The sequence below is a fragment of the Actinosynnema sp. CA-299493 genome (assembly GCF_050946825.1).
Taxonomy (GTDB): domain Bacteria; phylum Actinomycetota; class Actinomycetes; order Mycobacteriales; family Pseudonocardiaceae; genus Actinosynnema.
Genome location: NZ_CP191993.1, coordinates 1596986 through 2045882 on the forward strand (window position 1 = coordinate 1596986; position 448897 = coordinate 2045882).

The following is a 448897-nucleotide window of genomic DNA, read 5'->3' on the forward strand; positions in this document are numbered from 1 at the left end:
CGATGGTGCTGCCGCTGTCGCTCACGCTGATCACCGCGGTCTTCCCGCCGCGGGCGCGCGGCAGGGCGATGGGCCTCTACCTCGGCCTCACCGGTCTGGCCACGTTCAGCGGCCCGTTCATCGGCGGCGCGATCGCGCAGGGCCTGGCCTGGCAGTGGATCTTCTGGCTGAACCTGCCGATCGGCGTCGTCGCGATCCTGCTCGCCAGGCGGCGGGTGGACGAGAGCACCGGCCCGAACGACAAGCTCGACCTGGGCGGACTCGTGCTGGTGACCGTGGGCGCGTTCGGCCTGATCTGGGCGCTGGTGCGGGGCAACGCGGCGGGGTGGGGCAGCACCGAGGTCGTCGCCTCGACCGTGATCGGTGTCGTGCTCATGATCTCGTTCGTGCTCTACGAGAAGCGCGCGCCGCGACCGATGGTCCCGATGGGGTTGTTCAGGCTGCGGGCGTTCGCCACGGCCAACCCGGCGAACTTCCTGGTGTTCGCCTCGCTGTACGGCACGATGTTCTTCCTCGCGCAGTACTTCCAGGTCGTCCGGGGCCACGGTCCGCTCGTCGCCGGCCTGATGCTGATGCCGTGGACCGGCACGCTCATGGTGTGCGCGCCGATCGCCGGTCGCCTGGTCGACCGGGTCGGCGAGCGGGAGTTCGTCGTCTGCGGCCTGTTCCTGCAAGCGGTCGGCATGGCGTGGATCGCGGTCGTCGTCGACACCGACACGTCCTACCTGGAGATCCTGCCCGCGCTGGTCATCGGCTCGATCGGCATCACGGCGGCGATGCCCGCCGCGCAGAAGGCGGTCGTCGGCGCGGTGCCGGCGCGGCGGATCGGCCAGGCGTCCGGCGTCTTCATGATGCTGCGCATGTTCGGCGGCGTGTTCGGCACCTCGGTGTCGGTCGCCGTCTTCGGCGCCACCGGCGGCTACGCGACGGCCGCGGAGTTCAGCGCCGGCTTCTCGGCCTCGATGACGGCGGTCGCCGCGCTGGCGTTCGCCGGCGCGCTGATCGGGCTCGCGATGCCGGGCAGGCGGCCCGCCCCGGCCGAGGCGGCGACGCCCGCGGGCCAGGTTCCTACCGGGTAGCACCGGAGGTAGCATCGACGGTATGAAAATCAGTGTGAGCCTCCCCGAGGAGGACGTAGAGTTCGTTGATCGCTACCTGCGGCAACATCGGAGCGCATCGCGATCGTCGGTGATCCACCAGGCGATCACGCTGCTGCGCGAGGCGGGTCTCGAGAACGCCTACGCGAGCGCGTGGGAAGAGTGGGAAGCCGGAGGGGACGCCGACATGTGGGACGTGACCGCGTCGGACGGTGTCCTCGATGCGGCGAGGTGACATCTACTGGGTGGACCTGGAGCCGGCGCAGGGCGCCGAGGCCAACAAGATCCGCCCGGCCGTGGTCGTCAGCAACGACGCGGCGAACCGGGCCGCCGGACGGGGCGGTCGGGGTGTGGTGACGGTCGTGCCGATCACCTCCAACACCGCGAAGGTGTACCCGTTCCAGGTGCTGCTGCCCGCCAAGGACTGCGGGCTGGGCGCGGACTCCAAGGCGCAGGCCGAGCAGGTGCGCACGGTCACCGCGGCCAGGCTCCGCGCCAGGATCGGCGGCCTGCCGCCCGCGGTGCTCAAGCAGCTCGACGACGCACTGCGCGTGCACCTGTCGCTCTGAGCCGCCGGTCACCGCCCGGGACCGCCCGAAGACGGCCCCCGGCGGCTCACGTCACCCCACGACGCGGATGGCCCCGGCCGGGCAGAGGTGCGCCGCTTCACGCGCCGCCGTCTCGTGCTCGCCCGTGGGGGACGGTTGCAGCAGCACGACCGTCCCGTCCACCTCGTCCTGGTCGAACACCTCGGCGTCGGTCAACGCGCACATGCCCGCACCCGCGCACCGGTCCGGATCAACTTCGACCTTCACGAGAACTCCACCGGCAGCTCGTGCACCCCGTAGATCGCCATGTCGGTGCGCATCCTGACATCCTCGACGGGCACGCCGAGCCGCAGGTCCGGGAACTCCCGGAACAGCGCGGCGAACCCGACCCTCATCTCGATCCGCGCCAACTGCTGCCCGAGGCACTGGTGCACTCCGTGGCCGAACGCGAGGTGTCCGGCCGCGGACCGCCGGACGTCGAACTCGTCCGGCCGCTCGAACCGCGCCGGGTCGCGGTTGGCGGCGGCCACGGAGATCGAGACCGACTCGCCCGCCTTGACCACCACGCCGCCGAGCTCCACGTCCTCCAGCGCCGTGCGCAGCGTGCCGAACTGGATGATCGACAGGTACCGCATCAGCTCCTCGACCGCGTTGTCCACCAACGACGGGTCGGCCTTCAGCAAGGCCAGCTGCTCGGGGTGCCGCAGCAGCAGCAACGTGCCGATGCCCAGCATGTTCGCCGTGGTCTCGTGGCCGGCGACGAGCAGGAGCAGCCCCATGTTGGCGACTTCCTCGTCGGTCAGCTCGCCGGTGGCGACCAACCCGGACAGCATGTCGTCGCCCGGCTCGACGTGCTTGCGCTTCGCCAGCTGGAGCACGAAGTCCTCCAGTCGCTCGAACGCCTCCATGATCTCCTCGAACGTGGAGTCGAGCCGCAGCGCCTTGGCGGTGTCCTCCTGGAACCCCGCCCGGTCCTCGTAGGGCACGCCGAGCAGCTCGCAGATGACCATCGACGGCACCGGCAGCGCGAAGTCCGCCACCAGGTCCGCCGACGTGCCGGCCGCGCGCATCGCGGCCAGGTGCTCGGCCACGATCTGCTCGATCCGGGGCATCAGCTGGTTCATCCGCCGCACGGTGAACTGGCCGGTCAGCAGCTTGCGGTAGCGGGTGTGGTCGGGCGCGTCCATCGCGATGAACATGCCCGGCTTGGCCGCCGGCCGTTGCGGCACAGGCTTGCCGGCCACCTTCCGCGGTGAGTGCTGAAGCTCGGCCCGGCTGCTGAACCGGCGGTCGGCGTGCACCTCGCGGGCCAGCTCGTAGTTGGTCACGAGCCACCCCAGGTGCCCGTCGGGGAACGTCATCCGGCTGATCGGGGCGCGCTCGCGGAGCAACCCCAGCTCCGCGGGCGGGTCGAACACCGTGCTGCGTTGGCTCGGCAGCTCGGCGGACAGCGTTTCGGTCATCTCGCACACCTCCCAGTGCGTTAAGGGACCTCCTTCGCAACATACGGAAGTTTCAGGAAGCCGTGAAGTAAATAAGCCGTAAGGGAACAGCTGTAGTACTGCTGATAGCAGGTGTGCTACAAAATGGCCGAGAACTCAGACAAGGGGGAGGTGAGGGTCCTTGGTCATCGAGGTGCGCGATCTGCGGATGCGCTACGGCACGACGGACGTGCTGCACGGGGTCGACTTCACCGCGGGCCCGGGTGAGGTGGTGGCCCTGCTCGGGCCCAACGGCGCGGGCAAGACCACCACGATCGAGATCCTGGAGGGCTTCCGGCTGCCCTCCGACGGTCACGTCCGGGTGCTGGGCGTCGACCCGGCCGTGGGCGACGAGGCCTGGCGCGCCCGGCTCGGCGTGGTGCTGCAGTCGTGGCGCGACCACGGCCGCTGGAAGGTGCGCGAGCTGCTGCACCACCTGGGCCGCTACTACGCGCCCTACGCCACGCCGCGCCAGCCGCGGCCGTTCGACACCGACGAGCTGATCGAGACCGTCGGCCTGGCCGAGCACGCGCACAAGAAGATCAGCAGCCTCTCCGGCGGCCAGCGGCGGCGGCTGGACGTGGCGATCGGCATCGTCGGCAAGCCGGACCTGCTGTTCCTGGACGAGCCGACGGCCGGGTTCGACCCGCACGCGCGGCGGGACTTCCACGACCTGGTGCACCGGCTGTCGGACCTGGAGGGCATGACGATCCTCCTCACCACGCACGACCTGGCCGAGGCGGAGAAGCTGGCCGACCGGATCCTGGTGCTGGCGGGCGGCCGGATCATCGCCGACGGCAGCCCGGACCAGCTCAGCCGCGGGGTCGCGGGCAAGTCCGAGGTCCGCTGGACGCACGACGGCCTGCGGCACGTGCACACGGCCGAGGACGCGACGGCGTTCGTGCGCGACCTGTTCCGCCAGCACGCGACGGGCATCTCCGAGCTGGAGGTGCGCCGCAGCACGTTGGAGGACACCTACATGGCACTCGTGCAGCGGCACGAGAGCGGCCAGGCGACCGAGGAGGAGGTGGCGATCCGGTGAACACCAAGGCACAGGCCATCCGGCTCGGCGTAGACCGCGGTGTGCGCGAGTTCCGCCACTCCCTGGGCAGCTCGGACCAGTGGTACAACGTGTTCACCGGGCTGGCCGCGCTGACCGTGCTGTGGTTCCAGCGCGACTCGCCCGTCGACGGCGCCGGCCTCTCGCTCGCCGCGCTCACCCTGCCCGGCATGCTCGGCATGGGGATGGTGTTCGGCGCCCTGGTCGGGCCCGCCGGCCAGCTCTCGACCAACCGGGAGGACGGCACGCTGCTGCGCGCCAAGGCGGTGCCGCACGGGATGGTCGGCTACCTGGTCGGCCGGACCGTGCAGACGTCGCTGGACTCCCTGTCCGGTCTGCTGATCGTGCTGGTGCCGGGCCTGTTCCTGGTGAACGTGCTGGCGCACGCGGGCGTGGGCGGCATCCTCGGCCTGCTCGCCGTGCTGGCGTTCGGCATGGTGTCCATGCTGCCCTGGGGCGCGGTCGCCGGGTCGATCACCAAGAGCCCGGGCGGCGCGATGGGCATCACCATGCTGCCGATGATGGGCATCGTGGCGATCTCGGGCATCTTCTACCCGATCACCGCGATGCCCGGCTGGTTGCAGGGGGTGGCCCAGGTGTTCCCGGTGTACTGGGCCGGTCACGGCGCCAGGGCGGCGCTGCTGCCGGACTCGGCGGCGGCCGCGGAGCTCGGCGGCTCCTGGCGGATCCTGGAGATGACGGGCGTGCTCGGCGTGTGGACGGTGGTCGGCTTCCTGCTTGCGCCTACGATCCTGCGTCGGATGGCTCGGCGGGAGTCCGGCTCGGACATGGAGCAGCGCCGACAGGCGGCGTTGCAGAGGGTGCGATGAGTGAAAGCGTCTACAACCGGATCGCGATGCTGCGCGCGGAACGGGGAGTGTCACGCCGGCAGCTCTCCGAGGCGTTGGGCATCCACTACCAGACCGTCGGCTACCTGGAACGGGGCGAGTACAGCCCCAGCCTGTACCTGGCGCTGCGCATCGCGCAGTACTTCGAGGTGCCGGTGGAGGTCGTGTTCTCGACCGACCCGTTCCCCCGGCTGGGCAGCACCGAGCGATCCGCGTAGACGAGGAGGGGCGGTGCCGCCGGGCGCCGCCCCTCGCCGTCACCCCAGCTCCGCCTCGATCACCACCGCCCGGTCCGGGTGGCCGACGTACGTCCGGGCGGGATCGCGCAGCCCTCGGCGGCCGGCCACTCGTCCAGCTCGTCGCCGGCGAAGCCCGGGTCGACCGCGTAGGTGACCCGGTGCCCCCGGTTCACCAGTTCGGTGACGACGGGCAGCGTCGGGTTGACGTGTCCGTGGCCGGGGATGTTGAGGAAAGCGATGTGCGACAAGGGGATCTCCGCTTGAGGTCGGGTCGGCTCGATGACCCCCTCACGCGTGGCGCGCGGGGGTTGACGGCTGCCCTGAGCTCAGAGGTGCTCGACGCGGAAGGCCCACGTGCGATCAACGGTAGAGCCGGTCGCCACTCATCTTCCGAGCACGGCGCGCAACGCCGCGCGGATCGCGAGGGCCAGCTCGGCGCGGCTCTCCGGGGTACCCGGGGTGGGCGCGGCGAGCGCGCCCGCGCCGACCAGCCGGTCGAACACGAGGCCGTCGAGGAACGCCACCAGGTCGCGGCTCTGCCGCTCCGGGTCCTCCGCGCCCAGCGCCGCCAGCAGCTCCCGCGCCCGTGCCCGCGGCCGTTCGCCGTGGGCCAGGATGCCGTGCAGCTCGGGGTGGTGGGTGGCCTCCAGCAGGCACGCGTACCGGGCCAGCGTGCGCTCGCGGGCGGTGGTCATCCACTGGTCGAACACGTGCGCGAGGGCCTCGGCGAGCAGGTCGGGGTCGCGCGGGAGGTTCCTGCCCGCGTCGACCACCTCGGTGTTGTCGAGATCGGCCAGCCGCTGCACGACGCCCTCGACGAGCGCCTTGCGGGTGCGGAAGTAGGCCGAGGTCGAGCCGGGGGGCACGCCGGCCTCCGCGTCCACCGCGCGGTGGGTCAGCCCGCGCATGCCCTTGGTGGCCACCACGTGGATCGCCGCGTCGGCGAGGGCGGCCATGCGCTCCGTCACAGTGCGTCCTCCTTCTACACCTGTAGAGTACGGATCTCTACAGATGTAGAAGGAGTGGGGTATGAAGGCAGTCGTAGTGGGTGGTGGCCTCGGCGGTGTCACGGCGGCGGTGGCCTTGCGGCACGTCGGGTGGGAGGTCGAGGTGCTCGAACGCGCGCCGGAGTTCGGCGAGGTGGGCGCGGGTGTCGGCGTGATGCCGAACGCCATGCGGGCGCTGGCGGCCCTGGGGCTGGCCGACGACGTGCGGCGGATCGGCACGCCCGGGGTGGCCGGGTCCATCCGCGACCCGAAGGGGCGGACGCTGACGCGCGTGGACCCGTCGCACCAGGACCGCGTGGTCGCCGTGCACCGGGCGGACCTGCACCGGGTGCTGCGGTCGGCGCTGCCGCCGGAGTCCCTGGTCACGGGTGCCGAGGTGCGGTCGCTGGACGAGGTGGACGCGGACCTGGTGGTCGCCGCGGACGGCATCCGCAGCCGCGCCCGGCAGGCGCTGTTCCCCGCATTGCCCCAGCCGGTGTACGCGGGCACCACGGCGTGGCGCAGCGTGACGGCGACCCGGTTCCCGGCGGACCTCGGCATCAGCCAGACCCTCGGTCCCGGCACGGAGTTCGGCGTCCTCCCGCTGGGTGACGGCCGGGTCTGCTGGTACGCGGCCACGATCGCGCCCGCCGGCGACCGCTCGGCCGACGAGCTGGGCGAGGTGCGCCGGCTCGTCGCCGACTGGCACGACCCCATCCCCGACCTGCTGGACGCCACGCCGCCGGACGCCGTGCTGCGGCACGACATCCACGAGCTCGCCGCGCCGCTGCCGTCCTACGTGCGCGGCCGGGTGGCGCTGCTCGGCGACGCCGCCCACGCGATGACCCCCTACCTGGGGCAAGGCGCGTGCATGGCGATCGAGGACGCCGTGGTGCTGGCCGCCGCGTGCGCCCGCGCCGAGGACGTGCCGACCGCGCTCGCCGACTACGACCGGCAACGCCGGCCGCGCACGCAGCGGATGGCGAGGGCGTCGCGGGTGCTCGGGCGGGTGGGCCACAAGCTGCGCAACCCGGTGGCCGTGCTGGTGCGCGACGCCGCGATGCGGGCGGTCCCGGCGTCGGTGGGCTCGGCCAGGGCGTCGAAGTTCCTGGCCTGGACGCCGCCGTCGTTGTCGCCCGGAAGGTGAAAAGATGAGTGATATAAGTCACAAGTAGCTGCGGAAGCGCAGGTGAGTAACGATCGAATATCACTCGTTTTCGCAGGGTGAGTCACTCTTCTGCGCGATCAAGCACTCACTCTGCGACACCAACAGGGCGGTATTGCCTCCCCTCGGTGCCCGGCACGGCGGTGCAGCAACCACGAAAGGGCAACTACGGTGTGCCGCCATGGCCCCCGTCCCCTCGTGTCCGGCTGAAGCCATTCCCCTGCGCGACACCGCCGCCTCCACCGTCGACCTCGCCGAGGCCGAAGAGTTCATCCGACTGCACCACGCCGAGCACCCGGAGCTCGGCGTGGCCGAACCACGCCTGGCCGAGGTGCACGCCGAGGTCGCCGCCACCGGCACGTACCGCCACACCCCCGACGAGCTGACGTTCGGCGCACGGGTGGCGTGGCGCAACAGCGCGCGCTGCATCGGGCGGCTGTACTGGCGCAGCCTCAAGGTCCGCGACCTGCGCGAGCTGCGCGACCCCAAGGAGATCGCGGACGAGTGCGTCGAGCACCTCAAGCTCGCCGCCAACGGCGGCAAGGTCCGCCCCGTGATCAGCGTGTTCGCGCCCGACGAGCCGGGCAGGCCCGCGCCGCGGATCCGCAACGAGCAGCTGATCCGGTACGCGGGCTACGTCGGCTCGGACGGCGGCGTGCTGGGCGACCGGCGCAACGCCGAGCTGACCGCGAAGGCCATCGACATGGGCTGGCGCCCGCCCGCCCGGCGGGGGCCGTTCGACGTGCTGCCGCTGATCGTGGAACGGGAGGACGCCGAGCCGGCCATGGTCGAACTGCCGCCCGACGCGGTGCTGGAGGTGCCGATCGGCCACCCCGAGCTGCCGTGGCTGGCCGACCTCGGGCTGCGCTGGCACGCCGTGCCCGCGATCAGCAACATGCGGTTGCGCATCGGGGGGATCGACTACCCGGCCGCGCCGTTCAACGGCTGGTACATGGGCACCGAGATCGGCGCGCGCAACTTCGCCGACGGCGACCGGTACGACCTGCTGCCCTACCTGGGCAGGCGGATGGGCCTGGACACCTCGTCGGTGCGGACGCTGTGGCAGGACCGGGTGCTGGTCGAGCTGAACCGCGCGGTGCTGCACTCGTTCGCGGTGGCGGGCGTGACCATCACCGACCACCACACCGAGTCGGACCGGTTCCTCACGCACATCAAGAAGGAGGAGGAGGCGGGCCGCTCGTGCCCGGCGGACTGGACGTGGATCGTGCCGCCGATGTCGAGCGGGATCACCAGCGTCTTCCACCGGTACTACGACAAGCGCGAGCTGGTGCCGAACTTCTTCGCCGGCGACACCGAGGGCGTCTGCCCGGTGATCCACTGAGCGCCCCGGCGATCAGCCGGGGCCCCGGAAGGTCTCAGCAAGACGTATGTACGGTCAACGTTAAGGCCCAGCTGTGGCGTAGATCACCTTCGGCGGTCTAGGGTGACTCTCCGTGAGAGTGGGCATACCCGTCGAGGCGCGGCCCGCTGAGCGCCGCGTAGCCGGTCTACCGGAAACGGTGACCACGCTGATCGGTGCCGGACTCACGGTGGACGTGCAAGCCGGAGCGGGCAGACACGCCCACGCCTCGGACGCCGCCTACCGCGCAGCCGGTGCGAACGTCATCGCCGACCACCCGGCCGGGCGGTCCGACGTGATCGTCTCCGTCCAACCACCGACCCCCGAGCAGGCCGCCGCCCTCCGCGAGGGCGACATCACGATCAGCTTCCTGCAACCCCACGGCGAGCCCGAGCTGATCGAGGTGCTCAAGGCCAACAAGGTCACCGCGTTCAGCCTCGACCTGCTACCCCGGGTGACCAGGGCGCAGTCCGCGGACGCCCTGTCGTCGCAGGCACTGGTGGCGGGGTACCGGGCGGTGCTGGAGGCGGCCAACCGGCTGCCCAGGTTCCTGCCCATGTTCACCACGGCGGCGGGCACCATCCCGCCCGCCAAGGTGCTCGTCCTCGGCGCGGGCGTGGCCGGGTTGCAGGCCATCGCCACCGCACGACGCCTCGGCGCCGTGGTCGAGGCCTACGACGTGCGCGCGGCGGCCAAGGACGAGGTCAAGAGCCTCGGCGCGCGGTTCCTCGAACTGGACCTCGAAACGCAGCAGGGCGTGTACGCCGAAGCGCAGTCGGAGACGTTCCTGGAACGCCAGCGCGAGCTGATCGCGGACCGGGTCGCCGCCTCCGACGTGGTGATCTCCACCGCCGCCATTCCCGGCCGCAAGGCGCCCGTGCTGGTCACCAACGACATGCTCAAGGCGATGGCGCCCGGCTCGGTCGTGGTCGACCTGGCCGCCGAGTCCGGAGGCAACGTCACCGCGAGCAGCCCGGGCGAGGAGACCTGGGTCGGCGAGGTGCTGGTCTACGGCGCGCGGAACATGCCCAGCGGCATGCCCGTGCACGCCAGCAGGCTCTACGCGCGCAACGTGGCCAACCTCCTCATGATGATGACCGAGGACGGTCAGGTGGTCCCCGACCTCACCGACGAGGTGCTGTCCGGCTGCTGCCTCACGCACGCGGGCGAGCTGAGGAGGGAGCTGCCGTGATCGACCTGTTGACGATCTTCGTGCTGGCCGTGTTCGTCGGCTTCGAGGTCGTGTCGAAGGTCTCCACGATCCTGCACACGCCGCTGATGTCGGGCGCGAACGCGATCCACGGCGTGATCCTGGTCGGCGCCATCCTCATCACCGGCCGGGCCGAGGGCGCGCTGGAGATCGCGCTCGGCCTCGCCGCGGTCTTCCTGGCCACCGTCAACGTGGTCGGCGGCTTCGTGGTGACCGACCGGATGCTGGAGATGTTCAAGGGCCACAAGGCGGGCCGGCCCGTCAAGAGCGGGACCGACGGGCACGAGGGGGTGGGTGAGTGAGCCCCACCTGGGTCCAGCTCGCGTACCTGGTCGCCGCGCTGTGCTTCGTGCTGGCGCTCAAGGGCCTGAGCACGCCGAAGCACGCCCGCGCGGGCAACCTGGTCGGCGCGGCGGGCATGGCGCTGGCCGTGGTCACGGCGTACGTCCACGGCGCCGTGCACAACGGGCTGCTGATCGTGCTCGCCGTGGTCGCGGGCGTGGTGGTGGGCATCCCGGCGGCGCGCTCGGTGAAGATGACCGCCATCCCGCAGATGGTGGCGCTGTTCAACGGCGTCGGCGGCGCGGCGGCGGCGCTGGTGGCGTTGACCGAGTTCCTGGCCGTGCCGCACGGCTCGGTGGCGTTCCAGCTCGCCACCGTGCTCACCGTGCTGATCGGCTCGGTCAGCTTCTCCGGCAGCGTGGTCACGTTCCTCAAGCTCCAGGAGGTCATGACCACCCGGCCGGTGCTGCTGCCCGCCGGTCGGCTGCTCGGCATCGGCGCGGCCGCGGTGAGCGCGCTGCTCGCGCTGGCGGTAGTGCTGACCGGGAACGGCCTGCTGCTGGTGCTGCTGGCGGTGGCGGGTCTCGCGCTGGGCGTGCTGTTCGTGCTGCCGGTGGGCGGCGCGGACGTGCCGATCGCGATCTCGCTGCTCAACGCGTTCACCGGGCTGGCCGTCGCCGCGTCCGGCTACGTGCTGGCCAACACCCTGCTGATCGTCGCGGGCACGCTCGTCGGCGCGTCCGGCACGATCCTGACCCGGCTGATGGCCCAGGCCATGGGCCGGCCGCTGACCAACATCCTGTTCGGCGCGTTCCAGGCGACCGCGGCGACCGCGACCACCGACGAGCAGCGCACCGTCCGCTCCGGCACGGTGGAGGACGTGGCGATCCTGCTCGGGTACGCCCACTCCGTGCTGGTGGTCCCCGGTTACGGCCTGGCCGTGGCGCAGGGCCAGCACGCGGCGCGGGAGCTGGCGCAGGTGCTGGAACAGCGCGGCATCACCGTGCTCTACGGCATCCACCCGGTCGCGGGGCGGATGCCGGGCCACATGAACGTGCTGCTCGCCGAGGCGGACGTGCCCTACGAGCACCTCAAGGAGCTCGACGACGTCAACCCCGGCATCGGCAGCGTCGACGTGGTGCTGGTGGTCGGCGCGAACGACGTGGTCAACCCCGGCGCCCGGGACGAGCCGAGCAGCCCGATCTACGGCATGCCGATCTTCGACGTGGACCGGGCGAAGGCCGTGGTGTTCATGAAGCGCTCGATGCGGCCGGGCTTCGCGGGCGTGGACAACAGCCTGCTGTACAACCCGAAGACCACCATGCTGTTCGGCGACGCCAAGGAGTCGCTGACCAAGCTGCTGGCCGCGGTGAAGCACGTCTAGGAGGTCTGGGAGCCGGACAGCTCGTACCCCGGCACGACGGGCGCGAGGTGGTCGCCGTACGCGGCGTCCACCTCGACCCGCCGCCACCACGCCGTCCGCTCCTCCGTGGAGAGGTCGGGCACCAGCACCGCCACCCCGTAGTCCCGGATCAGCGGGATCATCAGCTCCACCGCGGTGTGCAGGAACGACCCGTGCGGCTCGGCGAGCCTGCCCACGATCGACGGGTCGAGGACCAGCGCGTCCACCGGCAGCTCGCCGAACAGCGACAGCTCGGCCTGCCCGCCGTTGAACCGGGTCAGCCCGGTGGAGATGCCGTTGTCCCGCAACACCTGGGCGTTGTCGTCGCCCTTGCCCTCGAGCATCGACCGGGTGTCCAGGAAGATCTGCAACCGGGCCGCGGGCAGACCGCTGTCGTCCAACGTCCGCTTCACCGTGCGCACCAGGTCCTCGTCGCGGGACTGCATCGGCGACAGCTCGAAGTACAGGGTGCCGAACGACTCGGGCCCGGCCGCCACGGCGGCGGCCTCGTGCAGCGCCCACTGGCCGAGCGCCAGCGACAGCCCGGTCTCCTCGGCCAGCTCGACGCACTCGTGGTGCCCGACCTCGTCCCAGCGCAGCCGGGCCACGTGGCCGAGCACCCGCCCGCCGGCCAGGTCGACCACCGGTTGGTACTCGACCTCCAGCTCCTGCCCGGCCAGCGCGCCGGGCATCCGCGCCGCCCGCGCCTGCCGTTCCCGCCACCGCTGGTCGGCGTGCTTGTCGTAGGGCAGCCACTGCCGCTTGCCGCACGCCTTGGCCCGGCGCAGGGTCGCGTCGCCCGCGCGCAGGATCTCCGCGACGTCCCACCCGGCGGGCGGCCGGTCGACCACGCCGATGGACGTGGACGGGGCCACGCCGTCGTCGATCGGCTCCCGCAGCGCCTCGTTGATCAGGTCGACCATGTCGGGCACGCTCGGCGTGGTCGGCGAGTTGTCCACCACGATGCCGAACTCGTCGCCGCCGATCCGGGCGACCAGCGCGACGTCGTCCGGGACCAGTGCTTCGAGCCGGCGGGCGACCTCGGTGAGCAGCCGGTCGCCGAACGCGTGACCGAGGCCGTTGTTCACCAGCGAGAACGCGTCGAGGCCGAGGTGGTAGAGCGTGATCCCACCACGTGACGTGCCGTGCAGCGCCTCCAGCCGGGTGGCGAAGCGCTGCCGGTTGGACAGGCCGGTGAGCGGGTCGTGCAGCAGCTGGAAGTCCAGGTTCTTCTGCAGCAGGTGCAGCTCGCTGACGTCCTCGACCATGGTCACGTGGTAGGCGGGCTCGCCGTCCGCGTCGCGCAGCGAGGACACCGCCAGGTGCACCCACACCGGCTCGCCGTCCTCGCGCAGCAGCCGCCGCTGCTCGCGCAGCCCGCCCTCGCCGACCGCCTGGTACCTGGACGCGAGCGTCTCGGCGTCGACCGGGTCGAACAGCTCGACCAGCCGCCGCCCGACCAGCTCGCCCCGGTCGCGGCCGATCATCCCGGCCAGCGCCTCGTTCACCTCGACGCACCGGCCCAGCAGATCGGTGATCACGATGCCGAACGCGGAGGAGTCGAACACCTCGCGGAACCTGGCCTCGCTGACCGCGAGCACGCGTTCGGCGCGCAGCTTGGCCGCCATCAGCGCGCGCTGGACCTCTTCCTGCTGGTCCAGCGCGTCCAGCCGCATCGCGGTGGCGAAGCCGGCGCTCACGCCGCCCAGGATGGCGACGACCTTCTCCGGCAGCCTGGGCACGTCCCGCAGCTCGGGACTGGACAGCAGGGCGTGCCCGAGCACGTCCACCGTGCGCTGCAACGTCTCCGGGCCGGTGAAGTGCGCCTCGACCAGCCGCCGGCCGACCACGCCGACGGGGTCGGCGGCGAACGGCTCGGCCTGGACCGCGTCGGCGATCACGTCCACGAGTTCGAGCAGGTACAGCTCGATCTCGACCGGCGACATCGGCACGTACGCGGTCGGGTAGACTGCCCGCATCCACTCCCGCGCGATGCCCTGCCGCCGGGTCCTAGCGCGTGGCGACATGTCGGCTCACTTCTTGCGCCCCACCCCGGCGAAGATCCCCGCCCGGTCGGCGTCCTCCTCGACGGAGCCCTCCTCCGGCCGCCACCGGGGCAGCGGGACCACGCCGGGCTCGACCAGGTCGAAGCCGTCGAACAGGGCGGTGATCTCGGCGCGGGTGCGGGGGAACATCGGGTCCGGGCTCTCGCGCATCACCGCCACGACGCCGGCCATCTCCTCGGGTTGGAGGTCGTCGCTGAACTGGGAGAGGGCGAGGTGGCTGCCCGGCGCCACGGCGTCGCGGTACGCGGCGACCACGCCGGCCGGGTCGCGCTCGGGCGGCACGAAGTGGAACACCCCGACGGCGAGCACGCCGACCGGCTCGGCGAAGTCGATCAGGCCGGTGGCGCGGGCGCCCGCCAGCACCGCGTCCGGGTCGGTCAGGTCCTGCCGGAGGACGGTGGACCGCTCGTCGCCCTCCAGGATCATCTGGCTGTGGGCGACCGCGACGTCCTCGAAGTCCACGTACACCACGCGTGACCCGGGCGCGGCCTTCTGCGCGATCTCGTGCACGTTGCCGACGGTCGGGATGCCGGAGCCCAGGTCGAGGAACTGCCGCACGCCCGCGTCGACCAGGTGCAGCACGGCCCGGCGCAGGAACGCGCGGTTGAGGCGGGCGATGGTGCGGCCGTTGGGCTGGGCGCGGAGGAACTCCTCCGCCAGTTCGCGGTCGGCCGCGAAGTTGTGGCCGCCGCCGAGCAGGTAGTCGTAGAGCCGTGCGGCGCTGGGCAGCCCGGTGTTCACGTCATCGGGGACCCAGCTCAGCCGATCCGCCACCTCGTCCTCACCCGTGTGTGTGCCAGCCCGAGGTCTCGCCCCGCCGGGGCGAGGCTACTGATTGGGCCGAACCCGCGGGCCGCGACGAGGCAGCTTGACCCCGATCGGCGTACACGCCGTCACCAGAACGATCATGGCGAGGGTGCCGAACGCCACTCGCGGCCCCCAGTGCGCGTGGACGAAGAGCGGCACCGCCACACCGAGCGCGGTGCCCAGCGCGCGGGCCAGGTTCACCAGACCGCCACCCGATCCGGCGTCACCTCGGGGCAGGGCGCCGAGCACGGCCGCGTTGTTGGCCGGGATGAAGAGGCCCAGCCCGAGCCCCAGCGCGACCAGCGCGATCGGGTGCACCTGCCAGGCGAGCACCCCGCAGGCCACTGTGGACAGCGCCGCGCCCGCTCGCGGCACGCGCCACGGCAGCGCCGCGCCGAGCGCGAACCCGACCGGCAGCGCGGTGAGCAGCAACCCGGTCGCCAGCGGGCCGCGGTCCGACGTGAACGGCACCAGGACCAGCGGTCCGAAGAGGACCAGGTACCCGCACGTCGCGCCGAGCAGGCCGCCCTTGACCCGCCGCACCAGCGGCTCCCGCCACACGTAGCCGACGCCCGCCGGCAGCGCGAGCAGCAGCAGGAACGGGCTCGCGCCGGACAGCACCAGCAGCAACGCGGTGGTGGCCGTGGCGAGCAGGACGACGGCGACCCCGTCGACCGGCGTGCTGCCCCGCTCACGCGTGCGCGGCAACAGGTAGTGGCCCGCGACCAGGGCGGCGAGGCCGACCGGCACGTTGACCAGGAACACCCACTGCCACCCGAACGCCTCGACCAGCAGGCCGCCGACCGTCGGACCGAGCGCCAGCCCCAGCGCCTGCGCGGTCGCCTGCACGCCCAACGCCCTGCGCATCCGGTCGCGCGGCACGGACGCCACCACCAGCGCCACGCTGTTGGCCTGCAACATCGCCGCGCCCAACGCCTGCACCACCCGGAACGCGATCAGCACGTCCAGGTCCCGGGCCGACGCGCACGCGACCGACGCGCCGGTGAACACCACGAACCCGTACAGGTACACGAGCTTGCGGCCCCGCCGGTCCGACCACTTCCCGATCGGCGCGACGAACGCGGCCAGCGTCAACAGGTACGCCAGCGACACCCACTCGGGCGACGCGCCGAAATCGTCCCGCAATGCGGGCAGGGCGAGTGTGACGACGCTCGCGTCGAACTGGCCGAGGAACGCGCCGAGGCACACCGTGGCCACGGCCAGCCAAGGCGCACCGGCCCAGGTCGCGACCCGCCGCGGCCGGGGCGACTCCGCGACGAACCAGCGCAGGGAACGATTCATCGATCCCAGACTATCTCGGTCTCAGACATAACGCGAGCCAGTACCATTCGCGCATGTCAGACGAGGCACGCTCGCTCACCGACGTGGTCACGAGGCTCCGCCGGGCACTGCGCACGAGCATCCGGTCGGAATGGCCGTGGGACTCCCTGCCGATGGCGCAGGTCGAGTTGCTCCAGACGCTCGCCGAGCGTCCCCCGATGCGCGTGGGCGACCTCGCGGCCGAGTTGCGGCTGGCCCCGAACACGGTCAGCGGGCTCGTCGGCCAGCTGATCGAGAGCGGTCTGGTCGAGCGGGGCGGCGACCCCAGCGACCGTCGCGTGGCCCGGCTCTCCGTGACACCGCAGGGGCACGAGCAGTTGGCCGTCTGGCAGTCCGCGCACGAGAAGCGCATCGGGTCGGCGCTGGACAAGCTCGACCCGGCCGAGCGCGCCGACGTGGTCCGCGCCCTGGCCGCCCTCGACCACCTGGTGGACCACCTGCGTGCGAACTGAGGCCCGGACCGTCGCGGCCGTCGCCCTGGGCGGCGGCATCGGCGGCGTGACGCGGCACGGCCTGTCCGCGTTGGTACCGGGTCCGTGGGGCACGCTGCTGATCAACGTCGTCGGCTGCGCGCTGATCGGTGTCCTGATGGTCTTGGTGCCACGCCTGCACCCGCTCGCCCGACCGTTCCTCGGCATCGGCGTGCTCGGCGGCTTCACCACGTTCTCGGGCTACGCGCTGGACGCGGTGCGGTTGGGTGGGCTGACGGCGTTGGCGTACCTGTCCGGCACCCTGCTGCTGGCGCTGGGCGCGACCTTCACCGCCATGGCCGCGACCCGCAAGGTGTGGCCATGACGGTGGTGCTGGTCTTCGTCGGCGCGGCGGTGGGCGCATCGCTGCGGTACGCCGCCGGCCGGCTGGTCCGGCGGACGTTCCCCTGGGCCACCCTCGCGGTCAACGTCGTGGGCTCGTTCGTGCTCGGCTGCGTCGCCGGCACGTCACCGGACCTGTTCGCCCTGGTCGGCACCGGCCTGTGCGGCGGTCTGACGACCTACAGCACGTTCAGCCACGAGACCGTCCGCCTGACCGAGGACGGCCGCTACCTCCAAGCCCTGGCCAACGTCGCCGCGAGCCTGGCCCTCGGCCTGACCGCCGCCGCCCTCGGCTACGCCTTCACCCGATGACGTCGAACTCCCGCCTCATCCACCGGTCGAGGAAAGCGCGAACCTCTTCGGGCACGTCCATCTCGCTCATCGTCGCCAACGCCCGCCGCCGCGCCTGGTCGTCGTTTCGGCCATCCACCAAGTCGAACATCAACCGGGGTACGTTGCTGTCGATGTACAGGTCCGGTTGCTGCTCGTAGAACTCCAGGTCCGGGAGTTGGAGCAGCAGTTCCGAACCACGTCCTTGCCACAGGTCCAGGAAAATCCGAATGCCTTCCGCTCTGTCGCTCAGCCGACCCCGCCAACGCTGGCCGGACAGCCACGGCAGATCCGCATCGATGAACAACCGAGGATCTACCGAGCACCACGTCGTCAGTTCCGACTCGATCAACGGGTCGGCCGCTTGCCACAGGTAGGCGGCCCTCGGGCCGAACCTCCGGAGGGTGTCCTCCAGATCGGAGGGCCAGTCTTCCTCCTCGGCAGCATCAGAGAACAAGCGGTGCCACAGGACCTCGGCCGTTCGGTTGCCGAGCTGCACGGCATCGCGAAGTTGCTCGGCGACCGTGTCGCGCACTATTGCCTCGTTCGCCGGGAGAACACCTGCCACGGCAGTCATCAGCGGGTTGTCCAAGGCTGGCCAGCCATCACTGCGCCAGATGAAGAACAGGTCCTCCAAGGGCTCCGAAATCACCCTTCGCACGAAGGCTTCGGCCACGGAGCGGAGCACCCCCGGCGTCGGAACCAGATAACCGAGTGTTCGAGTGGCGAGTGCGATAGTGGGGTAGCTGGCGCGGCGGAGCATCAACCGCAGGACTTCGCTGGCACCGTCGTCCTGTCGCTCGTCGAGCAGTTGGAGCGCGATCTGGACGACGACCGCGGACTGCATGTTGGTGTTGATCGGCTCCAGCGCCGACCACAGCGCCTCGGGCGTGGGGTTGGTGCGCACCAGGTGCTCGGCGGCGAAGTACTCCATGAAGGTCCGGTGGGCGAAGCCGTACCGTGCCTCGGTGGCGCCACCGCCGATGTCGGTTAACACCCAAGGACGCCCCGAGCAGAACTCCACGAAGCGCTCGGCTTCCTCCTCGGCCTCGTCCGGGCGGTACTCCTTGCTCTCCAGGAACCGGGTCAGCATCCGGACCACCTGCCCGCGCGGCCAGCCGACTCCCGACGACTTGGCGGTGAACTGCTGCCACGCCAAGTAGCCGACGGCACTGCGCAACCGGCCCTGGAACCGAGGCAGCTCCTTCAGCCCGCGCCGGTGGTCCCACTGCTCGAACAGCATCAGGGCGCACTTCTCGTAGACCTGCGCCAAGTTGCCGGGGATGTAGTGCTCGTAGGCGAACATGTTGCACAGCAGCGCCAGCAGCAGCGGGTTGGCGCGGAGTTCGCCGACCGACTCGCTCTCGCGCAGGAACGCCTCCGCCAAGGTCTGCCGTTCTCGCTGGGGCACGGTCTCACTCAGCGCGAACCAGTACCGGGCGTACCGCCCGACCCGTTCGTCGTCGAACTCCTCGATGGCGCCGGTGGTGAACAGCCTGGCGTCGAGTGGAGCGTCGGTGTACCCGATCTTGCGAGCGGTCACCACCACCGGCACCAGGGGGTAGAGCCGGGTGAACGACTCCACCAGCCGGGCGAACCGCTGCCGCAGTTCCGGTTCGACCAGTTCGTCCACCCCGTCGAGGATGACGACCGCGCGGCCGTTGCCCAGCAGGTACTCGATCGCGTCGTCGGGAGGGGTGACGTTGTACGGCTCCTCGCACGACTTGCGCAGGTACCACACCAGGCCGCGCCCGCCCTCGCGGAACGAAGGCGTGAAGTTGCGCAGCACCAGCATCAACGGCACGCGCCCGTCGTCGCCGGTGGCGGTGTCCCACGCCAGCTTGGCCGCCAACGTCGACTTCCCGGCGCCCGGGTCGCCCAGGATCACCGAGCGGCGGCCGGGCGTGGTCAGGTCGCCCAAACCGCTCAGCGCGGGCTGTACGTACAACCGCGAGTAGGGCACGGACCGGTGCAGGCCCAGGTGCGGCATCCGGATCACCGCGTGTTCCTCGGCGACCTGGCTGCGCAGCAGTTCCGCGAACCGGTGGACCTCGGCCAACGACCCGAGCCGCGCCAACAGCTGGGTGTTCGCGGTCGCCGCGGCGGCGAGGTGCGCCACGCCCGCCGCGGTGGCCTTGTCGACGTCACGGCCCTGGAATCCCTTGGACTCCTCCTGCACCGCGACGAGCAGCGACGCCGCCACCACGTCGGCGCCGGTGGTCAGCTGCTCCGGCCGCAGGTCGGCCGCGTGCCGCAGGCCCTGCCGGATCTCCTCGCGAACGGTCGGCTCGATCTCCTCGGCCTTCTTGTCCTGGAGCAGCCGCCACAGCGTCAGTTGCAGGGCGATCTCCTCGAAGTCCGGGGACTCCAGGTACCGCAGCACCCGCTCGGCCTGCGGGCCGTCCAACGAGGCCATGAACTCGTCGGCGACCCTGACGGCGGTCAGCGCGCGGCTGTCACGGCGTACCCGCTTCCGGGCGAGGGACTGCTTCGCGGCGCCGAAGAGCTTGCCGCCGACCTTGGCTGCGGTGCGGCCCGCGGCCGCCTCTAAACCGGTCACCGGTCACACGGTAGCCAACCTGCCCAGCACCTCCGGCAGCTCGCCCGGGTGCACGACGCCGAGCCGTTGGGTGGCCCGGGTCAGCGCCACGTACAGGTCGCTCGCGCCGCGCGGTGACTCGGCGAGGATGCCCGCCGGGTCGACGACCAGCACCGAGTCGAACTCCAGGCCCTTCGCGTCGGTCACGGCCAGCACCACGACCTGCGCGTCGAGGTCGTCCGAAGCGCCCGGCACGGCGGCGCGCAGCGACGCCACCGACGCCGCCGGCACGATCACCGCCAGCTTGCCGTCACCGATCGCGGCGACCTCCTTGCCCACCACCGGCGGCAGCGCCTCGACCAGGGACGTCGCGCGCAGGCTCCACGGCGCGAAACCGCTGTCCCGCACCGAGGTCGGCGGCGCGAGGTCCGGGTCGACCGACGCCAGCACGTCCGCCGCGACGGCCATGATCTCCGACGGCGTCCGGTAGTTGACCGTCAGCTCGGTGAGCTTCCAGCGGTCCATCACGTACGGCGACAGCACGTCGTGCCACGACGACGCCCCCGCGATGTCGCCGGTCTGCGCGATGTCGCCCACCACGGTCATCGACTTGGACGGGCACCGGCGCATCAACGTCCGCCACGCCATCGGCGACAGCTCCTGCGCCTCGTCCACGATGATGTGCCCGAACGTCCACGTCCGGTCCGCCGCCGCGCGCTCGGCCGCCGTCTCGTAGCGCTCCGCGCCGTGCCGCTCGGCCAACCGGTAGGCGTCGACCAGGTCGGTCGCCATCAGGAGGTCCGGGTCGGCGTCGTCCTCCAGGTCGAGGATGTCCAGCACGCCCTGCGCGTAGTCGATCGCCTGCCGCCGCTGCCGCTCGGCCCGCGCCTTGGCCTCGGTGTCGTCCTCGCCGAGCAGCTCCGCCGCCTCGTCCAGCAGCGGCACGTCGGCGGGGGTCCACTCGCCACCGCGCGGTCGGGCCAGCAGTTCGCGCTCGGCGGGGGAGAGCTTCGGCGTGGCCTTGGCGATCAGCTTCGGCGACGCGTACAGGTCTTCGAGCAGCCGCTGGGGCGACAGCGTCGGCCACAGCTTCTCGACGGCGGCCTGCACGGCGGTGTCCTCGCGCAGCTCGCGCCGGATGTCATCGATGTCGGCCTGGTCCAGCAGGTGCCTGCCCAGCCGGGACACGGCCTGCGACGCCAGGGTGGAGATGATCTCGCGCTGGAACGTCCGCCGCGCCTCGTTGTGCGGTCTCCTGGTGCGCCGCGCCCGCCCGCGGGCGTCGCTGATCGACCGCCGGTCCAGCCGCAGCACGTCACCGTCGAACGGCACCTCGACCAGGCTCGGCGCCTCCTGCCGGTCCCGGATCGCGTGCGCGACCACGTCCGCCATCTCGATGCGGCCCTTCACCGCGGCCACCTCGGCGGGTTCGCGGCCGACCGCGGTGAGGCCGGGGAACAGCTCGCCGACGGTCGACAGCAGCACGCCCGTCTCGCCCAGCGACGGCAGCACCTGCCCGATGTAGCGCAGGAACGTCGCGTTCGGCCCGACCACGAGCACGCCGCGCTTCGCCAACTGCCGCCGGTGCGTGTAGAGCAGGTACGCGGCGCGGTGCAGCGCGACCGCCGTCTTGCCCGTGCCCGGACCGCCCTGCACGACGACCACGCCGTTCAGCTCGGTGCGGATGATCTTGTCCTGCTCGGCCTGGATGGTCGCGACGATGTCGCCCATCTGGCCGGTGCGGCTCGCGTTCACCGCGGCCAGCAGGGTGGCCTCGCCGGTCAGGCCCTCGGACCGGCGGTCGAGGTCGACCGAGTTGATGTCCAGCACCTCGTCGTCGAACCCGACGACCTTGCGCTGCTTGGTCCGCAGGTGCCTGCGCCGGCGCACGCCCTCCGGCGCGGCGGCGGTGGCCAGGTAGAACGGGCGGGCGGCCGGCGCGCGCCAGTCCATCAGCAGCGGCTCGTACTCCTTGTCCTCGTCGAACAAGCCGATCCGACCGATGTAGAACCGCTCGTCGGTGTGGAAGTCGAGCCGGCCGAAGCACAACCCGTTCTCCACCGCGCTGTACTGCGCCAGCTGGTCGGAGTAGAGGGCCACCGAGGTGTCCCGCTCGGAGCGCATCTGGTGCGTCCCGCCGGTCTGCCGCAACGCCCCGGCCAGGCGCTTCGAGCTCTGCTCGCGGAGGTCGTCCAGCCTGCCGTACAGCATCGACACGTATTCCTGCTCCGACTCGGTTTCCGCGAGCCGGAGGTCATCGGAGGGGCTTGACAACGTGCCTCATTTCTGGATAGCGTGTTTTATCAGCCTGTGTCGCATTGCGGCTGACGGTTTCTTGCGGGCTGACAGTCCTGCGCCCGTCCTGCGCAGAACGTCTAATCTACTACACGCCCTTCCCTCCGGTGCGTGAACAACTCCGCTCCCGCGCCCGGACTCCGTGAACACGCGAAAGCCGCCGTCGAGCGGGTGCTCGACGGCGGCCTGGCGATCTTGGTGAGGGCCGGGACCCCTGCTACAACCGGTCGGCGACGATCCCGCCGACGGCGGCCATGCCCACCTTGTTCGGGTGCAGCGGCGCGGCCGGCCCGGTCGCGACCACGCCCTCGAACCACCTCTGCCGCGACGGCGCGCACGCGTCGTGGCCCACGCTCGGCGACTCGACGTCGACGAACGTCGCGCCGTGCTCGGCCGCCTCACGGGCGAGCAGCTCGTTCAGCCGGTGGATGGTCCCCTGCAGGTAGTCGGCGTCCCTGCCCCAGACCGGCTGGTCCGGGTAGCAGCCGCCGGGGCGGATGTAGGTGCCGTAGCCGACCACCACGACCCGCGCGCCGGGCGCCCGGTCGGAGATCAGGTCGAGCGCGGCGGCGAACTCGGCCGCGTAGGCGTCGATCCGCTCCGCCAGCAGGTCCCGGCCGCCGGCGGTGAACTCGTCGCGGCACGACCTGCCGATCGGCTGGGGCAGCAGGTTGACGCACTTCACCGCCGCGTCGACCAGCGCGATGTCGTTGCCGCCGAAGGTGAGCGTCACCAGGTCGGTCGACGGGCTCAGCGAGTCGGCCTGCGGTGGCTGCGTCCGGTCGTCGACGGTGGTCTGCGCCCCGGTCAGGTCATCGGTCACGGCGCCGGAGCACGTCACGTCCGTGAGCTGCGCGCCGATCCGCTCGGCCAGCACGGACGGCCAGTTGCGCGTCGAGCGCATGCAGCCCGGGGCCTCCGGGTCCTGCTGCGGGATGAGCGGTCCGGCGGCGGACGAGTCGCCCAGCGCGACGTACTCGACGTCCGCTTCGGCGAGGTCCGGTTCGGCGACCGCCGCGCCGGCCGTCCAGGTGATCGTCAACAGCGCCAGCAACGCCGGTAGCAGCCTGCGCACGGCCGCCTCCTCTTCGTGATCGGGTGGTGTCCGCTGGACATGATGTGGCCTGTGCCGCCGAGGTGCGGCGGTGAGCCGGGGTAGATCACCCGAGAGAGTGCGCGAGGGTCCTCGCGACGCCCGGTGACGGCTGCCCGGTGGCTCCACCACCCGATGAGCGGCTCTACGAAGGCACGCGGGTGAAACCGGGTCGCGGCCCATGATCACTCCGGCACGCTGGGACGGGTGAGGGAGAAGCGCCGGGAGTTGGCGGGGCTGTGCCGCGTCGCGGTGGACCGGTCCAGGTGGCAGCTCGGGTTCGCGGCGGTCGTGTCGGCGTGGTCCCTGGCGTGGGTGGTGGGTCAGGCGTTCGGCGCGCCGAGCCCGCTGGAGGTGCTGCCGGTGCGGTGGGCCGGCCTGCCGACGGGCTGGCTGGACGCGACGCGCGGGTGGTTCGACGGCCGCACCGGGTTCCTGGCCGTGGCGGGCGGTCTGCTGTGGGCGATGACGAGCGCGAGCCGGCAGGCGTCGGCGTCGGTCGGCTGGCTCGCGGTGATGGCGGCGGCCGAGGACGTCGGCTACGTCGCGGTGCGGTGGGCGCTGCTGTCGCTGGCGGTGTTCCTCGTGGTGATGGGGTTGGTGTCGATCACCGGGCGGCGGGCGTTCGTGGTCGACCGGGTGGCGGTCATCCCCCGGGACGTGGCCCGGGCGGGCGCGACGGCGGTGGCGCTGTCGGCGGTGGTGCCGCTGGTCGCGCCGGGGCTGGTGCTGGCCCGGCTGGTCGGCCCCTACGTGACTCGGCCACCGCGCCGACGACCGGGGACGCCGATCGTCCGCGCGGCTTCCGCCGAACGGCCGCGGACCGGTGGCACACCCGGTGAACTGCCCGAACCCGTCCCGGCGCAGCGCGGGCCCCGATGAGGTGGGCCGGATTTCGCGATCCGGTCAGGGTATGCAAATAGTTTTGCACCCCAACAAATAGATCGAGGGAAGTCGAGCGAACCTCACATCACATTCTGGATTCGCCTGTTTGGGCTTACCGGTCCGTATCCATCAAGATGTGCGAGTGCCAGAAAATCCCGCCGAAAACCGCTTAGCCAAGGTGATGCGTCGTCAGCCCGTTCAGCAGCGCGGCGCCGCGACGGTGTCCGCGATTGTCGATGCCTGTGCGACGCTGCTCAACGACTACGACTACGACGACATCACCACCGCCCGGATCGTCGAGCTAGCCGGCGTGCCAATTGGATCGTTCTACCAATACTTCCCGGACAAGCGTTCTGTCGTGCACGCGCTGGCCCTGCGCGGCATGGAGGAGTACCTGGGGCGGGTGGAAGCGCTGTTCACGGAGGGGCGGCTCGCCGAGGACTGGCGGGAGGCGGTGCGCCAGGTGGTCGCCGTCTACCTGCGGATGCTGGTCGAGATCCCCGGCTTCGGGCGGGTGCGGTTCAGCGACCTGCTCGACGGCCACCGCCTCGACTCCTCCGTCGACCAGTACGAGCTGATGGCCGAACGGCTGCGGGAGCTGTTCCTGACCCGCTTCGCGGTGCGTGGCGACGCGCCGGTCATGCTGACGTTCCGGATGGCCGCCCAGACCGCGGACGCGATGTTCAAGCTGGCCGAACGGGTCGACCCAGACGAGCGCCCGGTGGTGCTCCGCACCGCTGACGGGGTGATCGTGAAGATGTTGTCCGGGGTGTTCGACCCCGCGTGACTTGCCGCGCCGGTCCGGGTGGTGTGGGGTGGACCGGTGAGCGACGACTTCGACGTGATCGTGATCGGCGGCGGCCCGGTGGGCGAGAACGCCGCCGCCCGGACCGCCGCCGGTGGCCTGCGGACCGCGCTGGTGGAAGCCGAACGCGTCGGCGGTGAGTGCTCGTACTGGGCGTGCATGCCGAGCAAGGCGTTGCTGCGCCCGGGCCACGCGCTCGCCGCCGCGCGCCGGGTGCCGGGCGTGCCGGTCGGCGAGCGGCTCGACCCGGCCGAGGTGCTGAAGCGGCGCAACGGCTTCACCTCGGACTGGGACGACTCGGGCCAGGTCGAGTGGGCCGAGGGCGCGGGGCTGACGGTGGTGCGCGGTCGCGGCAGGCTGGCGGGTGAGCGCCGGGTCGACGTCGACGGCCGCGTGCTGACCGCGACGAAGGCGGTCGTGGTGTGCACGGGCAGCGTGCCGCGCGTCCCGTCGCTGCCCGGCCTGTCGGACGTGCCGTACTGGACGTCCCGCGAGGCGACCTCCGCGCAGGAGGTGCCCGAGTCGTTGGTGGTGCTCGGCGGCGGCGTGGTCGGCGTGGAGATGGCGCAGGCGTGGGCGCGGCTCGGCTCCGACGTCACGCTCGTCGTGTCCGGGCAACGGCCGCTGCCGAAGTTCGAGGCGTTCGCGGGGGACCTGGTCGCGGAAGGGCTCCGGGAGGACGGCGTCCGGCTCGTCACCGGCGTCAAGGCGGTCGGTGTGTCCACTTCGGACGGTGTGGTGTCGCTGGAGCTGTCCGACGACAGCGCGGTGTCGGGCAGGCACCTGTTGATCGCGACCGGTCGTCAGCCGGCGACGTTCGACCTCGGCGTGGAGCAGTTCGGCTTCACGGCGGGCGAGGCGCTGGAGGTGGACGACACCGGTCGGGTGTCCGGAGTGGACTGGCTGTACGCGGCGGGCGACGTCACGGGCCGCGCGTTGCTGACCCACCAGGGCAAGTACGCCGCGCGGGCGGTCGGCACGGCGATCGTCACCGGCGCCACCGACCCGGAGCCGTGGACCGCGCCGGTCGCCACGGCCGACCACACGGCCGTGCCGCAGGTGGTGTTCACCGACCCGGAGGTGGCGTCGGTCGGCTGGACCGAGGCGCAGGCCCGCGAGGCGGGGCTCGACATCCGGGTCGTCGACCTGGACATCGCGGTGGCGGGCTCGTCCCTGCACGCGGACGGGTACAAGGGCAAGGCGCGGATGATCGTGGACGAGCGCAAGCGCACGCTCGTCGGCGTCACGTTCGCCGGTCCGGACGTGGCCGAGCTGATCCACGCGGCCACCATCGCGATCGTCGGCGAGGTCACCGTGGACCGGTTGTGGCACGCCGTTCCGGCGTACCCCACCATCAGTGAGGTGTGGTTGAGGCTGCTCGAGGCCTACGGTCTCTGACGCTGGGTGCACGTTGGGTCAGCACATCGTGTACACCCTGCGCTGAGTGCCGTATCGACCGTGCGGCCATAGGGACTCTTAACCGCAAAATGCGGCTTCAGCTCCTTAGACTGCGGGTGTGACCAGGGGAACGGTGGCACTCGCGATGGGCGCGGTGCTGTGGTGTGCCTTCGTCATCGCGTCCACGTTCCTGCCCGGCGGCCCCTCGTGGCCGCCGGTCGCGGTGCACCTGCCGGGCTTCCTGATCGTGCCGGTCGTGCTGCACACGTTGTTCCGCGCGCGGTCCAGCGCGCTGCTGTGCCTGGCGCACGTGCCGAAGTCGGTGCTGTTCACCGGGTTCGCGATCGCGGTCGGCGGGTGGCTGTTCTCGTTCGGCGCGATCGCCGGCAAACCGGGCACCGAGACGCTGTGCGCGGTGGCCGGGCTGGTGATCGTGCTGCACGTGGCGTTCGGGTTGATCGGCGTCGGCATGGTGCGCACCGGGCGCTGAGGTCGGCGGTTCCCGGAGCACCCCCGGCGGATCACCCCTGCGCGGCGGGAAGCCTCAGGGCCTGGTCGGCGACCTCGGCCAGCTCCGGGTCGGCCGGGTCCTGATCGCCCTCGGCCCACACCACCTGCGTGATGCGCAGCTGCGCGCCCTTCGCCGACACGCGGATCGCCGACCGGTCGAACGTCGTCGGACCGCCCGGCCAGCCCTTGCCGTCCTTGACGAGGGTGGTGACGCCGCCCGAGCCCGCCGCCGACGCGATCGCGTGCAGCTCGGTCGCCCGGGTGGCGTCGGGCAGGCTCAGCTCGGCGATCGCGACGCCGGCCTTGCGGCCGTCCACCGTGGTCTCGTACTGGGCTCGCCGCAGCTGCATGCACAGGTGCCCGGTCAGCCAGCCCCGGACGTCGCCGAACGCGTGCGAGGCGCAGTCGTCGGTCCGGTCCGCGCCGCGTGGCGAGAAGTTCCGGCCGTCCACGACGACCGTGGTCGGCTGCGGCGCCGGCGCGGTGGACGTGGAGCTGACCGCGGTGTCGTTCGAGGACAGGGAGATGATCAGGGCGATGACCAGCAGCAGGGCGACGACCGCGCCGGCCGCGTAGGGCAGCAGCTTGCGCCCCGCCCGCACGGGCGTGATCTTCGGCAGCAGCATCGTGCTGGCGGACGCCAGGTCGGCCGCCGCGTCGGAGAAGCCCTCGGCGATCAGGTGCTGGCGGGTGGGCGGCGGGCCGGTCGGGGCGAGGACGGCGACCAGCTTGGCGGCGTGCTCGGCCGAGCACGGCCGGTCGCTGGTGGCCAGCTCCCGTGCGGCGGCGAGCAGCGTGGTCGGCTTCGGGTGCAGGACGCGCACGCCGCGGTTCAGGTCGACGGTCGACTGCACGACCTGGCCGACGTACGGGCCCACGGCCACCACCGTGGTGACCGGCAGCGGCTCTCCGCGCATGTCCTGGATGCGGCGGGCGACGGCGGTGGTGGCCGCGAGCGCCTCGGCGGCCGGGCTCGTCGCGCCGTCCGGGTGGGTCAGCGGCCAGCCGTCGATCTTCCACTGCCCGTTGAGCGGGGCCTCCAGCCGCATGGCCGGGTCCGGCAGGTCCACGCCGACGACCACGAGCACGCCGCGCGGCAGCACGATCACCGCGTCCAGGTCGCGCGGGCTGTCCGGTGGCCGCACCCCGAGCAGCGCGACACCGCCGAGCACGGCGTCGCCGTTGCCCCACGTGCTCAACGCGGCGCGCACGTCGGCGCCCACCGCGGAGGGCTCGGTCCCGAGTCGGATCAGCCGCACGGGATCACCACGAGATCGCGCCGTTCGGCGGCCCACGCGTCGGCGTTCCACACGGTCTGACGTTCGGCGTTCCACACGGTCGGACACGGTAGCGCCGCAGAGGTGTGGTCGGTCGGGCGCATCGCTGGAGATGGCACCGCGTGACAGTCATCACTCGGATGGCCGCGATCGGTGGGTCCCGTCCGTGCTGTTCGGTCCCAAGATCGTGATCATCGTCCGGAGATCACGTGACCGTGGCCGGGTGATCCCGGAAAGTGACCTCCACGGCGCGGTCCCGGCCCGCGAGGTCGCCGATTGGGGTCGAAAGACCTGTATCCGACCCGCCCGGGTGAGGAACGCGATGGTTCTTATGGCGGACTGCTGCCGCAGCGGGCAGAATGACCAAGTCGGGAATTCGCAAGATCGTCCGCATCCTCGAGAGGTCGTAGGGGAAGACGTCCCTCGTCGAGTAGCGGAGGTCAGCTGTGAGCACCCGTGGCAGCAGCAGTGGCGTGGTCTACGTCCACTCGTCGCCGTCTGCGGTCTGTCCGCACGTCGAGTGGGCGATCTCGGGCACCCTCGGTGAGCGGGCGGACCTCAAGTGGGCGGCGCAACCCGCGGCGCCCGGTCAGTTGCGCGCCGAATGCAACTGGACCGGCGACGCCGGCACCGGTGCCCGACTCGTGTCCGCGCTCAGGGCGTGGCCGATGCTCAGGTTCGAGGTGACGGAAGACCCGAGTCCGGGCGTGGACGGCGTGAGGTACTGCTTCGCGCCCGTGCTGGGGTTGTGGCACGCGCGAACGAGCGCGAACGGCGACATAGTTGTTTCAGAGGACCAACTTCGCGCACTGGCCGCGCGCAGCCGAGGCGGCGAGTCGTTCGCGCACGGGGTGGACGAGATCCTGGGCGCGGCCTGGGACGACGCCCTGGAACCGTTCCGGCGTGCCGGTGACGGCGCCCCGGTCACCTGGTTGCACCGGGTGGGCTGAGCACCGCTTTCCCCCGCCCAGCACGCGAGTCCTACGTTCAGAACAAGCGTGTCCTACGTTCAGGTACCTCGAGTTGAACGTTCGGATGTGGCCACACCCCGCCCGGCGGGGTGTGGCCAGAGGACGGCGGGGTGGGAGCTGGGCAGTGGTGGGGCCGGTGTTGCGGTGGGAACGGGTTGCCAGGCGGCCATGAGGTCGCGGTAGAGGGCGGCGGTCGCCAGCAGGTCCGCGTGGCTGCCCAGCAGTGGCGCTCCGCCGTCCATGAGCAGGACCAGGTCCGCCCGCAGCGCCGAGGAGAGGCGGTGGGCGATGACGATCAGGGTGCCGCCTCGGGCCGCGAAGGCCTGTTCCACCACTGCCTCGGCCGCCGGGTCGAGGGCTGACGCCGCCTCGTCGAGGATCACCACGTCCGCCGGTGACGCGTAGACCCTCGCGGCGGCCAGGAGTTGCGCTTCGCCGCCCGACAGGCCGCCGCCCGCGTGGCCCACTGTGCCCGACAGGCCGCCCAACCGCTCCACCAGCTGCGCCGCGCCGACCGCCTCCGCCGCGCGCAGCAGCGCCGCGTCGGACGCCGACGGTGTGAACAGGGCCAGGTTCTCGCGCACCGTGCCGGTGAACAGGTACGTCTCCTGCGGCACGAGGGCGATTCGCTCCTGCCGCACCTCCGCCGGCACGGAACGCACCGGCACGCCGCCGAACCGCACGACGCCCGCCTGCGGCTCGACCAGGCCCGTCACGAGGCCGGCCAGGGTCGACTTCCCGATCCCGCTCGGGCCGACGACGGCGAGGTGGGTGCCCTCCGGCAGGACCAGGTCGAGCGACCGCACCACGGGCTCGGCCGTCGCGCTCCACCCGAACGTCACGCCGCGCAGCTCCAACCCGGACCCGTCGGGCACCGCGTCGCCCGACGGCACGTCGACGATCGGCGCCGCTTCCGCCAACCGCCGCAACGCCACCACGAGCCGCAGCACGATGGTGCTCGTCGTGTCCGCCAACCGCCGCAGCGCGGGCTGCACGCTGGTGCTCAGGTACACCACGGCGCCCAGGACCTCGCCGACCGTCAACGTGCCGGCCCGCACCATCCCCGGCGCCACGACCAGCAGCAGCACGAGCGGCGCGAAACCGCCCAGCGCGATCACCACACCGCGCAGCGCCGTGGCGTACGCCATCCGCACGGTCTCCGAGGCTTGCCGGTCCACCTGCTCCATCACGTCGTGCAGGGCCTGTTCCGAACCACCGACGGCCACCACGTCCCGCATGCCGAGGAACACCGTGCCGGCCACCGCCGCCGACTGCTCGTCGGCCAGCACCAGCCGCCGCTGGCCGCGCGCCAACGACGGCAGCAGCAGACCGAACAGCACCAGTGCCGCCACCACCGGCAGGATCACCAGCCACGCCAACGACGACACCGTCACCGCCAACCCGACCAGCGCCGCCGCCGTGGTCACGAGCAACGCCCGTGCCTGCACCAGCACACCGGCGGTGGCGTCGCGCACCACCTCGACGTGCCGGGTGATCCGGGCCACCGCGCTCGCGTCCGGCTGACGGGTCTGCGAACCACCGTGCAGCACACCGCGCACGACCTGGCGCACCAGCGCGTCCCGCAACGGCTCGACCACCGCGCCGAGCCGCATGAACACCTGCCGCAGCCCGAACCCGCCGAGCACCGCGACCGCGGCGAACAGCAGCAGCCACCCGACGCCGACCCAGGGCCGGCCGGCCGCGAAACCCCGGTCCACCGCCAACCCGACCAACCGGCCGGACAGCAGCGCGGGCACCCCTTCCAACACCGACCAGCCCAGCAGCACGACGATGCCGCGCCGCTGGTCGCGCAACGCCCGCAGGTACGTCATCAGCCGAACACCGCCCGGTACTCGTCGTCGTCCCACAGCTCGGAGTGCGGTCCCACCGCGCGCACCCGGCCCTCGTCCAGCCACACCACGACGTCCGCCCTCCGCGCGGTGGCCGCGCGGTGCGTGACCACGACCCGCGTCCGACCGGGCAGCGCCGACTCGACCGCACGTTCCACAGTGGACTCCGTCACCATGTCCAGGCTCGCCGTGGCGTCGTCCAGCACCAGCACCGCCGGATCGCGCACGAACGCGCGCGCCAACCCGAGCCGCTGCGCCTCACCACCGGACATCGGCGCCGCCGACATCGGGGTGTCGTAGCCCTCGGGCAGCCGCACCACCACGTCGTGCACCTGCGCGGCACGGCAGGCGGCTTCCACCTCGTCCCGGTCGCGGGACGTGCCGTAGCGGACCGTGTCGCCGACCGTCGCGCCGATGAGGGAGGGGCGCTCGAACGCGTAGCCGACGGACCCGCCGCGCCGCACCTGGCCGGTGGACGGCCGGGTCAGCCCGCCGATCACCGACGCGAGCGCCGACTTGCCCGACCCGGACCGGCCGACCACGGCCACGAACGTCCCGGCGGCCACGGTCAGGTCGACGTCGTGCAGGGCGCCGGACACGGTCACGCCGGTCAGCACCAGTTCGCCGGTCGCCGCGCCGCCCGGCGGGTCTTCGTCGGGCACGGGCGTCGACAGCACTTCGTCCAGCCGTTGCGCGGACGCCCGTGCGCGCTGGAGGGCGGTCAGCAGGGTGGCCTGGCCGACCACCGTCATCCCGAGCGCCACGTAGCCGAGGGTGGCCAGCACGTCGCCGATGCTCAACCGGCCCGCGACCACGCCGAACCCGGCGGCGGTCAGCACGGTCAGCTCCACGGCGGGCAGCAGCAGCCCGGCCCGCCAGATCATCCGCGCCTGGGTGCGCCACATGCCCACACCGGCGGCGGTCAACCGGGGCAGCGGCCGCAACACCCGCTCGGCCTCCTGGTCGGCTCGGCCGGAGGCGGCGATCGTGCGCAGCCCGCCGACGGCGTCCACCAACCGCGCGGACAGCTCGCCGGACACCTCTTGATAAGTCGCCACGTCCGCGGCCGTCAGCCGCAGGTGCGACCGCACCAGCAGCGCCGCCAGCGGCATGCTCAGCAGGAACACGACCGCGAGCCGCCAGTCCAGCAGCGCCAACGCGGTGATCGCGCCGGCCGCGGTGAGGGCCGAGATGCCCAGGTTCACCGCCAGCACCGAGACGCCGCCCGCGATCGCGCTGTCACCGGTCAGCCGGCTCACCGCGTCACCGGGCTCGAACCGCGTCGGGTGGCCCAAGGCCACCAGGTGGGCGGTCAGCCGGCGCCGCAGCCACGCCGCGCCGCTCGCGGTGATCGCCGCCGCCAGCACCACGCCGATCGCGTCACCGAGGATCTCCACGCCCGCGAGCCCCACCAGCCACAACACCGTGCCGCGGTCCAGCCGCCCGGCCAGCGCCATGTCCACCGCCGAGGCCAGCGCGGTGGGCAGGAGGAGTCCGGCGGTCGTGGCCGGCAGCGCGTTCAGCGCCAGCAGCAGCCAGCGGGGATCTCGCCGCACGACGGAAGAGAGCACCATGCCTTGGGACTCCTATGGCGGTTGCCGCGGTCGGGCGCATCATGTGTCGGGGGTCCGACGGCATGCCGTCGAACCCCCGAGACCGGGTGAGCGGCGCACTTCGACTGCGCCGCTCACCCCGGTGCAGCTGAGCTGCCAGTCGAACTAGCAGATCACGAGGCTCACGGTGGAGTGAGCGCCACAGCCCAGCAGCGACAGGCCCGAGGCGGACGTGCTGCCGCCGCCGCCGCTGCTGCTGCCGCCCGACGCCATCGCGTTGGAAGCGGCCTCGGGGGTCTCCATGTCCTGCAGGTCGAGGATGAAGTCCATGGTGGTAACTCCTTATTCGGGGGATTGAAACGGGGTACTGCTACCGACCCGCGAGGGTCGGGGCTGTGAGGAACGGCAGCATCGGCGTGCCGTTCGCGAGGGTGCCGAGCGCCAGGAGCACGCCCGCCCCACCGGTGTTCAGGTCCATCGACAACCGCCGCAGCTGGATGCCGGGGAACGCCAGTCCGCCCTGGTAGGGGACGGCGTGCCAGGAGAGCGAGGTCAGGTGCCGGTCGATCGCGTGCCGGGGTCCACCGGTGTGCACGAGGGTGGCCAGCAGACCGGCCCGGCCCAGCATCAGCGCGGGCTGGATGACGAACTCGCCGGTCGTGGCGCCGAGCAGCTCCGGCAGCTTGTCCAGCACCGGCAGGTCCGGTTCGACCAGGCGGAACTCGTTGAGCACCAGGGCGATGCCCGCGCTGCCGGTGCCGACGTAGGGCAGGGTGCGGGAGGTGCCGTCCCGGACCTGCGTCGAGCCGTCCAGCGCGATCATCGTCTCGGCCAGGTCGCGCTCCAGCGCCTTGACGCCCACGTCCAGCCAGCGCCGGTCGCCGGTGCGCTCGAACAGGCGCAGGAACAGCAGCGCGGGACCGGACCAGCCGTGCTCCAGGCCCGCGCGGGCCTTGTCGCCGGGCGGCTCGACGTTCGCCAGCGCGGTGTCCAGGCGCTCGCCCAGCTCCACCGCCTGCTCGGCGTAGGTCTCGTCGTCGCGCGTGCCGGCGAAGTGCAGCAGGTTGAGCGCGATGCCCGCGAGGCCGGAGCTGAGGCCGTGGTCCTCGGTGTCGGGCACCATCGTGGCGTAGGAGCGGACCAACTCGCCCGCGAGGTCGTGGTGGCCGAAGTTCTCCAGCACGTAGGCGATGCCGTGGGCGCCGCTGAAGAAGCCGGGCTCCTTCGGCGGGTCGCGGCGCACGGCCTCCAGCAGCCACCGCTCGTGGTCGGGGAACCGGCCCTGACCGGTGACGTCCAGCGCGTGCAGCACGCCCGCCGCGCCGTGGCCGAACGTCGCGCCGCCGGTCTCGAACTGCTCCACGTCACCGGGGAACAGCCGGTCGTCGCGCTGCGGGGTGGCGCTGGCCAGGATCGCCGCCGAGACCATCTTGAGCACCACCGGCAGGTCCGGCTCCGGCGCGTCCAGCACGGTCGTGGGCGACTCGGTCGGCGGGTCGACGCGGCGCTCCAAGCCGGCGAGGATCTTCGCGCAGTACTCGTCGGACAGGCCGAACCGGCGCTGGATGAAGTCGACGTGGGACCGCAGCTTCACCGGCGCGAGTTCGAGCATGGTGATGAGCGGCAGGAAGAGGTACAGGCGCAGCGCGGCGAGGGCGTGCTCGTCGATCTCGAAGCCGCTGCGGTCCGGCGGCGCCTGGAAGCCCGGCGAGCCGAGCGTGGGCTTCTTGTCCTCCTCGACGCGGAACGCCAGCTCGAAGTCGATCAGCGAGATCGAGTCGTCGTCGTCCACCAGGACGTTGAGCGGGTGGAGGTCGCAGAACACCAGGCCGCGGTCGTGCACGTCGCCGATGATCCGCTCGACGTCGGCGATGAGCTTCAGCGCGCGCTCGGTGTAGGCGGCGACCGCCTCGTCGGAGATCTCGTGGTGGGTGAGCGGGTAGTTCTGGCCGAGCCACTGGCCCAGCGGGCGGCCGGGCACCTGGGACATGGCCATGAACTCGTGCTCCCACGCGCTGAAGCGCTCGAACACCTCGGGCACGCCCGGGACGTCCGCGACCTTCTCCAGCATCTCGTGCTCGCGGTGCAGCCGGGCGACCGCGTCGATGTTCAGCCGGTCCAGGCCCGAGTGCGGTCTGGCCTCCTTGAGCACCAACCGCCGGTCGTCGGACTTGCGGATCGCCTCGTACACGCCGCCGCCGTTGGAGAAGTGCAGCGAGCGGAGCACCCGGTAGGGGAAGTCATCCGCGCTGCCCGCCCGGCGCACGGCCAGGTGCTCCTCCAGGCACGCCGGGATCTTCACCCACTCCGGGGTCCAGAAGGTCGGCTTGCGCTGGTCGGGCACGAGCGCGCCGTCCGGGCCCTCGATGGCCAGCACGCGCTTGCCGTCCTTCTCCAGCCACTGCTCGACGAACCCGCCGTAGCGGACGAACAACGGGCCGGCGCCGTAGCGGAGATCGCTCAGGATGTAGGCGCCCGACTGGCCCTTGAGGATTTCGGACAACTCCAGGAGCGTCGACTCCAGCTCGGATTCATCGGCCGGGTAGATCGTGATGAGCTTGCCGCTGCCCTCACGGGGCGCGTACTTCGAGTTGCGGGCCAGCACGATGGACTGGGTGCGCAGGTACTTGAACGGGATCCGGCGGGCGACCAGGTACTCGTAGGACTTCAGCAGCACCTCGCCCGCGTTCAGCACGGTGGCCGAAACGTGGATCTTCCAGCCCTGCTTGGGCAGCGGCACGCCCTGCGGGTAGGTGTGCCGCCAGATGTTGCGATCGCCCTGCGACCAGCCTTCCGGCAACGTGGGGAGCACCTTCGAGAAATCATCTTCGGAGGTTTCCGCGTGGTTTTGCACGTCGTAGAACAGACGGTCCGCGAAGCAGTAGGCCTCATAGCGGAGATCCACGGGTTTTCGCCTCCTTGCGATTTGTGCGACCGAGTTATTTCCGCACGTCAATGGTAGATAAGCCAATCCACCATTTCGGGGGGTGTTGACGTCCGTTCGTGCGTGTGAGGAATCCTCGGATCGGTACTGCTAGTACGTATAGGCGCATCACGAGTCACCCGATCGCGATGTTTGGCTACACGACGGAGTGGAGATCGGCTACCGGAGGAGGCTAAACGAAACGTGATCGTTCTTCGCGTTCAGTGGCGCTCACCTGCGGGTTCAGGGTTTTTCCGCTGAATTGCGGGTTTCGTCACGGACGGTGCCGAAAGGGCTGGTGGAAGGGGCTGGTCCAAATATTCGGGACCGGCTGCGGCCCCATATTGCGGAAACGTGGCTCCCATACCCCTATGACCATTCTGGGTAGTCGGATCCACCTGGTGGAACCGCATCGTGCGGGTCGGCCGCTGGGCCGTACGGGTGATTATCGGTCCGTATGGCCGCTGTGGCACGCTCGTGAGGTGTCCGCACGTCTGCTGCTGCCCGCCGTGCTCCTGGTCGCCGCCGCGACGGCCGGCGTCGGCGTGCTGGCGCGTGAGGCCTACCAGCGGCCCGTCGTGCCCCAGGGCGGCCAGGTCGCGACGCCCGGTCCGGGGCAGCCGGGTTCGGTGCCGCGCAGCGCCCAGCCGGGCAGCGGCGCGGTGCAGCTGAGCGTCGACGCGGCGCAGCACCCGGACGGCCAACGCGTGCGCGAGGTGCTCCAGCGGTTCTTCGACGCGATCAACGACCACGACTACGAGCAGTGGACCAGGACGGTGACCGCACACCGGGTCGGCCAGACGCCGAAGTCGCGGTGGCTGTCGGACTACGAGAGCTCGCGGGACGGGTCGATCCTGGTGCACCGGATCGAGTCGGTGTCGGGTACCAGGCTGCGGGTGCTGATGACGTTCACCAGCACCCAGGACGTCATCAAGGCGCCGGCGGAGTTGCAGGCGGACTGCATCCACTGGCGCGTGGTCTACCCGTTGCAGGAGGACCGCGGCACGCTCCGCGTGGACCTGGGCACCGAGGGCTCGACCTCCCAGTTCACCGCCTGCTGACGCGCCTGAGCGGTGAACTCGGGGTACCGGAACGCAGGACACGCGCGTTCCGAACGCAGGACTCGCGCGAGAGTCCTGCGTTCGAGGCGCGAGAGTCCTACGTTCGGAACACCCGAGTTCACCGCTCAGGCGCACGGCGGTGGGGTCGCCCCCGACTCCAGCGACCCCACCGGGAAGCCCGCCTACAGCGGGATGTTGCCGTGCGCGCCCCGGCCCGCCGGCGCCGCCGCGAGGGCCTGCGCCAGCTTCCGCCGCGTCCTGGTCGGCTCGATGACCTCGTCCACCACGCCGATCGCGACCGCCCGCTCCACCCCGCCCGCGATCCGCTCGTGCTCCTCGACGAGCTGGGCGTGCAACGCCTCGCGCTCCTCGTCCGGCACGGCGGCCAGCTTCTTGCGGTGCAGGATGCCGACGGCGGCCTTGGCGCCCATCACGGCCACCTCGGCGATCGGCCACGCGAACACCGCCGTCGCGCCCAGCGACCGCGAGTTCATCGCGATGTACGCGCCGCCGTAGGACTTGCGCGTCACCAACGTCACCCGCGGCACGACCGCCTCGCCGAACGCGTGCAGCAGCTTCGCACCGCGCCGCACCACGCCGTCCCACTCCTGGCCGACGCCCGGCAGGTACCCCGGCACGTCCACCAGCACCAGCAGCGGCACGCCGAACGCGTCGCACATCCGCACGAACCGCGCCGCCTTCTCCGCCGACAGCGAGTCGAGGCACCCGCCCTTGCGGATCGGGTTGTTCGCGATCACGCCGACCGTGCGCCCGCCGAGCCGCCCGAGGCCGACCACGACGTTCGGCGCCCACTTGGCCTGCAACTCCTCGAACGACCCGTCGTCCAGGATCGCCCGCACCAGCGGCTTGACGTCGTAGGCCCGCTGCGGCTGCTCCGGCAGCAACGCCCGCAGGTCGTCGCCGTCGGGCACCGAGTGCAGGTCGAACACACCGGGCTGGGCGAACAGCCCGGTGATCCGCCGCGCCCGCTGGTAGGCGTCCGGCTCGTCGTCCGCGATCACGTGCACGACACCGGACTTGCGCCCGTGCGCCTCCGCGCCGCCGAGGCCGTCCATGTCGATCTGCTCGCCGGTCACCGACCGGACCACGTCCGGCCCGGTCACGAAGACCTTGCCGGCCGGAGCCATGATCACCACGTCGGTCAGCGCCGGGCCGTACGCGCCGCCGCCCGCCGCCGGGCCGACCACCACGGAGATCTGCGGCACCCGACCGGACGCCCGGATCATCGCGGCGAACATCTGGCCCATGCCGTCCAGCGACTCCACGCCCTCCGGCAGCCGCGCGCCGCCGGAGTGCCAGACCCCGATCACCGGTGTGCGCTCGCGCACCGCGACGTCGATCGCCTCGACGATGTGCCGGCACCCCTCCGACCCCAGCGCGCCACCCATCCGCGTGGCGTCGCTGCAGTACGCGACGACCTTCGCGCCGTTGATCCGGCCGCGCACGGCGAACATGCCGCTGCCGTCACGGGGCCGCAGCGGCGCGACGGACCCCGGGTCGAGCAGCTGCGCGAGCCGGACCTCCGGGTCGCGCGGGTCGGGTTCGCCGTCCGCGGCCGGGTTCGCCGGCCGGGACGCAAGGACGGTCATCGGGGAGCTCCTCGTGGGACGGTCTGGCCCGGGATGGTCAGGCTCCGGTGAAGACGAGCGAGACGTTGTGCCCGCCGAACCCGAACGAGTTGTTCACCGCGGCGGTCAGCTCGATCTTGCGCGGCTCACCGGTCACGACCTCCAGCTGCACCCTCGGGTCCTGGTCGTCCAGGTTCAGCGTCGGCGGCACGATGCCGTCGCGGACCGACAGCAGCGTGGTGATCGCCTCCACCGCGCCCGAGGCGCCGAGCAGGTGGCCGTGGTTGCCCTTGGGCGCGGTCAGCACCGGGTGGTCGCCGACCGCCCGGCGCACGGCCTGCGGCTCGATCACGTCGCCCACCTGGGTGGACGTCGCGTGGCAGTTGACGTGGCCGACGTCGGCCGGCTCCACGCCCGCGGCGCGCAGCGCCTTCGAGATGGCCCGGGACTGGCCGATGCCCTCCGGGTCGGCCGCGGTGATGTGGTAGCCGTCGGACGTGGTGCCGACGCCCGCGAGCTTGCCGTAGATCCGGGCGCCGCGGGCGCGGGCGAAGTCCTCGCGCTCCAGCACCATGATCCCGGCGCCCTCGCCGAGCACGAACCCGTCCCGGTTGACGTCGAACGGGCGCGACGCGCGTTCCGGGTCGTCGTTGCGGGTGCTCATGGTCCGGGCCTGGATGAAGCCCGCCATGGTGATGGTGGTGATGCACGCCTCCGCGCCACCGGCCACGACCACGTCCGCCTCGCCGGTCTTCAGCATCCGCCACGCCCAGGCCAGCGCCTCGGCGCCGGACGCGCAGGCCGACACCGGCGCGTGCACGCCCGCGCGTGCCTTGAGGTCCAGGCCGACGTGCGCGGCCGGGCCGTTGGGCATGAGCATCGGCACGGTCAGCGGCGAGACCTTGCGCAGGCCGGACGCCTCGATCAGGTCGTCCTGGTCCAGCAGCGTCATCGCGCCGCCGATGCCGGTGCCGATCACGACACCCAGCCGTTCCAGGTCGACCCCGTCCTCGCCGAGCCCCGAGTCCGCCCACGCCTGGCGGGCGGCGACCACCGCGACCTGCTCGCAGCGGTCCAGCCGGCGCGCCTCGACGCGCGGCAGCACCTCGGTCGGCTCGACCGCGAGCTGCGCGGCGATCCGCACGGGCAGCTCGAACCGCTCCGCGAAGCCGCCGACCAGCGGCTTCACGCCGCTGCGGCCGGCCAGGAGCGCATCCCAGGTGGAGGCGACATCGCCACCGAGCGGGGTGGTGGCACCCAGCCCGGTGACGACGACGTCGTTGCTACTGCTCATGCGTTGCTGGCGATGTAGTTGACCGCATCGCCCACGGTCTTGAGGTTGGCCAGCTCGTCGTCCGGGATCTTCACGCCGAACTTGTCCTCGGCCTGCACGGCGATCTCCACCATGGACAGCGAGTCGATGTCCAGGTCGTCCACAAAGGACTTGTCAGCCGTCACGTCGGCCGCCTCGACACCGGCGACCTCCTCGACGATGTCGGCAAGCCCCTTCTGGATGTCCTCGTTGCTCACTGAAAATCCCTTCCTTCTCGCTTCGCCGGCCGGGTGGTCCCGCCGGAGTCTGGAATTGCGGTCACGGCAGCCGGACGACCTGTCCCGCGTAGGACAGTCCCGCCCCGAAGCCGACGAGCAGCGCCACGTCGCCGCTGCGCACCTCTCCCGCCGCGCGCATGTGGTCCAGCGCGAGGGGGATCGAAGCGGACGAGGTGTTGCCGGAGTCCACGATGTCACGCGCGATCACGAGGTCTTCACGCGCACCCTTGGCGCGCAACCGCTTCGCGATGGCCTCGATGATGCGCAGGTTCGCCTGGTGCGGCACGAAGACGTCCACATCGGACACCTCCAGCCCGGCCAGCTCGATCGCCTTGAGCGCGATCGGCGCGATCTGCGTGGTCGCCCAGCGGAAGACCGACTGGCCCTCCTGGAAGATGAACGACGCCCGGTCCTTGATGTGGATCATGTCCACGAGGTCGCCCGCGCTGCCCCACGACACCGGGCCGATGCCCGGCTCGTCGGACGGTCCCACGACCGCCGCGCCGGCGCCGTCGGCGAAGATGATCGCGGTGGACCGGTCGTCGGGGTCGACCCAGTCGGTGAGCTTCTCCGCGCCGATGACCAGCACGTTCTTCGCCGTGCCCGCCCGGACCAGGTCCGAGGCGGTGGCCAGGGCGTAGCAGAAGCCCGCGCACGCGGCGTTCATGTCGAACGCGGGCGCGCCCGTGATCCCGATCCGGTGGGCGACCTGCGCCGCCGCGTTGGGGATCTGGGACGGCATGGTGCAGGTGGCCACGATGACCGCGCCGATGTCGGACGGGGTCAGCCCGGCGTCGGCCACGGCCTTGACGCCCGCCTCGATCGCCATGTCCACCAGCAGCTCGTCCGGCTTGGCCACGCGCCGGTTGGCGATGCCGACCCGGTCGCGGATCCACTCGTCCGAGGTGTCCATGCGCAGGCTCAGGTCGTGGTTGCTGACGATCGTCTCGGGCTGGTAGCTGCCCAGGCCGAGGATGCGGGTGCCGGCCGGGCCGGTCGGCGTCGAGAAGGTGGTCACTCGGCCACCTCCGACGGTGTCGCGGTGATCATCTCGACGACCTGGTCGAGCTGGTCCGGGGTCTTGAGGCCCAAGGTGGGTGTGCCCTTCAGTTCGCGCTTGGCCAGGCCGGTCAGCGCGCCCGCCGGCGGCAGTTCGACCACCGCGGTCACGCCGTGCCCGGCCAGGGTTGCCTGGCAGGCGTCCCACCGCACGGGGCGGGTCACCTGGGAGATCAGTCGGCTCAGCACCTCGTCGCCCTCGGACACCACCGTGCCGTCGGCGTTGGACAGCAGCGGCAGCGCGGCGTCCTTCACCACGATGCCGGCGGCACGGGCGCGCAACGCGTCCTCGGCGGGAGCCATGAACCGGGTGTGGAACGCGCCCGCGACCTTCAGCGTGCGGATCTTCGCGCGGGTGGGCGGCTGCTCGACGAGAGCGGCCAGTGCGTCCAGCGGTCCCGCGGCCACGATCTGGCCCGCGCCGTTGCGGTTCGCGCCGACCAGGCCGAGCTCGTCGAGCCGGGCCAGCACCTCGTCCTCCTCGCCGCCGAGCACCGCGGCCATGCCGGTCGGCGTCAACGCGCAGGCGGCGGCCATCTCGGCGCCGCGCACGGCGGCGAGCGCCACGGCGTCGTCGGTGCTCAGCACGCCCGCGATGGCGGCGGCGGCCAGTTCGCCGACCGAGTGGCCCCCGACGACCGTGTCGGCGGGCAGTTCGACCCGGCGGCGCAGCTCCTCGTAGGCCAGCAGGGCGAGCGCGACCACCAGCGGCTGGGTGACGGCGGTGTCCTTGATCTCGTCCGCGTCCGCCGTGGTGCCCAGCCGGGCCAGGTCGAGACCGGTCGCCTCGGACCACGCGGCCACGCGCTCGGCGGCCCCTTCGACCTCGAGCCAGGGGGTGAGCATGCCGGGTGTCTGGGACCCCTGTCCGGGGGCGAGGAGCGCGATCACCCGCTCACTGAACACGGTCGCGGCGGTTTCCGGTGATGCCGCCACTGACGAAACCGGAGACGCTGGCTTGTAGGGTTCCTACAAATGTGACTCGTAGATGAACGTAGAACGACGGCGCGTGTTGTCGATCCCGGCCCAAACGGACATGCGTTGTCCGTCACACTCGGACGAGGGTCACCCCCAGCGGTCACCACAGACCGCGGGCCCGGGCCAGCCGCCCCACGGCGAGTGCCACCCGCAGCACCAGAGCGTCACGGGGGTCGTTCGCGTTGCGCCCGGTCAACTCGGTGGCGCGCTTGAGCCGGTAGCGGACCGTGTTCGGGTGCACGAACAGCTTCCGCGCGCACGCCTCCAGCACGCCGCCCACTTCCAGGAACGCGTCCACGGTCTCCAGCAGCGAGCCGGTCGCCTCCTCCAGCGGCCTGGCCACCCGGTCCACCAGCTGCCACTCGGCCTCCGGGTCGCCCGCCAGCGCCCGTTCCGGCAGCAGGTCGAGCGACCGCACCGGCCTCGGCGCGGCGGGCCACCCCACGACGGCCCGCAGCCCGGACAACGCGTCGCTGGCGCTGCGGTGGGCGTCGGCCAGGCTCGTCACGGTCGGCCCGGCCACCACCGGGCCGGGCCCGAACGCGTCGGACAGCCGGACCAGCGACTCGCTGCGCTCCGTCTCGCCGCCGAGCACCACGACCAGCCGCGAGCCCTGCACGCTCAGCAGCACCGGCCGGCCGACCCGGGCCGCCCGGCTGCGCACCTCGAACACGACCGCGGGCGGGTCGTCCGACGGCGGGTTGCCCACGAGCACGGTCGCCTCGGCGGCCGGGTCCCAGCCCAGCGCGGTGGCCCGCGACAGCAACGACTCCTCCGCGTCGCCACGCACGATGCCGTCCACGACCAGCGCCTCCAGCCGGGCGTCCCACGCGCCGCGCGCCTCGGCCGCCGCCGCGTACGACGTGGCCGCGGAGAACGCGATCTCCCGCCCGTACCGCAGCACGCCTTCGTTCAGCAACGCGCGCTCGGCCTCGTTCTCGGCCAGCTTGGGCAGCAGTTCCTCGAACAGCTCCAACGCGATCCGCACCAGCTCGACGGTCTGCCGCAGGCTCACCCACCGCGAGATGTCCTTGGGCGCGGAGCGGAACGCCTCGGCGGTCAGCCGGATCGCCTGCTGCGGGTCGTGCAGCCAGGACACGAACCCGGCGACCCCGTTCTGGATCAGCAGCAGCACGCCGGCCCGCTGGTCGGCGGGCATCCGCCGGAACCACGGCAGGCGCTCCTCCATCTCGGCCACGCTCGCCGCGGCCAGGTCGCCCGACGCCCGTCGCAGCGCTCGCAGGGTGGCCCGCGACAACGCGGTTGAGCTGGTCATGACCCCACGATCGCACGGGCACCCGGGCACGCCACCAACGAGTGACACGCACTGGCGCTCCGCGTCGATCCCCTTACCGTCGGTGGCATTTCGACCGGCTCCCCTGGGAGGGTCTCGTGCGCAGGTTCATGTCAGTCGGCCTGGTGGTCACCGCGGTGCTGGCGACGGCGGTCGCGCCGTCGTTCGGGAAGGCGCGCAGCGATCCGCTGGCCGAGTTCCACACGCAGCAGCTCACCTGGGCGCCGTGCAAGCAGTCGCTGGAGTGCGCGGAACTGGTGCTCCCGCTGGACTACACCCGACCGGACGCCGACCGGATATCGCTGGTCATCAGCCGGAAGAAGGCCACCGACACCACCCGGCGGCGCGGCGTCCTCGTGCTCAACCCGGGCGGTCCGGGCGGCTCGGGCCTCGGCATGCCGTCGTTCCTGGCCGGCAGCCAGCTGGCGAAGGTGTACGACCTGGTCGGGTTCGACCCGCGCGGCGTGGGCGGGTCGACCGCGCTGAACTGCCGCACGGTCCCGGAGCTGGCCACCGTCGACACCCGACCGGCTGATTCCGAGTTCCCGAAGTGGGCCGCCGAGGCACAGGCCGCCGAGGACGCCTGCCACCGCTCCGCCGGCGGCATCCGGCCGTTCGTCAACACCGCCAACACCGCGCGCGACCTGGACGTGGTGCGGGCCGCGCTGCGCGAGGAGAAGATCAACTACCTGGGCTACTCCTACGGCACCTACCTGGGCGCGGTGTACGGCAGCCTGTTCCCGACGCACCTGGACCGCAGCGTGCTCGACTCGGCCGTGCACCCGGAGTGGATCTGGCGCGAGCAGTTCCGGGCGCAGGCGGTGGCGTACCGGCGCAACGTCGAGGCGTGGTCCGCGTGGGTCGCCAGCCACCACGACCGGTTCGCCCTCGGCACGACCCCCGAGGCGGTGGTCGGCACCATCGAGGCGGTCGCGACGACCCTCGCGCAGGCGCCGGTCGGCGAGCAGGACCGCACCCGCTTCGACGCGGCCGTCGGCGTCGGCGCGCGGTACCGTCCACTGTGGTCGGAGCTCGCGGTGCTGGTGGCCGGGCTCAAGGCGGGCTCGTCGTCGTCCGAGTCCGGCGCGCTGATGGCCGGCGAGGCGCGGGAAGAGCTGGTGTCCGGCGTGTTCCACACGGTGACGTGCGAGGTCGACTGGCCGACCGACCTGGAGACGTACTACGAGGACATGAGGATCTTCCGCGACCGCTACCCGTACGGCTTCGGCGTCATGCGCGCGGCGCCGACGACGTGCGCGTTCCGCAGCTTCACGCCGCCGGAGCCCGCCGTGACGCTCAAGCGGGAGGGTTACCCCGTCGGCGTGATCGTGCAGGCGGAGGGCGACACCCAGACCCAGTACGAGAGCGGGCCCGCCATGGCGGAACGGCTCGGGCACAACCTGGTCACCGTGCGGGACGAGGGCAAGCACGGCATCTACGGCAGCGGCAACGCGTGCGTGGACCGGGCCGTCAACCGGTACTTCATCGACGGCGTGCTGCCACCCAGCAGCTCCACCTGCCCCGGCGACCCGAGGCCGGACGCGAACCAGCTGACCTCGGCGGAGCACGTGCAGGCGTACCTGGCGGGCCGGGGCCTGTCCGCCCAGTTCTGAGCCGCGAGGACCACCCCACGCGAAAACGCCCGGCGCGAATCCCTCCGCGCCGGGCGTTTCCCTCTCCCCGGTCCCCACCGGTGACTCCACTCTGGACTGCCGACGCGAGAACCGCCACGTCAGTCACCCTTTCGTGCCACGACTTCAGGTTGCCGGGTGATGCGGGCTGGGAAACGATCCCGACCACAAGCGAACTGCGAAGGAGGGTCGTCGTGGGTACCCAGATCACCGAAGGACTCGGACAGGCGTGGGCGATGGTGGCCACGTTCGTGCCGAAACTCCTCGGCTTCCTCGTCGTGCTGCTCATCGGTTGGCTGATCGCGAAGGCGTTGGCCAAGGCGGTCGGGTTCCTGCTCAAGCGGGTCGGTTTCGACCGGCTCGTCGAGCGCTCCGGCCTGGGCGGCGCGATGTCGAAGTCCCCGATCGACGCCTCCAACCTGATCGTCAAGCTGGTGTACTACTTCGTGCTGCTGATCGCCCTGCAGCTCGCGTTCGGCGTGTTCGGCACCGGGAACGCGGTGAGCACCCTGCTCAACGACGTCATCGCGTACCTGCCGCGCATCGTGGTGGCCATCGTGCTGGTGCTCGTCGCCGCCGCGATCGGCAAGGCGCTGAAGGGCCTGGTGACCGGCGCGCTGGGCAACCGCCCGTACACGCGGCTCCTCGGCAACATCACGTACGGCTTCATCGTCGCGCTCGGCGTCATCGCCGCGCTCAACCAGCTGGGCATCGCCGTCGCGGTCACCATGCCGGTCCTCATCACGGTGCTGGCCACGGTCGCCGGCGTGATCGTGATCGGCGTGGGCGGCGGCCTGGTCCGCCCGATGCAGCAGCGCTGGGAGGGCTGGCTCAACCGCATCCAGGAGGAGTCGGCGAACATCACGCCCGCGCCGCGCCAGTCCCAGGACCCGATGACGGGCCGGTCGCAGGAGCCCGTGACGGCCGCCGCCCGCTCGGCCCGGCAGGCGCCGGTGGACCCGCCGACCCCGCCCGCCGGCCTCCGGATGCCGCCGCACGCCGAAGGGCGCTGACCCGACCGGTACCCACAGACCCCCGACCCCCGATCCGGCTGCACCACGCGGACGATCCCGGTCGCGAGGGAGGCGACCCCACGGCGGCACCCTCGCGCGAACGCCGACAGGCCCCACCCGGTGCCACGGGCGGGCCTGTCGGCGTTCGCGGTCAGTCCAGCTCGTCCAGCACGTCCGCCCAGCTCACGTACGCGAAGCCGGTCGTGGGCAGGTCGCCCGCGGCCGGGGTGCGCTCGCCGTCGTGCAGGACGAGCAGGCCCTCCGGGTAGGCCGGCCCGAGGTCGGCGGTCACCAGGTGCGCGCCGTCGGAGTGCTCGACCGAGTCGTTGCCCCGGCCCGCGCCGACCACGAACTCGCCGACGTAGGCGTTGCGGCCGGTCCGCTCGTAGGCCACGAACCGCGAGTCGCCCTGGCTGGACGCGATCAGGTAGTCGTCCCCGACGGTCAGCCCCTCGGCATCGGCGGTGAGGCGCCTGCCGCCGAAGCCGGGGTCCGCGCCCGACACCGAGCACTCCTCGGTCTCCGGGTCGTAGCTCTGCGGCACCCCGAACGAGCGAACCCGGTCGATCAGCACGGGCCGGCCGAACCCGGTCGCCCGCAGCGGCACGCGCCAGATGCCGACGTCCTCCTGCGCCGCGTACAGCACGCCGTGCTCGGAGTCGACCACCATGCCCTCCAGCTGGGGGCCTTCGCCCGGCTCGCCGCACGGCGTCCAGGTCGTGCCGTCGGGCAGCGGGAACGACGACGGCAGGTCCAGCGTCGACACCACCGCCGTGCCGACCGACCCGGCCGGGCCCGCCGTCACGCGCAGCAACGCGACCCTGGTCTCGCTGCGCCGGTTCGTCAGGACCACCGGCGTGCGGCCGACGAACCCGGCCGCCAGGCCGTAGGCGGTGCGCTGATCGTCCACTTCCTCCTCCGACGAGGAGAACACCGGTCGCGCGCCCGGGTCGGTCACGTCCCGCACCACGTCCGACCCCGCCGCCGCACCGCGGCCGTCGATCTCGTAGACCCGGATCCGGTCCCGGCCGCGGTCGCTGACGAACGCCAGGTCCCGCGTCCGCCCACCGACCGGCACCCGGCTGAGCACGTCGACGTTGTTGAACCGGCCCGGCTTGGCCCCGGGGGTCGGCGGCGTCGGCGCGGGGTAGGCGCCCAGGGTCCGACCGGCCAGGTCGAACGCGGCCAGCCCGCCTTCCTTCAGCGTGCCCAGCACGACGCTCTGCCGCGCCGAGCGGGGGTGCACCCAGACCGCCGGGTCGTCGGCGTCGGCGTTGGCGGGCCGCCCGGACGCGTCGTCGACGAACGCGCGGGTCTGGGCGACCGGCACGACCACGTCCGGCCCGGGTGAGGAGGCGATGAGCAGCGGCACCACCGCGGCCATGAGCAGGATTCGCATTCGCCGGAAGCTACTGGTCACCGGTGTACCAGGGCTGAAGTCGAGGTGACGAGCACGGGTGGCCGCGTTCTCGGATCTTGCGCACTGTGCCGTCGATCACCCCAGGAACAGTTCCGCGCGCGATGATGTTCCGACGCAATGAGAGACATGCGCTCCGGGGCTCGGTGGAAATCCGAACCGGCGGTGACAGCCCGCGACCCGCCCACCAGGGCGGTTGATCCGGTGGAATTCCGGGGCCGACGGTGAAAGTCCGGATGGGAGGCGCGCGTGCCGTTGGCCTGCCATGCCCCGGGAACGCCTGTCGGGATGGAGGACGCGGTGCACGTCTTGATGGAGCAGGGCTTCACGGTGTTCGGGCAGGAGGTGTCCTGGGCCGAGTTCATCGGCCAGGTCTTCGCGCTGGTGGTGGTCTACCTGGCGCAGAAGCGCTCGCTCTGGACGTGGCCCGTGCAGTTGGTCTCGGTCTCGCTGCTGTTCGTGGTGTACCTGTCCGCGCAGCTCGGCGGCACGGCCGCGCGCCAGGTGGTGATCGCGCTGATCACGCTCTACGGCTGGTGGGCGTGGACGCGCCGGCGTGACCCGGTGTTCGGCGTGGTGGTCCGCAAGGGCACCGCGAAGGAACGCATCGCCGTGGCGGTCGCCTTCGTCCTCGGCACGGTCGGGTTCGCGCTGCTGCTGGACGCGCTGGACGCCTCGTGGGCGCCGTGGCCGGACGCCGCGATCTTCGTCGGCACCGTGCTCGCGTTCACCCTCCAGGGCTTCGGCCTGGTCGAGTTCTGGCTGGTGTGGCTCGTGGTGGACGCGATCGGCGTGCCGTTGCAGATCCAGTCCGGGCTGTGGTTCAGCGCGGCGGTCTACACGGTCTTCGCCGTGCTGGTGATCCGCGGCTGGATCGACTGGAACCGCGCCGCGAAGCAGACCAGCACCCGCGTCGAGGCCGCCAAGCGCTAACGCCCCTGCTCGGCCCGCGCCAGGTCCTCCGCGAGCTGGTCCATCGACTCGTCGACCGAGTCCGGTTTCTCCAGCACGTGGTGCAGTCGTTCCTGCATCGCGCTGGTCAGCACGTCGTAGTGGGGGGACGGTCGCCGGGCCCGCGCGCCGAGCAGGCTCGCGCGCAGCTCGGGCGACACCAGGCCCGGCTCGTCGTAGAGGAACTCGATGGTGGGCGCGAACCCGGCGAGCTCGGCCAGCCGCCGCTGGTTCTCCACGCCGGTGACGAACTGGATGAACCGGCGGGCGGTGGCCTGGTGCGCGGAGCACCGGGACACCGCCAGGTTCCAGCCGCCCAACGCGCTCGGGCCCGGCAGCGGGACCGCGGCCCACCTGCCCACCACCGCCGACTTCTCCCCGTCGTCGAGCCGGGGGCCCGCGAACGGCCAGTTGCGCATGAACAGCGCCCGGCCGGCCATGAACTCCGCGAGGGAGGTGTTCTCGTCGTACTCGAGGGCTTCGCCCGGGATCCAGCCCCGCGCGACGCCGTCGGCCAAGGCCCGCACGCCCTCCTTCGCCTGGGGCGAGTCCGGGTGTCGCAGGTCGCCCTCGTGCGCCCAGATGGCCTCGGCGGCGTTGACGGTCAGGCCCTCGTAGCGCCCGAGCTGGGCCACGTAGCCCTTCAGGCCGTAACGCCCGGCGATGGTGCTCGCCTGCCACCTCAGCTCGGCCCACGTGGTCGGCGGCTCCACCCCCGCGTCGGCTAGCACGTCCTCGCGGTAGTAGAGCAACCCCGCGTCGCTGCGCCACGGGACCGCCCACAGGCGCTCCCCGTCCGGGGTCTTCGCCGCCTCCACCGCCTGGGGGAGCATCCGGTCCACCCCGAAGTCGGCGGGATCCAGCTCCACCAGGTGCCCCGCCGCGGCGAACGGGGCCGTCCACACCGTGTCCACGGCCATCACGTCGTAGCAGTCGGGGCCGCCGCGCACGTCCCGCAGGTCCTGGGCACGGGCGGTCAACTGGGCGCGGTGGCCGTCGGTGGTGTTCGGCATCTCCACGAAGGCCACCTCCTCGCGTCGGTCGGCCCGCTCGTTCCAGCGCTCGACCAGCTTGCGCACCTGGCCGTTCGCGGTGGTGTCCCGCCCGTCCACGAAGGTGATCGGCCCGGCGCCGTCCTCCGCGCCGTCCTGGACCGGGGTCGTGCACGCCGCCAGCAGCACCACCAGCGGCACGAGAACGCGGATCACGTCACTCTCCCCACGCGGCACGCGCGATGTCGTCCAAGGCGCCTTCCTGGCGCTCAGATCGCCCAGAACCGTTCTTGTCGACGATCTCGTGGCAGGACCCGCGGTGATCGTCAGCGGCGGCGTGGAGGCCCGTTGAGGCCGTGCACGCCCCGTCCGCGAACCCGACGGCCACCACCTCCACCGGACCGCCGAGGGTCGTCCTGATCGCCGGGACGGGGGCACGTGACGCCAGCACCACGACGTCCGCCTCCCGCCGGACGGCCTCCTCGACCAGGTGCTCGGACAGCGGCAACGAGATCACCCGGTCGGCCGGACCGCGCAGCAGCCCCACCTGGTCGAGGAACAGCGCCGCGTCGAGGGAGCCGTCGCCGGCCACGGCGATCACCCGCGGTTGGCCCGCGGCCCGCCACGCGTCGCGGATCGCCCTCGCGTCCGGCTCCTCGGGCAGGACCTGCGGCCGGTCGGACCGCACGCCCGAGCCCGGGTCCGAGCCGACGTTCCAGTCCACGTCCCGGAACCTCGCCCGCCGGAACTGGTCCTGCGCGCGCGGTTCGAGCAGGTGCTCCCGGAACCGGTCCACGACCTGCCGGCGCCGCTCGTTCACCGGCCGGGTCGGTCGCTCGACCTCCACGAACGGGTGGTCCAGCACCAGCACGCCGTCCCGCGGGTAGACCACCCGGCACCCCTTCGTCCCGGCCACCGCCTTCTCCGACCCGACCAGCAGCACGTCACCGACGCACGCAGGCCCGGTGGCCGCGGCCCGGGTGATCTCGTGGAGCTCGCGCGGCACCCCCTGCGTCCGCAGGTACAGCCCGCCCAGCTTGGCGTGCACCAGCGCGGCGGCGGCGATCACGCCGACGCCCGACGAGGTGTCCACGGCGGCCGGCCGGCCCGCCTGCCCCCACCGGAACCCGCCGTCCGGCGTCACGGCCGAGTCCTCCGGCACGCCCACGACCACCGGCGACAAGGCCACGCTCCCGCGTGTGCGCAGCACGGTGTCGGTGCGCGTCCGCAGCGTCGCCCCGGTGGGCCGGACCTCCGCGGTGCTGTCGGGCAGCCACACGTGCGGTTCGGGGCCCACCGCGGTGAGGTCGGCCGTCGACCAACCCCGGCCCAGCGCGGCCGCGGCCTGTTCGTCGGAAGGGCCGCTGAACACCAGCGCGTCCACCTCCCGGCAGCCCAGGTCGTTGCGCCGCCGCGCTTCTTCCTCGAACTCCAGCGCGATGGAGCGGACGACCCCCTCCACCTCGTCCGAGGTCAGCACGTTGAGCTGGACCGGCGGCGGGCACGGCGCCACGGCGGGCGGCGAGGCGCCGGCGGCGTTCGTCACGGCGAGGAGCAGCAGCACCGGCACCAGCGCGGCGAGCGGTCGGCGGCGCTTGGAGCCTGGCTGCCGGGGCGTTTCCACCGCCGGCTCCGCGACGACCGGCTCCACCGCGGGGGCTTCGACCGGGCCGCTGTGCGGCACGTGCAGCCAGGCGTGGCCGCGGACCTCCTTGACCTCGACGTCGACCCGGCGGAACGACTCCGGGTCCATCGCCGGGTCGGGCCCGACCACGTCGCCGTAGAACCGGTCGGAGACGATCAGCGCGAACAGCGCCGCCGAGCGGTCCACCGCCTCCCGCAGCGGCCGGGAGTCGAGCAGCCGGAACGCCAGCGTGACCTCGCCGCCGAGCACGCCGTGCTCGTCGTGCTGCACCTCGCCCGCCGTGATCGCCATCCGCAGCCGGATCCGGGCGTCCTCGTTACGGGTCGCGTTGTACCGGCGCAGTTCGCCCAGCAGCGCGTGCGGCAGCCCGCCGACCACCCGGCTCTTGGGCACGTCGGGCGGCACGAGCACGAGCACACCGTCGCCGCGGTCCTCGTGCTCGATCGACGACCAGTCCAGCCCGCTGCCCTCGAACGCCGCCTCCAGCGCCGCGTAGAGGCCGCGTCGGATCTCCTCCTGCGGGGCGAGCGAGCGCCGGCTGAACGCGACCACGTCCACGACCACGACCGTGCGGTGCACCGCGTGCAGCGGTTGCGTCCCCATCCGACCCCTCGTTGGAACGCCGGGTTTGTGGGGCAAGTCTATGGTGCGGATCACAATTCGCAGCGGGGAACGGAGATTTCCGCTGGTCGGCCGCACAACTGCGGAAACGGCTCGGGGGCGGTCGCGTGGTCGCGACCGCCCCCGAGCCGTTCAGCCGATCACGCCAGGCCGGCGTCCGAGGTGGACGGGCCCGCCGCGCTCACGTCGTCGATCTTGTACTTCCGGGCCGCCTGCACGACCAGCGACTGCTGGATCTCGCCGCGCTTGGCCAGCGCCGCCAGCGTGGCCACCACGACCGACTCGGCGTCGACCAGGAAGTGCCGCCGCGCCGCGGGCCGGGTGTCGGAGAAGCCGAACCCGTCGGTGCCCAGGGTCGTCATGTCCGTCGGCACGTACGGCCGGATCAGGTCCGGCACCGCGCGCATCCAGTCGGACACCGCGACCACCGGGCCGGCCACGTCCGCCAGCACCTGCGTGACGTACGGCACACGCGGCTCCTGGTCGGGGTGCAGCAGGTTGTGCCGGTCGACCTCGACCGCCTCGCGCCGCAGCTCCGAGTACGACGTCGCCGACCACACGTCGGCCTGCACGCCCCACTCCTCGGCCAGCATCCGCTGCGCCTTGACCGCCCACGGCATCGCGACGCCGGAGGCCAGCAGCTGCGCCCGCGGACCGCTCTGCGCCGCCGCTTCCCGGTACCGGTACAGGCCCTTGAGCAGGCCGTCCACATCCAGGCCCGCGGGCTCGGCCGGCTGCTGGTAGGGCTCGTTGTAGACGGTCATGTAGTAGAAGACGTTCTCGGCGTTCTCGCCGTACATCCGCCGCAGACCGTCCTTGACGATGTGCGCCACCTCGAACGACCACGCCGGGTCGTACGCCACCACGGCCGGGTTGGTGTGCGCCAGCAGCAACGAGTGCCCGTCGGCGTGCTGGAGCCCCTCTCCGGTCAACGTGGTGCGGCCGGCCGTCGCGCCGAGCACGAAACCGCGCGCCATCTGGTCCGCCGCCGCCCACAGGCCGTCGCCGGTGCGCTGGAACCCGAACATCGAGTAGAAGATGTAGATCGGGATCATCGGCTCGCCGTGCGTGGCGTACGACGTGCCCGCCGCGGTGAACGACGAGGTCGAACCGGCCTCGTTGATGCCCTCGTGCAGGATCTGGCCCTGCTCGCTCTCCTTGTACGCCAGCATCAGCTGGGCGTCCACGGACGTGTACATCTGGCCGTTCGGGTTGTAGATCTTCTGCGCCGGGAACATCGAGTCCATGCCGAACGTGCGCGCCTCGTCCGGGATGATCGGCACGATCCGGCCGCCGATCTCCGGGTCCTTGGCCAGGTCGCGGACCAGCCGGACGAACGCCATCGTGGTGGCGACCTCCTGCTTGCCCGAGCCCCGCTTGATCACGTCGTAGACCTTGTCACCGGGCAGCACCAGCGCCTTGGACTTGGTCCGCCGCTCCGGCACGAACCCGCCGAGCTGCTTGCGCCGCTCCAGCAGGTACTGGATCTCCGGGGAGTCCTGGCCGGGGTGGTAGTACGGCGGCAGGTACGGGTCCAGGTCCTTGTCCTCGATCGGGATGCGCAGGCTGTCCCGGAAGAGCTTCAGGTCCTCGTGGGTCATCTTCTTCATCTGGTGCGTGGCGTTGCGCGCCGCGAAGTGCGGGCCCAGGCCGTAGCCCTTGATGGTCTTGGCGAGGATGACCGTCGGCTGGCCGTGGTGCTCCACCGCCGCCTTGTACGCCGCGTAGACCTTGCGGTAGTCGTGCCCGCCGCGCTTGAGGTTCCACACCTCGTCGTCGGACATCGGCGAGACCAGCTCCTTCGTGCGCGGATCGCGCCCGAAGAAGTGCTCCTTGACGTACGCGCCGTCATTGGCCTTGTACGTCTGGTAGTCGCCGTCCGGCGTGGTGTTCATCAGGTTGACCAGCGCGCCGTCGCGGTCGGCGTGCAGCAGCGAGTCCCACTCGCGGCCCCAGATGACCTTGATGACGTTCCAGCCCGCGCCGCGGAAGAACGCCTCCAGCTCCTGGATGATCTTGCCGTTGCCGCGGACCGGGCCGTCGAGGCGCTGCAGGTTGCAGTTCACCACGAAGGTCAGGTTGTCCAGCTGCTCGTTCGCCGCGACCTGGAGCAGGCCGCGCGACTCCGGCTCGTCCATCTCGCCGTCGCCGAGGAACGCCCAGACGTGCTGGTCGGACGTGTCCTTGATACCGCGGTCGCGCAGGTAGCGGTTGAACCGCGCCTGGTAGATCGCGTTCATCGGGCCGAGGCCCATGGACACGGTGGGGAACTCCCAGAAGTCCGGCATGAGCCGCGGGTGCGGGTACGACGGCAGGCCGCCACCCGGTCCCGCGTGCGAGAACTCCTGGCGGAAGCCGTCGAGCTGGTCGGCGGACAGCCTGCCTTCGAGGAACGCGCGGGCGTACACGCCGGGAGAGGCGTGGCCCTGCATGAAGACGTGGTCACCGCCGCCGGGGTGGTCCTTGCCCCGGAAGAAGTGGTTGAAGCCGACCTCGTAGAGGCTCGCCGACGACGCGTAGGTCGAGATGTGACCGCCGACGCCGACGCCGGGCCGCTGCGCGCGGTGCACGGTCATCGCCGCGTTCCACCGGATCCAGGCCCGGTAGCGGCGCTCCACCTCCTCGTCGCCGGGGAACCACGGCTCGCGCTCGGTGGGGATGGTGTTGACGTAGTCGGTGCTGGTCAGCGCCGGGACGCCGACGTGGCTCTCCCTGGCCCGCTCGAGCAGCCGCAGCATCAGGTAGCGGGCGCGCTGCTGCCCGCCGCCCTTGAGCGCGGCGTCGAACGACTCCAGCCACTCCGCGGTCTCCTCCGGGTCGATGTCGGGGAGGTGGGCGGCCAGACCGTCACGGATGACGCGTACCCGCTCGGGGGGGTTCTGCGGGGCCAAGGGATCTCCTCGTTCCGGGGTCTTCTCAACTCCATCGTCGCCCGACAGTCACGGTCCCGTCACCTCTACCGGTGAGTAACTCTGGATCGTTTCCCACGCGCGCGCGAATAGGAGGTGTGTAGAGCGTGCCTCATGGCGTTCGCGCACCTCACTCGGGGGTACCCGATGCGGCGTGTCTTGGTCGCTACGGTTGCGCGCGGCGGGGCTGACAGTGTTCGCTAGCCGCGACTGGTAGTGACATCGCGGCAGTCGTACCCGGCTGCCGCTCTTGTGTACTTGGAGGAGTGGAAGCCGTGGTCGCCGCGGAAGACGCCGGCAAGATCGGTGTCGCCGACAGGCTCGGGATCGAACCGGGCAGCGTGGTCCAGGAGATCGGCTGGGACGAGGACGTCGACGACGACCTCCGTGCCGCGATCGAGGAGCGGGTGGGCGGTGATCTGCTCGATGAGGACTCCGACGAGGTCATGGACGTTGTCCTGCTGTGGTGGCGCGAGGACGACGGCGACCTCGCCGACGCCTTGATCAACGCCACCACGGCCCTGGCCGACGACGGCGTGATCTGGGTGTTGACGCCCAAGACAGGTCGGGCCGGTCACGTCGAGCCGAGTGACATCGCCGAGGCCGTGTCCACCGCGGGACTCGCCCAGACCTCCAACATCACGGTGAGCGGTGACTGGTCCGCGACCAGGCTCGTCTCGCCGAAGTCGGCCAAGACGAAGCGCTAACCGCGGAGAAGGCACACCGACCGCCATGCCCTAGGCTCGACGGCGGGCTCCCCGATCGGGTGGAGCCCGTTCTTCGGGTTGCACGGTTCCAGTGGAGGGTTGCATGGTCGAGGTAGGCGCGCAGGCCCCTGACTTCACGCTCAACGACTACAACAAGCAGCCCGTGACGCTGTCCTCGTTCCGCGGGGAGCGCAACGTGCTGCTGGTGTTCTACCCGTTCGCGTTCAGCGGCATCTGCACCGGCGAGCTGTGCCAGGTGCGCGACGAGCTGGCTGCCTACGAGGACGAGAACGTGCAGGTCATCGGCGTGTCCGTGGATACACCGTTCAGCTTGAAGGCGTGGGCGTCCCAAGAGGGCTACCAGTTCCCGCTGCTGTCGGACTTCTGGCCGCACGGGCAGGTGGCCCAGGCCTACGGCGTGTTCAACGAGCAGGCGGGTCTGGCGAACCGCGGCACGTTCCTCATCGACCTGGCCGGCGTGGTCCGCTACGCCGAGGTGAACGCCCCCGGCGAACCACGCGACCAGGAGGCGTGGAAGAAGGCCGTGGCCGCCCTGTCCTGATCCCGTCCTGCGCCGGCCACCGCCCGGCCGGCGCTTCGGGGGCGCGTAGCTCAGCGGAAGAGCACTCGGTTTACACCCGAGCGGTCGCAGGTTCGAATCCTGCCGCGCCCACCACATAGGCCTCATTCAAACCACGCACCGAAAGGAAATTACGGTGCGTGGTTTTCGTATCACTCTCTGTCGTGGCGTCGTCCCCGGACGACGCCACCAAGACGCTTGAGGGAGTATCTCGCCGGACGAGCCACGAGCTCCCTGGCTCAGCCGTCTGCGTCTCCTCGACGGCCTCGGCACCCCGGTACGGCCGCCTCTCGCCCGGAGGCCAAGCGCGCAGCCTGCTCGACAGCGCGGTTCAAGCTGGCGAACGGCTCTTGGAGCTCGGCTCGCTCGACCGAGCCGTCTTCGCCGATGAACAGCTTCTTGAAGAACCCTTGGTTGATCTGCCGCCGCACCGGGTTCAGTGCCTCCAGGTAGCCGAACTGGATACGTTCGGCTACCTGGAGTGCGGCTTCCAGCGTGGCCAGAACGTCAGCCTCTGAACTGCGGGCGGCGGACAGCTCGCTGTCGGCTTCCGCCAACTCGCGCGTGAAGCGCTGCATCTCGCTGCCCAGCAAGTCCGCAGGGATGGCACCGGCGTAGTGCGCTTGGAGAAGCTTGTGGCGCTCGGCTTCGAGCTGAACTTTGCGCTTCCGTGCCCGACGGGTACCGCGCTCGGCGTCGGCCGCACGAGCGGCCAGCTCACTGGCGACGGCCGTCCGGAGCAAGTTCACGATCTGTGGCTGGAGACGAAAGTGGCTGTAGAAGTCGATGAGAGCGTCTTCGATGCGAGCGACCCGCACAGCCCGGCGCGTGCAGTTGTTCGCCTTGGTCTTCTTCTTGACGCAGAAGTAGTACTCGTAGATGCCGCCGTTGCCCTTGTTCTGAGAGAACACCAGGCGGCCACCGCAGGCTGAGCAGTAGATGCTGCCCCGAAGGTAGTGCGGGTGCTTGCGATCCTTCTCGCCGCCGTTGGTGCGGCTGGCGAGGATGTCCTGTACAGCCAACCAGACCTCGGGCTCAACGAGCGGCGTGTGCGAGCCCTCGTAGTGGATACCGCGGTAGGGCACGATGCCCATGTAGTACGGGTTCTGCAGCATGTGGTGCATCGTGCTGAGGGCGATCGGCGCAGCTGGCTTGGTCGCCGTTGGGCGGCTGGTCAACCCCTTGTCCTGGGCAGCCAAGGTAAGATCGGCGACCGTCCACTCACCGGTCGCGTACTGCTCAAAGCACCAACGAACGACCTCGTAGCGATCGGCATCGAGTTCAACCCAGGCCCGTTCAACGCCGTGCTTAAGTTCGCGGTAGTTCAGATATCCCAAAGGTGCGCGGTAGGGTGTCCCGCCTTCCTCGGCTTTCGCGAGCAGGCCCTTCATGACCTCTTGGCCAAGATTGCCCGAGTAGAACTGGGCGATTTCGGCAAGCAACCCGTAGAGCAGTTTGCCGCTCGGTGTGTCATCGATGTTCTCCATGCATGACACAAGCTGTACGTCGTGGCGCTTCAGGAGGACGTTGATCGCGATGTCGTCTTCACGGTTTCGTGCCAGTCGGTCGATCTTGTGAATGATGACGTAGTCGGGCTTAATGGTCTTGATGTCACGGAGCATGCGCTGGAGGTCGTCACGGTCGGCCGAGCGTGCCGAGTCGCCTGCGTCGACGTACTCCTGCACGATGGTGGCACCCAGTTGATCAGCTTTGACCATGGTCGCTGCCCGCTGAGCTGGGATCGAATAACCCTCGGCATTGCCGCCCCGCCTTGCCTGCTCCTTTGTGCTGACACGCAGGTAACTGAAGGCGATGGGACTGCTGCGACGCTCCTGTCGGTTCGATGCCTGGCGGCCAGCCCGAGGCAGGTGCTCGTTGGCGGCGGCAAGCCGCACTGACGGCAGGCCGACAGCTTCATAATCTTCGGGAAGTTGTTTAGTGCGAAGCTCATCAATTTTCCGCTGTCTTGCGTCGTTCCATCTAGCGACGTCGCTTAGTCGCACGTCGGTTGCGGGTGACCGCTCTTGCTCGTAGCTGGTGTCTGCTGGAATTTCCTGTTCATCATTCATGCATGGATCCCTCCATGTTGATTCTCTCAATTTCTCAAGGAAGTGCCAAGACAGGTAATCCTGCCCTAATCTGGCAAGTGCTGCTTTTTCTACATTTATGCTGTGGTGTGTGGCGACAGGCAGCAGCAACGAGTGCTACCTGTCGCCCTTCGAAGTGGAGAATTCTTACGACGCTGACTGCCCTTCGCTGTCCGTCTTCCGCGCCCGTCCAGCGGCCTTCGGCGGCGAGGCGATCTCCTCACTGCCAAACAACCCTTCGATGGCACCGCGCCGGGCGGCGGCCTCGCGCTCGATCTCCTCGAGCGCCTTCCTGGCCCGCTCGGCGAAGTCCGGCGCGCTTCGCTTGCTCTGCACGTAGTGCTCGACGGCCCTGAGGGCGGCATCCCCCAGGTTGATGCCGTCGAGCTGGGCAACGAGCGTGAACTGGGCGTGGAGGGCGTCGGGGATCTTGATCCCGAGCGTCTTCACGCCGCCGTTCCGCGGCTCTGTCATGACGACCTGCTCCTTCCTCGGTTTGGTGTGACTGCCCATGCCCGCGTGAGTCGTGGGCGTGGATGAGCAGCCACAGGCCACCGAGGAGTGGCCGTACGGAGTTCAGCGCATGAAGACGTGGATGCGGTCGTCGTGGCCGCGCACGACATCCCAGCGTTCGACCGCGTCGGCGGCGAACCTGCCGTAGTCGATCGCGACGTACTTTCGTACCTGCGGGTCGATCACCTCGTCTAGGTGTTTGTCCCACTCCAGATCGGCTGCCACCTCGCGCACCCAGTCTTCGAGCGACGCGTAGCTGGCCAGGTAGAAGTCGCTGAACTTGTCGAGGCGGTTTAGGTCTTCCGTGCCAGCGATCGTGACCCAGACAGCGAACGGTGCGCCGTGCTCGCGGATGCCACGAGCGATGCGCGAGATGATCTCGGCGCTCTGGAACCCGCTCATGTCCAGACCCGCGAAGTCCTTGTGCGCGCTGACCGCCCACCGCTTCGCGCCGACGGTTGGTGAACTGCTCAGGAGGGCGGCAATGTCGGCTTCGATGTCCGCCGCTGGTTGGTCAGCATCGACCCACAGGCTGTGGTAGATCCGACGCTCAAGGCTCTCCAGGTCGGTGACGTACACCTGCGGCTCATACTGGTGCTCCCGCTCGCCACCACCAGACAGTTCGCCCTGTTCGGTGTACTGGCGTTCGACGCCCAGCCAGTACTGGCTCAACCATCCGAGCCACTCTGTGTGTACCTCGTTGACGGCCGGATCGGCGCGGAGACGCATGAGCTCTTGGTAAGCCGCACTTCCTGCCACTCGACCTGTTTCGGCATACAGGTCGAGGGCTGGTGTGGCGTCCGTGCGAACGACCTCGGCGATCAGGCGAGCGGTGTGCGGGTCGATCAGAAGATCGTCGTCGCCCATCATCGCGCCGATGATGCCGAGGTGGATGCGGTCGGTCGGGTTGAACTTGTAGATCTCGGGCCGCGACTCATGCTCGGGGCGTTCACCTCCTTCGAAGCTTGGTTGTCGTTCCATCTAGTTGTCCTCCTTTCGGTTATGTGGTTGCTTGCTGCGCCAGGCGTCGAGCCGCTCGTTCGCCAGCGCGGCGTAGGTGGGGTTCAGCTCACAGCCAAGCCAGTCGCGGCCGTGTTCCTCGGCGGCCAAACCGACCGTTCCGCTGCCCAGGAACGGGTCGAGTACTCGTCCGCGCCGCCAGGTCGTGTGACGGCAGGCTGCTTGGAGCGGCCCGGTGGCAAGCGCCCGCCCGTTGATCACCTGACGTGCCTTCCTCCACGGGAGGCCGCAGACGGTGCACACCCGCTCCGGACACGTACTGAGCAACGGGCGGCGCACCAGCTCAGCCGGGAAGGTGGCGAAGTGCGCACCCCGGAAGCTGGCGGTGCCGATAGACCAGACATCGCCTGGGTTCTTACCGAGCGGATGGCTTTCCTGGCCGCGCGCCTTCATGCCCGCGAGCCCTTCGTTGAGATCGATCCGCGGGGTCGTGCCAACGCCGACGCTGGGTACGGCATGCCGGGGTGGATAGCTTGCTTGTCCCTTGCGACCGCCGTGCGGTTTGGTGACCGCTGGCTCGCGGATCGCGTCGAGGTTGAAGTAGTAATGGGGCTGCTTCGTGAAGAAGTACAGGAACTCGTGCGTGGTGGTGAGCCGGTCGATGACCGAGGACGGCATCGGGTTCGGCTTCGCCCACACCACCTGGTTGCGGAGCAGCCAGCCAGCTTGGGTTAGCCGGATGGCAACCCGCTGAGGAGCCAGCAGCAAACTCTTCTTTTGGCTCCGTCACGTGGATGGCGGGCGAAGCTGTCGCCGAGGTTGAGCCAGAGGGCACCCGTCGGTGTGAGCACGCGGGCGAGCTGCTCACACAAGGCCGCGATCTCGTCGGCCCACTCGTTCACGGTGGGCTCCGCGCCGATCTGTCCGTCGTGTCCGTAATTCCGGAGCCCCCAGTACGGCGGGCTCGTGATCACGCAGTCCACCGACGCTGCAGGCAGGTCATCAAGCAGCGTGCGCGCGTCCCCGATGAGTACCTGGCCGAGCGGGAGTTCGTTCGACGCGCTCATACACCGCCTCCTTCCGTCGGTAGATGGGTGAGCGCTGCTGTTGCCCCATGGGCCAGGCACACGGCGAAAAGGGCCTGGGCTTCGCGGGCGAGTCCGGCGACTGCGCGCTGGATGGCCTCGGCACGGCCAGTCGTCGGCACGAGCCACCACACCCGCGGAAAGACACCGTGCTGGCGCTGCTCCTGCCCGCTACGCCAATACGCCACGTAGACCGCCAGCTTGCGGGCGATCGTCGGCAGCGACTCGGTTGCGAGGTCTTGTTCGATGAACGCCAGCACCTCGACGTCGCCGATCCCAAGTCGTACGAAGGCGTCGGGCTTGAGGGTGATGGCTTCGCCGCCGAGCCCGCCGAAGCGGCGCCAGGCATCTGGCTCGCCCGCAAACTCCAGCAGTTCGTGGCCGCTTTGGCGGCTGTGCTCAACCAGGTCGACGTACAGCTCGCTCACCGCGAGGATGTGGCTCTGGAAGGCGGGCTTCGTCTCGATAACCCGCCGATGACGACGCTGCCGGTTGTGCACCACGTCGAGGACGGCGAAGCCCCAGCCGCTGAGGCCGATGACGAAGCCCTCGCTCCCAGACCGCATGCCACCGACCCGGCGCTCCAGGCGCACGATGACGCCGAGATCGCTGAGCCGCCGCATGACGGCTCGTGCCTTGCGTGCCTGGGTGACCGGATCGCCATCGGCGAAGTGGAGGCGACGGAGCTGCTTACCGGTCACGAGTCGCAGGCGATCAAGATCACCGAGGATGGCGGTGTCGCGCTCAGAGAGGCGGTCGAGGAGCCGGACGGCTCGTGCCCGCGCACTCACCAACTGCCTCCGCGTGGGGCGAAGTGTCGTTGACGCGAGATGAGGGTTTGTCGTGGCCAAGCGGCTGTGAGGTTGCTTCGATAGGTAGGGCGAGCGGTAGGTGCTGTGTGCATCATGAGCTCCTCCGTTTCTTTACTCCGATCTGGTCGGTTGCTGGCTTGTCACCGTCGCCGCGCCACCGCTGCGTGAGGTAGGCGTCGATCTCCTCTGGGGCGGTGCCGAAGCGCTCGCTGATCTCCCGTCGCGCTGCCTCCACGTCCTCGGTGGGCGCGGGCAGCGGCGGGGTGTTCACGGCGAACGGGTCGCTGACTGCCCCGTTCGTCAGCACTTGGGCGGCGGCGTGGTACGCGGGGAGGCGCATGAGGTCGTCTGGTGAAACACCGTCGCCGAGGACGCTGGCAAGTTCCTTGGCGTCGGCGCGGGCTGGACGCCAGACGACGCGTGAACGGGCGTTGGCGAGGACGGCGGCTCGGAGGCTTGGCGTGAGCTGGGGGAGTAGTTGGTGGGCCAGGGTGAACCCGGTTCGCATCCCGCGAGCGGTCGCGAGCATGTCACCGAAGTCCATACCGGCCACGAAAGACTGCCACTCGTCCACGACGACGGACACAGGGCGGCGCTCGGCGGCTGGCCGGGTGGTTTGCCGCTGGATGGTTTCCCGGAGCTGTCCTAAGAGGAGGGCACCCAGCAGCCGGGCAGTTTCCGGGCCCACGATGCCGGTGTTGAGGCTGACGAGCACGACGTGCTGCTGCTCATAGAGGTCGTCGAAACGTAGGGCGGGGTTGGGTGCGCCGAGAAGCTGGCGGATGGGACTGCGAGCTGTCCAGGCCCTCGTCTTGTTGAGGATCGGCATGACGACGCGCGAGCGCTCCAACTCCGATAGCTGATCGAACCAAGCTGCCCACGGCGCGATAGTGAGCAGATCGCTGACCTGGGCCAGCACCCGGCGGCGGAAGCCGCTGCTTGTCAGGATCAAGGGGACATCGGTGAGCGTGCCGTCTTCGAGACGCGCCGCCATGATGAGGGCGTGGAGCAGCACGTCGGATGAACGCGGGCCAAGTGCCGTACCGAACAGCTCCCGGAAGAGGCCGACTAGCGAGTCGGCTCGCCGCTCGGCGTCTTCCCGCGGCCCGGCAAGCGGGTTGAAGCCCGTGACGGCGCCGGGCGCACCCGGCTCGATGAGGCGGACATTGGCGCGGAGGCTTGCTGGAAGCCGGGCCAAAAGGTCACTTACAAGATCCCCTTTTGGCTCGATGAGGAAGATCGAGTGCCCGGCGGCGATGTCCTTCAGGAGCCAGCGAGCGAGCGTCGTGGACTTCCCGGCCCCGGTCGGCGCAATAACATGAGTATGGCTTGCAATGCTTGAGGCGGGTACCCGCACGCCCAAGCCCTTGCTGCTTGGATGCACGCTCACACCGACGATCCGGTCTGTAGTGGTCTCGGCTTCAGCCGCCGAAACGAGCAGCGACGTGGGCGGCGGGCTCAGCGCGAGGCCGCGCCCTGGTGCCCTGGTGCCTTCGACTGGCCACGCCAGCACCGCGGCCAGCTCCGCCGCATTCGCGATCGTGCTCCAGGTTCGCTGCTTGCCAACAACACCAAAGAGTTGCTTCGCGACCTGCCGTGACTGCCAGGTGCCGCCGAGGTGGGCATGCGTCCCGGAGGCGAGCGCGAGAACGCTCATCACCGGCCCGATGAGTTGGCTGGCGCGGTGAAGGTCGGCGGCAACCGCGCCGACACGTCGGCGGCAACCGCGCCGACACGTCCGCGGACGCCGTAGAGCGGCTCGGCGATCTTCTCCTTCCAGGCGGTCTGCACGCCGCTGGCCGGTTTCGGGGTGGCCATGATGCCGAGAGCTTCGAGCGGGGCGAAGGTTGACGGTGGCGCGGTACGGGTGTGGCTTGGCCCGATCCCCCACTGGAGTACAAGCACTTCGTCTGCGCCAAGCCGGTTGCGGATACCAAGGAGCCCGGCAGAGAGCGCCCCTGCCGTGTCGAGGCGGAGGGGGAAGGCAGCACTGGAAGCCCGTACCTCGCGGGCTGTCGTCGGCAGACGGCGCGGCGAATCTTGGAGCAACGTCAGCGACAGGCCGGGCAGTTGCACGGCGAGGTCGCTGAAGAAGTGGCGGCCGAGCTGCTCGTCGGCACCGATCAGCCAGCGTGCAGTGTCCTTGGTGAGCCACAGCTCGAACACCACGACCGGCTGTTGCTGCCGGAGGCCGAACCGCGGTCGACCGGCAAGCGTCCGCACCAGTCCGGTGAGCTGCTTGAGGCTGAGTTGATCAGGAGGGATGGCTTCGCGCCAAAGGATCTCAGCCATGGGTTGCCGCCTTCCCGGTGTCTCCGTCGACTGGCTTCGGGGCCGACGGCTGCCGTGACGGTTCGGTTCGGCTGCTCGTGGGTACTTGCCGCGAGCGGACAAGGGCGATGACCGCCCGAGCCAGTTTCCGAACGGCGGGGTGCGTGTGCGGCTGTGCTGTAATAACTACATTGGGTTCCGAGGCGGGCTCGGGCATTGGTCACCTCCTTGTCGAATGAACTCGAAACGCGGAAGCGTGCGCATCTTGAACGACGCCCGGCTTGACGGAGCAAGGCGGTATGTGTGTAAATAGAAGGCAGCCCTCGTTACGAGGCGTTTGGTATTTGGACGGCTAGCGCGTCATGGCTTTGACGCTGCGAAGTGACATTTCGCAGGTTGCGCCAGCTTGGAGGCGCTAGCTTTTCGTCCAGTCCTTATTATCTCTAACTGTCGCCGGGTTTCATACCCGGTTTGCTGATTTGACAACACCGATCGGCAGGCCGTGACCCCTGGGATCGCGTCGTCGGTTCGTACTCTTCCAGGTTCTGCGGAGCGCAGCTTCAAGCTGCCTGCACCACTCGTCGGCCTCTCGCCGTGCGTTGTTCTCTTCATGCTTGCCAACCAGGCTTTTGCGGCTTCGTCTGGGCATAGGTCTCCTGTCTGATGATTTCTGATTGATTCTCTTGGTCGTGCCTGGTTACTTGTGGCCGCGACGGAACATGAGGGCGTAGACAAGGGCTACGCCGAGGAGCGGTACCGCGATAGCCACCAGTTCGGCGATGACGTCGAGCGCCAGCATGACGGCGAGCGAGAGCAGCGCGAGCCCGATCGCAAGGCCAATAAGGCGTCCGGCGAGCGGCGGGCGCGACCCGTCGCCTCCGGAGGGAAGGAGAAATTTCATGGCGTCTCCTCCACCCAGCTTCCAGGCCGGTGCCGCACCAGGCTCCGAAACAATGCCCGCGCTACGGCGCCTGGCTGGGCCTTGTGTGTCACGGACGTGACAGTGATGCGCTCGTCAAACGCCCCTGAGGATGCGTAGCCGCCGAGCACCACGGCGTGGACGTCGCCGGGGAACGCAGGCAGTTCACGGAGGGCGGCAGTGGGATCGGCGTCCAGGAGGGCGAAGTCCGACAGCACGACGAGCGTTGTCTCGTGGTTGGCGTACGACCGCGCCAGCTCAGCGGCCCGACGAAGGCCCGGCAGTAGTTCGCTTGAGCCGTACACCTGGTGCGGGACACGGAGACCGCACCCAAGCCGCTGCACGCCGAGACGAGTCAGCGGTGTCGGCAGGACATCGGCGTCGGTCGGGGTGTCGAAGTGCAGAACGGCGCCACGCTCGCGCCGGGAGGTGCGGCGAGCCACCACCCGGAAGGCTTCGCGCATCTCGGCGTAGCGGTTCGCCAGCGGATCTGAGCCGCCGGTGGTGGTCACCGAGCCGGAGTCGTCGGCGAGCGCGATAACCAGCGTTGGCACCGGTGACGGCTCACCAGGGTTACCCAGAGCGAAGCCGATCTGGCGGTGAGGGGTGCCCGGAGGCGAGACCGAAGCCTCGCCTCCGATCAGCTGCGGTGACAGCAGCGTGCTCGGTTGCAGCAGGGGCAGCCGCTTCACGAGTTCTCACCCCGCCGCGCTCGCCACCCGATAGGCCCGCACGTTTCGCCAACCGCGTAGCCGTGACCGAGCACATGGGGGTTCTTCCGGCTTACGCGCCAGCCCAGCGACTCCACGCGCCTGGCGGCGGCGTTGCCGCGGTGTGCGGCTTCCCGCGTGAGCGAGTCCGCCGTCTCGTCGGCCGTCGCCTTGATGGTGAACACCGGTGAGGCGGCCAGGCTGAGGTAGCGCTTCTCGGCTTGGCGGACGCGTTTGGCCATCGAGGCGAGTAGGTCAGCGACCTCGTCGGCTGCGGCGTAGCCGAGCAACCCCGAGCCGATCGCGGTTGCGGCGGCCAAGAGGCTGAAGGTCAGCCCAGCCGCCGGGCCCTCGATGCTGCTCCTGAGCGCGAAGATCCCTACGCCGATGAGCGCGACCACGAGCACCGACAAGAGCCCGATGAGCTTCACGATGGGCATGCCGTCGTCGGTGGTGGTGAACAAGCGGCGGTAGCGCTGCTCATCCTCGGTGAGATCGTCGGGGTCGCGGCGGCGAGTCCTCGCCATCCGGATGTCGCGGAGTTCAGAGCCGACAAGCCCAGCGCACGCAGCGGCCACACCGGACGCAAGCGCTTGCCAGAACGCGATGAACACGATGTCGCCCAGCACCACCGCGGCTGACCAGACTCCCGCCGTGTCGCCGAGGACGAGGAGCGGCCAGCAGATCCAGTATCTGATCTTGCCGCCTGGTTCGCGGCGGACGTACGGGCCGAGCACCGCGGCTGCGTGCTGGTAGGCCGCCTGGGCCTCCCTCAGTTCAGCCGCGCGCTCGCCGAGCGCCAGGGTGAGGCCTTCGACGTGATGGTCGACGCCGCGCGCCTTCGCCCGATGCGCCCGGCCGCTTCGTTCCCCTTCGGCCGACCAACTGGCCTCCTGCTCGTCGGCCAGGGCCGCGTGCTCCAGCTCGGCGTACGTGGTGCCGACGGTCGAGGGGCGAGGGAGGGCGCTGGCGTCGGCCAGCCGGGGGAGGGTTACAGCGTCCGCCTCGCGTTTCCAGGCGTCTATGGGCTCGCCGCTTCCGCGCGGCGGCAACAGCTCGCTGGTCACGTGCGTCACTGGCCAGCTTCGGCGTAGTCCGACACAGAGGCGCATGTTGCAGCGGACGCCTTGGCGCACAACGCGTCGTAGTAGTACACCAAGCCTTCGACGATGGCCGAGGGCGGCGCGCCCTTGGCGATGCGGCCGAGCCCGGCCACCGTTACCGAGGCACCGGCGAGGTTGGGCATCGCTACCCGGTCGGCGAGCGCCTTCGCCTCGTCCACGGAGAGCGGTTTGGCGGCCAGGTCGACCGAAACCGTCTGGAAGCCGTCGCTGAGGATGACGAGGTTGAGCGCGTAGCTGCCGCCCAGCTGCTGCCTCCACTCTGCGGCGAGGCGGTACTGGGCCTGGATGTCGCTGGCGCCCTGCGGCAACGAGGCCACGGCCGAGCTGTAGCCCGAACGCACGGTGTCCATGAGGCCCTTCACTGCCTCGGGTACGCGGCGGAGGCGAGCGTTGTCCGTGGCACCGGCCTGCTTGAGGTCGCCGTCGAACAGCACGGTCGTGGCGGCGCTCGATGCGGAGAAGACCAGCACCCGCAAGCGGCCGGAGCACACAGCCGTACGCGTGGCGATGGACTCGACGGCGGTCATGCGTTCTGCGGTGATGGCGTCGCTGGCGCTCGACCCCGTGCCGTCGATCTCCACCAAGCTCGCGGGCGACGACGCCGGGTCACAGGTAGAGAGGAGCTGCTGGTTGGCGGTGAAGTCGGCGTGTGGGGAGAGAGCGTTGCCGCACGCGGAAAGGAGCAAGGCGACGGCGAGCACACCAAGTAGCTCGGCCGTCCGGCGCCGCGTGGCTGTTTGGGACAGGAAGCAGTACAACGACATGAATTTCACCTTTCGCTCACGCATAGCACCCAACCGCTGCGAATATGGCAGGTCGGCGGCTGCTAGGGAGAACCTTCGAACGGGTTCGCCAGCAGAAGCTAGTGCGTGTGGCTCGCGGAAAGCATGCCTTGCGCCGCGACAAAAACTGGCGCGTAATGCGCAAACGGACCTACATGGCATATCGCAGTGGGAGAGTCAGACTGCCCACATGCCGCGAAGCCCGGATGCTCCTTCAGCATCCGGGCTTCGAGCTAGACAACTCCTGTCCAGATTTTGACTGGACGGCTAGCCTGGTAGGTGCACCTTCGGGCACCTACCCGTGGGCTGTGCGAGGGCGGAGGCGGGCCACGCGCCTAGGAACCCGTGCCCGCTTCCGTCTGCCTCACACCAGACCCAGCAGCAGCCAGATCCAGTGAGAACCCATGTGCTTCACCTCCTCGTCCATCCGGGTGACACGCTGACTGTCGGCCGTCAACGTGCTGGCACTATTCGACCAAGCCGGGCAGGCTGTGTGGCTGACTCGGAAGAAACCCGGATTTACGCAGGTCAGAGGCTATTCACTGATCACTGGAGGGGTGGCTAGGTTGTCGCAGAAGGTTCCAGCAGTCCCGGCGGTGAGGGAGATCGAGAATGATCTTGTTACTCTCCGCCAGGGGGTAGGGCTCACCATCGAGCGCTTGCGCGATGCCGGTGCAGTGATCAAGGCATGCAGCGACCCCGAGGGGCCAGAGCCGCCGATCGAGACGATCTATGAGCGTGTTGTGTCGGCGATGCAGAAGCTGCGAATCAGCCCTGATGGCCAAGCGTTGTGGGCTGTATTCGGCCTTGACGGCAATCACAAAGGTACCGCGCAAGACCGGCGCAAAGAGTATGGCAAGCTCGTTAAGAAGCAGGCAGATACGCTATCGCGAGCAGAGAATAGGGCGATCAAGGAACTCGCTTTGCGGTTGCTTAGCCGCTATTACGGTGCGCCGCCTCTGCCAACAGACTTGCCGATCCCCCATGGCGGCTACTACATGCCCGCCCTTCAGGTGGTCACACTCATCCGAGACCGCAAATTTGTCGCTTCCGAGCAGACACGCACCGTGGTGTCACTGGTCGATGGAGCAGACCACTTTGTATACGGAACGTACAGTCCGACCGAACTGAGCGACCCGATCGGCTGTACGCTTGAACCGCCGCAAAGCTTTCCGAACGGTACGCTCCATAAGATCGTGTTCGATACTGTGCTCAACCGCGGCGATGCACATACCTTCACCTTCCGGGAAACTGTTCCGCAGGCGGAAGGCGACGAAGCGCCGCTCGAAGATTTCGCCGGACAGACCTTCGAGAGTCCAACCAAACACTTTCGGCCTGTCGTGAAGTTCGAGGGGGACTTTCCGAAGACTATCTGGGGCTACCATCAACTCAGCCGCATTGTCAGGCCGGGGACGCCTGAAGAGGGCATCGCGATACCGGCCACTGATTCAGGTGTCGTGTCGCTCGTCGTCGCCGACTTGCTCGGCGGACTGTGCAGCGGCATCGCCTGGCGTTGGGAATGAGTAGGGAGGAAAGCTGTCATACCTGGTGTGGTCATCACGCCTTTTGCCACGCGCACGCTCTGCGCGGGTTCGGTAGCGCTCCCTTAGCAACCCGTGGTACGTGTCGATATACTGGATAGCCTCACTGAACTTGAGATCATCGCTATACGCGACAGTGCTCAACTCCTCCCACGCTTTATCCATGACAGCATGCTCGGTTTCCTCACGGCTAATGAGGCGGGTGAGAATGCTTAACCCCATGCGTTTGTCGGCTCGTAGTACATGCGGAAAGAACGTTGCCGCCCAGTAGCGGTCCTCAGGGGCATCGCTGTCGGTTAGCTTCTCAAAAACATACAGTGCAAGCTCGATGTCACGGCTCGGCAGTTCCGCCAAAAGTCCCATAAACTGGTCATGGTGCTCTTCGATAGCTTCATCCACCGGCGTAGCGCTACGCCTTGAAGTCGTCTCGGCTTGCCGGAGTTTCTCGTCCGCTTCCCTGAAGTCATCAAGTAAGGCATCGCCAAGCATTGCTATATTTTCTGGCGAACGCTCTTGATTTCGGTCATGATCTCCTTGTGTCCGTGTCATCCATTTCTATTTCAGCATATTTAAGATCAACTGTCCAGACTTTGTCCTTCGTGTCCACAAGATGCCCATGCGTCCGTTCGGGTGTCTTGTACCGATACGCGTAACTGCCAAGCTGCCTATAGCGCTACGTACACAACGCAACGAGCCGCCAGGAGCACGCATGGCTACCACCCCGGAGACGGTCAAGGAACTGCAAGAGCTGCGCAAGGGACGCGGCTTGGCCGCCGACGACCTCCGCGACCGCGTAGGGCCATGCCTGCGAGCGCTCTGTGCGCTCACCGAAGCGGACACGGCCATGACCGTCAGGCGCTCCATCATCCTCAAGATCACGGAGCTGTGCGAGGAGCTGGACGAAGACCGCAAGCTTGCGGCCAGGGTGGCGTTCGGGCTAGCGGCGGAAGCACCCGGCATCACCCTGGAAGACCGCATCGCGTGGCTTGCCGCCTTCATGCGGAAAGATCCGAAGACCGCCATACGGCGGGTGGACTCGGCGTTCCGGATGCTGGCCGAAGTGATCGATGAGATGACCAAGGATGGCACCAGCCCATTTATGCCCACGGGGTGGTACAACCACACCGTCCGGTCGACGGTGTTCATGGACCGCCCCGTTCCGCTGCTGCGTGAAGAGCGTCGTGTCATCGCCACGACCGACGGAGTTAAGGAACTGGATATCTACTTCAGCGCTCCGCAACGGCCAGACTTTGGCGGGTCACACCGCATCTCAGTACAAGTGTCGTACGGTGGAGAGATTGTCGCCGAAGAGCAGACGGCGCCAGGTTATGCCAAGTTCACCATGAAGTTGACGCGGCCGCTCGATCTCGGGCAGGCACATGAGTATGGCGTCGACGTTACGTCGTACCCGCGTGAGTGGATGTTGCCGTACTACGAGCTCGCACCGCTTCTGCCTTGTGCACATTTCTATCTGCGGGTGAAGTTCGGCCCGAACGACATGCCAGCATCAGTCTGGCGACTGAACGGTGTGCCGCGGTTCGCGACTATTGACTTTGTGCCCACGGGGGATCTTCTGCATATTGATCGACTTGGCGAAGTCTCTACCGAGTTTCACGGGCTAAAGCCGCACCTGAGCTACGGTGTTCAATGGAGTACTGGGAACTAATTAGTTCATCGCGGTCATCGCACCCCCGATTGTCCTGAATCCGGCAGCGGATTCATCACCTCCCGAAGGGTCTGCTATGTCGAGCATCACCAAAGAGACCGGCATCGAGCGCATCGCCACCCTCTACCTCCAGCTTCTCTACCAGTGCAACTTCAATTGCGCCCACTGCTTCCACGGGGAGAACTTGAAGCGCAAAGACCGGCTCACCGCGGAACAAGCTTCTGAAATTATGCGTCACTTTGTGGCCGAATATTCCACTACGAGAGTGGTGTTGCTCGGCGGTGAGCCGTTCTTGCATGACGGTGTGGTGGCTATCAACGATGAGGCTTACCGCATGGGTCTCCTCACAGAAATCTGTACGAACGGCCACGCTGTCGCGCGTCGCAGGTTGCCAGCGATGGTGGGGAAGCTCGACAAGTTGCGTATTTCCCTTGACGGCCTTCGCGACGCCCACGACAGAATTCGCAAGCCGGGTAGCTACGACGACGCAATCGAGACTATCGAGTTTGCCGCCAACCTTGGTTTTAAGGTTGGCGTGACGCTGACTGTGACGAGTCTGAACGTGAACGATCTTCCCGAGCTCACGGAGCTGCTGGCAGACAGGGGCGTCGGGGAGCTGAAGCTGCATCAGCTTCGACTGGTGGGCAATGCTGAGCAGAACTCGCATCTGGTGGTTGACGACATGGAAGCAGTTCGGCAGAGCGTGGCAGCCTGCTCCGAACGACTGAATCTCCTCCTCGACGATGACCTGCTTGAAACGCTTGAGCAGCCGCCTGCGATCTCATGCGGCACAGAGGAAAAAGCTGACAGCATCGCTCGTATCGAGATGAGCCCGGACGGAGCGCTCACGATGTCATGCAAGGCAGTCGGCACGAACGCACACGCCTTCGTGTGGGATTTAGAAACGGACGGTGGTGTTCGTTACCTTCCTACTGACCACGACGAAGTACTGCTAGGGATCCCCGACGTTCGTTACGTTTCTCGTTAGGCATCTTATTGATCTTACGCCGGGGGCAGGTATGCGCTCGCAATGGGATGAGACTCGAACGTTCTTTCCACTTTTCCTGAATGCCATTGACCGCGATCCAAGTATCAAGACCATAGCAGTCGTAGGAGCCGCTGACGGCAAGTTCGTGCTACCGCTATTGAAAGCTGGCTATGACGTCACGGCAATTGAGGTCAACAGCTCAGCTCTCTACGGCGCTTTGGGGGTCGTACGAGGCAAGGCGACCGAGAAGTACGAAACCGATGGCTTGGTGGCATCAGCGCGCGCGGCTGACGTCCACGACAGATTGACCATCGTTGACACGGACATCAGGGCCGCCAATCTGTTCGCACGCGATGCGCTTTGGACGAGTTGCTCATGGCACTATTCGATGAACCATGACCACCCACTCGAACGTTTCGTGAGTGCGTTGAAGCGCTGCGTTCGCCCTGGTGGCCTAATTGGCGCGGAGTACTTCATGCCAGTGTCAGTGACTCATATAGCGCTTGAGCACTATCTTGAGCAAGGCGAGATCTGGCGATACTTGGATGGATGGTTGCCACGGTGGGAAGCGTATACGCCGCCATTCATTGAAGAGCCGCATCTTGGCCAACCTGAACGGCACGTGCATCGCATGGGTTTTGTCCTGGCCGCTAGTCCGATCGACTGACAACATGACCGGGTACACCAACTTCTATGGTAAGATCGCCGATCCTTTTCGGTCGAATGTGCTGTAAGTGAGGGAGATTCGGTGACGAGTCCAATGTATTTTCTTCCGCGCGACTTCCACCGCCTGGAAGAGCTCATCGAGCAAGTCGAGCAGAACTACAAGAAGAACCTCGGCAGCATTGGCGCAACGGCCGACATCTCCAGCGAGACATGGCACGACAACCCTGCTTTCGATGAGGCGCAGCAGCTCGCCAAGTCGGCATACGGCCAGTTGAAAAAGCTGACGAGTGTCCGAAACCAGGCAAAGCTTATCACCGAACCACCTTCAGGCGACGTCGTGGCCATCGGCTGCCGAGTCCGCTACTCGCGCAGTGATTTCCGCGGAGACGATGAGGTTGTAGTTGCAAGTGATTATCTCGTAGAAAGCGCGGACGACGAGATCTCCACGGGATCGCCGATTGGGCAACTGCTTCTTGGAGCGAAGGTAGGCGAGCAGCGAAAAGGCAAGATTGCCGATCGTGCAGTGACGCTCGAAGTAAAAGAAATCCAGGTTGCCGTCGAGTATTTCGAGTGAACGACTAGGCTGCCGGTCGAGTACGTTATGCGACCTCGAAAAAGCTTCGATGTGCCGTGGGCAGACAGGAGGCGCTAATGGTGATTTCTTCGAGGTCGGCGCGGTTCATAGTTGTCGAGGGCTTGACCGGCGTAGGCAAGAGCACGACCGCACCACTACTCGCAGAAGCACTGAACGCGAGGTATATTGACACGCTGGTCCACGGCTTTGAACCTGTACGCCGAAAAATTGATGACTCCAACTCGGTCGCCGCACGCCTACACTTCTGGATGATGGCTAACTACACCGTCTCTGAAATTGTGCAGGACGTACTTAATAAGGGAACGAGCGTGGTTATTGAGAGTTACTTCTACCGCACTCTCGCAACGCACGGCGCGATGGGAATTGGCAAGCTGCCTGAGATCGACTGGAGTCAGGCGACACAGCCTGATCTTGCAGTGTTGCTTACGCTGGATGAGCGAGAGCGGCTGAAGCGGCTTCATGCGCGCGACGGAGCGACGATCCGTAACCGGTGGCACCGTCTCGGGTTGGAAACAGCGGACGCAACTAGGAGGCTCTACGAGGCGTTGGACTTGACCCCGCTCGACATCACCGGCCTCAATCCTGACCAAACCGTGTCGCGTATAGTCCAACTTCTCAATGAGCGGGTGTCTGTTGCTTGAGTCAATCCATCGTCAGGCGTTTACGCTTGCCGGTGCCCATGCCACGCCGTTCCTTTTTCTTTCAAACTCGCGGCTGGGCGATTCGATTGGACGATTCCGCAAGTTCACTGCATCGCTGTCGTTTCCTGTGGAGGCGTACTACTCGTTTAAGACCAACTATCTTCCTGCGTTATGCAAAGAAGTTGTTCGTCACGGGTTTGGTGCTGAGGTCACGTCGGTTTTGGAGTGGGAGCTCGCGCGAAAGCTTGTGTCCGCCTCTTCAATCGTCGTCAATGGAATTGGTAAGCAAGCTGGCCTCCTTGAACAAGTCCTACAGGGCGATGCGCCACGACTCATCAACGTTGAAACGGATACCGAAGTAGATCGTCTCTGCCGTCACAATGCGAATGCTGAAATACTACGCGTCGGTGTCCGTGTTCATGTGCCAGGAGTGACTGGCGAGGAAGGCAGCGACCCAACTGAACATCTCGGTAAAAACCCGGCAAAATTCGGCTGGTCGGCAACAGGTCGTCAGATAGTGGAAGTTATGGTGCGCCTTTCGCAGGCCAAGAACGTTACTGTGGAGGCGCTCCACATGCATCTTGGCGGCCAGCTCGTATCTGCGCAGATTTTCCGCCGCTCTCTAGCTCAGATATGTGAACTTCTGAAAGAGCTTTATCACCGAGGCGTACGGGTATCGACGCTCGACATTGGCGGTGGCTTGGCTTCGGGTTTTGTTGAAAAGCGGCGTCGAGGGCCGCTGTATGAACTGGCTTCTAGGCTAGGTGTACCTCTTGAACCCGAAGTACAGAGTTCCGCTGACCTCGACGGTATTGCCGGAGTTTTCCGGGATTACGCGCATACTCTCCGCGGACTGGGCATCATGCGCCTAGTTGCCGAACCTGGCAGGTTTATCGCTGAGCCCGCAATGTTGGCGGTAACACGCGTTGTGAGCATTCGTCACGATGATAACTCTTCTTGCGCGGTGCTCGACATCGGAACAAACGCATTGGCCTGTTCACGGAGCGACGAGAAGCGACGAATCGTGCTGGACTTGAATAAGGCGAGTGGGATGGAAGTAACTTACGATCTGGTCGGACCTCTATGTCATCGCGGCGACACGTTCGGGCGGATCACTGCGCCAGCCAACCTTGAGCCCGGCACGCTGGTATGCATCGATGCTGTCGGCGCTTATGCCTTTGGAGACTGGGTCGCAAACACATGGTTGCGACCACCAGTTTTCATGGACGATGGTCGCGAGGTGTGGCGCAGGCAGTTTCCGGCGGAGTTCTGGGCCGGTGCGGCAGGAGTTGGCCTTTGACCCCGGAAGATATAAACGTTGATGGGGATGTTTCGCTTGTCGGGTTGCTCAAGTCATGCTGGGCGACTCTCGATGCCTGTCGCTTTGTCTCAGTACGTGTTGCTGCGGCCGTGAGGGCGTTTGATGGAGAAGTCTTTTCGGCGGTGCAAGTACGTTCGACGACTTGTAGTCACTGCTCGGTATGCGCAGAGCCGGTAGTTCTGGGTATGGCGTTGACTGCCGGCGTCGAGCGTATCGATGCCTGTGTTGCAATTCGTCGACTACACGAGGGTTTCGAGATCCTCTCGCCGTGTGGTTCTTGCCGAGAACTTTTGCGCGATACCGGGGTTCTGCGTGTTGTGGTTGCCAGTAGGCCGACCGGCCTGGTTGTTTTGTCGCCGGACGAATTGCTGCCATGGTCTTAGCTGATCGATACGATGTACTCTGAAACCCTTCCGTAAGCAATAGTCGATCTGCCGTTTTGCGAAATCGTTCGAAATTTGTTAAGATTGGAGGATATGGAGCTAACTGGAGTATGCAAGTGAATCCTGAGTATGAAGCACGTTTTACAAATATTGACGTTAAAGGCAAAGTGGAAGTACTTCGTGACCGTGGCGCTGTTTGCGTATTGCCTCGCACTTTGATGAAGCGGGTTGTTTTCAAGAACGAAGAAATTGCCAGGAAGGGTGGATGGTTGCGACTGCGCGACCAGGGCAATTCGGTGACACTGACCTATAAGCAGACCAATTCGGAGCAATCGTCGATCGACAGCATCCTCGAAGCTGAAGTGCAGGTGTCTGACTTTGCGGCGGCTCAACATCTGCTGGAAGCTATGGGCTTCAAGGCACTTCGGTATCAAGAAAACTACCGTGAAGAGTGGGAGCTTGATGGTGTTAAGTATGATTTCGATACTTGGCCGAGTCTGCCAACATTCCTAGAAATTGAAGGCTCGGACGAGGAGAGCGTGAGGCTAGCCGCCAAAGCGCTTGAGTTGCCGTTTGAGGACGCAGTGTTTGGTAGCGTTGATGAAGTATACGAGTCGGTGCTAGGTCGAAACATCCTGGTCGAGAGTCGCCTAGTGTTCCACGAGTAGTAGTCAATCGGACAGTGAAGCAGGTGCTAATGTCATGTTAGGACGAGATGGTTCGGAGCATGATTTTCGGCTGCAAGAGTTGCCTGATAACTGTCTGTCACGTGCATTGCTGGCGTGGCCAGAACGGCCAGCTTTAGCACTATTACGTGCCCTTGAAGGGCGGCTTTATCCGTCCAGTATCCCGCATCCGGTTCTCGACATCGGCTGCGGGAATGGCAAGTTTGCCACCGTTATAGACCTTCGCGGCGCAATCGGGCTTGATGCTGATGCCCATGACTTGGAACTGGCGCGAGGTAGACGTGTGTATTCTGCACTTATTCACGCTGATGCTCGCACGATTCCCTTGCATGACGGCGCAGTCCGCTGCATCATATCGAACTCTACCCTAGAGCATATACCCGACGATCGGGCGGTGGTTCGTGAAGCCGCGCGTGTGCTTGCTGCAGGTGGCAGATTTATTTTTTCCGTACCATCTGAATACAAAGAGCAAACTTTGTTCTTTGGTGACCCGGCGTTCGTCGAGGATGAGTTGGCGTCGGCTGAGTATCGTCGCCTGTTTACTGCTGAGATGCGTCATTATCACTACCGTTCACTCGATGAATGGGCGGCGATATTGACGGATGTCGGGCTCTCGGTTGTCAGCGTTGTGCGTTACGAAACAAGGGTATCTGGTTATATCGGTGACGTACTAGGCTATGCCAAGATTAGCATTGAAGCTCCGTCTGTGGTTCGGCAGACGGCCGTGCCGAGGCGCTTATTTGTCCGCATTATGTATGACGCCCTGGAGGATTACTGGATTGCGGATGAAGGGGGGTCGGTTAATGCTGAAGTTACTGGTGGCGTACTAATTATCGCGACGAAGGTATAGGGTTCATGCGTGCTGTCCAACGTGGCCCCGGTTGATAGAAGACTTGCGTCGTCGGAACCTCGCGGGCTTAGTCGTCGCTTGCGTCGATTCGATGCAAGTCGGGTGGCTCAGCGAATATCCGGGAGATGGAAAGAGTCACGTAGTTTATGAGGTTGAAGCGTGATTTGCATGGTAGTTGTGGGTTGTGGTGGCCGTTATGCTTGACCCGTGTCCCCCGACCTCCGCAAAACCTCCACCGATGCGGTCGTAGATCGCATCCAGAAAGCCCTCGCCACCGACTTCAACCCCTACTCCGAAGTCCGCAAACGCCGCTCCCTCGGTCTTGCCACCTCCCGCGGCACCTGGGTGCGTATCGAAGTCCGTGACCTCGCCCGCGTGGATGGCCAGGGCTGGGGCCTCGAAACCGCCGCCGTCCTTGACGGCGTCGCCATGCCCGCCTGGCTCCAAGGCTTCTCCTGGATCGACCACGACCTCGGCGTTATGTGGCGAGCCGACGAGACCGAGCTCATCACGGACAAGCCCATCAAGGCTGGGGGCACCCTGAAGGACAACCCCGGCCTGTCCGAGTCGTGGTGGGAGACGTTCCGGAACTCCATGCAGGCCCTGGCCGCCCACACCACGACGCGGACAGCCACCCCGCACCTCCACCCCGTCACCCAGGAGCGCGTCAGCGCCACTATCCACAAGCTGTTCCCAGCTGTGGACACCTCGGTCACCGAATGGCGGGCCGCCCACGCCGATCTCGCTTGGGCCAACCTGACGGCTCCAACCTGCTACCTCCTCGATTGGGAAGACTGGGGCATGGCACCGCGAGGGTGGGACGCCGCCAACCTCTGGGCCTCCTCCTTCGCCGTGCCCGAGCTGGCGCAGCGCGTCTTCGAGGAACTTCGAGACGACCTGGACAGCCGGACGGGGAAGCTCGCGCAGCTCTACCACTGCGCCGAAATTCTGAGCTACCCGCCCGGCTACGCCGACGACCTCGTGCCGCTCGCGACGGACAACGCCGAGAGGCTGCTTAGCGACCTTTGCTCGTGAGCACGCCCTCGTAGCCCAAGGCCAGCTCCGGCGTCACCGCCGCGCAGATGCCCTCCTCCACCAGGACTTCGGCCAGCATCGCCGCGTCGACGCCGGTCTCGGCTGCCACATCCTCGACAGCTACCGGCCTTCCGCTCAGGAAGTGGCGGAGCGCCGGAAGCGCCGCCTTCCCAAACTCGATCCGCCGGGCCGCTGCTGCCAGCACCACCGTGTCGTCCAGCTCCTCCAGGTGCGGCGCGAACTCCGTCACGCAGACCACCGCCGAGGGAGAACCGAACACGCCGTGCGTGGTGATGTGCCTGCTCGGCGGGATCTCCCGCTTCCGGGCGGACAGGAAGTCGTCAACGCTCGTCGTCGCGGCCAGCTTCACCGCACCGTCCGTAAGAGCGAACTGCTGCTCACCTCGAAAGCGCACCGAGTCCCAGCGGGCGAGGTCGTGCCGGAACACTTCGCTGCGCCGAGACTGGTCGGCCAGCCAAGTGAAGTAGTCCACGCCGGTGCGCTGGGGGAAGCCGAACGTCAGGTGCAAGCTGAAGCCGTCACCTCGGTCTTCCCGCGTGGCCTGGTGCCAGTAGCCCCTGGGGATGTGCATGACGTCGCCGGGCTGCATGGTGCCCTGCCAGACGATCTCCTCGGGCGGCTCAGTGTTTGGCTCGGCGTCGCGGTACATCGGCGCCGGGCGGGTGAGGCCCCGGACTTCCCACGACTTCTGCCCGGCCACCTGCACGATGAGCACGTCGTGGTCGTCCCAGTGCAGGCAGAACCCGGCTGCATCCCCGGTGGTGAGGTAGGTGTTGACCTGCACCAGCTCGTGCGTCCACCACTGGAGTGCCCGGCAGGCGACTTCCAAGGTTGGGTCGTAGATGTTGACCCCGTCGAGCACGAGCGTGGCGCCCTCTTGGATGAGCCGTCCGAGCCGCTCCATGTCGACCATCGGGACGCCCTCGGAGCGGCGGACGGGCTTGGTCGCAATGAAGGCGTTCGGGTGCAGGTCGCGGCCACCTTGCAAGATGCGCAGGCGCGAGGCCGCGAGGCTCCGCCGCATGATGATGTCCAGCAGCTTCTCGGGCGTGAGCAGCTTCGTGCCGAAGGCCGGGTCGGGTAGCGCGCCGCGGGCGAACTCCCGGCCAAGAAGCCCCGGCCCCATCCAGCCAAGGACGTCCTCGATGCCCCGCACCAACAGGTGATCCATCACGTGGGTGTCCTTATCTCTTCATGGCAGGAGGGGCTCCGCGGCGTAGCCAGGTGCGGAGCCCCTCCTGCTTCGGGTGGGTGTACGTGAAGGAGCGGTGCTACGGCTTACGGGTCACGGGTCTCACCCGAGTCGCCGACAGCGCCGTCCGACGCCTGCAGCTCCGTGCGGTTCTGGACGACCGAGGTGCGCTGCACCTCCACCACCAGTCCCAGTTCGGACTCATCCATGTGAATCACCTCCTCTCGTAGATGTGCTTGATCCACCCCTTCACGGCGAAGGGGTTGTCTTTGGGATTGGGCTGCCAGGCGCCAGGCGCCAGGCGCTACTCTGGCGGAGCCGGAAGCCGTTGGCCTGGCGGTAGCAGCAACGCCCCTGCGATGTCGCCGAGACGACCGCTGACGCGAACCAGCGCCGCGGGCGGCGCGAACGGCGCGTCGGGGCTGAAGGTGTTCTGCACCCGCGCGTGCGCAGCGTGGTACAGCTCCCGGTCGTCAGCCCACACCTGGACGACGTCGACCACACCACCTGGTGTGACGCGGTGGAGATGCAGCCCGGCGAAGACGCCGTCGCCGTCGAGCAACGGCAGCGCGACGAAATGAGCTTCGTGCAGCAGCTGCCGCACGAGGTCGTCCTCGAACATGGGCGCTACCACCACACCGACGTGTCGTCTGTGTGCTGGCTCATGACCACGATCTGCGCCTGCGTCTGCGAGATCCGCAGCGCCAGCACCATGAGCGCCTGCTTCGAGCGGGACAAGTGCTCGTTGCCGGGCACCACGAAGCCGAACGTCTCCGGCATGGCGAGCACGTCCAGGAGGCCACCAAGGCCAGGCCGCTGCACGGTGTCGCCAAGCGGCCCTCGGTCAACGAACACGTTGGCGAGCACGAGGCCATGGGTGCGGCAGAAGTGCCGGATCTCCCGCTGCCAGGCCACGATTTCCAGCTCGTCCGGCTCCTCGGCCAGCAAGTAGCCGTAGACGACCTTGGGCGCGTCCCCGTCGAAGGTAGGCCTGTACTTCCTCAACGGCTGCATGGCTAGAACGCCTCCCGAAGCCGGTACACCAGGCGCAGGTGGTCGCAGGGCCACACCTCACGACACCGCGGACACGAGCCATCGACATCGACATGCAGCAGGAAGGCGATTACCGTCAGGTAGTAGAGGGTGGCTGGTTCGGGAACGTCGGCTGCGGACGTGGTGCTCTCGCCGAGGATGTCCCTGCCCTGCATGGGATTACGGCCGCCAGGTCGGTCATGAGGATCGCCACCTGCTCCTGTTCGGCGTTTCGGTCGTGGTGGGCGGCACCCAGCGCCGGGGAGCGGGCCGGATCGGCAGTGGGAGAGAAGCGCGCCGATACCGACCAGTCGGGGTGTCACCCGGCGCCGGATGCCTTGACCAACAGTGGCAAGAACCTAGACAGCCCGGAAGTGACAGAGGTTCAGAGCGATCACGAACGCGCGGGCGGGGTAGGACAGGGCGTCATAGGACGCAGTGGTCAAGCGCCTGCGCCGGGCGGCGTGTAACCGCGAGGTCTGGCGGCGCAACACGATCAAGGGAGGGCGACTTCGTCGGCCCAAGACTGATGTGTCGTCAATCGACTGGCATGCTGAACTCGTGACGGAGACAGCTCAGCACGAGCAGCCGCTTGTCCTCGGCCTTGAAGCCTGGACGAGTACTGATGTGAAGATCCGGGTCAATCGGCATCACGGTCGCGACATGATCAGCTTGCTGAGGACGGAGGGTGTCGAGGCGAGTTACGGGGCAGAGTTCTCCAACGGCCCTGCGTACGAACTTGTTGTGGCAACGATCTCCAACGAGGCCTTCTGGATTTCGCTGGGCGTCGCGGTGAGGGCCTGGTTGAAGGCGCGCTCTGGCCGCAAAATTCGGATCAAGACCAAGGGGCTGGAGTTGACGGCCGACGGCTACGCGGCTGATGACGTCGTGAGGATCCTCGAGTCCGTTCGTGTTCACCATGGTGAAGTCGTCGCCAAGGTCGAACGCACGAACCCGAAAGCTGTGGAGGGTGGAGACGTGGCGCCTCGCTAGGCAGGGGTAAGGCGGGTCTTCCGCGCTGTGTCGCTCTGGAGGCCCTACAGCTCGATCTTCAGCCGATCCGCCAGCCGAAGCAGCGGCGTCTGCTTCCGTCGCGCCCGCTCGGCCAGTTCCTGCACCGTCTGGCGGCTCAGGGTGTGGTACCGCATCCACTCTGGCGCGATCTGTTCTGCGGCAAGGAGTTGAGCTGTGGCCGCCTCGTCTTGATCCAGTTCGCTATGCGCGATGGCCACGTCGAGCAGGTGCCGCGCACGCCAGGTTGGCGACACCCAGCCGTTCGTCGGCACGGTCTTCACCAGATCTAGAGCGTGCTCGAAGCGCTCGCTCTCGACAGCGGCGTTCACAGCCGCGATCCCGGCGTTCGTCGGCCCGAACGGTGTGGCGTAGATGTTGTAGTCCTTGCCCACCCGTGCTGCCGCTGCACGCGCCAAGCTCATGTGCTCCTCGGAGCGGTCGACCTGCTTGTTCCGTACTGCGGCGCTTGAAGCACGCAGCATGAGGATGCCCCACACCGCCAAGCTCTCCGCCGAGCCCCGCACGAAGTCCGGTTCCAACTGCTCGGCCTTCCGTAGTGCCGCCGTCTCGGCGTCGTCCAGGCGCCCCTGCTTGAAGAACACCCACGACAAGGCCGAGACGTTCATCGCCTGGAGCAGTTCGTTGCCGGACTTCTCGGCTGCCTCCTGGGCGCGGATCAGGCCGATGTACCCGATGTCCGGCTTGCCGAGCGCTGTCAGCATGGTCGAGGCGATCTGGATGACCTCGGACAGCAAGCCGAACGCCGCCACCTGGTCGTCGCCGCTCAGCTCCCGCACCGCGGCCCGTGCCTCGGCCATGAGCCCCGGCAGCATGACGCCGAGCTGCGCGAACGAGCCGTGCTGACGGATCGACTCGGCGTGAGCGAGCGCCATGCGTAGTCCGTCGACCGTGGGCGGCTCGTCGTTGAAGACCTCTTCATCGGCCAGGCCGGGGAAGTAGGACAGCGACGTGAGTTCGTCGCGGATGGCCAGGATGCCGACTGCTTCTTCGTCTACCTTCGGCGCGATGGTGCTCGTCTGGCCGAGGAGCTGCGGCACGTCCTTGTCCACGGCGCGGGCGATGCGGGTCAGCGAGCTCATGCTGGCGGTGTGCCGCACGCCCTGTTCCAGCTTGCGGATGAGATCGACACTGACCTCTGCCTTCTCGGCAAGTTGCTCCTGGGTGAACTGGCGTCGCGTCCGGGCACGCTTGATGCGCTCGCCGAGGGTCATGTCGTCGCTCATGGCTGGGCACCTCCCTGCCAGGGGTGAAGCCGGATCACTACCCAGAGTACGCAGGTCAGGCGGGTTGGCGAATGGGTGGCGAAGCAGTAGGACGGGGTGTCCTAGGAGCCGAACCGTTCGGGTGATTCACCCCGAAACCGCTGCCCTGTTGCCGACCTGTCCCGCCACGCTGGCGGGCACCTTCGTCACCGTACTCGGGAGCCTTCCACCGTGGCCAAGACTCGCTCCACCGGCCTCTTACCCTGCTATGGCGCTGAGCACCACCCACATTCGACTGGATGCCTTCCTGCCTGACTGTTCTGCCGTATCGCTCACCTGCCTGCCCGTTTGGCGGGGGCCTTGCCTCTTCGACTTGCGCGCTGACACTACTGAACTCCAACTGGATGGAATGTAGCTTGTGGAGAAATGTCCTGCTAAGGTGTATCGCTTCATCGCTATATTGTGCTCTACGTTTGGCCCACTCTTGTCACGGTTGTTGATCCGTTTGGAATCTTTGCGGTACCGTTACGCTCGACTGGGCAAATAGAAGAAGCCGTCGCCTGTTGGCGGGAAGCCCTTGCTATTTAAGAATTCTATGGTCGAGCTGATGACGCTGCACGCGGGATCTTATCCGCGAGGTGCAGAGGGTTATATGAGTTCGATCTCGCGCAAGTACCGGCTCGGCCCCAACCGTGCCTCTTCACCCCACGGCTTAAGCACGAAGCCTGAGTAGGATATACGCAGCTCGTTACGTGCACGCGTGATTGAGACATAGAACTTCCTGCGCTCCTCGGCAAGTGCCGTGGGCGAAGGGTCTCTCTTAGCTCGCCAGTCCGGCATGTAATCCTCGTCGGCGCTTACCAGCATCACGACATCGAATTCGAGAGACTTGCTTGAGGTCATCGTTGTCACTTCGACACGGTCGAATCGACGTGCGCGCTCTGCAAGGCCCTTGACCGAGAGTCCGGATAGATCACCGTCATCAAGCGCCTTAGCCATCCGCTTGACTTCCATCGCTTCATCAGCAAGTGTTCCCTCACGGAGGGCTGCGTCAAGCCCGACGTTGCGTAGCTCTGTGAGGAAGGCCAGGGCCGATGTATCAGATTTCTCGCGATACTTCATCAGCATGTCGACAAGTGCTGCATCGTCATCAATCGTCCAACGCTGGCCCAAGGCTGTGCGCCAGCGTCGGAGTAGCTCGCTTAGACGATAGTGACTCTGTTCGCGCCCCAGTGTCGCCCAAGAGGCGCAACCTTCGATGAACCCAGTCAAGGGAGTAGGACGATAGGTGCCGTCCGCATCCCGGAAGAACGCAGGAACTTGAGCGGCCCGAAGAAAGTCAACGATGCGCCGACACTGATCATTGTGCGGAGCAAGTACTCCGATCTCGTGCAGAGGTACTCCACGCTGCTGCGCTGCCTGCACTGACGTCACTATCGAACTGTACTGTTCGTCAAGTCCTTCAGGGCAGTGGATCGCGGACGCATCGCCACCGAGGCGGTCACCTGTGATCGCTGGACGTCCTTGGCGCATCCTGTTTGCGAGCTGGATGATTCCTTGGCCACATCTGTAATTGTGCTCAAGTTCGACACGAGCTACATCCGTCCGCCCGGCAAGTGCGTGTAGCAGCTCGGGACGTGCTCCGGTGAAGGCCATAATTGACTGATCCGGATCTCCCACTGCAAAGAGTTCGGAGTTCGTGATGTGATCGAAGCACAGTGCTTTGACGAGTCGGTCGAGCCCCGGTGAAAGATCTTGGTATTCATCGATGTACAAGTGGGGGTACTCGGCCGTGAGAACAGTCCGAATTGCCTTGTGCTGCTCCACGAATTTTACGGCGAGTTCGATGACGCTGAGAAAATCATGAAGCCCACGATTTTTCAGCTCTCGTTCGAACAGGAGGTGTGCGTGAAGAAGTCTATCGCCATGTCGTGCCCATTCTGCATTGGTGGCCATGCGCTGCCTATTGCGCACGATGGTCGACTTGACGTACCGGCTATCTTTCGCGCTGAAGTACGAGGAAATTGCGTAATCGTATATCTGATCGCACTGCTGTTTCGTTGCGATCGTGATGTTTTCAAGGTCTGGCCGTCCAACAAGCCGCGCAAAGCGGGTGACAATACGACGGAGTGCAAACCCGTGCACTGTGCCGACGAAGAGAGCTAACCGATTTTCGACACCGAGATGCTCGACTCGTCGCCGCAGCTCATCCGCCGCGGCGTTGGTAAAGGTAATGCACGCGGCACCCTGCGGGCGCTCGATCTTGTTGACCAGGTCGTAGGCGAGCCGAGTCGTCAGTAGCTTCGTCTTGCCGCTCCCCGGCGGAGCCAGAACGATGCAGTGGCCGTCAGTCGTGAAGGCATCCCACTGGCGATCGTTTTTGCGGAGTTCGTCAACCGACCCTGACAGCTTGCTCATAGCGCTTCCAGGTAGCGGAGAGCTGCAGTGATGTAGCGCGGGGCATGAATCTCGCGCAGGGCGAGCCGCTGGGCGAAGCGACCCTTGCCTCCTGCATTGTTGATCATCTTCATGAACTCGGCGTAGCCTGGATCTGTACCTCCCCAGTCAGCGATCTTCGCTTGCGAAGGGGCCTTACACAGATCGCTCAAGGTCGAGAAGCACTCCTGAATATTGATTGGATTGTCGAGCAGGTCATGTTCCAGAGTGGTGGTGCCGACAAAGATCCCGTGATCTTCGGGATCCGGTGAGCCGCCGAGTATTTCGGCAAGGGCTGCTGCGCGGCCCGCTCCGCGGCTTACTCCTTCTGCGTCGAGATCTCCATCAGTGAAGACTGCCCACGGAATGCCGAGTGCTTCGCATAGCTGGACATAGCTCGCAAAGTGCGTGCCATGGATCGCGCAGACAGAGATACCAAGCTTGTCCAAGTCCATCCCGAGCGACAGAGCAAGCCGTGGGACGAGCACCTGTTCGGCGAAGCCCTCCACCAGGAGAACTCGGCGTGCGAAGACCAACTCTGCTCGCGTTGCGTCGAGGTATCGAGCGACGTCATCCCACTCGGTCTCTGTAAGCTCTGCGTGGTGAGCTTCCTTTGCCATCGTTTGCCCGTTAACGGTGCGCAGCACGACCAGACTTCGCGGGTCGGCGACGCTGGCGATGTGTGGTGACTGGGTAGTCACCATGACCGTCTCCAAGCCGTCCTTTCTGGCGAGCATGCGTTTGAAGACAAGTCGCTGCAGGTGGGGGTGAAGGTGTGCTTCAGGCTCTTCGATTGCCATGACGACATGAGCGACACTCACCTCGTTCACGCGCCGTGTCTCGTGTCGGAGTTCGTGCAGCGCTAGGTAGATGATGTTGAGCGTGCCGAGGCTTGCGCTGCTGAGGCTCCGGTTGGCGTCGCCATCGAGGAAGAGTCGCATGCTGCGGATGAGGCTCTGAGGATCCTCGGGGGCTGCAGCAAGCGTCGTGTCGACTGCATGGTTCGATCCCACCATGTCGACAAGCCGCGCTCCGATGCTCTCGCTGAGTTCTTTCACGACATCGAGGCCGTTCAGTTGAGCGTTCGCCTGCCGCATAGCGTCCTGAACTTCACTAAGATCTTCGTCGGAGGCTGCTGCAGCCACACCTAGAAGCAAGGATCGAAGTGGCGACCGACGCCAGTTCCGGATGTCCGACTCGACGTCGCGGAGTGCATGGAGGAAGTGAAGATACAGGTAGCCACGTAGCTCCGTCGAGATCTGACGCTTCACGTCGGTGCCGCCATAGACCGCCCCGCGGTACTGCGGTTTAGTAACAGTCTCTTCACCTGTGTCGATCGGCGCATACCGGTAGGTGAGCCTGGCCCTCATGGGCTCGTCTTCGACCAAGGCATCTTTGAGTACCGACACTAGTTTTCGATCGGCCTCAAAGTCGACTATGTCGATGGACGCTTCGATCACTTGACCTTCGGTCATCGGGTCGCGAGCCTCCTCATGCAACCCGCCCCAGAAGTCCTCGCTGGTCAACTGTCGATCGGTGTAGGACATGTTCGGATCGAGAATCAGTCGCAGCGCATGGATCAGGTTGCTTTTACCGGCGCGGTTCTCGCCAACGATCACAGTGCCGGGCAGCAGCCTGAGGTCGACGTCCGCGAGGTTGCGGAAGTTCCTCACCGCGAGGCGGTCGATGCGCATGGTGGTCTCCTAGGCGGCAAGTTTGGCGTATGTGAGTAACGCTTGCGTTCTTGCTATGCAGGTCACCCACATGGACGCCGTCTTGGCTCCTGATCGGCAGGCTGGTAGCGATTGTTACGCACCGGCGTCACCGCTGACTGAGTTGAGGTGGCGGATTGCGTCGTTCGGGTGAACCTGATCGCGCGGTGTAACGATCGTTGCCTGTTCGCGACCTGGGGGCCTGTCTTGCCTTGGCGCGTAACGCATGACGGGCCACTGCTAGTGGCCTCGTGCGTGTCCTGCCAATGACCTAAGCCGCCTGCTCGCCCTTCGATCCCGCCGACCCGCGGCCCTTGAACTTTTGCACGAACGGGATGTCAGCGAACTGCAGCGTGACACCGAGATGGTGCAGATCCTCGTTGAGCCGTAACAGGTCGACCATCGACAAGGTGAACAGCTGCTTCACGTTCCACTTGCGTCCAGCGATCGCCAATACGACCACCCGCGGCCTCGCGTTGATGCGGCGCCCGGTGTCGACTTGGTTCACCTTGGTGTCAAGCTGCACCAGCGCCTCAGGCTCATGGCGCTGCGGCCACGCCGACACTTGTGCCTGAACGAACAGGTGGCTGGCTGGTGTCAGCGTCTGAACAGCGCCTGATGGAAAACATAGCTACCAGGAAAGACCTGTTGGCGGTCGAGGGAAGCCTCGGTCATGGCATCGACGACCTCGATACCAAACTCGACACCATCCAAGATGCCATCGGTGAAGCTTCACAAGCATCGAGTCGGGACAGCAGGATCACGAACGCCGCATCCGTCGTCTCGAGCAGCGCGCCGCCTGGGCTGTCACTCTTGGTGCGCAGTCCAGTGCGAAGCGGAAACCGCCATTTGGCGGTCGATCCTGATCGCTGGACACACTACGCTATAGCGAGCGTGTAAGCGCGAAGTTTTCGGCACCGGCCAGGTTCAACTCCTGGCAATCCTGAGCGTGTTGTTTTTTGTAACCGGCCGTTTTTTGATTCTGAAAGGGAAGCGTAACGAAGGAAGAGAGGAGACCGCTATGGATACGTACAAATGGTACGACGGATTGAAGGACTGGGCGGTCCAGCTCTTTGAGTTTGTGTGGAACGGCGCTTCAGGTGCAGTGGTTGCAGGTGTCATTCTCGTTACGAGGTGAGGCAGCCCGTGTGACACTCCGCGGGCGCCCCTCGATGTAGGTCGTGTTAGTCCTTCTCCGCGTCGGCGGGGCTGTCTTCTAACTCGCGCTCAAGCCGCTCTACTGCTGCGGCCAGCGTCGTCCCGAGCGCTGTCGCGACCTCACGCAGCTCGATCACATCCAGGCGCCGCTCACCCGACTCGTACTTGCTGACGAACGACTGTGGCTCATCCAGGCGCTCCGCCACCTCGACCTGCGTCAGCCCCGCCTCCAAGCGCAACTGCCGGAGGAGCACCCGGAAGCGGCGGTACTCCTCAGCCGTGATGCCCTTGTCCACGGGCATAGAGCACTTCGCCGCTTGTCAATATCCCAAAATCGGATATTGTGGCCGTGTCCTCGGCCGCAGAAGATCAACAGCGGCCCCGCAGTGATCTACGAGGGGGTGAGTCATGCGCATCGTGATCAGCGGTGGCGGCGGCGGCATCTAAGCCGGCCGCCCATGAAGGCACAACGACGGCCCTGGGTGTCTGTAGCACCCAGGGCCGTCGTCTACGTATTCAACACTAAGACAAAACTTGGTACAATAAGGCTGCATGGCCACGTCGTTCCGTCAGCTCTACAAGACCAAAGCCCAGCTCGTCGCTGTGCTCCTTGCTGCCGGTGGCCTCGTGACCCTCATCTTCGTCAAGTGGCCGCCGCTAGCCGGCCTCCTTGCGGCACTGCCGATCCCCATCCCGCTGACCGAACTCGGCTCGGGGCTCTTCGGCATCGGCGTCGTCGGCTTCTTCTTCGAGCTCCTGGATCGGGAACTCGGCGAGCAGCACACCAAGGAAGGACTCCGCGAAGCGGTACGGGCCGAGGCACCCGCCATCCGGGACGCAGTCCTCGACGCCTTGGCCTTCGACCCCAAAACCTTGGAGGGCGTCGCCTCCGACGATCACCTCGACAGGGTGGCCACCAACGCTATTGCCTTGCGGCTCAAGGACAAGGCGCTCGCACACGACCTCTACGCCGACCTGCGTAACCAAGTCATCCACGCGCCCGAGCGCTGGCGCGACGTCGACGCCACGGTGGCCCTGCACCCATGGAACGGACGACCAGCGAGTGCGGCCAACTCGATGTTCGTCGCTACCGTCCGCTGGGAGTACAAGGTGCGGCCAACCACCAGCACGATGCGCTTCTCCTGTGTCTCCGACCCCGCCGAGTATCGCGAGCTGCTGCGCGACCAGGCCGTCACGTCCGTGTGGCACTTCGACCCGTCGAGCGGCCTGGACGCCGCCAACCCGGAGGTTTTCGAGCTCACCAGCGTCACGGTCAACGGCAAGCCGCGGAAGATACGTCGGACTGAGCGCACCGACGCCCAGCTCTACACCGTCAACCTAGGCAGCAAGGCCCACGGCAGCGAGGAGATCACGGTGGCGTACACCTACCGCGCACTCGTCCTCCGCCACGGCCACCTGCTCTACCTCGACTTGCCGAGGCCGACCAAGGGCTTCCACGTGCAGCTCGACTACGGCCAAGCGGGCATCAGGCGGATGAACACGCTGGACTTCTTCGCAAGTAGCCAGGTCTCCCGTGTCGAACACTCCCGGCGGAGCGATGAGCCGAAGACCGTGAACATCAGCTTCGACGGCTGGATGTTGCCGCGTGCCGGGGTGGCGTTCGTGTGGGTGCTGGAGGAGGAGGTCGCTGCCGCGACGTAGTGCCCACAGTGAGGATGTGCCGAAGCTGTTGGGATAGAACTTCACTCGACAATCGCATACGTCTTGTCCCTGCCCGAGTCACCTACCTGCCGCACGCGGTGTGGGAACTTGCCGAGGAAGTCGCGGAACGTCCGACAGCCGTAGGTGACCTGGTCGAATGAGGGATCCAGTGCCCGCATCTTGCTCTTCAGCGCCGATGCCGTCGGTGTATCGGAGCTGATCGCGTTGAACGCGCGGATGGGCAGCTGCTCGGCCTCCGCGATGTCGGATGTGGCAACCGTCTTCGGCTTGGCTGTGGGGTCGACCTCGGCTACAAGGCTCCCCCAGTAGCGGTACTGGGTGCACACCGACACCAAGCGCTTACTCGCGCTTGCCTGTGTTCCGACCCCGATGACTTGCTTGCCATGCTCACGGAGGCGCGTCACCAGTGGTGTGTAATCGCTATCACCGGTGGCGAGGACGAAGACACCCACACCAGGGTGCGTGATGAGCGTTTCCATTGCGTCGACGGCCAGGCGGATGTCGGCCGCGTTCTTGTGCTGACCAGCGCCACCCCATCGGCCGATCTGCACCAGGTCGACACCGTTCATCGCTAGGGCGTTCTGGTAGGTGCCGAATCGCGGGTTGGCCCAGTCCGCGTACGCCCGGCGGATGGACGCGTTGCCGAAGCCGCGGCACAACCAGGCGAGAGCGTCTGTCGGAACAGCTTCGCTCGCGCCCTCCAGCTCGTTGGCCGCCCCCAGCACGAGGTTCTCAAAGTCGAGGAAGACTGCCACCTGACCTTGGTCGCCGTCGAACAAACCGCGAGATCCGCGACCTGTCATCCACTCATTTGCTAGCTCCATGTGATGCCACCCTCTACGCGGATCAAACAGCCTAGCTGTAAGCGGCATATCGGCAAAGGAAAGTGGTTCGTTACGGTGTTCTACTAGGCTCGGCGGCAAGTGACTTCGCTCGGGCAGAACAGGGGATGGGAGCCGAGTGGTACTGGGGCGTCCGATGGGCCTTGATCATCCGAGTCGTATGGCGCATACTGGAACTATATGACAGACGAACAATTTGAAGACTTGAAACAACTGATAGACGCCCGCGCGACCGCGACCGAGCGGTACATAGACCAGCGCATTGCTCAGAGCGAGCAGCGCATGGATGCCAAGCTGGATACGATTCTCGATGCCATTGGCGAACGAGCCGATGCTGTCGACACGATCGTGCAGGACCATGAACGTCGAATCGTGCGACTCGAAAAGCGTGCAGCTTAGCTCCGGTCTAGAAACGTCTGACCGTTAACTTGACTGGTGTCCGCCTGGCATTCCACTGCTGTCCGGTATGTGCCAATCGAGTGCCGTGTCTTTATGATCCGGCCTGCGACCGTCCACGGCCCCGGATGTTTTGAATCCCGGACGGTATGATATTATCTGCGCTTGTTTATGTCCTGATACGCGGTGCGCCGTGATTAACCGAGGCGGATGTAGTGGACGCTCAGAAAATTGCGCCCCCTGAGAAGGGTTGCGCAGCCGAGGTTTATGAAGGTGACGCCTACGACCTGATGGTGAAGCTGCCGCCTGAGTCGATCGACCTGGTAATCACCTCACCGCCGTATTGGGGTCTGCGCACCTACGGGCTCGATCACAACGAGGACATTCTCCAAGAGTGGCTGGCTGAGGGGCACGACAAGGAAGAGCCTCCGAGCTATGACTGGTATCGGCTGCACGGGGGTTGTCTCGGCATGGAGCCGCTGCCTGAGTGGTTCGTGAGCAACCTCGTTGAGATTCTTCAGCGAGGAGCAGCTGCCCTGAAGCCCGGCGGTAGTATGTGGATTAACATCGGGGATACCTACTTCGCCAGGTGGTCGAGCATCCGGTTTGATGGTCGCCAAGGGCTTGGAGATAACCCGAGGATGCGCCGAAAGACCCCTATGGGCGGTTTCAGGCAGGAGAAGCAACTGCTCTTGATTCCCGCACGCTTCGCCATCGCGATGCAGAACAAGCGCTGGATTCTCCGTAATGACCTTATCTGGGAGAAGCGCAATGTGCCGCCGCGGCCCGAGAAGGATCGCTTGCGTCTCGCCCACGAGCATTTCTTTCACTTCGTGAAGCGCCCGAAGGAAGGGCGGCCGAAGTACTACTACGACATGTCAGCCGTTGAGGATGGCGCTCGTGATGTGGTGAAAGTGAACGTGGCGGCTGGTTCAGATGGCCACTCCGCGACTTTCCCCGTGAAGCTCATTGAGCCTCGAATTCTGAGTTCGTGCCCCCCTGGGGGCGTGGTGCTCGACCCCTTTTGCGGCACCGGGCGATCGCTTGCCGTCGCTGTCGCCAACGGGCGCCGAGCGATCGGATTTGAGATTACCTCCAACTTCTCCACGTCGGCGAGAGTGAACGTTGGAAACCCTAACTTCGCCACCGCGATAGCCGAAGCCGTCGACGAAGCAGGCGAAGTTGAACTGCTGGAGGAGAGGTCGCAAGAACCCCTCTTCTAGAGCTCCGGGAAAAGGTTGGCTTGGCGAGGTGAAGACTTAAGCTTTTTCTTCACCCTCGTGATGAAATCATCACGCAACACTTCACCTTCACTGCTTGAAGTCATGGCTTCGATGTAGTGTTCAAGTGTCGTGCGCACAACCTCGACCCGCTCTAGCTTAAGCTGGCCATTGGACTCTAGGCCGCCAGTGTAGTCGAAGCCAGCGAACGTGATGTCCCACGGGGCGCTGTCTTGCACGGGTACGAAGTTCACCCGCTTGCGGAGTTGCTGCAAGATACTGTGCTGCATGACGACGTACAGCGGAACTTCGATCTGCTTTAGGTACTCACCTTTGACAGCGACTTGAGTGCCGAGTCGCTTGTACACATTGTCGGTGTTCACGCCGTAGTCCACGGTGTCCTTACGGCCTTTGCGCGCTGCCTCTTCGGTGAAGTAACCGCGCCAGTTCGCGACATCGCCTGCCTCCCATGCCCTCCAAGCCGGGCCAACGCCGCCGCCGCGGAGGTCGATGGCCTGAGTCTCGATGGCGATGTAGCTTCGGTCGCTAGGCCAATCTGGACTGTCGACGAATGCCACATAGTCGATGTTGAGCTTCGGACTGTCCGTGACCGTCACTTCCGGCACAAGGGTTGCTTTTGCGTTCCCGAAGTAGTCCTGAGCGGCCCACTCCACGGGCGGGCCATCCAGACGATGGTCACATACGGCGTAGTTGCGTGGCTGTTCATCCCAGTTCGCCCTATACGTCACAGAGCAGTAGCCGAAGCCGTATTGACGCTGCTTTTCGCACGCCCCGCCAGCGAACGGGCAAGCCTTCGCTGCCCAGGTCGCAAGAGCTTCGGGCGTCGTAGAGTCATGCGGGTACCCGTAAGCTTCAACGATCGGGAAGACTGTCCCTCGCGTTGAGCGCTGGCTGTTGCCGTTCGTCACTGAAGCATCGTAGCTAGCAGTTCCGACAATCTAGGCTTAGATGGGTGAATCTAGTGTCTGAGCTGCCGTGATAGGTAGGCACCGCGGCGTCTGTGGCTCCTGCGTCGCACCGTCTATCCAACCTGGCCGGTCGGAGCGCCCGTGCGCTACGCTTCGGATCTCAGCATGCGTGGTGTGTCACGTAGGAGCAGCCGGATGCCGGCACCGCGGTTCGTGAGCCAAAAGAATGTGAATCAGGTGAAGCGAGTGTGCCCGGCTACCTCCAAAATTTTGCTATCATGCTTGTGGATCGGGCAACGAATACTGACATAGTCCATCACGGGAATTACCAGGGCAGCGACGTCTGTTCTGGAAGAACCTGTCCGTGTGGAGTTATCAATTGGCGACCAGGCTTTTCGCGGATCTTCCTAATGACATCTTCGCGCCGAACGTCTTGCCAAGCTCCTCGAATTAGCGCTAAGCTGAAGCTCTCGTAAGTGGTCCTTGTAGTACTCATCAATTTTAGTCCCAGTTGGCCGTCCGCGTTGACGGAATCGTCGAAGTCGAATCCACCAAATGTGATGTCCCATGGCTCATCTTGTTCGCTGGGATGAAAATCGATAACAGAGCGCAACCGCTCAAGAATCGAGTTCTGCATAATTACATATAGTGGTATGCCGACTCGGGCAAACACGCCACCCTTCTCTGCGATTTGAATGCCGAGACGCTTCCGTACATTGCTAATATTGACACCGATGTTAACGGTGTCGCGTCGGCCTTTTTTGACTGCTTTAGTGTAGAAGCTGCGCCAATCGGCAGTGTTGCCGCTCAGCCACGCATCCCAAGCTGGTCGGAGACTGCCGCCTCGTGTGTCGATCGTTTGGGCTTCAATTGCGATTACTTCTTTTTTGCTCGAATCGAAGGCGAAGTAGTCAACGTTCAACTTGTTGGGTTCATTAACAAGTGTAACTTCCGGAACAATGAACGCTTCCTTATTCTTGAAGTGGTCTGACACGGCCCACTGTATCGGGGCGCCATCGAGGCGATGATCGCATATAGCGTACCGTTTTTGTATGCCCCTATCTCCGGCTGCTGCGTACCAGGCGGAACAAGTACTCATGCCGTATTGGTCAAACTTCTCGCACTTAACCTTTGAGAACGGGCATGCCTTTTCATTATGTTCTTCTTCGGTGGCTGGAAATATGGCTTCATGTGGTAGTCCGAATATTTCGGAAATCGGAAAGACGGATCCTCTTGTTGACCGAGTGCTGCGGGGTGTTGACCGAGTGCTACGGGGTGTCACCTACCTAGTGTAGCTACATGACTAAGCCTGCCGACTTAGTGGCTCAACGTACGTTTCCTTCGTCGATCATGAGAATCTTTCGCTTCTTTATCCGTACGTGCTGCTTTTCTGTCGTTATCGTTTGCGGTAAGGCGGGAGCCGCCTATATATACGCCTAAATGTTGGTACTGTCTACGTCAATCGGCTTACGAGTTGCTAGGCTGTTTGTCTACCGCTCGTCATACGTGTAGGTGTTGCCCCATGAAGCGCTGGGCCCAGCTCACCGATCACCAGCTCACCGTGCTCCAGCGCGTCGGTGACCCGGACGACCAGGTGACAGCCCACGACTCCGCCCTAGCGACCACCGTGTACGCCCTCCGCAATCGCGGCCTGGTCGTCACGCCGCGCGTCGACGGCCGGTGGCGAGCCGAGATCACCGAAGCCGGTCGGTTCTACCTTGAGCATGGCCACCACCCTGAGCGACCGGACGTAGCTGGCCGCACCAGGACCACGGGAAAGCGCCGCACGTCGAAGCCTGCATCGCAGAAGAAGCGTCCATCGGCTCCGCAGATCACAGCCGAGACGCTCCTGAAGCTGCTCGCTGAGCAAGACGGCCACGTTCAGATCGGCGACCCCGACGACAAGACCCGAGCCGCGTGGCGCCGGGCCATCACCGCCGTGAAGCGTAGAAACCTCGTGCCAGCGGGCATGCACCTCCGCCACCATGGCAGGGACGAGGGCGACCTGGTGATTGAGCTGGTGCAGGGAGAGCACCCCGACGCCAAGTACTGGGAGCCACGGCCACAGCTCACCGCGCCCGAAGCTGACCCGCTGCACCCCGCGGTCGCCAAGCTTGGTCGTGATCCGGCCCGGCTACGCGTGTCAAAGGACAGCCGCGACCGAGCGCTTCGGCTGTTCCACATCCTCGCCACCGAGTGGGAACGCCGCGGCCATGCCGTGGCGTTTGAGGCTGACCAGCCGGGACTGACCTTCACGTCCGGGACGTCCCGCTTCGTCCTGGAGGTGAGCGAGGAGTCGGACTTGGTGGAGGCTCCGCACCTCGACGAACTTGAACAGAAGCCGACCTACTCCTGGCAACGCGTCCCCATCAGGCAGCGGTACGTGTCGAGTGGCCGCCTGGTGCTGGAGCTGCCGCACAGCTGGGACTACAACGGTCGACGGCGCCGCTGGGCCGACCGCACGCGGTGGTCGCTGGAGGACAGGCTCGGCGACATCATCAAGGAGCTCGAAGGCCGCGTTCGGTTCGATGAGGAGCGGCGTATCGCGGAGGAGCGGGAGAAGAGGGCTCGCCAGTACCAATGGGAAGACGCGATGGCCGAGGCCCGGTTCCGCTTCGCCGAGGACGCCCGCATCGCAGCGCTCAACGAGCAGATGCAGGCATGGGAGACAGCCGCCAAGGTACGTGCGTACTGCCAGGCTGCGGAGGCGGCGCTACCTGAGACGCCCGACAGCGATGTTGTCGAGTGGCTGCAGTGGATGCGGGACTACGCCGACCGGATCGACCCCGTGATCCGCGGTGTGCAGGCTCCCAAGCTCCACGCACCAAGTGCGCACGAGCTGAGGCCGTACCTCGATCGGTGGAGTCCGTACGGCCCGGACAGCAGCTACTGATCCTCTTCGCGCTTGCTTCGCCGCAGCGCCTCGATGGGAACGCCGAGCTCCTTCTCCAGCTTCTCGGCAGCTGGCTTGTCCCAGCGACGGAGGGCCGTCGCCGCCTGCTCCACCAGCTTGCCGAGCCGGAAGACTTCTTCGCGCAGCGCCTCCAGCTCCGTGTGGCGTTCGGTTCCGCCCTGACCACACCACTCCCGCACCAGCGCCCGTGCTGGGACGTTCCGTTGGTCGGCCTCTACGCAGACTTCGGGGCTGAAGTAATGCCCCTCGCCTCGACGGCTGCCGTAGTAGCTGCCGTGGATGGCCTCGTAGCGCGCCTTGGCTTCGTCGCGGGAGACCTCGTCCAACACCTCGTCAGCGAGCACCTGGGCGGCGCGCTGGGCAACGACCAGCATGGTGGCGAAGGGAACGGCCCAGGCTCCATCATCCTGCGGGATGCTCAGGGGGTCGCTCGTCAGTTCCGTAGCGTCTAGATCGAGGAGCTTGGCCAGAGCGGGCAGATCCCTGATGAACAGAATGCCAGCGTCCTTGCCGAGACCAGTCTCAACAGAGCTCAGCGCCGCTCGGTCGTCGAGCACCATCTCGGCCGCCACCAGCTCGTGGTCATCACGGGGCCGCCACGAGGCGTCGTGGAGCGCCGCCCACCGCTGGTCGTGAGCCAGCCACTCTGCGGCCTTATCCCACGTCGTCTTCAACCGAGCGGGTGACACCCACTCCTCGCGGCCCTCGTACTCGTCTTCGACGAAGCGGATCAGCACGCGCGGCGGGCGCTTGGTGCCGATGCGCCTGATCTGCACACGGGCCACCCGATCGCGCTGGTTGGCACGGTAGGCCCACTCCTGGCCAACTTCCACAAGCTGCTCCCTACCAGCTGTGCTCTTCGTCCCTCGTCAGCTCTTACCTGCAAACCCGTCCTTGTTGATACTAGGTGAGCCTGTCAATGACATGCTGCATCAGAACGTTCATGCCTGTCCTGTCGGAAACGTCGTATATTGTGATGACGTCTGCCTTCTTGCCGATATGGTGATGTAGGGCATGATCCGCCGAGAACCGCTTATCGCCGAGAAGTTGGAGAAGTTTCCTCTCGCTCCGACTGATGTTCGGCATGTTGGTCACCGCAGCGTAACAGTCGACTCCAAACCGTCAGTAGCAAGCTTCACGTAGAGTCGTTCAAGTCTCGCGATCCTATCTTCAAGTGACTTAACCGCAAGCGGGTTTGCTTGCTCGGTCGTAAGATCAGTGGCACTATGACGTCTTTTGTGGTGAAGCTTAGGTGATATGTCTTTCAGTGAAGCGGCTTCGGCTTCGCTGCGCGGTATAATCCATATCTCTTTAAGTCCCACTTGCCTCTTCTTGGCGCCGGGAAAAAGTTTGCCTTCGAAAACCCGCCTTCTTATGGTGCTGATGCTAATATTGTGTTTCTTTGCCAACGAAGATGCCTCAATGTATCCAGTGGTCACGGCGCATATCCTTCTGTCATGACTAATATGGTAACGCATTTTTGTTGCACTACGCAAGATTTCTGTACTGGCCTGCCTCGTCGGGCTTTGGGGCGGCAATATTGCGCCTAGTGGGCGAGGTGTGCTTACTCTGCAGCGGGGAGATGTTAACTGCCGATTCCGGCGAAACAAGCGCGTGCCAGGTTAAGAAATACAATACCCAAACTCACTACGTAGTCTTCCGCTTCTCCATCCACTCCGCGTTCGTCGCTGGCCGCATCCTCACGCCTGCTGCCTTCAACTTCCGCCACACCGTCCCGTCGTTGACGTCGAACCGCCGAGCGATCTTCATCAGTGACCAACCCTGTTGGTACAACTCAGCCGCTGTCTTGACCTGCGCTGCTGTCAGCGCCGGGGGAGTCGTGTCAATGCCACGGCTATGCAGGTGGCGGCCCACGGTTGCTCGGTGTACCCCGAACCGCTCGGCGAGCGTCTTGACGCCTGCACCGGCCTCGTACGCCTCAACCAGAGCGTCGATCTCCTGAGGACGAAGCGGCCGCATGGTGCGGTATGGCGCGTCGGTACCTGTGTCGTCCCGTACTTCCGGCCACGTCTCGGCCAGCGCCAACAGACGTCGTACCGCCCGACAGGGGTGTGCAAGGGCCTCGACGACGCCCACTGTGCCCGCTGGAGGGTGCAACCCCCAGACCCCGCCCGGCGGGCTCCGCCCCCGGACCCCCGCCGTGGCTGTCGCCCCTGGCCCCCACGTCGGCGGGCTTCACTTCAGCGCTGCGCGCCTTCGCTCCGCCCGGCAAGAGCGCCGTGGCGCTGCTGCGTGCTTCGGCTGCAGGCCTCCTGGTCCCTGGCCCTCGATGCCGTCGAGCAAGTGCCTCGACCGCTATTTGAACAAGATTCATTTTCTGTGATGCGCCCTATCGAAGGAAAGTGGTCGCGCGTTACATCGTGCTCACCGCGATAGCGGCCGGGTATGCGTTGTAACGTCCTCCACGCGGCCTGCGATTCTCCGGCGTACACCGAATTCGAGGAAGTGCGCCATGGAACACCAGCAAGATTTTCCTCCGCAGTCGTACCAGCAGTCGCCCCCGCCGCAGGTCGTGGCAAGGCCGAACCGGTTCGGCGCGCTCGCGTGGGCGGCCCTGATCCTCGGCATCGTCGGCGTTGTCGGCTCGCCCATCATCATCCTCAACAACCTGACCGCGGTCGTCGCCGGTGTGGGTATCGTGCTCGGATTCATCGCGCTCTTCGGCACCAAGAAGATCCTCGCGGTGATCGGTGTCGTGCTGTGCGTCCTCGCGATCGTATTCACCGTCATGGCGCAGAAAGCGGCGGTGGAGGAGTTCGACGAGATCATCAACGGCTCGACGAACCAGGGACAGGTCAGCGGCGGCACCGACGGTTCCGCACAGGTCGAGCAGAAGCCCGACGCGGCACAGGCGCCACCTACCTGGGGACAGCGCTACACCTGGGCCAACGGCCTGGCCGTCGATGTCTCCGCGCCCGCGCCGTGCACCCCCGGTCAGTACGCGGCGCCGTCGAACATCGCTCGGGCGGTCAAAGTCACCGTGACCGTGGTCAACGGCACCGACAAGCCGTTCGATGCCGGGCTGCTGTCGTTCGGTGGTGATGCGCAGTTCGACGGCCGGAAAGCGGAAACGGTGTTCGACTCCAGTGGTGAATGCGGAAGCGGTGGTTTGGAGAACGCCACTGTGCTACCCGGCAAGACTTATGCGTACGAGACGACCTTCGCCGTCGGTGCGCAGCCCGGAGAACTCCAGATCAGTCTGCAGCCCGACTTCGGCTCCGACAAGGCGGTGTTCGTCGGTCAGGCGTGAATGGCCCGTACGGACCGACGAGGGTTCCGGTCACGCCCGACAGCCGCAGTGATGATCCGGCGTTGATCGCACCGACCGCGCGACAATCGGTGTGATGACAGAAGCTTCGGGCGCGCTGATGCGGGGGTGCCTGGAAAGGAACGACGCCGCTCCCGGCTGCCTCGCACGTGGCGGCCGGGAGCGGCGGTCGGAAGCGGGTCCTCGTCAGTCCTCGTCACGGCGGGGTGGTCGGCGGGTGCGCATGACCGCCGAGGCCACGGCCAGTACCGCGACCGCGGCTTGCAGGGTTGCCGTGGCGAGATCGAGCCACAACGTCACGGAGATTCCTTCAGGTCGGTGGTGGTGTTCGTGAAGGGTCGGCGAACGGAGGCGGGGATCAGGCCGCACGACCGTTCGCCGGTCCGGTCCTGTCGCCGCCTTTCCGCTTCGCGGCGAACGGGATGTCGGCGAAGCGCAGTTCGACACCGTGGTGGTGCAGGTCCTCGTTGAGGCGCAGCAGGTCGACCATCGACAACGTGAAGAGCTGGTCGACGTCCCACCGGCGGCCGGCTACGGCCAGGACCACGACTCGCGGGCGTTCGACGACGCGGCGTCCGGGGTCGAGGTCTCGCACCTTGGCGTCGAGCTGCCGCAGCGCCTCGGGTTCGAGGCGCTGCGCCCACGCCGACACGCGGGCCTGGGTGAACAGGTGGCTTGCCGCGGTGGCGCGGGTGAGCCACTTGACGTGCACCAGTTCGTCGTCGGGGCCGAGCAGGTCGGCGAACTCGAACCTGGGGTGCATCGGTGTGTGGCCGAGGTCGCGGTCCAGGCAGAGGTAGCCCGGCTGCCGCGCGGCCTGCTGGCAGTAACGGTGTTCGTCGTCCGAAGCGCCGGACGGCGACCAGAGCGGGAACGTCAAGCTGCTCCTGTTCTCCAGGAGCTCCGCCACCCTGGTCCGGACCCGCTGCACCGCGTCCTGCCCGATCTCGTACCACCGTCCCTGGTGCAGGCAGTACGTGCGGTCCTCGACCGTCGTCTCGAACGCGACCCACCGGTCCATCGGGACGGGCCTCGTCATCAGCTCCTCGCCGTGCGCGTCGGCGCACGGGATCAGCCTGGCCTGCTTCAGCTCGCTCACCCTGGCGAACACCGGGATCCGGGCGAAGCGCTCGGTGAGGTCCGCGATGTCGAGGTCGGCGTCGAGGTCGAGCGGTCCGAAGCCGCCGACGTTGTTGGTGTGGAAGGAGTTCGCGCGGTCCACGTGGGCCGCTGCCGCGGTGGGCCAGCACAGCCCAAGGGGGCCGTGCCGGTCGTCGCCGCCGAGCGCCGATGCGAGGCGGTCCTCCAACGTCGACAACCGCAGGTCGTTGTCGCCGAGCGGGCGGACCTGCCTGATGAACCTCAGCGGCGAGTTCGCGTCACTCTGCTCGACGACGCGGCAGATCGTCTCCAGGTCGGCCAGGAACGTTTTCGGCGAGTGCCCGACCTGGATGTTCAGCGAGTCGCCCGCGCGGATGCGGTACTGCTTGCCGCCGGTCGCCTCGTGGTACGTCAGACCGCTCATGTCCGCCTTCCCCGCCACGCCGGTGACCAGCTCGCCGGCGGGGTCGATCCGGAAGCCTGGAACCGTGCTGCCCGAGGGGAACGAGGTCTGCGTGGTGCGGGCCGAGATGTCGAGCAGGCTGCTGTTCACCGTGCGCAACTTGGTGGGGTCGAGGCGACGGATGCCGAACAGGAGCCCGAAGCCCTCGTCCAGCACGAGGTCGTCGAGCAGGTGGCGTCCACCGCCCCACGCCGCGGCCATGACCCAGTCGCCGATGGGCACCAGCACCACCGCGAACGGGGCGCTGCCCGCCAGCGACAGCGCTTGGCCACTCAACCGGATGACGTGCTTGGCCCAGATCGGGGCGTCCACCGCTCGGACACCGGCGACGAGGTGGGCCGACACCTCGTTGATCATGATTGGACCGTCGTACTCGACGACGACGCTCTCCGAGAACGCCAGGTAGTCCCTGAACGGGAGGCCCTTGCGGAAGCGGTAGAGCGACATCGGGGTTGTCGGAAGCGGCTGGCGGCTCAAAACTGTGGTCCTTGTCTCCTGGGCACGACGAGGTGGTGTCGGGCGTGCCCGAGTCGAACCTCGTCGCAGGTGTCGAGAGAGTGGTCGGCCGAACGGCTAGGCGGTGACGCGCAGGGGCGGCTGGAGGAAGGTCACCAGGGCGGCTGCGGTGCAGACGATCAAAGGCACGACCGCCAGCGCACCGAGCGCGAGCAGCACCACGACGGCGCCGAGCATGGCCAGACCGAGGAGGACCCGGGCCCGGTGGTGGAGGGCGGCGATGGTCGGCAGGCGGCCGATGCCGTTCACGGGCTCCGACGCGGCCGGTCCGGCGGCGTTCGGTCGAGGGGCGGCCGGCAGGTGGTGCACGACCGGGCTGCGCCGAATGCCCATGCGGACGACGTCACCCGGTCGAGCCTGCTCGAACGCTAGCCGGGACCGGGTGGACAGCTCTAGACTCAACAGTTGTTCCTCCGAACGTTCTTCTGGTTGCAAGCCACGGAGACGGAACGGGACATCACGCGGTCTCCTGTTGGCGCAGGGGACCGCGTCCGTATCTGGGGTCGCTCGTGTCGTTGGATGACACTGTGATCGAGTGTGGCCCCCGTAACGAGTGAATTGGCCACTCGGATGGTGCCTGTCGGCGAACGGCTCCTTTGGTAAGTCCAGCGGCGACTCCTCATGCATAACTGATGCGATGTTTCCAGTCACGCTTCACTGCGCCTGAAGGGTCGGGTGGAAGTTGCTCCCGGGATTTAGGGCTGCACAGTTTTAAGCCTTCACTCGATCGTGTGACGCAAGCGTTTGGGGTCGAGGAAGGATTCCTCATCGCGGGGAAATTTATCACTCTGTGTGATCGTGCCGACGGCCCCGTGATCAGCTGGACTGATCTGTTCGGGCAGGGGTGGTACCGCTCGGCGCTCTCCGCGGACCGTTCGCCCAGACACGCTCATGCACGTCAACGACGGTGCGACCGCAAACATGCGGATTGGCCCCCACAAGGGTGAAACCATCCAGCTTGGCTGATCAGCTGACGCCAGCTGAGACGCCTGCATGGCAGACGGTCATGACCGGTGACACCCCTCCGGTCCAGCCGTGGGGAGTGGCTGTTGGTCCCATTAAACGGTTGACGGTGATTCGGGTGCATTTCCAGTTCGCTCACCGGGGGTCGCCTGCGCGGCCTTCGGGTGATACCGACCGGTTCCGGATCCGGCCGCGCACGTCGTCGGCGATAATTGTGATCATGAGGGTGGATTCGGCGGCCGATTGCCTCGGTGGGCGTTCGTCGGGTCGAGGCCGTGGACTGGACGGCCTGGGCTGTCGTTCACGGGTCGTGTCCCTGGTAGGCCGAACGGCCCATTAGGGGTTGCTAACCAGGTCCCCCGATGTGACATCCCCCTACCCTGGGGCGCGTCGAAGACGTAACTTCCTCACATGTCGCCCAGGGCCGTCACCGCGGTGGTCGGTGTTGCGTTCTTCCTGGCCGGGTTGCTGATCGTGCTGTTGCCCCTGTCCACCGACGCGCCGTCCGGGTTCGCCGTCGCCTGCGGCAACAGCGTGGGCATGGGGTTCGACCCCGTCGCGGTCGAGGTGGAGGGTGCGGCGTTCATCGAGATCTGCGGCCGGCTGCGGTTGGAGCGGTTGGCTTGGGCCGCTCCGGTCTGCGTGTTGGGTGCGTTGCTGGTGATCGGGAGCGTCGTGGTGCGGCGCAGGTCGTCCACCTAGCTACCTGCTAGTAGCTTCTAGTGCATGACGTGGATGGTTTACGGCGCTTACGGGTTCACCGGCACGCTCGTCGCGGAACTGGCCGTGCGACGGGGGTTGCGGCCGGTGCTGGCGGGGCGGGACGCGGCGAAGCTCCGGCCCCTCGCCGAACGGCTGGGCCTGGAGCACCGGGTCTTCGGGCTTGAGCAAGCCGCGGGGGCGCTGGAGGACGTGGACGCGGTCGCGCACTGCGCCGGGCCGTTCTCGGCGACCTCAGGGCCCATGGTGGACGCGTGCCTCCAGAGTGGCACGCACTACGTCGACATCACCGGCGAGATCGACGTCTTCGAGGCCGTCAGCCGGCGGGACGAGGACGCGAAGCGCGCGGGCGTGGTGCTGCTGCCCGGCGCGGGGTTCGACGTCGTGCCCACCGACTGCCTCGCCGCCGTGCTGCACGACGCCCTGCCCACGGCCACGCACCTGGACCTCGCGTTCCTGGTCCAGGGCGGCGCCAGCACGGGCACGGCGCTGACCGCCGTCGAAGGCTCGGGCGGTGGGGGACGGGCCCGGGTGGGCGGTGAGATCCGCGGCGTCCCGCTCGGCCACCGCCGCCGCACGGCGCACTTCCGCGACCGGCCGAGGGAGGTCGGCGCGATCCCGTGGGGCGACGTCAGCACGGCCTACCGGTCCACCGGCATCCCGAACATCACGACGTTCACCACGATCCCAGGCGTGCTGGGCAAGCTCCAGCCGCTCACCGCGCCGCTGCTGCGCACCGACCTGGCACAACGCCTCGGCCGGGCGCTGGCCAAGCGCATCGGCGGTCCCAGCGGCCCGACCAGGGCCAAGACCCGCTGCGAGGTGTTCGGCGAGGTCTGGGACGACGACGGCCACCGGGTGCGGGCCGCGCTCACCGGGCCGAACGCCTACGACCTCACCGCGGACTCGGTGGTCAAGGCGGTCCAACTTCTGACCGGCGCGGAGAGCCGCACGACCCCCGGCGCGCACACGCCGTCCAGCGCGTTCGGATCCGACTACGTCCGGGCGCTGGACGGCGTGGTGGTCAGCGAGCCGACAACAGTGAGGTGATCTCCTGCGCCGCGCTGCCGGCTTCCAGCAGGTGGCGCAGGTTCTCCGGCAGCACGTCGCCGCGCTTCTGCACGGCCTGCGCGTACAGCCGGCCGGCGCGGTAGGACGAGCGGACCAGGGGACCGGCCATGACGCCGGAGAACCCGATCTCCTCGGCGGTCTCCTTGTGCGTCACGAACTCCTCCGGCTTCACCCACCGCTCCACCGGGTGGTGCCGGGGCGAGGGCCGCAGGTACTGCGTGATGGTGATGATCTCGCAGCCCGCGTCGTACAGGTCGCTCAACGCCTCGGTGACCTCGTCCGGCGTCTCGCCCATGCCCAGGATCAGGTTGGACTTGGTCACCAGGCCCGCCTCGCGGGCGGCGGTGATGACCTCCAGCGACCGCTCGTAGCGGAACGCCGGCCGGATGCGCTTGAAGATGCGCGGCACGGTCTCCAGGTTGTGCGCCAGCACCTCGGGCCGCGACGAGAACACCTCGGCGAGCTGCTCCGGCACCGCGTTGAAGTCCGGGATCAGCAGCTCGACGCCGGTGCCGGGGTTCATCGCGTGGATCTGGCGGACGGTCTCGGCGTAGAGCCACGCGCCGCCGTCCTCCAGGTCGTCGCGCGCCACGCCGGTCACGGTCGAGTAGCGCAGACCCATGGCCTGCACCGACTCCGCCACCCGCCGCGGTTCATCGCGGTCGAGGTCGGCGGGCTTGCCGGTGTCGATCTGGCAGAAGTCGCAGCGACGGGTGCACTGCTCGCCACCGATCAGGAAGGTGGCCTCCCGGTCTTCCCAGCACTCGTAGATGTTGGGACAACCGGCTTCTTCGCACACCGTGTGCAAGCCCTCGCGTTTGACCAGGCCCTTGAGCTCCCGGTACTCGGGGCCCATCTTCGCCTTGGTCTTGATCCACGAGGGCTTCTTCTCGATGGGCGTTTGGCTGTTGCGGACTTCCAGCCGCAGCAGCTTCCGACCTTCAGGTACGACGGTCACGGCCTCAACCCTACGTCACGAGGGGTCGGGCGCGACGCCCGTGAGCTTGGCCGTCAAGTCCCACAACCGGCTGGCCGCGAGCTCGTCCCGGGCGGCGGTCGTCGACCCCGCCGGCGCCGGGTGGCCGCGCATGCCGCGGAACCCGTCCGGCCCGTAGTAACCGCCCCGCTCGACGTCCGGCGACGTCGCCGCGTAGAGCTGCGGCAACGCGCCCACCTCGACCGGTTGCGAGAAGAAGTCGGTGACCCTGGCGCCGAGGCCCAGCAGCGGGTTGCCCTGCGCCCGCGCCATGGTGGCGCTCAGCTCGGTGGCGGTGATGCCGGGGTGCGCCGCGACGGACGTCACGTCCACGCCCGCCGCCCGGGTGCGCCGGTCCAGCTCCCTCATGAACAGCAGGTTCGCCAGCTTGGACTGACCGTAGGCGCTCCACGCCCGGTACCGGCGCACCTCGTAGTTCGGGTCGGCGAGGTCGAGCCGGCCCGACTGGTGGGCCAGGCTGGACACGGTGACCACGCGCGCGCCCGGCCGCGTGCGCAACGCGGGCATCAGCAGCCACGTGAGCGCGGCGTGGCCGAGGTGGTTGGTGCCGAACTGGCGCTCGAAGCCGTCGGCGGTGCGCCCCAGCGGCACCGCCATCACGCCCGCGTTGTTGACCAGCACGTCCAGCGCGTCACCGGTGCGCTCGCGCGCCAGCGCTGCGGCCGAGCGGACCGAGGACAGGTCGGCCAGGTCCAGCGGCACCAGCTCGGCCTTCCCGCCGGTGGCGAGCACGCGCTCCAGCGCGCGTTGCCCGCGTTCGGGGGACCGGCAGGCCAGCAGGACGTGCGCCCCCTTGCCCGCCAGCACCTCGGCGGTGCGCAGGCCGAGGCCCGAGTTCGCCCCGGTGACCAGCGCGGTGCGCCCGCTCTGGTCCGGGATGTCCGTGATGTCCCACTTCCGGGCGTTCCACTTCGGCATGGGTCAATACCTACCAGGCGGTCAGGCGCTCTTGGCGAGCCTGCGGCGCCTGCCCGCCACGACGGCCGGGCGGCTGCGGACCAGGCCCGCGAACGCCGCGCCGACGCGGGCGATGTCCGCGCTCGGCTCGGACAGCTCCGCCAAGCCCGCCGTGAGGGCCAGCGTGCGCTGCTCGCGCTCGATCGCCTCGGCGGACGTCAGGTGCGCGTCCAGCACCGCGCGCAGCACCGGCTGCTCGTCGGCCAGCGCGCGCCACGTGCGGGCGACGGTCTCGACGCGGTCGTCGTCGCTGTCCTCCAGCGCCGCGCCGAGCCGGCCGGTGAGCTGCCGCATCCAGCGGTAGTGCAGCGCCAGGAGCAGCTCGTCCTCGGTGGCGAACAGGTCGCGGTCGAACGTCAGGGGCGCCGTGGGATCCCCCGACGCGGCGCGGAGCACGGCGTCCAGAGCGTCGCGCCGTCGGTAGAAGTCGGACCAACTCATGATCACGCCCTCCTCTGGTGGGTGACCGGCGTCATACCCAAGGTCTGTGGCATACCGTCGGTATGGCCGATGAGGCGAACATACCACGAGTACGTACCGTCGGTATGTCGTACGGTTGTGAACGTGGTGACAGTGCGGTCTAGGCGGTTGGACTACTCGGAGTCGACGAGGCAGGCCCTCGTGGACAGTGCCGTCGAGCTGTTCACCAAACGGGGGTACGCGGGCACCTCGCTGGACGAGGTGGCGAAACGGGCACGCCTGACCAAGGGCGCGCTCTACCACCACTTCAGCGGCAAGCAGGCGTTGTTCGAGGCCGCCTTCGACTCGGTGGAGACCAAGTTCATCGAGAAGCTCGGCGAGATCGTCAGCGCGCCCGGCGACCCGTGGGAGACCGCCATCGCGGGCCTGCGGGCCTACGTGCGGGTCTGCCTGGAGCCCGCCTACCAGCGGATCGTGATCCACGAGGCGCCGGTGGTGATGGGCTGGGAGCGCTGGCGCGAGGCCGAGGAGCACTTCAGCTACGGCCTGCTGCGCACCACGATCGAGGCCCTGGTCACGTCCGGCGAGCTGGAGCAGCTGCCGGTGGAGACCATGAGCCGACTGCTCTTCGGCGCGCTCTCGGCGGGCGCCAGCACCATCGCCGGCGCCTCGGACCCGCGCAAGGCCAGCGCCGAGGTGGAACGCACCATCGTCCGCGTCGTGGAGGGCTTGCGCGTGCGCGACGACGCCCCGCCGACCGTCCCGGCCGACGAGAAGCGCTCACGATCACGTCGCCGGTGAAGACGCTCGGATCGCGACCCTCCCGCACGGCCGACTAGCGTCGTCGCGGTGGACCTCCGCATCTTCACCGAGCCCCAGCAAGGGGCCTCCTACGACCAGCTGCTGGCGGTGGCGCGCACCGCCGAGGCCGCCGGCTACAGCGCGTTCTTCCGCTCCGACCACTACCTCAAGATGGGTGACGGCGACGGCCTGCCCGGCCCCACCGACGCCTGGATCACGCTCGCCGGCCTCGCCCGCGACACCAGCACGATCCGACTCGGCACGCTGATGACCGCGGCCACCTTCCGCCACCCCGGCCCGCTGGCCATCTCCGTGGCGCAGGTGGACCAGATGTCCGGCGGCCGGGTCGAGTTCGGCTTCGGCGCGGGGTGGTTCGAGGCCGAGCACACCGCCTACGGCCTGCCGTTCCCGGCCACGGTCGAGCGCTTCGAGCGGTACGAGGAGCAGCTGGAGGTCATCACCGGCCTCTGGAGCACGCCGGTCGGCCAGACCTACGACTTCGCCGGCAAGCACTACACCCTGGCGGACTCGCCCGCCCTGCCCAAGCCCGCGGGCAAGATCCCGGTGCTGGTCGGCGGCACGGGCCGCAAGCGCACCCCCGCGCTCGCGGCGAGGTTCGCCGACGAGTTCAACCTGCCGTTCCAGCCGGTGGACAACGCCGTCGAGGTGCTGGCGCGGGTGGACGCGGCGTGCGCGGCGATCGGCCGCGACCCGGCGGAGATCACCCGTTCCGCCGCTCTGGTGGTGTGCGTGGGACGGGACGACGCCGAGGTCGCCCGTCGGGCCGCCGCCATCGGCCGCGAGGTGGCCGAACTGCGCGAGAACGGCCTGGCCGGCACGCCGGACGAGGTGGTCGACAAGCTCGGCGCGTGGCGCGGGAAGACCGGCGTCAGCCGGGCCTACCTCCAGGTCCTCGACCTGGCCGACCTCGACCACGTCGAGCTGATCGCGGAGACCGTCGCGCCTCAGCTGCGCAGCTGACCCGCGACGTCCGAGGCGGCGGTGAGCAGGACGAGCACGGGCACGGTCGCGGCGGACCGCAGCCGGTAGGTGCCGCGCTTGTCCTGCTCCACCAGGCCGGACCCGGTCAACGCCTTCAGGTGGTGGTACAGCTGCCCGGTCGACCCGAGCCGGGCGGCCTCCTGCAACGCCGTCGCGGGCTGGGCGCCCCGGGCGAGCAGGGTGCGCACGATCTCCACCCGGACGGGGTGCGCCAACGCGGACAGCACCTCGATCCGAGGCCGGTCGGGCAACGACAGCGCGCGCTCCGGCGTCACGTCGATCTGCCACGAGACCTGTCCGTCGCCCAACGCCACCTGCCCGCCGTAGCCGAACGCGCCGCCGTCGGCCCCGTCCGCAGGGCGCGCCTCCCGCTCGTCGCCCTCCAGCGCGGCCACGCGCTGTTCCAGCTCGGCAAGTCGCTGCACCAGGTCCATCGCGGTGATCCTACGAGAGGCCCACGTGGAATTCCCGCAGGACAGCGGGCTCCAGCAAGGCCGTCCGGACCAACCCCGCGAGCTCGTCGGCCCGCGCGGACCACGCCTCGTCCACCTCCCTGGTCAGCACCGCCGCGCTGCCCACCCGGCCGTCCTCCCTCCGCACGCCGACGCCGACCGCGACGATCCCCGGCAGCGACCCGACCACCACGCCGCCGACCGACTCCCGGCACGTCCGGTGCACGTCCGCGGCCGTGCCCGCCCACGTCCCCCGCGCCCACGACCGCTGCCCCTCGTACGTCCGGGGCACGTCGGACAGCTTCCCGAGCACTTCGAGCCGCAGCCGCGGATCGCCCACGTACCGCTCGACCTCCACCGACCGCCCGAGCACGAACCGCACCACCTCGGCCGCGAACGCCGGCACCGCCACGCCCAACCGGCCACGCAGCCAGTCCCCGGCCGCGTAGTCGCCGTGCCGGGCCACCGCCACCAGGTCGCCCACGGTCACGAACCGCTGCGGGTCGTCCGCCGTGACGCCGTTCGAGCACCGGAGGCCCAACTCCTCCAACGCCGCCCGGTGCGCGCCACCGTCGAGACCCACGTAGTACTGCTCCCAGTCCGCGACGCGCACCCGCTCGTCCGGCGCGGCGGAGCCCTTCGCGTACTCGGCCAGGTGCGCGACCATCCGCACCGACGCCAACGGCTGCGGCTCGTGCGGCCGGTGCGAGACCCGACCACCACGCCCGTCGTCCAGCACCAGGGCCACGTGCCGCCGGTTGGCGCGCAACCAGCCGAGCCAGTCGTCCGGAGCCGCTGTCGCGCCGGCCGTGGGCAGCAACGTGGCGGCGCCGGCCGCGCCACACGCCCGGAACAGATTCCGTCGAGTCAGGAGCACGACGAATCTCCCTCCAATAATCCGTAATTACGGAATACTAAGGAGGGAGCCTCGCCCTGTCAGCCCGTCTGAACGGCGAACGTCACACCGGCCGCCACCGGCTGCGCCCGGACCAGCGTGCGCTCGGTCAGCGGCAGGTCGCCGTTCAACGCGTCGACGACCGCCTGGCGCGCCAGCGGCAGCACCTCGGCCACGGTCACGTCACGCCCCAGTTCGCGCGACAGCGACGCCACGCCCGCGTCCCGGATGCCACACGGGATGATGTCCCCGAACGCGCTCAGGTCCGCGTCGCAGTTGATCTCGAACCCGTGCATGGTGACGCCGCGCTGGACCCGGATCCCGATCGCCGCGACCTTGCGCTCCCCGCCCCGCTCGTCGGCCGGGATCCACACGCCACTACGACCCTCGACCCGCCCCGTGCGCACGCCCAGCTGATCGCACACGTGGATCAACGCCTGTTCCAACCGCCGCACGTACTGCACCACGTCCAGCGGTTCGGCCAACCCCACGATCGGGTAGCCCACCAGCTGCCCCGGGCCGTGCCAGGTGATCTTGCCGCCCCGGTCCACGTCGATGACCGGGACGTCGCCGCCCTTGGGTCGCTCCTCGGGCGCGGTGCGCCGGCCGCACGTGTAGACGGGCGGGTGCTCCAGCAGCAGCATCGTGTCGCCGATCGCGCCGTCCGCGCGTGCCTCGGCGAGCTCCCGTTGCAGGTCCCACGCGGCCAGGTAGTCGATGGTGCCCAGCTCGCGCACCTCGATCGGGTCCGTCGAGGTGCGGCAGGAAAGGTCAGGACTGCTCACGTGTCGACACTACGCCCACGGGCACCAGTCCGAGGGCGCGGGAGACGATCAGCCCGACCCCCACCACCGCCAGCACCGCGCCGACCGTGTCGGTGAACCAGTGCATCTCCAGCACGACCCGACTGGCCGCCGTCAACACCACCGCCGCGCACCCCGAGACCACCGCCAACCTCAGGTGCCGGCGGGCCAACCACGCGCACAGCACCACCGCCGTGAACGCGACCGCCGTGACCGCCGTGACGTGCCCGCTCGGGTACGCCCACTTCGGGAACTCGATCGGCCGAACCCGCTGGTACCAGTACCGGGCGAGCACCGTCGACCAGCACACCGCCAACAGGACGGCGCACCGCGCCAGCAGCAGGTCCTTCGCCAGGAACGCCCGCAACGCCAGCGAGACCAACGCGATCGTCGCCAACCCGGGGCTGAGCACGAAGCTCACCACCGTCGACGCGTGCGCGAACCCGGCCCCCAACTCCACCGCGTCCTGCCTCAGCCCCTCGTCGAGCGCCGGCGGCTCGTGCCGGACGGTGACGCCCAGCACCATCGAGGCCAGTGCCAGCACGAGGCCGATCAGCGCGCCCATCACCCCTCGACGGCCGCCGCCACGGCCGCACCGAGCGCGGGGTGCGCGAACTGGAAGCCCCGCTGCTCCAACACCCTGGGCACCGCCCTCTGACCGGCCAAGAGCCCTTCCTCGGCCACCTCGCCCAACACGGCCTTCAACGCGAACGCCGGCGCGACCCACGGCGTCGGCCGGTGCAGCACACGACCCACCGTCCGGGTGAACTCGGCGTTGGTCACCGGACTGGGCGCGGTGACGTTCACCGGCCCCGACACGTCGTGCTCGACCAGGAACCGGATGGCCGCGACGGCGTCGTCCAACGAGATCCACGGCATGTACTGCCGACCGTCGCCGAGCCGCCCGCCCAGGAAGAGCGTGAACAACGGCTTGATCTTCCCGAACAACCCACCGGAAGGACTGATGACCAACCCCGTACGCATCCGCACCACCCGCGCGTGCCCGTCCGCCGACGCCGTCGCCGCCTCCCACTGCCGGCACAACCCGGCGAGGAACCCGGCCCCCGACGGACTGGTCTCATCCACAACCTCGTCACCGGTGTCGCCGTAGTACCCGATCGCACTGGCGTTGACCAGCACCGGAACCCCACGCTCCGCCACCGCAGCCGCCAACACCTCGGTCGGCGCCGTGCGACTGTCCAACAACACCTGCTTGCGCGCGTCACTCCACCGCCTGTCCGCGACCCCGGCCCCACAAAGGTTGACCACCGCGTCCACGCCGTCCAACGCACCCTCGTCGATCCGCCCGGCCGACGGGTCCCAACCACGCTCATCGGGCGCCGAGGGCCGCCGCCGAACCAACCGCAGAACCTCGTGCCCCGCGCCGCGCAACGCGGCAACCAAACTGGTGCCGATCAAGCCCGACGATCCCGCGACGACAACACGCATGCCTTGATCGTCTCGCAGCACGCCCTCAGTTGCACAGCGGCGAACGTGTCACCCCCACCACCCACCGATCACCCTCCGCACCCCCACCCCACCCGCACCCCCACCCCACCCGCTCCGCCACCCTCCGCCCTCCGCCCTCCGCCCTCCGCCCTCCGCCCTCCTCACCCTCCACGCTCCGCACCCACTGCCACCTCCCTTCCCCACAGAAGGGCTTCGTGTCATCCCGCCGACCTGGCTCCGCCCTACCGCGCGTGTCAAGGGGGGCCAGTGCACCGATACCCACGGCGTCGACTGCGGGCCGCCCCCCTTGATACGTGCGGTAGCCCGTAGGGAGGTCGGTGGGATGACACGAAACCCGACCCGCAACGGACCCGGCACAGAACCACCCACCAGAGGGTCATCCTGCTGATCTGCCCGTCCGGCGAGGACTCTTTTCGCCCTTCACCCTCACCCCGCCCTCACCCCACCTCCACCCCCACACCAAAGGCCGCCCTCGGCAAACCGAGAGCGGCCTTCAGTCAGAACTCGCGAGCGGGTGGTGCTACAGACCCAGGTCTGCCTCGAACGAGCCCTCTTCGAGGCGGTTCTTCACGGTCGTGAGGAACCGACCGGCGTCGGCGCCGTCGACCAGCCGGTGGTCGTAGGTCAGCGCCAGGTAGGCCATGGACCGGATGGCGATGGTGTCGTCGCCGTTCTCGTCCGTGATCACCACCGGGCGCTTCTTGACCACGCCCACGCCCAGGATGCCGACCTGCGGCTGCTGGATGATCGGCGTGTCGAACAGCGCGCCGTTGCTGCCCAGGTTGGTCAGCGAGAACGTGCCGCCGGTCAGCTCGTCGGGCGTGAGCTTGTTGCTCCGGGCCCGCGCCGCCAAGTCGCTGATCTTGTGCGACAGGCCGGCCAGGTTCAGGTCGCCCGCGTTCGCGATGACCGCGTTCAGCAGGCCGCGCTCGGTGTCGATCGCGATACCCAGGTGCTCGGCACCGTGGTACACGACCTCCTTCTTCTCTTCGTCGATCGACGCGTTCAGCACCGGGTGCTGCTTGAGCGCCTCGACCGCCGCCTTGGCGAAGAAGGGCAGGAACGTCAGCTTCGTGCCCTCGCGCTGCTCGAACGCGGCCTTGGCCTTGTTTCGCAGCCGGGCGATCTTGGTGACGTCCACCTCGAACACCTGGGTGAGCTGCGCCGAGACCTGCAACGACTCACGGGTGCGCTGGGCGACGATCTGCCGCAGCCGGGGCAGCTTCTGCACCGTGCCGCGCTTGCCGCTGGAGTCGGCCGGGGCGGCGGCGACCCGCTGGGCGGGCGCGGACGCCGCGGCCGGCTTGGGCTCTTCCTTCGGAGCCTTCTTCGCCTCGACCGCCGCCAGCACGTCCTGCTTGCGGATCCGGCCACCGACTCCGGTGCCCTTGAGCGTGGCGAGGTCGATGCCGTTCTCCGAGGCGAGCTTCCGGACGAGCGGCGTCACGTAGGGCGCGCCGTTGGCGGAGGAGTCCTCGGCCTCCTGCTTCGGAGCGGGCGCTTCCTGCCGGGGAGCCTCCTGCTTCGGGGCCGGCGCCTCCTGCTTGGGCGCTTCCTGCTTCGGAGCCGGGGCCTCCTGCTTCGGGGCCTCCTGCTTCGGCGCTTCCTGCACCGGTGCGGGCTTGGGCTCTTCCTTCGCCGCGGGCGCGGGCGAACCCGAGCCGACCAGCGCGAGTTGCCCGCCGACCTCGACGGTCTCGTCCTCGCCGGCGGTGATCTCCAGCAGCGTGCCCGCCACCGGCGACGGGATCTCGGTGTCGACCTTGTCGGTCGAGACCTCCAGCAGCGGCTCGTCGACCTCGACCGAGTCGCCGACGGCCTTGAGCCACCGGGTCACGGTGCCCTCGGTGACGCTCTCGCCCAGCGCGGGCATCGTCACCGGCGTGCCTTGGGCCGAGCCACCGCCGGACTGCGCGGGAGCGGCCTCCGGCTCGGCCTCGGGCTCGGCCTGGGGCTCGGGCGCGGACTGCGGCTCGGGCTGAGCCTCCTCGGCCGGCGCGGCGGCCTCACCGGCAGTCGAGTCGGACGTGTCGGACGAGGACGAGGCCCCGGAGTCCGAGCCGTCACCGATGACGGCGAGCTCGGCGCCGACCTCGACGGTCTCGTCCTCCTGGGCGACGATCTTCTGGAGCACACCCGCCGCGGGCGACGGGATCTCGGTGTCGACCTTGTCGGTCGACACCTCCAGCAAGGGCTCGTCGACCTCGACGCGGTCACCCTCCTGCTTCAACCAGCGGGTGACCGTGCCCTCGGTGACGCTCTCGCCGAGTGCGGGCATTTGGACGGAGAAGGCCATCGTTCGCTGACTCCTCGTGCGTGGGTCGGGGATCGGCTGACTGGGGTGCGACGGTCAGCCGTGCACGTGCAGCGGCTTGCCGGCCAAGGCGAGGAAAGCCTCGCCGAGGGCTTCTGTCTGGGTCGGGTGGGCGTGGATCAGCGGAGCCACGTCCTCGGGGTAGGCCTCCCAGCTGTAGATGAGCTGGGCCTCACCGATCAGCTCGCCGACCCGCTCGCCGACCATGGTGACACCGACCACCGGGCCGTCGGGCGCCTTGACGAGCTTGACGCCGCCGGCGGTCTTCAGGATCTGGCTCTTGCCGTTGCCCGCGAGGTCGTAGACGAACGTCTCGACCGAACCGTACTTCTCCTTGGCCGCCGCCTCGGAGAGACCCACCGACGCGACCTCGGGCTTGCAGTAGGTGACGCGCGGGATGCCCGCCTCGTCGATGACCTTGGGGTTCTGCCCGGCGATCTCCTCGGCGACGAAGATGCCCTGCTGGAAGCCGCGGTGCGCGAGCTGGAGACCGGGCACGATGTCGCCGACGGCGTACACGCCCGGGACGCTCGTGCGCAGCCGCTCGTCGGTGGTGACGAAGCCGCGCTCCAACTGCACGCCGGCTTCCTCGTAGCCGTGGCCGGCCGTGTTGGGGCCGCGGCCGACGGCCACCAGCAGCAGGTCGGCCGCGAGCACGTCGCCGGACTCGAGCGTGACCGACACGCCCGACTCGTCCTGGGTGGCGCCGGTGAACTTCACGCCGGTCTTGAACTTGATGCCGCGGCGGCGGAAGGCGCGCTCCAGCTGCTTGGACGCGTACTCGTCCTCGGCGGGGACCAGGCGGGGCAGCGCCTCGACGATGGTCACCTCCGCGCCGAAGGAGGCCCACACGCTGGCGAACTCGACGCCGATCACGCCGCCGCCGAGCACGACGACCTTCTCCGGGATGAAGTCCAGGTTGAGCGCCTGGTCGCTGGTGATGACCCGGCCGCCGATCTCCAGCCCGGGCAGGCTGCGGGCGTACGAACCGGTCGCCAGCACGACGTTCTTGCCGGTGTAGCGCTGACCGTCCACCTCGACGGTGTTCGGGCCGACGAACCTGCCCGCGCCCTCGACCAGGGTGACCTTGTTGGCCTTGACCAAGCCCTGGAGACCCTTGTAGAGCCGGCTGACCACGCCGTCCTTGTACGAGTTGACACCCGCGATGTCGATGCCCTCCAGGGAGGACTTCACGCCGAACTGGTCACCCTCGCGCGCGTTGTCCGCGACCTCCGCCGCGTGCAGCAGCGCCTTGGTCGGGATGCAGCCGCGGTGCAGGCACGTGCCCCCCAGCTTGTCCTTCTCGACCAGGATGACGGACAGGCCGAGCTCGGCCGCGCGGAACGCGCAGGCGTAGCCGCCCGAGCCGCCACCGAGGATCACAAGGTCGGCGGACGTGTCGGTCACGGGTTCTCCCTGGAGAGCTTGATGCCTTACTTCGCGCGGGTGCGCGCGTGTAGTTGCCATCTTGTCACTACCGCGCGAACGCCCGCGACGCGGTGTCGGTCTTCGGACGATTTGCCCCCACCTTCACACCCGCGCCGGCACCATGGTCCACAGATGTCCTTGCAGGAGGTGGCCCGGTGGGGCTGTTCGATCGTTTTCGCAGGAAGCAGCGCCCTGGCGTGCTCCGATCGGCCACGTCCACGGACACCGGCCACCTGGAGCAGTGGGCCGCCGCGCGCCGTGGCGTGGAGGCGTACGTCGAGCCGAAGACGACCGTGACGGAGACCACGATCGTCCTCGTCGCGCACGACGGCGAGTGGACGCGCCGCCGCATCGACGGCACGGACGGCGCCAAGCGGCTGGCCAAGAAGCTGGAGATCCCGATCTACGACGCGGGCATCGTCGGCTACCCGAAGCGGATGCGGGAGTACTCGCGGCGCAAGAACCAGGGCGCTTGAGGGTCAACCACGCCCGATTCCGTCCCACAGCGTCCTGACCAGCGCTTCCGGATCGGCGGGCCGATCCGAGAAGAACCCCAGGAACGCCTGGTAGTGGCACGCGCCCAGCAGCAGGTCCGCCGCCGACCCCGGGTCCACGCCGGCCGGCAGCCGCCCCAGCGCCCGTTCCGCCTCCAGGTACCGGGCCAGCTTCTCCGGCACGGTCGCCGGCCCCACCCCGTGCGTCTTCAACACCTCCCGGTGCGCGGCCAGCAACGCGGGCTCCGAGAAGATCGACGCGGCGATCGGGAACGTCTCGACGTAGAACGCGACCGCGGCCCGGGCGATGTCGGCCACCGTCTCCCGCACGTCGCCGCGACCGGCTTGCAGCCCGGCCAGCAACCCCGCCAAGTCGCTCGGCGCGCGTTCCCGCAGCACGGCCAGGAACAGCTCGGTCTTGTCCGCGAAGTGCTTGTAGAGCGCCGCTTCCGAGAAGCCCGCCGCCTTGGCGATCTCCTTGGTGGTCGCCCGTGCCAGCCCTTTGGTGCGCATGACGTGAGCTGCCGCGTCGAGCATGCGGTCGCGTGTGGTCATGGGGCTACCATAATGGTTAGTGAGCACTCACCAACCACGGAGGGGCGACGGATGAGGATCACCGTTCTGGGTGCGAGCGGAGGCACCGGCACGAAGGTCGTGGAACTGGCCAGGGGAGCCGGGCACGAGGTCACCGCGATCGTGCGCGCGCGCAACGGCCGCGACACGGTGGCCGACGTGATGGACCCGGACTCGATCGGCCAGCACCTGGCCGGCGCGGACGCCGTCGTCTCGGCCATCGGCTCGCGGTCGGTGCGCAAGCCGACGTCCGTGCAGACCGACAGCGCGAAGTCGGTGGTCCTGGCGATGAGGACGCACGACGTGCGGCGGCTGCTGGTGGTCAGCAACAGCGGCATGGTGACCGACGGTGACGACCCGTTCAGCCGCTACCTGGTCAAGCCGATCCTGCGCCGGGTGCTCAAGCACCCGTGGGGTGACATGGCGCGGATGGAGGAGGTCGTGCGCGCGAGCGGTCTGGAGTGGACGATCGTCCGCCCGCCGCAGCTGACCGACGGGCCGCGCACCGACGCGTACCGGACCGCGGTGGACACCAACGTGCGCGGAGGCATGCGGGTGTCCCGGGCCGACCTGGCGTCGCTGGTGCTGCGGTGCCTGGTCGACCCGGGATCCGTGCGCAAAGCGATCAGCGTGGCGAACTGAGGTCGGCCGCTCGCGTCCGCCGCTCGGTCAGTCGTTCGCGTCAGCTGTTCGGCCAGTCCGTTCGCGTCTGCCGCTCAGGCCAGCCGCTCAGGCCGGCCGTTCGGGGTCAGCCGTTCGCCGCGATGTCGGCCAGCACCGCCGCGAGGGTGCGCACCGGGACGCCGGTGCCGCCCTTGGTGGTGTACCCGTACGGGCCGCCGCTGTGGAACGACGGACCGGCCACGTCGATGTGCGCCCAGGTCACGCCCTCGGCCACGAACTCGCGCAGGAACACGCCTGCCGTGAGCATGCCGCCGAACCGGTGCCCGGCCACGTTCGCGAGGTCGGCCACCTTCGAGTCGAGGTCGCCGCGCAGTTCGTCCGGCAGCGGCATGGCCCACGCCTGCTCGCCGACCGCGCGCCCGATCGAGGCCACCCGGTCGCGGAACTCCTCGGTGCCCATGACGCCGGCGGTCCGCTTGCCGAGCGCCACGACCTGCGCGCCGGTCAGCGTGGACGTCTCGATCAGGTAGTCCGGCGCGTCCTCGCAGGCGCGCACGATCGCGTCGGACAGGATCAACCTGCCCTCGGCGTCGGTGTTGAGCACCTCGACGGTCTTGCCGCCGTACATGGTCAGCACGTCGCCGGGCCGGTAGGCGGTGCCCGAGGGCATGTTCTCCGCCATCGGGGCCCAGGCGGTGACCTCCAGCGGGTACTTCAGCTTCGCGGCCAGCACGACGGTGGCGATCACGGCCGCCGCGCCGCCCATGTCCGAGGTCATCTCGTCCATGCCCGCGGCGGGCTTGATCGAGATGCCGCCGGTGTCGAAGGTGATGCCCTTGCCGACCAGCGCGACCTTCTTGCCCGCCTTCGGGCCGCGGTAGGTGATGCGCACCAGGCGCGGCGGACGGCTGGAGCCGCCGCCGACGCCGAGGATGCCGCCGAAGCCCTGCTTGCGCAGCGCCTTCTCGTCCAGCACCTCGACCTCGAGCCCCTCGGCCTTGGCCAGGGCGGCGGCCCGGTCCGCGAACGACGCCGGGAACAGGTCGTTCGGCGGGGTGTTGACGAGGTCGCGGGTCGCGGTGACGGCCTCGGCGATCGCGGTGGACGCCTTGAGCGTCGCCCGGTGCGCCCGGATATTGCCCTCGGCGGGCGCGACGAGGTCGACGCGCGCGACCGGGCCGTCGCCCTTGTTCGACTTGTAGGCGGTGAACGAGTACGAGCCCAGCACGGTGCCCTCGACGGCGGGGCCGAGGTGCAGCGCGGACAGCGTGGTGACGGCGCGCTTGCGACCGGACAGCGCGCGGGCGGCGGCGCCGGACGCGCGGCGCACCTGGTCCTCGGTGACCGAGCCGTCGACGGCGGGCTTGCCCAGGCCGACGGCGAGCACGACGCGGGCGGCGAGCTTGCCGAGCGTCGGCACGGAGACGACCTCTTCGGCCTTGCCGCTCGCGCCGACGGCGTCGAGCACGTCCAGCAGCGCGCCGTCGAACGCGGCGTTCACCGCCTCCGACCCGGCCGCGAGGGCGAGACCGTCCGGTCCCTGGACTGTGCCCACCACAACGGCGTCGGCGGTAGTGCTGCTCGGGTCACTGTCGGTGATGGCCAGCTTCGGCGCGGTCACTGCGGCTCCTTGACGGGGTCCTCCCGGCACTTTCTGGTCGTGCGGCGGGATGGGGGTGGATCGTGACGAATGCTAAAGGTCTCGTTCACACTCATGACGGCCGCACCTTCGATCGCAAGGAGTAACAATTAACACGAACGGGGGTCAGTCGGCCGGGCGTTAGCGGTCACTTGGTTGATCTGGGACTGTGTACCGGTGACAATCACGCCCCGTGCCGGGGCCGTGGCGCTCGCCCTCGGTGCGATGCTGGGGGCCGGTGTCTTCACCGGGTTCGCCCCCGCCGCCGCCATGGCGGGTCCCTGGTTCCTCCCCGGCCTGGTCTTAGCCGCGGTGACCGCGTTGTGCTGCGCCTTCTCGACCGCGGACCAGCACCGGGCGTACCCGGACGCGCCCGGCGGGTACGCGTACATCCGCTACCAGCTCGGGCCTTGGCCCGCGCGGATCGGGGCCAGCGCGCACCTGGTCGGCAGAGCGGGGATGGCGGCGGCGCTGGCCGGGATGTTCGGGGCGTACGTGGTCCCGGAGCACCGGGTCCTGGCGGCCGTGGGGTTGATCGCGGTGACCGCCGGATTGGGTGCGGCCGGGGTTCGGTGGAGCACCGGGCTCAGCGTGGCGGCGGTGGCCGTGGTGCTCGGCGTGCTGGCGCTGGTGGTGCTGGTGTGCTTCTCGGTCGCGCCGCCGGAGAACCCCTCCGGGCCGGGGGACGTGTCCGTTCCGGCCGGGTCCGCTCCGGCCGGGTTCGAAGGGGTGATGGGCGCGTCGCTGCTGATGTTCGCGGTGTTCGTCGGGTTCGAGCGGGTCACCGCTCCTCGGCGTGGCGACCAGGAGTTCTCCGCCCGGGTGCTGCACGTCGCGGTGCCGGTGGTGATCGGCGTGGTGCTGGTGGTGGGCGGCGCGGTCGGTGCGGCGGCGCTGCGGCAGCTCGGTGCGGCGCGGCTCGCGTTGTCACCGGCGCCGTTGCGGGACGCGTTGGTCGTGGCCGACGGGCGGTGGCTGCTGCCGGTGCTCTCGGTCGGCGCGGCGGTGGCGGCGGTGTCGTCGCTGTTCTTCGTGCTGGCGTCGGCGCGGCGGACGCTGGTCGGGTTGACCGAGACGGGTGATCTGCCGGCGATCCGGGCGGGCTGGCCGCTGGACGTGGTGGGCGCGGCGCTGGCGGTCGGCGCGGTGGTGGCGTTGCCGCCGGCCACGGCGCTGGCGGTGGGCGCGTGCGGCACGGCGTTCTACTACGGCTTCACGAACGCCTCGGCCCGCGTGCTGCTGCAGGAGGACCGGACGTGGCCGATGCGCACGGCGTGCCTGGGGTTGGGGCTGTCGGTGTTGCTGGCGATGAGCGCGCCCGCCGAGGCGTTGGTGATCACCGGGGTGGCGCTCGCGCTGGGTACCGGGCTGCTCGCGCTGGGTCGCGTGCGGCAGGCGGTGGGGTGAGGCCGTTCGGGTCCGTTTGGATGGTCGGATGTCCGAGCGTCGGGACAGCGATTTTCTGACGTCCCACCGGCGGCTATCGTGCTGTCATGACGACCGCGTTGCCTTTCACCCGGACCCCCGACCCGCAGCCGGCGACCCCGGAGCGCGTTGCGGAGGTACTCGCCAAGCCGGGCTTCGGGCAGCACTTCACCGACCACATGGTGACGATCCGCTGGAACCAGGAGCAGGGCTGGCACGACGCCGTCGTCGAGCCCTACCACTCGCTGGAGCTGGACCCGGCGGCCATGGTGCTGCACTACGGCCAGGCGATCTTCGAAGGGCTCAAGGCCTACCGCCAGCCCGACGGATCGATCGCGTCCTTCCGGCCCTCGGCCAACGCCGAGCGCTTCCGCGCCTCCGCGCGCCGGTTGGCGATGCCCGAGCTGCCCGACGAGCTGTTCCTGGAGTCGATCCGGGAGCTGCTGGCCGTGGACGGGCGGTGGGTGCCCGCCATCCCCGAGGAGTCGCTGTACCTGCGCCCCTTCCTGTTCTCGACGGAGAAGGGCCTGGGCGTGCGGCCGGCGAAGGAGTACCTGTACGTGCTCATCGCGTCGCCCGCCGGGTCGTACTTCCCGGGCGGGTTGAAGCCGGTGACGGTCTGGTTGTCGACGGAGTACGTGCGCGCGTCGCCCGGCGGGACCGGTGCGGCCAAGTTCGCGGGTAACTACGCGGCGTCGTTGGTGGCGCAGGCGCAGGCCGCCGAGCAGGGGTGCGACCAGGTCGTGTGGCTCGACGCGGTGGAGCGGCGGTGGGTCGAGGAGATGGGCGGGATGAACCTGTTCTTCGTCCTGGGCTCCGGTGAGGACGCCCGGGTGGTGACACCGGAGCTGTCCGGCGCGCTGCTGCCGGGGATCACGCGCGACTCGTTGCTGCGGTTGGCCGCTGATTTCGGTCACGCGGTGGAGGAGCGGCGGATCTCCACCGAGGAGTGGGAGAAGAAGGCCGAGTCCGGTGAGCTGACCGAGGTGTTCGCGTGCGGCACGGCGGCGGTGATCACGCCGGTGGGTCACGTGAAGCACGCTGGTGGTGAGTTCTCTGTTTCCGGCGGGGTGACGGGGGACGTGACGATGAAGCTGCGCAATCACCTGACGGGGATTCAGCAGGGGTTGGTGGCGGATCCGCACGGGTGGATGGTGAAGATTGATTAATACTGCGATTCGAATCTTTGGCGAAAGCTGTTCGGTCGAGCCCGGCTCGATGTGACATGGGGCCCTTACGGGCACTCCAGGCAGGCCAAAGCCGGCAGGCCCGGCGGATAAAGCGCCCGCCAAGCCTGCCGGCTTCGACCAGCCTAAAGCACCCGAACCCATGTCAAATCGGGCCTCGGTGGGTATTCAGAGTGAGTTGATGGCCAAGACGGTCAAGGTGGCCGTTTCGCAGGCTGCGCCCAGGACGTCGCCGGTGATTCCGCCGAATCGCTTCCGCGTGTGGTGGATCAGGGCGAGGGTCAGGGTGGCGGCGAGGGCGATTGAGAGCGGACCCTGCCAGGGGTGGACGAAGAACCCGGCCACGGCCAGGGCTGTCCACCAGGTGATGGCGACCCAGAGGGGTTGGGTGCCTGCCACTAGGGCACCTAGGCCTTCCGGGCGGGCGGCGGGGACGCCGTGCAGGCAGCAGAGGACGAATGCGGCGCGGCCGGCGGTCAGGGCCAGGAGGACGGCGCCCCATTCGACGGTGGGGAAGGCGGCGGCTTCCGCGCCCAGCACGACGATCAGGGCCACTACCGCGAACGGGCCCGCGCCGCCGTCCTTCATCACGGCCAGGGCGCGCTCCGGCGGCCCGTAGCACCCCAGCCCGTCGGCGGTGTCGGCCAACCCGTCCAGGTGCATGCCGCGCGTGGCGAGCGCCAGGAACCCGACGACCAGGAAACCGGCCACGAGGTCGGGTAGCGGCACCGCGAGGAGCCCGACCACGGCCGCGCCCAGCAGGAGGCCGACCAGGGGTGCGAAGGCGATGGCGCGCCGTGCCGCCCGCGCGTCGACCTCGTGGGAGCCGACGCGGACGGGCAGGACGGTCAGCCAGGACAACGCCAGGCGCATCAGGCGGGTCCGGAGACGCCCGCGCTGTCGAACGTCGCCATCTCGGCCAGGATGCGGGTCGCCATCACGACCAGGGGGAGTGCCGCCACCGCGCCGGAGCCCTCGCCCAGTCGCATGCCGAAGTCCAGCAACGGCTCCAGGCTGAGGTGGCCGAGGGCCAGGGTGTGCGCGGGCTCGACGGAGCGGTGGCCGGCGACCCACCAGTCACGGGCGCCCGGAGCCAGTTCCTCGGCGACCACGGCGGCGGCGCCGACCACCACGCCGTCGAGGATGACGGGCGTCTTGCGGACGGCCGCCTGGGCGAGGAAGCCGGCCATGGCGGCGATGTCCGCGCCGGAGGAGGTGGCGAGCAGGGCCACCGGGTCGTTGATCACCGGGCGGGCGCGGCGGAGGGCGTCGCGGATCGCGGCGGTCTTGCGCATCCAGCCCTGGTCGTCGATGCCGGTGCCGCGGCCCACCACGGCGACCGGTTCGGAGCCGGTGAGGGCGGCGATGAGGACCGCGGCGGGGGTGGTGTTGCCGATGCCCATGTCGCCGGCGATGAGGAGGTCCGCGCCGCCGTCGACCTCGTCGTCCACGAGCTTGCGGCCGATCTCGACAGCCCGTTCGGCCTCCTCGATGGACATGGCGTCCTCGCGGTCGATGGAGCCGGAGCCGCGGCGGACCTTGAGGTCGCCCACGGGGGTGTCGAAGTCGACGGCCAGGTCGACCACGCGGACGGTCGCGCCCGCGACGTTCGCCAGGACGTTCACGGCCGCGCCGCCGGACAGGAAGTTCGCGACCATCTGGCTCGTGACCTCGGGCGGGAAGGCCGAGACGCCGCGCCGCGCGATCCCGTGGTCACCGGCGAAGACGACCACGCGGGGGCGGGTGAAGGGCCTGGGCGGGCATTCGCCCTGGCAGGCGGCCACCCAGGCGCCGAGCTCTTCCAGCTTGCCCAGCGAGCCGACGGGCTTGGTGAGCACGCCGTGCCTGGCCAAGGCCTCGGTGCGCACGTGGTCGCTTGGCGGCTCGACGGACGGGAACTCGATGGTCACCGACTACCTCCGGGTTCGCGCAGTCGCAGTGGGATTCCAGCGACGACCAGCAGGACTTCGTCGCACACCTCGGCCAGCCGCGCGTTGAGCGAACCGAGGTGATCGCGGAAGAGCCTGCCAGAGTGCGTGCCGGGCACGACGCCGAGGCCGACCTCAGCCGAGACGAGGACCAACCGGGCGCGGGTGCCGGCTACCGCGTGGACCAGTGCCGTGCACTCCCGCTCGACCTGGCCCATGCCGTGGCCCTCCCACGCGCCCGCGTCGTCCAGCACGCCGTTGAGCCAGGTGGCGACGTCGTCCACCAGGATCGGCGGGTCGGCCTCGCTGGTGGCGGTGAGCAGGGCGACCAGGTCGCTCGGCGCGGGCGCCTCCACCGTCGTCCACGTGGTGGGGCGGCGGGCCACGTGCTGGGCGATCCGCAGCTCCCAGTCGGCGTCGTCGGGGTAGCGGCGGGCGGTCGCGACGTACGTCACCACGTCTTCCGCGAGCAGGCCCTCGGCGTGCGCGGACTTGCCCGAACGCGCACCGCCCAGCACCAGTGTCCGACGCGTCACACCGCACTCCAACCGTTCCGAGAGGACATAGCCTGACCGGGAACGCTACCCGCACGGCGCATCGCGAGGAGTCCGTCATGGAGTACCGGTGGCGGTACCAGGACGAGCAGGGGCACGAGGTCGAGGGGCCGCGGCTGGCGTTCCCCGACCAGACCGCCGCCGAGGACTGGTTCAGCTCCGCGTGGGTCGAGCTGCGGGAGGCGGGCGTCGCCCAGGTGACGTTGCTGCGCAGCGAGTCCGAGGTCTACGGCCCGATGTCCCTCTCCCCGGCCGAGTAGACCGGGCGAGGAGGACGGGACTGCCGTGACCTGGCAGGCGACGTCCACGACCTCGCCGAGGTGCCGCGCCTGCGGGATCGGCGTTCCCGCGTAGCGCCAGGGCCGTGCCGAGCGATCATCAGACGGGAGCAGGGCGACTGCTCCCGGTCACGTGCCCTTGGAGGGCTGATGGTCCGATTACGCAGGCCGGTGGCGGTCATCGCCGCACTGGTCTCGATGTTCTTCTGCACGCCGGTAGCGTCCGCGGCCGGCGCGTGGACCAGCTTCGACTCGCCCCACAACGGTGCGCACGTGGAGGTGGGCGAGCCGCTGCTGATCACCGGGATCTCCGGGGTCGGCGAAGGCACCAGCGCTTTGGACACCCAGGTCTCGATCGACAGGGGGCCCTGGCTGCCGGCCGACGGCAACTGGCCCTGGCGTTACGTCATCACGCCGACGACGCCCGGTGACATCACGCTCAGCGTGCGCGCCCAGTACGGCGGCGAGTGGAGCGCGACCAAGTCGCTCGTCCTGCACGCCGGCACCCCCGGCGTGCTCGCGACGGTCTACTGCCCCTGCAACCCACGCCTGTACGAGTTCCCCGTCGCGGACATCGACAGGCTGCCGGTGGAGCTGGGCACGCGGGTGCGGCTGGACCGGTCGGGCCGCCTCACCGGTGTCCGCGTGACGCGGAGCGCCTACCAGGGACCTATCACGGTCCGGGTGTGGGGCGCCGGCGGTGTGCTGCTGCACCAGCAGGAGGAGACGACGGTGACGCCGTCCCACAGGCCCATCGTCTTCACCACGCCGGTCCCGGTGGTCACCGGTGAGGAGTACGTCGTCTCCTACTACACGCCGGAAGGCGGGTACGTCTCCACCGAGGACTTCCACATCGGCACGTTGATCCGAGCACCGTTCATCGTCCCGCGCGACGCGGGCGTCTACCGCTACGGGGAGGGCGGCGGGTTCCCGACCGAGTCGTGGAACGCGAGCAACTACTCCATCTACCCGGTCTTCGAGCTCTGACCTGCCGGCCGGGCGGGTCAAGGTCGACCAGGAACGGGGCACCCACGCAGGTGGGTGCCCCGTTCGTCGTCAGGGGGTGATGGTGAACCGCGGGTCGGACTCGACGACGCCCTCGAGCACGTCGTCGATCTTCTTGAGCAGTTCCTCGTCCAGCTTCACGCCGGCGGCCTTGACGTTCTCGTGCACCTGCTCGGGACGGGACGCGCCGATGATCGCGCTGGCCACGTTCGGGTTCTGCAGGGTCCACGCGACCGCGAGCTGGGCCAGCGACAGGCCCGCTTCGTCGGCGAGCGGCTTGAGCTGCTGGACCTTGGTCAGCACCTCGTCGCGCAGGAAGCGCTGGATGAACTTCGACCCGGTCTCGTCCGTGGCGCGCGACCCAGCGGGCACCGGCTGGCCCGGCAGGTACTTGCCGGTCAGGACGCCCTGGGCGATGGGCGACCACACGATCTGGCTGACGCCCTCGCGCTCGGAGGTCGGCACGACCTGCGACTCGATGACGCGCCACAGCATCGAGTACTGGGGCTGGTTGGAGATGAACGGCACGTTCAGCTCACGCGCGAGCGCCGCGCCGCGGGCGATCTGGTCGGCGTTCCACTCGGACACGCCGATGTAGAGGGCCTTGCCGGAGCGGACGACGTCGGCGAAGGCGAGCATCGTCTCCTCCAGCGGCACCGACTTGTCGTACCGGTGCGCCTGGTAGAGGTCGACGTAGTCGGTCTGGAGCCGCTCCAGCGAGCCGTTGATCGACTCCATGATGTGCTTGCGGCCGAGGCCCTTGTCGTTCGGGCCGCCGGGGCCGGTCGGCCAGAAGACCTTGGTCAAGCTCTGACGATTCGGCCAACCGGGATACCAAGTAAATCCGCAGGTCACAGTCGCGCGTGTTCTCCCCGACGACGGTCCGACCTGCTGCAAGCTCGACGTCGATCCAACACATGTCGCACACCTCGGCCGGGCCAAGCCCGTGAGGCTCAGCGGTATGACAGAGTGCAGCCGGTTGCCATGATCTGTGCTGATGGGCCATCCTGGATCTGTCTACAGCCCTAACCCTCTCGCAAAGCGTCACCCCCACGGGACGGCTAGCCCGTCCCAATCGGGGGGATGGAGAGGGAGGGCCGTCGCTGATCGGTGACGGCCCTCCCTCTTCCCACGTGCATGTGCGCCGATCCGGCGCGCATTTATGTGGAGGTGGCGCCGTGACCAACGAGGTCGTGCAAGCGGGTGGAGTTGTAGGTGCGGTTGTGGCGCTCAGGTACCTCACGCAGTTGGTCGTGGTTGTCTGGTCTCTCAGAGCAGACAAAGAGGGTCGCCAACACGCGATCCGGCTCCTCGAACTGCTGCGTGGTAGTCGGCCGGTGCGCCGGAGGCCGCCGTGACCCCCCGGCGTGGCCCCCCGGCGCCCGGGGGTCCGCCTCACATCAGCGAGATTCCTACGGCAACTGGCTCACCAGCGGTTCCCAGGTCGAGGAGGACCAGGCCACAGCCTGCGTCCGGGCCGCCCTCGACGCCGGGATTACGACCTTCGACACCCCGAACGTGTCAAATTGACAACCGTTGCCACAAGGAGCAGTCAAGGGTTGCCAACCGGCTTGCTTGACCGGTTTCCCCGGTCAGCAGTCTGGACCCCCGATGCGGGGAGTGCCTTCGGTTGCTCTTCCGCGCCCAGCGCTGGAGGCTGCTCGGCGCGCTCGTTCTGCACGTCCTCGATGTCTACCTTCACAAGCTTGCCGAGGACGCTGACCGAGACGCGCTTGCCCGTATGCGGCTTCTTAAGTACGAGCCAGACGATTACGCACGGCACGAGCAGAAGCCCGATGATCACGACTGAGCCGAGCACGGGACCAGCAGTAGCCGCGAAGTCGAGAAACGGGGTCAGCACGTGCACACCTGTCCGGCGACCAGTCCCGAAGTGCCTAGCCACCTGTCCAGGTGGTCCCTGCTGCGTTCTCGACCGTGAACCGCCGTCGCGTAGGGTGCCCCAACTTCGGGGGCCCCTCAGCACATCCTCTAAGGCCAGGGGACCTTGGTGCACCACCTAAGACCCTGACCCTGGCGACCGTGGCCTGTGGGCGCGTACTCAGCGCACAAACCTATGCTCACCTGGGCCCACGCCCTAGTGACTCCAGGGTACCAGCCCACTCTGACAACCCGCGTTCGTCACAGCATCTGGCCTAACGGGCGAGTTCGTTAGCAACCCGAACCATCCGGCGCTAGGCTTGGCCGCATGGAGTTCCGACGCCTCGGCCGCAGTGGCCTGAACATCAGCGAGATCTCGTACGGCAACTGGCTCACCCACGGGTCCCAGGTCGAGGAGGACCAGGCGACGGCCTGTGTCCGGGCGGCGCTGGACGCGGGGATCACCACGTTCGACACGGCCGACGTCTACGCGAACACGAAGGCCGAGGAGGTGCTCGGCCGAGCCCTGAAGGGCCAGCGTCGCGCCTCGATCGAGCTGTTCACGAAGGTCTTCTGGCCCACCGGCCCCGGCGGTCCCAACGACAAGGGGTTGGGCCGCAAGCACATCATGGAGTCGATCGACGGCTCCCTTCAGCGCCTCCAGACCGACTACGTGGACCTGTACCAGGCTCACCGGTTCGACCGGCACACGCCGCTGGAGGAGACGATGCTGGCGTTCGCCGACATCGTCCGGCAGGGCAAGGCCCTCTACATCGGCGTCTCCGAGTGGAACGCTGACCAGATCGCGCAGGGGGCCGCGCTCGCGCGTGAGCTGAAGGTGCCATTCATCTCCAACCAGCCGCAGTACTCGATGCTGTGGCGGGTCATTGAGTCCCAGGTAATCCCGACCTCCGAGCGCGAGGGCATCAGCCAGATCGTCTGGTCGCCCATTGCCCAGGGTGTGCTGACCGGCAAGTACCTGCCGGGTCAGCCGGTGCCCGCCGGGTCGCGCGCCACGGACGAGACCGGCTCGAAGTTCATCCAGCGCTTCCTCAACGACGACGTGCTCACCAAGGTCCAGCAGCTCAAGCCGCTGGCTGACGAGGCCGGCCTGTCCCTGGCCCAGCTCGCCGTGGCCTGGGTCCTCCAGAACCCGAACGTGGCGTCGGCCATCATCGGGGCGTCGCGCCCGGAGCAGGTGCATGAGAACGTCAAGGCCGCAGGCGTGAAGCTAGAGGCCGAGCTACTGGGGAAGATCGACGACATCCTGGGCGACTCCGTGGAGACCGACCCGCGGTTCACCCAGACTCCGTAGTCCGCGTACGACGAAAGCCCCCCGACCCAACACAGGGTCGGGGGGCTTTCGTCGCGGTTGATGCGCTTGCTGATCGCGCTGGCTGACCTGCTTGTGTGTCAGCAGCCAGCCGGAATTCCCGACATACGCCCCAGATCCTGCGTTTGACTGAAGGGAAAGATTGTCCCGGATTGTGCCGGACCCGGCAACCACAACCCAATGATCGGAATCACGAAAGAAGTAGCGGGGCCCTCCGTTGCGCTCCTAACGTTCGTAGCTATCGTCGTCCAGCGCGCGGCGGGCGGCCTCGACGAAGTCGTCCACGCCGCGAGCAAGCAGCCCGGACGCCTTGCGGCTTGAGTCGGCTTTCCAGTCGTCGTCCTGCGTCCAAGTGTCGGCGTTCGCCACAAGTACCCGTACCTCCTGATAGCAGGCATTGGTCTGCCGCACAACAGAGTTAGCACTTGCCACAACTGACTGCGGTCCCTCGACCGCCACTCGGGAGCCGCAGCCGTAGAGCGTTCGCATCTCGACTTTCAAGTCGACGAGCACCGTGCTCATCAACACGGTCGGTGGCATCCCGTTGATCTCGTCGAACTCGCGGAGCAACTGGTGGGTTTGCGCGATGAACTCGGAGTACGCCTTGCTACGTGGTTCCCTGCGCTCGCGCAGGTGGTCGAACCTGAGTTGACGACGGAGGTTCGTCTCCTGCATCGCAACCTGGCGTTTCGCGACTCTCGTATTCCACAGCCCGGTGAGCAATGCTGCGCTGCACGCTCCCGTCGCTCCTACCGTGGCACCCAGTACTGCTGCAAGGCCAGCGTCCATATACCCGATTCTCGCGTACGCCCCCCGTCGTGCGCTGCACGACACCGTCGATTCGAGATCAGTCGAAGATCCGCTCATGGCGCTGAACGGTCGTTCACGAACGTAGCGGCCAACGAACCGAGCCGCCAGCGGGGAGTTCAAACTGGTCTCCAACACTCGTGCTGGGCGATCTCCTCCTGTGCCCAGCCCCAGGTGCCAGCCAAAACGGTGAGATTGACTCCGACTTGGCAGGGCCCAACGTTTGAGTGTGTTCGAGATCATAGAAGTGGCTCACTTGGGCTACCTGCTAGCGAACATCTACGTACCGTGTTCGATCACTGGACCATTCGGGTAAGTTTGGTTTATTTGGCCGCTTGGTGCGGAGCGAAAAATCACTCCAAGCGATTGCTTTGAGTCACGCTGGGTCATGGACCGGTTCGCGTCCGGGGGATCTGTGGATAAAGGATGGTACTGTTTGAAAACAGAGGCTGGACCCGTGTACCCGCTAGCGTGCATGGCGTGTCCCCTCTTCATGTCTTCCTTGTTGTCGCCGCAGCACTGGGCACGGTGTTCGGCGGCGTCGCGCTGCTCTTGTTCGTAGCCTCCCGTGGCACGGAAGGCAGGGATCGCGAGCTGATCATCCTGGCGGTCAAGGCTTTGCTGGTTGGTGTCCTCGAAACGATCGGCTCCACCGTGATCCAGGCCCTGAAGCTGATCTCGCCGCCGTGGGGGAGCCCTGCGGAGATCCTTCCGCCACAACAGTCTTCCATCGAGCCAGCAGCGGCTCCGCTCCCTCCAGTCGAGCAGCCCGCCTCCAACGAACAGCCCCCACCCTCGGGTTCGACCTGACAGCAAATGCCCTCGCGATGAACGATCGCGAGGGCATTGCGTTAGCTCACGCGGCGGCTTCCACGGGGACAGTGCCGTTCAGGTGGTTGGTCAGCAGCTCCAGGCCGCGGGCGATGCGCTTGCTGATCGCGCGCTGGCTGACGTGCTCGTGCTCAGCGATTTCCTCCTGCGTCCAGCCCCAGCCGTAGGTCAGCAGGAGGGCGGCTCGCAGCTCGCGGGTCAGGAAGGTCCGCTGCCACGCCGTACGGATGTCCGCCAGGTGGGCCCAGTAGGTGCCGCTCTGGGAGGCCACGCTCGTTGCTCGGGGCATGTCCGGGTCCGGGGCCTGGGGGTTCTGCATCCCCCAGGCCCACGTCCCGCCCCAGACGGTCGGCAGTAGCCGCTCGACCTGCTCCGGGGTGTAGGTCACTGGTGCGTCGCCTCCACGCGCGTCAGCGACACGGTCTGGGTGGGGCCCGGCGCAGCTCGGGCCGGATCTTGTCCCTCAGCCGCGACCAGATCCACCGCACGAGGTGGCTGGGGTGTTCGGCGTCCGCCAGGTAGGCGCGGACCTTCTCCGGATGGCTGGCGATGATGATCGCCGCGTCCTGGAACAGGTCGTCGGCCTCGACGAGGCGGCCGAGCTCGCGGACCAGGCCGCTCACGGCGATCTCGCGCGCCACCATCACGGGCTCCTCGCGCAGGAGGTCCCAGTTCATCTGGTCGATCAACGAACCACCTCCAGGGGGCCTGCAGCCCCGTCCTTGGTCACGGCGACGATCAAGCCGGGGTGGCCCGTCGTGCCCTTGGCGTGCCGCCACCAGGTCGATTCCGACTCCAGTGCGGGCGGCTGGATGAACAGGCGACGGCCGTCGCTGTCGATGTGTTCGTGGTGCAGGTGACCGGCGAGCAGGAGGTTTGCCTGGTGCATTGGGGAGGAGGCGTTGAACGCCTGCCCCTTCCACCACTCAAAGTGGCGGCCGGGCTTCCACTGGTGGCCGTGGGCGTGCGCCACGACGGTCCCGGCGACCGGCAGCACGACGGTCAGTTCGTCCGTCTCCGGGACGAAGAACTCCACGTGCCCGAACGCGGCCGGGTTGAGCGCCGCGGCGTCGGCGACGGCGATCAGGGACTCGGTGTCGTGGCTGTCGTCGTAGCGGGTCAGCCCCTTGCCCTGGATGCGCACGGCCTGGTCGTGGTTGCCGGGCACCGCGGCCTGGGTCAGCCGGGCGGCGAGCGGGACGAAGGTCAGCAGCGCGTGCAGCATCACCCGGCGGTGCAGGCGGATCTGCTCGGTCTGCGTGAGCCGCGTGCGCCACACGTTGGCGCCGCCCTGCGAGACGAAGCCCTCGGTGTGGTCGCCCAGCCAGGCCAGGTGGACGTGGCCGATGTCGAAGCGCAGGCGGTAGAGCTCCAGCAGCTCGGCCGCCCGGTCGATGCCGTCGATCGCGCGCCGCAGTGTGCCCTCGACCCCGTCGCCGTCAATCTTGCCGAACTGGGTGTCGCCCAGGGCCACGACGAACCCGTGGTCGCCGTCCGCCCGGTCGGCGGTCGGCTTCTGCACGCGGATCTCGGCGAACAGCTCGTCGAGCGGCGGGCGCTCGGCGCTGGCCGCGGTGCCGCGCCGGGCGAAGCTGTACCGGGTGGACACGCCGGTCGAGCGGTTCGCCATCGTCCACTCGGACGCGCGGAATCCCGTCACCTCCCACATGGAGGGGTCCTCGCCCTGCTCGCGGAGGAAGTTGGCCGCCGCGCTCTCGTCTACCTGGACGTCGCTGCGGACGGTGACCTCGGCGGTGTCGCCGGAGACCTCGACCTGACGTGTGAAGTCGCGCTCGGGGCTGGTTGCTCGCGGCGGGATGGCGTGGCCGACCGGCTTGGACAGGAGCTGGTCCGTCAGGCTGTCAGCCAACGTTACACACCCCCTTCTGACGAATCGCTCGTCGGTAGCTGCGGATGGTCGACGCGGACACGGAGAGGCCGTGCTCGCGCAGCAGGGAGGCCAGCCAGTCGGCTGACGTGTCGCCCAGCAGGTGCGGGCGCAGAGCGGCCCTCTGGTCGGGGCTCAGGCCGTCCCAGAGGGCCGTCAGGGTGGGGCCCGGTGTGCCGGGCAGGGGTTCGGTCACTCGGGAAGCACCGTGGCTCGCCGGAGGACGGTCACGTCTTGGGGGTAGTCGACCTGGTCGGAGCCGAAGAACGCCCAGTAGCCGCCCTGGCTGGTGAAGTTGAACTGGCCGAGCTCGGGCTCGTCCTCGCCGTAGCGCAGGAGGTAGGCCAGCTCGCCGTGCGAGAAGCCTGCGATCACAGCGGCACCACCTCCACCCGCTGCACGACCTCGACGCTCTCGTGGCGGTCGGTCCAGTCGGTGCCGAAGTAGACCCAGTGGGCGTCCTCGCCATCGCCGTCGTGGTCGCAGAACCTCGCGAGCGTCACCCCGCCGGAGTCCACCTTCCGGCGAACCTGTGCGAGATCGCCGTGCGTGAGACCGCCGGTCACGCAGCCACCACGATGGGGGCCGAGCCGCAGCGGTGCAGGTGCTCGCGCCAGGCGACCGCGACGGCGGCGAGCTGCACCAGCTCCTCGCCGAGGCGCTCGGGGTCCTTCTCGCACAGCGCTTCGAGCAGCTCCTCCACGAGGATGTCGCGCCAGGTCAGCACGCCGAACAACTCGGCGTTCGCCATGAAGCCGCGGTGCTCCCGGAGCGTCTCGGCGAAGGCCGGGCCGGTGCCGTCCGGGTGGTCCTGCACGCCCCACTGGGCGTCCTGGGAGATGCGCTCGCCTCGCACGAGGGACAGGGCGTTGTTGGTGGTACGGACCCGCTCGTTCAGCGCGGTCAGCTCGGCGTAGGTCAGGGTCACGCGGCGGTCAGCTCCTTGGGCTTGATCGGCTCGAAGATGGCCTCGCGGCCACCCGCGAGGTAGGTCTCGGTGACGTCGCCAGTTCGCAGGCGCACGCCCTTGGCGCTGCGCAGGGAGCGGGTCACCTTGGCGACGAACTCGGCGCCCGCGTCGTCCGGGTCGCCCCACACCCACACCCGCGAGAAGCCCGCGAGCATCCGGCGGTGGCGGCCGAACCACAGCTTCGCGCCGGGGATGGCGACCGCGTGCAGGCCGAGCATCGACAGGATCACGGCGTCGAGCTCGCCCTCGCAGACGTGGATCTCGTCGCCCGCCCCGTGTACCGCGCGGACGTTGAACATCCGCGGGATGTCCTCCGACACGGTCATATACTTGCCGTGTCCGTAGGCGCGGTGGTCGTGCTCCTGGAGGCACCGGAAGCGGACGGTCAGCGGCTTGTCCTCGTGGTCGAGGTACGGGATCGCGAGGAACCCCCGGTAAGGACCGTGGCCGGGGAAGGGGTCACCGACGACGCCAAGCCGGAACGTAGCCGCCGCCTCCCGGCTTAGCCCCCTTGCGACCAGCCATTTTGCGGCGTCCACCGTAAGCGCTGCCTGATAGCTGCTCACCGCCTCCTCCAGAGCCTCCCGTTGCGAGTCCGAGAGTGGCTGCAAAGGCGCGTGCTCCGACAAAGTCGACGTTCTCCTTGATCTCGATCAGGTTGTAGCTGTCGCCCGCCTTGCCGCACGAGTGGCAGTTCCAGAGGTGTTTGTCCAGGTCGACGCTGCACGAGGGGGTCCTGTCCTCGTGCAGCGGACAGGCGACCATCTGCTTGGACCGGTCGGAGCGCTGCACGCCGTAGTGGTCGAGCAGCGTCCCAAGGTCAGGGCGCTCGTCGCTCACGCCAGCCTCCGGGCGCGCAGCGTGCCGGTCGCCCGGTCGAAGCCGAGCTCGGCCAGCGACAGCGGGCGCACGGGCTCGGGCTTGGCCTCGCAGAACTCGTTCAGGCCGGGCACCTCACCCGCGAGGAAGTCGGGGTCGGAGAGCACGTCGGCCGTGGCGTTGATGACGTCGAGGTAGGGGCCGAGGTGGTGGTTCTGCGTCGTCACCTGGTCAGCCCGAAGTAGTCGCCCACGGTCGTGAGCACGAGCGCGTCCTTCCAGTTCATCCCGCGGCGCTTGACCACGGCGATACTGGCGACGCGCGCCCGGTCGAGGTTGCGGTGTGAGGCGAAGTGCCCGCCCTCGACCAGCGCCTGGCGGACGAACTCCGTCACGTGGAGCTGGCCCGCCTTGGCCTCGATCACGACGAAGTCGCCGGGCTTGGTGAAGTCGCGGACCACGAGGTCGCCCTCGTCCTCGGCGCCGGTCAGCACGAGGCGCTCGACGTCGAGGCCGCTCTCGCGCAGGCCGTTGCGGAGGTCGCTCTGCCACTGCGCGCCGCGCCGCCGGTTGGCGGCGTTCCGCTTCGCGATGTCGGTCACTGGGATGCACCTCCGTGGGTGGAAGGGAGGAAGCCGAACTCGACGAGCCGGGCTTCGAAGGTGTCGGCTTGCGCCGGGGAGAGTTGGTCGCGGGCCCACGCTGCGACCTCGGGCCAGCCGACGACCGGCCGCAGGCCCTCGGCGGTGAGGTCGAGGCCCCAGTAGCTGCTCTCGGTCCCTCGCTCGTGGCCGTAGACGACCTCGCCGCTCGGGGCCAGCAGGACCGCGGACTCCCGGAAGCCGTACTCGCCGACGCCCGGCCCCGAGGCGACGAGCACCTCGCACCGTCCGGCTCCCGCGATCGAGACGTACTCGCCTTCACGGAAGATCACAGCGACACCCCGACCAGCGTCGGATTGGTGGCGTTGATGGCGTGGAAGCGGGTCTTGTCCGGCTCGCACATCAACGTGGCGTGCGTGCGGGCGGTGGGGTCGCAGGGCCCCATGCGTTGCTTGATGACGGCGATTTTGTAGACCATCGACGTGGGGTCGAGGGCCACGGAGAGGCTCAGCTCGGGCTTCTCCGACAGGCCGCCCTTGACCTGGTCGCGCGACGGCGGGGCCCAGGGATCGGACTTGGCTTCCCAGGACTTGTGCTGGAAGCGGGCGCTGTTGACGATGTCCGCGATGCGGGTCAGCGCGTCGGCCAGCGTGCCCAGGGTGGAGCCGCCCGCGGCCTCGGCCGCGTTCATGACCCCGTTGAAGATCCGGCCGATCTGGAGGATGACCGTGCCGAGGTCGGCCAGCGCCTGGATGCCGTTGTCGATCCAGGTCTGGAGTCGGCCGTCCGCCGCGGCCTGCCCGAGGAACTGGTCCAGGCGGCGGGAGATGTCGACGAACCAGTTCGCCAGGCGCGGCAGGTAGGCCGAGCCGACCGTGCCCAACTTGGCGAGGATTCCGGCATAGGCGTCGGTGCCGGTGCTGGCGATCCGGATCGAGGCGATCAGCCCGGCGAACATCCCGTCGAAGACGTCCGCGGGCAGGGCCTTGACCAGGGAGTCGGCCAGCCGGGCGAAGAACCCGCCCAGGGCGTCGGCCGTGCGCCCGGCACCCTTCTCCAGGGAGGGGAACAGCTTGTCGACCAGGCGGCGGATCGGGGCCTCGGCCACCTTCCAGAACCGCTCGGAGAGCTGGTCCTGAAGGTCGGCGAGCCGGTCCTTGACCTCGGGGATGACCTCGTTGAAGTCCTTGAGGACCGCGATGGTCACGCCCAGGCCGACCGCGATGCCGCCGAGGATGCCGGGCAGCGCGAGCGCCGCTCCGCCGATCTGCGCGAGGCTCGCGGACAGGGCGAACAGGTTGCTCACGGCAGTGAGCGCCCACCCGGCCAGCCCGGCGACCGCCAGGGCGATGGAGCCGATGATCGGGACGTTCTTGTCCAGGTTGGACAGCGACTCGCCCAGGCGGCGAATCCAGTTGCCCGCGACGCGGGCGCCGGACAGTGCCGCCAGGGCCGCGCTCACGCGCGCCGCCGCGGCCTGGTTCAGCTCGACGATGACCTGCACCCGGCGGGCGCGGGTCAGCGCCGCCAGCTTGGCCTGCGTCGCCTTCTGCGCGACCGCGTTGACATCGGTGTGGATCTCGGCGGTCAGGCCGTCGATCCGGTCCTCGATGTCCTCGATCTCGCGCTCCAGCTTGCGCCGGGCGACCGGGTCCAGCTCGGGCTTGATCTGCGCCTTGAGCTGCTCGATCTTCTCGGCGTGCGCCTCGATCTGGCGCATGGTGCGCGCCACCGCGGCCTGGTCGAGGGTCGGCGCGATCTGCACGCCGTCGAGCCGGGCCTGCACGCGCTGGCGGATCTCGTCCGCCTTAGCGTAGTTGGCGACCAGCTCCAGGTGGTGCTGGAACTGGAGCTTCTGCTCCAGCTCGCGCTTGGCCTTCTCCAGCGACGCCTTGTCCATCTTGACCTTGAGGTCGACCTCGGCCAGCTTCTCCAGCTCGGCGTCGATCTTGGCGATGGCGCGCTGGAGGGAGGCCGAGTTGCCGGGCCGGACCTTCAGGTCCAGGGTGGCGATCTGGGCGAGCTGCTTCTCCAGCGCGTTGAGCTTGGCGGTCAGGTCGGCCCGGTTGAGGCCGGCCTTGATCTCCTTCTCGTCGAGGCGATCCAGCTCGGCGCGCAGGCGCGCGACGGCCCGCTGCACCGAGCCCTGGTCGTCCATCTTCACGCGCAACGTGATGCCGTCCAGCGCCTTGGCCGCGGTCTCGCGGACCTTGCGCGCCTCGGCGGCGAGGGACTTCTCGTCGAACTTCGGCTTGACCGTGACCTCGATGGCCTTGATCGTCTTCTCGATCGCGGTCAGCTTGCGCTCGGTGTCCTTGCGGAAGTCCCCGGTGTCCGGCAGCACCTTGACCGCGACGCGGCCGATGATCTGGGTGCCTGCCATGAACTACCTCCGGGAGATGCGCGCGTGCAGATCCGCGACGCTCATGCGCTTCTTGGGCGCGGGCGCGGACTTGGGTTTGTCACTGGGGCGCGGCCACTCCGGGAACGTCGGGGGCTTCTTGCCCCAGTTGCCGGTCGCGCGGGTCTGCTGGTTGATGGCGTCGTAGGTGTCGGCCGCCATGTGCCGGTCGAGGCCCCAGCCGAAGTGGTGGATGCCGCCGTTCGCCAGAGCGACGGTCATGGAGGTATCGGGCAGCCTCTGCACCAGAGCGAGGACGAAGGCCGGGGCCGGTCCGCGGCACTCGATCACGTCCACCAGGTCGATGCCGTAGTGGAAGCGAAGGTCCGCGTACAGGCCCCGGCCGTAGTCGTCGATCAGGCGGCAGAGGACGAGGCTTCCCCCACGGACTGGCCCTCCGTGTAGCGCTCGAAGACCTCGGCCAGCACGCCCAGGTCGTCGCCGATGGCGCTGATCAGCACCTTGGCCTGGGCCGGGGTCTCGGCCACGGTGCGCAGCGCGTTCTGGAAGATCGCGACCTGGTCGACCTCGGCCGCCTCGTCGCCCCCGGTCTCCATGTCCTTCTGGAGGTTGACCAGCTTGTCCCGCTGGGCCTTAGGCATCCGGAGCGGGTTGAGCAGGCGCACGGTGGTGTCGCCGACCTCGATGTCGGTGCTGCCGTACTTGGCGTCGGCGGCCTTGCGGATGTCGTCGAGGGAGAAGCTGGACACGGTTTGCGGACCTCCAGTGTTGGGGCAGGGCAAGGGGAAGCGGACCGAGGCGGTGCCACCGCGAGGGGTGGCCCGGCGCGCACGCGGGTCCGCAAGGCACGTGCGCGCCGGTGTCAGGGGGAGGGCGCGGGTCAGGCCGCCGCGCCGGACTCCCAGGAGTCGCCGTCCCAGTGGGCCTGCGTGGAGTCGCCGAGCACGATGTGCTGGCCGGTGGTCCACGCGGTGGCCGGGGAGGCGGTGATCGAGCCGGACTGGAGCGCCGCCAGGCTGGCCGGGAGCGCCGCGCCGGACGGGGTGAAGGCGCCGGGGCTGCCCGCCGTCGCGCCCGTGGCGACCACGGAAGCCGGGGTCGAGGTGAGCGGCGTGACGGCGTAGGTCCAGTTGTTGGTGCCGTGGACCAGCGGGGTGATGCCGAGCGGCATACCGGCCAGGGACTCGGTGTCGGACAGCGCCATGTCGTCCGCGCGGTAGATTTCCGCCTTCGGGGCGTAGAAGGCGAACAGGTTGTCGCCGTCCACGAAGACAATCAGCACCGCGCACACCGTGGGCTTCGGGTCGGTCGGGACACCGAGCGTGCCGTTCGCCAGCAGCGGGGCGTTCGCGCCGAAGTACAGGCGCAGCCCCTTCACGTCGAACTGCTGGAGCGTGAACAGCATCCGCTCGGTCCGCGCCGAGTAGCGCGTGCGCAGCGTCTTGTTCTGGAGCGTCGCGAGGACCGTCGCCTCGCCGCCCTCGGAGGTGATGCTGAGCAGCTCCTCCAGCGAGGTGTGGCCGACGTTCTCCCACGGGGCCGCGGGCGAGGTCAGGTCGGAGGGCATCTCCGTGCCGGTCGGGGCCGTCAGGTAGTTGCCGGTGTCGATGACGAGAGTGGCGCCGTCGTCGAGTGCCAAAGTCGTTCCCTCCCAAGGGGTCGAGGGGTCAGCAAAGACCCCGCTCCTCGACGAGGGCGGGGTGAGGGGAAGGGGGGGATCAGCGCCTGCGCGGCTTGCGGATCTCCAGGTCGTAGGTGCTCTCGTAGCGCCACATGCCGGTGGGCAGGTCGGCGTACTGCACCGGACCCGAGCTGGTGGCCCAGTCGGGCTTGCGAGAGGGCTCGCCGCGCATTTTGATCGAGATGACCGACCCCAGGCCGGGGTAGTTCGGGTGCGCCAGCCAGGCGTTGCGCATGACCACGCGCACGGCCTCGCTGACGAGCGCGCCCTTCTCATCGCCGTCCGGGTCCAGCGTGAAGACGTTCACGCTGAAGCGGGCCTGGTCGGTGAAGCGGGGGTCGCCCTTCCACTCGCCCAGCGCCGGGAGGCGGCGCACGAGGATGAACAGACCGGGAGCGTCATCCGCGATGAGCGAGACGACCGGCACGTCCGGCAGGCCCTCGCGCAGGATGCGCAGGCAGATGTCCTCGATCGGCGTGAGCTCGACGAGGGCCAGCACGCTGGCCGGGAGGTCGATCACCCGTCACCGCCCGGCCGCTTGAGGCCCATCGCGTCGTGCAGTATGAACAGGCCCTCCATGCCCGCGCCGCCCTCGGGGTTGTCCTCGGTGGGGGCGGTGGGCTTGCGGCCGTACTCGATCGACAGGGCCGCCAGCAGGCCGCGCTCGTCGTCGAGCACCACGTAGCGGTCGATGTCGCCCTGCTCCACGTCGATGCGCGCGTGGCCGTCGTGCCGGTGCGCGGCAAGGGCGCTCTCGGCGTTGGCCGCGCGGTCCAGCGTGATGTCGTCCATGCGCTTCTGCACGGTCGCGTGCTGCGCGATCAGGCGCTGGATCGTCTGGCGCCCAACGCGCCGGTACACCTCAGCCACTACGGCCTCTCTCGGATGTCGAGTGACCAGTGCCGGGTGCGGCGCGTGCCGTGGTGGTACTGCGGCGGCGAGACGATGTCCCACTGCTTGCCGTTCCACTCGACGCGGGACCAGAGGTTCACGTCGGGCAGGTCGGCGGCCACGATCATGCGGGTCACGTTGATCTGCTGCTGGCCGGGCACCTCGGCCTTCGAGCTGCGCTGCGGGATGAACGCCGCGCGCACGTCGTGCGGGCCGGAGGGCTCGGCGCGCGTCACGTGGTTGCCGCGCCGGTCGGTGGTCTGGACGGTCTTCCAGATGCGGGCGCGCTGCCCGCGCTTGCGCTGGTGGCTCACCAGGGGCTCTCCGGGTCGGAGAACATCGGGAACGGCTTGCCGCCGCCGGTCACCGGGACGTAGCTGGCGTCCGACTTGGGCCGCGTGGCCCAGCTCGTGACGGGCGCGGTCAGCAGCGCGGTCTTGCCGGACATCGAGGTCAGCGCCCGGAGTTCGTCGCGGTTGAAGTGCGCCGATCCGGCGCGGTCGCCGAGCTCGGCCCAGGTGAGCGTCTCGTCGCCCGCGCGGCTGGTGACGTAGCCCTCGGGGTTGCGCATGTAGCGCACAGCCGCGCCGAGCACCAGTGTGCGTACGAGCTGCGGGGCCGCGAGCGGGTCGGGCCAGGGGCGGCCGTAGTGCCGGGCCCAGCCCGACAGGTCATCCAGGGCGGCAGCGCCGAGGCGCTCCTCGTCCTCGTCGAGCGTCCAGTCCAGGCGGGCCTTGAGCTGGTCCAGCGTGGCGAAGGGCTCCATGTTCGTGCCTCCTTGCGCACGCGAGCGGGCGGCACGCCCGAGGTGGACGTGCCGCCGTGCTCAGGGGTGGATCAGGCGTTGGCCGGGTCCGTCTCGGCCTTGCGGCCGGTCGGGGTCCAGACGCTGGCGTCGCTGATGCCGGTGATCTGCGCCAGCTCGGACGAGGCCGCCGGGTAGTTCGAGCTGCCGTTGAGCTGGAGCTTGATCCCGCGGACGAAGTGCTCCGAGGCCGAGATGACCTCGGTCTTGTTGACCTCGTCCCAGCCCACCAGGACGTCCTTGACGTCCCGCGTGCCCGCGTAGCAGTTCACGACCGAGCGGTCCTGCATGTACTCGGAGTCGTAGTCCCGCACCCAGCGCAGGCCCAGGCCCTCGAAGGACGTGGTCGCGCCGTACGGGACGGACTGCGGCACGGACGGGGCCGCGGTCGCGCGGATGAACGCCGAGCTGGCGAAGGCGTAGGCGTCGCCGGGCGCGATCGTCTGGTCGACGACGAAGCTGAAGCCCATCTTCTGGCCCAGCGAGGCCAGGCGCAGCGCGCTCTCCGCGGTGTCGTCGCCGACGTACTGCGCGAGGTTGAGCTTCTCGTCGTTCAGCAAGGCGGCCTCGAAGTCGGAGCCGACCACGATGTAGCGGGCGCCGTCCGGCACACGGAAGGCGTTGAGCACGCGCCGAGCCTCGACCAGCGCGCCTCGCAGGTTCTGCTCGGTGTTGCCGATGACGACGTTGTAGGCCGCGCCGGTCAGCGTGGTGACGCAGCGCCGCCCCAGGCCGCGGGCGACCGCCTTGACCTGCGGGCGCAGCAGCTTGCCCCACTGGTCGATGTCGAAATCGGCCTGCTCATCGGTCAACTTGACCGCCGAGTAGAAGTTGCCACCGAAGGTGACGGGGACCTTTCGCTCCGCGTACTCGTCGAAGACGATGCCGTTGGAGCGGTCGTTGCGCCATCCGTACTCGTGGAACGGCAGGACGCCCTCGACCTTGACGGTGATGGTGTCGTCCTTGGCGCCCTTGAACTGGTCGACGCCTTCCTTCTGGAACAGGTTGGGCAGGACGAGCTCCTGCTCCAGCATCCCGATGGCGGTCGCGACCAGCTTTTCAGGCTTCACGACTTGGTGTTGCAGGGTCGGCACTGTAAAACTCCTTAGGAGATAGGATGAGGGGTAGGACTCAGGCCGCGGCGCTGCCAACTGAGCGGAGGTCTGATGCCCGAACGGCCGAACGGCGCGAGTGCACGTTGCGGAGAGGGGCAGTCGTGAAGAGCAGAAGAGCGGCCTTCGAATTGGTTCTCTTGCTCGCCGCCGTAGGCGTTGCCTATGTAGGACAAGTTCGCGGCCAGGAATCGTTGGCGTGGCTCGCGGTAGGTTTGGCCGCAGCCCTACTTGTGGCTCATTTTCAGTGGAAAGTTACGACGCCCAAGGCGGTGAAGAAGGAGCGGTCAAAGGCGTCGCGAAATAGCGAAGTGACACCCAAGGCGGGGCTCAAGCAGAAAGAGCTGGCGAAACAAGAAGTTCGAGAGGAGAAAGAGGGCTGGCAATCAGAGCCGTACGGCCGTCTGGTCGACCGCTTCACCGAGTACGTAAACGACTATGAATACGGACGGCGGCCCTACAGAAGGCTACGGCTTGGCTGGAGACTGACCCTGTGGGGTTTCGCTTCTATAGCTTTTTTGACCGTGCCGTTTGTGTTGGCGATGTGGGCGGTAGAGGAAGACGAGAACCGGAAAAGGATAGCGAACCTGGAAAGTCCCTGCTCGGCCGTCGATGCTGAAATTGCGAAGCGATTCGACATCGCGCCTCAGGGAAACCCTCGGGATAGCCTGGAGGTTGGGGCGAGCAACTATTGCTCATGGTCGTCATCTAGCACTAACGAGTTCCTCGCTTACAGTGCTTCTTACAATCCGCGCGACAAGTCTTCAGGCGAGGATGGGGGTGAATTCTTCATTGCCAATAAGGTGGCCGCCTCGGCCAGTCGTGAGGCCGAAGATGGCGTCTTCGACGAATGCACAGTTAGCTGGCGATCCTACTTCGGTTCTACTCAAGCAACTGTGCGAATCTCATTAATCGGAGAGGTGGCTTCGAAGGACTCCTGTGTCCTTGCGCGTGACTGGGCTAGTGCCCTTTACCCGAGGTTGCCACGATAAAACTATCGGCGGGTGCGCCGCGCGAGCTTGCGGGGGTTCATCTCGCCGTCGTCGCCGTCGTCGGGGGTCAGGCCCCCACCCAGCACGACGGATTCCGTTGCGGGCGCGTACTTCTGGAGCGTCTTCGCTACCGCCTCCAGCTCGTCGGCCGTCTTGCCGGTGAGCAGCGCGGCCAGCTCGTCGGGCAGTTCGTACTTGCGGGCGACCTGCTCACGCACGAGCTGGTGCTCCAGCTCCTGCACCTTCTCGGTCAGCGCCGACGTGGCGGTGGCGACCTCCTCGGGCTTCTTGGCGTTTTCCAAGACGGTCTGCGCCTCGCGGAGCTGGGTGCGGTAGCGCCCGGCGTCGTTCCGGGCCTTCTCCAGCTCCTTGCGCGCCCACGCCGGGAGCTCGTCTTCGGCCTTGCCGTCGCCGTCTACCTCGGCGGTCGCTGAACCGTCACCGGATACCGCGCCGCCCTCGGGGGCCGTTGCGCTCCCCGCGGCCTGCTGGTCATCGGCCTTCGGCTCCTCGGTCGTGGTGGTGGTGGACTCGGGCACGGGACGCCTCCTGGACGCTCTCGGGGTGGATCACGCCGCGTCGCCTGGACGTTGGCGAGCCAGGCGCGCGGCTTCGCGCTGCTCCCGGCGGATGCGGCGACGCCACTCGGTGAGCGCCGCCTTGCCTTTGAACCCGCGGTCGGCGATGTGGGTCTTCCACTCGGCCTTGTACCGGCGGTTCAGGTCGGTCAGCGACGACTGGTCGAACTGCTCGCGGCTGTAGATCAGCTCGGCGTAGCAGTGACAGCCGTCGTGGTACTTGTCCAGGTCGCCGAAGGTGACGTCCGCACTGGACCCTTCGGCCGACTTATAGACGGCACCACGGGAAATCAACATCGCGCACCAGCCGCACGGTGTTCCGGTGCGGGACAGCCGGATGTACCCCAGGACGCGCCGGTCGTGCTGACCCGCCGTCCATAGGGTGCTCCTGGCACCGTTCATAGCGACGCGCTCGGCGGCGGCGGCGGCCTGTCGTGCTCCGGCCTTGCGGTGTGCGTCGGCGCGCAGCTCGTCTACGTCGGAGGCGGGCTGCTCGTCGTCGATTTCGTCCAGCTTGTTGTCGAGGTTGTCCAGGCCGAGCACTTCGAGCACGAGGCGGGCCTCGGCCTCTGCCTCGCGCTCCTGGCGCTCCAGCTCGCGGTCGAGACCGTCGATCGCCTCGACGGGAACTCGGTCTTCCTCGGGGGGTTCGGGGGGCCGGCTCTCGGGCCCCGACTCGCTCTTTGCGGGCCTCGCCAGGGCGGGCCGGCTCGTCGTACCGGCAGGCTGCTCGGCGTCCTCCTGGGACGGCTGAGGGCTTGCCAGCGCGGAAAACTCGGCGCGCAGCATGGAGAGGGTGACGTAGGGCGGGTTCGGGCGGCGAGGGTCGGCCGCGGTTGTGCCGGTGCGCAGCGCGCGGGCGAGGCGGTAGTAGGCCATCGCGAGGTCGCGCGACTGACGCCTCCGGATCATCACCTGCCGGACGGCCCGCGCCAGCCAGGCCGCGCTGAGCGTGGTGGTCCTGGCGGGCGGGACGTTGGCCCACAGCTCCAGGGCCTCGCCGATGGTGGCGACGCCGATCTGGGTCAGGGCTAGGTGGTATGACGACGAAGCGGTGTCCGCCTCGACCTGTGACGCAGTTTTGAGCAGGATCTCTCCCATCAGACCAAGTGAGGATGGCTTGTAACTCTGAAGCGGCTACGCCGATTACTGTGTTGTGACATTCAACAAGCAGATCCTCCCTAGAGTCCGATGGTCGAAGAGAATGCGCGCGGTTTCCGGTGACCTCTGGCGGGCGGCCGCAGTATTGACGGCATGGTTAATAATCGACCAGGTAATAATGTGGGCATGGCTATACGAATTTGATGATAGCTGGGCCGAAACGATCGGCACGAATTTGTCGATCCCAGGGGCTTTGGGTTGGGGGAGAGGGTGGCGTCTTCTGCTCGGCGGCGAAATGCCTCTCGAAGAGGGGCCCATTTTCCTTCCTGATGGGCGTGACCGACTTGTGGCGTCGTACTGGCCGATGTTGGTTCTAGCGATTATTCTTGGCGGCGCTGTCGGTGCCAAAGCGGTCCACCGCAAACTTGCGTTGCCTCGCAGCATTGGAGCCGCAGCACGCCCCGTCGCCCGAACCCTTGCTACTGCACGCCCAGTTACCCAAGCGGGCGAAGGGCGTCAGCGTTGGCTGAGTTGGACGCAAATGGCATCAGTGATTACGGCGTTAGCCGCAGTTGGAGCTCTGCTGTTTACGGCCCTTGCCCTACAGGAAACCCGAAAGCAAATCGAAATCGCAGCCGAAGATCAGATTGCCGGCCGATATGCTCAGGCCGTTCAACTCCTAGCTGCTCCAGGCACTGATGGGGAGTATCTACGCCTGGGTGGTGTCTATTCTCTAGCGCGCATTTCCGCTGACTCTTCGCGGGATTCCATGGCAATCGCTATCCAGTTGGCCAGCTTCGTACGTGCTCACGCCCGTCGACCTGCCGACCGCAATGCTTGCCCGCTCAAACCACCTGCGGACATCCAGGCGGCATTGGCTGTCCTGAAAGAAGGAAATATTAATATCCGCATGTTGGATGGCCTTGACCTTAGCAACATCTGCCTTCGCGGGGCGGATCTCTCAGGGGCCTACTTCAGATTCTCCGACTTCAGTAACTCGGACCTTCGCGAGGCTGAACTTGGCCGCGCAATGCTTATGGCGTCGGTCTTCAACGGAGCGGACCTTACTAAGGCTAAGCTGCACGGTACTGTGCTCCACAGCCCGATTCATGAAGGCACTGTAGTGGAAAACGTTGCCACGGATGAATACACGGCCGGAGAATGGTGGTAAGGGGTCGTCTGATGTCGCGTGATCGACGGCGGCGAATCGCTATAGACTCCTGAAGGAGCTGATCCGAAATGTCACACTGCGGTTCCGGAAATAAGTGTGGGTTCGGAGGTCGCGCGCCGGACGGAGGCGGCGAGCATCAGCTCGGCGTCCTCCAGCTCGCGGAGGTCTTCCCAGTCGTCGATCTCGTTCTGCGTCACGCCGGGGATGCGCCGCCACAGGCCGCGGCGCGGCACTTGGAGCTGCTCGGCGAGCTTGCCCAGAGCGTCAGCGGACTGCGCCAGGGAGCGCTGCTCCATGTCGCGCCAGAGCACCTCGCCGTGGAAATCGTCGGCCGACACGGAGTCGCCCGCCAGCTCGGCGGCGAGACGGAAGACCCGCTCCCACGCCTCGGAGAAGACGCGGCGGAACTCCTCGATCTTGCGCGACAGCGCGGTCTCCGCGGCCAGCAGGGCTTCCGCCGACAGGTTGGCGATCTGGCCCAGCAGGTGGTGCGGAGGCGTCTGCGACACGGCCGCCAGGTGGCGGATGCTCATGTCGATCGACTCGATGTAGCCGCCCAAGGGGGTCTCGTCCAAGGTGCCGAACTTGACGTCGGCGTCCTCGGAAAACAAAAACCTTTTCGCGTTCAGGTTGACCGGCAGCGGGACGGGGTTGCCCGCCTCGTCGAGCTCGGGCTCGCCGGTCTCCGGGTCGCGCTTGAGCGGTGGGGCCATGCCCGAGGCGTAGCGGACCTTGAACGAGCCGCCCGTCTGGGCGATGAGCAGGTCGAAGACCGTCTGGTTGATGCGGTCCTGGAGCTCGATCATCGGCTCGATCACGCCGATGGTCCGGCCCTCCAGGTCCACCAGGGCGGCGAATCGAGTGACCGGGCATTCCGACGAGCCATGACGACGCCCGTTCTGGACCTTCACGCTGTCCAGGTCGGACAGCGACTTGAAGGTCACGCGGTACTCGTTGCGCGAGTCCCACATGCGGGCGATGCCCCGCTCGTCCCCGCGCGGGTGCTGGACGATCGTCAGCGCGGCGAAGGGGACCTCGTCGTTCGCGGGGTCCTCGAACAGCGCCGCGGTCTTCATCGCGCTCAGGCCCTTGGAGCGGACCCGGCCCTTGACCTTCTCGGTTAGGGCGAAGCTGTGGCCGTAGCCCAGCGCGCCGCGGTAGATCGCGGCCTGCCGGGCGCCCAGGCGCGAACGCTCCCAGTGGTCCCACTCGGGCAGGCCCGCCCCGTCGTTGCCCTTGGGCAGCTCATCGGGACGACCGCGCCGGAACCCGTCCACACACAAAGCCTGGGCCGGGGTGCCGACCAACAAGGGCATCCAGTTGGACACCGCCCGCCGGGCCAGCATCTTGTACTCCGCGTCCGCGGTCTCCGGCATGTACGGGTCGTCGTGCCTGCCGTGCAGGTAGTCGTCGATCCGCTCCAGCCGGGCCTTGTCCTTATAGAGGATGCCCAGGAGCTGCTTCGCGAGGGACGCGGGACTTGTGTCTGCCAAGGGGGTTCACCGCCTCACATGAAGTAACCGCGCCCAGTGCGCTTCTTGGTCTTCTTGCCCCTCGTGCGCAGGTCGTAGAGGGCCTCGTGCGCGAGCATCAGCGCCGCGTAGAGGTCGACCTTGCGGGGGGAATCGGCCGACTCCTTGCCGAAGCTCAGGCCGTAGATGTTGGTGCGGCGACGCGCGTTGAGCGCGTGCCGTTTCAGGGCCAGGTCGCCGTTGTGACCCAGCTTCGCGTCGAAGATCGACCGCATGAGCCGCTCGTGCGCCAGCGTCGAGCGCTGGAGCGAGCCGCGCATGTCCCAGGCGACCGCGTTGGTGCCCGGCGCCTTGACGGCCAGGCCCTCGCCGTACGCCTCGGCCCAGTCGGCGATGTAGCTCTCCCACAGGGCGACGTCGGTGTAGAACGCCTTGACCTCGTAGAGCCGGAACGTCTCGTGCACCGTGCTGTCCACGGCCGCGCGGTTGACTTCCCAGTTCTCGCCCTGTGGGCCGTCCGGGCGTTCCCAGACGTCGATGACGAACGCCGTGAAGTCGCTGATCCGGATCGCCACGAGGGCGGTCGCGTCGTCGGACTTGCCGCCGTCGAAGCCGAGGACGATCTCGTCGCCGGGGCGCAGCACCGCGCCCTCGCGCAGGCAGGCCGACCACTCGGAGGGCCCGTACAGCGCGTCTTCCTCGGCCACGATCTGGTTGAGCCACATCCGGCGGGACCGGCTGGCCGAGATCGTGGTGTCGAGGACGGACTCGATGATCGCCTCGACGCGCAACCAGACCGCGTCTCCCCGGATCTTGGGGATGACGATCTTCAGCGCCTCGGGCGTCAGCGGGGTCCGCGGGTGCGCCTCGATCGAGTCGTAGAGGAACGCGATCGAGGCCGCGCGGCCTTCGAGCATCTTCTCGAAGGCTTCGCGCATCCGCTCGGCTACGGAGTCCTCGCCGGGCAGGTAGGCGTTGGTGATCGCCAGGTAGCGCGAGTCCTTCTTGGTCGCGTTGCCGTCGATCGTCTCGTACATCTTGTGGCCGTTGTTGCCGCTCACCCAGTGGTGGGTCTCGTTGAGCAGCACGAACGTCGTCCGCTTGCCTTCGATGGCGCGGTACGACGAGGTGACGGCCTCCAGGCGGCACTTGCCGCCGTTGGCTCGGATGAGCTCCGCGCCGTCCTTGACGCGGTAGGTCTTCTTGAACCGCTCGCTCATCAACGAGGGGATGAGCGCCATCGTGTTCGTGGTCTGCGACTGGTTGACCGCGGTCACCTGCACCCACGCCTGCGGGTGCGGGATGCCGACCGGCTCCATCGTCTTGGTGTCCCAGTGGGAGAACCGCGACGGGCCGACCAGCTCGACCAGGCACAGCACCGCGAGCAGGGGGTCCTTGCCCCAGCCCTTCATGCGCTGGAGGACGCCCTTGCGGTAGACGAAGCGGCCGGTCTCGTCGACCGCGTACCACCACAAGACGAAGCGGAGCTGCTCCGGCGTGAACTTCCAGGGCCCGCCGTCCTCGGCGAGCAGGTACTCCGCGCACCACCCGGCGATCTGCCAGCCGAGGGTGTAGCGCGGGAGCTCCCAGGCACCGAGCGGGTTGCGCCGCCAGGTGGGGCCGAGGAACGACGGCTCAAGCGCGTCGATCTCCTCGGCGGTCAGCACGTTCGCCACTGGCACACCTCCTCGGGCGGGAACCGCGAGGAGGCGAGTCAGGGCTCAGGCGAGGCCGAGATCCTTGCGGTAGTCGGCAATTGCCGTCACGGAGGCAGGAGTGCCCTCCTCCTCCGGCTCGTGCAGCTCGATGCGCACGCGGCGGCGATCCCCCTCGGTGACGAGGAGCCGCTCGAACGCCGAGTAGATGGTCTGGAGCATCTGCCCCGACCGCTTCCCGCCCGGCGCGTTCTTGTAGTACGAGAGGTCTTCGCACAGCGAGTAGGCGAAGGCCCAGTCGCTGTCCTGGTAGAAGTCGGCTTGCCCGCTGCTCCTCAACGCGCGGTAGAGGCGGATCGCGATCGGGTGCCAGTTCTTGTCCGGGTGCGGGACGGTGACCGTGCGCAGGACGCCGCGCGTCACGGGCGTGGCATCGCCGCCCTTCCGCTCGCGCGGACGGGCGAGGTTGTCCTCGCGGTCAGGGACGGGGCCTGGCATCTCGATCACCTCCTCGAAGTAGAGGACGCCCGCCCCGTGAGAGGCGGCGGGGCGGGCGTGGTCATGCAGCGTCTAGTAGGACTTCGTTGGCCGATGGGACAGGTTGCGTCGACAGAGGCATCTTCCTGGCATGTCGCGCCTGCTGACTCAGTCAGATCGGGAGGACACTTCTTTACATCCGTGCGGAAGGGACCACACGTGGCATTCGATCTAGCTTCTCTCCTTGGCTCGGCGATCGTCGGAGGGCTGTCCGGCGTCGCCTTCGCGTCGTGGAAGGTCGGCCAGGAGGAGGCGGCCCGGCATCGGGTTCAGGCGAGAAGGCAGGTGCGAGCTGCCGTTGGAGAGCAGCTCACAGCCGTCATCGGATACCGCAGCGGGTTCGGCGACGGTCGTATTTCCCAGAACTCCAAGTGGGTCGAGGACTACACTTGGGCGTCGAAGGTGCTCCTTGCCGCCGACGGCCTCGGCCCGCTGCGCAGGCGGCTGATCCGCAAGCGCCTGGAGCGCCTAGTCGGGCCGATCGCCGCGGAACTCGCGGAGGTCAGACCCGCCCAAACCACCGACACCGACGTGGACGCCGTGATCGGCGCGATGCTCGAAGTCCATCGCTCGGGGAAGTACCACCCGAAAGGCCCGCCGAAAGGGCTCCTTAACGTGGCCTTGCGCCAAGACCGCGACTCGAAGGACGTCACCAAGCTCGTGCGCGAACTGAAGCTGCTTGCGAAGGCGCGCTGATTAGCGGCTGAGCAGCTTGGCCCAGTCGTCGGCCCATACCTGGCCGTAGAACTGCGTTCCGGGCATGTGGTCGCGCTGCCATCGCGACACGGAGTCCACGGTCGGACGCTCGAACTTGCCGTCTGCCCAGCCGGAGTAGACCGGGGCGTAACCCCAGCGCTGGAGCGCCTGTTGGATGAGCCGCACGTGCGGCTGTTCCCAGCCCGCCCAGCCGCCGTGCGACCGATCCGGGCCCGCGATGTCGCCGAAGTAGTGGCCCGGCAGGTGGCCGAGCGGCCAGGTGGGTGCCGTGGGCGGGGCCGGAGCCGGAGCGCTGGTGCCCGTCAGCATCGGGATGTTCCACGGCCGCGGGTCGAGCAGCCGCCGGTCGCTGTGCACGCTGAAGTGCGCGTGCACCCAGTGACCCGAGCTCGGCGTCCACTGGTACGGGCTGAACTGCGGACGAGTGTCCATGATCAAAGCCCGGTGGATCGCGTACTTCAGGCGGTTCTCGCCCTGGTCACGGCACGCCACCTGGAGCTGGTCCGTGAACCGGTTGAGGTCCAGGCCGATCTCCGGGTGATTGGTGATGTCCAGCGCGGTCACGTACGCCTGACCGTCAATCACTACCCACGGGTTGTGGTCGGACGCCGAACCCTGCGCGCGGTGTGCCGCGTCGCCGATCCAGCCGTCGCTGGCCTTGGATCGGCCGGGGAATTTTTGATCGAACTGGGCGCGGAGGGTGACCAACGCGGGTGCAAGCAAGTAGTCGGGCAATCAGTACTCCCACTTCGGGCTACAGGGGCATCGACAGACGCAGAGGCAGGCCAATGGCCCAGAGCCGACACGGTCGAGCGGCGCGGCTACTGGAAGTCGCGTTGCAGTTGCGCCAAGATGAAGAGATGACCGAAACGGCGATTCGCGCAGGAAGCCAACTGCTGTATGTCGCAGTTGACATGCGAGGCATGGCGGTAAGAAATCTGAATCGTTTCGAACGGGTGCAGCCGTCTATGAAAGACTTCGCGCAAGGAGCGCTGGATATACTCACCCTGTGGGATTGCAGTGCGCGAATTGCCTTCCTGGACCTTCTTTATGAAGACCGCGAGAAAGCGGAGCTTTCGCCACTTGAACAGGCTCGCACCTGGGAAATTAATCGGGCGGCCTTGAAGTCAGGTCAAGCGGCGCTCGTGGCAGATATAAAAGAAGAACTCTTGATCAGAAAAACTTCAATGGCCAGTCCTTGGACTAGCATCCTGAAAGTGGCTGCTAACAACTCGGCGCCAGTCGCCTACGGACTGGCTGGCCTATACGGACTTCAGCGTCTCTTGCGAATGTTGATGGATTGGCAAGAGCACAGGCGTGAATTGGTGCGAAAAAAGCAAGTAGATCAGGCGAGGTCTGTGCTTGAGGAACTTCTAGTTGAACACGCGAGGGCGGAGGCGCTGAGGTCGATGCCCAAGAATGGGAGCCCACAGCGACGTCTAGAGTCGATTAACCGCATCATGGAGATAATCGGCCAAGACGTGAGAATGGCGCTCTACACGATGCCCGACGTCATTGATTCCCAAATGATTACCGAAGGTGATCCGCGTGCATCAGAAAACTAGTCCAGGATGATCCTCGGTTCGACGGAATTTTGCGTTCTGCCGTGTCCAGTTAGCGGCTTTCGCCGCCGCCCCTTCCCTGGAGGACTTCTGTCGGTGATGCCACCCGCAGAGCGAGGTGAGGTTGGCGTCTCGGTGGTCGTCACCGCGCAGAACGTGGTCCACGTCGCTCGCCGGTTCCGCGCACCGCACCCCGGATTCGTCGAGGTGGGTGCAGCGGTAACCGTCGCGCTTCAAGATGCGAGCGCGGATGCGAACCCAGTCGGCCGGGAGGCGACTACGCCGGTCAGAACCGGACCACTGGGGCATGGCGAATACCGCCTCACGACGTGGAAAAGGGGGCCTCGACGACGTTCGCGGGAAGAGGAGGACCCGCTGCCGACCCGAGGCGACTTGAAAGGCACAAGCGCAGAAGGCTCGTATTGCCTAAGTGACTTCGTCTGTAGGCCCCGAAGGGGCCTAAGCCTTGAGCGCTTCGTCTTGGCGTTTCAGGCTTTCACTTATATATACGGTTGTTGATCAAAGTCTTAGAACCAAGCCTGGCTGTGACCTGAGCCACAAGACTCCAGGCTTAGGCGGCGGCGAAGGGCCGGAAGAGGTTGGGGCCCTGACGGGCCCGCAGCGGCGAAGGGCTGGGCCTCATCGGGAAGGCTTGGCGATGGGGCCCCGGAAGGGCCCACGTGAGGAGGAGCCTCGGAGGCTTGGGTCTCAAAGGGCTCATGGAGGCAGGGTTGCTGTGACAGGCGTCAATCTCAATCATTCATTGACGCCTCGTCGTGCTGAATACATTCACGACGTAAGGACAAATTGCGCGCACAGTGATGAGCTATGCACGGACGGTGAACCCAGGCAAGTTCACCCGAACGAGTGAGTCTCGTTGTGGCGCAGGACTATCTAACAGGTGTAACTTACGGGGGCGGTTGAGCTCCTCCTCTCACGACTCCCAGACTTCGTCTGGGCCTAGTGGGGAGGCCGACGGGCTCCTCTCACTGGATGGCGTCTGCACTGGCAGGCATTCCGATGGAGGGCTCATGTCGCGTCGTAAAAAGAAGCAAACCCGTAAGGCTGTCGCGGAGAAGCGGCGCGCACGATTCGAAGATAGGATCATGCGAGGTCTCTTCTGGGCGGCGGTGGCCGGTGGGCCCGTTCTCGAATGGGTAACGCGCTAACCATCGCTGTTTGTGCCTAGTGGTGCTTTGCGCCGCATATGGCCCGCGGCTTTTCTTACTGCTTACGATAGTCAACTTTCGAAACTCTCACGCTGCGGTTAATCCAGCTAAAGGTCACTCGGCACTGAACGTTGTAGGTCTGCTGTGCCCGAGGTCACGACCAACGGGCAGATGACGCATGCCCAGCGGCCGAAACCACCCGTTTCCGCGAGCGCCAGCTCGGCGCCGCACAAGCCTCCGCGGGTACGTCTGCGCAGGCGAGGACCCGTGTGCAGGCTTCCTTCCGCCGCCGTGGGCCGCAGGCCCCGATTGAGCGAAACCGCGAGATTTTTTCCGCCGCCGGGCAGCGCAAAAGCCTCTGCTGATCCGCGCTGAGCTGCGGCGACACAGCGAGTGGCCTCCGTTCCCAAGCTCGCGAGCGACCTCGGAACCGTGGCGCGATCTCAGCCGCTAAGACATGGCGGTACCCTCCTGACCCGCAAGGGGTCATACCCCCAGGGGTAGATAGGCGCTCGGCATGGTGTATACCCGCGCCCGTTGCGCGCGGTTCCCTTTCATCGCGGAGAGCGCGTCACGCACGGGCAGGCAGCGACCAGCGAGCGAGCGACCAGCGCGAGGCAGGCGGCACGCACGCGACAGAGCATGAGCCAGGTCACAACTCCATGCGGGGAAGTCTAGTGAGGACTCGTTCGGCAAGCTAATGAACTCGGCCCCTCGCCACGGGAGTGGCGAGGGGCCGAGTGAGGTCTTCGACAGAGGCGGAGGTCAGACCTTGTCGCCGGGGCTGACCCGGGGCTTGGGCACCCGCAGGCGGCGCAGCTGGCTGGCCCGGATGAACGAGTACCAGCCGATGGACAGGCCGCGGGTGGTGTCGTTGGGGAACTTCAGCCGCACCCGGCGGTTCACCATCCGGCCGAGCACGAAGCCCTCGACGATCATCGCCAGCAGCATGAACGTGGTCAGCAGCGTCGCGTACTGCTGGACGTCCGGCATCGGCACGAGCAGCGCGACGAACACCAGGATCGCCAGCGGCATGAACAGGCCCATGAGGTTGCGCCGCGAGTCGACCACGTCGCGGATGTAGGCCTTCACCGGGCCGCGGTCGCGGGGCAGGAGGTACTTGTCCTCGCCCGCCATCATCCGCTGCCGCCGCTCGGCCGCCGCCGCGCGGCGCTCTTCCTTGGACACCTTGTTCCCGCGCGACCGCTTCAACGCCTCCCGCTGCGTTCGGGGAGGCGGCGGCACGGGGCCGCGTCGCTTGCCCTCGGCCTCGCGTCGCTTCGGGGTGGGCCGCCCCTTGCCTGGCGTGCGCGACGGATCGGCCGGGTTCACCTCCGCGGGAGCGTCCTCGGTGGTGGTCTCGGCGGTTTCGTCGGCGTTGCGGCGCAGGAACCTCACCACACCAGAGTAGGAGATGCCCCGATAAGTACTGTTCGCGAGGTGCGAGTTGTTATTGCGCCGGACTGCTTCGGCGGAACGCTGACCGCGCGGGAGGTCGCCGAGGCCGTGGCCGAGGGCTGGCGCCGAACCGCTCCCGACGACGAGCTCCACCTGCGCCCGCTGGCCGACGGCGGGCCCGGTTTCGTGGACGTGCTGCACGCCGCCCTGGGCGGAACGCCGCACGTGGCGACCGTCACCGGGCCGTTGGGCACGCCCGTGGAGGCGGTGTGGCTGGAGCACGGCGGCACCGCCTACATCGAGTCCGCCCAGGCCTGTGGCCTGCACCTCGTCCCCGTCGACGAGCGCGCGCGGGCCGCCGAGACCGCCACCACCCGGGGCGTCGGCGAGCTGGTCAACGCGGCCGGTGACGCCGGGGTGCGCACGATCGTGGTCGGCCTCGGCGGCTCGGGGACGACGGACGGCGGCTCGGGGCTGCGCGAGGCGGTCCGTCCCGTCACCGCCCGGCTGGTCGCCGCCGCCGACGTGGAGAACCCGCTGCTGGGCCCGCACGGCGCCGCGCGCACGTTCGGCCCGCAGAAGGGCGCGTCGCCCGAGGCGGTGGAGCGGCTGGAGGCGCGGCTGGCCGCGATGGACGAGCTGGCCGACGTCCGCGACCGGCCAGGCGCGGGTGCGGCGGGCGGCCTCGGAGCCGCGTTGATGGCGCTCGGGGCCGAGGTGGCATCCGGCGCGGGGATGGTGCGGGAACTCACCCGGTTGGATGAAGCCCTGGACCACGCCGACCTGGCCGTGACCGGTGAGGGGAGCTTCGACTGGCAGTCGCTGCGCGGGAAGCTGGTGACCGCCGTGGCCCGCGGCGCGGCGGAACGCGGCGTGCCGTGCGTGGTGCTCGCGGGCCAGGTCACGGTGGGCAGGCGGGAGGCGTCGGCGGCGGGCGTGCAGGAGTCGTACGCGGTGGCCGCCCACGCGGGCTCCGTGGAGCGCAGCATGGCCGACCCGGCCGGCACGCTGGCCGACCTCGCCGCGCACGTGGCGAGGCAGTGGTCACACTCCCGGCGCTGACGTCTGTGCGACCATGGGTGTAGGAACAAAGCGGGTACCTCCCGTGTTGCCCGGAATAGTTGCCCGCAAAGGACCTCTGAGGGAGAGCCATGACGACCGCTCAGGACGCAGTCACCACGACTCCTGACGCCCCGCCCACCCACGGTGTGACGCTGACCGACGCGGCTGCCGTGAAGGCCAAGGCGCTGCTGGACCAGGAGGGTCGCGACGACATGCACCTGCGCATCGCCGTCCAGCCCGGTGGTTGCGCGGGGCTGCGTTACCAGCTGTTCTTCGACGAGCGCACGCTCGACGGTGACGCGCTGCGCGACTTCGACGGCATGAAGGTGGCCGTCGACCGCATGAGCGCGCCGTACGTCGAGGGCGCCGTGATCGACTTCGTGGACACGATCGAGAAGCAGGGTTTCACCATCGACAACCCGAACGCCGGCGGCTCGTGCGCCTGCGGCGACTCGTTCCACTGATCGACCCGCTGGACCGCAGTTCACGGGAAAGGCCCTCGCCACGGCGGGGGCCTTTCCCGTTGCGCCTGGTGGGACGCTGGTGCCCATGACGCACGCGGAGGTGCCGCACCTGGTCGGCCTGACCGTCCCCCGGGCTCGCGAGACGGGCCACGCCGCGGGCGTGGTGGTGACCTCGCGTGACGTGGACGGCCCGCCGCTGGGGGCGCTGACCTGGCCGGGGACCTGGATCGTCACCGCACAGGACCCGACCGCCGGCCACCGGGTGCGTCGCGGCACGGCGGTCGTGATCGACTTCGAGGAGCACCCGGACGCCGGTGGCGCGGGCGACCGCGAACCCCGCCGGCCACTGCCCTCGCCCGACGAGGTCGAGGCCGACCGGATCGAGGACCGCGCCGAGGACCGCCCAGGGGCTCAGACGTAGGCGTCCAGGTCGGCGACCTGGGCGTAGTTGGCGTCGTCCACCCGCCACGGCGTCGCGGACCCCGGTTCGGGGTGGGACTCGCCCTCCGCGCCGCGCAGCTCCCGCGGCAGCTCGGTGCAGTCCTCGATCAGCTCGGCCAAGGTGTTCGCGTCGGTGTTCCTCACACCCGCGACCGTATGCGTGCCAAAGTCTTGACAAAAGCCCTACCGGGCGGTAGTACCGCCCGGTAGGGCCATCTCACACGTGCGCGACCAGCGGTGTGGGTGCGGTGGACTTTGTCGGACGGGCGGTGAGCCTGCCGACCACCAGGGCCACCCCCACGCCGAGGATGGTCGACACCCCGCCGACGGTCCCCACCCACCGCAGGCCCAGCCCGCTCGTCAGCACCACGCCGCCGAGCATCGGGCCGAGCGCCGCGGCCACGTTGAACGCGGAGATGTTCACCGAGGCGACCAGCCCGGCCGCCGGACCCGCCTGCCCCATCAGGTAGGTGTGGATCAGCGGACCCGCCGTGAACGCGCTCGCGCCCAGCACGAACACGCTCACCACGGCCGCCACCTTGCTCTCCAGCATCAGCCCCTGCGCCAGCAGCACCACGCCGAGCACGCCCAGCGGGATCGGCAGCACGCGGGCGATCCGGTCCGGCGCGACCCTGCCCGCCACCGTGCTGCCGACGAGCGTCCCCAGGCCGTACACGAGCAGCACGCCGGTCACCCAGGCCGGCTCGAAACCGCTCACCTCGCGCAACGCCGGCGCGACGTACGTGAACGCCGTGATCAGCCCGGTGAACGACAGGATCGTCGTGACCAGCCCCAGCAGCACGGTCCGCTTGCCGAACGCGAACAGGCTCGCCCGCACACCGGGGTCGGGCTCGTGCGCGACCTTCGGCGTGCCGAGCACGACCCCGACGAGGCCGATCGCCGTCAACGCGCTGACCAGCACGAACGATGCCCGCCAGCCGTAGTTCTGACCGATCAGCGTGCCGAGCGGGATGCCGAGGATGGTGGACAGCGCGACGCCGTTGACGACCTTGGCGATGGCCGCGGTCTGCTTCTCCGGCGGCACGGCGGCGACGGCGATCTGGGACGCCACCGCGAAGAACAGGCCCTGGGCGAGCGCGGCGACCATGCGCGCCACCATCAGCAGGGTGTAGTCGTCGGCCAAGGCGCTGCCGAGGGAGGCCACCAGGGCCAGCGCCATGACGGAGATCAGGAGCTTGCGGCGCGCGATGCGCCCGGTGAGCACGGTGAGGACCGGACCGCCGAGGGCGACCGACACGGCGTAGGCGGTCACCAGCAGGCCCGCGGTCGGCACGTCGACGCCCAGGTCGGCGGCCAGCTCCGGCAGCACGCCGACGATGATGAACTCGGATGTGCCCACCGCGAAGGCGCTGAGCATCAGGATGAAGGCGATCACGGCGACGACGCTAAAGTGTGACACTGACGTCAGGGTCAAGGTGGCGTGATCGAACGCTCTTTTGGGCAGGGGTGGGAATAAGTGCTGATCGGCGAGCTCGCGGAGAAGACCGGCGCCACCGTGCGGATGCTGCGCTACTACGACCAGCAGGGCCTGCTCACGCCCCAGCGCACCGAGTCCCGCTACCGCGTCTACGACGAGTCCGATGTGGAGCGCGTGCGCAGCGTCCGCTGCCTCATCGGCTCCGGCCTGAACGTGCGCCTGGCGCGGCTCGTGCTCGCGCACGCGTTCGACCAGGACGTCGAGCTGCCCGAGGACGAGGCCGGCTGCGTGCCGCTGCTGCGCATGCTGAACGACGAGCTGACGTCCATCGAGGCCCGCATCGAGCAGCTGACCCACAGCAAGCGCCACCTGGGCGAACTGGTCGCCGACGTCACCCGGATCATGCGGGAGAAGACCGACGGGGAGTGCGTGGCCGAACCGGTGGGCTGAGCCGGCGCGCGAAGGCCCCCGGCACGCGCGCGCCGGGGGCCTGCACCGCCTGACCTAGAGCTTGACGGGGTAGTGCGGCTCCGGGACGACCGGGCGGATCCGGCCCTCCACGAAGATCCCGTGCCAGATCATGAACACCAGCAGCGCCCAGATCCGCCTGCTGTTGTCCGCGACACCCGACCGGTGCTCCTCGATGACCCGCAGCACCGCGCCCTTGTCGATGTACTGGTCGGTCTGCGACTGGCGGACGGTCTCCACCGCCCAGTCGTGCATCTCGTCCTTCAGCCAGTGCCGGATCGGCACCGGGAAGCCCAGCTTGCGCCGGTTGAGCACGTGCGCGGGCACGATGTCGCGGATCGCCCGGCGCAGCGCGTGCTTGGTCGTCTCCTTGGTGAGCTTCAGCTCCGACGGCACCTGCGACGCGATCCGGAACACCTCGGGGTCCAGGAACGGCACCCGCAGTTCGAGCGAGTTCGCCATCGTCATCTTGTCGGCCTTGACCAGGATGTCGCCGCGCAACCAGGTGAACAGGTCCACGTGCTGCATCCGCGTCACCGGGTCCCAGCCCTCGGACTCCCGGTACACGTGCCCGGTCACGTCCTTGTGCGACACGTTCGGGTCGTACGTGCGCAGCACCTGGCGCAACTGGTCGTCCATGAAGATCCGCGCGTTGCCGTAGTAGCGCTCCTCCAGCGTGAGCGCCCCGCGCCGCAGCAGGTCCTTGCCGCGCACGCCCTGCGGGATCTTCGTGGACACCTTGCCCATGGCCTTGCGCAACGCGCCCGGCACCTTCTCGAACGGCGCCAGCGACAGCGGCTCGCGGTAGATCGTGTAGCCGCCGAACAGCTCGTCCGCGCCCTCGCCCGACAGCACGACCTTCACGTGCTCGCGCGCCTCGCGGGCGATGAACCACAGCGGCACCAGCGCCGGGTCGGCCACCGGGTCGTCCAGGTACCACGTGATCAGCGGCAGGGCGTCCATCATCTCCTGCGCCGTCACCGCCCGGACCACGTGCTTCACCCCGATCGCGGCGGCCGACTCGGCGGCCACGTCGATCTCCGAGTAGCCCTGCCGCTCGAACCCCGTGGTGAACGTGATCAGGTCCGGGTTGTGCTCCTTGGCCAGCGCCGCGACCACGGTCGAGTCGATGCCGCCGGACAGGAACGAGCCGACCGTCACGTCCGCCCGCATGTGCTTGGCCACCGAGTCGCGCAACGCCTCGGTGATCTCGTCGTACAGCCGGTTCTCGTCCGCCTCGCCGCGCACCGCGCGCGGCCGGAACGTGGCCGGGAAGTACCGCTCGACCACCGGCCGGCCACCCGGCTTGAGGGTGAACGAGGTGCCGGACTCGATCCGGTGAATCTCGCTCTGCAGCGACTCCGGCTCCGGCACGTACTGCAGGATCAGGTAGTGCTGCAGCGCCTTCTCGTCCACCTTCGGCTCGATGCCGATCGTGGGCGCCAGCTCCAGCACCGACTTCTTCTCGCTGGAGAACGCCACGCCACCCGGGCCGGCCGCGTAGTACAGCGGCTTGATGCCGAACGGGTCGCGCGCGCCGAACACCACCCGGCGCGCCTTGTCCCAGATCAGGAACGCGAACATGCCGCGCAGCCTGGCCACGGCGGCCGGGCCCCAGTAGTGGTAGGCGGCCACGATCGTCTCGGTGTCGCCGTCGGTGGCGAACACGGCGCCGAACTGCTTGGTCAGCTCCGCGCGCAGCTCCACGTAGTTGTAGATCTCGCCGTTGAACAGGATCGCGTACCGACCCTGCTGGTCGTGCGGACCCCAGTGCAGGGGTTGGTGCGAGTGCTCGATGTCGATGATGGACAGGCGGTTGAAGCCGAAGACGACCTCACCGCCCTGCCAGGTGCCGCTCTCGTCGGGGCCGCGGTGCCGCTGGCAGCGCAGTGCCCCAGCCACCGCCGAGCGCGCCCGCTGAGCCTCGTTCTCGCCAGGGCAAACCAGTCCTACCAGGCCGCACACGCCGTAAACACCCTTCGTGTCGTGTGGAGAAGACTCCAGTATGCCGGGGCGCCGGTGTGTGACCGAAACTGCACTCCAAGGGGGCAGCCCCCGACGGGTGACGCGCCGTGCGCTGGGCTACGCTCCCGCATGATCCGGCATGGGGCGCAACCACACCCCTGCCTGCGAGCTTTGTGACGTTGAGGGCGACTGAGGAGGCGGCGAGCAGTGGGCCTGAAGGAGGGCACCAGGGCAGCCCGGCTGGCGAAGGTCGGCGGGCTGGTCGGCCTGGTCGGCGTCGGGGCCACGGGTTGCTCCACGGAAGAGGTGCTGCGCTTCGGTTGGCCGGTGGCCGTGACGCCGCAGGCCGAGGCGATGCGCGAGCTGTGGACCTGGTCGGTCGTCGCGGCTCTCGCGGTCGGCGTGATCGTGTGGGGCCTGATCCTCTGGTCGGTCGCGTTCCACCGCAAGAAGAGCGAGGAGCTGCCCCGCCAGGTCGCCTACAACCTGCCGCTGGAGCTCGTGCTGCTGGTCGTGCCGACGATCATCGTGGCGGTGTTGTTCTACTTCACCGCCGTGACGCAGAACTACGTCACGGACAAGTCGAAGACGCCCGACGTCACGGTCGACGTGATCGCGTTCCAGTGGAACTGGGAGTTCCAGTACCCCCAGTACAAGACCGAGTCCGCGGACCTGCCGGTCAGCACCGTCGGCACGTCCGGCGAGATCCCGCTGCTGGTGGTGCCGCAGGGCAAGTCGATCCGCTTCAACCTGCGCTCGACCGACGTCATCCACTCGTTCTACGTGCCTGAGTTCCACTTCAAGCGGGACGTCTTCCCCGAGCCGGAGAAGAACAACCAGGACAACGCGTTCCAGATCGACCAGATCGACCGGACCGGGTCGTTCGTCGGCCGCTGCGCCGAGCTGTGCGGCGTCTACCACGCCGTGATGAACTTCGAGGTCAGGGCGCTGGAGTCGGCCGACTTCGACCGGTACATCGAGCTGCGGCAGGAGACGAACCCGGACACCGGGCAGCCGTACACCGCCGCCGAGGCGCTGACCGAGCTGAACTGCGGCGAGCTGTGCACGCCGCACGCCGTGACGACCAAGCCCTTCGACACCGACCGGACTGTCCGCGAGGCGTCCGACGGTGGGAAGTAGGAGGACGCTGCGATGAAGGTCGAAGCCCGCATTTTTGACTTGGTGATGGCGTTCTCGTTCCTGATGGCCGTCGTGTACGGCTACTGGACGTGGGCGGACACGAACGCCGTCGAGCCGACCGGCACGGTGGCGCTCGCGCTGACCGGCGGGTTGGCGCTGATCGTCGGCACGTACTTCCGGTTCGTCGCGCGGCGCATCGAGGTGCGGCCCGAGGACAACGCGGACGCCGAGATCAGCGACGGCGCCGGTGAGCTGGGCTTCTTCAGCCCCGGCAGCTACTGGCCGATCGGCCTGGCGGCGGCTGCCGCGACGGCGGGCGTGGCGCTCGCGTTCTGGCACGTCTGGCTGCTGGTGATCGCCGTGGTGCTGCTGCTGATCGCCGTGGGCGGTCTGGTGTTCGAGTACCACACCGGTCCGAGCCACGACTGAGCTCGGCATCGTCGAAGGGGGCCACCTCGCGGGGTGGCCCCCTTCGACGTTCCCGGCCGTCAGGCCGCGGCGTTCGAGCTCTGGTAGCTGTCCACGTACTCCTGCCCCGACAGCTCCAGGATGCGGTAGACGATCTCGTCGGTGACCGAGCGCAGCACCGGCAGCGACTCGTGCATGCCCGCGTAGCGGTCGAAGCGCAGCGGCTCGCCGAACCGGATCGTGATCGGGCGGATCCGGGGCAGCCTGCGGTCGACCGGCTGCACCTCGTCGGTGCCGATGAGCCCGACCGGGACGACCGGCGCGCCGGACTCCAGCGCCATCCGGGCCACGCCGGTGCGACCGCGGTGCAGGCGACCGTCCAGCGAGCGCGTGCCCTCGGGGTAGATGGCGAACGCGCCACCCCCGTCCAGGATGTCCTTCGCGGTGTCCAGCGACGCCCTGGCGGCCCGGCCGAGGCCCCGGCGCACGGGCACGTGGCCCAGTGAGCCGAAGAAGTAGCGGGACAGCGCGCCCTTGGCGCCCCCGCCCTCGAAGTACTCGGCCTTGGCGAGGAACGAGACCCGCCGCGGCACCACCATCGGGATGACGATGCTGTCGATGAACGACAGGTGGTTCGGCGCGAGGATCACCGGACCGTCGGTGGGCACGTTCTCCAGCCCCTCGACCGTCGGCCGGTAGACCAGCCGCGCCGCGGGCGCCACCACTCGTTTCATCACCGTGTAGAGCATGTGGACAGCATGACCGGCCCCGGTTGCGCGGCGGTGAAAAGGTGGCCGCAATCTCCGGCGCCGCTCAAGCCGGCGGTTCCGCGGCCGTCGTCCGGTGCTCGGCGCACAGGCAGCCGACGCCCTTCCCGATCCACTCGCGACCGACCCACTCCGGGTGCCGGTCGACCATCAGCGCCTCGACCTCCGCGACGATGGCTTCTTCGCCCATCGCCGAATCGCGGCGTGCCCACGTCTCGTCGCGCAGCAGCCTGAGGTAGTCGCGGACGTCGGCGAGCAGTCGCGCGTCGCCGACCTCGCCGTGACCTGGCACGACGGTGCGCGCGCCGGTGTCGGCGAGGCGTTCCGCGACCGCCAGCCAGCGGGTGCCCGAGACGTCGGTGTCGTGCGGCGGGAACCAGGGGAAGATCGCGAACTGGCCCGCTTCCACCAGGTCGCCGGTGAACAGCACGTCCGCGTCCGGCACCCGGACGACCTGGTCGCCCCGGCTGTGCGCGCGGCCCGTGGCGCGCAGCTCCACCACCCGGCCGCCGAGGTCCAGGGAGTGCTCGTGGTCGTAGACGACGTCGGGCCGCACGAGCTCGACGCCGTCGAGTCGCCGGGCGACCGACTCGCCCAACCCCCGGAACATCTCCAGGTAGCCGGGGCCCTTCCGGGCCAGGTCGTCGGCCTGGTCGCGGTTGAGCAGGAAGGTCGCCTCGCCCGCGAAGACCTGCGCGCCGAACGCGTGCTCGGGGTGGAAGTGGGTCGTGGTCAGGTACAGCCTGCGTCCCCTGGCGTGCTCGACCGCGAACTCCAGCACGGCCTCGGCGTTGCGGACACCCAGCCCGGTCTCCACCACGAGCACGGAGTGCGAGCCGCCGATGACGCCGATGTTGGGCACGAGCGGCACGCCTCCGTCCGGGACGACCACCAGGTCGCGGGCGAGTTCACGGGCGTCGGCGACCCGCACGGCGGGATCGGGCAAAGAGGTGGGTTCGGTCATGCCGCCAGTCCACTCCGGACCGGGTGGAGCCGTCCAAGACCGATGCCGCACCGCCGATACCGTCCGGGTATCGTCGCCGGTGATGGACCTCCGCGAGCTGCGCTACTTCGTCGCCGTCGCCGAAGAACTCCACTTCGGACGGGCCGCCGCCCGGCTGCACATGACCCAGCCGCCGCTCAGCCGCGCGATCAAGCAGCTGGAAACCGATCTCGGCCACGTGCTGCTGCACCGCTCACCGGCCGGGGTGGCGCTCACCCCGGCGGGCGCGTCGCTCCACGACGAGGCGCGCACGCTGCTGGCCCGCGCCGACCAGGTCCGCACCAGGGTGGCCGCCGCGGCGGGCCCGGCGTCCATCACGATCGGCACCCTCGCCGACAGCGCCGAGCGGGCGGGCACCCGACTGGCCGCCGCCTACCGCGCGCGCCACCCCGGGGTGCACGTCCGGATCCGCGAGGCCGACTTCGCCGACCCGACCACGGGACTGCGCGCCGGCTTGGTCGACGTGGCCCTCACCAGGGCGCCGTTCGACGTCACGGGCATCGTCACGCACGTGCTGCGCAGCGATCCGATCGGCGTGGTCCTGCGCGTGGACGACCCCTTGGCGGGCCGCGAGGGCGTGCACTCGGACGAGTTGGCCGACCGGCGGTGGTTCCGCCTGCCGGAGGGGACCGACCCGGTCTGGCAGGCGTACTGGAGCGGCGGGAAGGACCGGGACGGGCCGGTGGTGCGCACCGCGCACGAGTGCCTGCAAGCCGTGCTGTGGAACGGCACGGTGGGGTTGGCGCCGCTGGGGCACGCGCTGCCCGAAGGGCTCACGACGGTGCCGCTGGTCGACCTGCCGCCCAGCCCCCTGGTGGTGGCCTGGGTCGGTGCCGAACCAGGCCCGCTGATCCGTTCGTTCGCCCGGATCGCCGCGTCCGCCTACGGCTCCCGGGGGTCGCGGGCGGACCGTTGACGTCGGCTGGCCGTTGGTGGTCGGCTGACGGTTGTGGTTGGGCTGACCGCCGGAGGTCAGCCGTCCGCGAGGGCCGCCTTCAGCTCCGCCGACCGCGCCGCCCAGCGCCGCAGCAGGTCCGCCGCCGCGCCGGAGTCGATCGCCGTCGCCGCCCGGCTCATCGCGCCGGCGATGTCCGCGTGCAGGTCGTCCGAGAGCCCGCCGTGGGTGGCGAGCGCGCCCGCCGCGTTGAGCAGCACCGCGTCCCGCACCGCGCCGGGCTTCCCGGCCAGCAGGTCGCGCACGACCTCGGCGTTCACCGAGGCGTCGCCGCCCCTGAGGTCGTCGGCCAGCGCCGGCGCGATGCCCAGGACGGACGGGTCGATCCGGTCGGTCCGCACCTCGCCGCCGTCGGCCACCCACACCGACGTCGTGGTGGTCGTGGTGATCTCGTCCATCCCGTCGTCACCGCGCACGACCAGCATGGTGTTGCCCCGACGGGCGAAGACACCCGCGATGAGCGGCGCGAACGCCACCCGGGCGCACCCCACCAGGCCGACCTGCGGCTGCGCGGGGTTGGTCAGCGGGCCGAGCAGGTTGAACGAGGTGGGGATGCCGATCTCGCGGCGCGGCGCGCCCGCGTGCCGGAAACCGGGGTGGAACACCGGCGCGAAGCAGAACCCGATGCCCAGCTCCCGCACCGTCTGCTGCACGCCCAGCGGCGGCAGGTCGATGGCCACGCCGAGCGCTTCGAGCACGTCCGCCGTGCCGCACTTGGACGACGCCGCGCGGTTGCCGTGCTTGACCACCGGCACGCCGGCGGCGGACGTGACGATCGCCGCCATGGTCGAGATGTTCACCGACCCGGAGTTGTCGCCACCCGTGCCCACGATGTCCGCAGCGCGCACGTCCACGGTGAACCGGCGGGCGTGCCGGAGCATCATCGTGGCGATGCCGTCGACCTCCTCCGGCGTCTCGCCCTTGGCCCGCAGCGCCACCGCGAACGCGGCGATCTGCGCGGGCGTCGCGGCGCCGGACATCACTTGGTCCATGGCCCACGCCGTGTCGTCCTGGGACAGGTCGACCCGGTCGACGAGCTGGTTCAGCAGCAAGGGCCAGGTCCGCTCCACGGCGACCTCAGCCCCGGACGACCGGCAGCGCCGTCGAACGCAGCACCTCGGCCACGGTCTCGGCGGCGGCCAGCGGGTCGAGCGGGTGCACCAGCACCGCGTCCGCCTGCGACCACGTCGCCAGCCACCGGTCGTCCCTGCGGCGCACCGCCACCACGATCGGGGGACAGTCGGTGATCTCGTTCTTCAGCTGCCGGGACAGGCCCATGCCACCGGTCGGCTGCGCCTCGCCGTCCAGGATCGCCAGGTCGACGTTGCCGTTGTCCACCTCGTACAGGACGTCGGCGATCGTGCCCGCCTCGACGTACTCGACGCGGCCCAGGTCCGGCGCGGGTCGGCGGCCCACCGCAGTGATGATCGTCTCACGCACCTCGGGGCGGTGGCTGAACACCAGGATCCTGGTCGTCTGCGTGCTCATCGGCGCGATCCTCCGGCGGGTCGGGGTGCCAGGTGGGTCCCGATGCTATCCGGCTAACGGTGCGTGACTTGCAGTGCGTCCCACCCGATCCAGTCGCCGCCGAGCCGCTGGGCCAGGCTCGCCATCCGGGCGCGTTCCTGCGCGCAGTGCAAGGCGTCCAACCGCTGCACCCGCAGCGCGTGCCAGCGATCTTCCCGGCGGAGCGTCCACCCGTCCGGCGTGAGCAGCTCGCGCGCGCGTTCTACCTGGTCAGGTGGCAGTTCGAGGTGGTGGCGCAGCACCGCGGGCTCGTCCGCCCGCCACCGCGGCGACCTGGCCAGCGCCGCCGAGTCGGCCTCCGCGACGTCGAACGCCTCCACCACCACCTCCAGACCGGGTGAATCGATCCCCAGTGCGGGTACACCCCGCCGCGCCCGTCGACCACGCAACCGGCTCAACAACCCCATGACCGTCCTCACCGTGTGTGTGACCCAGATGACCTGCGCACGTGCCCCGGACCCGATGGGCGGGACGAAAACCTGCAAGCAATAATGCGTCGTGTGACAACGGCAGCGCCCTCAATCGGCCAGCGCGTGCACTCGCTGAACCGCCCGAACATGGTCAGCGTCGGCACGATCGTCTGGCTGTCCAGTGAGCTCATGTTCTTCGCCGGGCTCTTCGCCATGTTCTTCACGGTGAAGGCCCAGAACGAAGGGCACTGGCCACCAGCACCGACGCACCTGAACGTGCCTTACGCACTGTTCTTCACGATCATCCTGGTGGCGTCCTCGTTCACGTGCCAGTGGGGCGTGTTCGCCGCCGAGCGGGGTGACGTGTTCGGCCTGCGCCGCTGGTACATCGTGACGCTGATCATGGGCGCGATCTTCGTCGCCGGTCAGGCCGGTGAGTACGTCACCCTCGTCAGCGAGGGCACGACGATCCCGGCCTCGGCCTACGGCACCGTCTTCTACCTGACGACCGGCTTCCACGGCCTGCACGTGATCGGTGGCCTGATCGCGTTCGGCTACCTGCTGGTCCGCACGAAGCTGAGCAAGTTCACGCCCGCGCAGGCGACCTCCGCGATCGTCGTGTCGTACTACTGGCACTTCGTCGACGTCGTCTGGATCGGCTTGTTCGCCATCATCTACATCGTGCCCTGACCAGCCCGTACCCCGAACTCACACCAGCAAGGGTTGCCGCACACATGACCACCAACACCACACGGGCCCGGAAGCGCGGCACGAAGCTGCGCCGGCGGATCTCGGGCCTGCTCGCGCTGGGCTTCGCGCTGCTGGCCGCGGGCTTCCTGTTCAGCGCCCTCGCGCCGCAGCCGCAGACCGCGCAGGCGCAGGACGACCCGGCGCAGGTGCGACTGGGCGAGCAGCTCTACAACAACACCTGCATCACCTGCCACGGCAAGAACCTCGACGGCGTCGAGGACCGCGGACCCAGCCTGATCGGCGTCGGCGAGGCGGCCGTGTACTTCCAGGTGTCCTCCGGCCGCATGCCGATGGCCCGCCAGGAGGCGCAGGCGCAGCGCAAGCCCGCCAAGTTCACGCCGGAGGAGGTGGACGCCATCGGCGCGTTCATCCAGTCCCGCGGCGGCGGCCCGCAGACCCCCGAGGAGCGCGGTGAGGCGCTGCGCGGCGAGGACCCGGCCCGCGGCGGCGAGCTGTTCCGGCTCAACTGCGCGGCGTGCCACAACTTCACCGGCCGCGGCGGGGCGCTGTCGTCCGGCAAGTTCGCGCCCGAGCTCGACGGGGTGGCCGAGGAGCAGATCTACACCGCGATGCTCACGGGCCCGCAGAACATGCCGAAGTTCTCCGACCGGCAGCTCACGCCGGAGGAGAAGGAAGACATCATCGCGTACATCAAGTCGGTGACCGACGGGAACAACAACCCCGGCGGCGCCCCCCTCGGCGGCCTGGGGCCGGTATCAGAGGGCCTGATCGCGTTCATCGTGGGTATCGCCGCACTGATCGGCGTGACCCTCTGGATCGGAGCCAAGGCATGAGCGGCGAGAAGCCGACCAACGTGCCCGACGAGGCAGAGCTCGCCGGGATGAGCAGGGATGAGCTGGTCAAGCTCGGCACGAACCTGGACGGCGTCGAGATCGTCCACTACGAGGAGCGCTGGCCGGTCAAGGGCACGCGCGCGGAGAAGCGCGCCGAGCGACTGGTGGCCCTGTGGTTCGCCATCGCCGCGCTCGCCGGCATCGCGTTCCTCGTGGCGTTCATCTGGTGGCCCTGGAAGTACGAGGCCCCGAACACCGAGCACCACTTCCTGTACAGCCTGTACACGCCGGTCATCGGCCTGACCCTGGGCGTCTCGATCCTGGGTCTGGGCATCGGCGCGCTGCTCTACACGAAGAAGTTCATCCCCGAGGAGCTGGCCGTCCAGCAGCGCCACGACGGCGGCTCCACCGAGGTGGACAAGGCCACCGTGCTGGCCGAGCTGGCCGACGCGGGCGACCGCTCCACCATCGGTCGCCGGTCGCTCATCAAGCGCACCGCGGGCCTCGGCGCCGGCGTGTTCGGCCTGGGCGTCCTGGCCGTGCCGCTGGGCGGCCTGATCCGCAACCCGTGGGCGGACAGCGACAGCAAGGACTCCCTCTGGCACACCGGCTGGAAGGCCGAGAACGGCGAGAAGGTCTACCTGCGCAACTACACCGGCGACCCGCACGAGGTCGTCCTGGTGCGCCCCGAGGACCTGGACGCCGGTGGCTACATGACCGTCTTCCCGTTCCGGGAGTCCGAGCGCGACGACGAGCACGCGCTCGTCGTGGCCACCAAGCGGGTCGACAACCCAGTCCTGCTGCTCAAGTTCCGCCCGAACCAGCAGATCGTGAAGCGTGCGGGCCAGGAGGACTTCAACTACGGTGACGTGTACGCGTACTCGAAGATCTGCACCCACCTCGGGTGCCCGGCTTCGCTGTACGAGCAGCACACCGGCCTGCTCCTGTGCCCCTGCCACCAGTCGCAGTTCGACGTCTTCCACTACGGCAAGCCGCGGTTCGGTCCGGCGACCCGGGCGCTGCCGCAGCTTCCGATCACGGTTGACGAGGACGGATACTTGATTGCCCGCAGCGACTTCATCGAGGCTGTGGGTCCGGCGTTCTGGGAGCGTAAGTCATGAGCGGCATCACCACGCCGACCAAGCGGCAAGGAGCTGCCGGCCGCGTGGCCGGTGGTGCCGCGAAGTGGGCTGACGACCGGTTCCACATGGCCGGTGGCATCCGGAAGCAGATCAACAAGGTCTTCCCGACGCACTGGTCGTTCCTGCTCGGCGAAGTCGCGCTGTACAGCTTCATCATCCTGCTGCTGTCCGGCACGTACCTCGCGCTCTTCTTCGACCCGTCGATGGAGGAGATCCTCTACGACGGCGCGTTCACGAACCTGCAGGGCATCCCGATGTCCCGGGCCTTCGAGTCGACCCTGGAGATCTCGTTCGAGGTCCGCGGTGGCCTGTTCGTCCGCCAGGTGCACCACTGGGCCGCGCTGCTGTTCATGGGCGCGATCGTGATCCACATGTTCCGGATCTTCTTCACCGGCGCGTTCCGGCGCCCGCGTGAGATCAACTGGGTCATCGGCATCGTGCTGTTCATGCTGGGCGCGATCGAGGGCTTCCTCGGCTACTCGCTGCCCGACGACCTGCTGTCCGGCACCGGCCTGCGGGTGATGGCGGCGCTGCTGATCTCGTTCCCGGTGATCGGCACCTGGTTGAACTGGCTGGCGTTCGGCGGCGAGTTCCCCGGCACGGAGATCATCCCGCGGCTCTACACGCTGCACATCCTGGTCATCCCGGCCATCCTCCTGGCGCTCATCGCCGTCCACCTGGGCCTGGTCTGGTACCAGAAGCACACCCAGTTCCCGGGCGTCGGGCGCAAGGAGACGAACGTCGTCGGCGTGCGCATCATGCCGGTCTTCGCGGCCAAGGGCGGTGGCTTCTTCGCCGTCGTCGTGGCGATCACCGCGATCATGGGCGGCGTCTTCCAGATCAACCCGGTCTGGAACTTCGGCCCGTACAACGCGGGCCAGGTGTCGGCGGGCGTGCAGCCAGACTGGTACATGGGCTGGACGGACGGCCTGATCCGCCTGTGGCCCGCGTGGGAGCTCTACCTGGGCGACTACACGGTGCCGGAGCCGTTCCTGCCGTTCATGCTGGGACTGCCGCTGCTGACCGGCATCGCGGCGGTGTACCCGTGGATCGAGCGCAAGATGACCAAGGACTACGCGCACCACAACCTGCTCCAGCGCCCCCGCGACGTGCCGGTCCGGACGTCGCTGGGCGCCATGGCGATCGCGTACTTCATGGTGCTGCTGCTCTCGGGCGGCAACGACATCATCGCGATGAAGTTCGACATCTCGCTGAACGCGATGACGTGGATGGGCCGCATCGGCATGCTCCTCGTCCCGCCGCTGGCGTACTTCATCACCTACCGCATCTGCATCGGTTTGCAGCGCGCGGACCGCGAGGTGCTGGAGCACGGTGTCGAGACGGGCATCATCAAGCGCCTGCCGCACGGCGAGTTCATCGAGGTCCACCAGCCGCTCGGCCCGGTGGACGACCACGGCCACCCGCTGCCACTGGCCTACCAGGGCGCGTCGGTGCCGAAGAAGATGAACAAGCTGGGCTCGGCCGGACACCCGGTGCCGGGCAGCTTCCTCACCCCGGACCCGCCGGAGGAGAGCGCCGCCGTGGCCCGTGCGCGGGCCGAGCGCGGTGTCTCGGCGGACGCCCTGACCGCCGAGAACAAGTCGGCGGGCGAGTTGGCCGGGAAGCCGTCCCAGCCGGAGGACTGATCGTCACGTCACGCGACAAGGCCCCGCACCGTGGTGGTGCGGGGCCTTTCGCATGTCCGGGGGTTTTTCTGCCTGCCGGTTCTTCTGCCTGCGGTCTTCGGTGCTTTAAGAGCTCTCAAGGGTTTAAGAGCTTCAAGAGCTTGTCCTCGCCGGACGGGCAGATCAGCAGGATGACCCCTGGTCGGGTGGTTGTGCTGCGGGTCCGTTGTGGGTCCGGAGTCCGTGTCATCCCACCGACCTCCACAAGGGCTACCGCACGTATCAAGGGGGCGGTTCCAGCGGAAAGGTTCCTGGTGGGGTGGGATGTGCCCCCTTGACACGCGCGGTAGGGCTGCGCCAGGTCGGCGGGATGACACGAACCCCTCCTTTGGGAGGAAGGGCCTGCCAGTGGGCCGATGGGGGCGGATCGGGGTCGTTTCGCGTGGGCCGCGTGCGGCTATGGGCTGACTGCCAGCACTGGTTATTGCAAATAGAGGGGTTCGTGTCATCCCGCCGACCTGGCTTTGCCCTGCCGCGCGTGTCAAGGGGGCGTGGTGAAGGTTTGGCTGCGGCGTCGACTGGGGGCCGCCCTCTTGATACGTGTGGTAGCCCGGAGGGAGGTCGGTGGGATGACACGTACCCCGGACCACGACGGACCCGGCGCTTGATCGCCTGGTCGGGGTCATCCTGCTGATCTGCCCGTCCGGCGAGGACATGCTCTTACAGCGGGTGCGGTGCGATCAGGAGTCTTCGAGACCGATGGCGAACGCCGCGTCCGTGTCGCGCTTCGAGTACGAACGGAACGAGATGTGGGTGTCCGTGTTCAGCACACCGGGCACCTTGGAGATGTGGCCGGGCACCAGGTCGGCCAGGTCCTCGTGGCGGGCGACCTTGACCAGGGCGATCAGGTCGACGTCGCCGGCGCACGAGTAGACCTCGGTGACGCCCTCGATGTCGGCGATCGCCTGCGCCGCGTCCGGGATGGTCTCGGCGGCGGCTTGGATCAGCACGATCGCGGTGATCACAGCGGTCCTCCACAAGTCATCGGGGTGTCGACCGACCACATGCTAGTGGCCTAGTGGCCCGCCACCCGGTACTGGTCGCGGCCTGCCTCGGCAAGGGCCACCCACTCCCGCCACGCGCCGGCGGCGAAGGCGGGCGACGTCCACGGCCGCTCGCAGTGGACGAGCCGCGTCCCCGGCCGGTCCATCCACCGCAGGACCACGCCGACCTCCTCGGCGGGCGCGCCGAACAGCGGGCCCTCGCCCGGGATCACCGTCTCCGCCGACGCCACCAGCGCGTCGACCACCGGCATCGGCCGCGTGCCCCGCCGCGCCACCCCGGCCGACGCCAACCGCCCGTGCCGCACCACGGCGAACTCCCACCCGCCGGACCCGTCGGGGCGCGCGGCCACCACCTCCGGCAGCGCCGCCAGCCCCGCGAGCCGCTGCGCACGGTCCAGCGAGCGCACCAACGACGACATCCGGTCACGGTGGGTGGCGGCGTCCTCGAACCGGTGCGCGAGGGCGAGCGCGTCGATCTGCGCGGTCAACTCCCGCAGCGGCGCGACGTCCGCCCCGGCGACCAGGCGGCGGAACGCCGAAGCGGCGGGGGAGTACTCGTCCACCGACTGCCGTCCCGCGCACGGGGCCTTGCACCGGCCCAGGTCGAACAGCGCGCACGGCGTGGCGGACGCGTTGCGCGCGGGGATCCGGATCGAGCACGCCCGCAGCGGCACGGCCTCCAGCATCGCCTCCTGAGCGGTCTCGGCGAGCCGCCGGGACCGGAACGGGCCGAGCGCACCCTCACGCGGCGTGCGGACCACGGAGAGGCGTGGGAACGCCTCGTCCGTCAGCACGAGCCACCACGCCTGCCCCTGGTTCTTGGAGCGCCGGTTGTAAGCGGGCTTGTGCGCGGTCAGCAGCCGCAGCTCCCGCACCTCCGCCTCCAACGAGTGCGCGCACTCCACCGCGTCCACCCGCACGGCCAGCGAGACCATCTCCCGCAGCCGCTTGCGCCCCTCGCTGGCGGTGAAGTACTGCCGGACCCGCCGCCGCAGGTCGGACGCCGTGCCGACGTAGAGGACCTCTTCCGACGGCCCGCGGAACAGGTAGACGCCCGGGGTGGACGGCAGGTGCGAGGCGAGGGTCCGCTTGCGCCGTTGCGCCGGGGTCACCTCGGGCAGGTAGGCGACCAGCTCCTCCACCGAGTGCACCCCGACCGAGCCGACCCGCTCCAGCAGGTGGTGCAGCACCTCGACGGTCGCGCGGGCGTCGATCAGCGCCCGGTGGTTCGGCTGCACGGACACCCCGAACAGGTGAGCCAACGCCGACAGCCGGCAGCTCGGCGCCTCGTCCCGGCTGAGCACCCGGCGGGCCAGCTTCACCGTGCACACGACGGTCGGCTTGGGCCACGTGTACCCGTGCCGGGCGCAGGCGGCCTTGATGAACCCCACGTCGAAGCCGGAGTTGTGCGCGACCAGCACCGCGCCGGCGGCGAACTCCAGGAACGCGGGCAGCACCGTGGTCAGCCGCGGCGCGCCGGTCACCATCATCTGGGTGATGCCGGTCAAGGCCACGACCTGCGGCGGAATGCCCTGCTCGGGGTCGACGAGGGTGCTGAACTCGCCGATCACCCGCCCGGCGCGCACCTTCACCGCGCCGATCTCGGTGATCGCGTCACCGTCCGCCCGGCCGCCGGTGGTCTCCAGGTCGAACACGACGAACGTGGTGTCGCGCAGGGGTGTGCCCAGTTCGTCGAACGTGAGCTGAGTAGTCATCGCGGGGCACGGTAGCGACCACCACCGACAGTCCGGCGAGGAGCGTCGGTCATCGAGCGGCGGCCGGGCGACGATCGAGGGGGCGGCCGAGCGGTGATCGAGCGGTGATCGAGCACGGCGTCGCAACACGACACAGCTAGCCTGTACGGGTGCAAGACCCGATCGAGCCAGCGGCAGGCGCCGACGACCTGGCACCAGACCAGGCCGTCGAGTCCACTGTGGACTGGTCCGCCCTCCCCGAGCCCCTGCGCGCGCGGCTCGCGGAGTTGAGCGCGGACGCGTTGGCCGACCTGGCGAAGGTCGACATCCCGCAGTCGCTGCGCGCCGTCGCCCGGTTCGCGCCCACCAAGCGGGCCCGGCTGGGCGCGCCGGTGCTGATCGGCGGCCTGAAGGCGTCGGCGAACTTCCGGGCCGCCGTGGTGGAGTGGCTGCGCCGCAACCGGCCGGGAGCGCTGGAGGTGACGTCGCCCGACCCGGTGGCGGCGGGCGCGGCGGCGATCCTGCAGGGCGAGGAGGTCGCGTCCCACTTCGTCGAGCTGGTCGGCAGGCGGGTGGCGGACGCGGCGCTGCGCTCCGAGCGCGACCTGGCCGTGCAGCGGGCCGAGCGGCTCGAGGTCGAGCTGGAGCGGCTCAAGGCGGAGCGGGCCGAGGCGGGCGGCGCGGTGGACAAGATCCGCGAGGCGTCCGAGGCCGAGCTGGAACGGCTGCGCAAACGGTTGCGCGAGCAGGGCGTGCGGTTGCGCGAGGCCAAGGACCGGGCCGAGTCGTCGTCGGTGGAGGTCGACCGGGTGCGCGCGGAGGCCGGGGCCGAGCTGCGCCGGTTGACCGCCGAACGGGACCGCGAGCGCGAACGGGCCGAGCACGAGCGCGCCAAGGCGCAACGGGCCGAGTCGGACGCCGAGGTGGCGCGCCAGTCGGCCAAGGAGGCGCGTCAGGCCGACGAGGTGCGGCTGGCCCTGCTGGTCGAGACGCTGGACGGCGCGGTGAACGGCCTGCGCCGGGAGCTGGCCCTCGGTGGTGCGGGCCCGCGGCCAGCGGACCTGGTGCGCGGGGCCAGCGCGGCGCAGGGCGCGGTCGGCCGGGTGGAGGACCCGGCGGCGTTGGACCGGTTGCTGGCGCTGCCCGCCGTGCACTTGATCGTGGACGGCTACAACGTCACCAAGACGGGTTACCCGGAGCTGCCGCTGTCGGACCAGCGGGACCGGTTGGTGCACCAGTTGGCGGTGCTGGCGGCGCGCACCGGCGCGGAGGTGACGTTGGTGTTCGACGGCGCGGGAGTGGTGGCCGTGCCGTCGTCCGCGCCGCGCGGGGTGCGGGTGCTGTTCAGCGATCCGGGCGTGCTGGCCGACGACGTGATCCGGGCCTTGGTGACCGCCGAGCCCGAGGGCCGTCCGGTGGTCGTGGTGACGTCCGACCGGGCGGTGGCCGATTCCGTCCGGCGGCGGGGCGCGCACCCGGTGCCGTCGGCGGTGTTGTTGGCCCGCCTGGGCAGGGTGTGACGCCGGGTGTGACACAGATCGTGTTTTTAACACCACCGGGGGTCACACGACCAGGTCACAGCTAGGCCGTATGAGAACAAAGGTGAACTTGGCGTGATTTCCTTACCCCGCTAGTGGACGCCGGACCTCACTTTTCGTAACCTAGCCGAGATCTCGCGGCGAGCAGTGGTCCATCCTGGGCCGCGACGCGGGTTCACCGCCGAATCGGCCTGTCGGGGTGCCGAGCCGGAAGTCCCCTCAACAGAGGTGTCGGGTCGCGTCACGCGCCCGGTCGGCAGGCGGGATCAGACGAAGGAGACACACGCGACTGTGGCGTCGCAACGACTCAAGCGCGGCCTGCGCGGGGCGATGGCGGCCACGGCGGTGGCCGCTGCCGCGGTGGGCGTCATGCCCGTACCCGCCGGAGCCCAGCCCAACACCCCCGCGAACGCCTCCGAGGCGCTGAAGAAGTACAACGAGCTGGCCGAGCAGGCCACCAAGCTCAACGAAGAGCTCCTGCGCGCCGAAGAGCAGCGCACCGCCAACCAGACCGAGCTGGACAAGGCCAACGCCGACCTGGCGCAGGCGACCCAGGCGGGCGAGCAGGCGCGGACCGACGAGGAGACCTTCCGGGTCCAGGTCGACAAGCTGACCGAGGCGTCGTTCGAGGGCGCGCGGTTCAACCAGCTGTCGGCGCTGCTGGTGTCCGACTCCCAGCAGGACTTCCTGAACCGCATGTCCGCGCTCGGCGTGCTCGCGTCGGACAGCAACGAATCGCTCGAACGGCTCTCCGGCGCGGTCGACGCCGCGGAGGACGCGCGGCAGAAGGCGGCGGACGCCCAGGCCCGCGCGCAGGCCGCGACCGACGAGGCGATCAAGATCGCCGACGACGTCAAGAAGCGCAACGACGAGTTGCAGGGCCAGATCACCGAGGTCAAGAACCAGCTGAACCGGCTGACCACGTCCGAGCGCACCACGCTGACCAGCACCGGTGAGAAGGTCACCACCAACGTGCCCGCGGGCGCGGCTGGTGCCGCGCTGCAGTTCGCGCTGGACCAGCAGGGCGACATGTACCTGTACGGCGCGACCGGTCCGGACCGCTGGGACTGCTCCGGCCTGACGTCGAAGGCGTACGCCTACGCCGGGGTGTCCATCCCGCGCACCTCCGGCGGCCAGGCGGGCGCCGGGCGTCCGGTCAGCCGCGGCGAGGTCCAGGCGGGCGACCTGATCATTTACAACGGCGGCAACCACGTGGGCATGGCGGTGGACAACGGGCGGGTCGTGCACGCCTCCACCGACGGCGTCCCGGTCAAGGTCGTGCCGCTGGAGAACCCCGGCAGCATCTACGCGATGCGGCGCATCGCGGGCTGACAGTCGCGTCCGGCAGGGCCATCCTCAGTGGGGGGTGGCCCTGCCGTTGACTTTGGAGGCTCGTGAGCCGCTTTCGGGGTGTGCTGGCCGCGTTGGTGGCCGTGACGTTCCTCGCCGGGCTGGTCACGGCCGTGGTCCCGGCGACCCCGTCCGCGCCGGCGTCGGCCGCACCCTCTCGTGCGGACGCCGTGCGGGCGTTGCTCGAACGGCGGGCGCGGGCGGTGCTGGAGCGGGACGAGCCGGCGTTCACCGCGGACCTCGACCCCCTCGCCGACGCCGCGTTCCGGCAGCGGCAGCGCGACCTGTTCCGCAACCTCGCCCCGGTGCCCCTGGCCGAGTGGGAGTACCCGGCCCCGGGTGGGTCGGAGGCCGACCTCGCCCAGCTCGACCTGCCCGCCGCCGACGAGGTGTGGGCCCCGGAGGTGCGGCTGTCGTACCGGCTGCGCGGCGTGGACGTGGAGCCGAGCAGCCAGGACATGGCCTACCTGTTCACCCGGCGCGACGGCCGCTGGTACCTCAACTCCGACACCGCGCTGGAGCCGCTGGGCAAGCGCACCTGGCGCGGGCCGTGGGACTTCGGTCCGAGCCACGTGCTCGCCGGCACCGGCGGGTTCGTGCTGAGCCACCCCGGTGGCGAGGTGCTGGCCGGCCGGGTGCTGGCGGAGCTGGCCGGCGCCGTCACGGCGGTGACCGAGGTGTGGGGCCAGGCGTGGGCGCGTCAGGTGGCCGTGCTGATCCCGGCGAGCCCGGCCGAGATGGTCGCGCTGGTCGGGCCGGGGTTCGCCACCGGCGCGATCGCGGGCGTCGCGGTGGCCGACCGGGTGGACCCGGACACGCACACCGCCCGAGGTCAACGGGTGGTGCTGAACCCGGACAGCGCGGGGGCCTTGTCGCCGTTGGCGTTGCGGGTGCTGCTGCGGCACGAGATCACGCACGTCGCGGCGCGCGGCGAGACCGTGGACGGCGCGCCGATGTGGGTGCTGGAGGGGTTCGCCGACTACGTGGGCTACCGGCGCAGCGACGTGCCGCCGCCCAAGGCCGCGCCGCTGCTCGCCGCGCGGGTGCGGCAGTCGTTGCCCGACGCCCTGCCCTCGGACGCCGACTTCCGCGGCGCCGGGATGGAGCTGGCCTACCAGGAGGCGTGGTCGCTGAACCTGCACCTGGCGTCGTCGCTCGGCGAGCCGGGCCTGGTGGCGCTGTACCGGCGGCTGGCCCGGGTTCGGGCGTCCGAAGTGGACGGCGTGCTGCTGGAGGTCACCGGCGGGGACGCCGCGGCGCTGGTGCGCGGGTGGCGGGAGTTCCTGCGGCGGTCGTTCCCGTAACGTGGTCGCGTGCGTCGGACCCTGTTGGTGACCAATGACTTCCCGCCACGGCCCGGCGGAATCCAGGCCTACCTGCACGCGCTGGCCGTGCGGCTGCCCGAGCTGGTGGTGTACGCGCCGTCGTGGGAGTCGCCGGCCGGCTCGCACCCGGAGTTCGACGCGGCGCAGCCGTTCGAGGTGGTGCGGCACCCCGGGACGTTGATGCTGCCCACGCCGGACGTCGTGCGGCGGGCGTCGGACATCCTGCGCGGGGCGCGCTGCGACGCCGTGTGGTTCGGTGCGGCGGCGCCGTTGGCGTTGATGACGTCACGGCTGCGTGCCGCCGGTGCGTCGCGGGTGCTGGCGTCGACGCACGGGCACGAGGTCGGGTGGTCGATGCTGCCGGGCGCGCGGCAGGCGTTGCGGCGGATCGGGTCGGACGCGGACGTGGTGACGTTCGTGAGCCGGTACACGCGGTCGCGGTTCGCGGCGGCGTTCGGGCCGTTGGCGGCGTTGGAGCACCTGCCCTCGGGGGTGGACACGTCGGTGTTCGCGCCTTCCCCCGCCGCACGGGCGGAGGTGCGCGCGCGGTACGGGTTGGGCGACCGGCCGGTGGTGGTGTGCGTGTCGCGGCTCGTGCCGCGCAAGGGGCAGGACGTGCTGGTGCGCGCGTTGCCGGAGATCCGGCGGCAGGTGCCGGACGCGGCGTTGCTGCTGGTGGGCGGTGGGCCGTACCGGGGGACGTTGGAGCGGCTGGCGGCGTCGGTCGGCGTGTCGGAGCACGTGGTGCTGACCGGGTCGGTGCCGTGGGAGGAGCTGCCCGCGCACTACAACGCCGGTGACGTGTTCGCGATGCCGTGCCGGACGCGTGGGCGTGGTCTGGACGTCGAGGGCCTGGGGATCGTGTACCTGGAGGCGTCGGCCACCGGCCTGCCGGTCGTGGCGGGGCGTTCGGGCGGCGCGCCGGAGACCGTGCGCGACGGCGTGACGGGACGGGTGGTCGACGGGCGTGGCGTGGCGGAGGTGGCCGACTCCGTCGCCGCCCTGCTGGCCGACCCCGGGACGGCCGCCAAGATGGGCGCCGCGGGCCGCGAGTGGGTCACCGCGAACTGGCGCTGGGACGACCTGGCCGACCGCCTGGTCCGCCTGCTCGACGCCTGAGCGTTCAACTCGGGGTACCCGAACGTAGGACACGCCTGTCCTGAACGTAGGACTCGCGCGGCGTGAAGGTAGGACTCTCGCGCGAGTCCTACGTTCGGAACGACCGTGTCCTACGTTCAGGTGCCCCGAGTTGAACGTTCAGGTGAGGTCGGTCAGGGCTTGGTCGACGGTGGCCAGCTCGGCGCGGGCGTGGCGTTCGGTGACGCGCAGGCCCAGGCGGGAGGTCAGGGTGACGGCCTGGGTGGCCAGGGACTTGGCCTCCGCGAGCTGGCCCAGGAGCCTGCGCACGCCCGCCAGGCCGACCAGGGCGCGGGCCTCGCCCGGCAGGTAGCCGATCCGACGCGCCTTGGTCAGGGCCTGCTGGAACTGCTCGTCGGCCGTGCGCAGGGAACCGAGACCGCGGTTCGCCGACGCCATCACCACCAGCACGTTCGTGGTGATCCGCTGGTCGCCGTCCTCCCGCAGCTCGGCCAACGCCCGGTCGGCCAGCTCCAGCGCCGCGGCGTGCTCGCCCAGGTCCAGGCGCACGGACGCGGTGCTCTCCAGCACCCGTGCGGCGGCCTCGCGGAACCCCGCCTCGGTCGACAGGCGCAACGCTTCGGACAGGTGCGTGAGCGCGCGCTGCGGCTCGCCCATGAGCTGGGACGCCACGCCCAAGAGCGTCAACGCGGTGATCTCGCTGCCCCGCGACCCGTGCTCCACGCTGATCGCCAGCGCCTCGCCCAGCAGGTCCACCGCCTCGGCCAGCTCGCCGGTCTCGATGGCCAACATGCCCAGCCCGGTCAGCACGCCCGTCTCGCCCGACCTCGACCCGCCGGACTCGCGCTTCAGCGCCAGGCACATCTCCAGGTCGTTGCGCGCCGAAGCCAGGTCGCCCGACTCCAGCCGCACCACGCCGAGGTTCCCGCGCACCTCCGCCTCCGAGACCAGGTCACCGGACATCCGGTGCAGGTCGACGGCACGCGTGTAGTGCGCGACGGACGTGTCGAAGTCGCCGAGCCGCCAGTGCAGCGTGCCCAGGTTCTGGTGCATCGCCGCCTCGCCCGCCACGTCGCGCTGCTCGTGCGCGGCGTCCAACCCGTACTGCGCGGTCGACAGCCACTCGGTGACGTGCTTGCCGATCCACAGGTAGCCGCGCAGCCCGTCGGCCAGCCGCCACGACATCGCGGCCGGCCCGCGTTCCGCCGCCGAACGGATCGCCGCGGTCAGGTTCGCCCGCTCCGCGTCCAGCCACGCCCGCGCCTGCGCCGCCGTCTCGATGCGCGGCAGCCGCACCGCCCGCCCGGCCGGCGTCGGCAGCCGCATCAGGTCCGGGTACAGCAGCTCGGCGCAGTGGTCGACGGCACGCACGTAGAACTCCAGCAGCCGCACGCGCGCCGCGGCCACGTCCTCGTTCCCGGCCTCCGCCATCTCGGCCGCGAACCGCGCCAGCTCGTCGTGGAACGCGTGCCGCCCGCCGTCGGCGCTCACCAGCCGCGCCCTGGTCAGCTGCCCGAGCAGCGCGGTGGCCTCCGGCACGGTCAGGTCGGCCGCGTTCGCCGCCGCCTCGGTCGTGAAGTCGGGCCCTGGCACCACGCTGAGCAGCGCGAACAGCCGTCGTGCGCCCGGCGGCAGGGCGGCGTGCGCCAGGTCGAGCGGACGGCGCTCGCCCAGCTTCTCCAGGTACCGCGCCACCGAACCGCCCGCCACCGACGCCGCCGCGATGTGCAGCGTCAACGGCAGGTGCCCGCACCGCCGCGCCAGCTCCTCCGCCGCCGGACCGGTCCGGTGCAGCACGGCCAGCGACTCGTCCGGCTCGAACACGTCCAGCCCGACCCGCCGGGCGCCGTCGACGGCGATCAGCCCGCGCAGGTCGTCCCGGCTGGTCACCAGCACCGGGCAGCTCGCCGCGCCGGGCAGCAGCGGGCGCACCTGGTCCGGCGCGGCGGCGTTGTCGAGCACCAGCAGCATCCGCCGACCCGTCAGCAACGACCGGAACAGCGTGCTCTGCTCGTCGGAGTCGACCGGGATCTGCTCCGGCGGCACGCCGAGCGCGCGCAGGAACCGGGTCAGCACCTCTACCACCGGCGTGGCCGGCCCGGACTCATACCCGCGCAGGTCCACGTACAGCCGACCGTCCGGGAACCGGTCCCGCAGCCGGTGCGCCACGTGCACCGCGAGCGCCGTCTTGCCCACTCCGGGCACGCCGGTCAGCGTCACGATCGGCACCGCGGTGCGCGGGCCGTCCGGCGCGATCAGCCGGGAGATCCGGTCGACCAGCTCGGCCCGGCCGACGAAGCCCGGCACGTCCGGCGGCAGCTGGTCCGGCACGTCCGGGTCGGCCCGCTCGGCGGGCGCGGCGAGGCTCGGGTCGCCGACCAGGATCGCCTGGTGCAGCTCGCGCAGCGCCGGGCCGGGCTCGATGCCGAGCTGCTCGTCGAGCAACCGGTCGACCAGCCGGAACGCCTCCAGCGCCTCGGCCTGCCTGCTGCCCCGGTACAGCGCCACCATCAGCTGCGCCCAGAACCGCTCCCGCAGCGGGTGGTCCGCGGTCAACGACCGCAGCACCGGCACCAGCCGCTCGTGGTTGCCCAGCGCCAGCTCGACGTCGTTGCGCTCCTCGTGCACCACCAGCAGCCGCTCGGCCAGCCGCGGCACCTCGTCGTCGCGCAACGCCTCGGACGGCACGTCCGACAGCGCCGGCCCGCGCCACAGGCCGAGCGCCTCGGCGTACAGCTCGGCGGCGTCGGCCAGGTGCCCGGACTGCGCGGCCTGCCGCGCCAGCCCCGCCGTGGTGGTGAACCGGTGCACGTCCACCCGCTCCGGCGGCACCACCAACCGGTAGCCGTCCGAAGTGGTCCGGATCAGCGACGGGTCGCCGAGCAGCTGCCGCAGCCGCATGACGTAGGTCTGCAACGTGCCGCGCGTGCGTGCGGGCGGGTCGCCGCCCCACAGGAAGGAGACCAGTTCCCCAATTGAGACGACCCGGCCGGCGCGCAGCGACAGGGCAGCCAGCAACGCCCGGTGCTTGCCTGCCCGGACAGGCACCGGTTGACCCTGTATGCGCACCTCAAGCGGGCCGAGAAGGCCGAACCACGGCCCAGCGCCCATCCGTCTGCGTCCCCTCGTTCCACCTTGCCGTGGGACAGCCTAGGGCGGGCGCTGACGGCAGGAGTCATCGCCGCGTCAGCGATACGACAGCGCGGTGCGGCACTCTGTGAAGCGTCCCGGTTGGGGGACCGGGACAACAGAACTTCTCGGGTCCGCGTCAGCGGATACGCGATCACTGGGGGTCGGGTGGCCCGCACTTCGGTGCGGGCCACTCGTCTATGTCCGACGGCCGCCGCCGCGCGACCTCACGGGGTCAGCCCGCGTAGATCGACTCGATGTCCTGCTTGTAGGTCGTGGCCACGACCGAGCGGCGCAGTTTCAGGCTCGGCGTCATCTCGCCGCCCGCCTCGGTGAAGTCCACCGGCAGGATGCGGAACTTCTTGATCGCCTCCGCCTTGGACACCGCCCGGTTGGCCTCGTCCACCGCGGTCTGGATCTCGGCGCGCAGGGTCTCGTCGTCCACCATCTCGGCCACGGTCGCCGACCCGGACTTGCCGTTCTGCTCCTTCCACGCCGGGAAGAACTCCGGGTCGATCGTGATCAGCGCGCCGATGAACGGCTGCGCGTCGCCGACCACCATGCACTGGCTGATCAGCGGGTGCGCGCGCAGGCGGTCCTCCAGCACGGCGGGCGAGACGTTCTTGCCGCCGGCGGTCACGATGATCTCCTTCTTGCGGCCGGTGATCCGCAGGAAGCCGTCCTCGTCGAGCTCGCCGATGTCGCCGCTGTGGAACCAGCCGTCGTCCAGCGCCTCGGCCGTGGCCTGGTCGTTGTTCCAGTAGCTCCGGAACACGATGTCGCCCTTGATCAGGATCTCGCCGTCCTCGGCGATGCGCACCGAGGTGCCGATCACCGGGCGGCCCACCGTGCCGACCCGGAACGCCGCCGCCGTGTTCACGCACGCCGCCGCGCTGGTCTCGGTGAGGCCGTAGCCCTCGAGCACCGGCACGCCGACGCCCCGGAAGAAGTGCGCCAGCCGCTCGCCCAGCGGCGCGCCGCCGGACACCGCCGCCGTGCACCGGCCGCCGAGCGCCGCCTGGAGCTTGCTGTAGACGAGCTTGGCGAACAGCGCGTGCTTGAGCTTGAGCCCGAGGCCCACGTTGCCGGTGTCCAGCGCCTGGCTGTAGGCCACCGCGGTCGCCTCGGCGGCGTCGAAGATCTTGCCCTTGCCCGCCGCGTGCGCCTTCTGCTTCGCGCCGTTGTAGACCTTCTCGAACACGCGCGGCACGGCCACCACGAACGTGGGCCGGAACGACTGGAGGTCTACCACCAGGTTCTTCACGTCGGAGGTGTGGCCCATGGTCACGCGCGTGTAGACACCGCACACCGACAGGGCGCGGGCCAGGATGTGGGCCAGCGGCAGGAACACCAGCAGCGAGTTGCCCGCCTGCATGAGCTCCGGGAACGCGATGATCCCGCCGCGCACCTCGGACAGCAGGTTGCGGTGGGTCAGCTCGCAGCCCTTGGGCCGGCCGGTGGTGCCCGAGGTGTAGACGATGGTCGCGGTGTCGTCCGCGCCGACCACCTTGCGCCGGGCCCGCGCGTCGTCGTCGGACACCGAGGCGCCCAGCGCGGTCAGCTCGTCGATCGCGCCCGCCGCGTCACCCGAGGGGCCGTCGACCTGCCACACGTGCCGCACCTCGGGCAGGCCGGCCACCACCGAGTCCACTGTGGCGCGGTGCTCGGAGGTCTCCACGAACACGGCCTTGGCCGAGGAGTCGGACAGGATCCACTCGACCTGCTCGGCCGAGGAGGTCTCGTAGATCGGGACCACGACGCCGCCGGCGTGCCAGATGGCGAAGTCGAGGAGGGTCCACTCGTAGCGGGTCTTGGACATCAGGCCCACCCGCTCGCCTGGCTGCAAGCCCGCCGCGACCAACCCCTTGGCGACCGCGAGGACCTGGGCGGCGAAGTCGCGGGCGGTGACGTCCACCCACGTGCCGTCCACGCGGCGGCGGAAGCTGACGGCGTTGCCGAAGCGCTCCGCGTTCGCCCACACCATGTCGGTGAGGTTCTCCTCGGCAGCCACAGTGGCGGTGGCGGGGACGCTGAACTCGCGCACGTCGACCTCCGGACGGTTGTTTGTTACCGGTGGGGAAACTTAGCCTGTGATTCCGGCGATACACCAGGCCGGCCCGCCTATCCGTGACCGTGTCGTGGCACTCTTCCCACCCGTGCCCAGTGTCGACGTCGTTGACGAGACGTTCCTCGCAGTGCCTCCGGCGGTGGTCGCCGCCGCCTTCGCGCCGCCCGCCGCGTGGGCGGAGTTCTGGCCGGACCTGACTCTCGACGTCTACGCCGACCGGGGCACCCAGGGGTTGCGCTGGACGGTCGCCGGCGCGTTGGTCGGCACGATGGAGGTGTGGCTGGAGCCGGTCCTCGACGGCACCCTGCTGCATTACTTCCTGCGTGCCGACTTGCCGGGCGATGCGTCCGACCAGCGGATACGTCGCGAGGTGCGCCGCCGCCAGTTGGCCGCCAAGGAGGTGTCACTCGGCCTCAAAATGATCTTGGAGGCCGGTCGGGCGCCCGGTGTGCCGCCCTCGCTGCCGTAGATTCGGGTCTTGTGCGGGTTCATGTCGTCTCGGACGTCCACGGCAACGCGGAAGCGCTCGCGCGCGCCGGCGACGGGGCCGACGCGCTGGTCGTGCTCGGCGACCTGGTCGACTTCGTCGACTACTACGACCACGGCAAGGGCATCCTCGGCCGGGTGTTCGGCGCGGAGAAGGTCGCGGTGTTCGCCCGGCTGCGCCGCGGCCGGTTCGGCGCCGAGACGGTCCGCTACATGCGGTCGCTGTGGGAGAGCCTGGACAACGCCGCGGACGTCGTCCAAGAGGCGATCATGGAGCAGTACACCGCGATGTTCGGGGTGATGAGCGCGCCCACCTACGCCACGCCGGGCAACGTCGACAGCCCCGAGCTGTGGCCGATGTTCGCCCGCGACGGCGTGCACGTCCTGGACGGGCAGGTGGCCGAGATCGGCGGGCTGCGGTTCGGCTTCGCGGGCGGCGCGGTGCTGCACCCGGGCTTCGTGCCCAACCGGCGCGGTCCGTGGCGGCCCTACCTGCGCACCGAGGAGGACTTCGGCGCGGCCCTCGCCGGGCTGGGCGAGGTCGACGTGCTGTGCACGCACGTGCCGCCCGCCGTGGCCGAGCTGACCTACGACGTGGTGGCCCGCCGGCCGGAGCTCGGCTCGACGTCGTTGCTGGAGGTGATCGAGCGCGACCGGCCCCGGTGGTCGGTGTTCGGCCACGTGCACCAGCCCATGGCGCGCCGGGCCAGGGTCGGCTGGACCGAGTGCGTCAACGTCGGCCACTTCCAGCGCACCGGCACGCCCCACGTCCTGCGTTGGTGAGCCGAACCACCGGGTAACCTCCCCGGCATGGCCGACGAGTCCACCCAGTCCATCGTCATCGACGCGACGCCCGAGGAGATCGCGGCGGTCATCGCCGACTTCGACGCCTACCCCGAGTGGGCCAACGGCGTGAAGCGCACCGAGGTGCTGGAGACCGGGGCGGACGGCCGCGCGGCGCAGGTCAGGTTCAACATCGACCAGGGCCCGATCAAGGACGAGTACGTGCTGGCCTACGACGAGTGGTCGCCGAGCCTCATCTCGTGGCGCCTGGTCAAGGGCCAGATGCAGAAGTCGCAGGAGGGCAGCTACCGGCTGACCCCCCAGGGCGGTTCGACCGAGGTCACCTACACGCTGTCGGTGCAGCTGGTCGTGCCCATGATCGGCCTGTTCCGCCGCAAGGCCGAGAAGATGATCATGGACACCGCGCTCAAGGAGCTCAAGCGCCGGGTGGAAAACGCTGGATGAGCGCCCGCCTGCTGCTGTTCACCGGTAAGGGCGGGGTCGGCAAGACGACCTTGGCCGCCGCCACCGCCACCGCGCTCGCCGCGGGTGGTCGCAAGGCGCTGGTCGTGTCCACCGACCCGGCCCACTCGTTGGGCGACGCGCTCGGCGTGCCGCTGTCCGGGCACGTCAGCGAGCTCGACGGAGGCTTGCACGCGGCCCAGGTCGACCCCCGCGCGCTGGTCGACGACGCGTGGCGCGACCTGCGCGGACACCTGCGGACCGTGCTCGCCGGCGCGGGTGTGGACGAGCTGGACGCCGAGGAGCTGACCGTCCTGCCCGGCGTCGAGGAGCTGCTCGCGCTGTCGGAGGTGCGTCGGCTGGCCGAGAGCGGGCCGTGGGACGTGGTGGTCGTCGACTGCGGTCCGACCGCCGAGACGCTGCGCCTGCTGGCGCTGCCCGAGGCGTTCGCCTCCTACCTGGAGCGGCTGTTCCCGACCCACCGCCGGGTGGTGCGCGGGCTGCTGGCCGGCGTCGCCGGCAGCGGCGCGGTCGAGAAGTGGGACGCCACCGCCGACGCGCTGGGCAGGCTGGCGGAGAGCCTGGACCAGCTGCGCGGCCTGCTGACCTCGCCCACGACCAGCGTGCGGCTGGTGCTGACCCCCGAACGGGTGGTCGCGGCCGAGACGCGGCGGACCGTGACGGCGCTGGCGCTGCAGGGCATCCGGGTCGACGGCGTGGTGGCCAACCGGGTGGTGCCCGACCCCGGCGCGGACCGCGGCCCGGCCGCCGCGTGGCTGCGCACCCGCCGGACCGAGCAGGACGCGGTGCTCGCCGAGCTCGCCGACCTCGGACCGGTGTCCACCGTGGAGCACCGGGCCGCCGAACCGGTGGGCGCGGACGCGTTGCTGGACGTCGCCGAAGGTCTCTACCAGGGGCGCGACCCGCTGGACGGCGCCTCCGACGACGAACCGCTGCTCTCCGTCGAGCGGACCGGCGAGCTGGAGTACACGTTGCGCGTCGCGCTGCCGGTCGGCGACTCGTCGCTCGACCTGGCGCGGGTGGGCGACGACCTGGCCGTGACGGTGGACGGCAGGCGGCGGCTGCTCGCGCTGCCGTCGCTGCTCAAGCGCTGCCTGGTGACCGGCGCGGAGCTGGACGACACCGGGTTGGCGGTGCGGTTCGCACCCGACCCCGATCTGTGGATGCGGTGAGGCACGTGGACTCGAAGCTCGCCGAAGAGCTGCGCCTGCTGCTCGACACCGCCGCCGAGCGGGCGCAGCCGTGGCTGCACCGGGTGGCCGCCGAGGGCGAGCACGACACCGGGACGTGCGGCTGGTGCCCGTTGTGCAACGCGGTGGCGCTGGCCCGCGGCGACCGGTCGGAGCTGGCCGCCAAGGCCGCCGAGCACGTGGCCGGGCTGGTCGCGGTGCTCCGCGCGGCGTTGGCGGAACCCGCCCCGCCTGTGCCGGAAGAGGAGCCCGCGCGGCCGGAGAAGCCGCGCGTCCAGCACATCCCCGTGGTGCGGCGTGACCGGGGCGCGCAGTGCTGACTGTCGGCGTCGACGTCGGCGGGACGAGCGTGCGCGCGGGCGTGGTCGACGGCGACGGCGCGGTCCTCGACACGGCGCGCGCGGCCACGCCGAGCGGCGAGGAGGCGTTGGAGGAGGCGATCGGCCAGGCCGTCGCCGAGCTGGCGGCCCGGCACCGGATCTCGGGCGTCGGCCTGGCCGTGGCCGGGTTCGTGGCCTCGGACCGGCGGACGGTGCGGTTCGCGCCGCACCTCGCGTGGCGGCAGGCGCCGGTGGCGGACCGGATCTCGCGGCGGGTCGGCATGCCGGTGGTGCTGGAGCACGACGCGAACGCCGCCGCGCTCGCCGAGCACCGGTTCGGCGCGGCGCGCGGCGCGAAGATCGCCGCGCTGGTCGCGATCGGCACCGGGATCGGCGGGGCGCTGCTGGTCGACGGGCAGGTGTTCCGCGGCGCGTACGGCGTGGCGCCCGAGCTGGGCCACCTGCGGCTCGTGCCGGACGGCCGGCCGTGCCCGTGCGGCAAGCACGGCTGCTGGGAGCGGTACTGCAGCGGCACGGCGCTGAGCACGACGGCGGTCGAGCTGCTGGCCCGCCACCCCGGCGAGTCGACCGTGCTGGCGCGGGAGGCGCTGGGTGACTCGCGGGCCGTCACCGGGCGTCGGGTGGCGGGCGCGGCGCGGGACGGCGACCCGTTGGCGCAACGCGCGATGGCGGACCTGGCGCGGTGGCTGGGGGAGGGGTTGGCGCTGGTCGCCGACGTGTACGACCCCGAGGTCGTGGTGATCGGCGGTGGCGTGTCGGAGTCCGCGCCGTTGTTCCTGGACGACGCGCGCGAGCGGTACGCGGCCGTGGTGACCGGGGCCGGGCACCGGCCGCTGGCCCGCATCCGGACCGCGCAGCTCGGCGACGACGCCGGGATCGTCGGCGTGGCCACGCTCGCGCGCGATGTGGCGGCGAGCACGGCCCGCAACGGTCGGCACCGTTGACCCGCGAGTCCGCGTAGCATCGCGGAATGCGGACCGCCGTCATCCGGGGACCGCGCGACCACCACGTCCGCGAGTCCCGCATCGACCCCGTGGTGCGCCGATGAGGTCCGGTGCGGCGAACGGGCACGTCGGCTACTTCCACGAGACCGCGTTCTACGGCAGCGACGACGACTACCGGTCGGTCGTGGTGCCGTTCGTGGACGAGGGCGTGGCGGCGTGCGAGCCGGTGCTGGTGGCGTGCCGCCCGGCCAACGAGCGGTTGGTCCGGGACGCGGTGGCCGACCCGTCCGGTGTCGTGTTCCTGCCCGGCGGCGACCAGTACGCCCGGCCCACCGAGGCGATCATGGCGTACCGGGAGCTGTTCGCGCGGTACGCGGGCGCGGCGCAGATCCGGGTGGTCGGCGACGTGCCGCACCCCGGCGTCGGCGTGGCGTGGGACTGGTGGTCGCGGTACGAGGCGGCGGTGAACGAGGTCTTCGCCGAGTACCCGCTGTGGGGCCTGTGCCCGTACGACCTGCGGACCACGCCGGCGCGGGTGCTGGCGGACGTGGTGCGCACCCACCCGCGCGTGGCCGGCACGGACGGGTCCCACCTGCCCAACCCGCGGTACCGGTCGTCGTGGACGTTGCCGCCGGTCGGGCCGACGGCGTTCGAGGCGGGGCGGCCGCTGGTCGAGCTGACCGACCCGACGCCCGCGCAGGCCAGGCGCGCGGTGACCACGGCGTGCGTCGGCACCCGGTTGAGCCACGACGAGGTGGACGACATCGTGTACGCGGCGAGTGAGGCCGTGACCAACGCCCAGGCGCACGGCAGGCCGCCCGTGCGGCTGCGGGCGTGGGTGGGGCCGAGGCACGTGCTGGTGGCCGTGACGGACCGGGGCGACGGGCCGCGGTCGCCCCTGGCCGGCCTCGTGCCGACCGACCGCACCGCGACGGCGGGCGTCGGCCTGTGGCTGACCCACCGGACGTGCCGCGAGGTGACCATGAGCCGCGACGCCGAGGGCTACACCATCCGCCTGCTCTCCGGCTCCTGACCCCCGAGAGTCCTACGTTCACGCCTCGCGAGTCCTACGTTCGCGTCACCCGTGTCCTACGTTCAGGGCACCCGAGTTGAACGCTCAGAACAAGATCGACTGTCCTGAGCGTTCAACTCGGGGTACGCGAACGTAGGACACGCGCGTCCTGAACGTAGGACTCGCGCGTTCTGGAGGTAGGACTCGCGAGGGGTCAGAGGACGGCGCCGTCGTCCCAGCCCGAGTCCGGGGGTTCGGTGTTGCGCATGCGCAGGATCAGCCAGCCGGCGCCCGAGCACATCACGATCAGCGCCAGCGGGGTGCCGAGCGCGCCCGTCAGGCCGAACAGGCCGGGGAACAGGAGCAGGACGACGCCCAGGAGGATCAGCAGCAACGCCCCGATCGTGCCCGGCCGCAACGCGGGCAGCGGAGGCGGCTCCGGCGGCACGTAGTGGTCGTTCGGGTCGTCCGAGTCCGTGTCGGAGTCCGGGTACGCGTCGGGGTCGTCGTCGGCCGTGGCCACGGCCGGGTGGCCCTCGGGCCGCGCGGACCGGGCGGGCTCGGCCTCGTCGGCCTCGTCCGGTTCGACCTCGTCGGGGTGGGCCTGTCGGCCCACGCCTTCGCGTTCCAGACCCGCCACGATCTCGGCGAAGGTCGCGTCGACGTCCTCCGGGCCGTCGGTCGAGTCGCGTCGGGAGTTCATCGGCGTGCTCCAGCCCTCCGGGTCGTGAAGGCCAATCCTCTGCCAGGTCCATCGTCCCACGAGCCCGTTGTGTCGCGGATTACGGCAGCCGGTGGCACTGGGGACCGTACCGCCTCGGCGTGGGTGTTCGTTGTGTGTTTCGCCGTCGGCTCCGTAGGCTGGCGGCGGGGATCAAGCACGTCGAGGAGGCGCTCGCCGCGGTGCTGTACTGGTTGATGAAACACATCTTTCTCGGGCCACTCCTGAAGCTGTTCTTCCGACCCCGGATCATCGAGGGCGCGGAGAACATCCCCAAGGACGGCGGCGCCATCCTGGCGAGCAACCACCTCGCGGTCTCCGACTCGTTCTTCCTCCCGCTGAAGCTGTCACGCCGGGTCACGTTCCCGGCCAAGATCGAGTACTTCACCGGCAAGGGGCTCAAGGGCCGGTTGCAGCGCTGGTTCTTCTACGGCGTCGGCCAGGTGCCGATCGACCGGTCCAGCGCGTCGGCCGCCCAGGGCGCGCTCGACACCGGCGTGCGGATCGTGCGCGAGGGCAAGCTGCTCGGCATCTACCCCGAGGGCACCCGATCGCCCGACGGCCGGCTGTACAAGGGCAAGGTCGGCGTGGCGTGGATCGCGCTGGAGTCCGGCGCGCCGGTCATCCCGGTCGCGATGTTCGGCACCGACAAGGCTAACCCCATCGGCTCGAAGATGTGGCGGCCGTACCCGATCCGGATCAAGATCGGCAAGCCGTTGGACTTCTCCCGCTACGAGGGCCTGGCCGGCGACCGGTTCGTGCTGCGGTCCATCACCGACGAGATCATGTACGCCTTGATGGAGCTGTCCGGCCAGGAGTACGTCGACGTCTACGCGGCCAAGGCCAAGGAGATGCCCAAGGGAGACGGGCGCGGCGACGGGAAGCCGGCGAAAGCGGTCGATCGGCTGCCCGAGACGAAGGCGGGCTGATCGGCACCCTTAGGCTGACGGGGTGCGGTTCTTCTACGACTGTGAGTTCATCGAGGACGGGGTCACCATCGACCTCGTCTCCATCGGAGTGGTCGACGAGGAAGGCCGCGAGTTCTACGCCGTGTCGACCGAGTTCGACCCGGCCAAGGCCGGACCGTGGGTGCGCGCCAACGTGCTCAACCAGCTGCCGTCGCCCGCCGACCGGGCGTGGCGCAGCCGGGAGCGCATCCGCGCGGACCTCCTCGACTTCGTCGGCGGGCCCAAGGCCAACCGGGACGACATCGAGCTGTGGGCGTGGTTCGCCGCCTACGACCACGTGGCGCTGGCGCAGCTCTGGGGCCCGATGCCGGCCTTGCCGCGCTGCCTGCCCCGGTTCACCCGCGACCTGCGGCAACGCTGGGAGGACGTGGGCAAGCCCCACCTGCCGCCGGCGCCCGCGGACGCGCACGACGCCCTCGCCGATGCCCGGCACAACCTCGCGCGCTGGAAGGTGATCGAGTCCGAACGCCTGCGGAAGGGCTTCACGGTCCGGTAGGTGGACCCTCGCTTGCTGCACCGATCCAGCACGTGTCAGGCTTGGGTGACCAACGCCACGAGAAGAGATTGGCTAAGCAAATGCGCATTGGTGTGCTCACCGGCGGTGGCGACTGCCCCGGCCTCAACGCGGTCATCCGCGGCGTGGCCCGCAAGGGCATCGAGGCCCACGGCTGGGAAATCCTGGGGTTCCGCAACGGTTGGCAGGGTCCGGTGGAGAACCTGACCAAGCCGATCGGGCTCGATGACGTCGAGGACATCCTCACCAGGGGCGGCACCATCCTCGGCTCGTCGCGCACCAACCCGTACAAGATCGACGGCGGGGTCGACCGGATCCGCGAGACCCTCGCGGCGAACAAGGTCGACGCGCTGATCGCCATCGGTGGCGAGGACACCCTCGGCGTCGCCAAGCGGCTCACGGACGACGGCATCGGCGTCGTGGGCGTGCCGAAGACCATCGACAACGACCTGGGCGCGACCGACTACACGTTCGGCTTCGACACCGCCGTGCACATCGCCACCGAGGCGATCGACCGGCTGCGCACGACGGCCGAGTCGCACCACCGGGCGCTCGTGGTCGAGGTCATGGGCCGCCACGCGGGCTGGATCGCGCTGCACTCCGGCCTGGCCGGCGGCGCGAACGTGATCCTGGTGCCCGAGCGGCAGTTCAGCGTCGACAAGGTGGTCGAGTGGGTGGAGCGGCGCTTCGAGCGCCAGTTCGCCCCGATCATCGTGGTCGCCGAGGGCGCGATGCCCGAGGGCGGCGCCGAGACGCTGCACTCCGGTGAGAAGGACGCGTTCGGCCACGTCCGGCTGGGCGGCATCGGCACCTGGCTGGCCGAGGAGATCGCGGAGCGGACCGGCAAGGAGTCCCGCGCGGTCGTGCTGGGCCACGTCCAGCGCGGCGGCATCCCGACCGCCTACGACCGCGTGCTCGCCACCCGCTTCGGCCTGCACGCGGTGGACGCGGTCGCCGACGGCGACTTCGGCGTCATGGTCGCGCTGCGCGGCACGGACATCGTCCGGGTCAAGCTGTCCGAGGCCACCGAGGAGTTGAAGACCGTCCCGCTGGAGCGCTACCAGGAGGCCGAGGTCTTCTTCGGCTGAGCCGTTCGGCGAGGTCGAGCGCCCTCGGACCCCGGGTCCGGGGGCGCTGCGCTGTCCGCGACTACTCCTTGGCGTAGTCGCGCAGACCGGTGAAGTCGACCATCACGCACGGCTCGTCGCCGACGATCCAGGCGTCGTGCCCCGGCTCCACCATGATCGCCTCGCCGGCTCCCGCCTCGCCCTCGGAGCCGTCGTCCATGACGACGTGCATCCGGCCGGACAGGATGTAGCCGGTGTGGGCGGCCTGGCACGAGTCGGTGCCCGCGATCGGCTTCACGTCCTGCGACCACCGCCAGCCCGGCTCGAACTTTGCTCTGCCGACCGTCGTGCCACCGACGGTGACCAGGTCGACGTGACCGTGCGGGAAGTCCCGCACCTCTTCCGGTTCGGCCAAGCTCTTCGACGCCAACACGGACATCTCCGTCACCTTCCTCGTCTTCTCAGCCCACGGGGTGCTCCGGGCTCGGGGTGGATCGGGACACGCTAGGCGGCGCGGCGTTCCCAAACCGTTCCCACGGCGGTCCCGCCGGGCCGGACGTAGGGTGCCGCCATGCGGGCCACCTGCCAGGTGCGCGTGCTGGGCAGGTTCGCCGTCTCGGTCGACGGCAGTCCCGTCCCCGGTGACGTGTGGCGCAACCGGCGCGCGGCCGACGTGGTGAAGCTGCTGGCCGTGGCGCCCGGCCACCGGCTGCACCGCGAGCAGGTGATGGACCGGCTGTGGCCCGACCTGCCCGCCGACGCGGCCGGGGCGAACCTGCGCAAGGCGGTGTTCCACGCGCGGCGCGCGCTGGGGCGTGCCGACGCCGTCCGGTGCGAGGGACGGCTGTTGACGTTGTGGCCCGGCGGGGTCCTGGACGTGGACCTGGACCGGTTCGAGCGGGCCGCCGACGCCGCGCTGGCCTCGGGGGACGCCGGTCGGTGCGCGCTCGCCGCCGCCGGGTACCGCGGCGGCCTGCTCGTCGACGACCGCTACGAGTGCTGGGTCGCGGAGGCGCACGAGAAGGTCGAGGGCCGGTACACCGCGCTGCTGAGGGCCGCCGGCGACTGGGAACGGCTGTTCGACCTGGACGAGACCGACGAGCAGGCGCACCGCGCGGTGATGCGCCGGCACCTGGCCGCCGGTCGCCGGGGCGAGGCGTTGCGCCAGTTCGACCGGCTGCGCCGCGCGCTGCGGGAGCGGATCGGGATCGGGCCGGACGCGGAGACCGTCGCGCTGTACGAGTCGGCGCTCGGCCTGGACGCGGCCGAGCCGCCGTCACCGGCGCAGCGCGCGGCGGTCGCGCTGGCCAACGGCCTGGTCGCGTACGGGCGGCGCCACCTCGCCGAAGCCGAACGGCTGGCCAGGCAGGCGCGGGTGCTGGCCCTGGACGCCGACCTCGGGCACGAGCTGGGTGAGGCCTCCACCCTGCTCGCCCTCGTCGCGCACGCCCGCGGCACGTGGCACCGGTTGTTCCGGGAGGAGTTCGCCGACGCGGTGCGGCACCCGCCCCGGCCCGGGGTCTACGACGCGCACCTGTGCTTGCAGGAGTTCTACCTGTACGGGCCGGAGGGGCACGACGGCGCGGAATCGTTCGGCCGCGACCTGCTCGACATCGCGTCACGGGCGGGCTCGGCGGCGGGCCGGGCCTTGGCCCACCTGCTGCTGGGAGAGTTCGCGCTGCTGTCCGGGCACCTCGACGACGCCGTGGCCACGCTGGGCGAGTCCCTGGACGAGGCCGGACGCGCGGGCTGCGGGTCCGCCCGGTCACTGGCGCTGGAACGGCGGGCCGAGGCCGAGACCCGTCGCGGCGACCGCGCGGCGGCCCGTGCCGACCTGGCCGAAGCGCTGCCGCTGGCCCGCTCGTCACGCATACCGTCGCACCTGGTCATCCGGGTGCACGGGGTCCGCGTCCTGGCCGCGGGCACCATCGGCGGCGCGCTCGGCGCGATCCACGAGGCGGAGCGGTGGCTGACCGAGGCGCCGCACGTGTGCGACCCGTGCTCGATGGGCTTCCGGATCGCCGCGGCGACGGCGTGCGCGAACGCGGGCAGCCCGAGCCGCGCCCGGCCGCACCTGGCGGAGGCGGAGCGGATCAGCGGCCTCTGGCAGGGCGGCCCGTGGACGGCGGCGCTGTGGGAGGTGCACGCCGAGGTCCGGCGCGCGCAGGGGCAGCGCACGCGGGCGACGGCGCTGTTCCTGGAGGCGGCCGAGCGGTTCGCGGCGATGCGCCGACCGCTGGAGGAGCGCCGGTGCCGGGCCGCCGCCGCGTCCCTCGACGATCGGTGAACACACCGAGGTCCAGGTCGGCGTCACCGGTGACGCCGTGCGACCGGTGCGCCGGGTGGTCCCGCTGGACGTTCTCCACCGCGGTCGACCCCGGCCTCGCCGCCGTGTTGTCATCCGATCGGGTGTCCGACGTGGTCGACACGGGGCACAGGTCGGACCCGAGTCCGTCTCTCGATGTGGACAGCTATCTTTAACGTGTGAACTGGACCGTGGACGTGCCCGTGGACACGCTTCCCGAGCTTCCGCCCCTCCCGCCCGAGCTGCGCGACCGGCTCGACGACGCGCTGAGCCGCCCCGCCGCCCAGCAGCCGGAGTGGCCGGACGCCGAGCAGGTGCGCCGGGTGCGCGCCGTGCTGGAGAGCGTGCCGCCGATCACCGTGCCGGCCGAGATCGACCGGCTGCGCGACAACCTGGCCGAGGTCGCCCGCGGCGAGGCGTTCCTGCTCCAGGGCGGCGACTGCGCGGAGACGTTCGCGGACAACACCGAGCCGCACATCCGCGCGAACATCCGGACCCTGCTCCAGATGGCCGTCGTGCTCACCTACGGCGCGAGCCTGCCGGTGGTGAAGATCGGCCGCATTGCCGGCCAGTACGCCAAGCCGCGCTCGTCGGGCATCGACGCGCTCGGCCTGCCGTCCTACCGCGGCGACATCGTGAACTCGCTGGTCGCCACGCCCGAGGCGCGCGTGCCGGACCCGTCCCGGATGATCCGCGCCTACGCCAACGCGGGCGCGGCGATGAACCTGCTGCGCGCCATGACCACCGCGGGCATGGCCGACCTGCACCGGCTGCACGACTGGAACAAGGACTTCGTCCGCCAGTCGCCCGCCGGTGAGCGGTACGAGGCGCTGGCCGGCGAGATCGACCGCGGCCTGCGGTTCATGTCGGCGTGCGGCGTGAACGACACGTCGCTGCGCACCACCGAGATCTTCGCCTCGCACGAGGCGCTGCTGCTGGACTACGAGCGGGCCCTGCTGCGCCTGGACACCAACGGCGAGCAGCCGAGGCTGTACGACCTGTCGTCGCACTTCCTGTGGATCGGCGAGCGGACCAGGCAGCTGGACGGCGCGCACATCGCGTTCGCCGAGCTGCTGAGCAACCCGATCGGGTTGAAGATCGGCCCGTCGACCACGCCGGAGATGGCCGTCGAGTACGTCGAGCGGCTCGACCCGCACAACCAGCCCGGCCGGCTGACCCTCATCAGCCGCATGGGCAACGGCAAGGTGCGCGACGTGCTGGGCCCGATCGTGGAGAAGGTCACCGCCTCCGGCCACCAGGTCATCTGGCAGTGCGACCCGATGCACGGCAACACGCACGAGGCGTCCACCGGCTACAAGACCCGGCACTTCGACCGGATCGTCGACGAGGTGCAGGGCTTCTTCGAGGTGCACCGGCGCCTGGGCACCCACCCCGGCGGCATCCACATCGAGCTGACCGGCGAGGACGTCACCGAGTGCCTCGGCGGCGCGCAGGAGATCTCCGACCTGGACCTCGCCGGCCGCTACGAGACCGCCTGCGACCCGCGGCTGAACACGCAGCAGTCGCTGGAGCTGGCGTTCCTGGTCGCGGAGATGCTGCGCAGCTGACCGGCTGACGCCGACCGACGACGAACGGCGGTGGCCCCCGACTCCACCGAGTCGGGGGCCACCGCCGCGTCACACCGCGATGATCGTGATCTTGGTGTCCTTCGGCACGCGCTCACCGGCGCGGATGGACTGGTTGACCACCCGTGCCCGGTCGCGGTTGTTGAACTGGACGTCGACCTTGAGGCCCGCGTCCTCCAGGATCTTCTTCGCTTCCTTGACCGACTTGCCCTCGACCTGCGGCACGGTCACCGAGTCCGCCGACAGCACGACGGTCACCCGCCGGTTGTTCGGCGGCAGGTTCGTGCCCGCCGGCGGGTCGGTGCGGATCACCTTGCCGCCGTCGACCTTGTCGGAGAACTCCGTCGGGCCCTCGACCGGCTCGAACCCGGCCGCGCTCAGCTCGGCGAACGCCTCGTCCTTGGTCTTGCCCGTGACGCTGGGCACCGGCTTGGGCTCCGAGCCCTTGCTCAGCACGATCGTCACCGTCGAGCCGATCGGCACCGGCGTGCCGGGGGCAGGCTCCAGCGTCACCACCTTGCCCTTGGGCACGCGGTCGCTGAACGCGTCCTTGGCGGGGTTGAGCTGGGCCTTCAGCCCGACCGACAGGATCTCCTGCTCGGCGGCGGCGACCTCGACGCCCGCGTTGACCTGCGGCACCACCGGCTTGCCCGCGGACACCACGAGCCGCACCAGGTCACCCTGGTTGGCCTTGGTCCCGGAGGGCGGGTCGGTGCTGATCACCTGCCCGCTCGGCACGGTGTCGCTGTTCTCCCGGCGCACCGTCTTCTTCAACGACAGCTCGTCCAGCAGCGCGGTGGCGACGGTCTCGTCCTTGCCGACCAGGTCCGGCACGGTGGAGACCCGGCCGATGGCCAGCCACCAGATCGTCACGCCGATCAGGATCGCGGCCACCACGAGGACGCTGAGCCACGTGATGAACTGCCGCTTGCTGCGCGCCCGCATCTCCTCGTACAGCTGCTCGGGCGTCTTCTTCTTCGGCGGTCTCTTGGGACGCGGACGGGCCGCCGGGGGAGTCGGTCCGGTCGGCCCGGCCGGTCCGGTCGGCTTGGGCTCGGGCGGCGCGAGCAGCTCGGCCCGGGAGATGGCCCTGGTGCCCTGCGGCCCGCCCGCCGGCGGGACCAGCGGGTTCGGCCGGTGCACCGGCACGGTGAGCTCGGCGAACGGCGCGCCCGCGCCCACCCGCACCGGTTCGACCCGCAACGTCTGCTCGGCCGGGCTCACCGGCGCCGGCACGTGCTGGGTGGCCTCTTCCGAAGGCGTCGCCGCGCTGGGCACCGGCACGTCGACCGCCGCGATGCCCAGCACCGCCCGCGCGGTCTCCACCTCGGACAGGAACGACTCGGCGTCGGCGGGCCGGAGGAACGGCTCCTTGCGGGTCGCCCGGCGCACCAGCTCCGCGACCTCGGCGGGCACGTCCGGCACCGGCGGCACGTCGTCGTTCACGTGGCGGTAGGCCACCGAGATGGCGTTGTCGCCCACGTACGGTGGCGCGCCGGTCAGCATCTCGTACAGCAGCACGCCCGCCGAGTACACGTCGCTGCGCGCGTCCGTGGTGCCCGTGGTGACCTGTTCGGGCGACAGGTAGGCGACCGTGCCCAGGATCATGGTGTCGCTGGTCACGCCCACCGTGGAGACCGCGCGGACCAGGCCGAAGTCGGCGACCTTCACCGTGCCGCCGGGCCCGATGAGCACGTTCTCCGGCTTCACGTCCCGGTGCACGAGGTCGGCGCGGTGGGCGGCGGCCAGCGGCGAGAGGATCTTCTCGATGACGGTGAGCGCCAGCGGCACGTCCAGCCTGCCGCGCGCGGTGATCAGGTCGCGCAGCGTGCCGCCCTCGACCAGCTCCATGACCAGGTAGACCCGGTCCTCGTCCACGCCCTGGTCGTGGACCTGCACCACGCCGGGGTGGTGCAGCTTCGCCGCGGCCCGCGCCTCGCGCTCGAACCGCGCCACGAACTGCGGGTCGGCGGAGAACCGGGGGTCCATGACCTTGATGGCCACGGTCCGCTCCAAGCGCGTGTCCACACCCCGGTAGACGGTGGACATGCCGCCACGCGCGACCAGGGCGCCTACCCGGTAGCGTTGTTCGAGCAGCCCGCCGATCACGTTCGTCGCCGACCTTTCCACAGCCGTGGATCGTACGGTGGGTGGTGCCGACCGATGCTGTGCGCTGGAGCATCCCACGCGCGCTTGTGGGATCCGCGTCAAAGTGGCGCGAAACAGGGGGTAGCGGCAAACCGACCCCTGGGTGTACGGCCACCACCCGGTTGGCGCAGGGCGTCGTCCACGTCGTTGTGGCATCGTGACGCAGGTGAGTGCGATTCCTGCCGCTGCGGATGTGCTGGCTCCCGACCTGGAGGTACTGCCCCTCCCCGAGGTCGCCGAGCGTCTTGAGCTGCCTGTCAACCGAGTCCACCAGTTGCTGCGGGACGGTCAACTGCTAGCCGAGCGGCGCAACGGCGTCCTCGTCGTCCCCGCGCAGTTCCTCGCCGCCGGAGGCGTGGTCAAGGGCCTGCCCGGCACCATCACGGTGCTGCGCGATTCCGGCTTCTCGACCGAGGAGATCCTCCGGTGGCTGTTCACCGAGGACGAAACCCTGCCCGGCACGCCTGTCGAGGCGTTGCGCGGCGACCGCGGCCGTGAGGTGAAGCGGCGGGCACAGGCCTTGGCTTTCTGACGAGCACCGCACCACCCCGGACAACCGACCACGTCCGGGCGGCTACCCAGCCGCCCGGACGTCGTACTTCCACGACCCAGCGCTTCCACGGCCCAGCGCCTGACGACCCTCGCCGCCGGCACCCGCGCGAACCCGGGACGGGGCCGACGCAGGCCGCCGCGAGTTCGGTCAGCGCCGGGTGTGCGCCCGCCGTGCCCGCACCGGCCGCCGCGAGCGCGCGCCCGTCGACCCCGTGATCCGCTGGGCGGCCAGCCTGCCCGAGATCAGCACCGGCGGCACGCCGACGCCCGGCGTGGTGCCGCAGCCGGCCAGCACCGCGTTGTCCAGCACCAGGTTGCGCGGCCGGAACGGCCCGGTCTGGGCGACGGTGTGCGCGGCCGAGAACGGGGTGCCCGCGGCCAGGCCCATCGCGGCCCAGTCCGCCGGCGTGACCAGGTGCTCGACCTCGATCGCGTCGCCGAACCCGGTGAGCCCGCGCGCCTCCAGCACGCCCACCAGCTCGTCGCGGTAGGCCGGGCCGACGCGGTCCCAGTCGATCGGGCCGGTGCGCAGGTTCGGCGCGGGCGCCAGCACGAACACCCCCTGCCCGGGCGCCGCCGTGACCAGCAGCGACGGGTCGCTCATCACCGTGCCCCGGCGGGTCAGCTCGTCGAACGTGCGGTTCCACTCCCGGCCGAAGAACAGCGTGTGGTGCGCCAGCTCCGGCCACGTCCGGTCCACGCCCGCGTGCAGCACGACCGCCGACGGCGACCACGTGATCGGCACGGGACGGCGCGGCTGGTGGCCCAGCAGGCGGTACGACATCGGCAGGTCCGGTGTGAGCACCACCGCGTCGCACGGGATGCGCTCACCGTGCGTGGTGCGCACCGCGGTGACCCGGCCGCCGATCCGCTCCAGCCACGCCACCGGCGTCTGGAACCGCAGGTCCGCGCCCGCGTCCCGGGCCGCCGCCGCCAGCGCGTCCGGCACCGCCCGCATCCCGCCCTCGGGGTGGTGCACGCCCGCGATGGTGTCCATGTACGCGATGACGGCGTACGCGGCGAGGGCCTTGCGCGGCGGCACGCCGGCGTACAGCGACTGGAACGAGAACACCCGCCGCAAGCGCTCGTCGTGCAGGAACCGCGCCACCGACGGTCCGAGCCTGCCGAACCCGCGCAGCGCGGCCAGCCTCGCCAACTGGGGCGTGAGCAGCGACAACGGCGAGTCGAAGTTCGAGCCGATGAACTGCTCGCGCTCGACCCGGTACAGCTCGGTCAGCCAGCGGCGCAGCGCCCGGTACCCGGCGGCCTCGCGCGGACCGGCGAACCGGCGCACCTCGGCTTCCATCGCCTCGCCGTCGGAGTGCACGTCCAGCGTGCTGCCGTCGGCGAAGCGGGCCCGGTAGGCGGGGTGCAGGGGCCGCAGGGTCAGCCGGTCGGCCAGCGAGTCGCCGACCGCGTTCAGCGCCTCGTCCACCAGCTCCGGCATGGTCAGCACGGTCGGCCCGGTGTCGAAGCGGTAGCCGCCGAGGTCCAGCCGCCCGGCCCGGCCGCCGGGCACGGCGTCGCGCTCGACCACGGTGACCCGGCGACCCGCGCCGAGCAGGTGCAGCGCGGCGGACAGGCCCGCCAGCCCCGCGCCGACCACGACGACGTGGTCCGTGCGGCCGGTGACCGTGCGCATCGTCAGGAGGTCCGCTTCGTGGCGCTGATCGCCAGCTCCGCCAGCCGCTCACCGGCCGGTTCGGCGATCGGCGACCGGTCCAGCGCCCGCAGCGCCGACTCGGTCAGCTCGGCGATCCGCTCCTCGACCGCGTCCACCGCGCCGACCTCGCGCAGCCGCGCGCGCACCTCGTCGACCACGGCCACGTCCAGGTCGGGCTTGCCCAGCGCCTGGTGCAGCACGTCCGCGCCGAACTCCATGCCCAGCGCGACCAGCAGCGTCCGCTTGCCCTCGCGCAGGTCGTCGCCCGCGGGCTTGCCGGTGACCGCCGGGTCGCCGAACACGCCGAGCAGGTCGTCGCGCAGCTGGAACGCCACGCCGATGTCCGTGCCGAACGAGCGCAGGCCGTCCACCAGCTCCGGTGACGCCCCGCCGATCGCCGCGCCCATGTGCAGCGGCCGTTCCACGGTGTACGCGGCGGTCTTGAGCCGGTCGATGCGCAGCGCCGCGTCCGGCGAGCTGTCGCCGCGCGCCTGCGTGAGCACGTCCAGGTACTGGCCGGCCAACATCTCGGTGCGCATGTCCCGCCACGGCAGGCTCAGCCGCTGCAACGCGTCGGTGGGCAGGCCGGCGGCGAAGAGCATGTCGTCCGCCCAGGCCAGCGCCACGTCCCCGATCAGCACGGACGCGGCCAGCCCGAACCGCTCGGGCTCACCCAGCCAGCCCTCGGCGCGGTGCTCGCGGGCGAACCGGACGTGCACGGTCGGCATGCCCCGGCGGGTCTCGGAGGCGTCCATCAGGTCGTCGTGCACCAGCGCGCACGCCTGGATCAGCTCCAGCGAGCTGACCGCCGTGAGCACGGCCCCGGCCAGCTCGCCCTCCGGGTCGCCGCCCGCCGCGCGCCAGCCCCACCACGCGAACGTGGGCCGGATCCGCTTGCCGCCGCCGAGGACGAAGTCGGCCAGCGCGTCCACGGCGCCGGTGAAGGTCTCCTCCATGCGCGCGCCCAGTGCCCGGCGGTCGGCGAGGTACGCGGCCAACGCTTCGTCGACGTGCTTGGGCAGTTCGAGGTCCAACGGGTGGGGCGGCACGCGTCTATGGTCACCTCTGCGACTTCGGCGTGCCCAACCGGGGGGCTGGTCCCATCCGGTGACAGCCGTCTTCCACGCCTCGGACGTACCTCTAGGCTGTGCGGCATGACGTCGGTGGTCGAACGCCTGCACGGGGGGTCCCCCGTGTTCTCCGTCGAGTTCTTCCCTCCGCGCGACGAGGCCGAGGAGACCGTCCTCTGGCGCGCGATCCGCGAGCTGGAGGCCTTCGACCCGGCGTTCGTGTCCATCACCTACGGCGCGGGCGGGTCGGCGCGCGACCGGACCATCCGCACCACGGGCCGGGTGGCGCAGGAGACGACCCTGCTGCCGATGGCCCACCTCACCCTGGTCGACCACTCGGTGGCCGAGCTGCGCAACGTGATCGGCTGGTACGCGGCCGTCGGCGTGCGCAACATCCTGGCCGTGCGCGGCGACCCGCCCGGCGACCCGAACGGCGAGTGGGTGGCGCACCCGGAGGGCCTGACCTACGCCGAGGAGCTCGTCCGGCTGTGCCGTGAGCTGGGCGACTTCTGCGTGGGCGTGGCGGCGTCGCCGTACGGCCACCCCCGGTCGACGGACCTGGACACCGACACCGAGTACCTGGTGCGCAAGCTCCGCGCCGGCGCCGACTTCGCCATCGCGCAGCTGTTCTTCGAGCCGGAGGACTTCCTGCGCCTGCGCGACCGGGTGGCCGCGCGTGGCTGCGACACCGTGCTGATCCCCGGCGTCATGCCGTTGACGACGCCGCGGACGCTGGCCAAGACGGTGGAGCTGTCGGGCGCGTCCGTGCCGGACTCGGTGGCGCGCCGCCTCGACCGGTACGCCGACGACCCGGCGGGCTTCCGCGCGGCCGGCATCGACCTGGTGACCGAGGTGGGGGAGCGGCTGCTCGCCGAGGGCGTGCCGTGCCTGCACTTCTACACGTTCAACCGGTCGAAGGCGACCAGGGAGATCGTCGGCCGCCTGGGCCTGGTGCCCGCCCGCGCTGTATAGGATTGCCGCTGCTCCGCAGACGGCGGGCGAGGTCGCCTGGAAGTCGACCGCTCGCGCCCTGATTCTCCGACGATCGAAGAGCGTGATCGCCGGAGAATGAGGACGCGAACGATCGACGCGACCTCGCGGTGGGGGGTAGGGCAGGTGCGGGGGCGGGGCAGGGTGGGTGTGGGGGTAGGGCAGGGCAGGGCGGGGCGGGGTCACGCTACTTGGTGGCGGCGGTGGGCGACGATGGCCAGGATCAGCACGATGAGCGCCGCGCCGCCGGTCAAGCCGGCCACCAGCATCGTCCAGCCGAAGTACGACACCGAGTTCGCGCCCGCGTAGCGGACCGTCGCGCTCAACATCGACGCCTGGCCGGGCTTCGGGCTCCACGCGATGGTCGCGTCGTCCTCCTCGCGCCCGTTCGTGTCGACGACCTCGCCCGGGAAGCTGATCTTCACCTGGATGTCGGAACGCTCCGGCGGCACCTGCGTCAGGTCGACCGACCCCGACAGCGTCACCAGGTCGCCGGAGCGCCGGAACGTCAGCTGGTAGCGGCTGGACGACGCGCTGGTCGCCACCGACAGCGCCCGCACCTCGTCGAACGACAACCCGCTGAACGACAGCTGCGTGCCGACGTAGTCGTCCACCTTGTACGGCTTGGTGGTGACCCGGTTGGCCAGCTCGTTCGGCACCTTCAGCTGCGGACCGGGGTCGTTGTCCTTGGTCGGCGGCGTGGCGGCGGTGATCTCGCCGGACACGTGGTCGTCGGTGGACAACGCCATGGCGGCGTGCAGCCGGACGCACCCCGTCAGCGAGAACAGCGCGAGGAGGAAGACCGGGAGGAGGAGCGCGGAGGCCCTGGGCACCCGCCCATCCTGCCGGCCACGGTCAAAAGTTGACCGCATGACACGATCGTGAGCGTGGCTAATTACCTGTTGGGGTGACACGGCCCGCAGGTAACGTGCGGCGCATGTCAACCTCCTCCGCCGGCGTGCACGGCATCAGCAACCAGTTCGTGGCCGACTACGCGGCCGCGGACCCGTTGACCGCGACGTTCATCGGCAAACCCGGCCACGACGACCGGCTCACCGACTACTCGCCGGAGGGGCACGCCGCCCGCGCGGAACTGGCTCGCAAGGCGCTCGCCGCGATCAACGCCGCCGAGCCCGCGGACAAGTCCGAGGCCGACGCTAAGGCCGTGTTCCTGGAGCGCGTCGGCCTCGACGTCGAGCTGCACGAGGCCGGTCAGATGGAGGGCAACCTCAACGTCATCGCGAGCCCCGTGCAGTCGCTGCGCGAGGTGTTCGACCAGATGCCCACCGACACCGCCGACGACTGGGCTGTGATCGCCAAGCGGCTCACCGCCGTGCCGGACGCCGTGGCGAACCTGCGCGCGGGCCTGGCCCACGCCGCGGACCACGGCCACGTCTCGGCGTTGCGGCAGGTGAGCAAGGTCGCCGAGCAGTGCGACACCTGGGCGGGCCGTTCCGGTGGCACGTCGTTCTTCGCCAACCTGATCGCCGACGCCCCGGCGGGCGGAGCGCTGCGCACCGAGCTCGAAGCGGGCGCGAAGGCCGCCGCGGAGTCCTACGGCGACCTGGCCGCGTTCCTGCGCGACGACCTCGCGCCCAAGGCGCCGACGAAGGACGCCGTCGGCGAGGACGTCTACCGGCTCCAGTCCCGCTACTTCACCGGCTCCCGCCTCGACCTGGCCGAGGCCTACGAGTGGGGCTGGGGCGAGTTCACCCGCCTCGAGACCGAGATGAAGCAGGTCGCGGACCGGATCAAGCCGGGCGCCACCCTCGCCGAGGCCGCCGCCGCGCTGGACGCGAACCCGCGCTACCTGGTGCGCGGCAAGGACGGCCTGCGGTCGTGGATGCAGGAGCTGTCGGACGGGGCGTTGCGGGACGTGCGCGGCGTGCACTTCGACCTGCCGGACGAGCTGATGAAGCTGGAGTGCCGCATCGCGCCGCCCGGTGGCGGCGTCGGCGCCTACTACAGCGGCCCCACGCCGGACTTCTCCCGCCCCGGTCGCATGTGGTGGTCCGTGCCGGACGACAAGGAGGAGTTCTCCACCTGGCGCGAGGTCTCGACCGTCTACCACGAGGGCGTGCCGGGTCACCACCTCCAGGTCGCGACGGCCGTCTACCAGGCGGAGACGCTGAACGAGTTCCAGCGCCTCCTGTGCTGGGTCTCCGGCCACGGCGAGGGCTGGGCGCTGTACGCGGAGCGGCTGATGCGCGAGCTCGGCTACCTGGAGGACGACGGCGACCTGCTCGGCATGCTGGACGCGCACCTGTTCCGCGCGGCCCGCGTGATCATCGACATCGGCATGCACCTGGAGCTGGAGATCCCCAAGGGCGCCGGCTTCCACGAGGGCGAGCGGTGGACCCCGGACCTCGGCCTGGAGTTCATGCTCACCCGCACCATCACCGACCCGGCGCACGTGCGCGACGAGATCGACCGCTACCTGGGCTGGCCCGGCCAGGCCCCGTCGTACAAGTTGGGCGAGCGGCTGTGGCTGGCGGCCCGCGACGACGCCCGCGCCCGGCACGGCGCCTCGTTCGACCTCAAGGCGTTCCACCGCCAGGCCTTGGAGATGGGGGCCATGGGGTTGGACACTCTTCGTGAGCGGCTGACGGAACTCTGACCACGACCCGGTGACCTCGGCCTCACGCCGAGGTCACCGGATCAGGTGTTTGATGTTGTGGGCGAACTACCGTAGGGGGATCTGATGACCGGACGTGCGATGCGTGCCGCACTCGGCGTGGTGCTGGCCGGCGCGCTGCTGGTCGCCGGGTCACCCGCCCTCGGCCAAGCCCAACCGCTCGGCGACCAGGCCGAGTGGCGCGTCCGGCAGGAGATCGTCGACCACGCCCTGCGCCAGGTCGGCCAGCGCGAGGGCAACGGCAACTACTACCCGCCGCAGTACCAGGTCGCGGGCCAGGGCGTGCTGCGGCCGGCCGAGTGGTGCGGCGTCTTCGTCAACTGGGCCTGGACCACCGCCGGCGTGCGGGACAAGCCGTCGATGCGCCCCGCCCCCGGCGCGTCCGTCCTCGACCAGGGCCACTGGGCGACCTACTGGCAGAAGTGGGGCAAGGCCAACGGCCGGTGGAAGGACATCGCCGAGCGCGACGTGGCGCCGGGCGACGCCGTCGTCTACGGCAACTACCCGGACATGCACGCCCACGTGGGCCTCGTCGTGGAGGTCAGGTACGACCGGACGGGCCGCAAGGCCACCCACGTCCGCACCGTCGAGGGCAACTTCGACGAACGGGTGGTCTACTCGAAGCTGCGCAAGGTCGAAGGCCTGAACGCCGGCAAGTACCTCCAGGCCTCGGGCTTCGTCTCGCCCTTCTAGCGCGACCTCAGCCGATCGGCAGCACCCGCCCGAGGACCGCGAACGGCCTCGGGTCCCCGGTGAACTGGTAGTGCCGCAGCACGTCCACGAACCCCATCCGCCGGTACAGCCGCCACGCCTTGCTCGGCCCCTCCGGAGTGGACAGCAGCACCCGCGAGCTGGGCACGCCCTCCACCAGGTTCCGGAGCAGCTGCTCGCCGACGCCACGTCCCTGCGCGCGGGGCAGCACGTGCAGCTCGGTCAGCTCGAAGTAGTCGTGCATCCACTCCTCGACCGCCTTCGGCCCGGACACCATCGTCAACCCGTGCCGCACCTGCTCGTGCCACCACTGGCCGACCGAGCCCCGGTACCCGTACCCGATCCCGATCAGCTCGTCCCGCTCGCCCAACGCCACCACGCACCGCCACCCGTCGCGCAGCATGTGCGCCAGCCACATGGGCGCGCGCTGCTCGGCCGTGCCGGGCGGGTACTCCATGGCGCTGACGTAGAGCGCGAGCGCCTCGTCCAGCCGGGAGTTCAGCTCCCGCGCGGACAGCGCGACGACCCGCTGCGACGGCGCGGCGGTCACCGGGCGACCTCGGCGGAAGCGCCACCGGTCAGGTCGAGCAGGCCCGCGTACGTCGTCGGGTACACCGCGTGCGGGTGCCCGGCCGCCGCCCACACCACCTCGTGCCGCTCCAGCGCGACGTCCACGAACGTCGTGATCGGCGCCGGGTGCCCCACCGGGGAGACGCCGCCGATCACCTGGCCGGTGTGCTCGCGCACGAACTCGGGCGTGGCCCGCTCGATGGAGTCCGCGCCCGCCAGCGCGGCGAGTTTCGCGGTGTCGGCGCGGTGCGCGCCGGAGGTGAGCACGAGCAACGGCGAGGCCACGCCGTCGCGGACGGCGGCGAAGATCAGGCTGTTGGCGATCGCGCCGACCGGCACACCCACCGCCTCGGCCGCGGCGGCGGCGGTGCGGACGGCGTCGGCCAACACGCGGATCCCGTTCGCCGCTTCGTGGTGGCCCGCCTCGGACAGTGCGGCGGCCACCTTGCGGATGCCGGGGTGGTCGAGTGCGCTCACCCGTTCATCAGACCACGGGCGGTCCGCTTGAGGAGTTCCGGGCCGGCAGGATAGTCTGGTCATGCTCGAACGTTTGTTCGAGCAATGCCTTGGTGGTGGGGCGGGGGAAGCGCCCCACCACCAAGTGCCGCCGTCTCCCCGCGGCGGTCGTCGCTGTCCCGACGCCGCGAGGAGGCCGCGAGATGACTCAGACCTTCCCCCGCCGCATTCCCCTCCCCCTGCCACCGGCGTCGGCGGTGACCCTGCTCCGACAGGCCCGCGAGTGCCTGGCCGAGGCCGAACGGGACCTCTCGCCGTCCACCCGCTTCGCCACGGCCTACCTGGCCGCGATGCGGGCGGCGGCGGCCGTGCTGGCGGCCAGGGGCCGACCCCACCGGGGCCGGGCCAAGCCGACCAGCGTGTGGGTCCTGCTGCCCTCCCTCGCGCCGGAGCTGCGCGAGTGGGCCGCGTTCTTCGCCGAGTGCTCGGCGACGCGCGCGGCCGTGCTGGCGGGCATGACCAGGCGGGTCACCTGGCGCGCAGCCGACGACCTGGTGCGCCAAGCGGCGCAGTTCACCGAGTTGGTCGACGAGATCATGTACGAGGACGGACTGTGAGCAGGGGACTGGTCGCCTACGACCGACTGATCGACGTGGTGGAGGCCGAAGCCGAGCGCCTGGCGGCGTCGGCCGAGGGACAGCGCCCGGAACGCCAGGTGCCCGCGTGCCCCGGGCTCAACCTCGGGGAGACCGCGCGACACGTGGGCAGCACGTACCGGATGGTGTCGACGTGGCTGAGGGAAGGCAGCCAACCCCTGGTGTGGCAACAGGACCCGGAGCCGGGGCAGCCGTTGCCGGAGTACGTGCGCGCGGGCGTGCGGCCACTGGTGCGGGCGTTGCGGCCGCACGAGCCGGACGACCCGTGCGAGACGTGGTGGCCCGCCGAGCGCAACCACAACTTCTGGGCACGGCGGCTGGCGCACGAGTCGACCGTGCACCGGATGGACGTGCAGGCGGCGGCCGGGCTGCCGATCGACCCGGTGGACGACGACGTCGCCGAGGACGGCGTGGACGAGATCCTCACCCTGTGGCTGGGTCACCGGCTGGACGTCCTCGGCGTGCGCGGCACGCGTGAGGGGACGGTGGCGATCCGCGCCGGCGACAAGGTGTGGCTGACCACCACCGGCCCCGACCCGGCGGTGGCCCGGCTCGTCACCGACCGGGACGCCTCGTCCGCGGCCGGCGAGGTGACCGGAACCCCCATGCAGGTGTACCGCTGGCTGTGGGGCCGCATCCCGGACCGCGACCTGCCTCCGACGACCGGCGACCACGACGCGATCGCCCAGCTGTGGGCTTTGCTGAGGCTGGCCACCAAGTAGCCGCGCGCCCACCGCCGGGCACGGCACCGCCCGGCGGTGGGCGCACCGCTCCCGTGCTGCCTCAGAGCGCCAGGGAGGTCACCTCTTCGAGCCCGTCCGCCTTCGCCGTCTCCAGCCGGAACCGCGACTCGCGCCCCTCGATCTCCAGCACGCCCACCGAGTTGCCGAAGTGCGGCCCGCTGAGCTTGTGCCACGCCACCGGGTCCGGTGAGATGCCCCGCCGGTCGGCCAACCGCCGCAGCAGGCGGGCGATCGGCCGCGACCACGACAGCCGGAACGCGGGCCGGAAGATCCACGGCGGGTCGTTGTGCACCGGCGAGCACACGAGCTGGTACACCTTCGCGTCCACCGACGAGGCGAACGACGCCCGTGCCGCGTAGCTGTGGTGCACGTCCCCCGACAGCACGCACACCGTGCCGGGCGCGTCCTCGGCCCGCGAGATCCGCTCGATCAACCGCGCCAACCGCTCGAACGACGCGCGGAACGCGGGCCAGTGCTCCAGGTCCGACACCTGCCGCACCTTCTCCCCGACCCGGCCGCGCCACCCCGGCAGCCCCGCCATCCGCTCGTTGAGCGACTGGAAGTGGCTCAACCCGTGCGGCATCAGCCAGGGCAGCGACGAGCCGATCAGCAGGTGGTCGAAGTCGCCCTCGGTGGCGTTCTGCTCGATCCAGTCGAACTCGGCGTCACCGACCATCAACCGCTCCGGCCCGTCCAGGATCCGCCCGCTGCGGGTGTCGATCACCAGCAGCCGCACCCGGCCGAAGTCGCGCCGGTAGCTCCACCGGGTCGCCTTGCCGCCGTCGACCTCGCGGTCCGCCTGCTCGCCGAAGTCCTCCAGCATCGCCTGCACGTCACCACCGGTCGAGCGCACCTTCTGGTACAGCGGGTCGCGCGCCAGCTCGTCCGGGCTGAGGTTGCCCAGGTGCTGGTACACCCAGTACGACGCCAGCCCGGCCCGGATCCGCTCCGGCCACCACCGCTTGCCCGCCATCTTCTCGCGCCACGGCCGGGACGTGTTCCAGTCGTCGCGCACGTCGTGGTCATCGAAGATCATCGACGTCGGCACCACCGACATCAGCCAGCGGATCTCCGGGTCGGCCCACGACTCGTGGTACAGCTCGGCGTACTCCCGGAACGACACGACCTCGCCCGCCGGCTCCGGTCGGCGCCGCGCCAGCCACTCCTTGATCCTGGGCGTCGGCTCGTCGGCGTAGACCTGGTCGCCCAGCAGCACCAACGCGTCCGGCCACTCGTGCGGCTGCTGCTCCTGCATCCGCAACGCGTACGCGTCCAGCGCGTCCGGGCCCAGCTTGTCGGGCGTCCCCTCGCCCTTCGCCGCCCGGCAGGAACCGAACAGCAACCGCCGCAGCTCGCCGGTGCGGATGGAGGGCCGGGGGAACGGCGAGTCCGGCCGCGGCCACACCACCTCACCGTCCAGCCGCACGTCGTAGGGCGTGGACGTGCCGGGTTCCAGCCCTTCCACCACCACGAGCGCGAAGTGCTGCTCGCCCACCTGGAACGTCTCGGCGCGACCACCCGCGATGCCGACCTCACACGCCGTGTCCGTCTCCACCCACACCGTCGCCGAGGTGGAGTCGACGTGCCTGAGCACCGGACCAAGAACCAACTCCGCCATTGGGCAGACGTTACCTTCGGACCATGGCAACGAGGTGGTGCGATGTCGTGGTCGATTCGGCCGATCCCGCCGCGCTCGGCCGGTTCTGGTCGGCGCTGCTCGGACAGCCGATCACCGGCGAGGGCGACGACGAGGTCTCCGTGGCGTTGAGCGACGGGCAGGAGTTGGTGTTCGGGCTCGTGCCGGACGTGAAGGAGGTGAAGAACCGAGTGCACCTGGACTTGAGCTCGACGTCGCCCGAGGACCAGGCGGCGATCGTGGCGCGAGCCGTCGGGCTGGGCGCGAAGCCGGTCGACATCGGGCAGGGCGACGTGCCGTGGGTGGTGCTGGCCGACCCGGAGGGCAACGAGTTCTGCGTGCTGGAGCAGCGCGACGAGTACGCGCGCACCGGTCCGGTGGCGGCGGTCGTGGTGGACGCGGTCGACCCGCCGGCGCTGGCCGCGTTCTGGGCCGGTCCGACCGGGCTGCTCGTGACGCGCTCGGCGGCCGGCTTCGCGTCGCTGGCGCAGGAGGCCGGGCCGTCCTTGGAGTTCGTGCGGGTGGCCGAGCCGAAGGTGGTGAAGAACCGGCTGCACCTCGACCTCGCGCCGTTCGCGGACGGCGACCTGCCGATCGAGGTGGCCCGGCTGGAGGCGTGGGGCGCGGTGCGGGTGGACGTGGGGCAGATCGACGTGCCCTGGACGGTGCTGGCCGACCCGGAGGGCAACGAGTTCTGCGTGCTCACACCCCGCTGACCCGGCCCCTGCGCGAATGAGCGCACCGGCCGCTGGGGGATGGCGACGGTGATGCGACCCACGTACCTGGAACCGCGCATGGACGTGCCCGCGGTGGACGACTGGTCCACCCCGCCTGGCCCTCGCCGGGTTCGCGCGGCTGAACCCCGGTCCACCGCCGCGGTCTTCGACGCCACCGGCACCACGCCGGACAACCCGTAGAGCGGCGTCGCGGGGCTCGTCCCGATTCACCTGAGCACGTGCCTGGTGGTCTCGGGGGTGACCGGCTACAGTCTACCGGTATGCAATATATTAGTCGCGCGCTGTTTCGCGACCAGGCGTTGGTCGCGATCCGCGAGGCGATCCTGGGCGGCGACCTGGCGCCCGGCGTGCCGATCAAGGACGTGGAGCTGGCCGAACGGCTCGGGCTGTCCCGGACACCGGTGCGCGAGGCGTTGGCGCGGCTGACCGACGAGGGCCTGGTCGAGAGCAAGCCGCACAGCTACACGCGGGTCACGCCGTTGGACGCGGCGGCCGTGCGTGACGCGCACGTCGTCGTCCAGGCCATGCACGCCCTCGCCGCGCGGCTGGCCGTGCCGCACCTGGTCGAGGCGGACCTGGACGCGATGCGTGCCGCGAACACGGCGTTCGCCCACGCCCTGGCCTCCGGCGACGTGCCCGCCGCGCTCGCCGCCGACGACGAGTTCCACGCGGTGGCCGTGCGGCGTGGCGGCAACTTCGCCGTCACGGCCACCATCGACCGCTACACGCCCCTCGTGCGCCGGCTGGAACGGCTGCGGTTCGCCGCGCCGACCGGCCGCCACTCGGTGGCGATGCACGACGAGATCATCACCGCCTTCGCCGCGGCCGACGCCGACCTCGCGGCACGGTTGGTCGAGCGGAACTGGGCGACGTTGGCCGACCTGTTCGTGGTTGAGGAGAACTGACATGGCGCTGGGCGATTTCGAGCGTTTCCCGCTGACCTTCGGCCCGTCCCCGGTGCACCCGCTGGAGCGGCTGACCAGGCACCTCGGCGGTGCGAAGGTGTGGGCCAAGCGCGAGGACTGCAACTCCGGGTTGGCCTACGGCGGCAACAAGACCCGCAAGCTGGAGTACCTGGTGGCGGAGGCGTTGGCGACGGGCTGCGACACGCTGGTGTCCATCGGCGGCGTGCAGTCCAACCACACCCGCCAGGTGGCTGCGGCGGCGGCGCGGGCCGGGCTGAAGTGCGTGCTGGTGCAGGAGAGCTGGGTCGACTGGCCGGACGCGGTGTACGACCGGGTCGGCAACATCCTGCTCAGCCGGCTGATGGGCGCCGAGGTGCGACTGGTCGAAGCCGGCTTCGGCATCGGCGTGAAACCCGCGTGGGAGCAGGCGATCGAGGACGTGCGCGCCGCCGGCGGCAAGCCCTACGCCATCCCGGCCGGCGCGTCGGACCACCCGCTCGGCGGGCTCGGGTTCGCGGGGTGGGCGGCCGAGGTCGAGCAGCAGGAGGCCGAGTTGGGCGTGCGGTTCGACACGATCGTCGTGTGCTCGGTGACCGGGAGCACGCAGGCGGGCATGGTCGCCGGGTTCGCGGGCAGCGGCCGGAGGGTGATCGGAGTCGACGCCTCCGCCGAGCCGTGCGACACGCGTGAGCAGATCACGCGCATCGCCAAGAACACGGCGGACCTGCTCGGCGTGAAGGTGACCGACGAGGACGTCATCCTCGACGACCGGTTCCACGAGGGCATCTACGGCGTGCCGGGGGAGTCCACTGTGGACGCCATGAAGCTCGGCGCCCGCCTGGAGGGCATGATCACCGACCCGGTGTACGAGGGCAAGTCGTTGGCTGGCCTGGTGGAACTGGTCTCCACCGGCGAGATCCCGCGCGACTCCAACGTCCTGTACGCCCACCTGGGCGGCCAGCCCGCGCTCAACGCCTACAGCACCCTGTTCCGCTGAGGGCGTCCGCCGGCCGAGTGCGTCCGCTGGGTGCGTCCGCCGGCCGAGTGCGTCCGCCGGGTGCATCCGCTGGCTGAGTGCGTCCGCCCGGCTGCGGCTGAGGGTGTCCGCTGAGGGCGTTGGTCCGTGCTGGGCGGAGGTTCGCTGGGGTGCTGGCTGGGGTGCTGAGCGTCCGTTCGTTGAGATCAGGTCGCGCGAGGTGGTCGGGGTGGGACCGGTCCGCCGTGCGTCGCCGCCTCCTCATATCCCGGCAACGTCAATGGTGTGGTGAAAGTTTCCGGGTTGGCTTGCTCTATCGGGTGATCTCCGGATTCTTCCCTCCACTTCACGGCTTCACGGCTTCCGCGTCACGCCCGCAGCCGCAGACCCTTGGGCGTGGCGCGGAAGCCCGCTTCCTGGAGGATGCCGGCCAGTCGTGAGCCCAGCGCGACCTCGCCGTCGGCGCGCTGCACGGCCAGTTGTCCCAGCCAGCCGTCGCGCACGGCGCGGCTCAGGGCTTGCGCCGCCGCGCGCAGCGGGTCCTCGTCCTCGGTGAACGACAGCAGCGACCGGCCGCCCCGTTCCACGTAGAGCGTGGCCAGCCCGTCCACCAGCACGACCAGCGCCCCGGACTTGCGGCCCGGCCGGTGCTTGCCCTCGCCGGACGGGTCCGGCCACGCCAGCGCGGCGCCGTAGGGCTGGGCCGGGTCGGCCGCGGCCAGCACGACGGCGTCCGGCGTGCCCACGTGCTCCTGGCCCGGCGACCTCGACGCCGCGCGCAGCCGGTCCACCGCGCCCCGGGCCGCGAACTGCGCCGCGCCGAGCCCCTCGACCACGTACCCGCGCACGACCTGCCCGGACTCCTCCATCGCGCGCAGCACCCGGTACACGCCGCTGAACCCGCCGGTCACCCGCTCGGTGTCCAGCGCGCCACGCGTCAGCACGCCGTGCCGCTCCAGGAACGCCTCGGCCCGCGCGTGCGCACGCCGCGTCGCGTCCGTCGCGGGCACCACGGCCAGTGACCACCGGCCCGCCACCGTCGGCGGCCCGGTGCGGCTGGGCAGGTCCGGTCTCCCGGCCCGCATCCGCGCGTACCGGCCACGCGGCGCGGCCCGCCGGGGCTTGTGCGCCGTGCCGCCGCCCGCGACCAGCGCCCGCAGCGGCGCCAGCGTGTCGTTCGTGACCACGCCCGCCCACACCAGGTCCCACAGCGCGCCGACGACCTCGCCGTCGGTCGTCGGACCCTGCAACGACACCCGGTCGACCACCTGCCGGAAGAACAGCGCGCCGCCGCCCAACGCCTCCACCACGGCGGTGTGCAGCGACGAGTCCGGCATCGCCTCGGGCACCAGGTCCGGCAGCAGCAGGTCGGCCACGTCGGTCGGCGCCAACGCGATCCAGCCGTCGCCGCCGGCCAGCGAGCCGCACCCGGTCCACGTCACCTCGCCGGACGCGGTCAGCTCGTCCAGCAGCGCCGGGCGGTAGCCGGGCAGCCGCGCGGGCAGCACCAGCGACTCCACCGCGCTCGCGGGCAGCGGTGCGCCCGCCAGCTGCTCGACCACCGAGTACACGTCGTCCACGGTCGGCGCGGACCGCAGCCGCCGACCCACCCCGTGCCAGCCCGGCAGGAACCGGCCGAGCGCGGCGGGCTCCACCGGCTCGACCTCGGCCCGCAACCGGGCCAGCGACGCCCGCCGCAGCCGTCGCAGCACCTCGGCGTCGCAGTACTCGGTGTGGGTGCCCCCGGGCCTCAGCTCACCGCGCACCAGCCGCCCGGTGGCCGCCATCCGCTCCAGCACCCCGGTCACCACGGCCACGCCGAGCCCGAACCGCTCCGCCGCCTCCACCGCCGGGAACGGCCCGTGCGTGCGCGCGTACCGCGACAGCAGGTCGCCCAACGGGTCGGCGACCGGCTCGGTGAACACCTCCGGCACGCCGACCGGCAGCGCCACGCCCAACGCGTCGCGCACCCGGCCCGCGTCCTCGATCCCGATCACACGGTCCTCGCCCGCGATGCGCACCCGGATCGCCCGCCGCTGCGCCACCAGGTCGGCCAGCCACTCCGGCCGCACGCCCCGTTCCAGCGCCTCCGCCTCGGACAGGTCGCCGAGGAACCGCAGCAGGTCGGACGCGCCCTCCGCGTCCCGCGCGTGCCGGTCCGGGGCCAGGCGCTGGAGGTTGAGCTCGACCTCCGCCACGACCTCCGGGTCGAGCAGCTCCCGGATCGCCTCCGAGCCCAGCAGCTCCGCCAGCAGCGCCGAGTCCAGCGACAACGCCGCCGCCCGCCGCTCGGCCAGCGGCGCGTCCGCCTCGTACAGGAACATCCCGACGTACCCGAACAGCAGGCTGCGCGCGAACGGCGACGGCGACGTCGTCTCCACCTCGACCACGCGCACCCGCCGTGCCCGGATGTCGGTCATCAGCTCACGCAGGCCGGGCACGTCGTACACGTCCTGCAAGACCTCGCGCATCGCCTCCAGGACGACCGGGAAGCTCTCGTACTTCGCCGCCACCGAGAGCAGTTGCGCGGCCCGCTGCCGCTGCTGCCACAACGGCGAGCGCTTGCGCGGGTCGCGCCGGGGCAGCAGCAGCGACCGGGCCGCGCACTCCCGGAACCGGGCCGCGAACAGCGCCGAGCCGCCCACCTCGGCGACCACGACCTGCTCGACCTCCTCCGGGTCGAGCAGCACGTCGTCCGCGCCCGCCACCACCTGCGCGCCGTCCAGGTCGACCGCGTCGGGCAGCCGGATCACGATCCCGTCGTCGGAGTGCGCCGCCTGCACCTCGATCCCGCGCCGCTCCCGCAGCCGGGCCGCGATCGCCAACGCCCACGGCGCGTTGACCTGCGCCCCGAACGGCGAGTGCACCACCAGCCGCCAGTCGCCCAGCTCGTCGCGGAACCGCTCGACCAGCACGACCCGGTCGTTGGGCACGTGCCTGGTCGCCTCGCGCTGCTCGCCCAGGTAGGCCAGCAGGTTCGACGTCGCCCACGCGTCCAGCCCGGCCGCCGCGGTGCGCACCGCGGCTTTCTCGTCGTCCATGGTGGACACCTCGCGCAGGAACTTCCCCAGCGCCCGCCCCAGCTCCAGCGGACGGCCCGGCGCGTCGCCCTTCCAGAACGGCATCCGCGCGGGCTGACCCGGCGCGGGCACCACGATCACCCGGTCGTGGGTGATGTCCTCGACCCGCCACGACGACGTGCCCAGCAGGAACGTGTCGCCCACCCGGGACTCGTAGACCATCTCCTCGTCCAGCTCGCCGACCCGCGAGCCGGGGCCGCGCTCGGACGGCGGCGTCATCACCGCGAACATGCCGCGGTCGGGGATCGTGCCGCCCGACGTCACCGCCAGCCGCTGCGCGCCCGGCCTGCCGCGCAGCTCGCCGGTGATCCGGTCCCAGGTGATCCGGGGCCGCAGCTCGCCGAACTCCTCGCTCGGGTAACGGCCCGCGAGCATGTCGAGCACGGCTTGCAGCGCCGATTCCGGCAGCGCGGCGAACGGCGCGGCCCGCCGCACCAGCCCGGCCAGCGCCTCGACCGTCCACGTCTCCATCGCCACCATCGCCACGACGTGCTGCGCCAGCACGTCCAGCGGGTTGCGCGGGTACCGCACGGCCTCGATCGCGCCGTCCCGCATCCGCTCCGCCACCACCGCGCACGACACCAGGTCGCCCCGGAACTTCGGGAACATCACCCCGCGCGACACCGCGCCCACCTGGTGCCCGGCCCGGCCCACGCGCTGCAACCCGGACGCCACCGTGGGCGGCGCCTCCACCTGCACGACCAGGTCGACCGCGCCCATGTCGATGCCCAGCTCCAGGGACGACGTCGCCACCACGCACGGCAGCCGCCCGGACTTCAGCTCCTCCTCGACCACCACCCGCTGCTCGCGCGACATGGAGCCGTGGTGCGCGCGGGCGATGGTGGCCGTGCGCTGGGTCGTGACGCCGGCCTGGCCGGGCGCCTCGGCGGGGAACCGGGCCGGTTCGGCGGACGACTCCCGCAGCTCCAGCGCCTCCTCGGCCAGCTCGTTGAGCCGCGCGGTGAGCCGTTCGGCCAGCCGGCGGGAGTTGGCGAACACGATGGTCGACCGGTGCTCCTGGACCAGCTCCAGGACCCGCTGCTCCACCGAGGGCCAGATCGACGCCCGCTGCTCCGCGCCCGCCGCCGAGCCGGACACCTCGCCGGTCGGCTCGCCGAGCACCGACATGTCCTCGACCGGCACCTCGACCCGGACCTCGATCGTCTTGGCCGTCCTCGGCTGCACGACCCGCACCGGCCGCCCGCCCGCGAGGAACGCGCCGACCTCCTCGACCGGCCGGACCGTCGCCGACAGCCCGATCCGCTGCGCGGGCCGTTCCAGCAGCGCGTCCAGCCGTTCGAGTGACAGCGCGAGGTGCGCACCGCGCTTCGTGCCCGCCACCGCGTGCACCTCGTCGACGATCACCGTCTCGACACCGCGCAACGAGTCCCGCGCGGCGGAGGTGAGCACCAGGAACAACGACTCGGGCGTGGTGACCAGCACGTCCGGCGGTGTCCGGGCGAACGCCCGCCGCGCGTCCGCCGGCGTGTCCCCGGTGCGCATGCCGACCGTGATGTCCGGCTCGGGCAGCGACAGCCGGTGCGAGGCCTGCCGGATGCCGGCCAGCGGCGCCCTGAGGTTGCGCTCCACGTCCACCGCCAGCGCTTTCAGGGGTGAGACGTACAGCACCCGGCACCGCCGCTTCGGCTCGGCGGGCTTCGGCGTGGACGCCAGCCGGTCGAGCGCCCAGAGGAACGCGGCCAACGTCTTGCCGGACCCCGTGGGCGCGATGACCAGCGCGTGCTCACCGGCCGCCGCCGCCTCCCACGCGCCCGCCTGCGCCGGCGTGGGCGCGGCGAAGGCCCCGGCGAACCACTGCCGGGTGGCGGGGGAGAAGCGGTCCAGGACGTCCACCCCACCATCCTGAACCAGGGGTCCGACAAATTCCGGTTGTGGCACGATCACCCCGTTCACATCAAAGGGGTGGATCGTGCGCGTCCTGTCCGTCGACCTGGGCACTTCCAACACCGTCGCGGTGCTCGCCGCGCACGGCCGGCCGCCCAGGGTCGTGGAGGTGGACGGCTCGGCCACCATGCCGTCGGCCGTCTACTGCGAAGAGGACGGCACGCTGGTCGTCGGCCGTGACGCCGAGCGCCGCGCCCGCCTCGACCCGGCCCGCTTCGAGCCCAACCCCAAGCGCCGGGTGGACGACGGCGTGCTGCTCCTGGGCGACAACGTGGTCCCGGTCACCGACGCGCTGGCCGCCGTGCTGCGCCGCGTGCTGGACGAGACCACCCGCCAGCTGGGTGGCGAGGCGGTGGACGAGGTCCGCTTCACCCACCCCGCGCAGTGGGGCCCGACGCGCCGCAACGTGCTGCTGTCCGCGGCCCGCCTCGCGGGCGTGACCGGCGAGATCGTGCTGGTCCCCGAGCCGGTCGCGGCTGCCTCCCACTACGCCTCGCTGTCCGTCGGCCAGGCGCTCGCGGTGTACGACCTCGGCGCGGGCACGTTCGACGTGGCCATCGTCGGCGCCACCCAGAGCGGCTTCACGGTGCTCGCCGAGGACGGCCTGCCGGACCTGGGCGGCCTGGACGTCGACCAGGCGCTGCTCGAACACGTCGGCAGGCAGGTCTCGCACCGCGACCCGGCGGCCTGGCAGCGGCTGCTGCGCCCCGAGTCGACGGCCGACCGCCGGGCCCGCCGCACGTTGCAGGAGGACGTGCGCGCGGCCAAGGAGTCGCTGTCGCGGCACGCGCACACCGAGGTGCCGATGCCGGAGCCGTTCGAGGACGTGCTGGTCAACCGGTCGGACCTGGAAGCGCTGGTCCGGCCGAGCATGATGCGCAGCGTGGAGCTGCTGGAGTCCACGATCCGCTCCACCGGCATGGCGCCCAACCAGCTCGCGGGCATCTACCTGGTCGGCGGCGCCAGCCGGATCCCGCTGGTGGCGACCATGATCGCCGAGCAGGTGCGGATCGTGCCGACGAGCCTCGACCAGCCCGAGACCTCGGTCGCCCTGGGCGCGCACCACGTGCCCAAGAACGGCGTCACGCCGCGGTCCCAGGAGCCCGCCAGGCCGATGGAGCCCGACACGGTCGTCACCAAGCCGGTGACCCCGCCGGCCGGCGCCTACCAGGCCAACCCGAACGCCGGCGGCGCGTACCAGGCCAACCCGAACGCCAGCGGCGCCTACCAGGTCAACCCCGGTGCCAGTGGCGCCTACCAGGTGAACCCCCACGCGAGCGGCGCCTACCAGGTGAACCCGAGCGCCAGCGGCGCGCACCAGGTCAACCCGGCGGTCAGCGGGCCGTACCAGGTGTACCCGCAGACCGGGCCGCAGCAGTTCAACTTCCCGACCGTCGCGCCCCGCGCGCAGGCCAAGCCGGAGCGGAAGAAGCCCAGCCGGACCGTGCTGGTCTCGGCGGGCGCGGCCCTCGTGCTCGTGCTGGCCGTGGTCGGCGGGATCTTCGCGCTCAACGGGGCGAGCGTGCCCAGCGCGCAGGAGTGCAAGAACGACACCCGGCAGGACGACAAGGGCTTCACCGAGTGCCTGCGCCTGCTCGCGGGCACGATCCCCGACACCAGCACGTGCAAGGCGGGCGGCACGCCCGGCGTGGGTGGCGTCGACGGCATCAAGGGCAGCGCGGTCAGCTGCGCGGTGAAGGACGACTACTCGGTCCAGTACGTGCTCACCGAGACGGTCGTCGGCGCGCAGCACGGCGCGGAGGCGGTCGTCCGGTCGCTCAAGACCGACATGGTCGAGGCGCAGTGGGCGGGCAACGGCCTCACCGGCAAGTACCGGGCCGCCGCGGACGGCGGGCTCGGGCTGCTCGTGTTCACCGCCGACGACCTGCCGCTGCTGGGCATCGTGACCAAGAGCGGCGGCGAGGAGCTGACCGCGGACCAGGTCGCGGACTTCTTCGAGGCTGCGGTGCAACCCGGCACCTGAGACCCGGACGGTGGCTGGTAGGCCCGGATCCCGCCTGGCACCCTTCCAGCTCATGACCATGGTCGACGTCGTGCAGCGCAGGGTCCTGCGGGTGCTGGCGGTGACCCAGGTCCTGGGCGCGGCGGGCGTCACCATCGGCTTGGCGGTCAGCACGCTGATCGCGGCCGTGCTCGCCGACTCCGACGCGGTCGGCGGGATGGCGCAGACGGCCGCGGTGCTCGGCGCGGCGGCGTTCGCGCTGCCCGCGGCCCGGTTGGCGGCCCGCAGCGGACGTCGGCCGGCACTGGTCCTCGGCTACGGCGCGGGCGCGGCCGGCGCGGCGGTGGCGGCCTGCGCGGTCGTGCTCGGCTCGTGGCAGGTGCTGCTGGTCGCGCTCGTGCTGTTCGGCGCGGCGTCCAGCGCGAACCTCGCCGCCCGGTACGCGGGCGCGGACCTGGCCCACCCGCACCGCCGGGCGCGTTCGGTGGCGTTGGTGGTGTGGGCGGCGACGCTGGGCGCGGTGGCCGGGCCGAACCTGGCCGATCCGGCGGGGCGGGCGGCCGTGCGGCTGGGGTTGCCGGTGGGCGCCGGGCCGTACCTGCTGTCGGCCGTGCTGTTCGGCCTGGCCGCGCTCGTCGTCCTGCGGTTCCTGCGGCCGGATCCGCTCACGCTGGCGAAATCGGCCGCCGCGCCCTCGGTCGGCACCAAGCGGTCGATGGCGGTGTGGCGGTCGCTGCCCGCCGCCGGGAAGCTCGCGCTGGGCGGCGTGACGCTGTGCCACACCGCGATGGTGGGCCTGATGTCGATGACCCCCGTGCACATGGAGCACGCGGGGTCGTCGCTGCGCGTCGTGGGCGTGGTGATCAGCCTGCACGTCGCCGCCATGTACGCGGCCAGCCCGCTGTTCGGGTGGATGGCCGACCGGCTGGGCCGGGTGCCCGTGCTGGCGATCGGCGCGGCGCTCGTGGTCGCCGCGTCCGGCATCGCGGGCATGGCGCCGTCGCACGACGCGCCGCAGCTGGCCGCCGGGCTGGCGCTGCTGGCGTTCGGCTGGTCGGCGGGCGTGGTGGCGGGATCGGCGCTGCTCACCGAGTCCGTGGAGGTGGTGGACCGGCCGGCCGCGCAGGGGCTGTCGGACCTGTGCATGAACGTCGGCGGCGCGCTCGGCGGCGTCGTGGCGGGCGTCGTGGTGACCGCGTGGTCCTACGCCGCGCTGGGCCTGGTCGTCGGCTTCACCGCGCTGCCGCTGCTGGTGACGTGCCTGTTCGCGTCGTTGCAGCGGGTGCGGTGATCAGCGCTTGCGGTTGTGCCAGAGCGCGCGCAGGCCGACCACGATCACCGCGACGAGACAGGCGATCACCGCGATCGTGGCGATCGGCGACGACATGCCCGTGGGGTCTTCCTGCGACAGCAGCACGGGGCGAGGTTAGCGCGCCGCCGCCGCGAACTCGCGCACGCGGACCGTTTCACCCGCCGTGCGCCAGACCAGGCCCCAGGTCAGGCGCGGCGCGCCCACCAGCGGCAGGAACGCGATCTTCGGGCGGGCGAAGTAGCCGACCGCGTGCGCGCCCAGCGGGCAGACGCCCTCGCCGTCGGCGACCGCGGCGAGCAGCTCCTGGAACGTCGTGACGTCCCGTCCGCGCTTGATCGGCGCGCCCTCGGGCGTCGTGTCGCGCCAGTAGGCGGCGCGGAAGACCGTGTCGCGGGCCAGGTCTTCCAGCGTCACGGACTCCTGCCGCGTGAACGGGTGCTTGTCGGAGACGGCGAGCACCAAGGGCTCCTCGTGGACGACCGGCCCGGCCGTCAGGTCGGGCTCGCCGACCGGGAACAACGTCACCACCACGTCCACCTCGTCGGCCCTGAGCAGCGAGAACGGGTCGGTGAACGGCGCCTCCCGCACGCGCACCTCGCTGTCGGGGTGGCGGGCGCGGAACCGGTCGAGGACGTCGGTGACGAGGTCGGCGAGGGCAGGCGCCTCGAACCCGACGCGCAGCAGGGACGTGCCCCGTGCGGCCTCCACGGCGCGCGCTATGCCGTCCACGATCTGCCGGTAGGCCGGCGCCAGGTCGTCACGCAGGCGGCGGCCGATGGGGGTGAGCGCGACGCGCCGGCTGGTCCGCTCGAACAGCGGCGCGCCGATGCGGCGCTCCAGCTGCTTGACGGACTGGCTCACCCGCGCCTGGGAGACGTGCAGCCGCTCGGCGGTGCGGCTGAAGTGCAGCTCCTCCGCCAGCGCCAGGAAGACCTCCAGATCACGTCGTTCCATAACCGCCAGGTTATCGTTCCATTCGATCCCCGTCGTTGTTCGGGCCCCGCTCGGGGACGAGTCTCGACGTCATGGAGAACGCACTGCTCGTCCGCGCCACCCAGGCCGAAAAGCTCGACGCCGACCCCGCCGCCGTCGTCACCCTCCTCGCCGACCTCGACGGCCTGACCAGCAACCGGTCCACCTTCCGCGACGGCTCCGACGGCGCGCCGCCGCACTTCCACACCCGCGCCTCGGAGCTGTTCTTCGTGCTCGACGGCACGCTCCAGGTGCTGCTGGACCAGGACGTGGTGACCTTGGAGCGCGGCGACTTCCTCGTCGTGCCGCCCCGCGTGCCGCACGCGTTCGGCGCGCTCAAGGGCGCCGACGCGGACGTCCTGTACGTCTTCACGCCCGGCATGGGCCGGTTCGACTACTACCGACTGCTCGACCGCGTGCAGCGCGGCGAGGCGAGCCCCCAGGAGATCCGCGACTCGCAGGACCGGTTCGACAACCACTACGTCGACAGCCCGGCCTGGACGGCGGCGCGCTGACCGGGCTCGTTGTTACCGTGGCACATGACCAGCGAATCCCCCGCGGTGAGATCGCGTCGGCGTGAGCAGCTCCGCGACTTCCTGCGGACCTGCCGGGCGCGGCTCACGCCCGCCGACGTCGGCGTGGTGGCGGTGGGCAGGCGTCGGACGCCGGGACTGCGGCGCGAGGAGGTCGCCGCGCTCGCCGGGGTCGGCGTGTCCTGGTACACGTGGCTGGAGCAGGGCCGTGACATCACGGTCTCGTCGGAGGTGCTCGACGCGATCAGCCGGGCGTTGCGCCTGACCGACCTCGAACGCGCGCACCTGTACCTGCTGGCCGGTCTCAACCCGCCGCGGGTCGGTGGCGCGCGGGGTGACGAGGTGAGCCCGGAGCTGCGGCGCCTGCTCGACGCGTGGGCGCCGCGGCCCGCGATCCTCCGGGACCGGTGCTGGAACCTGCTCGCGATCAACGACGCGACCCGGGCGGTGTTCGGCTACGACGACACCGACCACAACTGCCTGGTCACGTTCTTCACCAATGCCAGGTACCGCGACATGCACGTCCACTGGGCGTCGGTCGCACCGGTCGTCGTCGCCGCCTTCCGCGCCGACGCGGCGCACGCGCCCGCCGACCCGGGGTTCGACCGGGTGGTCGACGAGCTCGGCGCCGTGAGCCCCGAGTTCGTCGAGCTGTGGGCGCGCCACGAGGTGGGCGCGCCGGTGCAGGCGGTGAAGGCGGTCCGCCACCCCGAGGCCGGCGACCTGCACTTCGACGTGACGACCCTGGCGGTCGCCGACCGCTCGGACCGGTACCTGGAGCTGTACGACCCGCGACCCGGCACGGGAACCGCGGCGCGGCTCGAACGCCTGGCGGACCTCGGGTCGGCCGCCCCGGTCTGATCGGCCGCCGTGGGTGGTGGCGCCGGTCCCGGGTTGAGCGCGCACTGTCCGATCCCGACACCGGTCGGCACGCTGGACCCCATGACGCACAGCACTTCCCGGTTCCACGGCACTTCCCGGTTCCAGGACAAGATCGCGCTCGTCACCGGCGGCACGAGCGGCCTGGGGCTGGCCGTCGCGCGGAGGCTGCTCGCCGAGGGCGCGCAGGTCGTCGTCACCGGGCGCGACCAAGCCCGGCTGGACGCCGCGGTCGGCGAGCTGGCCGGGGGTGACGCCGTCCTCGCGGTGCGCGGCGACGTGGCGAGCCTCACCGACCTCGACGCGCTGACGGCCGCGATCCGGGACCGGCACGGGCGGCTGGACGTGGTCTTCGCGAACGCGGGCGTCGCGTCGTTCCAGCCGACCGGCGACGTCACCGAGGCCGAGTTCGACCGCGTCGTGGGCATCAACTTCAAGGGTGTGTTCTTCACCATCCAGAAGACCCTCCCGCTGCTGTCCGACCACGCCGCGATCGTGATCAACGCGTCGTGGACGCTGCACCGCGGCCTGCCCGGCGCGTCCCTCTACGCGGCGACCAAAGCGGCCGTGCACAACCTGGCGCGCACCCTGGCGGCCGAACTGGCGCCCGGGGGAGTGCGGGTGAACTCGGTCAGCCCCGGCTACATCGAGACCCCGATGTTCCGCGACAACGTCTCCGCCGAGGTCGAGGCCGCCGTCGTCGCCGCGGCGCCCGCTGGTCGGATCGGCGCCGCCGCCGACGTCGCCGACGCGGTCGCGTTCCTCGCCTCCGGTGAGGCGTCCTACGTCAACGGGCAGGACCTGGTCGTCGACGGCGGCCTGGTCGCCGTCGCGCCGCGGTGACCCGGGGGTTCGCCGGGCGGCACGTCGGCGGTCCGGTCCGGCCGGCGGCGCGCTAGCCTGGACCCGATGCGCATCACGATGTTCCGCAAGCTGATGGCCAACGAGTTCGGCCAGGTCAGAGCGGAGATGGTGGCCCGGGACCACGTGCTGTCCGCCCTCGGCGGTCGGACTCCCGACCAGGCGTTGGAGGAAGGGCTGCCGGCCAAGGAGATCTGGCTGGCCGTCTGCGACGCCTTCGACGTGCCGGAACAGCGGCGGTGACCTGGTGCGTCGACAGGATGGTCGAACACCTGTTCGGCTACACTCCCCGACACGACCGGGTGACAACACCCTGCGGGTGACCTGGTCCCCGCCGAAAAATGTCGGACCCCACCCGTAACGTCGGCCCCGACATCGCACCGCGAACCCAAAGACACTCCGAGGTGGACTCCAAGATGGCACCCCAGGCACCCGACCGGGACAAGGCCCTCGAACTGGCCCTGGCCCAGATCGACAAGCAGTACGGCAAGGGCTCGGTCATGCGGCTCGGCGACGAGGTCCGCGCCCCGCTCCAGGTGATCCCCACCGGTGCGATCGCGCTCGACGTGGCCCTCGGCATCGGCGGCCTGCCCCGCGGCCGCGTGGTCGAGATCTACGGCCCGGAGTCCTCCGGTAAGACGACCGTGGCGCTGCACGCCGTGGCCAACGCCCAGCGCGCCGGCGGCATCGCGGCGTTCATCGACGCCGAGCACGCGCTCGACCCGGACTACGCGAAGAAGCTGGGCGTCGACACCGACGCGCTGCTGGTCTCCCAGCCCGACACGGGTGAGCAGGCGCTGGAGATCGCGGACATGCTGGTCCGCTCCGGCGCGCTCGACATCCTGGTCATCGACTCGGTGGCGGCCCTGGTGCCCCGTGCCGAGATCGAGGGCGAGATGGGCGACAACCACGTCGGCCTGCAGGCCCGGTTGATGAGCCAGGCGCTGCGCAAGATCACCGGCGCGCTCAGCAACTCCAACACCACCGCGATCTTCATCAACCAGCTGCGCGAGAAGATCGGCGTGATGTTCGGCTCGCCCGAGACCACGACCGGCGGCAAGGCGCTGAAGTTCTACGCGTCGGTGCGGCTGGACGTGCGGCGCATCGAGACCTTGAAGGACGGCGGCGAGCCGGTCGGCAACCGCACCAGGGTCAAGGTCGTGAAGAACAAGGTGGCCCCGCCGTTCAAGCAGGCGGAGTTCGACATCCTCTACGGCCAGGGCATCAGCCGTGAGGGCTCGCTCATCGACATGGGCGTGGACCAGGGCATCCTGCGCAAGTCGGGCGCCTGGTACACCTACGAGGGCGACCAGCTCGGCCAGGGCAAGGAGAACGCGCGGAAGTTCCTGCGCGACAACCCGGACGTGGCCAACGAGATCGAGAAGCGGATCAAGGACAAGCTGGGCATCGGCGCCACCCTCGACGCCGAGGAGCCCGCCGCGGCGCCGGTCGAGTTCTAAGCGGGCGTGGCGGGACGAGGTGGCCGTGGTCGCGGGGTGTCCCGCGACCCTTCGGCCGACGACACCGAGCCGCGTCCGGTCGACCCGGCGAAGGAGCAGCGCAAGGCGACGGACATCTGCTACGCGCTGCTCACCGCACGGGCCCGCACCCGCGTCGAGCTGAAGGACGCCTTGCTGCGCAAGGACATCAGCGAGCAGACGGCCGAGCTGGTGCTGGCCAAGTTCGACCGCGCGGGCCTGATCGACGACGCCGCGTTCGCCGAGGTCTGGGTCCGCTCACGGCACACGTACCAGGGTCTGGCCCGCCGTGCCCTGGCGATGGAGCTGCGTCGCAAGGGCGTGGCGGACGAGGTGGCGGCCGAGGCCGTGGCCGCGGTGGACGACGAGGCCGAGGAAGACCGGGCGCGTGACCTGGTGCGCAAGAAGCTGCGCACCATGGCGGGCCTGGACGACACCACCAAGATCCGCCGCCTGGTCGCCGCGCTGGCCCGCAAGGGCTACGCGGAAGGTATGGCCTACCGGGTGGTCCGCGAGGAACTGCGCCGGGCGGGCGAGGACACCTCGACCCTGGACGACCTGACCCAGGACTGAAGGCCGGACCGCCGCCGTGCCCGGGTGCGCCGACCGGTCACCGCGGGTCGAGGACGGGCTTGAGGGCGAACAGGTTGTCCGTCGGGTCGACCACCGCTTCGAAGCGGGCGCCCACCCGGTGGTCCGGCCGGTGCCGGACGCGGTAGGTCGCGTCGAACGGAGGCACGTCGTCGCCGCCGACGCGCAGGCTCAGCACCGAGGTGTCGGGCCCCTCCTCCTGGTGGACCACCTCCACCCCGACGACCTCGGCGATCGCGGGTCGACCGGCTTGCCGCAGCCGCGCGGTGTCCGCCCGCGCCTGGTTCGCCCGCCCCCACATGACGCCGCCCAAGGCCGCCACGACCAGCAGCCCGACGACCGCGCCGAGCAGCGCCCACCACGACCAGTCGAGGTCTTCGGCGTGCCACACCACGAGCGGGATGAGACCGCATAGCCAGCAGAGCACCGCGCTGACCCTGAGCCACAGCCGCCCGCCCGCGCCGTCGACCTCGGCCTGCCTGGAGCTCCCGCCCCCGTCGGTGGTCACCCCGTGATCGTATGCGCGCTCACGGCAGCGTTCGGATGAGACGCCAGTACTGGCGCTTCTTCTCCTCGCGCACGACGACGCCGAGCCGGCGCAACTCCTCCCGCAGCTCTTCGACGTCCCCGGTGTCGCCCTTGCGCAACGCCTCGGCCCGCACCTTCAGCACCGCGTTCGCGCCGGGCGGCAGGTCCGGCGCGCCGTCGACCCACCGCCGGTAGTCCTCCCGGTGCGGGTCGTCGTCCAGCCACTGGTACCCGTGCGTCTGGAACGCCTCGGCCAGCGCCTCCGGCTTCAGGTCGTGGCTCTCCCGGGCCAGCTCGCCCGTGTCCACGCCGAGCAGCACGAACTTCTTGCCGTCCAGGAACACCCCGGACACCAGTGTCCGGTCGAAGCTGCGGTGCCGGCCGCCCTTGAGCAGCTCGACCCCCTCGTTGAACACCTCGACCACCAGCCGCTCGTGCGCCGCGATCCCGGCCACCACCAGCCCGAGCACCGCGCCGACGGCCACCGAGCCGATCGTCGCCCACGGCTCGGGCACGGACGCCACCAACCGGAACGGACCCTGCATCGGCGCCCACGACAGGTCGGCCACCCACCCGGCGATCGACTTCAGGCCCCACACCACGGCCGCGCCGAGCAACGGGAACCCGACCGACACCAGCGCCACCTGCCCGCGTGGCTCGGCGACCACCGTGGTTCGTCGCGCGTCCATCCCCCACTACCTCCCCGGAAAGTGAGCACCCAACCTATCGCCGTAGCCTGTTCGAGTGAGGATCAGGGCCGATCACGTGGTCTGGGACTGGAACGGCACCCTGTTCGCGGACAACGACGCCGTGCTCGCCGCCGTCAACCGGGTCTGCGCCGACTTCGGCCACGGGGCCGTCACGCTGGAGCACTGGCGCGAGGTGTTCAGCCGCCCGGTCAAGGACTGCTACGAGCGGATGTTCGGCCGGCCGCTGACGGCGGCGGACTGGACCCGCATCGACACCGTCTACCACGCCGAGTACCGCGCGCTGGTGGACCGCTGCGGGCTGGCCGTCGGCGTGCCCGACCACCTGACGACGCTGCGCCACACCCAGTCGCTGCTGTCGATGTGGTTCCACGACGAGCTGGTGCCGCTGGTGGGCCGCTTCGGCCTCGGCGAGCTGTTCCGCCGGGTCGACGGCCTCAAGTCGGCGGGTGACGGCGGCTCGAAGGCCCAACACCTCGCCGACCACCTGGACGCGCTCGAACTGCGCCCGCGCGACGTCGTGCTCATCGGCGACGTGGCCGACGACGCCGAAGCCGCCCGGCACGTCGGCGCGCAGGTCGTGCTGGTCGCCACCGGCACCAGTTCGCGCAAGGTGCTCGAACGCACCGGCGTGCCGGTCGCCGACTCGATCCCGGAAGCCCTCACCCACCTGGCCTGACGAAGGGCGTCTCCCCAGCGGGAGACGCCCTCGGCCCGGGGGTTCAGAGCGCCGACGCGGCCCGCGCCAGCTCTTCGATCCGCGCCCAGTCGCCCGACACCAGCGCGTCCTTGGGCGCGAGCCACGAACCGCCGACGCACCCGACGTTCGGCAACGCCAGGTAGTTCGGCGCGGTCGCCGGCGTGATGCCGCCGGTCGGGCAGAACCGCAGGCCGGGCAGCGGGCCGCCGATGGACTTCAGGTAGTCCACCCCGCCCGCGGCCTCGGCCGGGAAGAACTTCAGCGACGTCAGCCCGCGCTCGGCCAGCCGCATCGCCTCCGACACGGTCGCCGCGCCCGGCAGGAACGGCAGCCCGGTGTCCTCGGCCGCGTCCAGCACCCGGTCGGTCGAGCCCGGCGTGACGAGGAACGCCGCACCGGCCTTGGCCGCCTGCTCCGCGTGCTCCGGCGCGGTCACGGTGCCGGCGCCGATCACGATGCCCGGCACCTCCGCCGCCACCCGCTCGATCGCGGCCAGCGCCGCCGGCGTGCGCAGCGTCAGCTCGATCACGCGGACACCGCCGCGCAGCAACGCCCGCGCCAGCGGCACGGCGTGCTCGGCGTCGTCGACGACGACGACCGGGATGACGGGGGACAGCGCCAGCAGATCCGCCGCCGTCGCGTGGGCCGGGGCGTTGGTCACCGGGACACCTCCTGGTTGAACTGGCCTTCGAAGTGCGAGGCCGCGATGGGTCCGAACACGCTCGCGCCCCGGTCGGCGGGCCCGATCGCCCGGCGCAGCGCGGCGAACAGCTCCCGGCCCGTGCCGGTCCACGCCTGCGCGTCCGGCGGGAAGTCCACCAGCTCGCGCGCGGCCAGCTCCGCCGGGTCGACGAACGCCTCCAGCGTGCCGGTCTCGGCGTCCAGCCGCAGCACGTCGCCGTCGCGCACGCGGGCCAGCGGGCCGCCGACGGCCGCCTCCGGGGTGACCTGGATGGCGGCCGGGATCTTGCCCGACGCGCCGGACATCCGGCCGTCGGTGACCAGCGCGACCTTGAAGCCCCGATCCATCAGCACGCCCAGCGCGGGCGTCAGCTTGTGCAGCTCGGGCATCCCGTTGGCCTGCGGCCCCTGCTGCCGCACCACCACGACCACGTCCCGCTCCAGCTCACCGGCCTGGAACGCGGCGCTGAACGCCTCCTGCGAGGTGAACACCCGGGCGGGCGCCTCCACGACCCGGTGCTCCGGCTTGACCGCCGACACCTTGATCACCGCGTGGCCGAGGTTGCCCGACAGCATGCGCAGGCCGCCGTCGGCCGCGAACGGCTCCGACACGGGCCGCAGCACGTCGGTGTCCAGCGAGCGCGGCGGACCAGGCCGCCACACCAGCACGCCCTCGACCAGCACCGGCTCCTGCCGGTAGCGGTCGAGCCCCGGTCCGGCCACCGTCCGCACGTCGGCGTGCAGCAGGCCCGCGTCCAGCAGCGTCGAGACGAGGAACGGCACGCCGCCCGCGGCCTGGAAGTGGTTGATGTCCGCCGAGCCGTTCGGGTAGACGCGGGCCAGCAGCGGCACCACCGAGGACAGCTCGGCGAAGTCGTCCCAGCTCAGCTCGATGCCGGCGGCCGACGCGATGGCGACCAGGTGCATGGTGTGGTTGGTCGACCCGCCGGTGGCCAGCAGCGCGATCACGCCGTTGACCACGGACTTCACGTCCACCACTTGCCCGATCGGGGTGTAGTCCTCGCCCCGGCTGATCTCCACCGCGCGCCGCGCGGCCTCCTCGGTCAGCGCCTTGCGCAGCTTGGTGCCCGGCGGCACGAAGCTCGCGCCCGGCAGGTGCAGGCCCATCACCTCGACCACGAGCTGGTTGGAGTTCGCCGTGCCGTAGAACGTGCAGGTCCCGGGGCTGTGGTAGGACTGCGCCTCGGCTTCGAGCAGGTCCTCGCGGGACGCCTTGTTCTCCGCGAACAGCTGCCGCACCCGGGCCTTCTCCGAGTTCGGCAGGCCGGAGCTCATCGGGCCCGCGGGGACCAGGATCGCGGGCAGGTGCCCGAACGACAGCGCGCCGATCAGCAGGCCGGGCGTGATCTTGTCGCACACGCCGAGCAGCAGCGCCGCGTCGAACATCTCGTGCGAGAGGGCGATGCCGGTGGCCATCGCGATGACCTCGCGGCTGAACAGCGAGAGCTCCATGCCCGCGCGGCCCTGGGTGATGCCGTCGCACATGGCGGGCACGCCGCCCGCGAACTGCGCCACGCCGCCGACGGCACGGGCCGCGTCCTTGATCCACGCGGGGTACTCGTTCATGGGCTGGTGGGCGGACAGCATGTCGTTGTAAGCGGACACGATCGCCACGTTCGGGCGTCGCAGTGCACGAAGGAGGTCTTTGTCACCGCCCGTGATCCCGGCGAAACCGTGGGCCAGGTTGCTGCACGCCATGTCGCGGCGGGCGGGGCCCTCTTGCTGGGCCTGGGCGATTCGTTCCAGGTAGGCGGACCGGCCGGCGGCGCTGCGGGCGGCGATTCGAGCCGTCACTGCGGCGACGACGGGATGCACGCTCATGGTTCGCTGTCTCCGGTGGTGATCACGGGCCGTGGTGGGCCCGGTGGGACGGCAGCGCTGGCGTCGCACGTACGGACGTGACAGCAAGCACACTATGTCACGACTCATGATCGTGACAAAAACGATTCAGATCCTGAGATGCGACTCGGACACTTGTGGTTCTTGTCACAGCGGCTTCCACTTGGCAGAGTCGGCACACGGACCGACCCGAGGGAGGTGCTGACCGTGACGTCCTCCGAGATCGTGGAGCTGCGCCGGGCGCTCGGCCAACTGCGCCACAGCGTCCGCGGGCTGCGCGCGCGGTACGGCGACGTGGCCGCGGTGCAGAGGCTGGCCAACGACGTCGAGCGCATGGACATCGACGCGACCGAGCTGGCGGAGCTGGACAGCACGCCCAGACCGCGCGAAGCGCTCCGGGTCGAGAGGGAGGTCGTCGTCGTCCCGGACACGCCGTACGACCCGGAGCTGTGGCACGACGCCGACGACGAAGGTCTCGGCGGCTACCGCAGCCACAGAACCTGAGCTGAGGAGAGGACCGGCCCCCGCGTGCGAACGCGGGGGCCGCTCCCGTTTTCGGCCCGGTGATGTGTCCCAGACCACAATGTGTCCCGCACCACAACGACGTGGAACGAGGTGAGGTATGAGGGCGCAGATCGCCCAGCGCACGTTGCGCACAGACCGGTGGTGGCTACCGCCGCTGGCGACGTTCGCGGGCCTGCTCCTGATTTCGATCTACGCGGCCGTGCGGACCTTCATGGGCGACTACTACTGGGTGGACGAGTACCGCTACCTGACGCCCATGTACTCGCCGTGCCTGACCGAGGAGTGCTTGCCCAACGCGGCGCACTTCGGCCGCCTGCTACCCGCGCTGCCGGGGTTCCTCACCCCGCCGGTGATCATCATCCCGTTCCTGCTCGGCTTCCGGGTGACCTGCTACTACTACCGCAAGGCGTACTACCGGGCGGCGTGGATGTCCCCGCCCGCGTGCGCGGTGGCCGAGCCCCACGCCAAGTACACCGGTGAGACCCGCTTCCCGCTCATCGCGCAGAACCTGCACCGGTACTTCTTCTACGCGGCGTCGCTCCTGCTGCTGATCAACGTCTACGACGCGGTCTTCGCGTTCACCACCGGCATCGGCCTCGGCAACATCGTGCTGCTGGCCAACGTGGCCCTGCTCGGCGCGTACACGCTGTCGTGCCACTCGTGCCGCCACATCGCGGGCGGGCGGCTGAAGCACTTCTCCAAGCACCCGGTCCGGTACTGGACGTGGACGCAGATCTCCAAGCTCAACGCCAAGCACATGCAGTTGGCGTGGGCCTCGCTCATCTTCGTCTGCGTCACGGACCTCTACGTCGCGCTGGTCGCCTCCGGGACGATCGCCGACCTCCGATTCGTCAACTGAGGAGTGGTTTTGCCCGAGCTGGAACGGCATTCGTTCGACGTGCTCGTGATCGGTGCCGGGGGTGCGGGGTTGCGCGCCGCGATCGAGGCCCGCGAACACGGGATGCGCACGGCGGTGCTGTGCAAGTCGTTGTTCGGCAAGGCGCACACGGTGATGGCCGAGGGCGGCATCGCGGCGGCCATGGGCAACGTGAACTCGAACGACAACTGGCAGGTGCACTTCCGCGACACCATGCGCGGCGGGAAGTTCCTGAACAACTGGCGGATGGCCGAGCTGCACGCCAAGGAGGCGCCCGACCGGGTCTGGGAGCTGGAGACCTACGGCGCGTTGTTCGACCGCACCAAGGACGGTCGGATCAGCCAGCGCAACTTCGGCGGCCACGAGTACCCGCGCCTCGCGCACGTCGGCGACCGCACCGGGCTGGAGCTGATCCGCAGCCTCCAGCAGAAGGTGGTCTCGCTCCAGCAGGACGACTACGTCGAGACCGGCGACTACGAGTCGCGGCTGAAGGTGTTCCAGGAGTTCACCGTCACGGACCTGGTGCTGGAGGACGGCCGGGTGGCCGGCGCGTTCGGCTACTGGCGCGAGTCGGGCCGGTTCGTGCTGTTCGAGGCGCCCGCCGTGGTGCTCGCGACCGGCGGCATCGGCAAGTCGTTCAAGGTCACGTCGAACTCGTGGGAGTACACCGGCGACGGCCACGCGCTGGCCCTGCGCGCGGGCGCGTCCCTGATCAACATGGAGTTCGTGCAGTTCCACCCGACCGGCATGGTCTGGCCGCCGTCGGTGAAGGGGATCCTGGTCACCGAGTCGGTCCGCGGTGACGGCGGCGTGCTGCGCAACTCCGACGGCAAGCGGTTCATGTTCGACTATATCCCCGAGGTGTTCAAGGACAAGTACGCCGACAACGAGGCCGAGGCCGACCGCTGGTACGCCGACCCCGGCAACAACCGGCGACCACCGGAGCTGCTGCCGCGCGACGAGGTGGCCAGGGCCATCAACTCCGAGGTCAAGGCCGGTCGCGGGTCCGAGCACGGCGGCGTGTTCCTGGACGTGTCGACGCGCCTGCCCGCCGAGGAGATCATGCGGCGGCTGCCGTCGATGCACCACCAGTTCAAGGAGCTGGCCGACGTCGACATCACCGCGCAGCCGATGGAGGTCGGGCCGACCTGCCACTACGTGATGGGCGGCGTGCAGGTCGACCCGGACACGGGCGCGTCGTCGGTGCCGGGGTTGTTCGCGGCGGGCGAGGTGTCCGGCGGGATGCACGGCTCGAACCGGCTGGGCGGCAACTCGTTGTCCGACCTGCTGGTGTTCGGCCGCCGTGCGGGCGCGGGCGCGTCGGACTACGTGACCGGGCTCCCCGCCCGGCCCGTGTGCTCGGACGAGGTGGTCGCCGAGGCGGAACGGACGGCCGTGGCGCCGTTCTCCGGTTCCGACGCGGGCGGCGAGAACCCGTACACGCTGCACATGGAGCTCCAGCAGGCGATGAACGACCTGGTCGGCATCATCCGCAAGGCCGAGGAGATGGACCGGGCCGTCGAGCGCCTGGAGGAGCTGAAGCGGCGGGCCGCGACCCTGGTGGTCGAGGGGCACCGGCAGTTCAACCCCGGCTGGCACCTGGCGCTCGACCTGCGGAACATGCTCGTGGTCAGCGAGTGCGTGGCGCGTGCCGCGCTGCTGCGCACGGAGAGCCGGGGCGGGCACACGCGGGACGACTACCCGGGGATGGACGCCGACTGGCGGCGCAAGCTGCTGGTGTGCACGCTGTCCGGCTCCTCGGTCCAGGTGGCGGAGGAGCCGCAGATCCCGATCCGGACGGACCTGCTGGCGTTGTTCGAGCACAGCGAGCTGCAGAAGTACCTGACCGCCGACGAGCTGGAGGGCTGACATGGGGTACCAGGGGCACTTCCGGGTGTGGCGCGGTTCGGACGAGGGCGGTGGCCTGGTGGACTTCACCGTCGAGGTCAACGAGGGCGAGGTCGTGCTCGACGTGATCCACCGGTTGCAGGCGACCCAGACTCCGGACCTCGCCGTGCGGTGGAACTGCAAGGCGGGCAAGTGCGGGTCGTGCTCGGCGGAGATCAACGGCAAGCCGAGGCTGTTGTGCATGACGCGGATGTCGGTGTTCGCGGAGGACGAGACGGTGACCGTGACGCCGATGCGCACGTTCCCGGTGATCCGCGACCTGGTCACGGACGTCTCGTACAACTACAAGAAGGCACGGGAGATCCCCGCGTTCAAGCCGCCGGCCGGCGTGGCGCCGGGGGAGTACCGGATGCAGCAGGTCGACGTGGAGCGCTCGCAGGAGTTCCGCAAGTGCATCGAGTGCTTCCTGTGCAACAACACGTGCCACGTCATCCGTGACCACGAGGAGAACAAGGAGTCGTTCGCCGGGCCGCGGTTCCTGATGCGGGTGGCCGAGCTGGAGATGCACCCGCTCGACGAGGCGGACCGCGTGCAGGAGGCGCAGTCGTCGCACGGCCTGGGGCTGTGCAACATCACGAAGTGCTGCACGGAGGTGTGCCCGGAGCACATCAAGATCACCGACAACGCGTTGATCCCGATGAAGGAACGCGTGGCCGACCGGCGTTACGACCCGATCGTGTGGCTGGGCAACAAGCTGTTCCGCAACAAGGCCTGACGACGGGCTCGTCGAGGTCCGCCCGCCCCGGGTGGGCGGACCTCTCAGGCCGGCGCTCCGGTCCTCAGGGGTCGGAGCGGGCGCCAGGTCACCGGCACGTCGCGCATCAGCAGCGCGCAGTCGAGCACCGCGCTGCCGGCCGGGAACCGCTCCTCGTCGTCGAAGAACGAGGAACGGACCTCCCGGACGTGCAGCGGCTCCACCCGCCACGCGTCCGTGCGGAGTTCCAGCCCGTCGAGGCGGTCGCCGCCGCGCGTGGCGGAGAAGCCGGCCGCGCCGTGCCGGAAGAAGTCCGACGCCTCGCCCAGGTCGGCGAACAGCTCGCTGCCCTCGAACTCGCGGGCGACCCGGACGTCCACGCTCACGCGCGTGGTGCCGTCGAGACCGGCGAAACCGACGTGCAGGTCCTGGGCCGTCTCCCGCACGTCGAACCGCGCGCGTTCGTGCTCACCGGGGAACAGCCGGCCGCCGACCAGGGCGTTGACCGCCGAACCGCTGTCACGGCGCGGGATGTAGACGCCCGTCCGGCGTCCCCCCGGACCGTCCCACTCGACCGCGACGCGGTGGGCGGCGTTCTCGCTGCGCAGCCCGAACGGCTCGGGAGCCCATCGGGGACGCGTCCGCCCGAGCCGGATGAGGCAGATCCCGGCGACCGCCCACGGACCGACCAGCTGGGGCCGCAGCCGCGCGGGCAGCAGGCGGGCGACGACGTCCGGCTCGACGCGGTAGTTCACCAGGAGGCGACGTTCCACGACACTGGCCAGCTCCGGCGACCTCACGTGATCAGCCCTCCTCCGCGGCACGTCGGCGGTGCCGGACGACCACCTGTTCGGGACAGACCGCGCTGAGGAACCTGCCGAGGTGCAACGCCAGCCGTTCGTCCACGAGCGAGTAGAAGATCCGGTTGGCCTCACGCCGCTCCCGGACCAGCCCGGCCGCTTTCAGCACGCCCAGGTGCCGCGAGATCGACGGCCCGCTGATCGGGAACCGGCCCGCGATCTCCCCGGCGGTGAGTTCGCCGGCGCGGAGGTCCTCCAGGATCTGCCGCCGGGTCGAGTCGGCCAGCGCCCGGAAGACGCCCGCCTCCTGGTCGGTTGCCACGCTGTCCATGCTCACTGTTTAGCACAGGAGCTAAACGGCTAACAACGAGCCTGGTCGGGACGTGGCCCGGCCGCGGCCGGTTCGCGCACTCCGCTCCGCCGAACGCCACGTCGCCGAACGTCGGGGATCAGGGTGGTGAGGCCGAGCACCGCGAGTCCCGCGCCCAGCCACAACGGCGCGCGCAGGCCGTGGTCGGTGATGAGCAGGCCGCCCAGCCACGAGCCGATGATGATGCCGAGCGTGATGAACGACCCGTGCACGGTGTTGACCAGCGCTCCGGTGTTGCCCCCGCGCTGGACGCGGGTGACCAGCGCCGGGTTCATCGTGACGCCGACCAGGCCGATGCCGAGCAGGCTGACCACGGTGGGTAGTTCGAGGTGGGCGAATAGGGCGAAGCCGGTGAGGAAGAGGGCGTTCAGGACCAGGCCCGCGGCGAGCGTCGGCAGCGCGTAGCGGTCGGCGAGCCGGCCGACCACGTGGTTCCCCAGCAACGTGGCCGCGCCGTAGGCGATGAGCAGCAACGGGACCGTGCCCGCGGCGAAGCCGGTGACCTCGGTCAGGATCGGGTTGGCGTAGCTGAACGCGGCGAACGTGGCGCCGATGACGAACGTGCTGGTGGACAGCACCAGCCACAGCTCCGGCCGGGCGACGGCACGCAGTTCGGCGCGCACGGTCGCGTCGCCGCTGACGCGGTCCAGTCGCGGCACGCCCGCGAACGTGCCGGCGGCGGCCACGACGGTGAGCGCCGCGATGGCCCAGAACGCCGCCCGCCAGCCGAGGTGCGCGCCGAGGAACGTGGCCAGCGGCAGGCCCAGGAGCGTGCCGAGCATCAGCCCGTTGAGGACGGTCGCGGTGGCCCGGCCGCGCAGGTTCTCCGCGACCAGGGCGGACGTGAGTGAGAGCGCCACGCCGAAGAACGCCTGGGACGCCGCGCCGGTGACGACCCGGGCCACGAGCATCACGCCGTAGTCGGTGGCGGTGGCGGCCAGGACGTTGCCGGCGAGGAAGACGGCGAACAGCGCCATCAGCGCGGGCTTGGGGCGCGACCGCAGCACCAGCACGGTGAGCAGCGGTCCGCCGACGGCCATCGCGGCGGCGAACGCCGTGATCAGGTAGCCGATCTCGGGGATGGTGACGTGCAGGCCGGCGGCCATCTGCGGCATCAGGCCGGCGACGACGAACTCGCTGGTGACCATGGCGAAGATGCCGAAGGCGAGCAGGTGGACGACGCGGGGCATTCCGGCGCTCCTATTTTGTATTGATCTGTCCAAAACGCGCCCGATCACGAGCCCGAGGACCTCCGGGTGTGCCTAGAGGGCTTCGAGGGCGGTGTTCGCGATGGCCTTCAACGTGGGGATGTCCGCGCCGCCCTGCCCGGCGACCCGGATGCCCGCGATGACCGCGTTGACGAACCGCGCCAGCTCGCCGGGCTCCCGGCCGGAGGTGAATCGGCCGTCCCGTCGACCGGCCGAGATGACGGCTTCGAGCGCGTCCAACCGGCGTCGCTGATCGAGTTCGATCAGGGCGGCGGCCTCTCGGTCCCGGCCGGCCAGTTCCACGGTGGTGTTCACGGTGAGGCACCCGATCCCGCGACCGTCACGCCGGTTCGCCACCTCGCCGTCGATGATCGCGTCGAAGAGGTCGCGCAGGCGGTCCTCAGGCTCCCGCGTCTCGTCTTCGAGCAGCGCGACCTGGTTGGCGGTCATCAGCTCGGTGTAGCGGATGAGGGCGCGCTTGAAGAGCTCGTGCTTGCTGGTGAACGTGTTGTAGATGCTGCTGCGGCCCAACCCGGTGGCGCGGCACAGGTCTTCGGTGGACGTGGCCTCGTAGCCGTTCAGCCAGAACGTGCGCATGGCGGCGTCGAGCGCCTGTTCCTCGTCGAACTGCCTGGGGCGGGGCACGGGGCTCACGGTAGCAGGTTTTGGACTGACCTATCCAGAACTGGCGAGCCGAGCCGCCACCCAGAAGAACACCTTGGGGTCGCCCAGCCCGGAGGCGGTGAGCCAGTCGGCCGCCGCTCGCGCCTGCGACTCGTCCTGGACGAGCCCCCACCGACCCGGACGGACACCGGTCGCCTCCCGCACGTCCGCGACCAGGCCGCCGAGGCACGTCCAGGTGTGCCAGGCGCCGCTGTCGTAGCCGAGCAGCTCGAACCCGAGCACGTCGGTCGCGAGGACGGGCTCGGCGCGGGCCAGGCGCGCCGGCAGGCTGCCCGCCGACACGTCCCAACCACCCTCGCGCACGTCCGCCAGCAAGGGCTCGACGTCCTGGGCGGCGATCCCGACCTCCAGCACGTACAGGTCGCTTCGCCCCTGCCGGGCCCGCGCGGCGGACGCCGGATCACCGAACCAGTCGTCCCAGTCGTTCGTCACGACCGTGGTGACGCAACCGCTCGCCGACACCAGCTCGCCTGCCGGCAGGCCGGCGTCCTGCCAGTCCCGCCGTGCGTCCCTTGACGCCACGCGGTAGCCGGCCAGGACGTGGTTCACCGGTCCCACCGCCGGCCGAACGCCGCCGGTTCGCCACCGTGCCCGATGCGCCCGGCCCACTGCTCGGGCCACGCGTCGAGGCCGTGGGTCGCGCCCGCGAACGCGCCGGCGAGGCCCGCGATCGAGGCCGAGTCGCCGGACGTCGTCGCGCCCCGCGCGTCCCCGTGCGCCAACCCCGACAACGACCCGCTCGCCCGCGTCACGGCGACATCGTAGGCGCCGACCGCGCCGGGAGCGCTGGTCACATCGGGCTGTGGGTGGGCAGCGGCTCTCGTCGTGCCAGCCAGTCACCCGGCACGCCCGTGCGGCAGGCCACGATCCCGCCCACCATCGCGGCCGTCGTGTCCATGTCACCGCCCGCTTCGACGCAGGCCGTGATGGCGGCCCGGTAGTCGTCGGCGTGCGTCGCGGCGACCCAGAGCACGAACGGCACGGAGTCCTGGGCGGTCGAGTGCGACCCGTTGCCCAACTCGTAGGCGGCTTCGGCGGTCGTGCGCCCCAGCAGCCGCCGCGCGTCCTCGACACCACGCCGCACCTGCCCGTCGTCCAAGCGGTCCAGCACCGCGTCGAACATCCCGGGACCGGGCACGGCCGCCGCCACGGCCACCGCCACCGCACCCGCGATCCCCTCCGGGTGCAGGTGCGTGACCTCCGCCGAGCGAACCGCCTGCGTCACCACGGCGTCGAGGTCGTCGGCGAAGAACGCGCCCAGCGGCGCGACCCGCATCGCCGCCCCGTTGCCGCAGGAACCCTCACCCCGGTAGGCCGTCGCCGCCGCCTCGCGCCACGGCACCCCGTCCCGGATGCGGTGCAACACCACCACCGCTCCGGGCCCGTACCCCCGGTACGGGTCGCAGTGCTCGGCGAACTCCCCGGCCAACCCCTCCTGGTCGACCTCGCCGTGCTCGCGCAACCAGGCCAGCAGCAGGCAGGCCATCTCGGTGTCGTCCGTCCACGGCCACGTCCCGTCGGGCAGCACGCCCGCGGCGAGGTCGGACCGCGAACGGCCGGGGACGAAGTACTGCGCGCCCAGGGCGTCGCCGACGGAGAGCCCGTCCACTGAACGTCGTGCGAGGTCGAAGGACATCACCGTGCAGCCTAGGTCCTTCCGGGCACGACAACGCCCGGACGGGGAGCGAACCCCGTCCGGGCGTCGGTGTTCCGGACGCTCAGCTGCAGCCCGAGGTGGAGCCGCAGCCCTCGCACAGGTAGCACGAGCCGGCCGGGCGCATCTTCGTGCCGCAGGTCATGCACAGCGGCGCGTCGGCGGTCGTGCCCAGGTGCAGTTCGAGCAGTTCCGTGGAGCTGCCCACCCGGATGTCCTGCGGCTTGGACTTCTTCTCCGCCGGAGCCGGCGTGGTGGACGCGGCCGCCGCGGGTGCGGCGTCGACCGACGTGCGCAGACCCTCCAGGTCCACGTCGGAGCCGGTGCCGTAGTCGTTGTTCACCTGCGCGGTGCGCTCGTCGGCGGTGAAGATGCCGAGCTGCGACCGCTTCTCGACCGGCAGGTAGTCCAGCGCCAGGCGGCGGAACAGGTAGTCCAGGACGCTGGTCGCGATCCGGACGTCCGGGTCGTCCGTCATGCCCGCCGGCTCGAAGCGCAGGTTCTGGAACTTCGAGACGTAGAACTCCAGCGGGATGCCGTACTGCAGGCCCACTGAGATGGACATGGAGAACGCGTCCATCACGCCCGCCAGCGTCGAGCCCTGCTTGCCCAGCTTGACGAAGATCTCGCCGAGGCCGTCGTCCGGGTACGAACCGGCGTGCAGGTAGCCCTCCGCGCCGCCGACGGTGAACGACACCGTCTGCGACGGGCGCTTCTTCGGCAGGCGCTTGCGCACCGGGCGGTACTCCACGACGGTCTCGGGCTTGGTCTCCGCGACGGCCGAGGACTTGGCCGACTTGCCCGCCGACAGCGGCTGGCCGACCTTGCAGTTGTCGCGGTAGATCGCCAGCGCCTTCAGGCCCAGCTTCCAGCCCTGGTAGTAGATCCCCTCGACCTCTTCGACGGTCGCCGTCTCCGGCATGTTCACCGTCTTGGAGATCGCGCCCGAGATGAACGGCTGCACCGCGGCCATCATCCGCACGTGGCCCATCGGCGCGATCGAGCGGTCGCCCATGGCGCAGTCGAAGACCTCGTAGTGCTCGGGCTTGAGGCCCGGCGCGTCCACCACGTGGCCGTGCTCGCCGATGTACTCGACGACCGCCTCGATCTGCTCCTGCTGGTAGCCCAGCGCCTGCAACGCGCGCGGCACGGTCTGGTTGACGATCTGCATCGAGCCGCCGCCGACCAGCTTCTTGAACTTCACCAGCGCCAGGTCGGGCTCGATGCCGGTGGTGTCGCAGTCCATCATCAGGCCGATGGTGCCGGTGGGCGCGAGCACGCTGGCCTGCGCGTTGCGCCAGCCGTTGCGGGCGCCGATGCGCTGGCACTCCTGCCACGCCTTGGTCGCGACCTTCTGCACCGCGCCGTCGTTCGCGCGGTACGTGCGCAGCATGTCGTTGGCGGCCGAGTGCTTGCGGATGACCCGCTGGTGCCCCTCGGCGTTGCGGGCGTAGCCCTCGTACGGGCCGACGATGCCCGCCAGCTCCGCGGACCGCTTGTACGCCACGGCCTGCATCAGGGACGTGATCGCGGCGGCCAGCGCGCGGCCACCCTCGGAGTCGTACGCGTGACCGGTCGCCATGAGCAGCGCGCCCAGGTTCGCGTAGCCGATGCCCAGCTGGCGGAACGCGCGGGTCGTCTCGCCGATCGCGGGCGTCGGGAAGTCCGCGAAGCAGATCGAGATGTCCATCGCGGTGATGATCAGCTCGACCGACTTGGCGAACAGCTCCGCGTTGAACGTGCCGTCGTCGGACAGGAACTTCATCAGGTTCAGCGACGCCAGGTTGCAGCTGGAGTTGTCCAGGTGCATGTACTCCGAGCACGGGTTCGAGGCCGTGATCCGGCCCGACTCCGGCGTGGTGTGCCAGTCGTTGATCGTGCCGTCGTACTGGATGCCCGGGTCGGCGCACTCCCACGCGGCCTGCGCCAGCTTGCGGAACAGGTCCTTCGCGTCGACGTGCTCGATGACCTCGCCGGTCTGGCGCGCGCGCAGGCCGAACTGCCCGCCGTTCTCGTAGGCGTGCATGAACTCGTCCGACACGCGGATCGAGTTGTTCGCGTTCTGGTACTGCACGGACACGATGTCCTTGCCGCCCAGGTCCATGTCGAACCCGGCGTCGCGCAGCGCGCGGACCTTGTCCTCTTCCCGCGCCTTGGTCTGGATGAACTCCTCGACGTCCGGGTGGTCGACGTCCAGCACGACCATCTTCGCCGCGCGGCGGGTCGCCCCACCGGACTTGATGGTGCCCGCGGACGCGTCGGCGCCGCGCATGAACGACACCGGGCCGGACGCCGTGCCGCCGGAGGACAGCAGCTCCTTGGACGACCGGATGCGCGAGAGGTTCAGGCCCGCGCCGGAGCCGCCCTTGAAGATCAGGCCCTCCTCGCGGTACCAGTTCAGGATCGACTCCATCGTGTCGTCGACCGACAGGATGAAGCACGCGCTGACCTGCTGCGGCGAGCTCGTGCCCACGTTGAACCAGACCGGCGAGTTGAAGCTGAACACCTGGTGCAGCAGCATCCAGGTCAGCTCGTGCTCGTAGATCTCGGCGTCCTCGGCGGTGGTGAAGTAGCCGTGCGTGACGCCCGCCTCGACGTAGGTCTTCACCACGCGGTCGATGAGCTGGCGCAGGCTGTGCTCGCGCTGCGGCGTGCCCACCGCGCCGCGGAAGTACTTGCTGGTGACGATGTTGGTGGCGTTGACCGACCAGAAGTCGGGGAACTCGACGCCCCGCTGCTCGAAGTTCACCGAGCCGTCGCGCCAGTTCGTCATGACGACGTCGCGGTGCTCCCAGGTGACCTCGTCGTAGGGGTGCGTGCCAGCGGTGGTGAAGACGCGCTCCACCTTCAGCTTGGCGTTCTTGTCCCCCGCACCGTTGCGGGTGGCCGTCTTCTTGCTGGAGCCACCGACGGTCTCCGTCATCCCGGGTCCCTCTCGTCTTGCTCGTCTTGGAAAGTTCACGTGCGCGACCACGTCCGGTCTCCCCGTCCGAGGCGGTCGCGGTTGTCCTGCGTCGCGTCCGCTCAGTCGTCCGTGCCCTGGGCGGTGCGAAGATCGGCGATCTCCTTCTCGAAGTCCTCGACGGACGAGAAGGAGCGGTAGACGCTGGCGAAGCGGAGGTACGCCACCTCGTCCAGCTCGCGCAGCGGGCCGAGGATGGCCAGGCCCACCTCGTGGCTGGGGATCTCGGCGACGCCGCCGGAGCGGATCGACTCCTCCACGCGCTGCGCCAGCTGCTGGAGGGCGTCCTCGTCGACGGGGCGGCCCTGGCACGCGCGGCGCACGCCGACGACGACCTTGTCGCGGCTGAACGGCTCGGTCACGCCGGAGCGCTTGACCACCGCGAGCACGGCCTCCTCGACCGTGGTGAAGCGGCGACCGCAGGCCGTGCACGACCGGCGGCGGCGGATGACCTGGCCCTCGTCGACCTCGCGGGAATCGACGACACGCGAGTCCGAGTTGCGGCAGAACGGGCATCGCACGGCTGGTCTCCCCCTCCCCTGGGCAGCATCCATCGCGTTAGCCCTGCTCGTCGGGAAAACCCCAACCTGTGGACTAACTACAACGGTGTAACCACTAGATGTAGGGGTCAACCTATGCCCAAGGCCCATGGCGCTGCAAGTCAGGACAGGGCGTGTCCCGTCACTCGGACGGAGGAATCGGACGGAGCCCCCGGAAACGCGCGAACCGCGCCCCCGGAGGTCGGGGAGCGCGGTTCACCCGGGCTGGGCGGTGGTCCTCAGCGGGTGCCGTGGGGGACGACCAGGGACTGGCCGGGGACGACGTCGGAGTTCGGGAGGGAGTTCAGCTCGCGGATGCGGGCCACCACGGCGTCGGGGTCGCTGGCGGGCGCGCTGCGCTCGGCCACGTCCCACAGCGACTCGCCCACCTGGACGTGCACCACGTTGGTGCGTTCGGGGACGGTGGTGGCGCCGGAGGAGTACAGGAACAGCAGGCTCAGCAAGCCGGCGAAGAGGGCCGCGGCCATCGCGTAACCGGTGAACTGGACGGCCGGGTGGCGGCGCGGCCGGGTCTCGCAGGCGATCGGCTCGGGCGCGGTCTGGCGCACGGCGAGCGGGCGGGGGCGGGTCGACGGGCGGCGGTTGTCCTTGTCGTGTACGTCGAACCGGCGGAGGACCCGTGGTCCGGGTCGCAATCCGGCGCCGCGGGCGACATCCTCGGCACCGGCGCCGTCGACCAGTTCGAAGCTGTTACGGGTGCCAATGACCACCGCCATGATGTCCTCCAACGCAGGTCATCCGATCATGATCGAACCTGTGTTCGATCGAACGTCCGTGCGAATGTGTACCACTTCACCGGGCGAAATCGCTAGGACACGCCGAGGTTTACTTCGAACAGGTGTTTGATCTGGACAAGGAACGCGACTACCGTCCACACGTGAAGATCGTCGGAGAAGCCGGCCTGGGCAATCGGGACCGGTGAGGAGGAAGCACCGTGGCACGCAAGACCACCGAAGACCCGCGCACCGCCGATGTGCCCTCCGCGCCCCCGCCGGCGGACATCGCGGGCAACGCCGGGCTCACCCTGCGCCAGCGCAAGGTGCTCGACGTGATCCGCGACTGGCTCGACCGGTTCGGCTACCCGCCCAGCGTGCGTGAGATCGGGGAGGCGGTCGGCCTGACCTCCACCTCCTCGGTCGCCCACCAGCTGCGCGCGCTGGAGCGGAAGGGGTACCTGCGGCGTGACCCGAACCGGCCGCGCGCGGTGGGCGTGCTGCCCGCGGAGATCGTGACCGGCCTCGACCCGGCGTCCAAGCCGACGCCCGCGTACGTGCCCATGCTGGGCCGCATCGCCGCCGGTGGGCCGATCCTGGCGGAAGAGGCCATCGAGGACGTGTTCCCCCTGCCGCGCGAGATCGTCGGCGAGGGCGACGTGTTCCTGCTGAGGGTCGTCGGCGACTCGATGGTGGACGCCGCCATCACCGACGGCGACTGGGTGGTCGTGCGCCAGCAGCCGACGGCGGACAACGGCGAGGTGGTGGCCGCGATGATCGACGGCGAGGCCACCGTGAAGACGTTCAAGCGCAAGGAGGACGGGCACGTGTGGCTGATGCCGCACAACGCGGCCTACCAGCCCATCCCCGGCGACGACGCGTCGATCCTGGGCAAGGTCGTCGCCGTCCTGCGCAGGCTCTGAGCAGCTGACCGCCGCTCACGCCCTGCGTCGGCGTGAGCGGCGCACCAGCGCGCCGACCAGCGCCAACGCGACCGCGCCGCCGCCCACCACCGGCCACGGCGACCGCGGTTCGGTGGCCGGGGGAGTGGCAGTGGTCCCCTCATCGGCCACCGGCGCGTCCTGCGTGGTGGTCGTCGGCGCGGGGGGCGGCACGGCCAACGCCGCCGCACCCGTCACCGCGCGCACGACCGACGACGTGCCGGCGCTGCCGAACTCGGACGCCGACAGCAGCGTGCCGTCCGGGTCGAACGCGATGGCCTCGCCCTGCGGCTCACCGGCCAGCGGCACCCGCACCGGGTCCGACTCCAGCGCCTCGGCCAGGTCGCCGTCCGGCACCGGGAACAGGTACGCGTCGGTGTAGGTCCGCAGCGCCGCCACCCGGCCGTCCCGGGACATCGCGCCACCCGTGACCAAGCGCGTCACCACGGAGTTCCGCAACGGTCCGCCGGCGGTGTCCGTCGTCTTGATCGACACCTGCGCCACCTGCTCCAGCGGCGTCGGCGCGTCCTCGCTCAGCCCGGACGCCGGCCGGTACACCAACGCCGATCCGATCGTTTCCTTCGTGACGATGTGCGGAATGCCGGAACCGTCGATCAACAATGCCTCGGCGTCGTGCTTTCCGTCAGGATACGTGAGTCGGTACAAACGCACGCCGCCGTCCGGTGAAACGGCGTGCAATGCCACGGTTTCGCGCGACTTTCCGTTGTCGCCGGTGTCCGCGAGCCACAAGGTTCCGTCAGGGGCCAATGCGAGGTCCTCGACGTCGAACGGGTTGTTCGGCGCGGTGATCGTGCGGGTGATCGCGCAGGTCCGGTCGAGCACCTGGACCCGCACCTGGCCGTTGTCGCTGTCGTTCACGGCGAACCACTGCCCGCCGTCGGACGCGAACCCGGACAGCTCCTCCAGCCGCTGGTCGGTGACCGCGCACAGATCGGCGACGGCCGGCTCCGCCGAAGCGGAACCGGCCGTCACCACCAGGCCCAGGACTACCAGCAGCGCTCGCAACGGATCAGGCGTGGCTTCCGTTCACGGCGAACTTCTCCAGCACGCCGGCCAGGTCCGGGCGGACCCGGGCGGACAGCTCGGTGCCCTCCTCGGTGTGCCGCTCCTTGAGCACCTCGCCCTCGCGGTGCACGCGCGCGACCAGCTCCCCCCGCGCGTACGGCACGAGCGCCTCGACCACGACCTCCTGCCGCGGCGTCATGGCCGCGATGCGCTCGCGCAGGTCGGCGATGCCCTCGCCGGTGTGCGCGGATACGAACACCGCCGTGGGGAACAGGTGCCGCAGCCGGGCGAGGCCGAGCTCGCCCACCGCGTCGACCTTGTTCACCACGAGCAGCTCGGTCGGCATCGCGTCGTCGCGCCGGGACGAGATCTCCCGGATCACCTCGCGCACCGCCACGACCTGCTTCTCCGGCATCGCGTCGGAGCCGTCGACCACGTGGACCAGCAGGTCCGCGTCGGCGACCTCCTCCAGCGTGGACCGGAACGCCTCGACCAGCTGGTGCGGCAGGTGCCGCACGAAGCCGACCGTGTCGGTCAACGTGTAGGGCAGGCCCTCGGGCGTCTCGGTGCGCCGCGTGGTGGGGTCGAGGGTCGCGAACAGCGCGTCCTGCACCAGCACCCCCGCGCCGGTCAGCGCGTTGAGCAGGCTGGACTTGCCCGCGTTCGTGTAACCCGCGATGGCGACGTTCGGCACCGAGTTGGCCACGCGGCGGTGCCGCTTGGTCTCCCGGGTGACGCTCATCCCGGCGATCTCGCGGCGCAGCTTGGAGATGCGCGCGCGGATGCGCCTGCGGTCGGTCTCGAGCTTGGTCTCACCGGGACCGCGCAGACCCACGCCGCCGTTGGCGCCGCCGGCACGGCCACCGGCCTGCCGGGACAGCGACGCGCCCCAACCGCGCAGGCGCGGCAGCAGGTACTGGAGCTGGGCCATCTCGACCTGCGCCTTGCCCTCGCGGGTGGATGCGTGCTGGGCGAAGATGTCGAGGATCAGCGCGGTGCGGTCGACGACCTTGACCTTGAGCTTCTCCTCCAGCTGCCGCAGCTGGCCGGGGGAGAGCTCGCCGTCGCAGATCACCGTGTCCGCGCCGGTCGCGATCACGACGTCGCGCAGCTCGTGGACCTTGCCGGAGCCGATGTAGGTGGCCGGGTCGGGCCGGTCGCGCCGCTGCACGAGGCCTTCCAGCACCTCGGAGCCGGCGGTCTCGGCGAGCAGGGCCAGTTCCGCCATGGAGGCGTCCGAATCGGCCGTCGTGCCCTCGGTCCACACGCCGACCAGCACGACCCGCTCCAACCGGAGTTGCCGGTACTCGACCTCGGTGACGTCCTCGAGCTCGGTGGACAACCCGGCTACGCGGCGCAGCGCGGCGCGCTCTTCGAGCGCCAGGTCGCCGGTGGACAGCTCGTCCTCGTGGTCGAGCCAGTCGTTGCCGTTGTACGTGTTTTCCGTCATTTGCCCTTCATCGTCCCACGGCACCCCTACCCGGACCGAGTGGTTAATCGCCTGGGTAGAGCGCCAGGTAGATCGCCACGCGTTCCCCGTCGGGGTGGGCCGGCTCGGTTGCCAGCTCATCCAACAACGTCTGGAGGCGCCGTTTTAGTTCCCCGCGGTCGACCCGGGCCACCAGCCGGAACTGGTTCATCGCGGCCGGGCCCACCTCCGCGACCTCGCTCAGGAACGCCTCGAACACGGCCTCGCTGGTCTCCTCGGGGTACGGGCTGCTGCCCTTGTGGAGCCGCCAGGACAGCCCCGTGGACCGGTACGGGATCTCCCGCGCGCCCCGGTTGCCGGTGCGCTCCTCCTGGGCCTCCAGGAAGCCCGTGGCGACGAGTTTGCGCACGTGGTGGAGGGTGGTGGCGGGGTCCTTGCCGAGCCGTTCGGCGATCTCCTTGTTGGTCAGCGCGCGGTCGTACGTGAGGCGGATGATGCGCAGCCGCACGGCCGAGGCCAGGGCGGCGGCCTCGGCGTCGGTCGCCGGACGTCGTTGCACCGGCACAGCCTAGACCGCCGCGGGATGAGTGATTGACAGTTTCCAATCACTCCCGCGACACTTCCGGGCGTGTCCCTCTGGTCTCATCGCGACTTCCGCCTGCTGTGGGCAGGCGACACCATCAGCCAGTTCGGCTCGACCATCGGCCGCACGGTGCTGCCGCTGCTCGCGGTGGGCGCGCTGGCCGCCACGCCGTTCGAGATGGGCGTGCTGTCGGCGGCGGGCACGGCGGCGTTCCTGCTGATCGGGCTGCCCGCCGGGGTCTGGGTGGACCGGCTGCGCCGCCGCCCGGTGATGCTCGTGGCCGACTTCACCCGGGTCGCCCTGCTGCTGTCGGTCCCGCTGGCCTGGTGGCTGGGCGTGCTCACGCTGCCGCACCTGGTCGTGGTCGCGCTGCTGGTCGGCGCGGCCACCGTCATGTTCGACATCGCCTACCAGTCGTACCTGCCCGCGCTGGTCGGCCGGGAGCAGCTGGTCGAGGGCAACTCGAAGCTGGAGGCCAGCCGGGCGGTGGCGGAGGTGTCGGGGCCCGCCGTGGCCGGTGGCGTCGCCCAGGCGGTCGGCGCGGCCGTGGGCGTGCTCGGCACCGCGGTCGGCTACCTGGCCTCGGCGTTGTTCCTGCTGCGCATCCGCACGGAGGAGCCGCCGCCCCGCAAGCCGGACAAGCCCGGTCTGGCGCACGAGATCGCCGAAGGCCTGCGGTTCGTCTTCGGCAACCGGTCGCTGCGCGCGATCGTCGGCTGCACGGGCACCGCGAACTTCTTCGGCGGCATGGCCGCGGCCGTGCTGGTGCTGTTCCTGGTGCGCGGGCTCGGCCTGTCGGACGGCGTGGTCGGCCTGGTCCTCAGCGCGGCGGGCGTGGGCGGCGTGCTGGGCGCGCTGACCGCGAACCGGTGGAACGCCCGCTTCGGCCAGACCACCGTGATCTGGCTGTCCGGCCTGGTCACGTGGCCGTTGGGGGTTCTCGTGCCGTTGGGCGCGGCGGACTGGCGGATCGGGTTCCTGATCGTCGGCGAGGCCGCGGTCGCGTACGGGGCGACGGTCTACAACATCGCCCAGGTCAGCTACCGGCAGTCCCTCTGCCCGGACCACCTGCTCGGCCGGATGAACGCCAGCATCCGGTTCGTGGTGTGGGGCTCGATGCCGATCGGCGGGCTGCTGGGCGGCGTGCTCGGCGGCGGCATCGGCGTCACGGCCACGCTGTGGGTGGCCATGACGGGGCAGGCCCTGTCGGTGCTGTGGGTGGTGTTGTCGCCGCTGAGGAGCCGCGATGCCGTGACCGCCTGACTCGGGCTCGCCCATCGTGCGGTCGCGAGGGTGCTGTCCGTCCTTCGGGTGGTCCTGTCACCGCTGCGGTCGATGCGGGACGTGCCGGTGATCACTAGCGTCGACCGGCATGGCTGACACCACCGTGCTGCGCGAAGGTCTCCGGTTCGGCGAGGGTCCGCGGCAGGGGCCCGACGGCAGGCTCTACTACTCGGACTTCTACGACCACGAGGTCCGCGCCCTCGACCTGGCCTCGGGGGAGGAGGAGGTCGTCTGCGAGGTGCCGGGGCAGCCGTCGGGCCTGGGCTGGCTGCCGGACGGGCGGCTGCTCGTGGTGTCGATGCGGGACCGCAAGGTGCTGCGGCTGGAGCCGGACGGCCTGGTCGAGCACGCCGACCTCACCGGCGTCGCCACCTTCCACGCCAACGACATGCTGGTGGACGCGCACGGCCGCGCGTACGTCGGCAACTTCGGCTTCGACCTGCACGCCGCCCTCGCGTCGGGCGGCGAGGCGGCGATGCTGGAGCCGGGCTGGGTCGCGCCCGGCACGCCGTTGGCGCTGGTCGAACCAGACGGGACGGTCGGGGTGGCCGCCGAGGACCTGAAGTTCCCGAACGGAACCGGGCTGCTGCCCGACGGCAGGCTCGTCATCGCCGAGACGCTGGCGTTCGGCCTGACCTCGTTCGCCGTGGCCGAGGACGGCTCGCTGGCCGACCGGCGGGTCTTCGCGTCGCTGCGCGAGCACGGCATCGCGCCGGACGGCATCGCGGTGGACGCCGAGGGCGGCGTGTGGGTCGCGCCCGCGCTCCAGCCGTTCGCGTTCCGGGTCGAGGAGGGCGGCCGGATCACCCGGAAGGTGGAGACCAGCCGGCTCTGCTTCGCCGTCGCGATCGTCGGGGACCAGCTGGTCTGCTGCACCGCGCCCAGCTCGCAGCCCGAGGTGGTGTCCGAGGCGAGGCTGGGCAGGCTGGAGGTGTTCGCGCTCTAGAGCGCGTCCCACCACGCCTGGTCGAGCTCCCCGCGGGCCGGCAGCGCGGCCGGGCCGGTGAGCGTGGAGCCGTCCTCCTCGATCACCACGGACACCCGTCCACCCGGAACGTCCACAGTGGCCTTGCCGGTGCGCCGACCGGCCCCGTACAGCCACGACGCCACCGAGGCCACCGTGCCCGTGCCGCACGACCGGGTCTCGCCGACGCCGCGCTCGTGCACCCGCATCCGGAGCACGCCCTCGTCCAGCACGTTGATGAACTCGACGTTCACGCCGTGCGGGAACTGCACCGGGTCGTGGCCGGGCGGCAGCTTCAGGTCGAGCTCCGCCACCGGCACCTCGGTCACGCACGCCAGGTGCGGGTTGCCGACGTCCACCGCGACACCGCCGAACGCGCTGCCGCCGACCGTGGCCGTGCCGGTGCCGGTGACCAGCACGCGCCCCATGTCCGCGGTCACCGTGCCGTCGTCGTGCACGACGACCTGCCGCTCGCCCGCCCGCGTGCCGATGGTGAACTCACCCGACGGCACCAACCCGGCCTCGACCAGGTACTTCGAGAAGACGCGCATCCCGTTGCCGCACATCTCGGCGATCGAGCCGTCGGCGTTGCGGTAGTCCATGAACCACGGGCCGAAGTCGGGCCGGACGACCCGCAGCACGCCGTCCGCGCCCAGACCGCGCCTCCGGTCGCACAGCGCGCGCACGCGCGACTCGGTCAGGTCCAGCGCGCTGTCCGGGTCGGGCAGCACGACGAAATCGTTCTCGGTGCCGTGACCCTTGAGAAACTCGACTCCCACGGGCACCAGGCTACGGTGCGACCAGCTTGAGCACGTCGTCGGCCAGCCCGGGCCCGCCCGCGTCGAACCACGTCACCCGCCGGTCGCGGCGGAACCAGGACCGCTGCTTGCGCACGAACCGCCGGGTGGCCTGCGCGGTCGTGGCCGCGGCCTCCTCGATCGGGCACTCGCCGTCGAACGCGGCCAGCACCTGCTGGTAGCCCAGCGCGCGGGACGCCGTGCGGCCGTCGCGCAGACCGCGGGCCTCCAGCGCGCGCACCTCGTCCACCAGGCCCGACTCGAACATCCGCGCCACCCGCGCGTCGACCCGCTCGTCCAGCTCGGACACGTCCCGGTCCAGCCCGACGACCACCGTGCCGTACCGGGCGGGTCCGGGCTTGGGCAGGGTGGCCGAGAACGGCTGCCCGGTGAGCTCGATGACCTCCAGCGCCCGCACCACCCGGCGGCCGTTGCTCGGCAGGATCGCCAGCGCCGCGGCCGGGTCCAGCTGCGCCAGCCGGCCGTGCAGCGTCTCCGCACCGAACACGGCCAGCTCCTGCTCCAGCTGGGTGCGGATCTTCTCGTCCGTGCCGGGGAACACCAGGTCGTCCAGCACGGCCTGCACGTACAGGCCCGAGCCGCCGACCAGCACCGGCGTGCGGCCCCGGGCGAGCAGCCGTTCCACCACGGCCCGCGCCTCGCGCTGGTAGGCGGCGACGGACGCGGTCTCGGTCACGTCGAGCACGTCGAGCAGGTGGTGCGGCACGCCCTGCCGCTCGGCCTCGGCGATCTTGGCCGTGCCGATGTCCATGCCCCGGTAGAGCTGCATCGCGTCGGCGTTGACCACCTCGCCGCCCAGTTCCACGGCCAGCCGCACGGCCAGGTCCGACTTGCCGGTGGCGGTGGGTCCGACGACGGCGATGGGGTTGTTCACGGGCTCAAGCCTCCCAGACCGCCACGTGGTAGCCGACGCCGAAGGGCGCGAGGAACTCCGACCCGGCGCACCGCCACGGTCCCGGCACGCCGGCGGCCACCTGCCACGCGGCCCGGCCGGACGCGCCCAGCTCGGCCGCCGCCGCCGGGTCGAGGGCGCGCAACGCCGCGGTGTCCGCCGTGGCCAGCGCCTCGCGCACGTCCTCGTCGAACGGCTCGGCCCGCTCGTCCGGCCGCCCGACGGCCAGCTCGCCGCGCCGGTGCGACCCGTCGCCGAGCACCAGCAGCGCGGGTGAGCCCGCGAGCCGCCCGCCCAGGGCGACGCACTCGGCGGTGGGCAGGTCCGGCGGCACGAGGTGCACGCGCACGGACCGCGCGCCGACGCGTTCCCGGAGCCAGGCGGCGACCAGCGCCGGCAGCGGCAGGTCCTCCTCCACAGAGGACGCGTCGTCCGACAACGACACCCGCACGTCCACCCCGAAGCCGCGGAACGTGCCCGCCACCCCCTCGACCACCCGCGGCCCGGACGGGTCGACCCCGACGGCCACCCAGTCCGCCGCGTGCGCGGCCAGGTCCCGGGCCGCGGCCAGGCACGCCGAGCGGACCGGTTCGGTGTCCGGCGCGGCGCCGGAGACCAGTTCGGGCACCAGCAGCGGCGGGTGCGGCACGACCACCAGGCGCGAGATCATGGCAGTCCACGCTACTCATCGGCCACCACCGGTACCGATGCGAGCCTTGACCTGTTTGAATGCGCGCGAGGTACTGGGCACTCTTAGGGGGCGTCGCGGTACTCGGGTGCTGGGCCCCGTCGTAGGCGGGGCGCCCGTGGTCGGCACGGGCACCACGAAGTGGGCAGGCGAGGAGGAAGCCGGCGATGACGGAGCACGAGACGACACCGGGAACCACTGGCGACAGTGGTGCGGGGGCGGTGGTCGAGGAGACCAGGGTGGGAGCGACGCCGGTCACGGCGGCACCACCGGTCCCCGTGGCGTCGGACCACCCTGACCGCTGGGGGCGCGTGGACGCGGACGGCACCGTCTACGTCAAGACGGCCGACGGCGAGCGCGTCGTCGGTTCCTGGCAGGCGGGCGAGCCCGCCGAGGGCCTGGCGCACTTCGCGCGCCGGTTCGACGACATCCGCACCGAGGTCGAGCTGCTGGTGACGCGGCTGTCTTCCGGCGCGGGCGACCCCAAGCACGCGCTGACCAGCGCGAAGCACGTCCAGGAGAGCCTGGCCGACGCGGCGGTGGTCGGTGACCTCGCCGCCCTGGCCGCACGGGTCGAGCACGTGCTGGTGCTGGCCGAGAAGGGTCTGGAGGCGGCCAAGGTCGCCAAGGACGAGGCACGGGCCGCGGCGGGCGCGCGCAAGCAGGAGCTGGTCGAGGAGGCCGAGGCGCTGGCCAACGAGTCCACGCAGTGGAAGTCGGCCGGCGACCGGCTGCGCCAGATCCTGGACGAGTGGAAGACCATCCGGGGCGTCGACCGCAAGACCGACGAGCAGCTGTGGCGGCGCTTCTCCAAGGCGCGTGACGCGTTCAACCGCCGGCGCGGGTCGCACTTCGCCGACCTGGACCGGCAGCGCGGCGTGGCCAAGAACCGCAAGCAGGAGCTGGTCGAGGAGGCCGAGAAGCTCATCGAGTCCGACGACTGGGGTCCCACGGCCGGTCGGTACAAGGACCTGATGGTCGAGTGGAAGGCCGCCGGGCGCGCGCCCAAGGAGGCCGACGACGCGTTGTGGCAGCGGTTCCGGGCCGCGCAGGACGCGTTCTTCGCCAAGCGCTCCGAGGCGTTCAGCGAGCGCGACGCCGAGTTCGAGGCCAACGGGAAGCTGAAGGAGGAGCTGCTCGCCGAGGCCGAGCGGATCGACCCGTCGCTCGACCTGGAGGCAGCGCGGCAGCAGCTGTACAAGATCCAGGAGCGGTGGGACGCGATCGGCAAGGTGCCGCGCGAGCGGGTCCGCGAGCTGGAGGGCAAGCTCCGCACGATCGAGGAGCGGGTCCGCGGCGCGGTCGACGCCCAGTGGCGCAAGTCCGACCCGGAGGCCGAGGCTCGCGTCGCGCAGTTCCGCGAGCGCGTGGAGCAGTTCGAGGCCCAGGCCGCGAAGGCGCGCACGGCGGGCGACAAGCGCCGTGCCGAGCAGGCCGAGGCGCAGGCCCAGCAGTGGCGCGAGTGGCTGGCCGCCGCCGAGCAGGCGGTCGCGAGCCGTTAGTGGGCGAGGGGCCCCTTCACCGGCGGTGAAGGGGCCCAGCCCGCGGTGAAGAGCAGGTCGGGTCCGTCCTCGCCGGGGCGGTCCAGGTGTTCGGCGCGGGTCAGGCCGGCGTTGACCGCCACCCGCTGCGACGCCGTGTTGGCGGGCCGCACCCTGGCCACGACCGGGTAGTCGGGCAAGGTGTCGCGCGCCCACCGCACGACCTCGCGGGCCGCTTCCGAGGCGATGCCCCGACCCCAGGCGGCCGGGTCGAACCGGTAGAACAGGTTGAGCGCGCGCCGACCGTCGACGTCGGTGAGCTTCACCCCGCAGAACCCGAGCGGTCGCCCCACGTCGTGCCGGCGGACCACCCAGTAGCCGAAGCCGAAGCCGCGCCAGTGCTCCCGCCACCGCTCCAGCAGGGTGGCGGCCTCTTCGGGGGTGTGCAGGGCGTCCGACGGGTTGTGCGCGCAGGCCGACGGGTCGCGGTGGACCTCGTGCACCGCGACCACGTCGTCCGCCACCGGTGGCCGCAACGTCAGCCGCTCGGTGCGCAGCTCCACGTCGTCAACCCGGCGGTCACTGCATCGGCGGCCGGGACGCGGCCAGCTTCAGCCACTTCACCAGCAGCACGACCACCGCCACCACGGCCAGGACCAGGCCGAGGCCCGGTCCGGGACCGGGGTGGTGGCCGGTCGTCGTCTGCGTGGTCCAGATCGACAGCACGCCCGCCACCGACGCGGCGAACGACGCCAGCGCGCACACCCACGCCAACGCCCACCGCCGCAACGCCAGCGTCAGCGCGGGCAGCAGCACGCCGACGACCACCGCGAGGTAGGCGAACACCTCCGGCAGCCCCTCGGCCGTGCCGAACAGGACGCTCAGGCCCGGCACGCCGTCCACCCACGGCAGGATCAGCGACACCAGGATCGCCAGCGCCGCGACGGCGATCGTCAACGCGCCCGCGCCGGGGTCGAAGCGCCTGGCCGCCGAACGGCCCACGCCGTCGATCTCCTCGCGCAGCCCGGCCAGGTCGTCCCGGTCGTTCTCGCTCATCGGCGCTTCCCCCTCAGACCGCGCACCCGCCGACCGCGGCCGGCAGGGGAGCGGGCTTGCCGAACGAGGGCAGCCCCAGCGTCACGCCCGGCGTCTTCGGCTTCAGCCCGGCCTCGGACCGGTCACCCGCCTCGGTCCGGCGGTGCGACAGCAGCGGGCCGTCCGCGATCAGGTTGTGCGGCGCGCCGTAGGTCACCACGGTCTCCACCACGTCACCGGGACGCACGCGCGCGTCACCGGGCGTGAAGTGCACCAGCCTGCCGTCCCGGGCGCGGCCGGTCATCCGGCGCGTCTCGGCGTCCTTGCGGCCCTCGCCGGAGGCGACCAGCAGCTCGACCCGCCGGCCGACCTGCTCCTGGTTCAGCTCGTGGGCGACGTCGTTGACCAGCGTGACCAGCCGGTCGTACCGCTCCTGCACGACCTGCTTGGGCAGCTGGTCGGGCAGCTCGGCGGCGGGCGTGCCGGGCCGCTTGGAGTACTGGAACGTGAACGCCGACGAGAACCTGGCCTCGCGCACGACGTCCAGCGTGGCCTGGAAGTCCTCCTCGGTCTCACCGGGGAAGCCGACGATGATGTCGGTGGTGATGGCCGCGTCCGGCATGGCCGCGCGCACGTCGTCCAGGATGGAGAGGTACTTCGCGGTCCGGTACGAGCGGCGCATCTCCTTGAGTACGCGGTCCGAGCCCGACTGGAGCGGCATGTGCAGCGAGTGGCACACCGCGGGCGTCTCGGCCATCGCGGCGATCACGTCGTCGGTGAAGTCCTTCGGGTGCGGCGAGGTGAACCGGACCCGCTCCAGGCCCTCGATGCCGCCGGTGGCGCGCAGCAGCTTGCCGAACGCGTACCGGTCGCCGAACTCGACGCCGTAGGAGTTGACGTTCTGCCCGAGCAGCGTCACCTCCAGCACGCCCTGGTCGACCAGCGCCTGCACCTCGGCCAGCACCTCGCCCGGCCGCCGGTCCTTCTCCTTGCCGCGCAGCGACGGGACGATGCAGAACGTGCACGTGTTGTTGCAGCCCACGGACACCGACACCCAGCCGGAGTAGGCCGAGTCGCGGCGGGCGGGCAGCGTCGAGGGGAAGGTCTCCAGCGAGTCCAGGATCTCGACCTGGGCCTCGCGGTTGTGCCGGGCGCGTTCGAGCAGCACGGGCAGCGAGCCGATGTTGTGCGTGCCGAAGACCACGTCGACCCACGGCGCGCGCTTGACGATCTCGCCCTGGTCCTTCTGCGCCAGGCAGCCGCCGACGGCGATCTGCATGTCGGGGTTCGCGGACTTGGCGGGCGCGAGGTGGCCGAGCGTGCCGTAGAGCTTGTTGTCGGCGTTCTCCCGCACGGCGCAGGTGTTGAACACCACGACGTCCGGCGCGACGTCGCCTTCGGCGGGCGTGTAGCCCGCGTCCTCCAACATGCCGGCCAGGCGCTCGGAGTCGTGCACGTTCATCTGGCAGCCGAACGTGCGGATCTGGTAACTGCGAGTCACTGCACCTAGTCCTTCCGTCGGGTCCAGCGTAGAGCGTGGACGTGCGACGATGCGCGGGTGTCGGGAACGCTCCTGCGGTTGCACGCGGTCGGGGCCGCATTGGCCCTGGCCACCCTGTCCTTGACGGCGTGCGGCGACGACCTGGACCAGGTCAAGCTCACGATGGCGGCCGGCAGCCCCGGTGGCGTCTACCACAAGTTGAGCATGGCGCTGGCCGACGCGTGGACCCGGGAGCCGGGCATCCCCCGCGCCCAGGTGGCGAACACGGCGGGCTCCGTGGACAACCTCGACCGGCTGCGGGCCAACCAGGCGCAGGTCGGGTTCTCCGCGGCCGACGCGGCGGAGGAGAAGCAGAAGGGCCCCGCCGGGCACAAGCTGTACGCGCTGGCCCGGATGCACGACGACTACCTCCAGCTGATCGTGCGGGACGACCTGCCGGCCACCAAGCTGGCCGACCTGAAGGGCCTCCGGGTCAGCGTGGGCGCCCGCGACTCGGGCGTGTGGCTCATCGCGCAGCGGCTGCTCAAGTCGGCGGGCATGTCGCCGGAGTCGGACCTCAAGGTCCAGTACATGGACCTGCCGACGAGCGCGAACGCGATGCGCGACGGCGCGCTGGACGCGTTCTTCTGGTCGGGCGGCGTGCCCACGGACGCGGTCACCACGCTGGCCACGACGGTGAAGCTGCGGATGCTCGACCTGGGCGACGTCCTGCCGGAGCTGCGCCGGACCTACCCGGTGTACGGCTCCGCCACCCTGCCCGCGTCGGCGTACGAGCAGATAGGGGGCGGCCCGGTCGTCACGCTCGTGGTGCGCAACTTCCTGCTGGTCAACGACACCATGTCCGACGAGGTGGCGGAGGCCCTGGTCAGGGGGCTGTTCCAGGCCCAGCCGGCGCTGGTCGCGGCCAGTCCGGTGGCGCGGTCCATAGAGGCCCGCTCGGCGATCGAGACGACGCCGATCGAATTGCACCCCGGCGCGATGCGGTATTACCGCGACGTAAAAGTTTAGTGCTCGCAGCGTCATTCCTACGGTGTAAGCGCCACGCCTGGACGCTCGCCCAAGTCGGGGTCAAGTAGGTGCTGGAGCGGCGCCGCCCGCCGCTAGGCCGTTAGCGTGATGGCAAGCGCGGGACCAGCGACGTCCCGGGTGTTCCAGGAACCGGTACGGGGAGCTCATGTCCGTTTATTCGGTACGCGCGCGCTTTCACGCAGCGTCTTCTCCAATGATTACCCGAACGGGTCGACTGCCCCGTTTGGGAGTGACCATCGCGGTGCTCGCGGTACTGGCCGGCACCGGTTTCGACGCATCACCCCGGTGGCCGGCCCGAATCCAGGTGTTCGTGGCCAACAGCGGCTCCGACAACGTCACCGTGTACGACACCCGCCTGGGCAGGGTGACGGCCACGCTGGGTGTCGGCGACTACCCCGCGGGTGTCGGGGCGCACCCGGCCGGGCACCGCGTCTACGTCACCAACGAGTCCTCGAACACCGTCTCGGTGATCGACACCCGCGCGCTCTCGGTCATCGCCACCGTGCCGGTGGGGCCCAACCCCTTCGGGGTCGCCGCCACACCCACCCACGCCTACGTCACCAACTTCGGCCGCGGCGACGTCACGGTCTTCGACACCGCCACGAACGCGCCGGTGAAGACCATCCCGGTCGGCCGGTTCCCGCACAGCGCGGTGGCGAGCCCCGACGGCGCGCGGGTGTACGTGACCAACCACGGCAGCGACAGCGTCACGATCATCGACGCCGGCTCGCAGACGGCCGTCGGCGCCATCCCGGTCGGCGTCTTCCCGGCGGGCATCGCCATCAGCCGGGACGGCCGGTACCTCTACGTGGCCAACACCGGCAGCGACACCGTCACCGTCATCGGGACGGACGACCACCGCCCGGTCGAGACCACCAGGGTCGGCGACGCGCCCCTCGGCGTCTCGGTCACCCCCGGCGGCCGGGTGCACGTCGCCAACACCGGGTCGAACACGGTCAGCGTCCTCGGGCCCACCGGCAAGCCGATCGAGGTCGTCAAGGTCGGGCGGATGCCCGAGGGCTCGGCGGCGGCGCCCGACGACAGCTTCGTGTACGTCACGAACACCGGGGCGGGCACGGTGTCGGTGATCAACGCCAAGAACGGCGAGACCGCCGCGCCGTTCACCGTCGGCGTGGCGCCCGAGGGCGTGGCCGTCACCTCTTGAGCGCGAGGTCAGGCGGCGGGGAACTCGACGGTCACCCGCAGGCCGCCGCCCTCCGGCGACTCCAGCCGGACCGAGCCGTCCACCCGTTCCACGATCTGCCGCACCAGCGCCAGGCCGAGCCCGGAGCCCTGCACGTTCTGGTGCGCCGGGCTGCGCCAGAACCGGTCCGTGGCGCGGTCGAGCTCGTCCGGCGCGAGACCGGGGCCCTCGTCGCCCACCGAGAGCCGCACCACGCCGTCCCGCCGGCGCACGTCGACGCGCACCAGCGTGCCGTCGGAGGTGAACTTCAGCGCGTTGTCCAGCAGCGCGTCCAGCACGGTCTCGACGCCGCGCGGCGGCACCAGCGCCCGGCCACCCGGCTCGCCGTCCAGCACCAGGTGCACCTCGCGCGCCGCCGCGGCGGGCTGCCAGGCCGTCAGCCGCCCGGCCACCGCCCGGTCCACGTCCACCGGCACGGGGTCGACCGACTGCGCGCCCGCCCGCGCCATGGACAGCAGCTCGTCCAGGATCCGGTTGAGCCGGTTGGCCTCGTCCAACGCCGCCACCTGGTGCGCGGCGCCCTCGCCGACCACGTGGTCCTCCAAATTGGACAGACGCAGCTTCAGCGCCGTCAACGGGTTGCGCAGCTGGTGCGAGGCGTCCGCGACGAACGCGCGCTGCGCCGCCAGGACATCGCTCACGTTCGCCGCCATCTGGTCGAACGACCGCGACAGCTGCCGCAGCTCCGGCGGGCCGTCCGACGAGCCGACCGGCTGCACGGGCTGCCCGGACACCACCGCCGCCAGCAGCCGCCCGGTCGCGTCGTCCAACCGCCGCACGGGCCGCAACGTCCACCGGACCAGCGGCAACGCCACGAACACGCCGAGCACGAGGACCAGCGTGCTGCCGCCGAGCAGCACCGACCACCACAGCAGGATCTCGGCCCGCGTCTTCGAGGTCGGCGAGAACGTCACCACCGCGCCCCGGACCTCGCCCGCCTCCAGCACCGGTTCGGCCAGCACCAGCTCGGTCGACTCCCACGGCATGACCAGCTCCGGCGCGACCGGCTGGCGGCCGGCCAGCGCGGCGTGCACCAGGTCGGACACCTCGGGCTCCGACACGTCCACGTCGGCCGAGGACGCGGCCACCACCTGCCCGTCCCGGCCCAGCAGGGCCACCCGGATGCCGTACAGCTCGTGGTAGCGGCGCAGCTCCGGTTCGAGCACCTCCGGCTGGTCGTCGATGAACGGCCGCTGCGCCACCGAGGCGAACCTCGTGGTGTCGGTGAGCCGGTCCAGGAACATCTCCTGCTGCTCGGCCTGCGCCATGCCGCGGCCCAGCGGCAGGCCCAGGCCGAGGAGCACCAGCACGACCAGCGTCAACACGATGCCCAGCAGCCGCGACCGCACTCAGCCCCCGCTCAACCGGTACCCGACACCGCGCACCGTCTCCAACAACGAAGGACGCCCGAGCTTGGTCCGCAGCGTCGCCACGTGCACGTCCAGGGTCCGGTTGGCCCCCGCCCAGGTGCGTCCCCACACCTCGGCCAGGATGCGCTCCCGGGTGCACACCGCGCCACCCGCCGCCACCACCAGCGCCAACACCTGGAACTCCTTGCGCGAGAGCGCCACGGGTTCACCCGCCACGGTGACCTCGTGCCGACCGAGGTCGACCCGCACGTCGGCGACCTCGAACACCTCGGTGCCGGTGCCGCCGACGCCGACCGGGTCGCCGCGCCGCCGCCGCACCGCGTGCACGCGGGCCACCAGCTCGCCCACGTCGTAGGGTTTGACCAGGTAGTCGTCCGCGCCGGCGTGCAGGCCGAGGATCCGGTCGTCGATCTCGCCGCGGGCCGACACGACGATGATCGCCACGTCACTCGCCGCGCGGATGTGCCGGCAGAGCGTGACACCGTCCACATCGGGCAGGCCCAGGTCGAGCAGCACCACGTCGACCCCGGTCAGTCGATCGAGCGTCCCCCGACCGGTGGCCTGCCGGTCCACCGTGAAACCGCGCCGGGTCAGCGCCGGTACCAGCGCTTCCGCCACGCGGTCGTCGTCCTCGACCAACAGCACCCGCACCGTGGAGCCTCCCCGATAAGTGTCGCCACCCTGTGACAGAGTTGAGACCCTAAGTCTTGCTCAACCGCCTGGACTGGTGTGGTGATTCACACCTAGGTTTCCGCCATCGCTCAGGAACCCCTACTGGAGGACTGATGACCGCCGCCACTCCTGCACCGCCGATGATCCGGATGGCGGGCGTGGACAAGTTCTTCGGGCCTCTGCACGTCCTCAAGGACGTCACGCTGGAGGTGCCGAAGGGGCAGGTCGTCGTGGTGCTCGGGCCGTCCGGCTCGGGCAAGTCCACGCTGTGCCGCACGATCAACCGGCTCGAGCCGATCGAGTCCGGCGTCATCGAGGTGGACGGTCAGGCCCTGCCCGCCGAGGGCAAGGAGCTGGCCCGGCTGCGCGCCGATGTCGGCATGGTGTTCCAGTCGTTCAACCTGTTCGCCCACAAGAGCATCGTCGACAACGTGATGCTCGCGCCGGTGAAGGTCCGCAAGACCCCGGCGGCCGAGGCCCGCAAGACGGCCATGGAGCTGCTGGAGCGGGTCGGCATCGCGAACCAGGCGGAGAAGTACCCCGCCCAGCTGTCGGGCGGGCAGCAGCAGCGCGCGGCGATCGCCCGCGCCCTGGCGATGCGGCCCAAGGTGATGCTGTTCGACGAGCCGACCTCCGCGCTGGACCCCGAGATGGTCCAGGAGGTGCTGGACGTGATGACGACGCTGGCCAAGGAGGGCATGACCATGCTCGTGGTGACCCACGAGATGGGCTTCGCCCGCAAGGCCGCGGACCGGGTCATCTTCATGTCCGACGGCGAGGTCGTCGAGGACTCGACGCCGGAGGCGTTCTTCTCCGCGCCGAAGTCCAACCGCGCGAAGGACTTCCTTGGCAAGATCCTGACCCACTGAAGTCCCACGAACGCGGCGCTGAGCCTGGCGCCGCACTACCCGATGAAGAGCAGGAGTACGACGATGAGGGTTCGCACCCTTGCGGTGGCGCTGCTGGCCGGCGGCCTCGCCCTGACCGCATGCGGCAAGGAGGGTGGCCCCGGCGAGACGGGCACGGCCCCCTCGCAGCAGGTCGCCGCCGACGTGAAGGTCGACGGCTCGCCGACCTTCGACAAGATCAAGGCCCGGGGCCGCGTCATCGTCGGTGTCAAGGAGGACCAGCCCGGCCTGGGTTACAAGGACCCGACCAGCGGCAAGTTCACCGGCTTCGACATCGAGATCGCGAAGCTCGTCGCCGCCAAGCTCGGCTACGGCGACGACAAGATCGACTACAAGGCCATCCCCTCGGCCGGTCGCGAGCAGGCGCTGATCAACGGTGACGTGGACTACTACGTCGGCACCTACACGATCAACGCCAAGCGCAAGGAGCAGGTCGCGTTCGCCGGCCCGTACTTCACCGCCGGGCAGGACCTGCTGGTGAAGAAGGACGACGACACGATCACCGGCAAGGAGACCCTCAAGGGCAAGAAGGTCTGCTCGGTGACCGGCTCGACGCCGATCCAGAAGGTCAAGTCCGAGGGCCTGACCGAGCCGGAGAACATCGTCGAGCTCCAGACCTACTCGCTGTGCGTCGAGCAGCTGGAGCAGGGCGCGGTCGACGCCGTCACCACCGACGACGCGATCCTGAAGGGCTACGCCTCGCAGTCGCCGACCACGCTGAAGGTCGTCGGCAAGACCTTCTCGAACGAGCCGTACGGCATCGGCCTCCCCAAGGAGGACAAGGCCCTGCGCGACAAGGTCAACGACATCCTGGAAGAGGCCATCAACGGCGGCGCGTGGCAGGCGGCCTACGACGTCACCCTGGGCAAGTCGGGCTCCAAGGCCGACAAGCCCGTGCTCGAACGCTACTGATCAGCTCTCCGCGGCCGGTCGTCGGTGTTCCGGCGACCGGCCGCACCACACCCACCTAACCGAGGAAGCCGATGGACGTCCTGCTCGACAACCTCGACCTGTACGGGCCCGGGTTCCTCAACACCGTTGAGCTGTTCCTGATCTCCGCGGTCGGGTCGCTGGTGTTGGGGACGGTCCTGGCGATGCTGCGGGTCGCGCCGGTCCCCGTGATGCGAGCCATGGGCACCGCCTACGTGACGATCGTCCGCAACACCCCGCTCACCCTCGTGTTCTTCTTCTTCGCCTTCGCGTTCCCGCTGCTCAAGATCGTGACCGCGGACACCTTCGGCGGGTCGGCCGCCAGCTTCTACTTCAGCGCCGCCCTCACCGCGCTGATCCTCTACACGGCGGCGTTCGTGTGCGAGGTCGTGCGGGCCGGCATCAACACCGTCCCGGTCGGCCAGGCGGAGGCCTCGCGCGCGCTCGGCCTGACGTTCGGCCAGATGCTCGGGTCCGTGGTGCTGCCGCAGGCCACCCGCGCGGTCGTGCCGCCGATGATGAGCACCATGATCGCCCTGCTCAAGAACACCACCATCGCGGCGGGCTTCTCGGTGTTCCAGGCGGGCTCCATCAGCGCGAACCTGTCCGAGCGCGGCGAGAACCAGCTGTTCGGCCTGCTCTGGGTCGCCGGGTTCTTCGTGGTGCTCGTGATCCCCATGACCCTGCTGCAACGCAGCCTTGAGAAGCGGTGGAGCATCGCCCGATGAGCTCGGTCCTGTACGACGTCCCCGGGCCGCGGGCCCGGCTGCGCCACCGCCTCTACGCGGTGATCGGCACGCTCGTGCTGGTCGCGGGCATCGGCTTCGTCATCTACCGGTTCGCCGAGAGCGGCCAGTTCGAAGGCCGGAAGTGGTCCTGGCTGGAGTACAAGAACATCCAGCTGACCCTCGTCGACGCGCTGCTGAACACGCTCAAGGCGTTCGGCCTCGGCGCGGTGTTCGCCCTGCTCTTCGGCGCGGTCTTCGCCGCGGGCCAGCTCTCCGACCACAAGATCATCCGCGTGCCGTCGATGCTGGTCGTCGAGCTGTTCCGCGCGGTGCCGCTGGTCGTGCTGATCTTCGTCTTCCACTACGGCATCTCCATCGGCCCGCCGCTGTACTCGGTGGTGCTCGGCCTGACGCTCTACAACGGCTCGGTGCTGGCCGAGGTGTTCCGCGCGGGCGTGCTGTCGCTGCCGCGCGGGCAGAGCGAGGCGGCCTATGCGGTGGGCATGCGCAAGACCCAGGTGATGAGGCACGTGCTGCTGCCGCAGGCCGTGCGGGCGATGCTGCCGGCGATCATCAGCCAGCTGGTCGTGCTGCTCAAGGACACCGCGCTCGGCTTCCTGATCACCTACGACGAGCTGCTGGACTTCGCGCGCGACATCGGCAGCCAGTTCCAGTTCGGCCGGCCGCTGGTGCCCGTCACGATCATCGTGGCCGCGATCTACATCTCCATGTGCCTGCTGCTGACCTGGCTGGCGACGTACCTGGAGAAGCGCAGCCGGCGTGACAAGAAGGTGGTCGTGCTGGAGAAGAAGCCGGCCGAGGACGTCGTCGCGGCGGCGGTCTGAGCGGGCCGCGCCCGGTCTTCCACCAGGCCGGACGGGTCCGCCGCGCTCGACGCACGTGAGCGCGGCGGACCCGTCCGCCCAGGTCAGTAGCGCAGTAGCGCGCCCACGCCCTCCCGCAGCCCGGCGGCGTCGGTGACGACCACGTGGGCGCCGGTCGCCGCGGCGGCGGTGCCCAGCGCCTCGTCGGCCCGCTGCTCGCCGACGTGCTCGACGCCGAGGCCGCGCAGGTCCGTCTCCCGCAGCGCGAGCTGCGCCGGGTCGTCGCCGGAGAACACGGTGCGGTCGCCGAGCGCCGGGTCGGACACCAGCAGCGCGGCCACCTTGGCCTCGCGCAACGCCTCGACCACGGGCTCCAGGCCCTGCACCGCGCGGCCGTCCGGGCGGCCCGCCTCGGCGGTGAACTCCTCCACCACGTCGTTGTCCAGGTCGAACTGGTACTGCGCCACGAGCGACTGGACCGCGTGGTCGAACGCGGCGTCGTCCGCGCCCTCGGCCAGGGACGCGCCCTCGACCTCGATCAGCACGTCGCGGCACCGGGGGCTCAGCTCCTCGCGCACGTCGGCCCGCGCCCGCACCTCGCCGCCCAGCACCAGCAGCCGGGCGTCCAGGCCCGTGACCAGCCGGTCGACCTCGCCGGCCACCAGCGCCGCGTTGCGCCTGGCCGTCTCCTCGACGGCGTTCTGCAGCCGCCGGTGCGACCAGCCGCCGCCGTGCACCTTGTGCAACGGGTGCTCGTCGCCGTGCACCTGGTCGTGCACCTCGCCCGCCCGCTCACCGCGCCCGTCGTACCCGTGCAGGTCCGCGCCCGCCCGGTCGACCAGCACGACGACGTGGGGCACGGCGGGTTCCATCCAGGAGGCCAGCGGCAGCAGGTTCGGCCGGTCCGACCAGCGCGCGGTCTCCACGGCGGGCGGGCGCGGCAGCACCCGGTCCAGCAGCAGCCGGCCGTGCGCCGCGACGAGCGCCCGACCGGACTTGCCCGGCACCGGCGTCAGCACCGCTTCCTGCACCGCGTCCAGCGTCGCGTCGTCCGCGCCCTGCCCGGCGAGCTCCTCGCGCACCGCGCGCCAGCGCAGCTCCATGGCCTTGGCCGCGTCCTCGGTGTCGTGCGAGGCGTCCAGGTAGACCGACGCGAACGGGCCGCGTTGCCTGACCAGCTCTCCCAACGAAGACATGTCCATTGGCCTCGGCTACCCGATCGCGCGCCGCGTAACCTCAGGGGCATGGTGGACGAACCGGGTGCGATCACCAAGGTGCAGCAGAACGCCGTGGACCACCTCCTCAGGGTGGGCATCAACGGGTTCGGACCGTTCAAGGGCGCGCGCCAGATGGCGGTGGAGGCGCTGGACAAGGGGCTGACGCCGGAGGAGGCGATCAAGCACCTGATCCGGACGCACGTGGCGGCGGCGGGCGTGCAGGGTTTCGCCACGAACGTCGGCGGCCTGATCACGCTGCCGGTCACCCTGCCCGCGAACCTGACCGCGTCCTACCTGGTGCAGACGCACCTGATCGCGTCGATCGCCGCCGTGCACGGGCACGACCTGGACAGCGACGAGGTGCAGACGGCGATCCTGGTGTGCCTGCTGGGCAACGCGGGGACCGAGCTGCTGAAGAAGGCGGGCATCAAGGTGGGCTCCAAGCTCACCATGAACCTGATCGAGCGGATACCGGTCCAGCTCATCCGCGAGATCAACAAGCGCGTCGGCTTCACCCTCCTGGCCAAGTACGGCACCAGCAGGGCGACCGTGACCCTGGCCAAGGGCGTGCCGCTGGTGGGCGGTGTCATCGGCGGCACGTTCGACGCCGTCACGACCCGCGCCGTGGGCGCCTTCGCCTCCCGCTTCTTCTCCGAGCGCGAGGAACCCCCGGCGGTCGTGGACGGCACCGTGATCGACGGCGAGATCGTCTCGATCGTGGAGAGCCGGGACTGATCGGCCCGGCGGAACGGCGTGGTCGCGCTGCCCGCAGGTGTACCCGATCGGGTGGCGGCGGCGGTCGAGAACCTCGGCCGCCGACAAAACGATTGGCATCTGGGCGTGAAGCACGCTAACGTCACGACCATGTTCTTCCAGATCTACCTCTGAGGACTTCTTCCTCCAGCGCCGCACCGGCCTCGGGCCGTGCCGCACCCTTCTCCTGGTGGCCCCAGCGGCTCTTCTCGCGACCCTGTCGAACCACGGGTCGTACTCTCTTGCACGCCTCGGACATCGAGGAGGCGAACGCATGCCCACCATGCGCAACGAACCACCGCACGACGATCAGCCGACCAACCGCGCCGCACGCCGCGGCGCACGCTCGTCGGGCGCGGCGCAGCCGCGCTTCGGCGGCGGTCGAGCTGTCGCCACCCCGCGCCAGTACGCCATGCGGCGTCGCTGACCAGCGACTTCGCCACACCCAGGAGGCAAACATGACCGATCAGGACGTTCCGCAGGTCGACGACGGCGAGCAGGCCGAGCAGGACCAGCCGGAGCAGGCCGACGTTCCGCTCAACCGCGCGGCCCGCCGCGGTCACGCCCAGAAGAACGACAGCGTGAACAAGAACCCGGGCCGGCCGCACCAGAACACGTTCGTCGGACGGCGCGTGTTCCGGCGCACGAGCGGCGGCTGAGCGACGGGCACGACCGCCCGACCGGTTCCCGGTGCGCCGTCAGCGCACCGCCCGGAACCGGCCGGGCGGCCGGCCGGGGTCGCCTCTGTCCACTGTGGACGGTGACCGGCCGTCGCGGCCGGTTGGTCCGATCGGTCCGGTGGCGTGGCGGCGTTGGTCCACCTGGCGCAGTTCCCGGCGCCGGGCGTGCGTCCGACCGCCGCACGGCTGAAGACGAGCTGACGGGGTAGTGCTCTCTTCGGGCGCGTGACCTGCCGATCACCTGCCCGGCGAACTAGCCTGAGCTGGGTAGCAACCGGGTCTGGCGGAGATCGGGAGGCGCCCATGAGGATCGCTGACGTGTTGCGCAACAAGGGCTCGGCCGTGGCCACGGTCGAGCCGAGAGCGTCGGTGGCGGAGCTCGTCGCCGCGCTGGCCGAGCACAACGTGGGCGCGATGGTCGTGCTCGGGACCGAGGGCGTCGTCGGGATCGTGTCGGAACGCGACGTCGTGCGGAAGCTGCACGACCGGGGCGGCGAGCTGCTGGCCGCGCCGGTGGCGGAGATCATGACCAGCGAGGTGCTCACCTGCACGTCGCGGGACTCGGTCGACAGCCTCACGGTGTTGATGACCGAGCGGCGCATCCGGCACGTGCCGGTGGTCGACGGTGGTGAGCTGGTCGGCATCGTCAGCATCGGCGACGTGGTGAAGAGCCGGATCAACCAGTTGCAGGAAGACCACGACCAGCTGGCCGCGTACATCTCGCAGGGCTAGCCGACGGCCGCGCGGGCGCCTCCGGGTGTCCGCGCGGCCAGGCGGCCAGAGCCAAGCGGCCAGGCGGTCGGTTGTCAGCGGTCGCGGTGGTAGTGCCGGCTGACCCTGGCCCGGTTGCCGCACGACGGCTTGCACCACTCCTGGCGGGGGTGGGCCTTCACGAAGTACCGGACGCACCGGGGCGCGGGGCAGGCGCGCAGGTCGGCCCGCGCGCCGCCGGCCAGGAACTCGATCGCCGCCGTCGCCAGCGTCGCCAGCAGGCGGTCGCCGTCGTCGGCCGAGTCCACGTAGCGCAACCTCGGCTGCTCGTCCCACTCCAACCGCGCTGCCCGCGGCACCCGTGCGGCGGCCTCGTTGACGATCCCGAGCGCGCGCTGCACGTCCATCAGGTGTGGTGTGTCCAGGCGTTCGTGGGCCTGTGCCGCGTGCGCGAACAACGACCGCACGGCCCAGCGCAGCTCGACCGCCCGCAGCCGCAGCGCCTCGTCCGCCCGCACCCCGGCCCACGTCGTGAAGCCCTCCGGCGTGGCCAGGTCGTCCGAGAGCCCGCCGTGCCCGTCGTGCCGGACCGTGCCCGCGAACTCCAACGCCAGCGCCACCCCGACGAGTCTACTGATAGGTTCCCTAACGGATTTGAGTCGACTGACCATTAGGGGGAGATGTGACGATCCAGGCGCAGGCGCTGGACGGCCACCTCAGGCTGGCCGCCGTGATCGAGGACCTCACCGATGAGCAGGTGTCGCAACCGTCCGCGCTGCCCGGCTGGACGCGCGGCCACGTGCTGGCGCACCTCGCCAACAGCACCGCCGCGCTCGCGGGCCAGGCCGAGCACGAGGGCACGAAGGTCGAGGTCTACGCCGGCGGGCGACCGGCCCGCGACGCCGCGATCGAGGCCGATGCCGGGCGTTCCGCGGCGGAGCACCGGGCCGCTGTCGCCGACGCCGTCGCCCGGCTCGCCAAGGCCTGGGAGAACGTCCGCGACTGGGACGCCCCCGTCTTCTACCGCGACGGCACGCTCACCGGCACCGCCTACGCGGTGTGGCGCGAGGTCGAGATCCACCTGCGGGACCTCGACCTCGGCCCGGTCACCTGGTCGCCCGAGTTCTGCGACCACGCCGTCGACTTCCTGTCCGCGCGCGTGCCCGAGGGCATCCGGCTCACCCTCCAGGCGCCGGATCGCCGGTGGACCATCGGCGAGGGCGAGGACGTCACCCTGACCGGCTCGCGCACCGACCTGATCGCGTGGTTGGCGGGCCGTGAGCCGGCCGGTCCGATCACCGGCGAGGCGCCCGAGATCAAGCCCTGGCCGTAGCCCGGTCGGGCAGCTCCAACCCGAACTCCTCGCGCAGCACGGTCGTCCGCTCCTCGGGCGTCAGGCTGCGCTTGACGACGGTGCCGTCCGGGCGCGCCTCGGTCAGCTCCAGGTCCTTGAGGTGGTGGCGGGCGTGGTCGTCGGTGCGCTGCGCCAGCAGCGGGCCGACGAACGAGGACGCCGGGTGCGTGGACGTGTAGTAGCTGAGGATCCCGTAGTCGGCGGGCGTCCGCGGGTCCTCGGTGAAGTCGTACAAGGGGAACCAGTCGCCGCCCTGGAACGACCGGAGCGTCCACACGCCGTCGGCGTGGTCGAGCCGGAACGTCCAGTCGCCCTGCCGCGTGGGCGTGTCGGCGACCAGCGGCAGCGGCTCCAGCAGCCCGCCGCCGCCGAAGCCGACGTCGACCAGCCAGCGCCGGTCCACGCGCAGCACGGCGTGCGTGCGGGGGATGTCGCCGGTGCGGCCGAGCAGCACGCGGCCCGCGAGCCCGGTCACCTCGTGGCCGAGCCGGTCGAGCACGGCGGCGAACAGCAGGTTCTGCTCGAAGCAGTACCCGCCGCGCCGCCGTGCGACCAGCTTGTCCTGCAACGACGGCACGTCCAGCGCGATCGGCACGCCGTCGCGCACGTCGGCGTTCTCGAAGCTGATGGCCGCCAGGTGGGCGCGGTGCAGGCCGCGCAGCGTGGTCGCCCGGTCGGCGGCGGGGTCGGGGGTGAAGCCCACGCGGCCGAGGTAAGCGTCCAGGTCGAGCAAGTCGCTATTCCACATCGCGCCAGGATGTCAGTCGGGACACCGGTCCGGTCACGTCGCGACCACATGCCGGACGCCGACGCGCCTGCTGCTCCGCGCCGGCGAGGCGGCTAAGACCTGGTCTCAACACTTAAGGGTGTGTCACTGCGTAACATGCCGGTCCTGGTCGTCGATCGTGGGCAGTCATGGCGAGGACGACGCAGCAGCGGCGGGTCGAAGACCGGCTCTGGGAGCTGATCGAACCCCTGATCCCGTTCCGACCAGCGCCGCGCGGTCATAAAGATCGAGCTCTGCGATCAGGTCCAACGCATCCGTTCACTCGTTGGGAATACATCGGTGGCTCTGTGTCGTTGGGTGGGGTGACTGGTGAGCTTCTGAGCGCGGAGCAGGTCCTCGGGTCGGCACGGGGCCCCGTCACCACGAGGGAGATCGATCTCCTGGAGGAGGCTGCAGCCGCGTTGCTGACGGCACCATCGACGGGGATGAACGAGCACTCTCGTCGGGAAGTGATCAGCCATCGGTGGGGCCGCCTCTTCAGAGGCGTTCGACGCGGTCGGCCTGCGGGCCCCGGTCGCTCTGACGCACCGCGTACCGAACCCGGTCACCCTTCTGCAGCGGCTCCGACCCCATGATCACGGACACGTGGGCGAAGAGATCGTCGCCGCCTGCGTCCGGGGTGATGAAGCCGAAGCCGCGGTCGCCGTCGTAGCGCGCGACGACGCCCTCGCCGCCTCGTACGGGCACGTCCCGCGCGGCCGGCCCCGCGGCCGCGGCAGGTGCCGACCGCTGCGGCGCCGTCCGGGGCTCGGCGCTCCGGACCAGGTGCACGTCGCGGGCCTGCGGGCCCTTGTCTCCACTGGCCACCTGGTAGGCGACGCGGTCGCCCTCCGCGAGCCATGTCAGCCCCTCGGCCAGGGCCTTGGCGTGAACGAAGATGTCCCCGGCGCCGGAGTCGGGGTTGATGAAGCCGAAGCCCTTGTCCTCGTCGTACCAGGCCACCGTGCCGTCGGCACCGTCCGAGATACCAGCCGCAGCGGGTGAGCCGGCCCCTGCTCCCAGCGGGATCACGTGCCCGGCCTGCGGGCCGCGCTCGCCTTCGACGATCAGGAATGCCACCCGCTGCCCCTCGGTGACCACGCCGCCGGTCACGATGGCGGAGCTGTGCACGAAGATGTCGGCGCCGCCGCCGTCCGGCGACGCGAAGCCGTACCCCTTGCCCGGCTCGTACCAGTTGACGGTGCCGAGCAGGCCCACGGCGCTGCCGGTGGCCGCATCGGCGGTGACGCGAACGCGCAGCGCCTGGGGCCCGCGGTCGTTCTCGCCGACCTCGAACACGACGGCCTGACCCTCGCGGAGCACTTTCGCGCCGCCGTCCTCGACGATCTCGGAGGCGTGCACGAACACGTCCGGCGAGCCGTCCTCGGACGCGAGGAAGCCGAAACCACGTTCGGCGTCGAACCAACGGACGGTCCCTTGCGGCATCAAAGGCTCCAGGTCGAGAGGGCGGGCACTGGCCCCCAGTCTCTCTGACGGACTTCCGGTCCGTCGGGCCGGGCCCACGGGCGGGCGGTGCGGAGCCAGGGGCGGGCCGTTGGTTCACCTAGCGACACGCCGAGTTTGAGACCAGGTCTAAGTTCGAGTGATGCTGCACGAGATCGCCGAAGCCACCAGGGGCTTCCTCGACCTGCTCGACGACGGGCAGCGGACGGCGGCGGTGCGGGACGCGGCCGACGACGACCTGCGCACGCGCTGGGCGTACACGCCGGGCCCCCGGCCGGGCGTCGTCCACGGCGACCTGACCCGTGACCAGCGCAAAGCCGTGCACCGACTGCTGTCGTGCGTGCTCAGCCCGCACGCCTACGCGCAGACCACCGCGATCATGGCGCTGGAGGACGTGCTGGACGACCGCGAGGGCGGCACCCGCGACCGGCACCAGGGCGACTACCGGACCGTGCTCTTCGGCGAGCCCGGTGACGAGCCGTGGGGCTGGCGGGTCGAGGGGCACCACCTGTCGGTGAGCGTGGTCGTGGCCGGCGGGCGCGTGTCGGCCACACCGCTCTTCCTGGGCGCGCACCCCGCCCGCATCGCGTACCGGGGCCGCACGGTGCTCGAACCGCTGCGGCTGGAGGAGGAGCTGGCGCGGGAGCTGCTGGACCGGATGGGCCGCACGGCCCGGGGACTGGCGGTGGTCTCCGACGCGCCACCGCCGGACCTGAAGACCGGCAACGCGCGGCGGATCGGCGACCTCGACCCCGTCGGCGTCACGCCCGCGCAGCTCGACCGGTCGTCACGGGGGCTGCTCGTCGGGCTGGTGCGGTACTACTTGGACCGGCTCACCGGCGACTTGGCCGACGAGGAGTTCGCCGCGCTGGAGCCGGACCGGCTGCACTTCTCGTGGGAGGGGTCGGACAAGCGCGGCGAGGGGCACTACTACCGGATCCAGGGGCCGGACCTGCTGATCGAGTACGACAACACGGACAACGACGCCAACCACGCGCACTCGGTGTGGCGACGACGGGCCGGCGACTTCGGCGAGGACCTGCTGGCGGCGCACCGGGCCTCGGTGAGGCACGGGTGACCCCCGAGGAGGCGATCGCCGAGCAGGAGCGGCTGCGGCCGTCGGTGTCGACGGTGACGGATCCCGGGCTGGTGGTGCGCCACGTCGCCGGGCTCGACGTGTCCTACGCCGACGACGACCGGTTGGCGGCGGCGATCGTGGTGCTGGACGCGGAGTCGTTGAGCACCGTGGACTCCGTCGTGGTGACGGGCAGGGCCGACTTCCCGTACGTGCCGGGGTTGTTCGCGTTCCGGGAGCTGCCGTCGTTGCTGGAGGCCGTGGAGCGGCTGACCGTGGTGCCGGACCTGCTGGTGTGCGACGGGCAGGGGTTGGCGCACCCCCGGCGGTTCGGGCTGGCCTGCCACCTCGGGGTGGTGACCGGCCTGCCGAGCGTCGGCGTGGCCAAGACGCCGATGGGCCGGTTCGACATGCCGGCCGACGCGCGCGGCGCGCACACCGACCTGGTGGACGACGGGGAGGTGGTCGGGCGGGCGTTGCGGACGCGGGAAGGGGTGAAGCCGGTGTTCGTGTCCGTCGGCCACCGCATCGACCTCGACCGGGCGTGCGCCGAGGTGCTGCGGCTGTGCGTGACGCGGCTGCCGGAGACGACCCGCCGCTCGGACGCGCTGGGCCGGGCTCAGCTCAGGTAGGCCAGTTCCGGGTGCCGCCGGACGTAGGTGTCCAGCAGGCTCTTGGCGGTGGCGACCGAGTCGACCAGCGGGTGCAGGGCGAACGCCTTGAGCGCGGCCGGCCGCGTGCCCTCCATGATCAACCGGTCGACGGCCTTGATCGACGTGACGAGACCCGCCGCGTGGTCGGGCAGCGGGCTCACCGGCAGCGGACGCGCGCCCGCGGCGTCCACTTCGCACGGCACCTCGACGATCGCGTCGTCGTCCAGCGTGGACAGCGTGGAGTTGTTGGGCACGTTGAGGATCAGCGTGGCCTTCTCGTTGTCCGCGATGGCGCGCATGAGCGCCATGGCCACGTGCTCGTAGCCGCCGCCTTCGAGGCTGTCGCGTTCGCGCTCTTGAGCCATGTACGTCGCTTCACGCTCCAGCCGCGTGGTCTCCCAGTCCACCTCGCCGTCGTAGAAGCGCTGCTGCTGGCCGAGCAGGAAGGCGCCGCGGCTGTCGCCCGACGCCTCACGCGTCGAGTAGTAGTAGTGCAGGTACTCGTTGGGGATCACGCCCAACGCGCGCAGCCACTCCGCGCCGAACATCCGGCCTTCCTCGAAACCCGCCAGGGCCTCGTCGTCGGCCAGCAGGGTGGGCAGCAGGTTCTCCGCGCCCAGGTGGACGCCCTGCAACCAGCCGAGGTGGTTCAGGCCCGCGTAGTCGAACGCCGGGTCCTCGACGCCGAGCGCCTCGGCGACGCGGCGGCACAGGCCCAGCGGCGAGTCGCAGATGCCGATCACGCGGTCGCCCAGGTGGCGGGCCATGGTCTCGGTGATCAGCCCGGCCGGGTTGGTGAAGTTGACGACCCACGCCCGCGGCGCGAGCTCGGCGACGCGCCGGGCGATCCGGTCGGCCACCGGCACGGTGCGCAGGCCGTACGCGATGCCGCCCGCGCCGACCGTCTCCTGCCCGAGGACGCCGTGCGCGTGCGCCACCTCCTCGTCGATCGCGCGCCCGGCCAGGCCGCCGACCCGGATCGCGGAGAACACGAAGTCCGCGCCGCGCAACGCCTCGTCCAGGTCCGTCGTGGCGGTGATCGGCGGACCGCCGCGCAGCACGTGCCGGATCGCGTCCAACCGGTGCGCGTCCACGTCGTGCAGCACGAGTTCGGTGATGTGCTCGTCCAGTGCCTTGTGCACGAGCGGCACGCGGAAGCCGCCGCCGCCCAGGATGACCAGCCTCATGCGTCCCATCCTGCCCCGGCGAGCAAGGTCACGAAGGCCGAGGTGAGCGGATCGGGCGTTCTGTGCCCGTACGCGACCAGCGTCCGCCGCACCGGGGGATCGGTGCGCAGGACCGCGCCGTCGAACGTCTCCGGCACGATGTTGCGCGGCACGAGCGCGGGCCCCAGCCCCGAAGCGGCCAGCACGGGCGCCGCCGCGGTCTGCTCGGTGCGCACGGCCGCCCCCGGTTGGAAGCCGCGGGCCGCGCACGCGGCGTCGACCAGGTCCGCCAGGCCGTTGCCCGGCGCGTAGTGCACCCACCCGACGTCGGCGAGCTCACGCAGGTCGATGGGCTCGCGGTGGTGCGTGTCGGTCGGCAGGACGATCACGAACTCCTCCACGCCGAGCCGCTGCCGGAAGCCGACCCAGTTCGCCGGCTCGGGGCCGACGGCGAGGTCGGCCTGCCCGTCGGCCATCGCGTCCCGCAGCTCGTCGGCGTGGCGGTGCTCGAACAGGCGGATCCGGACGTCCGGGTGCTCCGCGCGCCACCGCCGGAGCACGGCCGGCAGCACGCCCAGGGTGAGGGAGTAGAGCGTGGCCACGCGCAGTTCACCGCACTCCACGCCCGCCGTGCGCCGTGCGGCGGTGAGCGCGCGCTCCGCCTCGTCCAGGGCGGCACGGGCGTGGGGCAGCCAGGCGCGGCCGGCGGGCGTGAGGCGGACGGCGCGGGGCAGCCGGTCGAGCAGCCGCGCGCCCACGGACCGTTCCAAGGCCAGGATCTGGTGCGAGAGGGCGGGCTGCGTGACGTGCAGCAACTCGGCGGCGCGGGTGAAGGAGCCCTCGTCCACGACGGTGACCAGGTACTCGAACTGCCGCAACGTCATGACGGCAGCTTATGGGTTCCAGAAAGAACATGCCTTGGACTTATCCATACAGGTCATCCGATGATCGGGCCATGTCAGTGAACGAACAGGCCCGGGCGGTGCTGGCGAAGCTCGCGGGCGCGCCCGCGCTGGAGGAGTCGACCGTCTTCGAGGCACGCCAGGCGCAATGGGGGTTCCTCGCGTTCCAGGGCCCGCCGGAGCCGGTGGCGCGTGTCGAGCACCTCTTCGTGCCCGGTCCGACGGCCGACCTGCCCGCGCGGATCTACTACCCGGAGGGCGACGGGCCGTTCCCGGCGATCGTGTTCCTGCACGGCAGCGGCTGGGTGACGTGCAACCTCGACGTCTACGACGTGGCGTTGCGCGCGCTGGCCGTCGCCACCGGGCACGCGGTGTTCGCGGTGAACTACCAGAAGGCGCCGGAGCACCCGTTCCCCGTGCCGCTGGACGACTCGTACGCGGCCACGGCGTGGCTGTTCGAGCACGCGGCGTCGGTGGACGTCGACCCGGCGCGGATCGGCGTCATGGGCGACAGCGCGGGCGGCAACCTCGCCGCCGCCGTGGCGCTGAAGGCCCGAGGCGCGCTCGACCTGGCGTTCCAGGTGCTGGTGGCGCCGGCGCTGGACGTCGACTTCACCACCCGGTCCTACGTGGAGCACGCGACGGGCTTCGCGCTGTCGACGGGGACGATGCGGTGGTTCTGGTCGCACTACCTCGGGTCCGCCCCGGTCTCCGGGCTCGCGGTCCCCGAGCTCGCCGCGCCGTTGCGGGCCTCGACGGTGGCCGGGCTGCCGCCCGCGTTCGTGGCCATCGCCGAGCACGACCCCGTGCGGGACGACGGCGAGCGGTACGCGGCCCGGTTGGCGGCGGCCGGCGTGCCGGTGCGGCTGCGGGAGTTCGAGGGCACGATCCACCCGTTCGTGCTGATGGACGGCGTGCTCGACGAGTACCGCGTGCTGCTGGGCGAACTGCGGACCTGGCTCGGTGCCCGGTGATGCCGCCCGCGTTGCTCGCGCTGGCCGTCGGCGCGTTCGGGATCGGGACCACGGAGTTCGTGATCGTCGGCCTGCTGCCGCAGGTGGCGGGTGATCTCGGGGTCTCGATCCCGTCCGCCGGGCTGCTGGTCTCCGGCTACGCGCTGAGCGTCGTGGTCGGCGCGCCGCTGATCACGGCGGGCGGGTCGAGGCTGCCGCGCAAGCAGCTGCTGGTCGGCCTGATGGGGTTGTTCGTCCTGGGCAACCTGGTGTGCGCGGTGGCCGACGACTACGCGGTGCTGATGGTGGGACGCGTCGTCGCCGCGCTGTGCCACGGCGCGTTCTTCGGCGTCGGGTCGGTGGTGGCGGCCGGGTTGGTCGCGCCGGACCGGCGGGCGCGGGCGATCGCGATGATGTTCACCGGGCTGACCGCGGCGAACGTGCTCGGCGTGCCGGCGGGCACGGCGCTGGGGCAGGAGCTCGGCTGGCGGTCGACGTTCTGGGCGGTGACCGCGCTGGGCGTGGTCGGGCTGGTGGGGGTCGTGGCGCTGGTGCCGCCGCAGCCCGCGTCGACCGGGCTGCGCGGCGAGCTGGCGGTGTTCCGGCGGCCGGGGGTGTGGCTGGCGCTGGTGACGACGGCGCTCGGGTTCGGCGCGGTGTTCGCGTCGTTCACCTACGTCGCGCCGATGATGACGGAGGTGGCCGGGTTCTCGCCGGGCGCGGTGACGTGGCTGCTGGTGCTGTTCGGGGTCGGGCTGTTCGCGGGGAACGTGGTCGGCGGGCGTGCGGCGGACCGTCGCCTGATGCCCAGCCTGTACGCGTTCCTCGGCGCGCTCGTGGTGGTGCTGGCGGTGTTCGCGTTCACCGCGCAGTGGGCCGTGCCCGCGGCGATCACGATCGCGGTGTTCGGCGTGTTCGGGTTCGCGACCGTGGCGCCGTTGCAGAGCAGGGTGTTGGAGCAGGCGTCGGGCGCGCCCGCGCTGGCGTCGGCGGCGAACATCGCCGCGTTCAACCTGGGCAACGCGGCGGGCGCGTGGCTGGGCGGCGCGGCGATCGACGCCGGGTTCGGCTACACCGCGCCCAACTGGGTGGGCGCGGCCATGGCGTTGGCCGCGCTCGGCGTGGCGGTGGCGAGCGGTGTCAGTGACCGAGCGCGTCGATCTCGGCCAGCAGCGACCGTGTGAGGTCTTCAGGTGCGAAGCTGGCCCGCACCCCGGTGCGGGCCAGCTCGGCGAGCTCGGCGCGCCCCAGCCCGAACGCCTCGTGGCACAGCAGGTACTCGCGGTTCAGGTCGGTGTGGAACATGCCGGGGTCGTCCGTGGCCAGCGTGACCGGCACGCCCGCGTCGAGCAGCCTCGGCAACGGGTGCTCCCCGATGTCCTTGACGGCGCCCGTGCGGAGGTTCGAGGTCGGGCAGACCTCCAGGGTGATCCGCTCGGCGGCCAGCCGGCGCAGCAGCTCGGGGTCGGCCACCGCGTTGACGCCGTGGCCGATGCGCTCGGCGTGCAGCTCGTCCAGCGCTTCCCTGACCTGGTCGGGGCCGGTGGTCTCGCCCGCGTGCGGCACGCAGTGCAGGCCCGCGTCCCGGGCGATGGCGAACGCCTCCCGGAACGCCCGGCGCGGCGCGTCCGCCTCGAACCCGCCGAGCCCGAAGCCGACGGTGCCCGGCGGCCGGTGCCCGACCGCGTACTCCGCGCTGGTCAGGCCGAAGTCGCGGTCCCACAGGCCGGGGATGTCGAACACCCACGCCAGCTCGACGCCGTGCTCGGCCGACGCCCGCTCGCGGCTGGTGGTGAGGGCTTCGTCCAGCTCCTCCGGCGCGATGCCCGCACGCAGGTGGCTGGTCGCGCTCACGGTCACCTCGGCGTAGCGGACGTTGCGCCGCGCCTGCTCCTCGGCCAGGCCCAGGACCAGCTCGGCGACGTCCTCACCCGTGGTGACCAGGTCGTTCACCGCCGCGTAGACGTCGATGAAGTGGCCGAAGTCGGTGAACTCGTAGAACCGGAGCAGGTCGGCCTCGTCGGTCGGGACCCCGTGCTGCGGGTGCCGGCGGGCGAGGGTGAGGACGGTGGCGGGGGAGGCTGACCCGACGAGGTGGACGTGCAACTCCACCTTGGGCAGCGCGGCGATGAAATCACGCATGGCCCGGGCGAGTCTGCACAGGTCTCCACCGCTGGTCAAGGGGCCGTTCGTCGGGTCTTGAAGAGCTGTCCATTGTGGACTTTGGGCACCCTTGACAGGTGTTGTGGCGCGGGGGATGGTCAGCCCGAAGCCTGTCCTACGCATGATGGGGGTTCGGTCGTGAAGGGTGCACGGAGAGCCGCGGTGCTCGCCGCTCTGGTGACGTTGCCGCTGGGGCTGACGCCCGCGGTGGCCGGCGCCGTCGCGGAAGGCCCGGTGTTCGTCGGCGGCGAGGCGCAACCCGTCTTCGACCCGAAGGACGTGGTCCGCGAGAGCGTGTGGGTGCGCGCGCCGGTCGACAGCGACCGCGACGGGCACGACGACGAGGTCTACACCGAGGTGGTGCGCCAGAAGGCCACCGACCGCGGCCTGAAGGTCCCGGTGGTGTTCTTCAACAGCCCCTACTTCTCCGGCGGCAACGACGTGGCCAACCACGACGTCGACGTGGAGCTGTACGTGCCGAACCGGCGCGGCGGGTACGACAAGCGGGACGGTTCGCTGCTCAAGGCGGAGGCGGACGAGCGGATCGCCGCCGCCGTCGGGCCCAACCCGGCCCCGATCCGGTCCGGGCGCTACGAGGACTACTTCATCTCCCGCGGCTTCGCCATGGTGTACGCCGAGTCGCTGGGCACCGGCCAGTCCACCGGCTGCCCCACCTCGGGCGGGCACAACGAGACCATCGGCTCGAAGTCCGTGGTCGACTGGCTCAACGGCCGCGCCACCGCGCGTGACGCGGCGGGCGCGCCGGTCGCGGCGGGCTGGACCACCGGCAAGGTCGCGATGATGGGCGTGTCCTACAACGGCACCCTGCCCAACGCCGTCGCCGCCACCGGGGTCGAGGGCCTGGAGGCCATCGTGCCCATCGCGGCCATCTCCAGCTGGTACGACTACTACCGGGCCGACGGCGCGGTGGTCGCGCCCGGCACGTTCCAGGGCGAGGACCTCGACGTGCTGGCGGAGTACGTCTACACGCGCGAGGACCGGGAGATCTGCAAGCCGGTGATCGCCGACGTGGCGGCCAGGCAGGATCGCGTGACCGGCGACTACAGCGAGTTCTGGGACGAGCGCAACTACGTCAAGGATGCGTCGCGGGTGCGGGCCGCGGTGCTGGCCGTGCACGGGTTGAGCGACTGGAACGTCAAGCTCAAGCACGTCTCGCAGTGGTACGACGCGCTGCGGCGGCACGGCGTCGAGCACAAGATCTGGCTGCACCAGTCCGGGCACACCGACCCGGACACGCTGCGGTCGGTCGAGTGGCGGCGCACGGTCAACCGCTGGTTCAGCCACTACCTGTACGGCGTCGACAACGGCGTCGAGCGCGAGCCCAAGGCGACGATCCAGCGCGAGGACAGGACCACGTGGGTGGACGAGGCCGACTGGCCCGCTCCCGGCACGTCGACCGCCCGGGTGCACCCGTGGGCGGGCGGCTCGGCCAAGGGCGCGTTGCGGCTCGATCCCGTGCCCGGCAACGCGGTGGTCGAGTCGCTGCGCGACGACTCGTCCAAGCTCGCCGAGGACCTGATCGACCTCCCGGCCTCCGGCAACCGGCTGTCGTACGCGACGAGGCCGACCGCCACGCCGCTCCGGTTCTCCGGCGTGGCGCGGGTCGACCTGGCGATCTCGTTCGACCGGCCGGCGGCCAACGTGACCGCGTTGCTGGTGGACCGGGCGCCGGACGGCACGTCGCACGTGATCACGCGGGGGTGGACCGACCCGCAGAACCGGGTGTCGCCGTCGCGGACCAAGGCGGTCGAGCCGGGCAAGCGGTACCGGGTCGAGGTCGAGCTGGAGCCGAACGACTACGTGGTCCCGTCTGGCCACCGCGTCGAGTTCGTGCTGATCTCTTCCGACCACGACTACACGCTGCGGCCGGACCCGGGCGCGGGGCTGTCGGTCGACCTGACGTCGACGGTCGTGGAACTCCCCGTGGTCGGGGGCCTTGCCGCCTTGCGCCGATCGGTTGGTTAGAAAGTACTTAACGAAGCGTCTACTTTGAAAGTCTTCCACTGACAGGTGCGGCTGTGGTCGGATCGGCGCCACAGTCGTCAAGGAGGTGGCAGATGAGTCGAACCCGACGCGCTCTGGTCACGGCACTGGTGGCGCCGCTGGTCGGCCTCGTCCTCACGCAGGGCGAGGCCGCGGCGGCGCCGACCTTCCAGATGCCGTTCCCGTGCAACCAGGTGTGGGAGGGCCAGACCCGGACCGGTCACAGCCCCGCGAACTCGGTCGACTTCAACCGGGCGAACGACGACGGCGACCCGGTGGTCGCGTCGGCGGCGGGCAGCGTGACGAGGGTCGCGAACGAGGGCAGCACGAGCTACGGGCGGTGGGTCGAGATCGACCACGGCAGTGGCTGGCGCACCCGGTACGCGCACCTGTCCGCGCAGAGCGTGTCCGTCGGGCAGTCCGTGCGGATCGGCCAGCGGATCGGCAGCGTGGGGACGACCGGCGGGTCGACCGGGCCGCACCTGCACTACGAGCAGCGGCTCAACGGCGTCGACCAGAAGGTCAGGTTCAACGGGACGCAGATCTACTACTGGGGCACGCGCAGCTACACCAGCCGCAACTCGTGCGGCACCAGCGGGGTGACCGGCACGGTCGGCACCGACAGCGGCGCCGCCGTGACCATCCGGTCCGGTCCCGGCACCCAGTACGCGTCCGTCGGCTCGGTCGCGAACGGCGCGACGGTGACGATCAGCTGCCAGGCGCAGGGCGAGACGATCACCGGCAAGTACGGCACCACCAACCTGTGGGACAAGATCGGGTCGGGCTACATCTCCGACGCGTACGTGTACACAGGCTCGGACGGTCAAGTAGCACCGAACTGCTGAGTTCCCGCAGGTCGCCGGCCGCTCCCACAGTCAGTGGGAGCGGCCTTTTTCGAGTTGTCCACAGTTCGCGGATCGCCGCCGGCGCACCCAGGCGGTCCCGGGCCAAGGTCTGACCCATGACGAAGCTGCTGCCCCCGACCCGCCTGCGCGGCCCGGGCGAACTGATCGCCGCCGTGCCGCACCTGCTCGGCTTCCACCCGTCCGACTCGGTCGTGGTGCTGGTGGTGCGCGACCACGACGTGACCATGACGCTGCGCGTCGACCTGCCGCCGGACGGCGTGCCGCACCGGGTGGCCGACCGGCTCACCGCGCCGCTGGCCAGGTGCCGGGGTGACGACGCGGTGGTCGTCGTGGTCGGCGGCGGTTCGAGCGACCCGCCCGAGGACCTGCCGCACGACACGTTGGTGGACGAGCTGGACGACGCGCTCCACGAGGCCGACGTGCCGCTGTTGCTGGCCGTGTGGACGCGTGCGACGGCGAAGGGCGAGCGCTGGTTCGACTACCACGACGTCGGCACCTCGGGCGTCGTGCCGGACCCGTCGAGCACGGCGTTCGCCGCGGCCTCGGCGGCGGAGGGGCACGTCACCTACGCCAGCCGTGCGGCGATGGGCGACGTCCTGGTCCCGGACCCACCGGAGGCACTGTCCCGCCGCTCCACCCTCCTCAACCGCCTGGCCGCCGACAACCCTCCGCCGGACGACCACACCGTGCCCCGGCGCGACCGCGACCTGATCCACGCCGAGGTGCTGCGCGCCGCCACCCGCAAACGCCTGCTGACCGACGAGGAGGTGGCCGACCTGGCGCACGCCCTGTCGAACCCGCTGACGAGGGACGCCGCCCTGGCCTACTGCGTCGGCGAGCACGCCCCGAGCGCCGAAGCCCTGTGGACCGAGCTGACCCGGGCGAGCCCCGCCCCGGAACGTGCGGAGCCCGCCACCCTCCTCGCCTTCTCCGCCTACATCCGGGGCAACGGCACCCTGGCCCTCCTCGCCCTGGACCGCGCCGAAGAAGCCAACCCCAACCACCGCCTGACCGAACTGCTCCGCGCGGCCCTCTCCGGGGGCCTCCCCCCAGCCCAGATCCGCCACCTGGCCGAACGAGCAGCCGCCACCGACTGGAGCACCCCACCAACCACCCCCGACCCCTGACCCTCAGCCCACCCTCATTCCCGGCCCCACCCTCATCACCACCACCTCCGAGCCACCACACCAACCCAGGGATCAACCACCGACACCCATACCCCCGTTCCGACCAACGCCACCCCGCACACCCGCCGCCCATACCCGCTCGCCGCCCATACGCCAGCCACCAGCCACCTCGCCCATCAACCGACCGCTGCCTGCGTCGACCGCCGGCCACCCTCCGGCTACCGCCACTCGCCGACCGACCTGCCGCCGGCCACCCGCCGCTCCAGCCACTTGCCGACCACCTGCGGCAAGCACTCGGCGACCACCAAGAACCCGCTGCCGGCTGCTCACCGGCACCGGCACCGGGGTCGGGGCCGGTTGAGGTGGCCGACCTTCGGCTAGATCAGTTCCGGTCGCTGCCAAGGTTCGCCGAGAACGTGCTCCGCCAAGAACGCGAACACGGTCTCGTACCAGACCTTGGCGTTGCCCGGCGTCAGGATCCAGTGGTTCTCGCTCGGGAAGTACAGGAACTTCGCCGGCACGCCGTGCCGCACGAGGTCGAAGTAGAGGCGTTGCCCCTCGCCGATCGGCACCCGGTAGTCCTTGTCACCGTGGATCACCAGCATCGGCGTCCTGACGTCCGCCACCCGCAGGTGCGGCGAGTTGGCCCGCACGGTGTCCTGCTGCCGCAGCGGGTCGCCCATCTCGCGGATCCAGTAGTACGAGTCGTCGGTGGTCCCGGTGAACGCGTCCAAGTGCCACAACGACGCGTGCGTCACGATCGCCTTGAACCGGTCGGTCCGCGTGGCGATCCAGTTCGCCATGTACCCGCCGAACGACCCGCCCATGGCGGCCGTGCGCGAGTCGTCGATGTCGTCCCGCCGCTCCACCACGTCGGTGATCGCCATCAGGTCCGTGTACGGCTTGCCGCCCCACGAACCCCACCCGGCGCGCACGAAGTCGTACCCGTACCCGGTCGACAGCGCCGGGTCCGGCAGCAGCACCGCGTAACCCCGCGCCGCCATCAGCCACGGGTTCCAGCGCCAGCTCCACCCGCTCCAGCTCATCACCGGACCGCCGTGCACCCACAGCAGCATCGGCGCGGGCCGCGAAGCCGACGCGCCGTTCGGCAGCACCAGCCACGCCCGCACGGTCCGGCCGTCCTCGACCACCGTCTCGACCTCGGTCAACGTCCCCGGCACCGACTCCACCGCACCGGGCGCGGGCAGTGGCACGGCGACCTGGTCCACACCGGACGACGACAGCCGCACGGGCTGCGGCGGGTGGTCCCACGCGTTGCGCAACGCGTACAGCGACGCGCCGTCGGGGCTGACCCGCACATCGGTGTACGCACCGGACGCGGTCAGCTTCACCACCGAGCCGGACGCCAGGTCGAGCTTCCAGATCGGCTGGTGCCCCCGGTGGCTGCTGGTGAAGTACACGGCGTCACCGGTCGGGCTCACCACCGGGTGGTCGGGCTCCTCGGCGAAGTCCGCCGCCAACTCCTCGACCGCCCCGGACGCCAAGTCGATGCGCACCACCGTGTTCGTCCACGGCAGGTCCTCGGTGGAGTCGAACGCGCGCACCGCGATCACGCCCGACGAGTCCGGCAGGAACACCGGCTGGAGGAACGAGTGCCCGTCCAGGTCCGCCAGCACCCGATCGGTGGTGCCGTCGGTCGACGTCAGCCGCAGCCGCACCCGCTTGCCGTACGCCGGGCTCACCACGACGTCCTCGGTGCGCACGACCCACCGGCCGTCCGGGCTGATCGCGGGCGAGTCGTCCAACCGCGACGTGGCGCCGGGCGTCAGGTCCACCAGCTCCGACGACCGGTCGATGCGATCGCGGTCCACCCCGACCGGCGACGTGGTGGCCAGCAGCCGGGGGAAGCTCGGCCCGAGGTCGGCGTCCCAGTACCGCACGGGGTACGACTCGTGCAGGATCGCGGTCACCCCGGCGTCCTCGCGCGCCTTGCGGTGCTCTTCGTCGCGCTCGCCGAACTCCGCGGTCGGGTGCGCGCCCGCCGCGAGCAGCACCGTGCCCGCGTCCCGCGCCACCGCGAACTCCGACACCCCACCGGCCGGGCGGTACAGCTCACGCGCCTCGCCGACGGGCGGCAGCAGCCACAGCGCCGCCTTGTCCTTCGAGTCGCGGTCGGCGGGCTTGGCCTCCTGGTCGGGCCGCGCGGAGAGGAACAGCACCGCGCCGTCCGGTGTGAACGCGGGCGCCGACTCGCCCTTCGCGCCACGCGTCAACCGCCGCGCGGGACGCTCACCGGCCGGGTCGACCTCCCACAACGAGCCCTGCCACGCCTTGCCGTCCGGCGCGAGCGTCGCCACCACCGTGACCAGCCGCGTGCCGTCCGGGGACAGCGCCAGCGAAGAGATCCGCGGCATCTCCGTGAACGAGGTCAGGTCCCCGAACCCGGCCTCGGTGATCTTGCCTGCCATCACGCCCCCTGTTGTGACCGGGTGAAGTCCCACGCGTCGCGCACGATGCCGGTCAGGTCGACCCGCTCGGGCTTCCACCCCAGCTCGGTGCGCGCCTTTTCGCTGGAGGCCACGAGCACCGCCGGGTCACCGGCCCGGCGCGGGGCCACGTCGGCCGGGATGGGGTGGCCGGTCACCTCGCGGCACGCGTCGATGACCTGCCTGACCGAGAAGCCCAGACCGTTGCCCAGGTTGTAGACGCGGTGCTCGCCCGTCGCCGCGTGCTCCAACGCCCGCAGGTGCGCGTCGGCCAGGTCCACCACGTGGATGTAGTCGCGCACGCACGTGCCGTCCTCGGTGGGCCAGTCCTCGCCGTAGACCTGCACCCGCTCACGCTGCCCCAGCGCGACCTGCAGCACGATCGGGATCAGGTGCGTCTCCACGCCGTGCCGCTCGCCGAACCGCCCGTACGCGCCCGCCACGTTGAAGTAGCGCAGCGACACCGCCGCCAGGCCGTGCGCGGCGGCGTAGGAGGTGATCGCGTGGTCGATCGCGAGCTTGGTCGCGCCATAGGTGTTGGTGGGGCGGGTCGGCGCGGTCTCCGCGATCGGCACCTGCTCCGGCTCGCCGTAGGTCGCGGCGGTGGAGGAGAACACCAGCCGGGGCGTGCCGTGCTCGCGCATCGCGTCCAGCAGCCGCAGCGACGTCACCACGTTGCCCTGCCAGTACTTCGCGGGATCGACCATGGACTCGCCGACCAGCGACTTGGCCGCGAAGTGCAGCACGCCGTCGAACCCCTCGGCGAGCACCTCGCCGATCGCGTCGTCGATGCCCGCCTCGACCAGCCGCACGCCGTCCGGCACCGCGTCCGCGTGCCCGGTGGACAGGTCGTCCAGCACGACCACCTCGTGCCCGGACTCGACCAGCCTGGCCGCGCAGACGCTGCCCACGTACCCGGCGCCGCCCGTGACGAGCAACTTCACCCTGAATCCCCGCTTTCGACCAGTCCGTCAGTGATCCCGGCCGGCGCCCGCCGAGGGCACGGCCGTGAAAGTCCTCGGCGTCGTCCAGCCACGTCCGGCGAACGCGGCGAGCACCCGCCGCACCACCTCGTCGTGCCGCTCGACGGGCACCAGCGCGATCGCCGACCCGCCGAAACCGCCGCCGGTCATCCGCGCGCCCAACGCGCCCGCCTCCTTCGCCGCGTCCACCGCGACGTCCAACTCGGGCGCGGACACCTGGTAATCGTCGCGCAGCGACGCGTGCGAGGCGTCCAGCAACGGACCCAGCTCGCCCAACCGGCCGGCGCGCAGCAACTCCACCGCCGCCAGCACCCGCTCGTTCTCGGTCACCACGTGCCGCGCCAACGGGCGCAGCCGCTCGGGCAACCGGGCCAGCGCGTCGGCCAACCCGTCGACGTCCACGTCCCGCAGCGCCGGGACACCCAGGACGGACGCGGCCTCCTCGCAGCCGGCCCGCCGCGCGCCGTAGCCGCCGTCGGTGTGCGAGTGGCTCGCCCGCGTGTCGACGACCAGCACTTCCAGCCCGTGCTCGGCGGCGTCGAACGGCACCTGCTCGGCCTCGAACGACCGCACGTCCAGGAACAGCACGTGCGCCTCGGTGCAGCACAGCGACGCGGTCTGGTCGAGCAGACCGGTGGGCGCGCCGACGAAGTCGTTCTCCGCGCGCTGCACCCAGCGCGCGATCCGCGGCAGGTCGTCGGCCGCGCGCCCGGCCAGCCCGAGCAGCGCCAACGCCACCGCGCACTCCAACGCGTGCGACGAGGACAGACCCGCGCCCGCCGGCACGTCGCCCGCGATCACCAGGTCCGCCCCGCCGGTCAGGCCCTGCTCGCGCAGCGACCAGGCGACACCCGCCGGGTACGCCGCCCAGCCGCCGACCGCGCCGGGCTCCAGGTCGGCGACCAGCACCGGCGCGGCCTGCTGCACCACGCCGTCGTCACCCACCGTGGCCACGCGCAGCCGGCCGTCGTCGCGCGCCGACGCGGCCACCGCGGTCCGGTGGGGCAGCGCGAACGGCAGCACGAAGCCGTCGTTGTAGTCGGTGTGCTCCCCGATCAGGTTCACCCGGCCGGGTGCGGACCAGACACCGCTGGGCTCGGCGCCGTGCAGCCGGGTGAACGCGGCGACCGCGCGCCGCGCCGGGCTCACCGGGCCTGCACCAGGACGGCGTGCGCCACGGCCGGGTCCAGCTCGGCGACCGTGCCGTTGCCGCGCACCTGGATCACCTTCGCGCCGCCGAGCGAGTCGACCTCGACCGTGCCGCCCGGCACGACGCCGGCGGCCTTCAGCTCGGCCATCAGGTCCTCGTCGAGCTGCACGTGCTCGGCGATCCGGCGCACCTCGACGTGACCGCCGCCGCGCCGGGCCACCTCGTCGATCCGCACCAGATCCGCCTCGGCGGGCGGGGCGGGTTCGCCGTCGCCCAGCTTGTCCAGACCGGGGATGGGGTTGCCGTAGGGCGAGGTGGTGGGGTTGCCGAGGAGCTTGACGAGCTTGCGCTCGACGGCCTCGCTCATGACGTGCTCCCAGCGGCACGCCTCGCTGTGCACGTGCTCCCACTCCAGGCCGATGATGTCGACCAGGAGGCGCTCGGCGAGCCGGTGCTTGCGCATCACCGCGATGGCCAGGTTGCGGCCCTGCTCGGTGAGTTCGAGGTGCCGGTCGTCCGCCACGACGACCAGGCCGTCGCGCTCCATCCGACCGACCGTCTGGCTCACCGTCGGACCGCTCTGGCCCAGCCGCTCGGCGATCCGGGCGCGCAGGGGTACCACACCCTCTTCTTCGAGCTCGTAGATCGTGCGGAGGTACATCTCGGTGGTGTCGATGAGGTCGTTCACACCCGCTCCCCTTCGTATGGCGTCAATGCTAGTCGGCCGGTCACGGGTGCAGGATGGTGCCGTGCATCCACTGATCAGCACCGAAGACCTGGCCTCCGCGCTGAACGGCGCCGAACCACCGGTCGTGCTCGACGTCCGGTGGCGCTTGGGAGGACCACCGGGACGTCAAGACTACGAGGTCGGACACGTTCCCGGTGCCGTCTACGTCGACCTCGACGCGGAGCTGTCCTCGCCGCCCGGTGCGGGTGGCCGCCACCCGCTGCCCGACCCGGCGGCGCTCCAGGCCGTGCTGCGGGCGGCCGGCGTCCGGCGACATCACCCGGTCGTGGCGTACGACGGTGGTGACGGCTCCGTCGCCGCACGCGCCTGGTGGCTGCTGCGGTGGGCCGGTCACCCGGAGGTGGCGGTGTTGGATGGCGGCTTCGCGGCGTGGACCGCCGAGGGCCGTCCCATCAACGCGGACACGCCGTCGCCCATTCCCGGCGACGTCGTCGTGACGCCCGGCGGCATGCCCGTGCTGGACGCCGACGAGGCCGCCGCGTTCACCGGCACGGGCACCCTGCTCGACGCCCGCGCCCCCGAGCGCTACCGGGGCGAGACCGAGCCGGTCGACCCGCGCGCCGGGCACATCCCGGGCGCGCTGAACGCGCCGACCTCCGGCCACACCTCGGCCGGCCGCTGGCTGCCCGCCGCCGCGCTGGCCGAGCGCTTCGAGGCCCTCGGCGTCTCGCCCGACCGCCCGGTCGCGGCCTACTGCGGGTCCGGTGTCACGGCGTCGTCCGTGGTCCTGGCCCTGGAGGTGGCCGGCATCACCGCCCCCGACCGCCCCGCGCCGCTCTACGCGGGCTCCTGGTCGCAGTGGTCCTCAGACCCGACCCGCCCCGCGGCAACCGGCCCGAACCCCCGCTGAACCCGCGAGGTCGCGTCGACCGTTCGCGTCCTGATTCCCGGCGATCACGCTCTTCGATCGTCGGGAATCAGGGCTCGAACGGTCGACTTCCAGGCGACCTCGCCCGCCATCTGCGGAGCAGGGGCAATCCAACACAGCTCAAGCGTTGGGGATCTTCTCGAAGCCCTTGGTGGCGAGCTTGAGCGCGATCTGGCACGGGTCGATCTCGTCGATCGGCGTCACGGTGGCCTGGAACGCGGGGGTGATCTCGTCCGGGTCGTCGGTCAGCATGACCAGCACCGTGCAGTCGCCGCCCTTCTCCTTCACCTCGTACGCGGTGTTGCCGCCGACCTCGATGGTCCGCGCCTCACCCTCGTACTCGGCGAACGTGACCATGAACAGCACGACCGAGAACGGGTCCTCGGTGCTCTGCACGCAGCCCTTCTCGCCGCCCTTCGACGCGCCGACGGCGGCGGCCACGTCCTCGGGCGTGAGGATGTCGCAGTCCTCGTAGCCCTCGGTCTTCTTCTTCGTCGTGATCTTCACGTCGCCGGACGGCTTCTCGGCCTCGGTGGTCTTCGGCTCGCCCGCCTTGCTGGAGGTCTTGGGCGAGGACGTCTTGGTCGACGACGGCTTGCCGGAAGCGGTCTTCTCACCGGTCGACCCACCCGCCGCGGCGACCGGGCTGCCGGAGACCGTGGTGGCGCAGGCCGACAGGCCGAGCGTGAGCGCCATGGCCAGCGCAGCGGTCAGGGCGGGGACTCGTCGCAGGTGCATGTCTTCTCTGACCCCGTTCCGACGTGCGGGGTTCCATCCTCGATGGCCGCAATCTGGCCCGCGTCGTCTCGCCAGACTCTAAGTCCACCGGGGACCTCCCCACGCCGGGGTCGACCAACCTGTGATCACACCACCGCGCGCGTGGTGGGTTAGGTTGCCGACATGGGTACGGGAGCCGCCGTCGTCTGGGACGAGTCCTTCCTCGGCTACGACCTGGGCGGGGACCACCCGCTCAACCCCGTCCGGCTGGACCTGACCGTCCGGTTGGCGACCGCGCTCGGCGTGCTGGACGGCGTGGGGCTCATCGCGCCCGACCCGGCGACCGACGACGAGATCGAACGCGCGCACGAGCCGTCCTACCTCAACGCCGTGCGGGCCGCGCCGATGGCCGGCTGGGACGTCGGCCACGGCCTGGGCACCGCGGACAACCCGGTGTTCGCCCGGATGCACGAGGCGTCCGCGCTGGTCGTCGGCGGTTCGCTGGCCGCCGCGCGGCGGATCGCCTCGGGCGAGGCGATCCGGGCGGTGAACATCGCGGGCGGGTTGCACCACGCCATGCGCGACCACGCGGCCGGGTTCTGCGTCTACAACGACTGCGCCGTGGCGATCTCGTGGCTGCTGGACAACGGCTTCGACCGGATCGCCTACGTCGACACCGACGTGCACCACGGCGACGGCGTGCAGGCCGCGTTCCACGACGACCCGCGCGTGCTCACCGTCTCGATCCACCAGAACCCGACGAGCCTCTGGCCGGGCACCGGACGACCCGCCGAGGTGGGTGGCAGGGGCGCGGAGGGCACCTCCGTGAACCTGGCCCTGCCGCCCGGCACCGGCGACCAGGGCTGGCTGCGCGCGTTCGAGGCCACCGTCCCGGCCGTCCTCCGGGCGTTCGGGCCGCAGCTGCTGGTCACGCAGTGCGGCGTGGACACGCACCGCGAGGACCCGCTGGCCGACCTCGCGCTCACCGTGGACGGCCACCGCGCCATCTACCGCCGCCTGCGCGAGCTGGCCGAGCAGACCGCGAACGGCCGCTGGCTGGCGCTGGGCGGCGGCGGGTACGAGCTGCTGCGCGTGGTGCCGCGCAGCTGGACGCACCTGCTGGCCACCGTGCTGGACCGGGAAGTGGCCCCGGACACGCCGCTGCCCGCCGACTGGGTCGCCCACGCCTCGACCCTGGCGCCGAACCGGCCGCTGCCGACGTCCATGACCGACGGTTCCGACACCGCGTTCGAGCCGTGGGGAGGCCAGCTGGACACGCCGGTCGACCTGGCGGTGGCGCAGACCCGGCGCGCGGTGTTCCCGCTGCACGGCCTGGACCCCGACGACCCGAGGGACTGAGCCGTGGACCCGTTCGACTACCCGAGGCACTGGGAGGCCGACGTCGTGCTCAGCGACGGCGGCACGGTCCACCTGCGCCCGATCACGCCCGACGACGCGGAGAAGCTGCTCGCGTTCCACGGCAGGCTGTCCGAGCGGACCCGCTACTACCGCTACTTCGGCCCCTACCCGCGCATGCCGAAGCGCGACCTCGAACGCTTCAGCACCGTCGACCACGTCGACCGGGTGGCGTTCACCGCGCTGCTCGGCGACGACATCGTGGCCGTCGGCCGCTACGACCGCCTCGGCGGCGCCGGCTCTCCCGGGGGGAGCTCGGCCGAGGTCGCGTTCGTGGTGGAGGACGCCCACCAGGGCCGCGGCCTCGGCTCGATCCTGCTCGAACACCTCGCCGCGGCCGCGCGGGAACGGGGGCTGAGCCGGTTCACCGCCGAGGTGCTGGCGGAGAACGGCCAGATGGTGCGGATCTTCCGGGACGCGGGCTACGGCGTGAGCCGCGCGTTCGAGGAGGGCGTGGTGCACCTGGAGTTCGACATCGACCCGACCGAGGAGTCGGTCGAGGTGGCCCGCGCCCGCGAGCAGGCCGCCGAGGCGCGCAGCGTGCACAACCTGCTGCACCCGAGGTCGATCGCGGTGATCGGCGCGTCCACCGACCAGACCAAGATCGGCCACGCGGTCCTGACGCACCTGCTCGCCGCCGACTTCGCCGGGCCGGTCTACCCGGTGAACGCCGAGCACCGGTCCGTGCGCGGGGTGCGCGCCTACCCGTCGGTGCTGGAGATCCCGGACGACGTGGACCTCGCCGTGGTCGCGGTGCCCGCCGCCGGCGTGGACGAGGTGCTGGACGCCTGCCTGGCCAAGGGCGTGAAAGCGCTGGTCGTGGTCACGTCCGGGTTCGGCGAGACGGGTCCGGGCGGGTTGAGCGCGGAACGCAGGCTCGCCGCCGAGGCCCGTGCGCACGGGATGCGGGTGGTCGGCCCGAACGCGCTGGGCGTGCTGAACACCGACGCGGGCGTGCGCCTCAACGCCACGCTCGCGCCGAAGCTGCCGGCCCGCGGGCGCACCGGCTTCTTCTGCCAGTCCGGTGCGCTGGGCACCGCGATCCTGGCCACCGCCGCCGACCGCGGGCTCGGTCTGTCCACGTTCGTCTCCGCGGGCAACCGCTCGGACGTCTCCGGCAACGACCTGCTCCAGTACTGGGAGACCGACCCGGCCACCGACGTGGTGCTGCTGTACCTGGAGTCGTTCGGCAACCCGCGCAAGTTCGCCCGGCTGGCCCGCCGGCTCGGTCGCACCAAGCCGATCGTCGCGGTGAAGTCCGGTCGGCACGCGGTGACGCCCGCGCTGGCGGCGACGTCGGTGCCGGTGGACGAGTCGAGCGTGCAGGCGTTGTTCGAGCAGGCCGGCGTGATCCGGGTGGAGTCGCTGGCCCAGCTGTTCGACACCGCGCTGCTGCTCGCGCACCAGCCGCTGCCCGCCGGGCCGCGCGTCGCCGTGGTCGGCAACTCGACCGCGATCGGGCTGCTGGCGGCGGACACCGCGCTGGCACAGGGCCTGGAGCTGGCCGGCGAGCCGGTGGACGTGGGCGCGCAGGCCGGGCCCGAGGCGTTCGCGGCGGCGGTGGAGGAGGCCTTGGCGAACCCGGACGCGGATGCGCTGGTGGTCGTGTTCGTGCCGCCGCTGGCGGTGCCCGGCACGTCTTTCGCCCGCGCGCTGCGCGAGGTGGTGGAGCGGAGCGGGCGGACCAAGCCGATCGCGTCGACGTTCCTGGCCGTGGAGGGCGTGCCGGCCGAACTGGCGGTGCCCGGTCCCGGTGGTGCGCCCGGCCGGGGTTCCGTGCCGTCCTACCCGAGCCCGGAGCGCGCTGTGCTCGCGTTGGCGCGCGTGACGCGGTACGCGCGGTGGAGGTCCGCGCCGCAGGGCGCGTTCGTCCGGCCCGAGGGCATCGACACCGCCGCCGCGCAGGCGGTCGTGGAGGCGCAACGGCTGGACGGCGAACGGCTGCTCGACGACGGCACGACCGTGCGGCTGCTCGCGTGCTACGGGGTGGCGGTCGTGCCGTTCCGGGTGGTGACCTCGGCGGACGAGGCGGTGCGCGCGGCGGGGGAGCTGGGCTACCCGGTGGCGATGAAGTCCACCGACGACCGGCTGCGGCACCGGACCGACCTGGTCGGCGTGCGGCTCGACCTGTCCGGCGAGGAGGCCGTGCGCACCGCGTACGGGATGCTGGCCGGGATGTCCGACCGGCCGGACGTGTACGTGCAGCGCATGGCGCCCAAGGGGATCTCGTGCGTGCTGGGCCTCCAGGACGACCCGTCGTTCGGCACGCTGGTGTCGTTCGGGTTGTCGGGGTTGGTGAGCGACCTGCTGGGGGACCGGGCGTACCGGGCGGTGCCGCTGACGGACGCGGACGCGGCGGCGCTGGTGCGCGCGCCCAAGGCCGCGCCGCTGCTGGCGGGGTACCGGGGCGACGAGCCGGCGGACCTGGCCGCGTTGCAGGACCTGGTGCTGCGGCTCGCCGCGCTCGCCGAGGACCTGCCCGAGGTGCGGGAGCTGTCGCTGGAACCCGTGCTGGCCAGCGCCGCCGGCGCGTACGTCAGCAGCGCCCGGGTGACGCTGGGGCCGCCGCCGTCGCGACCCGACACCGGCCCCCGGCGGCTGCGTTCGCCCGGAGGGGCGCGCTAGCACCGTCACGCGCTCGACACCGGAACGTCACCCTTGACCGATCATGTTTCCCCTATCTTCTTCCTGGCTATGGACCAAATCCTTTGGGGCGCTTAAGTTTCCCGGCAACCCGAGGAAGCTCCCGAAAAGGGGAAGAATGGCTCTGGCACCGTTGCGCGCCCTTGTCGTGGCGTGTTCCGCCACGCTTGTCCTCTCGTCGTGCTCCACCGGTGACGACACGACCGTCACCGGCAAGGCGGACAACTCGGACAAGCTGACGATCGCCGTGGCGTACGACCAACCGGGGCTCGGTTTGCGCCGTTTGGACGGCACCTACCGCGGCTTCGACGTCGACGTGGCCCGTTATGTGGCAAAAGAACTGGGTGTCGAGGAATCCGGCATCACCTTCACCGAGGCGACGCCGTCGGAACGCGAGAAGCTGCTCGTCGACGGCGCCGCGGACCTCGTCGTGTCCAGCTACTCCATCACCGACAAGCGCAAGGAGGTAATCGACTTCGTAGGCCCGTATTTCGTCGCCGGGCAGGATCTGCTGGTGCGGTTGACCGATGAGCGCATCACCGGGCCGGAATCGCTCAACTCCGGCAACCTGAAGCTGTGCTCGGTGGCCAACACCACCTCGGCGCAGTACGTGAAGGACCAGTTCGCGCAGTCGGTGCAGCTGGTGGAGTACCCCAACTTCAGCGACTGCGTCACGGCGCTGCTGGCCGAGCAGGTGGACGCCATGACGACCGACGACGTGATCCTCGCCGGGTACGCCGCGCAGAACCCCGAGCTGCTGCGCGTGGTCAACCGGCCGTTCAGCAAGGAGGAGTACGGCATCGGCCTGCGCAAGGGCGATCCGACCAGCAAGGCCGAGGTGACCGCGGCCGTTCGGAAGATGATCGACACCGGCGAGTGGCGCAAGTCGTTGGAGACCAACGTGGGAGCCTCCGGTTACGCCATCCCGGAGCCGCCGGCGCTCGTGCCGTGATCTGAGACCCACCCCGTCAGCGGTCCGACCGGCCCGGACCGCCCCGTAGGCTCGGCTGTGTGCATGCCTCGCATTACGTGCCCCAGTACCGCGCGGACGGGCCGGTCCGCGCCGGCATCCCCGAGCACGGCCGCATCCCGCGCTACTACGCGGTGAAGACCGAGCTGCTGTGGCTCGTCGACGCCCTCGGCGAGGGCACGGCGCTGCCGTCGGAGCGGGAGCTGGCCGAGCGGTTCGCGGTGTCGCGGGTGACGCTGCGCCAAGCCGTCGGGGAACTGGTGCTCGAAGGCAAGCTGCAACGCCGGCAGGGCAGCGGCACCTACGTCGGGCCGCCCAAGCTGGTGCAGCCGCTGTCGCTGCTCAGCTACACCGAGGGCATGCGGAGGCAGGGCGTCGACGCGGCGCGCAGCGTGATCACCGTCGAGCACCTGCCCGCGGACGACGTGCTGGCGCGGGACCTGCGGATCGGGCGGGGTGACGAGGTCGTCCACCTGGAACGCGTGCTGCTGGCCGACGGCGAGCGGGTCGGGCTGGAGTCGACCTACCTGTCCGCGGCGCGGTTCCCGACGTTGCTGGAGGAGCTGGACCCGACCACGTCGCTGTACGCCTGCCTGTCCGACCGGCTGGGCGTGGTGTTCGCCGAGGCCGAGGAGCGGGTGGAGACGGTCCTGGCGACGCCGCGCGAGGCGTTGCTCATCGGCACGAACCCGGCGCTGCCGATGCTGCTGCTGCACCGCGTGTCCCACGACGACGTCGGCGAGCCGATCGAGCGGGTCCGCTCGCTCTTCCGGGGCGACCGGTTCAGCTTCATCGCGCGGTTGCGCGCGGAGTGAAGGTCACGCGACGGTAACCGGGCGGTGAACACCTCGTCGGTCCACTGAGGACATAACAGTGGAATGGCGGGGTCCTCGACGCGGCCGGGCGCGGAACGTTAGCGAATCTTTCCCGGAAACCGCCCATTGGCAGCAAGTTCTGCGCGCCCCGGCGGATGTACCGTTGTTGCCCTGGTACGTGAGTCCTCCTCACCCGCGCGGTCGCGGGGGAAGCGGGGGTGGCGCCGTGACGTTCAAAGAGGAGTTCCTGCGGGAGCTCGAGGACTGCCTGCGCGGGTACGGCGCGGTGCCGGTGATCAACCCGGACGCGCTGGCCCGGTTCATCGACCACGTCCGCCGACTGCCGGACGACGATTCGCGGCTACGCTGCCTCGAACGCGTCGACCAGGGTTCCGGCTCGTTCTGGAACAACCCGGCGGTGTGGTGGGAGCAGGTGCCCCGGTTCGGCATCGGGTCCTCGGACTGCTCCGAGCTGCTCGACCGGATGCTGGACGAGGCGATCAGCGACGAGATCGACGTGCTGGAGATGGAGATCCGGGAACTGCCGGGCTGAGTCGTGCCGCGGACGTGAAACACCCGTTGTGCACCTGGGTCGCCAGACGCACAACGGGGAGTCATCGCTCCTTCGGTTTCACGCTCGCACCCACCCGGCAGTCACCCGGACCGTCGAACGGGCAGTCAGACGGACAGCAGCCGGTCGAAGAACGTGCGGTAGCGCTTGAGTGCCTGTCGCAGCTCCTCGGTCTGCGCCTCGTCGCCGCGCTGCCACTGCTCCTCGAGCGAGTGCTTGTGCTCGGTGAAGGTGGTGGCCAGCGACTGCATCACCTGGGCGACCAGTTCGTCGGCCCGCTGCACGGCTTCGCGGGGGTCGTCGACGAAGTCGGCCTGCAACGCGCGCCACTCGGCCTGGTAGTCGGCCGCGTCGTCCGGGGTGAAGAGCGGGGCGTCGCCGGCCGTCGTGTCGGTCGCGGACAGCTCGACCGGCGCTTCGTGCCCGTCGCCCTCGACGGCCTCGTGCCCGGCGGGCTGCTGCCGGGTGTCGTGCTCGTCGAACGCGACCGGCTCGTCGAGGGTGGCCGACTCGTGCGTCGCCGACTCGTGCGTCGCCGACTCGTGCGTCGCCGACTCGTCCGTCGCGGAGTCGTGCGTCGCAGAACCGTACGTGGTCGACTCGTGCGCCACCGGCTCACGGTCGAAGCGTTCCTGGTCGGTCAGGTTCGGCTCCGCGACGTCGCGGTCGGCCGGGGTCTGCTCGATCGGCTCGCGCTCGGCCCGGTGGCCGTCCAGCGGATCGTGGTCGAGCGGCGTGCGCTCGGCGAAGTCCTCGGTGGTGAGGTGCTGACGTTGATCGGTCATGACCGTGCCCCTTCCCGGTGGTCGCCCAGCAGGTCCTCGAACACGGTGCGGTAGTGGACCATCGCGGTGCGCAGGTCCTCGGTCGTCGCCTCACCGCGCTCCTGGCGTTCGACCACCGAGTGCGCCTCGCGGTAGTGGTCGAGGGTGCGGGCGTGCTCGACGGACAGCAGCTTCTCGCGCCGCTCGAAGTCCTCGGTGGGGTAACCGCGTTCGGCCATCAGGTCGGTGACGAGGTGGTCCGCTTGGCTCACCGCCTGGGTCGGCTCGTCGACGAACTGCTCCTGGACGAGGGTCCAGTTGCGGGCGTAGGTGTCGCGAGTCGTGGCGTCGAGGGTGCGGAGTTCGAGCTTCGAGTGCTCGCGCTCCCGCTCGGAGAGTTCGCGTTCCGCCGCCATGCGGCTGCCGTTGTGCTCAAGGGCCCGCTCGTACTCGGGACCGAACTTCGAGCGCAACCTCTTGCGCTGCATCACGAACTTCAGCAGCACCGCGATCGCGGCCAGTACGACCAGCACGACGACGATCACGCCGATGGTGGTACCGGTGGACATCTGCGCCTCCTAGGGCTCTGTTGTCCACCGGCTACCCATCAGGCGACCGATCTGAAACCTGTTCGCCTCTTGACAAACCCCGTGCCGCCGTCCCGCCTAGCGCGCCACCGCCTTGCGGTACTGCCGGATCGCCAGCGGCACGAAGATCAGCAGGAACACGACCACCCAGATCAACGTCATCAGCACCGGGTGCTGCAACGGCCACACGTCCGCCGCCGGCGCGAGCGGGTTGGTGTTGCCGAACAACTGGCGGGCCGCGGCCGTCACCGCCGACACCGGGTTCCACTCGGCGAACGCCTTCAGCGGTCCGGGCAGGTTGCTCTCCTGCACGAACGTGTTCGCGATGAAGGTCAGCGGGAAGATCGCGATGAACGAGGCGTTGTTGAACACCTCGGGGCTGCGCACCATCAGCCCGACGATCGCCATGCCCCACGACACCGCGTAGGCGAACAGCAGCAGCAACGCGAACCCGGCCAGCGCCTCCAGCGGCGACGAGTGGATCCGCCAGCCGACGATCAGCCCGGTCACCGACATCACCAGCACGACGATGACGTTGTTCGCCAGGTCGCTGGTGGTCCGCCCGATCAGCACCGCCGACCGCGCCATGGGCAGCGACCGGAACCGGTCGATCACGCCCTTCTGGATGTCCTCGGCCAGCCCGGCGCCGGTGATCGTCGCGCCGAACACCACGGTCTGCGCGAAGATCCCGGCCATCAGGAACTCGCGGTAGTCCATGCCCGGGATGGCGATCGAGCCGCCGAACACGTACGCGAACAACAGCACGAACATGATCGGCGACAACGTCGAGAACACGATCAGGTCCGGGACCCGCTTGATCTTGATGAGGTTGCGCTTGGCGACCACCGCGCCGTCGCCCAACGCCTGCGTGAACGCGCTCATTCTGCCTGCTCCCCCTGCTTGTCCTCGGCGCCGGTCGCATGTCCGGTCAGCGTGAGGAACACGTCGTCCAGCGTCGGCCTGCGCAGGCCGATGTCGAGCACCTTGACCGACTCGGCGTCCAGCCTCCGGACGCCGTCCACCAGCACGTCGGCGCCGCCCGACACCGGCACGGTCAGCCGGTGCCCGCGCTCGTCCACCGTGATCTCCGAGATCGCCAGCGGCGTCAGCGCCGCCTTCGCCGTCGCCGCGTCCTGGGCCGAGCTGACGGTCAGCTCCAGCCGTTCACCGCCGACCTGCGCCTTCAGCTCGTCCGCGCTGCCCAGCGCGATGACCCGGCCGTGGTCGATCACCGCGATCTTGTCCGCGAGCCGGTCGGCCTCCTCCAGGTACTGCGTGGTGAGCAGCAACGTGGTGCCGCCCGCCACGAGCTCCGCGATGACGTCCCACATGCCGAGCCGGCTGCGCGGGTCCAGGCCCGTGGTCGGCTCGTCGAGGAACAGCACCCTCGGCTTGGCCACCAGCGCGCCAGCCAGGTCGAGCCGGCGGCGCATGCCGCCCGAGTAGCCCTTCACCGGCCGGTCGGCGGCCTCCACCAGGTCGAACCGCTCCAGCAGCTCGCGCGCCCGTTCCCGGCTGCGCTGCTTGCCCAGGTGGTAGAGCCGGCCCACCATGTCGAGGTTCTCGAAGCCGGTCAGGTTCTCGTCGACGGCCGCGTACTGGCCGGACAGCCCGATCCGGCGGCGCAGCTCCTTGGCGTCGGCGATGACGTCGAGGCCGGTGACGGTCGCCGTGCCCTCGTCGTGCTCCAGCAGCGTGGTGAGCACGCGCACCGTCGTCGTCTTGCCCGCGCCGTTGGGCCCGAGCAGGCCCATGACGGTCCCTTCCGGCACCACGAGGTCGAGGCCGTCGAGGGCGATCACCGACCCGTAGCGCTTGACCAGTCCTTCGGCCACGATTGCGTCTGCCATCGGGCCATGATGGACCGGAGGTCCGACAATTTCAGGCGGTTTTACCGGACCGGAGCCGGCACAGGTGCGCGAGAGGGCTCTGTGGACGGTCCGGCCTGCGCCTGCGTCACGCGAGCAGTTGGGCGCGCAGTTCGTCGTCCCGCAGCACGGTCAGGGCCCACGGCGTCTCCTCGAACACCCGCTCCGCGCCGGGCGACCGCGCCAGCCGCAGCATCGCCTGGCACACGTCGGCGAACGGCTGTCCCCGGACGGTCAGCACGGCCTCGCGCATCTCGGCCGCCGAGTCGAGCGCCCGCCCGGCCGTCCACCGCTCCAGGCACATCAGCACCACCCGCCTCGCGTGCGCCCGACCCTGGGTCAGCACCGGCCGGTTGAGCCCGCAGACGTCCACGGTGGCCGCGCCCTTCTCCGTGCGCGCCACGTAGACGCCCAGCGACAGCGTCAGCAGCAAGTGGTCGAACGGGTCCTCGGTGCTGGGGTCGACCAGCAGCGGCGTGCCGTCGGCGGCCACCGGGAACCGGTCCCGCTTGAGGTTGCTGTTGCACGTCGAGCAGGCCAGCAGGTGGTTGAGCCAGTCGAACGTGCGCAGCGGGTTGAGCGACAGCGGCTCGAAGTGGTCGATGTCCGTGCCCTGGCTGTCGCCGCAGTACATGCACCGCCGGTAGCCCGGCGCCATGTCCTCCAGCAGCCGCCGCAACGGCGCGTGCACGGTCCGCCGCACAGCGGTGCGCTTCCACAACGTGCGTGCCGCGCGGGTGGGGTGGGCGGCGTTCCCGATCTCGTCGGTCAGCCCGGGCAGCCGGTCGGCCAGTTCGGCGGGCAGCGCGGGTCGGACGAGCCGGATCACGTCCCGTTCACGTCCCGTCGCGTTCCAGCCGCGCGGACACCTCACGCGCGCGTGCCACGGGCGAGCTGGTCAGCAACGCGCGCAGCACCTCGTAACGGCGCACGGCGCGCGCGTCGGCCGTGCCGCCGATCACCGCCACCTCCAGCTCCACCAGCTCGGCGCGCAGCTGCTGCGCGCGTTCGGAGTAGGGCGTGTCGAGGCCGAACAGCTCCGAGAGCACCGCGTCGTCGCCGCTGCCGTAGACGATCCGCTCGTAGAGGTCCTGGTCGACGACCCGCGGCGGTTCCTGCCGGTCCGGTCCGGGCAGCCGGACCAGCCCGCCGGGATCGGCGGCCTGGCACAGGTACGGGCTGTGCGTGGTGACGATGAACTGGATGTTCGGGAAGTGCTCCTTGAGCCACCCGCCGATCCGCTTCTGCCACGACACGTGCAGGTGCGCGTCCACCTCGTCGATGATGACCACGCCGGGCGCGGTCAGGGCCAGGCCGTGCGCGGTGGGCGTGGTCCTGAGGTCGCCGTAGGACTCGTGGATCTGCTTGATCAGGTCCACCACGAGCGCGGCGACGGTGCGGTAGCCGTCGCTCATCTCGCGCAGCGGGAACCGGTGCCCGCCGCTGACCACCCACAGCCCGTCGGAGTCGACGCCCTCGATCCGGTAGTCGTCGGGCAGCAGGCCGTCCGACAGCACGCCGAGGGCGACGGTCTTCAGCTCCTCCGCGCCCGGCCTGCGCTCCAGCGACCTCAGGTGCTGCTCGATCAGCCAGCCGACGCCCTCGGCCAGCGACGCGTCCTCGTGGAAGAGGCTCGCCAGCCGCGACACCGGACCGTGGCTGAGCATCAGCCGCTGGGCCTCGCCCGCGCCGCCGACGAGCCGCCGGAACGGGCCGTAGGCCGCGCAGAACCACCCGGTCGGGTTGTCCTGCCACGGTCCGCGCAGGGCGGCGGTCTTGCTGCCCTCCAGCTTCTCCTTCAGCGACGGCTGAAGGCCCCGGTGCGTCGGTCGGCTCTCCTCGTCGGGCATCGTCCAGCCGAGGCCGGCCCACAGCCTGCCCTCCGGCGGGCGGCCCTTGCCGAACCGCTCCACCCGCCGGTCGTGGGTGAACTGGACCTGGACGACACCTTCCCGCTGTCCCGCGGTGACCCAGTTCTCGAAGTCCGGCACCAGGTTGCGGGCCACCGCCGGACCGCTCACGGCCAGCGCGATCGCCCTCAGCAGCGAGGTCTTGCCGGACCCGTTGCGGCCGGCGATCACCGTCCAGCCGGGCGCGGTGAGCTTGAGATCCACTTCGCGGGCGCCGTGGAACCCCTTGACGTTCCGCAGCCGGACCTGCGAGATGTACATGTGGCCAGACTTTAGTCCGCGCTGATCACCCGTCCGGTTCGTCGGGCGCGTCCTGGGGCGTGCCGGGCGGCGTCGGTGCCGCCACCGACGGCGGGGATGAGCGGAGGGCGTATATGCACCTTTTGAACTCGATCGAGTGAACGAGAGCGGGCTGCGGAACAGCACTAGGGTGTTCGCAGTTCTTTTCCAGCGAGGAGAGATCCGCATGGCAGCCGTCCAAACCCGACGCAAGCGCAAGCTGGGGCAGTTCCTCAACGCATTGCGCAAGCGGGCGGGCAAGACCGAGATCGACTACCACGCGCTGACCAGGAAGACGCAGTCGACGCTGTCGCGGATGGAGAACGGTTACATCAGTCCGAGTTGGACCGAACTGGGTGCGCTGCTCGGCCTCTACGGGGCGACCGATGCCGAGCGGCGCGAGGCGGAAGCGCTGTGGGAGGACGCGAAGCAGGACGGCACCCGCCTGGTGCACGCCGCTGCCTTCACCCCGGAGGCACGGACGTACGCCCGGCAGGAGGCAGATGCCACGGAGGTGCGCACCATCGAGATGATCGTCATCCCGGGGCTGCTCCAGACGCCCGCCTACGCGGCGGCGATCAGGCTCGCGGGACAGCGGTTCATGGACTCGTCGGTGTCGTTGGAACAGGTGGCCGCGGCACTGGCCAACCGGCAGCGCCGGTTGCCGGGGTTGCGGCTGCACGCGGTGATCGACGAGGCGGCCTTGCACCGGATCGTCGGCGGCACCACCGTCATGCGCGAGCAGTTGTCGCATTTGCTCGAGAAGGGGAAGCAGGACAACATCACCATCCAAGTGGTTTCGTTCGGCGCCGGCGCCCACGGGACGATGTCGGGCGGTGGCGCGACCGCTCTCCGCTTCGAGGAAAGTGATCCTTCGGCCGTGTACCTGGAGTACGCGGGTGGTGGCAAGTGGGTGGACAATCGCGCCGACGTGCAGAAGTACCTGTTGCACTTCGAGGAAATCGTGAGCGAGGTCGCCCTTTCGCCCAAGGAGTCGGCTTCGCTGATCAGAAAACTGGCAACCGCACTGAAGGACACATGAACAACGACAAGGCGTGGCGCAAGAGCACGTACTCCGGCGCGGGCAACAACTGCGTCGAGCTGGCCGTGGGACGGAACACGACCAGCGTCCGGGACAGCAAACGACCAGGTTCCAGATTGATCTTCGCGGAGCGCCCGTTCCGGGCGTTCCTCACAGCCCTCCGGCGAATCTGACCGCAACCGCAACCCGCCGTCCGCCCGCGGTGCCGCGGTGACCGTCGCACCGCGGGTGGCGGTGACGGCGCGGACGGTCGACGGCCCCGGCCGGAGGAGGTCGAAACCGAGTCCGCGTCGACTCCCGCGCCGCCGTCCACAGGGGACGGGTGACCCACGCCACAACGAGGTCCTGTCAGGAATCGGATCGCCGTCTCGTTCAGAGGGGCGAGCGAACCCGACAGGAGCACACCATGAAGCACCGCATCGTCGTCCTGGGAGCCGGTTACGCCGGGGGCTACGCCGCCGGACAGCTCGCCCGCCGCCTGCACGCCGACGACGTCGAGATCACCGTCGTCAACGCCGAACCCGACTTCGTCGAGCGGATGCGCCTGCACCAGCTCGCCGCGGGCCAGGACCTCCGCCGCCACGACCTGGCGGAGTTGTTCGCGGGCACCGGCATCCGCCTGCGCCTGGCCCGGGTCACCGCCGTCGACCCCGAGCGGCGGACGGTCACCACGACCGACGGCCGGCTCGACTACGACACCCTCCTCTACGCGCTCGGCAGCGCCGTTGCCGACCACGGCGTCCCGGGCGTGGCCGAGCACGCCTTCCCGGTCGCCGACCGGCCGTCGGCGCTCCGCCTGCGCCACCGCCTCGACCAGCTGGGCGGGCACGGCGCGGTCGTGGTCGTCGGCGGCAACCTGACCGCGATCGAGGCCGCCACCGAGATCGCCGAATCCCGTCCCGGCCTCGACGTCACCCTCGCCACCACCGGTGAGCTGGGCGGTTGGCTCGGCCCCAGGGCACGTCGCCACCTGCGGCGCGCGTTCGACCGCTTCGGCATCACGGTCCACGAACACACCACCGTCGACCGGGTCGAAGCCACCGCGGCCATCGCCGCCGGCACGACCTTCACCTCCGACGCGACCGTCTGGGCCGCCGGTTTCGCCGCCCACCCGCTCGCCGCGGCCAGTGGTCTCGACGTCGCGGACAACGGCCGGATCCTGGTCGACCGCTTGATGCGCTCGGTCTCGCACCCCGGCGTCTACGCCGCCGGCGACAGCGTCCACGCCATCGGCGACAACGGCCGCCCGCTGCCGATGTCCTGCGCCTCGGCCGGGTGCACCGGCGCGCAGGCCGTGGCCGCGATCGTCGGTGACCTGACCGGCCGCGAGATCCCGACGAGCTCCCTGGGCTACGTCGGCAACCACATCAGCCTCGGTCGGCAGGACGGGATCCTCCAGGTGGTCGACGGCGACGCGCGGTCGAGGAGCTGGGCCCTGCGCGGTCGCCCGGCCGCCCGCGTCAAGGCGCTCGTCCTCCGGGGCGCCGCCTTCGGCATGGCCCACCCGACCTTCGGGATGCCGACCCGCAGGCACCACCTGGCCAAGGCCGCCGAAGCGGTCGTCGCCTAGCGTGACCGCCATGGACAGCGCGACCTTGGCGCGTTTCGAGGCTGGCCGGGACCGGCTGACCTCGCTGGCCTACCGCCTGCTCGGCTCGGCCGCCGACGCCGAGGACACCGTGCAGGACGCGTTCCTCCGCTGGCAGGCCGCCGACCAGGGCCACATCGAGGTGCCCGAGGCGTGGCTGACCAAGGTCGTCACGAACCTGTCCCTCGACCGGCTGCGCTCGGCCAAGACCCGGCGCGAACGCGCGGTGGGCGCCTGGCTGCCCGAACCGCTCCTCGACGGCGACCCGATGCTGGGCCCGGCCGACACCGTCGAGCAGCGCGAGTCGGTCACCCTGGCGGTGCTGACCCTCCTGGAACGCCTCACGCCGGTCGAGCGGGCCGTCTACGTCCTGCGCGAGGCCTTCTCCTACGGTCACGCCGAGATCGCCGGGATCCTCGACATCACCGAGTCCGCGAGCCAGCAGCACGCCCACCGCGCCCGCCGCCACGTCGCCGCCGGGCGCACCTTGGGCGAGGTCGACCGCGCCTCCGCGCGCCGGATCGTGGCGGAGTTCCTCGCCGCCGCGTCCTCCGGCCGGACCGAACGCCTGGTGGCCCTGCTGACCGACGACGCGACCGCGATCTCCGACGGCGCCGGCCTGTCCGAGAAGCTGCTGAGGTACTCGGCTCCCGAGCGCATCGCCGCCGCCCTGCGCGCCGGCTTCAAGCCGACCCCCGCGAAGCGCAGGCTGGTCGGTGGCGCCGTGGCGATCCACGCCGGCCTGGTCAACGGCACACCGGCCGTGATCGCCGTGGTGGACGACCGGGTCGTGGGCGTCGGCGTCCTGGAGGTCCGCGACGGCAAGATCGCGACCGTGCGCGGCGTGGCCTCGCCGTCCCGACTCGGCCGCATGACCGAGCAGTGGCGGCGGCACGACCACGACGCCCCGCTCATCGAAGCGTGGTGACCAGCGCCGATCACTCCCAGCCGAACCCGCCGTGGATCGCCGTGGCGAAGTGGATGCCGCCACCGATGTGCGCGACGTGGCGGATGTCGTCCACGGTGATCGTGAACTCGGCGTACGGGTAGTCCTCCAGCGTCATCGCGGCCAACTTGTCCGCGTACGCGCCTTCGTCGTACTCCTCGTCGTCCTCATCGCCGAAGTCCCACGGCGGCGGCCAGTTCCGGACCTCGCCGAGGCGGTAGTCGACGACGACCTGACACGCCCGCTCGTGGAACGCACGGGCGTCCCCGCGGTCCAACGCCCTGAGCGGTTCGAACACCGACCGCAGGTCCTCCACCACGCCGCCCAGCTCCTCCAGGCGGAGGTGCAGCCGGTCGTCGGGCAGGTTCTCCTCAGCGGACGTGAAGAAGTGCCCGTGCCGGATCCGGTGCCACACCTCCACGATCACCCGCAGCGCGAAGTCCCGACCCGGCGGAACCGCCTCCGCGTCGGGGTTGATGATGTGCACCCGTCCACGCAGCGTCGCGCCCGCTCTGCCGTCGATCGAGATGCGGTAGGTATCCATCACTGCGCTTGCCCCGTCTTGTCGGCTGATCCCACCCACAACCGACGTGGTGCGCGACGACCCGGTTCCCCCGCACGGCGAGCGACCCCGCCCAGTGGACGGGGTCGCTCGGTGGGGTGGCGGGTCGCTCAGTGGACCCCGAGCACCCCGTCCACCCGGCGCGGGATGCCCAGCGGGTTGCCCTCGCGCAGCTCGGCGGGCAGCAGGGCGTCCGGCCAGGACTGGTAGGTCACCGGTGCCACCCACCGCCGGATCGAGGTGGCCCCGACGGACGTGTGCAGCGGGTTCGTGGTGGACGGCCACGGTCCGCCGTGGTGCATGCCCCAGGCCACGGCGACACCGGTCGGCCAGCCGTTGAAGATCAGCCGGCCCACCACCGGCCGCAGCGCCTCGGCGACGCGGCCCGCGCGCTCGTGCTCGGAGTCGGCGGCGTGCACGGTGCCGGTGAGCGTGCCGGGCAGCCGGGGGAGGACCGGCTCCAGCTCGGCCGGGTCGTCGTAGGTCACCACGACCGCCGCCGGGCCGAAGTGCTCCTCGGTCAGCTTGTCGAGGTTGTCCGCGAACGTCGCCACCGGCACCTGGAAGAGGCGCGGTCCGACGCTCCAGCCCTCGGTGGGCGCGGTGCCCTCGGCGACCAGGTCGGCCAGGCCGGAGGCGGCCAGGTCGTCGGTCCCGGAGCGGTACGAGTCGCGCATCCGCTCGTTCAGCATCGGGCCGCCCGCGGCGGCCGTGACGGCGTCCGCCAAGGCCGGGACGAGGGAGGCCGGCGCGAAGAGCAGGCCGGGGTTGGTGCAGAACTGGCCCACGCCGAGCGTCAACGAGCCGACGAACTCCGCCGCGAAGCCCTCGGGGCGCGCGGCGGCGGCGTCGGGCAGGACGACGGTCGGGTTGACGCTGCCCAGCTCGCCGTAGAACGGGATGGGATCGGGGCGGGCGTTGGCCAGGTCGTACAGCGCGCGACCGCCCGCGGTGGAGCCGGTGAAGCCGACCGCCTTGATCGCGGGGTGCTTGACCAGCGCCACGCCGGCCTCCTGGCCGTGCACGATCCCGAAGACCCCCGCCGGCACCGCGGACGCCACGATCCGCGCCGTCTCCCGCGACGTGCCGGGGTGCGACGGGTGCGCCTTCACGATCACCGGGCAGCCCGCGGCCAGCGCGGACGCCGTGTCGCCGCCCGCCACCGAGAACGCGAACGGGAAGTTCGACGCGGCGAAGACGCCCACCGTCCCGAGTGGACGGAGCAGGCGCCGCAGCACCGGCCTCGGCGGGATGATGTCCGGGTTCGCCGAGTCCAACGTCGCCTCGACGTAGCTGCCCTCGCGCAGCACCTCGCCGAACAGCCGCAGCTGGTTCGTCGTCCGCTTGAGCTCCGTCGTCAACCGGGGCACGCCCAGCGCCGTCTCGGCGTCGGCCAGCTCGACCAGCTCGGCCGAAGAAGCGCCCAGGGCGTCCGCCACCGCGTCCAGCACCGAGGCCCGCTCCACCGCCGGCAACGACGACCAAGCCGGGAACGCCGCCTCGCCGGCCCGCGCCAGCTCGTCCACCTCGACGTCCGACGTCTCCGGCACCGCCTCGCCGACCGGCTCGCCCGTCCGGGGGTTGTACCCCTGCACGCCGCCGCTCATCGGCCGGCCTCCTTCACCGCGGTGTCGAACTCGGGGGTGCACCACACGCCGCCCAGGTACGTCAGGGCCGGGGAACCGGGGTCCGGCGCGCCACCGGCGAGGACCTCCTCCGCGAACACCTCGGAGTCGTCCTCGGACTTGTACCCCAGCGCCTCTGCCTCGCCCAGCGAGAACCACCGCCGCGTGTTGTCCGAAACGCCCCACACCACCCGGAACCCGGGCGACGGCGTCGACAGGCAGGCCTCGAACAGTCGCGCCCCGTCGTCCGGCGACAACCACGTCGACAACATCCGCGCGTCACGCGGCTTCTCGAAGCACGACCCGATCCGCACCGCGATGACGTCCATCCCGTACCGCGACGCGTACAGGCTGCCCAACGCCTCCAACGCCACCTTGCTCACGCCGTAGTACGTGTCCGGCTTGGGGAACAGGTAGTCGCCCGCCTCGCCGGCAGCGCGCTCGTGGTACCCGACCGCGTGGTTGGAGCTGGCCAGCACGACCCGGGACACCCCGGCCCGCCGCGCCGCCTCCAGCACCACGTGCGTGCCGTTGATGTTGACGTCCAGGATCTCCGCCCACGGCCGCTCCAGGCTGTGCCCACCGAGGTGGATCACCGCGTCGACCCCCGCGCACGCCTCCTCCATCGCGGCCTCGTCGGTCACCGAGGCCGTGACCAGCTCGACCCGTTCACCGTCGGCGGCGGCCGGCAGCGGCGCGATGTCGAGCAGGCGCAGGGTCCGGTCCGGCGCGGCCAGTCGGGTGCGCATGAGCGTGCCGACTATGCCGGCGGCGCCGGTGATGAGGATTCGCTCGGTCACGTCGAGCCCTTTCGGAATCGGAACAGGAATCAGCGGCCGAACTGGCGCAGCAGTTCGGTGATCGTGCGGGCCGCGTGCAGCAGCGCCTCGACGACCTGGCGCTCGTGGTCGGGGTCGAGCCTGCCCAGCGGCACCGAGCAGCTCATCGCGTCGAGCACCGGGTTGCGGTAGGGCAGGGCGACGGCGAAGCAGCCGAGGCCCGGGGTGTTCTCCTCGCGTTCGTGCGCGTACCCGACCGCGCGGAACCCCGCGAGCTGGGCGTGCAGCGCCGGGCGCTCGATGATCGTGTTCGGGGTCAGCGGCGTCAGCCGCGCGGGCAGGATCGCGTCGACCTCGGCGGGCGTGCGGGCGGCGAGCAGCGCCTTGCCCAGCGACGTGGAGTGCGCGGGCAGCCGCCGTCCGACGCGGGACACCACGCGCAGGTGGTGCTCGGACTCGCGACTGGCCAGGTAGACCACGTCCGCGCCGTCGAGGCGGGCCAGGTGGACCGTCTCGTTGATCTCCCGGCGCACCTGCTCCATCACGCGGATGGCGACCTGCACCACCGGGTCGTGGTCGAGGTACGACGTGCCGACGAGCAGCGCGCGCACGCCGATGCCGTACGTGCCGCGGGTGGGGTCGAGCTCCACCCACCCCCTGGCGACGAGCGTCTGCAACAGCATGTAGAGGCTCGACTTCGGGTAGCTCAGCTCGCGGTGCAGTTCGGTCAAGGTCAGCGGGCGGTCCGATGCCGACAGCACTTCGAGCAGTTCCACAGTCCGATCGGCCGACTTGACCGCGTTCGGCCGAGCGGGTGACGCGGGTCCAGTCACCAAGTCCTCCACGGGAAACGTTCCGGCAACACGCTCTTGACACGTCGCTGCGCCGATTCTTACAGTCCGCCCAACACGTTCACAAGTACGACCGCGATTCATATATATGAACAGTACGGCCGTGAACAAGGAGTCGCCGTCCATGACACCCTCCCGCCGGTGCGCCACGGCCGTCGCTGTAGCGACCGTTGCGGGACCGATCACGCACCCGACCTGCGGCTACCGGCCATCCGACGGAGCGGCGCACCGCCACGTGCCGCCCTCGGCCCGAACGCGCCGCGCCGCGAGGTCGACCGAGGTCCGCGCCCAGTCTCCCGGCGCACGGCTCCGCGCCGAGGCGGACCCCACCGGAACGACGGCGTCCGCCGGGCCGACGACGGTGCCGGCCGGACCGACGACGGCGTCCGCCGAACCGGTGAACTCCCGCGGCCGGCCGGGGTTGCGCAACTCCTGGACTCGGGCCGTCCCTTCGCTCAAGGTGTCCCGGTGACACCGGTCGACACCGCCTCGGACGTGGGTGCGACGGCCAGTGGCGGCGGTGCCGTCGTGGCCCACCCCGCGGGGCGATCCCGACCTCGGGGTCGCCCCGCGGAACCACACCCGAACCACTGCCACGTCGGCGGGGACTCGCTCATCAGCGCCGATGGTGCCCCTGCTGCTTCACCTCGCCGTCAGCGCGCCCGCCGCCTGCGCGCTGCCGCGCGAGGAACGCGAAAGTCCTTCCTGCGTGGGATCACCACGGGAGCGATCAAGGGATGAAGGTCTGGGTATGCAACTGGATGGGGTGCTGTTCTTCCCGGTGACGCCGTTCGACGCGGACGGCGCGCTCGCGGAGGACGTGCTGGCCGAGCACGTCAAACGAGGGGTGGCGGCGGGCGCGGGCGGCGTGTTCATCGCCTGCGGCACGGGCGAGTTCCACGCGTTGGAGCCGTCGGAGGTCGAACGGGCGGTGGCCGTCGCGGTCGAGGCGACCGCCGGGCGGGTGCCGGTGTTCGCGGGTGTCGGCGGCCCGCTGCCGACGGCCAAGCGGATCGCCGGATCCGCCGAACGGGTCGGTGCGGACGGTCTGCTGCTGCTGCCGCCGTACCTGGTGTCCAACCCGCCGAAGGGGCTGGTCCGGTACGTGACGGAGGTGGCGGGCGCGTCGGACCTGTCGCTGATCGTCTACCAGCGCAACAACGCGGTGTTCACGCCGGAGACGGCGGTGGAGGTCGCGTCGCTGCCGACCGTGGTCGGGTTCAAGGACGGGCTCGGCGACATCGACCTGCTGCACCGCATCGTGCTCGCGGTGCGCGCGGCGATCGACAAGCCGTTCCAGTTCTTCAACGGCCTGCCGACCGCGGAGCTGACCGTGCCCGCGTACCGGGGCATCGGCGTGGACCTGTACTCGTCCGCGGTGTTCTGCTTCGCGCCGGAGATCTCGCTCGGCTTCTACCACGCCGTGCGCAACGGTGACGACGCGTTGATCAACCGGTACCTGCTGGAGTTCTACAAGCCGCTGGTCGAGTTGCGCGACAAGGTCCCCGGTTACGCCGTGTCACTGGTGAAGGCGGCGGTCCGGGCCACCGGGCTCGACGTCGGCGGCGTCCGCGCGCCGCTGCTGGACCCGACCCCCGAGCACGTGGCGGAGTTGGAGAAAGTCGTCGCGGCAGGTCGGAGCCTGTCCGCATGAGGATCACCGACATCACCATCACCCCGGTCGCCTTCCACGACCCACCGCTGCTGAACTCGGTGGGCGTGCACGAACCGTGGGCGCTGCGCACCATCGTGGAGGTGCACACCGACGAGGGGATCTCGGGACTCGGCGAGAGCTACGGCGACATCGGCCACCTCACCCGGATGCGCACGGCCGCACCCGCGCTGGTGGGCCTGGACGTGCACGGGTTGAACGAGATGCACTCCCGGATCGCGACGGCGCTCGGCGGCGAGGCCGGGTCGGACCGGCACGGGCTGACCGGGCCGCTGACCGTCGAGTCCACTGTGGACCGGGTGTTCTCGCCGTTCGAGGTGGCGTGCTGGGACATCCGGGGCAAGGCGCTCGGCCGCCCGGTGAGCGACCTGCTCGGCGGCGCCGTGCGGACCGCCGTGCCGTACAGCGCGTACCTGTTCTATAAGTGGGCCGGTCACCCCGGCGCGGAGCCGGACGAGTTCGGCGAGGCGCTCGACCCGGCCGGCATCGTGGAGCAGGCCCGGATGCTCATCGAGCGGCACGGGTTCGGCTCGATCAAGCTCAAGGGCGGCGTGCACCCGCCCGAGCAGGAGATCGAGGCGATCCACGCGCTGCGCGAGGCGTTCCCCGACCACCCGCTGCGGCTGGACCCCAACGCGGCGTGGACGCCGGAGACGTCGGTGAAGGTCGCCGAGGAGCTCGACGGCGTGGTCGAGTACCTGGAGGACCCCGCTCCGGACATCGACGGGATGGCGGAGGTCGCGGCCCGCGCGCCGATGCCGTTGGCGACGAACATGTGCGTCATCGCGTTCGAGCACATCGCCCGATCGGTGGGGGTGGACGCGGTGCAGGTCATCCTGTCCGACCACCACTACTGGGGCGGCCTGTCGCGGTCCAAGGAGCTGGCCGCGATCTGCCGGACGTTCGGCATCGGCCTGTCCATGCACTCCAACTCGCACCTGGGCATCAGCCTGGCCGCGATGACCCACCTCGCCGCGGCCACGCCGAACCTGAACTACGCGTGCGACACGCACTACCCGTGGAACGTCGCGGACGACGTGATCACCACGCCGTTCACGTTCGTGGACGGCGCCATCCCGGTGCCGACCACGCCCGGGCTGGGCGTCGAGCTGGACCGCGACGCGCTGGCACGGCTCGCGGAGAACTACCGGACGTGCGGCCTCGTGCAGCGCGACGACACCGGTTACATGCAGAAGCACGACCCGTCTTATGAGAGGAAGCGCCCCCGGTGGTGACCACCGTTGCGCACGTGTACCCCTGGGACGTCGTAGGCGACCCGTCGGCTGTCGAGCGGATCGCGTCGTTGGGTGTGGACGCGGTGGCCCTCGCCGCGTCCTACCACACGGTGCGGGCCGCGACGCCGTTCCACCCTTCGCACCGGATGGTGGACGCGCGGCACGCGGCGTTCTACCTGCCGGTGCGGGAGGAGGCGTGGCGGGGCAAGCGGCTGGTGCCCGCTTCGCCGTCCTGGATGGAGAGCGACGACTCCTACGGCGAGGCGTCCGACGCCCTGCGGGCGGCCGGGTTGCCGGTGTACGCGTGGACCGTGCTGACGCACAGCAGTCGGTTGGGCGATGCTCACCCGGACGTGGTGGTGCGCAACGCTTTCGGCGATCTGTACCCGTACGCGCTGTGCCCGTCGAACGACGACGTGGTCGAGTACGCCCGGACGGTGGTGTCCGAGGTGCTGGAGGTGGGGCGGCCGGACGGGATCGTGCTGGAGGCGTGCGGGCCGCTCGGGTTCTTCCACGGCGGGCACCACGAGAAGACCGACGGCGCGGACTGGTCGGCCGTGCAGCAGAAGTTGCTGTCGCTGTGCTTCTGCGGGGCTTGCGTGCGGCGTCACGACGACCCGGAAGGGTTGCGCGCGCTGGTGCGTGCAGGGGTCGACAACGCTGTCACCAGCGTGGAAGAGGCTCTCGGTGAACGGGCCGACTCCGTCCGCGACGTGCGCACGGAGATCTCCCGCTCGCTTCGCCGCGACCTCGTGGGGTTGATCAGGTCGACGTCGCCGGGCACGCGGATCGCCGCGCACGCGACGGCCGACCCGTGGGGCACCGGGCCGTTCGCCACGGTGGCCGGGGGAGTCGACGCGGACGTCGACGTGCTGACGCTGACGTGCTGGCCGGGCGTGGAGGCGTCCTTGCCCGCGATCCGCGCGCTGCGCGCGGAAGCCGACGTGCGCACTGCCGCGTACGTGCTGGCCCTGCCGCCGAAGCCGGCGGACGGCGACGAACTGCTGAAGGAGTGGCTGGCCTACGCGGAGGCCGGCGTCCAGGAGTTCCACCTGTACCACGCGGGCCTGGCCTCGGCGTCCCGCCTGGACGCCCTCCGCCACGCCATCGCAGCCCTCCCCCGCACCCCCTAACCCCGACAAACGCGAGAGTCCTACGTTCACCCCGCGAGAGTCCTACGTTCAGACACCCCGAGTTCAACACTCAGAAGCGCCGGTCAGTGCGCTGAACGTTGAATTCAGGGGCCCTGAACGTAGGACTCTCGCGCCTTGGACGTAGGACTCTCGGGGTCGCTCGAACGGGTAACTGTGAAGAAGGGGTGGCAACCCGGGGGGTGGGTCGGTCCGTCCTGGGGACATGAGAAGCCTGGGAACCGCCATCGGCGCGGGTGTGCTGCTGGTCGTGCTCGCCGCCTGCGCAACGTCCACGCCCGTCGGTCCGGGCGCCGGTGGGCCGACGTTGACCACGTCGGCCCAACCGACCTCGTCCAGCGTCGAGGAGCCGGAGTTCGACAGCCCCGTGCCGCCGAACGGCAAGGAAGTGCCCAAGGACCAGCTCGACGCCGCCGCCATCCCCGAGGGCACCCCCACCACCACGTGGACCGAGGGTGACGGCAGCGTGCTCGGCGTCATCGCCCAGGAAGCCGGCTGCGGCAAGGCGACCGTCGAGATCGCCGAGCAGAACGCCCAGGTCGTGAAGCTGGTGCTGGTCGAGACCACGCCGCTCGACCAGCCGGTCTGCACGATGGACATCCGCTACCCGCCGCTGACCGCGAAGCTCGACGCGCCGCTCGGTGGCCGCACGGTCGTCCTCAGCACCCGGCAGGACCAGAAGTAACCCCCTCCGGTGCCCGGTCGGCCTGCCCCCGGTCGGCCGGGCATCGCCCACCCTGCAACCTCACGGCCCCGAGTACCGTCCTGCAGCTATGAGGAACGTCAAGGTCGCCGTCGCCTTCTCCCTGCTCGCGCTCGCGGGGTGCGGCACCACCGGCAACGCCCCGCTCGGCGAGTCGTCCACCGCGGTCGGCACGGTCACCACGACGGGATCGCCGTCTGCTCCGACAACGTTGTCATCCTCCGCCGACGCCCAACCGACCGCACCGCCGCCGCAGACCAGCGCCGCGGCACTGGAGGGCGGGCCGACCGAGGTGACGGCCGCCCAGGTCGACGGCGGCACGCTGCCCGACCACTACAAACGACAGGCGTGGACGTCCGCGGACGGCCGCACGGTCCAGGTCGTCGGCATCGCGGGCGGCTGCAAGACGGCGAGCGCCGAGGTCACCGCCCAGTCCGCCGACCAGGTGTCGATCACGCTGGTCACGACCTACTACGCGCCGCCCACCGGCGTCCTGTGCACGCAGGAACTGCGCGACGTGCCGCTGAACGTCACCCTCGACGCACCCCTCGGGTCCCGCCGCATCGTCCTGGAGGCCCGCGACGACTCGGCTTGACCTCGCGTGCCGGCCGACAACGCGAGCCGTCGGGTCCGGTGCGCGAGAGCCGACCGGGTGAATACCTGAAGGAGTTTCGCGTCACGGGTTCCGGCACGACGGCGGGACCGCCAGACTCCGATGACGTGAGACGACCTCTCGGCCTGCTGCTCGCCCTCGTGGTCACGGCCGCGAGCACGACCGCGCTGACCACTCCCGCGTCCGCCGACACCAACGGGCAGTTCTCCGTGCTGACGTACAACGTCGCCGGCCTCCCGGAACCGCTCTCCGGGTCGAACCCGGCGACGAACACGCCGCTCATCGGCGCGCGCGTCCGGGACTACGCGGTGGTCAACGTCCAGGAGGACTTCAACCACCACGCCGCCCTGTACGCCGCCGACAACCACCCGCACCGCACGCCGACCAGCGGGGGAGTGCCGTTCGGCGACGGCCTGAACACCCTGTCGGCCTACCCGTACAGCGACTTCACGCGGGTGAAGTGGGACCGGTGCAACGGCACGGACTGCCTGACCCCGAAGGGCTTCACGTTCGCCCGCCTCCACCTGGCAGAGGGCGTCCGCGTCGACCTCTACAACGTCCACGCCAACGCCGGCAGCGCGGACGCCGACCTGGCCGCCCGCCGCGCGAACATCACCCAGTTGTCGCAGTACGTCGCCCGGAACTCCGCCGGCAACGCGGTGGTCATCATGGGCGACACCAACACCCGCTACACCCGCACGGGTGACAACATCCGCGACCTCGTCCACGCCAACGGCCTCACCGACGCCTGGGTGGAGCGCGTCCGGGGAGGTGTCGAACCCGCCCTCGGCGCACCCGCGCTGGTGTGCGACCCGGCGAACGTCGCCGACACGTGCGAGGTCGTGGACAAGGTCCTCTACCGCGACAACGCCTTCATCGACCTCACCGCCACCTCCTACCGCAACGACCACACGTCCTTCCTCGACCCGGCCGGCGAACCGCTGTCCGACCACTACCCGCACGCCGTCGGCTTCTCCTGGCGGCTCGCCGACCACCTGCGCCTGAGCGAGGAGTTCGGCGGCCCGCACGGCACGCCGTTCACCGACGTCGAGGCGGTCCGCCCCGGCGCCACCGTCCGCTCGGTGACCCTCAGCGGCGGCTCACGCCTGGACCGGGTCGGGATCACGCTCGCCGACGGCGCCGCCCTCGCGCACGGCGGCACCGGCGGCACCCCGACCACGCTCACCCTCCAGCCGGGCGAGCGCCTGACGGGGGCCACGCTCACCAAGGGCCAACGCGACGGCCGCACCCGGATCTTCTCCGTCCGCATCACCACCGACCTCGGCCGAACCGTCGCCGTGGGCACGCCCACCGCCGACCAGGTCACCTTCACCGCGCCTGAGGGCTGGCACATCGTCGGCTTCACGGGCCGCGCCGGCACCGAGATCGACAAGCTCGGCGTGATCTGCACCCGGAGCTGACCGCTCGTCTCACTCCGTGGTCGCGAAGGCCGCCACGCCGTCCCACGCCAGCCACAGGTCCGCGTCGACCTGGTCCTCGTCCGCCGCGATCGTGCCCGTCTCGCCGACGTAGAGGCCCAGGTCGCACCGGTGGGCCGCCAGCACCCGCACCATCCACGCGTGCAGCCCCTCCTTCCCGTCCACGAGTTCCCGCGTGATCGTCCGGAAGTACACCCCGGTCCCGGACGTCTCGATCAAGCTCACCTGGTAGAAACGCGACCCCATGGGAACTCACTCCCCGCTCATGGTTGTATACTCTCTGAATTCGGGACAACTATCTCGTATGTACAGAATGTGCACAAGTCCCGATCGGGTGATGATCGAGGAGAGCGATGACCAGCCCACACCGCAGTGCCGCCCGCATCCAGATCGGCACGACGCTGCGCCGCATGCGCGAAGAAGCCGGCGTGCCCCGGGAACGGGTGGGCGAGGTGCTGCACTGCACGATGACCAAGATCAGCAACATCGAGAACGCGATCAGCGGCGTCAAGCAGGCCGAGCTGGAGAAGCTGCTCGACCTCTACCAAGCCGACGACGCGACCCGCGAAGACCTGCTGACCCTCAACTCCGAGGCCCACCGCCGCAGGCCGAAGAGCAAGATCGGCGGCCCCATCCAGCCCTGGCTGCGCCGCATCCTGGATGTCGAGGCCATCGCCACCGAGGCCCTCTACTCGTCCTTCGAGCTGATCCCGGCCGTGCTCCAGACCGAGCACTACGCCCGTGCGCTGATGACCGGCATCGGCCTCGACGGCGAGGCGCTGGAGAAGAACCTCCAACTGCGCCTGGAACGACGGGCGCTGCTGACCGACCGCGAGCCCCTGCTGAGGTTGTGGGCGGTGATCGGGGAACCGGCGCTGCGGGCGAACGTCGGCGGCCCGGAGGTCATGCGCGACCAGCTCAAGCACGTCCTGGGCCTGATCGAGCTGGAGAACGTCGTGGTGCAGGTGATGCCGCAGGGAGCCGGGGTGCACGCGTTGACCGGCACTACGCTGACCTTGTTCCGGCTACCCGACAAGTTGCCGTCGCTGATCAGCGTCGACACCCCCTACGGTGCCCAGTTCGTGGACGGTGCGGACCAGCTGGAGAAGACGAGCCGCTGGTTCGACCACACCCGGGCGAAGGCGTTGGGGGTGGAGGAGAGCCGTGAACTCCTGACCCGGATCACAGAGGAGACCTGATGGCCCTGAAGCCCGGCGAGTGGACCAAGTTCAGCGGAGGTGGCGACAACTGCGTCGAGGTCATGCGCACGGACGACGAGGTGCTGGTCCGCAACAGCAACCGGCCTGAAGAAGTCCCACAGCGCTTCACCCACGGCGAGTGGGACTTCTTCACGCGCGGCGCCAAGCTCGGCGTGTTCGACCTGTAGCGGGCTACTTCCGGAACGAGATCTGGAGGGTCGGGGTGGAGGTCTCGGCGAAGAAGTCGTTGCCCTTGTCGTCCACCACGACGAACGCGGGGAAGTCCTCCACCTCGATCTTCCAGACCGCTTCCATGCCCAGCTCGGCGTACTCCAGCACCTCGACCTTGCGGATGCAGTCCTGGGCCAGCCGCGCGGCCGGTCCGCCGATCGAGCCGAGGTAGAACCCGCCGTGGGTCCGGCAGGCGTCGGTCACCTGGCGCGAGCGGTTGCCCTTGGCCAGCATCACCAGCGACCCGCCGGCCTCCTGGAACTGCTCGACGTAGGAGTCCATCCGACCGGCCGTCGTCGGCCCGAACGACCCGGAGGCGTACCCCTCGGGCGTCTTGGCCGGCCCGGCGTAGTACACCGGGTGGTCCTTGAGGTACTGCGGCATCGGCTCGCCCGCGTCCAACCGCTCCTTGATCTTGGCGTGCGCGATGTCCCGCGCCACCACCAGCGGACCGGTCAGCGACACCCGCGTCTTCACCGGCAACGCCGACAGCGTCGCGCGGATCTCGGCCATGGGCCGGGTCAGGTCGATGGTCACGACCTCGTCGGACAGGTTCTCGCCGGTCACGTCGGGCAGGAAGTGCGCCGGGTCGCGTTCCAGCTGCTCCAGGAAGAGGCCCTCGGGGGTGATCTTCGCCTTGACCTGCCGGTCCGCCGAGCACGACACCGCGATGCCGACCGGGCAGGACGCGCCGTGCCGGGGCAGCCGGACCACGCGCACGTCGTGGCAGAAGTACTTGCCGCCGAACTGGGCGCCGATGCCGAAGTTCCGGGTCAGCTCCAGCACCTGCTGCTCCAGGTCGACGTCCCGGAACGCGTGGCCGGCGGCCGAGCCCTCGGTGGGCAGGCCGTCGAGGTAGCGGGCGGACGCGAGCTTGGCGACCTTCAGGTTCTGCTCCGCCGACAGGCCGCCGACGACCACCGCGAGGTGGTACGGCGGGCACGCGGCCGTGCCGAGCGAGCGCAGCTTCTCGTCCAGGAACTTGGCCAGCCGCGACGGGTTCAGCAGCGCCTTCGTCTCCTGGTACAGGAACGTCTTGTTGGCCGACCCGCCGCCCTTGGCCATGAACAGGAACTCGTACTTCGGCTCCACGCCGGGCGCGGTGAACAGGTCGATCTGCGCGGGCAGGTTGGTGCCGGTGTTCTTCTCGTCCCAGAAGTTGACCGGGGCCATCTGCGAGTACCGGAGGTTCAGCTCCTGGTAGGCCTCGAAGATGCCGCGCGACAGCGCCTCCTCGTCGGTGCCGCCGGTCAGCACGGACTCGGTGCGCTTGCCCATCACGATGGCGGTGCCGGTGTCCTGGCACATGGGCAGCACGCCGCCGGCGGAGATGCACGCGTTGCGCAGCAGGTCCATCGCGACGAACCGGTCGTTCCCGCTGGCCTCGGGGTCGTCCACGATCGCGCGCAGCTGGGCCAGGTGCGAGGGCCGCAGCAGGTGCTGGATGTCCCGGATCGCCTCCTTGGCCAGCAGCGTCAGCGCCGCGGGCTCGACCTGGAGGAACGTCCGGCCGGCGGCTTCGACGACCGACACGCCGTCCGGCGTCACGAGCCGGTACTCGGTGTGGTTGTCCTTCGCCAGGGGCAGGACGTCGGTGTACTGGAAGGTCGGTGCCAGAAGGTTCGACGAGGTCACGTCGCGGGCTCCCTTGCGCGCTTCGGGTTCCGCCGAACTTATACCGATCGCGCCGCCGAGTCCGCACGGCGTGATGTGATTCGCGTCGTGGTCGACAGCCTCACCAAGCGCCGGCTCTCCGAAGCCGAGCTCGACGCCCTGGTCCGCCGCGTGCTGGGCGTGCCGCTCGCCGCGCACGTCGAGCTGACCGAGGGCATGTTCAACACCGCCTACCGGCTCACCGCCGCGGACGGCCGCGAGACCGTGCTGAAGGTCGCGCCGCCGACGGACGCGCCGCTGCTCACCCACGAGCGGGACATCATGCGCACCGAGGCGTTGGCGTTCCGGCTGATGCGGGCGCACGGCCTGCCGGTGCCGGAGGTCCTGCTGCACGAGGACGGCTTGCTGCTGATGACGGCGCTGAACGGCGAGCCGTGGTCGTCCGCCCGCGCGCGGCTCACCGACGCCGAGCACGGTGCGCTGCGCCGCGAGCTGGGCACGATCGTCCGCAGGCTGCACGAGATCACCGGCGACGTGTACGGCTACGTCCAAGGGCCCAACGGGGCGACGTGGCGCGAGGCGTTCGCGAAGATGCTGGACGCGGTGCTGGCCGACGCGGACCGGTTCGGCGTGGAGCTGCCCGACGTGCGGCCGGCGTTCGCGGCCCGCGCGCACCTGCTGGACGAGGTCACCGAGCCGGTGCTGGTGCACTTCGACCTGTGGGAGGCGAACCTCTTCCTGGCCGACGGCCACGTCGAGGGGATCATCGACCCGGAACGGGCGCTGTTCGGCGACCCGTTGGCGGAAATCGCGACGGTGGCGTTGTTCACCGACCTGGACGACGATTTCAAGGCCGGTTACGGCGTCGCGGGGTTCACCGGGGCCGAGGAGACCCGGATCGCTCTGTACCGCGCCTACCTGTGCCTGGTGATGATCGTGGAGGGCGTGCCGCGCGGTTACGCCGGCGAGGAGCGCGAGGCGCACGTGCGGTTCTTCCGCGAGAAGCTCGCGGAGTACCTGGGGCTCTAGCGGAATAGCGGAAGGCCGGGCCGGCCCCCGACCGCCCCGACCTTCCTCAGAGTGCGAGCACCTCCGCGCAATGGGGCGGAGGTGTCGCGTGGCTCGTGTAACGCACGACCGTGCCGTGACTGGCGTCACAAGTCAATCCCGCACAGCGGTGACTCCCGCCGAGTGGACCCTGTATCGCGTCAGCTCGGCCTGCGTGCCGGCCGTCAGCCCGACCGGCGCGCGGACCGGCGGCTCAGCTGGCGTAGGCCCGCAGCTTGGCGGCCCGCTCGCCCTGCCGCAGCTTCGACATCACCTCGCGCTCGATCTGCCGCACCCGCTCCCGCGACAGGCCGAACTGCTTGCCGATCTGGTCCAGCGTGCGCGGCTGGCCGTCCTCCAGGCCGTACCGCAGCCGGATCACCGCCTGCTCGCGCGGGTCCAGCGTGGCCAGCACCCGGCGCAGGTCGTCCTGAAGCAGGCCGGAGATGACCGCGCTCTCCGCGTCCGTGGCGTCGGAGTCCTCGATGAAGTCGCCGAGCGGGGCGTCCTCCTCGGCGCCGACCGGCATGTCCAGGCTCACCGGGTCGCGGGCGTGGTCGAGCAGGTCGACCACCTTCTCCGGCGACAGGCCCGACTCGTTGGCCAGCTCCTCGTTGGTCGCCTCACGGCCCAACTGCTGGTGCAGGTCGCGCTTGATCCGGGCGAGCTTGTTGACCTGCTCCACGAGGTGGACGGGCAGCCGGATCGTGCGACCCTGGTCCGCCATTCCCCGCGTGATCGCCTGGCGGATCCACCAGGTCGCGTAGGTCGAGAACTTGAAGCCCTTGGTGTAGTCGAACTTCTCCACCGCGCGGATCAGGCCCAGGTTCCCTTCCTGGATCAGATCGAGCAGCGGCATTCCGCGGCCGGTGTATCGCTTCGCCAGCGAAACGACCAACCGCAGATTCGCTTCGAGAAGGTGGTTCTTTGCCACGTGACCATCGCGGATCAACGCGCGCAGTTCGCGCCGGCGATCATCCGGGAGCTCCGGATGGGTCTCCAGCTTGTGCTGCGCGAAGACGCCCGCCTCGATCCGCTTGGCGAGCTCCACTTCGTCCGCCGCGGTCAGCAGCGCTGTCTTGCCGATCCCGTTCAGGTACACCCGAACCAGGTCTGCGGCCGGTCCCTGGGCGTCGAGGTCCAACTCGGCGCTCGTGGTGGTCGTCTCGTTCCCGACCTGACGGTCGAGGAGCTTCGGGACGGTCATGGAGCTCCCTCCCCCTTGTGTCGCGGGCTGGCAGTGCGGTCGTGTCGCACACTCCGCGCTGCGCTGCGCGGCACACCTTTCGGTGTCTGACACTGGGGGAAACGCGAACCGGGCCGAAATGGTTCCCGCTTCCCACGACCAGAAGACGTCACTGCCGTCACAGCGGTTGCGCCGCGAATCCTGAGGATTGGCTGAGAAGGATCTAGAGTTCCACCAACACGGTGAACGGACCGTCGTTCACACTCCGCACCGACATCATCGCGCCGAACCGTCCCGTTTGTACTCGGGCACCCTTCCGGCGCAGTTCCGAGACCACTTCCGCGACCAAGGGCTCGGCGTGGTCGGGTCGTGCGGCGGCCGTCCACGACGGCCGCCGCCCCTTCCGCGTCTCTCCGTAAAGTGTGAACTGGCTCACCACGAGCAGGGGTGCACCGGTCGTGGCGCACGACTCCTCGTCCTTCAGGACGCGCAACTCGTGGAGCTTTCGGGCCATCACGTGCGCCTGGTCGGCGGTGTCGTCCACGTGGATGCCGAGCAGCACCAACAGGCCCGGCTCGTCGATCGCGCCCACGACCTCGTCGCCCACCGTGACCGACGCCTCTGTGACTCGTGCCACAACAGCTCTCACGCGGGCGCCACCATGCCGTGCCGGACGAGGTCGCGGACGATCGGGAGGGCGGACCCGGCGAGCGCGTCGGCGTCCAGGTCGTGCGCGTAGGCCAGCAGGGTGATCAGGTCCTCCAGCGGCAGCGCGCCCCGGAACCCCGCGAGCAGCTTGGCCGCGGTCTCGTCCAGCTCGTGCTGCCAGCCGGGGCCGTCCACGCGGTGCAGGCGGCGCACGACGGCCTCCCAGCCCTCGTCGGCGGGGGAGGAGACCTCTTCCAGCAGCACGGTCTCCGGCACGGTGAACCGGGTGGACAGGAGCGTGGCGTTGTCGGTGGCGCGCAGCCAGGCGACCCGGTCCAACCAGGCGGCCGACTCGGGGCCCAGCGGGTCGTCGAAGGCGTGGCGGAGGTCTTCGCACACGACCTCGGCGTGCGCGGTGTCCGTGCGGCGGAGCGTGACGAAGCCGAACCCGATGCCCTCGACGTCGTTCTCGGCGAACCAGTCCAGCCAGGCGGCGGCCTTGGCACGGCCCTCGGCGCTTCGCGGGTCGACGCCCGCGTCGCGCAGCCAGGTGCCGACGTAGAGGGCGGGGTCGGCGACGTCGCGCTGCACGAACCAGGCGTCCACGCCGCCTCGCGGCAGCCACGCGGAGACGCGGTCGGCCCAGTCCTCGCCCTTGCGGTGCAGCCAGGAGGCCAGGAGTTGGCCCACGCCGCCCTCGTTCAGGAACGACGGCATCTGGCGCACGACCAGGGCGCTGGCGTCGTCGCCGGCGAGGCCGGAGTCGCGGTAGGTGTAGTCGACCCGGGCCGGCCCCACCACGAACGGCGGGTTGCAGACGACCTGGTCGAACCGCCGCCCGCGCAGGGGGCCGAACCACTCGCCCTGGCGCAGCTCGACGTCGACCTCGTTGATCCGGAACGTGCCCGCGGCCAGGGCGAGCGCGCGTTCGGACAGGTCGGTGGCGGTGATCCGCCGGGCGTGGCGGCTCGCGTGCAGGGCCTGCACGCCGCACCCGGTGCCCAGGTCGAGCAGGGTGTCGACCTGGCGGCGCGCGGTGGCGCGGGCGAGGCTGATGGACGCGTGGCCGACGCCGAGCACGTGGTCGGCCGGCACGGGCCCGCCGCGCTGGTCGGCGTCCTGGTCGGCGATGACCCACCAGGAACCCTCGTCGTCGCCGTAGGGGCGGATGTCCAGCCCGGCCCGCAGCCCCTCGCCGTCACCGCGCAGCACCTCGGCCTTGACGGCGGTGTCCAGGTCGACGTCCGGGAGCGCGGCGCGCACGGCGGCCTCGGACTCGGTGTCGCCGAGCAGGAACAGGCGGACCAGGGTGCCGAGGGCGCCGGCGTCCCGGGTGGCCCGCCGGGCGGCCTCCGGTTCGCCGCGGCCGAGGGCGGCGTGGGCCTGCGGCCCGAGCACGTCGACCACCCCGTCCGCGTCGTAGTCGGCGGCCCGGAACGCCTCGCGCAGCCGTGTGGTCAGGTCGGTGGAAAGATCAGGGAGCACGCCGTCATGGTCTCGTGGCCCGCCCGGTCGCGCCTGACCAGCCCACCTGAACGGTGAAGTCGGGGTACCCGGACGTTCGACACGGTGGTCCTGGGCGTTCGACACGCGCGGGCTGAACGCAGGACCCACGCGCGTGTCGAACGCTCAGGCCCCGCGTGTCGAACGTCCAGGACCCCCGAGTTCGGCGTTCAGGTTCGCCACGAAGGCCGCGAAGTTCCGCTCGGTCCGCGCCCGGTAGCCGATGAACAACCGGTTGGCCAGCGGCACGGCCCACCGGCCCCGCTCGGCCACGTTGCGGACGCGGTGGGTCAGCCGCGCGCCGTCGGCGGTCGCGTCCACCTGGTACTCGCCGCGGTACCACCAACCACCCTGGACGGCGACCGTCCGCCGCCGCCGGTCCACCTCGATCCGCCCGCCGCCCGCCTCGGTGATCACCTCGACCACCCTGGCCAGCACGGAGTCCGGTGACACGGGCACGGTCGCGGTCAGCTCGACCATCGGTCCACGCATGAAGCCCCCTTCGAACGGTGTTCGTCTCACGAACGATGTTCCGAACGAACGGTGTTCGTGTCAAGTACGGTGTTCGCATGACGCAGGACCCGCCCTGGCGCACGCCTCCCGTCACACCGGTCGCCAAGCCGCGCCTGTCCCAGGAGCTGATCGTCCGCACCGGGCTGGACGTGCTGCTGCGCGAAGGCCTCGACGCGGTGAGCATGCGGCGGGTCGCGCAGGCCCTGGGCACGGGCCCGGCGTCGCTCTACGCCCACGTCGCCACCAAGGACGAGCTGGTCGAGCTGATGCTGGACCACGTCCTGGAAGGGGTGCCGCTGCCCGCGCCCGACCCGGACCGCTGGCGGGACCAGGTCAGGGAGCTGCTCCGGGCCCAGGTCGGGGCCATGCGGTCCTACCCGGGCATCGCGAAGGTCGCCTGGCAGGTGATGGTCCCGGTCGGTCCGAACGCCCTGCGCCACGCCGAAGCGCTGCTCAGCCTCCTGCGCGCGGGCGGCCTGTCGCTCACCCGGGCCGCCTACGCCGCCGACGCGCTCGCGCTCTACACCAAGGCGTTCGCGTACGAGGGCAGCACGTGGGGCGCGGTCGACCAGACCGAGATCGCGGCCCGAGGACGGCAGATGGGGGAGTACATGAGCTCGCTGCCACCGGACGCGTTCGCGAACATGCTGGCCGCCGGCCACCTGTTCACCGCCGAGACCGCCGACGAGCGGTTCGAGTTCGGCCTGGACATGCTGCTCGGCGGGCTCAGGGCGTGATCGCCAGCGCGATGGCCATGGCCAGCCGCTGCTCCGGGTCGTCCAGCGGCAACGACGTCACCGCCGCCATCCGCTGCATCCGGTAGCGCAGCGTGTTCGGGTGCACCGACAGCGCCCGCGCGGCTTCCCGGGAGTCCCCCTGGGCCGCCAACCAGGCCCGCAACGTCGTCGAGTACTGCGTGCCGTGCTCGGCGTCGTGCCGCGCCAGGTCCGCCACCGGTCCCCGGGACGGCCACCGGCCGGCCTCGGCCACCGCCGCCAACCGCCGCAACAACACCCGCGCCCACGCCCGGTCGTACACCACGGGCTCACCACCGGACAGGGCCAGGCACTCGTCCGCCTCACCGCGTGACGCGGGCAGCGACGCGGCGTCCGCCCGGCCACCGACCCCGGCCAGCACGACGGCTTCGGCGGGCAGCTCACGCCCCAGCGCGCGCACCCAGTCCACGGCCGCCGCCGGATCGTCCCCGCACGGCAGCACGGTGTAGAGCACGTTGCCGAACAACGCCGACCGGCCGGGCCGCGACCAGCCGAAACCCGCCGTCGCCCGGGAGAACGCCAGCAGCGCCGCCCCGTGCTCGCCCTCGCCGGCGTGCGCCTGCACGGCGATCACCCGCAGGTCGGTCGACGGCAACCCCAGCCGGGCCAGGTTCGCGGGCAGCCCCGAGTCCAGCGCCTCGATCACCAGGTCCGCCTCGGCCTGGCGCTCCAGGTCCGCCGACGCCCGGGCCCGCAGCAGGTGCAGCGCCGCCGTCCGCGCGCCGTCCACCAGCGCCGCCGCGCGCACCGCGTCCACCGGGTCGTCCACCTCGACCCACACCGAACCGAGCAGCTCGCGCCCGGCCCGCACCGCCGCCACCAGCCGCCCGCCGAGCTGGTCGGTCAGCTTCGGCACGAACAGCGGCTCGTCGGACCTCGCGAGGTGGGTGAACACGCCGTACGCGGCCAGCGCCCGCCAGGCCTCCTCCGGCACCCGCCGACCCAGGATCGTCTGCACCCGCACCGGGTCGACGCCCTGCTGCCGGTAGGAGTAGGCCAGCACCCGGGACTGCTGGTCCTCGATCGTCACGGGCCCGCCGACCACCGCCGCGATCACGTCCGCCACCGCGAACAGGTCGCCGGACCCCTGCCCGCCCAGCACGAGGGTCTGCGCGACGTTCGCCAACTGCCCCCACGGCACCGACGGGTCCACCAGCAGCACCGCCGCCCCGGACCGCTTCGCCGCGGCGAGCACCCGTTCGTCCAACGGGGGCGCGCCGTGCAGCACGACCGCCGCCGCCGACGTGCCGCCGACCAACCGCGCCGCCGCGGCGGGCGAGGGCACGCCCAACCCGAGCAGCACGTCGTCCGCCGCGGCCGCGGTGTGCTCCGCCGGATCGTGCAGCGCCACCCCGCGCAGCTCCACGTCCCGCCCGCGTGGCGCGCAGCTCAGGTGCGTGCCGAGGCTCCCGAGCACGTCCACCAGGCGATCAAGGGCGACCACAGCCGGATCGTACGGGTTCGGATCGCGCCGCCGCCGTCCGCGCACGAGCGGCCAAAAACACAATCCGCAGGTATCCGCGGTGCCCGCGCGGTGGGACGATGGAGGCATGGTCAGTCCCGAGCGCGACGGCACACCGGTGCTCATCACGGAGGCGGCTCCCTCCTACGAGGAGCAGCACGCCGCGCGCAAGCGCAAGTACGCGATCATCATGGGCGCCCGCATCCCGTGCCTCATCCTGGCGATGGTCTTCTACCAGACCTGGTGGCTCGCCCTGGCGCTGATCGTGCTGTCCGTGCCGCTGCCGTGGATGGCCGTGCTGATCGCGAACGACCGGCCTCCCCGCAAGGCGGAGAAGGCCAGCCGCCTCGCCAAGGAGCACCGGGCGATCGAGTCGCACCCGCATCACGTCATCGAGGGCTGACCCGCCTCCGACGGCTGCGCCCCGACCGCGGACACGGCCCGCGCCGCCGCGCGCACCCCGCCCAGCAGCGCGTCCAGCCGGGACGCCCCGGACAGCCACGCCGCCAGCAACCCGGCGTCGAACGCGTCGCCTGCGCCCGTCGAGTCCACGCACTCGACGTCCTCGGCCGGCACGGACACCACGCCGTCGGAGTCCACCCAGCTCGCGCCGTCCGCGCCGGACGTCAACGCCACCGCGCCCACCACGTCCAGCAGCGCCGCGGCCGACGCCGGTTCCGCCGACCCGGTGAGCGCCACCAGCTCCTCGGTGTTGGGCAGCAGCAGGTCGACGCCGCGGACGTCGTCCAGGAACCCGTCGTAGATCAACGCCGAGGACTGCGGGTCGACCGACGTGGTCAACCCCGCCTCACGGGCCGCGCGCAGCACCGCCAACCCCGCCGGCCGCGACGACGCGTCCAGCAGCACGTACCCGGACAGGTGCAGGTGCGAGGCGTCCCGCAGCAGCCCCCGGTCCAGGTCGGCGGGGGAGAAGCGGGCGTTCGCGCCCCGGTCGGGCAGCATGCTGCGCTGGCCGGTGTCGTCCACCAGCACCACCACGCAGCACGTCGCCGCCTCCGTGTCCACGGCGAACGCGCACCGCACCCCGGCCGACGTCAGCTCGGCGTGCACCTGGCGTCCCGCCGAGTCCGCGCCGACCCGCGCCACCAGCACCGGCGACGCGCCGCACGCGGCCAGCCACACCGCCGTGTTGGCGCCCGCGCCGCCGGGCTCGATGGTCACCGACGCCCGCGAGTCGCCGCCGTGCACGATCGGGCCCGCGTGCCGGGCCACCACGTCGAGCCCGGCGTCACCGACGACGACGATCCCGTTCACGACGCCAGCTCGACGGCCACCGCCGCGGCCAGGGTGGCGTTCGACACGACCAGCGCCTCGTTGGCGTCCAGGCTCACCCCGCCGCTGGCGGTGTGGAAGTGCTCCAGCAGCACGGGCGTGACCTCCTTGCCGTGCACGTTCCGCGAGCGCAGCAGCTCCAGGCCTTCCGACAGCAGCCGCTCGTGCAGGTCGGCGTCCATCTCGAAGTCGACCGGGATCGGGTTGGCCAGCAGCACGCCCGCCGCGCCGGGCACACCCCGGTGCGCCGCCACCACGGCCGCCGCGTCGGCCGCCGAGTCCACCCGCCACGGCACGCCGAACTCCGACTCGCGCCGGTAGAACGCGGGGAAGCGGTCCGTGCCGAAGCCGATCACCGGCACCGAGCGGGTCTCCAGCAGCTCCAGCGTCGCGCCCATGTCCAGGATCGACTTCACGCCCGAGCACACCACCAGCACCGGCGTCGTGGCCAGCACGTCCAGGTCGGCGGACACGTCCCAGGTCTCGCGCGCGCCCCGGTGCACGCCACCCAGGCCACCGGTGGCGAACACCCCGATGCCCGCCGCGTGCGCCAGCGCGGCCGTGCTCGCGACGGTCGTCGCGCCGTCGCGCTTGAGCGCGTACGCCGCGCCCAGGTCCCGCCGCGACAGCTTGACCAGGTCGTTGGCCGGGTCGCAGACGTGGTCCAGCTCGGCGGGGGTCAACCCGATCTTGGGCACGCCGCCGAGCACGGCGATCGTGGCGGGCACCGCGCCCGCGGCGCGCACCACGCCCTCAAGCCGTTCGGCGACCTCGCGGTTGCGGCCGGGCGGTAGCCCGTGGGACAGGATCGTGCTCTCCAACGCGACCACCGGCCGGTTCTCGGCCAGGGCGGATCGGACCTCTTCGGTGACGCTCGGCGTACTCACGAGGGGCCATCATCCCAGGTACGCTGTCCGCGTGAGCACGCAGACTCTGCCCGAGGTGGAGACCCGGCCGGAAGGCACGGACCACACCGGGGACGACACCCCGAAGATGTTCCACTACGTGCGCAAGGCCAAGATCGCGGAAAGCGCGGTGATGGGCACGCACGTGGTGGCCTTGTGCGGCGAGGTGTTCCCGGTGACGAAGTCGCCCAAGCCGGGATCGCCCGTCTGCCCCGACTGCAAGAAGATCTACGAGGGCCTGCCCAAGGGCGGCGGCGAGTAGGACCCGCTAGGACGGCCCCGGCGTCGACCCGCCGGGGCCGGACCCCTGCCCGCTGACCGGCGTCTCGCGCGGCCCGCGGCGTTCCACCGGCAACGGCACGGTGTGGTTGGTGTCCGCGGGCGACGGCGCGGTGTGGTCCGGCATCGCGGGCGGTCCGGCCCCGGTGATCGCCGCCTGCCTGCCCTCGTCCGACCGGATCCGCTCGGCGGCGCGCTCCAGTTCCAGCCGCTGCCACCGCCGGCGCTGCCGCCGCGTCATCCTCGCCGGCCACATCTCCTGCAACGCGCTGTTGAAGTACGCGCCCAGCGTGATCGCCAACCCGATCAGGTAGGCGAACAGCAGGAACGCGATCGGCGTCGCCAACGCGCCGTAGGTGTACCCGGTGGTCGTGATCCACTGGATGTAGAGCCGCAGCCCGATGGACGACAGCAGGAACACCGCCATCGCCAGCACCGCACCCGGCACGAGCCGGTGCCACGGCAGCTTGTTCGGCAGCGACAGCTTGTACAGCGTCGCCAGCGCCACCACCAGCAGCACCGCCATGCCCGGGTAGTAGAACGCGCTGAGCCACGACTCGATCGTCGGCTGCCACGAGTCCGGGAACACCTGCGGCAGCAGGTCCGGGCCCAGCGCCACCACCGGCAGGCCGATGATCAGCAGCACCAGGCTCGCCATGTAGAGCAGCAGCGCGAAGATCCGCTGCCACACCTCGTTGCGCACGCCGTACTGGTCGTGCGCGGCGGTGATCGCGTCCACGAACGACGACATCGCCGACGACCCGGCCCACAGCGAGATCAGGAACCCGACCGAGACGATCTCGCCCTTGCCGGTGGTGAGGATCTGGTCGACGGTGGGCACGATCACCCCGTTGACCACGTCCTGGCTGAAGATCGTCCGGCAGGTGGAGATGATCCGGTCCTTGACCGCGCTCACGACCTCCGGCCCGAACCAGTCGCCGAGGTACCCGAGGCTGCCCAGCAGACCCAGCAGCAGCGGCGGGAACGACAGGACCTGCCAGAACGCCGCCTCGGCCGCCTCGGAGAAGATGCTGCCGTCCCAGGCCTTGGAGAGAGTGCGCGCCAACAGGCGCAGGGGCCCCTTGCGGCCCGTGCTGCGTGCTGTCTCGTCCCTCGGCGAACCCATCGCAACATCAAGCATGGTGCATGCCGGGTGATTTCGCGGCATCGGCGACCGTGCGGCGCGGGCCGAGCGGGTAGGCTGTCGATGCCCTCGACCGGTCACCCGCACCGAGGGCATTTGCGTGTCCACCACCGCAACACCGCCGCACCACTGCCGTGGTACCGCCGCTGATCAGCGCAGGAAGGGTTCGAGGTTGTCGCAACCGCAAGTCGCCACGACCCGACCGCTGCGCGCCTGGCAGCGCCGCGCGCTCACCAAGTACCTGGCCGCGAAGCCCAAGGACTTCCTCGCCGTCGCCACGCCCGGCGCGGGCAAGACGACGTTCGGCCTGCGCGTCGCCGCCGAGCTGCTGGCCGACCGCACGATCGAGGCCGTCACCGTCGTCACGCCCACCGAGCACCTCAAGCACCAGTGGGCGCAGGCGGCGGCCGAGGCGGGCATCGCGATCGACTCGAACTTCCGCAACACCAACGCGATGACCTCCCGCGACTACCACGGCGTCGCGCTCACCTACGCCCAGGTCGCCGCCCACCCGACGCTGCACCGGGTGCGCACGGAGAACCGCAAGACGCTCGTGCTGCTCGACGAGATCCACCACGGTGGCGACGCCAAGTCGTGGGGCGACGCGATCCGCGAGGCGTTCACGCCGGCGGTGCGGCGGATGTGCCTGACCGGGACGCCGTTCCGCTCGGACGACTCGCCGATCCCGTTCATCAGCTACGAGCCCGGCCCGGACGGCGTGCAGCGCAGCCGCGCGGACCACTCCTACGGCTACTCCGACGCGTTGCGCGACGGCGTGGTCCGGCCGGTGATCTTCCTGGCCTACTCGGGCGAGGCGAGCTGGCGCACCAGCGCGGGCGAGGAGTTCTCCGCCCGGCTCGGCGAGCCGTTGACCCAGGAGCAGACGGCGCGGGCGTGGCGGGTGGCCCTGGACCCGACGGGAGAGTGGGTGCCGTCGGTGCTCAAGGCCGCCGACATGCGCCTGACCCAGCTGCGCCAGGGCGGCATGCCGGACGCGGGCGGCCTGGTGATCGCCACCGACCAGACCGTGGCCAAGGCCTACGCCGAGATCCTCAAGCGCAACACCGGCCACGACGCGACCCTGGTGCTCTCCGACGACCCGAAGGCGTCCGGCCGGATCGCCGAGTTCGCCGCCTCGCAGGACCGCTGGCTGATCGCGGTCCGCATGGTGTCCGAGGGCGTGGACGTGCCGCGGCTGGCCGTCGGCGTGTACGCCACCAGCGCCTCGACGCCGCTGTTCTTCGCCCAGGCCGTCGGCCGGTTCGTGCGGCAGCGCGCCAGGGGCGAGACGGCCAGCGTGTTCCTGCCCAGCGTGCCGGTCCTGCTCGGGCTGGCCAGCGAGCTGGAGCAGCAGCGCGACCACGTGCTCGGCAAGCCGCACCGCGAGAAGGACGGCTGGGACGACGAGCTGCTGGCCCAGGCCAACCAGGCCAAGGACGAGCCGGGCGAGGAGGAGAGGGCGTTCACCGCGCTGGGCGCCTCCGCCGAGCTCGACCAGGTGATCTACGACGGCTCGTCGTTCGGCACGGCCGCGTTCGCGGGCAGCGACGAGGAGCAGGAGTACCTGGGGCTGCCGGGCCTGCTGGAGCCGGACCAGGTGCGGGCGCTGCTGCGGCAGCGGCAGGAGAAGCAGCTGGTCGAGGCCAGCAAGCGCCAGGTCGCCGCACCGGCGCCGCCACCCGCCGCGACCCGCCCGGCGGGCGTGCAGGAACGGCTGGCGCAGCTGCGCAAGGAGCTCAACACCCTCGTGGCCATGCACCACCACCGCACGAAGAAGCCGCACGGCAAGATCCACAACCAGCTGCGCGAGTACTGCGGGGGCCCGCCGACCGCGATGGCGAGCATCGAACAGCTCGAAGAGCGGATCGCCACGCTCCGCTCCTGGTGACCTTTGTTGTGACCCGAGGTGACCGACTACTGCATTGGGCGTAGTCAGATGTCCGTTCGGTTACCTTCTCGTTAGCGCATCGTGCCTACTTTACCGGTCAAGTGTGCTTCCGGTCACCGCCTGTCCCGGCATACGTTGTGCGCCACAACATTTTCGCTCCTGCATGAAAGGGATGGCGGATGCGCAGCAAGAGCCTCGCTCTCATCGCCGTCGGCACCGGCCTTGCCGTTGCCATGACGGCATGTGGCGCCAACACGTCCGGCGGCAACACGCCCGCTTCGGACACCAACACGAACAGCGGCTCGGGCGGCGCGAAGGTCGGCGTCATCCTCCCCGAGACCGCCAGCTCCGCTCGCTGGGAAGGCTTCGACAAGCCGCTGCTGAAGAAGGCGCTGGAGGCCGAGGGCCTCCAGGCGGACATCCAGAACGCCCAGGGTGACGTGCAGAAGTTCTCGACCCTCGCCGACGGCATGATCAACGCTGGCGTCAAGGTCCTGATCATCGCCACGCCGAACAGCGAGATCGGCGCGACGGTCGCGAAGAAGGCCGAGGCGCAGGGCATCCCGGTCATCGACTACGACCGGCTGAACCTGGGCGGCAGCTCGAAGTACTACGTCTCGTTCGACAACGAGAAGGTCGGCGAGCTCCAGGGCCAGGGCCTCGTCGAGGGCCTCGCCGCGCTGGCGCCGACCAAGAAGCCGGCCGAGATCATCGAGATCGAGGGCGCGCCGACGGACAACAACGCGACGCTGTTCTACAACGGCCAGCAGAAGGTCCTCAAGCCGAAGTACACGGCCGGCGACCTGAAGCTCGTCCAGTCGAAGCCGATCGACAAGTGGGACAACCAGGTCGGCGGCACCACCTTCGAGCAGATCCTGACCGGCAACGGCCAGAAGGTGGACGGCGTGGTCGCCGCCAACGACGGCCTCGCGGGCGCGATCATCACCGTGCTGAAGAAGTACGGCCTGAACGGCAAGGTCCCGGTCACCGGCCAGGACGCCACCCCGGAGGGCCTGCAGGCCATCCTGCGCGGCGACCAGTTCATGACCGTGTTCAAGCCGATCAACGATCAGGCCGAGGCGACCGCCAAGCTGGCCGCCGCGCTGGCCAAGGGCGACACGGCCGCCGCCGACAAGATGGCGACCGGCGTCACCAAGGACACCACCGGCAACCGCGACGTCAAGTCGGTCCTGCTGCCCGCGCAGCTGATCACCAAGGACAAGGTCAAGGTCGTCGTGGACGCCGGCTTCGTCAAGGCGACGGAGGTCTGCGTCGCCGACCTGGCGGCCGTCTGCACCGAGCTCGGCATCAAGTAAGTCAACGCTCGCGCCGGGGCGGGGTGTGGGAGACGCACCCCGTTCCGGCGCGCACCCACGTGTGGGGCTGCCCCCGGGAACGGGTTGGACCCCTTCAGACGGGTTAGACGGAGGAATTCCAGTGAGCGAGCCGATCCTCGAGCTGCGCGGCATCAACAAGAGCTTCGGTCCCGTGCACGTCCTGCACGACATCGACTTCGAGGTCCACCCGGGCCAGGTCACCGCCCTCGTCGGCGACAACGGCGCGGGCAAGTCGACGTTGGTCAAGTGCATCGCGGGCATCCACCCCACCGACTCGGGCCAGGTCCTGTTCGACGGCGGGGAAGTCCACATCCACGGCCCGCGTGACGCCGCGCACCTGGGCATCGAGGTCGTCTACCAGGACCTCGCGCTGTGCGACAACCTCGACATCGTGCAGAACATGTTCCTCGGCCGTGAGCGCGGCAAGCTGGGCATGCTCGACGAGGCGGACATGGAGCAGGCCGCCCGCAAGACGCTGACCTCGCTGTCGGTGCGCACGGTCAAGTCGGTGCGCACGCAGGTCGCGTCGCTGTCCGGCGGCCAGCGGCAGACCGTGGCGATCGCCAAGGCCGTGCTGTGGAACAGCAAGGTCGTGCTGCTGGACGAGCCGACCGCGGCGCTGGGCGTCGCGCAGACCCGCCAGGTCCTCGACCTGGTGCGCCGGCTGGCCGAGCAGGGCCTGGGCGTCGTGCTGATCAGCCACAACATGAACGACGTGTTCGAGGTCGCGGACCGCATCGCGTGCCTGTACCTGGGCCGGATGGCGGCCGAGGTCAACACCAAGGACGTCACCCACGGCCAGGTGGTCGAGCTGATCACCGCCGGCCGCTCCGGGGACCTGGGCATCGCCCGACCCGAAACCGCGACCATCTGATGCCGCCGCGCCAAGCTCCCCACGACGAGGAACGCAGCATGTCCAACACCACGAGCGAGACCGCCCCGGACGCCCCCCAGGGCGCGGCGATCTCCGACTTCGGCATCGACACCACGTCCCAGTCCACCGGCGAGGCGGTGCGCGACTACGCGGCCCGGCTGCGCGGCGGCGAGCTCGGCTCCCTGCCCGCGCTGCTCGGCGTGGTCGTGCTGCTGATCGTGTTCAGCTCCCTCGCGGACACCTTCCTCACCCTGGGCAACATCGCCAACCTCCTCGCGCAGGGCGCGAGCGTCGTGATCATCGCCATGGGCCTGGTGTTCGTCCTGCTCCTGGGCGAGATCGACCTGTCCGCGGGCACCGCCTCCGGCGTCACCGCCTCGGTGATGGCGCTGCACCTGATCAACGGCGGCAACCTGCTCGGCGGCATGGGCGACACCGTCTTCTACCTCTTCTGCGGCCTGCTGGCGCTGGCCGCCGTGCTGGCCGGGGTCATGCGCATCTGGGCGGGCGTCGCCCTGTCGGTGGTGGCACTGGCCATCGCCCTGATCGGCGTGCCCGCCAACCCGTGGGTCGAGATGCTGCTGGCCGTCTGCGTCGGCACCGCCATCGGCTGCATCACCGGCTTCCTCGTCGCCCGCGTCGGCATCCCGTCGTTCGTCGTGACCCTGGCGCTGTTCCTGGCCTGGGGCGGCGTGATCCTCCAGTTCATCGGCGAGGGCGGCACGCTCGGCCTGCGCGACGACGTGATCTTCAACGTCGCCAACGGCAACCTGAGCACCGCGGGCTCGTGGGCGCTGTTCGTGCTCGCCGCCGGCGGCTACGGGGCGGTCGTGCTCGGCCGCCACTTCAGCAGGCTGCGCCGCGGCCTGGTCGCGTCGCCCACCCCGATCGTGCTGGTCAAGGTCGGCGTGGTCCTCGTGCTGGGCGCGGTGGCCACCTACGCGTTGACGCTCAACCGCTCCAAGAGCGACCTCGTGGTGATCACCGGCGTGCCGTTCGTGGTGCCGATCGTGCTCGTCCTGCTGGTCATCGGCACGTTCGTGCTCGAGCGCACCCGCTACGGCCGGCACGTCTACGCCGTCGGCGGCAACCAGGAAGCCGCCCGCCGCGCCGGCATCAACGTGGCGCAGATCCGGATGAGCGTGTTCGTGATCGCCTCCTCGATGGCGGCCATCGGTGCGATCGTCTACTCGTCGAAGGTCGGTTCGGTCGACCCGAACGCCGGTGGCGGCAACACGCTGCTGATGGCGGTCGGCGCGGCCGTGATCGGCGGCACGTCGCTGTTCGGCGGCAAGGGCAAGCTGCGCGACGCGGTCATCGGTGGCGCGGTGCTCGCGATCATCCAGAACGGCATGGGCCTGCTCGACCAGCCCGCCGCCGTGGTGTTCATCGTGACGGGCCTCGTGCTGCTCCTGGCCGCGAGCGTCGACGCGCTGTCCCGCCGCCGGGCGGCGTCCACCGTCCGCTGACGTGAGCACACCGACCGCGGGAGCCCGACCCGACGAGGTCCGCAGGCACAACCGAACGGCGCTGCTGCGCCGACTGCACGTGGACGGGCCCTCCACCAGGGCGTCGCTGGCGGCTGAGCTGGGCCTCAACCGCAGCACGATCAAAGCCCTGGTGGACGGCCTGGCCGAGTCCGGCGTGGTGGCCGAACGCGTGCCGGCGCAGCGCTCCGGCGCCGGCCGGCCGTCGCTGCTCGTGCTGCCGCAGCCGCACGCGGCCGTGGTGATGGCCATCGACGTCCGCGTCGAGCAGGTGGCGATGGCCATGGTCGGCCTCGGCGGCGACATCCTCGGCCGGGACTCGTGGAACCTGCACCACCGGTCCCGAGACCCCGGCGAGGTGATCACGCACATCGCCGACTCGGCCAAGCTCCTGGCCGACGAGCTCGACGTGCGGGCGGTCGGTGTCGGCGTCTCCGTGCCCGGTGTGGTGCGCCGCTCCGACGGTCTGGTGCACGAGGCGCCGAACCTGCACTGGACCGACGTGGCGCTGGGCGACCGGCTCTCGTCGGTGCTCAAGGTCCCCGTCCAGGTCGGCAACGACGCCGAGCTGGGCGCGTTGGCCGAACACGCGCGCGGCGCGGCCCGCGCCTCGTCGGACGTGGTCTACATCTCCGCCGACGTCGGCATCGGCGGAGGCGTGATCTCCAGCGGTCAGCCGTTGCGCGGCACCGGCGGGTACGTCGGCGAACTGGGGCACATGGTCGTGCGCCCCGGTGGTCGCCGGTGCTACTGCGGCTGCCAGGGCTGCTGGGAGACCGAGGTCGGCGAGGCGGCGCTGTGCCGCGCCCTCTCCCTCCCCGAAGACGCGCCGCGCGGGACGGTGGTGGCGGAGCTGCGGTCGCTGGCCGGTTCGCCGGACAGCGTCGCGCACCGGCTGGGCGAGTTCACCGAGTGGCTGGCCATGGGGCTGATCACGGTGGTCAACATGCTCGGGCCGGAACTGGTGGTGCTGGGCGACCTGTTCACGGCGCTGCCGGAGTCCCTGGTGGAGCAGCTGCGGCGCACCGTGCAACAGCGGTCGCTGGTGTCACGGGCCGTCGGCGGCACCCGGATCGTCTCCTCGCCCCTCGGCCGCGACGCCAAGCTCATCGGCGCCGCCGAACTGGCCTTCGAGCCCGTTCTCGGCGACATCTGACAACCGCCGCAGGCTCATGCGCGTGAGCGCGACGTCGGGGTGCTCCGGCCCCAGGACCCGGAGCTGTTCGGCGAGCAAGCGTTCGAGCTCCGGGATCGCGCCCGCGTGGTCGCCCGTCTCCGCGCGCCGGGTGGCGAGGTTGCTCTGGATGATCAGGGTGTCCCGGTGGTCGGGGCCCAGGCTGCGGGTGGCGTCCGGACCAAGCGCTCGTACTCGGCGGTGGCGTCGGCGTGACGTCCTGCCCTCCCGCTCCAGAAGGCGATCTCGTGGCGGGCGTGGAGGCTGTCGACGTGGTCGGGCCCGAAGTGGTGCTCCGCCCGTCGAGCCAGGTCGCGGAAGTGGTCCACGGCGTCGACCATCAAGCCCGCCTCGCCGAGCGACCTCCCGGCGTGGAAGAGGACCGCGTGTGCCCTGGGGGTCCAGAGCGCCGGTGTCGTGTGGGTGTGCAGGGCAGTGGCGGAGGACCGCAGCGCCGCGGCCAGCGAGCTGTCGGTCTGGTGCGGTGGCCAGGCCAGCAGGAGCGCGTCCGCCGCGAGGTGGGCCAGGGGAGTGAGCCGCTCCGGCTCGATGGTGTCGCGGACCGCGCGTTGCAGCAGCGCGTGCGCCTGGATCGCGTTGGCGTCGAGCGTGATGAGGCTCAGCCGGTGCAGGCATCCCTCCCGGGTCTGCCGGTTCCAGCACCCGGCGCGCCGCCGCGACCAGCTCGGCGTCGGCCCCGGCGTCCGCGGCCGTCAGAGCGGCCTTCAACTCCGCCGGGTCGGTCGGCTCCGCCGCCCCCCACCCCGGCGCAACGCGCGCCGTGTCAGCGACTTCAGGCCCTGGTACGCGTCCTTCACGGCGGTCGAGGCGGTGTCCGTCACGCCCGCCGCCGCACCGGCGGCCGGCGCCGCCACCACCAGGTCGACCGACTCGATCACCACGCACCAACTCCCGCCCGCGTCCGTCACCACCAGTATCGGTGAGACCACGGGCGGCGCGTCCGCGGAAAATGAGGGGGGCGGGGATCCTCTCGGATCCCCGCCCCGGACGGCTAGGGTGCTACGAGCCCCATGCCGGGACTCGTGGTGTTCAGCCCTGCTGCAGCTCGGCAGCGAGTTCACGCAGCTTGGTGCTGTGCTCACGGGCGTGGTGCCCGCAGAACAGCAACTCGCCCCCGGAGGGGAGCACGGCGCGAACCTGGGCAGCAGCCCCGCAGCGGTCGCAGCGGTCGGCAGCGGTCAACGCGGGGCGGGTGAGCGTCGTGGTCATGGAAATCTCCCTCCGTCCCGGCACCGGGGATCGGTGCCCTCACACCTAGCTGCGACCACTTCGCATCTGGCGGGTGCGCCGTGTTCGCTGCCTTCACTCTTGCAGACGTTCGGGCGTAAGTCAGTGTTCCCCTGACCGTGGCGACCCGCGTCACTCCTGATTTACCCAGCGGCCGGGTGGCCGGAACCTGTCGGTTTCGCCGCTTCGATCCGCCCGTGCTCACGTTCCGCTGTCGTGGCAACGGTTTTCCGACCTGCGAATACGGCGTTCGACGCACCCTTGATGCTCCAGAAGGGCGGTCTGCGGGAGTCACCGGTGTGACGGGTAACACTTTGGTCAGCCCAGAGCGAACACGGCCTCGCGTTCCACGATCCGGACATGATCCGTCCGGTTCTCCGTCACGTTCACGGGTCGTTCAGTCACCCGTTCAGGGACCGCGCGAGCCGCCCGGCCGGCCGTTCAGATCCGCACGCGCCGCCGACGGCGTCCGATCAGGTGGAGAAGTGCGCAAAAACCAGGGCCTCCCGACCGAACGGTCGGGAGGCCCTGGCTCAGGTGATCTTCAGCCTGGGGATCAGTCCAGGTAGTCGCGCAGCACCTGCGACCGCGACGGGTGCCGGAGCTTCGACATCGTCTTCGACTCGATCTGCCGGATCCGCTCGCGCGTCACGCCGTAGACCTGGCCGATCTCGTCCAGCGTGCGCGGCTGGCCGTCGGTGAGGCCGAACCGCAGCCGCACCACACCCGCCTCGCGCTCGGACAACGTCGCCAGCACCGACTGCAGCTGGTCCTGCAGCAGCGTGAACGACACCGCGTCCACCGCCACCACGGCCTCGGAGTCCTCGATGAAGTCACCGAGCTGGCTGTCGCCCTCGTCGCCGATCGTCTGGTCGAGCGAAATGGGCTCCCGGGCGTACTGCTGGATCTCCAGCACCTTCTCCGGGGTGATGTCCATTTCCTTGGCCAACTCCTCCGGGGTGGGCTCGCGGCCCAGGTCCTGGAGCAGTTCGCGCTGGATGCGACCCAGCTTGTTGATGACCTCGACCATGTGCACCGGGATGCGGATGGTGCGGGCCTGGTCGGCCATCGCGCGGGTGATCGCCTGGCGGATCCACCACGTCGCGTACGTGGAGAACTTGTAGCCCTTGGTGTAGTCGAACTTCTCCACCGCGCGGATCAGGCCGAGGTTGCCCTCCTGGATCAGGTCCAGGAACGCCATGCCACGTCCGGTGTAGCGCTTGGCCAGCGACACCACGAGTCGGAGGTTCGCCTCCAGCAGGTGGTTCTTGGCCCGCTCGCCGTCCCGCACGATCCACCGCAGGTCACGGCGCATCTGCGGGGTCAGCTTCTCCTGCTCGTCCTCGGCGCGGCGCACCCGCTCGGCGGCGTAGAGGCCGGCCTCGATGCGCTTGGCGAGTTCGACCTCCTCCTCCGCGTTGAGCAGGGCGACCTTGCCGATCTGCTTGAGGTAGGCGCGGACCGAGTCGGCCGAGGCGGTGAGCTCGGCGTCCTTGCGGGCCTGCCGCAGGGCCTCCGACTCCTCCTCGTCCCAGACGAAGTCGCCCTCGCCGGGCTTGGCCTCCTCCTCGGCGGGCTCCTCCTCGACCGGCTCGTCGATCAGCTCGACCTCGTCGACCAGGTCTTCGGCGTCCGGGGCGCCTTCCAGGTCTTCGGGGTCCTCGCCGTCCTTCTTCACCTTGCCGGGCGCGGCAGTGGCGGCCTTGGCGGCCGTCTTGCGCGGCGCCCGCGTGGCCGTCTTCCCCGCCGCGGCGGTCTTCGCCACCGGCTTCTTCGCCGGGGCCTTCCTCGCCGAGGGGGCCTTGGGCGTCTCCTCGGCGTCAGCCTGAGCTGCCTGAGTAGTCTTCGCGGCTGCCACGTACGCCCTTTCGCGACTGTCGATCAAGGTCGACCGAAGGGCGCGAACCTCGGTCGCCTGAGTACGGGGGATCCCCCGCCGGATCGTTCGTCAGCGGGGCACCGTTCCATTGTAACGACGAGAATCGCGTGTCGTTGCCCCCCGGCGTCATCCGGGGTGGTCCGACACGCGTTCTCGCAGGTGGAACGCTGCGGAATTCAGTGCCGGAGACCTTGGGCCGCGGCCACGGCCGCGCCGACGATGCCCGCGTCGTTCTTCAGCGCGGCGGCCACCACCTCGGTGCGCACCTCGAGCAGCGGCAGCCACTTCTCCGCCTTCTTGCTGACACCGCCGCCGGCGATGACCAGGTCCGGCCAGATCAGGTCCTCCAGCACGTTGACGTACCGGGACACGCGGGGCGCCCACTCGGCCCACGTCAGGCCCTTGTCCTCCTTCACCGAGGCGGCGGCGCGCTTCTCCGCGTCGTGGCCGTCGACCTCGAGGTGGCCGAACTCGGTGTTGGGCACGAGCTTGCCGTCCAGGAACAGGGCGCTGCCGATGCCCGTGCCGAACGTCAGCAGGACCACCAAGCCGTCCCGGTCGACGCCGGAGCCGAACCGCATCTCGGCGATGCCGGCGGCGTCGGCGTCGTTAAGGACGACCACCTGGTCGGTCGGCCGGCCGAGGCGCTGCGCGAACAGCGCGGCGGCGTCCGTGCCGATCCACGCCTTGTCGACGTTCGCGGCGGAGTGCGCGACGCCGTGCTTCATCACGCACGGCAGGGTGACGCCGACGGGACCGTCCCAGTTGAACTTCTCGACGATCTCGGCGACGACGTCGGCGACCGCGTCCGGGGTCGACGGCTGGGGCGTGGTGATGCGCAGGCGCTCACCGTCCAGCGCCCCCGCTTCGAGGTCCACGAGCCCGCCCTTGATGCCGGAACCGCCGATGTCCACGCCGAACCCGCGGGTCATGCCCATCCCCGTGGCCCTTCCTACTCGATTCAGTAACCGTGGCCGCAGACATTAGCCTGCAGTTCTCCGATAGTCCCGTGAGAGTGACGCAGGAGGAACAGTTGCGTTTCGATCCGCGCTCATTGGTCGAAGTCGCCGTGCTCGTGGCCCGCGAAGCGGGCGAGCTGGTCGTGACCACCCGCGATGCCGCCGTGACCGATGTCGACACCAAGAGCAGCGCCACCGACGTGGTGACCGCGGCCGACCGCGCGGCCGAGCAGTTGGTCCGCGGGAGGCTCGCCGAGCTGCGGCCCGGTGAGCCCGTGATCGGGGAGGAGGAGGGCGGCAGCGCCGCCGTCGAGGGCCTGACCTGGGTCGTCGACCCGATCGACGGCACCGTGAACTACCTCTACGGCATCCCCCACTACGCCGTGTCCGTGGCCGCCCAGGTCGACGGCGAGTCCGTGGCCGGCGCGGTGGTCGAGCCCGTCAGCGGTCGGGTGTGGACGGCGGCGCGGGGCGGTGGGGCGTGGCTGGACGGTCGGCGGCTCCGGGTCTCCGACGCCACCCGATTGGATCTGTCCCTCCTGGGTTACGGCTTCGCCTACCGGGCGGAGCGGCGGCAGCGGCAGGCGGATGCGTGGGCCGGTCTGGCGACCAGGGTGCGGGACATGCGGCGGGCGGGCGCGGCGTCGCTGGACCTGTGCGCCGTGGCGGCGGGCAGGCTGGACGCCTACGCCGAGCACACCCTGGGCCGGTGGGACTGGGCGGCGGGGGCGCTGCTGGCGGCCGAGGCGGGTGCCGTTGTCCACCTTCCGGGTGAATTGCCGGAACTGGGCGCGGACGCCACCTTCGCCGCCGCGCCGGGCATCGCGGACGCCCTGATCACCGCCCTGGTGGAGTGCGGTTTCGGCAACGTCTGACCCGCCCGCCCACGTCTCGGGGGTCTCCGGCCGGGGGACCCCCGAGACGGTCAGCAGGCGGTGTCGCGGGCGCCCTTGAGGTTGTCGGCGTTCAGCGACAGCGGCGTGGAGCCCTCGGCGGCCTGGCCACCCTGCTGCTCGGGCTGCTGCATCGCCCACTGCGCGAGCTGGTCGAGCACCTTGCGGGCGTCGCTGTTCGGCTTCACCTCGCTGAACTTCTGCCCGATCGCCACGTCCACCGTCGCGTCCTGGCGCTCGTCGCGCACCAGTTCCAGGCAGGGCTCGACCAGGCTCAACGTCCGCGCCGCGCCCGCACCGGGCGCGCCGAACCGGATCTGGCCGCGGCAGTCCATGTCCTGCGCCGGGTACACCGGGTCGTTGCCCGGCTCGGCCGCCTGCTTCATGCCCAGGTCTTCCAGGGTGGTCGCCACGAACCGCGCCTGGTTGCGCTGCGTGCTCGCGTTGAACACCCGGAACTGCACGCCGCCGACCGGCACCGGGTCGGTCCGGTCCAGGGCGTCGTGCGCGAGCACCGTCCCCATCGGCGGCGCGGGCTCGGCCGCGGCGGCGGCCGGCGCCCCCGACGGCGGCGCGGACACGCCACCGGGTGAATTGCACTTGATCGCCGCGTCCACGTCGCCCGCATCCGCCAGCACGCGGTTCCACACCACGACGGCGGTCACGGCGAGCACCAGGAACAGGATGAGCGCCGGCAACGGCCGTCGCTTCCGGTAGCGCGACGACCCGCTGCTCCCCGTACCGGGTCGTACCACGTCCGTCGACCTCCCCTGGCGCAGTGCTGACAGTGATCAGGCTATGCCGCCCCCCGCCGGCCCGCGCCTCGGGCGGGTGTGTAGCGGGGTGCGATCACCCGGTCGCGGACGGTCAACGCCCTGGTCTGGTGGCGGAGCACGGCAGGACCGGGTGGGTGGTGCCCGGTCAAGCCTATCTGGCCAGCGTGTGAAGGGCCTGTCACCCGTCTGCTCAATTAGGGGGAACCCGCTGCGCGACCCCCCGATCGATGAGCTACCCTCTCGGCGCTCCGCGCACCGCCGGACACCTGGAAGCGTCGATGAACAGGGGGTTGGCGCCCGGCCGCGCGAGCGAGACCTCCGTCACTGGGGACGGAGGGCACAAAAAGGGGCGCTGGTGCGTTAACCAGCGACACGAACAGTCTCCGTTGACCGCAGGGGTGAAAGAAGTATGGCGACCGACTACGACGCACCGCGTCGCAGCGAGGCGGACGAACTCGCTGAGGACTCCCTCGAGGAGCTGAAGGCGCGGCGCAATGAAACGCAGTCCGGGGTCGTCGACATCGACGAGGACGCGACCGCCGAGAACTTCGAGCTGCCGGGCGCCGACCTGTCCGGTGAGGAGCTCACGTTCAAGGTCCTGCCGAAGCAGGCGGACGAGTTCACGTGCTCGAAGTGCTTCCTGGTGCACCACCGCAGCAGGCTGGCCGAGGAAGTCAACGGCCAGTACATCTGCCGCGACTGCGCCTGAGGCACGTCCACCGGGCACGAACCCGCACGACCCGCACCACCGCACGACCGGGCTCCACCGAACGACCGGCACCACCGGGCACCGCCGACCGAACCAGCACCGCCGCACGACCGGCACGGCACAGCACCACCGCACGACCGGCACCGAGGCACGACCGAACACGCTCCTACGACCAGACCTGGGCGCTCACCCCCACCGCCGGGGTGGCGCCCAGTCCCCGTTGCCCATCCGGCTCACCGGTCGCGCAGCAGGGCCGCCAGCTCCTCCGCCTTGCGCACGCTGAACAGCCAGTACGGCGTCGGGTCCGCCGGGTCGCGCAGCTCGACCCGCACCATGGGCCCGACCCAACCCCGGTGGGTGACGAACGCCATCGGGTCCAGGTTCGGCCCCATCGCCTTCCGCTTGTCCTTCGAGTCGAACACCTCGACCTCGCCGAGCAGCTCCAGCGGCACGTGCGCCGACGCGACCCGCAGCTCGCCGCCGGACACCTCGACCTTCGCCGAACCCATCCGCACGATCAGCAGCACCGCCAGCGGCACCGTGATCACGTACGGCAGCCACGACCGCACGCCGGGGAACCCCATGTGGATCTCGGCGGCCAGCAGCACGGCCGCGGCCAGCGGCAGCGGCCAGCCCCACCAGGGCACGTACAACCGCTCGCGGAACGCGATCGGGGCGGTCACAGCAGTCTCGCTCACGCCACCAGGGTAGTCTCGCGCGCCGTGCCCAGCGTCGAGGTCCTGTTGTCCCGGCTCGATCCCGCCGTGCCGCCCCCGGCCTACGCCCGACCGGGTGATGCCGGCGCCGACCTGGTGACCACCACCGACGTGGTGATCGAACCGGGGGAGCGCGCGGTGGTGGGCACCGGTGTCGCGATCGCGCTGCCGGAGGGGTACGCGGGGTTCGTGCACCCGCGCTCCGGCCTGGCCGCGCGCGTCGGCCTGAGCGTGGTCAACACCCCGGGCACGATCGACGCGGGTTACCGGGGCGAGATCAAGGTGTGCCTGGTGAACCACGACCTGCGTGAGCCCGTAGTGCTGACGCGCGGTGACCGGATCGCCCAGCTGGTGGTGCAGAAGGTGGAGCACGCGGTGTTCCGCGAAGTCGACGAGCTGCCCGACTCCGCTCGGGGCGCGGGCGGCTACGGCTCTACAGGCGGGCACGACGTGCTCGCCCGGACGGAGGGGTGAAGGCGATGTTCGGAAAGCGCCGCAAGCGCGGTAGGCACTCCGCGAACCGGGGGACGGCGCAACCCGAGGTCGAGCTCGACGGCGGCGAGGAGGCGGAGGAGGGGCCGTTCGACTCGACGCAGGCCCCGGACGACGGCCTGAGCCGGCTGGACCTCGGCTCGATCCGGCTGCCCGTGCCCGAGGGCGTGCAGCTGCAGGTGGAGATGGACCCGGCGGGCGCGGTGCGCGCGGTGCACCTGCTCACGACCGTCGGCCAGCTCACCGTGAGCGCGTTCGCCGCGCCGAAGAACGACCGGCTGTGGCCGGACGTCAGCGGCGAGATGATCGCCCAGTTCAAGAGTGACGGCTTCCGGATCCTGCGGGAGAACGGCGAGTGGGGCGAGGAGATCACCGCCCGCAACAACGAGGTGCACCTGCGGGTGGTCGGCGTGGACGGGCCGCGGTGGATGCTGCGGGGCATCGCGGCGGCGCCGACGGAGGAGCAGAGCGCCAAGGCGACCGACGCCCTCTACGCGTTGATGCGGGACACGGTCGTGGTGCGCGGCGAGCAGGCGATGCCGGTGCGCACGCCGTTGCCGATCGAGCTGCCCGAGGCCATCGCCCGGCACATCCAGGCCCAGCAGCAGGACTAGACCGCCGCCGGCACGGAGCGGTAGGCGTCGAGCGCGGCGCGGCCCAGGGACTCCCGGTCCGCGCCCAGCGCCGCCAACGTCGTCGTGCGCAGAGCGGCACGGGGGAGTGCCCCGACCCACGTTCGGGCTATCTCCAACGGGTGAATTGGGTCGTCGGTGCAGGCCGCGACCCCCACCGGCGCGGTGAGGCCGTTCAGCTCGGCCACCGTGGGCGCCGCCTCGCCGGCCGCCTCCCTCAGCGCGTCCGCGAGCCGTGACCCGTACCGGGGCCAGGCCCGCCGCAGCTCGTCGCCGAGCCACCCGTCGACGCCGGTCAGCGCGGCCTCGACGCCCACCGACTCCACCGCCGAGGCGCTGGCCCGCGCCGCCGACGCCGCCGGCGCGCCATCCGCCGCGCCGTGCCAGGCGGGCAGCGCCAGCAGCAGGCCCGCGCACCGCCCTGGGTGCCGCACCGCCCACGCCGCCGCCACGTGCGCGCCCAGCGACACACCGCCGACGACCAGCGGCGTACCGTCCCAGGCGGCGTCCAACGCCGCCACGTGCTCCCGGACGCCCCGGGAGGCGGGCGCGACCAGCTCCAACCCGGCCTCGGCGAGGGGGCGGGCGAACACCGCGGAGACGAACACCTCGTCGGACGCGGTGCCCGGCAGCAGAACGGCACGTGACGACTTCATGACGGCAGATCCTCCCCCAGTCGGATACCCGGTCGGGTGCACCCGGTTACGCTGGCTGTCGGACGGGCTTCGTCGTCGAGGCCCCGCGCATTCCAGGAGTCGGGGATGACTGGTACTGGGGGTGGCTACTGGCGCCGCCTCGTGCGTCGGCTGACCACCGACGTCAGCGAGTTGGACGCCGACGACCTGTCTCGAAAAGCCGTGGCCGTCGGGGCCATCCGAGCGTGCGACTGCGAGTCCGGACAAGAGGTGACCGTGCTGGGCAGGTTGCGCAGCGTCGAGCTGTGCCCGCGTGACGCGGCGGCCACGTTGGAGGCGGAGTTGTACGACGGCACCGAGGGCGTGACGCTGGTCTGGCTGGGCAGGCGCCGGATCGCGGGCATCGAGCCCGGTCGCACCATCAAGGCCAGAGGCCGGATCGCCGTGCGCGACGGGCGCAAGGTGCTCTACAACCCCTACTACGAGTTGCAGAACGCTTCATGACACAAGTGAACGAGTCCGAGAAGCAGCCCACCCTCCTGGAACAGATGGGCGGCGTGAGCGGCCTGCTGTTCTCCTCGTTGCCCGTCGTGGTGTTCGTGCTGGTCAACGCGTTCGCCGGGCTCATGCCCGCGATCTGGAGCGCGCTGGCGTTCTCGGTCGTGATCGGCATCGTGCTGGCCATGCGCAAGGGTTCCGTGCAGCCGGCCGTCTCGGCGGTGTTCGGCGTCGGCATCGCCGCGTTCATCGCCTACCGGACCGGCGACGCCAAGGGCTTCTTCCTGTTCGGCATCTGGCAGAGCCTCGTCTACGGCGGCGGGTTCGTCCTGTCGATCCTGGTCAGGTGGCCTCTCGCGGGCGTGATCTGGTCGTTCCTCAACGGCCAGGGCCAGACGTGGCGCAAGGACAAGGCGAGCGTCCGGGACTACGACATCGCCACCCTCGTGTGGGCGCTGGTGTTCATCGCGCGGTTCGTGGTGCAGCGGTGGCTGTACGACGAGGCGTCGGTGGGCTGGCTGGCGGCGGCGCGCCTGGCCATGGGCTACCCGCTGATGGCGGTGGCGCTGGTCGCCACGGTCTGGGCGGTGCGCCGTTCGGACAAGCGCCTGAAGGCCACCCTCGCCCGCGAGGAGGAGGAGAACCGGGAAGCCGAGGACCGCCTCCGCGCCCGGTCCGAGGCCAAGGGCAAGCCGAACATCTACGACAAGATGCTCGACACCGCGACCGACCAGGTCCGGCCCGACACCGCCGACGAGGCGCAGCACGCCCCGACCCCTCGTCCGGCGCCGGCCCGAGCCGAGGACCGCTAGCTCGACCGACCCACGCCCACAGGCCCGCCGCCCACCGGCGAGTCGGTGGGCGGCGGGCTGGTCGGCCGCAGCACGTCAGGCTGCTCCGGGCAGTGACCGAGCCGACCACGACTGCCGTCGTCGGCACCGACCGCCGGGGCCACGTCAGGCGCAGTCATCCGTGCCGTTCGCGATGGACCGCCGCCCGCACGGCACGCGATCCAGGCAGATCAAAACCGAAAGTTCGGCCAGTGGGATCGTTCAGAACCCCGCAGTGCGATCGGCTGCCGTTGCTCCGGCTCCGCACACGGTTTGCCAGGCGTCGACACGTCGCGTGCGGTCAGTACACGACTCGCCATCTCGCTCCGACACCTCCTGCTTCCTCGCTATTACCGCACGCGGCGCCGGAACCGCCGGAGGCGGCGTACCTCCAGGGCCCGTACTGGATGTAGTACGAAGTGGGGCCCGTGTAGCAGATGAGTGCGGCTTGGAACTGGTCGGGGTACGTGCCGGCGCAGAACACAGTGACGCTGTTGCCCCCGGAGCCCCACGTCGCCTTGCACTCGCCTTGAACGGCCTGCGCGGTCGACGGCAGGGCGATCGCACAGGCGATGGCGCCGGCGGCTGCGATGGCGGTGGCTGTTTTTCTCATGGTCCTCGTTCCCGGGTTGTGGATGTTTCCTGGTCCGGGGCAGCGTGTCGCGGTCGGTGAGCGGGGGCCATGCCTTTGCAGTGGGCCGCAAAGATCGTCTCGAGAGGAGGCGCGGAATCCCGTCACGCGCGGCCGAGGAGCCTCGTGCCGGTGTCGGTGAGGGAGTGGCGGATCGTCGCTCCGTGCCGCCAGGAGGAGATCAGTCCCGCCTCCCGCAGCACGGCGGTGTGGCGGCTGGCCGAGGCGATCGAGGTCGTGGTCCGGCGGGCGAGTTCGCTGGTGGTGCGGCTGGATCCGACGGCGCGCAGCACGGCGGCGCGGGTGGGGCCGAGCAGGGAGGCGAGTGGGTCTCCGGACCGCTGGTCGGGCAGGCGGTGCTCGGCGGCGATCGGGTAGACGAGGGTCGGGGGCAGGTCCGGGTCGGCGAGGGAGATCGGTGTTCCCTGGCAGAAGTAGGAGGGGATCAGGCGCAGGCCGCGACCGTCGAGGTGGATGTGCCGGTCGAGGGGGTAGTCGACTTCGAGGACGGGGGCTCGCCAGCGGAGCAGCGGGGTCAGGCTGTCGAACAGGCCGGTGAGGCCGCCGGTGAGGACGGCGTGGGCGCGTTGGGCGAGGTCGGCGTCGACCGCGGCCTGGATCGTGTCGGCCTCGGGCCGGATGACGGCTTCGTGGTAGGAGCGCCAGGTGTCGACGAGTCGGTGGAGCACGTTCGAGGAAGGCTTGGCGAGGTCCCGGGTCCAAGGGGGTAGTGGGTGGTGGGTTCCCAACCGGTGCACCTCGTGGGTCAGCCTGTCGACGTCGACCGACCGCACGGCTTCGAGTCCGTCGTCCAGGCCGAGAGCTCCCTGTCCGGGGGTGAGGAAGTCGGGGAAGTAGGCGCCTCTGGGTGCGAGGACTCCCAGCACCCGGGTCCCGGGGCGCATCGCCGTCATCCGTGCCGGGTCGGCGCGCAGGCGGTGGACCCACGGTCTGAGCAGGGTCGTTTCCAGGCGGTTGAGCTGGAACCAACTGAGCACGATCTCCCACAGCGGGTCCACGGCCGGCGCCACGTTCGTGCGCGTCAGGTCCGCCGGCGTGAAGTGAATCCTCAACACGCGTCCCCCTCGAATGATATGAAATCACCTGCGGCGTTTGCATTTCGGCAAGGCGTTCACGAGGCGCGTCACGGGACGGCCTGTACTGGAAAGCGCCCCGAGTGGTGGCCTGTCTCACTCGATGAATTGCGACCGTAGCAGTGCGGTGTCGGCCACGCTGTGGGTCGTTCGTGGGGCGATCGAATGCCGTAGGGGAGTCCACCGAACGCCTGTCAGCCCTGCGTAACGGGTCGCCGGCGCTCGACTCCGCACGCGCGGGAGTTCGACCGCTCCAAGCGGGAATTCACTTCGATGTGGAATCGCCGATTGACCGAACTCGGCTCGGGAAGAGCTTTGGAATGCCGAATTCGGACCAGTCGACGACGTGTCGACGTGCGGCTCGCCGCTGCCACTCGGACAACGAACTACCCGGACACGACTGCCGGCGGACCTGCGCGAAGCGCCGGCAGTCTCGAACGACCGGTCAGTAGCCCAGGGCCGAGCGGATCTCCTGTTCGACGTCCGCGGCGGCCACGAACAGCAGTTCGTCCCCGCCCTCCAGCGTGTCGTCCGGCGTCGGCACGATGACCCGGCCGCCGCGCAGGATCGTCACCAGCGCGGCGTCCCGGGGCAGCGCCAGGCCGTTCACCGGCGAACCGGCCAACGGCGTGTCACCCGGGAGCGTGATCTCCACCAGGTTGGCCTGACCCTGGCGCAACGTCATCAGCCGCACCACGTCCCCGACCGTCACCGCCTCCTCCACCAGCGCGGACAGGATGCGCGGCGTCGACACGGCCACGTCCACCCCCCACGACTCGGTGAACAGCCACTCGTTCGCCGGGTCGTTCACCCGCGCCACCACGCGCCGCACCGCGAACTCGGTCTTCGCCAGCAGCGACACCACCAGGTTGACCTTGTCGTCGCCGGTCGCCGCGATCACCACGTCGCACAGCTGCATGCCGGCGTCCTCCAGCGACGACAGCTCGCAGGCGTCGGCCTGCACCCACTCGGCCTGCTCCACGGTGTGCGGCTCGAACTGGGTCCGGTCACGCTCGATCAGCATCACCTGGTGCCCGTCGGACACCAGCTCGGCCGCGATGGAACGACCCACCGCGCCGGCACCCGCAATCGCGATGCGCACTCAGCTCTCCTCGGGCGCGTGGACCGCAGCCGCGGCCACGTCGGTCACGGTGCCGGACAGGGCGGCCACGTACACCTGGTCGTCCTCCTGCAACACGGTCTTCGAGTCGGGCAGCACGCCCGTCCCGAACCGCATCACGAACGCCACCCGGCACCCGGTCGCCTCCTCCAGGTCGCGCACGGTGTGCCCGACCCAGTCCTCGTGCAGCTCCAGCGGCAGCACGGCCACCGTGCCCGACGGGTCGCGCCACGCCGTCGCCGTGCCCTCGGGCAGCAGCATCCGCAGGAACCGGTCGGTCGACCACGGCACGGTCGCCACGGTCGGGATGCCCAGCCGCTCGTACACCGCGGCGCGCTTCTCGTCGTAGATCCGGGCGACCACCGCCTCCACCCCGAACGTCTCCCGCGCCACCCGCGCCGAGATGATGTTGGAGTTGTCACCGCTGGACACGGCCGCGAACGCGCCCGCCCGCTCGATACCGGCCCCGATCAGCACCTTCTGGTCGAAACCGTTGCCGACGACCTGCTGGCCGTGGAAGTCCGAGCCGAGTCTGCGGAAGGACTGGGCGTCCTTGTCGATCACCGATACCTGGTGGTCGAGCCGCTCCAGCGCCTTGGCCAGGGACGAGCCCACCCGGCCGCAGCCCATGATCACCACGTGCACGAAAGCCTCCTGAACGACGCTTACGGAGAACCTACCCACGATTACTCCGACCAGGGGACCTGACCCCTTACGCTTTCGACCCGTGTCCAAGCTCGCAACCGCGGCCAAGCGCCTCCTCGTCGGCAGGCCCTTCCGCAGCGATCGCCTAGCCCACACCCTGTTGCCCAAGCGCATCGCCCTGCCCGTGTTCGCCTCGGACGCGATGTCGAGCGTCGCCTACGCGCCCGAGGAGATCTTCCTCGTGCTCTCGGTGGCGGGGCTGTCGGCCTACGCGCTGGCGCCGTGGGTCGGCGTGGCCGTGGTCGTCGTGATGCTGACGGTGGTCGCGAGCTACCGGCAGAACGTGCACGCCTACCCGTCCGGCGGCGGCGACTACGAGGTCGCCACGGTCAACCTCGGCCGCCGGGCCGGCCTCACCGTGGCGAGCGCCCTGCTCGTCGACTACATCCTCACGGTCGCCGTCTCGATCTCGTCGGCGGCGGCGAACATCGGCTCGGCCATCCCGTTCGTGGCCACCCACAAGGTCGCGTTCGCGGTCGTCGCGATCGTCCTGCTCACCGCCGTCAACCTGCGCGGCATCCGCGAGTCGGGCAGCGCGTTCGCCATCCCGACCTACGCCTTCATGGCCGGCATCCTGTTCATGATCGGCTACGGCGCGTTCCGCGGCTTCGTCCTGGGCGAGGAGATGCGCGCCGAGAGCGCCGGGCTGGAGCTGCGGGCCGAGGACGACCACCTGGTGGGCCTGGCGTTCCTGTTCCTCGTGCTGCGCGCCTTCTCGTCCGGCAGCGCGGCGCTGACGGGCGTCGAGGCGATCAGCAACGGCGTGCCGGCGTTCCGCAAGCCGAAGTCGCGCAACGCGGCGACCACGCTGCTGGCGATGGGCCTGATCGCGGTCACGATGCTGATGGGCCTGATCGTGCTGGCCCAGCTCACGGGCGTGAAGATGGCCGAGAACCCGGCCCACCAGCTCGCCAACGCGCCGGAGGGCTACGAGCAGAAGACGATGGTCGCCCAGATCGCCCACGCGGTGTTCGAGGGCTTCCCGTTCGGGTTCTTCTTCATCACCGTGGTCACCGCCCTGATCCTGGTGCTGGCGGCGAACACCGCGTTCAACGGCTTCCCGGTGCTCGGCTCGATCCTCGCCCAGGACCGCTACCTGCCCCGCCAGCTGCACACCCGCGGCGACCGGCTCGCGTTCAGCAACGGCATCGTCTTCCTCGCGGGCGGGGCGGTCGTGCTGGTCATCGCGTTCGACGCCGAGGTGACCAAGCTCATCCAGCTCTACATCGTCGGCGTGTTCGTGTCGTTCACGATGAGCCAGACCGGCATGGTCCGGCACTGGAACCGGCTGCTCAAGACCGAGACCGACCAGGTCGCCCGCCGCCGGATGCGCCGGTCGCAGTCGATCAACGCGTTCGGCCTGGCGCTCACGGCCTCGGTGCTGGTGGTCGTGCTGATCACGAAGTTCACCAAGGGCGCGTGGATCGCCATCGCCGCGATGGCCGCCCTCTACGCCCTGATGACGGCGATCCGCCGGCACTACGACCGGGTGGCCGAGGAACTGCGCCAGCAGGAGCGGCAGAAGCTGCTGCCCGCCCGCAACCACGCCATGGTGCTGGTCTCCAAGCTGCACATGCCGACCCTGCGGGCCCTGGCGTACGCCAAGGCGACCCGGCCGGACATGCTGGAGGCGGTCACCGTCAACGTGGACGACGGCGACACCCGCCGCCTGGTGCGGGAATGGGAGAAGGAGAACTTCAAGGTGCCGCTCAAGGTGATCGAGTCGCCCTACCGCGAGATCACCAAACCGGTCCTCGACTACGTCAAGCGGGTCCGCACGGACAACCCGCGCGACGTGGTCACGGTGTTCATCCCGGAGTACGTGGTCGGCCACTGGTGGGAGCAGTTCCTGCACAACCAGAGCGCGCTGCGGCTCAAGGGCAGGCTGCTGTTCCAGCCGGGCGTGATGGTGACGAGCGTGCCGTGGCAGTTGGCCTCATCCTCCAAGGTGACCGACAAGGACGACGTGGTCGCGCCCGGCGCGATCCGACGCGGCCTGGACAAGCGCGGGCGAGAGAAGGACGGCAAGTGACGGCGACCTGGAAGCAGCGGCTGATCGAGGTCGAGGTCGGCGCGGTCGCCCACGGCGGGCACTGCGTGGCCCGGCACGAGGGCCGCGTCGTGTTCGTCCGGCACGCGCTGCCCGGCGAACGGGTGGTCGTGCGGATCACGGAGGACACCGGCGGCTCGTTCTGCCGCGGCGACGCCGTCGAGGTGCTGGAGGCGTCACCGGACCGCGTGCCCGCCCCGTGCCCGTTCGCCGGTCCCGGCCTCTGCGGCGGCTGCGACTGGCAGCACGCGTCGTGGCAGGCCCAGCGCGAGCTGAAGGCCGCCGTGGTCGGCGAGCAGCTGCACCGGCTGGCCAAGCTCGACTGGGAGGTCGTCGTCGAGGACCTGCCCGGCGGCCCGGAGGACTGGCGCACCCGGATGCGCATGGCCGTCGGCCCGGACGGCCGCCCCGGCTTCCGCGCCCACCGCAGCCACGAGGTCATCCCCGTGGACCACTGCGTGATCGCCGTCCCGGACGCCCTGGACGACGTGGTCGACCGCACGTGGCCGCCCAGGTCCGAGCTGGTCGTCGCCCGTGACGCGGGTGGCCGGACGCACGTCACCGAGATCGGCCCGCCCATCATCCGCCGGGGCCGCCCGGTCCCCGGCCCTTCCCGCCTGCGCCAGGGCAGCGGCACGGCCACCGAGCTGGCCGCCGGCCGCACGTGGAACCTCCGCTCGGACGGCTTCTGGCAGGTCCACCCGGCCGCCGCGGACACCTTCGCCAAGGTCGTCGGCGACTGGGCCGACTGCCGCCCCGGCGACCGCGCCTGGGACCTCTACGGCGGCGTCGGCCTGTTCGCCTCCGTCCTGGCCGAGCAGGTCGGCCCCACCGGCTCCGTCGCCGTGGTCGAGTCGTCCTACGGCGCCGTCTCCGACGGCCGGACCAACCTCTCCGACCAGCCGCAGATCAGCTGGCACGCGGGCCGCACCGAGACCGTGCTCGAATCACCCGAGTTCACCGACCTGCCCCCCGACGTCGTCGTCCTCGACCCGCCGCGCAAGGGCGCGGGCAAGGTCGTGGTGACCGCGATCGCGCGCAGCCGCCCCGCCCGTGTGGTTTACGTCGCGTGCGACCCGGCCGCCCTGGCCCGCGACATCGCCGCCTTCGCCCAGCACGGCTACGAGTTGGCCCAGCTCAGGGCCTTCGACGCGTTCCCGATGACCCACCACGTCGAATGCGTCGCCCTGCTGAGGCCCGCTCGCTGACAGGCGTCTCAGTCCGTGGTCCGTAGACTGACCGGACGAGTCGGGACCCGAACCACAGGGCGAGGTGGAGCGAGTGACGCTGCTGGAATCCGTGCACGGACCGGCGGATCTGAAACGGCTGGGACCTGACGAGCTGGTCACGCTCGCCGGTGAGATCCGGCGTTTCCTGGTCGACAAGGTCTCCCGGACCGGCGGGCACCTCGGTCCCAACCTGGGTGTCGTCGAGCTGACCATGGCCGTGCACCGGGTCTTCGACTCACCGCACGACTCCGTGGTCTTCGACACCGGCCACCAGAGCTACGTGCACAAGATCCTCACCGGCCGCCGCGACGGCTTCGACACGCTCCGCCAGAAGGGTGGGATGTCCGGCTACCCCTCCCGGGCCGAGAGCGAGCACGACGTCGAGGAGAACAGCCACGCCTCGACCGCCCTGTCCTACGCCGACGGCCTGGCCAAGGCCTACCAGCTCGGCGGCCAGCGGCGGCACGTCGTCGCGGTCGTCGGCGACGGCGCCCTGACCGGCGGCATGTGCTGGGAGGCGTTGAACAACATCGCCTCCGGCACCGACCGACCCGTCGTCATCGTGGTCAACGACAACGGCCGCTCCTACTCGCCCACCATCGGCGGCCTGGCGGACCACCTCTCGTCGCTGCGCCTGCAACCCGGCTACGAACGCGCCCTGGAACGCGGCAAGACCGCCCTGCAGGGCACCCCGTTCGTCGGCAAGCCCGTCTACGCCGCCCTGCACGCGGCCAAGCGCGGCATCAAGGACGCCCTCAGCCCACAGGCCATGTTCGAGGACCTCGGCCTCAAGTACATCGGTCCCGTCGACGGCCACGACCACGCCGTGCTCGAATCGGCGCTGCGCCGAGCCAAGTCCTTCGGCGGACCCGTGATCGTGCACACCGTCACCCGCAAGGGCAACGGCTTCGCGCCCGCCGAGAACCACGAGGCCGACCAGATGCACGCCACCGGCGTCATCGACCCCATCACCGGCGAGAGCATCGGCCCGTCCAAGCGCACCTGGACCCACGTCTTCGCCGACGAGCTCGCGACCCTGGGCGGCGAACGACCCGACCTCGTCGCCATCACCGCCGCCATGCGCGGCCCGACAGGCCTGGACAAGTTCGCCGGCCTCTACCCGGACCGCTGCTTCGACGTCGGCATCGCCGAACAGCACGCCATGACCTCCGCCGCCGGCCTCGCCATGGGCGGCATGCACCCGGTCGTCGCCATCTACGCCACCTTCCTCAACCGGGCGTTCGACCAGCTCCTGATGGACGTGGCCATGCACAAGCAGGGCGTCACGGTCGTCCTCGACCGGGCGGGCATCACCGGCCCCGACGGCGCCTCCCACCACGGCATGTGGGACCTGTCCATCTGCGGCCTCATCCCCGGCATCCACGTGGCCGCCCCCCGCGACGCCGCCTCGCTCCGCGAAGAGCTCCGCGAAGCCGTCCGCATCTCCGACGCGCCCTCCGTCGTCCGCTACCCGAAGGCCTCGGTGGGCCCCGACCTGCCCGCCCTGGAACGCGTCGGCACCGTCGACGTCCTGCACCGCTCCGGCTCCGACGTCCTCCTGGTCACCGTGGGCGCGTTCGGCGAACTCGGCCTGGCCGCCGCCCAACGCCTCGCCGACCAGGGCATCGGCGTCACCGTCGTCGACCCCCGCTGGGTCTTCCCCGTCCCGGACGACCTGGTTGCCCTGGCCGCCACCCACCGCCTCGTCGTCACCGTCGAGGACAACGGCCGGCACGGCGGCTTCGGCTGGGCCCTGGCCGCCGCGCTGCGCGACGCCTCCGTCGACACCCCGCTCCGCGACCTGGGCATCCCCCAGACCTTCCAGGAGCACGGCGACCGCGGCGAAGTCCTCTCCGACATCGGCCTGACCGCCCAGGACGTCTCCCGCCGCATCACCGAGTGGGTCGTCGCCGCCGAGCCCGCGGAAATGGACGCGACGGTCGAGAAGTAGCCCGGTCACCCCCTCCCGGTCAGCGGTGCCGCACCCGAGTCCCGCGATCACCGCCGGGCGAACCTTTCAGATAGGCGGGCCGCGACACCCGAGCCGCGACCCCGGTCCACCACGGGGCGTCGGGCCCTGCGAGCCCCGTGCTCCCGCCCACCGCCCCACGACCGGGGTCGCGGTCCCGCGCGCCGCAGGAGAAGGCCCGGTGAAGCACACACTCATGCCATGAGAACGCGGTGTGGTCTTCCGCCCCGGCAAGCCGGCCGAGGTCCTCACCCCCGGCCCCCACCCCACGCCTTCCCTTCCCGCAGAAGGGCTTCGTGTCATCCCGCCGACCTGGCTCCGCCCTACCGCGCGTGTCAAGGGGGCTGGTGAAGGTTTGCCCGCGGCGTCGACTGGGGGCTGCCCCCTTGATACGTGTGGTAGCCCGTAGGGAGGTCGGTGGGATGACGCGAAACCCGACCCACAACGGACCCGGCACAGAACCACCCACCAGGGCGTCATCCTGCTGATCTGCCCGTCCGGCGAGGACGCTTTTGATCTTTCCCAGCACCTCGTCAGCACCCTCAACAGCACCCCCACCGCCTGACGCTAAGCACCTTCTCAGGGATGTGTGGCACCTTTGTGGGGTGCGGATCCTGGTAGTCGAGGACGAGGTGCCGCTGGCCGACGCGATCGCGCGTGGCCTGCGGCGCGAAGGTATGGCGGTCGACGTCGCCTACGACGGTGAGACCGGCCATGAGAAGTCGACCGTGACCCGGTACGACGTGGTCGTGCTCGACCGCGATCTACCCGGCATGTCCGGCGACGAGTTGTGCAAGGAGATCCTCAGCTCAGGAGCCCTCACCAGGGTCATGATGCTCACCGCGAGCGCCGGCGTCGACGACCGCGTCGCGGGCCTGTCCCTCGGCGCCGACGACTACCTGGCCAAACCGTTCGCGTTCCCCGAGCTGGTCGCCCGCGTCCGCGCCCTCGCCCGCCGCGCCACCCCCGCCACCCCTCCGCTGCTCACCGCCCGTGACGTCGAGCTCGACCCGGCCCGCCGCACGGTGCGCCGCGCCGGCCAGCCCGTCGAGCTGACCCGCAAGGAGTTCGGCGTGCTGGAGGTGCTGCTGGCCGCCAAGGGCTCCGTGGTCTCCAGCGAAGAGCTGCTGGAACGCGTGTGGGACGAGAACGCCGACCCGTTCACCACGACCGTCCGCGTCACCGTGATGACGCTGCGCAAGAAGCTCGGCGAACCGGGCATCATCGACACGGTGGTCGGCTCGGGCTACCGCGTGCCCACGGCAGGTTCCACTGAACTCTGAGCTGGTCCGCAGGCGCGGACCGGGGCTGCGGACGCGGCTCACCCTCCTCGCGACCGGACTGGTCGCGTTCGTGAGCGGGCTCCTGCTCCTGCTCGGCTGGCTGCTCGTCGGCCGGGTCATCGCCTCGTCGCCCCGCTTCGCCGAGGGCAGCACCGTCATCGTGGACGGCCGCGAGGTCCAGGCCGACGCGCTGATGGACCTGCTCGGCGAACAGGCACGGGACGACGTGCTGCGATCCGGCTCGATCGCCTTCCTCTGCGTGGTCGCCGCGGCGGCACTGCTCGCGTGGACCATCACCGGCCGCGTGCTCCAGCCCGTGCACGACGTGACCGACGCGGCCCGTCGGCTCTCCGCCGAGTCCCTCGGTGAGCGGCTGCGCCTGGACGGTCCCCGGGACGAGGTCGCCGAGCTGGCCGACACGTTCGACGAGATGCTCGACCGGCTCCAGGCGGCGTTCGAGTCGCAACGGCGGTTCGTCGCCAACGCCTCCCACGAGCTGCGCACTCCTCTCGCCGTCATCCGGACCGAACTCGACGTCACGCTCGCCGACCCGGACGCCGACGACGCGGAGCTGCGCCGCATGGCGGGCGTGGTGCGCGCCGCGACGGAACGGGCCGAGCAGCTGGTCAGCGCCTTGTTGCTGCTCGCGCGCACGGACGGGCTCGGGCTGGCGGTGCGTGAGCCGGTGGACCTCAACGCCGTGGTCGAGTCCGCGTGGCGAGCCGTGCGGGGGGAGGCGGAGGAGCGCCAGCTGCGGGTGTCGTTCGTGACGGCCCCCGCGCCCGCCGTGGGCGACCCGGCGTTGCTGGAGCGGATCGCGGGGAACCTGCTGGAGAACGCCGTGCGGCACAACCTGCCCGGTGGCTGGATCGAGGTGCGCACCGAAGGCGGGCCCGAGTGGACGTTGCTGAGGGTGTCGTCCTCGGGGCCCGCCATCGTCCCGGACCGGGTGGAGGAGCTGTTCGAGCCGTTCCGCCGGGGTGGCACCGACCGGACCGCGCGCACCGGCACCGGGCTCGGGCTGTCCATCGTGCGGGCCGCCGTCGCAGCTCACGAGGGTCAGGCGCACGCCACGGCGGTGCCCGGTGGAGGGCTGTCGGTGGCCGTGCACCTGCCGTCCACGCCGCACGGGAAACTCGTCTGAGTGGTCCCGATCACACGTGATCCGGTTTGAGGGTCTCCGCAGGGGGTACTACCTGCACAGACAGGCCTCCAGACCCCCGATTTGTCTCCACGTTGGGCGGGGTGTAACTTTCTCTCTGCCAGCGCGGAACGGGCCGGAGAGAGACCGGAACGGAGCGCGGCGGACATCAAGCCCCAGATCGAGTCGCTGCACAGCGATGAGTGACGGTGAGCGCGTGTTCTTTGAGAACTCAACAGCGTGCCGAATAGCCAGTAAATTTATGAACCTCGTCAAGAGGTTTCCTTTGAGATTGTTACTGGACAACTGACATTATTGTCAGTGTTGTTCGGAGCGATCAAACATTCCTTATTGGAGAGTTTGATCCTGGCTCAGGACGAACGCTGGCGGCGTGCTTAACACATGCAAGTCGAGCGGTAAGGCCCTTCGGGGTACACGAGCGGCGAACGGGTGAGTAACACGTGGGTAACCTGCCCTGTACTCTGGGATAAGCCTGGGAAACTAGGTCTAATACCGGATATGACTCCACTAGGCATCTTGTGGGGTGGAAAGTTCCGGCGGTACAGGATGGACCCGCGGCCTATCAGCTTGTTGGTGGGGTAATGGCCTACCAAGGCGACGACGGGTAGCCGGCCTGAGAGGGTGACCGGCCACACTGGGACTGAGACACGGCCCAGACTCCTACGGGAGGCAGCAGTGGGGAATATTGCACAATGGGCGAAAGCCTGATGCAGCGACGCCGCGTGAGGGATGACGGCCTTCGGGTTGTAAACCTCTTTCAGCGGGGACGAAGGGCAACTGACGGTACCCGCAGAAGAAGCACCGGCTAACTACGTGCCAGCAGCCGCGGTAATACGTAGGGTGCGAGCGTTGTCCGGAATTATTGGGCGTAAAGAGCTCGTAGGCGGTTTGTTGCGTCGGCTGTGAAAACTTCACGCTTAACGTGGAGCCTGCAGTCGATACGGGCAGACTTGAGTTCGGCAGGGGAGACTGGAATTCCTGGTGTAGCGGTGAAATGCGCAGATATCAGGAGGAACACCGGTGGCGAAGGCGGGTCTCTGGGCCGATACTGACGCTGAGGAGCGAAAGCGTGGGGAGCGAACAGGATTAGATACCCTGGTAGTCCACGCCGTAAACGGTGGGTGCTAGGTGTGGGGGACTTCCACGTCCTCCGTGCCGCAGCTAACGCATTAAGCACCCCGCCTGGGGAGTACGGCCGCAAGGCTAAAACTCAAAGGAATTGACGGGGGCCCGCACAAGCGGCGGAGCATGTGGATTAATTCGATGCAACGCGAAGAACCTTACCTGGGCTTGACATGCACCGGAAACCTGCAGAGATGTAGGCCTCTTCGGACTGGTGTACAGGTGGTGCATGGCTGTCGTCAGCTCGTGTCGTGAGATGTTGGGTTAAGTCCCGCAACGAGCGCAACCCTCGTTCCATGTTGCCAGCGCGTAATGGCGGGGACTCATGGGAGACTGCCGGGGTCAACTCGGAGGAAGGTGGGGATGACGTCAAGTCATCATGCCCCTTATGTCCAGGGCTTCACACATGCTACAATGGCCGGTACAGAGGGCTGCTAAGCCGTGAGGTGGAGCGAATCCCACAAAGCCGGTCTCAGTTCGGATCGGGGTCTGCAACTCGACCCCGTGAAGTCGGAGTCGCTAGTAATCGCAGATCAGCAACGCTGCGGTGAATACGTTCCCGGGCCTTGTACACACCGCCCGTCACGTCACGAAAGTCGGTAACACCCGAAGCCCGTGGCCCAACCAGCTTGCTGGGGGGAGCGGTCGAAGGTGGGACTGGCGATTGGGACGAAGTCGTAACAAGGTAGCCGTACCGGAAGGTGCGGCTGGATCACCTCCTTTCTAAGGAGCATTCCTCACCGGTCTTCTTCGGAGGGCCTGTGGAGAGCCATGCCGGCGGCGAATGATCGTCGGATGGTTGCTCAATGATGTGGATGCTGGCTATATGCAGAACCTGGGATTGTCCGGAGAGTTAGTACTGTCCGTGAGGGCGTGGAAGGGTCTCCTGAGGGTTCGAGTCTTCTGTTCGGCACGCTGTTGGGTCCTGAGGGAACACGTGAGTGTCTCTTTCAGCGAGAAACGACAGGACGGTCTCCGTCCGCGAACCGCCGGGTTTCCGGTAGGCGTGGGCATAGTGGGATGGTGTCTGGTTGTTCTTTGAGAACTGCACAGTGGATGCGAGCATCTTTGTGGCAAGTTATTAAGGGCACACGGTGGATGCCTTGGCACCAGGAGCCGATGAAGGACGTAGGAGACTGCGAAAAGCCTTGGGGAGCTGTCAACCGAGCTGAGATCCAAGGGTATCCGAATGGGGAAACCCGGCCCCAGTCATGTGGGGTCACCCACGCCTGAACACATAGGGCGTGTGGAGGGAACGCGGGGAAGTGAAACATCTCAGTACCCGCAGGAAGAGAAAACAACCGTGATTCCGTGAGTAGTGGCGAGCGAAAGCGGAAGAGGCTAAACCGTATTCGTGTGATACCCGGCAGGGGTTGCGTGTACGGGGTCGTGGGACTTACTGGCCAGTTCTGCCGGATTGGCAAGGAGTCATAAAATGTCGTGGTTAGCGGAACGCGTCTGGAAAGCGTGGCCGTAGAGGGTGAGAGTCCCGTACGTGAAAACCCGACATCTCCTAGTGATGTTCCCAAGTAGCAGCGTACTCGTGAAATTCGCTGTGAATCTGGCGGGACCACCCGCTAAGCCTGAATACTACCTGGTGACCGATAGCGGACTAGTACCGTGAGGGAAAGGTGAAAAGTACCCCGGGAGGGGAGTGAAATAGTACCTGAAACCGTGTGCCTACAATCCGTCGGAGCCTTTAGGGGTGACGGCGTGCCTTTTGAAGAATGAGCCTGCGAGTTAGTGCTGCGTGGCGAGGTTAACCCGTGTGGGGTAGCCGTAGCGAAAGCGAGTCCGAATAGGGCGATTGAGTCGCGTGGTCTAGACCCGAAGCGGAGTGATCTAGCCATGGCCAGGGTGAAGCGTGGGTAAGACTACGTGGAGGCCCGAACCCACCAGGGTTGAAAACCTGGGGGATGAGCTGTGGTTAGGGGTGAAAGGCCAATCAAACTCCGTGATAGCTGGTTCTCCCCGAAATGCATTTAGGTGCAGCGTCGTGTGTTTCGTGCCGGAGGTAGAGCACTGGATGGTCTAGGGGGCCCACAAGCTTACCGAAATCAACCAAACTCCGAATGCCGGTACGTGAGAGCGCGGCAGTGAGACTGCGGGGGATAAGCTTCGTAGTCGAGAGGGAAACAGCCCAGAACGCCGGCTAAGGCCCCTAAGTGTGTGCTAAGTGGGAAAGGATGTGGGGTCGCCCAGACAACCAGGAGGTTGGCTTAGAAGCAGCCACCCTTTAAAGAGTGCGTAATAGCTCACTGGTCAAGTGGTCCTGCGCCGACAATGTAGCGGGGCTCAAGCACACCGCCGAAGCCGTGTCATTTCAGTGTCATGCTGGGATGGGTAGGGGAGCGTCGTTCAGCCATTGAAGCGCCGGAGTGATCCAGGTGTGGAGGCTGGACGAGTGAGAATGCAGGCATGAGTAGCGAAAGACGAGTGAGAAACTCGTCCGCCGGATGACCAAGGGTTCCTGGGCCAGGCTAATCCGCCCAGGGTAAGTCGGGACCTAAGGCGAGGCCGACAGGCGTAGTCGATGGACAACGGGTTGATATTCCCGTACCCGTGTGAACGCGCCCATGGCGAACCTTGTGATACTAACCGCCCAAAGCCTGTCCTGGGTCTTCGGATCTGGGACTACGTGGAGCGCGGGACCTGAACTTGTAGTAGTCAAGCGATGGGGTGACGCAGGAGGGTAGCTCCGCCAGTGAGTGGTAGTACTGGTGTAAGCGTGTAGGCCGTAGCATAGGCAAATCCGTGCTGCATACAGGCTGAGACGTGATGCATAGCCGATTGAGGCGAAGTAGAGTGATCCCATGCTGCCGAGAAAAGCCTCTAGTGAGTGTTCATGCGGCCCGTACCCCAAACCGACACAGGTGGTCAGGTAGAGAATACCGAGGCGATCGGGCGAACTGTGGTTAAGGAACTCGGCAAAATGCCCCCGTAACTTCGGGAGAAGGGGGGCCGAGGGATTTGAAGCCCCTTGCGGGCTAGGATTTTTCGGCCGCAGAGACCAGCGAGAAGCGACTGTTTACTAAAAACACAGGTCCGTGCGAAGTCGCAAGACGATGTATACGGACTGACGCCTGCCCGGTGCTGGAACGTTAAGGGGACCGGTTAGTCTTTCGGGGCGAAGCTGAGAACTTAAGCGCCAGTAAACGGCGGTGGTAACTATAACCATCCTAAGGTAGCGAAATTCCTTGTCGGGTAAGTTCCGACCTGCACGAATGGCGTAACGACTTCTCGACTGTCTCAACCACAGGCCCGGCGAAATTGCATTACGAGTAAAGATGCTCGTTACGCGCGGCAGGACGGAAAGACCCCGGGACCTTTACTATAGCTTGGTATTGGTGTTCGGTTCGGCTTGTGTAGGATAGGTGGGAGACTGTGAAGCGCTGACGCCAGTCAGTGTGGAGTCGTCGTTGAAATACCACTCTGGTCGTACTGGATGTCTAACCTCGGTCCGTGATCCGGATCAGGGACAGTGCCTGGTGGGTAGTTTAACTGGGGCGGTTGCCTCCCAAAGGGTAACGGAGGCGCTCAAAGGTTCCCTCAGCCTGGTTGGCAATCAGGTGTCGAGTGCAAGTGCACAAGGGAGCTTGACTGTGAGACCGACAGGTCGAGCAGGGACGAAAGTCGGAACTAGTGATCCGGCCATGGCTTGTGGAAGCGTGGTCGCTCAACGGATAAAAGGTACCCCGGGGATAACAGGCTGATCTTGCCCAAGAGTCCATATCGACGGCATGGTTTGGCACCTCGATGTCGGCTCGTCGCATCCTGGGGCTGGAGTAGGTCCCAAGGGTTGGGCTGTTCGCCCATTAAAGCGGTACGCGAGCTGGGTTTAGAACGTCGTGAGACAGTTCGGTCCCTATCCGCCGCGCGCGTAGGATACTTGCGGAAGGCTGTCCCTAGTACGAGAGGACCGGGACGGACGGACCTCTGGTGTGCCAGTTGTCCTGCCAAGGGCATTGCTGGTTGGCTACGTTCGGAAGGGATAACCGCTGAAAGCATCTAAGCGGGAAGCCTGTTCCTAGATGAGGTATCCCACCCCTTTGTGGGTTAAGGCCCCCAAGAGACCATTGGGTTGATAGGCCGGAGATGGAAGGTCGGTAACGGCTGGAGTTGACCGGTACTAATAGGCCGAGGACTTGTCTCGAAGACGCTACGCATCCACTGTGCGGTTCTGAAAGAACCGAACCGGACCACCACGGTCCACCCATGACGTAGGTCGGGGTGGGTTGGGGTGCCTACGGGTTGGTAATTTCATAGTGTTTCGGTGGTCATAGCGGTTGGGGAACACCCGGTCCCATTCCGAACCCGGTAGTTAAGCCTTCCAGCGCCGATGGTACTGCACTCGTGAGGGTGTGGGAGAGTAGGACGCCGCCGAACAATTCTTCGCCTTCAGGGGCACCCGATTCACGTCGGGTGCCCCTGAAGGCTTTTTCGCGTTCAACGCAGCTTTCCACGTCACTGCGCGAGCTTTCCACGTGACGGCGAACCGTCACTTTCCGGCGGCTTCGACCGCTGTTCGGGCGACGCTGCCGGCGCGACCGGGTGACGCCGAGTTTGCCCAGGTTGTTCGTCCCTACCGTAGCCGGCATGAGCAGCGGTGGGTGGGCGAGGGAGGCGTCGGTGCCATGGCACACGCGCAGACAACCGAGACGTAGCAGAGGCAGGCACGCGCGTGCCCACCTGGCGTCGGACACACCGATGTGGCCTTCGGTCGTGCTCGGCCTGGTGGTCCTCGTGTCTTTGATCTTGTTGTTGTTGACCTACGTCTAGCTCGACGTCATCAGCGTCCTTCAGCGGACTTCGGGACTTCGACGGGCTTCAGGTCACCGGTCGGGAAACGACGTTCGTTGCGCTCGATCTTGGCGAACGCGGCCTCGACCAGGTCGACGTCCAGCTTGTCGGCCAGCCGCACCAGGTAGTGCATGACGTCAGCCAGCTCGTCACGCACGTTCCACGCCAGCTCGGGGTCGTCCATCGCGTGGGCGGCCTGGTCGGGCGTGAGCCACTGGAACAGGTCGGTCAGCTCGCCCACTTCCCCGGACAACGCCATCACCAGGTTCTTCGGGGTGTGGTACTCGTCCCAGCCGCGCGCGGCGGCGAACCGGCGCAGCGCGTCCCGCAGGTCACCGAGATCCATGTCCGGAGAGTTCATGCCCGCAGAGCTACCACACGGTGGTCGCTGGGCCGCACGCCGCGTACCCGTTTGAACGCCGTGCTGAACGCGAACCCGTCCGCGTAGCCGACCGCACGTGCCACCGACCCGATCGTGGCGTCCGGCTGCCCGAGGAGGTCCGCGGCGACGTCCATGCGCCACTGGGTCAGGTAGGTGAGCGGCGGAACGCCGACCAGTGCGGTGAACCGTCGTGCCAACGCGGCCCGTGACACTCCCGCGCGCGTGGCGAGTTCCGCGACGGTCCACGCGCGTTGTGGCTCGTCGTGCATCGCGCGCAGGGCGGGGCCGACGGTCTCGTCACCCAGCGCCCGGTACCAGGCGGGTGTGTTCGCCTCGGGCCGGTCGAACCACTCGCGCAACGCGTACACCAGCAGGAGGTCCAGCAGCCGTTCGAGGACGATGTCCTGCCCGGCCTGGTCCTTCGCCACCTCCGCGGCGAGCACGTCCACCGTGGGGCAGTGCTCGTCGTCGCACGACACGACGAACGTCGCCGGCAGGGCTCTGAGCAGCCGCGTCGCCACGTCGCCGTCGACCGAGTAGGCAGCGGTGACCACCAGCGCGTCGCCGTCACCGGAGAGGCCGTAGGTGCGAGTGCCGACGAGCCACTGCTCGCAGTCGTCCTCGCGGACCTCCAGCTGGGGCGGTGTGGACGGGTCGTCGGCCAGCACGAACCGCTGCGGCCCGTGGATCAGCGCGAGCGAACCCGGTCGCAGCAGCACCCGGGTGCCGTCCTCGACCAGCAGCCACGTGTCGCCGCGCACGGCGGCGACGAGCGTGAACGGCGTCGTCTCGGTGAACGCCAGCGCCCACGGCGGTGAGGCGAACGAGCGGCAGACATCGGCACGTCGCGCGCGCAAGCCGCGCAGGAGATCGGCGAGAGCGTCCACACCAGCCACCGGGGCCACGTCGTCCATGTAGACGATTGAACATGCATCGGGGACGGTGAGCCATGTTCCGCCCAGCACGATCTTGGTTGTCTTGTGGCATGACGATCCTGGTTATCGGCGCGACCGGCAAGACCGGTCGCCACGTCGTTCCCTCCCTCGACGCCCTCGGTGTCGACTACCGCGCCGTGTCCCGTCGCACGGAGATCCGCTTCGACTGGCTGGACCCGTCCACTTGGGCGCGTGCGCTCGAAGGGGCCACCGCCGTCTACCTCGTGGCGCGGGCGTCGAACCTGGACGACGCCGAGGTGGCGGAGTTCGTGCCCCAGGCCGTGGCGGCGGGTGTGCGGCGCATCGTCCTGCTGTCGGCACGCGGCATCCCGTCGGACGACGGCCGCGAGCGCGCGGTGCGGGAGTCCGGTGTGGACTGGACGATCCTGCGGCCGACGTGGTTCTCGCAGAACTTCAGCGAGGACTACTTCCTGCCGGAGATCCTGGCCGACGAGGTCGTGCTGCCCGCCGGCGGTGACGGCGCGCACCCGTTCATCGACGCGCGGGACATCGCCGACGTGGCCGTGGCGGCGTTGACGCGGGACGGGCACGCCAGCGTCACCTACGAGCTGTCGGGGCCGGAGGCGCTGACGGTCTCCGAGGCGGTGGCGCGGATCGGCGAGGTGTCGGGTCGGTCGGTCCGCATCACGGACGTGCCCGCGTCCGACTACACCGCCAGGTTGGTGCGGGGTGGCTTCGAGGACGCGTACGCGGAGGTGCTGACGATGTCCTTGCTCGCGATCCGCGACGGTCACGACGCCGCGCTGTCCGACGGCGTGCCGTCCGTGCTGGGGCACGACGGGCGGCCGTTCGGCGACTACGTGAAGGAAACGGCCGCCGACTGGGCTATCCCTGGACGAGGGTGAGGCTCGCCCTGACGGCACCGCCGCCGGGACCGGCCTGCTCGCCCCGCCCATCCGGGCGGGCCACCCCGGGCAGCGCCGTGAGCACGAGACCGAACACGAGCCCGTTCAGCTCCTCCACGTCCAACAGGAGTTCACGGGCGACACCGTGCGGCGTGATGCCCTGCGCGCGCAGGGCGCGGAACACCTTGGTGAGCAGCTGGGACGTCTCGCGGTGGGCCATCCCCGCGGTGCGGCGGGCCAGCTGGGCGCACACGGTCGAGTGCTGGGGCCGCGTCAGCAGGCCGAGGTCGCGCAGCCGGTGCGCCAGGGTCACCGGGTCGACGTGCCAGGTGGCGCCGTGCGCGACGACGTGCTCGGTGAGCGGCCCTCGGGCAACGGCGGCCAGCACACCGGCTCGGGGCAGCAGGAAGGCCGTCGCGAACGTTTGCGCGTCCGACATCCCGGTCAGCCGTCCGAGCTCTCGCGCCGCGTCGAAGCGGGCCTGACCAGGGGAGGCCGTCGGGTCGAGGAAGACGTACGGGGTGCCGGCGTGGCGGCAGGAGAACGGGCCGACCCCGGCGCAGTCCGGTGGCAGGGAGAAGACCCGCACGCCGTGCGCTTCCAGCAGGTGCACCAGGTTGGGCGCGGGCCGGTGCCGGATGCCCCAGCGGGCGCGCAGCACCTCGGCGGCGGTCTCCGGGTCGGGGTGGTCCCACGTCGGCACGTCCGGCTCGGGGAACGTGAACGCGCGGGTCAGCCAGCCGTCGAAGCCGATGGCCAGGCGGGCGGCGCCGATCGCGGCGTCCCGTTGCCGCTTGGCCGCCGGTCTGGTGAACGCCACCTCGATCTCGGGCACGTCGTCGGCTTCGAGGAAGCCCGACGGGAAGCCCAGGGCCTCGGTGAGCCTGGCGGTGGTGTCCGGTCGTGGTTGGCGGCGGCCGTGCTCGTAGTCGCCGATGCTCGCCGGGCTCGTGCCCGCCTTGCGCGCCAGCTCCACCGCGGTGAGGCCGCGACGGGTCCGGGCGAGCACGAGGCGGGAGGGCGTGAGCATGATCGCGCCATTCTCGCACCCGCTTACCGGCGTGGTGTGACGGTGACGTCCACCTCGTCCGGGCCGTCGGGGCGGTGCGCGTCGCGCGGGGTGGGCAGCGGGCCGAACACCAGGGGCGGCAACGTGATCCGGTGCGCCCACCGGTCGACGACCTGGCCCTGCGGCGTGGGTTCCGGCTGCGCCACCTCGCGCAGCACGACCAGCCGGTCGCCTTCCTGGTGCGGGTAGGTGACCAGGAACCACAGCTTCCACTCGTGCGCGTGCAGCGAGTCGAAGAGGGTGAACTGGTCCCGGTCGTTGCCGCGCATCATGGCGGCGATGGCCGGGCCCTTGGCGTAGTCGCTGCGCAGGGGAGCGCCGGGCGTGCCGGTGTGGCGGTTGCCCTGGAGGGTGCCGAGCACGACCGGTTTGGTGGGGTGCTGGACGAGGCCGGCGTTCCACTTGTCGACCCGCGTCCACCCCTCGGCCACGAGGACCTCGCGGAGTCTGCCGACCCGGTGGATCCAGTCGAGCAGGCCGGCGCCGTTGGTCGGGCCGAGCGGCGGCGCGGAGGCCCGGGCGTCGACCCCGGCCCAGATCGCCTCGTCCAGGTGGTCCGTGCGCAGGCCCAGCTCCGCCAGCTGGGCGTGGTGCTCGGCGGTCAGCTCGGTGGAGTCCGACTGCGTGGCGGTCAACCGCGTGGCGTTCGACATCCTCATGCCCGGCACGGTAACCCCGACCACCGACAATCCGGAGCTCCGACGATCCGGAGCCCTGACCACCGACGACGCCGGCCGTCCGGTGAACGCGCGCAGAAGTGACACGATGGTGGGCGTGGACGTGATCAGCAGGAACAACGTGGTCGTGACGGGCAACCCGGACGGCCCCGTCGTGATGCTCTCGCACGGCTTCGGGTGCGACCAGACCATGTGGCGGCTGATCGTCCCGACGCTCGCCGCGACGTGCCGCGTGGTGCTGTTCGACCACGTCGGAGCGGGCCGGTCCGACATGTCCGCGTGGGACGCGCGGCGTTATTCGACGCTCGACGGGTACACGCGGGACGTGTTGGACATCTGTCACGCCCTGGACCTGCACGACGTGGCGTTCGTCGGCCACTCCGTGTCCGCGATGGTGGGGGTGCTGGCCGCGGTCGAGGAGCCGGCCACGTTCGCCAAGCTCGTGCTGGTCACGCCGTCGCCGCGGTACATCGACGACGGCGACTACCGGGGCGGGTTCAGCGTCGCCGACATCGACGAGCTGCTCGACTCGCTGGACAGCAACTACCTGGGCTGGTCGGCGGTGATGGCGCCGGCGATCATGGGCAACGCCGACCGGCCCGAGCTGGGCGCCGAGCTGACCAACAGCTTCTGCCGCACCGATCCCGAGGTCGCCCGGGTGTTCGCCCGCACGACGTTCCTGTCCGACAACCGGGCGGACCTGCCCAAGGTGACCGTGCCGACGCTGGTGCTGGAGTGCCGGCAGGACGTGATCGCGCCGCCCGAGGTGGGCGCGTACGTCCACGCGCGGATACCCGGGAGCACGCTGGTCACGCTCCCGGCCACGGGGCACTGCCCGCAGCTCAGCGCTCCGGGGGCCACCGCCGCCGCGATCGCCGGTTTCGTGCTGGAGGACGCCTGATGCACGACCGCGAGGCGTTCTCGGCGATGCTGGAGGACAGCGAGGAAGACCTCTACGAGAACGCGCCGTGCGGCTACCTGTCCACCATGCTGGACGGGCAGATCGCGAGGGTGAACGGGACGCTGCTGCGGTGGCTGGGGTACTCGCGCGAGCAGCTGGTGGGTCGGCTGCGGTTCGCGGACCTGCTCAGCGTCGGCGGCAAGCTGTACCACGAGACGCACTTCGCGCCGTTGCTGCGGATGCAGGGCGAGATCGGCGGGGTGGCGTTGGAGATGGTCGCCGCCGACGGCACCCGGCTGCCGGTGCTGGTGAACTCCACCGTGAAGACGAACGGCCACGGCGAGCCGCTGCTGATCCGCACCACGGTGTTCGACGCGAGCGACCGCCGTTCCTACGAGCGGGAGCTGCTGCGCGCCACGCAGGTGGCCGAGCGGGAACGCGACGAGATCCGGCAGCTCGCCACGACGTTGCAGCGCACCCTGCTGCCGCCCGTGCTGCCCGACGTGCCAGGCGTGCAGACCGCGACGCACTACCACCACGCGTCACCGTTCGAGGTGGGCGGCGACTTCTACGACCTGTTCCCGCTGGCGGACGGCCGGTGGGCGTTGTTCCTCGGCGACGTGTGCGGCAAGGGCGCGAACGCGGCCGCGGTGACGTCCCTGACCCGCTACACGCTGCGTTCGGCGGCCGTGTACGACCCGGACCCGGCCGCCGTGCTGGCCAACCTCAACACCGTGCTGAACCAGGAGGCGGGAACGCGGTTCTGCACGGTGACGTTCGGCGTGCTGACCGTCGAGGAGGGCGGCTGCACGCTCTCCCTGGCCGCCGGTGGCCACCCGCCCGGTCTGCTGCTGCGGGCGGACGGCACGGCGTCGTACGTGACGATGCCGGGTGGCCAGCTGATCGGGATCCTGCCCGACGCCCGGATCGTCACCACGACCGTCCGCCTGGCCGCCGGTGACACGTTCGTGCTGTACACGGACGGTCTGATCGAGGCCAGGACCGGCGGCGACACCCGGTACAGCGAGGAGCAGCTGCTGGACTTCGCCTCCGCCCTTCCCCCGGTCTCCGCCGCGGGCGCCGTCGACGCGCTCGTGGGGCTGCTGGCGAGGCTGGGCAACGGCGTCGAGGACGACGCCGCCGTGCTGGCGATCGGCGTTCCGCCCGCCGGCTGACGCCTCGACCACGCTCGGCTGACGCCCTCGACCACGCTCGGCTGACGCCCTCGACCACGCTCGGCTGACGCCCTCGACCGTGCTCGGGTGACGCCCTCGATCACGCCCGGGTGACCGGTGGCGCGAACAGCCGTCTGCCCGTGAGCACGGCGACGGTGGTGAGCGCCAAGGGCACGGTCAGCAGGAGCATCAGCGCCCACACGGCCGGCCAGGAGAGGTCGCGGGCGTCCGGGTCGAGGGGTGCCGACGAGACCCCGAGGGACAGGCCGACGAAGGCGAACATGGTCATGAAGAGCGACGTCGTCCACGCCACGACGATGCCCGAGCGCAGCTCACCGACCTTCCAGAGGTCGAGGTGCTCGGTCGAGACGTGCCGGCGGGCGGTGAAGAGGAAGACGCCCGCCAGCACCACCATGACCACGCTGCCGACGACGAGGGCGCAGCTGAAGACGCCGAGGGCCGGGTGGACCGGGGGCAGTCGACCGCCGAACAGGACGAGGAGCGGAACCAGCACGAGGCAGGCGGTGATCAGCAGCAGGGCGACCCGCCGGCACGTCGCGCGGATCCGGTGCGCGTGCGGTGCCGGCACCCACAGGTAGCGCGGCGGGAGGGGAGGCGGCGGGTAGCTCACGGTTCCCAGACCTGGATCGCCCTGACCACGAACGGCGCGTCCGGCACGTAGGTGCCCTTGCCCGGGTAGGTGGTGAACTCGGCCTCGGTCGAGCACGTTTCCCGTTGGTACACGGACGTGTCCCTGGTCAGGTTGTTCACGAACGACCGCGCCACGAAGCCGTCGGGCAGCGGGATGCACTCGCGGGGGTTCGCGGTCTCCAGGTCGAGGCGGTGGGAGTCGCCGGTGTAGCCGGTGCCCGACCACACGCAGAACTCACCCCGGTCGCAGGTGGGTCCGGGTTGGTGCGCCGCGGCGGTGCCGCTCGACGCCAGGGCTCCGGTGGTGAGGGCCAGCGCGGTCACCAGGGTGCGGGTCGTCATTCGGGTCGCCTCCACCGCTCCAGAGTGCTGTGGTCGGCGGCGGTGTGGCGGCCAAGCGGCCGTCGTTCACCGGATCGTGTGGGCCGGTATGGGTTTCACCAGCCGTTCGGTGAGGCGGACGGCGTCGTGGGGCGCCGCGGCGTCCGTGTCGTTGTCGAAGTACACGTGGACGTCGTGGCCGGTCGCCCACTCGCGGATCTTGGCCGACCACTCGTCCAGCTCGTCGTCGGTGTAGCTGCCGACGTACAGCGCCTGGTTGCCGTGCAGCCGCACGTAGGCGAAGTCCGCCGTGACGTCTTCGAGGTACGGGAACCGGCCGGCGGAGTGGGAGACGACGAGCGCGATGCCGTGCGCGCGGAGCAGGTCGTGGAACTCCGGGACCTGGAACGTCGGGTGCCGGACCTCCAGCGCGTGCCGCAGGGGCCGGTCGGCGTCGGTGGTGGTCCAGGCGCGGTCCGGGGACAGCCGTTCGTCGTGCCGCTCGGCGAGCTCGGCGGCGGCGGTCGTGGTGCGGGGGAGGAGGTCGAAGAACGTGGTCAGGCGGTCGGGGTCGTAGGCCGTCGTCGGGGGCAGCTGCCACAGCACGGGCCCGAGCTTGGGGCCGAGGGCGAGCATCCCGGAGGCGAAGAAGTTGGCCAACGGGACCTCGACGTCCCGCAACTGCTTGAGGTGCGTGATGAACCGCCCGCCCTTGATCGCGAACAGGAAGTCCTCCGGCGTCTGCCGCGCCCACGCCTGGTAGCTGGATGGTCGTTGCAGGGAGTAGAAGGAGCCGTTCAACTCGACCGACGACATGAGCCGGGAGATGTGCTCCAACTCCCGCCGCTGCACCAGGCCCTTCGGGTAGAACGCGCCGCGCCACGTGGGGTACACCCAGCCCGACGTCCCGATCCGCACCTCACCAGCCACGTGTGACGGGTACCCGGATGATCTCCGGCGTACCCCCGTACCCCGTGCGCCGGCGTCGAGGCGCGGTGGGGCAGGTCCGCTTGACCTCCACCGCGCTCGATGGTGCAGGTTGGTGCGCATGGACGACCGGACGCTTGACGCCTACCTGGCCCGGATCGGCGCGACGCGTGCCAACACGCTCGTCGAGCTGCACGAACTGCACCTCGCCTCGGTGCCCTTCGAGAACTTGAGCATCCACCTCGGCGAGCAGATCGTGCTCGACGAGGACCTGCTGGTGGACAAGATCGTCAACCGGCGGCGCGGCGGGTTCTGCTACGAGCTCAACGGCGCGTTCGCGGCGCTGTTGAGGGCGTTGGGGCACGACGTGCGGGTGCTGTCGGCCAAGGTGTTCGCGGACGGCGCGTACGGGCCGCCGTTCGACCACCTGGCGTTGCGCGTGGGCGACCTGCTGGTGGACGTCGGTTTCGGGCGGTTCAGCCTGCGGCCGCTGGACCTGGTCAGCCGGGAGGACCAGCGCGATCCCGCCGGCGTGTTCCGGCTGGTGGACACACCGGAGGGGGACGTGGACGTCCTGTTCGACGGCGTGCCCCAGTACCGCCTCGAACCGCGCCCGCGCGCGTTGGACGAGTTCCGCGCCACGTGCTGGTACCAGCAGACGTGGCCGGGGTCGCCGTTCCGGCGTGGCGCGACCTGCTCGTTGCCCACGGCGACCGGGCGGGTCACCATCGCCGGGAACAAGCTGATCACCACGACCGGCGACGGGAAGGTGACCGAGGAGCTGGACGACGACGCGCTGCTGGACGCCTACGCCAAGCACTTCGGCGTCGTGCTGGACCGCGTGCCCCGGCTCGGCTGACCGCGTGCCCCGAGCTCGGCCGACCGCGTGCCCCCGCTCAGCCGAGGCGTTCGGCGAGCGCGAGGGCGTCGAACGGCGCGGCCCCACCCATCGTGTTGTCGAAGTAGACGTACACGTCGCGCTCGGCCGACCACTCGCGGAACCGGGACGCCCAGCGGTCGAGGGCCTGGTCGGAGTACGCGCTGACGTACAGCTCCTCGTCGCCGTGCAGGCGGGCGTAGACGAAGTCGGCGGTGAGCTCGCGCGGCTCCGGGAAGCGGCCGGCGGACTCGGCGACGACGAGCGCGACGCCGTGCCGCGCCAGCAACTCCACCAGGTCGGGCGTGTCCCAGGTCGGGTGCCGGACTTCGAGCGCGTGCCGGACCGGCGGGCCCGGCAGCAGGTCCAGGAACGCGGCGAGCCGCTCGGGCCGCCACGGCAGCGTCGGCGGCAGCTGCCACAGGATCGGCCCCAGCTTCGGTCCCAGGTCGAGGACCCCGGAGCCGAAGAACTCCGCCACGTCCTTGCCGACATCGCGCAACCGCTTCGTGTGCGTGATCTCCCGATGTCCTTTGACGGCGAACACGAAGTTCTCCGGGGTGCGTTCGAACCACGACTTGAAGTCGGTCGGCTTGCGCAGCCCGTAGAACGAGCCGTTGATCTCGACCGTGTCGAACCGCCGTGACAGGAACTGCAGTTCCAGCCGTTGCTGCAACCCGCGCGGGTAGAAGTCGCCTCGCCACTCGGCATAGCGCCAGCCGGACGTGCCTACCCGGATCTCACCCACAGTGACGGACTTGCCACGGGAGTGGCTGTTGAAACGTCAGGGGCTCGTGGGATCTCACGACACCCGAACGTGTGGTGCGCCGATCAGAACCCCGCGCCGTCCAGCGCACCGCTCACCACCCGGTCCACCCTGACCTGCTGCGGGTCACGCGCCAACGCCTCCGTGCACGGGCAACCGGCCAGGTCGCTGCCGCACAGGTAGACGCCGAGCACCCGCAGGCTGCGCGCCGTCTGCCGCAACCGCGCCGCACCCCGCAACCGCACCTCCCCGTACACCGCCTTCGCCAGCTGGTACGGCACACCGGGCCCGAGGTCGACGCACGCCTGGCTGTCCAACTCCTCCGCCACGTGCGCGATGGGGCGGCACCCGTACGTCCGCGCCGACCGCACGAGCCGCTGGTCCAACCTCGACACGAGCCGCTTCGCCACCTCGTCCCGCCACGCCCGGTCGGCGCGGAGGTAGGCGACCAACTCCTCGACGCGCACCGGGTCGGGCCGGGGCCGGCGGGCACGCGCTCTTCGTCGTTGCGACGTCATGACACTGAAGATCGTGCGTCGCCCACCATCGTGAGCACCCCTCACCCGCCTGCCGGCGCAAAGCACCCGCGTGCAGTAGCGCCCACCCACTCAGAGACGCCACAACGTGCCGCTCGGGCGTGCCGCTTGTGCCGTGCGGTGCTCCACGGCCGTCGTTCCAGCGGCGCTTACTCCTTGACCAGCACCTTCGCCCGCTGCGAGAGCAGGGCGTTCACCTCATCGGGGTCGAAGTAGGCCGGGTCGAAGTCGGCGGGGTCGTCCAGCTCCAGCCACTCCACCCGCTCGGCGTGCTCCGGGTGCGCGGGGTCCGCCAGCACCTCGCACAAGTGGGCGTAACCCCAGATGCCGCCCGAGTCCTCCGGCGGGCCGGCTCGACGACCCGCCAGGCAACGGGGGTAAGCGGCGCCGGGCTCGGCGCTGACGACGTCCTCGACCACGATGTCGTGGTCCCAGCCGTCGCCGAAGTCGTAGAGGTAGCCGAGGCGGTCCTCCGGGTTCTCGGCGACGTCCACGAGCGTGACGCCGGTGGCATCGCCGTGCTCCAGCTCGGGGTCGGGCACCCCGTAATGCCCACCAGGGGTCTCGAAGACCCACAGGTGGTTGCCCTCCCACTCGAACGAGTCCTGGATGGTCCGGTGCAGCCGCACCAACGGCGTGGTGGACGGCACCTCCAGCCGGCGCCAGATCGGCGGCTCGGCCCCGCGCAGCGACACCTTCAGCCGGTGCACGCTCGTGTCGGCGGCCGTCGGCGTGGGTTCCGGGAGCAGTTCCACCCGTTGCCGCAGCAGGGCCAGGTTCGTGGTGACGTCCTCGACCTGGTCGGGCTCCACCGGGCACGGCTCGCGGTCCAGCGCGTCGGCCACGATCGCGCGCGCCTGCTCGGGCGTGTGCTCGCGGAACGGGATGCCCAACTGCTCGGCGGCCTGGAGGTAACCGGCCCTGATCGCCTCCGGCTGGTCGCTGACGAAGCAGTCCTTCACCCCGCCGCCGAGGTCGTGGTCGATCAGCACGACGACGGCGTGCGACTCGCGCCCGTAGGTGAAGGTCATCGCCAGCCCTTCCTGCGCCCCGTGCCCGTCGGCGTAGCCGAAGCACGCGCCGACGGTGGGCTTCCCGATGGCCTCGACCCACGCGGGGTCGGTCAGACCGCTCGCGACGAGCCGGTCACCGGCCTCCCGGGCCGGTGCTCGCACCGGCTCCGGCGCGAGCACCGCGAAGACCCGCGCCATCGCCAGGGCCTCCGGCGCTCCGGTGGCCTCGGCATCGGCGACCATGTCGGTCAGCGCCATCGGCACGTCTTCGGGGTGGATGCCCTGCGTGAGGAGCCCCAAGAACCCCGCGCCGGACAACTCGGCGTCCAACGGCCCGCAACCCGGCTCCAGCAACGACGAGAACCCGTCGAGGATCCCGGCCAGCGCCTGCTCGGGTGATTCCAGCACGCCCGCTTCCACGAGGCGCCGCACGGCCTCGTCCACCTCACCGGAGTCGTCGACCAGACGGAGGACTTCCTCGGGAGCGCCTTCGGCGACGAGCATGGCACGCAGATCGGACAAGGTCGGCAGGCTGTCGTTCGACACCCGCTCCATCGTGCCGGCTCGGCTCAGCCGGCTGTCCAGGACCCTCCGCGTCCTCCGCCCAGCCGGGGGCGGCGTGGTGATCTCGGCCAGGTCAGGAGGTCCAGCGCGCCGGGTGCCCGTCGAGCAGGGCGTGCGGCACCCGCCGGCTCCCGGAGCAGCGGCATCGTGCTCAGGTGCCACCGTTCAGCTCGGCGTCGGGGTCCGTCAGCGTGCGGTGGAAGGTGCCGCGAACAGGCGCCGGGCGGCGTAGAACGCGATTCCCGTGAGCATCCCCGGCGTGATCATGAGTGCCAACACCACCCACGCGGCGGCCGGGTAGCGGTCGGCCGGGCCGCCGGCCGACGTCGAGAGCGCCAGCGCCAGGCCGGCACCGGAGAACACCGCGGAGAACAGACCGAGCCCCCAGATCACACCGAGCGACCTGCGCGTCGTCAGCGCTCCGTGCAGGTCGAGGTGTTCGACCTGCACGTGCCGGCGAGCCCCGCGCAGCACGGTCGCCGCGACGAACACCTGGACCAGGCCGATGGTCGCGAACGTCCAGCTGAGGAAGCCGAGTGCCGGGTAGAGCGGAGGCAGTCGGTCACCGAGCAGCACGATCGTCGGAGCCAGCAGGGCCCCGGCGGTGATCAGCGTCGCGCCGAGCCGCCCGCAGGACCTGCGAACCTCGTGCGCACGCGCCGCCGTGATCCACGCGTGGCGCTGGGGCGGCGGTGGCAGTGGGTAGGTCGTGGACCCGGCGCCACCTGTGGCCGGGGCTACCGCCGCGCCTTGGGGGACGGCGGGTGGAACCGGGTCCAGGAGACGGCGACCCGCGAAGAACAGGACACCGGTCAGCACCGGGGGCGCGGCCAGCAGGCACAGTTGCGCCCACACCGCGACCGTGAAGCGCACCTCGGGGCGCAGGGGATCGCCGACCTGGCTCACGACGGTGCCGAGGAACGTGAAGCAGGCCAGGGTCGAGAAGACCACCGCTGTGGCCCACATCCCGACCAGCAGGTGCTTGGTCCTCCGTGCGCCCGCCGCGTCGAGGTAGCCGCCGTGGAGGTGCGACCGGACCCCCATCAGGCCCAGGGCGGCGTAGAGCACGTTGAGCACCGAAGCCGCGCCGATGATCCACGCCATCGTGTTCATCGGGTGGTACGCGGTCGGAAGGCGCAGGCCGAGCAGCACGATCGCCGTCGCGAGGACCAGGCTCGCGACGGCGAACAACCGACCGGTCGAAGCGCAGGCAGCGTGGACGTGCCGGGCGCGCGGCTCCGAGATCCACACGAGCGGCGACGGCGGTGGACCCGGTGCCGGCTGGATCACGACCCCGGCCGCCAATCCGACTCGTCGCCATCGGTGGCACTGGCGTCCGTCATCGCCGCGGTGTCGGGCATGGCCCAGTCCGAACCGAGGTCGTGGATCTTCTGCGTGATCGCGGTCTGCTCGGTCTCGATCGTGTTGACCTGGGACTTCATCGCCAGTACGGCCGTGGCGATGAGGGCGATGGCCGCGCCGCAGGCGGCGCTCAGGGCGGCGATCCCCACCGGGGTGCCCACGACGGTGCAAGCGCTGGCGATCGCGCCGACGGCTCCGACCACGAACGCGCCCAAGGCGAACCACGTGGTGAGCTGGAAGGACTCGATCGCGTTCGCCAGGCTGGTGAACGAGGTGCGCAACTGGTTCGCGATGTCCTTGACCGCGTTCAACCCGGTCGCCTGGGCAGGCACCACGGCGTGGTATGCGCGGGCCGCGCGTCCCTCCCACTCGACGGTCGTGCGGAGCTTGTCGATCCCGATGGCACCCGCGACGTCGCCGCCGTCGGCCACGTCGGCAGCAGCTTCCTGCTGCCGACGTGGCCAACGGTCCTCTTCGTCACCCTCTTCAAAACCGAAGCTGAACGTCTCGCCCACGTCACCCCCGCGATCCGTAGTCATTCGACTCCGGAATGTAGCGGGGTGGCGGAGTGGGCCGCAGCCGATCCCGGAACTGCGCGCCGGCGGGCACCTCGGAGCGGTGGCTCCTCACTCGTCAGACGGTCGCGGTCGCGGCCTCATGCGAGAGGCGGTTCCCAGCCTGTTGCGTGGTGCTGCCACAGCCGGGGTGTCGGTCTGGGACCGGGTTGTGTGTCGGTGGGCGCGTCCGTCATCGGAGGGCTGGACGGCGCCGCGGCCGGCCTCCGCCGATCAGACGCGGGGATGAGCCGATCACCGGCCTCGGAAACCGAGCCGTCGGCCAGGAGCGCGTCGACGGCGTCCTCCAGCGCGGCGCGGATGTCCGGCCCCGGGCGTGCCCAGCCGAACAGCCGGGCCACCCTGGTGGTCAACTCCTCGCGGGTGATCGGGTGCGCGTCCGCGATGAACCTGCCGACCGCCAGCCGCAGTTCCTCCGGGGCAGGTGCTTGACCGGCCGCTGGTGTCCTCGTCGTCGGCCACCGGCACCCTCACGGCGTCCAAAGCGGCTTCGCGGCCCCGGAGGAAACCCGAGCGGTCCCGGTCGAGCGAACCGCGTGCCAAGGAGGTCACCGCGCGGTTGAAGGCGTCCCGGACCCGGGTCCCGGACCTGGAGATGCCCCAAGCGGTGCGGATGGTGGTGAGCACCCGCTCCTCGTGGACCGGACCCTCCTGGCGCACGACGGCCTCGATCAAGCCGCTCAGGTGACCTTGCGCCTCGGCCTCGTGCATTGCGGGGTTCACGCGCCGGCACGGTTCACGCGCCGGCACGGTTCACGCGCCGGCACGGTTCAGGCGGCGGAGTTGGGCGGTCAGGTAGGGGCGGGCGCGGCGTTGGCCGCCGCGGTCCGCGATGGTCCGGGCCAGGGCTTCGAGGAGGTCGGTCACGCGGGCGCGGTCGGGGTGCCAGCCGCGGCGTTCGCACTCGGTCAGCCAGTCGGCCGGGGAGGTGTGGCCGCGCTCGCGGTTGCAGCGGCGGCAGGCGGCGACTTCGTTCTCCTGCCACGACGGGCCGCCCTTGAGCTTCGGCACCAGGTGGTCCGTGGTGGGGGTGACGTGACCGGCGAACGGGCGGCGGCACCAGGTGCAGTCGTCACCGTCGCGGAGGATGACCTCGGCGAGGCGGGCGGCGCGGTCGCGGGCGGTGGTGGGATCGGGCATCGACTACCAGAAAAGCACTGCGCCCCGGCTGTCGCACGACGGCCGGGGCGCAGGGGACTGGAGGTCAGGCAGGCACAGAGGCGGTGCCGGGGGCCAGGAAGCGCTTGCCCGTCACCTTCTCCGAGATGCCCGAGCGGTCCAGGTAGGGGGTGATGCCGCCCAGCCAGAACGGCCAGCCGGCGCCCAGGATCATGCACAGGTCGATGTCCTGCGCCTCCGCCACCACGCCCTCGTCGAGCATGATCCGGATCTCCTCGGCCAACGCCTCCAGCGCCCGCGCGAAGACCTCGTCACCGGTCAGCGGCTGGTCGCCGAACGACCACAGCGCCTGCACCTCGGGGTCGACGCTCTGCTTGCCCGCCGAGTCCCACTGGTACACGGCGGTCTTGCCGGCCTCGACGAACCGCCTCATGTTCTCCGACACGCCGAAGCGGTCGGGGAAGGCGTGGTTCATCGTCTCCGCCACGTGCAGCGCGACGGCGGGGCCGACGAGCTGCAGCAGGATCAGCGGCGACATCGGCAGGCCCAGCGGCTCGGTGGCCTTGTCCGCCACCTCGAACGGCGTGCCCTCGTCGATCGACTTCACGACCTCGCCCATGAACCGGGTCAGCAGCCGGTTCACCACGAACGCCGGGGCGTCCTTCACCAGCACGGACGACTTCTTCAGCTGCTTGCCCACCGCGAACGCGGTCGCCAGCGTCGCGTCGTCGGTCTGCCCGGCGCGCACGATCTCCAGCAGCGGCATGATCGCGACCGGGTTGAAGAAGTGGAAGCCGACGACCCGCTCGGGGTGCTTGAGGCCCGCCGCCATCTCGGTGATCGACAGCGACGACGTGTTGGTCGCCAGCACGGCCTCGGCCGAGACGAACTCCTCGACCTCGGCGAACACCTTCTGCTTCACGCCGAGGTCCTCGAACACGGCCTCGATGACGAAGTCCGCGTCCGCGAACGCCGCCTTGTCCAGCGAGCCGCTCACCAGCGCCTTGAGCCGGTTCGCGTGGTCCGGCGACACCCGCTTCTTGCCCAGCAGCTTGTCGATCTCGCCGTGCACGTACCCGACGCCCTTGTCCACGCGCGCCTGGTCGATGTCGGTGAGCACCACCGGCACCTCCAGCCGCCGCGCGAACAGCAGCGCCATCTGCGACGCCATCAGGCCCGCGCCGACGACGCCGACCTTGGTGACCTTGCGCGCCAACGACTTGTCCGGCGCGCCCGCCGGCCGCTTGGCCCGCTTCTGCACCAGGTTGAACGAGTACAGCCCGGCCCGCAGCTCGTCGCTCATCACGACGTCCGCCAGCGCCTCGGTCTCCGCCGCGTACCCGGCGTCCAGGTCGTTGGCGCGCGCCAGCTCCAGCAGCTCCAACGCCTTCAGCGCGCCCGGCGCCGCGCCCTTGGTCTTGCCGTCGACGATGGCCTTCGCCCGCGCCACGGCGGCGTCCCAGCCCGCGCCGCGGTCGATCTCACGGCGAGCGGGCACGACGTCGCCGCGCACCACGGAGGCCAGCCACAGCAGCGACTGCTCCAGGTAGTCTGCGGAGTCGAACAGCACGTCCGCGATGCCCAGGTCCAACGCCTGCTTGGGGTTGAGCATCTTGTTCTGGTTCAACGCGTTCTCGAAGATCACGGTGACCGCGTCGTTCGCGCCGATCAGGTTCGGCAGCAGCTGCGTGCCGCCCCAGCCGGGGAACAGGCCGAGGAACACCTCGGGCAGCGCGATGGCCGCCGCGTTGGACGCCAGCGTCCGGTAGTGGCACGACAGCGCCAGCTCCAGCCCGCCGCCCATCACCGCGCCGTTGACGAACGCGAAGGTCGGCACGGCCGACTCGGTGAACTTGCGGAACACGTCGTGCCCGAGCTGCCCGATCGTCACGGCCTGCGAGCGCTCGGAGGCGCCCTCGACGGCCGTCAGGTCGGCGCCCACGGCGAAGACGAACGGCTTGCCGGTGACCGCGATCGCCGCCGGTGACGCCGCCGCGGCCTCGTCGAACGCCGCGCTCAGGCTCACCAGCGACTGCGGGCCGAACGTGGACGGCCGGGTGTGGTCGTGGCCGTTGTCGATGGTGATGAGCGCGACCTGGCCGTCGACACCGGGCACGGAGACCAGCCGGGTGCGGGCGTGGGTCACGACCTCGTCGGGGAACAGGGCCTTGGCCTCGTCAGCGGTCAACGCGGTCACTTCGACTCTCCGTTCCAGCGCGGGTTCTCCCAGATGACGGTCCCGCCCATGCCGATGCCGATGCACATGGTCGTGATGCCGTAGCGCACGTCGGGGCGCTCGGCGAACTGCCGCGACAGCTGGGTCATCAGGCGCACGCCCGAGGACGCGAGCGGGTGGCCGGTGGCGATCGCGCCGCCCCACTGGTTGACCCGCGGGTCGTCGTCGGCGATGCCGAAGTGGTCGAGGAAGGCGAGCACCTGCACGGCGAACGCCTCGTTGATCTCGAACAGGCCGATGTCCTCGATGGACAGGCCCGCGCGCTTGAGGGCCTTCTCGGTCGCCGGCACCGGGCCGACGCCCATGACCTCGGGCTCGACGCCCATGAACGAGTAGCCGACCAGGCGCATGCCGACCGGCAGGCCGAGCTCGCGCGCGGTCTCCTCCTCGGCCAGGATGCAGCCGGTCGCGCCGTCGTTCAGGCCGGCCGCGTTGCCCGCGGTGACCCGGCCGTGCGGGCGGAACGGCGTCTTCAGCTTGGCCAGGTCCTCGACCGTGGTGCCGGGGCGCGGCGGCTCGTCGGCGGTGGCCAGGCCCCAGCCGTTCTCCGCCGAACGGGTCGCGACCGGCACGAACTCCGGGCCGATCTTGCCGTTCTTCACCGCGTCGGCGTACTTGGCCTGCGACGCCGCCGCGAACGCGTCCGTGCGCTCCTTTGTCAGGTGCGGGAACCGGTCGTGCAGGTTCTCCGCCGTCGAGCCCATGACGAGCGCGGACGGGTCCACGATCTTGTCCGACAGGAACCGCGGGTTGGGGTCGACGCCCTCGCCCATCGGGTGGCGGCCCATGTGCTCGACACCGCCCGCGATCACCACGTCGTACGCGCCGAACGCGATGCCGCTGGCGGACGTCGTCACGGCCGTCATCGCGCCCGCGCACATCCGGTCGACGGCGTAGCCGGGCACCGACTTGGGCAGGCCCGCGAGCAGCGCGGCGGTGCGGCCGATGGTCAGGCCCTGGTCGCCGATCTGCGTGGTGGCGGCGATGGCCACCTCGTCGACCCGCTCCGGCGGCAGTTCGGGGTGACGGCGCAGCAGCTCGCGGATCACCTTGACGACCAGGTCGTCGGCACGGGTCTCCGCGAAGATTCCCTTGGGGCCGGCCTTGCCGAACGGCGTGCGCACGCCGTCCACGAAGACCACGTTTCGAACGCGTGCCGGCGCTACTGGTGCGGCCACGGCGTCTCCTCCGCTTGTGATGACGATTCGCCCGAGCGGTCGGGCGCGACTCCTACCGATCGGTAACACAACTCTAGCCCCTGTTACTGACCGGTAACCACCGTGGTCGCCCTGTCGGGTCGGTCACAGGCCGCCCGGATGGCCAGGAACAGCCCGAACCCGAACGGGGACAGGACGATCGTGAGCACCAGCAGCGGGCCCATGAGCAGCGGGTGCAGCCCCAGGCGACGGCTCTCCCGGTACATCCACGCGCCGATCAGCAGGTCCCACGCGATCACCTGCGCCCAGATCGCCGAGGCGCCCCACGAAGTGGCCAGGAACTCCCGCAGCGCGTCCAGGTCCGGACTGCTCATCGTCGCCCAGAGCTGCGGCAGGTGCGCGGCGACGAGGATCCCGTAGACGACCAGCGGCGGCACCGCGATCAGCGGCGAGGAGGCGACCCTGGCGGTCACCGCCGACTTCGGGGCGAAGATCATCAGGCCCCAGAACGGCACGGTGAGCCAGAACGTGAGCTGGAACAGCAAGCCGGTCATGCCGACACCCTCTCGTGCCCGGTCGCGGGCGTGGTGGGCACGGCGGGCGTGGCGGGCGCGCGCAGGGTCCGCACGACCACCGCGGCGGTCCACGTCACCACGACCGCCGCGCCCAGCGCGGTGAGCAGGTCCGGGCGCAGCAGCGGCTGGCCGCGCAGCGCCTGCCACGTGACCAGGGCCACCAGGCCCGCGTAGCCGATCGCCAGGCCCCGGACGAGTCCGAGGTTCGCGCGCCGGCCGAAGAGGACCACGAGCAGCGGGAGGACCTGCAGGGCGTGCATGCCGACGAAGTGCGGGATGCGCAGGTCGCCGCCGGTGGCGGACCAGCCGGTCAGCGCGAGCTGCGGACCGCCGTCCGGCACGCCGACGCTGTGCGCCCCGACGATGCCCGCCCTGGGATCCTGGCCGGGTGCGGGTGACGTCATCAGGAAGCCGAGGCCGAGGCCGACCAGCGACAGCAGCAGCCCCAGCCGGACCGCGGCGCCCGCGACGGGGTCGGCGAACCGGGACAGGACCAGCGCGACGGCGATCACCGCGTGCATCACCCACAGGGTCACGATGGTGACGGCCATGGCCTGCCACAGCAGCGCGTCCAACGGGGTGGCGACGTTGAAGTGGCTCTGCCTGCCGCGGACGACCTGGCCGACGATGACGGCCACCTCGACCGTGCCGGTGAGCGCGATCACCGTCCCGGCCCACCGGCCGACCCGGCGCAGGCGGGTGGTCAGGGTGAGCATCCAGGCGAGCGTGACGCCGTACAGGGCGAGTGAGATGCCGAACTTGAGCGGCTTGAACCAGATCGGGGACCCGGCCAGAATCCGGTCGTCGAAGATCAGCCCGCCCAGTGAGACCAGGGTCACGGCGACCATCAGCAGGGAGAACAGCGCCAGCGGCGGGTGCCGGCGGAGGAAGCGGGTCATGGACGGCTCCTAGTTCGGATAGCAGTACTTTCTACTATCGGATAGCAAGAGTATCCATACTGGTGGCCGTCTTAGGAAGGGGCCGTGCCGATGCGCATCGCCGAGTTGGGCCGCCGCAGCGGCGTTCCCGTGCCGACGATCAAGTACTACCTGCGGGAAGGGCTGCTGCCGGCCGGGGAGCTGACCAGCCCGAACCAGGCCAGGTACTCCGAGGAGCACCTGCACCGGCTGCGGCTCGTGCGGGCCATGGTCGAGCTGGGCGGGCTGTCGATCGCGGCCGTGCGCGAGGTGCTCGGCGCGCTGGACGACCCGGAGAAGTCGCTGCACAAGGCGATGGGCACGATCTCGGCCGCGGTCGCGCCGCCGGACCTCGGCAGCGACGACGAGGTGGCGCACGCGCAGGCGCAGGCGTTCGTGGAGCGACAGGGGTGGGTGTGCCGTCCCTCGTCGTACGCCTACAAGGCGCTGGTGGGGGTGCTGGCGGCGGCGCGGGAGGTCGGGCACCCGCGGTTCGTGGAGCTGCTGGACGCGTACGCCGCCGCCGCGCGGCCGTTGGCCGAGGCCGACCTGGGCTACGCGTTGAGCGCCAAGTCGACGGACGAGGCGCTGGAGGGCGTCGTCGTGGGCACCGTGCTGGGCGACGCCGCGATGGCCGCCGTGTGCGCCCTGGCCCGCCGCGAGCTGTCCGGCCTTCGCCACGCCGAAGGACCACCCCGCTCGGGGCCGGACGACGCCGACCCCGAGCGTTGAACTCGGGTGTTCCGAACGTAGGACTCTCGCGTCCTGAGCGTTGGACTCTCGTGTTCTAGAGGTAGGACTCGCGGGTCAGGCGGGGGGTGGGGTCAGGGCGGTGGAGAGGGCGGTGGAGGTCAGGGTGATCTGCCAGTTGCGGGCGCCGCCGTCGCGCAGGGCGGCGGCCACGCCCTCCGGTGAGGTGTCGGCCGGCGGCTGCCAGCACGTGCGCCGCACGAGGTCGGGCAGCAGCAGGTTCTCCACCGGCAGGGTGTTCGCCTCGGCGACGGCCGCCAGAGCGGTCCGTGCGGCGGCCAGACGGGCCGCGGCGACCGGGTCCTTGTCCGCCCACCGGTTGGCCGGCGGCGGGCCGTCGTGCTGCTGTGAGGGCTCCGGCAGCTCGTTGCGCGGCAGAGCGGCGGCGCGTTGCAACGCGCCCAACCACACGCCGACCATGCGCCGTTGCGCCCGTCCCCGGAACACCGGCAACGCGAGCAGCGCGGCCTCGTCGGCGGGGTTCTTCACGGCGGCGTCGACCAGCGCGGCGTCCGGCAGCACCCGACCCGGCGCGATGTCGCGCTCACGGGCCAGCGCGTCACGCGCCTCCCACAGCGCCCGCACCGCGGCCAGCTGCCGGGGACTGCGGATCCGGTGGATGCCCGACGTGCGTCGCCACGGTTCGGCGCGCGGACGCGGCAGGGGTGCCGTGCGGGCCGCCTCGAACTCCTCGAGCGCCCACTCCAGCTTCCCCTGCCGCTTGAGCTCCTGTTCGAGCACGTCACGCAGCTCGACCAGCAGTTCGACGTCGAGGGCGGCGTAGTTCAGCCAATCGGCGGGAAGGGGGCGGCGTGACCAGTCGGCCGCGCCGTGCCCCTTCTCCAACCGGTAGCCCAACAACCGCTCGACGAGCGTGCCCAGCGCCACCCGTTCGAAGCCGGCCAGCCTGCCCGCCAGCTCGGTGTCGAACAACACGCTCGGACGCAGGTCGAGTTCGGCGAGGCACGGCAGGTCTTGCGACGCCGCGTGCAACACCCACTCGGTCCCGTCCAGCGCCTCGACCAGCGGATCGAGCCGACCGCCGAGGGCGATCGGGTCGACCAGCACGGTCCCGGCGCCTTCCCGGCGCAGTTGCACCAGGTAAGCGCGTTGCGAGTAGCGGTATCCCGAGGCTCGCTCGGTGTCCACCGCAACCGGACCCGTCGCTCCGGCGAGCGCATCAGCGGCACGCCGGAGCGACGGTGCGTCGGCGACGACAGGTGGAACGCCGTCAGCGGGTTCCACCAGCGGCACCGGATCAGCACCGGTTGGTTCGGTTGGCTCGTCGGAGGGTACGTCCACGGCGGAAGACCCTACGACGAACGCACCACTCGCGGGTGTGTTCGGCCGGTTCAGTGTGCCGACCTGCTCAGCGGATCACGCCGGCACGCATGGCCAGCGCCACCATCTGAGCCCGATCACCTGTGCCCAGCTTGCGCCCGATCCGCGATAGGTGAGACTTCACCGTCAGCGCGGAAAGGCTGAGCGCTTCGCCGATCTCCTTGTTGCTCTGGCCATCGGCGACCAGCTGCAGGACCTCGACCTCACGTGCGGAAAGCTCCCGCGGCGTGTTGTCGGTGCCCGGCACCCTCGTGCCCGCGGCGAGCACGGGCGCGACGCTCGGGTCTGCGTAGACGCCGCCGTCGAGGACCCTGCGCACCCCGTCGGTGACCACCATCGGCGAGGCGGACTTCAGCAGGTACGCCTGAGCGCCTGCCTGGAAGGCCGACCTGACCGCGTAGGGGTCGTCGGAGGACGCGAGGACCACGATGCGGGGCCAGCCCTGGGCACGGAGTTCCGTGACCAGGTCGATGCCGGTGCCATCCGGCAGACCCAGATCGAGGATCGCGAGGTCGCACGGTCCGGTAGCGAGTGCCCGCGCCCGAGCCTCCGCGACCGAAGCCGCCTCATGCACTGTCCCGGCTCCCATCTGGGTGAGCCGAGCCGATATCGCCTCCCTCAGCAGTGGGTGGTCGTCGACCACCAGCACTGAAAAAAGCTCCTCCCGCGGGTGCGGGACCATGTTCGCCGGCAACGTGCCGGCTGGCGTGGTACGAACGGCCTGACCTAAGCCGACGGCAGCCACGTCACTACCTCCCTGGAGTCGGTCGTGCCCCCCGACCGGCACCGGGACTTTCGGCCAATCAGCCGCGCCACTGATCGACCGAAAGTGGTGTCGTCTGGGGCAGCGTAGCCGCCCAAGCGGGTCTACGGGACGATCAATCGGGTATCTATCCCGAATGAGTTGTCACTGTTGGCCCCCGCTGTCACACGATCGGCTGACAACTCGATCGGGCACGTAACGCGAGCGGTTCTCACGACGACATCAAGGAGTTGCGGGTGGCGAGCACCACAGGTCGAGCCCGGGCCGAGGAACTGCTGGCCCGGGTGCCCCTCGTCGACGGGCACAACGACCTGCCGTGGGCGCTGCGCGATCTCGCCGCCTCGGGGCAATTCGGTGAAAAGTCAACAGCCGGTGATCCGGTTTCGCCCGTCTCGGCGGTCGACCTGGCGGTCCGGCAGCCCGCCCTCCAGACCGACCTGGCGCGGGCGCGCGACGGCCGGTTGGGCATGCAGTTCTGGTCCGTCTGGGTGCCCTGCCGGCTGGCGGGCGACGCAGCCGTCACCGCCGTGCTGGAGCAGGTCGACCTGGTGCACGACCTCGCCGCGCGCTACCCCGACCACCTGCGCATCGCGACCACCGCCGACGAGGCTGAACGGGCCTTCCAGGACGGGCGGATAGCCTCCCTGATCGGCGCGGAGGGCGGACACAGCATCAACGGGTCGTTGGGCGTGTTGCGCGCGCTGCGGCGGCTCGGCGTGCGCTACATGACGCTCACCCACAACGAGAACACGCCGTGGGCGGACTCGGCGACGGACGAGCCCGTGCACGGCGGGCTGACCGACTTCGGGCGTGACGTGGTGCGGGAGATGAACCGCATCGGGATGCTGGTCGACCTGTCGCACGTCGCGCCGTCCACCATGCGGGACGCCCTGGAGGTCTCCACGCGGCCGGTGCTCTTCAGCCACTCGTCGTGCCGTGCGGTCGCCGACCACCCCCGCAACGTGCCGGACGACGTGCTGGCGCGGCTCAGGGACAACGACGGCGTGTGCATGGTGACGTTCGTGCCGCAGTTCCTGTCGCAGGCCCACGTCGACTGGGACGCCCGGCTCAGGGAGGCCATGGGAGCGGCGGGGGAGAACCACAACGACCTCGACGCCCGCAACCGGTTCGCGGACACGTGGCCGGATGCCGGTCCGACACCCCGCGTCACCGTGGACGACGTCCTCGCCCACCTGGATCACGCCCGGGAGGTGGCCGGCATCGACCACATCGGCCTGGGCGGCGACTACGACGGGACGCGGGCCCTGCCGGAGGGCATGGAGGACGTCTCCCGCTACCCGGACCTGATCGGCGCCCTGCTGGACCGGGGCTGGAGCGAGGACGACTGCGCCAAGCTCGCCGGCCTAAACGCCCTGCGCGTGCTCCGCGCCAACGACTGAGCGCCGCTCCGACGGCCCCACGATGCCGGCTGCACGACGACCGCTGCACGACGACGGCTCCGTCCGCGCGACGGCTCGGCAAGGACTCGCTGGTCAGCGCAGGGTCGACACGCCCACCGGCGGCAGGCCCACGGCGGTGGCCATGACGTCGAAGAACGCGGTGCCGTGGGCGGCCAGGTCGGCGGTCCGGGCGGTCCAGGAGGCGCGCAGTTCCAGGTCGTCCGTGCGAGCCGGGCCGGCGATGTCGCCGAACCTCGCCGACGACGTCTGCGTGACGGTCCCGCCCAGCGCCAGGAACTCCGCCCCGGCCACCTCCAGCGCCTCCACCAGCCACGACCAGCCCACCTCGGGCAGCAGGGGGTCGGCGGCCAGTTCTGCGTCCAGCTCCACCCGCACGTAGGCGACCAGCCGGAACACACCCGACCACGCCTCGACCCCGCCCGGGTCGTGCAGCAGCACCAGCCGTCCCGTGGACAGCTCGTCGGCGGGCCCGGTCACCTCCGCGGTCAACGCGAAGGACCAAGGCGCCAGCCGTTGCGGCGGGCGCACCTCGGTCAACTCCAGTTCAGGTCGGGTTCGCACCGACCGGAGCGTCCCCACCGCCCGCTGGAACAGTTCGGGCTCCGTCACACCACGGACTGTAGGCCCCTAAACCTCGGAACGTGAGCGCGGCACGCCGCGCCTGGAGACGCCGCCCGAAGACGTCCCCGGCCCAGCCCGTGGGACGATGGAGGACGAGATGAACGACATCACCGAAGCCCCGTTGCTCGTCGCCGCGCGCGGCGGCAGGCCGTCACGCACCCCGGTCTGGTTCATGCGCCAGGCGGGCCGCTCCCTGCCGGAGTACCGCAAGCTGCGCGAAGGCACCGCGATGCTGGACGCCTGCATGGACCCGGAGATGGTCTGCGAGATCACCCTCCAGCCGGTCCGCCGCCACGACGTGGACGGCGCGATCCTGTTCTCCGACATCGTCGTGCCGCTCAAGGCCGCCGGCGTGGACCTGGACATCGTTCCGGGCACCGGCCCGGTGGTGGCCAAGCCGATCTCGACGGAGTCCGACGTCAAGGCCATCCCCGAGCTGCACGAGGAGCAGGTGCGCCCGGTGGTCGACGCGATCGGGCTGCTCAACGCCGAGCTCGGGGACGTGCCGCTGATCGGCTTCGCCGGCGCGCCGTTCACCCTGGCCTCGTACCTGGTCGAGGGCGGCCCGAGCAAGCACCACGAGCGCACCAAGGCCCTCATGCACGGCGACCCGCACCTGTGGCACGCGCTGCTGGCCCGGCTGGCGGACATCACCGCAGAGTTCCTGCGGGTGCAGGTGCGCGCGGGCGTGAAGGCGGTCCAGCTGTTCGACTCGTGGGCGGGCGCGCTGTCCGAGCGCGACTACCGGGAGTTCGTGCTCCCGCACTCGACCAGGGTGCTCCAGAGCGTCAGCGGCGTGCCGCGCATCCACTTCGGCGTCGGCACGGGCGAGCTGCTGCCCGCGATGCGCGAGGCGGGCGCGGACGTGGTCGGCGTCGACTGGCGCACGCCGCTGGACGTCGCGGTCGAGCGGCTGGAGCGGGCCGCGCCCGACCTGCCGAAGCCGGTGGTCCAGGGCAACCTCGACCCGGCCCTGCTGTTCGCGGGCCTGCCCGCGCTGGAACGGGAGGTCGAGCGGATCAAGCGCGAGGGCCGCGCCGCCGCCGGGCACATCTTCAACCTCGGTCACGGCGTGCTGCCCGACACCGACCCGGACGTGATCACCCGGGCCGTCGAGCTGGTGCACCGGTCCGCATGAGCGCGCCGCGAGTGGCGGTGGTCGGGGGTGGGATCTCCGGCCTCGCCGCCGCGCACCGGCTGCGCCTGCTGCTCGGTCCGCGCGCCGAGATCACCGTGATCGAGCAGGCCGAGCGGCTGGGCGGCAAGCTGCGCACCGCCGAGGTCGGCGGGCGTGCCTACGACGTGGGCGCGGAGGCGTTCCTGCACCGCCGCCCCGAGGCCACCGGGCTGATCGCCGAGCTGGGCCTGGCCGACGGCCTGGTCCACCCCACGGACGCGCGGGCGAGCGTCCACGCCGGCGGCGACACCCGGCCCATCCCCGGGCACACCCTGATGGGTGTCCCCGCGTCGGTCGACGCCGTGCGCCAGGTGCTGTCGCACGAGGGCCTGCGCCGGGTCGCCGCCGAACCCGACCTGCCGCCGATCCGGCTGGACGGCGCCGACGTGTCCGTGGGCGCGCTGCTGCGCGAGCGGTTCGGGCCCGAGGTGGGGGAACGCCTGGTCGGGCCGCTGCTCGGCGGTGTCTACGCGGGCCGCGCCGACGCGCTCGGACTGCGCGCGACCATGCCGCAGCTGGCCCGCGCGCTCGACTCGGGCGTCGGTTCGCTGCTGGCCGCCGCCGCGACCGCGGTTCCCCCGCCACCCCCGCCGGGGGTCGCCCGACCGCCGGTCTTCGGCACGCTGCGCGACGGCCTGTCGACGGTGGTCGACCGGCTGGCGGAGTCGGCCGAGATCCGGCTCGGCCTGCCGGTGCGCGCGCTGGTCCGCCGCGAGCACGGCTGGCGGCTGGAGATCGGCTCCGCCGCCGCGCCGGCGCACCTGGACGTGGACGGCGTGGTGCTCGCCGTGCCCGCGCCCGCCGCGCGCAAACTGCTCGCCGACGTCGCGCCCGCCGCGTCCCGCCGCTACGGCGAGGTCGAGCTGGCGTCGATGGCGGTGGTCGCGCTGGCCCTGCCGCCCGGCACGGCGCTGCCCGAGCGGTCCGGCGTGCTGCTGGCCGAGGACGAGCGGACAGCTGACGGCGTGCCGTTCACCGCGAAGGCGTTCACCTTCTCCAGCCGCAAGTGGGCGCACCTGGCCGGCGAGCCCGTGCTGGTGCGCGGCAGCGTCGGCAGGCACGGCGAGGCGCACCTGGTGCAGCGCGACGACGACGAGCTGGTCGCGGCCGTCCGGCACGACCTGCGCGCGCTGACCGGCGTCACGGCCCAGCCGATCGACGTCGCGGTCACCCGCTGGGGCGGCGGCCTGCCCCAGTACGGCGTCGGCCACCTGGACCTGGTCCAGGGCATCGAGGACGCGGTCCACGCCGTGCCCGGCCTGGCCGTGGCGGGCGCCACGCTGCACGGCGTCGGCATCCCCGCGTGCATCGCCACGGGTGACGCGGCGGCCGTCCGTGTCGCCACTCACGTGCTCAGCGGTGTTCACTGAGTGAGAGGATTGGGCCATGGCCCGCCTGAACTACAACGAACTCAACGACACCATCCGCTACACCATGTGGTCGGTCTTCCGGGTGGAGCCCGGTCGCCTGCCCGACGACCGCGGTCCGGCCGCGGCCGAGGCGCAGGAGTACCTGGACGGCTTGGAGTCCAAGGGCGTCGTGGTGCGCGGCGTGTACGACGTGGCGGGCCTGCGCGCGGACGCCGACTACCTGATCTGGTGGCACGCCGAGGAGATCGAGCAGGTCCAGCAGGCCTACTCCGGGTTCCGCCGCACCGCCGTCGGCCGCGTGTCCACCCCGGTGTGGAGCCAGGTCGCGCTGCACCGGCCCGCCGAGTTCAACCGCAGCCACATCCCGGCCTTCCTGGCGGGCGAGGAAGCGCGCAAGTACGTGTGCGTGTACCCGTTCGTGCGGTCCTACGAGTGGTACCTGCTGCCGGAGGAGGACCGCCGCCGCATGCTCGCCGACCACGGCAAGGAGGCGCGGGACTACCCGGACGTGCGGGCGAACACGGTCGCGTCGTTCGCGCTGGGCGACTACGAGTGGATGCTGGCGTTCGAGGCCGACGAGCTGCACCGCATCGTCGACCTCATGCGGCACCTGCGCGGCACGGAGGCGCGTCGCCACGTGCGCGAGGAGGTGCCGTTCTACACCGGCACCCGCGTGCCGGCCGCCGAGCTGGTCACGAACCTGCCGTAAGGGCGGCCGGTCGGCCCGGCGCATCGCCTGGCCGACCGGCGTGGCCCAGAAGTCCGGCTCCGCGCCGCTGCGCGATCCGTAGGCGATGTTCGCCGACGTCAGCGCCGGCAGCTCCTCGCCGGGGCGCAGCAGCGCGCGGGCGTCGTCGCCCCAGATCGTGAAGTCGTTGATCAGCGGCACGGCCAGTCTTCGCGGGTGGCGCAGCCGTAGACGTCCTTGCCCATGTTGAGCAGGCCGCCCGCCCGCGCGCCGCCCTCCGGTGGACGACGACCCGGACGAGGGCGGTTCGATCTTCCGCAAGGACACGTGGTGACTCGTCGTGCTCTCGCGGTCAAGGCAGTTGCCTCCCGAATCCGGCTGCGTGGAGTCCCTCGGGAAGGGGGGCACCCGCGTGCGCGGATGCCCCCTTCCGCCTAACCGATCTTGTACGCGCGGATCACGGTCTGCTCGAACGTGTTGCCCGAGCTGTCCGTGCCCTTGACGCGCAGCGACGCGTACCCGGCGGTGGCGGGGTTGCGCACGAAGGCGGTGCGCCCGACCACGGCCGCCGACGACCACGACTTGCCGTCGTCGAAGGACACCTCGACCCCGACCCGGCCGACCCGGCCGTTGGCCGCGCCCTGCTGCTGCTCGACCACGAGCGGCACCCGCAGCACCCGGCCGGCGGGCGCGACGCCGTTCGCGTCGAGCGCGGGGGTGAACCGGACCACGGTCAACGGCAGCGGCGTGGCCAGGTCGCCCGGCGCGGTGTCCGAGCGGAACGTCCACGCGCCGCTGACCGCCGCGGTGAACTCCGAGACGCCCGGCGTGCGCACGGCCTCCGTTTCGAGGCGGAAGCCGGCCGTGCCCGGCGGCACGGCGAACCGGCCACTGGCCGGCTGGTCCGTCTCACCGACCACGATCCCGTCGCGCAGCAACGTGGTCCGGGCCGACGAGGTCAGCGACCGGCCGAGGTTGCCGTCCCGGTCGCCGAACAGGGGCAGCGAGAAGTCGACCACGTCGCCCGTCCTGGCCAGGTACGGGAACCGGACGGCGGGCACGGCCGGTCCGAACACCGGGTGGTTGAACCGCTCCCGGTGCGTGCGTCCCGGCTGGTAGGCGCGCAGCGTCGAGTCGAGCTGGGCCTCGATCCCGCCCTCGCCGAACTGCGTGAGCAACCACCCCCACTCGACGCCCGACGGTGTGCCGACGTAGTCGATGGACTTGCCCGACGACGTCACCGCGGCGTCGAGGCTGAAACCGCCCAACGCGGCGTGCAGCACCGGGAAGCCGGCGTAGCCGTACTGCTTGCCCGCCGGTCCGGGGCCGAAGTCCGACCGCACCTCGGCCAGTTGCCGCTTGGTCGGCGCGCGGACGAGGCCGGTGGGCACCTTGCCGTGCTCGGTCCACGCGAGCCGGTAGGTCACCGGCGTCGTGCCGACCGGTGTGCCGGTGGCCTGCGTGCTCAGCATCACGGTCAGGTCGGCGGCGGGCAGCTCGGGGCCGAGGTGCCCGATCGACATGGTGCCGTCGAAGCCGCCCGCGACCCCCGTGCCGATGGCCGTGAGCAGCCGGCCGGCCCTGCTGCGGGTGATCAGCAGGTCGCCGAACGGCGGTTCCGCGTTCGGCTCGGGGAACGTGACGGAGATCGGTTTCGCCTTGCGGGCGTCCACGGTGACCGAGGTGGCGCCGCGGCCGACGCGCAGGCTCGGCATCGGCAGCACGGCTTTCTTCGTGCCGTCGGTCAGCACCTCGGTCACGACCAGGTACTCGCCGACGGGCAGCCGCGCGGAGGCCTTGCCGCCGGAGCCGCTCGGGAACAGGGACAGGTCGTTGTCCAGGCCGATCACCAGCGCGAAGTAGTCGACCGCGGTCCTGCCCTCCGCGTCGATGAAGTCGAACGTGACGTCGTAGCTCTCGGCCTCCCGGTGCACGGCGACCGGCACGCGCAGCTGGACGACGCCGCCGCCGGTGGCGACGACCGTGCCGCTGTACGCGCCGTCCGCGGTCGCCGCCTTGGTGTCGGCGGTGGCGGTGACCTCGGTCTCGCCACCCGCGGGCACGGTGACCGTGGCGGGGCTGACGGTGAACACGCCGGACGGCACGGGCGCGCCGCCGGGACCCTTGGCGTCGACCGTGAGGTCGAGCGTGACCGGCTGCGTGCCGGTGTTGCGGACGGCGAACACCTTGCTGGTCGCGACGTCGTCCTCGTGCGGCCACTGGTGGATGCCGAGCGCGAGCGACGGCGGGTCGGCGGTCACCGTGGTGGTGATGGCCTTGGTGAGGTCGACGCGGCCGGTGCCCTGGTCGAAGGCGGTGAGGGCGGGGTTGTTCTTGGCGGAGGCCATGAGTGCGGCCTTGATCTGCGCGCCCGTCCAGTCGGGGTGCTGCTGCGCGATCAACGCCGCCGCGCCCGCGACGTGCGGGGTGGCCATCGAGGTGCCGGACACGGCGACGTGGGCGTCGCCGACCGGGGTGCCGATCTGGCCGGTGCTGGACCTGGCCGCGACGATGTCCACGCCCGGCGCGGTGATGTCCGGCCTGGGCGCGCCGTCGCCGACGCGGGGTCCCCGGCTGGAGAAGTCCGCGATGCCGTCGTCCCGCTCGACCGCGCCGACGGCGAGGGCCGCGTCCGCGCTGGCCGGCGAGCTGAGGGTGCCGGGAGCGCCGGAGTTGCCCGCCGCGACCACGAACAGCGTGCCGGTCTGCGCCGTGAGCGTCTCGATCGCCTGCTCCAGCGGGTCGACGTCCGGCGTGTCCCTGCCGCCGAGGCTCATGTTGATCACGTCCGCGCCCTGCTCGGCGGCCCACCGCATGCCGTCGACGATCCAGGACTCGGCGCAGTTCAGCGAGCACACCTTGCCGTCGAGGATCTGCGCCTCCGGCGCGACGCCCCGGTACCGCCCGCCGGCGCTGGCGACCGTGGCGGCGACGTGCGTGCCGTGGCCGACCAGGTCGCTGTTGTCGGGGTCCTCGGTGAAGTTGTGCTCCAAGACCTCGCGGCCGGCCAGGTCGGGGTGCGCCTGGTCCACGCCGCTGTCGAGCACGGCGACCTTCACGCCCTTGCCGGTGTACCCGGCCTGCCAGGCGGTGGGCGCGCCGATCTGCGCGACGGAGCGGTCGAGGCTGGGCTTGCGGATGCCGTCGAGCCAGACCTTCCGCACGCCCGGGTCGTGCACCAGGCCCTGGAACACCGCCGCGGTGTCCGCCTTCGAGGTGCGCGCGGCCACCGAACCGATGGTGGGCAGCGCGCGGGTGACCTGGACGCCACCGGTGCGCGGCTGGTCGCCGGTGATGATCAGCGGCACGGTGTCGCGGCTCGCGTCGTCGTAACCCGCCTCCACCAGCCCGGTGACGTCGAACAGGCGCAGGTCCAGCTTGCCGTCGGCGAGCGGCCGGGCGACGTCGCGCGGGATGACGTGCAGCCGGCCGTCGCGCAGGAACCGGTGGAACGTGATCCGGTCGCGGTCCGGGCCCGGTGTGACCGACAGGAGCGAGTCACCGGCGACGACGACCCGGTCGCCGGTGACCAGGGTGACGGTGTGCCGCTCGCCGCCGATGCGGCCCGGCGCCGGCGGTGGTGCGGGTGACGCGACGGCCGTCGCGGCGCCGGCGGCCAGTCCGACCGCCAGCACCGCGGCCCCCCAAGCGACACCGCGCCTTCGTGATCTGGAGTTCAACGCAGATACCTCCCGAACCTGGTTGAGCGCGTCGCGGAAACGCGCCTGCGGGAGGCGAAGCGAAATGCGGGTGAACCGAACCGACGTCGCCCCCCAGCACTTCGACGCTATCCAGTCGGGGGAGCGGATTCAGCGGCCCAACGTGGTGCGTGGAGGGGGCCGGGTAGCCCAACGGGCCTTGCTCGCCGGGGGGCGCCCGCGGTGCGGACGCCCCTCCCGACCCGATCAGGCGATCTTGTACGCCCGGATCACCGTGTGCTCCAAGGCGTTGCCGGCGCTGTCGGTCGCCTTCACCCGGATCGAGCCGTAACCGGCCGCGTCCGGGTTCGCGATGGTGGCGACACCGCCCGACACCGGCGCCGCGGTCCACGTCGCGCCGTCGTCGAACGACACCTCGACGTCGATCCGGTCGACCCGGCCGTTGACCGCGCCCTCCTGCTGCTGCACGGTCAGCGGCACGCGCAGGGACCGGCCCTTCGGCGTCGCGCCGCCCGCGTCCAGCTCCGGCGTGAACCGCACCACCGACAGCGGCAGCGGCACGTACCGGTCATCGGCCGCGGTGTCCGAGCGGAACGTCCACGCGGCGCTCACCTTCGCGGCGAACTCGGACGTGCCGGTCGCCCGCACCGCGTCGGTCTCCACCCGGTAGGACGCCGCGCCCGGGGGCACCGCGAACAGCCCGTTCGCCGCGTACGGCGTCTCGCCGACCTTGGCGCCGTCGCGCAGCAGCGTGGTCCGGGCCGACGACACCGCCGCGGTGCCGCCGTTGCCCGACCGGTCGGTGAACAGCGGCACCGCGAAGCTGATCTCGTCGCCGCTGCGCGCCAGGTACGGCGACCGCGACTCGGGCAGCGCGGGGGAGAACACCGGGTCGTTGAACCGCTCGTCGTGCGTGCCGCCCCGCCGGTAGGTGCGCTCCGGCGAGGTCAGCGTCGCCTCGACCGCACCGTCCGCGCCGAACTGCAGGAAGCCCCACGACCACGCCAGGTCCGTGGTGACCCGGTCGATCGCCTCGCCGGGCGAGGCCACGTCCGGCAGCCACGACCAGCCGCCGACACCGCCCGGGGTGATCGGGTTGCCGCCGTGCCCGAACTCGCGGCCCGCCGGTCCGGGACCGAACGTCGTCCGCACCTCGGCCAGCTCGGTCGCGGCCACGTCCTTGACGAACCCGACCGGCACCCTGCCCTGCTGCGCCCAGGCGAACCGGTAGGTCACCGGCCGGTCGCCGTCCGGCGTGCCGCGGAACTGCGCGCCCAGCAACGCGGTCAGGCCGGCCGCCGCCAGTTCCGGTCCGACGTGCGCGATGGACACGTCCGGGCCGAACCCGCCGAGGAACGCCGTGCTCACGCTGGCCTGCCGGTCGCCATGGGTGCGCACCATCGTGACGTCGCCCAACGCCTCCTGGGCGCCCGCGTCCGGCGCGGTGATCCTCAACGGCTCGGCCGTGCGCGCGTCGAGCGTGACCGTCGTGTCGGCGGTGACGCTCAGCCCCGGCCGGGGCAGCAGCGCCAGCCGCGTGTCGTCGGTCTGCACGTCGGAGTTGGTGAAGTACTCGCCCTTCGGCAGCCGCAGCGTGAACGAGCCGTCCGCGTCGTAGGGGAAGGCGAACGTGCCGTTGCTCAGCCCGATGATCGACGTGTAGTAGTCGGCCGCCGCCGCGCCCGAGCCGTCCACGAAGTCGAACCGGACGTCGTAGCTCTCCACCTCGCGGTGCACGCTGAGCGCGGTGCGCAGCGGCGTCGGACCGCCGGTCGCGACCACCGAACCCACGTACAGGCCGTCCCGCGAGCCGAGCCGGGTGTCGGCGGTGACCGAGGCCGTCGCCTCACCGCCCGCCGGCACGGTCACCTTCGCCGGCGACACGCCGACCAGGCCCGCGGGCGTGGTGCCGCCATCGGGTCCCTTCACCTCGGTGGCCAGCGACAACGTGATCGGCGCGGCGCCGTCGTTGCGGTAGGTCACGGTCTTGGTGACCGGGGTGTCGTCGGTGTGCGGCCACTCCTGCAGGCCCAGGGCCAGGCTCGCGGGCTCGGCGGTGACCGAGGTCGTGATGGCCTTGGCCAGGTCGACCCGGCCCGCGCCCTGGTCGAACGCCGTGAGCGCCGGGTTGTTCTTCGCCGACGCCACCAGCGCCGCCTTGAGCTGCGCGCCCGTCCAGTCCGGGTGCTGCTGCGCGAGCACGGCCGCCGCGCCCGCGACGTGCGGCGTCGCCATCGACGTGCCCGACATGGACACGTACCCGTCGCCGGCCGGCGTGCCCACCGTGCCGCTGCTCGACTTCGCGGCCACGACGTCCACGCCCGGCGCGGTGATGTCGGGCTTGACCGCGCCGTCGCCGACGCGCGGCCCGCGGCTGGAGAACGGTGCGATGCCGTCCTGCCGGTCTACCGCGCCCACCGTCAGCGCGGCGTCGGCGCTGCCGGGCGAGCTGACCGTCTCGGGGCGGGAGTTGTTGCCCGCCGCGACCACGAACAGCACGCCGGTCCGCGCGGACAGCGTGTTGACGGCCTCTTCCAGCGGGTCCAGCTCGGCCGTGTCGCCGCCGCCGATGCTGATGTTCACGACGTCCGCGCCCTGCTCGGCCGCCCACTGCATCCCCGCCACGATCGCGGACTCCTGGCAGCCGGAGAGCACGCACACCTTGCCGTCCAGCAGGTCCGCGTCCGGCGCGACGCCCTTGTACTTCACGCCCGAGCTCGCGATCGTCGCGGCGACGTGCGTGCCGTGGCCGACGCCGTCGGTGTTGTCCGGGTCGTCGGTGAAGTTGCGCTCCGCCACCTCGTGACCCGCGAGGTCCGGGTGGTCCTGGTCGACGCCGGTGTCCAGCACGGCCACCTTCACGCCCTTGCCGGTGTGCCCGGCCCGCCAGGCGGCGGGCGCGCCGATCTGCGCGGTGGAGCGGTCCAGGCTCGGTTGGCGCACCCCGTCCAACCACACCTTGCGCACGCTCGCCCTCGACACGAGCGTGCGCCAGGTGTCCCCGGCCTCCGACTTGACCACCTGCGCGGCGTACGAGCCGACCGCGGGCAGCGGGTGGCCGACGCGCAGACCGGCCGTCGACGGCTCCTGCTCGCCGGTCACGATCAGCGGCACCGTGTCGCGCCCGCGGTCGTCGTAACCGGCTTCGACCAGACCGGTGACGTCGAACAGCCGCGGGTCCAGCCTGCCCTGCGAGACGGCTTTCGCCGCGTCGCGCGGCACGACGTGCAGGTGCCCGTCACGCCGGTAGCTGTAGAACACCGTGCGTTCCCGCCCCGGCGCGGCGACCAGGGCGCTGACCTCGTCGTCGAGGAGCACGACCTTGTCGCCGGTGATCAGGGTGACTTCGTGCTGCTCGCCGGCCGTGGGCCGGGCGTCCTCCGCGCCCGACACCCCCGGACCTCCCGCCGTGAGGCCGGCCGCGACGAGCACGGCTCCCCACACCAGTCCACGCGTGCGTTTGCTCTTCAACTGTCGAACCTCCCGGTGAGTGCCGCGCATGGCGGGTACGCGGCCGGAAGGGCTCGTCACCCGCGGTGGCGGCGGATGTACCGGGAGCTACGTCGCCCTTGACGTCCTCGACGCTAGAGGGTCGCGAGGGAGCCGACAGCCGCTGATTGGTCGGTATCTTCTTGACCAATTCAGCCGAATAAACGGTTACCTACCGTTCAGTAACGGAGCCGTCGGCACCAACTGAGATACCTGCCTGTGGCCCACCCGCTGGGCAGTCCGGACCGTTGGGGTAGACCATCTCGGGGGTCAGCACGATATTCCGGTCCACCAGGGAAGAACCGGATTGGTCCAGCAGCTTCACGGTCGCCGTGACCGGCTTGACGGGCAGCTGCGGCAGATCGGCGAACCCGTGCTTCCCTTCCGTCGGCTCGGAGCGCGCGCTGCACGAGTCGTCCGGCGAGGTACCGGTGCAGGTCGTCTCGACGACCCGGCTCGACGGGTACAGCTCCAGACCGGGGGTTGCACAGAAGTCGTCCCAGCAAACCTCGATCGCCCCGGACACCACGTCGGGATGCCCGACGTCCACGGAGATGCCGGTGCGCGTGCCGATCGCGGTGCACGCCGTGCCACCCGCGTCGACCACCCCGCACGCGGTGGCCAGCAACAGCACGCCCAACGGCCAGGTCCTTCGCCACATGCCACTGGGACGGAACGGGCCGGTGATCAGGTTGCGCGCCGCCACCAACGCTTCTTCTTCGGTGGCACCAGCTCGCCCCGGGCGGTCGCCCACTCGGCGAAGCGGGCGGCGTCCTCGCGGAAGCGCGTGCCGACCTCTTTGGGGTGGCCGCCCGCGTAGGCGTCGAACAGGGGGCGGAACCGGTCGCCCAGCTCGGCCGCGACCTCGGGCCGGAGCATCGCCACGATCCCGCGCCGCTTGGCGAGCAGCGCGCGTTTCTCGATGCGCACCCGTTCGGCGTCGAACCCCTCGGGCACGTCGCCGTCGGCCAGCAGCGCCCGCAGCAGCTCGGCCTGCGCCGCGGCCAAGCGGTCGCGCTGGGGCCGGGTCACCCCAGCACCGCCCGGATCGCGGTCAGCTCGGCGGCCAGCTCGGCGTCGGCGGGGTAGTGGTCGTCGCGTTCGAGCAGGACGCCCGGCGGGTCGACGCGGGCGCGCAGCTGGGCGAGGACGTCCAGCACCTCGGGCAGCACGGCGTGGGCGTGCGTGTCGTGGTAGACGCCCTGGTGCTCCTCGCCGCCCGCGACGTGCACGTAGGCGACGCGCTCCAGCGGGATCTCGTCCAGGAAGCGGGCGACGTCGGTGCCGAGGTTGCGGGCGTTCGCGTAGAGGTTGGCGACGTCGACCAGGAGGTGGCAGTCGGTGCGGTCGACCAGTTCGGCGAGGAACTGGCCCTCGGTCAGCTCGCCGCCCGGCCAGTCGAGGAGTGCGGCGACGTTCTCCAGGGCGAGGGGCACGGGCAGGTCCTGCTGGGCCGCTCTGACGTTGGCGACGAGCACGTCGAGCGCGTCGCGGGTGCGGGGCAGCGGCATGAGGTGCCCGGAGTCGAGGCCGCCCGCGCGGACGAAGCAGACGTGATCGCTGACCAGCGGCGCGTCCAGCGCCTCGGCCAGGGCGCCCAGGTGCGCGACCCGTCGCGCGTCCACGGGTTCCGCGCCGCCGAGCGAGAGGGAGACCGCGTGCGGCAGCACGGGAACGCCCCGTTCACGCAGCAGCAGGACGGACTCGGGCAGGTGCCCGACGTGCAGGTTCTCCGCGACGACCTCCACGAAGTCGACGCCGGGCAACCGTTCGACGGTCAGGTCGATCTCCGGCCGCCACCCGATGCCGACACCCAGCTTCTCCACGAGCCACCTGCCTTTCGTCGCCTTCGGCCGGCCGGTCAGTCGCCGCCGCCACCACCGCAGCCGCCGCCACCGCAGGACGAGCCGCCGCTGTCGGAACTGCCGCTGTCGGAACCGCTGCCGCTGCCACAGCTGTTGCTGGAGCAGCTGCCGCACCCGCCGCACGACGAGCCGCCGTCCGGCGCGCCGTGGCGCGACCGCCGTCGCAGCGTCGCCGCCGCGGCCGGTGAGATGCCCAGCACCTCCCACACGTGGGTGTTGCGCACGACCTTGCCCAGCAACCCGTAGTAGGCCACCAACGCGATCCGGTTCGGCGAGATGGCGGCCTTCTCCAGCCGGCTCACCACGCGCCGTCCCGCAACGGTCAACGGGCGCGCGATCCGCCCGAGCACGACCGAGCACGCCACCCCGGCCACCACCGCGCCGAGTGCCAGCACGAACGGCAGCTCCAGCACGATCGTCGCGACCACGGTCGCCACCGCCGCGGCCACCAGCAGCCGGCGGACCAGCCGTGCCGCCTTCCTCCGCCCGGGCGGCGTGAGCAGGCCCCGGTCCACCAGGTGCGGCCGCATCGACTGAGCCTCCGCGCTCCACGCCGTCGCGGCGATCACGTCGCCCAACGACGCCGGCAACGAGCGCACCACGCGCGCCTGCAACGGGCTCCAGCCGTGACCCGGCTGGCCGATCGCGCTGACCAGGCCCTCGCGCGAGATCCGCACGGCGCCGGCCTCGACCAGCGACACCACCGCGACCTCGGCCGCCCGGCCCGGCCCACCGACCAGGAAGCCCTGCTCCTCCCACCCCGGCTCAGGCGTCGAACCCGCCGAACCCGCCGAAGTCGGCGTCCACTGAGTCGCCACCGTCATCGCCCTCCAACCACTGCGCGGCCAACCACCCACCCGCGAACCACCCGCCTGCCACCAGCCACCCGTTGCGCCGCTGCCAGCGTCGTGGTTCGACCACCACGGCACGCCTGCGCCGGGGGAGTGGTCCCTGAGACGTTTCCGCAGGTGCGATCGGTTCCGCCCGTTCGCCGTCGAACACCGCCGTGTCCGCCCGTGCCGACCCCCTGCGCGGCACGGGCGGCTCGGCGGCCCGCGACGAGCGGACCAGGCCGTAACGGGCGGTCACCTCGGCCGGGTCGACCGGGGCGAGGCCCGCCGTGGCCTCTTCGTACGCCCGCGCGCCCCTCCGGGTGAGGACGGGCGGCGGACCCAGCAGCAGCAGGACCCCGAGCGCGCCGGCGACCGACAGCGCGGTGACCGTCACCCACCCGCCCGGACCCGCGAGGACGGCGACCACCACGAGCGCCGCCACCGGCACGACCGACAGCGCCGCCCGCGCCAACCGCCGCCGCGGCGACACCAGCAGACCGCCCGCGACCAGGCGTTGCCCGAGCTGCCTGGCCGGACCGCTGGTGGCCACGTCGAGCACGAGCTCGTCCAGGTCTCGCGGTCGTGCGAGCCGGGCGAGCACGACCGCCTGCAACGCGGTGGCCGGCTGCTCCTCGCCGGGCACCGCCGCGGCCACCGGACCGGACACCCGCGCCCGGTTCTCGGCCACCAGCCCCGCCAGCGCCACCTCGACCGCCCGCACCGGGCCGCCACCGAGGTAACCGATCTCCTCGAACGACAGCGGCCGGTCGGGCGCGGCGCCGGCGACCCGCTTCACCCGCAGACCCGCCAGCACCGCGACGACGAGCGCGGGGCCGTACCACCACAGGAACGTCATGGCCGCCACCCTAGGAGCCGTCAGGCCGCACGCGGCCGTGGTCGCGGAAGTGCGAGAACCCCGTCAGCCACCGCCGCCACCACCACCGCAGCCGCCCCCTCCGCCACCGCAGCTGCTGCCGCCGGAGCAACTGCTGCCACCGCTGCCGCAACCGACGCCGCCCGCCGTGGCGGTGCCCGCCGCGTAAGCACCCCCCGACGCCACCCGGGGACGGGGACGCGGACGTGCCGCCGCGCGCAACGTGATGTCCGGGTGGTCGTTGAAACCGCGGAGGGCGACCACCTCGGCGTTCGCCGAACCGGTCCCTCCCCACCCGCCGGTGATCCCGCCCGCGCGAGCCTTCGCCACCGCGGCACGACCCTTCGCGGTGCGCGTCGTCGGGGACGCCTGCGACAGCCCCCAGACCAGCACGCCCGTCAGCACGAGCTGCAACGTCAGCATCCACACGGGCGCGCTGATCACCTGCCCGTTGATCCAGCGCGCGACACCGACGACGAACAACAGCGCCATCGGCACGACACCCACCCGCAGCCACCGCTTCGCCACGTCCGGCGCGACCAGGTAGCCCTGCTCGACCAGCCGGCGGCCGACCTCGCGCGGCGCGTCCTGCTCCGACACCGACGTGATCAGCAGCGTCAACGTCCGGTAGCGGTAGCGCTTCGCGTCGGCGAGCACGGCCCGGTCGACCGGGTGGTCGGCGACGGGCCCACCGACGAGGCGCACGGACCCGCTGCGCGCGGGCACCAGGGCGCCCGAGTCGATGAGCGAGGCGACCGACGCCTCGACCACGCGACGCGGCCCGCCGGTCAGGTAGGCGATGTCCAACAAGCCGAGCGCACCCGCGGGGGTGTCGTCCCGCGTCCCCCGCGGGCGCACTCGGACGAAGATCGCGAACACCAGCGACACGGCCAGCGCGATCCAGTACAGCTCAAGGAATTCCGGGCCTGAAAGCCCCCACGGTCGCTCCACGGTCCACCCCCTGTGGCCCTCGGTGGAACCACGTCCACCAGCCAGGAGGCAATCGTGTGCGCCAGGCCACACCCCGGCAAGAGTGCTTTAGCAAGCCTTAGGGTTGGCCGTTCGACGGTGGTCCGTCAGGAGGACGACGCGCCGTCCACGCCGCCGGAGCCTTCGCCGTCAGTGCCCTTGAAGATGCGCATGATTCCTCCTGGAGTGGATCAGTCATCATTCGGAGTAGCGCCTTCAGTCTGCTCGATCACCGGTGGTTTCGACCAGACGCAAACTCACCGAGTTGATGCAGTAGCGCTGATCCGTCGGCGTGGCGTAGCCCTCACCCTCGAAGACGTGCCCGAGGTGGCTGTGGCAGGCCGCGCACAACACCTCGGTCCGGACCATGCCGTGCGCGCGGTCCTCGCGCAGGATCACCGAGTCACCGGCCAGCGGCGAGAAGAACGACGGCCAGCCGCAGTGCGAGTCGAACTTCGTGTCGCTGCGGAACAGCTCGGCGCCGCACGCGCGGCACTCGTAGACGCCCTCGGTCTTGGTGTCCGTGTACTCGCCGACCCAGGCGGGCTCGGTGCCCGCGTCGCGCAGCACCGCGTACTCCTTGGGGGTCAGGATCTCCCGCCACTCCAGCTCGGAGTGGACCACCTTCGGGGTGGCGCCGACGACAGGTTCCATACCTCCACGTTAGTCGAAGCCGCGGCGGCCGGAACGCCGCCGGAACCGGGGCGGGTGTCAGTAGAAGAACACCCAGACGAGGGTGCCCAGGTAGTACCAGACGCTGATCAGCACCCCTAGGAGGATGAGGCCCACCACGATGACCGCGGTGAGCCTGCGCAGGCCGCCCGCCCGGTTCGCCGAGTCCGCGAAGTTCGCGACGCCCGCGACCGTGCCCTCGATGGTGAAGCTGGGTGGCTGCTGCTGCATCCGGCCGAGGTGCTCGGCGAACGCCCTGGTCTCGGGGTCGTCGGGGTCGAGGCCGATCAGCTCGTCGTCGATCGCGCCCTGCGGGCGCTCGTCGGGTGCGTCGGCGGCTCTGGCGCTGGCCATGGGACCCAGCGTAGCCGGCGCTTCAAGCCGCTGGGCGGATCAACTCGCCAGGGCGGGCGACGGTCGGACCGCGCCGACCGGGCGGCCGTGGCCGAGCACGGGGAAGGTGGCCAACTCCTCCGGCGCGTCCACTCCCAGCTTGCGCATCGCGGCCACCAGGACCACCGCCCTGGCGCGGCTGGAGCCGTCCGCGATCTTGCACGCCACGGCCTCGCCGGTCGGCAGGCCGATCGCGTAGACGCCCTCCGCGCCGTCCTTGGCCACCGCGCCCGGGATCGCCCGCATCAGCTTCGTGACGTCGCGGTCCGTGCCGCCGACCCACTCCGGGTAGGCGTTCATCGCCCGCGCGATCCGCTGCTCCGGACCATCCGGCGCACCGGCCAGCGCACCGAACGCCCTGGCCAGGCCGGTGAGGCTGATGCCGAGCAGCGGCGCGCCGCAGCCGTCGACGCCTTCCGCGCCGACGCGCTCGCCGGCCAGTTCCTCCAGGGTGTCGCGGATGGCCCGCTGGAGGGGGTGGGCGGGATCGAGGTAGTCGTGGGTCGACCACCCGTTGACGGCGCAGGTCGCCAGCATGGCGGCGTGCTTGCCCGAGCAGTTCATGTACTCCGGCGCCTTGGCGCGGCCTGCGGCCAGGTGGGACCTGAGGGCGTCCTCGCCGATCGGCAGGTCCGGTGTGCACTGGAGGTCGGCCGCGGTCAGGCCGTGCGCGTGGAGCACGCGGTGGACGCCGTCGACGTGGAAGTCCTCGCCGGAGTGGCTGGCGCAGGCCAGGGCCAGCAGCTCGTCCTTCAGGTCGAGGCCGTGGCGGAGCATGGCCAGCGCCTGGATCGGCTTGTTGGACGAGCGCGGGTACGTGATGTCCTGCGGGCGGCCGAGGGACAGCGCCGGCCGGCCCGTGCGGTCGAGGGCCACGACGGAGCCGTGGTGCACGGACTCGATGAACTCGCCACGCCAGACCTCGGCGACCAGTTCGTGCGTCATGCGTCCTCCCGACCCTTCGCGGCCGTGCGCCGGTGCGCGTGCCGCGCGGTGCGCCGGTGCGGTGCCAACTGTCGACAGTTAACATCGTCGGTGACATCTCGCGCTAGGAGACGTTCGTGACACCTCCCCTGCACTTGAGCTTGGCCGGTCAGGCCGTGGACGTGCTCCGCGAGCTGGTGCTGACCGGTGAGATCCCGCCCGGGACGCGGGTGAACGAGGTGGAGCTGGCCCAGCGGCTGGGCATCTCGCGGGGCCCGCTGCGCGAGGCGATCCGGCACCTGGCGTCCGAGGGGCTGCTGGTGCTGGCGCCGCACCGGGGCGCTTCCGTGCCGGTCGCCGACGAGGCGGACGTGCAGGCGCTGTTCGAGCTGCGGACGGCGCTGGAGTGCGCCGCGGTCGAGCTGGCGGCATCCCGGCGGACCGAGGCGGACGTGGTGCGGCTGCGCGCGGTGTGCGAGGAGTCGCGTCGGGCGTACTCGGCGGGTGAGCGCTTCCCGTACCGGTTGGACCTGGCGTTCCACCAGGCGCTGCTGGACGCCGCGCGCAGCCCCCGGATCGCCGAGCAGGTGCGGCTGGTGCAGCAGCGGGTGGTGCTGCTGCGCAGCGGCCTGCGCGACGACCCGCCGCACCAGCACGCGTCGTTGGACGACCACGACGCCCTGGTGGCCGCCATCGCCGCCGCCGACCCGTCCCGCGCGTCCGACGTGATGCGCAAGCACCTGGCCCGCGTCTGCGCCCAGATGCTGACCAGCCTCGTCCGGTAGCGGGCCGGGTGGTCGAGCAGGCGCCGCGCCGTCTGCTCCGCCGTTCCCGCCGTTCCGCCGTCTCCGGCACGAAGCGGCCGGCCGGTCCGGCAGTGCGGGAGCGGCACCTCGCGGCCGGTGGCGGGGCCGATCGCGCGACCCCGCCGGGAGCCCTGGTCAGCCGAGCGTGCCGGTCACCTTCGCGTGGCCCTTGAGCAGGTTGCGGGCGATCGTGCGGCGCTGGATCTCGTCCGTGCCCTCGTAGATGCGCAGCAACCGCAGCTCCCGGTACCAGCGCTCGATCGGCAGCTCGCGCGTGTAGCCCATGCCGCCGTGGATCTGCAGGACCCGGTCCACGATCTCGTTGGCCTTGATGCCGCCGTACAGCTTCGCCATCGACTGCGCCTGCCGCGAGTCCGCGCCCTGGTCGACCAGCCACGCCGCGTGCAGCACGAGCCAGCGCATCGCCTCGATCTCCACCGCCGAGTCCGCGAGCATCCACTGGATGGCCTGGTACTCGGCGATCGGCTGGCCGAACGTGACCCGGGTCTTGGCCTGCTCGATGGCCATCTCCACCAGCCGCTCGCACGAGCCGAGCGCCCGCGCCGGCAGCAGGTAGCGGCCCTGTCCGATCCACTGCATGGCCAGGTGGAAGCCCTTGCCGACCTCGCCGAGCACGTTCTCCTCGGGCACGCGGACGTTGTCGAACACGAGCGCGGCCGGACCCCACTGGCCCATGGTCGGGATCGGCTCGGACTTCCAGCCCATGTCCCGGTCGACCAGGAAGCACGTGACGCCGCCGTCCGCGCCCTTCTCCTTGTCCGTCACCGCGAACACCATCACGAAGTCGGCCTCGTGGCCCTGCGTGATGAACGTCTTCTCACCGTTGATCACCCACTCGCCGCCCTCCTTGCGGGCGGACGTGCGGATGGCCTTGGCGTCGGAGCCCGCGCCGGGCTCGGTGATCGCGAAGCACGACACGCGCTCGCCGGAGATCGTGGGCAGCAGGTAGCGCTGCTTCTGCTCCTCGTTGCCGTGGAACAGGATGTTGTCCGCGTACCCGCCGAACCGGAAGGGCACGAACGTGCGGCCCAGCTCGGCCTCCAGCAGCGCCGTCATGAGCGCGCCGAGGCCCATGCCGCCGTACTCCTGGGGCGTGAGCACGCCGAAGAAGCCCGCCTCCTTGGCCTTGTCCTGGAGCTCCTTGAGCTCGTCACGCGTCAGCCCGGGCTGACCCAGGCGTTCGCGGCGCAGCACCTCCGGCTCCAGCGGCGCGACCTCCTTGCGCACGAAGGTCCGCACCCAGTCGCGGATCTCCTTCTGCTCCTCGTCGAGCGTGAAGTCCATGTCGTCCTCCCTCTACCCTCTACGCGAACGCGTTGACGCCGGTCAGCGCCCGGCCGATGAGCAACTTCTGGATCTGGCTGGTGCCCTCGTAGAGGGTCGTCACGCGGGTATCCCGCAAGTACTTGCCGACGGGGTACTCGTCGACGTAGCCGTACCCGCCGAAGACCTGGATGGCGTTGTTCGCCACGCGCACGGCCGCTTCGCTGGCGTACAACTTCGCCATGGACGCCTCCGTGCCGAACGGCTCACCCCGGTCGGCGAGGTCCGCGCACCGCCACGTGAGCAGGCGCGCCGCGTCGGTCTCCACCGCCATGTCCGCCAGGAGTTCCTGCACGAGCTGGAAACCGGCGATGGGCTTGCCGAACTGCTCGCGCTCCTTGGCGTACTTCACGCTGACCTCCAGCGCGCCCCGGGCGGCGCCCACGCAGCCGGCGGCGACGGACATCCGGCCCCGGTCGAGGGCGGCCATGGCCAGCTTGAAGCCCGCGCCCTCGTCACCGAGCCGGTCGGCGTCGGTCACCCTGACCTGGTCGAGGGTCAGCTCGGCGGTGGCCTGGCCGCGCATGCCGAGCTTGCCGCGGATCTCGGTGGCGGTGAAGCCGGGCGAGGCGGTCGGCACCAGGAACGCGGTGATCCCCTTCGGGCCGGGACCACCCGTTCGGGCGAAGATGAGCGCCACGTCGGCCCACGTCCCGTTGGTGATGAATACCTTGCGCCCGGTGATCACCCAGTCGTCGCCGTCGCGGACCGCCTTCGTGGCCAGCGACGCGGCGTCGGAGCCGGTGCCCGGCTCGGTCAGGCCGAAGCAGCCCAGCGCGCGACCCGAGCACAGGTCCGGCAGCCAGCGCCGCTTCTGCGCCTCCGCGCCGTGCTTGGCGATGGTCTTGCCGACCAGCCCGAGGGAGACGGAGATGATGCCGCGCACGGCCGAGTCGCCGCGCGCGACCTCCTCCAGCACCAGGCAGTACGCCAGGTTGTCGCCGCCCGAGCCGCCGTGCGCTTCGTCGATGCCGAGACCGAGAAAGCCGACGTCGCCCAGGGCGGGCACCAGGTCGCGGTCGATGGCCTCGTCCCGGTCCCAGCGCGTGGCGTGCGGGACGATCCGCTCCTCGGTGAACCGGTGCGCCAGGTCCTTGAGCTGCCGGTGTTCGTCGGAGATGCGCAGATCCACCGGGGTGACCTCCTAACCGAACGGTGTTAGGTTATCTAACCTAGGCGCGGAACCCACCACAGGCAAGGGGAGCGGACATGCCGAGGAGCCCGATCCTGAGTGCCTCGCGCATCCGGACCGCCGCGTTGCACATCATCGACCGTGACGGGCTCGACGGCCTGTCGATGCGCAAACTCGCCTCTGAGCTGGGCGTTCAGGCCGCGTCGCTGTACGGGCACGTGAGCACGAAGGACGACCTGCTGCACGAGGTGGCCGCCGGCATCCTGGAGGGCGTCGACGTCTCCGGGTTCGAGGGCGGCGACTGGCGGCACGGCCTGCGCGGCTGCGCCCGTTCCTACCGGGCGGCGCTGGCCGCGCACCCCAACATCGTGCCGTTCCTTGCCTACGGGCCGGCGCACCGCGAGGCGTCGCTGCGGCGGCTGGACGTGGTGCACGGCGGGCTCGTCGCGGCGGGCTGGTCGCGGCGCGAGGCGACGATGATCGCGGCGTCGTTGATGTACCTGGTGTTCGGCGCGGCGCTGAGCTCGTTCTCCAGCGGCTTCTCGGAGGACCAGACCTTCTACCGCGACCGGTACCCGAACCTGGACAAGGCCCACCTCCTGCCCGCCGTGGCCCGGGAACTGGACCACGACAGCTTCGAACTGGCGCTGGAGGCGTTCGTCACCGGGTTGGCGGCGCGAGCGCCTGGCTGAGCCTGCGCACCAGCCCGGCGTGGTCCGCGGGCGCCACCGTGAGCCACTCCACGCCCATGCCCGCGTACCGCCCGCGCGGCGTGTCGATCCACGTGACGGCGGGCAACGCGGTCGTGTTCTCGCGCGCGGCCGTGAGGTGCCCGGTGCCGGTGATCGGTCCCGCCAGCATCGACTGGAGCGCCCGCACGTCATCACGCTCCCCACCGCGCCTGCCGCCGCCTTGGCCGTCCGCCGCCGACGCCGGCACCGTGACCGGGCGTCCCGGTCCGGCCGGCACCGGCCGCAGCACGCTCACCGCCGCCATCGGCAGGCTCACGTCGCGCAGCAGGTCCAGTCGCACTCCCTCGCGCCGCTGCACGGCCGACACCGCGTAACTGCCGCGTGCCACGACCAGGGCACGCAGCAGGTCGTGGGCGGCGACATCAGGCATGCCCAGGACGGTGATCGACGTCTCCGGGCGTGCCAGCAGCCGCAGCGCGTCCTCCAGTTCCGGCTCCGGCCGGCCACGTCGGGCCAGGCCGCGTCGTTCGAGGTCGGCGTGCACATCAGCCCTGATCCGAGCCCTCTCGCCCACCGTCGTGCCGTGGTGGGCGATCTCCAGCGGGTACGGGACCGCGTCGACCCGCAAGTCTTCCCAGAGCACGTCGAACTCGGGGAAGGAGAGTGTCGCGATGGTGCTCATCCGCCCTCATTCGCCGATGGTGGGTGGTGCGACGAGCCGGTCGTCGTCGTGGAACGGGTCGTCCGTCGGAATCAGGTACCGGGCCTTGTGCTCCTGCTCCTCCTCGCCCCGACCACCCTGACCGCCGGCACCGATCCCCGCGCCACCTGCCGCCCCCACCGAGCCGCGTCCGCCCTGCACGGCGCTGCCCGCCTGGCCAGGAGTGCCCGTGGGACCGAAGCCGGACTGCCCGCCTGCGCCCAGCGGACCGAACCCGACCGCACCCCCACGGCCGGGCACACCACCGGGTCCGGACGGCATCCCGCCCGGCATGCCAGGGCGTGCGCCACCCGTGCCGCCAGGACCGCCGCCCTGTCCGGGCAGGCGGCCGGGAGTGCCGGGCCGGCCACCGGGTCGGACTCCGGGCGGGGAGACCGGCCTGCCGTGCGGCTGCGTGCCGGTCGGCGGCTTGGGGCCGGGCGCCATCCAGGGCGGCTGGACGGGTGGCGCGGACCGGGCCGAGGACGGCGAGATGACCGGAGGAGTGCCAGGGGGCTGGGTGACCGTCGGGGGAGCCGCCCAGGACGTGCTCGTCGTGCGACTGGTGTCGGTGCGGCCGGCGCCGGGCGTGTCGGCGGTGCTGGACCGGGCGTCGGGGTCGACCGTGCTCGTGGTGACCGAGGACGTCCGGGACGTGCCGGTGGCGGTGCCCTGGTCCTGGGTGACGGTCGGGATCTCGGCGAACGCCGGCATGGTGGTGGTCGCCGAGCGCATCGCGTCGTCACGTGACCGCATCACCTGGACGGCCTCGGCCTTCGCGGCCTCCGACGCGGCCTTCTGCATCGGCATCGTCACCGGCAAGGCGGCGAGGTTGACCACCTTCTCCAAGACGTTCCCGCGGCCGGTGGCGTCGGCGAACATCTTCGCCGGGTCGTACTCGACCGGCTCGGGCATCCGCGCCTTGGCCTCGGAGGCCGCGCTGACCTGGCTGTGCAGCGCGCTGCCGGTCGACGTGAAGTGATCACCGGTCAGGTCGCTGAACCGGCAGACCTTCGCCAGCGCGGCTCGGGCGCCCTCCCCGGCGCTCCCGGTCCACCCCGACTCCGAGCCGGTGATGATGACCTGGAAGTCCACCGCCAACTGCGTGAACGTCGCGCCGATCGACTTCCACTCGTCGGCGATCTCACCGGCGAGACCGGGGTTGAAGTTCGTCTCGACCTGCTGCTTCATGTGCGAGTGCCGGTGTCCGGCGTAATCGGCGGTCGGTTCGGGCACCTGCGGTTTCTCGCGAGTCATGTCATTCCCCTCGGGGCGGTCGGAATGGCAGCTCAGGGCAGCTTGGGCGCGATCAGGTCGGCGGCCCTGGTAGCGCGCTCACACGCGGCGGCGGTGTCCGTGGAGTTGCCTTTGAGGTTTCCGGCCACCTGCACGCTGGACGACTCGGAAACCGCGATCAGCACGTCGCACAGCGCTTGTGCGCCATTAGGGGCTTCGATCCTGACGGCATCGTACTTGCCGACATTGATCTGCTGGCCTTTTGCGGTGTCGTAGGTCAAGTCGCCGAGGCCGCTGGTGGGGCGAATGCCGACGACCAGACCGCCATTCCCGCTCTGCTGCCAGTCGCAGCTCTCGGTTCCACCGACCCGGTCCGCTTCTCCGGGCGACGTCAATCCCAAGCTCGTGGCCTCATCGGCGGTGAGCAGATCACACGGGTTGACTTCGGCCAGCGCACTGGCGGTCGGCGCGGCACTGCTCGTGGAATCGTAGGTGGCGGTCGTGGCGGTCGTGGTGGACGCCGGGGTCGCCGTTCCCGACTGGTCGGCGCACGCCGTGACCAGCATGACGAACGCCACCGCGGAAGCCGCGGAGATGCGGGCGAGTGCGCGATTCATGGGAGTCGTGTTGTCCTGTCAGAGGTTGTCGAAGGTCTGGGCCTTGGCCTCATCGACGTTCCGGTACGAAGCCCGGCTCTTCTCGATCTGTTCCTTGAGGGCGTCGATCGCCGTGATCACGTCCGGAACGACTTCGCCCACCGCCTGCTGACCGAGTGTGCTGTTGACCTTGCCGATGGCCTCGGCATATCCCTGTCCCAGCGGCGTGTGCGTCGTGAGCACCTGGCCACTCCGCTGGACCTTGCCGAGCGCGTCCTGCATCTCCGTGAGTTTGCGCAGCATGGAATCGACCGCGTGCGGATCCACCGAGAGGCTGTGGGCCTCGCTCGCGGCGGCCAGGGCTTTGGTAGCGGCGACGATGTCGCTCAAGCCGAGCGTGAGCGTGCCGACGAGTCCACCACCGCTTTGCTGCCGGTACTGTTCGAAGGCGTACTGGCCGACATCGCCCGTGGAGCCCCCGTTGCCGGTCACGGCACAAACCTCCCCGATTGCGCTCCTGGTCAGCACGTGACTGTATCGGAGCGCCGTCGGGGGTCAGGACTCATTCAACTACTTACATCCTAATGGGCTAGGAGTTGACTTCCGCACGAATGCGGTGAATGCGCTACTGGAGAAGCGCGGCGCCGGTCGGGCTGCCGGGAGTGCGCGAAGCCGGGTTTCGACGCGTTGCCACCACGGTGGCGTGACCTTCGCGGAGCGAGGGAAACCGGGTGTCGTGGTGCGTTGTTAGGCTCGCCCGCGTGGCGACCCAGGCTGTGGAACTAACCGTCGGTGAGCGCGTGGTGCGGGTGTCCAACCCGGGCAAGGTCTACTTCCCCGAGCGTGGGATCACCAAGCTCCAGGTGGTCGAGTACTACCTGGCCGTGGCGGAACCGCTGCTGCGCGTGCTGCGCGACCGGCCGACGACGTTGAAGCGGTACGTCGACGGGGTGACCGGGGAGGCGTTCTACCAGAAGCGGTTGCCCAAGGGGGCGCCCGAGTGGGTGGAGACGGCGCGCATCAAGTTCCCGTCCGGGCGGCCCGCGGACGAGGTGTGCCCGACCGAGCCGGCCGTGCTGGCGTGGGCGGCGAACCTCGGCACGTTCGACTTCCACCCGTGGCCCGTGCGGCGGTCGGACACCGATCGGCCGGACGAGTTGCGCGTCGACCTCGACCCCCAGCCGGGCACCGACTTCCGGGACGCGGTCGCGGTCGCGCTGGTGCTGCGGGAGGTGCTGGGCGAGCTCGGGTTCACCGGCTACCCGAAGACGTCCGGTGGCCGCGGCATCCACGTGGCCGTGCGCATCCGGCCCGAGTGGGACTTCGTGGACGTGCGACACGCCGTGATCGCGTTGGCGCGCGAGGTGGAACGGCGCGTGCCCGACCAGGCGACCACGTCGTGGTGGAAGGAAGAACGCGGCGAGAAGGTCTTCCTGGACTTCAACCAGGCCGCCCGCGACCGCACCATCGCCTCCGCCTGGTCGGTCCGCGGCACGCCCCGCGCCACCGTGTCGACCCCGGTGACGTGGGACCAGCTGTCCACTGTGGACCCCGACGACTTCGACGTCCTCAGCGTGCCGAAGTACCTAGAGGAGAACGGCGACCCGCACGCGACCCTGGACGACGAGGCGTTCGGCATCGAGCGCCTGCTGGAGTGGTACGAGGCCGACGACCGGGGCGACATGCCGTACCCGCCGGACTACCCGAAGATGCCCGGCGAGCCGCCCCGCGTGCAGCCGTCGCGCAAGCGCAACTGAAACCGGCCAGGTTCATCCGACGGAGGTCTCGCGTGGCCGGTGGTCCACGGCCACAGTAAGGCGGTATGAACGTTCAACGCCTCGAGATCGTCCTGCCCGCCGACGTCGCGGCTCGCGACCGCGCGGCCGTCGCCCACGGCATCTGGGCGGTGCTGGACTCGGCCGGCCTCGGTGAGGACAGCTCGGTGCGGGTCGTGGACGACGTGCCCGACGACCACTCGCCCGCACCCCTCGCGACGATCTAGCCTTCCCGCCGAGAGCCTCCCGCCGGCGGTGACCAAGAGCGCTTGACGACGCGTTGCGGCCCGGGGTGGAGGCGTCGTGCGGGCACCTCGGGCCGGCCGGTGACGTGGCGCGATCCGCCGACGGGTCGTTGCCCGCGCGGCGGGGGAGTCCGGCGGGTGGGGTACGTCCTGATGGACGACGTTTGACGGGGTGGCCGAGCGCTGGTCCGGCGCCCGACCTTCCGCCAACCGGCTGTTTCCGACAGCGGTTCAGCCGCGATCCGACTGGTCCTCTCGTACCATGGGGGGCAACGCCGGAGAACGCCGGAGAAGGGGAGGCAGGCCGATGACGCAGGCGTACGTGGTGCGGTTCGTCGGCGGTCCCCTCGACGGCCGGGTCGACTCGCACGCCAAGCCGCCCGAGTCCCCGAAGCAGACGGTCACCCACGTCCACCTGCACGGCGGCCCGAAGATCGTGCACCACTACGACCTCCAGTACGCCGTCGAGTACGGCTGCGAGTACCGCCTCCGCGTCGAGGACTAGCCGCCGCCGGCCACGCGAGCCGGGCTCTTGACAGAGTCAGAAGCGGCCAACCGTAGACACGCGCCTCACCTGCGGTTTACCGTTTGACTTGCGTGAGAGCGCTCTCACAAAGCTGTGAGTCCCTGCTGGAGGTCCCTGTGCGTTCAATCCGCCCCCACCTGGCGGCCCTCGCGGTCGCCGTGGCCGCGGCTGCCGCGATCCCCCTCGCCCTACCCGGAACGGCCAACGCCGTCACGGTGGGCGCGGGCAGCTACGCCACCACCCGCCCGGCGGGCGCGGTCGGCCCGTCCGACGCCAACGGCGCGCCCCTGACGCCGAAGGTCACCGCCCGGATGGCCGGCCGGCCGGTCCCGACCAACGACTGGTGGTCGTCGCTGGCCTTCCAGCGCTACCCCGGCAACCCCTACTCCGAGAACATGTACGCCCACCCGCTGACGTTCCACGCGGCGGCGCAGGGCCTCGGCGTCGGCTACCCGACCAGCCCGAACATCACCCCCGACGGCCGGTTCTACGAGTTCATGCACCAAGACGACCTGTTCGTCGGCGTCAGCGGCCTCACCGCGCCGCGCACCCAGGTCGACGGCTGGTCCGACTGGACCGTGAGTCCTCTGTGGACCGACGGGACGCGCACCCTGCGCACGACCATCGGCCACGGCTCGCCGTACGTGTACGCGGAAGCCACCGGCGGCACGGCCAGGGTCGGGTTCAACGGCGCCACCACGATCTGGAGCAACACCGGCACCACCCTCGGCGTCACGATCAACGGCCGCGACTACGCGCTGTTCTCGCCGAGCAACTGGAACGTCGTCGGCACCGCCGAGGCCACCTCGTCGGCAGCCTTCTTCTCCGTGGCCGTCCTGCCGAGCCGCGACGCGCTGTCCCTGTTCCAGCGCTACGCGTTCTCCTTCGTCACCGACACCAAGGTCAACTGGACCTACAACTCGGCGAACGCCCAGCTCACCGCCACCTACACGGCCACGACCACGGCACGCCAGGGCACCCAGACCGGCACCCTCCAGGCCCTCTACCGGCACCAGTGGCTCAACTCCACCGACACCCTCACCGCCTACCGCTACACCTCGCCGCGCGGTGAGATGAGGGTGCGCGAGGGCTCGTCGTTCACGACCCGCAGCACGTTCAACGGCGTCCTGCCCGCGCTACCCCTGTCCTCGGCAGCCGACAAGAACCGCCTGCGCTCGGAGATCGACCAGGAGCTCAACGCCGCCGACCCGTGGAAGGGCGCGGGCGACACCTACTGGACCGGCAAGGCGTTGTGGCGCCTGGCGGCACTGGCCCGGGTGGCCAACCAGATCGGCTACGCCGAGGGCCGCGACCGGCTGCTGGGCCTGGTCCGCGACCGGCTCTCCGACTGGCTCACCGCGACGCCCGGCGAGGCGGGCAACCACTTCGCCTACGACGCCACGTGGGGCACGCTGATCGGCTACAAGGCGTCCTACGGCACCGACGCCGAGCTGAACGACCACCACTTCCACTACGGCTACTACGTGCTGGCCGCGGCGATCCTGGCGCAGCACGACCCGGGCTGGGCGGCGGACTCCCGCTACGGCGGCATGGTCAAGCTGCTGGTCAAGGACGCCAACAACTTCGACCGCGGCGAGACGCGCTTCCCGTTCCTGCGCAACTTCGACGCCTACGCGGGCCACGGCTGGGCGTCCGGCCACGCCGGCTTCGCCCACGGCAACAACGAGGAGTCCTCGTCCGAGGGCATGATGTTCGCCACCGCCGCCGTGCTGTTCGGCCAGGCCACCGGTGACACGGCGCTGCGCGACGCGGGCATCTACCTGCACACCACGCAGGAGAGCACGATCGCCCAGTACTGGTTCGACAAGGACGACGCGGTGTTCCCGGCGGCCTTCCAGCACGGCACGGTCGGCATGGTGTGGGGCGCGGGCGCCAGCTACAGCACGTGGTGGACGGCCAACCCGGAGGAGATCCACGGCATCAACATGCTGCCGATCACCGGCGGCTCGCTCTACCACGCCGACTACAAGGCCGACATCCTCCAGAACGTCGCCGAGCTGCGCGCCAACAACGGCGGCACCGAGGTCGAGTGGAAGGACGTCATCACCCAGTTCCTGGCGCTCGCCGACCCGGCGCAGGCGCTGGCGAACTACGGGTCCGGCCTGCCGCCGGAGGACGGCGACTCGCGGGCGCACGCCTACCACTGGATCACGTCCCTCAACACCTACGGCACGCCCGACACGTCCGTCACCGCGAACGTGCCGACGCACGCCGTGCTGAGCAAGAACGGCGCCCGCACGTACGTGGCCTACAACCCGGGCACGACGACGGCCACGGTGACGTTCTCCGACGGGCAGACCCTGTCCGTGCCCGCGTCGTCCACCGCGTGGCGCGGACCGGCCGGCAGCGGCGTGGACTCCGGTTCGGGTGGCGTGAACCCGACGTCGACGACCACCACCACGTCCACGACGACGACCACCACGACCACCACGACGACGACCACCACGACCGTTCCGCCGACCAGCCGGGACGCCTTCGCCACCATCCAGGCCGAGTCCTACGACGAGCACAAGGGCGTGTTCAAGGAGACGACCACCGACACCGGCGGCGGCCAGAACATCGCCGGCCTCGCGAACGGCGAGTGGGCGCTCTTCCGGGGCGTCGACTTCGGCTCCCGCACCGGCCGGCAGTTCGTCGCCAGGGTCGCCAGCGGCGCGGCGGGTGGCGTGAGCGGCCTGGTCGAGATCCGCGTCGGCAGCCCGACCGCCGCACCGCTCGGCAGCTTCGCCATCGCCAACACCGGCGGCTGGCAGAGCTGGCGCACCGTGCCCGCCAACACCACCGGCCTGACCGGCAAGCACGACGTCTACCTCACCTTCGCCAGCGGTCAGCCCGCCGACTTCGTCAACGTCAACTGGATCACGTTCGGCTCCTAGACCTGCCGCCGCATCCCGCTCCACTTACGGAGGAGATCGGATGAACGCGAGATTGAGAGGTGTCATCGGCGCCGCGTCCGTCGCGCTGGCACTGGCCCTGATCGGGTCGGTGGTCGCTTACCAGCCGGCGGGCGCGGGGCCCGTCAACCACGACAGCCACCCGGCCGCACCGGACGCGCGCCAGGCCGCGGCCATCGAGGGCCAGGCCGGCATCCAGGCCGCCTCGGAGTTCCGCGCCAACTGCCGCGCGAGCCACCGGTCCGGCAACGACCCGATCATCTACCCCAACCAGACCGGCGTGTCGCACGTGCACGAGTTCTTCGGCAACCGGTCGACCAACGCGTCGTCCACGTACACGTCGCTCAAAGCGGCGGGCACCACGTGCGACCCGGTGGTCGACCTGTCCGCCTACTGGGTGCCCACGCTCTACAAGAACGGGCAGCCGGTCGCGCCGGAGAGCGTCACCGTGTACTACCAGGGCATCCACGACATGCAACGCGCCGTCGCGTACCCGCCGGACCTGAGGTACGTCGTCGGCAACGCCCGGGCGACCAGCCCCGACCAGAACCCGTCCGCGCGGTGGTCGTGCACCACGCAGTCGCCGTCGAGCCGGGACTTCATGAACTGCCCGGCCGGCACCAAGCTGGAGACGTACCTGGACTTCCCGACCTGCTGGAACGGCCGGGACCTCGACAGCGCCAACCACAAGGACCACATCGTGTTCTGGAACGGGTCGTGCCCGTCCACGCACAACGTGGTCCTGCCGAGGCTGGAGTTCCTGATCACCTACCCGGTCAACGGCGGCGGGCTGTCGCTGGGCGGGACGGTGAACGGGGTGAACGTGACCACCGCGCCGGGGTACACCTTCCACGGTGACTTCATGAACGCGTGGGACCAGCCGGAACTGGAACGACGGGTGCGGAACTGCGTGAACGCGGGTCGCATCTGCGGCACGAACGGCAACCCGATCTAGGGACGCGCGGGCGGCGGGGGCTCGTCCTCCGCCGCCCGTCCTCACTATCAGTCCCCGTCGCTCGTCCACTGTGGACTGGCGCGCGGTGTGGCCCGGTGGTGGCAGGATCGGCGGATGCAGCCAAGGGACCGCCTGCCGGTCACCCTCGCGGTACTCGTCGTGGTGGCGGTCGCGGTGTCGGCCATCCGGCCCAAGGACTACGTCACGTGGCTGCTGGAGGTCGCGCCGATCCTCGTCGCGCTGCCCCTGCTGGCGTGGACCCGCCGCCGGTTCCCGCTGACGCCGCTCGCGTACTGGCTGATCTTCGGGCACGCGCTGGTGCTCGCGCTCGGCGGCCACTACACGTACGCCGAGGTGCCCTTCGGCGATCTGTGGACCGACCGCAACCACTACGACCGGTTCGCCCACTTCGTGCAGGGCTTCGTGCCCGCGGTGCTGGTCCGGGAGATCTTGTTGCGCCGGACGCCGCTGCGGCCGGGCCGGTGGACGTTCTTCCTCGTGTCGGCGACGTGCCTGGCGGTGAGCGCGGGTTACGAGTTCGTGGAGTGGGCGGGCGCGGTGGTCGGCGGTGAGTCGGCGACGGACTTCCTTGGCACGCAAGGCGATGTGTGGGACACGCACTGGGACATGCTCCTCGCGCTCGTCGGTTCGGTGGTCGCGCAGTGGTCGCTGGGACGTGCGCACGACCGGCAGCTCGCGGGATTGTCGGTGGCGTAGGGCAAGCTGCACCCCGACAGATCTTGTGCAAGTCGTGGAGGTAGGCGATGGCGAAGGCGAAGCAGAGCTCGTTGTCCGAGCAGGACATCGACCACCTGCGCGCGGAGTTGGCCGCGGGCCGACCGCCCGCGGTCTGGTTCACCTCCGCCGCGGTCGGGGTGGAGGCCGGGCGGTCGGCGAAGGTGGTGGCGTTCACCGAACCCGCCGAGGGGGATTTCATCCAGGTGCGGCCGACGGGGGAGAAGGACGAGCTGTCGTTCTCGCCCGCCGAGCTGACCGTGGAGAAGCCGGCTCCGCGCAAGCGTGCCCCGGCGCCCGCCGAGACCCCGGTTCCGGCTCCTGCCCCGGTCGAGCACATCTACACGCCCGCGCCGGCTCCACCGAAGCCGAGACCCGCGCCGGCGCCGGCCGCACCGCCCGCTCCGGCCGCGGAACGCCGACCGGCGGCGCGCAAGCAGGCGAAGCCGGCGGAGGTGACGGTGACGCTCACCTCGACCGTCGACGGCGAGTGGACGGTCGACGTGCAGTGGGGCACGAAGCGCACGCTGAAGGCCGCGCCGGTGGCCGCGTCGGCGGTGTCGCAGGTGTCGAAGCTGCTACCCGCGGAGGTCGACGAGGCGGTCGAGAGCGTCCTGAGCGCGGCCCGCGAACGCCACCTCGCCCGGGTCGAGCAGCTGCGGGCGGAGCTGGAGGCGGCCCAACGGGCGCTGGACGAGCTGAACGGCTGACCCGTCAGTAACCAGGTCTGACCGATCAGAACCAGGTCGCCAACCGGTCAGAGGGGGCGGGCCGCCCACCGGCCAGGGGCCAGGTCTCCGGCTGGGCGGGAGCAGGCCGGCCGCAGGGTGCTGACCAGGAGAGAACACGTATTGCAACGTATTGATGATTGGCGTTCCGCGATCGGGTGAGGGTACTTCCCCTGGCCGGCGGTAGGGGCGGACGGTGGGGTCGAAATACCTTCGGTCGCACGAAGTCCCTCGACGCCGCGGAGGCACAAGATGGTTGTTGAGATCACGACAGCAGAGCAGGCCCAACTCGGCAGCTGCGGCTGCTGCACCGGCTGCACGGGCCCCGGCTGCGGGTGTTGCTCAACCTGCTAACTCCCGCACCACCAAGCAGGACCGCACCACCAACCCCCCGACCCCGGCCGCCCCAGCGCGCCGGGGCTCGGGCTGACGGAGTTCCCCGGCCGCCGGAACTTCGCACCAAGTTCCGGCCGCCGCCCAAGTCTCAGCCGCCGCTCAACTCCCCGCTGCCGCTCAACTCCCGCCCACCACCCGAGTCTCAGCCGTCGCTCAAGTCCTGGCTGCCACCCGAGTTCCAGCCGCAGCCATGCTTCCGCTGCCCGGCACTCCGCAACCGCCAGGTCGCCCGCCCGTGTCTCGCAGCCGACCGAATCTTGCTACGCGCACCGGCTCCGGCACGGTGGCGCTTGAGCCTGCGTGGGTCCGTGGTTAGCGGATCATGCCGTTCAGCAGGTCCTGCGTGGCACGCCCGGCTTTCGTGTGGGCTCGTGTGGTGGCGGTCGGGGGTGGTTTCGGCGGGTCCGCTGGTTTTCAACCGAGGTACGGGAACAGTGTTTCCGTACATTTTTGGGCCAAGATCACCCGATTGTGTTCAGTTGTGGCGTGGGCTCCGCGGGTTGGACGGGGTGGCCCGGCGGCAGGCTAGCGCGCTTGGCGCAGGTGCGCTGGACGCGCCACGGCCCAGGTCACGGTGGGCAGACGGTGCCGCTGGACGGCACCTTCGCGTTCACCAAGAACTCCTCCGCCGCCCTCGTCGCGCACGCCGACTGGCCGAGTGCTCCGTGCCCACCGCCCTGCCACCCCACCACGACCCCGGCCGGCAGTGCCTGTGCCGCACGCTCCCCGCCCTCGCGCGGCGTGATGGGGTCGGCGGCCGTGGTCAGCACGAGCATCGGCGGCGCACCCACGAGCTTCGGTACCTTCACCGCCTGGGGCACCGGGAACGGGCCGCAGGCCAGCAGCGTGCGGGCGTAGTAGGCGCCGAACAGGGGATGCTTGGTGCGCCAGTCCGCCGTCAAACCGGCCACCCGTTCGGGTGGCACGCGGTTCGTCGTGTCGTTACAAGCAGTGATGATCCCGGCGTCGATGCGCGGAGGGTCCTCGTCCTGCTCCAGCAGCAGCGGCTCGATGAACGCGCCCAGCTTGGCGCCGTCGCCACCCTCCGCCGCCACGATCGCCTCGGCCAGCGCGCCCCACCGCGACCGGTCCGCCAAGCCCGCCAGCACGGCCTCCGTGGCGGTCCCGGGCGTGAGGTCGAAGTCACCACCGCGCAACGGCTTGTCCCGCAACGCGTCCAGCAACGCCTCGTACCGGTCCGTCGCACCCGCGCCCAGCGGGCACCCGCGGACCACGCAGTCCTTCTGGAACGCCGAGAACGTCTCGTCCGCCGCCACCGCCCGGGTCTGCGCCACGGCCGTCGCGTCCAACGTCGGGTCCGGCGCCCCGTCGAACACCATCCGCCCGATCCGGTCGGGGAACCGCGACGCGTACAACGTCAGCACCCGCGAACCCTCACCGAAGCCGACGGCGTTGAGGTGCGGCACGCCCATCGCCTCGCGCAGCTGCTCCAGGTCGGCCGACGCGCGCCACGAGTCCACCGCGGGCAACCGGTTCTCCATGTCGAGCACGCACTCGCGACTCGCCAACGTGTACGCGTCGACCAGGTCCTCGTTCGTCTCCGCGCCCGGGTCGGCCTCCACGATCCCGACCCGCGCCGCGTCCGGCACGCACTGCACGGGGTCCGACTCGCCGGTGCCCCGCCGGTCGACGCCGATCAGCGTGAACGTGCTCAGCACCGTCGCGGGCAGGCTCGCCGCCAGCCGCGCCGCCTTCAACGTCCCGGGCTCGCCACCCGCCTCGCCGACCACCACCAGCGGACTGCCGCCCGTGCCCACGCGCAGCAGCGACAGGCCGAGGTTGCCCCGCCCGGGACGGCTCGGCACGTCCAGCCGCACGGTGAGCTGGGAGCACTCGTACTCCCAGGGGCCTGCCGGCGCCGAAGCGCCCATCCGGGCACGAGCCGAGTCCGTGCACGACGACCAGGACAATCCGGGCGTCTCGTAGCTCTCCAGCGGCGGGACCTCACGGGGGCCGGACGGGACGGTGGCGGACGACGGCTGCTCGCCGTCGCCGTGCACGGCGATCACCGGCCGGGTCGACGGACCCGCGCTGCACGCGGCCAGCGCGCTCAGAGCCACCAAGATCGAAGCGGCGTGACGCCGACGCGGCACAGCGGTCCCCTCGCTCTCTCCCACGGCGTTGGTCTCCCGATGGGTTCGTGCAGAGCCTCACACAGTCCAGGTGAGACTTCGGTGAGCGGGCTGGGGGAGGATGTCGGCGTGGTCACCGTGCACGTCGAAGGCATCCCCGAACGCAAGCTCGACCGCTCGGGGCCGGTCACGATCGCCGCCAAGGCGTTCGGCGCGATACCACCGCCCGCCCTCGTGCTGTTGGGCGTGGTCAGCGTGCAGGTCGGCGCCGCCGTGGCCAAGCAGCTGTTCACCATGGCCGGCGCGGCGGGCACGGTGACGCTGCGGCTCGTGCTGGCCGCCGTCATCCTGCTGCTGGTGTGGCGGCCGTCGCTGCGGCTGGACCGCCGGACGTACGCGGTGGTCCTCGGCTACGGGCTGGTGCTCGGCGCGATGAACCTGAGCTTCTACCAGGCGATCAAGCACATCCCGCTCGGCGCGGCGGTGACCATCGAGTTCCTCGGCCCGCTGGCGGTGGCCGTCATCGGCTCGCGGCGCTGGTTGGACGGCGTGTGGGCGCTGCTCGCGGCGGCCGGCGTGCTGCTGCTGACCAGGGTCGACGGCGGCTTGGCGCTGCCCGGCGTGCTGTTCGCGGCGGGCGCCGGCGCGTGCTGGGCCGGTTACATCCTGTTGACCGCGGCGCTGGGCAGCCGCACGTCCGACGGCAAGGGCCTGGCGCTGGCGATGGTGGTCGGTGCGGCCGTGGCGCTGCCGTTCGGCGTGGCCGAGGCGGGCGCGGCGCTGCTCGACCCGGTGGTGCTCATCGCGGGCGGCGCGGTGGCGCTGCTGTCGTCGGTGATCCCGTACTCGTTGGAGCTGGAGGCGTTGCGCAAGATCCCGCCGCGCGTGTTCGGCATCCTGATGAGCCTGGAGCCGGCGGTCGCGGCGCTGGCCGGGTTGGTCCTGCTGCACGAGGCGCTGCACCCGGCGCAGTGGGTCGCGGTGTTCTGCGTGGTGCTGGCGTCGGTCGGCGCGACCCGGACCGCCAAACCGGACGTGTGAGCAGGCTCGTGCGAGCGGGTTCGGGTGAGCGGCGCCGGCTTCAGGACCGGGACTTGGGCGGCGGATCGGACGGCGGTTCCTCGACGCTGAGCCGCCCGTCGACCAGTTCGCCGCCGCGCTCCTCGAAGATCGTCGCGTAGGCCGCCGCGTACCTGCGGTAGACGGCCAGCAGCTCGCCCTCCACGGTGCCGGCCACGTCGGCGCGGAACTCGTCGCGCAGCCGCCGCACGGTGTTCACGGCGCTGCGCCGCTTCAAGCTGTGCAGGTAGGGCCGGAACGTGACGTTCAGCCCGCCCACCACCGCCGCCATGAGCAGCAGCACCTTGCCCAGCGCCGTTTCCGACGAGGTGAAGCCCACCGCGAGCACGGCGGGCACGAAGATCAGCACCACGGTGTAGGACAGCCCGGTCGTGCGGTGCACGACCCGCCACATCGACAACCGGCGGCAGTCGTGCCGCATGCGATCGTCCAACTCCCGGATGAGCGCGTCCACGTCAGCGACTTCGGCCACAGCTCACCACGGTACTCACCCGAGCCGTCACGCGGGGCGAACTTCGCCTCGCAGCACGGATTCCACGTCGTAGCGCGCGGGCTGGTCGAGCTGGTCGTAGCCGCACGACGCCGGTTCGCGGTCGGGCCGCCAGCGCCGGAACTGGCCGTTGTGCCGCAGCCGGGCGGGCGCGCCGCCCTCGGTCTGCGAGTACGCGATCTCCAGCACGCGTTCCGGCCGCAACGGCACCCAGTCGGCGTGCTTGCCGCGCCACCGGTTGATCTCGCCGGGCAGCCGGCGGCCGTCGGGCTCCACCAGCCACGGGTGGTCACCCGTGGTGATCAGGTCCTTGAACTCCTCGGCCAGCGCCCGGCGCTCGGCCGCCTTGAACGAGCCCACGACGCCGACGTGGTGCAGGATGCCCGCGTCGTCGTGCAGGCCCAGCAGCAGGGAGCCGACCGCCGTGCCCGGGTCGGTGTCCTTGTGCCAGCGCAGCCCGGCCACCACGCACTCGGCGGTGCGGGCGTGCTTGACCTTGATCATGGAGCGCTTGCCCGGCGTGTACTCGCCGTCGGCGGGCTTGCCCATGACGCCGTCCAGGCCCGCGCCCTCGAACAGGTCGAACCACTGCGCCGCCAGGTCGCCGTCGGTGGTCGCGGGGGTGAGGTAGAGGCCGTCGCCGGGCGTGATCAGGCCCTCCAACGTGGACCGGCGCTCCGTGCACGGCCGCTCCAGCAGCAGCTCGTCGCCCAGGGCCAGCACGTCGAACGCCACGAAGCTCGCCGGCGTCTGCTCCGCCAGCAGCCGCACGCGGCTCTCCGCCGGGTGGATCCGCTCGGACAGCGCGTCGAAGTCCAGCTTGTCGTCCTTGGCCACGACGAGCTCGCCGTCGACCACGATCCGCTGCGGCAGGGTGCGCCGCAGCGCGGCCTCCACCTCCGGGAAGTACCGGTTGAGCGGCTTGCCGCTGCGCGACTGGAGGAACACCTCGTCGCCGTCGCGGAAGACCAGGCAGCGGTAGCCGTCCCACTTGGGCTCGAACACGAGGTCCGCGCCGGTCGGGATCTTGTCCACCGAGGTCGCCAGCATCGGCTGCACGGGAGGGGTCAACGGGAGCGCCACCCGATCATCCTGCCGGGTGAACCGGCCCGATGCACGCGTTGGCGCTCCCTCTTGGCCAGATCGAGCCGCACGGCGGTCGGGAGGACCTCCACGCCGAGCGCGGCCCGCGCCCGCGACAGCACCCGACCGTCCAGCTCCCGCCACACCCGGTTCACGTCCGCGCCGTGGCGCAGGGTCAGCCGCAGCCGCAGCGCGGGCCTGCCCACCACGGACACCTTCGCGCCGTCCACGCCGTGCACCTGCTCGGCGTCCGCGCGCACCGCCGCCGCCAGCGCCTTGGCCGTGACGACCACGTCGTCCAGCAGCAGGTCCGGGTGCCGTTCGGGGCGGATCGCGCGCCACGCCCACCGCAGCCCGAGGACCAGGGCCAGCAGGCCGAGCGCGATCAGCCCCAGTCGGACGGGCAGCAGGTGCCGCCGGGCCCAGTCGAGCACGACCGGGTCCAGCACCGGCCGGTCGACGTCGAAGCGGTGCAGCACGACGGCCGCGCCGCCGACCAGCAGGGCGAGCACGCCCAGCACCGCGGCCATCACGCGCTCGGTGCGGTTGGAGCGGTTCACGGTCGGTCCTCCGGCGGGGCGGCGGGGTCCTTCGGCAGGGGAACTCCGTCCTTCGGCGAGGGAGCGCTCTCGTCGGGCGTGGCGGCGGGGTCCTTCGGCGAGGCGGCGCGGTCGTCCGGCGTGGTGACCAAGGCGTCCGGCGAGGGAGCGCGGTCGTCGGGTGTTGCGGTGGGGTTTCCCGGCGGGATGGCGCGGTCCTTCGGCGAGATGACGACGACCGACACCTTCGGCCGCACGGACAGCGGCAGGTCGTCCACCGCGGACCGGGCCACCTCCAGCAGCCTCGGCCGCAACGACGCCTCGTCGTGCAGGCGGCTGGTCGCCCGGACCCGCACCCTGCGCCGCGACGCGGTGACCGACACGTCCGCCACGCCGTCCTCCGCCCGCACCCGGTGCCCGACCACGCGGGCCAGCGACATCGGCGTGGTCGCCACCCGCACGCCGTCGGCCGGATCGTCCAGCGGCACCAGCGGCACCCCCGCCCGTGACGCCACGACCAGCAGGAACAGCCCACCGACAACCACGCAGGCGCCGATCACGAGGACCGGCCGGTCCACCCAGGACCAGTCCGGCCACGTCGGCCACCCCCGCCCGGACCAGTGCCGGGCGACCGCGACGACCAGCAGGGCGCCGGCGGCGGCCAACGCCGACCCGAGCAACGGCGACAGCACCCGCAGCAGGACCCGCACCTACACCACCCTCGACCGGGTCTCGGCGAGCAGCGCGGACACCGTCACGGCCACCGACCGGACCCGGTAGCCGGTGATCCGCTCGACCTCCTCGGTGACGTGCCGCCGCACGTCCGCGGCGGCTGTGCGCACGGGCGACGGGTAGCGCAACGCCAGCTTCACCCCGAGCTCCAGCTCGTCGCCGACCTCGCCGACCTTGACCGCCGCGCTCGGCTCCGCGCCGGGCACGAGCCGGACGGCGTGCGCCGCCACCTTCCGCACCACGGTCGGGTGAATTTCGAGCGAGCCCCGCGCCTCGGTCACTTGTCGCGGCCCCGGCCGAGCAGGTCGCCGAGGTCGAGCTCGCCGTCGAGGACCCGGCCCACGACCAGGCCGATCACGCCGACCGCCAGGGTCACCAGGAAGGCGGTGAACCCGCTGGTCGCCGCCAAGCCGAGGACCAGCCCCGAGAGCAGGCCCGTCTGCGTCGCGCTCATCGGCCCTCCCACTCCAGGTCGGCCACGACCACGTCCACCGGCGCGTCGCCGGCCACCCGCGTCACGCGCGCCCGCAGCTCCGGCACCACCTCGCCGATCGGCCGGCCGGTCCGCAGCACCACCGCCACCTCCACCCGCGTGCCGACCCGGACGCCGAGCACGCGCCGTCCCGGCAGGTAGGAGGCGAACGCGCCGTCCAGCCGCGCCACCTCGGGGTGGGCCAGCAACGCCGCCTCGACGTCCTCCGCCACGTGCGTCACTCGACCCGCGAGCCCGTCGGCCCGGGTTCCTCGTTCTCGTCGGGCAGGTGGATGTCGTTGACCGCGATGTTGACCTCGATGACCTCCAGGCCGGTGGTCCGCTCCACCGAGCCGATCACGTTGCGCCGCACGGCCCGCGCCAGGTCGACGATGCTCACGCCGTACTCGACCACGATGTCCAGGTCGACCGCGGCCTGCTTCTCGCCGACCTCGACCGCGACGCCGGCGGTGTCCGCGGTGCCCGCGCCCGGGATCCGCTCGCGCAGGGCGCCGAACGCCCGCGACACGCCGCCGCCCAGCGCGTGCACGCCGGAGATCTCCCGCGCCGCGATGCCCGCGACCTTCTGCACGACCGACGACGCGATCGTGGTCCTGCCCTGCTCGGTGTCCTCGGCCGGCCGGGAGGTGCCGACCTCCGGCTTGGCGGCGGTGCTCTGCGCCACGGCGGATCCTCTCCGAATCGGTGCGTGCACGTTCGGATGCGGACCGTATCGGGATCAGGGCGAGGATGTGCCCGACGTCACCGGATCAGGGGTCACCTTGCGGTACCGCAGGAGGAGGGCGCCGTCCTGGTGCAGCACCGACGCCAGCTCCATCGACCGGGGCGCCGGCGGCAGCGGCCCGTTCGAGATCCGACCGGCGTCGCCGCTCGCGAGCAGCGGCGAGAACGTCACGCACAGCACGTCGACCAGGTCCGCGTCGATCAGCGCGCCGAACACCTTCGGCCCGCCCTCGCAGTCGACCCGGAGCAACCCGCGCTCGCGCAACGCCGCCAGCGCCAGGTCCATGACCACGGTCTCCTCGCCGGCGACGACCACGTCCGCGCCCGCCGCCGCCAGCGCGTCACGCCGGTCCCGGGGCGCGGCCCGCGTGGTGAGGATGATCGGCGGCACGACCGTGCCGGTCACCAGCGCGGACGTCGGCTCGACCGAGCACCGCCCGGTCACCACGGCGATCGGCGGCACGGGCGCGAGACCCAGCCTGGCCCGCCGGGTCGCGCGCACCTCGCCCGCCTTCACGCCCTGGTAGCCCTCGACCAGGGCCGTGCCCGCGCCGACGAGCACCACGTCGCACAGGTCGCGGCCGAGCATGAACACCCGGCGGTCGGCGTCGTTGCCCAGCCCGCCGGACCGCCCGGCCACCGAGACCGCACCGTCCACGCTGGACACGAAGTTCACCTGCACCCAGGGCCGGTCGAGCCCGTCGGGGTAGTCGTAGAGCCGTTCCAGGTCCTCGTCGGTGAGCTCGCCGTCACGTGGTGGCCACAACATCCGCACCGCCACATCCCAGCACGCCGTTACGATCCCGGCATGTCCGCCCCGCCGCGCCTGTCCGACCGCCTGCCCCACGTCGCCGCGGCCGAGCTGGTGGATGCGATGGTCCCACCGCCCCGCTTCGACGCGGTCCGCTTCGACACCTACCTGCCCAACCCGGACGAGCCGAGCCAGGCCGCGGCGGTCCGGGCGGGCCGCGAGTTCGCCGAACGCGTCTCCGAGGGCGGCGACCGGGGCGTGCTGGGCCGGCTGTTCAAGCGGTCGGGCGCCGACGACGCCAAGCCCGGTCTCTACCTCGACGGCGGGTTCGGCGTCGGCAAGACCCACCTGCTGGCGTCGGTGTGGCACGCCGTGCCCGGTCCCAAGGCCTACGGCACGTTCGTCGAGCTGACCAACCTCGTCGGCGCGCTGGGCTTCGCCGAGACGGTGCGCCGCCTGTCGTCGCACAAGCTCCTCGCGATCGACGAGTTCGAGCTGGACGACCCGGGCGACACGATGCTGGTCACCCGCCTGATCAAGGAGCTGACGGCGGCGGGCGTGTCGGTCGCGGCCACGTCGAACACGCTGCCGGACAAGCTGGGCGAGGGCCGGTTCGCCGCCGCCGACTTCCTGCGCGAGATCCAGTCGATGTCGGCGAAGTTCACCGTGGTCCGGGTCGACGGCCCCGACTACCGCCACCGCGGCCTGCCCGACGCGCCGCCGCCGATGGCCGACGAGGACCTCGTGGCCAAGTCCCGGAGCACGCCCGGCAGCACGTTGGACGACTTCGCCGACCTGTGCGGCGCGCTGGCCCGGATCCACCCGTCGAGCTACGGCCGGCTGGTGGACGGGGTGACCGCGGTGCACCTGCGCCACGTCCGGCCCGCGCCAGACCAGGCGGTGGCGCTGCGGCTCGTGGCGCTCGGCGACCGGCTCTACGACCGGGACATCCCGGTGGCGGTGTCCGGGGAGCCCCTCTCGGAGCTGTTCACCGCCGAGATGCTGCGTGGCGGCTACCGCAAGAAGTACCTGCGGGCGGTATCGCGGCTGGTGGCCCTCTCACGGTGATCTTGGCTGCTAAACCCCCGTTCAGGGGTGGTTTTGCGGTGGGGGCGCCGGGTATCCACCGGCGGTGATGAGCGAAGCGGAACGCCGCACCCTCAGTGAGATCGAGACCAGACTCGCGGACGAGGAGCCGGGCCTCGCCTCGGCGCTCGTCGCCGGGAAACCCCGGCACCCCGTGCTCAGCTACGCCCTCGTCGCCACGTTCGGTGGTCTGGGCGTGCTGCTGCTGGTCCTCGGGGCGTTCGGCCCCGCCCTGGCGTCGCTGGGATTCGGCGCGCTCCTGATGCTGATGCGCGGCTACAGCTGGCGGTGAGCCGGGACCGCCCGCGGTGACGCGCGGGGGTTCCGCACGAGCGGGCCGGCGCCCTTCCAGCCGCAGCGAGCTCATCGCCACCACTGCGCCCAGCCATGCCGTGAGGCTCGACCCCCGGACTCCCCGTGAGAGGGAGTCGCGTCACACTTCGCGGATCCGGCCTAATCCGCTGGCCATCCGCGGCGGCGATGCCCGACCATGCGCGGGTGGGATTCCTGGACGCCAACGGCCTCGCCTTCCGACTGCCCGACGGACGCGAGCTGTTCCGCGACGTGTCGTTCAAGGTCGGCACGAACAGCGTGGTCGCCCTGGTCGGCGCGAACGGCGTCGGCAAGACGACGCTGCTGAGAATCCTGTCGAACGAGCTGACGCCCACCGCGGGCAGCGTCCGCGTGCAGGGCGGCCTCGGCGTGATGCCGCAGTTCGTCGGCTCGGTCCGCGACGAGAGCACCGTCCGCGACCTGCTGCTGGCCGCGTCCCCCGCGCCGCTGCGCGTCGCCGCCCGGGCGCTGGACGAGGTCGAGCTCCAGCTCATGGAGACCGACGACGAGCCGACCCAGATGCGCTACGCCGACGCGATCACCGCGTGGGGCGAGGTCGGCGGCTACGACGCCGAGGTGCTGTGGGACACGGTCACCGTCGCCGCGCTCGGCGTGCCGTTCGACCGGGCCCGGTTCCGCGAGGTCCGCACGCTGTCCGGCGGCGAGCAGAAGCGGCTGGTGCTCGAAGCGCTGCTGCGCGGCCCGGAGCAGGTGCTGCTGCTGGACGAGCCGGACAACTACCTCGACGTGCCGGGCAAGCGGTGGCTGGAGGACCGGCTGCGCGAGACCGGCAAGGCCGTGCTGCTGGTCAGCCACGACCGGGAGCTGCTCGACATCGCCGCGACGCACGTCGTCACGGTGGAGGCGCACTCGGCGTGGACGCACCCGGGCTCGTTCGGCACCTGGCACGCCGCCCGCGCGGCCCGCATCGACCGCCTCGCCGAGCTGCACCGCCGGTGGAACGAGGAGCACGACCACCTCAAGGAGCTCGTCCGCACGCTCCAGATCCAGGCCAGGATCAGCGAGGTGATGGCGGCGAAGTACCGGGTCATGCGGGCCAAGCTGGAGAAGTTCGAGGAAGCGGGCCCGCCGCCGGAGCTGCCGACGGACGAGAAGGTGACGCCCCGCCTGCGCGGCGGTCGCACGGGCGTGCGGGCGATCACCGTGGAGAACCTCGAACTGACCGGGCTGATGAAGCCGTTCGACGTCGAGGTCTTCTTCGAGGACCGGGTGGCCGTGCTCGGGTCGAACGGTTCGGGCAAGAGCCACTTCCTGCGGCTGCTCGGCGGCGGCGACGTCGCGCACACGGGCGTGTGCCGCCTCGGTGCGCGGGTGGTGCCGGGCCTGTTCGCGCAGACCCACCAGCACCCCGAGTGGATCGGCCGCACGCTGGTCGACGTCCTGTGGCACGGCGAGGGCGGTCGCAAGGGGCTCGACCGGGGCGCGGCGATGGCCGTGCTGAGCCGCTACGGCCTCGGCAAGCAGGGCGACCAGCGGTTCGAGACGCTGTCCGGCGGTCAGCAGGCGCGGTTCCAGGTGCTGTTGCTGGAGCTGTCCGGCGCCACGCTGCTGCTGCTGGACGAGCCGACCGACAACCTCGACCTGAACTCGGCCGAGGCGTTGCAGGACGCGCTGGAGGGCTTCACCGGCACCGTCGTCGCGGTCACCCACGACCGCTGGTTCGCCCGCGGCTTCGACCGGTTCCTGCTGTTCCGGTCCGACGGCGAGGTGGTCGAGGTGGACGAGCCGGTGTGGGACGAGACGCGGGTCAAGCGCGCCCGGTAACCCGCTCCAGGCTGCCGGACGTGGCTTTCCGCCCGCCGGTCCGCGCACCCCGGCGGCGGTCGCGGCGCCGGCGGCGAACGCGCTGATCGTGCTCACCGCCGCCCCTGGTCGTCGCGGCCACGGCGCACCTGGTCGTGCGGGTGTTCCGGGTCTAGCGGGCGCTCGGCTCGGGCGTGCGGGTCGTCGGGTCCGCGGACTCCGTCGGCTCGACGCCCCGCTCGACCAGGTGATCGGTCTCGAACTCCCGCTCCAGCACCCACAGCCCCTCTTCGCGCCGCCACGACGTCAGCGAGGCGTTGGGCACCGCGGTGTTGCGCGCGAACGCGGTGAGGTCGGGCTCGGGCAGGCACTCCAGCAGGTAGCGCAGCAGGAACGCCTGAAGCTCGTGCCCGAACAGCAGCACGCGCTTCCCGTCGAGGTCGCGCAGCAGCGACCGCAGGCGCAACGCCACGTCCGCCCACGACTCGCCGCCCGGCGGCCGGTGGTAGAACTTGCCGAGCCGCCGCTCGCGCGCCCGTTCCTCCGGGTACCGCTCCGCCACGCCGTGGCTGGTCAGCAGGTCCAGCACGCCCAGTTCACGGTCGCGCAGCCGTTCGTCGACGCGCGTGCGCGGGTGGTGCTCGCCCAGCGTGAGCCGCGCCGTGTGGATGGCCCGCCGGTACGGCGAGCACACCACCAGGTCCGGCCACTGCTCGCGCGGCAGCGCGTCGAACCACCGGCCCAGCGCCCGGCCCTGCCGCTCGCCCCGGTCCGACAGCGGCACGTCCGCGTCGCGCTCGGGGATGTCGATGACCTCGTCACCGGCCGACTCCGCGACCTCGCGCGCCGCGTTGCCGGTGCTCTCGCCGTGCCGGATCAGCCCGATCCAGTCCGCCCCAAGGGAGTCCACCTGAGCCAACTTAGCGCTCCGGGGCCGGGCCGGCACTCCCTGTCGACGTGACGGGTCATTCGCGCTCTGCGGGCAGCCGACCGGACCTGACCGCCGCGACCAGCTCCTCGTGGTCGGCGCACGTCCGGTCGGCGTAGCCCAGCGCGTACCGGGCGATCGCCTCGTCCAGCTCCTCGCCGCCCGCGCAGTACCCGGCCAGCAGGCGCGGGTCGACCGACCGGCTGTGCGCGCGGGCCAGCAGCGCGCCCGCGAGCCGGCCGTAGTCGTCCAGGTCGTCCCGCTTCAACGTGGTCGCGTCGATCTCGCCCTTGCGGTTGCGGAACTGGCGGACGATGTAGTCCCGGCCCTCGATGGTGGTCCAGCCGAGCAGGATGTCGGTCTCCGCCTGCACGAGCCGCGCGCCGTGCACGATCCGCTTGCCCTCGTGCTTGACCGCGGGCGCGCCCAGGAACGGCGCCAGCGCCGACGGGCGCGCCTCCTTCGCCTGAAGCACCAACGCCTCGTCGCCGTTGCCGTGCAGCAGGACCAGGTAGTTGCGCCAACCGACGCTGCCGGTGCCGACCACGCGGAACGCCACGTCCGACACGCCGTAGCGCATGATCAGGTCGTACCGCGACTCGCGCAGCGTGTCCACGTAGGACGGGAGGGCGGCCACGACGGACGCCGCCTCCTCGTCGGAGATCCGGGACAGCACGGGCGGGTCCGGCACGAACCGGATGTGCTCGCCCTCGCGCCGCGTCCACTTCGCCGCCACCCGGGCGCTGGTGTTCCTGCGCGCCTTGGACGCGGCCTTCGTGAAGTCGTCCAGCAGGTCGTCGGCCTTCGACTTCGACAACGCCGACTCGTCGCCCAGCGCGTTCCACGACTCCATGAACGGGATCTCGGCCAGGTGCCGCGCCGCGCCCCGGTAGGCGCGCACCGCGTCGGACGCCGCGTCACGGCAGCCCTTCTCCGACACGCCGCCCTCCCGGCCCGCCAGCATCAGCGACGTCGCCAGCCGCTTCAGGTCCCACTCCCACGGGCCGGGCAGCGTCTCGTCGAAGTCGTTGATGTCCATCACGATCCGACCCTCGGGCGTGCCGTAGAGGCCGAAGTTGGCCGCGTGCGCGTCACCGCACAGCTGCGCGTCCAGCCCGCTGCGCGCCCCCACGGCCAGGTCGCCCGCCATCAGCCCGGCGCTGCCCCGGAAGAACGCGAACGGCGAGACGAGCATCCGGCCGATCCGCAGCGGCACGAGGTGCGGCAGGCGGTCCTCGTTCGACGCGTCCACGAAGTCGACCACGGACGGCCGGTCCGGTGCGAACACCAGCTCGCGGTGCGCCTGGTGGCTCACCGCCGCCCGCAGCCCGCGACCGCGCGCCAGGACCTCCTCCGGTTCGACCCACTGTCCCAGCGCGACGGCCGCGCGAGCCCGCTTGCGTTCACCCATGGGCCAAGGATGCGGGTCGGGACCGGCGATCACACCGGTCTCGACACGTCTGTGACCTGCGATATCAGGCGGATCCGGCAAACCGGGCACGGTGGTGGCGCTGCGTGCTCAACACCTCGCCGACCGCGTCGATCCCCCGGTCCAGCTCCTCGCGCGTGATGACGAGCGGGGGAGCGACCCGCAGGGTGGTGTCCTGGGTCTCCTTGCACAGCACGCCCAGCCCGGCCAGCGCCTCCGACGCCGCGCGCCCGCGCGGCCCGCCGGGCGCGATCTCGACACCGGCCCACAGCCCGCGCCCGCGCACCTCCGCCACGCCGTGCCCGACCAGCTCGCCCAGCCGCGCGTGCAGGTGGTCGCCCAGCTCGCGGGACCGCCGCTGGAACTCGCCGGTCGCCAGCAGCCGCACCACGGCCCGCCCGACCGCGCACGCCAGCGGGTTGCCGCCGAACGTCGAGCCGTGCTCGCCGGGCCGCAGCACGCCGAGCACCGCCCGGCTGCCGACCACCGCCGACACCGGCACGATGCCGCCGCCCAGCGCCTTGCCCAGCGTGTAGAGGTCGGCGCGCACGCCCTCGTGGTCCAGCGCCAGCAGCTCGCCGGTGCGGCCCAGCCCGGACTGGATCTCGTCCGCGATCATCAGCACGTCGTGCTCGTCGCACAGCGCCCGCACGCCCGCCAGGTAGCCCGCCGGCGGCACGACCACGCCCGCCTCGCCCTGGATCGGCTCCAGCAGCACCGCGGCGGTCCGCTCGGTGATCGCCTCGCGCAACGCGTCCAGCGAGCCGTACTCGACGACCTCGAAGCCCGGCGTGAACGGCCCGAAGTCCTCGCGCGCGGTGTCGTCGGTGGAGAACGAGACGATCGTGGTGGTGCGGCCGTGGAAGTTCGACCCGGCGACCACGATCTCGGCCGTGCCGGCGGGCACGCCCTTCACCCGGTACGCCCACTTGCGGGCGACCTTGATCGCCGACTCGACGGCCTCCGCGCCGGAGTTCATCGCCAGCACCATCTCGGTGCCGGTCAGCTCGGCCAGCTCGCGGCAGAACGGGCCGAACTGGTCGTGGTGGAACGCGCGGCTGGTCAGCGTGACCCGGCCGAGCTGCTCGACCGCGGCGGCGACCAGGTCGGGGTGGCGGTGGCCGAAGTTCAGCGACGAGTAGCCGGACAGGAAGTCCAGGTAGCGGCGACCGTCGACGTCGGTGACCCACGCGCCCTCGCCGTGCGAGATCACGACCGGCAGCGGGTGGTAGTTGTGCGTGCTCCATTCCTCGTCGAGCGAGATGAAGTGCTGGGAGCTGAGGGCTGCGGCCATGGCGGTCATGTCACCAACACTAAGGGGCCCGCGCCAGCGAATTCATCCGCCAGCCGTTGCGCATCCGTCATGTTCGTTGCGCAATCGGAGGTTTTCGCGGTGATTCGTTGCGCGATCGGCAAGCTCATGATCGGCGGGTTACCCTCCGACGATGGCCGACAAGTCCGCGCAGGTCCAGTCGATATCGGACGCCTTCCGGGTGAAGCCGGAGAACTTCGACCTGGCCGAGGTCGATCCGGCCGCGACGCCGGTCGGTCCCGGCTCGAAGTCCGAGGCCACCGCCGACATGGCGGTGATCGGCCGCGAGCTGGACCGGCTCCAGGAGGCGCTGTACGCCGAGGGCACGGGCGGCGGCGACCGGCGGGTGCTGCTGGTGCTCCAGGGCATGGACACCTCCGGCAAGGGCGGCACGATCCGGCACGTCGCCGGCCTGGTGAACCCGCAGGGCCTGCGCATCGCGTCGTTCAAGAAGCCGACCCGGACCGAGTCGCGGCACGACTTCCTGTGGCGCGTCCGCCGCCAGGTGCCGCCGCCGGGCCACATCGGCGTGTTCGACCGCTCGCACTACGAGGACGTGCTGGTCGCGCGGGTGGACAACCTCGTGCCGTCGACCGAGTGGCGGCGGCGCTACCGGCAGATCAACGCCTTCGAGGCGGAGTTGGCCGACCAGGGCGTGACGATGGTGAAGTGCTTCCTGCACATCTCGCCGGAACGGCAGCGCGAACGGCTCATCGCCCGGCTGGAGGACCCGCTCAAGCTCTGGAAGTACAACCCGGGCGACCTGGAGGTGCGGGCCAAGTTCTCCCGCTACCAGCTGGCCTACCAGGACGCGCTCGTCAAGTGCTCGACACCGGTCGCGCCCTGGCACGCCGTGCCGTCGGACCGCAAGTGGTACCGGAACTGGGTGGTGGCGCGGCTGCTGCTGGAGGCGCTGCGGGACCTGGCGCCCGCCTACCCGGAACCCTCGTACGATCCGGCCGTCGAGTTGGCACGGCTCCGGGACGCCGACCCGTTGCGCTAGACGCAATCTTCGTTGCACCTCTTGCCTGTTCACAGTGGTCCAGGCCACGGTGGAACCGCCGCGGGCGGTCGAGCGGAGGTTCGGTGTGGATGTGGACAGGCGGCGGTTCCTGGGTGCCGTTGGCGTGGGAGCGGGGTTGCTGATGACCGAGGGTGTCGCGCGAGCGGACGAGTCCGACGAGGGCCACGGGCGGGGGGAGGTCCGCGCCTACCTGGGCACCTACACGTCGTGGGCGGGAGGTGGCACGGGTCTCGGGCTCGGCGCGTACGACCCGGCGACGGGCAGGCTGCGCGTCACCGGCGTGGTGCCGGACGTGCCGAACCCGTCGTTCGTGATCGACGCGGGCCGCTGGGTGTACGCGGTCAACGAGAAGTCCGACGGCGAGGTGACCGCGCTGGCGGTCGGCCCGGACGGCGTGCCGAAGGTGGTCGGCAGCCGCAGCACCGGCGGCGCGGACCCGTGCCACCTGGCGCTGCACCGGGGGTTCCTGCTGTCGGCCAACTACAGCTCGGGCAGCGTGTCCGTGCACCCGGTGCTGCCCGACGGCGGGTTGGGCGAGCGCACCGACCTGGTCGTGCACTCCGGCGTCGGACCGGACCCGGACCGGCAGGAGGGGCCGCACGCGCACCAGGTGCTGGCCGACCCGACCGGCGAGTTCGTGCTGGTGGTCGACCTGGGCACCGACTCCGTCCACAGCTACCGGCTCAGCGCCGAGGGCAAGCTGACCTCGGCCGCCACGGCGCGCGTGCACGCCGGCGCGGGGCCGCGGCACCTGGCGTTCCACCCGTCGGGCAAGCACGCCTACATCGCCAACGAGCTCGACTCCACGATCGTGGTGGCCGGGTACGACCGGGGCGTGCTCACGCCGGGCCAGAAGGTGAGCACGCTGCCCGCCGGCGCGCCGACCGCGCCGCGCAACTACCCGGCGGAGATCGTGGTGTCGCCGGACGGGCGGTTCGCCTACCTGTCCAACCGCGGTCACGACAGCGTGGCGGTGTTCGCGGTGGAGCGCGGCGGCGCGGCGCTGCGGTTGGTCGAGGCCACGCCGGTGGGCGGGAAGTTCCCCCGGCACATCGTGCTCGACCCCTCCGGCCGGTTCCTGCTGGCGGCCAACCAGAACTCGGACAACATCACCACGTTCGAGGTGGACCGGACCACCGGGAAGCTGCGGCTGACGAGCACGACCGCCGCGCCGATCCCGGTCTGCGTCGCCCTGAAGGGGTAACTCCCAACGGGTTGACTTCCGCCGGCGGGACTGTCCACAGTGGTAGCACCGGTGCATGAAGATCCTCGTGCTCGCGCTGCTGATGGCCGCCACCCCCGCGCCGGTCGCGCCGGAGCTCGTCGCGTTGGGTGACTCCTACGCGGCGGGCCTCGGCGCGGGCGCGGAGTCGTCCGACGACTGCCGGCGAAGCCCGCACGCGTACCCGGCGCTGTGGGCGCAGCGCCACCGGGCGACCCTGGTGCAGGCCGCGTGCGCCGGCGCCACGACGGCCGACGTGACCGGGCAGGCGGAGCGGATCACGCCGAACGCCACGCTCGTCACGATCACGGTCGGCGGCAACGACGCCGGGTTCACCGACGTGATGACCAAGTGCACGGTGGGCGACGACGACGAGTGCGTGGGCCGGGTCGACGAGGCCGTGCGGTTCATCCGCGACGAGCTGCCCGGCCGGTTGGACGCGCTGTACGGCGTGGTGGCCGACCGGAGGTCCGCGGCGGCCGACGTCGTGGTGCTGGGCTACCCCCGGCTGTTCTCCGACGAGACGTGGTGCCTGATGAGCGGGCCGAAGCGGGCGGCGGTGAACCGGGCGGCGGACGCGGTGGCGGAGGTGACCGGTGACCGGGCGGAGGCGGCCGGGTTCGAGTACGCGGACGTGCGGGACGCCTTCGACGACCACGGCGCCTGTGCCGACGAGCCGTGGCTGAACGGCCTGGTCCTGGTCCCCGTCGACCGCTCCTACCACCCCAACCGCGCGGGCCAGGAATCCGGCTACCTCCCCGCCCTGACCGCCACCACCACCTGACCACCCCACCTCACCCACTCCACCTGCCCCCTGACCCGCCCACCTGCCCCCTGACCCGCCCTGCCCTAAGCCGCCCCGACCGCCACCTCACAAGCCGCCAACCCACCCCGCGATGTCGCGTCGATCGTTCGCGGCTGATTTTCCGGCGATCACGCTCTTCCGATCGTCGGAAAATCAGGCGCGAGCGATCGACTTCCAGGCGACATCGCCGCCGTCTGCGGAGCAGCGGCAAACTAACACCGTGAACCACTCGAACGGGCTGCGCCAGGTCGCGGCCACCCGCTACGTCACGCCCTTCCGGGAGGGCGGCTCCCTGCCGGGGCTCGTGGAGGCCGACGACCTCGGCATGTACGTGCTCAAGTTCCGAGGCGCGGGCCAGGGGGTGAAGGCGCTCACGGCCGAGATCGTGGTCGGCGAGTTGGCCCGCCGCCTCGACTTCCGGGTGCCTGAGATCGTGCTGGTCGACCTGGACCCGGAACTGGGCCGCGCCGAGCCGGACCAGGAGGTGCAGGAGCTGCTGAAGGCCAGTGGCGGGCTCAACCTGGGGTTGGACTACCTGCCCGGCTCGTTCGACTACAACCCGGCGGTGCGGGAGCCGTCCGCGGAGGCCGCCGCCCGCTTGCTGTGGCTGGACGCGCTCACCCTCAACGTCGACCGCAGCTGGCGCAACCCGAACACGCTGCTCTGGCACCGCGAGCTGTGGCTCATCGACCACGGCGCGTCGCTGTACTTCCACCACTCGTGGCGGCCGGAGAGGTTCCCGGCGGCCACCTACCGGTTCGACGCGGCCGACCACCTGATGCTGCCGTTCGCGGGCGACCTGGCCGAGGTGGACGCCGAGCTCACCGCCCGCGTCACGCCCGACCTGGTGCGCGAGGTGCTGGCGCTCGTGCCCGACGCGTGGCTCGCGCAGGACGAGGCGTTCGGCGCGCCGGCCGCCGTGCGCGAGGCGTACGAGTCGTTCTTCACCGCCCGACTGGCCGCGCCGCGGGCGTGGGTCGACGCACTGGAGGCAGCCCGTGCCGCACGTGTTTGAGTACGCGCTGCTGCGCGCCGTGCCGAGGCAGGAGCGCGGCGAGTTCGTCAACGTCGGCGTGCTCGTCTACTGCAAGGACCTGGAGTTCCTCGGCGCCCGCGTGCACGTCGACGAGCGCCGGGTGCTGGCGCTGGACCCGTTCCTGGACGTGGAGGTGCTGCGGGCCACGCTGGAGCACCTCGGCCTGTCGTGCGACGGCGTGCCGACGGCGGGTCCCGTGTCGCGCACCTCCGCCGGTCAGCGGTTCCGCTGGCTGACCGCGCCCCGCAGCACGATCGTGCAGACCTCGCCCGCGCACACCGGCCTGACCGACGACCCGGAGGCCGAGCTGGACCGCCTGCTGGCCGCGCTCGTGCTGCCACCCGACCACTAGGGTTGGCAACCTCTCGCCGCGCACCGCGTCTTTAGGTGCGAGCAGTGACCGACACACGGACGGGGTCGCTTGATGAACGCCGGATACCAGCAGGGCGGGTATCAGCAGGGCGGGTACCGACAGGGCGGGCAACCCCCGCAGCGGGGGCCCCGGAGCGGGAACCAGGGCGGGCCGCAGCAGGGCGGGTACGGGCAACGTGCCGCCTACCAGCCGGCCGGACGCCCGGCGCCGCGCCGCCGCAAGCCGAGGATCGGGCGGCTTATCGGTGTGGTCCTGGTGCTGTTGCTGGCGTTCGGCATCGGCATGTGGTTCTACGTCGACGGGTCGTTGCGCCGGATCGACGCGCTGACCGACTACGCGGACCGGCCGGCGGACACACCGGGCACCAACTGGCTGCTCGTCGGGTCGGACGCGCGCGACGACCTCACCGAGGAGCAGAAGGCCGAGCTGTCCACCGGTGACGCGGGCGGCCGGCGCACGGACACCATCATGCTGCTGCACATCCCGGAGGGCTCCGGGAAGTCCACTCTGGTGAGTGTTCCTCGCGACTCCTATGTGGACATCCCGGGCAACGGCAAGAACAAGATCAACGCGGCGTTCGCGTTCGGCGGGCCGTCGCTGCTGGTGCAGACCGTGGAGGGCGCCACCGGCATCCACGTCGACCACTACATGGAGATCGGCTTCGGCGGCTTCGCCGGGATCGTGGACGCGGTCGGCGGCGTGGACATGTGCATCGAGGAGCCGATGCAGGACCCGTTGGCGGGTCTCGACCTCCAGCCGGGCTGCCAGGAGCTCGACGGCACGCAGGCGCTGGGCTTCGTCCGCTCGCGGGCGTTCGCCACGGCCGACCTCCAGCGGGTGGAGAACCAGCGCAAGTTCCTCGCCGCGCTGACGGACAAGGCGACGAGCTTCGGCACGCTCGCCAACCCGTTCCGGGCGTTCCCGCTGCTGTTCGCGGGCACGGACTCCATCTCGGTGAACGCCGACGACCACCTGCACCACCTCGCGGGCATGGCGTTCGCCATGGGCGGGGGAGTGGACACGGTGACCGTGCCGGTGGGCGGCACGCCGACCGTGCCCGGCGCGGGCTCGGTCGTGCAGTGGGACCGGGAGAACGCGCTGCGCCTGTTCGGCGCGCTGGAGAAGGACGAGCCGGTCCCCGCGGACCTGCTGCCGCAACCGAAGTAGCACCTCGCGGACGGGCCGCCGGGCGCACGCACCCGGTGGTCGCCGCACGGATCGGGCCGCCGGGCACACGCACCCGGCGGCCCGTCCGCGTTCCCGGGGGTTCTCCGGATCGCGGTCGACCGCAGGGCCCTCATCGCCTCGAAGAGGGCTCCGACGAGCTGGAGGTCTTCCGTCAGTTCCGGTCCGGCGTCGAGCCCGCGGCCTGCTCCGCGCCCGGCACGGCGGCCAGGACCGCGGTCTGGTCGGCGGCGGGGATGACGGCCGGGGTGACGGTCGGGTTCGTGGACGGCGCGGGCGTCCGAACGGCGGCCGTCGGCACCGTGGTCCCGGCAGCGGCCGTCTGGGCGGCGGTCGGCAGCGTGGTCCCGACAGCGGTCGGCAGGGTGGTTCGCGCCGCGATCGGCAGAGCGGTCCGGGCCGTCGTCCGGGTGGCGGTCGGCTCCGCGGTCGGCAGAGCGGTTCGGGTGGGGGTCGGCGTTGCGGTCGGCGCGGTGGTTCGGGTGGCGTCCGGGGTCGCGGTCCGGTCCGCGGTCGGCGCGGCGGCTCGGGGCGCGGTCCGGTCCGTGGGCTGGACCACGGTCTGGACCGCCTCCGCGGCCTCGCTGACGAGGATGATCCCCTCGAACTCGCGCAGCAGGTCGTCGTAGATCGGCGTGAGTGACACTAGGTAACCCCCAAGACGTCGTTCGTCCCCCGAACGGGCCAAAGCAGCGTACCCACGGCCGCACGCCCGCTTCACCCGGTATTCGACAACTGGATGCCTTTGTCGTTAACTGTCGGCAAAGCACATCCCTCGCCCGCAGGTTGTAGGGCTCGCTCACATGTGCGGTGCACCGCAGGTCACCTAGCGTTTCGGGCCATGACGAGTGTCCCCGGTCACAGCGACGACCTGTCCGGTCGCACCGCCCTGGTCACCGGCGCCGGCAGCGGCATCGGGCGGGCCTGCGCGGTCGCCCTCGCCCGAGCCGGGGCGAAGGTGCACCTCGTCGACCGCGACCGCGACTCGGTCGTCGAGGCGGCCCGCGAGACGGGCGGCACCGAGCACGTGGTCGACCTCGCCGCCGACGACCCCGTCCGCGACCTGCCCGCCGAGGTCGACATCCTGGTCAACAACGCGGGCCTGCAGCACGTCGCTCCCGTCCACGAGTTCCCGCCCGACCGGTTCGCGCTGCTCCAGCGGGTCATGGTCACCGCGCCGTTCCTGCTCGCCCGGCACGTCCTGCCGCACATGTACGAGCGCGGCTGGGGCCGGGTGGTGAACATCTCCAGCGTGCACGGCACCCGGGCCAGCGCGTTCAAGTCCGCCTACGTCACCGCCAAGCACGGCCTAGAAGGGCTGAGCAAGGTCATCGCGCTGGAAGGCGCGCCGCACGGCGTGACCAGCAACTGCGTCAGCCCCGGCTACGTGCGCACGCCGCTGGTGGAGAACCAGGTCGCCGACCAGGCCCGGGCGCACGGCATCGAGCCCGAGCAGGTGCTCGCCGACGTGATGCTCACCAAGCACGCCATCAAGCAGCTCATCGAACCGGCCGAGGTGGCTTCCGTCGCGCTGTGGCTGTGCGGCGCGCACTCCGGTCACGTCACCGGCTCGTCGTTCACGATCGACGGCGGCTGGACCGCCCAGTAGCCCCCCGTTCACCCACCCCCCAACGAAGTGGTGACCGACATGACGAACGCCGCCCCTCCGCAGCCGAAGAAGTCCTTCGCCAAGGTGGTCATAGCCAGCCTCATCGGCACGACCATCGAGTGGTACGACTTCTTCCTCTACGGTTCCGCCGCCGCCCTGGTGTTCAACAAGCTGTTCTTCCCCACCGCGGACCCCCTCAACGGCACCCTGCTCGCGTTCACCACCTACGCGATCGGCTTCCTGGCCCGTCCGCTGGGCGGCCTGGTGTTCGGCCACTTCGGCGACAAGGTCGGCCGCAAGAAGCTGCTCGTGCTGAGTTTGGTGCTGATGGGCGGCGCGACGTTCGCCATGGGCCTGCTGCCCACCTACGCCGCGATCGGCGTGGCCGCGCCGCTGCTGCTGACGTTGCTGCGGTTGATCCAGGGCTTCGCGCTGGGCGGCGAGTGGGGAGGCGCGGTGCTCATCGTGTCCGAGCACGGCAGCGCGGAACGGCGCGGGTTCTGGGCGTCCTGGCCGCAGGCGGGCGTGCCGATGGGCAACCTGCTGGCGACCGCCGTGCTCGCGGTGCTGGCCGCCGTGCAGACCGACGAGGCGTTCCTGTCGTGGGGCTGGCGGGTGCCGTTCCTGCTGTCCGGCGTGCTCGTCCTGATCGGGCTGTGGATCCGGCTCAGCGTGTCGGAGTCGCCGATCTTCCTGGCAGCCCAGAAGAAGGTCGAGGCGGGCAAGGTCAAGGAGAAGCCGCCGATCGTGACCGTGCTGCGCGACCACTGGCGCGAGGTGCTGATCGCGATGGGCGCCCGCATGGCGGAGAACGTGTCGTACTACGTGATCACGGCGTTCATCCTGGTCTACATCACCTCGGAACTCGGGATGCCCCGCTCGGCCGGGCTGAACGCGGTGCTGATCGCGTCGTTCGTGCACCTGGTCACGATCCCGATGTGGGGCGCGCTGTCGGACCGGATCGGCCGCCGCACCACGTACCTGATCGGCGCGGTCGGCATCGGCTTGTGGATGTTCGTGTTCTTCGCGCTGCTGGACACGAAGTCGTTCTTCCCGATGACGCTCGCGGTCACCGTCGGCCTCTTCCTGCACGGCGCGATGTACGGCCCGCAGGCCGCGTTCTTCTCGGAGCTGTTCGGCACGAAGGTGCGCTACTCGGGCGCGTCCATCGGCTACCAGCTGGCGTCGATCGGGGCGGGCGCGGTGGCGCCGCTCATCGCGACCGCGCTGCTCGCCGCCTACGACAGCTCGTTCCCGATCGTGCTGTACGTGCTCGGCATGTGCGTGCTGACCGTGATCGCCGTCGTGGTGGCGAAGGAGACGAAGGGCAGCTCCCTGAACCGGACCGACGTCGAAGTCCCCTCAGTGCGAGCATGAGGGCATGAGCGAGGCGGACGCGGTGGAGCACCTGGTGGAGCTGCTCGGCCTGCTCGCGGCGGACGCGGGCAGCGAGCGGCTGGCGGCGGTGCTCCCCGCGGCCCGCGCGGCGGGTGTGCCGGACCACGAGCTGGACCGCATCGCCCGCGCTGCGGAGTGGGCGTTGCGGATCCGCCGCACGCTCACCGCGCACCGACGTCGGGAAGCCGAGCTGGAAGCGCTGTTCGACACCGCGAACGACCTGGCCGGCGTGCGCGACCCGGACGCCGTGCTGCGGTCCATCGTGCGGCGCGCCCGGCTGCTGCTCGGCGCGGACATCGCCTACCTGAGCATGAACGAGCCCGGTCGCGGCACCTACATGAGGGTCACCGACGGCTCGATCTCCGCGTTGTTCCAACAGGTCCGGCTCGGCATGGGCGAAGGGCTCGGCGGGTTGGTGGCGCAGACCGCCCGGCCGTACGTGACCGCCGACTACTTCGCCGACGACCGGTTCGACCACACCGGCCCGATCGACGCCGCCGTGCGCGACGAAGGGCTGGTCGCGATCCTGGGCGTGCCGCTCAAGCTCGACCGCCGGGTGATCGGCGTGCTCTACGCGGCCAACCGCTCGCCGCGCCAGTTCCCGCCCGACGAGGTGGCGCTGCTGTCGTCGCTGGCCGACCACGCCGCCATCGCGCTGGACACCGCGCACCTGCTGGAGGAGACCCGGGCCGCGGGCGAGACGATCAGCGCGCACAACGAGGCCATGCGCCGCGCCGAGGACGCCCACGACCGGCTCACCGACCTGGTGCTGCGCGGCGCGGACGTGCCCGAGGTGGCCGCCGCCGTCGCCAAGGTGCTCGACGGCGGGATCGTGGTGCACGACAGCGACGGCGTCGAGCTGGCCCGCATCGGCACCACCAGCGCGCTCACGCCCCGTGCGGCGGTCAACGCCTCGCGCGCCAGCGGCCGGGCCATCCCGCAGGACGGCACGTGGGTGTGCGCCGTGCTGGCGGGCCGCGAGCTGCTGGGCGGCATCACGCTCACCGACCGCCCGGACCTCGGTGACGCCGACCGCAGGCTGTTCGAACGCGCGAGCGTCGTCACCGCCCTGCTGCTCCTGCTGCGCCGCACGGTCGCCGAGGCGGAGAACAAGGTGCGCGGCGAGCTGATCACCGACCTGCTGACGGCCGCGGTCGACTCGGTCGCGTTGCGCGCCCGTGCCCGCCGGGTCGGCGTCGAGCTGGCGGCCGAGCACGTGGTGCTGGTCGCGGACGGCCCGCGTGACCGGCTCCTCGCCGCCGCCGCGCACCACGCGTCGGCCTGCCGCGGCTTGGCGGGCGCGCACGGCGAGCACGTGGTGCTGGTGCTGCCCGGCGCGGACCTGGCGTGCGCGGCGGACGACGCGGCCCGGGTGCTGGGCAAGGCGGTCGGCCTGCCGGTGACCGTGGGCTCCGGCGGTCCGGCGCACGGCCCGGAAGGCGTGGCCGCCGCGCACGCCGAGGCGGTGCGGTGCCTGAAGGCGTTGCTGCAACTGGGGCGCAAGGGCACCGGCGGCACGCTCGCGGACCTCGGTTTCGTCGGCGTGCTGCTGGGCGACCGGGCGGACGTCGCCGGGTACGTCCGGTCCACCCTCGGCCCCCTGCTGGACTACGACTCCAGCCGCGGCACCGAGCTGGTCCGGACCGTCACGGCGTACTTCGCGTGCGGCGCGAACCTCAGCCGTGCCAAGGACGAGCTGCACGTGCACGTGAACACGGTGGTGCAACGGCTGGACCGGGTGGCGAGCCTGCTGGGCGACGACTGGCAGTCGCCCGAACGGGTGCTCGAAGTCCAACTGGCGCTCAAGCTGATGAAGGTGCTCGGCACCTGACCCGTCGGTCCCGCCGCTCGGTCGCCCCCAGAGCGCACCGAGCGGCGGGACCCGGCGGTCAGGCCAGCGCGCACTCCGTCGCGCTCACCGCCGCCGGTCGGGGGACGGTCGTCGAAGCGGGCGGTCGCGTGCCCGACAGCCACCCCTCCAGCGCGGCGAACGCCGACCGGTGGCACGGCGTCAACGGCCGCAGCCGGTCCGGGAACGCGTCGAACAGCGAGTCCACGTGGGTGCCTCCCTCGATCCGGTAGTAGCGGAACAGCGCGCCGCGCCCCGCCCGGCGCACCATGTCCGCGTACACGTCGGAGTCGCGGGAGATGGGCAGCAGCACGTCCAGCGTGCCGTGCAGGGTGAGCAGCGGCTTGCCGATCCGGCCCGTCAACGCGATCCGCTCGACGGCCCGCTGCGCACCCGGCCGTGACGCGTAGTCGTAGTCCGCGTCGCACAGCGGCGTGCCGGGCGCGCAGAACGGCGTGCCCGCCTCCACGTCACCGTCCCAGGCCGGGTCCAGCTCCTCGCGGTAGATCCGCTGGGTCAGGTCCCAGTAGTACTGGTGGTGGAACTGCCACAGGAACTCCGACTCGGCCGGGAAACCGGCGGCCACCACCGCCGCCTTGTCACCGGTGGCGTAGCCCTTCAGCGCGGGCGGCAGGAACGTCAGCAGGTTCGGCCCCCGGGCGGTCCACAGCGTGCCCTCCCAGTCCACCCCGCCGTCGTACAGCTCGGGCCGGTTCTCCAGCTGCCACCGCACCAGGTAGCCGCCGTTGGAGAGGCCGGTGGCCAGGGTGCGCGACGGCGGCCGGCAGTACCGCTGCGCCACCACGGACTTCGCCGCCCGGGTCAGCTGCGTGACCCGGTGGTTCCACTCGGCGATCGCGTCGCCCGGTCGCGTGCCGTCCCGGTGGAAGGCCACGCCGGTGTTGCCCTTGTCGGTCGACGCGAACGCGTACCCGCGCGCCAGCACGAAGTCGCTGATCGCGCGGTCGTTGGCGTACTGCTCGCGCACGCCGGGCGAGCCCGCGACGACGAGGCCGCCGTTCCAGCGCGCCGGCAGCCGGATCACGAACTGCGAGTCGTGCGCCCAGCCGTGGTTGGTGTTGCCGGTGGAGGAGTCGGGGAAGTAGCCGTCCACCTGGGTGCCGGGCACCGGCGTCGGCGCGGGCAGGCCCGCCGGGGTCAGCCCGGCCCAGTCGGCGGGATCGGTGCGGCCACCGGCGGTGGACAGGTCGGCGAGGTGGGTCAGTTCCTGGTGCTCGGCACCGGGAACGCGCAGGGGACCGCATCCGTCGGCGGACGCGGGAACGGCCTGCGCCGTCGTCGCGAGGAGCGCTGCGATCAGCGGAACGGCGATGTTCACCCGAGGCACGGTAAGACGGTCCGCCGGGCCGGGGAATGGCTCCGGACGCCATGGCCGGCGGGGCGGATGTGGTGCGTGGAGCCATCGGCGTCACACGTCCGAGTGACCCTCGCATGGCGGTTTTGCCCGACACAGCGTTACGAATGGGAGCAACCGTGCTTTTCACTACCACGGGTGACGCCGATCGGTGCATGACTTGCGTGTTAACAACCCTCACGGCCAGCCGAACGGCCGTGTCCTGGAGCTCTGTCCCTGCGCGGCGTTGCGTCTCGCTCGGCAGTGGAACCTTGAGTACCGCGATCGGTGTGTTTTGGCCGAACCGGCGGGGGTAGCTGAGTTGACCCAGCGAAGTTCGCACTGCCAGGTGATTTACGTTCACCCGGCGTGAGGTGTCTGCTTCCGGGGTGACTGAGCAACGGCGCTCTACGCGCACAGACCAGGAGTGGGACCTGATCCGGCGCATCCAGAACCTGGCCCACCGTGCCGAACGCACCGCGTTCGACCACTCCAACCTCGTCGGTCCGCCGCCGTCCCAGCAGCACCTGGACATCCTGGCGGAGATCCGCGCGCTGACCGAGCAGGCGGTGGCGCAGCGGATGCCGAGACGGACCAAGCTGCCCCGGCAGGCGGCGCCGGTCGAGGACGGGAAGGTCTCCGCGCCGGTGCGCTGAACGCCGTGCGCGGGCCGGGCCTGGCTCCCGGCCCGCGCACGGGCGCCGTCAGCGGCGGCGGACCAGCTTGACCAGGCCCTTGAACGTCTCCTCCAGGCCGGAGGAGAACGGGTTGTCGTTGACCAGGTAGGTCCAGGTGGTGTTCGGGCGCTGCACGCCCGCCTCGGCCAGGTGCGCGCCGTCGGCGTCGATCTGCACCTTGGCGAAGGTCTCCTCCGCCTCGTCCCACGCGTCGGGGATGATCTTGTGGTAGGCCGGGATCGCCTCCCGGTGGAACTCGTCCAGCGGGTTCTGCCGCGCCAGCGCCCGCAGGTGGATGCCCTCGCGCAGGTCGGTGAGGAACGTCAGGTGGTCGCTCCACCGCTGGTCGAGGTGGTGCAGCCCGATCAGCCGGGCCGCGGTCACCTTGACGTCCTCGTCCAGGTCCTTGATCTCGTGCGCCTTGTCCGGCTTGCGCTCGGACAGCTCCTTCCACGCCAGGTCGGTGCGCAGCAGCTTGTCCCGGTACTCCAGCAGCAGCTGGCGCTGGTGCTCGATCAGCTTGTTGTACCGCCAGGTGTTGCGGTGGATCTCCAGGTGCACGCCCTCGGCGACGCGCTGCCCGTGCTCCACGGTATGCAGCGTGCCCGCGTCGGTGACGCGGCCGTCGTCGTCCACCTCGGCCGGCTCGTCGTGGTCGGGCACGTACTGCGTGACCAGGTCGTCCTGCAAGGAGGAGAAGAACACCGACCCGCCGGGGTCGCCCTGCCGGCCCGCGCGACCGCGCAGCTGGTCGTCCAGCCGGCTGCTGGAGTGCCGCCCGGTGCCGATCACGTAGAGGCCGCCGAGCTCGGCGATGCGCTCCCGGTCGGTCGAGTCGTGCCCGCCGAGCCGGATGTCCGTGCCGCGGCCCGCCATCTGGGTCGACACGGTGACCCGCTGGAACGAGCCCGCGTCGGCGATGATCGCGGCTTCCTCGGCGTCGTTCTTGGCGTTGAGGACCACGCACTCCAGGCCCGCCTCGGCGAGCTTGCGGGACAGGCGCTCGGACTCGGCCACGTCCAGCGTGCCGACCAGGATCGGGCGGCCCGTCTCGTGGACCTCCTTGATCTCGGCGACGACGGCCGCTTCCTTCTGCTCCAGCGTCGCGTACAGCCGGGGCGCCTCGTCCTCCCGGATCGTCTCCACGTTCGGCGGGATGACCAGCACTTCCAGCTGGTAGAAGTCGCGCAGCTGCTCGGCCACGGCCACCGCGGTGCCGGTCATGCCGCAGACCGTGGGGTAGCGGCTGAGCAGGGCCTGGACGGTGATCGAGTCCAGCACCTCGCCCGCGTCCGTGGTGGCCACGTTCTCCTTGGCCTCGACCGCCGCCTGGAGGCCGTCGGGCCAGCGCTGGAGCTTCGCGATCCGGCCGCGGGTGTCGTTGATCAGGTGCACCTTGCCGTCGCGGACGATGTAGTCCACGTCCCGGTGCAGCAGGACCTGCGCGTGCAGGGCCACGTTGACCTTGCTCAGCGTGGTCGAGACGTGCTCGTCGGAGTACAGGTCGATGCCGCCGAGCGCCCGTTCGACCAGCTCGCTGCCCGCGCCGGTGAGGTAGACGTTGCGCTCTTCGTCGTCGATCTCGAAGTGCAGGTCGCGGCGCAGCCGCTTGACCAGGTCGGCCAGCGCCGGGTCGACCGCCGGGCCCGCCGTGGAGCCCGCCAGGACCAGCGGCACGCGCGCCTCGTCCACCAGGACCGAGTCCGCCTCGTCGACGAGGGCGACGCGCGGCTTGGGCACGATGAGCTGGCCCTCGTCGGTGGCCAGCCGGTCGCGCAGCACGTCGAAGCCGATCTCGGAGACCGAGGCGTACACGACCTCGGCCTGGTAGGCGGCGCGGCGCTCCTCGGGCTTGGAGCTCTGGTTGATCCAGCCGACCTTCACGCCCATGAGCTCGTAGAGCGGACCCATCCACTCGGCGTCGCGCTGGGCCAGGTAGTCGTTGACCGAGACCACGTGCACCTGGTCGCCGCGCAGCGCGAAGCCGGCCGCGGCGATGGCGCCGGAGAGCGTCTTGCCCTCACCGGTGGCCATCTCGACCACGTGGCCCTCCAGGAGGCCGAGCGCGCCGAGGATCTGCACGTCGAACGGGCGCAGGCCGAGCGCGCGGTCGGCGGCCTCGCGGCCGAGCGCGCACACCTCCACCAGCTCGGGGCGGCCGAAGTCCGACTTGTCGCGCAGCTCGGCGGCCGCCGCGGTCAGCTCCTCGTCGCTGAGCTTCTTCACGCGCTCGGACTGCTCGTTGACCTCGTCGAGCAGCTTCCGGTAGGGCGTGAGGTCGGCGGAGCCGGGCTTCTGCGCGAACCGCCGCATCCGCTGCTTGAACCGTCCCAGGAGAGTGGTCACGGCACGGCAACGTACGGCAAGTCCACAACGTTCCGCACGTCACCCGGTTGACAGTTCACTCCACGGCTGAGTCGATCTTGTGCGCACCGCCCGTAGAACTGCGGTGGGGCTGCGCCCGAGTGGGCGAACTCGACCGTCTCCGAGAGCCGGGGCCACTCGGGTGCTCCCGATCGTGACTACTGACCGATAACCTCCGATTCCCAGGCGTGATCACGTCTCGTAGGGGGCGGCGTGCTGAAACGGTTCGTCCAGTGGCTCGACGACCTCCTCGTCGATGAAGGCTCGGCGGCGGTCGTGAAAGCGGTCGTCGGCATCATGTCGTTCGCGGTGCTCTTGGGCGCGGTGTTCGGGAATGCCGCGGTCAAAGCAGGCGCCCTCGTGGCGGCCATTCTCGCCGTGCTCTCGTTCGGCCTGCTGCTGCTGTCCGACCGGCGCGACCTCGTGCGTCAACTCGAGACGCACAAAGAGCTCGTCTCCAAGTACTCGAAGCGGGTCGCCGAGGACCGCCACCCGTCCTACGACGTCATCACGTGGGAGGAGTACGCCGCCATCGAGCCCAATGGCGACGCGCGCAAGCTGCTCACGATCCGGGCGAAGGTCCTCAACGACCTGCGCGTTCTGCGGCTGGTGCAGGGCTGCGGCTGGGCGCAGCCGGCCAGGTACCGCCGCAAGGTACATGTCGTGGTGCGCAAACTGCTGATCGGCGACCTGCCCGGCGCCAGCCTGAGCACGACCGTGGCCTGGCTGAAGGACGGGCAGCTCGTGCTGATGGTGCACTTCCCCGAACCGCCGAAGGTCGACAGCGAGATCACCATCGCGGTGGAGTTCAACTGGCCTGCGATGTGCTCGCCGCTGATGCGCGACCGCCGTCCCGACACGTTCACGCTCCAGTTCGCCACCCCGGTCGTCTACGCGCGGTACAAGGTGGCGCTGCCGCGCGGTTCCGATGCCTACGTCGAACCGGTGGGCTTCGAGGAGCACCAGAACGGCTACTCCTGCGGTCCGGTGAACGACGAGGACGGTCGACCGGTGTTCCTCTTCGAAGGCGTCGACCTGCCGGAGCACGAGAAGCTGGGTATGCGACTCCAGCTCAAGAGGAAGGGCGACCTCTCTTGAGGTCGCCCCGCCTGGGCGGGTGGCTGTGGCCGAACTCAGCCGTCATTCCCACTTTCCCCGCCGATGTATCCATACCCGATCAAAGCGGCCTCTTCCGTATGACGTTACGGGGCGGAGGCTATTGCCATTTCGGGTGGAATCTCAAGTTTCTGCACACTTTCGTGTTATGCCTTGTGCGTCTCCCGCAGCCCGAGCACGGATGCGAGCGTGACCACGCCCATGACCAGCAGGAACGCCGACACCGAGGCCGAGGTGCCGGTGGACACGAGCAGTGCCGTCATGATGACCGGGGTGCCGCCGCTGACCAGGATCGACGCCAGTTGGTACGCCAGCGACGCGCCCGAGTACCGCACCTGCGGCTCGAACAGCTCCGCCAGGTACGCCGCCACCGGTCCGTAGACCAGGCTCGACCCCACGCCCGACACGGCCAGCGCGACGAAGATCAGGCCCAACGACGCGGTGTCGACCAGCCAGAAGTACGGGAACGCCCACACGATCATGGCCACCGCGCCCACCACGATCAGCGGACGCCTGCCGTGCCGGTCCGACCAACGCCCGGCCAGCAGGATCACCGGCACGCTGAGCAGCGACGACAGCAGCGTCACCACCAGCACCGAGTTGCGCGCCAGCCCCAGCTCGCGGGTCGCGTAGTCGAGCACGCCGGCGATGCTGACGTAGAACACCGCGTTCGAGGCGAACAGCAGCCCGGCCCCGAGCAACACCGGCCGCCGGTGGGTCCGCAGCACCTCCTTCAACGGCGCCGGCGGTGGTCCGGCGGGACGCCGTGCCTCGATCTCCCGGAACACCGGGCTGTCCTCCACCTTCAGCTGGATGAACAGCACCACCGGGAACAGCAGCGCGCTCGCCAGGAACGGCACCCGCCACCCCCACGTGGCGAACTCGGCGGCCGGCACCACCGCGCCGACGACCAGGAACGCCACGTTGCCCAGGATCACCCCGAGCGGCACGCCCGCCTGCCCGAACGTCCCGGCGAACCCGCGCCGCCGCGGCCCCGCGGTCTCGGTCAGCAGCAGCACGACGCCGCCCCACTGCCCGCCCACGGCGA

450 protein-coding genes, 1 tRNA gene, 3 rRNA genes, 2 pseudogenes and 1 riboswitch (2 of these 457 cut by a window edge) are annotated in these 448897 nt (G+C 70.5%); of the genes and pseudogenes, 207 read left to right on the forward strand and 249 right to left on the reverse strand.

Annotation, left to right across the window (positions count from 1 at the left end; translation table 11 throughout):
* The 3 genes in view from ACQPYE_RS07705 to ACQPYE_RS07715 are tightly spaced (at most 22 nt apart) and all read left to right on the forward strand, a layout consistent with a single transcriptional unit that may run on beyond the window.
* Nucleotides 1-1079, forward strand: the 3' portion of a protein-coding gene (locus tag ACQPYE_RS07705) for a DHA2 family efflux MFS transporter permease subunit (protein ID WP_498720241.1). Its footprint begins 328 nt before the window's first position; the window shows 1079 of its 1407 coding nt (coding positions 329-1407); its start codon lies beyond the left edge, outside the window; its stop codon occupies nucleotides 1077-1079.
* Nucleotides 1080-1101: 22 nt separating this feature from the next.
* Nucleotides 1102-1332 carry a ribbon-helix-helix domain-containing protein gene (locus ACQPYE_RS07710; protein WP_053720052.1) on the forward strand — a complete coding sequence of 77 codons (231 nt, stop codon included), beginning with the start codon at nucleotides 1102-1104 and terminating at the stop codon, nucleotides 1330-1332.
* A complete protein-coding gene (locus ACQPYE_RS07715) occupies nucleotides 1319-1666 on the forward strand; it encodes a type II toxin-antitoxin system PemK/MazF family toxin (RefSeq protein ID WP_498720243.1) in 348 nt (115 codons plus the stop codon). Before ACQPYE_RS07710 ends, ACQPYE_RS07715 begins: the two co-directional genes overlap by 14 nt.
* Before the next feature lie 51 nt (nucleotides 1667-1717).
* On the opposite strand, the gene ACQPYE_RS07720 is transcribed toward ACQPYE_RS07715, so the two are convergent.
* Both ACQPYE_RS07720 and ACQPYE_RS07725 read right to left on the reverse strand, forming a co-directional pair.
* On the reverse strand, nucleotides 1718-1912 hold the full coding sequence (locus ACQPYE_RS07720) for a ferredoxin (RefSeq protein ID WP_498720244.1): 195 nt from the start codon (nucleotides 1910-1912) through the stop codon (nucleotides 1718-1720).
* Nucleotides 1909-3108: a cytochrome P450 gene (locus ACQPYE_RS07725; protein ID WP_498720246.1), complete on the reverse strand. Its 1200-nt coding sequence runs from the start codon at nucleotides 3106-3108 to the stop codon at nucleotides 1909-1911. Before ACQPYE_RS07725 ends, ACQPYE_RS07720 begins: the two co-directional genes overlap by 4 nt.
* A gap of 187 nt (nucleotides 3109-3295) precedes the next feature.
* Here ACQPYE_RS07725 and ACQPYE_RS07730 point away from each other — a divergent pair, with 187 nt between their 5' ends.
* From ACQPYE_RS07730 to ACQPYE_RS07740, 3 genes are read left to right on the forward strand one after another with little or no spacing between them, the layout of a single operon-like run.
* On the forward strand, nucleotides 3296-4168 hold the full coding sequence (locus tag ACQPYE_RS07730) for an ABC transporter ATP-binding protein (RefSeq protein ID WP_498722859.1): 873 nt from the start codon (nucleotides 3296-3298) through the stop codon (nucleotides 4166-4168).
* Entirely contained in the window at nucleotides 4165-5016 is an 852-nt protein-coding gene (locus ACQPYE_RS07735; RefSeq protein WP_498720247.1) for an ABC transporter permease, read from the forward strand. The genes ACQPYE_RS07730 and ACQPYE_RS07735 overlap by 4 nt, the downstream gene beginning before the upstream one ends.
* Nucleotides 5013-5252 (forward strand): helix-turn-helix transcriptional regulator, encoded by a 240-nt coding sequence (locus tag ACQPYE_RS07740; RefSeq protein WP_123743524.1) that lies wholly within the window; start codon nucleotides 5013-5015, stop codon nucleotides 5250-5252. The genes ACQPYE_RS07735 and ACQPYE_RS07740 overlap by 4 nt, the downstream gene beginning before the upstream one ends.
* Before the next feature lie 59 nt (nucleotides 5253-5311).
* On the opposite strand, the gene ACQPYE_RS07745 is transcribed toward ACQPYE_RS07740, so the two are convergent.
* Complete coding sequence (locus ACQPYE_RS07745; RefSeq protein ID WP_498720248.1) at nucleotides 5312-5521, reverse strand: hypothetical protein; 210 nt, start codon at nucleotides 5519-5521, stop codon at nucleotides 5312-5314.
* 135 nt (nucleotides 5522-5656) lie between these two features.
* Nucleotides 5657-6241 carry a TetR/AcrR family transcriptional regulator gene (locus ACQPYE_RS07750; protein ID WP_498720249.1) on the reverse strand — a complete coding sequence of 195 codons (585 nt, stop codon included), beginning with the start codon at nucleotides 6239-6241 and terminating at the stop codon, nucleotides 5657-5659.
* Between the two features lie 61 nt (nucleotides 6242-6302).
* On the opposite strand from ACQPYE_RS07750, the gene ACQPYE_RS07755 reads away from it, so the two are divergent.
* From ACQPYE_RS07755 to ACQPYE_RS07775, 5 genes are all read left to right on the forward strand, one after another.
* Entirely contained in the window at nucleotides 6303-7406 is a 1104-nt protein-coding gene (locus tag ACQPYE_RS07755) for an FAD-dependent monooxygenase (protein ID WP_498720250.1), read from the forward strand.
* 199 nt (nucleotides 7407-7605) lie between these two features.
* A complete protein-coding gene (locus ACQPYE_RS07760; protein ID WP_498720251.1) occupies nucleotides 7606-8766 on the forward strand; it encodes a nitric oxide synthase oxygenase in 1161 nt (386 codons plus the stop codon).
* A gap of 118 nt (nucleotides 8767-8884) precedes the next feature.
* A complete protein-coding gene (locus ACQPYE_RS07765; protein ID WP_498722860.1) occupies nucleotides 8885-9976 on the forward strand; it encodes a Re/Si-specific NAD(P)(+) transhydrogenase subunit alpha in 1092 nt (363 codons plus the stop codon).
* Complete coding sequence (locus tag ACQPYE_RS07770; protein ID WP_498720252.1) at nucleotides 9973-10296, forward strand: NAD(P) transhydrogenase subunit alpha part 2; 324 nt, start codon at nucleotides 9973-9975, stop codon at nucleotides 10294-10296. The genes ACQPYE_RS07765 and ACQPYE_RS07770 overlap by 4 nt, the downstream gene beginning before the upstream one ends.
* On the forward strand, nucleotides 10293-11660 hold the full coding sequence (locus ACQPYE_RS07775) for an NAD(P)(+) transhydrogenase (Re/Si-specific) subunit beta (protein ID WP_498720253.1): 1368 nt from the start codon (nucleotides 10293-10295) through the stop codon (nucleotides 11658-11660). The genes ACQPYE_RS07770 and ACQPYE_RS07775 overlap by 4 nt, the downstream gene beginning before the upstream one ends.
* Here the strand turns inward: ACQPYE_RS07775 and ACQPYE_RS07780 are convergent.
* From ACQPYE_RS07780 to ACQPYE_RS07790, 3 genes are read right to left on the reverse strand one after another with little or no spacing between them, the layout of a single operon-like run.
* Nucleotides 11657-13705: an EAL domain-containing protein gene (locus ACQPYE_RS07780; protein WP_498720254.1), complete on the reverse strand. Its 2049-nt coding sequence runs from the start codon at nucleotides 13703-13705 to the stop codon at nucleotides 11657-11659. The two genes, ACQPYE_RS07775 and ACQPYE_RS07780, sit on opposite strands and share 4 nt — an antisense overlap.
* A 6-nt stretch (nucleotides 13706-13711) precedes the next feature.
* Nucleotides 13712-14518, reverse strand: coding sequence for an SAM-dependent methyltransferase (locus ACQPYE_RS07785; RefSeq protein WP_498720255.1), 807 nt, complete (start codon nucleotides 14516-14518; stop codon nucleotides 13712-13714).
* Nucleotides 14519-14572: 54 nt separating this feature from the next.
* The gene (locus ACQPYE_RS07790; protein ID WP_498720256.1) at nucleotides 14573-15853 is read right to left on the reverse strand and encodes an MFS transporter; all 1281 of its coding nucleotides are present in this window, start codon (nucleotides 15851-15853) and stop codon (nucleotides 14573-14575) included.
* A gap of 53 nt (nucleotides 15854-15906) precedes the next feature.
* Here ACQPYE_RS07790 and ACQPYE_RS07795 point away from each other — a divergent pair, with 53 nt between their 5' ends.
* From ACQPYE_RS07795 to crcB, 3 genes are read left to right on the forward strand one after another with little or no spacing between them, the layout of a single operon-like run.
* On the forward strand, nucleotides 15907-16344 hold the full coding sequence (locus tag ACQPYE_RS07795; RefSeq protein WP_498720257.1) for a MarR family winged helix-turn-helix transcriptional regulator: 438 nt from the start codon (nucleotides 15907-15909) through the stop codon (nucleotides 16342-16344).
* On the forward strand, nucleotides 16334-16687 hold the full coding sequence (locus ACQPYE_RS07800; RefSeq protein ID WP_498720258.1) for a fluoride efflux transporter FluC: 354 nt from the start codon (nucleotides 16334-16336) through the stop codon (nucleotides 16685-16687). The genes ACQPYE_RS07795 and ACQPYE_RS07800 overlap by 11 nt, the downstream gene beginning before the upstream one ends.
* Complete coding sequence (crcB, locus tag ACQPYE_RS07805) at nucleotides 16684-17016, forward strand: fluoride efflux transporter CrcB (protein ID WP_498720259.1); 333 nt, start codon at nucleotides 16684-16686, stop codon at nucleotides 17014-17016. Before ACQPYE_RS07800 ends, crcB begins: the two co-directional genes overlap by 4 nt.
* Here the strand turns inward: crcB and ACQPYE_RS07810 are convergent.
* The 3 genes from ACQPYE_RS07810 to ACQPYE_RS07820 all read right to left on the reverse strand — a co-directional run bounded on the left by ACQPYE_RS07810 (nucleotide 17006) and on the right by ACQPYE_RS07820 (nucleotide 22943).
* Entirely contained in the window at nucleotides 17006-19594 is a 2589-nt protein-coding gene (locus ACQPYE_RS07810) for an NACHT domain-containing protein (protein ID WP_498720261.1), read from the reverse strand. The two genes, crcB and ACQPYE_RS07810, sit on opposite strands and share 11 nt — an antisense overlap.
* A gap of 3 nt (nucleotides 19595-19597) precedes the next feature.
* On the reverse strand, nucleotides 19598-21847 hold the full coding sequence (locus ACQPYE_RS07815) for a HelD family protein (RefSeq protein ID WP_498720263.1): 2250 nt from the start codon (nucleotides 21845-21847) through the stop codon (nucleotides 19598-19600).
* A 238-nt stretch (nucleotides 21848-22085) separates the two neighbouring features.
* Complete coding sequence (locus ACQPYE_RS07820) at nucleotides 22086-22943, reverse strand: SGNH/GDSL hydrolase family protein (protein WP_498720266.1); 858 nt, start codon at nucleotides 22941-22943, stop codon at nucleotides 22086-22088.
* A gap of 225 nt (nucleotides 22944-23168) precedes the next feature.
* Between ACQPYE_RS07820 and ACQPYE_RS07825 the strand changes: the two genes are divergently transcribed.
* The 4 genes from ACQPYE_RS07825 to ACQPYE_RS07840 all read left to right on the forward strand — a co-directional run bounded on the left by ACQPYE_RS07825 (nucleotide 23169) and on the right by ACQPYE_RS07840 (nucleotide 26539).
* Nucleotides 23169-23843 carry a hypothetical protein gene (locus ACQPYE_RS07825; protein WP_498720267.1) on the forward strand — a complete coding sequence of 225 codons (675 nt, stop codon included), beginning with the start codon at nucleotides 23169-23171 and terminating at the stop codon, nucleotides 23841-23843.
* 184 nt (nucleotides 23844-24027) lie between these two features.
* The gene (locus ACQPYE_RS07830) at nucleotides 24028-24633 is read left to right on the forward strand and encodes a TetR/AcrR family transcriptional regulator (protein ID WP_498720268.1); all 606 of its coding nucleotides are present in this window, start codon (nucleotides 24028-24030) and stop codon (nucleotides 24631-24633) included.
* A 54-nt stretch (nucleotides 24634-24687) separates the two neighbouring features.
* Nucleotides 24688-26049, forward strand: coding sequence for a dihydrolipoyl dehydrogenase family protein (locus tag ACQPYE_RS07835; RefSeq protein WP_498722861.1), 1362 nt, complete (start codon nucleotides 24688-24690; stop codon nucleotides 26047-26049).
* Between the two features lie 118 nt (nucleotides 26050-26167).
* Nucleotides 26168-26539, forward strand: a complete 372-nt coding sequence (locus tag ACQPYE_RS07840) for a hypothetical protein (RefSeq protein WP_498720270.1) — start codon at nucleotides 26168-26170, stop codon at nucleotides 26537-26539.
* Between the two features lie 31 nt (nucleotides 26540-26570).
* On the opposite strand, the gene ACQPYE_RS07845 is transcribed toward ACQPYE_RS07840, so the two are convergent.
* Nucleotides 26571-27818 (reverse strand): hypothetical protein, encoded by a 1248-nt coding sequence (locus ACQPYE_RS07845; RefSeq protein WP_498720271.1) that lies wholly within the window; start codon nucleotides 27816-27818, stop codon nucleotides 26571-26573.
* A 464-nt stretch (nucleotides 27819-28282) separates the two neighbouring features.
* On the opposite strand from ACQPYE_RS07845, the gene ACQPYE_RS07850 reads away from it, so the two are divergent.
* The gene (locus ACQPYE_RS07850; RefSeq protein ID WP_123743506.1) at nucleotides 28283-28786 is read left to right on the forward strand and encodes a DUF3145 domain-containing protein; all 504 of its coding nucleotides are present in this window, start codon (nucleotides 28283-28285) and stop codon (nucleotides 28784-28786) included.
* A gap of 59 nt (nucleotides 28787-28845) precedes the next feature.
* Here the strand turns inward: ACQPYE_RS07850 and ACQPYE_RS07855 are convergent, their stop codons facing one another.
* From ACQPYE_RS07855 to lanKC, 4 genes are all read right to left on the reverse strand, one after another.
* Entirely contained in the window at nucleotides 28846-30639 is a 1794-nt protein-coding gene (locus tag ACQPYE_RS07855; RefSeq protein WP_498720273.1) for an ABC transporter ATP-binding protein, read from the reverse strand.
* The gene (locus ACQPYE_RS07860) at nucleotides 30639-32231 is read right to left on the reverse strand and encodes an ABC transporter ATP-binding protein (RefSeq protein ID WP_498720274.1); all 1593 of its coding nucleotides are present in this window, start codon (nucleotides 32229-32231) and stop codon (nucleotides 30639-30641) included. The genes ACQPYE_RS07855 and ACQPYE_RS07860 overlap by 1 nt, the downstream gene beginning before the upstream one ends.
* A gap of 144 nt (nucleotides 32232-32375) precedes the next feature.
* Nucleotides 32376-32540: a SapB/AmfS family lanthipeptide gene (locus ACQPYE_RS07865; protein WP_123743503.1), complete on the reverse strand. Its 165-nt coding sequence runs from the start codon at nucleotides 32538-32540 to the stop codon at nucleotides 32376-32378.
* 40 nt (nucleotides 32541-32580) lie between these two features.
* Nucleotides 32581-35115 (reverse strand): class III lanthionine synthetase LanKC, encoded by a 2535-nt coding sequence (gene lanKC, locus ACQPYE_RS07870; protein ID WP_498720275.1) that lies wholly within the window; start codon nucleotides 35113-35115, stop codon nucleotides 32581-32583.
* Between the two features lie 500 nt (nucleotides 35116-35615).
* Between lanKC and ACQPYE_RS07875 the strand changes: the two genes are divergently transcribed.
* Nucleotides 35616-36194 carry a hypothetical protein gene (locus tag ACQPYE_RS07875; RefSeq protein WP_498720276.1) on the forward strand — a complete coding sequence of 193 codons (579 nt, stop codon included), beginning with the start codon at nucleotides 35616-35618 and terminating at the stop codon, nucleotides 36192-36194.
* A gap of 182 nt (nucleotides 36195-36376) precedes the next feature.
* Here the strand turns inward: ACQPYE_RS07875 and ACQPYE_RS07880 are convergent, their stop codons facing one another.
* The 6 genes from ACQPYE_RS07880 to ACQPYE_RS07905 form a co-directional block, all read right to left on the reverse strand.
* A complete protein-coding gene (locus tag ACQPYE_RS07880) occupies nucleotides 36377-37804 on the reverse strand; it encodes an acyl-CoA carboxylase subunit beta (RefSeq protein WP_498720277.1) in 1428 nt (475 codons plus the stop codon).
* Between the two features lie 37 nt (nucleotides 37805-37841).
* On the reverse strand, nucleotides 37842-39077 hold the full coding sequence (locus ACQPYE_RS07885) for a beta-ketoacyl-[acyl-carrier-protein] synthase family protein (RefSeq protein WP_498720279.1): 1236 nt from the start codon (nucleotides 39075-39077) through the stop codon (nucleotides 37842-37844).
* Complete coding sequence (locus ACQPYE_RS07890; RefSeq protein ID WP_360941899.1) at nucleotides 39074-39313, reverse strand: acyl carrier protein; 240 nt, start codon at nucleotides 39311-39313, stop codon at nucleotides 39074-39076. Before ACQPYE_RS07890 ends, ACQPYE_RS07885 begins: the two co-directional genes overlap by 4 nt.
* 61 nt (nucleotides 39314-39374) lie before the next feature.
* The gene (locus ACQPYE_RS07895) at nucleotides 39375-40352 is read right to left on the reverse strand and encodes a beta-ketoacyl-ACP synthase III (protein ID WP_498720280.1); all 978 of its coding nucleotides are present in this window, start codon (nucleotides 40350-40352) and stop codon (nucleotides 39375-39377) included.
* Nucleotides 40349-41299 (reverse strand): ACP S-malonyltransferase, encoded by a 951-nt coding sequence (locus ACQPYE_RS07900; RefSeq protein ID WP_498720281.1) that lies wholly within the window; start codon nucleotides 41297-41299, stop codon nucleotides 40349-40351. The genes ACQPYE_RS07895 and ACQPYE_RS07900 overlap by 4 nt, the downstream gene beginning before the upstream one ends.
* A gap of 172 nt (nucleotides 41300-41471) precedes the next feature.
* Nucleotides 41472-42647, reverse strand: coding sequence for a PucR family transcriptional regulator (locus tag ACQPYE_RS07905; protein WP_498720282.1), 1176 nt, complete (start codon nucleotides 42645-42647; stop codon nucleotides 41472-41474).
* 116 nt (nucleotides 42648-42763) lie between these two features.
* On the opposite strand from ACQPYE_RS07905, the gene ACQPYE_RS07910 reads away from it, so the two are divergent.
* Together ACQPYE_RS07910 and ACQPYE_RS07915 are read left to right on the forward strand one after the other, a co-directional pair.
* A complete protein-coding gene (locus tag ACQPYE_RS07910; RefSeq protein WP_498720283.1) occupies nucleotides 42764-44278 on the forward strand; it encodes an alpha/beta fold hydrolase in 1515 nt (504 codons plus the stop codon).
* A gap of 212 nt (nucleotides 44279-44490) precedes the next feature.
* The gene (locus ACQPYE_RS07915) at nucleotides 44491-45309 is read left to right on the forward strand and encodes a mechanosensitive ion channel family protein (protein WP_498720284.1); all 819 of its coding nucleotides are present in this window, start codon (nucleotides 44491-44493) and stop codon (nucleotides 45307-45309) included.
* Nucleotides 45310-45460: 151 nt separating this feature from the next.
* Here ACQPYE_RS07915 and ACQPYE_RS07920 read toward each other — a convergent pair whose 3' ends face one another.
* Nucleotides 45461-46708: a phytase gene (locus tag ACQPYE_RS07920; RefSeq protein WP_498720285.1), complete on the reverse strand. Its 1248-nt coding sequence runs from the start codon at nucleotides 46706-46708 to the stop codon at nucleotides 45461-45463.
* A gap of 146 nt (nucleotides 46709-46854) precedes the next feature.
* Nucleotides 46855-46978, forward strand: a riboswitch (FMN riboswitch).
* A 48-nt stretch (nucleotides 46979-47026) separates the two neighbouring features.
* On the opposite strand from ACQPYE_RS07920, the gene pnuC reads away from it, so the two are divergent.
* A complete protein-coding gene (gene pnuC / locus ACQPYE_RS07925; RefSeq protein ID WP_498720286.1) occupies nucleotides 47027-47659 on the forward strand; it encodes a nicotinamide riboside transporter PnuC in 633 nt (210 codons plus the stop codon).
* Here pnuC and ACQPYE_RS07930 read toward each other — a convergent pair.
* The 3 genes from ACQPYE_RS07930 to aceE form a co-directional block, all read right to left on the reverse strand.
* On the reverse strand, nucleotides 47656-48885 hold the full coding sequence (locus tag ACQPYE_RS07930; protein WP_498720287.1) for an extracellular solute-binding protein: 1230 nt from the start codon (nucleotides 48883-48885) through the stop codon (nucleotides 47656-47658). The genes pnuC and ACQPYE_RS07930 overlap by 4 nt on opposite strands.
* 1 nt (nucleotide 48886) lies before the next feature.
* A complete protein-coding gene (locus ACQPYE_RS07935; protein WP_498720288.1) occupies nucleotides 48887-50917 on the reverse strand; it encodes a hypothetical protein in 2031 nt (676 codons plus the stop codon).
* Between the two features lie 158 nt (nucleotides 50918-51075).
* Nucleotides 51076-53826, reverse strand: coding sequence for a pyruvate dehydrogenase (acetyl-transferring), homodimeric type (gene aceE / locus ACQPYE_RS07940; RefSeq protein WP_498720289.1), 2751 nt, complete (start codon nucleotides 53824-53826; stop codon nucleotides 51076-51078).
* 293 nt (nucleotides 53827-54119) lie between these two features.
* On the opposite strand from aceE, the gene ACQPYE_RS07945 reads away from it, so the two are divergent.
* The 3 genes from ACQPYE_RS07945 (at nucleotide 54120) to ACQPYE_RS07955 (ending at nucleotide 55227) form a co-directional block, all read left to right on the forward strand.
* Nucleotides 54120-54551 carry a DUF3052 domain-containing protein gene (locus tag ACQPYE_RS07945; protein WP_498720291.1) on the forward strand — a complete coding sequence of 144 codons (432 nt, stop codon included), beginning with the start codon at nucleotides 54120-54122 and terminating at the stop codon, nucleotides 54549-54551.
* 103 nt (nucleotides 54552-54654) lie between these two features.
* Entirely contained in the window at nucleotides 54655-55113 is a 459-nt protein-coding gene (locus ACQPYE_RS07950) for a peroxiredoxin (protein ID WP_498720292.1), read from the forward strand.
* Between the two features lie 39 nt (nucleotides 55114-55152).
* A tRNA-Val gene (locus tag ACQPYE_RS07955) sits at nucleotides 55153-55227 on the forward strand.
* Between the two features lie 143 nt (nucleotides 55228-55370).
* Here ACQPYE_RS07955 and ACQPYE_RS07960 read toward each other — a convergent pair.
* The 12 genes from ACQPYE_RS07960 to ACQPYE_RS08015 form a co-directional block, all read right to left on the reverse strand.
* A complete protein-coding gene (locus tag ACQPYE_RS07960) occupies nucleotides 55371-57200 on the reverse strand; it encodes a recombinase family protein (protein WP_498720294.1) in 1830 nt (609 codons plus the stop codon).
* Between the two features lie 165 nt (nucleotides 57201-57365).
* Nucleotides 57366-57692, reverse strand: a complete 327-nt coding sequence (locus ACQPYE_RS07965; protein ID WP_498720296.1) for a hypothetical protein — start codon at nucleotides 57690-57692, stop codon at nucleotides 57366-57368.
* A 102-nt stretch (nucleotides 57693-57794) separates the two neighbouring features.
* Complete coding sequence (locus tag ACQPYE_RS07970) at nucleotides 57795-58712, reverse strand: antirestriction protein ArdA (RefSeq protein WP_498720297.1); 918 nt, start codon at nucleotides 58710-58712, stop codon at nucleotides 57795-57797.
* Nucleotides 58713-59459, reverse strand: coding sequence for a DNA-methyltransferase (locus ACQPYE_RS07975; protein ID WP_498720299.1), 747 nt, complete (start codon nucleotides 59457-59459; stop codon nucleotides 58713-58715).
* Nucleotides 59423-59758, reverse strand: coding sequence for a DNA methyltransferase (locus ACQPYE_RS07980; RefSeq protein WP_498720300.1), 336 nt, complete (start codon nucleotides 59756-59758; stop codon nucleotides 59423-59425). Before ACQPYE_RS07980 ends, ACQPYE_RS07975 begins: the two co-directional genes overlap by 37 nt.
* Nucleotides 59755-60567, reverse strand: a complete 813-nt coding sequence (locus tag ACQPYE_RS07985; RefSeq protein ID WP_498720301.1) for a replication-relaxation family protein — start codon at nucleotides 60565-60567, stop codon at nucleotides 59755-59757. Before ACQPYE_RS07985 ends, ACQPYE_RS07980 begins: the two co-directional genes overlap by 4 nt.
* 112 nt (nucleotides 60568-60679) lie before the next feature.
* Entirely contained in the window at nucleotides 60680-62245 is a 1566-nt protein-coding gene (locus ACQPYE_RS07990) for a type IV secretory system conjugative DNA transfer family protein (RefSeq protein ID WP_498720303.1), read from the reverse strand.
* Nucleotides 62245-62880, reverse strand: coding sequence for a hypothetical protein (locus ACQPYE_RS07995; RefSeq protein ID WP_498720304.1), 636 nt, complete (start codon nucleotides 62878-62880; stop codon nucleotides 62245-62247). The genes ACQPYE_RS07990 and ACQPYE_RS07995 overlap by 1 nt, the downstream gene beginning before the upstream one ends.
* Nucleotides 62881-63556: 676 nt before the next feature.
* Nucleotides 63557-63760 carry a hypothetical protein gene (locus tag ACQPYE_RS08000; RefSeq protein WP_498720305.1) on the reverse strand — a complete coding sequence of 68 codons (204 nt, stop codon included), beginning with the start codon at nucleotides 63758-63760 and terminating at the stop codon, nucleotides 63557-63559.
* Nucleotides 63757-64470, reverse strand: a complete 714-nt coding sequence (locus ACQPYE_RS08005; protein WP_498720307.1) for a hypothetical protein — start codon at nucleotides 64468-64470, stop codon at nucleotides 63757-63759. Before ACQPYE_RS08005 ends, ACQPYE_RS08000 begins: the two co-directional genes overlap by 4 nt.
* The gene (locus tag ACQPYE_RS08010) at nucleotides 64467-65555 is read right to left on the reverse strand and encodes a hypothetical protein (RefSeq protein ID WP_498720308.1); all 1089 of its coding nucleotides are present in this window, start codon (nucleotides 65553-65555) and stop codon (nucleotides 64467-64469) included. The genes ACQPYE_RS08005 and ACQPYE_RS08010 overlap by 4 nt, the downstream gene beginning before the upstream one ends.
* 5 nt (nucleotides 65556-65560) lie before the next feature.
* On the reverse strand, nucleotides 65561-66376 hold the full coding sequence (locus ACQPYE_RS08015) for a hypothetical protein (RefSeq protein ID WP_498720309.1): 816 nt from the start codon (nucleotides 66374-66376) through the stop codon (nucleotides 65561-65563).
* Nucleotides 66377-66990: 614 nt separating this feature from the next.
* On the opposite strand from ACQPYE_RS08015, the gene ACQPYE_RS08020 reads away from it, so the two are divergent.
* Complete coding sequence (locus ACQPYE_RS08020) at nucleotides 66991-67917, forward strand: hypothetical protein (RefSeq protein ID WP_498720310.1); 927 nt, start codon at nucleotides 66991-66993, stop codon at nucleotides 67915-67917.
* On the opposite strand, the gene ACQPYE_RS08025 is transcribed toward ACQPYE_RS08020, so the two are convergent.
* Complete coding sequence (locus ACQPYE_RS08025) at nucleotides 67843-68484, reverse strand: hypothetical protein (protein WP_498720311.1); 642 nt, start codon at nucleotides 68482-68484, stop codon at nucleotides 67843-67845. The genes ACQPYE_RS08020 and ACQPYE_RS08025 overlap by 75 nt on opposite strands.
* Before the next feature lie 160 nt (nucleotides 68485-68644).
* On the opposite strand from ACQPYE_RS08025, the gene ACQPYE_RS08030 reads away from it, so the two are divergent.
* From ACQPYE_RS08030 to ACQPYE_RS08075, 10 genes are all read left to right on the forward strand, one after another.
* A complete protein-coding gene (locus ACQPYE_RS08030) occupies nucleotides 68645-69601 on the forward strand; it encodes a hypothetical protein (RefSeq protein ID WP_498720312.1) in 957 nt (318 codons plus the stop codon).
* A 76-nt stretch (nucleotides 69602-69677) separates the two neighbouring features.
* Complete coding sequence (locus tag ACQPYE_RS08035) at nucleotides 69678-70589, forward strand: radical SAM protein (RefSeq protein ID WP_498720313.1); 912 nt, start codon at nucleotides 69678-69680, stop codon at nucleotides 70587-70589.
* 31 nt (nucleotides 70590-70620) lie between these two features.
* Nucleotides 70621-71256 (forward strand): class I SAM-dependent methyltransferase, encoded by a 636-nt coding sequence (locus ACQPYE_RS08040; RefSeq protein ID WP_498720314.1) that lies wholly within the window; start codon nucleotides 70621-70623, stop codon nucleotides 71254-71256.
* An 81-nt stretch (nucleotides 71257-71337) separates the two neighbouring features.
* The gene (locus tag ACQPYE_RS08045; RefSeq protein WP_498720315.1) at nucleotides 71338-71829 is read left to right on the forward strand and encodes a GreA/GreB family elongation factor; all 492 of its coding nucleotides are present in this window, start codon (nucleotides 71338-71340) and stop codon (nucleotides 71827-71829) included.
* Nucleotides 71830-71885: 56 nt separating this feature from the next.
* Nucleotides 71886-72491: a dTMP kinase gene (locus ACQPYE_RS08050; protein ID WP_498720317.1), complete on the forward strand. Its 606-nt coding sequence runs from the start codon at nucleotides 71886-71888 to the stop codon at nucleotides 72489-72491.
* Nucleotides 72484-73791, forward strand: coding sequence for a diaminopimelate decarboxylase family protein (locus ACQPYE_RS08055; protein ID WP_498720318.1), 1308 nt, complete (start codon nucleotides 72484-72486; stop codon nucleotides 73789-73791). Before ACQPYE_RS08050 ends, ACQPYE_RS08055 begins: the two co-directional genes overlap by 8 nt.
* On the forward strand, nucleotides 73692-74195 hold the full coding sequence (locus ACQPYE_RS08060; protein WP_498720320.1) for a cytidine/deoxycytidylate deaminase family protein: 504 nt from the start codon (nucleotides 73692-73694) through the stop codon (nucleotides 74193-74195). Before ACQPYE_RS08055 ends, ACQPYE_RS08060 begins: the two co-directional genes overlap by 100 nt.
* A gap of 116 nt (nucleotides 74196-74311) precedes the next feature.
* Nucleotides 74312-74863 carry a CYTH domain-containing protein gene (locus ACQPYE_RS08065; protein WP_498720321.1) on the forward strand — a complete coding sequence of 184 codons (552 nt, stop codon included), beginning with the start codon at nucleotides 74312-74314 and terminating at the stop codon, nucleotides 74861-74863.
* A gap of 34 nt (nucleotides 74864-74897) precedes the next feature.
* Nucleotides 74898-75731 (forward strand): class I SAM-dependent methyltransferase, encoded by an 834-nt coding sequence (locus ACQPYE_RS08070; RefSeq protein WP_498720322.1) that lies wholly within the window; start codon nucleotides 74898-74900, stop codon nucleotides 75729-75731.
* A gap of 207 nt (nucleotides 75732-75938) precedes the next feature.
* The gene (locus ACQPYE_RS08075) at nucleotides 75939-76766 is read left to right on the forward strand and encodes a hypothetical protein (RefSeq protein WP_498720323.1); all 828 of its coding nucleotides are present in this window, start codon (nucleotides 75939-75941) and stop codon (nucleotides 76764-76766) included.
* On the opposite strand, the gene ACQPYE_RS08080 is transcribed toward ACQPYE_RS08075, so the two are convergent.
* From ACQPYE_RS08080 to ACQPYE_RS08095, 4 genes are all read right to left on the reverse strand, one after another.
* A complete protein-coding gene (locus ACQPYE_RS08080; RefSeq protein ID WP_498722862.1) occupies nucleotides 76747-77958 on the reverse strand; it encodes a JmjC domain-containing protein in 1212 nt (403 codons plus the stop codon). The genes ACQPYE_RS08075 and ACQPYE_RS08080 overlap by 20 nt on opposite strands.
* A gap of 107 nt (nucleotides 77959-78065) precedes the next feature.
* Complete coding sequence (locus tag ACQPYE_RS08085) at nucleotides 78066-78188, reverse strand: hypothetical protein (protein ID WP_498720324.1); 123 nt, start codon at nucleotides 78186-78188, stop codon at nucleotides 78066-78068.
* A gap of 95 nt (nucleotides 78189-78283) precedes the next feature.
* The gene (locus ACQPYE_RS08090) at nucleotides 78284-78601 is read right to left on the reverse strand and encodes a hypothetical protein (protein ID WP_498720325.1); all 318 of its coding nucleotides are present in this window, start codon (nucleotides 78599-78601) and stop codon (nucleotides 78284-78286) included.
* A gap of 5 nt (nucleotides 78602-78606) precedes the next feature.
* Nucleotides 78607-78984: a recombinase family protein gene (locus ACQPYE_RS08095; RefSeq protein WP_498720327.1), complete on the reverse strand. Its 378-nt coding sequence runs from the start codon at nucleotides 78982-78984 to the stop codon at nucleotides 78607-78609.
* A 465-nt stretch (nucleotides 78985-79449) separates the two neighbouring features.
* On the opposite strand from ACQPYE_RS08095, the gene ACQPYE_RS08100 reads away from it, so the two are divergent.
* Nucleotides 79450-80004, forward strand: coding sequence for an effector-associated constant component EACC1 (locus ACQPYE_RS08100; RefSeq protein WP_498720328.1), 555 nt, complete (start codon nucleotides 79450-79452; stop codon nucleotides 80002-80004).
* A gap of 44 nt (nucleotides 80005-80048) precedes the next feature.
* On the opposite strand, the gene ACQPYE_RS08105 is transcribed toward ACQPYE_RS08100, so the two are convergent.
* The 5 genes from ACQPYE_RS08105 to ACQPYE_RS08125 all read right to left on the reverse strand — a co-directional run bounded on the left by ACQPYE_RS08105 (nucleotide 80049) and on the right by ACQPYE_RS08125 (nucleotide 86850).
* Complete coding sequence (locus ACQPYE_RS08105) at nucleotides 80049-81269, reverse strand: helix-turn-helix domain-containing protein (RefSeq protein WP_498720329.1); 1221 nt, start codon at nucleotides 81267-81269, stop codon at nucleotides 80049-80051.
* A gap of 627 nt (nucleotides 81270-81896) precedes the next feature.
* Complete coding sequence (locus tag ACQPYE_RS08110; RefSeq protein WP_498720330.1) at nucleotides 81897-83666, reverse strand: ATP-dependent helicase; 1770 nt, start codon at nucleotides 83664-83666, stop codon at nucleotides 81897-81899.
* The gene (locus ACQPYE_RS08115; protein WP_498720331.1) at nucleotides 83663-85378 is read right to left on the reverse strand and encodes an ATP-dependent nuclease; all 1716 of its coding nucleotides are present in this window, start codon (nucleotides 85376-85378) and stop codon (nucleotides 83663-83665) included. The genes ACQPYE_RS08110 and ACQPYE_RS08115 overlap by 4 nt, the downstream gene beginning before the upstream one ends.
* Nucleotides 85379-85667: 289 nt before the next feature.
* Nucleotides 85668-85997, reverse strand: a complete 330-nt coding sequence (locus tag ACQPYE_RS08120; protein ID WP_498722863.1) for a TIGR04141 family sporadically distributed protein — start codon at nucleotides 85995-85997, stop codon at nucleotides 85668-85670.
* Nucleotides 85998-86580: 583 nt separating this feature from the next.
* Nucleotides 86581-86850: a helix-turn-helix domain-containing protein gene (locus ACQPYE_RS08125; RefSeq protein ID WP_498720332.1), complete on the reverse strand. Its 270-nt coding sequence runs from the start codon at nucleotides 86848-86850 to the stop codon at nucleotides 86581-86583.
* A 256-nt stretch (nucleotides 86851-87106) separates the two neighbouring features.
* On the opposite strand from ACQPYE_RS08125, the gene ACQPYE_RS08130 reads away from it, so the two are divergent.
* The gene (locus ACQPYE_RS08130) at nucleotides 87107-88216 is read left to right on the forward strand and encodes a hypothetical protein (RefSeq protein WP_498720333.1); all 1110 of its coding nucleotides are present in this window, start codon (nucleotides 87107-87109) and stop codon (nucleotides 88214-88216) included.
* A gap of 41 nt (nucleotides 88217-88257) precedes the next feature.
* Here the strand turns inward: ACQPYE_RS08130 and ACQPYE_RS08135 are convergent, their stop codons facing one another.
* On the reverse strand, nucleotides 88258-88992 hold the full coding sequence (locus ACQPYE_RS08135; protein ID WP_498720335.1) for an NYN domain-containing protein: 735 nt from the start codon (nucleotides 88990-88992) through the stop codon (nucleotides 88258-88260).
* 267 nt (nucleotides 88993-89259) lie between these two features.
* On the opposite strand from ACQPYE_RS08135, the gene ACQPYE_RS08140 reads away from it, so the two are divergent.
* The gene (locus ACQPYE_RS08140) at nucleotides 89260-89478 is read left to right on the forward strand and encodes a hypothetical protein (protein WP_498720336.1); all 219 of its coding nucleotides are present in this window, start codon (nucleotides 89260-89262) and stop codon (nucleotides 89476-89478) included.
* 212 nt (nucleotides 89479-89690) lie between these two features.
* Nucleotides 89691-90698, forward strand: a complete 1008-nt coding sequence (locus ACQPYE_RS08145) for a DNA-methyltransferase (RefSeq protein WP_498720337.1) — start codon at nucleotides 89691-89693, stop codon at nucleotides 90696-90698.
* Here the strand turns inward: ACQPYE_RS08145 and ACQPYE_RS08150 are convergent.
* Complete coding sequence (locus ACQPYE_RS08150; RefSeq protein WP_498720338.1) at nucleotides 90695-91624, reverse strand: hypothetical protein; 930 nt, start codon at nucleotides 91622-91624, stop codon at nucleotides 90695-90697. The genes ACQPYE_RS08145 and ACQPYE_RS08150 overlap by 4 nt on opposite strands.
* Nucleotides 91625-91949: 325 nt before the next feature.
* Nucleotides 91950-92618, reverse strand: coding sequence for a hypothetical protein (locus tag ACQPYE_RS08155; RefSeq protein ID WP_498720339.1), 669 nt, complete (start codon nucleotides 92616-92618; stop codon nucleotides 91950-91952).
* 528 nt (nucleotides 92619-93146) lie between these two features.
* Here ACQPYE_RS08155 and ACQPYE_RS08160 point away from each other — a divergent pair.
* Nucleotides 93147-94517, forward strand: a complete 1371-nt coding sequence (locus ACQPYE_RS08160) for a hypothetical protein (protein WP_498720340.1) — start codon at nucleotides 93147-93149, stop codon at nucleotides 94515-94517.
* On the opposite strand, the gene ACQPYE_RS08165 is transcribed toward ACQPYE_RS08160, so the two are convergent.
* The 3 genes from ACQPYE_RS08165 to ACQPYE_RS08175 all read right to left on the reverse strand — a co-directional run bounded on the left by ACQPYE_RS08165 (nucleotide 94511) and on the right by ACQPYE_RS08175 (nucleotide 96635).
* Nucleotides 94511-95371, reverse strand: coding sequence for a hypothetical protein (locus tag ACQPYE_RS08165; RefSeq protein WP_498720341.1), 861 nt, complete (start codon nucleotides 95369-95371; stop codon nucleotides 94511-94513). The two genes, ACQPYE_RS08160 and ACQPYE_RS08165, sit on opposite strands and share 7 nt — an antisense overlap.
* 258 nt (nucleotides 95372-95629) lie before the next feature.
* Nucleotides 95630-95977 carry a hypothetical protein gene (locus ACQPYE_RS08170; protein WP_498720342.1) on the reverse strand — a complete coding sequence of 116 codons (348 nt, stop codon included), beginning with the start codon at nucleotides 95975-95977 and terminating at the stop codon, nucleotides 95630-95632.
* 208 nt (nucleotides 95978-96185) lie between these two features.
* Complete coding sequence (locus tag ACQPYE_RS08175; RefSeq protein ID WP_498720343.1) at nucleotides 96186-96635, reverse strand: hypothetical protein; 450 nt, start codon at nucleotides 96633-96635, stop codon at nucleotides 96186-96188.
* A gap of 376 nt (nucleotides 96636-97011) precedes the next feature.
* On the opposite strand from ACQPYE_RS08175, the gene ACQPYE_RS08180 reads away from it, so the two are divergent.
* Complete coding sequence (locus ACQPYE_RS08180) at nucleotides 97012-97809, forward strand: hypothetical protein (protein ID WP_498720344.1); 798 nt, start codon at nucleotides 97012-97014, stop codon at nucleotides 97807-97809.
* 376 nt (nucleotides 97810-98185) lie between these two features.
* Here ACQPYE_RS08180 and ACQPYE_RS08185 read toward each other — a convergent pair whose 3' ends face one another.
* Nucleotides 98186-99838, reverse strand: coding sequence for a TIGR04141 family sporadically distributed protein (locus tag ACQPYE_RS08185; RefSeq protein WP_498720345.1), 1653 nt, complete (start codon nucleotides 99836-99838; stop codon nucleotides 98186-98188).
* A gap of 126 nt (nucleotides 99839-99964) precedes the next feature.
* Nucleotides 99965-100309: a hypothetical protein gene (locus ACQPYE_RS08190; protein WP_498720346.1), complete on the reverse strand. Its 345-nt coding sequence runs from the start codon at nucleotides 100307-100309 to the stop codon at nucleotides 99965-99967.
* Nucleotides 100310-101281: 972 nt separating this feature from the next.
* Between ACQPYE_RS08190 and ACQPYE_RS08195 the strand changes: the two genes are divergently transcribed.
* Complete coding sequence (locus ACQPYE_RS08195) at nucleotides 101282-101572, forward strand: hypothetical protein (RefSeq protein WP_498720347.1); 291 nt, start codon at nucleotides 101282-101284, stop codon at nucleotides 101570-101572.
* 24 nt (nucleotides 101573-101596) lie between these two features.
* Entirely contained in the window at nucleotides 101597-102640 is a 1044-nt protein-coding gene (locus tag ACQPYE_RS08200) for a saccharopine dehydrogenase family protein (protein ID WP_498720349.1), read from the forward strand.
* Here ACQPYE_RS08200 and lipA read toward each other — a convergent pair.
* Genes lipA through ACQPYE_RS08215 form a run of 3 tightly spaced genes read right to left on the reverse strand, consistent with a single transcriptional unit; the run spans nucleotide 102615 to nucleotide 105056 of the window.
* The gene (gene lipA / locus ACQPYE_RS08205; RefSeq protein ID WP_498720350.1) at nucleotides 102615-103619 is read right to left on the reverse strand and encodes a lipoyl synthase; all 1005 of its coding nucleotides are present in this window, start codon (nucleotides 103617-103619) and stop codon (nucleotides 102615-102617) included. The two genes, ACQPYE_RS08200 and lipA, sit on opposite strands and share 26 nt — an antisense overlap.
* 15 nt (nucleotides 103620-103634) lie before the next feature.
* Entirely contained in the window at nucleotides 103635-104576 is a 942-nt protein-coding gene (locus ACQPYE_RS08210) for an oxidoreductase (protein WP_498720351.1), read from the reverse strand.
* A 21-nt stretch (nucleotides 104577-104597) separates the two neighbouring features.
* Nucleotides 104598-105056, reverse strand: coding sequence for a hypothetical protein (locus tag ACQPYE_RS08215; RefSeq protein ID WP_498720352.1), 459 nt, complete (start codon nucleotides 105054-105056; stop codon nucleotides 104598-104600).
* 132 nt (nucleotides 105057-105188) lie between these two features.
* Here ACQPYE_RS08215 and ACQPYE_RS08220 point away from each other — a divergent pair, with 132 nt between their 5' ends.
* On the forward strand, nucleotides 105189-105836 hold the full coding sequence (locus ACQPYE_RS08220) for a TetR/AcrR family transcriptional regulator (RefSeq protein WP_498722864.1): 648 nt from the start codon (nucleotides 105189-105191) through the stop codon (nucleotides 105834-105836).
* Nucleotides 105837-105884: 48 nt separating this feature from the next.
* Nucleotides 105885-106817 carry an LLM class F420-dependent oxidoreductase gene (locus tag ACQPYE_RS08225; protein WP_498720353.1) on the forward strand — a complete coding sequence of 311 codons (933 nt, stop codon included), beginning with the start codon at nucleotides 105885-105887 and terminating at the stop codon, nucleotides 106815-106817.
* Here the strand turns inward: ACQPYE_RS08225 and ACQPYE_RS08230 are convergent.
* The 7 genes from ACQPYE_RS08230 to lpdA all read right to left on the reverse strand — a co-directional run bounded on the left by ACQPYE_RS08230 (nucleotide 106802) and on the right by lpdA (nucleotide 114179).
* A complete protein-coding gene (locus tag ACQPYE_RS08230; protein WP_498720354.1) occupies nucleotides 106802-107272 on the reverse strand; it encodes an ArsR/SmtB family transcription factor in 471 nt (156 codons plus the stop codon). The genes ACQPYE_RS08225 and ACQPYE_RS08230 overlap by 16 nt on opposite strands.
* 10 nt (nucleotides 107273-107282) lie before the next feature.
* Nucleotides 107283-108167 carry a hypothetical protein gene (locus ACQPYE_RS08235; RefSeq protein WP_498720355.1) on the reverse strand — a complete coding sequence of 295 codons (885 nt, stop codon included), beginning with the start codon at nucleotides 108165-108167 and terminating at the stop codon, nucleotides 107283-107285.
* A 59-nt stretch (nucleotides 108168-108226) separates the two neighbouring features.
* Entirely contained in the window at nucleotides 108227-108970 is a 744-nt protein-coding gene (gene lipB, locus ACQPYE_RS08240; RefSeq protein ID WP_498720356.1) for a lipoyl(octanoyl) transferase LipB, read from the reverse strand.
* Nucleotides 108957-109553 carry a phosphatase PAP2 family protein gene (locus ACQPYE_RS08245; RefSeq protein WP_498720358.1) on the reverse strand — a complete coding sequence of 199 codons (597 nt, stop codon included), beginning with the start codon at nucleotides 109551-109553 and terminating at the stop codon, nucleotides 108957-108959. Before ACQPYE_RS08245 ends, lipB begins: the two co-directional genes overlap by 14 nt.
* On the reverse strand, nucleotides 109553-110437 hold the full coding sequence (locus ACQPYE_RS08250; protein WP_498720359.1) for a TIGR01777 family oxidoreductase: 885 nt from the start codon (nucleotides 110435-110437) through the stop codon (nucleotides 109553-109555). Before ACQPYE_RS08250 ends, ACQPYE_RS08245 begins: the two co-directional genes overlap by 1 nt.
* Before the next feature lie 541 nt (nucleotides 110438-110978).
* Entirely contained in the window at nucleotides 110979-112754 is a 1776-nt protein-coding gene (gene sucB / locus ACQPYE_RS08255; RefSeq protein WP_498720360.1) for a 2-oxoglutarate dehydrogenase, E2 component, dihydrolipoamide succinyltransferase, read from the reverse strand.
* A gap of 54 nt (nucleotides 112755-112808) precedes the next feature.
* The gene (lpdA, locus tag ACQPYE_RS08260) at nucleotides 112809-114179 is read right to left on the reverse strand and encodes a dihydrolipoyl dehydrogenase (RefSeq protein ID WP_498720361.1); all 1371 of its coding nucleotides are present in this window, start codon (nucleotides 114177-114179) and stop codon (nucleotides 112809-112811) included.
* 176 nt (nucleotides 114180-114355) lie between these two features.
* On the opposite strand from lpdA, the gene ACQPYE_RS08265 reads away from it, so the two are divergent.
* Nucleotides 114356-114676 carry an oxidoreductase gene (locus ACQPYE_RS08265; RefSeq protein ID WP_498720363.1) on the forward strand — a complete coding sequence of 107 codons (321 nt, stop codon included), beginning with the start codon at nucleotides 114356-114358 and terminating at the stop codon, nucleotides 114674-114676.
* A gap of 3 nt (nucleotides 114677-114679) precedes the next feature.
* Here ACQPYE_RS08265 and ACQPYE_RS08270 read toward each other — a convergent pair whose 3' ends face one another.
* Entirely contained in the window at nucleotides 114680-115249 is a 570-nt protein-coding gene (locus ACQPYE_RS08270; RefSeq protein ID WP_498720364.1) for a TetR/AcrR family transcriptional regulator, read from the reverse strand.
* A gap of 51 nt (nucleotides 115250-115300) precedes the next feature.
* On the opposite strand from ACQPYE_RS08270, the gene ACQPYE_RS08275 reads away from it, so the two are divergent.
* Nucleotides 115301-115909 (forward strand): NAD(P)-dependent oxidoreductase, encoded by a 609-nt coding sequence (locus ACQPYE_RS08275; protein ID WP_498720365.1) that lies wholly within the window; start codon nucleotides 115301-115303, stop codon nucleotides 115907-115909.
* Between the two features lie 106 nt (nucleotides 115910-116015).
* Here the strand turns inward: ACQPYE_RS08275 and ACQPYE_RS08280 are convergent, their stop codons facing one another.
* Nucleotides 116016-117512 (reverse strand): leucyl aminopeptidase, encoded by a 1497-nt coding sequence (locus tag ACQPYE_RS08280; RefSeq protein ID WP_498720366.1) that lies wholly within the window; start codon nucleotides 117510-117512, stop codon nucleotides 116016-116018.
* A gap of 195 nt (nucleotides 117513-117707) precedes the next feature.
* Here ACQPYE_RS08280 and ACQPYE_RS08285 point away from each other — a divergent pair, with 195 nt between their 5' ends.
* Nucleotides 117708-118937, forward strand: a complete 1230-nt coding sequence (locus ACQPYE_RS08285; RefSeq protein ID WP_498720367.1) for an APC family permease — start codon at nucleotides 117708-117710, stop codon at nucleotides 118935-118937.
* An 86-nt stretch (nucleotides 118938-119023) separates the two neighbouring features.
* A complete protein-coding gene (locus ACQPYE_RS08290; protein ID WP_498720369.1) occupies nucleotides 119024-120124 on the forward strand; it encodes a branched-chain amino acid aminotransferase in 1101 nt (366 codons plus the stop codon).
* Nucleotides 120125-120310: 186 nt separating this feature from the next.
* Here ACQPYE_RS08290 and ACQPYE_RS08295 read toward each other — a convergent pair whose 3' ends face one another.
* The 3 genes from ACQPYE_RS08295 to cobU are packed head-to-tail and all read right to left on the reverse strand — an operon-like array spanning nucleotide 120311 to nucleotide 122606.
* Nucleotides 120311-121015 (reverse strand): adenosylcobinamide-GDP ribazoletransferase, encoded by a 705-nt coding sequence (locus tag ACQPYE_RS08295; protein WP_498720370.1) that lies wholly within the window; start codon nucleotides 121013-121015, stop codon nucleotides 120311-120313.
* On the reverse strand, nucleotides 121015-122052 hold the full coding sequence (gene cobT, locus ACQPYE_RS08300) for a nicotinate-nucleotide--dimethylbenzimidazole phosphoribosyltransferase (protein WP_498720371.1): 1038 nt from the start codon (nucleotides 122050-122052) through the stop codon (nucleotides 121015-121017). The genes ACQPYE_RS08295 and cobT overlap by 1 nt, the downstream gene beginning before the upstream one ends.
* On the reverse strand, nucleotides 122049-122606 hold the full coding sequence (gene cobU / locus ACQPYE_RS08305; RefSeq protein ID WP_498720372.1) for a bifunctional adenosylcobinamide kinase/adenosylcobinamide-phosphate guanylyltransferase: 558 nt from the start codon (nucleotides 122604-122606) through the stop codon (nucleotides 122049-122051). Before cobU ends, cobT begins: the two co-directional genes overlap by 4 nt.
* A 77-nt stretch (nucleotides 122607-122683) precedes the next feature.
* Here cobU and ACQPYE_RS08310 point away from each other — a divergent pair, with 77 nt between their 5' ends.
* The gene (locus ACQPYE_RS08310; RefSeq protein ID WP_498720374.1) at nucleotides 122684-122884 is read left to right on the forward strand and encodes a hypothetical protein; all 201 of its coding nucleotides are present in this window, start codon (nucleotides 122684-122686) and stop codon (nucleotides 122882-122884) included.
* A 168-nt stretch (nucleotides 122885-123052) separates the two neighbouring features.
* Nucleotides 123053-123889 (forward strand): DUF4082 domain-containing protein, encoded by an 837-nt coding sequence (locus ACQPYE_RS08315; RefSeq protein ID WP_498720375.1) that lies wholly within the window; start codon nucleotides 123053-123055, stop codon nucleotides 123887-123889.
* Between the two features lie 69 nt (nucleotides 123890-123958).
* On the opposite strand, the pseudogene ACQPYE_RS08320 reads toward ACQPYE_RS08315, so the two are convergent.
* Nucleotides 123959-124723, reverse strand: a pseudogene (locus ACQPYE_RS08320) (aldo/keto reductase); the annotation flags it as partial.
* Nucleotides 124724-125317: 594 nt separating this feature from the next.
* On the opposite strand from ACQPYE_RS08320, the pseudogene ACQPYE_RS08325 reads away from it, so the two are divergent.
* Nucleotides 125318-125428: pseudogene (locus ACQPYE_RS08325) on the forward strand (aldo/keto reductase); the annotation flags it as partial.
* Nucleotides 125429-125459: 31 nt separating this feature from the next.
* On the opposite strand, the gene ACQPYE_RS08330 reads toward ACQPYE_RS08325, so the two are convergent.
* Nucleotides 125460-125768, reverse strand: a complete 309-nt coding sequence (locus tag ACQPYE_RS08330; protein WP_498720376.1) for a hypothetical protein — start codon at nucleotides 125766-125768, stop codon at nucleotides 125460-125462.
* Nucleotides 125769-126113: 345 nt separating this feature from the next.
* On the opposite strand from ACQPYE_RS08330, the gene ACQPYE_RS08335 reads away from it, so the two are divergent.
* Entirely contained in the window at nucleotides 126114-127100 is a 987-nt protein-coding gene (locus ACQPYE_RS08335; RefSeq protein ID WP_498720377.1) for an aldo/keto reductase family protein, read from the forward strand.
* A 243-nt stretch (nucleotides 127101-127343) separates the two neighbouring features.
* Here the strand turns inward: ACQPYE_RS08335 and ACQPYE_RS08340 are convergent, their stop codons facing one another.
* On the reverse strand, nucleotides 127344-127907 hold the full coding sequence (locus ACQPYE_RS08340) for a hypothetical protein (RefSeq protein WP_498720378.1): 564 nt from the start codon (nucleotides 127905-127907) through the stop codon (nucleotides 127344-127346).
* A gap of 498 nt (nucleotides 127908-128405) precedes the next feature.
* Here ACQPYE_RS08340 and ACQPYE_RS08345 point away from each other — a divergent pair, with 498 nt between their 5' ends.
* Nucleotides 128406-128735, forward strand: a complete 330-nt coding sequence (locus tag ACQPYE_RS08345) for a hypothetical protein (protein WP_498720379.1) — start codon at nucleotides 128406-128408, stop codon at nucleotides 128733-128735.
* 46 nt (nucleotides 128736-128781) lie between these two features.
* Here ACQPYE_RS08345 and ACQPYE_RS08350 read toward each other — a convergent pair whose 3' ends face one another.
* The 21 genes from ACQPYE_RS08350 to ACQPYE_RS08450 all read right to left on the reverse strand — a co-directional run bounded on the left by ACQPYE_RS08350 (nucleotide 128782) and on the right by ACQPYE_RS08450 (nucleotide 139843).
* A complete protein-coding gene (locus ACQPYE_RS08350; RefSeq protein ID WP_498720380.1) occupies nucleotides 128782-129144 on the reverse strand; it encodes a sigma factor-like helix-turn-helix DNA-binding protein in 363 nt (120 codons plus the stop codon).
* 22 nt (nucleotides 129145-129166) lie between these two features.
* Complete coding sequence (locus tag ACQPYE_RS08355; RefSeq protein WP_498720381.1) at nucleotides 129167-129445, reverse strand: hypothetical protein; 279 nt, start codon at nucleotides 129443-129445, stop codon at nucleotides 129167-129169.
* Entirely contained in the window at nucleotides 129442-130626 is a 1185-nt protein-coding gene (locus ACQPYE_RS08360; protein ID WP_498720382.1) for a hypothetical protein, read from the reverse strand. The genes ACQPYE_RS08355 and ACQPYE_RS08360 overlap by 4 nt, the downstream gene beginning before the upstream one ends.
* Complete coding sequence (locus tag ACQPYE_RS08365; RefSeq protein WP_498720383.1) at nucleotides 130619-130840, reverse strand: hypothetical protein; 222 nt, start codon at nucleotides 130838-130840, stop codon at nucleotides 130619-130621. The genes ACQPYE_RS08360 and ACQPYE_RS08365 overlap by 8 nt, the downstream gene beginning before the upstream one ends.
* The gene (locus ACQPYE_RS08370; protein WP_498720384.1) at nucleotides 130837-131019 is read right to left on the reverse strand and encodes a hypothetical protein; all 183 of its coding nucleotides are present in this window, start codon (nucleotides 131017-131019) and stop codon (nucleotides 130837-130839) included. The genes ACQPYE_RS08365 and ACQPYE_RS08370 overlap by 4 nt, the downstream gene beginning before the upstream one ends.
* Complete coding sequence (locus ACQPYE_RS08375; protein WP_498720385.1) at nucleotides 131016-131210, reverse strand: hypothetical protein; 195 nt, start codon at nucleotides 131208-131210, stop codon at nucleotides 131016-131018. The genes ACQPYE_RS08370 and ACQPYE_RS08375 overlap by 4 nt, the downstream gene beginning before the upstream one ends.
* Nucleotides 131207-131572: a hypothetical protein gene (locus ACQPYE_RS08380; RefSeq protein WP_498720386.1), complete on the reverse strand. Its 366-nt coding sequence runs from the start codon at nucleotides 131570-131572 to the stop codon at nucleotides 131207-131209. Before ACQPYE_RS08380 ends, ACQPYE_RS08375 begins: the two co-directional genes overlap by 4 nt.
* Nucleotides 131569-131940: a toprim domain-containing protein gene (locus ACQPYE_RS08385; RefSeq protein WP_498720387.1), complete on the reverse strand. Its 372-nt coding sequence runs from the start codon at nucleotides 131938-131940 to the stop codon at nucleotides 131569-131571. The genes ACQPYE_RS08380 and ACQPYE_RS08385 overlap by 4 nt, the downstream gene beginning before the upstream one ends.
* A gap of 133 nt (nucleotides 131941-132073) precedes the next feature.
* Entirely contained in the window at nucleotides 132074-132454 is a 381-nt protein-coding gene (locus tag ACQPYE_RS08390) for a CHC2 zinc finger domain-containing protein (protein WP_498720389.1), read from the reverse strand.
* Nucleotides 132451-132660 carry a hypothetical protein gene (locus ACQPYE_RS08395; protein ID WP_498720390.1) on the reverse strand — a complete coding sequence of 70 codons (210 nt, stop codon included), beginning with the start codon at nucleotides 132658-132660 and terminating at the stop codon, nucleotides 132451-132453. Before ACQPYE_RS08395 ends, ACQPYE_RS08390 begins: the two co-directional genes overlap by 4 nt.
* Nucleotides 132657-133034, reverse strand: a complete 378-nt coding sequence (locus ACQPYE_RS08400; protein ID WP_498720391.1) for a hypothetical protein — start codon at nucleotides 133032-133034, stop codon at nucleotides 132657-132659. Before ACQPYE_RS08400 ends, ACQPYE_RS08395 begins: the two co-directional genes overlap by 4 nt.
* Entirely contained in the window at nucleotides 133031-133366 is a 336-nt protein-coding gene (locus ACQPYE_RS08405; RefSeq protein ID WP_498720392.1) for a hypothetical protein, read from the reverse strand. Before ACQPYE_RS08405 ends, ACQPYE_RS08400 begins: the two co-directional genes overlap by 4 nt.
* Nucleotides 133363-135417 carry a hypothetical protein gene (locus ACQPYE_RS08410; protein ID WP_498720393.1) on the reverse strand — a complete coding sequence of 685 codons (2055 nt, stop codon included), beginning with the start codon at nucleotides 135415-135417 and terminating at the stop codon, nucleotides 133363-133365. Before ACQPYE_RS08410 ends, ACQPYE_RS08405 begins: the two co-directional genes overlap by 4 nt.
* 3 nt (nucleotides 135418-135420) lie before the next feature.
* Nucleotides 135421-135657, reverse strand: coding sequence for a hypothetical protein (locus ACQPYE_RS08415; RefSeq protein WP_498720394.1), 237 nt, complete (start codon nucleotides 135655-135657; stop codon nucleotides 135421-135423).
* Between the two features lie 134 nt (nucleotides 135658-135791).
* Nucleotides 135792-136145 (reverse strand): phage tail assembly protein, encoded by a 354-nt coding sequence (locus ACQPYE_RS08420; RefSeq protein ID WP_498720395.1) that lies wholly within the window; start codon nucleotides 136143-136145, stop codon nucleotides 135792-135794.
* A 131-nt stretch (nucleotides 136146-136276) separates the two neighbouring features.
* The gene (locus ACQPYE_RS08425) at nucleotides 136277-137035 is read right to left on the reverse strand and encodes a phage tail tube protein (protein WP_498720397.1); all 759 of its coding nucleotides are present in this window, start codon (nucleotides 137033-137035) and stop codon (nucleotides 136277-136279) included.
* 79 nt (nucleotides 137036-137114) lie between these two features.
* Nucleotides 137115-137597: a hypothetical protein gene (locus tag ACQPYE_RS08430; RefSeq protein ID WP_498720399.1), complete on the reverse strand. Its 483-nt coding sequence runs from the start codon at nucleotides 137595-137597 to the stop codon at nucleotides 137115-137117.
* Nucleotides 137594-137938, reverse strand: a complete 345-nt coding sequence (locus ACQPYE_RS08435) for a DUF5403 family protein (protein ID WP_498720400.1) — start codon at nucleotides 137936-137938, stop codon at nucleotides 137594-137596. The genes ACQPYE_RS08430 and ACQPYE_RS08435 overlap by 4 nt, the downstream gene beginning before the upstream one ends.
* Nucleotides 137939-137946: 8 nt before the next feature.
* Nucleotides 137947-138282, reverse strand: coding sequence for a hypothetical protein (locus tag ACQPYE_RS08440; RefSeq protein WP_498720401.1), 336 nt, complete (start codon nucleotides 138280-138282; stop codon nucleotides 137947-137949).
* Nucleotides 138279-138734 carry a hypothetical protein gene (locus tag ACQPYE_RS08445; protein ID WP_498720403.1) on the reverse strand — a complete coding sequence of 152 codons (456 nt, stop codon included), beginning with the start codon at nucleotides 138732-138734 and terminating at the stop codon, nucleotides 138279-138281. Before ACQPYE_RS08445 ends, ACQPYE_RS08440 begins: the two co-directional genes overlap by 4 nt.
* Before the next feature lie 71 nt (nucleotides 138735-138805).
* The gene (locus ACQPYE_RS08450) at nucleotides 138806-139843 is read right to left on the reverse strand and encodes a phage major capsid protein (RefSeq protein WP_498720405.1); all 1038 of its coding nucleotides are present in this window, start codon (nucleotides 139841-139843) and stop codon (nucleotides 138806-138808) included.
* A 146-nt stretch (nucleotides 139844-139989) separates the two neighbouring features.
* Between ACQPYE_RS08450 and ACQPYE_RS08455 the strand changes: the two genes are divergently transcribed.
* Nucleotides 139990-140877 carry a hypothetical protein gene (locus tag ACQPYE_RS08455; RefSeq protein WP_498720406.1) on the forward strand — a complete coding sequence of 296 codons (888 nt, stop codon included), beginning with the start codon at nucleotides 139990-139992 and terminating at the stop codon, nucleotides 140875-140877.
* A gap of 2 nt (nucleotides 140878-140879) precedes the next feature.
* Here ACQPYE_RS08455 and ACQPYE_RS08460 read toward each other — a convergent pair whose 3' ends face one another.
* Both ACQPYE_RS08460 and ACQPYE_RS08465 read right to left on the reverse strand, forming a co-directional pair.
* Nucleotides 140880-141416 carry a hypothetical protein gene (locus tag ACQPYE_RS08460; protein WP_498720407.1) on the reverse strand — a complete coding sequence of 179 codons (537 nt, stop codon included), beginning with the start codon at nucleotides 141414-141416 and terminating at the stop codon, nucleotides 140880-140882.
* 30 nt (nucleotides 141417-141446) lie between these two features.
* Complete coding sequence (locus ACQPYE_RS08465) at nucleotides 141447-142556, reverse strand: VG15 protein (RefSeq protein WP_498720408.1); 1110 nt, start codon at nucleotides 142554-142556, stop codon at nucleotides 141447-141449.
* A gap of 103 nt (nucleotides 142557-142659) precedes the next feature.
* On the opposite strand from ACQPYE_RS08465, the gene ACQPYE_RS08470 reads away from it, so the two are divergent.
* A complete protein-coding gene (locus ACQPYE_RS08470) occupies nucleotides 142660-143727 on the forward strand; it encodes a pentapeptide repeat-containing protein (protein WP_498720409.1) in 1068 nt (355 codons plus the stop codon).
* A gap of 71 nt (nucleotides 143728-143798) precedes the next feature.
* On the opposite strand, the gene ACQPYE_RS08475 is transcribed toward ACQPYE_RS08470, so the two are convergent.
* Genes ACQPYE_RS08475 through ACQPYE_RS08485 form a run of 3 tightly spaced genes read right to left on the reverse strand, consistent with a single transcriptional unit; the run spans nucleotide 143799 to nucleotide 147352 of the window.
* Nucleotides 143799-145220, reverse strand: a complete 1422-nt coding sequence (locus ACQPYE_RS08475) for a phage portal protein (RefSeq protein ID WP_498720410.1) — start codon at nucleotides 145218-145220, stop codon at nucleotides 143799-143801.
* Between the two features lie 14 nt (nucleotides 145221-145234).
* On the reverse strand, nucleotides 145235-146875 hold the full coding sequence (locus tag ACQPYE_RS08480) for a terminase large subunit domain-containing protein (protein ID WP_498720411.1): 1641 nt from the start codon (nucleotides 146873-146875) through the stop codon (nucleotides 145235-145237).
* Nucleotides 146876-146920: 45 nt separating this feature from the next.
* The gene (locus ACQPYE_RS08485) at nucleotides 146921-147352 is read right to left on the reverse strand and encodes a phage terminase small subunit (RefSeq protein WP_498720412.1); all 432 of its coding nucleotides are present in this window, start codon (nucleotides 147350-147352) and stop codon (nucleotides 146921-146923) included.
* 198 nt (nucleotides 147353-147550) lie between these two features.
* Between ACQPYE_RS08485 and ACQPYE_RS08490 the strand changes: the two genes are divergently transcribed.
* The gene (locus ACQPYE_RS08490; protein WP_498720413.1) at nucleotides 147551-148087 is read left to right on the forward strand and encodes a hypothetical protein; all 537 of its coding nucleotides are present in this window, start codon (nucleotides 147551-147553) and stop codon (nucleotides 148085-148087) included.
* Here the strand turns inward: ACQPYE_RS08490 and ACQPYE_RS08495 are convergent, their stop codons facing one another.
* Nucleotides 148088-148843, reverse strand: coding sequence for a peptidoglycan-binding domain-containing protein (locus tag ACQPYE_RS08495; RefSeq protein ID WP_498720414.1), 756 nt, complete (start codon nucleotides 148841-148843; stop codon nucleotides 148088-148090).
* 125 nt (nucleotides 148844-148968) lie between these two features.
* Here ACQPYE_RS08495 and ACQPYE_RS08500 point away from each other — a divergent pair, with 125 nt between their 5' ends.
* The gene (locus ACQPYE_RS08500; RefSeq protein ID WP_498720415.1) at nucleotides 148969-149673 is read left to right on the forward strand and encodes a hypothetical protein; all 705 of its coding nucleotides are present in this window, start codon (nucleotides 148969-148971) and stop codon (nucleotides 149671-149673) included.
* A gap of 1931 nt (nucleotides 149674-151604) precedes the next feature.
* Here the strand turns inward: ACQPYE_RS08500 and ACQPYE_RS08505 are convergent.
* Nucleotides 151605-152237: a DUF3043 domain-containing protein gene (locus ACQPYE_RS08505; protein WP_498720416.1), complete on the reverse strand. Its 633-nt coding sequence runs from the start codon at nucleotides 152235-152237 to the stop codon at nucleotides 151605-151607.
* A gap of 42 nt (nucleotides 152238-152279) precedes the next feature.
* On the opposite strand from ACQPYE_RS08505, the gene ACQPYE_RS08510 reads away from it, so the two are divergent.
* From ACQPYE_RS08510 to ACQPYE_RS08520, 3 genes are all read left to right on the forward strand, one after another.
* Nucleotides 152280-153299 carry a glycerate kinase family protein gene (locus tag ACQPYE_RS08510; protein WP_498720417.1) on the forward strand — a complete coding sequence of 340 codons (1020 nt, stop codon included), beginning with the start codon at nucleotides 152280-152282 and terminating at the stop codon, nucleotides 153297-153299.
* A gap of 89 nt (nucleotides 153300-153388) precedes the next feature.
* On the forward strand, nucleotides 153389-153763 hold the full coding sequence (locus ACQPYE_RS08515; RefSeq protein WP_498720418.1) for a HesB/IscA family protein: 375 nt from the start codon (nucleotides 153389-153391) through the stop codon (nucleotides 153761-153763).
* 85 nt (nucleotides 153764-153848) lie between these two features.
* Entirely contained in the window at nucleotides 153849-154184 is a 336-nt protein-coding gene (locus tag ACQPYE_RS08520) for a PASTA domain-containing protein (protein ID WP_498720419.1), read from the forward strand.
* Here the strand turns inward: ACQPYE_RS08520 and ACQPYE_RS08525 are convergent.
* Together ACQPYE_RS08525 and ACQPYE_RS08530 are read right to left on the reverse strand one after the other, a co-directional pair.
* Nucleotides 154175-154348: a hypothetical protein gene (locus tag ACQPYE_RS08525; RefSeq protein WP_498720420.1), complete on the reverse strand. Its 174-nt coding sequence runs from the start codon at nucleotides 154346-154348 to the stop codon at nucleotides 154175-154177. The genes ACQPYE_RS08520 and ACQPYE_RS08525 overlap by 10 nt on opposite strands.
* A 73-nt stretch (nucleotides 154349-154421) precedes the next feature.
* Nucleotides 154422-155600 (reverse strand): MFS transporter, encoded by a 1179-nt coding sequence (locus ACQPYE_RS08530; protein WP_498720421.1) that lies wholly within the window; start codon nucleotides 155598-155600, stop codon nucleotides 154422-154424.
* 81 nt (nucleotides 155601-155681) lie between these two features.
* Here ACQPYE_RS08530 and ACQPYE_RS08535 point away from each other — a divergent pair, with 81 nt between their 5' ends.
* Nucleotides 155682-156092, forward strand: a complete 411-nt coding sequence (locus ACQPYE_RS08535) for a MerR family transcriptional regulator (protein ID WP_498720423.1) — start codon at nucleotides 155682-155684, stop codon at nucleotides 156090-156092.
* Between the two features lie 54 nt (nucleotides 156093-156146).
* Here ACQPYE_RS08535 and asnB read toward each other — a convergent pair whose 3' ends face one another.
* Nucleotides 156147-158075, reverse strand: coding sequence for an asparagine synthase (glutamine-hydrolyzing) (gene asnB / locus ACQPYE_RS08540; RefSeq protein WP_498720424.1), 1929 nt, complete (start codon nucleotides 158073-158075; stop codon nucleotides 156147-156149).
* 207 nt (nucleotides 158076-158282) lie between these two features.
* Between asnB and ctaC the strand changes: the two genes are divergently transcribed.
* Together ctaC and ACQPYE_RS08550 are read left to right on the forward strand one after the other, a co-directional pair.
* A complete protein-coding gene (ctaC, locus tag ACQPYE_RS08545; RefSeq protein ID WP_123743454.1) occupies nucleotides 158283-159215 on the forward strand; it encodes an aa3-type cytochrome oxidase subunit II in 933 nt (310 codons plus the stop codon).
* A gap of 12 nt (nucleotides 159216-159227) precedes the next feature.
* Nucleotides 159228-159644 (forward strand): cytochrome c oxidase subunit 4, encoded by a 417-nt coding sequence (locus ACQPYE_RS08550; protein ID WP_498720425.1) that lies wholly within the window; start codon nucleotides 159228-159230, stop codon nucleotides 159642-159644.
* Between the two features lie 59 nt (nucleotides 159645-159703).
* Here the strand turns inward: ACQPYE_RS08550 and ACQPYE_RS08555 are convergent, their stop codons facing one another.
* Nucleotides 159704-160372: a lysophospholipid acyltransferase family protein gene (locus tag ACQPYE_RS08555; RefSeq protein ID WP_498720426.1), complete on the reverse strand. Its 669-nt coding sequence runs from the start codon at nucleotides 160370-160372 to the stop codon at nucleotides 159704-159706.
* A gap of 64 nt (nucleotides 160373-160436) precedes the next feature.
* Nucleotides 160437-161354, reverse strand: a complete 918-nt coding sequence (locus ACQPYE_RS08560; protein WP_498720428.1) for an MBL fold metallo-hydrolase — start codon at nucleotides 161352-161354, stop codon at nucleotides 160437-160439.
* A gap of 82 nt (nucleotides 161355-161436) precedes the next feature.
* Between ACQPYE_RS08560 and ACQPYE_RS08565 the strand changes: the two genes are divergently transcribed.
* On the forward strand, nucleotides 161437-162309 hold the full coding sequence (locus ACQPYE_RS08565) for a LysR family transcriptional regulator (RefSeq protein ID WP_498720429.1): 873 nt from the start codon (nucleotides 161437-161439) through the stop codon (nucleotides 162307-162309).
* Nucleotides 162310-162365: 56 nt separating this feature from the next.
* Here the strand turns inward: ACQPYE_RS08565 and trpD are convergent, their stop codons facing one another.
* The 3 genes from trpD to ACQPYE_RS08580 are packed head-to-tail and all read right to left on the reverse strand — an operon-like array spanning nucleotide 162366 to nucleotide 164282.
* Nucleotides 162366-163418, reverse strand: a complete 1053-nt coding sequence (gene trpD / locus ACQPYE_RS08570) for an anthranilate phosphoribosyltransferase (protein ID WP_498720430.1) — start codon at nucleotides 163416-163418, stop codon at nucleotides 162366-162368.
* Nucleotides 163419-163425: 7 nt separating this feature from the next.
* On the reverse strand, nucleotides 163426-163836 hold the full coding sequence (locus ACQPYE_RS08575) for a hypothetical protein (protein WP_498720432.1): 411 nt from the start codon (nucleotides 163834-163836) through the stop codon (nucleotides 163426-163428).
* A 53-nt stretch (nucleotides 163837-163889) separates the two neighbouring features.
* Nucleotides 163890-164282, reverse strand: a complete 393-nt coding sequence (locus tag ACQPYE_RS08580) for a hypothetical protein (protein WP_498720433.1) — start codon at nucleotides 164280-164282, stop codon at nucleotides 163890-163892.
* Nucleotides 164283-164366: 84 nt separating this feature from the next.
* On the opposite strand from ACQPYE_RS08580, the gene ctaE reads away from it, so the two are divergent.
* The 4 genes from ctaE to qcrB are packed head-to-tail and all read left to right on the forward strand — an operon-like array spanning nucleotide 164367 to nucleotide 168617.
* On the forward strand, nucleotides 164367-164975 hold the full coding sequence (gene ctaE, locus ACQPYE_RS08585; RefSeq protein ID WP_082404045.1) for an aa3-type cytochrome oxidase subunit III: 609 nt from the start codon (nucleotides 164367-164369) through the stop codon (nucleotides 164973-164975).
* A gap of 44 nt (nucleotides 164976-165019) precedes the next feature.
* Nucleotides 165020-165829, forward strand: a complete 810-nt coding sequence (gene qcrC / locus ACQPYE_RS08590; protein ID WP_498720434.1) for a cytochrome bc1 complex diheme cytochrome c subunit — start codon at nucleotides 165020-165022, stop codon at nucleotides 165827-165829.
* A complete protein-coding gene (gene qcrA, locus ACQPYE_RS08595; protein WP_498720435.1) occupies nucleotides 165826-166950 on the forward strand; it encodes a cytochrome bc1 complex Rieske iron-sulfur subunit in 1125 nt (374 codons plus the stop codon). Before qcrC ends, qcrA begins: the two co-directional genes overlap by 4 nt.
* Complete coding sequence (qcrB, locus tag ACQPYE_RS08600; protein ID WP_498720436.1) at nucleotides 166947-168617, forward strand: cytochrome bc1 complex cytochrome b subunit; 1671 nt, start codon at nucleotides 166947-166949, stop codon at nucleotides 168615-168617. The genes qcrA and qcrB overlap by 4 nt, the downstream gene beginning before the upstream one ends.
* 719 nt (nucleotides 168618-169336) lie before the next feature.
* On the opposite strand, the gene ACQPYE_RS08605 is transcribed toward qcrB, so the two are convergent.
* Nucleotides 169337-169621 (reverse strand): Lrp/AsnC family transcriptional regulator, encoded by a 285-nt coding sequence (locus ACQPYE_RS08605; protein ID WP_498720437.1) that lies wholly within the window; start codon nucleotides 169619-169621, stop codon nucleotides 169337-169339.
* A 50-nt stretch (nucleotides 169622-169671) separates the two neighbouring features.
* Entirely contained in the window at nucleotides 169672-171375 is a 1704-nt protein-coding gene (locus ACQPYE_RS08610) for a DEDD exonuclease domain-containing protein (RefSeq protein ID WP_498720438.1), read from the reverse strand.
* A gap of 149 nt (nucleotides 171376-171524) precedes the next feature.
* Between ACQPYE_RS08610 and ACQPYE_RS08615 the strand changes: the two genes are divergently transcribed.
* From ACQPYE_RS08615 to ACQPYE_RS08630, 4 genes are all read left to right on the forward strand, one after another.
* Nucleotides 171525-172874, forward strand: coding sequence for an NYN domain-containing protein (locus tag ACQPYE_RS08615; protein WP_498720440.1), 1350 nt, complete (start codon nucleotides 171525-171527; stop codon nucleotides 172872-172874).
* A 309-nt stretch (nucleotides 172875-173183) separates the two neighbouring features.
* Nucleotides 173184-174224, forward strand: a complete 1041-nt coding sequence (locus ACQPYE_RS08620) for a C40 family peptidase (RefSeq protein ID WP_498720441.1) — start codon at nucleotides 173184-173186, stop codon at nucleotides 174222-174224.
* A gap of 62 nt (nucleotides 174225-174286) precedes the next feature.
* On the forward strand, nucleotides 174287-175546 hold the full coding sequence (locus tag ACQPYE_RS08625; RefSeq protein WP_498720442.1) for a basic secretory protein-like protein: 1260 nt from the start codon (nucleotides 174287-174289) through the stop codon (nucleotides 175544-175546).
* Between the two features lie 9 nt (nucleotides 175547-175555).
* Complete coding sequence (locus ACQPYE_RS08630; protein ID WP_498720443.1) at nucleotides 175556-176686, forward strand: glycosyltransferase family 4 protein; 1131 nt, start codon at nucleotides 175556-175558, stop codon at nucleotides 176684-176686.
* Between the two features lie 138 nt (nucleotides 176687-176824).
* On the opposite strand, the gene ACQPYE_RS08635 is transcribed toward ACQPYE_RS08630, so the two are convergent.
* Nucleotides 176825-179713: an AfsR/SARP family transcriptional regulator gene (locus ACQPYE_RS08635; protein WP_498720444.1), complete on the reverse strand. Its 2889-nt coding sequence runs from the start codon at nucleotides 179711-179713 to the stop codon at nucleotides 176825-176827.
* 316 nt (nucleotides 179714-180029) lie between these two features.
* Complete coding sequence (locus ACQPYE_RS08640) at nucleotides 180030-181838, reverse strand: AMP-dependent synthetase/ligase (RefSeq protein WP_498720445.1); 1809 nt, start codon at nucleotides 181836-181838, stop codon at nucleotides 180030-180032.
* A 112-nt stretch (nucleotides 181839-181950) separates the two neighbouring features.
* Between ACQPYE_RS08640 and ACQPYE_RS08645 the strand changes: the two genes are divergently transcribed.
* The 7 genes from ACQPYE_RS08645 to ACQPYE_RS08675 all read left to right on the forward strand — a co-directional run bounded on the left by ACQPYE_RS08645 (nucleotide 181951) and on the right by ACQPYE_RS08675 (nucleotide 187122).
* Nucleotides 181951-182331, forward strand: a complete 381-nt coding sequence (locus tag ACQPYE_RS08645; protein WP_498720446.1) for a polyketide cyclase / dehydrase and lipid transport — start codon at nucleotides 181951-181953, stop codon at nucleotides 182329-182331.
* 11 nt (nucleotides 182332-182342) lie between these two features.
* Nucleotides 182343-183131, forward strand: a complete 789-nt coding sequence (locus ACQPYE_RS08650) for a metallophosphoesterase family protein (protein WP_498720447.1) — start codon at nucleotides 182343-182345, stop codon at nucleotides 183129-183131.
* A gap of 27 nt (nucleotides 183132-183158) precedes the next feature.
* On the forward strand, nucleotides 183159-183596 hold the full coding sequence (locus ACQPYE_RS08655) for an SRPBCC family protein (protein WP_498720448.1): 438 nt from the start codon (nucleotides 183159-183161) through the stop codon (nucleotides 183594-183596).
* Nucleotides 183593-184786, forward strand: a complete 1194-nt coding sequence (locus ACQPYE_RS08660; protein ID WP_498720449.1) for an ArsA family ATPase — start codon at nucleotides 183593-183595, stop codon at nucleotides 184784-184786. Before ACQPYE_RS08655 ends, ACQPYE_RS08660 begins: the two co-directional genes overlap by 4 nt.
* A 5-nt stretch (nucleotides 184787-184791) precedes the next feature.
* The gene (locus ACQPYE_RS08665) at nucleotides 184792-185124 is read left to right on the forward strand and encodes a hypothetical protein (RefSeq protein ID WP_498720450.1); all 333 of its coding nucleotides are present in this window, start codon (nucleotides 184792-184794) and stop codon (nucleotides 185122-185124) included.
* Nucleotides 185118-186089, forward strand: a complete 972-nt coding sequence (locus tag ACQPYE_RS08670) for an ROK family glucokinase (RefSeq protein WP_498720451.1) — start codon at nucleotides 185118-185120, stop codon at nucleotides 186087-186089. Before ACQPYE_RS08665 ends, ACQPYE_RS08670 begins: the two co-directional genes overlap by 7 nt.
* Before the next feature lie 100 nt (nucleotides 186090-186189).
* Nucleotides 186190-187122, forward strand: coding sequence for an anti-sigma factor RsbA family regulatory protein (locus ACQPYE_RS08675; RefSeq protein ID WP_498720453.1), 933 nt, complete (start codon nucleotides 186190-186192; stop codon nucleotides 187120-187122).
* A gap of 193 nt (nucleotides 187123-187315) precedes the next feature.
* On the opposite strand, the gene ACQPYE_RS08680 is transcribed toward ACQPYE_RS08675, so the two are convergent.
* Nucleotides 187316-187804, reverse strand: coding sequence for a hypothetical protein (locus ACQPYE_RS08680; protein WP_498720454.1), 489 nt, complete (start codon nucleotides 187802-187804; stop codon nucleotides 187316-187318).
* A 200-nt stretch (nucleotides 187805-188004) separates the two neighbouring features.
* Between ACQPYE_RS08680 and ACQPYE_RS08685 the strand changes: the two genes are divergently transcribed.
* The 3 genes from ACQPYE_RS08685 to ACQPYE_RS08695 all read left to right on the forward strand — a co-directional run bounded on the left by ACQPYE_RS08685 (nucleotide 188005) and on the right by ACQPYE_RS08695 (nucleotide 190392).
* Nucleotides 188005-188751, forward strand: coding sequence for a lysophospholipid acyltransferase family protein (locus tag ACQPYE_RS08685; protein ID WP_498722865.1), 747 nt, complete (start codon nucleotides 188005-188007; stop codon nucleotides 188749-188751).
* A 22-nt stretch (nucleotides 188752-188773) separates the two neighbouring features.
* Nucleotides 188774-189286: a polyadenylate-specific 3'-exoribonuclease AS gene (locus ACQPYE_RS08690; protein WP_498720455.1), complete on the forward strand. Its 513-nt coding sequence runs from the start codon at nucleotides 188774-188776 to the stop codon at nucleotides 189284-189286.
* A gap of 80 nt (nucleotides 189287-189366) precedes the next feature.
* On the forward strand, nucleotides 189367-190392 hold the full coding sequence (locus ACQPYE_RS08695) for a 6-phosphofructokinase (protein ID WP_498720456.1): 1026 nt from the start codon (nucleotides 189367-189369) through the stop codon (nucleotides 190390-190392).
* Nucleotides 190393-190453: 61 nt separating this feature from the next.
* On the opposite strand, the gene ACQPYE_RS08700 is transcribed toward ACQPYE_RS08695, so the two are convergent.
* Nucleotides 190454-190810 (reverse strand): cupin domain-containing protein, encoded by a 357-nt coding sequence (locus ACQPYE_RS08700; protein ID WP_498720457.1) that lies wholly within the window; start codon nucleotides 190808-190810, stop codon nucleotides 190454-190456.
* 132 nt (nucleotides 190811-190942) lie between these two features.
* Between ACQPYE_RS08700 and ACQPYE_RS08705 the strand changes: the two genes are divergently transcribed.
* Entirely contained in the window at nucleotides 190943-192658 is a 1716-nt protein-coding gene (locus tag ACQPYE_RS08705; RefSeq protein WP_498720458.1) for an AfsR/SARP family transcriptional regulator, read from the forward strand.
* Between the two features lie 197 nt (nucleotides 192659-192855).
* Complete coding sequence (locus tag ACQPYE_RS08710) at nucleotides 192856-194244, forward strand: class II 3-deoxy-7-phosphoheptulonate synthase (RefSeq protein ID WP_498720459.1); 1389 nt, start codon at nucleotides 192856-192858, stop codon at nucleotides 194242-194244.
* 69 nt (nucleotides 194245-194313) lie between these two features.
* Here the strand turns inward: ACQPYE_RS08710 and ACQPYE_RS08715 are convergent, their stop codons facing one another.
* Complete coding sequence (locus tag ACQPYE_RS08715) at nucleotides 194314-196392, reverse strand: Stk1 family PASTA domain-containing Ser/Thr kinase (RefSeq protein WP_498720460.1); 2079 nt, start codon at nucleotides 196390-196392, stop codon at nucleotides 194314-194316.
* A gap of 184 nt (nucleotides 196393-196576) precedes the next feature.
* Here ACQPYE_RS08715 and ACQPYE_RS08720 point away from each other — a divergent pair, with 184 nt between their 5' ends.
* The gene (locus tag ACQPYE_RS08720; protein ID WP_498722866.1) at nucleotides 196577-196942 is read left to right on the forward strand and encodes an Rv2175c family DNA-binding protein; all 366 of its coding nucleotides are present in this window, start codon (nucleotides 196577-196579) and stop codon (nucleotides 196940-196942) included.
* 168 nt (nucleotides 196943-197110) lie between these two features.
* Here ACQPYE_RS08720 and crtI read toward each other — a convergent pair whose 3' ends face one another.
* Entirely contained in the window at nucleotides 197111-198604 is a 1494-nt protein-coding gene (gene crtI, locus ACQPYE_RS08725; protein ID WP_498720461.1) for a phytoene desaturase family protein, read from the reverse strand.
* Between the two features lie 2 nt (nucleotides 198605-198606).
* Nucleotides 198607-199674 carry a polyprenyl synthetase family protein gene (locus tag ACQPYE_RS08730; protein ID WP_498720462.1) on the reverse strand — a complete coding sequence of 356 codons (1068 nt, stop codon included), beginning with the start codon at nucleotides 199672-199674 and terminating at the stop codon, nucleotides 198607-198609.
* Nucleotides 199675-199779: 105 nt separating this feature from the next.
* Between ACQPYE_RS08730 and ACQPYE_RS08735 the strand changes: the two genes are divergently transcribed.
* Nucleotides 199780-200667 (forward strand): methylenetetrahydrofolate reductase, encoded by an 888-nt coding sequence (locus ACQPYE_RS08735; protein ID WP_498720463.1) that lies wholly within the window; start codon nucleotides 199780-199782, stop codon nucleotides 200665-200667.
* Between the two features lie 200 nt (nucleotides 200668-200867).
* Here the strand turns inward: ACQPYE_RS08735 and ACQPYE_RS08740 are convergent, their stop codons facing one another.
* Complete coding sequence (locus ACQPYE_RS08740) at nucleotides 200868-201518, reverse strand: DUF3153 domain-containing protein (RefSeq protein ID WP_498720464.1); 651 nt, start codon at nucleotides 201516-201518, stop codon at nucleotides 200868-200870.
* Between the two features lie 104 nt (nucleotides 201519-201622).
* On the opposite strand from ACQPYE_RS08740, the gene ACQPYE_RS08745 reads away from it, so the two are divergent.
* Together ACQPYE_RS08745 and ACQPYE_RS08750 are read left to right on the forward strand one after the other, a co-directional pair.
* Complete coding sequence (locus tag ACQPYE_RS08745) at nucleotides 201623-203302, forward strand: DUF885 domain-containing protein (protein WP_498720466.1); 1680 nt, start codon at nucleotides 201623-201625, stop codon at nucleotides 203300-203302.
* 84 nt (nucleotides 203303-203386) lie between these two features.
* The gene (locus tag ACQPYE_RS08750) at nucleotides 203387-204013 is read left to right on the forward strand and encodes a CHAP domain-containing protein (protein WP_498720468.1); all 627 of its coding nucleotides are present in this window, start codon (nucleotides 203387-203389) and stop codon (nucleotides 204011-204013) included.
* Between the two features lie 7 nt (nucleotides 204014-204020).
* Here the strand turns inward: ACQPYE_RS08750 and ACQPYE_RS08755 are convergent, their stop codons facing one another.
* Together ACQPYE_RS08755 and ACQPYE_RS08760 are read right to left on the reverse strand one after the other, a co-directional pair.
* Nucleotides 204021-204581, reverse strand: coding sequence for a GNAT family N-acetyltransferase (locus ACQPYE_RS08755; RefSeq protein WP_498720469.1), 561 nt, complete (start codon nucleotides 204579-204581; stop codon nucleotides 204021-204023).
* Nucleotides 204578-205078, reverse strand: coding sequence for a YbaK/EbsC family protein (locus tag ACQPYE_RS08760; RefSeq protein ID WP_498720470.1), 501 nt, complete (start codon nucleotides 205076-205078; stop codon nucleotides 204578-204580). Before ACQPYE_RS08760 ends, ACQPYE_RS08755 begins: the two co-directional genes overlap by 4 nt.
* Nucleotides 205079-205260: 182 nt before the next feature.
* On the opposite strand from ACQPYE_RS08760, the gene ACQPYE_RS08765 reads away from it, so the two are divergent.
* The gene (locus ACQPYE_RS08765; protein ID WP_498720472.1) at nucleotides 205261-205674 is read left to right on the forward strand and encodes an SAV_6107 family HEPN domain-containing protein; all 414 of its coding nucleotides are present in this window, start codon (nucleotides 205261-205263) and stop codon (nucleotides 205672-205674) included.
* Complete coding sequence (locus ACQPYE_RS08770; protein WP_498720474.1) at nucleotides 205671-206435, forward strand: maleylpyruvate isomerase N-terminal domain-containing protein; 765 nt, start codon at nucleotides 205671-205673, stop codon at nucleotides 206433-206435. Before ACQPYE_RS08765 ends, ACQPYE_RS08770 begins: the two co-directional genes overlap by 4 nt.
* A 61-nt stretch (nucleotides 206436-206496) precedes the next feature.
* On the opposite strand, the gene ACQPYE_RS08775 is transcribed toward ACQPYE_RS08770, so the two are convergent.
* Nucleotides 206497-208074 carry an alkaline phosphatase D family protein gene (locus ACQPYE_RS08775; protein ID WP_498720476.1) on the reverse strand — a complete coding sequence of 526 codons (1578 nt, stop codon included), beginning with the start codon at nucleotides 208072-208074 and terminating at the stop codon, nucleotides 206497-206499.
* 23 nt (nucleotides 208075-208097) lie between these two features.
* On the opposite strand from ACQPYE_RS08775, the gene ACQPYE_RS08780 reads away from it, so the two are divergent.
* The 4 genes from ACQPYE_RS08780 to ACQPYE_RS08795 all read left to right on the forward strand — a co-directional run bounded on the left by ACQPYE_RS08780 (nucleotide 208098) and on the right by ACQPYE_RS08795 (nucleotide 210731).
* Nucleotides 208098-208808, forward strand: coding sequence for a VOC family protein (locus tag ACQPYE_RS08780; protein WP_498720478.1), 711 nt, complete (start codon nucleotides 208098-208100; stop codon nucleotides 208806-208808).
* Between the two features lie 51 nt (nucleotides 208809-208859).
* Nucleotides 208860-209009, forward strand: coding sequence for a hypothetical protein (locus ACQPYE_RS08785; protein ID WP_498720479.1), 150 nt, complete (start codon nucleotides 208860-208862; stop codon nucleotides 209007-209009).
* An 80-nt stretch (nucleotides 209010-209089) separates the two neighbouring features.
* Nucleotides 209090-209734 carry a GntR family transcriptional regulator gene (locus tag ACQPYE_RS08790; protein WP_498720480.1) on the forward strand — a complete coding sequence of 215 codons (645 nt, stop codon included), beginning with the start codon at nucleotides 209090-209092 and terminating at the stop codon, nucleotides 209732-209734.
* 1 nt (nucleotide 209735) lies between these two features.
* Nucleotides 209736-210731, forward strand: coding sequence for a 1-aminocyclopropane-1-carboxylate deaminase (locus ACQPYE_RS08795; protein ID WP_498720481.1), 996 nt, complete (start codon nucleotides 209736-209738; stop codon nucleotides 210729-210731).
* 347 nt (nucleotides 210732-211078) lie between these two features.
* Here the strand turns inward: ACQPYE_RS08795 and ACQPYE_RS08800 are convergent, their stop codons facing one another.
* Nucleotides 211079-215644 (reverse strand): ATP-dependent helicase, encoded by a 4566-nt coding sequence (locus ACQPYE_RS08800; protein ID WP_498720482.1) that lies wholly within the window; start codon nucleotides 215642-215644, stop codon nucleotides 211079-211081.
* 76 nt (nucleotides 215645-215720) lie between these two features.
* Between ACQPYE_RS08800 and ACQPYE_RS08805 the strand changes: the two genes are divergently transcribed.
* Nucleotides 215721-217679 carry an Hsp70 family protein gene (locus ACQPYE_RS08805; RefSeq protein WP_498720483.1) on the forward strand — a complete coding sequence of 653 codons (1959 nt, stop codon included), beginning with the start codon at nucleotides 215721-215723 and terminating at the stop codon, nucleotides 217677-217679.
* Nucleotides 217680-217731: 52 nt separating this feature from the next.
* The gene (locus ACQPYE_RS08810) at nucleotides 217732-218949 is read left to right on the forward strand and encodes an MFS transporter (RefSeq protein WP_498720484.1); all 1218 of its coding nucleotides are present in this window, start codon (nucleotides 217732-217734) and stop codon (nucleotides 218947-218949) included.
* Here ACQPYE_RS08810 and ACQPYE_RS08815 read toward each other — a convergent pair whose 3' ends face one another.
* Together ACQPYE_RS08815 and ACQPYE_RS08820 are read right to left on the reverse strand one after the other, a co-directional pair.
* A complete protein-coding gene (locus tag ACQPYE_RS08815; protein ID WP_498720485.1) occupies nucleotides 218950-219075 on the reverse strand; it encodes a hypothetical protein in 126 nt (41 codons plus the stop codon).
* A gap of 9 nt (nucleotides 219076-219084) precedes the next feature.
* Nucleotides 219085-219924, reverse strand: coding sequence for a LysR family transcriptional regulator (locus ACQPYE_RS08820; RefSeq protein WP_498720486.1), 840 nt, complete (start codon nucleotides 219922-219924; stop codon nucleotides 219085-219087).
* A gap of 71 nt (nucleotides 219925-219995) precedes the next feature.
* Between ACQPYE_RS08820 and ACQPYE_RS08825 the strand changes: the two genes are divergently transcribed.
* The 6 genes from ACQPYE_RS08825 to ACQPYE_RS08850 all read left to right on the forward strand — a co-directional run bounded on the left by ACQPYE_RS08825 (nucleotide 219996) and on the right by ACQPYE_RS08850 (nucleotide 224266).
* Nucleotides 219996-220457, forward strand: a complete 462-nt coding sequence (locus tag ACQPYE_RS08825; protein WP_498720487.1) for a cupin domain-containing protein — start codon at nucleotides 219996-219998, stop codon at nucleotides 220455-220457.
* A 24-nt stretch (nucleotides 220458-220481) separates the two neighbouring features.
* Entirely contained in the window at nucleotides 220482-221336 is an 855-nt protein-coding gene (locus tag ACQPYE_RS08830) for a helix-turn-helix transcriptional regulator (protein ID WP_498720488.1), read from the forward strand.
* Nucleotides 221337-221417: 81 nt separating this feature from the next.
* Entirely contained in the window at nucleotides 221418-222197 is a 780-nt protein-coding gene (locus ACQPYE_RS08835; protein ID WP_498720489.1) for a glucose 1-dehydrogenase, read from the forward strand.
* 66 nt (nucleotides 222198-222263) lie between these two features.
* A complete protein-coding gene (locus ACQPYE_RS08840) occupies nucleotides 222264-222458 on the forward strand; it encodes a DUF3046 domain-containing protein (protein WP_498720491.1) in 195 nt (64 codons plus the stop codon).
* Between the two features lie 173 nt (nucleotides 222459-222631).
* Entirely contained in the window at nucleotides 222632-223675 is a 1044-nt protein-coding gene (gene recA, locus ACQPYE_RS08845; RefSeq protein ID WP_498720493.1) for a recombinase RecA, read from the forward strand.
* Nucleotides 223676-223711: 36 nt separating this feature from the next.
* Nucleotides 223712-224266: a regulatory protein RecX gene (locus ACQPYE_RS08850; protein WP_498720494.1), complete on the forward strand. Its 555-nt coding sequence runs from the start codon at nucleotides 223712-223714 to the stop codon at nucleotides 224264-224266.
* Between the two features lie 37 nt (nucleotides 224267-224303).
* Here ACQPYE_RS08850 and ACQPYE_RS08855 read toward each other — a convergent pair whose 3' ends face one another.
* Nucleotides 224304-224792 (reverse strand): hypothetical protein, encoded by a 489-nt coding sequence (locus ACQPYE_RS08855; RefSeq protein ID WP_498720496.1) that lies wholly within the window; start codon nucleotides 224790-224792, stop codon nucleotides 224304-224306.
* A gap of 19 nt (nucleotides 224793-224811) precedes the next feature.
* Nucleotides 224812-225501, reverse strand: a complete 690-nt coding sequence (locus ACQPYE_RS08860; RefSeq protein WP_498720497.1) for a YqeB family protein — start codon at nucleotides 225499-225501, stop codon at nucleotides 224812-224814.
* A 55-nt stretch (nucleotides 225502-225556) separates the two neighbouring features.
* Here ACQPYE_RS08860 and ACQPYE_RS08865 point away from each other — a divergent pair, with 55 nt between their 5' ends.
* Complete coding sequence (locus ACQPYE_RS08865; protein ID WP_498720498.1) at nucleotides 225557-226198, forward strand: HAD family hydrolase; 642 nt, start codon at nucleotides 225557-225559, stop codon at nucleotides 226196-226198.
* Nucleotides 226199-226241: 43 nt separating this feature from the next.
* On the opposite strand, the gene eda is transcribed toward ACQPYE_RS08865, so the two are convergent.
* Both eda and edd read right to left on the reverse strand, forming a co-directional pair.
* A complete protein-coding gene (gene eda / locus ACQPYE_RS08870) occupies nucleotides 226242-226880 on the reverse strand; it encodes a bifunctional 4-hydroxy-2-oxoglutarate aldolase/2-dehydro-3-deoxy-phosphogluconate aldolase (RefSeq protein ID WP_498720500.1) in 639 nt (212 codons plus the stop codon).
* Complete coding sequence (edd, locus tag ACQPYE_RS08875; protein ID WP_498720501.1) at nucleotides 226877-228742, reverse strand: phosphogluconate dehydratase; 1866 nt, start codon at nucleotides 228740-228742, stop codon at nucleotides 226877-226879. The genes eda and edd overlap by 4 nt, the downstream gene beginning before the upstream one ends.
* A 225-nt stretch (nucleotides 228743-228967) precedes the next feature.
* On the opposite strand from edd, the gene ACQPYE_RS08880 reads away from it, so the two are divergent.
* The 4 genes from ACQPYE_RS08880 to ACQPYE_RS08895 all read left to right on the forward strand — a co-directional run bounded on the left by ACQPYE_RS08880 (nucleotide 228968) and on the right by ACQPYE_RS08895 (nucleotide 232785).
* On the forward strand, nucleotides 228968-229264 hold the full coding sequence (locus ACQPYE_RS08880; protein WP_498720502.1) for an Rv0250c family protein: 297 nt from the start codon (nucleotides 228968-228970) through the stop codon (nucleotides 229262-229264).
* Nucleotides 229265-229382: 118 nt separating this feature from the next.
* The gene (gene sdhC / locus ACQPYE_RS08885) at nucleotides 229383-230144 is read left to right on the forward strand and encodes a succinate dehydrogenase subunit SdhC (protein WP_498720503.1); all 762 of its coding nucleotides are present in this window, start codon (nucleotides 229383-229385) and stop codon (nucleotides 230142-230144) included.
* A gap of 9 nt (nucleotides 230145-230153) precedes the next feature.
* A complete protein-coding gene (locus ACQPYE_RS08890) occupies nucleotides 230154-232031 on the forward strand; it encodes a fumarate reductase/succinate dehydrogenase flavoprotein subunit (protein WP_498720504.1) in 1878 nt (625 codons plus the stop codon).
* 1 nt (nucleotide 232032) lies between these two features.
* Nucleotides 232033-232785, forward strand: a complete 753-nt coding sequence (locus tag ACQPYE_RS08895) for a succinate dehydrogenase/fumarate reductase iron-sulfur subunit (protein ID WP_498720506.1) — start codon at nucleotides 232033-232035, stop codon at nucleotides 232783-232785.
* A 44-nt stretch (nucleotides 232786-232829) separates the two neighbouring features.
* Here ACQPYE_RS08895 and ACQPYE_RS08900 read toward each other — a convergent pair whose 3' ends face one another.
* The 10 genes from ACQPYE_RS08900 to ACQPYE_RS08945 all read right to left on the reverse strand — a co-directional run bounded on the left by ACQPYE_RS08900 (nucleotide 232830) and on the right by ACQPYE_RS08945 (nucleotide 241718).
* Nucleotides 232830-233564: a DUF2071 domain-containing protein gene (locus tag ACQPYE_RS08900; RefSeq protein WP_498720508.1), complete on the reverse strand. Its 735-nt coding sequence runs from the start codon at nucleotides 233562-233564 to the stop codon at nucleotides 232830-232832.
* 4 nt (nucleotides 233565-233568) lie between these two features.
* Entirely contained in the window at nucleotides 233569-233895 is a 327-nt protein-coding gene (locus ACQPYE_RS08905) for a metalloregulator ArsR/SmtB family transcription factor (protein WP_498720509.1), read from the reverse strand.
* A 29-nt stretch (nucleotides 233896-233924) separates the two neighbouring features.
* Complete coding sequence (locus tag ACQPYE_RS08910; protein ID WP_498720510.1) at nucleotides 233925-235124, reverse strand: MFS transporter; 1200 nt, start codon at nucleotides 235122-235124, stop codon at nucleotides 233925-233927.
* Between the two features lie 72 nt (nucleotides 235125-235196).
* A complete protein-coding gene (locus ACQPYE_RS08915; protein ID WP_498720512.1) occupies nucleotides 235197-235787 on the reverse strand; it encodes a TetR/AcrR family transcriptional regulator in 591 nt (196 codons plus the stop codon).
* A 30-nt stretch (nucleotides 235788-235817) separates the two neighbouring features.
* Nucleotides 235818-236375 (reverse strand): hypothetical protein, encoded by a 558-nt coding sequence (locus ACQPYE_RS08920; protein WP_498720513.1) that lies wholly within the window; start codon nucleotides 236373-236375, stop codon nucleotides 235818-235820.
* The gene (locus tag ACQPYE_RS08925; protein ID WP_498720515.1) at nucleotides 236372-236578 is read right to left on the reverse strand and encodes a hypothetical protein; all 207 of its coding nucleotides are present in this window, start codon (nucleotides 236576-236578) and stop codon (nucleotides 236372-236374) included. The genes ACQPYE_RS08920 and ACQPYE_RS08925 overlap by 4 nt, the downstream gene beginning before the upstream one ends.
* Before the next feature lie 38 nt (nucleotides 236579-236616).
* A complete protein-coding gene (locus ACQPYE_RS08930; protein WP_498720516.1) occupies nucleotides 236617-237462 on the reverse strand; it encodes an ADP-ribosylglycohydrolase family protein in 846 nt (281 codons plus the stop codon).
* A gap of 82 nt (nucleotides 237463-237544) precedes the next feature.
* Entirely contained in the window at nucleotides 237545-240403 is a 2859-nt protein-coding gene (locus ACQPYE_RS08935) for a vitamin B12-dependent ribonucleotide reductase (RefSeq protein ID WP_498720518.1), read from the reverse strand.
* Between the two features lie 101 nt (nucleotides 240404-240504).
* On the reverse strand, nucleotides 240505-240963 hold the full coding sequence (nrdR, locus tag ACQPYE_RS08940) for a transcriptional regulator NrdR (RefSeq protein ID WP_123743391.1): 459 nt from the start codon (nucleotides 240961-240963) through the stop codon (nucleotides 240505-240507).
* 257 nt (nucleotides 240964-241220) lie between these two features.
* Nucleotides 241221-241718, reverse strand: coding sequence for a LysM peptidoglycan-binding domain-containing protein (locus ACQPYE_RS08945; RefSeq protein ID WP_498720519.1), 498 nt, complete (start codon nucleotides 241716-241718; stop codon nucleotides 241221-241223).
* Nucleotides 241719-241936: 218 nt separating this feature from the next.
* Between ACQPYE_RS08945 and lexA the strand changes: the two genes are divergently transcribed.
* Nucleotides 241937-242638 (forward strand): transcriptional repressor LexA, encoded by a 702-nt coding sequence (gene lexA / locus ACQPYE_RS08950; protein ID WP_498720520.1) that lies wholly within the window; start codon nucleotides 241937-241939, stop codon nucleotides 242636-242638.
* Nucleotides 242639-242653: 15 nt separating this feature from the next.
* Here the strand turns inward: lexA and ACQPYE_RS08955 are convergent, their stop codons facing one another.
* The 3 genes from ACQPYE_RS08955 to ACQPYE_RS08965 are packed head-to-tail and all read right to left on the reverse strand — an operon-like array spanning nucleotide 242654 to nucleotide 245676.
* Entirely contained in the window at nucleotides 242654-243682 is a 1029-nt protein-coding gene (locus ACQPYE_RS08955) for a hypothetical protein (RefSeq protein WP_498720522.1), read from the reverse strand.
* Between the two features lie 4 nt (nucleotides 243683-243686).
* Complete coding sequence (gene hflX / locus ACQPYE_RS08960; protein ID WP_498720523.1) at nucleotides 243687-245132, reverse strand: GTPase HflX; 1446 nt, start codon at nucleotides 245130-245132, stop codon at nucleotides 243687-243689.
* Between the two features lie 43 nt (nucleotides 245133-245175).
* The gene (locus ACQPYE_RS08965) at nucleotides 245176-245676 is read right to left on the reverse strand and encodes an ArsR/SmtB family transcription factor (protein ID WP_498720524.1); all 501 of its coding nucleotides are present in this window, start codon (nucleotides 245674-245676) and stop codon (nucleotides 245176-245178) included.
* 63 nt (nucleotides 245677-245739) lie between these two features.
* Here ACQPYE_RS08965 and ACQPYE_RS08970 point away from each other — a divergent pair, with 63 nt between their 5' ends.
* Both ACQPYE_RS08970 and ACQPYE_RS08975 read left to right on the forward strand, forming a co-directional pair.
* Nucleotides 245740-246957 carry an MFS transporter gene (locus ACQPYE_RS08970; RefSeq protein ID WP_498720525.1) on the forward strand — a complete coding sequence of 406 codons (1218 nt, stop codon included), beginning with the start codon at nucleotides 245740-245742 and terminating at the stop codon, nucleotides 246955-246957.
* A 109-nt stretch (nucleotides 246958-247066) separates the two neighbouring features.
* Nucleotides 247067-247924, forward strand: coding sequence for an SMP-30/gluconolactonase/LRE family protein (locus ACQPYE_RS08975; protein ID WP_498720526.1), 858 nt, complete (start codon nucleotides 247067-247069; stop codon nucleotides 247922-247924).
* On the opposite strand, the gene dapF is transcribed toward ACQPYE_RS08975, so the two are convergent.
* From dapF to ACQPYE_RS08990, 3 genes are read right to left on the reverse strand one after another with little or no spacing between them, the layout of a single operon-like run.
* A complete protein-coding gene (gene dapF / locus ACQPYE_RS08980; RefSeq protein WP_498720527.1) occupies nucleotides 247921-248721 on the reverse strand; it encodes a diaminopimelate epimerase in 801 nt (266 codons plus the stop codon). The genes ACQPYE_RS08975 and dapF overlap by 4 nt on opposite strands.
* A 10-nt stretch (nucleotides 248722-248731) precedes the next feature.
* A complete protein-coding gene (miaA, locus tag ACQPYE_RS08985) occupies nucleotides 248732-249634 on the reverse strand; it encodes a tRNA (adenosine(37)-N6)-dimethylallyltransferase MiaA (protein ID WP_498720529.1) in 903 nt (300 codons plus the stop codon).
* A gap of 4 nt (nucleotides 249635-249638) precedes the next feature.
* Complete coding sequence (locus tag ACQPYE_RS08990; RefSeq protein WP_498720531.1) at nucleotides 249639-250322, reverse strand: class III extradiol ring-cleavage dioxygenase family protein; 684 nt, start codon at nucleotides 250320-250322, stop codon at nucleotides 249639-249641.
* A 185-nt stretch (nucleotides 250323-250507) separates the two neighbouring features.
* Here ACQPYE_RS08990 and ACQPYE_RS08995 point away from each other — a divergent pair, with 185 nt between their 5' ends.
* Nucleotides 250508-251842 (forward strand): DUF349 domain-containing protein, encoded by a 1335-nt coding sequence (locus ACQPYE_RS08995; protein ID WP_498720532.1) that lies wholly within the window; start codon nucleotides 250508-250510, stop codon nucleotides 251840-251842.
* On the opposite strand, the gene ACQPYE_RS09000 is transcribed toward ACQPYE_RS08995, so the two are convergent.
* From ACQPYE_RS09000 to miaB, 3 genes are read right to left on the reverse strand one after another with little or no spacing between them, the layout of a single operon-like run.
* The gene (locus tag ACQPYE_RS09000; RefSeq protein ID WP_498720534.1) at nucleotides 251839-252384 is read right to left on the reverse strand and encodes a GNAT family N-acetyltransferase; all 546 of its coding nucleotides are present in this window, start codon (nucleotides 252382-252384) and stop codon (nucleotides 251839-251841) included. The two genes, ACQPYE_RS08995 and ACQPYE_RS09000, sit on opposite strands and share 4 nt — an antisense overlap.
* A gap of 16 nt (nucleotides 252385-252400) precedes the next feature.
* Complete coding sequence (locus tag ACQPYE_RS09005; RefSeq protein ID WP_498720535.1) at nucleotides 252401-252877, reverse strand: Rv2732c family membrane protein; 477 nt, start codon at nucleotides 252875-252877, stop codon at nucleotides 252401-252403.
* 13 nt (nucleotides 252878-252890) lie between these two features.
* Complete coding sequence (gene miaB / locus ACQPYE_RS09010) at nucleotides 252891-254357, reverse strand: tRNA (N6-isopentenyl adenosine(37)-C2)-methylthiotransferase MiaB (protein WP_498720536.1); 1467 nt, start codon at nucleotides 254355-254357, stop codon at nucleotides 252891-252893.
* Nucleotides 254358-254414: 57 nt separating this feature from the next.
* Between miaB and ACQPYE_RS09015 the strand changes: the two genes are divergently transcribed.
* Both ACQPYE_RS09015 and ACQPYE_RS09020 read left to right on the forward strand, forming a co-directional pair.
* The gene (locus ACQPYE_RS09015; protein WP_498720538.1) at nucleotides 254415-255365 is read left to right on the forward strand and encodes a TAXI family TRAP transporter solute-binding subunit; all 951 of its coding nucleotides are present in this window, start codon (nucleotides 254415-254417) and stop codon (nucleotides 255363-255365) included.
* A gap of 250 nt (nucleotides 255366-255615) precedes the next feature.
* A complete protein-coding gene (locus ACQPYE_RS09020) occupies nucleotides 255616-256551 on the forward strand; it encodes a beta-propeller fold lactonase family protein (protein WP_498720539.1) in 936 nt (311 codons plus the stop codon).
* Nucleotides 256552-256559: 8 nt separating this feature from the next.
* Here the strand turns inward: ACQPYE_RS09020 and ACQPYE_RS09025 are convergent, their stop codons facing one another.
* Both ACQPYE_RS09025 and ACQPYE_RS09030 read right to left on the reverse strand, forming a co-directional pair.
* Nucleotides 256560-257939 (reverse strand): sensor histidine kinase, encoded by a 1380-nt coding sequence (locus ACQPYE_RS09025; RefSeq protein WP_498720541.1) that lies wholly within the window; start codon nucleotides 257937-257939, stop codon nucleotides 256560-256562.
* A complete protein-coding gene (locus ACQPYE_RS09030; protein ID WP_073886595.1) occupies nucleotides 257940-258611 on the reverse strand; it encodes a response regulator transcription factor in 672 nt (223 codons plus the stop codon).
* A 161-nt stretch (nucleotides 258612-258772) separates the two neighbouring features.
* Here ACQPYE_RS09030 and ACQPYE_RS09035 point away from each other — a divergent pair, with 161 nt between their 5' ends.
* The 4 genes from ACQPYE_RS09035 to ACQPYE_RS09050 all read left to right on the forward strand — a co-directional run bounded on the left by ACQPYE_RS09035 (nucleotide 258773) and on the right by ACQPYE_RS09050 (nucleotide 262043).
* Nucleotides 258773-259501, forward strand: coding sequence for an amino acid ABC transporter ATP-binding protein (locus ACQPYE_RS09035; protein WP_498722867.1), 729 nt, complete (start codon nucleotides 258773-258775; stop codon nucleotides 259499-259501).
* Nucleotides 259502-259564: 63 nt separating this feature from the next.
* Nucleotides 259565-260452: a glutamate ABC transporter substrate-binding protein gene (locus ACQPYE_RS09040; protein WP_498720543.1), complete on the forward strand. Its 888-nt coding sequence runs from the start codon at nucleotides 259565-259567 to the stop codon at nucleotides 260450-260452.
* A 71-nt stretch (nucleotides 260453-260523) separates the two neighbouring features.
* The gene (locus tag ACQPYE_RS09045) at nucleotides 260524-261198 is read left to right on the forward strand and encodes an amino acid ABC transporter permease (RefSeq protein ID WP_498720545.1); all 675 of its coding nucleotides are present in this window, start codon (nucleotides 260524-260526) and stop codon (nucleotides 261196-261198) included.
* Nucleotides 261195-262043: an amino acid ABC transporter permease gene (locus ACQPYE_RS09050; RefSeq protein WP_498720546.1), complete on the forward strand. Its 849-nt coding sequence runs from the start codon at nucleotides 261195-261197 to the stop codon at nucleotides 262041-262043. The genes ACQPYE_RS09045 and ACQPYE_RS09050 overlap by 4 nt, the downstream gene beginning before the upstream one ends.
* 83 nt (nucleotides 262044-262126) lie before the next feature.
* Here the strand turns inward: ACQPYE_RS09050 and ACQPYE_RS09055 are convergent, their stop codons facing one another.
* Nucleotides 262127-263218 carry an Rv2629 family ribosome hibernation factor gene (locus tag ACQPYE_RS09055; RefSeq protein WP_498720548.1) on the reverse strand — a complete coding sequence of 364 codons (1092 nt, stop codon included), beginning with the start codon at nucleotides 263216-263218 and terminating at the stop codon, nucleotides 262127-262129.
* Between the two features lie 48 nt (nucleotides 263219-263266).
* On the opposite strand from ACQPYE_RS09055, the gene ACQPYE_RS09060 reads away from it, so the two are divergent.
* From ACQPYE_RS09060 to ACQPYE_RS09080, 5 genes are all read left to right on the forward strand, one after another.
* The gene (locus ACQPYE_RS09060) at nucleotides 263267-263974 is read left to right on the forward strand and encodes an EcsC family protein (RefSeq protein ID WP_498720549.1); all 708 of its coding nucleotides are present in this window, start codon (nucleotides 263267-263269) and stop codon (nucleotides 263972-263974) included.
* An 18-nt stretch (nucleotides 263975-263992) separates the two neighbouring features.
* Nucleotides 263993-264127 carry a hypothetical protein gene (locus ACQPYE_RS09065; RefSeq protein WP_498720551.1) on the forward strand — a complete coding sequence of 45 codons (135 nt, stop codon included), beginning with the start codon at nucleotides 263993-263995 and terminating at the stop codon, nucleotides 264125-264127.
* A gap of 139 nt (nucleotides 264128-264266) precedes the next feature.
* Nucleotides 264267-264419, forward strand: coding sequence for a hypothetical protein (locus tag ACQPYE_RS09070; RefSeq protein WP_170185077.1), 153 nt, complete (start codon nucleotides 264267-264269; stop codon nucleotides 264417-264419).
* Nucleotides 264420-264450: 31 nt separating this feature from the next.
* Nucleotides 264451-264651, forward strand: a complete 201-nt coding sequence (locus ACQPYE_RS09075; RefSeq protein ID WP_498720552.1) for a hypothetical protein — start codon at nucleotides 264451-264453, stop codon at nucleotides 264649-264651.
* Between the two features lie 324 nt (nucleotides 264652-264975).
* Entirely contained in the window at nucleotides 264976-265404 is a 429-nt protein-coding gene (locus ACQPYE_RS09080) for a CBS domain-containing protein (protein WP_498720554.1), read from the forward strand.
* A 74-nt stretch (nucleotides 265405-265478) separates the two neighbouring features.
* Here ACQPYE_RS09080 and ACQPYE_RS09085 read toward each other — a convergent pair whose 3' ends face one another.
* Complete coding sequence (locus ACQPYE_RS09085; protein WP_498720555.1) at nucleotides 265479-266003, reverse strand: CGNR zinc finger domain-containing protein; 525 nt, start codon at nucleotides 266001-266003, stop codon at nucleotides 265479-265481.
* 62 nt (nucleotides 266004-266065) lie between these two features.
* On the opposite strand from ACQPYE_RS09085, the gene ACQPYE_RS09090 reads away from it, so the two are divergent.
* Nucleotides 266066-266716 (forward strand): maleylpyruvate isomerase family mycothiol-dependent enzyme, encoded by a 651-nt coding sequence (locus tag ACQPYE_RS09090; RefSeq protein ID WP_498720556.1) that lies wholly within the window; start codon nucleotides 266066-266068, stop codon nucleotides 266714-266716.
* Here ACQPYE_RS09090 and ACQPYE_RS09095 read toward each other — a convergent pair.
* Complete coding sequence (locus tag ACQPYE_RS09095) at nucleotides 266700-267485, reverse strand: arylamine N-acetyltransferase family protein (protein WP_498720558.1); 786 nt, start codon at nucleotides 267483-267485, stop codon at nucleotides 266700-266702. The genes ACQPYE_RS09090 and ACQPYE_RS09095 overlap by 17 nt on opposite strands.
* A 516-nt stretch (nucleotides 267486-268001) precedes the next feature.
* The gene (locus tag ACQPYE_RS09100) at nucleotides 268002-268949 is read right to left on the reverse strand and encodes a cold-shock protein (RefSeq protein WP_498720559.1); all 948 of its coding nucleotides are present in this window, start codon (nucleotides 268947-268949) and stop codon (nucleotides 268002-268004) included.
* A gap of 160 nt (nucleotides 268950-269109) precedes the next feature.
* Between ACQPYE_RS09100 and ACQPYE_RS09105 the strand changes: the two genes are divergently transcribed.
* Nucleotides 269110-270045: a DUF3500 domain-containing protein gene (locus tag ACQPYE_RS09105; protein ID WP_498720560.1), complete on the forward strand. Its 936-nt coding sequence runs from the start codon at nucleotides 269110-269112 to the stop codon at nucleotides 270043-270045.
* Nucleotides 270042-270674 carry an endonuclease V gene (locus ACQPYE_RS09110; protein WP_498720561.1) on the forward strand — a complete coding sequence of 211 codons (633 nt, stop codon included), beginning with the start codon at nucleotides 270042-270044 and terminating at the stop codon, nucleotides 270672-270674. Before ACQPYE_RS09105 ends, ACQPYE_RS09110 begins: the two co-directional genes overlap by 4 nt.
* Here the strand turns inward: ACQPYE_RS09110 and ACQPYE_RS09115 are convergent.
* Both ACQPYE_RS09115 and ACQPYE_RS09120 read right to left on the reverse strand, forming a co-directional pair.
* Nucleotides 270662-271882 carry a family 4 glycosyl hydrolase gene (locus tag ACQPYE_RS09115; RefSeq protein WP_498720563.1) on the reverse strand — a complete coding sequence of 407 codons (1221 nt, stop codon included), beginning with the start codon at nucleotides 271880-271882 and terminating at the stop codon, nucleotides 270662-270664. The two genes, ACQPYE_RS09110 and ACQPYE_RS09115, sit on opposite strands and share 13 nt — an antisense overlap.
* Nucleotides 271879-272745, reverse strand: a complete 867-nt coding sequence (locus ACQPYE_RS09120; protein ID WP_498720564.1) for a LysR family transcriptional regulator — start codon at nucleotides 272743-272745, stop codon at nucleotides 271879-271881. Before ACQPYE_RS09120 ends, ACQPYE_RS09115 begins: the two co-directional genes overlap by 4 nt.
* Before the next feature lie 71 nt (nucleotides 272746-272816).
* Between ACQPYE_RS09120 and ACQPYE_RS09125 the strand changes: the two genes are divergently transcribed.
* Nucleotides 272817-273737 (forward strand): alpha/beta hydrolase, encoded by a 921-nt coding sequence (locus ACQPYE_RS09125; protein WP_498720565.1) that lies wholly within the window; start codon nucleotides 272817-272819, stop codon nucleotides 273735-273737.
* Nucleotides 273737-274900, forward strand: coding sequence for an MFS transporter (locus tag ACQPYE_RS09130; protein ID WP_498720567.1), 1164 nt, complete (start codon nucleotides 273737-273739; stop codon nucleotides 274898-274900). Before ACQPYE_RS09125 ends, ACQPYE_RS09130 begins: the two co-directional genes overlap by 1 nt.
* On the opposite strand, the gene add is transcribed toward ACQPYE_RS09130, so the two are convergent.
* Nucleotides 274857-275858 (reverse strand): adenosine deaminase, encoded by a 1002-nt coding sequence (gene add, locus ACQPYE_RS09135; RefSeq protein WP_498720568.1) that lies wholly within the window; start codon nucleotides 275856-275858, stop codon nucleotides 274857-274859. The two genes, ACQPYE_RS09130 and add, sit on opposite strands and share 44 nt — an antisense overlap.
* Before the next feature lie 159 nt (nucleotides 275859-276017).
* On the opposite strand from add, the gene ACQPYE_RS09140 reads away from it, so the two are divergent.
* From ACQPYE_RS09140 to ACQPYE_RS09150, 3 genes are all read left to right on the forward strand, one after another.
* Nucleotides 276018-277865 carry a Xaa-Pro dipeptidyl-peptidase gene (locus ACQPYE_RS09140; protein WP_498720569.1) on the forward strand — a complete coding sequence of 616 codons (1848 nt, stop codon included), beginning with the start codon at nucleotides 276018-276020 and terminating at the stop codon, nucleotides 277863-277865.
* 92 nt (nucleotides 277866-277957) lie between these two features.
* On the forward strand, nucleotides 277958-278728 hold the full coding sequence (locus ACQPYE_RS09145; RefSeq protein ID WP_498720570.1) for a M23 family metallopeptidase: 771 nt from the start codon (nucleotides 277958-277960) through the stop codon (nucleotides 278726-278728).
* Between the two features lie 116 nt (nucleotides 278729-278844).
* Entirely contained in the window at nucleotides 278845-279876 is a 1032-nt protein-coding gene (locus ACQPYE_RS09150; RefSeq protein ID WP_498720571.1) for a DUF4192 domain-containing protein, read from the forward strand.
* Nucleotides 279877-280253: 377 nt separating this feature from the next.
* Here the strand turns inward: ACQPYE_RS09150 and ACQPYE_RS09155 are convergent, their stop codons facing one another.
* From ACQPYE_RS09155 to ACQPYE_RS09170, 4 genes are read right to left on the reverse strand one after another with little or no spacing between them, the layout of a single operon-like run.
* Entirely contained in the window at nucleotides 280254-282305 is a 2052-nt protein-coding gene (locus tag ACQPYE_RS09155; RefSeq protein WP_498720572.1) for a prolyl oligopeptidase family serine peptidase, read from the reverse strand.
* Entirely contained in the window at nucleotides 282305-283267 is a 963-nt protein-coding gene (galE, locus tag ACQPYE_RS09160) for a UDP-glucose 4-epimerase GalE (RefSeq protein WP_498720573.1), read from the reverse strand. The genes ACQPYE_RS09155 and galE overlap by 1 nt, the downstream gene beginning before the upstream one ends.
* Before the next feature lie 27 nt (nucleotides 283268-283294).
* Nucleotides 283295-284455: a galactokinase gene (gene galK, locus ACQPYE_RS09165; protein WP_498720574.1), complete on the reverse strand. Its 1161-nt coding sequence runs from the start codon at nucleotides 284453-284455 to the stop codon at nucleotides 283295-283297.
* Nucleotides 284452-285144 carry an iron-dependent transcriptional repressor DtxR gene (locus ACQPYE_RS09170; protein WP_123743353.1) on the reverse strand — a complete coding sequence of 231 codons (693 nt, stop codon included), beginning with the start codon at nucleotides 285142-285144 and terminating at the stop codon, nucleotides 284452-284454. The genes galK and ACQPYE_RS09170 overlap by 4 nt, the downstream gene beginning before the upstream one ends.
* A gap of 61 nt (nucleotides 285145-285205) precedes the next feature.
* Between ACQPYE_RS09170 and ACQPYE_RS09175 the strand changes: the two genes are divergently transcribed.
* A complete protein-coding gene (locus tag ACQPYE_RS09175) occupies nucleotides 285206-286054 on the forward strand; it encodes a sulfurtransferase (protein WP_498720575.1) in 849 nt (282 codons plus the stop codon).
* 138 nt (nucleotides 286055-286192) lie between these two features.
* Here the strand turns inward: ACQPYE_RS09175 and ACQPYE_RS09180 are convergent, their stop codons facing one another.
* Nucleotides 286193-286810: a DUF3558 domain-containing protein gene (locus tag ACQPYE_RS09180; protein WP_498720576.1), complete on the reverse strand. Its 618-nt coding sequence runs from the start codon at nucleotides 286808-286810 to the stop codon at nucleotides 286193-286195.
* A 162-nt stretch (nucleotides 286811-286972) separates the two neighbouring features.
* Between ACQPYE_RS09180 and ACQPYE_RS09185 the strand changes: the two genes are divergently transcribed.
* The 5 genes from ACQPYE_RS09185 to ACQPYE_RS09205 all read left to right on the forward strand — a co-directional run bounded on the left by ACQPYE_RS09185 (nucleotide 286973) and on the right by ACQPYE_RS09205 (nucleotide 293186).
* The gene (locus ACQPYE_RS09185; RefSeq protein WP_498720578.1) at nucleotides 286973-288148 is read left to right on the forward strand and encodes an acetoin utilization protein AcuC; all 1176 of its coding nucleotides are present in this window, start codon (nucleotides 286973-286975) and stop codon (nucleotides 288146-288148) included.
* 3 nt (nucleotides 288149-288151) lie between these two features.
* Nucleotides 288152-290830: a bifunctional acetate--CoA ligase family protein/GNAT family N-acetyltransferase gene (locus ACQPYE_RS09190; RefSeq protein ID WP_498720579.1), complete on the forward strand. Its 2679-nt coding sequence runs from the start codon at nucleotides 288152-288154 to the stop codon at nucleotides 290828-290830.
* A gap of 136 nt (nucleotides 290831-290966) precedes the next feature.
* Nucleotides 290967-291800: a glutamate ABC transporter substrate-binding protein gene (locus ACQPYE_RS09195; RefSeq protein WP_498720580.1), complete on the forward strand. Its 834-nt coding sequence runs from the start codon at nucleotides 290967-290969 to the stop codon at nucleotides 291798-291800.
* Between the two features lie 59 nt (nucleotides 291801-291859).
* Entirely contained in the window at nucleotides 291860-292633 is a 774-nt protein-coding gene (locus ACQPYE_RS09200; protein WP_498720581.1) for a GntR family transcriptional regulator, read from the forward strand.
* Nucleotides 292634-292859: 226 nt separating this feature from the next.
* Nucleotides 292860-293186, forward strand: a complete 327-nt coding sequence (locus tag ACQPYE_RS09205) for a hypothetical protein (protein WP_498720582.1) — start codon at nucleotides 292860-292862, stop codon at nucleotides 293184-293186.
* Nucleotides 293187-293311: 125 nt separating this feature from the next.
* Here the strand turns inward: ACQPYE_RS09205 and ACQPYE_RS09210 are convergent, their stop codons facing one another.
* The 6 genes from ACQPYE_RS09210 to ACQPYE_RS09235 all read right to left on the reverse strand — a co-directional run bounded on the left by ACQPYE_RS09210 (nucleotide 293312) and on the right by ACQPYE_RS09235 (nucleotide 298594).
* Nucleotides 293312-293989 carry a hypothetical protein gene (locus ACQPYE_RS09210; protein WP_498720583.1) on the reverse strand — a complete coding sequence of 226 codons (678 nt, stop codon included), beginning with the start codon at nucleotides 293987-293989 and terminating at the stop codon, nucleotides 293312-293314.
* A complete protein-coding gene (locus tag ACQPYE_RS09215; RefSeq protein WP_498720584.1) occupies nucleotides 293986-294537 on the reverse strand; it encodes a hypothetical protein in 552 nt (183 codons plus the stop codon). Before ACQPYE_RS09215 ends, ACQPYE_RS09210 begins: the two co-directional genes overlap by 4 nt.
* Before the next feature lie 96 nt (nucleotides 294538-294633).
* The gene (locus tag ACQPYE_RS09220) at nucleotides 294634-295437 is read right to left on the reverse strand and encodes an ABC transporter permease (RefSeq protein WP_498720585.1); all 804 of its coding nucleotides are present in this window, start codon (nucleotides 295435-295437) and stop codon (nucleotides 294634-294636) included.
* Nucleotides 295434-296405 carry an ATP-binding cassette domain-containing protein gene (locus ACQPYE_RS09225; RefSeq protein ID WP_498720586.1) on the reverse strand — a complete coding sequence of 324 codons (972 nt, stop codon included), beginning with the start codon at nucleotides 296403-296405 and terminating at the stop codon, nucleotides 295434-295436. The genes ACQPYE_RS09220 and ACQPYE_RS09225 overlap by 4 nt, the downstream gene beginning before the upstream one ends.
* A gap of 106 nt (nucleotides 296406-296511) precedes the next feature.
* Nucleotides 296512-297252 (reverse strand): HNH endonuclease, encoded by a 741-nt coding sequence (locus ACQPYE_RS09230; RefSeq protein ID WP_498720587.1) that lies wholly within the window; start codon nucleotides 297250-297252, stop codon nucleotides 296512-296514.
* 7 nt (nucleotides 297253-297259) lie between these two features.
* Nucleotides 297260-298594, reverse strand: a complete 1335-nt coding sequence (locus ACQPYE_RS09235; RefSeq protein WP_498720588.1) for an AAA family ATPase — start codon at nucleotides 298592-298594, stop codon at nucleotides 297260-297262.
* A gap of 205 nt (nucleotides 298595-298799) precedes the next feature.
* On the opposite strand from ACQPYE_RS09235, the gene ACQPYE_RS09240 reads away from it, so the two are divergent.
* The 4 genes from ACQPYE_RS09240 to ACQPYE_RS09255 all read left to right on the forward strand — a co-directional run bounded on the left by ACQPYE_RS09240 (nucleotide 298800) and on the right by ACQPYE_RS09255 (nucleotide 302170).
* Nucleotides 298800-299654: a helix-turn-helix domain-containing protein gene (locus tag ACQPYE_RS09240; protein ID WP_498720589.1), complete on the forward strand. Its 855-nt coding sequence runs from the start codon at nucleotides 298800-298802 to the stop codon at nucleotides 299652-299654.
* Nucleotides 299651-299827, forward strand: a complete 177-nt coding sequence (locus ACQPYE_RS09245) for a DUF397 domain-containing protein (protein WP_498720590.1) — start codon at nucleotides 299651-299653, stop codon at nucleotides 299825-299827. The genes ACQPYE_RS09240 and ACQPYE_RS09245 overlap by 4 nt, the downstream gene beginning before the upstream one ends.
* Nucleotides 299828-300060: 233 nt before the next feature.
* Nucleotides 300061-301224 carry an NAD(P)/FAD-dependent oxidoreductase gene (locus ACQPYE_RS09250; RefSeq protein ID WP_498720591.1) on the forward strand — a complete coding sequence of 388 codons (1164 nt, stop codon included), beginning with the start codon at nucleotides 300061-300063 and terminating at the stop codon, nucleotides 301222-301224.
* Between the two features lie 10 nt (nucleotides 301225-301234).
* A complete protein-coding gene (locus tag ACQPYE_RS09255) occupies nucleotides 301235-302170 on the forward strand; it encodes a sigma-70 family RNA polymerase sigma factor (RefSeq protein ID WP_498720592.1) in 936 nt (311 codons plus the stop codon).
* Nucleotides 302171-302180: 10 nt separating this feature from the next.
* On the opposite strand, the gene ACQPYE_RS09260 is transcribed toward ACQPYE_RS09255, so the two are convergent.
* The 4 genes from ACQPYE_RS09260 to ACQPYE_RS09275 all read right to left on the reverse strand — a co-directional run bounded on the left by ACQPYE_RS09260 (nucleotide 302181) and on the right by ACQPYE_RS09275 (nucleotide 305987).
* Entirely contained in the window at nucleotides 302181-302732 is a 552-nt protein-coding gene (locus tag ACQPYE_RS09260) for a hypothetical protein (protein WP_498720594.1), read from the reverse strand.
* 128 nt (nucleotides 302733-302860) lie between these two features.
* Nucleotides 302861-304357 (reverse strand): aldehyde dehydrogenase (NADP(+)), encoded by a 1497-nt coding sequence (locus ACQPYE_RS09265; protein ID WP_498720595.1) that lies wholly within the window; start codon nucleotides 304355-304357, stop codon nucleotides 302861-302863.
* Nucleotides 304354-305175, reverse strand: coding sequence for an NAD-dependent epimerase/dehydratase family protein (locus tag ACQPYE_RS09270; RefSeq protein WP_498720596.1), 822 nt, complete (start codon nucleotides 305173-305175; stop codon nucleotides 304354-304356). Before ACQPYE_RS09270 ends, ACQPYE_RS09265 begins: the two co-directional genes overlap by 4 nt.
* A 29-nt stretch (nucleotides 305176-305204) precedes the next feature.
* A complete protein-coding gene (locus ACQPYE_RS09275) occupies nucleotides 305205-305987 on the reverse strand; it encodes an IclR family transcriptional regulator (protein WP_073895339.1) in 783 nt (260 codons plus the stop codon).
* A 769-nt stretch (nucleotides 305988-306756) separates the two neighbouring features.
* Between ACQPYE_RS09275 and ACQPYE_RS09280 the strand changes: the two genes are divergently transcribed.
* The 6 genes from ACQPYE_RS09280 to ACQPYE_RS09305 all read left to right on the forward strand — a co-directional run bounded on the left by ACQPYE_RS09280 (nucleotide 306757) and on the right by ACQPYE_RS09305 (nucleotide 312800).
* Nucleotides 306757-307659 carry a 5-dehydro-4-deoxyglucarate dehydratase gene (locus ACQPYE_RS09280; protein WP_498720598.1) on the forward strand — a complete coding sequence of 301 codons (903 nt, stop codon included), beginning with the start codon at nucleotides 306757-306759 and terminating at the stop codon, nucleotides 307657-307659.
* Nucleotides 307656-308912 (forward strand): glucarate dehydratase family protein, encoded by a 1257-nt coding sequence (locus tag ACQPYE_RS09285; RefSeq protein ID WP_498720599.1) that lies wholly within the window; start codon nucleotides 307656-307658, stop codon nucleotides 308910-308912. The genes ACQPYE_RS09280 and ACQPYE_RS09285 overlap by 4 nt, the downstream gene beginning before the upstream one ends.
* A complete protein-coding gene (locus ACQPYE_RS09290) occupies nucleotides 308906-310045 on the forward strand; it encodes a hypothetical protein (protein WP_498720600.1) in 1140 nt (379 codons plus the stop codon). The genes ACQPYE_RS09285 and ACQPYE_RS09290 overlap by 7 nt, the downstream gene beginning before the upstream one ends.
* A 223-nt stretch (nucleotides 310046-310268) precedes the next feature.
* Entirely contained in the window at nucleotides 310269-310748 is a 480-nt protein-coding gene (locus ACQPYE_RS09295; RefSeq protein WP_498720601.1) for a hypothetical protein, read from the forward strand.
* An 88-nt stretch (nucleotides 310749-310836) separates the two neighbouring features.
* Nucleotides 310837-311361, forward strand: a complete 525-nt coding sequence (locus tag ACQPYE_RS09300) for a hypothetical protein (RefSeq protein WP_498720603.1) — start codon at nucleotides 310837-310839, stop codon at nucleotides 311359-311361.
* Between the two features lie 125 nt (nucleotides 311362-311486).
* Entirely contained in the window at nucleotides 311487-312800 is a 1314-nt protein-coding gene (locus ACQPYE_RS09305) for a jacalin-like lectin (protein WP_498720604.1), read from the forward strand.
* 9 nt (nucleotides 312801-312809) lie between these two features.
* Here ACQPYE_RS09305 and ACQPYE_RS09310 read toward each other — a convergent pair whose 3' ends face one another.
* Nucleotides 312810-313064 (reverse strand): hypothetical protein, encoded by a 255-nt coding sequence (locus ACQPYE_RS09310; protein WP_498720605.1) that lies wholly within the window; start codon nucleotides 313062-313064, stop codon nucleotides 312810-312812.
* A 107-nt stretch (nucleotides 313065-313171) separates the two neighbouring features.
* On the opposite strand from ACQPYE_RS09310, the gene ACQPYE_RS09315 reads away from it, so the two are divergent.
* Nucleotides 313172-314017 carry a helix-turn-helix domain-containing protein gene (locus ACQPYE_RS09315; protein ID WP_498720606.1) on the forward strand — a complete coding sequence of 282 codons (846 nt, stop codon included), beginning with the start codon at nucleotides 313172-313174 and terminating at the stop codon, nucleotides 314015-314017.
* Complete coding sequence (locus ACQPYE_RS09320) at nucleotides 314017-314205, forward strand: DUF397 domain-containing protein (RefSeq protein WP_498720607.1); 189 nt, start codon at nucleotides 314017-314019, stop codon at nucleotides 314203-314205. Before ACQPYE_RS09315 ends, ACQPYE_RS09320 begins: the two co-directional genes overlap by 1 nt.
* 4 nt (nucleotides 314206-314209) lie before the next feature.
* Here the strand turns inward: ACQPYE_RS09320 and ACQPYE_RS09325 are convergent, their stop codons facing one another.
* The gene (locus tag ACQPYE_RS09325) at nucleotides 314210-315865 is read right to left on the reverse strand and encodes a fumarate hydratase (protein ID WP_498722868.1); all 1656 of its coding nucleotides are present in this window, start codon (nucleotides 315863-315865) and stop codon (nucleotides 314210-314212) included.
* Between the two features lie 105 nt (nucleotides 315866-315970).
* Between ACQPYE_RS09325 and ACQPYE_RS09330 the strand changes: the two genes are divergently transcribed.
* The gene (locus ACQPYE_RS09330) at nucleotides 315971-316891 is read left to right on the forward strand and encodes a phosphotransferase family protein (RefSeq protein WP_498720608.1); all 921 of its coding nucleotides are present in this window, start codon (nucleotides 315971-315973) and stop codon (nucleotides 316889-316891) included.
* A 232-nt stretch (nucleotides 316892-317123) separates the two neighbouring features.
* On the opposite strand, the gene ACQPYE_RS09335 is transcribed toward ACQPYE_RS09330, so the two are convergent.
* The 4 genes from ACQPYE_RS09335 to ACQPYE_RS09350 form a co-directional block, all read right to left on the reverse strand.
* Nucleotides 317124-318116 (reverse strand): sigma-70 family RNA polymerase sigma factor, encoded by a 993-nt coding sequence (locus tag ACQPYE_RS09335; protein WP_498720609.1) that lies wholly within the window; start codon nucleotides 318114-318116, stop codon nucleotides 317124-317126.
* A gap of 202 nt (nucleotides 318117-318318) precedes the next feature.
* Nucleotides 318319-318744, reverse strand: coding sequence for a D-aminoacyl-tRNA deacylase (dtd, locus tag ACQPYE_RS09340; protein ID WP_498720611.1), 426 nt, complete (start codon nucleotides 318742-318744; stop codon nucleotides 318319-318321).
* Nucleotides 318741-320228 (reverse strand): DUF7782 domain-containing protein, encoded by a 1488-nt coding sequence (locus tag ACQPYE_RS09345; protein ID WP_498720612.1) that lies wholly within the window; start codon nucleotides 320226-320228, stop codon nucleotides 318741-318743. Before ACQPYE_RS09345 ends, dtd begins: the two co-directional genes overlap by 4 nt.
* A 144-nt stretch (nucleotides 320229-320372) precedes the next feature.
* Nucleotides 320373-320738, reverse strand: a complete 366-nt coding sequence (locus ACQPYE_RS09350) for a hypothetical protein (RefSeq protein WP_498720613.1) — start codon at nucleotides 320736-320738, stop codon at nucleotides 320373-320375.
* Nucleotides 320739-320815: 77 nt separating this feature from the next.
* On the opposite strand from ACQPYE_RS09350, the gene ACQPYE_RS09355 reads away from it, so the two are divergent.
* Nucleotides 320816-321496, forward strand: a complete 681-nt coding sequence (locus tag ACQPYE_RS09355; protein WP_498720614.1) for a TetR/AcrR family transcriptional regulator — start codon at nucleotides 320816-320818, stop codon at nucleotides 321494-321496.
* Here the strand turns inward: ACQPYE_RS09355 and ACQPYE_RS09360 are convergent.
* On the reverse strand, nucleotides 321486-322979 hold the full coding sequence (locus tag ACQPYE_RS09360) for a PucR family transcriptional regulator (RefSeq protein WP_498720615.1): 1494 nt from the start codon (nucleotides 322977-322979) through the stop codon (nucleotides 321486-321488). The genes ACQPYE_RS09355 and ACQPYE_RS09360 overlap by 11 nt on opposite strands.
* A gap of 106 nt (nucleotides 322980-323085) precedes the next feature.
* Here ACQPYE_RS09360 and ACQPYE_RS09365 point away from each other — a divergent pair, with 106 nt between their 5' ends.
* On the forward strand, nucleotides 323086-323400 hold the full coding sequence (locus ACQPYE_RS09365) for a DUF3099 domain-containing protein (protein ID WP_498720616.1): 315 nt from the start codon (nucleotides 323086-323088) through the stop codon (nucleotides 323398-323400).
* Here ACQPYE_RS09365 and ACQPYE_RS09370 read toward each other — a convergent pair.
* Both ACQPYE_RS09370 and ACQPYE_RS09375 read right to left on the reverse strand, forming a co-directional pair.
* Nucleotides 323382-324272 carry a carbohydrate kinase family protein gene (locus tag ACQPYE_RS09370; protein ID WP_498720617.1) on the reverse strand — a complete coding sequence of 297 codons (891 nt, stop codon included), beginning with the start codon at nucleotides 324270-324272 and terminating at the stop codon, nucleotides 323382-323384. The genes ACQPYE_RS09365 and ACQPYE_RS09370 overlap by 19 nt on opposite strands.
* Nucleotides 324269-325177, reverse strand: coding sequence for a pseudouridine-5'-phosphate glycosidase (locus ACQPYE_RS09375; RefSeq protein ID WP_498720618.1), 909 nt, complete (start codon nucleotides 325175-325177; stop codon nucleotides 324269-324271). The genes ACQPYE_RS09370 and ACQPYE_RS09375 overlap by 4 nt, the downstream gene beginning before the upstream one ends.
* Before the next feature lie 31 nt (nucleotides 325178-325208).
* On the opposite strand from ACQPYE_RS09375, the gene ACQPYE_RS09380 reads away from it, so the two are divergent.
* Nucleotides 325209-325457, forward strand: a complete 249-nt coding sequence (locus ACQPYE_RS09380; RefSeq protein ID WP_033437086.1) for a DUF3039 domain-containing protein — start codon at nucleotides 325209-325211, stop codon at nucleotides 325455-325457.
* Between the two features lie 6 nt (nucleotides 325458-325463).
* On the opposite strand, the gene ACQPYE_RS09385 is transcribed toward ACQPYE_RS09380, so the two are convergent.
* The gene (locus ACQPYE_RS09385; RefSeq protein ID WP_498720619.1) at nucleotides 325464-326615 is read right to left on the reverse strand and encodes a YihY/virulence factor BrkB family protein; all 1152 of its coding nucleotides are present in this window, start codon (nucleotides 326613-326615) and stop codon (nucleotides 325464-325466) included.
* Between the two features lie 175 nt (nucleotides 326616-326790).
* Here ACQPYE_RS09385 and ACQPYE_RS09390 point away from each other — a divergent pair, with 175 nt between their 5' ends.
* The 5 genes from ACQPYE_RS09390 (at nucleotide 326791) to ACQPYE_RS09410 (ending at nucleotide 333360) form a co-directional block, all read left to right on the forward strand.
* Nucleotides 326791-328506, forward strand: coding sequence for a DEAD/DEAH box helicase (locus ACQPYE_RS09390; RefSeq protein ID WP_498720620.1), 1716 nt, complete (start codon nucleotides 326791-326793; stop codon nucleotides 328504-328506).
* A gap of 179 nt (nucleotides 328507-328685) precedes the next feature.
* Nucleotides 328686-329822, forward strand: coding sequence for a sugar ABC transporter substrate-binding protein (locus tag ACQPYE_RS09395; protein WP_498720621.1), 1137 nt, complete (start codon nucleotides 328686-328688; stop codon nucleotides 329820-329822).
* A 121-nt stretch (nucleotides 329823-329943) separates the two neighbouring features.
* A complete protein-coding gene (locus tag ACQPYE_RS09400; RefSeq protein WP_498720622.1) occupies nucleotides 329944-330717 on the forward strand; it encodes an ATP-binding cassette domain-containing protein in 774 nt (257 codons plus the stop codon).
* A gap of 38 nt (nucleotides 330718-330755) precedes the next feature.
* Nucleotides 330756-332186, forward strand: a complete 1431-nt coding sequence (locus tag ACQPYE_RS09405) for a sugar ABC transporter permease (RefSeq protein ID WP_498720624.1) — start codon at nucleotides 330756-330758, stop codon at nucleotides 332184-332186.
* Nucleotide 332187: 1 nt separating this feature from the next.
* Nucleotides 332188-333360 carry an ROK family protein gene (locus tag ACQPYE_RS09410; protein WP_498720625.1) on the forward strand — a complete coding sequence of 391 codons (1173 nt, stop codon included), beginning with the start codon at nucleotides 332188-332190 and terminating at the stop codon, nucleotides 333358-333360.
* A gap of 152 nt (nucleotides 333361-333512) precedes the next feature.
* Here the strand turns inward: ACQPYE_RS09410 and ACQPYE_RS09415 are convergent, their stop codons facing one another.
* The 5 genes from ACQPYE_RS09415 to ppgK all read right to left on the reverse strand — a co-directional run bounded on the left by ACQPYE_RS09415 (nucleotide 333513) and on the right by ppgK (nucleotide 337443).
* On the reverse strand, nucleotides 333513-333719 hold the full coding sequence (locus ACQPYE_RS09415; protein ID WP_498720626.1) for a tetratricopeptide repeat protein: 207 nt from the start codon (nucleotides 333717-333719) through the stop codon (nucleotides 333513-333515).
* A gap of 384 nt (nucleotides 333720-334103) precedes the next feature.
* Nucleotides 334104-334280: a hypothetical protein gene (locus ACQPYE_RS09420; RefSeq protein ID WP_498720627.1), complete on the reverse strand. Its 177-nt coding sequence runs from the start codon at nucleotides 334278-334280 to the stop codon at nucleotides 334104-334106.
* A 148-nt stretch (nucleotides 334281-334428) separates the two neighbouring features.
* A complete protein-coding gene (locus ACQPYE_RS09425) occupies nucleotides 334429-334608 on the reverse strand; it encodes a DUF7455 domain-containing protein (RefSeq protein ID WP_015800348.1) in 180 nt (59 codons plus the stop codon).
* A 574-nt stretch (nucleotides 334609-335182) separates the two neighbouring features.
* Nucleotides 335183-336511: an RNA polymerase sigma factor gene (locus tag ACQPYE_RS09430; protein WP_498720628.1), complete on the reverse strand. Its 1329-nt coding sequence runs from the start codon at nucleotides 336509-336511 to the stop codon at nucleotides 335183-335185.
* Nucleotides 336512-336681: 170 nt separating this feature from the next.
* Entirely contained in the window at nucleotides 336682-337443 is a 762-nt protein-coding gene (gene ppgK, locus ACQPYE_RS09435; RefSeq protein WP_498720630.1) for a polyphosphate--glucose phosphotransferase, read from the reverse strand.
* A 95-nt stretch (nucleotides 337444-337538) separates the two neighbouring features.
* On the opposite strand from ppgK, the gene ACQPYE_RS09440 reads away from it, so the two are divergent.
* Nucleotides 337539-338339 (forward strand): inositol monophosphatase family protein, encoded by an 801-nt coding sequence (locus ACQPYE_RS09440; RefSeq protein ID WP_498720631.1) that lies wholly within the window; start codon nucleotides 337539-337541, stop codon nucleotides 338337-338339.
* Nucleotides 338340-338389: 50 nt separating this feature from the next.
* Here the strand turns inward: ACQPYE_RS09440 and cei are convergent, their stop codons facing one another.
* Nucleotides 338390-339112 (reverse strand): envelope integrity protein Cei, encoded by a 723-nt coding sequence (gene cei, locus ACQPYE_RS09445; RefSeq protein WP_498720632.1) that lies wholly within the window; start codon nucleotides 339110-339112, stop codon nucleotides 338390-338392.
* A 430-nt stretch (nucleotides 339113-339542) separates the two neighbouring features.
* Here cei and ACQPYE_RS09450 point away from each other — a divergent pair, with 430 nt between their 5' ends.
* A complete protein-coding gene (locus ACQPYE_RS09450) occupies nucleotides 339543-339842 on the forward strand; it encodes a DUF4193 domain-containing protein (RefSeq protein WP_053717171.1) in 300 nt (99 codons plus the stop codon).
* A gap of 233 nt (nucleotides 339843-340075) precedes the next feature.
* Here ACQPYE_RS09450 and ACQPYE_RS09455 read toward each other — a convergent pair whose 3' ends face one another.
* Nucleotides 340076-340540, reverse strand: a complete 465-nt coding sequence (locus ACQPYE_RS09455) for a DUF3093 domain-containing protein (RefSeq protein ID WP_498720633.1) — start codon at nucleotides 340538-340540, stop codon at nucleotides 340076-340078.
* 24 nt (nucleotides 340541-340564) lie between these two features.
* Here ACQPYE_RS09455 and dut point away from each other — a divergent pair, with 24 nt between their 5' ends.
* Together dut and ACQPYE_RS09465 are read left to right on the forward strand one after the other, a co-directional pair.
* On the forward strand, nucleotides 340565-341032 hold the full coding sequence (dut, locus tag ACQPYE_RS09460; protein WP_498720634.1) for a dUTP diphosphatase: 468 nt from the start codon (nucleotides 340565-340567) through the stop codon (nucleotides 341030-341032).
* Between the two features lie 5 nt (nucleotides 341033-341037).
* Nucleotides 341038-341664, forward strand: a complete 627-nt coding sequence (locus ACQPYE_RS09465; protein WP_498720635.1) for a DUF3710 domain-containing protein — start codon at nucleotides 341038-341040, stop codon at nucleotides 341662-341664.
* On the opposite strand, the gene ACQPYE_RS09470 is transcribed toward ACQPYE_RS09465, so the two are convergent.
* Complete coding sequence (locus ACQPYE_RS09470; protein ID WP_498720636.1) at nucleotides 341661-342338, reverse strand: alpha/beta fold hydrolase; 678 nt, start codon at nucleotides 342336-342338, stop codon at nucleotides 341661-341663. The genes ACQPYE_RS09465 and ACQPYE_RS09470 overlap by 4 nt on opposite strands.
* Before the next feature lie 105 nt (nucleotides 342339-342443).
* On the opposite strand from ACQPYE_RS09470, the gene ACQPYE_RS09475 reads away from it, so the two are divergent.
* A complete protein-coding gene (locus tag ACQPYE_RS09475; protein ID WP_498720637.1) occupies nucleotides 342444-342821 on the forward strand; it encodes an OB-fold nucleic acid binding domain-containing protein in 378 nt (125 codons plus the stop codon).
* Entirely contained in the window at nucleotides 342818-343627 is an 810-nt protein-coding gene (locus ACQPYE_RS09480) for a DUF3159 domain-containing protein (protein ID WP_498720638.1), read from the forward strand. The genes ACQPYE_RS09475 and ACQPYE_RS09480 overlap by 4 nt, the downstream gene beginning before the upstream one ends.
* A gap of 319 nt (nucleotides 343628-343946) precedes the next feature.
* On the opposite strand, the gene ACQPYE_RS09485 is transcribed toward ACQPYE_RS09480, so the two are convergent.
* From ACQPYE_RS09485 to ACQPYE_RS09500, 4 genes are all read right to left on the reverse strand, one after another.
* Nucleotides 343947-344258: a hypothetical protein gene (locus ACQPYE_RS09485; RefSeq protein WP_498720639.1), complete on the reverse strand. Its 312-nt coding sequence runs from the start codon at nucleotides 344256-344258 to the stop codon at nucleotides 343947-343949.
* Nucleotides 344259-344380: 122 nt separating this feature from the next.
* Complete coding sequence (locus ACQPYE_RS09490; RefSeq protein WP_498720640.1) at nucleotides 344381-345352, reverse strand: ArsR/SmtB family transcription factor; 972 nt, start codon at nucleotides 345350-345352, stop codon at nucleotides 344381-344383.
* Between the two features lie 463 nt (nucleotides 345353-345815).
* Nucleotides 345816-346472, reverse strand: coding sequence for a potassium channel family protein (locus ACQPYE_RS09495; protein WP_498720641.1), 657 nt, complete (start codon nucleotides 346470-346472; stop codon nucleotides 345816-345818).
* Complete coding sequence (locus tag ACQPYE_RS09500) at nucleotides 346473-347309, reverse strand: potassium channel family protein (protein WP_498720642.1); 837 nt, start codon at nucleotides 347307-347309, stop codon at nucleotides 346473-346475.
* Here ACQPYE_RS09500 and ACQPYE_RS09505 point away from each other — a divergent pair.
* The 8 genes from ACQPYE_RS09505 to rrf all read left to right on the forward strand — a co-directional run bounded on the left by ACQPYE_RS09505 (nucleotide 347218) and on the right by rrf (nucleotide 360396).
* Nucleotides 347218-349227 (forward strand): APC family permease, encoded by a 2010-nt coding sequence (locus ACQPYE_RS09505; protein ID WP_498720644.1) that lies wholly within the window; start codon nucleotides 347218-347220, stop codon nucleotides 349225-349227. The two genes, ACQPYE_RS09500 and ACQPYE_RS09505, sit on opposite strands and share 92 nt — an antisense overlap.
* On the forward strand, nucleotides 349224-350453 hold the full coding sequence (locus ACQPYE_RS09510) for a class I SAM-dependent RNA methyltransferase (protein WP_498720645.1): 1230 nt from the start codon (nucleotides 349224-349226) through the stop codon (nucleotides 350451-350453). Before ACQPYE_RS09505 ends, ACQPYE_RS09510 begins: the two co-directional genes overlap by 4 nt.
* Before the next feature lie 73 nt (nucleotides 350454-350526).
* Nucleotides 350527-352425 (forward strand): 1-deoxy-D-xylulose-5-phosphate synthase, encoded by a 1899-nt coding sequence (gene dxs / locus ACQPYE_RS09515; RefSeq protein ID WP_498720646.1) that lies wholly within the window; start codon nucleotides 350527-350529, stop codon nucleotides 352423-352425.
* A 623-nt stretch (nucleotides 352426-353048) separates the two neighbouring features.
* Nucleotides 353049-353726: a response regulator transcription factor gene (locus ACQPYE_RS09520; protein WP_233827145.1), complete on the forward strand. Its 678-nt coding sequence runs from the start codon at nucleotides 353049-353051 to the stop codon at nucleotides 353724-353726.
* Complete coding sequence (locus ACQPYE_RS09525; protein WP_498722869.1) at nucleotides 353716-354870, forward strand: sensor histidine kinase; 1155 nt, start codon at nucleotides 353716-353718, stop codon at nucleotides 354868-354870. The genes ACQPYE_RS09520 and ACQPYE_RS09525 overlap by 11 nt, the downstream gene beginning before the upstream one ends.
* Nucleotides 354871-355215: 345 nt before the next feature.
* Nucleotides 355216-356733 (forward strand): 16S ribosomal RNA (locus tag ACQPYE_RS09530).
* Nucleotides 356734-357081: 348 nt separating this feature from the next.
* A 23S ribosomal RNA gene (locus ACQPYE_RS09535) occupies nucleotides 357082-360163 on the forward strand.
* A 116-nt stretch (nucleotides 360164-360279) separates the two neighbouring features.
* Nucleotides 360280-360396 (forward strand): 5S ribosomal RNA (gene rrf, locus ACQPYE_RS09540).
* Together the 16S, 23S and 5S rRNA genes form the textbook arrangement of a ribosomal RNA operon.
* Before the next feature lie 403 nt (nucleotides 360397-360799).
* Here rrf and ACQPYE_RS09545 read toward each other — a convergent pair.
* Both ACQPYE_RS09545 and ACQPYE_RS09550 read right to left on the reverse strand, forming a co-directional pair.
* Nucleotides 360800-361156 carry a nucleotide pyrophosphohydrolase gene (locus ACQPYE_RS09545; RefSeq protein ID WP_498720647.1) on the reverse strand — a complete coding sequence of 119 codons (357 nt, stop codon included), beginning with the start codon at nucleotides 361154-361156 and terminating at the stop codon, nucleotides 360800-360802.
* A gap of 11 nt (nucleotides 361157-361167) precedes the next feature.
* The gene (locus ACQPYE_RS09550; protein ID WP_498722870.1) at nucleotides 361168-362079 is read right to left on the reverse strand and encodes an AraC family transcriptional regulator; all 912 of its coding nucleotides are present in this window, start codon (nucleotides 362077-362079) and stop codon (nucleotides 361168-361170) included.
* A 98-nt stretch (nucleotides 362080-362177) separates the two neighbouring features.
* Here ACQPYE_RS09550 and ACQPYE_RS09555 point away from each other — a divergent pair, with 98 nt between their 5' ends.
* Nucleotides 362178-362993, forward strand: coding sequence for an NAD(P)H-binding protein (locus ACQPYE_RS09555; protein WP_498720649.1), 816 nt, complete (start codon nucleotides 362178-362180; stop codon nucleotides 362991-362993).
* Here the strand turns inward: ACQPYE_RS09555 and ACQPYE_RS09560 are convergent.
* Together ACQPYE_RS09560 and ACQPYE_RS09565 are read right to left on the reverse strand one after the other, a co-directional pair.
* Nucleotides 362974-364023 (reverse strand): ImmA/IrrE family metallo-endopeptidase, encoded by a 1050-nt coding sequence (locus ACQPYE_RS09560; protein WP_498720650.1) that lies wholly within the window; start codon nucleotides 364021-364023, stop codon nucleotides 362974-362976. The genes ACQPYE_RS09555 and ACQPYE_RS09560 overlap by 20 nt on opposite strands.
* A 23-nt stretch (nucleotides 364024-364046) precedes the next feature.
* Nucleotides 364047-364721, reverse strand: a complete 675-nt coding sequence (locus tag ACQPYE_RS09565) for a hypothetical protein (protein WP_498720651.1) — start codon at nucleotides 364719-364721, stop codon at nucleotides 364047-364049.
* A 115-nt stretch (nucleotides 364722-364836) separates the two neighbouring features.
* On the opposite strand from ACQPYE_RS09565, the gene ACQPYE_RS09570 reads away from it, so the two are divergent.
* Both ACQPYE_RS09570 and ACQPYE_RS09575 read left to right on the forward strand, forming a co-directional pair.
* Nucleotides 364837-365640, forward strand: a complete 804-nt coding sequence (locus ACQPYE_RS09570) for an alpha/beta fold hydrolase (protein WP_498720653.1) — start codon at nucleotides 364837-364839, stop codon at nucleotides 365638-365640.
* A complete protein-coding gene (locus ACQPYE_RS09575; RefSeq protein WP_498720655.1) occupies nucleotides 365640-366815 on the forward strand; it encodes a PP2C family protein-serine/threonine phosphatase in 1176 nt (391 codons plus the stop codon). The genes ACQPYE_RS09570 and ACQPYE_RS09575 overlap by 1 nt, the downstream gene beginning before the upstream one ends.
* 100 nt (nucleotides 366816-366915) lie before the next feature.
* Here the strand turns inward: ACQPYE_RS09575 and ACQPYE_RS09580 are convergent, their stop codons facing one another.
* From ACQPYE_RS09580 to ACQPYE_RS09590, 3 genes are all read right to left on the reverse strand, one after another.
* Nucleotides 366916-367446: a hypothetical protein gene (locus ACQPYE_RS09580; RefSeq protein ID WP_498720656.1), complete on the reverse strand. Its 531-nt coding sequence runs from the start codon at nucleotides 367444-367446 to the stop codon at nucleotides 366916-366918.
* Nucleotides 367443-367808 (reverse strand): peptidase inhibitor family I36 protein, encoded by a 366-nt coding sequence (locus tag ACQPYE_RS09585; RefSeq protein ID WP_498720657.1) that lies wholly within the window; start codon nucleotides 367806-367808, stop codon nucleotides 367443-367445. Before ACQPYE_RS09585 ends, ACQPYE_RS09580 begins: the two co-directional genes overlap by 4 nt.
* 66 nt (nucleotides 367809-367874) lie before the next feature.
* Nucleotides 367875-368717, reverse strand: a complete 843-nt coding sequence (locus tag ACQPYE_RS09590) for a DUF72 domain-containing protein (RefSeq protein ID WP_498720659.1) — start codon at nucleotides 368715-368717, stop codon at nucleotides 367875-367877.
* Between the two features lie 118 nt (nucleotides 368718-368835).
* Between ACQPYE_RS09590 and ACQPYE_RS09595 the strand changes: the two genes are divergently transcribed.
* Entirely contained in the window at nucleotides 368836-369573 is a 738-nt protein-coding gene (locus tag ACQPYE_RS09595) for an arylamine N-acetyltransferase family protein (RefSeq protein ID WP_498720661.1), read from the forward strand.
* 37 nt (nucleotides 369574-369610) lie between these two features.
* On the opposite strand, the gene ACQPYE_RS09600 is transcribed toward ACQPYE_RS09595, so the two are convergent.
* The 11 genes from ACQPYE_RS09600 to ACQPYE_RS09650 all read right to left on the reverse strand — a co-directional run bounded on the left by ACQPYE_RS09600 (nucleotide 369611) and on the right by ACQPYE_RS09650 (nucleotide 380393).
* Nucleotides 369611-370339, reverse strand: a complete 729-nt coding sequence (locus ACQPYE_RS09600; protein ID WP_498720663.1) for a DUF72 domain-containing protein — start codon at nucleotides 370337-370339, stop codon at nucleotides 369611-369613.
* 83 nt (nucleotides 370340-370422) lie between these two features.
* Complete coding sequence (locus ACQPYE_RS09605) at nucleotides 370423-370875, reverse strand: hypothetical protein (RefSeq protein WP_498720664.1); 453 nt, start codon at nucleotides 370873-370875, stop codon at nucleotides 370423-370425.
* A 167-nt stretch (nucleotides 370876-371042) separates the two neighbouring features.
* Entirely contained in the window at nucleotides 371043-372452 is a 1410-nt protein-coding gene (locus ACQPYE_RS09610; RefSeq protein ID WP_498720665.1) for a plasmid pRiA4b ORF-3 family protein, read from the reverse strand.
* 204 nt (nucleotides 372453-372656) lie between these two features.
* Complete coding sequence (locus ACQPYE_RS09615; RefSeq protein WP_498720667.1) at nucleotides 372657-373721, reverse strand: hypothetical protein; 1065 nt, start codon at nucleotides 373719-373721, stop codon at nucleotides 372657-372659.
* Between the two features lie 35 nt (nucleotides 373722-373756).
* Complete coding sequence (locus ACQPYE_RS09620) at nucleotides 373757-374347, reverse strand: hypothetical protein (RefSeq protein ID WP_498720669.1); 591 nt, start codon at nucleotides 374345-374347, stop codon at nucleotides 373757-373759.
* A gap of 294 nt (nucleotides 374348-374641) precedes the next feature.
* A complete protein-coding gene (locus ACQPYE_RS09625; protein ID WP_498722871.1) occupies nucleotides 374642-375118 on the reverse strand; it encodes a DUF3320 domain-containing protein in 477 nt (158 codons plus the stop codon).
* A 42-nt stretch (nucleotides 375119-375160) separates the two neighbouring features.
* The gene (locus ACQPYE_RS09630; protein WP_498720670.1) at nucleotides 375161-375547 is read right to left on the reverse strand and encodes an HNH endonuclease; all 387 of its coding nucleotides are present in this window, start codon (nucleotides 375545-375547) and stop codon (nucleotides 375161-375163) included.
* A 64-nt stretch (nucleotides 375548-375611) separates the two neighbouring features.
* Nucleotides 375612-377723, reverse strand: a complete 2112-nt coding sequence (locus ACQPYE_RS09635; RefSeq protein ID WP_498720671.1) for a 3-hydroxyacyl-CoA dehydrogenase NAD-binding domain-containing protein — start codon at nucleotides 377721-377723, stop codon at nucleotides 375612-375614.
* Nucleotides 377720-378940 (reverse strand): thiolase family protein, encoded by a 1221-nt coding sequence (locus tag ACQPYE_RS09640; protein ID WP_498720673.1) that lies wholly within the window; start codon nucleotides 378938-378940, stop codon nucleotides 377720-377722. Before ACQPYE_RS09640 ends, ACQPYE_RS09635 begins: the two co-directional genes overlap by 4 nt.
* Before the next feature lie 83 nt (nucleotides 378941-379023).
* Nucleotides 379024-379473: an ABA4-like family protein gene (locus tag ACQPYE_RS09645; RefSeq protein ID WP_498720675.1), complete on the reverse strand. Its 450-nt coding sequence runs from the start codon at nucleotides 379471-379473 to the stop codon at nucleotides 379024-379026.
* On the reverse strand, nucleotides 379470-380393 hold the full coding sequence (locus tag ACQPYE_RS09650) for a hypothetical protein (RefSeq protein ID WP_498720676.1): 924 nt from the start codon (nucleotides 380391-380393) through the stop codon (nucleotides 379470-379472). The genes ACQPYE_RS09645 and ACQPYE_RS09650 overlap by 4 nt, the downstream gene beginning before the upstream one ends.
* A 90-nt stretch (nucleotides 380394-380483) precedes the next feature.
* Between ACQPYE_RS09650 and ACQPYE_RS09655 the strand changes: the two genes are divergently transcribed.
* Nucleotides 380484-381143 carry a MerR family transcriptional regulator gene (locus ACQPYE_RS09655; protein ID WP_498722872.1) on the forward strand — a complete coding sequence of 220 codons (660 nt, stop codon included), beginning with the start codon at nucleotides 380484-380486 and terminating at the stop codon, nucleotides 381141-381143.
* A gap of 75 nt (nucleotides 381144-381218) precedes the next feature.
* Here the strand turns inward: ACQPYE_RS09655 and ACQPYE_RS09660 are convergent, their stop codons facing one another.
* Both ACQPYE_RS09660 and ACQPYE_RS09665 read right to left on the reverse strand, forming a co-directional pair.
* Nucleotides 381219-382463, reverse strand: coding sequence for an HRDC domain-containing protein (locus ACQPYE_RS09660; protein WP_498720677.1), 1245 nt, complete (start codon nucleotides 382461-382463; stop codon nucleotides 381219-381221).
* 67 nt (nucleotides 382464-382530) lie between these two features.
* A complete protein-coding gene (locus ACQPYE_RS09665; RefSeq protein ID WP_053718177.1) occupies nucleotides 382531-383247 on the reverse strand; it encodes a response regulator in 717 nt (238 codons plus the stop codon).
* A 254-nt stretch (nucleotides 383248-383501) separates the two neighbouring features.
* On the opposite strand from ACQPYE_RS09665, the gene ACQPYE_RS09670 reads away from it, so the two are divergent.
* Nucleotides 383502-384665, forward strand: coding sequence for a dipeptidase (locus ACQPYE_RS09670; protein WP_498720679.1), 1164 nt, complete (start codon nucleotides 383502-383504; stop codon nucleotides 384663-384665).
* A gap of 93 nt (nucleotides 384666-384758) precedes the next feature.
* Here ACQPYE_RS09670 and ACQPYE_RS09675 read toward each other — a convergent pair whose 3' ends face one another.
* Complete coding sequence (locus tag ACQPYE_RS09675; RefSeq protein ID WP_498720680.1) at nucleotides 384759-385295, reverse strand: DUF3000 domain-containing protein; 537 nt, start codon at nucleotides 385293-385295, stop codon at nucleotides 384759-384761.
* Nucleotides 385296-385392: 97 nt separating this feature from the next.
* Between ACQPYE_RS09675 and hemE the strand changes: the two genes are divergently transcribed.
* The 3 genes from hemE to hemQ are packed head-to-tail and all read left to right on the forward strand — an operon-like array spanning nucleotide 385393 to nucleotide 388563.
* Entirely contained in the window at nucleotides 385393-386445 is a 1053-nt protein-coding gene (gene hemE, locus ACQPYE_RS09680) for a uroporphyrinogen decarboxylase (RefSeq protein WP_498720681.1), read from the forward strand.
* On the forward strand, nucleotides 386442-387854 hold the full coding sequence (gene hemG / locus ACQPYE_RS09685) for a protoporphyrinogen oxidase (RefSeq protein WP_498720682.1): 1413 nt from the start codon (nucleotides 386442-386444) through the stop codon (nucleotides 387852-387854). Before hemE ends, hemG begins: the two co-directional genes overlap by 4 nt.
* A gap of 16 nt (nucleotides 387855-387870) precedes the next feature.
* Complete coding sequence (gene hemQ / locus ACQPYE_RS09690) at nucleotides 387871-388563, forward strand: hydrogen peroxide-dependent heme synthase (protein WP_498720683.1); 693 nt, start codon at nucleotides 387871-387873, stop codon at nucleotides 388561-388563.
* A 413-nt stretch (nucleotides 388564-388976) separates the two neighbouring features.
* On the opposite strand, the gene ACQPYE_RS09695 is transcribed toward hemQ, so the two are convergent.
* The 11 genes from ACQPYE_RS09695 to ACQPYE_RS09745 all read right to left on the reverse strand — a co-directional run bounded on the left by ACQPYE_RS09695 (nucleotide 388977) and on the right by ACQPYE_RS09745 (nucleotide 402241).
* On the reverse strand, nucleotides 388977-392177 hold the full coding sequence (locus ACQPYE_RS09695; protein ID WP_498720684.1) for a S8 family serine peptidase: 3201 nt from the start codon (nucleotides 392175-392177) through the stop codon (nucleotides 388977-388979).
* A gap of 270 nt (nucleotides 392178-392447) precedes the next feature.
* The gene (locus tag ACQPYE_RS09700; RefSeq protein ID WP_498720686.1) at nucleotides 392448-395672 is read right to left on the reverse strand and encodes a S8 family serine peptidase; all 3225 of its coding nucleotides are present in this window, start codon (nucleotides 395670-395672) and stop codon (nucleotides 392448-392450) included.
* A gap of 190 nt (nucleotides 395673-395862) precedes the next feature.
* Nucleotides 395863-396396, reverse strand: a complete 534-nt coding sequence (locus ACQPYE_RS09705) for a hypothetical protein (protein ID WP_498720687.1) — start codon at nucleotides 396394-396396, stop codon at nucleotides 395863-395865.
* Nucleotides 396378-396722, reverse strand: coding sequence for an SCO6045 C-terminal-like domain-containing protein (locus ACQPYE_RS09710; protein WP_498720688.1), 345 nt, complete (start codon nucleotides 396720-396722; stop codon nucleotides 396378-396380). The genes ACQPYE_RS09705 and ACQPYE_RS09710 overlap by 19 nt, the downstream gene beginning before the upstream one ends.
* Complete coding sequence (locus ACQPYE_RS09715) at nucleotides 396719-397516, reverse strand: MbnB/TglH/ChrH family RiPP precursor modification enzyme (protein ID WP_498720690.1); 798 nt, start codon at nucleotides 397514-397516, stop codon at nucleotides 396719-396721. The genes ACQPYE_RS09710 and ACQPYE_RS09715 overlap by 4 nt, the downstream gene beginning before the upstream one ends.
* A 35-nt stretch (nucleotides 397517-397551) precedes the next feature.
* Entirely contained in the window at nucleotides 397552-398379 is an 828-nt protein-coding gene (locus ACQPYE_RS09720) for a TIGR04222 domain-containing membrane protein (protein ID WP_498720691.1), read from the reverse strand.
* Nucleotides 398321-399244, reverse strand: coding sequence for a TIGR04222 domain-containing membrane protein (locus tag ACQPYE_RS09725; protein ID WP_498720693.1), 924 nt, complete (start codon nucleotides 399242-399244; stop codon nucleotides 398321-398323). The genes ACQPYE_RS09720 and ACQPYE_RS09725 overlap by 59 nt, the downstream gene beginning before the upstream one ends.
* Nucleotides 399245-399307: 63 nt before the next feature.
* Nucleotides 399308-400213 (reverse strand): TIGR04222 domain-containing membrane protein, encoded by a 906-nt coding sequence (locus tag ACQPYE_RS09730; protein ID WP_498720694.1) that lies wholly within the window; start codon nucleotides 400211-400213, stop codon nucleotides 399308-399310.
* A 234-nt stretch (nucleotides 400214-400447) separates the two neighbouring features.
* Complete coding sequence (gene msrB, locus ACQPYE_RS09735) at nucleotides 400448-400885, reverse strand: peptide-methionine (R)-S-oxide reductase MsrB (protein ID WP_498720695.1); 438 nt, start codon at nucleotides 400883-400885, stop codon at nucleotides 400448-400450.
* A gap of 57 nt (nucleotides 400886-400942) precedes the next feature.
* Nucleotides 400943-401257: a hypothetical protein gene (locus ACQPYE_RS09740; RefSeq protein ID WP_201439244.1), complete on the reverse strand. Its 315-nt coding sequence runs from the start codon at nucleotides 401255-401257 to the stop codon at nucleotides 400943-400945.
* Between the two features lie 39 nt (nucleotides 401258-401296).
* Nucleotides 401297-402241 (reverse strand): asparaginase, encoded by a 945-nt coding sequence (locus ACQPYE_RS09745; protein ID WP_498720696.1) that lies wholly within the window; start codon nucleotides 402239-402241, stop codon nucleotides 401297-401299.
* Between the two features lie 116 nt (nucleotides 402242-402357).
* Between ACQPYE_RS09745 and ACQPYE_RS09750 the strand changes: the two genes are divergently transcribed.
* Nucleotides 402358-403005 (forward strand): GntR family transcriptional regulator, encoded by a 648-nt coding sequence (locus ACQPYE_RS09750; RefSeq protein WP_498720697.1) that lies wholly within the window; start codon nucleotides 402358-402360, stop codon nucleotides 403003-403005.
* Between the two features lie 156 nt (nucleotides 403006-403161).
* Here the strand turns inward: ACQPYE_RS09750 and ACQPYE_RS09755 are convergent, their stop codons facing one another.
* Complete coding sequence (locus ACQPYE_RS09755; RefSeq protein WP_498720698.1) at nucleotides 403162-404331, reverse strand: acyl-CoA dehydrogenase family protein; 1170 nt, start codon at nucleotides 404329-404331, stop codon at nucleotides 403162-403164.
* Nucleotides 404332-404350: 19 nt separating this feature from the next.
* The gene (locus ACQPYE_RS09760) at nucleotides 404351-405502 is read right to left on the reverse strand and encodes an acyl-CoA dehydrogenase family protein (protein ID WP_498720699.1); all 1152 of its coding nucleotides are present in this window, start codon (nucleotides 405500-405502) and stop codon (nucleotides 404351-404353) included.
* Between the two features lie 77 nt (nucleotides 405503-405579).
* On the opposite strand from ACQPYE_RS09760, the gene ACQPYE_RS09765 reads away from it, so the two are divergent.
* Nucleotides 405580-406194 carry a TetR/AcrR family transcriptional regulator C-terminal domain-containing protein gene (locus ACQPYE_RS09765; RefSeq protein ID WP_498720700.1) on the forward strand — a complete coding sequence of 205 codons (615 nt, stop codon included), beginning with the start codon at nucleotides 405580-405582 and terminating at the stop codon, nucleotides 406192-406194.
* On the opposite strand, the gene ACQPYE_RS09770 is transcribed toward ACQPYE_RS09765, so the two are convergent.
* From ACQPYE_RS09770 to ACQPYE_RS09785, 4 genes are read right to left on the reverse strand one after another with little or no spacing between them, the layout of a single operon-like run.
* Entirely contained in the window at nucleotides 406163-406876 is a 714-nt protein-coding gene (locus ACQPYE_RS09770) for an ESX secretion-associated protein EspG (protein WP_498720702.1), read from the reverse strand. The genes ACQPYE_RS09765 and ACQPYE_RS09770 overlap by 32 nt on opposite strands.
* A 6-nt stretch (nucleotides 406877-406882) precedes the next feature.
* The gene (locus ACQPYE_RS09775) at nucleotides 406883-408151 is read right to left on the reverse strand and encodes a hypothetical protein (RefSeq protein WP_498720703.1); all 1269 of its coding nucleotides are present in this window, start codon (nucleotides 408149-408151) and stop codon (nucleotides 406883-406885) included.
* Between the two features lie 32 nt (nucleotides 408152-408183).
* Entirely contained in the window at nucleotides 408184-408747 is a 564-nt protein-coding gene (locus ACQPYE_RS09780; RefSeq protein WP_498720704.1) for a DUF3558 domain-containing protein, read from the reverse strand.
* Between the two features lie 18 nt (nucleotides 408748-408765).
* Entirely contained in the window at nucleotides 408766-409218 is a 453-nt protein-coding gene (locus tag ACQPYE_RS09785; RefSeq protein WP_498720705.1) for a hypothetical protein, read from the reverse strand.
* 269 nt (nucleotides 409219-409487) lie between these two features.
* Here ACQPYE_RS09785 and ligD point away from each other — a divergent pair, with 269 nt between their 5' ends.
* The 7 genes from ligD to ACQPYE_RS09820 all read left to right on the forward strand — a co-directional run bounded on the left by ligD (nucleotide 409488) and on the right by ACQPYE_RS09820 (nucleotide 416587).
* Nucleotides 409488-410483 carry a non-homologous end-joining DNA ligase gene (gene ligD / locus ACQPYE_RS09790; protein ID WP_498720706.1) on the forward strand — a complete coding sequence of 332 codons (996 nt, stop codon included), beginning with the start codon at nucleotides 409488-409490 and terminating at the stop codon, nucleotides 410481-410483.
* Between the two features lie 65 nt (nucleotides 410484-410548).
* Nucleotides 410549-410728 carry a hypothetical protein gene (locus ACQPYE_RS09795; RefSeq protein ID WP_498720707.1) on the forward strand — a complete coding sequence of 60 codons (180 nt, stop codon included), beginning with the start codon at nucleotides 410549-410551 and terminating at the stop codon, nucleotides 410726-410728.
* Nucleotides 410729-411053: 325 nt separating this feature from the next.
* On the forward strand, nucleotides 411054-411251 hold the full coding sequence (locus ACQPYE_RS09800; protein ID WP_123743217.1) for a DUF8847 domain-containing protein: 198 nt from the start codon (nucleotides 411054-411056) through the stop codon (nucleotides 411249-411251).
* A 137-nt stretch (nucleotides 411252-411388) separates the two neighbouring features.
* Nucleotides 411389-414169 carry a glycosyl hydrolase gene (locus ACQPYE_RS09805; RefSeq protein WP_498720709.1) on the forward strand — a complete coding sequence of 927 codons (2781 nt, stop codon included), beginning with the start codon at nucleotides 411389-411391 and terminating at the stop codon, nucleotides 414167-414169.
* A gap of 40 nt (nucleotides 414170-414209) precedes the next feature.
* Nucleotides 414210-415142, forward strand: a complete 933-nt coding sequence (locus ACQPYE_RS09810; RefSeq protein WP_498720710.1) for a DUF1996 domain-containing protein — start codon at nucleotides 414210-414212, stop codon at nucleotides 415140-415142.
* A 114-nt stretch (nucleotides 415143-415256) separates the two neighbouring features.
* Nucleotides 415257-415859, forward strand: coding sequence for a DUF2238 domain-containing protein (locus ACQPYE_RS09815; protein ID WP_498720711.1), 603 nt, complete (start codon nucleotides 415257-415259; stop codon nucleotides 415857-415859).
* A gap of 47 nt (nucleotides 415860-415906) precedes the next feature.
* A complete protein-coding gene (locus ACQPYE_RS09820; RefSeq protein ID WP_498720712.1) occupies nucleotides 415907-416587 on the forward strand; it encodes a DUF6319 family protein in 681 nt (226 codons plus the stop codon).
* 983 nt (nucleotides 416588-417570) lie between these two features.
* On the opposite strand, the gene ACQPYE_RS09825 is transcribed toward ACQPYE_RS09820, so the two are convergent.
* Nucleotides 417571-419082 (reverse strand): alpha/beta fold hydrolase, encoded by a 1512-nt coding sequence (locus ACQPYE_RS09825; protein WP_498720713.1) that lies wholly within the window; start codon nucleotides 419080-419082, stop codon nucleotides 417571-417573.
* Between the two features lie 165 nt (nucleotides 419083-419247).
* Here ACQPYE_RS09825 and ACQPYE_RS09830 point away from each other — a divergent pair, with 165 nt between their 5' ends.
* On the forward strand, nucleotides 419248-420135 hold the full coding sequence (locus ACQPYE_RS09830) for an EamA family transporter (RefSeq protein WP_498722873.1): 888 nt from the start codon (nucleotides 419248-419250) through the stop codon (nucleotides 420133-420135).
* A 40-nt stretch (nucleotides 420136-420175) separates the two neighbouring features.
* Here the strand turns inward: ACQPYE_RS09830 and ACQPYE_RS09835 are convergent, their stop codons facing one another.
* Genes ACQPYE_RS09835 through ACQPYE_RS09875 form a run of 9 tightly spaced genes read right to left on the reverse strand, consistent with a single transcriptional unit; the run spans nucleotide 420176 to nucleotide 425003 of the window.
* Complete coding sequence (locus tag ACQPYE_RS09835) at nucleotides 420176-420646, reverse strand: hypothetical protein (protein ID WP_498720715.1); 471 nt, start codon at nucleotides 420644-420646, stop codon at nucleotides 420176-420178.
* Between the two features lie 27 nt (nucleotides 420647-420673).
* On the reverse strand, nucleotides 420674-421747 hold the full coding sequence (locus ACQPYE_RS09840) for an ATP-dependent DNA ligase (protein ID WP_498720716.1): 1074 nt from the start codon (nucleotides 421745-421747) through the stop codon (nucleotides 420674-420676).
* Nucleotides 421732-422307 (reverse strand): alkaline shock response membrane anchor protein AmaP, encoded by a 576-nt coding sequence (locus ACQPYE_RS09845; protein WP_498720718.1) that lies wholly within the window; start codon nucleotides 422305-422307, stop codon nucleotides 421732-421734. Before ACQPYE_RS09845 ends, ACQPYE_RS09840 begins: the two co-directional genes overlap by 16 nt.
* Complete coding sequence (locus ACQPYE_RS09850; protein ID WP_498720720.1) at nucleotides 422304-422996, reverse strand: DUF6286 domain-containing protein; 693 nt, start codon at nucleotides 422994-422996, stop codon at nucleotides 422304-422306. The genes ACQPYE_RS09845 and ACQPYE_RS09850 overlap by 4 nt, the downstream gene beginning before the upstream one ends.
* Complete coding sequence (locus ACQPYE_RS09855) at nucleotides 422997-423299, reverse strand: Asp23/Gls24 family envelope stress response protein (protein WP_498720722.1); 303 nt, start codon at nucleotides 423297-423299, stop codon at nucleotides 422997-422999.
* The gene (locus ACQPYE_RS09860; protein ID WP_123743207.1) at nucleotides 423296-423472 is read right to left on the reverse strand and encodes a hypothetical protein; all 177 of its coding nucleotides are present in this window, start codon (nucleotides 423470-423472) and stop codon (nucleotides 423296-423298) included. Before ACQPYE_RS09860 ends, ACQPYE_RS09855 begins: the two co-directional genes overlap by 4 nt.
* A complete protein-coding gene (locus ACQPYE_RS09865; RefSeq protein ID WP_498720723.1) occupies nucleotides 423469-423723 on the reverse strand; it encodes a hypothetical protein in 255 nt (84 codons plus the stop codon). The genes ACQPYE_RS09860 and ACQPYE_RS09865 overlap by 4 nt, the downstream gene beginning before the upstream one ends.
* Nucleotides 423724-423728: 5 nt before the next feature.
* Nucleotides 423729-424175, reverse strand: a complete 447-nt coding sequence (locus tag ACQPYE_RS09870) for an Asp23/Gls24 family envelope stress response protein (protein WP_498720725.1) — start codon at nucleotides 424173-424175, stop codon at nucleotides 423729-423731.
* A gap of 54 nt (nucleotides 424176-424229) precedes the next feature.
* Nucleotides 424230-425003 carry a pyrimidine reductase family protein gene (locus ACQPYE_RS09875; RefSeq protein ID WP_498722874.1) on the reverse strand — a complete coding sequence of 258 codons (774 nt, stop codon included), beginning with the start codon at nucleotides 425001-425003 and terminating at the stop codon, nucleotides 424230-424232.
* 39 nt (nucleotides 425004-425042) lie between these two features.
* On the opposite strand from ACQPYE_RS09875, the gene zapE reads away from it, so the two are divergent.
* The 3 genes from zapE to ACQPYE_RS09890 all read left to right on the forward strand — a co-directional run bounded on the left by zapE (nucleotide 425043) and on the right by ACQPYE_RS09890 (nucleotide 428189).
* A complete protein-coding gene (zapE, locus tag ACQPYE_RS09880; RefSeq protein ID WP_498720727.1) occupies nucleotides 425043-426053 on the forward strand; it encodes a cell division protein ZapE in 1011 nt (336 codons plus the stop codon).
* Between the two features lie 67 nt (nucleotides 426054-426120).
* Complete coding sequence (locus ACQPYE_RS09885; RefSeq protein ID WP_498720728.1) at nucleotides 426121-426363, forward strand: DUF3040 domain-containing protein; 243 nt, start codon at nucleotides 426121-426123, stop codon at nucleotides 426361-426363.
* A 188-nt stretch (nucleotides 426364-426551) separates the two neighbouring features.
* Complete coding sequence (locus tag ACQPYE_RS09890; RefSeq protein WP_498720730.1) at nucleotides 426552-428189, forward strand: ABC-F family ATP-binding cassette domain-containing protein; 1638 nt, start codon at nucleotides 426552-426554, stop codon at nucleotides 428187-428189.
* A gap of 151 nt (nucleotides 428190-428340) precedes the next feature.
* Here the strand turns inward: ACQPYE_RS09890 and ACQPYE_RS09895 are convergent, their stop codons facing one another.
* The 3 genes from ACQPYE_RS09895 to rocD form a co-directional block, all read right to left on the reverse strand.
* Nucleotides 428341-429078, reverse strand: coding sequence for a histidine phosphatase family protein (locus tag ACQPYE_RS09895; protein WP_498720731.1), 738 nt, complete (start codon nucleotides 429076-429078; stop codon nucleotides 428341-428343).
* Between the two features lie 55 nt (nucleotides 429079-429133).
* Complete coding sequence (locus ACQPYE_RS09900; RefSeq protein ID WP_498720732.1) at nucleotides 429134-430507, reverse strand: DUF2252 domain-containing protein; 1374 nt, start codon at nucleotides 430505-430507, stop codon at nucleotides 429134-429136.
* A 64-nt stretch (nucleotides 430508-430571) separates the two neighbouring features.
* On the reverse strand, nucleotides 430572-431828 hold the full coding sequence (rocD, locus tag ACQPYE_RS09905; protein WP_498720733.1) for an ornithine--oxo-acid transaminase: 1257 nt from the start codon (nucleotides 431826-431828) through the stop codon (nucleotides 430572-430574).
* 142 nt (nucleotides 431829-431970) lie between these two features.
* On the opposite strand from rocD, the gene ACQPYE_RS09910 reads away from it, so the two are divergent.
* From ACQPYE_RS09910 to ACQPYE_RS09935, 6 genes are all read left to right on the forward strand, one after another.
* Entirely contained in the window at nucleotides 431971-432840 is an 870-nt protein-coding gene (locus tag ACQPYE_RS09910) for a PPK2 family polyphosphate kinase (protein WP_498720735.1), read from the forward strand.
* Nucleotides 432841-432982: 142 nt separating this feature from the next.
* Nucleotides 432983-434065 carry a lactonase family protein gene (locus tag ACQPYE_RS09915; protein WP_498720736.1) on the forward strand — a complete coding sequence of 361 codons (1083 nt, stop codon included), beginning with the start codon at nucleotides 432983-432985 and terminating at the stop codon, nucleotides 434063-434065.
* Nucleotides 434066-434120: 55 nt separating this feature from the next.
* On the forward strand, nucleotides 434121-434867 hold the full coding sequence (locus tag ACQPYE_RS09920) for an SGNH/GDSL hydrolase family protein (RefSeq protein WP_498720737.1): 747 nt from the start codon (nucleotides 434121-434123) through the stop codon (nucleotides 434865-434867).
* Between the two features lie 241 nt (nucleotides 434868-435108).
* The gene (locus ACQPYE_RS09925) at nucleotides 435109-435903 is read left to right on the forward strand and encodes a HipA family kinase (RefSeq protein WP_498720738.1); all 795 of its coding nucleotides are present in this window, start codon (nucleotides 435109-435111) and stop codon (nucleotides 435901-435903) included.
* Nucleotides 435887-436276, forward strand: coding sequence for a DUF3037 domain-containing protein (locus tag ACQPYE_RS09930; RefSeq protein WP_201439275.1), 390 nt, complete (start codon nucleotides 435887-435889; stop codon nucleotides 436274-436276). Before ACQPYE_RS09925 ends, ACQPYE_RS09930 begins: the two co-directional genes overlap by 17 nt.
* A 72-nt stretch (nucleotides 436277-436348) precedes the next feature.
* Nucleotides 436349-437464, forward strand: coding sequence for an LCP family protein (locus ACQPYE_RS09935; protein ID WP_498720739.1), 1116 nt, complete (start codon nucleotides 436349-436351; stop codon nucleotides 437462-437464).
* A 172-nt stretch (nucleotides 437465-437636) separates the two neighbouring features.
* Here the strand turns inward: ACQPYE_RS09935 and ACQPYE_RS09940 are convergent, their stop codons facing one another.
* Nucleotides 437637-438128 (reverse strand): hypothetical protein, encoded by a 492-nt coding sequence (locus tag ACQPYE_RS09940; RefSeq protein ID WP_498720740.1) that lies wholly within the window; start codon nucleotides 438126-438128, stop codon nucleotides 437637-437639.
* A 195-nt stretch (nucleotides 438129-438323) separates the two neighbouring features.
* On the opposite strand from ACQPYE_RS09940, the gene ACQPYE_RS09945 reads away from it, so the two are divergent.
* Genes ACQPYE_RS09945 through ACQPYE_RS09955 form a run of 3 tightly spaced genes read left to right on the forward strand, consistent with a single transcriptional unit; the run spans nucleotide 438324 to nucleotide 442320 of the window.
* Nucleotides 438324-439091, forward strand: coding sequence for a 3-hydroxybutyrate dehydrogenase (locus tag ACQPYE_RS09945; RefSeq protein ID WP_498720741.1), 768 nt, complete (start codon nucleotides 438324-438326; stop codon nucleotides 439089-439091).
* A 39-nt stretch (nucleotides 439092-439130) separates the two neighbouring features.
* Nucleotides 439131-440468, forward strand: a complete 1338-nt coding sequence (locus ACQPYE_RS09950; protein WP_498720742.1) for an MFS transporter — start codon at nucleotides 439131-439133, stop codon at nucleotides 440466-440468.
* A gap of 4 nt (nucleotides 440469-440472) precedes the next feature.
* Nucleotides 440473-442320 carry a helix-turn-helix domain-containing protein gene (locus ACQPYE_RS09955; RefSeq protein WP_498720743.1) on the forward strand — a complete coding sequence of 616 codons (1848 nt, stop codon included), beginning with the start codon at nucleotides 440473-440475 and terminating at the stop codon, nucleotides 442318-442320.
* Between the two features lie 58 nt (nucleotides 442321-442378).
* Here ACQPYE_RS09955 and ACQPYE_RS09960 read toward each other — a convergent pair whose 3' ends face one another.
* Nucleotides 442379-443677, reverse strand: coding sequence for a tannase/feruloyl esterase family alpha/beta hydrolase (locus tag ACQPYE_RS09960; protein ID WP_498720744.1), 1299 nt, complete (start codon nucleotides 443675-443677; stop codon nucleotides 442379-442381).
* Between the two features lie 404 nt (nucleotides 443678-444081).
* Here ACQPYE_RS09960 and ACQPYE_RS09965 point away from each other — a divergent pair, with 404 nt between their 5' ends.
* Nucleotides 444082-444348, forward strand: a complete 267-nt coding sequence (locus ACQPYE_RS09965) for a hypothetical protein (RefSeq protein WP_498720745.1) — start codon at nucleotides 444082-444084, stop codon at nucleotides 444346-444348.
* A 48-nt stretch (nucleotides 444349-444396) separates the two neighbouring features.
* Here the strand turns inward: ACQPYE_RS09965 and secA2 are convergent, their stop codons facing one another.
* Entirely contained in the window at nucleotides 444397-446715 is a 2319-nt protein-coding gene (gene secA2 / locus ACQPYE_RS09970) for an accessory Sec system translocase SecA2 (protein ID WP_498720746.1), read from the reverse strand.
* Between the two features lie 231 nt (nucleotides 446716-446946).
* On the opposite strand from secA2, the gene ACQPYE_RS09975 reads away from it, so the two are divergent.
* A complete protein-coding gene (locus ACQPYE_RS09975; RefSeq protein WP_498720748.1) occupies nucleotides 446947-447831 on the forward strand; it encodes a hypothetical protein in 885 nt (294 codons plus the stop codon).
* 164 nt (nucleotides 447832-447995) lie between these two features.
* Here the strand turns inward: ACQPYE_RS09975 and ACQPYE_RS09980 are convergent, their stop codons facing one another.
* On the reverse strand, nucleotides 447996-448897 hold the 3' portion of the coding sequence (locus ACQPYE_RS09980) for an MFS transporter (protein WP_498720749.1). Its footprint extends 403 nt past the window's final position; only the last 902 of its 1305 coding nucleotides appear in the window; its start codon lies off the right edge, out of view; it ends in the stop codon at nucleotides 447996-447998.

What these genes read in the sequence shown, in the direction of transcription:
- ACQPYE_RS09115 (WP_498720563.1), bottom strand. Translation starts at nt 271,882, where the DNA reads ATGAGGCTGGTCATCCTGGGCGGCGGCGGCTTCCGCGTGCCGCTCGTG.
- ACQPYE_RS09585 (WP_498720657.1), bottom strand. Translation starts at nt 367,808, where the DNA reads ATGACGACCCGCACCCTGGTGACCGCGCTGGCCCTCACCACCGGAGCC.
- ACQPYE_RS08160 (WP_498720340.1), top strand. Translation starts at nt 93,147, where the DNA reads ATGAAGCGCTGGGCCCAGCTCACCGATCACCAGCTCACCGTGCTCCAG.
- hflX (WP_498720523.1), bottom strand. Translation starts at nt 245,132, where the DNA reads ATGACGGAAAACACGTACAACGGCAACGACTGGCTCGACCACGAGGAC.
- ACQPYE_RS08200 (WP_498720349.1), top strand. Translation starts at nt 101,597, where the DNA reads ATGACGTGGATGGTTTACGGCGCTTACGGGTTCACCGGCACGCTCGTC.
- ACQPYE_RS08250 (WP_498720359.1), bottom strand. Translation starts at nt 110,437, where the DNA reads ATGCGTGTTGTCGTCGCGGGATCGTCGGGCTTGATCGGCACCAGTTTG.
- ACQPYE_RS07790 (WP_498720256.1), bottom strand. Translation starts at nt 15,853, where the DNA reads ATGAATCGTTCCCTGCGCTGGTTCGTCGCGGAGTCGCCCCGGCCGCGG.
- ACQPYE_RS08185 (WP_498720345.1), bottom strand. Translation starts at nt 99,838, where the DNA reads ATGTCGCTCTACCGCTTCCGCAAGGGCCTCCCGTTCAGGGACTACCTG.
- ACQPYE_RS07830 (WP_498720268.1), top strand. Translation starts at nt 24,028, where the DNA reads ATGCGTCGTCAGCCCGTTCAGCAGCGCGGCGCCGCGACGGTGTCCGCG.
- ACQPYE_RS09320 (WP_498720607.1), top strand. Translation starts at nt 314,017, where the DNA reads ATGGCCCTGAAGCCCGGCGAGTGGACCAAGTTCAGCGGAGGTGGCGAC.
- ACQPYE_RS09285 (WP_498720599.1), top strand. Translation starts at nt 307,656, where the DNA reads ATGAGGATCACCGACATCACCATCACCCCGGTCGCCTTCCACGACCCA.
- ACQPYE_RS08780 (WP_498720478.1), top strand. Translation starts at nt 208,098, where the DNA reads ATGGCAACGAGGTGGTGCGATGTCGTGGTCGATTCGGCCGATCCCGCC.
- ACQPYE_RS07780 (WP_498720254.1), bottom strand. Translation starts at nt 13,705, where the DNA reads ATGTCGCCACGCGCTAGGACCCGGCGGCAGGGCATCGCGCGGGAGTGG.
- ACQPYE_RS09260 (WP_498720594.1), bottom strand. Translation starts at nt 302,732, where the DNA reads ATGGATACCTACCGCATCTCGATCGACGGCAGAGCGGGCGCGACGCTG.
- ACQPYE_RS09060 (WP_498720549.1), top strand. Translation starts at nt 263,267, where the DNA reads ATGGTGGACGAACCGGGTGCGATCACCAAGGTGCAGCAGAACGCCGTG.
- ACQPYE_RS08410 (WP_498720393.1), bottom strand. Translation starts at nt 135,417, where the DNA reads ATGGCAGGCACCCAGATCATCGGCCGCGTCGCGGTCAAGGTGCTGCCG.
- ACQPYE_RS09095 (WP_498720558.1), bottom strand. Translation starts at nt 267,485, where the DNA reads ATGTGGAATAGCGACTTGCTCGACCTGGACGCTTACCTCGGCCGCGTG.
- ACQPYE_RS09655 (WP_498722872.1), top strand. Translation starts at nt 380,484, where the DNA reads ATGCGCATCGCCGAGTTGGGCCGCCGCAGCGGCGTTCCCGTGCCGACG.
- ppgK (WP_498720630.1), bottom strand. Translation starts at nt 337,443, where the DNA reads ATGGGCATGACCCGCGGGTTCGGCGTGGACATCGGCGGTTCCGGCATC.
- ACQPYE_RS09885 (WP_498720728.1), top strand. Translation starts at nt 426,121, where the DNA reads ATGAGCGAAGCGGAACGCCGCACCCTCAGTGAGATCGAGACCAGACTC.
- ACQPYE_RS07795 (WP_498720257.1), top strand. Translation starts at nt 15,907, where the DNA reads ATGTCAGACGAGGCACGCTCGCTCACCGACGTGGTCACGAGGCTCCGC.
- qcrC (WP_498720434.1), top strand. Translation starts at nt 165,020, where the DNA reads ATGACCACCAACACCACACGGGCCCGGAAGCGCGGCACGAAGCTGCGC.
- ACQPYE_RS08830 (WP_498720488.1), top strand. Translation starts at nt 220,482, where the DNA reads ATGACCAGCGAATCCCCCGCGGTGAGATCGCGTCGGCGTGAGCAGCTC.
- ACQPYE_RS08930 (WP_498720516.1), bottom strand. Translation starts at nt 237,462, where the DNA reads ATGTCCTTCGACCTCGCACGACGTTCAGTGGACGGGCTCTCCGTCGGC.
- ACQPYE_RS09395 (WP_498720621.1), top strand. Translation starts at nt 328,686, where the DNA reads ATGCGCAGCAAGAGCCTCGCTCTCATCGCCGTCGGCACCGGCCTTGCC.
- crcB (WP_498720259.1), top strand. Translation starts at nt 16,684, where the DNA reads ATGACGGTGGTGCTGGTCTTCGTCGGCGCGGCGGTGGGCGCATCGCTG.
- ACQPYE_RS08520 (WP_498720419.1), top strand. Translation starts at nt 153,849, where the DNA reads ATGACGCACGCGGAGGTGCCGCACCTGGTCGGCCTGACCGTCCCCCGG.
- ACQPYE_RS09045 (WP_498720545.1), top strand. Translation starts at nt 260,524, where the DNA reads ATGGACGTCCTGCTCGACAACCTCGACCTGTACGGGCCCGGGTTCCTC.
- ACQPYE_RS08745 (WP_498720466.1), top strand. Translation starts at nt 201,623, where the DNA reads ATGTCAACCTCCTCCGCCGGCGTGCACGGCATCAGCAACCAGTTCGTG.
- msrB (WP_498720695.1), bottom strand. Translation starts at nt 400,885, where the DNA reads ATGGAACCTGTCGTCGGCGCCACCCCGAAGGTGGTCCACTCCGAGCTG.
- ACQPYE_RS07960 (WP_498720294.1), bottom strand. Translation starts at nt 57,200, where the DNA reads ATGAATGATGAACAGGAAATTCCAGCAGACACCAGCTACGAGCAAGAG.
- ACQPYE_RS09480 (WP_498720638.1), top strand. Translation starts at nt 342,818, where the DNA reads ATGACACAAGTGAACGAGTCCGAGAAGCAGCCCACCCTCCTGGAACAG.
- ACQPYE_RS09255 (WP_498720592.1), top strand. Translation starts at nt 301,235, where the DNA reads ATGGACAGCGCGACCTTGGCGCGTTTCGAGGCTGGCCGGGACCGGCTG.
- ACQPYE_RS08515 (WP_498720418.1), top strand. Translation starts at nt 153,389, where the DNA reads ATGACGACCGCTCAGGACGCAGTCACCACGACTCCTGACGCCCCGCCC.
- ACQPYE_RS09780 (WP_498720704.1), bottom strand. Translation starts at nt 408,747, where the DNA reads ATGAATCGCGCACTCGCCCGCATCTCCGCGGCTTCCGCGGTGGCGTTC.
- ACQPYE_RS08040 (WP_498720314.1), top strand. Translation starts at nt 70,621, where the DNA reads ATGCGCTCGCAATGGGATGAGACTCGAACGTTCTTTCCACTTTTCCTG.
- ACQPYE_RS07980 (WP_498720300.1), bottom strand. Translation starts at nt 59,758, where the DNA reads ATGAGCGCGTCGAACGAACTCCCGCTCGGCCAGGTACTCATCGGGGAC.
- ACQPYE_RS09105 (WP_498720560.1), top strand. Translation starts at nt 269,110, where the DNA reads ATGCTGCACGAGATCGCCGAAGCCACCAGGGGCTTCCTCGACCTGCTC.
- ACQPYE_RS08335 (WP_498720377.1), top strand. Translation starts at nt 126,114, where the DNA reads ATGGAGTTCCGACGCCTCGGCCGCAGTGGCCTGAACATCAGCGAGATC.
- ACQPYE_RS09765 (WP_498720700.1), top strand. Translation starts at nt 405,580, where the DNA reads ATGCCGAGGAGCCCGATCCTGAGTGCCTCGCGCATCCGGACCGCCGCG.
- ACQPYE_RS08820 (WP_498720486.1), bottom strand. Translation starts at nt 219,924, where the DNA reads ATGGAACGACGTGATCTGGAGGTCTTCCTGGCGCTGGCGGAGGAGCTG.
- ACQPYE_RS09225 (WP_498720586.1), bottom strand. Translation starts at nt 296,405, where the DNA reads ATGGCAGACGCAATCGTGGCCGAAGGACTGGTCAAGCGCTACGGGTCG.
- ACQPYE_RS09500 (WP_498720642.1), bottom strand. Translation starts at nt 347,309, where the DNA reads ATGCGCTTGGGCAACAGGGTGTGGGCTAGGCGATCGCTGCGGAAGGGC.
- ACQPYE_RS08660 (WP_498720449.1), top strand. Translation starts at nt 183,593, where the DNA reads ATGAGCGCCCGCCTGCTGCTGTTCACCGGTAAGGGCGGGGTCGGCAAG.
- recA (WP_498720493.1), top strand. Translation starts at nt 222,632, where the DNA reads ATGGCACCCCAGGCACCCGACCGGGACAAGGCCCTCGAACTGGCCCTG.
- ACQPYE_RS08675 (WP_498720453.1), top strand. Translation starts at nt 186,190, where the DNA reads ATGAGGTCCGGTGCGGCGAACGGGCACGTCGGCTACTTCCACGAGACC.
- ACQPYE_RS08840 (WP_498720491.1), top strand. Translation starts at nt 222,264, where the DNA reads ATGCGCATCACGATGTTCCGCAAGCTGATGGCCAACGAGTTCGGCCAG.
- ACQPYE_RS08140 (WP_498720336.1), top strand. Translation starts at nt 89,260, where the DNA reads ATGACAGACGAACAATTTGAAGACTTGAAACAACTGATAGACGCCCGC.
- ACQPYE_RS09315 (WP_498720606.1), top strand. Translation starts at nt 313,172, where the DNA reads ATGACCAGCCCACACCGCAGTGCCGCCCGCATCCAGATCGGCACGACG.
- ACQPYE_RS09800 (WP_123743217.1), top strand. Translation starts at nt 411,054, where the DNA reads ATGACGCAGGCGTACGTGGTGCGGTTCGTCGGCGGTCCCCTCGACGGC.
- ACQPYE_RS08115 (WP_498720331.1), bottom strand. Translation starts at nt 85,378, where the DNA reads ATGCGCATCGACCGCCTCGCGGTGAGGAACTTCCGCAACCTCGCGGAC.
- ACQPYE_RS09365 (WP_498720616.1), top strand. Translation starts at nt 323,086, where the DNA reads ATGGTCAGTCCCGAGCGCGACGGCACACCGGTGCTCATCACGGAGGCG.
- ACQPYE_RS07880 (WP_498720277.1), bottom strand. Translation starts at nt 37,804, where the DNA reads ATGACCGTCCTTGCGTCCCGGCCGGCGAACCCGGCCGCGGACGGCGAA.
- ACQPYE_RS09130 (WP_498720567.1), top strand. Translation starts at nt 273,737, where the DNA reads ATGCCGCCCGCGTTGCTCGCGCTGGCCGTCGGCGCGTTCGGGATCGGG.
- ACQPYE_RS09645 (WP_498720675.1), bottom strand. Translation starts at nt 379,473, where the DNA reads ATGACCGGCTTGCTGTTCCAGCTCACGTTCTGGCTCACCGTGCCGTTC.
- hemE (WP_498720681.1), top strand. Translation starts at nt 385,393, where the DNA reads ATGGAGGACGAGATGAACGACATCACCGAAGCCCCGTTGCTCGTCGCC.
- ACQPYE_RS09155 (WP_498720572.1), bottom strand. Translation starts at nt 282,305, where the DNA reads ATGGCAGGCAAGATCACCGAGGCCGGGTTCGGGGACCTGACCTCGTTC.
- ctaE (WP_082404045.1), top strand. Translation starts at nt 164,367, where the DNA reads ATGCGTCGTGTGACAACGGCAGCGCCCTCAATCGGCCAGCGCGTGCAC.
- ACQPYE_RS09450 (WP_053717171.1), top strand. Translation starts at nt 339,543, where the DNA reads ATGGCGACCGACTACGACGCACCGCGTCGCAGCGAGGCGGACGAACTC.
- ACQPYE_RS09560 (WP_498720650.1), bottom strand. Translation starts at nt 364,023, where the DNA reads ATGCTCACGCCCTCCCGCCTCGTGCTCGCCCGGACCCGTCGCGGCCTC.
- ACQPYE_RS08385 (WP_498720387.1), bottom strand. Translation starts at nt 131,940, where the DNA reads ATGACCGTGTCGGAGGACATCCCGCGGATGTTCAACGTCCGCGCGGTA.
- ACQPYE_RS09900 (WP_498720732.1), bottom strand. Translation starts at nt 430,507, where the DNA reads ATGGGTGAACGCAAGCGGGCTCGCGCGGCCGTCGCGCTGGGACAGTGG.
- ACQPYE_RS08995 (WP_498720532.1), top strand. Translation starts at nt 250,508, where the DNA reads ATGACGGAGCACGAGACGACACCGGGAACCACTGGCGACAGTGGTGCG.
- ACQPYE_RS08905 (WP_498720509.1), bottom strand. Translation starts at nt 233,895, where the DNA reads ATGGACAGCGTGGCAACCGACCAGGAGGCGGGCGTCTTCCGGGCGCTG.
- ACQPYE_RS09890 (WP_498720730.1), top strand. Translation starts at nt 426,552, where the DNA reads ATGCCCGACCATGCGCGGGTGGGATTCCTGGACGCCAACGGCCTCGCC.
- ACQPYE_RS09350 (WP_498720613.1), bottom strand. Translation starts at nt 320,738, where the DNA reads ATGCGTGGACCGATGGTCGAGCTGACCGCGACCGTGCCCGTGTCACCG.
- ACQPYE_RS09295 (WP_498720601.1), top strand. Translation starts at nt 310,269, where the DNA reads ATGAGAAGCCTGGGAACCGCCATCGGCGCGGGTGTGCTGCTGGTCGTG.
- ACQPYE_RS09725 (WP_498720693.1), bottom strand. Translation starts at nt 399,244, where the DNA reads ATGACGTTCCTGTGGTGGTACGGCCCCGCGCTCGTCGTCGCGGTGCTG.
- ACQPYE_RS09920 (WP_498720737.1), top strand. Translation starts at nt 434,121, where the DNA reads ATGAAGATCCTCGTGCTCGCGCTGCTGATGGCCGCCACCCCCGCGCCG.
- ACQPYE_RS08935 (WP_498720518.1), bottom strand. Translation starts at nt 240,403, where the DNA reads ATGACGGAGACCGTCGGTGGCTCCAGCAAGAAGACGGCCACCCGCAAC.
- ACQPYE_RS08015 (WP_498720309.1), bottom strand. Translation starts at nt 66,376, where the DNA reads ATGTCGTTGTACTGCTTCCTGTCCCAAACAGCCACGCGGCGCCGGACG.
- ACQPYE_RS08735 (WP_498720463.1), top strand. Translation starts at nt 199,780, where the DNA reads ATGACGTCGGTGGTCGAACGCCTGCACGGGGGGTCCCCCGTGTTCTCC.
- ACQPYE_RS08500 (WP_498720415.1), top strand. Translation starts at nt 148,969, where the DNA reads ATGACCGAAACGGCGATTCGCGCAGGAAGCCAACTGCTGTATGTCGCA.
- ACQPYE_RS08310 (WP_498720374.1), top strand. Translation starts at nt 122,684, where the DNA reads ATGGAGTACCGGTGGCGGTACCAGGACGAGCAGGGGCACGAGGTCGAG.
- ACQPYE_RS08560 (WP_498720428.1), bottom strand. Translation starts at nt 161,354, where the DNA reads ATGACCGAACCCACCTCTTTGCCCGATCCCGCCGTGCGGGTCGCCGAC.
- ACQPYE_RS08290 (WP_498720369.1), top strand. Translation starts at nt 119,024, where the DNA reads ATGACGACCGCGTTGCCTTTCACCCGGACCCCCGACCCGCAGCCGGCG.
- qcrA (WP_498720435.1), top strand. Translation starts at nt 165,826, where the DNA reads ATGAGCGGCGAGAAGCCGACCAACGTGCCCGACGAGGCAGAGCTCGCC.
- ACQPYE_RS08130 (WP_498720333.1), top strand. Translation starts at nt 87,107, where the DNA reads ATGGCCACGTCGTTCCGTCAGCTCTACAAGACCAAAGCCCAGCTCGTC.
- ACQPYE_RS08085 (WP_498720324.1), bottom strand. Translation starts at nt 78,188, where the DNA reads ATGGATGAGTCCGAACTGGGACTGGTGGTGGAGGTGCAGCGCACCTCG.
- ACQPYE_RS08975 (WP_498720526.1), top strand. Translation starts at nt 247,067, where the DNA reads ATGGCTGACACCACCGTGCTGCGCGAAGGTCTCCGGTTCGGCGAGGGT.
- ACQPYE_RS09080 (WP_498720554.1), top strand. Translation starts at nt 264,976, where the DNA reads ATGAGGATCGCTGACGTGTTGCGCAACAAGGGCTCGGCCGTGGCCACG.
- ACQPYE_RS09425 (WP_015800348.1), bottom strand. Translation starts at nt 334,608, where the DNA reads ATGACCACGACGCTCACCCGCCCCGCGTTGACCGCTGCCGACCGCTGC.
- ACQPYE_RS07865 (WP_123743503.1), bottom strand. Translation starts at nt 32,540, where the DNA reads ATGGACTTCATCCTCGACCTGCAGGACATGGAGACCCCCGAGGCCGCT.
- ACQPYE_RS08750 (WP_498720468.1), top strand. Translation starts at nt 203,387, where the DNA reads ATGACCGGACGTGCGATGCGTGCCGCACTCGGCGTGGTGCTGGCCGGC.
- hemQ (WP_498720683.1), top strand. Translation starts at nt 387,871, where the DNA reads ATGGCCCGCCTGAACTACAACGAACTCAACGACACCATCCGCTACACC.
- ACQPYE_RS07860 (WP_498720274.1), bottom strand. Translation starts at nt 32,231, where the DNA reads ATGGTGCTCTCTTCCGTCGTGCGGCGAGATCCCCGCTGGCTGCTGCTG.
- ACQPYE_RS09405 (WP_498720624.1), top strand. Translation starts at nt 330,756, where the DNA reads ATGTCCAACACCACGAGCGAGACCGCCCCGGACGCCCCCCAGGGCGCG.
- ACQPYE_RS09775 (WP_498720703.1), bottom strand. Translation starts at nt 408,151, where the DNA reads ATGACTCGCGAGAAACCGCAGGTGCCCGAACCGACCGCCGATTACGCC.
- rocD (WP_498720733.1), bottom strand. Translation starts at nt 431,828, where the DNA reads ATGACCGCCATGGCCGCAGCCCTCAGCTCCCAGCACTTCATCTCGCTC.
- ACQPYE_RS08680 (WP_498720454.1), bottom strand. Translation starts at nt 187,804, where the DNA reads ATGAACTCCCGACGCGACTCGACCGACGGCCCGGAGGACGTCGACGCG.
- ACQPYE_RS08090 (WP_498720325.1), bottom strand. Translation starts at nt 78,601, where the DNA reads ATGTTCGAGGACGACCTCGTGCGGCAGCTGCTGCACGAAGCTCATTTC.
- ACQPYE_RS09185 (WP_498720578.1), top strand. Translation starts at nt 286,973, where the DNA reads ATGGGTACGGGAGCCGCCGTCGTCTGGGACGAGTCCTTCCTCGGCTAC.
- ACQPYE_RS08835 (WP_498720489.1), top strand. Translation starts at nt 221,418, where the DNA reads ATGACGCACAGCACTTCCCGGTTCCACGGCACTTCCCGGTTCCAGGAC.
- ACQPYE_RS08295 (WP_498720370.1), bottom strand. Translation starts at nt 121,015, where the DNA reads ATGCGCCTGGCGTTGTCCTGGCTGACCGTCCTGCCCGTCCGCGTCGGC.
- ACQPYE_RS09035 (WP_498722867.1), top strand. Translation starts at nt 258,773, where the DNA reads ATGATCCGGATGGCGGGCGTGGACAAGTTCTTCGGGCCTCTGCACGTC.
- ACQPYE_RS07715 (WP_498720243.1), top strand. Translation starts at nt 1,319, where the DNA reads ATGCGGCGAGGTGACATCTACTGGGTGGACCTGGAGCCGGCGCAGGGC.
- ACQPYE_RS08245 (WP_498720358.1), bottom strand. Translation starts at nt 109,553, where the DNA reads ATGGGCGCGCTGATCGGCCTCGTGCTGGCACTGGCCTCGATGGTGCTG.
- ACQPYE_RS09310 (WP_498720605.1), bottom strand. Translation starts at nt 313,064, where the DNA reads ATGGGGTCGCGTTTCTACCAGGTGAGCTTGATCGAGACGTCCGGGACC.
- ACQPYE_RS09955 (WP_498720743.1), top strand. Translation starts at nt 440,473, where the DNA reads ATGAGCGAGGCGGACGCGGTGGAGCACCTGGTGGAGCTGCTCGGCCTG.
- ACQPYE_RS09475 (WP_498720637.1), top strand. Translation starts at nt 342,444, where the DNA reads ATGACTGGTACTGGGGGTGGCTACTGGCGCCGCCTCGTGCGTCGGCTG.
- ACQPYE_RS08230 (WP_498720354.1), bottom strand. Translation starts at nt 107,272, where the DNA reads ATGGACCTGGTGCAGCGACTTGCCGAGCTGGAACAGCGCGTGGCCGCG.
- ACQPYE_RS09005 (WP_498720535.1), bottom strand. Translation starts at nt 252,877, where the DNA reads ATGAGCGAGAACGACCGGGACGACCTGGCCGGGCTGCGCGAGGAGATC.
- ACQPYE_RS07905 (WP_498720282.1), bottom strand. Translation starts at nt 42,647, where the DNA reads ATGACCAGCTCAACCGCGTTGTCGCGGGCCACCCTGCGAGCGCTGCGA.
- ACQPYE_RS09740 (WP_201439244.1), bottom strand. Translation starts at nt 401,257, where the DNA reads ATGGCCAGCGCCAGAGCCGCCGACGCACCCGACGAGCGCCCGCAGGGC.
- ACQPYE_RS09250 (WP_498720591.1), top strand. Translation starts at nt 300,061, where the DNA reads ATGAAGCACCGCATCGTCGTCCTGGGAGCCGGTTACGCCGGGGGCTAC.
- ACQPYE_RS08775 (WP_498720476.1), bottom strand. Translation starts at nt 208,074, where the DNA reads ATGGCGGAGTTGGTTCTTGGTCCGGTGCTCAGGCACGTCGACTCCACC.
- ACQPYE_RS09300 (WP_498720603.1), top strand. Translation starts at nt 310,837, where the DNA reads ATGAGGAACGTCAAGGTCGCCGTCGCCTTCTCCCTGCTCGCGCTCGCG.
- ACQPYE_RS08415 (WP_498720394.1), bottom strand. Translation starts at nt 135,657, where the DNA reads ATGACCGTCGCTCTGGCGAACGGCGGCATCCACCACTTCGGCTGGGGC.
- ACQPYE_RS08445 (WP_498720403.1), bottom strand. Translation starts at nt 138,734, where the DNA reads ATGGAGCCCTTCGCCACGCTGGACCAGCTCAAGGCCCGCCTGGACTGG.
- ACQPYE_RS09150 (WP_498720571.1), top strand. Translation starts at nt 278,845, where the DNA reads ATGACGAAGCTGCTGCCCCCGACCCGCCTGCGCGGCCCGGGCGAACTG.
- ACQPYE_RS07740 (WP_123743524.1), top strand. Translation starts at nt 5,013, where the DNA reads ATGAGTGAAAGCGTCTACAACCGGATCGCGATGCTGCGCGCGGAACGG.
- ACQPYE_RS09810 (WP_498720710.1), top strand. Translation starts at nt 414,210, where the DNA reads ATGAACGCGAGATTGAGAGGTGTCATCGGCGCCGCGTCCGTCGCGCTG.
- zapE (WP_498720727.1), top strand. Translation starts at nt 425,043, where the DNA reads ATGTCCGCCCCGCCGCGCCTGTCCGACCGCCTGCCCCACGTCGCCGCG.
- ACQPYE_RS09575 (WP_498720655.1), top strand. Translation starts at nt 365,640, where the DNA reads ATGCACGACCGCGAGGCGTTCTCGGCGATGCTGGAGGACAGCGAGGAA.
- ACQPYE_RS07970 (WP_498720297.1), bottom strand. Translation starts at nt 58,712, where the DNA reads ATGGAACGACAACCAAGCTTCGAAGGAGGTGAACGCCCCGAGCATGAG.
- ACQPYE_RS07725 (WP_498720246.1), bottom strand. Translation starts at nt 3,108, where the DNA reads ATGACCGAAACGCTGTCCGCCGAGCTGCCGAGCCAACGCAGCACGGTG.
- ACQPYE_RS08035 (WP_498720313.1), top strand. Translation starts at nt 69,678, where the DNA reads ATGTCGAGCATCACCAAAGAGACCGGCATCGAGCGCATCGCCACCCTC.
- ACQPYE_RS08700 (WP_498720457.1), bottom strand. Translation starts at nt 190,810, where the DNA reads ATGTCCGTGTTGGCGTCGAAGAGCTTGGCCGAACCGGAAGAGGTGCGG.
- ACQPYE_RS09950 (WP_498720742.1), top strand. Translation starts at nt 439,131, where the DNA reads ATGACGAACGCCGCCCCTCCGCAGCCGAAGAAGTCCTTCGCCAAGGTG.
- ACQPYE_RS07855 (WP_498720273.1), bottom strand. Translation starts at nt 30,639, where the DNA reads ATGACGTACCTGCGGGCGTTGCGCGACCAGCGGCGCGGCATCGTCGTG.
- ACQPYE_RS08785 (WP_498720479.1), top strand. Translation starts at nt 208,860, where the DNA reads ATGCGACCCACGTACCTGGAACCGCGCATGGACGTGCCCGCGGTGGAC.
- ACQPYE_RS08825 (WP_498720487.1), top strand. Translation starts at nt 219,996, where the DNA reads ATGGAGAACGCACTGCTCGTCCGCGCCACCCAGGCCGAAAAGCTCGAC.
- ACQPYE_RS09875 (WP_498722874.1), bottom strand. Translation starts at nt 425,003, where the DNA reads ATGTTGTGGCCACCACGTGACGGCGAGCTCACCGACGAGGACCTGGAA.
- ACQPYE_RS09040 (WP_498720543.1), top strand. Translation starts at nt 259,565, where the DNA reads ATGAGGGTTCGCACCCTTGCGGTGGCGCTGCTGGCCGGCGGCCTCGCC.
- ACQPYE_RS09235 (WP_498720588.1), bottom strand. Translation starts at nt 298,594, where the DNA reads ATGTACATCTCGCAGGTCCGGCTGCGGAACGTCAAGGGGTTCCACGGC.
- ACQPYE_RS08000 (WP_498720305.1), bottom strand. Translation starts at nt 63,760, where the DNA reads ATGAAATTTCTCCTTCCCTCCGGAGGCGACGGGTCGCGCCCGCCGCTC.
- ACQPYE_RS08105 (WP_498720329.1), bottom strand. Translation starts at nt 81,269, where the DNA reads ATGAGCGACGACATGACCCTCGGCGAGCGCATCAAGCGTGCCCGGACG.
- ACQPYE_RS09335 (WP_498720609.1), bottom strand. Translation starts at nt 318,116, where the DNA reads ATGACCGTCCCGAAGCTCCTCGACCGTCAGGTCGGGAACGAGACGACC.
- ACQPYE_RS07995 (WP_498720304.1), bottom strand. Translation starts at nt 62,880, where the DNA reads ATGGCTGAGATCCTTTGGCGCGAAGCCATCCCTCCTGATCAACTCAGC.
- ACQPYE_RS08580 (WP_498720433.1), bottom strand. Translation starts at nt 164,282, where the DNA reads ATGGGGTTGTTGAGCCGGTTGCGTGGTCGACGGGCGCGGCGGGGTGTA.
- ACQPYE_RS08110 (WP_498720330.1), bottom strand. Translation starts at nt 83,666, where the DNA reads ATGAGCAAGCTGTCAGGGTCGGTTGACGAACTCCGCAAAAACGATCGC.
- ACQPYE_RS09070 (WP_170185077.1), top strand. Translation starts at nt 264,267, where the DNA reads ATGCCCACCATGCGCAACGAACCACCGCACGACGATCAGCCGACCAAC.
- ACQPYE_RS09265 (WP_498720595.1), bottom strand. Translation starts at nt 304,357, where the DNA reads ATGAGCGGCGGCGTGCAGGGGTACAACCCCCGGACGGGCGAGCCGGTC.
- ACQPYE_RS09815 (WP_498720711.1), top strand. Translation starts at nt 415,257, where the DNA reads ATGCAGCCAAGGGACCGCCTGCCGGTCACCCTCGCGGTACTCGTCGTG.
- hemG (WP_498720682.1), top strand. Translation starts at nt 386,442, where the DNA reads ATGAGCGCGCCGCGAGTGGCGGTGGTCGGGGGTGGGATCTCCGGCCTC.
- ACQPYE_RS08795 (WP_498720481.1), top strand. Translation starts at nt 209,736, where the DNA reads ATGGCGCTGGGCGATTTCGAGCGTTTCCCGCTGACCTTCGGCCCGTCC.
- ACQPYE_RS09470 (WP_498720636.1), bottom strand. Translation starts at nt 342,338, where the DNA reads ATGAAGTCGTCACGTGCCGTTCTGCTGCCGGGCACCGCGTCCGACGAG.
- ACQPYE_RS09625 (WP_498722871.1), bottom strand. Translation starts at nt 375,118, where the DNA reads ATGCACGAGGCCGAGGCGCAAGGTCACCTGAGCGGCTTGATCGAGGCC.
- ACQPYE_RS09630 (WP_498720670.1), bottom strand. Translation starts at nt 375,547, where the DNA reads ATGCCCGATCCCACCACCGCCCGCGACCGCGCCGCCCGCCTCGCCGAG.
- ACQPYE_RS09385 (WP_498720619.1), bottom strand. Translation starts at nt 326,615, where the DNA reads ATGCTTGATGTTGCGATGGGTTCGCCGAGGGACGAGACAGCACGCAGC.
- ACQPYE_RS09555 (WP_498720649.1), top strand. Translation starts at nt 362,178, where the DNA reads ATGACGATCCTGGTTATCGGCGCGACCGGCAAGACCGGTCGCCACGTC.
- ACQPYE_RS08790 (WP_498720480.1), top strand. Translation starts at nt 209,090, where the DNA reads ATGCAATATATTAGTCGCGCGCTGTTTCGCGACCAGGCGTTGGTCGCG.
- ACQPYE_RS08215 (WP_498720352.1), bottom strand. Translation starts at nt 105,056, where the DNA reads ATGAGTTGGTCCGACTTCTACCGACGGCGCGACGCTCTGGACGCCGTG.
- ACQPYE_RS08945 (WP_498720519.1), bottom strand. Translation starts at nt 241,718, where the DNA reads ATGGCGGTGGTCATTGGCACCCGTAACAGCTTCGAACTGGTCGACGGC.
- ACQPYE_RS09935 (WP_498720739.1), top strand. Translation starts at nt 436,349, where the DNA reads ATGAACGCCGGATACCAGCAGGGCGGGTATCAGCAGGGCGGGTACCGA.
- ACQPYE_RS09180 (WP_498720576.1), bottom strand. Translation starts at nt 286,810, where the DNA reads ATGCACCTGCGACGAGTCCCCGCCCTGACCGCTGCGCTGGCCATGGCG.
- sucB (WP_498720360.1), bottom strand. Translation starts at nt 112,754, where the DNA reads ATGGCCTTCTCCGTCCAAATGCCCGCACTCGGCGAGAGCGTCACCGAG.
- ACQPYE_RS08315 (WP_498720375.1), top strand. Translation starts at nt 123,053, where the DNA reads ATGGTCCGATTACGCAGGCCGGTGGCGGTCATCGCCGCACTGGTCTCG.
- ACQPYE_RS08550 (WP_498720425.1), top strand. Translation starts at nt 159,228, where the DNA reads ATGAAGGTCGAAGCCCGCATTTTTGACTTGGTGATGGCGTTCTCGTTC.
- ACQPYE_RS08025 (WP_498720311.1), bottom strand. Translation starts at nt 68,484, where the DNA reads ATGACACGGACACAAGGAGATCATGACCGAAATCAAGAGCGTTCGCCA.
- ACQPYE_RS08910 (WP_498720510.1), bottom strand. Translation starts at nt 235,124, where the DNA reads ATGCCCCGCGTCGTCCACCTGCTCGCCTTCGGCATCTTCGCCATGGTC.
- ACQPYE_RS08860 (WP_498720497.1), bottom strand. Translation starts at nt 225,501, where the DNA reads ATGGACGCGCGACGAACCACGGTGGTCGCCGAGCCACGCGGGCAGGTG.
- ACQPYE_RS09945 (WP_498720741.1), top strand. Translation starts at nt 438,324, where the DNA reads ATGACGAGTGTCCCCGGTCACAGCGACGACCTGTCCGGTCGCACCGCC.
- ACQPYE_RS09210 (WP_498720583.1), bottom strand. Translation starts at nt 293,989, where the DNA reads ATGACCGATCAACGTCAGCACCTCACCACCGAGGACTTCGCCGAGCGC.
- ACQPYE_RS07920 (WP_498720285.1), bottom strand. Translation starts at nt 46,708, where the DNA reads ATGCGAATCCTGCTCATGGCCGCGGTGGTGCCGCTGCTCATCGCCTCC.
- ACQPYE_RS08465 (WP_498720408.1), bottom strand. Translation starts at nt 142,556, where the DNA reads ATGGGAGAGATCCTGCTCAAAACTGCGTCACAGGTCGAGGCGGACACC.
- ACQPYE_RS09720 (WP_498720691.1), bottom strand. Translation starts at nt 398,379, where the DNA reads ATGACGGTGGCGACTCAGTGGACGCCGACTTCGGCGGGTTCGGCGGGT.
- ACQPYE_RS09755 (WP_498720698.1), bottom strand. Translation starts at nt 404,331, where the DNA reads ATGGACTTCACGCTCGACGAGGAGCAGAAGGAGATCCGCGACTGGGTG.
- ACQPYE_RS09860 (WP_123743207.1), bottom strand. Translation starts at nt 423,472, where the DNA reads ATGAGCGCGACGCAGACGGGCCTGCTCTCGGGGCTGGTCCTCGGCTTG.
- ACQPYE_RS08810 (WP_498720484.1), top strand. Translation starts at nt 217,732, where the DNA reads ATGACCATGGTCGACGTCGTGCAGCGCAGGGTCCTGCGGGTGCTGGCG.
- ACQPYE_RS09145 (WP_498720570.1), top strand. Translation starts at nt 277,958, where the DNA reads ATGAGTCGAACCCGACGCGCTCTGGTCACGGCACTGGTGGCGCCGCTG.
- ACQPYE_RS08210 (WP_498720351.1), bottom strand. Translation starts at nt 104,576, where the DNA reads ATGCCGAAGTGGAACGCCCGGAAGTGGGACATCACGGACATCCCGGAC.
- ACQPYE_RS08180 (WP_498720344.1), top strand. Translation starts at nt 97,012, where the DNA reads ATGGAACACCAGCAAGATTTTCCTCCGCAGTCGTACCAGCAGTCGCCC.
- ACQPYE_RS08030 (WP_498720312.1), top strand. Translation starts at nt 68,645, where the DNA reads ATGGCTACCACCCCGGAGACGGTCAAGGAACTGCAAGAGCTGCGCAAG.
- sdhC (WP_498720503.1), top strand. Translation starts at nt 229,383, where the DNA reads ATGAGGGCGCAGATCGCCCAGCGCACGTTGCGCACAGACCGGTGGTGG.
- ACQPYE_RS09415 (WP_498720626.1), bottom strand. Translation starts at nt 333,719, where the DNA reads ATGGTCGACGCCGTGGACCACTTCCGCGACCTGGCTCGACGGGCGGAG.
- ACQPYE_RS08655 (WP_498720448.1), top strand. Translation starts at nt 183,159, where the DNA reads ATGGCCGACGAGTCCACCCAGTCCATCGTCATCGACGCGACGCCCGAG.
- ACQPYE_RS09280 (WP_498720598.1), top strand. Translation starts at nt 306,757, where the DNA reads ATGCAACTGGATGGGGTGCTGTTCTTCCCGGTGACGCCGTTCGACGCG.
- ACQPYE_RS09485 (WP_498720639.1), bottom strand. Translation starts at nt 344,258, where the DNA reads ATGAGAAAAACAGCCACCGCCATCGCAGCCGCCGGCGCCATCGCCTGT.
- ACQPYE_RS09650 (WP_498720676.1), bottom strand. Translation starts at nt 380,393, where the DNA reads ATGACCCGCTTCCTCCGCCGGCACCCGCCGCTGGCGCTGTTCTCCCTG.
- ACQPYE_RS07755 (WP_498720250.1), top strand. Translation starts at nt 6,303, where the DNA reads ATGAAGGCAGTCGTAGTGGGTGGTGGCCTCGGCGGTGTCACGGCGGCG.
- ACQPYE_RS09355 (WP_498720614.1), top strand. Translation starts at nt 320,816, where the DNA reads ATGACGCAGGACCCGCCCTGGCGCACGCCTCCCGTCACACCGGTCGCC.
- ACQPYE_RS09240 (WP_498720589.1), top strand. Translation starts at nt 298,800, where the DNA reads ATGGCAGCCGTCCAAACCCGACGCAAGCGCAAGCTGGGGCAGTTCCTC.
- crtI (WP_498720461.1), bottom strand. Translation starts at nt 198,604, where the DNA reads ATGCGCACGGTCACCGGCCGCACGGACCACGTCGTCGTGGTCGGCGCG.
- ACQPYE_RS07710 (WP_053720052.1), top strand. Translation starts at nt 1,102, where the DNA reads ATGAAAATCAGTGTGAGCCTCCCCGAGGAGGACGTAGAGTTCGTTGAT.
- ACQPYE_RS07730 (WP_498722859.1), top strand. Translation starts at nt 3,296, where the DNA reads ATGCGCTACGGCACGACGGACGTGCTGCACGGGGTCGACTTCACCGCG.
- ACQPYE_RS09245 (WP_498720590.1), top strand. Translation starts at nt 299,651, where the DNA reads ATGAACAACGACAAGGCGTGGCGCAAGAGCACGTACTCCGGCGCGGGC.
- ACQPYE_RS07950 (WP_498720292.1), top strand. Translation starts at nt 54,655, where the DNA reads ATGGTCGAGGTAGGCGCGCAGGCCCCTGACTTCACGCTCAACGACTAC.
- ACQPYE_RS08275 (WP_498720365.1), top strand. Translation starts at nt 115,301, where the DNA reads ATGAGGATCACCGTTCTGGGTGCGAGCGGAGGCACCGGCACGAAGGTC.
- ACQPYE_RS09055 (WP_498720548.1), bottom strand. Translation starts at nt 263,218, where the DNA reads ATGTCTTCGTTGGGAGAGCTGGTCAGGCAACGCGGCCCGTTCGCGTCG.
- ACQPYE_RS08270 (WP_498720364.1), bottom strand. Translation starts at nt 115,249, where the DNA reads ATGACCACACGCGACCGCATGCTCGACGCGGCAGCTCACGTCATGCGC.
- qcrB (WP_498720436.1), top strand. Translation starts at nt 166,947, where the DNA reads ATGAGCGGCATCACCACGCCGACCAAGCGGCAAGGAGCTGCCGGCCGC.
- ACQPYE_RS08080 (WP_498722862.1), bottom strand. Translation starts at nt 77,958, where the DNA reads ATGGATCACCTGTTGGTGCGGGGCATCGAGGACGTCCTTGGCTGGATG.
- ACQPYE_RS08340 (WP_498720378.1), bottom strand. Translation starts at nt 127,907, where the DNA reads ATGGACGCTGGCCTTGCAGCAGTACTGGGTGCCACGGTAGGAGCGACG.
- ACQPYE_RS09545 (WP_498720647.1), bottom strand. Translation starts at nt 361,156, where the DNA reads ATGGATCTCGGTGACCTGCGGGACGCGCTGCGCCGGTTCGCCGCCGCG.
- ACQPYE_RS09220 (WP_498720585.1), bottom strand. Translation starts at nt 295,437, where the DNA reads ATGAGCGCGTTCACGCAGGCGTTGGGCGACGGCGCGGTGGTCGCCAAG.
- ACQPYE_RS09915 (WP_498720736.1), top strand. Translation starts at nt 432,983, where the DNA reads ATGACCGAGGGTGTCGCGCGAGCGGACGAGTCCGACGAGGGCCACGGG.
- ACQPYE_RS08485 (WP_498720412.1), bottom strand. Translation starts at nt 147,352, where the DNA reads ATGCCAGGCCCCGTCCCTGACCGCGAGGACAACCTCGCCCGTCCGCGC.
- ACQPYE_RS08575 (WP_498720432.1), bottom strand. Translation starts at nt 163,836, where the DNA reads ATGAGCACGCAGACGACCAGGATCCTGGTGTTCAGCCACCGCCCCGAG.
- ACQPYE_RS09125 (WP_498720565.1), top strand. Translation starts at nt 272,817, where the DNA reads ATGTCAGTGAACGAACAGGCCCGGGCGGTGCTGGCGAAGCTCGCGGGC.
- edd (WP_498720501.1), bottom strand. Translation starts at nt 228,742, where the DNA reads ATGAGCGTGCATCCCGTCGTCGCCGCAGTGACGGCTCGAATCGCCGCC.
- ACQPYE_RS09075 (WP_498720552.1), top strand. Translation starts at nt 264,451, where the DNA reads ATGACCGATCAGGACGTTCCGCAGGTCGACGACGGCGAGCAGGCCGAG.
- ACQPYE_RS08695 (WP_498720456.1), top strand. Translation starts at nt 189,367, where the DNA reads ATGCGCATTGGTGTGCTCACCGGCGGTGGCGACTGCCCCGGCCTCAAC.
- ACQPYE_RS08705 (WP_498720458.1), top strand. Translation starts at nt 190,943, where the DNA reads ATGCGGGCCACCTGCCAGGTGCGCGTGCTGGGCAGGTTCGCCGTCTCG.
- ACQPYE_RS09050 (WP_498720546.1), top strand. Translation starts at nt 261,195, where the DNA reads ATGAGCTCGGTCCTGTACGACGTCCCCGGGCCGCGGGCCCGGCTGCGC.
- ACQPYE_RS08895 (WP_498720506.1), top strand. Translation starts at nt 232,033, where the DNA reads ATGGGGTACCAGGGGCACTTCCGGGTGTGGCGCGGTTCGGACGAGGGC.
- ACQPYE_RS07990 (WP_498720303.1), bottom strand. Translation starts at nt 62,245, where the DNA reads ATGAGCGTTCTCGCGCTCGCCTCCGGGACGCATGCCCACCTCGGCGGC.
- ACQPYE_RS09910 (WP_498720735.1), top strand. Translation starts at nt 431,971, where the DNA reads ATGGCCGACAAGTCCGCGCAGGTCCAGTCGATATCGGACGCCTTCCGG.
- ACQPYE_RS08195 (WP_498720347.1), top strand. Translation starts at nt 101,282, where the DNA reads ATGTCGCCCAGGGCCGTCACCGCGGTGGTCGGTGTTGCGTTCTTCCTG.
- ACQPYE_RS09770 (WP_498720702.1), bottom strand. Translation starts at nt 406,876, where the DNA reads ATGAGCACCATCGCGACACTCTCCTTCCCCGAGTTCGACGTGCTCTGG.
- ACQPYE_RS09795 (WP_498720707.1), top strand. Translation starts at nt 410,549, where the DNA reads ATGAACGTTCAACGCCTCGAGATCGTCCTGCCCGCCGACGTCGCGGCT.
- add (WP_498720568.1), bottom strand. Translation starts at nt 275,858, where the DNA reads ATGCGTGATTTCATCGCCGCGCTGCCCAAGGTGGAGTTGCACGTCCAC.
- ACQPYE_RS09100 (WP_498720559.1), bottom strand. Translation starts at nt 268,949, where the DNA reads ATGCCGCAAGGGACCGTCCGTTGGTTCGACGCCGAACGTGGTTTCGGC.
- ACQPYE_RS09195 (WP_498720580.1), top strand. Translation starts at nt 290,967, where the DNA reads ATGGCTCTGGCACCGTTGCGCGCCCTTGTCGTGGCGTGTTCCGCCACG.
- ACQPYE_RS07885 (WP_498720279.1), bottom strand. Translation starts at nt 39,077, where the DNA reads ATGAGCAGTAGCAACGACGTCGTCGTCACCGGGCTGGGTGCCACCACC.
- ACQPYE_RS08765 (WP_498720472.1), top strand. Translation starts at nt 205,261, where the DNA reads ATGACTCAGACCTTCCCCCGCCGCATTCCCCTCCCCCTGCCACCGGCG.
- ACQPYE_RS09820 (WP_498720712.1), top strand. Translation starts at nt 415,907, where the DNA reads ATGGCGAAGGCGAAGCAGAGCTCGTTGTCCGAGCAGGACATCGACCAC.
- ACQPYE_RS08555 (WP_498720426.1), bottom strand. Translation starts at nt 160,372, where the DNA reads ATGCTCTACACGGTGATGAAACGAGTGGTGGCGCCCGCGGCGCGGCTG.
- ACQPYE_RS09215 (WP_498720584.1), bottom strand. Translation starts at nt 294,537, where the DNA reads ATGTCCACCGGTACCACCATCGGCGTGATCGTCGTCGTGCTGGTCGTA.
- ACQPYE_RS07965 (WP_498720296.1), bottom strand. Translation starts at nt 57,692, where the DNA reads ATGACAGAGCCGCGGAACGGCGGCGTGAAGACGCTCGGGATCAAGATC.
- ACQPYE_RS09745 (WP_498720696.1), bottom strand. Translation starts at nt 402,241, where the DNA reads ATGACGCACGAACTGGTCGCCGAGGTCTGGCGTGGCGAGTTCATCGAG.
- ACQPYE_RS08565 (WP_498720429.1), top strand. Translation starts at nt 161,437, where the DNA reads ATGGACCTCCGCGAGCTGCGCTACTTCGTCGCCGTCGCCGAAGAACTC.
- ACQPYE_RS09465 (WP_498720635.1), top strand. Translation starts at nt 341,038, where the DNA reads ATGTTCGGAAAGCGCCGCAAGCGCGGTAGGCACTCCGCGAACCGGGGG.
- ACQPYE_RS08470 (WP_498720409.1), top strand. Translation starts at nt 142,660, where the DNA reads ATGCGCGCGGTTTCCGGTGACCTCTGGCGGGCGGCCGCAGTATTGACG.
- ACQPYE_RS07760 (WP_498720251.1), top strand. Translation starts at nt 7,606, where the DNA reads ATGGCCCCCGTCCCCTCGTGTCCGGCTGAAGCCATTCCCCTGCGCGAC.
- ACQPYE_RS08610 (WP_498720438.1), bottom strand. Translation starts at nt 171,375, where the DNA reads ATGACTACTCAGCTCACGTTCGACGAACTGGGCACACCCCTGCGCGAC.
- ACQPYE_RS08070 (WP_498720322.1), top strand. Translation starts at nt 74,898, where the DNA reads ATGTTAGGACGAGATGGTTCGGAGCATGATTTTCGGCTGCAAGAGTTG.
- ACQPYE_RS08060 (WP_498720320.1), top strand. Translation starts at nt 73,692, where the DNA reads ATGGTTGCGACCACCAGTTTTCATGGACGATGGTCGCGAGGTGTGGCG.
- ACQPYE_RS09605 (WP_498720664.1), bottom strand. Translation starts at nt 370,875, where the DNA reads ATGACGTCGCAACGACGAAGAGCGCGTGCCCGCCGGCCCCGGCCCGAC.
- ACQPYE_RS08990 (WP_498720531.1), bottom strand. Translation starts at nt 250,322, where the DNA reads ATGATCTCGCGCCTGGTGGTCGTGCCGCACCCGCCGCTGCTGGTGCCC.
- ACQPYE_RS09565 (WP_498720651.1), bottom strand. Translation starts at nt 364,721, where the DNA reads ATGAGGATGTCGAACGCCACGCGGTTGACCGCCACGCAGTCGGACTCC.
- ACQPYE_RS09120 (WP_498720564.1), bottom strand. Translation starts at nt 272,745, where the DNA reads ATGACGTTGCGGCAGTTCGAGTACCTGGTCACCGTCGTGGACGAGGGC.
- ACQPYE_RS07935 (WP_498720288.1), bottom strand. Translation starts at nt 50,917, where the DNA reads ATGGGGACGCAACCGCTGCACGCGGTGCACCGCACGGTCGTGGTCGTG.
- ACQPYE_RS09595 (WP_498720661.1), top strand. Translation starts at nt 368,836, where the DNA reads ATGGACGACCGGACGCTTGACGCCTACCTGGCCCGGATCGGCGCGACG.